Below are 461,373 nucleotides of genomic sequence, written 5' to 3'. Positions count from 1 at the left end.
CAACCACCTCAAAGGTGTAAAAATTGCGATCATGGGTTGTATTGTAAACGGACCAGGCGAAATGGCCGATGCCGATTTCGGCTACGTAGGTAGCGGCCCGGGAAAGATTACACTTTACAAAGGCAAGGATGTGGTAAAACGGAATGTGAACAGCGATATTGCTGTGGAGGCGCTCATCGACCTATTGAAAGAAAACGAGGTATGGATGGAGCCTTAGGTTTTGTGATCAGTCATCAGTTTTCAGCAGTCAGCCATTAACTTTCATAAATAACGGTTTCATTCCACATCGAAAGACCGGAATGAAACCCGTTCCTAAAACAACAGCAACGACTGTCCGCCTACTTTTTTCTTGGCCCCGGAGGGACGTATATTATAAGTAAATGTAGCCATATAGTAGTTACCTAATACGTTGCCCCGCCGGTAACGGAGCATGTTCTGCGACAATTCCACATTAGTATCATTCATTTTCCGTAAGATGTCGTTTACACCCAGCCGCAACACACCCGCTTCATTTTTAAACATGGTAATATTCAGCGCTGCGTTCCAACGTACAAATCGGCGCAGGGAGGGGTCCACAATAGCGCTGTTCTGCACAAAGGTTACATTGTTTTCAAGGATAATATGTTTGGGCCAGCGCAGGATCTGCTCCGAACTGATTTCATAATTCGAAACCCGGTACGATTGAAACAGGGCCCTATTGGAGTTCCGAACCCTTTGCCCGCCGTAATTGACGTTATTATTCCATTCAAACACATCATTCCAGTTTAAGCCGATACCGGCCCAGAGATTCATGTTGTTCCGGTACTGTTTGCTCAGCTCATTGTTATAACTAAAGAAGTTTTCGTTGTACTCATAATAGAACCCGATGTTCGAATTCATGGTAAACCGCTGTGAAAATTTATTTTGCTTATTAATGCCCCCATTGCCGGAAATACTTTTGCCACCATTGGCGTTTACCGGCATGATAATCTGGGTGCCGTTATCCTGCAACAGAATGTTTTGGATCACATCATTTTTAGTTGTAGCCGCCCGGGCCCATCCCCACACATTCAGGCTGAGCTTGGGGTCATAGGTATACATATTCAGCTGCAAACTATGCCGTATGGCCGGCAGCAGATCAGGATTACCGTTATTGGTCACATAGGGGTTGGTATTGTCAAAAACCGGGATCAGGTAGCGATAATCGGGCAGAACCACTTCTTTGCGGTAATCGATGTTCAGCTTGCCGTAAACAATGCCCAGCTCCGGCAAAAAAGTGTTCAGCCGTTGCACCACATCTTCAGGCATAGACACCAGCCGGTTTGTAAAACGCTGCGACTGGTAGCGAACCCGTGGGGTAACCGTTAATTTTTTGTATTTGTATTCCAACCCCATAGCCGTGGAAAGACTGTTGCTGGTGCGCTCAAACCGGTTGCTGAGGTCATTGTTCAACAGAGTGAAGCCGCCCGACCCATCAAGGCCATAGGTACGGATCGTATTGGTGAGGTATTCATACTCATACCGTGCGTCTACACGGGCAGAAAGATTTTTAACCAGAGGCTCGCTGTAATTGCCATTGATGCTGGCATTGAGCGTAGGCACCTTCTCCTGTCGCAACTGGTCAAACAGGCTGTCCTTCAACTGCGGATACTTGTAATGAATCAGCGAATGGGTAGTTGCTGCATTATCCCGCAGCTGCCAGATGAGCTGATGATTTATCGTAAACCGGCGTCCTTTACGGGCCCCGGACAGCCGGTTATAATTTAAATAGTGCCGGTAATTCCGGCTGATATTATCTCGGTCCAGGTCTACACGGCCATCGCTCAGGCTGCCCAGCACCGAATGCGTACTTTGCACCAGCGTATACCGGTCGTCCACCGTATTGCCGGTCATGTAGTTGATACCCGCCTGGATATTGGTTAGAGAATCTGGTCGCAGTTTAGCGCCCAGCCCGATATTATGAGCATTGATCAGTACTTTAGCCTTTTCGTCTTCAGTTCTTTTTAAGATGGTATCGCCATTATTATATTCGGTATATCCGTCGTTTTTTACATCCACCTTTACATTGCCGTAAAAATATTGTCCAAAGATCGATTGTTTATTGCTGGGAGAATGGTTAATGTTCACCCCCAGGCCAGAACTGGTGCTGATTCCTCCGTATTCTGTGATGCCGCCAAAGTTGATATTATTGATCCGGATACCCGAACCTCCGTTTGAATTGCGCCAAATGCTGATACTGCGGTTACTGTTTACATCCGAGTTACGCTGCATCCCCCCCGTTTGCATCAGCTCAGAAAAACTAAACCCCGGACGGTTGAGATTATTGGTGTAGCCCAGGGCGCTCACCTGTAATGTATCTCTGAATACATTGGCAATAGCACCCGCTTCATAGGTACCTGCCGTGCCAACACCTGCATACGCTTTTCCAAACATTCCCTTCTTTACGCCTTTTTTGAACGTCAGGTTAATGACCTTGCCCACGTTATTAATATTATCATCTCCTCTCCGCAGCAGCTCCTCTTTATCATCCGTCACCTGCACCTTATCGATTACATTAGAAGGGAGATTGCGCGTAGCCATTTTCGGATCATCTCCAAAAAAGGCTTTCCCATCTACGGTAATCCGGTTCACCGGCTTGCCGTTTACCGTAATATTTCCGTCGCGATCTACCTGTACTCCGGGCAGCTTTTTCAAAAGGTCTTCCACCAGGGCGTTGGGCAGGGTTTTAAACGCCGCCGCATTAAACTCAATGGTATCCTTGCGTACGGCCATCGGCGGGCGCTCCGCTACCACCAGCACTTCATCCAGTGAAGTGCTGTCTGGTGCCATCCAAAGCGTATCCAGGTTGAGCAGGGGCGACGTCAGGGTAAAATCTTTTCGCATCACCTTATAACCTGTAAAGGTTGCAATAACCCGCAGCGGCGTATGCAGCGGCAGACCCGGAACTTTAAATACCCCGTCGATAGCAGACAGCCGGTAAGTGATAATGCTGGTATCGGCGGCCTTATATACCGTAACGGTGGCCAGATAGAGTCCTTTTTTGGTTTGTGTATCTAGCAGTGTTCCGGTGATGCTGCCCTGGGCCTGGCTCCATAAGGCAATAATCAGCAGGAAAACAATCATTCCTGTTTTCTTCATGAGCATTCTTTTTAAGCAAGGTTATTTAAAAACACCACCCTCCGCTTATATGCTGTGGCAAAAGCGCAAAACAATGGTATAAAACGGGTAAAGTGCAGTGCGAATTTATACGACAATATTCGTATTAAAAAATCGTAGATAATTTTTAGGAAATCGATAACAATTCCTTATCAGAGAAATTTTTCCTTAAAAGACCATCTTTTGCTAAAAAAAGTAGTGCCGGAGTATATAGGAAATCTCATACAGGATGAAAAGCAGGGCCAGCGCATATTGAAACCGGATATTATTAAACCGGATGCCCAGCAGGCATAGCACAATGTGAACGAGATTGCGTACCGGGTATTCCCAGTGCAGCGACAGGAAATACTGTTTTCCCTTCAAAAGCGTATCCACAAAGTCAGTAATAAAAATGACAATCAGGAATGAAAAAAACCATTGCTTTCGTGAAAAGAAATAATCCCGGTATCCGTTATAGCCAACAATATTATCAGGGAAGATCAGTACAGTAAGGGCAAAATACATGGTTGTATAAAAAATGAGGAACAGGTATTCCAGGAAATTCCAGCTTCCCACTCCTGTCAGCCGCGCTTCCCACCACCAGAAATGAATGACCAGCAAAAACGTGTAGCCCACCCATAACAAATGCAGCGGATTGGGCTTGGGCCCTTTCCGGAGGTCGATCAGTTTCACTGCATTTTTAAGCAACTGGGCGATCCCGAACCCCAGAATAATGCTGATCATGGTTCTTACATGGGTGAAGGTTTCTTCCATAACAGTAAGGTTTGCAGGCGTTCAAAACGCATTTTGCGGAAGCAACAGTTTTAACACACACTCAATAAAGATCCAGACAAACCGGAATATCAAAATCCGGGCAGCCCATCCCGCCTGCGCATCATTTCAACCGCTCCAGTACGCCCCTGCGTTTTACAATATTTTTATAGTCCCATTGAATATGCATCGCCTTTTTAAGCCATCGTTTCAGGTCTTTTTTGTTCACCTCGGCTTCGTGCATGTAGCGGGCCTCCGCTGCTTTAAAACTACCCTCCGGCAACAATCCGGGTTCCTCAAACGACTGTCCGCTCCAAAACAGCAACCGCACGCTATCTTTTAGTTTGCTGTATCCAACAACAGGGTTTCCATCAAGGAACCATACCGGGTGCCGGTGCCAGATCTTATTTTCAGCCTGCGGCAGATGAGCGGAGATTTCTTGTGCCAGCAAATTACAGATGGCCTGGTCTTCTTTCGTTTGGGCGTTATTGTAAGCGGTTGTATCCGGGCTCATGGTGCAATTTTAGTGGAAGATACTGCATTTATTTTTTCATCCCAACAGATATAGGAATTGTCGGGCAATTTGTAAATGAGCGATGGGCTTCCGCGAACAAAGATGATGCCCGGACACCTTTGTTGCACTTCCTTCCATTTTTACGTTTCATAGCATAATACCATTAACAAAAAACAGTACAATGAAATATCAGTTCCTGCTTATGATAACAATGCTTATTATATGCCTGTCCTGCAAAAAAGCGGTGTTCGAAGACGATTATCAGCAGAGTTACCGGACATGGCTCAGTTTCAGAGATAATAGCAGGAATCAATATCAATACACAAAAGTCTTCAGTTCCTGGAGTGGTAGTAAAACGGAATATACCATAACCGTAAAAAACGGGGCTGTTATCCGGCAGGAATACAAAGGCTTTATCATGAATTATGACATCCATCAACAGGAACTAAAGGAAACCTGGATTGAAACAACAGACAATATTAACACCCATCATCCGTATGAAACAGCCCTTACACTCGATAAGGTTTACATAAAGGCAAAGAATGAATGGTTAAAAGTAAACCCAGATGAAAATCATATCTATTTTGAAACCCAAAACCGCGGCATGATCTCTTCCTGCGGTTTTGTACCAAAAGGTTGCCAGGACGATTGCTTTCAGGGCATTCGAATCACGGATATCCGGAGTATTTCAGGCAGCTAACAAATACAAAAAGGATCCTACCGTACAAACAGGATCCATTTCAGGAACAACATTTTAAGACCTACTCCGCATGCACCCCTTCCTGTATTTCTTCTACCATTTTCTTGTTAAATGCGGGGAGGTCTTTGGGTGTACGACTGGTTACCAGCCCTGCATCCACCACCACTTCTTCATCGACCCATTCAGCACCTGCATTTACGAGGTCCACGCGGATAGCGGGTACCGATGTCATTCTCCGGCCATTTACCACACCCGCATTGATCAACAATTGCGGCCCATGACAAATTGCGGCAACCGGTTTCTGCTGATCAAAAAAGTCGCGTATAAAATCCAGAGCCTCCTCGTTGGTCCGCAACTTGTCGGGGTTCAGTACCCCTCCGGGCAGTACAAGGGCATCAAATGCTGAGGAATCTGCTTCCGCCACCGTTTGATCCACTGGGTATTCCTTTCCCCAGTCTTTTTGCGCCCAGGACCTGATGCTACCAGCCTCCGGGCTGATGATCAGCGCTTCCCAGCCCTGCTGTTCCAGATGTTCCTTCGGGGATTTCAGTTCGCTTTCTTCAAAACCATGCGTAGCAAGAACGGCGATTCTTTTTTTCATGTTACTGTGTTTTTTTGGTTTAACAATTTTTGAAAGAATAGACTCCTTTCTTTTTACCACAAAAACCAGTCCTGAAGCCAGGGCCACTATTAGGATTGTGTTAAAGAATGCCGGAATGCTGTTCCGGGAAATCAACGCTTGCGGGCTTTTGAGGAAATCGCTGTATCAATCGTTTTATTATGTTCCAGGGCCAGCGCAATCCAGTAATCCAGGGCTGCTTTTGTACGAAGCTGATCCTCGCTTATGTGCACATATCCCCTGTAGATACGCCCCCTCATGATAACACTGCTGCAGTCCCTTTTTGCTACCAGCAGATCATGCAAAGCCGGATCCACCCGGCACATGATCCGGCCCGGCCCAACAGTAAGACACATTTTCCCATTAACCATAAAGGCCAGTCCGCCAAACATTTTCTTTTCCTGAACACCCGGAACAGCTGAGAGGGCCCGCCGCATACGCTGTGCAAGGGATTCGCTGTATGCCATAAATTTCAACTGTTTGACGGTGTATTTTTCTGAAAAGTCAGCGTGTCAAAAAAAATCGTGAGGGACTGCAGTTTTCCGTTTCGCGCTTCCCAGATTTCAGCCACATCACCACTGATACGGTTGCCGTTCGGAAATGTATAATCATAGGTTCCAACCACGCAGGCCTTATTTCCTTCCACGATCATCTCTTTTACCTGCATCGTATTGTATACCCGCGAAAACCGGTCGATTACCTGCCGGTAAGCGGCTTTCCCGATAAGTGGTTCGGGGCGGGTCATATCACCACCCGTGAATATAAAGTCCTCGGCAAGTGTGGTTTCCCATCCTTCCTTGCGGGCAAACCCATTGTAATACTGTTCCAAAAGTTGTTTTGTGGTAGCTGTCTGATTCATTGTGCTGGTTTTTACTTTTAAGCAATCCGTATCTTTGCGCTTGCAAAATGCAAGCACTAAATTAGGAAAGTTATTGCAAAATGCAAGAACTTTAAAAAATGAGCAAGAAAAGATCCGACTGCCCCATCAGCTGTTCGCTGGATATTTTTGGTGACAAATGGTCGCTGTTGATCATCCGCGATGTGATGCTGCGCGGCAAATGTTCTTACAGCGAGTTTCTGAAATCGGAGGAAAAAATCGCTACCAATATACTCTCCAGCCGTTTGGCGTTATTGGAAGCAGCACAGATCCTGTCAAAAGAAGTAGCCCCGGAAAACCGTTCTAAATTTATTTATCACCTTACGCAAAAAGGAGCCGATCTGCTGCCCATCATCATCGAACTGATGGATTGGGGCGCGCGTTATCATGATCATTGTCCGCGCAGGGAACTGGGAAAAAAGATAAAAAAAGATAAGGCCGCTGTCATTGATGAATATATGCAGCGCCTAAAAAAGCAAATCCGGTAGGAATTACCGGAAGGCCTCCTTAACCGGCAGGCCCCGCCAGCTTTCCGGCATCTTCAGTCTCAAGAGCCAGGCGATGGTGGCCGCTGTATCATAGGTAATAATCGGCTGTTTTAGAGCGCGCCCCTTTTGCACACTCCGGCCGTATACGATCCAGGGGATCTGCACTTCATCCAGCGATTTACCACCGTGGCCCTTGCCCTTTCCACCATGATCCGCTGTTACGATAATTACAGATTCATTGGCAATCCCGGCATCTTCCACGGCCTTCACGATCCTGCCAATGCGGGCATCTACTTTTTGCAGCTCTTTATAATACTCCGGGGTACGATGACCGATATTATGCCCTACTCCATCCGGCTCATCCAGGTGCAAAAAGGTCAGCACCGGCTTATGTGTCCGGATAATGGCAATGGCCGTATCCACACAAAAATCATCCTTATCTTTTCCGGCTACCCGTATGGTAGTAGCATTTTTTTCTACCAGCGGTCCGATCCCCTGCCAGCTATAGATCAATGCAGTCATCGCCTGCGGCCGTTGCTCCTTCAATATCGAAAAAACAGAAGGAAATAAGCCCAACCGGCTGGTATCTGCCGAGGGAATTTCCGGCACTGCGCTGTTCCATTCTGTATAGCCGTGTACCGTAGGCCCGGCGCCCATTAACAAAGAAGCCCAGTTAACCGCACTGGAAGAAGGGAGTACCGAACGGGCTTTTAAAGACCAGGCGCCCTCCTGCATCAGCTTTTTCAACTGTGGCATCTCGGCTTCCGGCAGCGCGTAAGCACCAAATCCATCACACCCGATTAGGATTACATGTTTTACTTTAGAAGGTTGGGCCATTGCGGCAACAGACAGCCAGATACTCATTAACGCAATGATCATTCTACGCATATTGCTCATCATCGTTTTTTCTTTTACATCCGTACAGAACGAAGATACAGAAGAAGCTTTGTCAGAATGACACAGCAACTGAACAACCGGTTGCACATTCACAAGGCGTTCCTTCAGGGGCAGCTCCTTGTTCAAAACGGTTTCATCAACCTTTCCCGGTTTTTTACTCTCATTTTAGAAGCGTTTGCCGGTCCTTTATTCCCAAAACCAAATAAATCCTATTTTTACTGTTTAAACAAAGCACATGCAGCAGGTAGATTTTCTGGTGATCGGAACGGGTATTGCGGGCCTTACATATGCCTATAAGATGGCGCATCGGTTCCCGGATAAAAAAATACTGGTATTGACCAAGGCGGCGGCAGATGAAACCAATACCAAATACGCCCAGGGCGGTGTAGCCGTGGTGAACGATCTGGAACATGATAGTTTTGAAAAACATATCGAAGATACCCTGATCGCCGGAGACGGCCTCTGCAATAAAAAAGTCGTTGAGATTGTTGTTACAGAAGGGCCCGAACGCATCAATGAGCTGATTGCCCTGGGCACCAATTTTGATAAAGAAGCAGACGGTGACTATAAGCGGGGTAAAGAAGGCGGGCACAGCGCGTTCCGCATCCTGCACCATAAAGACATTACCGGGTGGGAAATGGAGCGGGCCTTACTGGAAGCAGTAGGATCCTGTCCGAACATTGAAATCATCAAGCACTGTTTTGTCATTGATCTCATCACCCAGCACCATCTGGGCTACCTGGTTACCAAGGCTACGCCCGATATTGAATGCTATGGCGTGTATGTGCTGAACCTGCGTACCAATGAGATTGAAACCATACTCGCAAAAACCACCTACCTGGCTTCCGGGGGCAACGGGCAGGTATACCGAACGACCACCAACCCCGGCATTGCTACCGGTGATGGAGTGGCTATGGTGTACCGTGCCAAGGGACGTATTGAAAATATGGAATTCATCCAGTTTCATCCCACGGCTTTGTTTGAAGCCGGGTTAACCGGTCAGGCATTTTTGATTACAGAAGCCGTCCGGGGCGATGGCGGTATCCTGCGCAACAAGGACGGGGAGGCCTTTATGGAAAAATACGACGAGCGCAAAGACCTGGCCCCCCGCGATATTGTGGCACGCGCGATCGACAGCGAGATGAAGCGGACCGGTACTGAGCATGTATGGCTGGACTGCCGCCATTTTGAACTGGAAAAATTTCTGGAACACTTTCCCAATATTTACGAGAAATGTAAAAGCATCGGCATCGATATTACACAGCAGATGATTCCCGTATCACCGGCAGCACATTACAGCTGTGGTGGTATTAAGGTAGATGAATGGGGACAAACCTCCATACGCAACCTGTATGCAGTAGGTGAATGCAGCAGTACAGGATTGCACGGTGCCAACCGGTTGGCCAGCAATTCGCTCCTGGAAGCGATGGTATTTGCACACCGCTGTTTTGAGCATGTATCCGCGAAAGCTCTGAATAATGAGCTGAATGATCATCATTACAATGGCCCAATTCCCGAATGGAATGCCAAAGGCACCATGCAGCCCAGGGAAATGATCCTGATTACTCAAAACCTGAAAGAGCTAAGGCAGGTTATGTCGGATTATGTAGGGATTGTGCGCAATAATATCCGTCTGGAGCGCGCTTCCAAACGGCTGGATCTTTTATGGGAAGAAACCGAACAACTGTACCGGTCAAGCAAGGTATCTCCACAATTGCTGGAGTTGCGCAACCTGATCACCGTTGGATACCTGATTGTAAAAGGCGCTATCTTCCGCAAAGAAAGCCGGGGTTTAAATTACAATACGGACTACCCCGAAAAGAGCGTGCTCGTTCAGAACGTGGTGCTGTAGCAGTATTGAGATTTGGAGCTTGAGACTTGAGATTTAGTATTTAAGATTTGGGGATTTAGTATTAGTATTTAATGTATTATATTGTTTACGGATTTTTGTATCTATGCTCCCTGCTTCCGCTGCCGGTATTATACCTGTTGTCGGACTTTTTTTATGCCGTAGTTTACTATCTCATCGAATACCGGAAAAAAGTGGTTATGGACAACCTGGCCATCGCCTTTCCCGAAAAAACGATGGAAGAACGGAAGCGGATCGCTAAAGATTTTTACCATAAATTCATCGATTCCTTTGTAGAAACAGTGAAGCTGCTTTCTGCACCGGATGCTTTTTTTGAAAAGCGCTTTACCGGAAACTGGGAAGTGGTAGACCGTTACTATGACCAGAACCGGAGTGTACAATTGATCCTGGGGCATACGTTTAACTGGGAATGGGGCAATGTACAGATCGTACGTAAGATCCGGCATACCTTCCTCGGTGTATATATGCCCATTAGCAGCAAACCGCTGAACCGGGTATTTAAAAAACTACGTTCCCGCAGCGGGGCCGTGCTCCTGAGCGCACATCACATGACCCGTGAATTTTTACCTTACCGCAAAGCCCTCTACTGCCTGGGCCTTGTTGCCGACCAAAGCCCGGGACATTTAAAGAATGCACGGTGGTATAACTTCTTCAACAGGAAAACAGCCTTTACTGTTGGACCAGCAAAAGGCGCCATTACCAATGATGCTGTTGTCATATTCGCCTCCATTGCACGCAGGAAACGGGGCTATTACAAGGTTACTTTTACAGTAGCAGACGAACATCCCAAAGCCAATGTGAATGAAACCCAACTTACAAAAAAATTTGTGCAATTCCTGGAAGCTACCATCCGCAGGAGCCCGGATATGTGGCTCTGGAGCCATCGCAGATGGAAGCACGAATGGAAGGAAGGTGATATCATGGGCGAATGATACAGATTCACATAAAAAGCATCCAAATACACAACCGGCCAATGTGGCCGTTATACCCGGCGTTTATATTTGTACCTGAAAAAATGTACAATGAAAGCAAAAACCCTTGTATTACTGTATTCGATTTTCTTAACCCCGGCGGCCCTTGCACAAAAAGCACTGCCGGTAATAAAAGCAACTTCTGCCAGTGTTGATATCAGGAATGATGATAAACTGGCAAAAAAAGTATGGCGCGTCGTTCCGGAGAAGCCATTGGATGTGTATACCACTTCCGCAAAACAGGTAACTTTTTATACGGATATTGACTCAATCTCTTTTACCATTGGCCCTCAGCAACAATGCGACTTTGTGATTTTGCTAAACGGGAAGGATTCAGCAAAAACACGAATCCGGTACCAACCCTCAAGACTTGATCTATTAAAAGCCGCCGGGGAATATAATGCTGAAGACCATCGTTTCATTCCCCCCTTCACGTATCAATCTGCAGACAACCCCAACTTAAAGAAAATCCGTGAGCACCTGCAATTAGATTCGGTGGCCGGAAAGGGCAGTGAATTATCCCGGATCTTCAATCTCCTGCATTGGGTACATAATCTGGTTAAGCATGATGGCGGCAGTAATAACCCTGTCCTGAAAAACGCCATAGATTTGATCAACACCTGTAAAGCCGAAAGCCGGGGCGTGAATTGCAGGATGCTGGCAACCATTCTTAACGAATGTTACCTGTCGATAGGCATAAAATCGAGATATATAACGTGCATGCCCAAAGAAACAAAATTTGATGATTGCCATGTAATCAATATGGTATTCAGTAAGGAGCTGGATAAGTGGATATGGATCGATCCGACCTTTGACGCCTATGTGATGGATGAAAAAGGAAATCTTTTAGGAATACAGGAAGTCAGAGAACGATTGGTTAACGCACACCCCCTGGTATTGAATGCAGACGCCAACTGGAATCGCAAAAGCCTGCAGACAAAAGAAGGATATCTCGAAGGTTACATGGCAAAAAACTTATACCGCCTGCAAACGCCGCTTGTTAGTGAATCTGACACCGAAACCTGGAAAAAGGGAAAAACGGTCACTTATGTGGAATTACTTCCATTAGATGGCATTGAGCAATCTCCGCAAAAAAAAGAATCCACAAATATGGCCACAGGTGTTACGTTAACCTATTATAAAACCAATAGCCCCCGTCTGTTTTGGGCAAAGCCTTAGCAGAAGATATCCGGAAGATTAGCAACAGCCTTTGGAAAAACGATAACATGTACTATCCGGAAAAAGAAGAAAGGTCCGGCAGACCCTGCTGCAAAAATAACCCGGCAACCGTGGTATTGTTTTAGAGAAAATCTTCCCGGCGCGGACTGAATGCATCGATCAGCATGCCCGCTTCCAGGCAGGTACATCCATGCAGTACATGCGGAGGCACATAAAAACCGTCGCCGGCCCCCACCACTTTCTTTTGATCGCCGATGATCAATTCAAAGGCCCCGCTCGCTACGTAGCTCGCCTGCGAATGGGGGTGTGTATGCATTGCTCCCACTGCACCTTTTTCAAATTGCACTTTTACCAGCATCAGGTTGTCATCAAAACCATATACCTGCCGCTGTGCTCCCGGCCCGGCGTCCTGCCACGGTGTTTCATTATCTACCTGGAAAAAATTACTTTGCACCATTTTTATTGTTTGAATAGACGCGATCCCCAGTCTCCCACACGTAAGATTGAAAGACGGAAGTATTATCGGTCTCCGGTTGTTAAAACAAGCGCAAATTTATTAAACCCGCCGGTTTTACATCCTAAACCAGGTTTTCTGCCGGAATATTTCCGACGAAATGCCGGCCAGCGGTACTTTTTCTGCAAAAAAATAAAAACCAGGGCTTTTTTTTAAAGTAATTTATCCGCCCATTCGTCTTATCTTTCTAATGCAGGAGCAAAAACTGGCAATATTGGCGGAAGAAAGGAAGCAAAACGTCATCCAGACCGTAAAGGAATACGGTAAACGTCTCTTTGGTTTTATCCGTAAAAACGTAAACACCGATGCAGATGCGGAAGATATTTTGCAGGATGTCTGGTACCAGTACACCAATGCCACAGCCACCCAAACCATTGAGCAGGTCAGCGGCTGGCTGTTTAAAGTGGCCCGCAATAAAATCACGGATAAATACCGGAAGAAGAAAGACAACCGGATCGATGATTTCCAGTACGAGAATGAGGAGGGCGAACTTCAATTCCGCGAACTGTTTTTTACGCTGGACAATGATCCGGAACTGGCAGACATTAAAAAATTGTTCTGGGAAGAACTGTTTGCGGCCCTGGAGGAGTTGCCTGCAAATCAGCGCGATGTTTTTATTTTGAACGAGCTGGAGGAAAAAACCTTACAGGAAATTGCCGATGCAGCCGGCGAAAATTTAAAAACCATCATCAGCCGGAAGCGGTATGCGGTATTGCACCTGCGCAACCGGCTGCAGTATTTATATGATGAATTAATGAACTATTAAATAACATTATTATGAATTATGGAAGAAAAGGCAGACGGCCCCGTGTTTTTTTGTTTGTGCTGCTGGGATTACTGGCCGTCCTCCTGTTTGGATGGATCGTAATGCTTTTATGGAATGCCATATTGCCCGATCTGCTGAACACGAAACACATCAGCTACTGGCAGGCAGTAGGATTGCTGGTGCTTTCCAAGATCCTTTTTGGAGTTGGTCCCGGAAAACATCATCATAAGGGCCCGTCGGAGCGTCTCCGCCAGAAATTCCGGAATATGAGTGAGGATGAACGAAAGGAGTTCCGGGAAGCATGGCGGCAACGCTGCGGCCAGTGGCGGCGCTTTCCTGGCGAGGAATAGCCGGATCAGGTACTAAATCAAACAATAAAACCCCTCTCTTTATGTACATACAGGACTATAGAAGACCCAAATATAATGTGCCCATCAATATCGAAGAACGGGACGATTGCTACCGGTTAACGGCATATGTGCCGGGATACCCGGAAGAAAACATCCGCACACAGATCATCAATGACACCCTGGTCATTACCGGCAGCCGTGACGAAGATGATGCTGTTGTAGAATTTCTGAAACAGGAATTTCCCGTAAGGGATTTTGAACGCAGTTTACATCTGAATGGTCTTGTGGATACGGCCTGTATCAACATCCGGTACCAGGATGGGGTGTTAACAATCTTCCTGCCCAAAAAACAGGAAGCCTCCCTGTATCATATCCGGCAGCAACTGGAAGCATCACTTGCGGGATAGTCCTCCGGAGCATCAGTACGAACTGGTGGTTTATGCTTTTGGTTGAAGACGGGAGGTCCGCTTCCGGATCCGGCTAAGGCTTTCCGGTTCGATTCCCAACATGGAAGCGATATATTTTAAAGGCACCCGGCGGATGATCTCCGCGTCGTGCTCTACCAGTTCCAGGTAGCGGGTTTCGGGCGATTTAACCATTATATCCAGTGTTCGCTGCACGGTGATCAAAAAAAGTGATTCCGCCATCTTGCGCCCAAAACGCTCAAATACCTTCGCCCGCTCATATCCTTTCTGCATATGGTCGTAATGAAGTTGAATCAGCACCGTATCTTCCAACGCTTCTATATGCATCATCGATTTTGAACGGGTCAGAAAGGCTGCGTAATCGCTGGCCCACATATTCTCCCGAAAGATCTTGTATGTATGCTCTTTTCCTCCGATCTCATGATAAAATCGGATCAATCCTTTATCAATGTAATAAACATGGTTAGCGATTTCGCCCACACGGCTTACTTTTTCGTTTTTCCGCACTGTTCTTACTTCCATATCCGCAGTCAGAAAAGCCAGTTCTTCTTCATTAAAATGAAGATATCCCTCCAGGTTTTTAATAAGATTGGTAAACATCTTGTTTGTCTTGATAACAGGTGTCGCAATAGCAGCGGCAGGTTATTTCCATTTTTTATTCTTTCCCATAGCATACCGGATACCGCCTAAAATATGTTCCAGGAACAACGGGTCAGTATATGATTCATTCACATGCCCCAGTTCCGTATAAAAAACCCGGCCACCTTCAAAATTGTGGTACCAGGCCATAGGATGGAAGGCACCGTTCTTGCCGCCTTCATAGCTGTTCTCATCGATCGTGATCAGTACCTTTACGTCCTTATTCAGGTTTTTAAAATTGTACCATTCATCCTTACGGATCCATTGCGCCGGAAGATGCCTGGTGCTGATATGGGTTCTGTCGGTAACATTCAATGTGGCGGTCTGCTGTTTGGGGTGACTCAGAAACCAGGCACCCATCATCTGATTATACCAGGGCCACTCATACTCTGCGTCAGTGGCTGCATGAATGCCGACGATTCCCCCACCCTTGTGCACATAATCCTGAAGCGCTGTTTGCTGCGCCGCATCAAATAGCGTACCCGTGGTGCTCAGAAAAACGATGGCAGCATATTTTTTCAGGTTGGCCTCCGTAAATGCTCCGGAATCCTTTGTACTGTCTACCGAAAAACCATGATCAGTACCCAGTTTATAGATTGCCGGCAGACCGGCTTCTATGGACTGGTGGTAAAAACCCGCCGTTTTATAAAAAACGAGGATCTTTGGCCTGGCGGCACCGGCAGTGGTCACTACCACCAGCAGCAATAATAATAGGGCTATCTTTTTCATGTCAAAATTTAAACCGTTACGAAATCAGTTTTAAAGATAATGCGCCTTGCTTAAATATAACCTCATAAGACTCATAAACTTATCGATAAATGGAGAATTCCTTCCCAAAAATCCCCTGGGAATCGCTATTTTTGTGTTTTATATAAATTTTATTGAATATGAAGGATGTCGTATTCTCGCTCCCCGGCGAGGCGCTTGGAACCGCAAACTCGGCTGTTCTGCTAGGAGATTTTAATAACTGGGATATTGATAAGGCTATTGCCTTAAAGCCTCATAAAGACGGTACGTTAAAGGCAAAAGTAAAGCTGGAGCCCGGGCAAACCTATGAATACCGGTTTTTGTTAAGCGACGGCCGCTGGGTAAATGACTGGGAAGCCCAGGGTTATGTACATAAGCATCATTTCGGCATCGACAATTCGGTGATTACCGTTGAGGCGGGTCTGCCGGCAGAAAAAAAGACAAAGACCAAGGCCGCAGATAAAGCACCCAAAGCTGCTGCCAGGACAGCAAAAAAAGTAGCCGAAGTGGTGAAGAATGATCTTACAAAGATTGAAGGGATCGGCCCTGCCATTGCAAAGTTGCTGGAACAGGAAGGCATTCAAAACTTTAAAGACCTTTCCAAAGCCACCATCAAGAAATTAAAGGGTGTTCTGGACGCTGCCGGAAGCAAATTTGCAATGCACGATCCCAAAAGCTGGCCCAAACAGGCGAAATTGGCCGCCGCTGAGAAATGGGAAGAGCTGAAAGCGTTACAACAGGAACTGCTTGGCGGAAAATAAAGAAACTCAGGAAACAGTCGTTGGTACACCCATGGCTGTTTTTGTTTGCAGCACCGCCGCCTTCCTTACCAAAAACAGGGTAACTACCATACAAACCAGCAGCAGCATGCCTACGAGTTGGTGAAGAATGCTGAGCAGTAGTTTTCCCGGGGTAAGGTAGTTCATCAATGCCAGTATGCCCAGTACTACCTGTACCAGTACCAGAGCCATGGGCAGGAAACGGATTTTATACAGTAATGTAAACTTTGGAAGCCTGATCAATCGCAGGGTGAAAACCACCATCAGTACCGTGATCAGGTAGGCCAGTCCACGGTGGATAAATTGAATGGTAATCAGGTTGTGGGTGATATCGCTCCAAAAACCGCCTTCAGTCAGCATCGATGCAGAAGGGATCATGCTGCCGTTGATGGTGGGCCAGGTAATGGACGCTTTACCCGCATGCGTGCCAGCCATAAAGGCGCCATAGATCAGCTGTAAGGTAATTACGGCCAGCAGCAGGATATTAAAATGGCGTATGCTGTTATCGGTTGCGACCTGATCTTCCCTTACGGTTAATTTCAACGCAAACCAAACCACATAACACAACAACAGCAGGGCGGCCAGGAAATGCACAGCCAGGCGTATATGGCTTACATACACCAGGTCGGTACCCACGCCGCTGCTGACCATGATCCAGCCGATAGCCCCCTGCAGGCCACCCAGAAAAAAGAGGATGATCATAGGCCCCAGCATACTGCGGTCTATTTTCTTTTTTACAATAAACCATATAAAAGGGATCAGGAATACAATACCGATCAGCCGCGCCCAATCGCGGTGCAGCCATTCCCAGAAATAGATGCCCTTAAAATCCGACAGGGTAAAATGATTATGGATGTATTTAAATTGCGCGATCTGTTTATACTTTTCAAACGCCTCATTCCAGGCCTGTTCGTTCATTGGTGGCAGGGCGCCCAGGATCGGTTGCCATTCGGTAATAGAAAGCCCGGAACCGGTAAGTCTTGTAAGTCCGCCTAACAAAACCTGTATGATGAGCATTCCGGCGCCGATAAACAACCAGGTGGCAACCGGTTTATTCTTTTGTAATTGCATAACGCGCAAAATTATTAAATTATTTGGTTTATGATCTGAGATTTCTGATTCGAGCATCCAGCTTTCTGCCTTCAGCGTGCTGCATCGGGAAGCTCTATATTCCGGATTCCCGGGCTAAAAGCTAAGCACTGATAACTAACTGCAGACCGCTCAAACAACAAACATTTATCTTTGCAAAAATTTTTTTGAAGCATGTTGCAATTACAGGTATTACGACAGGACACAGAAGCTGTTAAACAGCGGCTGGCAGTAAAGAACTTTAAAGAGCTTGGACTGGTGGATGAAATCATTTCGCTGGACGATCAACGTAAAAAATCGCAGCTTGAGTTTGATACCACGCAATCCCTAATCAACAGTGCTTCAAAAGCCATCGGTCAGCTAATGGCTAAGGGCGATAAAGAAGCCGCCGAAGCAAAAAAAGCAGAGGTAGCCGCCGCCAAGCAAAAACTACAGCCCATCAGTGAACAGCTGGCCCAAACAGAAAAAGAGCTGCAGGAAAAACTGGTACTGCTGCCAAACCTGCCCGCACCCCTGGTTCCTCCGGGGCATAGCGCGGAAGACAACGAAGTGGTACGGGAAAACGGTACCAGGCCTGTACTGGGCGCCGATGCGGTACCGCATTGGGATCTGATCAAAACATTTGACCTGGTTGATTTTGAAACCGGCGCCAAAATAACCGGCAGTGGCTTCCCCTTGTATAAAGGCCAGGGAGCCCGGTTACAACGTGCACTGGTTCAATATTTCCTGAACGAGAACATAGCGGCAGGTTATACGGAATACCTTCCCCCGTTTATGGTTAATGAAGCCTCGGCCTACGGTACGGGACAGTTGCCCGATAAAGAAGGGCAGATGTATCATATGCCCGCGGATAATTTTTATATGATCCCCACTTCCGAGGTCCCGGTAACGAATATTTACCGCGACACGATTCTGAAACCGGAACAATTACCGGTGAAGATGACGGCCTACTCCCCCTGCTTCCGACGTGAGGCCGGCAGCTTTGGTAAAGATGTGCGCGGTCTTAACCGGGTACACCAGTTTGAAAAAGTAGAGATCGTACAACTTACTCATCCCGACAAAAGCTATGGAGCACTGGAAGAAATGGTGGCCCACGTAGAAAAACTACTGCAAAGCCTGGAACTGCCCTACCGCATCCTGCGACTTTGCGGCGGAGATATGTCGTTCACCTCTGCGCTTACGTACGATTTTGAAGTATACAGCGCCGCCCAGGAACGCTGGCTGGAAGTAAGCTCCACTTCTAACTTTGAGGCCTATCAAACCAACCGGATGAAGATCCGCTTCAAAGACGAGAATGGTAAAACCCAGCTGGTTCATTCACTTAACGGCAGCGCACTGGCATTGCCGCGTATCGTAGCCTGTTTGCTGGAAAATAATCAGCAGGGCGATCAAATCCGGCTGCCCAGGGTGTTGGTGCCGTATTTCGGAAAAGAAGCAATTACAAAATAAGCCATTGCAGATATAGCATTTAAGTCTCGTTTTTAAAAAACGTCAATTCAAAATTGACGTTTTTTTTATTTGTTATCATACTGCCAGCTAGCGGTCGGGCATTCCTGTTCCAGGATTACCGTCTGGAACCCCGGGCAGCGACCCGACATATTTGAGAATGCATTATCTTCAGGTTGTATGAGCAGCAGATTTTGCCGATATGTAAAGTTTACCTGGCATGAAAGTGATCACATAAAACACAATCACACTGAAACATATTTTTGACATCCAAACCGAGCTCTTTCGGGTACTGGGATATTCCATGAGTTACCTTGAATTTTTTGGAGTGCTGAGCGGTCTTGCAGCCACCTGGCTTTCTGCCCGCGCACATATCATCAGTTGGCCCGTAGGCATCGTAAATGTGATCCTTTCCTTCTTGCTGTACTACCAGGTACACCTGTATCCGGATATGCTGCTGCAGGTCTTTTTTCTTATTACCAATATCATGGGCTGGTGGCGCTGGGCGCATCCCCGGGTGTTTGAAGCAGATACTAAAAAACAACTGAAAGTTAGTTTTATGAAACCGGCACAGTTAACACGCACCATTCTGCTGGCCGGAGCCGGCACGTTCCTACTGGGAAATTTTGCAGGCCGTCTGCATGAATGGTTTCCTAAAATTTTCTCTGCACCCAGCTCCTTTCCTTTTGCAGATTCCTTTATCATGATCATGAGCATCCTGGCTACTTTTTACATGATTCAGAAAAAAATCGAGTGCTGGATCATCTGGCTGTTGGTAGACATTGCCGCTACGGTGCTTTATTATGTAAAAGGTATCCGGTTCTATAGCCTGGAGTACCTCATCTTTACCGGCATCGTCATTTTTGGCTTTCTCCACTGGATAAAGGAGTACCGCTCCTACTCCTCAAACCCCAGGAGCATCTAAAAGCCCTGTAAAGGTTTGATCATACCGGCACCCGATTTCAGGCTTAACCTCAAAAAATAATTGTCATGGAATTGTAAGTTGGCTTATTTATTGCTAATTTTATGAAAACAATCGTTTATGAAAAAGATAATTCTTTGTGCATACATTGCCCTGGTAGCGGCTGTTGCCTGTACCCCCAAAGCGTCGCCAACCACTACAGACGCTATCATTCCAGAGGCTTCCAGTGTTAGCAGTAACCAGGCTACCATTGATGCCGGTCATACGATCTTTACTACAAAATGTACCAAGTGCCACGGAGCAAAAGATAAAGCTGTTGCCTCCAAATCGTATGAAGAATTAAGACCGATATTGGCCTCCATGACTAAAAAGGCCAAGCTGAGCAAGGAAGAGATCGAGCAGGTTTCGGCTTATGTATACGCCAATGCAAAAAAATAACAACCACTGTCTTATAAAAGTAAACCTCCTTTTAACAGGAGGTTTTTTATTTTTTAATGGCTTATGATTAATATTGCATAAACCATTCCAGAATATATGAAGAAATTAGCAGGTCTGTTTTTTGTATCCGCTGTTGTTATTTTCAGTTGTAACCGCAAAGCCGCGCCAACCATACCCAACAGGCCGGTTGAGCCGGTTGCCGGCAATAAGGCGGATACCGCAGACTTCAGTTCCAGCAATCCGCTGGTGGCCGGAAAGGCTATTTACGAAATAAAGTGCACGAAATGCCATAAGGCAAAAAATGTGGCCGACTGGACGCAGGATGAATGGAAACCGATCCTGAATTCAATGGTAAAAAAGGCCAAGCTCAATGATCTCCAGGTATCGCAGGTGACACAATATGTAAATGCGAACGCAAAAAAATAGCTGCTGCAATCCTTAGCAAAAGCAGGGCTGCCGGTTATTGGATCAAAAAAGCACGAAAAGTAACAGAGTCGCCGTTAAAGACATTAAAGTCTACGTTTGCGTCGATCCCGTTCACATGTCCCGCGTCATTGTGCTGCCATAAAGCCCAGTTGCGTTTTATACGTGGCTTTCGCTTTTCATAGTAGTGTGCCACCCATAAGGGATACTCGTCAAAAGCCTTTCCAAGGTATTTTTCATAAAAATCAGCATTGGTATAGACTACAGGCTTAACTCCGTAATGTTGTTCCACCAGTTGCAGCCATGCTTTTGAACGGGCCTGGATTACCGGAGCCGGAAGGTTATTGGTTTGTTCTACATCGAGCACGGGCGGCAGATCGCCGGGCTTCAGCCTTACATTTTTAATAAAGTTTACCGCCTGCTTTACCGGGTCCCTGGAAGGGATAAAAAAATGGTAGGCGCCAATGGGCAACCCGGTTTGACGAGCATTCTTCCAGTTACGCTTAAACTGCAGATCCAGGTCCTTTTCTCCTTCCGTAGCCTTGATAAATGCAAAGCTAATGCGGATATGCTGTATGTCCATGGCCTTTACTTCCTCCCAGTTGATGCGCTTTTGATATCGCGACACATCGATGCCATGAAGGGAGTAGTCTACCGGGATTTCAATCCCAAACTCGGGATACCGCTTTACTTCCAGCTCAAACCGCCGGCTCCAGTCCAGTACAAAAAGTCCTCCTATCAATAAGGCCAGCACGAGCAGGGATAATACCAGTTTCCACTGGTACGACATACCTTTTTTCTTCCGCCTTCTTTTTTTTCTGACTGCCATAAAAAAACTTGCCGGGTTCTAACGAACCCGGCAAAAATATTTGATTAACCGCTGATATTTTTTATCGGCGACTAAATTTTGTCTTAAACATGCTTTTGCGGTTTTCAATATCGTCCAGGGCTTGCTCCACGGCACTTAGCCGGGCGATCTTTACCAGTCCCTCCGTGCCGGTTTCATAATCCGATGCTGAGCTATAGATAAAATCCGAGGCGTACCGCACAATCCGCTCCTGTACGGGAATGTTGTGAAGCAGCTCCAGGTGCTCTGCCATAATCTCGGGACGCGCCAGGTCGATCGATAACATTTCTTTTACCCGTTTCCATACCTCGAGCTTTTTTTGGGCACCCAGGAACCCATAATTTTTCTGAAAATGTTCAATCAGCCATTGCCGGCGTTCTTCCGGCTCGTTATATACGGCCTCTATCACTTTTTCTGTTGTGAATTGCTTAAATGCTTTTCTGAGATCTTTAAAGGAGGTGTTTTTTTGTACCTGGCAGATAATATATAATTTACTGGGCATCAGGCACCAGCCATACACAATCAACCCTTTGCTGCTGATATAATGGTTGAGGGTATGCACAATAATCTGTTTGTACACCGGTCTGATAAAGATGTCGGTGAGATCAACGGTTTCCAATGTTAAAAAATAACACCCGTGATCATCAAATGATATAACCCGTTCGTTATCCATGACTTTATTCGAACATTTGATTCAATTACCATTTGGTCCCATCCCGGAGAATGTTCATTAAATGTTAATGTTTCATTGAGGGCAAAACTTGTTCCAATTATTGTAAATTGATTCCAAATTTTATACAATGATCATTGCCTTGACTTTATTTAATTAATAATCAAGGAGTAAGAATAAAGCTTTTTTCTAATATTAAGAAAAAAATCAGGATAAAATTTTGAGACGGGCGTAGTTCAGGAGAATTTTCTTCTCTCCGTTGACATCAAACCGGATGATCGCCATCCGGTTATGCTGGTTGCCCTCCAGTTTCAGTACTTCGCCAAACCCAAATTTCTGGTGCTCCACTTTTTGTCCAACGGCAATATCGTTGATATCACTTGCCTGAAAATCGACCGAAGGCGTATGTTCTACTACCTTCCGGGGCTCCGGCTTGGGCCCCAGGTATTCGGGAGTCGTTTTCTTTGCAGGCGGCGGACCGTATTTTTTTTCCGCCGACAAAGCGCTATTGCCAGAACTCCACCCGCCCCCGTTCATCCGTTCATATACGGAACCGGTGCTGCCAAATCCAAAAGAGCTTTGCATTTTGGTGCCGCCCCCCGCGTAGGTATTGTCGATATGATCCTTGGGCAGTTCTTCAATGAACCGGCTGGGTTCATTTTGTACCAGGGATCCAAATTTGTAACGGGTATTCGCATAGGTGATCCATAGCTTGTTTTTAGCCCGGGTAACCACTACATAAAACAACCGCCGCTCTTCCTCCAGTTCCTCCCTCGTATTAATAGCCATAGCATTGGGAAACAGCTGCTCTTCCAGCCCGGCGGCAAACACACAGGCAAATTCCAGTCCCTTCGCCGCATGGATGGTCATCAGTTTTACCGTATCAGCATCCGGATCCTTATTATCGGAGTCGGTCAGCAACGTAATCTGCTGCAGGTAGGCACCCAGGCTCTTATCAATCACCTCGCCTTCTTCATTATCCGGACTTTCTACCCATTCTTTAATAGAGTTCAATAATTCCTGGATATTTTCATAACGCTGTAACCCTTCAGTACTTTTATCATTAAAAAGCTCCTTCACCAGGTTGGTTTGCTTTCCTACGTGAAAGGCTACATCGTAAGCGGTCTGTTTTTCCAACATGCTGGAAAAGCTTTTGATCATTACCACAAAATCCTGGATCGCGCTCAACGTACCGGCGCGGAACCCCAGTTGATCGGCTTTTTCCAGCACTTCCCACATGGTGATCTGGTGCGTGTTGGCCAGCAGCAGCACCCGGTCGATCGTGGTCTTCCCGATTCCTCTTACGGGATAATTAATGATTCTTTTAAGCGCCTCTTCATCCCGGCTGTTTACAATCAACCGCAGGTATGCCACCAGGTCTTTTACCTCCTTACGCTGATAGAAGCTCACGCCTCCGTACATTGTATATGGGATATTCATACGTCGCAATGCTTCTTCAAAAGCGCGGCTCTGGGCATTGGTACGGTATAAAATGGCAAAATCCTTATTGGAAAAATGATTGCGCAGTTTCTGTTCCTGGATCGTGTCGGCCACAAATTTGCCTTCATCATTATCCGTCATGGTGCGAACGATCCGGATCTTTTCCCCGTTGGCATTTTCGGTAAACAGTACTTTCGGGATCTGGGCCTTATTATTCCGGATCACTTCGTTGGCTGCATGAATAATGGTTTGGGTGCTCCGGTAGTTCTGCTCCAGTTTTACCACCTTTACATCATCATAATCTTTCTGAAACTGCAGGATGTTCTGAATGGTGGCTCCGCGGAAGCTATAAATACTTTGCGCATCATCTCCCACCACGCAAACATTTTCATGCATTGCTCCAAGCAGTTTCACGATTTCATACTGCGCAGGGTTGGTATCCTGGTACTCATCAATCATTATGTACCGGAATTTATGCTGGTACTTGCTCAGCACTTCCGGAAAGCTTTTTAACAACTCATAGAACTTCAGCAGCAGGTCATCAAAATCCATCGCTCCGTTCTTAAAGCAGCGCTTGCAGTAAGCATCATAGATCTTTGCGATGGCCGGGCGGTTGGCCCGCAGGTCTTCCTGCTGGATATGATAGTCCGTTGCATACTCCATCGGGCTAACCAGCGCGTTCTTTGCCGAAGAGATTCGGTTATACACCGTTGCCGGCTTATACAGTTTATCATCCAGCTGCATTTCATTGATGACGGTTTTTACCACGCTTTTGGCGTCATCCGTATCGTAAATAGTAAAACTGTTGGGGTACCCGATGCGGTGTGCCTCCGACCGGAGGATTCTTGCAAATACACTGTGAAAGGTTCCGATGTACAGATTGCGGGCTTCATTGTTTCCCAGGATCCGCTCAATCCGTTCTTTCATTTCCCGGGCCGCTTTGTTGGTAAATGTGAGCGCCAGTATATTAAACGCATCTATACCCTTTGCCATCAGGTGGGCAATACGTGTGGTGAGTACCTTGGTTTTTCCGCTACCGGCTCCGGCGATGATCATTAAAGGGCCGTCGATATGTAATACGGCTTCTTTCTGCCGTTCATTCAATCCTGCTAAATAGTCCTGCATAGCCGCAAGGTACGAAGCAGAACGCGGGTACAAAAGGAATCCTTAAGTTTTTTGCTAACTGGATGATTCGCTTTTATTTAACTGATCCCATATCTGCGGGATCCGTTTAATCCAAACCAGTTCCTTCTTTTTCTCGTGTGCGGGAACAGCCGGGCTGCCAAAATAAATCTTTCCGCCTTCCAGGGAAGAAGGCACTCCACTTTGTGCATTGACCACCGCCCCTTTGCCGATGGTCAATGTTTTACTTACCCCCACCTGGCCCCATAAGATCACCTCATCTTCAATGACAGATGCACCGGCGATCCCGACCTGGGCGGCAAATAAACAATTTTTTCCCACCAGGGTGTCGTGTCCGATATGCACCAGGTTATCCATTTTTGTACCGGCCCCGATCCGCGTTACACCCGTAACTCCCCGGTCGATGGTACAACCCGCACCAATTTCTACACCGGTTTCTATTTCCACGGTGCCACAACTGGTCATGCGTTTATAATGGACGGGGCGGTTGGTTTTTTTATTGTAATAAAAGGCATCGCTGCCAATAACCGTTCCGCTTTGGATCACTACATCGTCCCCAACCGTACAATAGTCCATAATGGTTACGTTGGGGTAGATGACACAATTGGCACCAATGGTAACATGATTGCCCAGGTATACATTGGGCATAATAACCGTACCCGGTCCTATCTGCGCCGTTGCGGCAACCAGGCTCAAGGAAGGACGGAACGGGCGGAAGGTGAATACGATTTTCAGATAGGCCTCAAACGGCTCTTCAACAATCAGCAACGCTTTGTCTTCGGGCACTTCCCGGTCTGCATTAATGATGATGTAACTGGCTGCCGAATGAATAGCCGCATCGTAATATTTAGGGTGATCTACAAAAACAAGGTCGCCTTTTTCCACCTGGTGAATCTCGTTGATACCCGTTGCTGTGGCGTTGGGATCGCCAACAATTCTTGCAGCGATCAACGTTGCTATTTCTGAAAGCGGAACAGGATTTTCAAATCGCATATCTTTTTTTTCAAAGGTAGGCGTAACTCTTTGTTCCCATACAAAACCTCAAAGTTTTTCACATTCCCGAAAATTTTCCGTGCCGTTCCAAAAGATTTTTAAGTCCCGATTTTACGCAAAACCAACAGGTTATTTTTCATCAAATCATCCGCAGGGTTTCAATCTGCAAGTGGCATGCAAAAAAACACAATCCCTCTGAAACCCTTTATTCATCAATGTTTCAGCGATACGTTCAGCAACAAAACACTGGCATTACATCCTCCTGCTTTTCTATACGGCAATCCCATCATCCGGAAACAGGCGCTACATATCCACAGGTCATTTTAAAATGTGAATAAAATTTGTACTAAATAATTTTTATATCGACAAAATAATAATTAATATTGTGGTGAGAAATTTTATTTCTCATACTTACTAACCCATCTTTATAAAATAATCCCTTCACTTTCGAAGGGATTTTTTTATGTAAAGAAGAACCATATCCTGCTGTTGCAGCTTCTTTTTATTTTTAATAAGAGACGCCGCGAATAATTATCTTTACAAAAATCACGCTATGTTCAAATCAATGACCGGCTTTGGCCGCGCTGAAAAAACGATTGGCAATAAAACCTTTCTTGTAGACATCAAATCGCTAAATGGTAAACAGTTCGACCTCTCTTTACGGCTGCCTGCATTACTGAAGTCGCAGGAGTTTAATATCCGCAAAACACTGGCGGAAGGATTGAGCCGGGGTAGTGTGGAATGCAGCATCAGCCTGAAGGATACCGGAGATGCCAAACCGGTAACCATTAACACTGATCTTGCGAAAGCATATTACCATTCCCTTGCCGAACTTTCGCGTGAATTGAATATTGATACTTCCAATATCCTGAATGCACTGATCAAACTTCCGGAGGTGATTACGCCAACCAGCGAAACGCTGTCTGATGAAGACGCTGCCGTTTTTATCGAACTGGTAAAGGCCGCCATCGCCGACCTGAACCAGCACCGCGCCAATGAAGGACAGATCCTGGAAACTGAGCTTACCGGGCGCATCCGGAACATTGAAGCACTGCAGGCCGAAGTAGAAAAACTGGACCCCTCCCGAAAAGAGATGATCCGGGAAGGTATTGTAAAACTGCTGGAGGAAAAAGTAGGGAAAGAAAATTTTGACACCAACCGGCTGGAGCAGGAGCTGATTTACTACATTGAAAAGATCGATATTACCGAAGAACTGGTGCGGTTAAAAAATCACTGCGTCTACTTTATGCAAACTGTTAAGGAAGATTCCGACATCAAGGGGAAAAAACTTTCCTTTATCCTGCAGGAGGTAGGACGGGAGATCAATACCACCGGTTCCAAAGCCTATCATGCTTCCATTCAAAAACTGGTGGTGATGATGAAGGACGAACTGGAGAAAGCAAAAGAACAGGTGCTGAACGTATTATAATTCCAGGAGCGATTCTACCTTCCGCGATGCAGATGTTGCATCTGATCCGCACTGAGTTTGGGTCTGCTTTCAGGGTTCCGGCAGCAGCATATCAGCCGTATTAATAGTACATTTGCAAAAATGTACCCTGATGAATCGGTTCGTTTCTGTTTTATTGATTATTTCCACCAGTGTTGTTTTCTCCTGTAAACAGATTGAGGTAAGAGAGCGGGTGGCAGATATCCCCCGGCATGAATGGAAAAAAAAATCCCCGGCTATCGTTGAACTGGACATTACCGACTCTGCCTCTTACCAGCTTTACCTGATCCTGCGTCATACCCAGCAGTACCGCTATAACAATCTTGTAGCATCCATTTCCGTTAAAGATACCGCCGGCCACCCTGTTTCCACCCTCCGGGTAAACGCCTCGCTGGTAACCCCTTCCGGAAAATGGGGCGGCAGCAATATTGATGATCTCTACGATCACCGGATCCGTTTAAACGTACCCGTTGTTTTAAAGAAGAACCGCTACCGGTTTACTATCAGCCAACTGATGAAGGACGATCCGCTGCTCTTTATGTTAAATGCAGGTATCGGCGTTGAAAAAATCACAGAAACCCGGCATTAGTATGGAAAAAAAACGGAAACGATACTCAAGGAGGGCGACCATTCTGTTTTATTTACTGGTAGTATATATCCTGGCTGCACTGGTTTGGTGGTTCATTTCCCTGGAACAACAGAACAACCGGCTCCACCAGTCAAAGATCGAGCATTTAAATATAGCTGAACCTGATACCCGTTCGGCACATTATAAAGAACAGCTCAGCGGTCTGCAGGATGAGTACCGGCGTAACCGGGTCAAATATGCAGGAGAAGGCATCGTATTCCTGGGATTAATCCTTGTAGGCGCCCTCTTTATTTACCGGTATATTACCCAGCAGGCCCGCCTGCAGCAACAACAGCAGAATTTTACCATGGCCGTAACCCATGAGTTAAAAACCCCTATTGCCGTAGCCACCCTTAACCTCGAAACCCTTTTAAAACACAACCTGGATGAAAATAAGCGACGCAAGCTGATTGCGATGACCCTGGAAGAAACCGCGCGGCTTCATTTCCTCACTAACAATATCCTGGTGTCTGCGCAACTGGAAGGACAGGACCGGAAGATCAGCAAGGAAGACCTCGATCTTTCCAATCTGCTGGCCGACCGGGTAGCAGAATTCGAAAAACGGTTTCACGACCGTCGCTTTGAAGCGGTGATCGATCCGGATGCCGATATAAAGGGCGATCCCCTGTTGCTGCAGATCCTGATCAACAATCTTATTGAAAATGCGCTTAAATACAGCTCTAAGGATGGAGCCGTTTTTATCCGTCTGAGCAAACAACCGCAGGCCGTTATCGTATCGGTAACCGACGAAGGACCGGGCATCCCCGAGGAAGAGAAAAAAAAGATCTTTACAAAATTTTACCGCATCGGTAATGAGTCTACACGTAAAAAACAGGGCACCGGACTGGGACTTTATTTATGTGATAAAATTGCCAAAGATCACAATGCAGACATTTCAGTGACAAATCATGAACCGAACGGGAGTACTTTTGCGGTTAAGTTTTATACTTAGTAGTTCGATAAAAGACAATAAACTATGAACGGAGACAAAACGGCTACTATCTTATTAGTGGAAGATGAAGAGAACCTTCATGAAGCATTAAAATTAAACCTGGAACTGGAAGGTTATGCCGTTACCTCCGCCTTTGATGGGGTACAAGCTATAGACGCCATAAAAAACGAATACTTCGACCTGGTTATACTGGATATTATGCTGCCGGAGATGGACGGCATTGCTGTTGCTGAAACCATTCGCCTGGGGAATAACGAGGTTCCGATCCTCATGCTGAGCGCCAAAAATACCAGCAATGATAAGGTGCTGGGCCTGAAAAAAGGCGCCGATGACTATCTCACCAAGCCTTTTAACCTTGAAGAGCTCCTGCTGCGCATACAGAAGCTGATCAATAAAAATCAAAAACTGCAGGATAAAAGTACTGTAGGCAACACTTACACTTTTGGAGACAATATCATCGATTTTAAGGCCCAGGAAGCCGTAACCAAGTATGCCGGGAAGATCCAGCTGAGCAAGAAAGAAGCCATGCTGTTAAAGCTCCTCATTGAAAACAAGAACGAGGTAGTACCCCGCGAAAAGATCCTGCAGGCCGTGTGGGGTTATAATGTGTATCCCACCACCCGAACCATCGACAATTTTATCCTGAACTTCAGAAAGTATTTTGAAAAGGACAGCCGCAATCCCAAATTCTTCCACTCGGTAAGAGGCGTGGGATATAAGTACACAGAGTAAGATCTATTTTTTGGAAATGTGAAAATGGAGATGCCGTTACTGCCCAATAGTCTTAATCCTCTAAAGATCATAAGATCCGAAAATTGAGCGGATCCGACTTTGAACGTTACGTTTTGAACGTCCTCCCTGGCTTTCGGCTTATGCGTTGTTAAAACGTCATTTACCCTACTTTTGTAATTATCATAACTGAAAAATTACAAAGTATGAAGAGCCTGAGATTGTTTTTGCTGCTTACAACCCTGTACTGCCTGCCCTGCATTGCTCATGCCCAGCGGAGCAATCTCCCGGCAGCCAAATGGGTAGACAGCGTGTATAAAAGTCTGAGCAAGGATCAGCGCATTGCTCAACTGATTATTGTGAGAGCACATTCCAATAAGGGCGCAGATCATATTGCGGCGGTTGCCAATGACATCAAAAAGTACAATATAGGAGCGCTTTGTTTTTTCCAGGGCGGTCCCATCCGACAGGCCAACCTTACCAATTATTATCAGCAACTGGCCAAAACACCGCTGATGATCACTATCGATGGTGAATATGGACTGGGAATGCGCCTGGACAGTGTTATTAAATTTCCTTACCAGATGACGGTTGGCGCTGTTACAGATACGGCCCTTGCTTATGAAATGGGGCTGGCAGTAGGTAAACAGCATAAGCGGCTGGGGGTACATGTAAATTACGCTCCGGTTGTCGACATCAACAATAATCCCAATAACCCAGTAATCGGGTTCCGTTCTTTTGGGGAAGACAAGTATAAAGTGGCCCGGATGGGTGTGGCCTATATGCGAGGAATGCAGGATGCGGGGATTATGGCCAGTGCCAAACATTTCCCCGGGCACGGAGATGTGGCGGTTGATTCACACCTGGATCTGCCGGTGATCAATAAAACCGTAGACCAGCTGCAGGAGCTTGAACTGTATCCCTTTAAAGAGCTGATCAAAGCCGGCGTACAAAGCGTAATGATCGGGCATTTGTTTGTTCCTGCTATTGACAACACCGCGCACCGGGCTACCTCTATCTCAAAGAATGCGGTAACCGGCCTGTTGCGCAACCAGCTTGGTTTTAAGGGCCTCACTTTTACGGATGCGCTGGAAATGAAAGGGGTTGCCAAATACTTTCCCGGCGGCACCATCGCCGTGGAAGCCCTCATCGCCGGAAATGATATGCTTTGCCTTCCGGAAAGCGTTGCCGGCACTATTAAGGCGGTAAACGAAGCCATCAAAAAGAAACGCCTGAACTGGAAAGAACTGGAAGCAAAGGTAAAACGCGTATTGCTTGCCAAATACAATCTGGGGCTGAATCATCTTGATCCTGTAAACACCGGTCATCTTACAGAAGACCTCAACGAAGCTACCAACTCGGTACGGGAAAAAATAGCCCGTCAGGCTTTAACCGTTGTTCGGCTCATTAACCCGGACGGATTCCGGAATGAATTCTTTGCCCGGCCGTTAGCGGGGAAAAAAATTGCCTATGTAGGTTTTAATGATGCCGGGTCTACCGCGTTGGCGCAGCGCCTGAAACAGGATCTGAATGCTGATATTTATTATATCCGGTACAAGGAAACTGCAGGACAGGGTGGCATGATTGTAAAAAAAGTGGTGGAAGGTAAATACGATGCGGTGATCCTGGGCTTTCATGATGTGGCATTACGAAAGGGCAGCAGCAATTTCGGCATTTCGCAAACGGCGCTTCAAAACTGGCAGCAGCTGAACCAAAAAAATGCGGTAACCGTTGTGTTTGGAAATCCCTTATCCCTTGGAAGCTTTTGTATGGCTAAATCACTGGTGGCCGCCTATGAAGACGATACCGTTTTCCAGAATGTAGCCGCAGACTGGCTGAGCTCCCGGTTCAATGCCGCCGGCACTTTACCTGTCACTGTTTGCAACTGGAAATATGGCACCGGTGTTATCCAGAAAGGAACCGATGTAAGTTATATGCAGCCCGTTAGCGATGCCCGTTTTGCATCAGTGGATTCGATTGCTGAAGAAGGCATTAAAAAAAAAGCCTATCCTGGCTGCGTGGTACTCGCCGCTAAAGACGGCGAAATCGTATATCATAAGGCCTTTGGCAACTATGCCTATGACTCTTTAGAACCTACTGCATTAAACAGCATTTTTGACCTGGCTTCCGTTACAAAAGTATCAGCCACCACGGTTTCTGTAATGAAGCTGTATGAAGAAGGCAAGATCAATCTGAAAAAAAAACTGGAAGATTATCTTCCCTGGACCAAAAAAACCAGTAAGGCTAAACTGACACTGGAAGACATAATCCTGCATCAGGCCGGGATGGTCCCTTTTATTCCATTTTATAAACAGACCCTGAACCCCGACGGAACCGTGCGACCGGACTTGTATCGCAGCACTGCAACAGAAGGCTTTACGACTCAGGTAGCCCGGAACCTTTATATCCGGAATGATTATAAAGACACCATTTGGAAAACAATCCTGGAAAGCCCCGTGGAAACGCCCGGGAAAAAATATGTTTACAGCGACAACGATTTCTGGTTCCTCGGGAAAATTGTAGAAGCCATTTCCGGGATGCCCCTGGAAACCTATGTACAAAAAACATTCTACGAACCGCTGCACATGGCCACCACCGGCTATCATCCGCTGGAGCGTTTCCCCTCAGATCGCATCGTGCCTACTGAAAGTGAAACCGGTTTTCGCAACCAGCTCATATGGGGTACCGTTCATGACGAAGGCGCTGCACTGGGCGGCGGTGTAGCCGGACATGCCGGCTTGTTTTCAGACGCCTATGACCTGGGCAAACTGTATCAGATGCTGTTGAATGGCGGCGAGCTGAATGGACAACGTTTTCTTAAATGGGAAACCATTCAGTATTTTACCGGTTATCACAGTGCCATCAGTCGCCGGGGATATGGATTTGACAAACCGGAAAAAGATCATGCCACCAGCAACGATCCTTACCCCAGCAGGTATGCCTCCCTCCAAACCTATGGCCATACCGGGTTTACCGGCACCTGTGTATGGGTCGATCCCAGATACAATATTGTATATATATTTCTTTCCAACAGGGTATACCCCACACGCAATAGCCCGGGCCTCGGCCGTTTAAGTATCCGCGGCCGTATACAGGATGCCCTCTATAAGGCACTGATCCCATCCCTCTAATTTTCATTTTGTATAAAAACAGGCAGCTTTGGTATGTTTATTGATAACTCGTTCCTGTTAAATCTTATACAAATGAAGAAATTATTTTTTTTAGCTACAGTTATTGCCGCTGCAATCACCAGTAATGCGCAATCCAGCTACCGTCAGGCCATCGGCGCCCGTTTAAGCACCCACACGGAATATGAAGCCTTTGCTGCTTCCTATAAATTTTTCGTTTCCCAACCCGGTGCTGTTGAACTGAACCTGGGCTTTGGCAACAAGCGCTATTGGGACCCGCGCTATGACGATGACCGGAACACGCCCGGCGTTAGCTTTTCAGGCACCTACCAGCATCATTTTCCTATTAAGCCGGTTCCGGGTCTGAAGTGGTTTGTTGGCGGCGGCCTGGTATTTTTTAATACCAATTCCAAGCAGGACCGCTATGACGGATTTGGAATGGGCATTTACCCAACGGGAGGCGTTGATTACAAATTTGCAAAGATCCCGCTGAATCTTTCAGCAGATATCCGGCCTACCATTCATATAACGGCTCCGGACGGTTACAAAACGTTTTATGGCGACGCCGTAGGAATTGCGGCCCGCTATGCATTCTAAACAATCCTTAAAACAGGCTGTTTCAAAAACCGAAAACCATCATTCCGATCCCGCCTCTTGCGGGACGAGGCGGAACGGAGAAATCTCATTATTGTCTAAAAATTAAAATAGAAGATTTCCCGGCTTCACTACGTTACGCTCAAAATGACGGGCTTTTGAGACAGCCATTTTTTCAATCCCGTTTCCTGGAAACTGCAACTGCGCTTTACGGCGATAATTTTTTTATTTTTTAACCGTTTAGGTACCAATTACATAGTACGGAGCCGATAAAAAACGACCTGCGTTGAAGTTTTGGGCGCGGGCGAATCGCCTATATTTGTACTGCCGGAATTGCCCTGTAAACCTTTGCCGGCAGCTTTTAATGAAACAACTCGTGCTCTACTTTGCTGCCTTCGCAGCCATGACTTCGCTTCATGCCCAGGAACAAAACGAAAAAGCCGTCGGTATCCGGATCAGTTCCCATGTGGATTATGCCACAGTAGCGGCCTCTTACAAATTTTATATTTCCACACCGGGTGCCATCGAACTCAATGCCGGGTTCGGACGGCGGAACCGCTATTCCACCGACGATTATCACTACTGGAACACAACCGGCATCAGTCTTTCTGGTTCTTATCAGCATCATTTTGATATTACTACCGTTCCGGGATTAAAATGGTTTGCTGGCGGCGGGCTGTTAGTGTTTAATTCTTTTTCAAAGCAAAAATACTATGACGGCTTTGGTGCCGGTATTTTTGCAGACGGTGGTATTGATTACCGGCTCAGCAATACACCACTCAATCTTTCCGCCGATTTCCGGCCGGTACTGCATGTTGCGGCCCCCTCCGGCTTCGGCACCCTGCATGCGCATACCTTTGGCCTGGCCGTAAGGTACCTGTTCTGATCTGCAGCAATGCGGTTAAGGCTTTCTGAAAAATTCGTCTTAAAATCATCTACAGAAACGCCAAAATCCCCCTGCAAGCTTTATTTTTGGGGCTTCGTGAAACCAGATATTCCTATCATACCTGCTGATATCTCAGAACGTTTTTCCGCATTGGGTGTATGTGTGATGATCCCCACCTATAACAATGCATCGAGCATTGAGCAGGTGATCGCATCAGTACTTCAATATACATCGCAGGTGATCGTGATTAATGATGGCTCTACGGATACCACACCGCAGATCCTAGAAAAATTTCCGCAGATCACCGTAGTATCCTATTCACCCAATAAGGGAAAAGGCATGGCCCTGCGCACCGGATTTAAAAAAGCCCTTGAGCAGGAATACCGGTATGCCATTACCATCGATTCGGATGGGCAGCATTTTGCCAAAGACCTGCCGCTCTTTCTCGATCGGCTGGAAACCAGCGGTCCGGCATTGATCATGGGCAGCAGGAACATGGCGGCCACTGATAATGTTCCGGGCAAAAGTAGTTTTGGACATAAATTCTCCAATTTCTGGTTTAAGGTAGAAACGGGCATCGACTGTCCGGATACCCAAACCGGTTACCGGCTGTACCCCCTGGAACCCATCAGCCGCATGCGGTTATTCACCCGTAAATACGAACTGGAAATTGAAGTGATCGTACGACTGGCCTGGGCCGGGGTACCGGTAACTTCAGTCCCCATCACTGTTTATTACCCTCCGAAGGAAGAGCGCATTACCCATTTCAGACCATTTAAGGACTTCAGCCGCATCAGTGTATTAAATACCGTACTGGTACTGATTGCCTTTTTATATATAAAGCCACGTGATTTTTTCCGGCGGTTTACAAAAAAAAACTGGAAACAAGAGTTGAAGCGATTGCTGCTCAATCCGGGTGAATCCACCATTACCAAGGCCAACTCCATGGCTTTTGGCATCTTTATGGGCATTGTGCCCATTTGGGGGTTCCAGTTGCTGGTAGGCATTCCATTAGCACATTGGATGCGATTGAACAAGGCCCTTTTTATCCTTGCGGCCAATATCAGCATTCCGCCCATGATTCCGCTCATCGTTTTCCTAAGTTACAAAATGGGAAAGCCCTGGATGGGTAGCCGCGCAGTAGATATTTCATTCAGCAAGCAACTCACGTTGAAATATATAGGTCAGAACCTGGAACAATATCTTTACGGAAGCGTTACCCTGGCGATTGCTGCGGCCATTCTTTTCTGGCTGGCCACGTTTTTGGTACTGAAGATCGCAGCCGGGCAAAAAGAGAGAAGATGATAAAGTGGGCATCGATCGTTTCATACAGACGCAGGGGCAATGAACTGAGAAACAGCCGCTGCCCCGCCGGATTATTACATATACAAAATTTTGATTATTTTGAAGTTCATATAATTTAAACCGATCAATCATCCCACTCCTGGTAACCTGCAATTCCTTATGAAAAGTGAAAATGCAAAAAAGGGGATACCCTGAAATCCCATATTTACCGTATTTGCGGCCTCCGCCCCTTTACGCCGTTGCGTGAAATAACACGCCCCTTTAAAATCAACAGGAGAAGCCCGGATTGACCCTTCTTCAGTTATCTTTGCCGGCTAGATATGCAGAAACCTTTTCTTACGATATACCAGTATTTTCTTACACGCAAACCGATGCTGTATGTCTTTTTCGTATGCACACTTAGTTTGTTCCTGTTGCTGGCCAGCCGTATAAGATTTGTTGAGGACGTTTATGCCATTATCCCCAAAGATCAGAAAACAGAAAAGGTTGCCGAGGTTTTCGGCAATTCAAAATTTGCTGATAAACTGGCGATCATGGTTTCTTTTAAAGATACCGCACAGGTTGCCCCGGACAGTCTGGTTGCTTATGGGGATGCGCTGGGCACCGCACTGGAGCTATCCGCAACACCTTATATAAAAAGTCTTCGCTACCAGGTGGAGGATGATTTTACCCAGGAACTGTTTCAAACCATCCAGGAACACCTCCCTGTGTTTCTTTCAGAAAACGATTACGCAAAAATCGATACACTGCTCCAGCCAGCCGTTTTAAAAACTACGCTCGAAAATGATATAAAGTTACTCAGCAGCCCGGGCAGTTTCGCCATCAGCGAAGTCATCAGCGAGGACCCCAGCGGTATTTCTTTTATTGCGCTAAAAAAATTACAGGAACTCCAGGTTGACGATAATTTTGAATTGTATGACAACCACATTCTTACAAAGGACCAAAAGACCCTCCTGCTGTTTATTACCCCCAATTTCACCGCAGGTAATACCGGAAAGAGCAAACAGTTGTTTGAGGCACTGAGCCGGAGCATCGATTCCGTAGGAAAAATTTATCCGAGGGTCCGGGCCCTCTATTTCGGAGGTGCAGTTGTTTCTGAGGGTAATGCCGCGCAATTAAAAAAAGACACCCGGCTTACGCTAAGCATCACCGTCCTGTTCCTGGTGTTTTTTATCAGTATTTACTTTAAAAAGAAGCGGGCCCCGGTACTGATCCTCGTGCCCGTGGCTTACGGAGCAGCCTTTGCATTGGGCCTTATTGCGCTCACCAAGGGAAGTATTTCTATCATCGCACTCGGCACCGGTTCCATTGTACTGGGCATCGTAGTAAACTATTCATTGCATGTGTTCAATCATTACCGGCATACCGGTGATATGCGACAGGTAATTAAGGACCTCTCCTTCCCACTCACCATCGGAAGTTTTACTACCATTGCCGGTTTCCTGACCTTGCAGTTTGCCACATCAGATATGCTGAAAGACCTGGGCTTGTTTGCCGGGTTAAGCCTGATCGGCGCCGTACTCTGCTCCCTGATCTTTTTGCCGCATTTCATCGGCAGATCGGCCGCAGGAGCTGCACCTACACATTCCCGCATTGACCGGATCGCGGGCCTCCGTTTGGAATCGAACAGATGGCTGGTAGCACTGATCCTTTTACTAACCGTGGTATTTGCTTTCTTTGCGGGCAAGGTACAGTTTGAGCCGGACATGATGGAGCTGAATTATATGTCGGCTGAACTAAAACAGGCAGAGCAACAACTAAACCGGATCAGCGGAGCTGCTTTAAAATCTGTGTATGTTGTGGCCGAGGGCCGCAACCTGGATGAGGCCCTTGTAAAAAGTGAACGCGTACAAACCCATATCGATCACCTCCGCGCAGCGGGCAGGATCAGCAGCTCCGGCGGGGTATCCACCCTGTTTATGTCCGATTCATTGCAACGTGCGCGTATTTCCCGCTGGAACGCTTACTGGACGGCTGATAAGAAAGCGCAATTATTATCGGACATCAAAACCCAAGGAACGGCCCTGGGCTTTAAAGCGGGTGCCTTTCAAAATTTTGAGCAGCTATTGCAATCTTCTTTTGCCCCCCTTGATCCGGCACAGCTTTCTGGCATCCGAAAAAATTATCTGGACGACTATATTACCGAAATACCCGGCCGGGCTTCGGTAGTTACCGTGCTCAAAGTGCCCCAGACCTACCGCCAGGCCGTTGTTGACAGCCTGGAAACCGGTAAGGATGTTACCGTGCTGGACCGCCAGTATCTTACCGGCCGGTTAACACAAATGGTGAATGAAGATTTCAACCGCATTGCCTGGATTGTTTCCATATTGGTGGCCGTGGTTTTATTCCTCACGTTTGGAAGAGTGGAATTGATGCTGATGGCCTTTATTCCCATGTTCATCAGCTGGGTATGGATCCTGGGTATTATGGGAATGGCCGGCATTAAGTTCAATATTGTAAATATCATCGTATCTACCCTCATTTTCGGACTGGGTGATGATTACAGCCTGTTTGTAATGGACGGGCTGTTATCGGAATATAAAACAGGAAAAAAACTGCTGGGGTCTTACAAATCTTCCATCCTCATCTCCGCCATCACCACCATTGCGGGGTTGGGAGTCCTTGTGTTTGCCAAACACCCGGCGTTAAGATCTATTGCGTTTATATCCGTAACCGGTATTGTATCCGTGGTGCTGATGGCGCAGGTTTTAATCCCCTTCCTCTTCCATCTTTTTATTAGCAGCAGGGTTAAAAAACAATTCCATCCCTGGACCTTGTGGAGCTGGCACCGGTCATCCTTCTCCTTTGTATACTTTGCGTCCACCAGCGTACTGCTGACCATCGTGGGATTTTTCCTGGTAAAACTCAATCCTTTTAACAGGGAAAAAGGCAAGTATATCTACCATATTTTATTGTCCAAATTCTGCATGTCTGTACTTTACATTATGGGCAATTTCAGGAAAAAAATCAATAACCCGCTGCATGAAACCTTTAAAACACCCGCCGTGGTGATTGCCAACCACCAGTCATTCCTGGACATTTTAAAGATGGCGATGCTGAATCCCAGGCTGATCCTGTTAACCAACCAGTGGGTTTGGAAATCGCCTGTATTTGGATGGGCCATCCGTATGGCTGATTTTTATCCGGTTGCAAACGGCATTGAAAATAGTGTACCCCTGCTCAAAACACTGGTCGACAAAGGCTACTCCATCGTGGTATTTCCCGAAGGCACCCGCAGTCTACGGCCCCCGATGAAGCGCTTTCACAAAGGTGCTTTTTACCTGGCGGAAAAGTTGCACCTGGATATCGTTCCTGTATTGCTGCACGGTCTGGGCTATACCATGACCAAGGGCGATTACCTGTTAAAGAACGGCCCCATCACCGCACAATATCTACCACGGATCAAAGCCGGTGATACCAGCTGGGGCAGCAACTACCAGGAGCGGACCAAATCCATTTCAACGTATTTTAAAGCACAACATACGCAGCTGACAAAAGAATTGGAACAACCCAGATATTTCAAAGAGCACTTATTCTTCAACTACATTTATAAAGGCCCCGTACTGGAATGGTATTTAAAGATCAAGTTGCGGCTGGAAAACTATTATGAACAATTCCATAAACTGATGCCGGCGGAAGGGCGCATACTGGACCTGGGATGCGGCTATGGATTTATGTGTTATATCTTATACTGGAGCAGCCAGGAAAAACGCTGCATAACCGGTGTGGATTATGACGAGGAAAAGATCGATACCGCCCGTCATTGTTTTAGCAAAACAGATGACCTGCAATTTATACATGCAGATATCAGCCGCTTTGTTTTTGAGCAGTACAATGGCATCGTGATCAGTGATGTACTGCACTACCTGCAACCGGAGCAGCAGGTGGCCATTATAGAAAAAGCCACTCAAAGCCTTTTGCCCGGCGGCATCCTGGTGATCCGCGATGGGGATAAAGACCTGAAGGAAAAGCACGAGGGCACCAAACTGACCGAGTTCTTCTCAACCAAAGTATTCTCTTTTAACAAAACGGTTAACGAGCTGCATTTTCTTTCGGGCCAAATGATTGCCGAACTGGCAGCCAAACACGGACTTTCATTGGAGCGGATCGATCAAACGAAGTATACATCCAACGTCATTTGGGTATTACGAAAATAAGTGGCTGTCTCCTACGCTTGCTTGCACAAACATAGGAGACAGCCCGTTACGTTACCGTTCTATGACATCAGAACAGGATGCATTAAATATTTGTTCCGCCATCGATCAAAAAGCCAGATCCGGTAATATACCCGGCCTCCGGGCGGGCCAGATAAGCGACCAGTCCTGCAACTTCATCTCCGGTGCCAAAAGCATCCAGGGCCATGAGTGAACGTTGAAAGTCTGCAGTAGGCCCATCTTCCGGGTTCATATCCGTATCCACAGGACCGGGATGTACCAGGTTGGCTGTAATCCCTTTTGGCCCCAGGTCTCTTGCAATACCTTTTGTAAACCCTACAAGCGCACTTTTACTCATTGCATACAGCGCTCCGCCCGGGCCTGGCATCCGCTCGGCCTGGCAGCTGCCAATAGTAATGATCCGGCTGCCCCTCTTTAAATAAGGCAATGCTGCCGTTACTGCCGTGAAAACGGCCCGAATATTCACCGCCACGATCTCATCAAAATCATCGATTGTAAATGCCCCAATGTCTTTATAAACACCAATACCTGCGTTATTGACCAGGATATCCAGGCCACCCAATTCCTGTACGGTTCTTTCCACTGCATTTACAATTGCCCCGGGATCGGCACTATCAGCCCGAATTGCGATCGCCTGCCCTTTTTGTGCTTCAATTGCATCTACCACTCCGGCTGCTTTTTCCGGAGAAGCCTTGTACGTGATAGCAACCTTTGCACCTTCCTGTGCAAGCCGTTGTGCAATTGCAGCGCCTATTCCCCGGCTGCCACCTGTTATGAATGCTGTTTTACCTTCTAATTGTTTCATTGTGTTTTTTTATTAGGCAGTAAAATTGAGCAGATATTTATACTTTTGCAAGTACTGATAAAATTATCATGTACTAACAAAAAAGTAAGTATGCGGAAATTGAATTCCACAAATGCACTGAACGAAGCGCAACTGATCAGGAATTGCGGAGTGGTGCATGCTTTAGCTATAATTGGCGGCAGATGGAAACCCACCATTCTTTTTAACCTTTTGTATGGAAAGATGCGGTACAACGAATTATTAAAATCAATTCCCGGCGTATCTGAGCGCATGTTGATTGCACAGTTGAGAGAACTGGAGCAGCATGGCCTGATCAAACGCATTGTTTATCCCGAAGTACCTCCAAAAGTTGAATATGAGTTAACCACCGTTGGGAAATCGGCAGGTCCCATGCTGCAAAGCATTTCCGATTGGGGTAACAGGCTGCGGAATAAAAAAAATACCACTACCAAAAAAACAACCAGTATTTCTCCTGCCTGATCTGATATTTATGCATTACGACGTTGTCATTATCGGAAGCGGCCTGGGTGGCCTTTTATGTGGCAGCATCCTTGGTAAGGAAGGGCTGAGGGTATGTGTGGTGGAAAAGAACAAGCAGCTGGGCGGTAACCTGCAAACCTTTTCACGCAACAAACAAATTTTTGATACCGGGGTGCATTATATCGGCGGCTTGAGCAAAGGCCAGAATCTCTACCAGATATTTCGTTATGCAGGCATTATGGACCGGCTGCAGCTCGAAAAGATGGATGAGGCCTTTGATCATATCCTGCTGGAACATGATCCGGATATATATGTCCAAAGCCAGGGCTACGATGCCTTCATCAGCAATCTCACTGCAGCTTTTCCGGAAGAAAAGAATGCGGTTATCCGCTATTGCAGGCTGGTAAAAGAAGTGTGCAGCAGATTTCCGCTCTATCATTTAACCACAGATGATGCGTCCGCTAAAGACGAAGTGCTGGGTTTAAGTGCGCAGGAAACCATCGCATCGCTTACTTCTAACAAAAAACTACAGGCGGTACTGGCCGGAAATAACCTGCTCTATTCCGGTGTTTCAGGCAAAACGCCCTTCCATGTACATGCGCTGATCGTGAATAGTTATATCGAAAGCAGCTGGAAATGCGTGGATGGAGGTTCACAGATCGCCAAACTACTGGCAGCGGAAATAAAAAAACTGGGCGGCACCATTCTCCGTAATTGCGAAGTAAAAAAAATTACGGAAATCAATGGAGCCGTTTCCCATATTGAAACAGAAGACGGCAACACCGTCAGCGCCCATAATTTTATCTCCAATATAAATCCCGCAGCTACTTTAAAAATTACAGATTCTGCATTGTTAAAAAATGTATACCGCAAACGGATTACGGGCCTGGCAAACACCGTATCATCTTTTTCGCTTCATCTTGTTTTAAAACCAGGATCTGTACGCTATAGGAATCACAATTATTATTTTCACAAAGCAGATTCCTTGTGGCATCTGAATGATTATACAGAGGCCAGCTGGCCCCTGGGCTACGGGTTGTATTTTACCCCGGACCGGACTGACCATCATTATACAGCCACTGTTTCCATCCTTACCCCTATGTGGTTCCGGGATGTGGAGCAATGGAGAGACACGTATAACCGGGTGGGGAAAGCAGCCATTCGCGGAGAGGATTATGAAACCTTTAAAAGGCAAAAAACAGAAAAACTGCTGGCGCTGGTAAACGAGCGGTTCCCCGAAGTTGTAGCCAATATCCAATACAGTTATGCCGCCACGCCGCTTACCAACCGGGACTATATCGGTCTGGAGGATGGCTCTATGTACGGCATCCAAAAAGATTATAACAATCCTTTGCAAACGGTGATCAGTCCGCGTACCAAAATTCCCAATCTGTTTTTAACAGGCCAAAGCCTCAATTTGCATGGAATTTTAGGAACTTCGCTCTCCGCGGTATTGACCTGTAGCTTAATGCTGAATGATAATACCCTGGTGGATAAAATAAGAAATGCTTAAACGAAGTAAATTTTTAAGAAGGCTGTTACGGGTACTGGCGGTGATCGTCGTACTGTTCGGGTTATTGTTTGCTTACCTGGTTTGGGTATCCGACATCCCGGCCCCGGAAATAAAAGACGCTTCCGCGCTGCAACTGCAACGCCGGCAGCCGGATACCGGTTTGTATACGATCAAGAACAGCTGGTTCCGGAAAAGCAATTCAGGACTCTATGAATTGTATGTGGAAGGTGCTCCTTTTGAACGGGGCGTGATCAATGGAAAACTGAGCAAAGAGCTAGTGCAGTTGCAGGAAGACTATTTCAGCGCACAGATCAACAAAATGGTGCCTTCAAAATTTTACCGCCATTTTTTAAAATACTTCATCGGCTTCTTCAACCGGGATTTGCCGGATTATATTACCGATGAATACAAAGAAGAGATCTTTGGCGTATCCCGGTCGGCCTCGGATAATTATGGCTATATCGGCAATAAATACCAACGCATCCTGAACTATCATTCGGCACATGATATTGGTCACGCCCTGCAAAACCTGGCGCTGGTGGGCTGTACATCTTTTGGTACCTGGGGCAGGGCATCGGAAGACAGCACGATGATTATTGGCCGCAATTTTGATTTTTATGTGGGCGATGATTTTGCGAAGAACAAAATCGTAGCATTTGTAAACCCCGGCTCTGGTCATAAATTCATGAGCGTTACATGGGGTGGGTTTATTGGTATCGTATCCGGTATGAATGACCAGGGACTTACAGTAACCATCAACGCAGCCAAGAGCAGTTATCCCACCGGCGCAGCCACGCCGGTTTCTCTGGTTGCGCGGGAAATCGTACAATATGCAAAAAATATCAGCGAGGCTATTGCCATTGCTCAAAAGCGGAAGATGTTTGTATCTGAATCGTTCCTGGTTGGTTCCGCCGCTGACAACAAGGCTGTGATCATTGAAAAAACACCCGACTCACTGTCGGTATACGATCCCAATAAAAATACCATCCTTTGTACGAATCATTTCCAGAGTAGTGCGTTATGGAACTCAGGGCCGAATAAGGAAATGCGGGAGAAAAGTTCTTCCGTTTACCGCTATAACCGGCTCAACCAGTTGTTAACAGCCAACGGAAAGAACTCCGTTCAAAAGACCATTGCTATCCTCCGCGATTACCGGGGTATGAACAATACCGATATCGGCCTGGGCAATGAAAAAGCCGTGAACCAGTTTATTGCGCACCATTCCATTGTGTTTGAACCTCAAAAATTATTGGTATGGGTTTCAACGGCGCCCTGGCAGCTGGGGCCCTATGTATGCTATGATCTTAAAAAAGTATTTGCCCTGCAGGGTATGCAACAAAACCGGGAGATTAGTGAGGCTGCCCTTACCATTCCGGCAGATCCCCTGATTTATACTCCCCAGTTTAAACGTTTTGAACAATTCCGGGCATACCGTGCAAGAATCGATAACGGTGAAAAAATAAACCCCGACAGCCTGGTGGCAGAAAACCCGAGTTTTTACAATAGCTATATCATTGCCGGTGATTATACCTACAACAACAAAGACTTTAAAAAAGCAGCTGCCTTTTACCAAAAGGCGTTAACCCTGGAGATCGCCAATCACGGCGAGCGGGAGCATGCAGCAGCCATGCTAAAAAAAGCACAACAAAAAACTGCACGCTGATGTGTTGTTCATTGGTTAAACAGATTTTTGTTTCCTGCTGATCTCCGCAGTTAAAACACAACGCGGATCCACGCTGGTTTAATTTCCCAATCTTATCCGTGGCAAGTTCAAAATGAGCGACGGAAATCCTTGCATTCCTTTTATCTGCCAATCCAACCAGGGCCAGCTGTTCAGACGATACCTATGGGCATAGATACGCAGATTTGAAACGTAATCTCAAAAATTTACAGCCATAAAAACAGCGCTGCATGCCTTTTACAACACAGCTTAATGGAAGACCGGGCCCCAGACTTCAAGGCTACAACGATAAATTGATTCTGCAAGGCGTAATCTGCGTATCTGTGGCAATAAAACACCGCGTTGACTATGCGGCGGTAATCTTTACCAATATTCCTAAACGCTTGCCGGCATCCGGATCGGCTGTACTGGTATTTTAAAATAGGCTTCCAGCCTGGAAGCCGCTTCTGCAGCACCGTTCTCCGCTTCCATCAAACGGCCCACCTTCAGCACAGAAGCTCTGATCGCATCCTGGTCGGCAGCCCGGATGGCATCTAAAAGTTTTTGCGCCGTTAGTTTCTTAAAAGGGAGATGCGCCCCCCAGCCTTTCCGTTTCACAAACCTCCCCCAGATTGGCTGATCGCCCAAAACGGAAACAACCACGACCGGTATTTTGGCCCGGAGCCCGGCACCAACCGTTCCAATACCACCATGCACAACAACCAATTTGCATTGCGGAAATAACCAGGCATGGTCTACTGCCTTTACTTCAAACAGCCGCTCACTTTTAGGCAGCGCTGTTGCCTCACTCCAGCCCTGGCAAAAAATATAACGCTCGTCGGTTTGGTTTAGTAAATGTTCCAGAATCCCATAAAAAATGGCAGGATCCGGCACGGGGAAACTTCCAAAACCAATATAGATGGGTGGCGTTCCCCGCTCCAGCCACCTGGTAATCGCATCCGTTGTGCCGGCCTCTTTTCCGGCCTTCAGATCTAAAAAGCCGGTGATGTCCGCTTCCTGTGGCCAGTCTGCAGGCCGCTCAAGCAAAAAACGGCTGAACGCATGTAACTGCAGCACCTGCTGCTCATCGATCTTCTTGGGTAATGGTTCTTCAAGTGGTGGCAGTTTTAGCAGTGCCCGCTGTTCCTGAACATCTTTTTTATGTTCTTTCCAGAAAAGCCACCGCATCAACCGGTATGTAAACCGGTTATAAATCGGAGCATTGAAAAAATCAAGTCCCAGGTATGGGAACACCGCTGTTGGTACCGAAGGAACGGTTAACTGAACAATCGCCCAGGGCTTTTTCAAACGTTCTGCTACCGAAAATACCCATGCCACAGTAAGTGGGGTTGCGATCAGCACCTCAAAATTTTCGCAATAATGCACCATATTTTCCAGTACGGCTCTCTGGCCTTTCCGGATGATCTTTCCTAACTCCCGCAGATATGTGATCACATTGCCGGATTTAAGAATACCTGCTATTTCCGGAGATTGCAGTATTTTCTGCGAATCCACTGGAAGCGGATAAAAGGGAATCCCGTATTGTGGTACAAAATCAGAGAAATTCTCATTTCCCACAATACTTACACTGTTTCCTTGTTCCTTGAGTTCCAGAGCCAGTGCGATATAGGGCTGTACATCTCCCCTGGAACCGAACGTAATGATACCGTAATGCATCGTTCCGCTAATTAGTCTGGTTAAATAAATACAATTTTAATGCTCACAATCGCAATAAAAATAGTATTTATTCATAAATAAACAAGAAAAATAAATTTTTTCTAAAAAACCAGGAAATCAAACCATTAACATTCCCGGACCCGGCAGCGGTTAATATGGAAAAATCCAGAGCATTCGGTCCACTGCATGAAGTGGACCCTATCTTTCCCGCGTAAATCCGCAAAAGATAAACAACTACTTTTATATTAAGAGGATTTATGGCCGGTTAGCGAAGGGCAGGGAATGGTTCCGGTGTTGACTGAAAGCGATGAACAGGCGATTAAAACAGGTATCCCAGGCCGGCCCCGAAAGCAACACTGGTAGTGGTTACCCAGTTCAGCCGAGTGTCGATCGTGCTACCATCGGTATAGTAAGCCCTGTCTGTACCTTTCCATGCGTCAGCATGTACAATGCGGTAATACCCCATTATTCTTACTTTTTGCCGGAGCGCGTAACCCATTTCCACGCCGCCGCCAACCTGGTATGCGTTCGTATGATGCCGGAAGCTAACGGGCTTTGCAAATTTATCAATCAGGTTCCATAAGGCTGTTGCCTTGTAGTTTAAAAGGCCTCCGGAGCAATTGAAGCGGATATCGAACCGGTCAAAGACACCCATAGCGTTCAAACCTGCGCACACCCCCATCCACGTTGTTTTATAAGAACTGTGCAGATCGCGCACGCTTTCTTCATCTCCGATTAACAGCGCTTCCTGTTTTTTTAATGTATAGCCGACAAAGGGGCGCATCTGAAAATCTGCAACAGATCCTATATCATAGTTTACAGCCGCTTCCGCTGTAAGATCTTTCCCTCTGCTGTTGAACTGTTCGTTATAATAATTACCCTGACGGCCGTCATCGGCATAATCGCGGTCTATCACTCTTCCTTTTTCAATATTGCTGTATCCGGCATTGAGCTCCATCCCCCAGCGGTTATTAAAATAATAGCGACCTGTGGCATTCCATAATGTCCCCCGCAGCCGATGCCATATCAGCTCAGATAGAATATCCGGATCGCTTCCATTTTTGTTTCCCGCAATCGACCAGTGCAGATTAGAGGTACTGTAACCGGTTGAAAGACTGATTTCATTTTTTTGCGCATGAAGCGGAAGGGCATTCCAGCATTGCAGCAGCAGTCCGATAATTAAGATCCTTAATAAACCCATATCACCTAAAATTAAGGTTTTGCGCTTATTCAAAAAAGTACCCGGCCACTGCCGCGCTCGACCGGGTACACTTCAAATACCGGCATGTTTATTTTGGATAAACCGTGCCGATAAATGATTTATCGGTGGAAGAAAGCACCGTATTCCAGCCCACCGCAAAATCGCCGATTGTCAGCTCCTCCTGTACCGGGTAATGCATGATCGAAGCCATATCATAGGCGCTGTAATTTGTTTCAGTGGTGCTGTACTTCTGAAAAATGTTAACATCCACCTGTTGCGTGGTCCAGCCCTGCGTTTGTTTATAATATTCATAAACTTTGGGCCTGTCCCAGGGAATGTCGGCCAGCGGATGCTGGTGTTCGTGGATCATTCCCAATGCATGGCCAAATTCGTGGATGGCCACACGGCTAAACTCGTTATCAGGTGTTGAATTATCGAACCATCCGAAATTCATGGTGGCTTTACCACCTTTTATGGCGTACGCATCGGTACCTATATACGACCAGGACCCACCGGGAGAAAAGGTTACGCGGATGGGGGCTTTCCGGTCATTGGTAACAAAATTGAATTTTATGTTGGCATAGGTTTCCCATTGCTTTGCGAATTGGATCACCTTGCTTCTTACAAATGCTGTACCGCCATTCAAACTCACCGTAAGAGTGGTTCCGTTCGGCCACTGCTTTGCTTTAATGGTTGCTCCTCTTGATGATACTCCTTCGGGGTAAAGTTCGGTGCAAACCTTCAGGTTCAGGAATTCGGGAGCAATAACTGCAACTGCTTCCGGCTGTTCATCCTTCTGTTCATTTACTCCGCTTTTCTGGCAGGCAGTAAACGCGCCGGTTGCCGCCAGCAGCAATAGGGCCATTTTAACTTGTTTCATAATTTGGGTATTTGATTTGGTGAATAATTGTGGTTTAAGGGCAATCAGCGTCAGGGGCCGATCCCTGAACACAGGGAATTTCCGGATTCTTTCTCATGTAAAACAATTTATACCTGTATCAAAACAGATCGTTACGGATCCAATGCTCCTTCATATAAAAGCTCTATAAATATACATTTTATTTTAAAAAAACAAGCTTTTGTCCGTTTCGCCTATCCGGAAGGGATGCTGGTATCTTCACTCCGGTTATGGCACTATCGTACGATTGCCAGATATGGCTGCCAGCATCTGGGCATCGCTCTTAGGATCCTCAAACCGGTCGGAAAAAAAAAGGCTGTCTCAGATTCCTGAAGACAGCCCGGAGCCAATGTCCCCTCCAACTTTATTGTGCTGCTATTCTAAGTTATTGGCGAGCATCAGTTCGATTACAGGAACCGCATACGGCGGCTTTTGCGGCGGCAATTTCAGTTCCAGGTCATTCCCCGAGGTTGTGTACTGTATTTCCGAAGCATCATGCAGGAACTGAGCGTACTTTATTTTACCCTTGTAACCGGGCAGGGTCAGCTTTCCGTCGGCAGGGTAATCAAACAGGTGCAGGTACAGACGTTTTGTATGCGGATTATAAGTCACCCGCATATTTGATGTTTCCGGTAAAACATAGGCATCCGCGGGGTAGGTACAGTTGTATATTGAACGCTGATTGGCATCCATCCAGTATCCAAGGCTATCCAGTGCGCGGTTAGCCCGGTAATCAAATTGCCCTCTTGCAGTGGGGCCTACATTCAGGATCAGATTGCCGCCATTGGCTACTGACGTGATCAGCAGATCGAGCAACTGCCGCTGATTCTTCCAGGTATGCTCATCGCGATGATACCCCCAGGAACCGGAAAAGGTCTGACAGGTTTCCCAATACTTGCCTTTGTATTTGGTCAGCTCCTCGGGCTTTACCTGCTCTGGTGTTTCAAAATCATACCCGTCGGTATAGTCATTCAGATCCATACGGTTGTCCAGGATAATCTGTGGTTGCAGTTTCCGGATAGTTTTGATCAGGTCCATGGAAGCCCAGTCGTTTCGCCCTTTTCCAAATGTTCCGGGATAGGAAAAGTCCAGCCAGAGGATATCAATTTTCCCGTACATGGTCAGCAGTTCAGTGATCTGGTTTTTAAGATACTGCTGGTACCTTTTCATATCCTTCCCCTTGTTTGCGGCGGCATAATCAGCTTCGGTACCTTTATCAATCCGTTGCGGATGTACCCCATCGATGGTAAAATCCGGATGATGCCAGTCGATGAGCGAATAGTAAAAACCGATCCGGATACCTTCCGCCCGGAAGGCATCTACAAACTCCTTTACCAGGTCGCGTTTGGCCGCAGTATTGGTGGATTTGTAATCGGTGTACTTCGAATCAAAAAGACAAAACCCTTCATGATGTTTAGTCGTTAATACTGCATATTTCATGCCGGCGTTCTTTGCTTCACGCGCCCATGTTTTGGGATCAAATTTATCGGGATTAAAATTGTCAAAATATTTCTGATACCCGGCATTGGTGATCTGTTCATAATTTTTAACCCATTCATGTCTGGCCGGAAGCGCGTATAATCCCCAGTGAATAAACATTCCAAAACGGGCATCCTCCCACCATTGCATGCGTTGTTTTTTTTGCTGTGGGGTTTCATTAAAGATGGACTTTTGCTGGGCCCCCGCATTTGTGCTCAGCAGGCAGCACCAGCCAAGTAGAATCAATACTGTTTTTTTCATTTTTTAAAATTTATATATGGTTAAACCTGACAGGTGCAAACCTGGTAGCAGGCGGCTTGTACACGTTACACCGGTTATTCATGACGAAGATGCGCGCTGTTTTTGAATCCAATACCGCTTTACAACCGGTACCAGAAACTAAGCTGACTAAGATTTACATAATTCGAATTATTGACGGTTGCTTTAAACCGAACACGGATAAACCGGATCGGGGGCGGGTTGCTGATGAAATTAAATTTCACAGCGTTAATACCGTCATCGGTTCGAACCGCATCTGCAAGCAGCGTCCAGCCCTTCGCATGCATCTGGTTTGCCCATTGCGGGTCATTGCCTGGCATTGCCGGGAAGGCACCCGTGGTATCGGCTATGCCCCATACCTCGAATTTAGCCGGGTTGTTACAACAATTCCTACCTGTTTCTTCAATTGCGGAAAGGTCGGTATAGATTTTTCCCATATCAAAACTAATGGTACCAGGCAAGGGAGGCGTTCCTGAATTATGATAAATATTCGGATATTCCTGAGGCCCAACGCTTCCATTCCACAAACGGAAAACGCCGGTCTGGTCTTCATAATTGGCCATATCGTATGCATTGTGGACCACCGCAAACAGGTTTTTAGGAACCGGCATCTGGATGGCAAGGGACAAAGTATCCGGCTGGGGCACTTGAAACGTATCTATGGCATTTGAGGAGGGTAAGAAATAGGACCGGATCCATAGCTTTGTCCCCGGTTTAAAAAGGGGTATGGTTGTTACATCTCCTTTAAAAAGGACACTATCGAGTTTGCCGCTTTGCTTGTAGTACCACAGTTTCGAAAAAATATTGGAAGAATCTGTTTTGGTAAAAAAAAGCCGGATGGAATCTGTGCCCACCAGCTCCAGCGGGTTTGCTGCATTCAGTTGCCGGTTGTACAGCGAGGATTCGTAAATGGGGCCGTATAATTTTACAACCGGTGTTTTTTGTCCGATGGAACGGTTTCCCCTGGCATCATATGTATACAGGGTAAAGTTCTGAACATTGGATTCCTGCAGGTTGGCGGTAATGAGCGCGCGGATTGTATCGGAAGTATTGCTACTGGTGGCAGGCAATACCAATGAGTCGTTACCATTGTTCCAATAGATCACATATTTTGAAATAGAAGGATCGGGGCTGGGATTCCATTCCAGCTGTACCCGTAAATTTCCGGGTTTGGCACGAAGGCCGGTAATGGTTCCCGTATAGGTGATCTCTTTATTATCCAGGTACTTTTTATAATCATCGGCCTGCCGGCTGCACCCCGTGTACACGCTGCTGATCCATATTCCGCAGAGCGCAAAAATTAAAATTGTTTTTATAGTATTCATAGCCCGTTCTTACATTAAATGATAAAAAATAAACTTATCTGGGATCGCCGTAAAAAGTGAGTTCCATAATATGCGCAAATGTATTATCACCACCCCAGTTTTCCGGAACAACCACACGCATAAACCGCACCCTGGGAGCAGCAAAGGACACATTGAACTCGGTTCCCTGGTTGGCCCATGCCCGGTCTGCATCGGTGGCTGCCGATGGTGGATTTCCGGATGGTGGATCCGGGTACCGGTAGTTGCCGATATTGACCCAATCTCCGATGACAGTGCCTTCCGCCGCTGTCATCGGTGGCTTGAAATCACCCGGCTGTTCGGCATTGGACCCCCACAGGGTAAATGTTTTAGGATTCCCATGCCCCCAAAGGTACCCGTCCCTGGGCCACAGTTTAAATCGGCTGAGTTTGGCGGACACGCCCATCCCGAAGCTGGTTGTAGGTGGCAACACATACGGTACGCGCTGGTTGGTATGCCAGCCGGATCCTGCGTTACCGTCCCACATATAAGGTGTTAACCAGCCATACTGATCTGTTGGACTGTCGCTACCCAGGTGGTACTCAAAGAACCGGCTTTTGTCCAGTGTGATCTCATAAAGCGGGCTGATGGTTTTAAAGATGGTATCTGAATGATTGCCCCATTGATCTGTAGTATATACGGCCACCGGTTTGGGCAGGGTATCAAACCCTCTTGCGGCGAAACTGATCTCCTTAAAATTGGAAAATGTTTGTTGCCGGATGGTATATTTTTTAAAATACGGATCATTGTATAAAAAGACCACGCCCACATTTTGCTGCAGGCGGTTGATACCGTTTACGCGCACGCCGGCAAAATCCGGGGTCATTGCCAGGGTTTGTGCTACTACCCGGTATACCGGTGTATCCGGGTACACTTTTACGGTTACAGGATCGGATTCCACATTGGCACGGCTGACCACCCGTAACGTAACCTCATATTCTTTTTTTTCTGCAAATCCGTTTACCGTAAGCGTATCGGAATAATAGCTGGACTTTGTTTCCAGCGTTGCACCGGTTTTATCGTTGATGGTATAATTGGCTTTTACGTACAGGATATTCTCCGATTGCGGCAGATCATAGGTTACATAGGCCCCGCCGTTAAAATTAGTTACTTTAACGTTGGTGATCGTTCCGGGTTTTGATGTATCGTTCGACAATGGATCATTATAATCCGCCCGCTTCTGACAAGCCGCTATAAAAACTAACAGAGCGGCCAAAAAACAGGATATAAACAGGTATTGAAAACGATGATTGCTCATATAAAAAAGTTTAAGGATTGCTGCAATTATTTCCAGTAGGGGCTTTGTACGAGATTCTCATTGTACTGAAGCGCTCCGTCAGACAGTGGCCAGAAATAATCCCTGACCGTAAGGCTGGGTATGAATTGAGTTACGGGTATATAAAAATCAGATGGATCGTGCTGGAAAACAGACCAGCCCTGAACCGGCTGCGCCATTATGGTAGTCCACTCTTTCCAGCGGCGCAGATCCCATCCGGCCTTTGCCTCAAAACAAAGCTCCACCCGGCGCTCGCGGTGAATGATCTCCCGCAACCCATTTTTTGTAAGGGGTTTCCCGGGGTTAAACGAATAGCTGGCCCAGGATTCTACTACGCCTTTTAGCCCGGCCCTGGTCCGCACGCTATCCACATATGCATACGCTTCCGGAGTAGGGCCACTGCTTTCGTTCAAACATTCTGCATAAAGCAGGTAAAGATCTGCCATCCGCATTCTCGGAATCCGGAATGCCGTTTGGGAAAAGCCGTTCTTATCAAAAACACTTAAATAATGCACCAGTTTTTTGGGCCAGATACCTGTAACATTGAGTCTTGAGTTATCCTTTGGGGCTGCAGGGCCGGTTCTTGCCTGCACAAATATGGCAGCATCCGGATCCAGTACCCCATTGCCATACCATACACCGCCGTCGAAGCCAATATTGGCATAGTACCGGGGCTCCCGGTCAAAATTATTTTTGATGGTCTGATAATCCTGCCCGATCAGGTACTTATTTTCAGCGTTACCCGTTTTCAACGAAAAGCGGTTGGCATAGTCCCAGGTTTTATCTTCATTGATAGGCACCCCGTTCTTTGTATAAAAAAGATCGGTGGTACCGATGGGCACAGCCAGTGTACCCGGTGCCGCGCCGAGGTTAAAATCAGGCACCAGCCTGGGAGTGGAATTGGCCTGCTCATAATAGATCGTGTTCAATGCCCAAACCACTTCGTTGTTCAGATCCCATTTTTCGGTTACGGCATTCTGAAGGGTCAACACCTGCCGTAGTATGGAAGGCAGATTGGCGGGCAGATTCGCAGGCCTTATAAACTGGTATAACCCCAGGTTCTGTTGCTGCGCTGCATCTATTGCCGCCTTGCAGGCTGCTGCTGCTATAACCCATTTGCCTGCATCGACGGTTGTGGAAAACAGTAACTGCCCGTCATGATTTTTATAGTTGGCGTAATCGGGGTTACCATTAAATAAAGGACTGGCCTGAGTGGTACGGATTTCTGCCTTTACCGCCAGGGCGATCACTTTTGTGATCCGGCCCAACTCGCGGTTAATGTCTGTAATCACCACCGGGAGATTGGGTACTGCTTCATCAATCAGCTGTACCGCATAGTTAAACACCGAATCTACCGGCTGCCGTTTTACCCGCAGTTGTTCAATGGGTGTGGTAATATCCTGGTTTTCCTTATAAATCGGCACCGGGCCATACATCTTTGCCAAAAAATAATGATAATAGGCCTTCAGAAATTTTAATTCGGCAATCCATCGTCCTTTTTCAAAGGCCGTCAGGTCGATAGGCTTATTGATATTTTCAAGCATGATATTGCACCGGCGGATGGCCTGAAAAACCGCTGCGCCCCCATAGCTTCCGTCCCAATAATTCAGCACAGGGTTCGATACGTTCTGTGTACCGCGCATCAGCTGGAAGCCGGCATCAAAAACTTTTGGTCCTTCCCCGATAGTGGCCGGATACATAATTTCCCCCGAGGTAGTAAAAAACGGATCTGTTGTCGCATTCCCAAAAGACTGCAAGGTACCGTAGCAGGCAAACAGGTAGTTTTCTGCTTCATTCCTGTTCCGGAAGGCATAATCGATCGTACCAACGTTTTCAGGGGTTACATCCAGAAATTTTTTACAGGAGGATGTAATGCCCGTTATCAACAGGAAAAGTAAAAACCAGGTAGTATATCTTGTATTGCTCATGAGCTTTCGAATTTGTTTTGTTACAAGGTGATGTTAAATCCTAAGTTAAATGCCTTCTGCAGCGGGTATATAAACCCGTTGGCCGTTCCGTCGTTATTCTTTTGTTCCACATCCCAAAGCCTAAAGCTGGAGAACAGGAGCAGGTTCGATCCGTTCACATAAATACGGCAGCTCTTCAGCCCCAGCCTCCGGGAAAGATTGTTCGGCATAGAGTAGCCCAGTTCTACCAGTTTTAGCCGGAGAAAATCGCCGCGGCGCATCCACCAGGTGCTGGACTGCAGGTTATTTACCACGGAATTATAGTTCACTCCCAACCGCGGGTAAAAAGCGTACAAATCCTGGTTGGATTCCGACCAGTAGTTATCAGCAACCGGCTGCAACACCTGAGCCTGTCCGCCTACAAAAGGGCTGATATCATAAGGCCGGATAAAAAGCGAGCTGCGTGCATTGCCCTGGAAGCGGAATCCCAGGTCCAATGCCTGGTACCGGACGGAGGCACCAAAGCCATAGGAGATCTGCGGCGTTGACGGGAACCCGATGGGGACCATATCGGCTACGGTGATCTGCCCATCACCGTTGATATCGCGGTATTTGATATCCCCGCCGCGGGGCGCAAGGGTACCAAAATTCTGCGCGGGTGAAGAAGCCGCTTCCTTATCGTCTACAAAAAGCCGTTCTGCTACATAACCAAAGGGCTGCCCTACAATAGAGCCGGTCCGGCGGCGCCAGGGTTCAGTTAAATAAGCCGGCTCTTCATAATTGGTATGAATGGCCTGGGAATAGGTAAGGTTCGACATGAAGGAAACGGAGAGCTTGTTGGAAAATACCTGGTTATAATTGGCCGTCAGATCCCATCCGTTGGCATCCACCACCCCCACGTTGGCATATACACCGGCCTCCAGCCCTGTAGAAGATGGAATATTCCGCTGCATTAAGATATCCGTTCTTTTCTCTTTCCAATACTCTGCGATCAGATCGATTTTTTTAAACAGGGTAACTTCGGCAGCACCATTGAATTTCAATCCCCGCTCCCAGGTTACGGCCTTGTTTTCATAGTTATTGATCCTAACCCCCGGCCGGCTATACCCGTTATTGATGCCAAAGGCCGCACCATTTCCGGCCGTCAGGTTTACATCCGACAGGTAAAAGAATCGTTGGCTACCTACCTGGTCGTTTCCCGTATAACCAAAGCTGGATCGCAGTTTAAATGTGGAGATGATCTTCGCAAGGCCATCGCCCCAGAATTTTTCTTTAGACACAACCCAGGAAGCGCCGATCGTTGGAAAAAAACCATACCGGTGGGTTTCATCAAACCGTTCGGAGCCATTGTAACCGAAATTAAACCGGAGGAAATAGCGTGTCTTGAAGGCATAGCTGGCTTCGCCCGCAAAATTAATGTTGCGGTAAGGAAGGGCATAAGGCAGGGAAGGCCGCCGCGTATTGGGATCAATTCCGTTTGCGTTTAATTGCTGCAGCCGTATAATGTTTACTGTTGCCCCAACTTCATGATCTCCCAGCCGTTTTGTATAATCGAGCCTTCCCTGGAAATGCACATAGGCTGAAGCATCTTTATCACCCGGATAATATACCAGGTATTCCGTAGCATCCCCCGGTGTATTATTAATCCATCGCAGGTTGTATTTGTTGGTGCCGATATCGTATCCGTCTTCCGGTATGGTATAATAGAAAGGGTTATAGGCCATGGTATTGTCAAAATAGGCATAGCGCTTAATGGTTACAAAACCGTCAAAGACCAGTCCGGGGGTTATAAAGCCCAGTTTTTGGTTCAGCTTCATGGTAGCCGTCATGTTTGACGTAGAAAACCTTTTGTATCCCCGGAGCATTTGTGCATACGGGTTGCCATAACCTACACTGCGCTGATCGGATCCGAAGGCATTTCCGAAAAGAATATGTTGCGTCAGCAGGTTGGCGGAGTCCGGCGCATAAAAGGGCGGAAACAGCACCGGGCTGGTATGGGTAGCTACGTCATAAAGATCGACCGAGTAGCTGGCATTATTGGTAAGCGGACCGGTGTAATCATTAAAGATTCCCCATAGTTGTGTAGAAAGCACGGTTGTTTTTGAAAGATTAAAATCAATATTGCTGCGCAGCTGATAGGTGGTAAACCGCAGCCGGTTTTTGAAGCTGTTGGCAGGGTCTGTTTTCAGGCTTCCATTATCATTGCTGTAGGAGCCGGATATAAAGTAGTGTGCAAAATCGGTTCCACCGCTCACATTAAGATTGGCCCGCTGTGTATAGCTAGACTTTTTAAATAACAGATCCAGCCAGTCTACTGCAGGATACACATATTTATTGCTGCCAGGAGCATTATTCAGGGTCTGCTGTGTGTTATAGATTTTATCGGCACTAAAGGGAGGCGCCAGTGTGGGGTCGCGGGTAACGGTGGCTTCATTATACATTTTCATGTAGGTAACAGGGTCGGCCAGTTTAATGGTATTGGTAGGTTGCGTTAACGTGTTTTCGAGCACCAGGTTCACCTGGGCCTTCCCGGTTTTACCGGATTTTGTAGTAACCAGTATTACACCGTTAGCACCCCTGGCCCCATATAATGAAGTGGCACTGGCATCTTTTAAGATGGTAAAACTTTCCAGGTCGTTTACCTGCAGCCGCGCCAGGTCGTCCTTGCCCACTTCAATATTGTCAATCAAAATAAGCGGATCTGCCCGGTAGCCAAAGGTGGTGACCCCCCGGATAAAAAAGTTCGAATTATCCAGCCCCGGTTGTCCGCTGCTCTGAAAACCAATGATACCTGCCGCCTGCCCTACGATGGCATTGGTAAGATTACTGGCTGGTATCCGCAGGTTTTCGGGCTTTATGGTAACCACCGAGCCCACCACCGATTCCCGTACCTGCTTACGTCCTAATGCGGTGATGACCACCTCCTCCATTCCGGAAGTGATCTGCCGCATGGTAATGGAAACCGTAGCATTACCAGGTGTAATCAATGCCTGTTCCGGTTGGTATCCGACCAGTGAAAAATGAATCACGGTACCTGAATCCACTTCCAGGATAAATTTTCCGTTGACATCCGTAGAAGTCATTTTTTTATTATTCGCTGTGGCAACCGTTACTCCTGTCAGGATGCTCCCTGTAGAATCCAGTACTGTACCGGTGGCGTTGACTTTACCGGTTTGCGAATAAGAAAGTGCGGGCATCAATACCAGTACACCCAGTATTGCCCAAAAAGACAATCGTTTGGCAGCAAGCATAGCGTTTAAGATTCGTTAAAAATTGTTGTACAAAATAAACGGGGATGATCGCGTTAGTCAATAGGTTTTTGGTTAAAAAGGATGGATTATTCGATGTATTGTTGAAACATATTGATAGATAAACATTTTAAAAAAGGGCGGCTTTTATATCCGGCTTTTTACTGAATCATCTTGCTTTTACCTAACTTTAGTGAGTATTAAACCAAAAACAAGATGGATTATTCACCATATTTAATGGACAATTAAATACTTCTACCCTATGGCTGCCTTTAAACGAAGAGATGGATTTGTGGGCGAAAAAATGTTGGAGATCCCTCATCAGCTCCTGCAAAAAACGCTTCAGCAAAACCCGTTTTTGAAACAACTATATATTACCCAGATCGGTTATTTCCCAAAAGCCTTTTATCATTACCGGGAACGGAGGAATGGCTGTCATGATAATATTTTATTCTATTGCCTGAAGGGAAAAGGCTGGTATACGATTGATAAATATCATTTCGAAATCCGGGCCAACGAATACGCCATTATTCCGGCTACGGCAAAATACATCCGCTACGGGGCGGATGAAGATGAACCCTGGACCATTTACTGGGTACATTATACCGGAAATGAAATCGAGGATATGAACCGGTCGCTGGGCATCACCATGGATCGCGGTCCGCGCTCTATTGCCTTTAACGACCGAGGCATTACTACCTGGGAGATGATGTATAACAGCCTTGAACGGGGCATTAACAACGACAGCCTTTTTAACGCTAATTTTTGCTTATATAAATTTGTTGCTTCCTTTTTATTTGCAGAACAGTGGGAGCAAAAACCCGTTTCTCAAACCAGTCTCTTCCTGAATGCCGTTAAAACCCACATGCAGCAACACATCAACAGCCGGCTTACGGTTCCTGAAATGGCCGCCGCCCAGGGTATCTCGGTTTCTTATTTTTCCCAGCAATTCCGGAAAGCCACCGGTATTGCTCCCCTGGATTATTTCATCCAGCTCAAGATCCGGCATTCCTGCCTGCTATTGCTGAACAATTCTATAAAGATTAAGGATGTAGCCCAACATGTGGGGATGGATGATCCTTATTATTTTTCCCGTATGTTTAAAAAGTATATGGCCATGTCGCCCCAGCAATATCGCCTTCAGAAATGGAACGATGCCGACAATCCGAAGCTCGCTTAACCTGCGGGTTGCCCCGAACGGTATATTGCTTTGCCGGACGGAGATGTCCGATTCGGGTTTAAAAACAGGTTTTTAAAGCAATTCCTAAAAGTTTTTTACTTTTACAGTATATAAACTTCATTTCGGACTATGAAAGTAACAAATAAGTTCTGGGTTATTACATTAATGATCGTAATCGCTGCCCTGAGCCGCATTCTTCCGCATCCTTATAATTTTACCCCCCTGGTAGCGATGTCGCTGTTCAGCGGAGCCACTTTTAATAAAAAATGGCAGGCATATATGATGCCGCTGCTGGCTTACCTGCTTTCGGATATCGTGATCAGCCTTACCGGCGCGCGGGGCTTCTACGGCATCAGCCAGTTATTTGTTTATGGAGGTATGGCCCTGGTAACCGCATTGGGCACTACACTTCGCCAGCCAAAAGCCATCAGGGTATTGGGATATTCGCTTATGGGATCGGCCATTTTCTGGATCGTGTCAAATTTTGGCGTATGGGTGGCCAGTAATTTTTCAGGCAGTATTGAACACGAGCCGGGTCTTACTTTAGGAATGACCTACCTGCGGGCCCTGCCTTTTTATAACCAGTTCAGCAACCAGTTATTCCTGGGCGCCTTTGGCGGTGATCTGTTTTACAGTGCGGTGCTGTTTGGGGTATATGCCCTGGCTCAAAAAAGCCTTCCTTCACTCCGGTATTCAAAAGCCTGATATATAAAATCTAAATCATGAAAGCATGAATCCTTCATTCATGCTTTTTTTATGCGCAATCGGTTGCAACAATTACCAATAGCAGCAATAATTTCCCTATTTTTAGAGCCATTAATTCATTTTAAACGATTTGTAATGGCAGGAACCAATTCCACTTCCCAAAACATTTTGCTTCCATTGGCTACGATCTGCGGACTTTTTTTCATCTTCGGGTTTGTAACATGGGCAAACGGAACGCTTATTCCCTTTTTTAAATTGTCTTTTGGTCTTTCGGATATACAGGCATTCCTGGTGACCTTTTCCTCTTATATGGCCTATTTTGTACTGGCCCTTCCTTCTTCCTGGATCCTGAAAAAGACCGGGTTTAAAAACGGCCTGGTACTGGGATTGATCATACTAGCCCTGGGATCCCTCATTTTTATTCCTGCCGCCAAATCCAGGTCTTTTGAATTATTCCTTACCGGTATTTTTGTGCAGGGTGCCGCATTGGCATTACTGCAAACCGCCTCCAACCCCTACCTGTCGATCATCGGCCCCATTGAAAGCGCGGCTAAAAGAATCAGTATGGCGGGGATCTGTAACAAGTTTGCGGGCATGATCGTTCCCTTTATCATGGGTGCGGTATTCTTAAAAAATGCAGCAGAAACAGAAGAAAAGATCAAAGCTACTACCGGTGTTGAAAAAGAGCAACTGTTGAACGACGTGTTGGGACGCGTAAATACGCCTTATATTGTGCTGGCCATTGTATTTATCCTGTTTGCCGTACTTATCAAATTCCTCCACCTTCCGGAAGTACATCCCGAAGAAGATGTGGTGGATGAAACCAGCGGAGAAGTGGTTCACCATAAAAGTGTATTCCAGTTCCCCCACCTTTTCCTGGGCGCACTTTGTATTTTCGTGTATGTGGGTGCCGAGGTAATGGCAGGTGATATCATTGGTGTATACGGAAAAGAACTAGGCATTCATGCAGACCAGGCGAAATACTTTACCTCGTTAACCCTTGGCGGAATGCTGGTAGGTTATGTTGTTGGAATTTTTACAATTCCTAAAATCCTCTCCCAGCAGGCAGCACTCCGGATCTGCGCTATCCTGGGTATTGTATTTTCAGTGATCGCTTATTTCAGCTCCGGTTACACATCGGTAATTTTTATCGCACTGCTGGGATTGGCAAACTCCTTAATGTGGCCGGCTATTTTCCCGCTGGGCATCAGTCACCTGGGTAAATTTACCAAGATCGGTTCCGCCATTATGATCATGGGTATTGCCGGAGGGGCTATTTTGCCGATATTATATGGCTTTTTAAAGGACCATCTGCACATTAATTTCCAGTTGTCTTACTTTATTTTGGTAATGCCCTGCTATCTTTATATCCTGTATTTTGCTATTAGCGGCCACAAAGTAGGCCTGGGCAGATTGAAAAAATAATTGCTGCACGTTGCGCGGCACCGGGAACCTATAAGGCGTTCCGCTACGGCGGATTAATTAAACCTTATAGGTTTTTTATTTGGATGCAAATAAAAGTTCGCAGGGTTTTAAACCGGTAAGCCGCTTAAAGGCGGTACTGAAATGCGAAATGGACGAATACCCCAGCATCATGGATACATCTGTTACGCTGAGTCCTTTTTCGTAAAGCAGGTATTTGGCATGTTCCATCCGCTGGTTCTGATAGAAATCAAAAATCGTGGTGCCATACATTTCTTTAAACCCCTTTTTAAGATAACATTCATTCATCGCCACTTTCCGGCTCAGTTCTTTAATGGTAATAGGCTCACCGATATGTTTGATGAGGATCTCGCGGGCTTTTTCCACTTTGTCCTTATCAGCTTCATTGGACAGAAACTTACAACTGATCACTTCCAGTTGTTTGTCATCGGCCATCGAATCCATCGTCAGCAATAACAACATCTGCAGCTGGGCATTTACATAAATGTTTTCCAGCGTACCGTCATAATTATGCTCCAGCAGCCCTTCAATAACCGCTTTGGTTTTACAGCACAATGGCAGTGTGCGGGTAAAAGAAACTTTATGCTTGAACTTCAGTAATGAATCACTGAAGCTGTTAGTGGTTCTGGTTTTTATAAACTGCGATAAATGCGCCGGTGTAAAATGTACACTTACCACATCCAGGCTGCCCTCACTGTCTTCACATTCGCGGGATTTACCAGCCGTGCATTTTCCGCAATTTTCACGGGAACAGTACCGGTTGCCCGCAATGCAGAATTTCAGTTTCAGGTTATTTTCCTTGGGTTTCTGGCTATGGTACTCATATACCAGCATTCCCATATCTTCTGTTAAAGTATTTGCCGGGCGACTGTATCGTTTGATCTCATACTGAACCGCTCCTGGGATCTGGTGCACCCGGTGGGTCATCAGTTCCAACGAAGAGGGTTGTTCCAAGTCCTTGAAACTTAACCGTATAATTTCTTCTGTATCACTCATAACAGGCGGCAAAGGTATTTGCAATCTGTTATAAAGCCAACAAAGAAATGTCAATTAATGGTAATAATACCTGATTTGCAACCCATTACTAAAAAAATAATTACAATTAATCAGTGAATGTCTAAATTTGCGCCATTATTTATTAATGGTTTGACCCTGTAAGTACATGATCCATTTTAATTCATACATACATCCGGATGCCAAGGTTGCAAGGAATGTAAAAATAGACCCGTTTACCGTGATCCATCAGGATGTTGAAATTGGAGAAGGTACATGGATCGGTTCAAACGTAACCATACTGGAGGGCACCCGTATTGGAAAAAATTGCAAGATTTTTCCAGGCACCGTAATCGGTTCAGAACCCCAGGATAAAAAATTCGATGGTGAAAAAACCACGGTTGAGATTGGAGACGACTGTGTAATCCGGGAATTTGTGACCATCCACCGCGGCACCCGCGACCGGTGGAAAACGGTGGTGGGCAAGGGCTGCTGGATCCTGGCCTACAGCCATATCGGCCACGACTGTGTGATTGGTGATTATTGCACACTCAGCAACAGCACGCAGATCGCCGGGCACGTGGTACTGGGCAGCCACGTGGGCTTTGGTGGCGTATGCGCCGTACATCAGTTTGTAAAAGTAGGATCTTATGCTTTTATCAGTGGTGGATCGCTGGTCAGCAAAGATGTACCTCCTTATATTAAAGCCGCCCGTCAGCCCCTGAGCTATGCAGGTATTAATTCCGTTGGGCTGAAGCGGAACGGCTATTCGGTAGACAAAATCAACCACATCCTGGACATCTACCGCACGATTTATAACCGCGGGTTAAATGTAACCCAGGCCATGCAGTTGCTGGAAGAAGAATTCCCGGTAACAGATGAGCGCGATGAGATCCTTACCTTCATCCAGGAAAGTACGCGTGGTATTATTAAACGATATACCAAAGGGAATGGCGACGACGATAGCCTTGAATAAGGCTGGAAAACGGTTTAACCGTGACTGGATTTTCAGAAACCTCACCTTTCAGTTCGAATCCGGCAATAGCTATGCCATCATCGGATCCAACGGATCCGGAAAAAGTACTTTTTTACAGGTCATCAGCAGTGCGCTTCATTTAAATGAAGGCGTTTGTACCTGGGCAAATGAAACGCCCCTTCCTCCTGAAAAAGTATACCGCTTTATTGCTTACTGCGCTCCCTACCTGGAATTGATCGAGGAAATGACCCTTTTGGAATTCCTGGAATTTCATCAGCATTTTAAACCTTTTGTAGCCGGGATGACCCCCGAAAAAATTATAGCGGAGATCGGCATGCAGGCTGCTGCGCATAAACGGATCCAGCAGTTTTCAAGCGGTATGAAACAACGGGCCAAACTGGCACAGTGCATCTATTCTGATGTGCCCGTACTGCTGTTGGATGAGCCTTGCACCAATCTCGACCGGCAGGGAATCGATCTGTACTATGCATTAATGGACCAATACGGCAAAAACCGGCTCGTGCTGGTGGGCAGTAACGACGAAGTGGAATATAAATTTTGCCGGCAGCGCCTTAATATCATGGATTATAAACCGGTTTAATTTCTTTGTCCGGGCTTCAGTACTACTATCAGCCCGGTTGTGTCACTCACTGCATCGTCCGGTACAGTAACCGGCTGTTTTTCTTCTGAAGAATTTGCTTTCCTTGTTCATGATCTTACCTCTATAACATACATTTGTGTGTATGAACAGACCCATTCGTGTTTTGGTGGCTAAAATCGGTTTGGATGGCCATGATCGTGGTGCCAAAGTAATTGCCACGGCCCTGCGGGATGCCGGCATGGAAGTGATCTATACCGGTTTGCGGCAGACACCGGAAATGGTCATCCGGGCGGCTATCCAGGAAGATGTGGACGTGATCGGCATCAGCATCCTGAGTGGTGCGCATATGACCGTTTTTCCAAAAGTAATAGAATTGATGAAGGCACAGCAAATGCAGGACGTACTGCTGATTGGTGGCGGTATTGTGCCGGAAGATGATGCCGCACAGCTAACGGCAATGGGTGTGGGCCGGATCTTTGCACCGGGCAGTACAACCGGTTCCATAGCAGAATATATTCAACAGGAGGTAGCTAAAAAACGGAAGTTTTAAATGTTGTTCCAGGTTTCACGTTTCATCGTTCAACGGTCAAACCTGAAACCTGGAACTTGAAACAGTTAATAAGCCCTTGCAAACAGCACCCGTTCTTTAGATGGTTTTCCGGATAAAATACAAACACCGTCTTCCTGTGGGTTATTAAGGGGAATACAACGGATCGTTGCTTTTGTTTTCTCTTTGATAGCGGCCTCCGTTTCCGGCGTGCCATCCCAGTGAGCAGCTACAAAACCACCCTTTTCATCCAGCGTTTTTACAAAATCGTCCCAGGTATCTACCCAGGTCGTCTTTTCTTCGGTAAATTTCCGTGCCCGCTGCAGCATTTCGAACTGTATTTTTATCAGCAGTCCGTCTACATACTGTGAAATACCGTCCAGGTTAACTGTTTCTTTTTCTCTTGTATCGCGGCGCGCCACTTCAATTTTATTATTTTCCAGGTCACGTGCACCCAGCACCAGTCGCACCGGAACGCCCTTCATCTCATATTCCGCAAATTTCCATCCGGGCCGGTTGTTGTCATTGTCGTCGTATTTAACACGGATGCCCTTGCTTTTCAGCTGTTCCAGGATTTCGGTAGCCTTCGCATCAATCAGGGCTTTTTGCTCCTGTCCCTTGTAAATGGGAATGATCACTACCTGCAGCGGCGCGATCCGGGGGGGCAATACCAACCCTTCATCATCGCTGTGCGCCATGATTAGTGCTCCTACCAACCGGGTGCTTACCCCCCAGCTGGTAGCCCATACATATTCCTGTTGGTTTTCCCTGTTCAGAAACTTCACATCAAATGCTTTGGCAAAATTCTGACCCAGAAAGTGGGAAGTGCCCGCCTGGAGCGCTTTTCCGTCTTGCATCAGCGCTTCAATGCAATAGGTATCTTCCGCACCGGCAAACCGTTCGCTGGCGGTTTTCACACCTTTGATTACCGGCAACGCCATAAATTCTTCGGCAAATGTGGCATATACATCCAGCATTTTACGCGTTTCTTCCACAGCTTCTTCTTTAGTAGCATGGGCGGTATGCCCTTCCTGCCATAAAAATTCTGCAGTCCGTAAAAACAGGCGGGTACGCATTTCCCAACGTACCACGTTAGCCCATTGATTAATCAGCAGAGGAAGATCGCGGTACGACTGTATCCAGTCTTTATAGGTACTCCAGATGATCGTTTCACTGGTAGGACGCACAATCAGCTCCTCTTCCAGCTTTGCTTCCGGATCCACCACCACGCCTTTTCCGTCCGGATCGTTCTTTAAGCGGTAATGTGTTACCACCGCACACTCTTTTGCAAATCCTTCCACATGAGCGGCTTCCTTACTCAAAAAGCTTTTCGGTATAAAAAGCGGGAAATAGGCATTTACATGCCCGGTGTCCTTAAACATTTTATCCAATGCATCGCGCATGTATTCCCAAAGGGTAAAACCATAAGGCTTGATGACCATACATCCCCTTACGGCCGAATAGTCGGCCAGGCCTCCTTTTATTACGAGGTCATTATACCATTGTGCATAATCTTCCGCTCTTGAAGTAACTTCCTTACTCATATTATAGTTAATAGTTAATTATTCATGCTTCAGGGGTTATTGTGTCTAAAACAACAAATGTTAAACCATCTGCCACAAACCTTCCTCCTGTTGCATTTTAAACCTTTTTCACGTTAAATACGTTGTGAATTAACAACATATTATGCATCTTTTTTAACAAAAGAACGTCATTATTAACGTAACTTTATCAGCAATTGCAAATGTATATTTAAAAGGGTAACAATTAGCTGCAATTGGTGATTAATTATAACAATCTGATTCATAAACTATTTAATATCGCCAAAAAATGAACATCAGAACATTGATACTACTGCTTGGCTGCGCTTTCTTTATCGGAGGGTGTACCACGGCATACAAAACCGGCCAGACACCAGACGATGTTTACAACTCCCCCGCACCTCCGCAGGATGAATATGCCAACGTTAAAAAGTCGGGCGAAAAACGGTATCGTGATTACGAATCATATGATGAGGACGAATACGCCGATTATGATGACCGTTATCTGCGCATGAAAGTGCGGAACCGTTACCGCTGGTCAGACCTTGACGACTGGTACTTTTATGGCAACCGCTATAACTTCAGTTATTACAACAACTGGTATTACTGGAATGATCCCTTCTACTGGAACAGTCCCTGGAGCCCGGTAAGCTATTGGAATATGTACTACAATCCTTATTATTCCGGCTGGTATGGCGGTATCGGATTCGGATGGGGCGGTGGCTGGTATAATCCCTGGTACAGCGGCTATTATGGCGGATGGGGTTATGGCTGGGGTGGCTGGTATGATCCCTGGTACACTGGCTGGTGGGGCAATCCGTATTATTACGGCTACGGACCCGGCGTAATTGTGGGTAACCGCGTAAATTACGGACCACGCCGCAGCAATTTAAATACCTACAACCCAAGAATACTGGATGGTTCTAATCAGAATTACAGCCAACGGAACGGCGCCATGAGAAGAGACGCCTACAGCAACGGTTCTTATGGCGTGCGCAATAACACCAGTGTAAATACCAACCCCGGTAATTCCTCCGGTAGCGGCAGGGCTGCTGCCATAAGAGAACGTTACAACAGTCGCGGATACGGGGGCAATAATTCCGGCTCCAACTACAGCAGCAGATCCGAGAATTACAGCGCTCCACGCTCTGAATATAGTGCTCCCCGTTCTGAAAATTACAGTAGGCCAAGCGTAGAGCCACGATCATCCACACCATCTTACTCGCCTCCTGCTTCATCTGGAGGTGGCGGCGGAGGCGGAGGCGGCGGCGGTCGCAGCAGCGGCGGGTCTGGAAGAAGATTTTAATCTGTAAAAACTAATTTATCAATGAAGAAACTAATTATTGCGGCTATTGTTTTAACCGCTGCGGGAACCGCGGTTGCCCAAACCCCCGAGGATGCGCTGCGCTACTCCTGGCAAACAGCCAGCGGAACCGCGCGCGTGCAGTCGCTGGGCGGCGCCAGTGGATCAATCGGCGGAGAAATTTCCACCCTGTTCTCCAATCCCGGAAACCTGGGCTTTTACCGGACGGGCGACCTGGTGGTTTCCGGCGGATTGAATCTGCTTAGTAATAAGGCCACATATTACGACGGAACAGAAACCGCCAAAAAATCGGCGGGATTCTTTGGCACCTCAGGTGTTGTTTTTGGCAACCAAAGCAGGGGCAACCGTTCCATTAAGAGTTCTTCCTTCGGTGTTGGTATTACGCGGGTTGCGGATTTCAACAACCGTATCAGCTTTTACGGCATCAACAATAAAAGTGCTATGGGAGATATGTTTGCTGAAAACGCAAACGCTTTCGGAGGCGCTGCCAAGGATCCCTATGGTGCAGACCTGGCCTTTAATTCCTATTGGATCAATAAGGATCAAAACGGGAATTTTAACTCGCCCGCAGGCAGCATTGCCCGGAGCACCGGTTTATACCAGGAAGGCACCTTGAAAACCAATGGAGGCATTACGGAAGTTGCAGTAGGGGGCGGACTGAATCTGAATGATAAAGTATACCTGGGGGGATCGATTGGTTTGCCTACCCTCCGATACGGTGCTACCCGTACCTTTGATGAATTCGACCGCAGCGAGAATACCACCAACCAGTTTGAGTACGGATATTTTGAGGACGACCTCGTAACAAAAGGAATGGGTGTGAATGTAAAATTGGGTGCGGTTTTTACACCTACACAAAATTTCCGGATCGGTATCGCAGCGCATACACCTACCTGGTACAGTCTTACAGACCATTATGACGCCTATGCTGAAGCCGGATCAGAAAACAATCCCGATAATAAAGGTAAGCAGGTGAACAGCTGGCGGCCGGAACAACCTTCCGTTTATGACTATTCACTGCAAACGCCCTATAAACTGCTGGGAAGCTTTACCTACCTTTTTGGAGATATAAATAATGTTTCCAGTCAAAAAGGACTGATTACCGCCGATGTGGAGTATGTAAACCATATGGCCTCTAAATTCAAAGCATACGACGAGAACGGGGTAGCGGACAAGAGCTATTTCCGTGAACTGAATACCGCTATTGACAATGCCTATAAAGGAGCTGTAAACGCGCGCCTGGGTGCTGAGTTAAAATTCAACACCATTATGGCCCGGTTCGGTGGCGCTTATTATGGCAATCCCTATAAGAACCTGGCAGGTGAAAAGGGAAATATCTACCAGGGTTCCGCCGGCATCGGTTACCGCAATCATGGTTTCTTTGTAGACCTGGGTTATATTTATACGGCTAAGGATGATGTATATTATCCCTATCGCCTGGAAGACAAAAGTGCTTTTGATCCGGCCAGGATCAAATCCAATGGATCAAGAGTCGTACTCACACTGGGTTTCAAGATTTAGCACATATCGCTCTCTGATGATTTAGTTATTGGCCTCCGGAATCATCCGGGGGCTTTTTATATACCTTAACGTTGCTAAAAACCTGACGGTATATAGAAAAGCAGACAGATGGTTTACCGCCCAAACATCTTCTCGATCTGGTCCTGTTTAAATTCCAGGTAGGTAGGGTTACCATCCGGTGCCGTGTTAAAGGGTTCGCACCGGAACAGATCGGTTACCAGTTGCCGCATCTCCCGATCAGTTAAACGGTTCCCGTTCTTCACAGCCCGTTGCCGGGCAAGAGAGCGGATTAGTTTTTCCCGGTTAGAAACCCGGATGTCGCTGCTAAAATGCTTGTATTGCTCCAATGTAAAATCGATCAGGTGCTTTTCATCGGTATCTTCCAGGTCGGCTGGTGTACCCTGCACTACAAAACTGTTATTGCCAAAGGGCTCTATTTCATAACCCAGCATCCGCAGATCGGGCAATAATTCGGCCAGCAATACCGCATCTGAAGGCGAAAGTTCCAGGGTTACCGGGAACATGCTTTTTTGAATGATAACCGGCGTTCCCGCCGCTGCCTGTTTCATTTGCGTATACAGCACCCGCTCATGCGCCGCCTGCTGATTGATCAGCAGAAAGCTTTGATCTGCCGGCATCATAATATATGTATTCCATACCTGGGTAAGTTCGGTATCACCGTCTATTTCAAAACGGTTCCGTTTGTTTTGGATGGCCAGGTGTTGTTGCTGAGCAGTTTTTTCATAATCAAACAGCGCCTCCTCCTTGGGCAGGGGTTCGTAAAAATCTCTCCAGCTTTTTAATTCCTGACCGGAGGGTTTTTCAATAAAATGCGCCTGGTGCTTTTGCGTAAATCCCTGGTATAAAGACGAACCAGATGCTTTCTGCTGTTGATCGCTTGTAAACGGCTGACTTACAGAGGGCAATTGCTGGATGGAAGCATCCAGGTCAAAATCCAGGGTGGGTGTGATACTGAATTGGGCCAGGGCATGCTTTACAGCGGCCTGCACAAAGGCATATACAATTTTTTCATCTTCAAATTTGATCTCTTGTTTCGTAGGATGCACATTCACGTCTACCTGCGTTGGATCCAGATCGATAAACAGCACATACATCGGGAAACTGTCTGCCGGCAGCAACTCCTGGTAAGCGCTCATCACCGCATGGTTTAGGTAGGCGCTTTTAATAAAGCGGTTGTTTACGAAAAAATACTGATCCCCACGGGTCTTTTTGGCGGTTTCCGGTTTCCCTGTAAACCCGTGAATATTCATATAATCAGTTTGTTCTGCTACAGAAACCATTTTGGCGTTATAGCTGCTGCCCAGCAGTTGCACGATCCGCTGTTTAAGGCTGCCCGGCTCCAGGTGCATCAGCTGCTGGCCATTGCTGGTAAGGGTAAACAGGATATGCGGAAAAGCCATGGTTACCCTGGTAAATTCTTCTACAATATGCCGCATTTCCGCAGCATTGCTCTTTAAAAAATTCCTCCGCGCCGGCACATTAAAAAAAAGGTTCTTCATGGCAATACTGGTGCCATCCGGACTGGCCACGGGTTCCTGTGTAACCACAACACTGTTCTCTACTTCTATATAAGTACCGGCTTCATCCTCCGGCCGTTTGGTCTTCAGTTCCACCTGGGCCACGGCCGCAATGGAAGCCAGTGCCTCTCCCCTGAACCCCATAGTATGAATATGAAACAGGTCGTCAATATTCCGGATCTTGGAAGTGGCATGCCGCTCGAAGCACATGCGGGCATCGGTTTCACTCATGCCGCTACCGTTATCAATTACCTGCAACAGCGTTTTCCCCGCGTCCACCACAATCAGCTGAACGGCAGTAGCCCCGGCATCCACCGCATTTTCCAACAGCTCTTTTACAGCGCTCGCCGGACGCTGGATTACTTCACCGGCGGCGATCTGGTTAGCAATATTATCAGGCAATAAAAGAATCTTATCAGACACGGTATCTTCTGTTTTGAACCGGTAAAGGTACGTTTTAGCGCCTAAATCTTCGGGGATAGCAAGGGGAATTTCAGCAGTTTTTGCCTCCCCGGTTCGGGATGGCTGATGGATGAACGTACACGAAGCATTAAAAGGAGATTGTTTTGCGCAGCAATTTTGACTTTATCCGGCCTCTTTTACTTTCCTGCAAAATAAACTTTTTCCCGTCGAAATAATACGTGATCACTTCCTTATCAGCAAGATTCACAACAAAATACTCCTTTACCCCAAAGGCTTCATAGAGTTGCTTCTTTAGTTGCAGATCGTGCTTTTTGTTGCCTGACAGCACTTCTACCACTAAATCGGGAGCGCCCTTTACTTTCCCTTCTTTAACAATGGAAAGGTTTTCTTTTGCAATAAAAACAATATCCGGTTGCACCGCATTATTGCTGCCCAGGTAAACGTCTACGGGGGAAAAAACGCATTCCCCTAAATCGTTTTCCGAAATATGAACATTCAGATGCGTGAACAATGCGGCCAGTATTCGTTGGTGTTCAAAGGTTGGTGCGGGTGACATATATAAGACATTATGGATAACCTCCGCCAGGGTACCTTCAGGAAGCATTTCGTATACTTCCATGGCGGTTCTCGGCGGACGCTGGTATTTTTCTTTTGCCATTGTAAGTCCCATAGTAGCAAGTTACAAAATAATACTGTCACAAAGATTTCACACGGCCATTTTCACCAAATCTTTATTTTTGCCCCTCGCAATGTCTCACCTTATTGTGATCCGAAGGCGGAGTAAAATTCAAAAAAATTATGAGTAAAGGACCTGTTTCTCAATTTATTGAACATCATTACCGGCATTTCAACGCTGCTGCGCTGATCGATGCGGCCAAAGGTTATGAAGCCCATATGAATGCCGGCGGTAAGATGATGATCACCCTTGCGGGTGCTATGAGCACGGCCGAACTGGGTATTTCGCTGGCAGAAATGATCCGTCAGGACAAGGTACAGATCATTTCCTGCACGGGAGCCAACCTGGAAGAAGATGTGATGAACCTGGTGGCGCATTCGCATTACAAACGCGTTCCCAACTACCGTGATCTTACGCCGCAGGAAGAATGGGAGCTGCTAGAAAATCATTATAACCGTGTAACCGATACCTGCATCCCCGAAGAAGAGGCATTCCGCCGTCTTCAGAAACACCTGGTAAGACAATGGAAAGAAGCGGAAGAAAAAGGCGAACGCTATTTTCCGCATGAGTTCCTGTATAAAACCGTGCTGAGCGGAGAACTGGAACAATATTATGAAATTGATCCAAAAGATAGCTGGATCATTGCCGCAGCGGAAAAGAATATCCCGATTGTGGTTCCCGGATGGGAAGACAGCACGACCGGAAACATCTTTGCCAGCTACGTGATTAAGGGCGAATTAAAAGCCAGTACAGTAAAAAGCGGGATCGAATACATGACCTGGCTGGCCGACTGGTACCGCAATAACAGCGATGGAAAAGGTGTGGGCTTTTTCCAGATCGGCGGTGGTATCGCAGGCGATTTCCCTATTTGCGTGGTGCCGATGATGTACCAGGACCTGGAATGGCACGATGTTCCGTTCTGGAGTTACTTTTGCCAGATCAGCGACAGTACCACTTCCTTCGGTTCCTACTCTGGTGCGGTGCCCAACGAAAAGATCACCTGGGGGAAACTGGATATTCACACCCCTAAATTTATTGTAGAAAGCGATGCTACGATCGTGGCTCCGCTGATCTTTGCCTGGATCCTGGGCTGGTAATCAGCTTAAAGATACAATAAACTGGAAAGCGGCCGTCTCGCATTTTTGAGACGGCCGCTTTGTATTTGGTATATCGTAATAAATATCACGTCGGGGAAATTTTTAAAGAGGGCTCCCATCCTTCCGGCACCTGCTTAAAAGCATATCACCGGTGGCCTTTTGTTGCTGCTATAACAATAAGTGGGATTGGGAGCACCTCTATTAAAATCACAAAAAGAACTGCTATTTTGCCGTAAAGCTGGCGGTAGTGCCGGCCGAAGCAACCACCAGTACGCTGGATGTAAGCTGGTTAACAACCCAGGTAACCTTATTGGAAGAGGCCCCTTTTATGGTGAGGTTGCCTGAAACATCTACCTGCAATACATTACAATACGCCTGTATAAAGGCATTAAACGCCACTAAACCTCCGGCATAGGCGTTTACCACCGCCTGCAGGTTAGCGGCAGTTGAGCCGTTTACTTTATAACTGATACTTATATTAGAAATTTCAATATTCTTTCCATCATAGCTCCAGGTGCCGGTGGCCACTGCCCCGATGTTGCTATCATTTCCGGCACCGGTTACAGCACTGTTCAGATTCAGACTAAAATCATGATTGGCACTAAAAGTAGCTACGGGCTTTTGCTCATCGGTGGTAGCCGTTGTATTGGTTTGCTGCCAGGAGTGGGCTTCCAGCTTTTGCTCATCCGCAGATCCTGCATCCTCATTTTTTTTGCTGCAGGACAAACACAATACGATCATCAATGTGGAAAAAAGAACGTTAAAACGCATATGGTAGAATTGAATAGATAAATAGGCACACAAGATAACAGCCTATTATGAAGAAAAGGTGATGCCCCCAAGAGCGGCGCAAAAAAAAGAGTTCCCACGGGGAACTCTTTCAAAAAATCAGTTTTAGTACGCCTGTTCGGGCAACTTTAGGTCCCGCTTCAGCATGGCATCGCGGTTGGCCATTTCCCAGGCCGTATAAAAGATCATCTGGGCTCTTTTCGCCATCAGCGGAAAATTAATCTTATCGATGGTATCGGTTGGTTTGTGATAATCGGCTTTTAACATACCATCATAAAAAAACAGGATCGGTACCCCTTTTCGGGCAAAATTATAATGATCGCTGCGGTAATAGATGCGCTCGGTATCATTGGGATCGTCAAATTTATAATCCAGTACGAGTTTCGTGTATTTGTTATTCATTCCCTCATTGATCACCGGAAGATCTGTGCTCAATTTGTCATGTCCAATTACATACACATAGTTCAGCGTGTCGGCGCTCATCCGCTCTGTATCAATACGGCCGATCATATCAATGTTAAGATCTGCAGTGGTTTTATCCAGCGGATATATAGGATTTTCGGAGTAGTATTCAGACCCCCAAAGGCCTTTCTCCTCCCCGCTCACCGTCATAAATACAACCGTCCTGCGGGGACCTTTACCCGCTTTTTTTGCCAGGGCAAATGCCTCAGCCATTTCAAGAACGCTTACGGTTCCGGATCCGTCGTCATCCGCACCATAATAAATATTTCCCTTTGCATCTTTCCCCACATGGTCATAGTGCGCGGTGATGAACAGGTACTCTTCTTTTTTATCCGTACCCTCAATAACCCCGAGCACATTGGAGGCCGTGGCCCGGTCCTTCTGTAGCAGGTAATTCAGAGTTAGTGTAGCCTGGTTGATACCTGGCGTGGTTTCGCCGTTATCGAGGGCTGCTTTTACCTCTTCATAACTATGACCGCTCACTTTTTCAACCACATTGGCGCTGATGTAAAACACGGGCGCTGCTTTACCTGGGGCCTCTTTTTCCCATTCGGGCCGGTAATGCACTTTTAGTTTTGAACGGGAAGGGATTTCCTGCGTCGCAATAAAAATCGCTCCGGCCCCCTTCGCCAGGGCATTCCGGATCTTGCTGGTAAGCGTAGTAGAAGCCAGTCTTCCCTGAACAGACGGCGTAAACCCTTTGGGGCTTCCGGCGATAATCACTACCAATTTGCCCTTCACATCCAGACCCGCATAATCATCCCTGTTCTGATCCACTATACCATAACCGGCAAATGCATATTCACTATAGTTCAGGTTTAGCTGATCGTCACTGGTCCATATCGGTGCTATATCGTCCACCCCTTCAAAACGCATTTCGTTAATGGTAACATTCAATACGGCGAGGGAGTCTTTCGACAACTGATAGGTTTGCCGGAAACCTCCGTTGTTTCCGGGTTTCAGTCCCAGCTTCTTAAAATGCGCTGTAATATAATCCGCTGCTTTTTCCAAACCCGGGGAAGGTGTGTCGCGCCCCTCCATCTCCGCGCTGGCAATAACATTTAAATGATTTTTGAGATCGGTGGGGGTAATGGATCGCGCAAAAGTTTGCGGGTCCGCTTTTTTTTGAGCCGTTCCTGTAAGGGCTGTACATACAGCCGCCACGGCAAAAAGATGCTTCATCATATTTCTCATTTTCTGTATTTGGGTCCGTTGGCCGGATCCGGCTCCGGGTTGCCTAACCGCAGCAGATTTTATCCACCCGGTTTGCATGGCGGCCACCTTCAAACGCAGTAGTAATAAAGGCTTCCACCATCACCTCGGCCACATCTTCGGGAATAAACCGGGCCGGTATGCACAGTATGTTTGCATTATTGTGTTTACGGGCCAGTTCGGCTATTTCCTTATCCCAGCAAAGTGCTGCCCTCACTCCCTGGTGCTTGTTTGCAGTAATAGCAACACCGTTACCACTGCCGCAAAGCAGGATACCGAATGCATATGCTCCGCTTTCAACTGCGGCAGCCACCGGATGGGCAAAATCCGGATAATCGACCGATTCCGACGAATATGCGCCAAAATCTTTAAATGTCAGTCCTTTTCCTTCCAGGAAAGAAATCACATACTGTTTATACTCAAAGCCGGCATGATCGCTGCCAATAGCAACGGGCTTTTGTGTATCAAATATTGCTTCCATAAAATCTTTTTTTAACTCCACTCTTCCGGGTTCTCCAATTTATTCTTCCGCTCGATCTTTGATGCCAGCGCCACGCTCACCTCAAAAAGAATGTACAAAGGAGCTGTTACCACGGCCAGACTAAACGGATCCGTTGTGGGTGTAATGATGGCTGCGGCAATCAGGATCACCACAAACGCATGCCTGCGGTATTTTTTCAACACCGTGCCTGTAAGAATTCCTGACTTGGCCAGCAGTAATACCAATAGCGGCAGCTGGAACAACACGCCGATTCCCACGGTTGTATAGATCACATTCTCCAGGTAGTCTGAAAATGTAGGAATGATCTGGATTTGCTCGCTGAGCTTATAGTTGAAATAAAAACTTACCATCAGGGGGGTAAGAATAAAATAGCCGAACGCCACGCCCAAAAAAAACAATACGGACACCCAGAATATGATCCCGGAAGTGCCTTTCCGCTCTTTATCTGACAAAGCCGGCTTTACAAAGCGCCAGATCTCCCAGAAAATATATGGAAAGGCCAGTATAAATCCACCTACAAAGGCCACCGTAAAGGAAGCAATGAACTGCCCCGTCATGGTGGTTTCCTGAAACTTGGGTTCAACCTTAAGGCAAAGCCCGTCAATGCCCATTTTCTGTCCCATCGAACAAAGCCACTTTACAGAAATAAAATCCGGCCTTGTGGGTCCGAAAATAATGTCATCCACAAAAAAATTGGAAAACATAAAAACCGCAATGGCGCAAATTACCACCGCGATCACGCTGCGTATCAGATGCCACCTTAAAACTTCCAGGTGGTCTATAAAGGACATCTCATCCTCGCCACCACTCCTTTTCTTTAAAAAATCCAGTAAAGCCATCGTATATCAAAAATGGAGGACAAAGATGCGTATAAAATGCTCAAAAGTCTATTTTAATTTTTTCAGTTTCACCATCTCGATCCGTGTATCATTTACCCCAAGAATGTCAAATTCAAAATCGCCGATAATAATCCGTTCTTTCTGGGAAGGAATGGTTTCATAAAAGTTGATAATATATCCCGACAGGGTCTCAGAATCTGTCTTATCTTCAAATTCAAAATCATATTTTTTTTCCAGGTAGTCCAGCTCCATTCTTCCGGAAAAGATGTATTCATCCTCCGATATCCGTTTTTCAACAAACAGCTGGGTGTCATATTCATCCCATATTTCGCCAAACAGCTCTTCCAGCACATCTTCCATAGTAATGATACCGGCCGTACCGCCAAATTCATCTACCACCCAAGCAATGCTTTTAGACTCCTTGCTGAATTTATTGATCAGCCCTACAGCCGTCATACTTTCCGGCACTGCAATAATAGGGATCAGGATCGATTCTATATCAGCAGGCTTTTTAAAAAGATCCAGTTCATGAGCAAAACCCAGAATATTGTCGATATTCGATTCATAGATAATGATCCGGCTTCGCTTTGTTTCCACAAATTTCTGGATCAGGGATTCAACCGGCGCACTCACTTCCACGGCAATGATTTCCTTGCGGGGAACCATGCTCTGTCGGATCTTGATATTAGCCAGTTCCTGCGCATTTTCCAGGAGATGGGTACTGGTTTCTTCACGGAGGGTTTTCCTGCTGTCGCGAAACATAAACTGCAGGTCGTTCCGGGCAAACGGCGATTTTCCTTTATCCAGTCGTACATTAAACACATACTTCAGTATCCAGTTGGCCAGCCGGAAAAGTGCGGCTGTAATGGGATACAACAGCCATAAAAAGAAATTAATGATCACTGCCAGCCGGCTGAGCAGGGTATTGCTGTTCGCCCTGAAAACCGCCCTGGGTATGAACTCTACAAATATCAAAATGATGAGGGTGTTAAACGCAATCTCCAGCAGGATCTGCGCAGTGCGCGAATTGATACCGCTTTTTTGCCAGAAAGGGATCAGCACTTCGCTGGTTTGCAATACAAAGATGGTAAGGGCCGTGATATACCCGATTACGGTTGTTCCCCAGAAGATCGCCGGCATATCTACAAACTTACCCAGCAACCGTCCTGTTAAGGTGCCTTGTTTTCTTTTCAGCTCAATGTTCAGTCTGCTGGCGCCAAAGAAAGCCATTTCCACGCCGGCAAAGAAGATCATGAACAGCAAAGAAACGATCCACATTAATAGCTGCCATTCCATAAGATAAAGATAAATAAAATGCTACATGAAACCGCTTTTGTTCAGGCGGGTAAATTCAGGAATTTTCGCACCAGGGCCTCGGTTTCGGCACAGGCCTCCTCAAGGTCATCATTTACTACCACCTTATTAAAATGATTCATAAACGACAGTTCATACTCGGCCTTATTCAGGCGGGTTTGCAGCGACTCCTCGCTTTCGCTCCCTCTGGAGATCAGCCGTCTCCGTAATTCCTTTACAGAGGGAGGTTCAATAAAAACAGACAGGCTCTCCTTGGGATACTGCTGCTGCACGTGAATGGCGCCTTTTACATCAATATCCAGCAACGGGTATTTATCTTTCTTCCACAACCGCTGCAGCTCGCTTTTCAGGGTGCCATAATATTTGCCTTCGTATACCATCTCCCATTCTACAAACTCATTGGCTTTGATCTTTTTTGTAAACTCCGCCTCGCTGATGAAGTAATAATCTCGGCCATCTACTTCCCCGGCGCGGGCCGCCCGCGTGGCTGCGGAAATAGAAAAAGACAGCTGGGGAATTTTTTTTAATAAATGGTGGGTTATGGAAGTTTTCCCCGCACCCGACGGCGCAGTAAGAATAATAATTTTATGGTTTGCTTTTGAACCGGTTGTGACCGGAAAGTATAAAAACGGACGATTGGTAAATATCATGCCCCTGCAAAATAATAAATAATAATGACCGGGCAAATAACCTTCGCAAACGGTTTGCGGTCAGTATCCAAAAAGTATTCCTCTTACCATGCGCCGCGGATCTCTAAAACCGGAACCGACCCCTGTATTCTAAAAAGCAAATGCCAGCGTGCCCTGGTTGCTCCTGTTAACTGCTTCCCGGGTTGTTCTTGTTTTCATCAGGCTTGGACCTTAAAATCCTCTGTTTTCTGTAGTCTGGTATTTTAAAAGACTGGGGCATCCGCCGGCCGCGTCCTTATCTACCAGGATATAAAAGGTAGGGATCTTTTTCTGCAGCCATTTATCCAGTTCTTCATTTTTCTTTTGGCTCAGCGCCATTTCAGCGATCCGGGCGTAGTCGTCGTTCAGGTTCAGGCGATGCGGTTCTGAACGGGATTTCAGGTAAACCAGCCGTACACCTTTTTTACCCTGCTCGTTGGTAAAGTTTACGGGGCGCGACAAATCGCCTACCTTCATATCCTTGATGGTGTTTACCATATCCTTATCCAGTGCATCAATATTTACATAGGTAGAACCATCCCTGTTTAAAACATAAGGACCATAATTCTTTACATTCTCATCATCACTATACTTATAAGCCGCGTCCTTAAAACTGATCTTTTTGGCTTCAATTTCAGTACGAACGGAATCCAGTTTTAAGCGTGCGTCTTTCAATTCATTGTCAGTAACGGGCGGGATACGAAGAATCATTTTGATCTTGGCATTATCCCCGCGGCGGCTAACCTGTTGGATCAGGAAAAATCCAAAACGGTTCGATTTTACCGGCAACGATATTTCACCGGCTTTCAGACGGAAAGCGGTGGACAGGAATACCGGATCCCAGGTAGATTTATCCGAGCGGTTGATCTCATAAAGACCGCCGCGCTCGCGGCTCCCCGGGTCTTCAGACACCCTTTTTGCCAGCGCATCGAAGGTAACAGTACCCGCTTCAATCTGCTTTTTATAATTCAGCATCTCATTATAGATGTAGTCGTCCACATCCTTGGATGCCGAAGGCAGAATGGAGATCTGTCCCACTTCAAGCTCAGATTCCAGAAACGGCAGGCTGTCTGCTGGCACTTTTTCAAAAAATGTTTTTACCTCTGTGGGAGTAATATGTACACCGCTCACCACTTTATTTTTCATACGCTCGGCCAGCATTTGCTCTTTGATGAGGGGACGCTGATCGTCTTTTAACTGATATACCGTTTTACCCGCAACCGATTCCAGTTCGGCCTGGCTGCCAAACTGCTGAATATAATAACGGATTTTCATATCCAGCTGAGCCTCCACCTCTTCATCCGTCAGCGGGATGGAATCTCGTTCCGCCTGCAATGCCAGGATCTTCGACAGCATAATCTGCTCCATAATGATACAATTGGCATTGGGAGGAAGGGTTTCACCCCGGCGCGGTGCATCCTGCAGCTCATTCTGAACATCTGAATTCAGGATGATCCGGTCACCTACCACACCTATAATTTTGTCAACTACCTGCTTGCTCGCCTGTCCCTGTGCGGCAACAACCGTGGAAAATAAAATACCTACAGCAGCCAGTATGCCTTTTACGGAAAAAAGACCTGTTCTTTTACTCATAATAAACATAGATCAAAATTAGCCTTGCCCGGGGCATCCTGCTCCAAACAGGGCTGTATTTAACAAAAGTTTGTTGCCCCTTTCTGTGCAACGAAAAACACCAGCCGGCTTTCCGACTGATGTTTTACCTGTATTTTACGATCCGGGATGATTTATAAAGTACGCTTCACTTCTTCCAGTTCATACGCCTCTACTACATCACCAACCTTGATATCGTTGTAATTCTTTATCGTTAAACCACACTCCATGCCGGTCAGCACTTCCTTGGCATCGTCTTTAAAGCGCTTCAGAGAGCCCAGTTCTGCCACGGCGTTTTCACCGGTGGGGTAAATTACGATACCATCGCGGATTACCCGAACCTTATTATCGCGTTTGATACGGCCATCCAGTACAAAACATCCCGCAACCACAGCCTTATCAAATTTGAACACTTCACGGATTTCTACGTTACCCACAATCTTTTCTTTCATGGTGGGCTCCAGCATACCTTCCATCGCGCTCTTCACTTCGTCGATCGCCGTGTAAATGATCGAGTACATCTTGATTTCGATGCCCGCATTTTCAGCGATGCGGGATGCCTGCTGCGACGGGCGCACGTTAAAGGCTATCACAATGGCATCGGAGGCTTCCGCCAGCACGATATCACTTTCATTGATCTGACCTACACCCTTATGGATCACATTTACAAGGATCTCTTCTGTAGAAAGTTTTTGTAAAGAATCGCTCAGCGCTTCCACAGAGCCATCCACGTCGCCTTTGATAATAACATTAAGTTCCTTAAAGTTACCCAATGCCAGGCGCCGGCCGATCTCATCCAACGTAATGTGCTTCTTGGTACGCATACCCTGCTCGCGCAGGATTTGTGAGCGGCGGTTGGCAATGCTCTTGGCTTCTGATTCTTCTTCGTATACTTTAAACTTCTCACCGGCCTGTGGCGCGCCGTTCAATCCCAGCACCACTGCAGGCGCAGAAGGACCGGCGGCATCTTCACGCTTGTTCCGTTCATTAAACATGGCTTTAACACGGCCATAATACTGACCGCTCACGATCAGATCGCCCGGGTGCAGCGTTCCGTTCTCTACCAGCAGTGTAGCCACATATCCTCTACCCTTATCCAGGGTAGCCTCAATAATGGTACCGGTAGCTTCCCTGTCGGGATTGGCTTTCAGATCCAGCAACTCTGCTTCCAGTAATATTTTTTCCAGCAGCTTATCTACGTTCAACCCTTGTTTGGCACTCAGCTCCTGGCTTTGGAATTTTCCACCCCATTCTTCCACCAGGATGTTCATCTGTGAAAGCTGCTCGTAAATCTTCTGCGGATTGGCACCATCCTTATCAATTTTGTTGATGGCAAAAATCATGGGTACACCGGCTGCCTGTGCGTGACTGATGGCTTCCCTTGTTTGCGGCATCACCGCATCATCGGCCGCTACCACGATAACTGCAATATCGGTAACCTTGGCACCGCGGGCACGCATCGCTGTAAAGGCTTCGTGACCCGGAGTATCCAGGAAGGTGATCTCTTTTCCGTCGGCTACTTTTACGCGGTATGCACCAATATGCTGGGTGATACCCCCGGCTTCGCCGGCTACTACATTCGCATTCCGGATATAATCCAGCAACGAGGTTTTACCATGGTCTACGTGTCCCATGATGGTAACGATCGGACTTCTTGGAACCCGTTCTGCTTCGTCATCTTCCTCATCAGCCTCTTCTTCCATTTCCATCTGCTGTTCCATATCGATGAAGGACACATCATATCCAAATTCACTGGCCACCAGTTCAATCACCTCTGCATCCAGACGCTGGTTAATTGACACCATAATACCCAGGCTCATACATTTACTGATCACATCTGCAAAACTTACATCCATCAGGCTCGCCAGTTCGCTTACGCTGATAAATTCCGTTACCCGCAATGTTTTGTCAACCCCTTCTTCCTCCATGGCTTCAGCCGCTTCATTGCGTTTATCCCTACGCGCTTTGGCACGCATGCTTTTCTGCTTGTTACCGCCGCCGCCGCTCAGTTTCGCCTGGGTTTCGCGGATTTTCTCCTGGATCTCTTTTTCATCGATCTGTTTCTCTTCACGGTGCGGCCGGTGACGGTCTCTGAAGTTGCCTTTTCCATGATGTCCGCCGCCATGATGCTGACCACCGCTGCGGCCACCCTGCCCCTGCTGCGTTCCGGCACCACCATGCGGTCTGCGCTGATCCGGATCCGCTTTTACTTCTTTCTTTTCGATCGGAATGCGTTTCCGCTTCCGTTTCTCATCCCGTTTCGGGCGGGTATCATTATCTACCGGCAATTCAATCTTACCCAGGATCTTCGGACCTTCGATCTTTTCAGCCTGGATATTACTGATCTGCACTTCTGCCGGTTTTTCCTCTTCAACCGGAGGAGGCGTTTCTTTAACGGGTTCTTTTTCTTCCACCGGAGGTGTTACAGCTACAGGCTCTTTCGGCACTTCAACGGGCTCTTCCGCCTTCGGCACCGGTGTTTCCACCACAGAAGTTTCCTTTTTTGCCGCCTTTTTCGGGCGGGTTGAAAAATCGATCGCCGACAGATCAATCTTGCTGATGATCTTGGGTCCGCCAATATCCCGCGTTGGTGCCTTGGCTACCGGCGCTTCTTCAGGAATTGCTGCCGGTGTTTTTTCCTCAGGCTGCGGAGTCGGGAGTTCGGGCTCCTTGGCTGGCGCCTCCGCTTCCTTAACCGGAGTTTCAGGCACTACAGGGGCGGGCTCTGCAACCGGTGGCGCTTCTACAACCGGTTCTTCTTTAGCCGCCGGGCGAACAGCCGGTTTTGGCGACTCTTCCTCCTCGCGACGCTTTTTATTCTCGCCACCCAGTCCTTTTGGTAAGTCAACCTGGTCGCTGATAATTTTTGCGGCCTTGTCACCATGGAATCCCTGTTGCAGGGCAACATACATGGCATCGGTCAGCTTAGTGGAAGGTTTTAAATCATCCCGTTCAAAACCCTTGCCTACTAAGAACTCAACAAGGGTATCCTGGCCGATGTTAAATTCCTTAGCCGCTTGTAATAATCTTGGAAGTTTCTTTTCTACCATAAAATTTTTTATCCCTTATTCCGCTTTCAGCGGAATGTTTTGTTTATCATTCACACCCATTCCTTTAATGAAACCCGGGCAGCTTCATTATTCCCGCTCCAGTTCTTCTTGTAAGATTTTCCGAACATCTTCAACCGTTTCCTTTTCAAGGTCGGCTCTCTTTTCAAGTTCGCTGGGCGACATCCGCAATACGCTGCGTGCCGTATCACAACCAATCTTCTTTAATGCATCAATAACCCATTCATCAATTTCATCTGCAAATTCTTCCAGGTCCACATCAAATTCTTCTTCCTCATCTTCGGTATCCCGGTATACATCCAGCTCGTAACCTGTAAGGTCAGAAGCCAGTTTAATATTTACACCTCTTTTACCAATGGCCAGCGACACCTGGTCCGGCTTCAAAAAGATGCTCGCGTGCTTGCCTTCCTGGTCCAGGCTCATGCTGGTGATTTTTGCAGGAGTCAGCGAGCGCTGGATCAGCAACTGTATATTGGTGGTATAATTGATTACATCAATGTTCTCATTTTTCAATTCCCGAACAATGCCATGGATCCGGCTCCCTTTCATCCCCACACAAGCACCTACGGGGTCAATACGGTCGTCATAGGATTCTACTGCCACTTTTGCTCTTTCACCCGGTTCCCGAACGATCTTTTTAATCGTAATCAGTCCATCGAAGATCTCCGGTACTTCAATTTCCAGCAGCTTGGCCAGGAAATCAGGCGAGGTACGGGAAAGAATGATCACCGGGTTATTATTCTTCAGATCAACCCGGATCACCACAGCACGGATATTCTCTCCTTTTTTAAAATAGTCCTGCGGGATCTGCTCGCTCTTGGGAAGAATTAACTCATTGCCTTCTTCATCCAGTAACAGGATCTCTTTTTTCCATACCTGGTATACTTCAGCGCTGATAATTTCACCAATCCGGTCTTCATACTTCTTTGCCAGTACATTTTTCTTCAGATCGCTGATCCGGCCTGCCAGTGTTTGTTTGGCGGCAAGAATGGCCCTGCGGCCAAAGTCGATCAGATCAATTTCCTCATACAGGTCTTCACCAACTTCATAGTCCGGCTCCAGTTTAATGGCTTCCGAGTATGCCACCTGGGCCAACGGATCTTCTACCTCTCCGTCTTCCACGATGGTACGGTGCCTTACAATCTCCAGGTCTCCCTTCTCCGCGTTCACGATTACATCAAAGTTTTCATCGCTGCCGTATTTTTTACGGAGCAATGTTTTAAATACATCCTCAACCACTTTCATCATTGTAGGACGATCTATATTTTCTGCATCTTTAAAATCCTGGAATGCCTCAATTAAATTAATACTTGCCATAGTGAAGTACGATTTACCTTAGTGAAATCACAGCCCCTGAGCTGTTACTTTTAAAATTTAATTTGAATTTTTGTTGTTTTAATTGTTTCCAATAAAATAGTGTGCGCCGTCTTTTCCATCTTTTTGCCGCGCCCACTGGTGGTTTCCACCACAATGGCTTCATCGTTTACAGACAACAGTGTTCCCTCCGTTTTTTGCCCATCCAGTTGCACCACTTCTACATTACGGCCCATATTTTTTAGATACTGCCGGTGTAGCTTTAACGGCTCGTCCAGTCCGGGAGAAGAGATCTCCAGAGAAAAATCGCCGTCTGGGAACAAACCTTCTTCCTCAATCTGTTTATACAATGCCCGGTTGTATTTTACCAGGTCATCGATTCCCACACCGTTATCACCGTCAATAAATATCTTAAAGTTATTGGTAGGCTTTATGCGGATGTCTACTAAAAAATGAGACGGGTTTCCCACCAGCAACGCAACTACTTTTTCCTGTAAATTTTGAATTATTGCCTCCTTGTCCATATTTCTGAAAAAAGAAGAAGGGAACGCCTCCGTTCCCTCTGTCTCCTTTTCTGCCGCAAAATTAAGACAATTGCAGCAAAAAGCGAAGTTTTTACCGGTATTTTCTCAATAAACAAACAGCATAACCAATAACGGGCGGAAATTGGCTAAAAAATGGCCCAACCACAACAATTTACCGGCTGCTGCGTTATTTGTATGTATTTTAGTATCATATTTTAACGTATGTCTGTTATTTTATACGCCCTATTGCTTTTTTTCCTGTACAACTTTGTTGTAAAGGTCGTATTGCCGGTATACCGTACCGCCCGTCAGGTCAAAAAGCAGTTCTCGCAAATGAAACAACAATTTCAGCAACCGGAAGCAGCTGCCCAGCAAAGCGGAACCACAGCGCAAACACCGCCTTCCGGGAAGCGCACATCCAAACTCGGTGAATACATCGACTTTGAGGAAGTGAAGTAAGCTAACTGCTATGATCCTGGATGATTTTCCAGCTTCCTGCTATTTTTTTTAAAAGAAGCGTAAAATGACCGCTAAGGTCGCCCATTTTACGGGAAAGTTGCCATTTTCCAACAACGTTATAAAAGCCGGTTTCAAGGGATTGTATTTTCAAAAGCGTGAACTTCAGCTGTCCCATCTCATCTCTCGAAGGATAAGACCTCCGGTAACGGTCTAACGTTTGCTGCCAGCCATAGGTAACACCCTGTTTGCTTACAAATAACAGTGAATCACTTTTCCAGTAGGTATCCATAAATGCTTCCAGGTTTCCTTGGTTCCAGGCCGTGGTTTGCTGCTCCATTACTGCCTGTATTTTTTGTATATCGCCCGGCTGTGCCTGAACGCTCATAAATGCGATACACAATAAGATAAGGAAACTGTATTTTTTCATAACCCTTTGAATTCATTGATCGCTGCGTCCATTCAAAGTTATCATACCGCAGCAAATACCAGTATTGTTTATGTAAAATTACCGTGGTTGAGCATTCAGATCTCAATTCTCAATTCTGATAGCTCACTCCTAATAATGATCATGATCGCAATCATCAGCATGTGCGTGGTTATGGTTCCGGCAATAGCGATAATTGACAATATGAGCAGATATGATGAAAATAACAGCCGGCACCAGCAATAATGCATGATATTGAAGATAGACCTGTTTAAGCACTAAAAAAAGAATACCGGTGGCAAACAGCAATAGCGGCAATTTTTTGTGATGATGGAATTTATAACCATGCCGCAGCGAATACACTCCAATAACAAATGCCAGGGCGATCATTCCCAGTTCAAATGCCACATTCTCAATAATATTGACCCCAAAAAGCGGGAGACTCGCCATAAACAAGGGTAAAACCGCACAGTGAATGGCACAAATCACCGAAGCAGAAATTCCCAAAGCATCCCAATTGATTTTTGACCGCATGTTGCAAAATTATAAAAAAAGAAACATTGTTGCAAATATTTGCCTCATTCTTTCAGGAATAAACGTTTTCAGGCCATAATTGTTAAACTGTTGGAATAACTTTGCAATTCAATTTTTAATAATGTCGAAAAAAGCTATTTTTTATACTTCTTTTTTTATACTGCTCTCCATAGCATTCTATTTAACGGCCGTTTATTTTATTCCCGGTTTTAACGACCGCAAGCTGGAACCCGTGAGCAAAGTGGGGGCTTTTATTTTTACAGACCAGGATGGAAAGCCGTTTTCGAACAAGGATGTAGCGGGTAAGATATATGTAGCCGAATATTTTTATACCACCTGCCCGGGTATTTGCCCGATGATGAACGACAACATGAAGCAGGTATATCAAAAATATAAAGGTACGCCAGACTTTCTGATCCTCTCACATACCTGCGACCCGGAGCGGGATTCGGCTGCCCAGTTAAAGCATTATGCCGATTCGATGCAGGTAGATACCCGCCAATGGGTATTTTTAACGGGTCGCAAGGATAGTCTTTATAAAATGGCACGCCTGAGCTACACAATTGATGATCCCAAAAATTACTTCAACTCGAACGAGGATGATTTTTTACATACTCAATTTTGGGCCCTGGTGGACCGCAAGGGAAATGTGTTGAAAATATATGACGGCTTGAAGCAAAAGGAGATCAACCGCCTGATCGCAGACATTGGCGATGAGCTAAAAACGGCATCAAAAAATTAATTAACTTTAGATATGGATAGCGTTGTTCAGATCTTAAAACAAAACAATTTAAGTGTAACGGATGGTCGCCGGAAAATCCTGTCCTTATTTCTGAACAGTAACGGTGCCCTGGCACATGCGGATATTGAAAAAAACACCCACAATCATTTTGACCGGGTAACCGTTTACCGGACCCTGCAATCCTTTGTGGATAAAGGCATCATCCACACCATTCCCACATCTGATAACAGTATTAAATATGCGCTGTGTAAAGACGAGTGCGGGGAAGGCCATCATCATGATCATCATGTACACCTGGTATGTACGCGTTGCGGCAATACGTTCTGCCTGGATAATGTGGTAACCCCGGCTGTTAAACTACCTAGGGAGTATACGATACAACAGGTTGAAGTAGTGGTAAAAGGCGTTTGCAAATCCTGTAATAACAAATAAAAAAAGCCCTGATGTAGACACATCAGGACTTTTGATTAATGTTTTGACTAGCTGCTAATTTACAGCTCAAATCCATTTTTTCCAAATAAAATATCTTAATTTTTACCTCCGCCGACCAGTGAATATAATACGGAAGAACCGAGAGAAAGCAAAATACTGAATATCAGGGCCCACCAAAATCCGTTCACTTCTACTCCTTTAAAAAAGTTGGCTGCGATCAATACCATAAAGGCATTAATCACCAGCAAAAAAAGTCCGAGTGTTATTAAGGTAACCGGAATCGTAAGAATCACCAATACCGGCTTTACAATCGCATTTAACAAGGCCAGCACCAGGGCAAACAAGGCTGCCGTTTTGATGTCTGCCACTTTTACTCCCGGCAATATAGCAGGAAGCAAATAGGCAATGAGCCCGGTAATAAGCACTTTTAGCAAAAAATTCATTGATCTGAAATCTATATTAAAAGTTAAAGGTAGCTAAATTTTAAGGGATTCAGCATGGTAACCAATGATCTTTTAGACGGCTTCTTTGCTTTTCGGGAATTATATCGCCATTTTTTGGTAACTTGTATAAGTAAAATAATCCTTCAAAAGGAACGATTATGAGTCCGCAAGAACAACATAACGAAAACAAAAAAGAGGATTTAAAAGAGCATCCTAAACATGAGGGGGATCCTCAGGAAGACATGGAAGGTCCGGTGTCGTCTCTGCTGCAGCGAGGAAAAGAGACCATTGATAAAATCGGAGACAAAAAAGGACATGTGGAGCCTCCCACCGAGGAGAACGACAAAAAATAAGGGTTGCTCCCAGCCACTTTACCTTTCTGCTTCCTGGCTCGTGGCTACTGCTACTGCAGCGGAGCGGGTGATTTTAAGGTTTCAGCGGTCTGGTTTGTTTGCTCGGATTGATTCATGCTTTGCTACAAGGCTGCACTGCTGCCGGTCGGTTCCGGTTTCCGGCAGTTGAAATTTTTCTTGCGATTACGAACGTAACACAAAAACCAGACAATATGGAAGATTTAAACCAACCACCACAACAGCGGGAAGAAGGCCAACTTTTCAGAAATCTTGAAATAAACGACCAGGGTAAAGCTTATATTGATGAAGCTTCAAAATGGGCCCGGTTTCTGGGCATTATAGGATTTATCGCACTTTTCTTTATTGTTATTGCAGGTCTCGTTGTACTAATGGCAGGTTCCTCAATGATGCAGGCCAGCGGTATGCCCCTCTCCGGCGCCCTTATGGGATTTATCTACATCGTTATGGCCGTGCTTTATTTTTTCCCTTCCTTTTATTTGTATAAGTTCGGAAGTACCGCCCGGAAAGGGATTCAGACGGAAAACATCAACGACCTTAACGAGGGCCTGCGTTACCTGAAAAGCTTTTTCCGGTTTACGGGAATCCTCACCATCGTTGTTATTGGTTTTTATATCATCGCCTTCCTGGCTTTTGGAATGGGGGCAGCCACCTCCCGGTTCTGAGTTTTCCGGAGCTGATTTTTTGCCGGCCAGTTACTGGACCGGTTTTTTGTATGCCCCTCCCGGTAAAAGGGATATGGGTACAATTTAAAACAGCGCATCAGGATATTGTCTATATTTAGCCCTTATGAAGCAGCAGTGTTTTTTTCATATGCTTATTTTGATTAGCATTGTATGTACCACCGGCGTTTCAGCACAAACTTTATCTGCCAGTCCGGTTAAGACTGGCGTGTTACCCCGGGGGAGGTATAATGCCATTACAGATGTAGCGGGCGTGACCGTAGGCCATAAAACGCTGATCAGCGGCAACTCCATAAGAACCGGAGCTACCGTAATATTACCACATGGCGGAAACCTTTTCCAGGAAAAAGTGCCTGCTGCCATTTATGTGGGCAACGGGTTTGGTAAGCTTGCAGGCATAACGCAGGTTCAGGAACTAGGTACCCTCGAAAGCCCGGTGGTACTTACAAATACGCTTAATGTGGCTGCAGGAATCAATGCCGGCATCAGCTATACACTGGCTCAAAAAGAAAACCAGCAGGTACAAAGTGTAAACGTGGTGGTAGGAGAAACCAACGATGGATACCTGAATGATATCCGGGGCCGTCATGTTACAGAAAAAGATATCCTTGAGGCCATTCAAAACGCAACCTCGGGGAAAGTAGCACAGGGAAATATCGGAGCCGGCACCGGCACTGTTTGTTTTGGATTTAAGGGAGGTATTGGTACGGCCTCCAGAGTACTGCCCCGGGCATCGGGGGGCTACACGGTTGGGGTGCTGGTACAAACCAATTTTGGAGGAGTACTGGAAATTGCCGGGGTGCCCGTTGGTAAAGAGCTGGGTAAATACTTCTTAAAGGATCAGCTAAATAACCCGGTTGACGGAAGCTGTATGATTGTGGTAGCTACCGATGCTCCACTAGATGCCCGCAACCTGGAGCGGCTGGCCAAGCGGGCTTTTATGGGGCTGGCCAAAACCGGAGGCATTGCCAGCAATGGCAGCGGCGACTATGTGATTGCCTTTTCCACTAATACCGGGGTACGCGTTCCACATATTACCAAACAGCCTTTACATATTACAAAAACCGTTTTTAACGACGACTTATCTCCCCTGTTCCTGGCGGCCATTGAGGCAACAGAAGAAGCCATTATCAATAGTCTTTTTGCAGCAGAAACCATGACCGGAAATGATGGTCATACTGCAGAAGCGCTGCCAAAGGAAGCCGTTATTTCAATATTAAAAAAATACAACCGATACCAGCCATGACATGGACATTTGTAAATGATACGTTTGCGGAGGAGGGCAAAGCCACACTTCAAACAGGCGACCTCGCAATTCAGCGGGGTTATGCTGTTTTTGATTTTTTCAGAACCAATAACAATGTACCGCTTTTTCTGGACGATTACCTGGACCGGTTCTTTCATTCTGCAGCAGCACTTTTTATTACGATTCCCTATACCCGATCCCGGGTTGCTGAAATCATTTTTGAACTGATCCAAAAAAACAACCTGCCCCAGAGTGGTATCCGCATGATCGCCACAGGTGGTTACTCGCCCGACAGTTATACGCCGGTACAGGGCAACTTTATACTGCAACAGCAAGCGATCCAGTTACCTGATGCGGCAAGGTTTGAAGCCGGCATCCGCATTATGACCCATCCTTATCAAAGAGACCTGCCAGCCGTGAAATCCATTAATTACCTGATGGGAATCTGGCTGCAAAAACAGTTACAGGAAAAAGGATTGGATGATGTATTGTATGTGCACAATGATATTATTTCGGAGTTCCCCCGGGCCAATATCTTTATAATAACGCCCGAAAGAACCCTGGCCACTCCGGCGCATCATGTGTTAGCCGGCATCACCCGGAAAAAAATACTGGAATTTGCCGGAGCGCTGCTGCCCGTGGAAACCCGTGACATCTCTGTTCGTGAGCTAAAGAATGCGGCAGAAGTGTTTATGACCAGCACTACCAAACGCATTTTGCCGGTGACAGAAATTGACGGCATCCGGGTGGGAAACGGTAAAGCAGGTCCGTTTACCCGGCAGTTACTGGAGCAGTTTATCCGGTTGCAGGAGCCCGGATACGGAACATAACCACGCTTAAGCCTCTATCTGTTGATTGCAGCTGATGAGAGTGCTCTCTTACGCATGGAGCCCCCGTATTATAAACATTGTTTACTTCCCTTTATTGGCCAGTTGTCCGCAGGCGGCATCAATATCCTTACCCCGGCTGCGCCGCAAGCGGGCGTTCACCTTGTTCTTTTCGAGGTAATGCATAAATGCATCCACCTTTTCTTCGGAAGGTTTGGTAAATTTCGCAAAAGCAATGGGGTTGTATTCGATCAGGTTGACCAGGTCTGCGGGGACCTGGCGGTAGATTTTGATCAGCTCATCCGCATCTTCCAGGGAATCATTAAAATTATTAAACAGGATGTATTCGAAGGTAATTTCGTTCTTGGTTTGTTTATAAAAATAATTCAGCGCTTCGATCAGCGACTGGATATTATTGCTGTCGTTGATGGGCATGATCTCATGCCGTTTTTTATCATTGGCTGCATGCAGCGACAGGGCCAGCTTAAACTTCACCTGGTCATCGCCCAGCTGCCGGATCTGTTTGGCAACACCGGCCGTGGAAACCGTGATCCTCCTGGGGCTCATACCCAACGCCTCCGGAGAAGTGATCTTTTCTATTGCTTTCAACACATTGCGATAATTCAGCAACGGCTCCCCCATGCCCATAAATACAATGTTGGTGAGTTTTTTATCATACACCTCCAGCGACTGCTGGTTGATCAGGGCTACTTCGTCAAAGATTTCGTCAAAACTCAGGTTCCGTTTCCGTTCGATGTACCCCGTGGCACAAAACTTACAGCTTAAACTGCAACCGATCTGGGAACTCACACAGGCGGTCTTGCGTTCATCGGTGGGAATCAGCACACCCTCTGTAAGGTGCCCCTCCACGGTTTTAAAGCGGGTTTTTATGGTGCCGTCCTCAGAATGTTGCGTCATGTCGATGCCCAGGGCGGGAAACTGGAATGTGTGTTGCAGCTTCTGCCGCAGCTCTTTGCTGATATTGCTCATGGCCTCAAAACTTTGTACCGGCTTCAGCCACAGCCAGTCATATACCTGCCGGGCCCGGAATTTCTTCTCCCCGATAGACAAAAAATAATCTTCCAGTTCTGTAAGACTGAGCGTACGGATATTTTGCTGCTTTGCGTTCATCCGGCAAAGATACGCCAGGTTTCAGGTTTTATGATTTAAAGTTGAGCAAACACGCGCTTTGCTTAACCCCGAACCTGATTATCTTTGCGGCATGAAGATTTTAATGGTGTGCCTGGGCAATATTTGCAGAAGCCCGCTGGCAGAGGGGATTTTACAGAAAAAAGCTGCGGAACGGGGACTGGATTGGCAGGTTGACAGCGCCGGAACCAACGGTTACCATACCGGAGAAACACCGCACCGCCTGTCGCAGAAAGTAGCCTCCTTGCACGGAATTGACATTTCCTGCCAACGGGCCCGGGATTTTGTACCAGAGGACTTTGAACGGTTCGACATCATATATGCCATGGCCGAAGATGTGATTGATGAAATCAAATACATCGCCGGGAACCGGTTCGATCCCTCAAAAGTAATACTCATTATGAATGAAATCGAGCCGGGCAGGAACAAAGACGTTCCCGATCCCTGGTACGGTACCGAACCGGGGTACCATGAAGTATATGAAATGCTGGATAGAGCCAGCGACGCCATCATCGATAAATACCAGATAACAAATTTCAAATAACAACATTCAATTTTCAAGAGTGAGCAAACCATCCCTGCCACAAGGAACCAGAGATTTTGATGCCGCAACGGTGCGCAAACGCAATTATATTTTTACTACCATAAAAGCAGTTTTTGAATTGTATGGTTTTCAGCCGCTGGAAACTCCCGCCATGGAAAACCTGGAAACCCTGATGGGTAAATATGGAGAGGAAGGCGATAAACTGATCTTTAAGATTCTCAACAACGGCTTGAACAATGCGGAGAAGGCCGATAAGATAAAAGCAGGTTTTGAGCAAGTGATGGAAGGCCGATCCAGCAAGGATATTACCGAGCGGGCGCTGCGCTATGACCTTACCATTCCTTTTGCCCGTTATGTAGCCATGAATTATAATCAACTCACGCTGCCGTTTAAACGCTATCAGCTACAACCGGTATGGAGGGCAGATCGGCCGCAAAAAGGTCGCTACCGCGAATTTTATCAATGTGATGCGGATATAGTGGGTAGCCGCTCCCTCATCAATGAACTGGAGCTGGCTGCTATGTATGCCGCTGTTTTCCAAAAACTGGGGCTTCCGGTAGAAATCCGGATCAACAACCGCAAGATCCTTACCGCGCTGGCAGTACAATGCGGAGGTGCTGAAAAAATGATCGACATCGCCATTGCCATCGACAAGCTGGATAAGATCGGTATCGATAAGGTAAAGGAAGAGCTGGCAGAACGGGGACTTTCAGAGAAACAGGTCAACCTCATCCAGGATTTTCTTGAAATCAATGGCACCAACGAACAAAAACTGGCTCGTCTGAAATCGATCTTTACAGATAATCCCACCGGCCGGGAAGGCATTCAGGAACTTGAATACATCCTTCTAAATTCTGAATTCAAAACTCAAAATTCTACGTTAGTGCTTGACGTTACCCTTGCCCGGGGGCTCAATTATTATACCGGAACCATTTTTGAAGTAAAGGCCACAGGCGTAAAAATCGGCAGCATTGGCGGCGGCGGGCGTTATGATGACCTTACCGGCCTGTTTGGCGTGCCCAATGTACCTGGTGTAGGTATTTCCTTTGGAGTCGACCGTATTTATGATGTACTTACCGAGTTAAACCTGTTTCCCGCCGATGTGTATAGCGGCACCCGGATGTTGTTCTTTAACTTAGGCACTGCAGAAGCAACAAAAGCGTACGAACTCATGCAGGGACTCCGCTCAGAAGGCATCGCTTGCGAGCTGTTTTACGAAACCGTAAAGTTTGACAAACAGTTTAAGTACGCGGAAAAAAAAGGTATCCCCTATGTGGCCATTTTGGGCAGTCAGGAGCTGGAAGCAGAAACCATCATAATAAAAAATTTGCGATCCGGTGTTCAGGAACAGGTGACCTTTGCCGGTTTAAGGAATTATAATTTTGATGAAAAAGCATGAATAGGCAATAGTGAACGCAGAACGGCTGCCGGTTCGGATTTAAAACACAAACAAAAAACCAATATAACATGACAAACGTGAAAAACAAGGGCTTGCTCATTTTGGGCTTTTGCCTTGCGCTTATTTTTACTGCCTGTAACAAAGGAGGCAAAACCGGATTGCTGATCCCGGACGATGCAGCAATGGTCCTTCATGTAGACCTGGCCTCTCTTTCCTCCAAGCTGACCTGGGCAGAAATCAAGCAGACCTCCTGGTTTACAGAGGCCCTGAATCAGACAACGGACTCTCTGGGCAAACAACTGCTGAACGATCCGGAAACTTCCGGCCTCGATCCCAAAGGCAGCCTGGTGTTCTTTTTAAAACGCACTGGCAGCAACGGATATGTGGCATTTGAAGGCTCCCTTAAAGACGCTGCCAAATTTTCCAAAGTAATAGAAGAAGGGGGCAAAGGAAATATAAAGATTGAAAAAGACGGGGAATACAGCTTTGTAAAATCACCGGATAATGACAATGCCGTGGTTTACTTTAATGATAAATTGTTCATTGCCGTTATCGATGCCTCTGGTGTTAGCAAAGGGTTTCCCGGCAACCGTGGCAGCTTTGGCCAGAGCGTTGAAAAATATCCGCTGGACAGCCTGAAGCTGCTTGCCAAAAACACCTTCCAGTTAAAAGGCAGCAAGCTGCTGGATAGCGACAAGCGTTTTGCAGACCTGATCGGCGACAAAGCCGATATGCATTTCTGGGTGAACAGTGGCAATCTTTACAATGGATTAGCCGGCGGCATTATGGCCATGATGAAATTCAATGCATTGCTGGACGGCGCTATTACCGCAGGCAAGGCCAATTTTGACAATGGTAAAATCACCGCCAATGTAAAGAATTTCTATGGCAAGGAAATGACCGACCTGTTAAAGAAAAATACGGGCAGTACCATTACAGATGAAACCATCAGCCATCTTCCCGAGCAGGATGTTCTTGCTGCGTTTAGCATGAGCTACGCTCCGTCCTATATCAAAGACCTGATTAAACTTTTAGGGTTCGACGGTATTGCCAATGCCGGGCTGGCCCAGCTCGGCATCACTATAGACGATTTTACTAAGGCGAACGGAGGCACGCAATCATTTGCGTTAACAGACGTAACCGTAACCGGAAAACCCGCTGCTGTTACGCTGGATAATGGTGAAACCATTCCTTATGAAAAAGATGATACCAAATTTGATTTTGTATTCGGGTCGTCTGTAGGTGATAAATCCAGTTTTCAAAAACTGATCGACGCGTTCCGGAAAACAATAGACAAAGAAATGCCGGTGAAGGATAGCGCCCTGGAGCGCATCAAGAACAGGCTTACGGACAAATGGTTTGCTCTTGGCGGCTCTGATGCGGAAGTAGATGCATTTCTTTCCGGTGGCAAAAAACCCGCCTATGCCCAACCATTTACTGGTCATAACATGGGCGGATATGTGAACTTGCAGAAAATTTTCACCACCATCTTGGCCAATAGCAAAAAGGACAGCACCTATAAAAAGAACCTGGAAGTTTCCGCTAATTTCTGGAAAACGATCACCATGTATTCCGATGTTAAGGGCGGTGAAGCCTTCAGCAAAGTAGAGATCAACCTGGCAGACGGAAATACCAATGCCTTAAAACAGCTGAATAAGTATATCGATCAAATGTACCTGGCTGCACCCAAAAAAGAATTCACAAATGACTGGCAGGCAGACGCTGATACCGCAGCAGCAGTAACAACGCCCGTTCATTAACAAACCGGCTTTACATCTTCGGCCGCTCCGCCCAACACGCAAAGCCACCAGGAATGCACAAATCAATATTCTTTTGTGCTCCTGGTGGCTTTGAAACCGGCGGTACAAACTCCTTTAAAGACTCATGAAGCTCGAAATCAGGAATGTGCTCCCCACCTACTTTGAAGAAACGCGCAAGGCAGATTCCGGAATATGGGGTAAAGATCTTGTCTTTTCAAATGGAGACCTGATCAATATTGTGGCACCCTCCGGTACCGGCAAAACCTCTCTTGTTCATTTTTTGTACAACCTGAGAACAGATTATACCGGTGAAATCCGTTATGACGGAACGCCGCTAAAAAACATGAACCGGGAAGCGCTTGCTGCGTTGCGTAAAGATCACGTGAGCATCGTATTACAGGATATGCGGTTATTTGGCGAACAAACCCTCCGGGAGAACCTGGAGATCAAACGGCAGTTGCATCCTTATTACCCGGCAGAACGCATTCAGGAAATGGCGAGGATACTGGGAGTGGACCACCGGCTGAATGCACTGGCCAGGCACTGTTCCTATGGAGAGCAGCAAAGGGCCGTAATTATCCGTGCCCTGCTGCAACCCTTTGAAGTATTGTTAATGGACGAGCCTTTCAGCCACCTGGATCAGGCCAATTCCCAAAAGGCCATCGATCTGATACTGGAGGAAGCCGCCAACCGGAAGGCCCTGGTGCTGTTTGCTGAGCTTGAAAAAGCAGCCGGCTTCCACGCAACCCATTTATATCATTTGTAAACTGTTCCTGTGGCACTCTCATTTAAACCCGTAAAACCATTGTTATATACCGGAACCAATGCCTCCTCCCGCTGGTTTTCCTATATCGGGCTGGGTATCGGGGTACTGCTGTTGCTATGTTCGGTGCAGATGTTCATCAACATCCAGCAATTACTAAAAGAAGGCAGTATCCGAAAAGACGGTTTTGATTTTGTGTCCATCACCAAAAACATCACCAATGAAACCATGGGACAACCGGAAAAGAACCTGTTTCATGCCGATGAGATCGATGCCGTTAAAAAGCAACCATTCATTGCCGGCGTATCACCCCTGCTGGCCAATGATTTCCGGGTACAGCTGAGCGCCGGAAATGTATTGCCTTTCAGCACCGATATGTTCCTGGAAGCATTGGACAACGATTTTATTGATACCCTTCCGCCCAATTTTACCTGGAAAGAAGGCGATCAGAACATTCCCATTATCCTCTCATCCGATTTTTTCGAGATCTATAACATTTTTGCGCCCGGTCAGGGACTGCCCCAATTATCAAAAGAAACAGCCATGGGCATACCTGTGCAGATCGCCTGTTACGGAAGAGACAATACCATCACTTTCTCCGGGAGGATCGTAGCCTTCAGCGACCGGGTAAACTCGGTGCTGGTGCCCAAGAATTTTTTGCAATGGGCCAACAAAAACTTTGGCAATAAGGACCGCCAGGACGCCAGCAGGCTGTTTTTAAAGTTAAAGGATGTCAATGATCCGAAGCTGATCCGCTACCTGGATGCCCAGCATTATGTAATTAACCGCGATAAAACCCTGCTGGGGCGCAATAAAATTGTACTGCAGGGCATCTTCAGCGGGCTGGGTATTTTTGGTTTGCTGGTAGTGATTCTGGCATTAATGCTGTTTTCCTTCTATCTGCAACTGGTCATTGCCCGCAGCAGGCAAAACCTGGAACTATTGTTAACCCTGGGCTATTCGCCGGCATGGCTGGGAAAGCATGTATCCGGCCAGTTTGTACCCGTTTATATCCTTATCGTATTAACTGCCCTGATCTGCACCCAGGTCATGCAATGGGCCTTTCACCAGTTCATTATGTTCAACCGACCCGAATTGTCGTCACTGGTCAACTGGATCGTCATCCTGCTGGCAGCCGCGCTGGTATTGATGGCTATAGTAACCAATGCCCGGCTGGTAAAAAAATTATTGTACCGCCTGGGATAGCCTTATTCACGGTGTGGTGCATGTCTTCACGCGCCGGGCCAATCCGATGGAACCATGCCTCAGCGGCTTATATAGAAATCATTTAACTTTACCTATATGATACAACCATCGACACTGAAATTTTTAAAGGACCTTAAATTCAACAATAATAAATCCTGGTTTGACGCAAACCGGAAAGCCTATGAGGCTGCCCGTGAAGACTTCGCTGCATTTATTGACCGGCTGATTACGGCATTCGGCAAAACCGAGCCTACCGTCCTGCATCTAAAGGCAAGGGACTGTATGTTCCGGATCAACCGCGACGTGCGTTTTTCAAAAAACAAAGAGCCTTATAAAACCAATTTTGGCGCGTATATCAATCCGGAAGGGAAAAAGTCGGTAAAGGGCGGGTATTATCTTCACCTCGAACCCGGCGGCAGCTTCACCGGCGGCGGCATCTGGCAACCCATGCCGGCCGAGCTGGCCAAGGTGCGGCAGGAGATTGACTATAATCTCCAGGAGTTTGAAAAGGTTTTGGGAACCAAAAAGTTCAGGGATACCTATGGCGGCCTTACGGTTGAAGAAGGGCAGATCTTGTCGAGGGTTCCAAAGGGATACGAGCCGGACAATCCGGCCGCTGCCTATCTCAAATACAAAAGCTATACGGCTTTAACCAACCTGCCGGACGCTATATTGACCAGCCCCACCTTGCTGACCACAACGGTAAAAGCTTTTCAAACGCTGCAGCCGTTGATCACGTTCCTAAACAGGGCCATCGACGAATAACAAACAACCGTTTTTACTTCTATATACTATGAGATACAGCCGGTTGAAGATGTTGTGTAAAAAACACCCCTGTCATGCAGATGTAACGGTTAAAAAATACCGTAGCCTTAACCTATATTAAGCAATCTTTAAGCTTCAAAATCGTAACTTTGCATTTCCTTTTTATAAAGTTATGAGTGATCCCATAAAGCATGAATGCGGTTTAGCCTTTATCCGGCTCCGCAAACCCTTCTCCCATTATTTAAAACAGCATGGAACCGTAATGTGGGGGCTGAACAAGCTCTACCTCCTGATGGAGAAACAGCATAACCGCGGACAGGACGGCGCCGGTATTGCCGCTGTAAAACTGAATGTAGAGCCCGGCTACCCATTCCTGCACCGCATGCGCAGCGCAGAACCCCAGGCCATCTCCGGTTTATTTAAAAATATTGCCGACGAAGTAGATGAGGTTTGCCGGTATAACCCGGATGCGCTCAAGCATCCCGGTTTGATGAAAGGACATATTAAATTCCTGGGCGAATTGTTGCTGGGGCATCTGCGGTATGGCACACAGGGTAAGAACAACGCTGATTTTTGCCATCCCTTTATCAAAAGGAATACGGTACCCGGCCGAAACCTGGCCCTTGCGGGAAACTTTAACCTGGTCAACACCCAGGAACTTTTTGAACAACTCAATATTGTACCAGGGAATTTCCAGAAACAGAGCGACCTGGCGGCAATGATGGAAATCATCCATCATTACCTGATTGAGGCCGATAAAAAAAATCCCGGCAACGTAGATATTAAAAGCGTACTACAGGAAGTAATCCCCATGTTTGACGGGGGATTTGCGGTAGGCGGGTTAACCGGGGAAGGACTGGGATTTGTTTTCCGCGACCGGAATGGTATCCGCCCCTGTTATTATTATATTAACGACGAAGTGATCGTGGCTGCCTCTGAACGCGCGGCCATCCGTACCACATTTAACGTAGGTGAAAACGAGGTAAAAGAACTGATGCCCGGTAATGCCCTGATGGTAAACGCAAACGGGGAATATGAAATTGCGGAAGTAGTGACCCCGGGCGAGCGCAAGGCCTGCAGCTTCGAACGCATTTATTTTTCGCGGGGCAGTGACGAAAAGATTTATAAAGAGCGGAAAGCACTTGGTTTCAATTTGAGTGAGCAGGTGCTGAAAGCGATCGATTTCGATCTGAAGAATACCATCTTTTCCTATATTCCCAATACCGCAGAAGTGGCCTTCCTGGGCCTCCACAAGGGCATGCAGCTCTACCTGAATAAGATCAAAATAGAACGCATTTTAAGCTGGGGTAAAGACTTTGACGAGGAAAAGCTAAGCGAGATGGTCAACCGCCGCATCCGGATCGATAAAATAGCGATCAAGGATGTAAAGATGCGCACGTTTATTACCGAAGATGCCAGCCGGAACGAAATGGTGCAGCACGTGTACGATATTACTTATGGTACTGTGCGTCCCGGCATCGATACCATCGTGGTGATCGATGATTCGATCGTAAGAGGTACCACGCTGAAAGAGAGTATCATCAAAATGCTTTCCCGCCTGCAGCCCAAAAAGATCATCGTAGTTTCTTCCTGCCCGCAGATCCGCTACCCGGACTGCTATGGAATCGATATGAGCAAAATGGGCGATTTTATTGCCTTCAGTGCCGCGGTAGAAGTATTAAAAGATAAAGGGAAAGAATCCCTGCTGGATGAATTGCTTCAAAAATGCAAGGACCTGAAGGAGCAGCACCTGCTACATACCGAGAACGTGGTAAAACAGCTCTATAAAAGCAGCACAGTGGATGAGATCACTGAGAAAATAGCCGAAATGATCACGCCGGCCGGTTTGAACATTCCGGTACAGGTGATCTTCCAGAGCATTGAAGACCTTCATAAAGCATGCCCCAATAACCTGGGCGACTGGTACTTTACGGGCGACTATCCCACCCCGGGCGGTAACCGGGTGGTAAACCAGGCCTTTATGAACTATATGGAGGGAAAGAACGAAAGGGGGTATTAACCCTAGTAACTTATAAAAAAAGAGCGGCTTCAGATGGCCGCTCTTTTTTTTGTATACCCCTATTATGACCCACAGCGGGTGATTCACTACACTCTAATAATGCACTAAATGATCCCTTACCCAGGTAGAAATACTGTCGGGCTTAATATGATACGCTTTAAAGTCTTCAGGAAACACCAACAGTACGACCATATTTTCCTTTTCACTGTACAATGCCTTAAGGCTGCGGCCAACAAGTTGTGGCCATTGTTCGCTTAGTACCGACGTCTGGACTTTTCCTTGGAACACTTTCTTATTATAGTCAAAGGTTGCTGTTAACGAAGCATACCTGCCCGTCGAATAATCCACCACTGTAGCAGTAACCAATTTTCCGTCTTCTTTAAAATTTGCCCACTTCTTAAGCTCCATAACGTAAGCCAAAACGGCCAAAATCACAAAACAAATGATTATATTCCTGTTAACGAGCGTATTTGATTCTTTAATGCGTAAATCTTCTGTCATAAAATTTCGTGCTTTCTACCGTTTCCCCGCCGTACGGTTGCCAGCCCGGGTGCTCTGCTAATACTCTCCGGAGCGCTCGTCCGGCAGCAATAGGTTTGTTATTTTACTTAGAATCCGGATAAACAGCAATCCGGTGGGTCCTCAGGCGATAACTGGTATTTTTTTGTTCCGCACTATTATTAAAATCTAAACTTTTGGATGCCTCCAGCGGCATATGACAACTGATACAATCGTTCTTTGCACTGCGCATGGCAACCGCATGATCGGATTTTAAATGACAGGACATACAACGCTGCACAAACACCTCCTGCATACTGCCTTCATTTTTATGGGTATCATGACAACTGGTACAGGTAAGGTTGCTCTGCAGAAAACACTGGCTCTGCATCAGCGATTGCATTTGCATGCCGTGTGCATCCGGATTGGCGGCAACTCCGGGGTAATACATATAATAGTTGGAAAGTGTATCTCCCGGTACAAACGCAAAGATCGATCTCAGATTTACCGGGTCGCCGGAATGACAGGTAGCACAAAGGTCCAGTTGCCGCTGCCGGCTCAATGATTTTATCGGCGTCATAAACTTCGCAGTCTTTTCATCCGGATGATCCATATGAAACGCTACATGTTGCGCGGCAGGGCCATGACAACGCTCACAATCGATTCCATAAATGATGGAGCCGGGATCGATCTTTTCGGTATAGCGCATGCCCCCCTCCAGGTTTCTTTCTACAGCAGCATATGAACTATGGCACTCCATACACCGGCCTACAATAAGTCGTGAATAGTCCGGATGATCTGCGGGAAAGCCCGGACTGTTTGTCCAGCGTTTTAATTCCGACAGGTAGGTAAGCGGCAACTGGTACAGTTTCTCATCCCGCCAATAGCCAAAGGTCCACGCTTTTTCTCCTGAGCCAAATGCAAAATCCATCTGCTCACGGGCCACTTGCCCTCCATTCAACATATAGGTTTGCATGATCCCCTTATTAACGGTCTCCAGGCGCACCAGTTGATTACCTGGAAAACGGACGGTGTCATTTAAAGCGGTGATGATTTTTTTAACCACATCCACGTCTGTTTTAGATGATGTTTTATAATGATGGGCGTGAACATAACTGCGCGCTATTTCCTGATGACATTGAACACAACGGGCGGCCCCTGCATATTGCGGACCTCTTGAATCATTACCAGAATTGTACCGGCTGGTGCAGGTAAACAGGCAGATCGAAAGGCCCAGCAGGGAAAGGATGATGGTAATTATTTTCAAATGGAATGTTTTATCGTTGCTGTAAACGAAAATAAGATTTTATTACTGGATAATCATAGCCGCTCCGGATATGCAAACCCCCACCAATACAACATTGATGGGGGTATACATATGAACCAGCCTGATGCCCGGTTATTGATTCTGCCTCAACACACCCTGTGCCCGGTCGATCTGCTCCCGTGGAATGAGCATTCCCTTATCCCAATCGGGATAGGTGAATCCTGCCGGCTGAGACGCAGATACATATTGCTTTTCAAAATCCTTATAGGATTCCAGCACATCTTTGGCAATGCCCCAGCGTACCAGGTCATAATAACGGTGCCCCTCCAGTGCCAGTTCCAATCTTCGTTCAAACCGCACCGCTTTCCGCGCATAATCCTGACTGGGGAAGGATGGGTAGGTGCCTATTTTGTAAACGGCAGCGGGTTGGCCCGATCCGGTCAGCACCGGCGCTAAAGTAGCCGCACGCGTCCGCACCAGATTCACCCAGGTTTTTGCTGCATCCAGGTCGTTGGTTTCTACCGCACATTCTGCCGCCATCAGGTATACATCAGACAGCCGGATAATGTTAACATTTTGTGCATTCAGATAATTGGCCCCATTGGCTACATTGCCGCTAAAATCTGCCTGGTTAATCGATTGCTTTACCGCAACAAAGGGTCCTCCGAAAGGCTGATCCCGGATCCAACCCGGAACCAGTACACCCCAGTCGCGGTATCGCACCTGTCTCCGGCCCACGGTATAATCCAGCCGGGGGTCAAAAACCAGAGACACATCCAACTGGTAATTATCCAGTGCCGGACCGCTCAGCCCCTGGTCTGATTTATAAGGATTGTTCCGGTACGTACCGTCTAAAAAAGGCAGTCCGTTTGCATCTACTTTAAATGCATTTACCAGATCAACGGATGGCTGGTAAAAACCGCAACAACCGCCTGGTGAATTTCCATAAAGACCGGCGAGCATATCGCCCACGTTAGCGTTATCACCGCTTCCGTCTGCATTAATTTTGCTTTGGGACACCAGAATCCCTTCCGCACCGTTCTTTCCTTTAATATTAAAGTTCGCATTAAAATCCAGACTGGTCAACGCCGCTTTTTTAGTAATTACATCCTTGAACAGGATCAGTGCTTCTGCATATTTTTTCTGGTAGAGGTACAGTTTACCCAGATAGGCTTCGGCTGCGTATTTATCTACACGGCCTACTTCTCCCAAAGGTTTTGAATAATCCTGGGGCAGGCCTGCCATGGCCGCTTTGAAATCCGCTTCGATCATCGGGTATACACTCTTGTCGTTCGGTACTTTTGTAGCGTCCTGGGTTGTCATATTTTCATCGACATAAGGAATGTTTTTAAACAACCGAGCTAAGAAAAAATAATAATGCCCCCGAAGCATCTTTGCTTCTGCAGCTATTTGAGTAGCGCGCTCCTCGGAGAACTTATCACTGCCGCCGCCTTGTACTGCAGCAAGAAGCCTGAGCGTGGTATTACAGCGGGTGATTCCTTCATAATACACCCGCCACATTACGGGCAGATTATCATTGGATGAATTGACATTATGCAATTCGATGTCGTTCATGGGCGATTGATCCGGACCATTACTACCCTTATGTGCATTGTCGGCTGCCACTTCTCCAAACAACCACTGGCTGGGGCCGCTGGAGTAGTTGCCCCAGGTGCCATTGATGTTACCGTTCATAATGCCATAAGCGCCGATCAGCGCGGCTTCCACACCTTGAGTATTCGTTAGCAAAGCTTCCGAAAGTGCCCCCTGGGGTTTTGTTTCCAGGAATCCTTTTCCACAGGAACAGCACATTGCCAGAAGTAAAAGGAAGCATATCGGTTTATATAATTTCTTTATCATACCATACTATTTTTAAAAGTCAATATTAGAATGTAACGTTTAAACCAACCAGGTATTGCCGGGATATCGGATACATGCCCAGGTCTACCCCAGGCGCAGCATAAGTGCCCGGAGAAGAAGTTACTTCAGGATCGAGCCCGCTGTATTTGGTAATAGTAAACAGGTTGGTACCGCTCACATATAAGCGCAGGTTCTTGATCCTGTCCTGCAGCGCGCCTTTTAATTTAAAATTATAGCCGATCTGCGCCAGCTTCAACTTCAGATAACTTCCGTCCTGTACGAAATAACTATTGGATAACAATTCAATAGCAGGCCGGCTGCGGTAAGGCGCTGGTATATCACTGTTGGCATTGGATGGGCTCCACGCGTTCAGCATGCGTTCGCTTACCGCGCCATCAAACAGGCTGAGATCTGTATACAAGCGTGTGAAGTCGAAGATCTTATTGCCCTGCGATCCGTTAAACGCCAATGAAATATCAAAATTGCTATAGCCAGCATTTAGGTTCAGCCCGTAAATAAATTTCGGATGCGGGCTGCCAATCATGGTCAGGTCGTTGTCGTCGATGGTGCCGTTTCCATCGATATCCGCATAACGGAAACCGCCCGGATGAGCTCCCGTTTGTTTTGCAGCACCGGCAATTTCTTCGGCCGATTTGAAAAGCCCTTCTACTTTATAACCATAGAAAGCACCAAAAGGAAGCCCTGCCATAATCACAGAAGGAATCACCGAACGGTTGGTCAGCATGTTCACTTTTTTAATGCCCGGAGCCAGAGATACCAGTTTGTTGATGTTTCTTGAAAAGTTTACCCCAGCATCAAAATTAAAAGGCTTGTTAGCGGAAGAACTGGTGTAGTGATAATTCAATACCAATTCAAAGCCCTTGTTACTCATTTCCCCGATGTTTACATACGGCGAAGATCCACCACCAACGGCCTGCGCCGGCAGAGCCAGCGGATAAAGCATATCCACTGTCTTTTTGTTATACACATCAAACGATCCATCCAGTGTGCGGTGCAGCAACGTAAAGTCAATTCCTATATTCAACGACTGCGCCTGCTCCCATTTAATATCCGGGTTGGCATAGCCGGAGATCCATACCCCGCTGGAAAGACTGCTTCCGTTAATCGGATAATAGGAAGAATTGATGGATGCCTGCAGCAGCTTCAGATACTGGAAATCCGGAATGGATTGGTTACCGGTAACGCCCCAGCCGGCACGGAACTTCAGATCATCTACCCAGGTCACGCTTTTCATGAACCCTTCATTAGACACTCTCCAGGCAAGACTGACGGCCGGAAAATTCCCGTATTTATTACCGGGGTTAAACCTCGAAGATCCATCCCGGCGAAGGGTTCCGGAGATCAGGTATTTATCCAGGAATCCGTAATCCACTCTTCCAAAAATCGAATACAGGGAACTCGGCTGGCTGATAGATGTACCATTACTGGCAACCGGTGTAGAGGTTGCCGTATTCATATAATAATAGTTCATGTCTCCCATCAGGAAATAGCCGTTGGCAGAACCATTCAGGTAACGCGCCCAGGCCCTTACGGCCTCCGTACCTGCCATAACGGTAAGATCATGTTTTTCATTAAACCGCTTTTTAAACGTAAGCGTATTGGACCAGGTCCAGTCGGTCCCCCAGCCCATGTTCTCGCTGAAAGTATGGTTATTGTAACTTCCTTCTGCGCGCTCCGGATTCGGATATCCAACGGTTACACCGTTATAGGTTTCGTACCGAACCCCATAGGTGGTTTTCAGGTGCAGTGATTCAAGGATTTTAAGATCGCCGTAAACACTTCCGAAAAACTGGTTGGAAGTACCAACATTATCCTTGGCCCGGTAGAGCGCCGCCATCGGGTTTTCCGCGTTCCCCAGCAGGTTACCCCGGCTGCCGCCAAAGTTGCCCATAATATCGTAAACGGGAATAATGGTCTGAATCCGGTAGGCCCAGCCCATTGGAGACCCCTCACCCATATAACTTCCGGCCGTATTTACATTGGTAGAAAAACCCTGGTTCTCGGTGCGCGAATACTGGATATTTTCACCCATCTGCAAACGGTCGCCCAACACTGTAAAATTACTGTTGGCGCGAATGGTATACCGTTTAAAGCCGGTGTATCGTACCACCCCTTCCTGATTCATATACCCCCCGCTCACCGCATAATTGGCGTTTTCACCACCACCGCTTACAGTAAGCTGGTAGTTTTGTATGGGAGCATTCCGGGTAATGGTCCGGTACCAATCAGTACCTTCCCGGTTGGCCTTGGTAATCTGGTAAAAGGTTTTTCCATCCATAGAATAGTTATACAATGAAGGGTTAACCATCGCCGCTGTAATTTTCTGGCCATAAACACCGCCTGCAAGTAAATATTCCGGAAGGGTAGGGTTGTTGGCATCCGTTCCGTAATAATCGGTTTTTGTAGGATCCAGTCCGGCATTTTTATACCCTGCAAACAGGAACTCTGCAAACTGCTGGGGATTCAGATACTTTGGAAACCGGCCACGGTTGGGGTTCTGGCTGCCATAGTACATATCCAGGTTCACCCTGGGCGCTCCGGATTTTCCTTTTTTGGTAGTAACGATCACCACCCCGTTATTGGCCCGTGCTCCATAAATAGAAGCAGCAGAAGCATCCTTTAATACCTGCATGCTTTCAATATCACTGGAGTTCAGCCAACTCAGCTTTCCCTGGTAGGGCATTCCGTCTATGATGTACAGGGGATCATTATTGTTGATGGTACTAAAACCACGGATACGGACCTGGGGAGTAGCCCCGGGTGATCCGTCATTCACAATCTGTACCCCGGCGGCTTTACCCTGAAGCGCCTCCAGGGGGCTTGCTGCCGGTTGTTGTTTCAACTCTTTCATATCGACAACCGCTACAGATCCGGTAAGATCCTTTTTGCGCGCGGTACCATAACCAATCACCACCACATCGGTTAAACTGGAAACATCCGCGGCTAACTGAACAGCCATGGGTGCATTCACATTGGCTTTAAGCGTAACCGTTTTAAAGCCGACGCTCGAAAACTCCAGCTCATCACCGGCTTTGGCGGCAATCGAAAATTTTCCTTCCGCATCCGTAGCGGTTCCGGAAGTAGCACCCTTTAATACAATAGAAACATTTGGAAGTGGACTCCCCTTATCGTCTGTAACAGTTCCAACAACAGTTTTTGTCTGGCCGAAACTGTGTAGCATAAAACAGGGGCACAAGAGCATAAGTAGCACGTAAAAGACTTTCATTCTTTCCATACGGCATTGAGTTTAGAATTAAAAAGAAGGAAGTATCCGATTGAAGGTAACATTTCTTTAACAAAAAATTTTTTTTTATTATGTACTAAAAACACGATATTATTGCCCCTTACCGTATATCGAAACAACCCGATATTTCATCCAAAAAGAAGATTGTCTGAACCGTATTATTACTTAAACTTGTAAAGAATTTTACACTCACTCTTGAAAACAGGTGCATGAAAACATTGATTATCATCCGGCATGCGAAGGCCGAGCAGGGTTTTGGAAAAGATATAGAGCGAAAGCTGACCGACAGGGGCCAGCGCAACGCCACAAAAATGGCGGCACTGCTTAAGGCAAAGGGATACCATATCGACCGGCTCTTTTCCAGTAATTCGGAACGGACCATGCAAACGACCCGGATCTTTGCAGAAACCCTGGATATCCCCGGTGATCATATCCGCTATTTCGAAGGCCTTTACCTGGCCGACGTGCTGGGTATTACAGAAACCATTGAGTGGTTAAGAGAAGGGGAAAACATCCAAACACTGGCCATTGTAGCCCATAATCCGGGTGTAACAAATTTTGTAAATGATCTGACCCACGCTGGCATCGATAGCCTGCCTACTTGCGGTATTGCGATAATGGAAGTGGATATGAATGACTGGAGTAATTTTGAGGCTGCTAAAAAAAACCTGGTAACAACGTTTTCTCCCAAAGATTGATAGCACGTTTAAACAGATAGCAAGAATTCATAAGCGGCCATCCTGTATCATTTTCCTGGAATGGATGGTTCCGCCACAGTCATTTAAAAAGCGCTCCACAGCCTGCTCCAAGTCGGCGCGGTTGCCAGGCGGTTCAGCGTAGCGAAGCTTTTGAGCTTTTTCGAGCAACGCTTCCAGTTGAAAGTCTTCCTGTGAGCTGGTTACAGCGAGGTGCTGCCGGTCCAGTAACTGAGCCAGGTATTCCTGCTCCGTTTGCCCGGGTGTAGGTACCAGGATACACCGGGCGCCCACTGCCTGCAGATCCATTATCGAACTATAGCCGCTTCTGCAAACAACATATGCGGCATTACAAATAAGCCGGTTCAGGGCTGCCGCCGGCAGGTGATCATATACCTGCGTAAAGGGCAGTTCCGGAAGCCGTGATCCACCACCATTGGGCAGCCCTCTTACCAGTATGCTGGCTATTTTAAGCGATTGCAGCTGATTGCAAACAGTTTGTTCAAAAAGGGATCGCTGTGGTTCGGGACCCGATAAAACAACCAGGATCGTTTCTTTTGAGACTTCCGCTTTTTGCGGTTGCATTCTTGAAAGCAGCCCCAGGTATTCAAAAGGTATTGCCGGCATTAGCGCCGGATGCGAAAGGTCGCCCGCGAGCCCGGGTGCCGCAGGGTAATCGGGAATCCAGCAACGCGAAAATTTTTCGATCCACCGGTAATTGATCCATTGTGAAACAGTTTCCATTCCCCGGCCCAGTGGATTTTTTACCCGCAACTGGTGTGTAATAAAAACAGTGGGCACGTTTGTATGATACAGACCAAAACGATTGTCACTGATCACACCATGAATATTGTATTTTCTTACGACGGATTGCAGCCAGCGATGCTCATACCGGATTGTTTTCCATATAGACGGAACCTGTTTGAGCAGATTAAAAAGAAAGCCGCTTCGTTTGGCAGTATACCGTACATTATAGCCCTCCAGGTGCAGACAGCGGATCTGCGGGAATTCCTTTTGCAATAATCCGCATTGCACTTCATTACCGGCGGCTATGACCTCCGCACCCTGTTTAATAAGCTCGTAAATTATTGGTATGCATCTCGTTGTATGACCAAGTCCCCAATCGAGCGGAGCCACCAGGACCTGCTTTTTTTGCTGTGTCGGGTTCATGAATTGCCGGTTCTTTACCAGTACCTGCAGATAAAAATATTCTTGTACTGGATCGGAAAAAATCTTATTTTTATAGATGTGAATGTCACATTTTTTTTGAGAACGACAAAATGAACGATTATAGCCGCGATATTATCTTCCTGCTGAAAGAGCATGGGTGTACGCAGGAGTACATAGATCAGGAGGTTCAGTTTGTGCACAAAGTGATTGCATGTGTAGATACAGATGAAAAATTTTGTACCGCCCATGAACTGGCTACACGTAACCGTATTACAGCAAAAAAAAGAAAGATCCTGAAAGCCATCAACAGGCCCCAGCTAAAGGCGTTTGAATTTCTGATCAATAAGAATTAGCCGGTTCCAAAAAACCACTGGTATTTGCAAGCACTCTTCTTATCCATTTCACAACGCACAACATGAGCATCAATTCCGGCACCGTATTGATCAGTACCCCGGCTATGGACGATCCCAACTTCCGGCAGGCCGTACTGCTGATCACCGAATATAATACAGCCGGTGCTATGGGTTTTATAATGAACAAACCTTTTCCAAGAAAATTTAACGAGCTGGTAGAGTTTCGTCATTGTGCCGCGTTTCCTTTATTTGAAGGCGGACCGGTTGACCAGGAGCATCTGTTCTTTATCCATCGCTGTCCCGATCTGATACAAGAGGGGATACCCGTTGATGCTTCCGTTTACTCCGGAGGGAATTTCAAGCAGGCAGTGGCCCATATCAACCAACACTCCCCTGCTGAACAGGATCTGAAATTATTGATCGGTTATTGCGGATGGGATACCGGCGAACTTGAAACGGAAATAAAAGAAGGCTTTTGGCAGATCGCACCCTGTTCACCGGATCTTCTTTTCTCCGATACAAAAACGCTTTGGCACACGCTGTATATAAACAAGGTGCAGCCATAATGATGAAAACCCCCATTATCTAAGAAGCAATTAATATAAATTAAAAATAAAAAGTAAGAAAGCGTTTTTTTCAAACGCATCCTTACTTTCACATTTTACATGCTATATTTTAAATTTTACATTTTAATCTCTTCCTCCTCGCTGTTAAAGAACCGGTATTCTACCAGCTGGTAGGTGCTGTTCTGTTCCAGTTTAATTTTTTGCCCGAATTTCTTATTCCACTTAGCCAGTTTGCTGTTAAACCAGAAACCCTTGGTCAGGTAAGCAAACACAATGGGGTTTACCACCAGCTTCAGGTCTTTATGTTTATGTGTAATCAGATAACTCAGGTTCTTTTCGATCTCGTCTTCCAGAATCAGCGATGAAGCAATTTTACCGGTGCCGTTACAGGTGGGACAAATTTCCTGGGTGTTGATATTCACCTCCGGGCGCATGCGCTGCCGGGTGATCTGCATGAGTCCGAATTTTGAAATAGGAAGCACCGAGTGACGGGCGCGGTCTGCCTTCATGAATTCCTCCATTTTTTCATAGAGGGTCCGTTTGTTTTCGGCCTGCTTCATATCGATAAAGTCCACCACAATAATGCCACCAATATCCCGCAACCGCAGCTGTCGCGATATTTCTTCTGCAGCCTCCAGGTTCGTGGCCAGTGCATTCTGTTCCTGGTTATTGCTTACATTCTTGTAACCGCTGTTTACATCAATCACATGCAGGGCCTCGGTATGCTCAATGATCAGGTAGGCACCACTGTTCAGGTTCACCGTTTTTCCAAACGAGGCTTTAACCTGTTTGGTAATGCCAAAAGAATCAAAAATACCACCGGGGCTCTGATACAGCGAAACGATTTCAGCCTTTTCCGGCGCAATCTTCTGGATGTATTGTTTGGTTTCGGTATAAATACTCTTCGAGTTTACAATAATGCGGTTAAAGTCCGCATTGAGCAGGTCTCTTAAAATGCTGTTGGTTTTGTTCTGCTCGCTCAGGATCTTGGCTGGCGCTACTGCCCCTTTCAGATTCTGCTCGATCGTTTTCCAGGAGTTTACCAGGTTGGTGAGGTCTTCATACAGCTCCGCCGTATTTTTTCCTTCAGCAGCGGTGCGGACAATTACACCAAAGTTCCGGGGCTTTACGGCTTCCACAATTTTTTGCAGCCGTTTCCGCTCCTCGGAAGAATGGATCTTCTTGGAAACCGCCACAATATTGTTAAACGGGGTAATGACAATATACCTGCCCGGCAACGAAAGTTCACAGCTTAGCCTTGGTCCTTTGGCCGCAATGGGCTCCTTCAAAATCTGAACCAGGATATGGGGCTTGCCACTCAATACCTCGGTGATCTTACCGGTTTTAATAATCTCCGGTTCAATCTCAAACTTTGAAAAATCCATGCCCTGGTCGCCGCTTTGGTTCATCGCCTGCGTGGTAAATTTCAGCAGGGATTTTACATAAGGGCTCAGGTCTGTGTAGTGCAGGAATGCGTCCTTTTCGTATCCCAGATCAATAAATGCTGCGTTTAACCCGGGCATCAGTTTCTTTACCTTGCCCAGGTAAAGATCGCCAACTGCAAAACGGGAATCCGTTTTTTCACTATGTAGCTCTACCAGTTTGTTATTTTCAAGTAGCGCTATATCCACTCCCGTAGGGGTGGCGTTAATAATAAGGTCTTTATTCATGAGAAACCACCATGAGTACTCATCTTGAAGTATTTAAAGAAACGGTTAGCCGAATAATGAGGGGCAAAATATTATTTTATGGCAGCAAACAGGATGGTATGCTCACATCATTATTTAAAAACCGATCCATACAAAAGCAATAACAGGTAATTTCTATCTCAACAGAATACTACCTGTTATTTCAAATGTCTTAAAAGAAAAACGCTATTCTATTTTCTTTTCTTATGACGATTTTTTCTCAGTCTTTTTTTACGTTTGTGTGTTGCGATTTTATGACGTTTTCTTTTTTTACCACAAGGCATACTCAATAAATTTTTTAAAATGAACTTTAATTAAATATTTTTATTTCTTTAATGCTTCAATCCGCTTTTCCAGCTCTGTCTTGATATCCGCTCTCTGCACCAGCTTTACAGCTTTTGAGTACCACTGTATCGCCTGGTCTTTATTACCATCCTTTTCGTATAGATCTCCAAGCATCAGGATTGCCTGGATATTTTGCGGCTGCAATTTCAATACAGTTTCCAGGCGTTCCTGCGCTTTCTGCTTTTGACCACTCATAAGGGAAGCCGTGGCCAGTGTCATCTGCGCATAAACATTGGTACTGTCTTTTTCAACTACAGCCCTGATTTTTCCAATACCTTCCATCGGAGTACCGATACCCCCGTAAAGATAGGTTGCCCCCAAGCCCACTTTTGCCGAATCATTGGCGGGGTTTACAGACAATACCTTCTCAAACAGGTCTTTTGCCTGCTCAGCCATCCAATGACGGGTTTGTGCATTTTCAACCTGAGGCAGCTGGCCCAGGAAGATTTGGGCTGCAAAGTTGAGACTTTTTTCGGAATTTTCCAACCTTGCGGATTCAGCTGTGAACCAGGCATAAGGAATAAAAGCTTTTGCTGTGTCTTTCCAGAAATGAGCCAACTGATGATATACATCCAGTTTCTGTTTCAGAACATCACCGCGAGTGATGCTTTGTTCCAGCAGATCGAGCCGTAACGCCTGGTCCACAGGAAGTTCCTTTTTCGACATCGCAAGCACTGTATCAATAGAAAACCCATCCGCAGTTTCCTCATGATCCGCATGATCATGTTCCTGCGCCGTTTCTCCGGCAGCCGGTTTCGGACCTGCTTTGGGGGTAGTACGCCCAAAAGCCAGCAGTAGCACGATTGCCACCACCGCTATAGCGATTGTTATTACCTGAGGTTTCTTCAACTGTCCTTAATTGGACGGCAAAGGTAACTGCAATCCGCTACAATACGAAGTTTTTTTAAAGAATTCTAATCATCCGCATCTTCGCCCGGACCGGTATCCGGTTTAGGTTCAACGAGTTTTTTTACCTCAGCGGTAAATTCTTTTGCGGGTTTAAAGGCAGGGATATAATGTTCCGGAATATGAACCGCTACATTCTTTTTAATGTTCCGGCCGATCTTAGCAGCTCTTTTTTTGGTTATGAAACTGCCAAAGCCCCTGATGTAGATGTTCTCTCCAGAAGCAAGTGTATCCTTTACTTCTTTAAACATCGTTTCCAAAGTAACAAGCACATCAACCTTTGGAATACCGGTTTTGTCTGAGATCTTATTTACTAAGTCTGCTTTTCGCATAGTTCCTGATATTAAGATAGTTTAATGATTACTGTTACGTAAAGTTACTGCAATAAATGTGCAAAACTTTAATAAATAGTTTACAATCAATTATTAATCCAAATTTTATAAAATTGAAAAATTTTAAGGTAATTTACTAAATTTAATTGACAATCTGCACTTTTTAACACATAAAAAATTGATCCATAATCTTTTTTCTCATTATTTAATCGACTGGAACCGAAATAAAAACAAACGGGAAATGCCCTGGAAGGGCGTTAAAGATCCCTATAAAATTTGGTTAAGCGAAATTATTTTGCAGCAAACACGTGTAGATCAAGGTTTAAAGTATTACGAAAATTTTATCACCAACTTTCCGGCCGTTCAGGACCTCGCAGCGGCCGATGAAAAAAAAGTATTCAAACTGTGGGAGGGCCTTGGTTATTATTCCCGCTGCAAAAACCTGATACACACAGCACGTGTAATCAGTTCGGAACGAAACGGGCGGTTTCCGGATACTTATGAGGCCATCCTGGAATTAAAAGGAATCGGACCCTATACAGCTGCTGCAATCGCATCCTTTGCCTTTGATCTTCCGCATGCAGTCATCGATGGCAATGTTTTCCGGGTCCTCGCACGGGTTTTCGGCATCCGGGAAGCGATAGACACTACAGCGGGGAAAAAGATCATTACCGCATTGGCAGAACAGTTGCTGGATAAAGAAAATCCGGGTGAATACAACCAGGCCATTATGGATTTTGGCGCAACGGTTTGTAAACCCGCCAACCCAGATTGTGAGCAATGCCCGTTTAAAAATGATTGCACTGCTTATAAGGAAGACATTGTCGGACTACTGCCGGTAAAAATAAAACGGACCGCTGTTCGTACCCGTTACTTCTATTTTTTCCTGCCGCAATACCGGAACGCGTGGCCTGTAAGAGAACGGCTCGATAAAGACATCTGGCAACATCTTTATGAATTTCCGCTGATTGAAAAAAAGGAAGAAACCGGTTCGGCAGCAATCGTTGCCGCAGCGATTAAAAAAGGTTGGATTCCAAAAGGAACGGCCGTTATCATAAGTCCGGTCCATAGCCAAAAACTCAGCCACCAGCTTATAAAGGCCGTTTTTATTTCCTACAGGCTTAATGAAAAAAATCCCCGGTTTGAAAACTATAACTGGGTCAAGGCTGCTGTTTTAAAAACCCTGCCTTTTCCCAAAACCATTACCCAGTATTTTGATAAAACCGGGGCTGGAATATTCAACTGACAAACTGAATTGGCCGCTGATTCTCGGATTTTTTCTTTTCGTTCCCAATCTGGTCATCTGCGACTGCAGATAACCATATAGCCTGTATTCCTTTTAAATCCCGGCTGAAAGCCCGGGGCGTATCCAGCTTGCCTGAAAAATTGCCGGGCGGCGGGCAATAAACCCCAACCAGTACATCAGCAGCATAAAATAACTGATCGTTAACCGCTCCAGAATTTATGCAACATAAGGTTGCAAGGGTATTTCCGATTTCTGAAATCTCATTCTTAATTTTGTTTATCCGCTCAAAAAAATTAATTTTAGTTAGATTTTACAGAAGCCGGAATGTTTTATTTTTTTAAAGGATACCAGTGTTTTTGTTAAGGTTAACCTTCGTCAACAAAAAATAAGGAAAAATATATCATATGAGAGGCGTTAATAGAGTTATGCTGATTGGAAATTTAGGAAAAGACCCGGATGTACAATTGTTAGAAGGCAATATCGCTGTGGCCAAGTTTCCGCTGGCCACTACCGAAACCTTTAAAGACCGCACCGGCAAATTGATTTCACAAACTGAATGGCACACCGTTGTATTGTGGCGCGGACTAGCAGAACTGGCCCAGAAATTCCTGCGCAAGGCCAGTCTGGTTTATATTGAGGGCAGGCTGCGAACCCGTAGCTGGGAGGATAAGGACGGCACCAAGAAATATGTGACGGAAGTGGTGGGCGAGAACCTGATCATGCTGGACAAAAAAACAGAAGGCATTCCTTCGCCCGATGAGCATAGCAGCAATACGGGGCCGGAGGGGTTTGATCTGCACCCTTTTTCATAAGATGATGAGGCGGACCGGACCCGCCTTTGAAAGATCTGCTTCACGAAAACTGAAATATTGAAAACCCTATCTGACGTATTTATATTTTTAGATGTTGTACAGGGGCAGCTCCCTGTTGGCATACAGAATGCAACACTGCTGGTGGCGACACTGGTGGTGCTGGTGATTATCTCTTTTTCCATTGCCGGTTCGCAAGCGGCCATTTTTTCGCTGGATGAAAAAGATATCGATGTATTAAAAACTAAACAGCAGCCGTCCGCAAAAAGAATCCTGAACCTGCTGGAAGAGCCCAAGGAGGTTTTTACTTCCATGCTGATTGCCAAAACCCTGGTCAATATCTGTACCATCGTTTTAGCCAATTACCTGATCAACTACTATGTGCCGGCACAGTACCTGGATACCACCTGGGGCATTTTCCTGAAATTTGCCGTCATTGCTTTCGCCATTCTTTTCCTGGTTGAAATCTTTCCACGTGTATGGGCTACTCAAAACAACCTGCGCTTTGCATTTGAATGGCCCGTGCTTATTATGATCGTTGAAGGCATTTACCTTTCCCTGAGAAGGATCAGCCGATGGACCGTTGCCGTGGCCGATGGCTTTGGCCGAACGGTGGGCGCCAATAAGGTGGAGGAAACCAATATCCAGCAAATTGATGAAACCATTGATATTCAAACGGACGAGGTAAGCCCTGAAGAAAAGAATATCATGAAGGGGATCGTGAAGTTTGGAAAGATCTCCGTAAAAAAAGTAATGCGGAACCGTCTCTATGTAAGTGGTGTAGCATACGATACTCCTTTTGAAGAGCTGATCCGGCAGGTAGGTGATCTGCATTACTCGCGCCTCCCCGTTTATAAAGGCAGCCTGGATGAAATTGCCGGCGTATTAAACATCAAAGATCTGGTACCCTATCTCGATGATGGATCCGAAATCAAAGACTGGCATACTAAAATACGTGCCCCTTATTTTGTGCCGGAAACCAAACTGATCGAAGACCTGTTACTGGATTTCCAGAAAAAGCGCATTCATTTTGCCGTAGTGGTGGATGAATTTGGCGGAACCAGCGGCATCGTTACCATGGAGGATATTATTGAAGAAGTAGTGGGTGAAGTAAAAGACGAATTTGATGATGAAGACCTGCTGATCAACAAGATCGACGACAATAATTATATTTTTGAAGGGCGTACCATGCTGCACGATATGTGTAAAGCATTAAAATTACCCATTGAAACATTTGATGAAGTAAGGGGCGATAGTGAATCGCTGGGCGGGCTGATCAATGAACTTTCCGGCGAGCTTACCCATGCCGGCGATGTAGTACGAACCGGCGACTTTGAATTTACCGTAATGGAAACGGAAAAGAACCGGGTAAAAACGGCAAAAGTTACGATTAACCATACCTTTAACGGACGTTGATCCACGTTTTACAAATAAAATCCTCCACACCCGGCCCCGGGTGCTTAATTTTGCAAAAAAATTGAAGTGATCGTTATCGACAATAAACTCATCAGCGATGATGTGATTGAAAAGCAGTTTGTATGCGACCTGTCTAAATGTAAGGGCGGCTGCTGCGAAGACGGAGATGCGGGTGCGCCCCTGGATGCAACAGAATTGAAGCTGACAGAGGAATACTACGAAATCGTTAAACCCTACCTGCCTGCACCGGCCATCGAAGTGATTGAAAAAAAGGGCAAATATGTGTACGATGAGGAGTTTGGATGGGTAACCCCTACCCTTCCCAGCGACAACGAGATCTGCGTATATGCGTACCGGGAGCCGGACGGCCTCATCAAATGCGCTTTTGAACAGGCGTATAATGAAGGCAAGATCCCCTGGAAAAAGCCCATTAGTTGCCACCTGTACCCCATAATTTCCTACAAGGGAAAACATGGCGACTATGAACGGCTCAATTATGAACCCCGCAAAAAAATGTGCAGCCCCGCCTGCAAACTGGGTGCATCCTTGCAGGTGCCGGTATATAAATTCCTGAAAGAACCGCTTACCCGCAAATACGGACAGGAATTCTATGACGTACTGGACCAGATCGCCAACCGAAATCAAGACAACAAGGAGCAGTAAATGCAACTCCAATGCTGAACGAAGAAGCTCTACATATCAATGCGCTGAACTATGGTTACAGGGGAACCTCCCGGCTTATCATACAGCAACTTCAGCTGGCCGTTAAGCAAGGCAGCCGGTTTGGACTGTTCGGTCCGAACGGTGCAGGAAAAACAACCCTGATGAGCCTGATGACCGGGCTACTACCCTATACTAACGGCTCTGTTCGTTTATTTGGTAAGGAAGTACGGACCAACCGCGCGTTTGTCAAAAATACCATTGGGTTTGTACCCCAGGACTTTTCATTTTATGAAGAGTTAAGTGCCGCAGAAAATATGGAGTTCTTTGGTGCCTGGTATGGTTTAAACAACCGGCAGGTAAAGGCCTCCATCTCCAGCCTGCTAAACGTAATGGGGTTGAGCCATGTGGCCGAAAAACCCCTGAAAGAATTTTCGGGCGGCATGAAGCGCCGGGTGAACCTGGCCATCGGCGTGATGAACAACCCCCCTATCCTGTTCCTGGATGAGCCCACCGTAGGTGTGGATGTACAGTCGCGCAATGCTATTGTTCAGTTCCTAAAAGAGATCAACCAGAAAGGCACTACCCTCATTTATACTTCTCATCAGTTAAAGGAAGCTGAAGACCTCTGCACCGAAGTGGCGCTTATCGACGGCGGCACCATCATCAGCCAGGGCACACTGGAAGCGCTGAAGCAGGAACATGGACAAGACGGACTGGAAGGATTGTTTCTTCAGCTCACGGGAAGGGCATACAGGGATTAAACTTTAACAGAGCCGGCCTTAACGCTATTGAGCTGTTCTTCTTATCGGTAACCGAACCGTTTGGCCGGATCAACAAACCCATTCCCTGCGCACCTGATCAGCCGTCAAACAGCACCTCAATAAAGAGAAAAGTTCAGCATAGCGCTTTATTTAATCGCCGGAATGCTTTTTTTGGCATAGTTATTTGTGTACCTTTATATCAGAACCCGAATTTTAAACCCAAAAGTTAAAATATTATGAATAAGCTTGTTACAGGTTTTGCCCTTGGCCTCATCGTTGGTATTTTGTATGCCCCGGATAAAGGAACCGCCACCCGCCGGCGTATTGCAGATAAGGGAAATGATCTTAAGGATCAGTTCGCAGATTTTATTGACAGCGTTGCCAGCCGATTCGAAGACCGGGCGGATGATTTTGAAGAGTATGTTCATGATGAAACCGAAAATCTGAAGGCTGAAAGTATTTAATCCGGAAAATCTTTTTTACGGAAAGGCTGTCTCTCAACATGGGGCGGCCTCTTTTTATTTTAGAGCCACAGAAACACTGAATTGCACGCAGCGACGCCGGGCAGCAGCGCGCAGTGCTCATGGATGCCATAGAAGCAATAAAAAACTAAGGCTTGAACTTTTTTAAAATTAAAAGCAGCAGTAGTTGCTGTAGTATTAAATCTGTGCTTCTGTGTCTCCGTGGCAATAAGCTAAATAAAATCCATTGTATTATACCGCGCTTTCAGGATCCGGGATGAATCTGCAGCCAGCCATTTTTCAAGGATGGTAGCGTATACGTTTTTAAAGTCGACATTGTATTTCAGATCCCCCTGATTCAGGTCCTCGAGGTCGGGCATGGCATTTAAGATACCCTTCTTTTTCAATCCACCGCTGATCAGGAACATATTGTTAGCCGTGCCATGATCGGTTCCGTTACTGGCATTCTGAGCCACACGTCTTCCGAATTCCGAAAAGGTAAACAACAGCACATCTTCCATCCGGCCGTTCTTTTTCAGGTCATCGGTAAACGCTTTTATGGCCTCGCTCATCTGGGTAAACAGTCGTCCCTGCTGCCCGTCCTGGCCTACGTGCGTGTCAAAACTACCCAGTGAAATATAATACACTTTGGTATTGATATCAGAGAAAATAAGCGATGCAATCGTTTTCAGTCCGCTTCCCAATTCAGTATTGGGGTAGGATCCTGATGAAGGATGCATCCGGCTTTGCTTAAAAATATAATCCGCAGAAGACATGGTCTCCGCCAGTGTTTTATACAGGTAATCCACGGGCTTTTCATCGTGATGATCGCCTCCATGATTTTTATTGATCTCCCGGAAATATTTTTCATTGGAGGTTCCAAACAAACGACGCGGGTCTTTTACTGCCAGCGCATTGTTCTGCTCACCTTTCAGTGCCAGGCTTAGCACGTCATCCACCTCCAGCGCCTGCGTGGGCTTATCGCAGCCCTGGCATTGAGCATCGAGATAACGGCCGATCCAGCCATTGTTCCAGTATTCATTGCTCTGACTGGCCGAGTGCCAGATGTCCATGCTGCGGAAATGCGAGCGATCAGGATTCGGGTATCCTACGTTATTCAGGATCGCCATATTCCCTTCATCATACAATCCCTTTAAGGCAGTAAGCGAAGGGTGTAGCGCCACTTCATCTGTAAGGGAAAGTGTTTTATCCCGTTGTATCCCCAGGCCCGGCCGCAGCTTGTAATAAATATCATTACGCACCGGTATTACCGTATTTAACCCGTCGTTGCCGCCACTCAGTTGCAATACCACTACTACTTTGTTACCTGCCGGCACGGCAACCGGGTTTTCCAGTGCCTTCAGAAACTTGGGCATCATCAGTGAAGCCGTTGCCAAAGAACCCAGCTGTATGAATTCCTTACGTTTGATCAGCAGGCCGGGGCCCGTTTGTTTTTTGTTGAAGAAAGAAGCGCTTTTTTTGTTCATGGCATTGGGTTTAACACATTTGATATTCTGGAGTGCTCATTAACTGAATGGTTACCGACCGGATGTAGGCATCGCGGGCGGTACTGTCTACAAATTTCGCAGCTACCTGGTCCACACCCGCGGCATTTACCTGGAACAGGTAGTTGGAGATAGCGGGAAAAATCGCCTCCCGTTTTACTTTTTCAAATTGGGCTATATACTGCGGCCAGTCAATCTTTGCATTGATCAAACCCGCACCAGCCACCGGTTTCACTGCTTGTTTTACCGGAATATTGGCCATCCCGTCGGCCTTGCGGCCCATCATCACATCATCATCCTGTTTGGGTTTTACATTCAGCAGGTCTTTATCATTGAACAGCTGCGGGATCCGCAAGCGCATCATGAGGGTACTACTGTCGATCCAGGACTTTCCGCCCGGCCAGCCAGCTACATTGGGTGGATACAGTAATTGCTGCCCCAGGATCCGCTGCAGGTTCATCAGCGCGTTATCATTGTCGAGCCGCATGGGTATCATCCGCTGAATGCCGGCCAGCAATTCAATAGGCGATTTAATACGCGTACCAATATTTTGATCATCATAAAACCAGTCTGCGGTAAAAATCCGTTCCATCAGTTTGCCGATATCATAATCCTTATAGAACGCATCGGAAAGCGCCCGCACCCGGTCTTTGTTGATGGTATCATTCACAAAAAAGCGATAAATCTTTTCGGTAATAAAAGTAGCTGTTTGCCGTTCCTCCAGGATAATGTCCAGCACATCGTTCCCGTCAAAATTCCCTTTCTTTCCAAGAAAATTTTTAGGCCCGTCGTCGTGCTGCTTTTTATTGAACACGAATTCACCCCGGGGATTGGCCGACCATCCTGTGAAGGCCCGGGCTCCTTCTTTAATATCATTTTCCGTATAATTGCCGCGGCCCAATGTAAACAGTTCCATCACTTCGCGCGCAAAATTTTCATTGGGATGCCCTTTTTTATTCTGCTGGTTATTGAGGAAATAGAGCATGGCGGCCGACTGTGATACTTCTTTCAGCAGGGTTCTGAAATTACCTAGCGCATGCGTTCGAAGCGTGTGCAGAAAAAGCTGGTTGTAAAACAGATTGCCGTTGCGGCAGGCAAAATGTCCATGCCAGAAATAAGCCATCTTCTCCCGCAGTTGTGCCGAACTGGCGATCATTTCCTTTAGCCAGTACAGGTTCAGGTCCTTTACTGCGGCCTGCTGTTTCCGGTTTAATATCCTGCGGTCGTCTGCCGTTAGCGTACCCCGTTTCCCGGGCGACAGGTAGGATTCATATAGCTGTAACAGATCATCGCTGGCAATATTGATGTATTGCGGCGCTTTGGATGAAGCCTTTACCAGGGCAGTATAATAGTCCCGCGGTGTATACCGGTCCAGTTCCTGTAATTGCTCCACTGCCGGTCCAAAACCGGCGCGCCATAAAAGATGCTGATTTTTTTTCTGATTAGAAGTCATCATCCCATCGTATTTTACTTATTGACCCCTCACATTTAAAAAAGTTTAAACCTGTACGAAAAAGATGTGGGATAATGTGGGAATGTAAAAATGAAGTATCTGGCCTGAAAACGGTTCTGCCTCACCACGACCGGTACACCAGGAACTTTAAACATGAAACCTGGAACAAATATATCTTAGATTTGTAAAAAGGATTCTATGAACTATCAGACGATTTTAACATCTGTTGAAGACGCGGTCTTAACCATTACCATTAACCGGCCGGATAAGCTGAATGCGCTGAACCAAATGGTGTTAACGGAGCTGGCACTGGTTATTGATGATTTTATTGCCCACCCGGTATTAAGATCAGCCATCATTACTGGAAGCGGTGAGAAAGCTTTTATTGCCGGAGCCGATATTTCTGAATTCTCCGGGCTGGATGCTGCAACAGGTACGGGGCTCGCGCAAAAGGGACAACAGCTTTTTGCACGGATTGAGAACGCTCCCAAACCCGTTATTGCTGCCGTGAATGGTTTTGCGCTGGGTGGCGGATGCGAGCTGGCCATGGCCTGCCATTTCCGGATCGCCAGCGAAAATGCAAAATTCGGGCAACCGGAGGTGAATCTAGGCTTACTGCCGGGTTATGGCGGCACACAACGGCTGACCCGTTTGATTGGTAAAGGAAGAGCGCTTGAATTGTTGCTTGCGGGAACCATGATTGATGCGGTTACAGCTTTCAATTACGGACTTGTAAACCGGGTGGTGCCCCAGGCCGGCTTGCTGGCCGAAGCAAGGTCTGTTCTTACAGTTATTAATACAAAAGCACCGCTGGCCGTTGCCGCCTGTATCGAAGCTGCAAACCTGACGGATGCGCCAGGGAAAACAGGTTATGAAAAAGAGGCCGAAAGTTTTGGCCAACTGATCGCCACCGATGATGCCCGGGAAGGCATTGCGGCCTTTATGGAAAAGCGGAAGGCGGAGTTTAGAGGTAGTTGAGGGGGCAGATTTCAGACTTCAGAGATCAGAGATCCGCTGACGCCGGCCGAGGATCGGTGATCTGGCATATGGCATAGGGGGATTTAAAATGAAAAATATTAAATGTAAAGTGGAGATGTCGTTACTGTTTTATGATCTGTCCTTTCCGGATGTTGCGGGAATCAGGAATTGAACGTCTGCTTCAAGCGTTAGCACAGATCTAACGCGAAACATTAAACTGAAACAGATTCTCCTCCTACAACTTCTCAAGGTATTTCCCCACGTCAAACTTATTCGGTGCATCCGGGTGCTCCCTGAAGTACTTCGCACAGGATTCCAGCTGCTCCTTCAGCCATTGCGTGAAGGGCGTTTTATCCTTACCATCCCATCCCACCTGAAAATAATCGCCGTTTAATGTCCGGTAGAACAGGAACGGATCTTCTTTATCAAAACTTCCATACTGGTAACCCTGGATTTTATAATACGGCGACAGCGTGGAAGGGCGGCCTACGATCTCAAACTGCAGCAAGGCTTCCTTGCCCTCCTGTTTTGAAACATGATTGGCATTCCGGATCTTCGACAACACTTCCATCGCTTCGATCTCACCCAGTATCTTCCGCTCTCCGGCAGTATATTTAAAGGGATAGGGCAGATACCCCCCATCCACCGGCAGGTCCTTCTCTGTTTTTCGCTGCTTCATGAGCCGAACGCTTTTGCCCTCCCGGTTGACATAAAAGGTTCTTGCATTTTCCTTATACGCCAGGGGCGGATGCTCTGCATCCTTGCCCCGGTCCCAGTAACAACCATTACAGGCAAAGGCATATCCATAATTGAACGGCGAAACCCAATCCCATTGCGGCCGGATGGCGATCTTTCCCTGTTCGTTTACAAACCCCACTTTTCCATTCTGCACACAGCGTGCCAACCCCTCTTCAAAATAATCCGGACCATTATCATAGGCCAGCGGCCGGTACAAAAACTGGCCCTTCCGGTTGTATATACTGCCAAAAGAAATGGCGGTACCGGTATCGGCCGTATCGAAATCAAAAAGATTGATCAGCGAATCCGTGATTGGCACATCCGGCTCAAAATACATGATGGGCGCTCCTTTCGGAGGGATCACGATCTTTCCTTTATCATCCTTCACCCCGATCAGCGAATCTCTGGGGTCCATAAAAAAATACAGTTTTCCCTGTGCTGCCAGCCGAGCCGGAAGTATGGAAATCATTGCAAGTATACAGGAGCCAAACAGGATGTTCTTCATACTTCTTTGTTTAAACCGTTTTTTTATATTTAAACCTGGACTGAAGATAAATAAACTTTATTTACCAATACCTTTGCGGGAAGATATCTATGGGGTTTTAAGAAACCCTTATAGGTCTTTATCAAACTTAAAAAACGAATATGGAGTACAGAATTGAAAAGGACACGATGGGCGAGGTAAAAGTGCCTGCAGAAGCGCTCTACGGTGCACAAACACAACGCTCGATTGACAATTTTAAGATTGCCGCCGACATTAACCGGATGCCCAAAGAAATCATTAAGGCCTTTGCATACCTGAAAAAAGCAGCGGCCATTACCAATGCAAAAGCAAAGGTACTGCCGAAGAAAAAATCGGACCTGATCGGAAAGGTTTGCAATGAAATACTGGAGGGGAAACTGGACAACAGCTTTCCATTAGTCGTTTGGCAAACCGGAAGTGGTACCCAAAGCAATATGAATGTAAACGAAGTGATCGCCTACCGGGGCCATGTGCTCAACGGCGGTCGGCTTACCGACAAAGAAAAGGTATTGCATCCCAATGATGATGTCAATAAATCACAGAGCAGTAATGATACCTTCCCTACTGCCATGCATATTGCCGCCTACAAAATCCTGGTTGAGGTAACCATCCCCGGTATCGAAAAACTAAGAGATACGCTGCAAAAGAAAAGCAAGCAATTTATGAAAGTGGTAAAGATCGGCCGTACCCACTTTATGGATGCCACACCTTTAACACTGGGACAGGAACTAAGCGGCTATGTATCCCAACTGAACCACGGCTTGAAAGCCATCAAAAATACGCTTCCCCATTTATCGGAGCTGGCATTGGGCGGCACCGCGGTGGGAACCGGTATCAATACCCCTCCTGATTACGCAAAAAATGTAGCCGAAGAAATTGCCAAACTGACCAAACTGCCGTTTAAAACTGCAGAGAATAAATTTGAAGCATTGGCCGCGCATGACGCCATTGTGGAAGCACACGGCGCCTTAAAAACAGTCGCTGTAAGCCTGATGAAGATCGCCAATGATATCCGAATGCTGTCTTCCGGTCCGCGCAGCGGCATCGGCGAACTGTTCATCCCCGATAATGAGCCCGGCTCCTCCATTATGCCCGGCAAGGTAAACCCCACCCAGTGCGAGGCGCTCACCATGATTGCCGCACAGGTACTTGGAAACGATGTAGCCATCAATATCGGCGGTGCCACCGGTCATTTTGAGCTGAATGTGTTCAAGCCGGTAATGATCTATAATTTCCTGCATAGTGCGCGCCTGATCGGGGACGGATGTGTATCCTTTAATGATAAATGCGCGGTAGGGCTGATGCCGATTGAAGAAAACATTAAAAAGCACCTGGATAATTCCCTGATGCTGGTAACGGCCCTGAATCCGAAGATCGGGTATTACAAGGCCGCAGAAATCGCCCAGAAAGCACATAAGGAAAATACCACGCTGAAGGCTATGGCCGTGAAGCTGGGCTATCTTACCGAAAAAGAATTTGATGAGTGGGTAGTACCGGCTAAAATGGTGGGAAAAATATAATACTTACTGCTGCGGAGTCCCTTTCAGGAGACTCCGCAGCGAAGTAAAAAATATAACCGACCCCTAATATAAAATGGACCTTATTGTCCAATTACACATAAAAAAGGAAAATAACGAACCGGTCCTTTTTTCTTTTCCCATATTTTAAAACATCTATAAACAAGAAAACGCCCTGTTCAGGCGTTCCTTTGTATAAATTTTCAGCATAAACCCGTCTACTTTTTTGATATTTTCTTCTTTTTATCACCCAAAAGCCGGAAATAGCTGGCCTTAAACCGGCCGTTTACTACCTCACCCTGTACCTCTGCCTTCCGGATGCGATTGCAGAACCCGTCCTTTGCATGCGCATCGCCGTGCTCATCGATAGAAGTTCCGTCTACAAAATAGGATTTGCCGTTGATCATTATCGCCAGGTCACAACTTTTCCCCTCCATTCCAAACTGGCATTCGCCGCAGGCAGCATCAACAACCTGTATCTTTTTAGCTGGATCGGGCACGGTTGGTTTTGATGTTTGCTGCCCCTGTGCCGCAAAAGACGCCATCTCAAGGACAAAGGCAAAAAGAACGGTTTTCATAACGCGTAGTATTTACTCTGCAGAAGAGGTTTCGCTACCGGCAACAGCGTCGCCAGAGGAGTCGAGCTGATCAGCGGCGCCCGTTACTTTCCTGTAAAATTTCTTTTGAAAAACCAGCAGCGCAATCACACCCGTAGAAATGGCCATATCAGCAATGTTGAAAATGGGAGCAAAAAACTCGAATGGCTGTCCGCCTACCCAGGGGAACCAGGAGGGATAATGCGTTTTCACCATCGGGAAATACAACATGTCTACCACGCTTCCATGCAAAAAGGAGGCATACCCCTTTCCGCCCATTTTGGCAATACCATCATAGCCTACGTAATCGCCAAATGCCGGGTCAAAATGCAGTCCTTTGTCGAAAAGCATTCCGTAGAACATACTGTCGATCAGGTTACCCAGCGCGCCGGCATAGATCAGCGCTACGCAAACCATAAAGCCGCGGGTATACTTTTCACGCGCAAATCGTACCAGCAGGAAGGATCCGAAGACCACGGCAGCCAGCCTGAAAAGGGTGAGGGTTACCTTTCCGGCTTCATTTCCGAATTTCCAGCCCCAGGCCATGCCCGAGTTTTCGATAAAGTGCAGCCGCGCCCAGTTCATTCCGAAAATGCGGGTTACTTCTCCAATGGGATAGTGCGTTTTTATATAGATCTTTACCACCTGGTCTACCAATAAAACCAGCAGAATGATCCCTATTGCTGTGCTTAATTTTCCTGCTTTCATGCGGGAGCAAATATACGTTTCCCCGGTGGGGAATTTAAAATATCCAATGTAAAATATTAAATTTAAACATAAAACACATCCTGTTGCTGCATGTAATTTTTATTTCGGCAGGAGCATTTGTTTCGCTTTCGCATGCCACATTCGATACCCAGAATTTTACATTGCCCCGGGCAAACTTCCTTAAAAATAGGCCGTTAGTCTCAGCCCCAGCACCACATAATCCATATGGTTGCGCATGCGCATGCGGCTGCTGAAACCTGGTTCAATTTCAACGATCTTTTCATTAAATGCATATTTAAAAACCGGATTGGAATAGTGATAATCTGCATAGCCTGTAACCCCCAGGCGACTGTTGAGCTTATAGGTAAGCGATCCTCCGGCGCCCACACGGAAGGTGTTGGCTGGTTTGTAAGCCGCAATTTCATCCCCGTTGCTGGAGGCGGTTGTTTTTACCGATATCGTTCCCCTGGAACCAATAGAATACCCGCAATGAGCCTTCAGCATCAGCTGCCAGCGGTCGGCAAGGTGGAGGGCGTAATAAGGACCTACAGCGATGTTGGCCGCACCGATCGATTGTGTTTCAAACTTCATATTCCGGTAGGAGGGGTCTTCCGCATTGGGTGTATAGATCTCCGAAGCCGTAATGGGGAAACTGGTAAATGAAAGATCGCTGCCAATGCCCCAGTTCCGGTTAAAAAAATAAGCGCCTTCCAGCCCGGCTTCAAAACCCAATTTAGAGGAGGCGTTGATTTCCAGGTTCTTGGCCAGGTTGTGCATGGCATTGGCATAGCCCCATTTGATGGCCAGGAATGAGGGGTTCTGACTGATAGGTTTATATTTCAGGCGGTTTAAATTATCTCCCTTGTTTTTATAAATCCGGTCGATAAAAAAATACCCCAGCTGGGTAGATAAGATACCGATGCCTGCCCCCGCAAGAATATCCGGGAACCAATGGCGGTTGTTCAACCCACGGGCAATACCCGTAAATGTGGCCGTGCCGTAACCCGCTATGCTGTACGAAGGGTTTACCAGCCCGTATTCTTTATGCATAAAGGTGGCATTGGTAAAGGCCATAGCTGTATGACCAGAAGGAAACGAATTCCTGGATGTGCCATCCGGGCGCTCCACTTTAGCCGTGTATTTTATACTATTTACCAGCACCCCCATAATGGCAATACTGGCTCCGTAAGAAAAAACACTGCGCAACAGCTTGTTCCGCCCCTTTACCCCGGCGAACTTTAAACCAAAAGTAGTAGCTGCGGGCAGGTACTGGGCATAGTTATCGAAGGTATGTTTAAACCCCGGCAGGTAGCGGTTGCGTACTTCACGGATGCTTTTCTTTTCGCCCCAGGTAACGGCGGATGCCGCTAAAAATAATGCTGGTGCAAACCCGATCTCCACGGCCTGTTTTTCAAAAAAAGGCTTATGCTCCCGGATCCGGAAAGCGCTGTCGGCCCGGAACAGAGTTCCGGTAGTTGCTGGCTGATCCGGCAACAGCGTTTCCCGCTGCGCCCTGGCAGCAATCGCACAGAAAAAGCAGTATATGAAAACAATACGTTTTCCAAACAAGTTCATTCACACGGTTTTAAAGCAGGAGCAGGGGTGTTTTGCCATTTTCAATTTTTTCATTCAGTTACGGCAACACGCAATTTTCTGCTACAGCAAGTGGAAGTTCAAGTTCCGGTCTTTTTAAGACCCCTGCGAAAGTAGGGAAAATCATTAAGATCATTGAACGATGCGGTATGACCCAATCGCCGCTCATTGGCCGGGCAATAGTGTTTATGGCGGCGGTCTTGCGCCTGTCCGCCGTGGCGGATCACTCACTTCAGCACCTCAATACAGGGCAGCTTATTGTTTTGGACTTGGGCTATTGGTGGAAGATGGAGTCAGCCTTGTCCGCCTTTTACCCGGCGCCACCTGCAAAAACCTACGCCGGCGGAGGTTTTTTCTTCGGCAGCCCACCTGGTCAGGTGGGGGTACACACCTGCCGGCCTTTAGCCACAAAGGTTTTAAAGCACCTGGCTCACCTGCAAGCTTCGTGCGCAAGGGTTTTAGGGAGGCTGGGTTTGCATTTTGCTCCAACAGCAGAGGTTTTTGCTGCGGTAGTTTAGGTTTTAGGCGCGTTTGCCTCACGTTTAGGTAGGGAACGATGATTGGAACCTGGCCTGGTGGCCATGTCTCTTTTGCGCTGGTCTCCAGGCCATTGCTTTACCGTTATTTATTTCCCGGAAAGGAACAACGGGGTGTGCAGACCGGAGGCATGCCCAAGAAAAAGCCCCACGACAAGTTTGTTTTCGGGGGACTTTGGCGACTGGTGCGACATGGAGCATTTGCCACTCCCCAAAAAATGATTAGAAGGGGTGTTCCACAAGCCCCACCCGTCCTCTCAACGATGAAAAATATACAGCAGTACAAGTGTGCGACGCAAGACCGCTGCTACCTGCACCATAGCCGGGCAAAAAAAGACAGCCACTACCCCTCTCCATAATATACCCGCTTTACGCGTTGCGATATACTGGTCATAATCTCATAGGGAATCGTACCGATCCATTCAGCCAGCTGCTGCACCGGAACAGGCGCCCCAAAAATGATTACATCGTCGCCCTCCTTTACACCCGGAATATGCGTAATATCGATCATCGTCATATCCATACAAACCGTTCCGATCACCGGGGCCAGTTGCCCGTTTACCCAAACCTTGCCCACGCCGTTGCCCAGCCGGCGCGAATAACCATCGGCATAACCGATACGCAGGGTAGCAATTACCGAATCTTCTTTGGCAATACCCCTGCGGTTATAGCTGACGGTTTCGCCTTTTTGAATCTTCTTGATTTGAGATATGGTGGTTTTTAGGGTTGCCACGGTTTGCAGCTGCACCCGCGCATTACCGGAGATGCCATAGAGGCCAATGCCCAACCGCACCATGTTCAGCTGCAATTGAGGAAAGCGCAAAATAGCAGAGGTGTTGGCAATATGTTTCAGAAACGGATAGCCGATCGTGTTTTCCAGCACGCCTGCGGCTTCCATCAAAAGTTCGTATTGATGCAAGGTAAACGAATCCTCTACCTGGTCTTCACTGGCTGCCAGGTGCGAAAAAACGGATTGCACCCGTATCCATTCATTGTCTTTTAAATGAGCAGCCAGGGCAGCCATATCGCTTACGGCAAATCCGGTGCGATTCATACCGGTTTCTACCTCAATATGCACGGGATAATGTTTCAGTCCAGAATTTTTCACATGCCGTTCAAAGGCAAGCAGCAATTCAAAGCTAAAAAGATCCGGTTCCAGGTTATAATCGGTAAGTGCATCAAAGGCATTGGCCTCTGTATTGAGCACCATCACCGGAATGGAAATCCCCGCCTTCCGGAGTTCCACTCCTTCATCGGCATAGGCCACACCCAGGTAATCGGCCTTGTGAAACTGTACCACATTGGCGATCTCCGCAGCGCCGCTCCCATAGCCAAAAGCTTTTACCATGGCCATTACCTTAACCCCCGGTTTCAGTTGCTGCTGAATGGTTTTCAGGTTCTGCGCCACTGCATCCAGGTTGATCTCCAATACTGTTTCATGCACTTTTTGTTCCAGTTGGTTCACAATACGCTCAAAGCCAAATTTGCGCGCGCCCTTTACCAGGATGTATTCATCCTGGTACTGCGTACTGTGAAACTGTTCTAAAAATGCATTGGTGGTTAAATAAAAGGCATATTCAGGAATAGCGGTACCGGCAGTAAACAAACCGGCCTGTGCCTGCATTTTTTCACCAATGCCAATCAGTCGGTTCACTCCATAGCGTTGCAACAGCTCCCGGATGGTATGGTATAACGGCTGTGCTTCACCCTTGCTTTCGGGAATATCGGAGAGGATCACCGTTTTCCGTTTTCCACCCGCCTGTTGCTGCAGGAATTGCAATGCTACGGTCAGCGAGTTGAGATCGGCACTATAACTATCATTGATCACAATACAATTATTGATCCCCTGCTTAAATTCCATGCGCATATTCACACGCTGCAATCCTTTCATGCCGCTGATGACGGACGCCGGGGCAATGCCCAGCCATAGCAACACGGCAATACAGGTCAGCGCATTTTCGACAGAGGCCTGATCGGTGAATGGCAGGGTCAGCTCGATAAGATCACCGGCCTTCGGTTTTACCCGTATCACCGTTTCCTCTTCTTTCACCAGGGTATCCAGTACCTGTACCGCGTTGTGCGCTTGCTTACCCCAGGAGAAAAAAACGGCCGGATAGGTTTTGATGCTTTCGCGGATCAGCGAATGATCGCCATTGGCAATGATGACCCTGGCATGTTTGAATAATTTTAATTTTTCGGAAAGCTTTTCGGCATCGTCTTTAAAGCCCTCTGCATGCGCCGGGCCAATATTGGTGAGCACCCCGATGGTAGGCTTAATAATCGGTTCCAGCTTTTTCATTTCCCCGGGCCGGCTGATGCCCGCCTCAAAAATGGCCAGGTTGTTTTCACTGCTGATCTGCCACACGCTCAACGGCACGCCCAGCTGGGAGTTAAAGCTTTTGGGACTTCTAACAATATTCTTATACGGTTGCAGGAGTTGGTACAGCCATTCCTTTACTACAGTCTTTCCGTTACTGCCGGTAATGCCGATCACATCGATGGAATAACGGCTGCGATGGGCCGCGGCGACCTGCTGCAGCGCCTGCAACGTATCGCTTACATGCAGAAATACCGCGCCGGGATAAACCGCTTCATCCACCGGTTGCGATACCACAAAATTGCGGACGCCCTTTTTATACAACTCCGGAATAAAAAGATGCCCGTTGCGTTGCGGACCCTCCAGCGCGAAAAAAAGGGAGGTGGCGGGGGACACCAGTTTACGGCTGTCTGTAAGCAGGGTGTCGATAATGCCTGCAACAAGCGAAGCGTGTGGTTGCAGTCCCAGCAGCCGGGCAATAACTTCAATAGTGTAGAATTGGTCGGCCACCGTTATAAATTTACACTGCCATCTTCTACTTCATCGGGAACGCCTTTCTTCTTTTTGTATATAGAAAAAAGGATGCTGCCCACAATACACAGCACAATAATACCCAGGGAAATGCCCACCTGCTGTTGTTTGCTGAGCCATTGATTGATCCAATGTTCACAAAGCATTTTTATGCCGATAAATACCAGCACGATGGCAATTCCCTGCTGGAGGTAATCAAATTTATTTACAGCGCCTCTCAGCAGGAAGAAGAGAGAACGCAGTCCAAGCACTGCAAAAATATTGGACGTATAAATGATCATCGGATGCCTCGAAATACCCATTACCGCGGGGATAGAATCCAGCGCAAATACAAGGTCAATCCCCGCCAGCATCAACACCACTACAAAAAGCATCGTGTATTTCTTTTTTCCATCCTCAATCACCGAAAACTTTCCGTTTCCATCATGCGGCACCAGCGGGATCACTTTTTTAATCCATTTATAAATAGCATAATCATGGGGATCTTTTTCCTCGCCCTCTCCGGAAGAGAACATTTTAATACCCGTATACAGCAGGAAGGCTCCGAATATATACAACACGAAATGGAAGCGCTCTACCAGGGCCACGCCTACTGTAATAAATATGATACGAAATACAATCGCCATTAAAATTCCCAGCAGCAATACCCGCCCAAAATGTTTTTCTTTTACGGCAAAGGATGAAAAAATAAGAATGAAGACAAAGATATTATCTACACTCAGGCTCCATTCCATCAGGTAGGCGCTGATGTATTCCAGCGCCAAGGTGCGGCCATCTTCAAACCAAACAAATGCAAAAAAACACATGGACAGGCCTACCCAGAAAATGGTCTGGAACAACGCCTGTTTGATTGTAACCACCTTATTTTTCTTACTCATCAATCCCAGGTCAAAGAGCAAAGCCAATACGATTACAATCCCGAAAACCAGGTACGTGATCTGTTCTTGTGTCATTATTTATATATGTATTTTAATGTGGTAGTTGATCTAAACGGCAAAGCTTTCCCCGCAGGCGCAGGTCCGGGATGCATTGGGATTATTGAAATAAAACCCTTTGCCGTTCAGTCCATCGGAAAATTCAAGCGTGGTGTCTAAAAGGTAAAGCAAACTTTTCATATCAGTCACCACTTTTACATCATTATCCTCAAATACCTGGTCCATCGGCTGCTGCTGTGTATCAAAATCCAGTTTATAACTCAAACCGGAGCAGCCGCCGCTTACCACGCTCACCCGCAAAAAATACGAGCCGTTATCTTCCGCCTGCTTTTCAGCCAGGATCTCGCGGATGCGCTTTTTGGCGCTTTCGCTTACGTAAATGTTACCGGGTATTGTATTTTTAGTGTGCTCCGCCATTTTACCTGTCATTTAGAAGTAACGATAACAATTATCCGGCCTAAAAGTTCGAAGCCGGCGCTACTTCTGCTATTATACTGCAAAGATACTTTAGAAAAAGGCTTTTGCCAAACCGGGCTGCGGCTATCGATGAGCAGGCAGGGATGGTTGAGAAGGCATGGCGCAACGGTTGAGACCTTGTGACACAAACCTCTTAATAAAGGAAACAACGCCCTTCAGTACCATAATTACCGGCATCTATCGTACTTTTGTATTTTATTTCAACAGTCTATGATATTACAGGATCTTTATAAAAAAGCCGCGGCGTTTGAATTTTTGAGTGTGGAGGAAGGCGTTTTTCTTTATCACCATGCGCCACTTTCCGACCTGATGTTGATCGCAGATGAGCTGCGGAAGCAACAGGTGCCACATGGAAAAGTAACCTGGCAGATCGACCGCAATGTAAACACGACCAATGTATGTATTGCCAACTGCAAGTTTTGTAATTTTTTCCGTATTCCCGGGCACCCGGATGCTTATATTACCGATATGCCCACTTACCGGAAAAAAATTGAGGAAACCATCAAGTACGGCGGCGACCAGTTGCTGTTGCAGGGCGGGCACCACCCGGAACTGGGGCTTCAGTTTTACGTAGATACCTTCCGCCAGATTAAGGCCGAGTTTCCGGACATCCGGTTACACGCGCTCGGACCACCCGAAATAGCGCATATTACCAAATTGGAAAAAAGTACACACCGGGAAGTATTGCAGGCGCTGAAAGAGGCCGGGCTGGATTCGCTGCCCGGAGCCGGAGCCGAAATACTCATCGACCGGGTACGGCGCCTCATCAGCAAGGGAAAATGCGGCGCCCAGGAATGGCTGGATATCATGCACGAAGCGCACAAACTGGATATTACCACTTCCGCCACCATGATGTTTGGCCATGTGGAAACTATCGAAGAACGTTTTGAACACCTGGTAAAAATACGGGAAGTTCAGAGCCGCAAGCCGGAAGGCGCCAACGGGTTCCTGGCCTTTATTGCCTGGACCTTCCAGGATGTGGATACCTTGCTCACACGGATACGCGGTGTACACAACCTCACCACGGCAGATGAATACATAAAAATGGTAGCCCTCAGCCGCATCATGCTGCCCAATATTAAAAATATTCAGGCCTCCTGGCTTACGGTTGGAAAACCTACAGCCCAGCTGTGTTTACATGCCGGTGCCAATGATTTCGGAAGTATTATGATAGAGGAGAACGTGGTAAGCGCTGCCGGAGCCCCGCACCGGTTCACCTATAAATCCATACAGGAAGCCATTCGCGAAGCCGGTTTTGAACCGCAGCTGCGCACACAGAAATACGAATGGCGTAAGATTCCGGAGGCTATTGTGGAACAAGTGGTGGATTATTAGACCTACAGACCTGTGAGGTTTCCTCCTTCCAAGAAAGAAGAAAACCTCACGGGCCTTTTAAAAATACATTCCTATGGATCAATCGTCTAAAAAAGTAGTGATTGTTGGTGGCGGATTTGCAGGGGTAACCCTGGCCAAGAAACTCAACAACCAACCAGGTTTTGACGTAACCCTGGTAGACAGCAACAATTATAATTTCTTTCCCCCGTTGCTTTACCAGGTAGCTACCGGCTTCCTCGAGCCCTCCAGCATCAGTTATCCGTTCCGGAAATTTTTAAGAGGTAAAAAAAACATCCGTTTCCGGATGGGTGAGTTAAAGAAAGTACTCCCTGATGAACGGCAACTCGTGCTCTCCAATGGTACCCTGAGCTATGATCTTTTAGTACTGGCCACCGGCGCCACTACCAATTATTTCGGCATGGAGCAGGTACAGCAACATGCGATTCCGATGAAAACATTAAGCGATGCCCTCGCCATGCGGAATACGCTTTTGAACCGGCTGGAAGAAGCATCCCGTACTACAGATGTGGATTATAAAAGAAAACTGGTAACCTTTGTGGTTGCAGGTGCAGGTCCTACAGGCGTGGAAATCTCCGGTATGTTTGCAGAAATGCGGGCTACGATCATCCGGAAAGATTATCCCGATCTGATCGGAAGGAACCTGGGAGAAATTTTCCTGGTAGACGGCGGGGATGCGGTGTTAAAACCCATGTCGAAAAATGCCCAGCAGTATTCCAAAAAATCGCTGGAAGCCCTGGGTGTACATATAAAACTCAATACCACCGTAAAGGATTTTGTGAATGATACGGTTTTTTTATCCGATGGCAGCACCATTGAAACCAGGAACCTGATCTGGGCGGCCGGTGTGGCGGCAAAAACATTTGAAGGCATACCAGCGGAATGCTACGGACGTGGCAAGCGCTTAATAGTAGACGCATATAACAAGGTGGAGGGACTGCAGGATGTGTATGCCATCGGCGATACCTGCCTGCAAACCACAGATGCCGCTTTTCCAAACGGGCATCCCCAGGTAGCACAGGTGGCGCTTCAGCAAGGCGCCAACCTCGCAAAGAACCTGCTGCATCCGCAAAACCTCAAACCTTTTGCGTATGTAGATAAAGGGTCCATGGCTATTATCGGGCGTAATAAAGCCGTTGCCGATCTTACCAAACCCAAAATGCGCTTTGGTGGCTTTTTTGCCTGGTTGATCTGGCTGTTCATCCATGTAATGTCCTTACTCACGCTAAAGAACCGACTGCGGACCCTAACCAACTGGATCATTGCTTATTTCAGCAAGGACCAATCTTTCCGGATGATCATCCGGCCGGAAGACCGGGAAGAAACGGTTTAAGGTTTCACGTTAGATCCGTTTTTATACTTGATGCACTTCTGAGAGCTTAAAGTTCCATGCGTGCCCGCCGCGGCGGGTTAAATCCATTTTATGTTTGATGGACTTTTATTCAAGGTACAGGTTCTCACTTCTCCTTTCTGATTTCTCATTGCTCATTGCTAATCCCGGTATTTCATCAGAATACAGACCACCGGACGGGAACAGCATTTTAATTCCATATTCGCAAATTTCCATATTCAAAAAAGAATTTTCGTATATTAAAGCATGATCGAAAGCCGGCTTTTATTGATCCTTACCATGCTGTTCCTGATTACCCTGCTTACCATGCTGGGCAATAAGCTAAAAATCTCTTACCCGATATTTTTAGTGATCGCAGGGCTGATCATCAGTATGATCCCCGGTACACCGGATATAAAGATCAATCCCGACATTGTTTTTTTGATCTTCCTTCCCCCGGTATTATTTTCCGCGGCGATGCAGATGCCCTGGGCCGAGTTCTGGAAGCTAAAGCGTCGTATTGCCATGCTGGGATTTGGGCTTGTATTTTTCACCTCCACTATTATTGCGTTCCTTTCCACAGCGCTGATACCAGGATTTACGCTGGCATTAGGGTTTGTACTGGGTGGCATCATTTCCCCGCCGGATGCAGTAGCGGCTACCTCCGTATTAAAAGGCCTAAAGGTTCCGCGCAGCGTGGTGAACCTGCTGGAAGGTGAAAGCCTGGTAAATGACGCGTCCAGCCTGATTGTATACCGCTTTGCGTTGCTTGCGGTGATCTCCGGCCAGTTTAGCACATGGACGGCCACCCAAAGCTTTTTTATTGTAGCTGGTATGGGCATTTGTATCGGGTTAGCCATTGCGGGTATCATTTACCTGATCCTCCGGTTTTTTCCCACCACATCGGCCATTGACACCGCCTTTACCCTGCTGTCGCCCTATGTAATGTACCTGGTGGCGGAGCAGTTTCATTGCTCCGGAGTATTGTCGGTGGTTGCAGGCGGGTTGTTCCTGAGCTATCATACCCACCGGATGCTGGGATACCAGTCGCGGATCCATATGGCTGGTGTATGGGATACGCTTACCTTTTTATTAAACGGGTTTATTTTCATTCTTATCGGATTGCAGCTGCCCTTTATCGTTTCCAATTTCACTAAAAATACCGTCAAGGAAGCGCTTGGTTACGGGCTCATTATCAGCGTAGCGGTGATCATCATCCGGATCGTTTGGGTGTATACCTCCAACTATGTCAGAGTGCGCATTAAACGCCGATGGTCGCCCGGCACAGCGGTTCCCACGAATAAAGAAACGTTTTTAGTTGCCTGGTGTGGCATGCGGGGTGTGGTATCGCTGGCTGCAGCCCTCGCCATTCCTTTCTATATAAAAAATAATGTAGAGTTTCCTTACCGGTACCTGATCCTCTTCATAACGTTTGTTGTCATCATCGTAACATTGGTGGTACAGGGACTTACGATATCTCCCCTGATCCGGTTGCTGAAGATCCGGGATGCTGCTGAAGACAAACGGAAAGCAGAAAACCAGCAGTTGAAATTGCGGCTGGCGGAGCTGGCACTGAAATATATCGATGTACATTATAAGGATGACCTGGAACAAAGCGAGCCGTTTTTATTAACGCGCAACCGGTACAGTCATATGATTGACGCCGCCAAACAAAAGCTGGGTTTGAAACCCGGAGATGGTCCGGCCGCAGATGAATCTATGCCACGGTTCCGGCAATTGCTGCTGGAACTGATCGATGTAAAGCGCAATGAGCTGATGAAATACCGGATCAATGGAGCCTTTAGCGAGGAGCTCATTAAAGAAAAAGAATGGGAGCTGGATCTTGAAGAAGCCCGGCTAAGAAGCAGGAAGGGATAAGCAGTTGCAGGTTTCAGTTCAAGGTTTCAGGTTGGGGGCGCGTCCAGAGCCCGATGCAGGATGTCCGATCCTTTTGCTGCCGGCAGCAAGGGCCCCGCTGGGTAATTAACAACCACTAACCCGCTGATGCCAGAAGCCGAGGGCTGAAAACCGATTACCGGCAACTGATTTCAGAAAATCAATTTATTTAACCAATGCGTTTTACATTTTGCAAGTTTGACTTTGGAACACCGTTAAACCACTAATAAAACCCTATCCCAATCATTTAAATTAAAAAAACACGATCAGGTGTTCTTATTGCAAACCAGGGCCGCGCCTGTATTCTGACCTGAATGCGATACTTTTGTACTATGGCAATACGCATCTTTATAACCGGTGGAACGTTTGATAAAGAATACAACATGTTGAATGGTGAGCTTTACTTTAAAGACACGCATTTGCAGGAGTTACTTGAAAAAGGACGCAACACCGTACCGGTTGAAATCCGGACCCTGATGATGGTAGACAGCCTGGAAATGACCGATGAAGACCGGGAACTGATCGCTTACCAATGCGAGCAGGCCGATGAAGAACAGATCGTGATCACTCATGGAACGGACACCATGTCTGTAACCGCACAACTGTTAGCAGAACGGATCAAAAACAAAACGATTGTGCTCACCGGGGCTATGATCCCCATTAAGTTTGGTAGCTCCGACGGATTATTCAACCTGGGCAGCGCTATTGCCTTTGCACAATCGCTCCCTCATGGTGTGTACGTAGCCATGAACGGGCGCTATTTCAAAGCCGGCAAAGTACGTAAGAACCGGCAAACGGGTGTGTTTGAAGAAATAGCGTAAACCTTTCTGTTCTTTTTCAGACAAAAGGATAATCCGGGCGCCTTTATATCACTGGGCCTGCTTTCTTTACTCTACTATCAACGTCGTCCGCAACCGGATGTCCGCGGAAGAGGCGCCAATCATAATACTAAAACTCCCGGGCTCAACCACCCATTTCATCTGCTGGTTCAGCAGCTGCAATAATTCCGGTGTGATCAGGAAATCAAGTTCCTTTGTATCTCCGGGCTTCAGCAGCACCCGTTGCAATCCTTTTAAGGCGAGCACCGGCTGTGCAAGCGACGATTCATCATCACGGATATAAAGCTGCGGCACTTCATCGCCGGCCATTGTTCCGGTATTCTTTATGGTAAAATGTACCCGTACCGAATCTGCAATTCCAATGACCGGTTTATCGAGCCGGATATTGCTGTACTCAAATGTTGTATAACTAAGCCCAAAACCAAAGGGAAATAACGGCCGGCCAGACAGGTTCTCATAATCATCTCCTCGACCCGTCGGCTTATGATTGTATACCAGGGGCAGCTGGGCTTCATGTAACGGAAAGGTAATGGGTAGGCGTCCGGCCGGATTATAGTCGCCCATCAATACATCCGCAACCGCACGACCGCCTTCCTCACCCGGATACCAGGCTTGCAGAACGGACTTTACACCGCAGATCCAATTGCTCATTGTTATAGCACTTCCGCCCACCAGCAGTACCACAACCGGCTTTCCTGTTTTTGATACCCGTTGTATCAGTTCCTCCTGCATGCCGGGAAGCGATAACAGGGCGCGATCTCTAAACTCTCCCTCTTCGATACCCGCAGCAATTACCACCGCGTCTGCCTTTTCAGCAACAGCCACGGCTTCGCGGATCCGGGCCGCCCGATCATCCGCACCCTGGAAGATCAGTTGCAGTTTTCCATTACCCACCGGTTCATAATACTCTACTTTTAGCTTATACGTTTTTCCTTTCACAAAAGAAACCGGGACAAGCGCAGTTCTGAAAGACTCTTTTTTCCAGTTGTCAATGACCAGCTCATCATCAAGATACAGACGAAAACCATCGTTACCACTCAATCCCAGCCGATAATCGCCTGAAGCATCCGGCCGGATCATACCTTCCCAACGAACCGCATAAAAATCCTGCTGCAGCTTTGAGGATGGACCGGAGAGCGTCCAGAGCTTATCAATCGCCTGGTCAGTACCTGTATCAACCGGCGTACCCGAAAAATCGATACGGTCAAACACACTGAATCGTAACCCTCTTTTTAAAACCGTTCCTTCGGCATGCCAAAGCAGGTCTGCCGGAATGATCTTCCAGGCTTTATCGCTCCTTCCCGGGCCGGGAGCATACAGGATTTCGGTGGTGGCTCCGTTCTTTTCTTTTAGCCCTTCCAGTATAGAAACCTTATTTGTACCCGGGCCGCTGTATCCTCCCAGCCGGGCTTCGGCAGCATCGGTGCCAATAACCGCCAGCTTCCGGATCGTTTTTGCAAAGGGAAGCATCCGGTCTTCATTTTTCAGCAACACCAACGATTCAAGCGCTGCCTGTTTTGCCACCGGTTTATGGTCATATTTTATGGCTGCCTTCTTTTCATCCACATAGGGCGTTTCAAAAAGCCCCAGTTCAAACTTTGCCCGCAGCACCCGCGCCACGGCATCATCGATCCGCTCCTGGTTGATCTTCCCGTCATAAAAATGCGGTGCAAATAATTTGTAGTGCTGGTAGTCGGTCTGAAAAATCACATCCAGTCCGCCATTGATCGCCTGGACACCGGACTCCGGGTAATCTTTTGCCGTATGATGCAGCACCAGCGCCCCGCCGGTTGCCCCCGCATCCGAAATTACAAAACCATTAAAGCCCCATTCTTTTTTCAGTTTTGTATTCAATAGCCAGGAGTTTGCGGTGCAGGCTGTTCCATCCAATGAGTTATAAGCTGTCATAACCGACCGGCTTCCGCCTTTTTGAAAACAAGCCTTAAACGGCAAAAAATGGGTTTCCTCCAAAAAGCGTTCACTCCAGTGAATGGGGTAGCTATCGCGTCCTCCATCGCCCACATTCGCTACAAAATGTTTCGGTGTGGTAACGATATTTTTTTTCTCAAAAGCGCTCACAAAAACAACTCCCATTGCTGATGTCAGAAAAGGATCTTCCCCATAGGTTTCCTCCGTTCTTCCCCAACGCACGTCCGTGGCCAGGTTCACTACCGGAGTAAGGATCTGGCGGATCCCTCTTTGCTTTGTTTCATCCGCGATGGCATTGGCTACCTGGCGCATTATTGCCGTATCAAAAGTGGCAGCCAAACCGATGGACTGGGGAAAGGAAGTGGCGTCGCTACGCACCAGTCCATGCAGTGCTTCATCAAAAAACAATAACGGGATCCCCAACCGGGTATTTTCAATAAAATAGCGCTGGATGCCGTTGATCTTCTTTGCCAGCGTCAACGCATTCTCCTTACTCTGGTTATAACTCAGCATTTGCTGGGCCGCTTCACCGGCACCGGTTGTAGCCGCGCTCACCTGGAAGCCAAACAAGCCGTTCTTATATTGATCCGGCGCAGCCTTGTCCAAATCGCCCGGTATCATAAATAGCTGCCAGAACTTTTCCTCTGGTGACATGCGGGAAAGCAGGTCCTGTACGCGGGTTTCGATGGGCAAGCGGGAATTTTTGTAGGGCAATAGCTGTTGGGCTTTTCCACAGAATGATGAATACATAAAACAGATCGCAAGTATTATATAAATGGATTTGCGCATAGCATATTTATTAAAAAAAAGGCCACTCCAACAGATGCTGAAGTAGCCTGAAAAGTACGGATATTATTTCTTACTTAACGTCCCAAAAGATTTTAGTAGTGATCTTATCGTTGTCTTTAACTGCTGCATAATTTTCTGCATTATATGTTTGCTCATTTGTCGGATATTGCCAGCGACTGGGTGGCATTTTTTGTGCATTCGTATTATCAGCTGTGAATGTTAAAGCGGGTAGTTTTAAACGCCTTACTTCGGCCCAGTTTTCTAACGGCTGCAGTACGCTATAATTGATCCATTTTTGCGTTGCAATAAGATTTAATTTAGCTGCATTGGCACCCAACCAGATTACGCCTGGTGATGCCAAATATGCTGTTTTTAAAACATTACTAACTGTTCCTCCGCTTAAGAAAGCATAATAGTCTATAGAAATTTTAACGCCATTTTCATAGGCTGTTTTTGCTGCCGCATCATTACCATTGTTCAGATAATATTCCGAAATATAAAAATAGGTTTCAGCAGCGTTGATTAACATCCCGGGGATATTAATATTCTGCGAAATGTTGGTAAAATTATAACGTGACAATGTTCCTCCATTTGCTAAATCAGCCTGAGTATTGGAAGGTAAGCTTGGATCCAGGCCCGCATAATTACCTCCGGCATTAGCACCCGGTTGAAACATCAGCGATAATCTCGGGTCAGTGTTCGCCTTCATATAATCAATTAATTGCTTTGATGGAATGTCTCCACCCCCCCAACCAATAAGACCCGTATAAAAGGCTGCACTCTGACCTGTAGCTGTACCATTATTGACCCCGGAGGAGGCATTATAAACTTCAATCGCTATTTTATCATCATTGGAAGTCACAACAGGATAACTTGAGGGATTATTTAAAATGGACGCAATTTCTGTATTTGCCCTCGCCTGGAATGCAGCAACACCAGAAGCCCGCATCAGCAACTTTATCCTCAAAGAATTGCAATACTTCTTCCACAAAGTAATATCGCCCTGATTAATAAAATCCTGTGATTTTAACGTTGCTGCTACGGGCGCTGATAATGAAACGGTATTCAGTTCTTCGGCAAATCCTTTTAAATCATCAAGCATTTTCGTATAAATATCACTGGCTTTGTCATACTTCGCATAGGAAGCGCCCACATCTCCCTTATTCGTGCTTAAAAGGCCGGCGGCTGACCAGGGAATATCACCGTGCAGATCTACAACTTTCTGAGATTGATCGTAAAAATGAATCGTTGCCAAAGTAACATAAATTTTCTTTGCTGCTTTTTCTTCATCCGTAGACTTGTTATATACGTTCAGCAGTTCTTTATACTGCGCAAGAAAGTTATAAAAGTTGGACCACCGGTCTGATACAGCTGCCGCACCCGGCACATATCTTGCAGGAATATTATTAACGCCCACAGCCTGCGACCAGGGCAATGCCGTATTTTGAAGAACAACAAAATAATTCCAATATTTATACATGACATAGTCGAGATCGGCTGCGATAAAACCAGCAAATTGCTTTTCGATCGTTGTCGTTCCTACTGTTTTAGGATTAATATAATGGTCGGCGAACTGCTGTTTGGTACAGGACACTATTCCTGTAACAGCAACAATAACCGTAGCAAAAATTATTTTTTTCATATTAGTATCTTTTTCAGTATTAAAATGTTGCCCGAATCATTGCACCAAAAGTCCTGGTAGACGGCTGGCTTCCGGCGTTGTTAAGATTGTTGTACCACACATTGCTTGTAGTTAGCTGCTCTGCGTCCATATCCTTTATAGTCCGGTATAAGTAGAATGGATTTCTTGCAAATACAGAAACCGTCACCCGCTGTGCCCAAACTTTTGAGGCAATCTTGGAAGGCAGGGTGTATGCAAGTGATATCTCTCTCATTTTGATGTAATTGTTTTTTTGTACATATAAATTATACAACGCACTCGGCGAATACTGGGGTCCTCCCCAATTATAAATATTCCAATAATAATATGCCTGGGATATAATATTCGTATTCTCTTTGCCATCAGCTGTAACGCCCTTCAACAGCATACCATCATGCAAAACCGTCTCTCCTTTGGGTCCGGATGTACCTGTTGTTGCAATGCCCTTTCCATCTGCATCCAAATAATAACTAAGTCCGCCGTGAGCTGCATCCATGTACTTAAGGCTTTCTTCAGTTATACCACGGCTATTCATCCAAAACAAACCGGTTGGAATCACATACCCCCCGTATTTGAAATCCGCATTAAATGTTAATGCAAAATTCTTATAGGTAAATGTGTTCAGAATACCACCCGCACCTTTTACCTGGCTGTTTCCTCCCGACACCATTTTGTTGGGATCCTGTTGATATAAACCATCGTCAGTAATAATTGCCTGACCGTTGTCGTTTACCAGGGTGGGGTGTACATAGATATCACCCACGGGCTGACCAACTACGGATTTTATCTGATACGCGTTTCCATCATTATCAGCGTGAATCAGCTCTTTAGAGCCATTTGCCAGTTTAACGATTTTATTGGTATTCGTAAAGTAGTTTAACGTAAGATTCCATCGAAAATCTCTGGTTTGTATAGGCGTTGCATTAATGTTCGCCTCAAATCCTTTGTTTGAAAGTTCGGCCACATTCGATAAAATAGTGGAAGCCCCCATACTTTGAGGAAGTGTCAGGTTTATGATAAGATCATATACTTTATCATGATAGTACGAAACATCAAAATTAAGCCGCTTATTGAATGTTTCAACGGCCAGACCGAACTCTAAAGTTTTCTTTTTCTCAGGTCTGATGTTGTCATTCCCGTATGGATTTGTAATGGTGGAAGTAGTTAACACGGGGTTACCGCCTGAAGTTTGCACGCCAAGATTACCAGTATTATAAGCCACGTTGGCCAGGTAGGCTGCGGGATAGCTACCAACTACCCCCCACGAAGCACGCAGCTTAGCATAATTAATTACCTGCGGCAGCTTGAAGATATCCGATAGAATAAGACTACCATTTACAGCAGGATACGTAAATGTATTATTTTGGGGATTCATGGTAGATGTTCTATCCCTTCGTATTGTACCTTCCAGGAAAGCATAATTCTTGTAGTTAAAATTTAAAGTGCCCAGAAAAGCATCTGTTGTTAAATAAGTTTGACTTCCGCTGCTATTATAGGGCGTGTTGTAGGATGCGGTCAGGTCAAATTTATTTTCCACGCCCAATCCACCATTTGTTCCCACGCTGGTGTTCATGCCTTTTTCATCCCTTGCAGTATAACCCGCTGTAGCCGACAGACTAAAGTCTTCGGAAATTTGCTTATTGTAATTCAGTAAGACATCGCCGTACAGGATATTATAATTATATGTAGATTGTGTATATCCGCCCGACGGGCCATAAGCTATCGGTTGTGAAGAAAGTGATTTATTCAAGGTTCTGTTAAAAGAAAGATCTGTTGCTATTTTTCCACGCAAGGAAAGGTCATTCGTAATTTTCAACGTGTTTGTAATACTCGATATTAACCGGTTATTGTATTCATCTACATTATTTGACATAAGATTCCATACATAATCCAGGATATCGGTACGGTAGTTGGGAATCTTAATGTTTTCGTCAGGGGTCAGGCTTCGGTTACTACCGGTAACATATTTATAACCAAGGCTGGTTCTATACTTGTTAAAATACCAGTCGCCATTATCAAATGCCGGCATCATACCCGTAAAATTATTTACCATTCGATCAACTAAAAAAGGACGATTATGAACGTTCTGATTGATGTAATTGATCATCAAATCCATTGAATAGTTCTTACTGAATCGAACCGTGCTGTTAAAATTGGCATTCAATTTTTCATCCTTTGAGTTCTTGCTTATACCTTCAAATCTTTGATGTGTTAATGACAAACGAATGTCTGCCTTATCCGTTGCACTGCTAACGGCTATGTTTTGTGTTGAATTCTGGCCTTTCTGAAATAAGTTCGCATACCGGTCCGGCTGCGCCGAATAGGGCCGCACCTGGCCGTCCCATGTAAGAATCGGCTTACCATCGAACAGTGGCCCGAAGTTCAAACCAGCTTGAACATTCGTTCTATACTTTGTACCATTCAGGGTATAACTTCCAAACCCATCAGCATCGCTTTGATATACACCATAGGGAACCGGGAAGCCAGCTCCTCTTACATTTTGAAGACGTGGCAAGTAGGCTACCCGATCCTGGAAGTAGGTAGCATTAAAATCAACCGAGAATCCTTTCCCTTTTGCTTTCTTTGAGGTAAGCAAAAGAACACCGTTTTTACCTTCAGAACCATACAATGCAGCGGCAGCGGCGCCCTTAAGGACCGTAACGCTTTCCATATCTTCCAGGTTCAAATCAATCAGACCATTTCCCCGTACACGGCCATCTCCCCAATAATCACCACTATTGAAGCCGCCGTCTCTGATTGGAATACCATCAAGAACGATTAATGGGGTAGAGCTATAGCTAATAGAGTTTAACCCTCTCAATTGCATCACCACACCCGCTGTGGAACCTCCGGGAGCGGAAGACACCTGCAACCCAGGTACTTTTCCGTATAATGCCGCTGCAAAATTTGTAGGTGCCGTTTTTACAAGATCCCCGGCAGACACAGTTGAGGTTGCATATCCCAAAGAACGCTGTTGCCGTTTTACACCAAGTGCAGTAACAACAACACCTTCCAAACTGCCCTGATCGGCCGCTAATATTATTGACAACGTATTATTCCCGGTTACCCTTAGTACCTTTGTTGCGAACCCAACAGAGCTAACCTCCAATTCAGGACTACCTTCCACATTAATGGAATATTCTCCCTTTTCATTGGCAACCGTAGCCTGACTGCGACCCTTTACCGTTATCGTGGCACCTGGAACAGGCTTTCCCTCCGCATCAGTGATCACGCCAGTTATCGTCCGCTTAACCTGAGCCTGCAGGCTTCCATAGCCCAACAGCAAAGCGACGAAAACAAACAATACATGTTTCTTCTTCATTTTTTTCTCATTTAAATAATTATAAAATGTTTGGCTTATTTTATAGGTATTATTGCAAAACAACTTTTTTAGCTGTTTCTTTTATTTTTGACCTCGACAGGTTTTCTAACACCAATGCCGCAGCGCCGATTAACTCCGCCTTATGCCCCAGGGTTGACATTTTGACCAGCGTGTTGCCCACCAGGCGGGGAATGCAGTGTTCGTTCACCGCCTGCAGCACCGGGGCCTGCCAGATACGGCCTGCCTGGGCACCACGCCCGCTTAGCACAATTAGTTCCGGGTTAAACAGGTGAATCAGTACGGCCACGCCCCTTCCGATGTCATAACCCGCAGCGGTAAGTAATTTCACCACATACTCGTCGCCCATCTGTGCGGCTTTTACAATCGCCTGCCAATCCTGCTCGACAGAGCCGGTGCGAAAGTCTTTTTTTAAAAAAGCCGCCGTACTTTTTCTTTTCAATCCCTGCTCTGCCTTCTCAATAATCACCTTTAATGAAGTTTCGGTTTCCAGACAACCTCTCTTCCCGCAGGAGCATACCTTATTGTTATTAAAGAAAGGAATATGGCTAAACTCTCCCGCAAATCCGTTTTCACCGCGGTACAACTGATTGTTGAGAATCAGGCCCAATCCCACGCCCCAGCCCAGGTTCACCACCATTGTATTACGCGTTCCCGCAGCCGCTCCAAAACGATGCTCCGCCAGCGCCACAATACTGGAATCATTATCGATGTAAACCGGCACACCCAATGCATGACTCAGATAACCCGCAATGCTCTTACTTTCATTCGGAAAAAACGAATAATTAATCCCCTGCAGCGCATCAATAAACCCCGGCATTCCAATACCCACTCCCAGCACTTTTTTCTTCGGAATTTTCGATTTTTTAATGGCCTGCTCAATGATGGTTTTTAACTGCTGCAGCGCGTTGGGATTATTAGCCAACGGCAACTCATGTTGTGCAACAGCACTTACCGGCCTATTATGAAAATCAACAATGGCGATCCGGGTAATCAATTGATCCATGGCCACCGCAACCAAATACATAGCATCTGGCTTTACCGCATACATTGCGGGGCGCCGCCCCCCGTTTGAAGGGGCTAATCCATTTTCCTCTACTACCCCCTCCTCGATCAAATTATTGAGCATCTGGGTAGTGAGCGGAATACTCTTGCCGATCCGGGAGCTCAATTCTGCACAAGACAAGGATCCTGCATAGTAAAACTCCCTGAAAATCGCATGTTTATATAGCAATCGCTTTTGCATGAATAAATCGTTAATTCAAAATTAACGAACTTTTTAAAATAATTAATAAGTATTTTAATATTTTTTTATTTTTTACAAAAAAAATATATCTATCAGCTTACGCCTGCGTTCATCATACGCCGGTACAACACCTCAACCCTTGTTTCGGTCGAAACGGAGGTTTTGCCGATAGCCAGCAACTTCAGACACCCGCATAAAAAAAGCCGCCCCCGGCATACCGGAGGCGGCTACTATCAGGCAACGGTCCTGAATCGCTTATTGTTGTTTGGCCCACCAAAGCGGGGTAAGTACAGCATCTTCACCCCCCAGGGCCGCTTTTGCCTGTTTATAGCCCTCAGGACTGGAATTTGACAGCACTGAAGGATATTTCAGACGTTGCGGGAAGAACTTGATATTGGAAGTCATATAAGTACCATCGGTCAATGCCGGCAGTGTGGGTATAGGCTTTTCGATGGTTGGATTCTCAAAAAACGGCAACCCAAGCCGTCGGTGATCACTCCAGGTTTCCAGGGGCAACCAGGGACATTGTGCGATAAATTTCTGCGTAATGATCTTTGTTAAAAGGTCGTTCTTTACCGTCCCCGATTTGTAAAGCGTATTTGCTGGATATATAATTGCCACGCTTCCGGATGTACCGGTATACCCATCCTGGAAATCCATCATACGCGATGCCGGCGGCTCTGTCGTGTGGTCCCAGCTTACGGATGTACCACAGTTATTATAAGTTGTAGATGCCAAATAAGCTGTCACAAAAGGAGATATGGCAGCCGTACCCGGCGATACTACCCCATTATCCCAGTAGTTAAAGCTCAGTGTAACGCCTTTTTCATAAGCGGTCTTTCCATTTACGGGGGTTGTCCAGCCCCGAACGCTGGCCTCCGCTAAAAGGAAATAGGTTTCCCAGGCCGCAAAGAAGATCCGCTTTTGCGTACTGTTTCTGAACTGCATATTGATCCGGGGCATGGTACCTCCGTAGTTGAACAATTCATTCATCGGATCCTTTACCCCCAGATCGCCGTCGATACGGGCATTCCAGGTGTATTTGGCATCAACGGATTTCAGGTTGCCACCTGCGGAAGTTTTCAGGTTCCGTGTGCTGATTACATCAAAATTGCCATTTTGTTTTGGGTAATTCGGATTGTTTACATCCCCCGGAATGGAGAAAGCCTTATAGCCGCGGGGATCTATCGAGTAAGGAAGACCATCCAGCCAGTAGCCGGTAACCGGGTCATTATTCTTTACAGGAAAATGATCCAGGTAGCGTTGCCCAAGCCAGTTGGCCGGTTTGATCGCAGTCTGAAAAGCAGCGCCCAGCAGGTCGGCAGATTTAATACCTCCCAATCCCTGATACACGTTGCGGAGGGTCACAGATAGCGGCTGTGTATCCCAGGAGCGGGTCATTACCCCCGTTAGGGCCGACCATCCGTCTTTTTCCTGTACCTGGAAATTATCGTCCAGCGAGGTAATGAGATTATTTACATCCGCACAGGCGTCTTCGAATTCCGATTTTGCTTTTCCGGCATCCACTTCAGACAATCGCATGGCCAGCCGAAGCCGCATGGATGTAGCATATTTCTTCCATTGCGTGTAATTATATCCGTATGCCGGGTCCTGCTTGGCGATATCGGAAGAGTTGACGGACAAATCCAGCTTGGATGCTGCATCTTTCAGTTCAGCCAGCATATAATAATATACCGTTTTTACATCATTGAACTGGGGGTTGGTTCCTTTAAATGCATCTACAGGCATCGGACCGAAATTATCCGAAAACTCGCTCATCAGGTAAGCGCGCCATATACGGGCAACCTGTATCAAATTGGAGGTATACGATTTGGCCGTACCCGCCTTTATCTTCGATTCGCCAATCTGGATGGCCGTATTCGCATTGTTTAACCAACCGGATAACTGGTTATAATAATTGGTAGACCATCCGTCGTTATAACTCCCTACGTTTATAGCCCCGCCATCCCAGTCACTGGCCTGCCGGCCCGCCGGTTTCCAGTACAATACAAAGGAACGCTCGGCCACATCAGGATCCATTTGGGCACCAATGATGGAATTATTGATAAAGTACTCTACCTGCACCTGCGAGGAATCTGCAGCGATGGGGTTTACATTTATTTCTGAAAATTTCTTACAGGATGCGAGCAGCAATACCGCGCATATCGATACCGACATCTTCTTTACTATATATTTCATGGTCATAAGAATTAAAAGTTAGAAACTTAAGGTTACATTAAACATGTAATACCGGGATGTGGGCGGCGCTCCGTTTTCAAATCCAACGGCATTAGAGCCTATTGCAAATACAGATTCCGGATCCATTCCCTGCATATGACTGCTGATGAGCCATACGTTATTGCAGGAAACGCCCACCCGTGCTCTTTGTATGAACGACGTACCCAACATCTTTTGCGGTAGCTGATAGCTGAGCTGAACGTTCCTTAAGCGGATATTAGACGCATCATAAAGATTGGCCTCGGTAATACCGATATTACCGCTCTGAATGGCCTGCCAGTATTGTTGCGGTGTAACCTCATTGGTATTTTTAATATAACCGCCTTTGCCATCGCTGATCACCCCCGGCACAGTTATATTATCTCTTCCTCCGTTAACAACAGTAGCAGCTGCCGTTCCTGCACGCTGCATGCTTGCCAGAGTTGCTGAAAAGATTTTTCCGCCGAAACGACCATCCAATAAGAAGGACAGACCTACACCTTTATACGAGAAGCTGTTGGTATTTCCTAACAGAAAATCCGGTTGCTGACTGGCCAGCCTGCGGGCATCTGTTCCCTGCGGTAAGCCGGTAGCGCTCAGTAGCAACTGGCCATTGTACTCGCTTTTAGGGTCGTTTACGCGCTGAAATGCGGATCCGTAAATCTGTCCATATTTCTGCCCGGCCTCTGCATAAACGGTCACAGCATCATATCCACCCAAGGAATATAAATCGATGCCCGGCGCAATGGCGTTCACCACGTTTTTATTGTTTGAAAAATTCACCTGTGTGGTCCAGTTCATGCCATTGGGGTTTTCCAGGATTTTGCCATCCACGATCAGCTCAATACCCTTGTTCTGAATATCGCCGGCATTGATCATTTTGTATTTGTAGCCACTCAAGGGGTCCAGCGGAATCGCAATCAACTGGTTGGTAGCATTGGTTTTATACCAGGAGAAATCGATGCCGAGCCGGCTGTTAAACATCCGCAGTTCCGCACCCAGTTCATAGGTTTTTAACAACTCGTTTCTAACATTCGGATCGAACAAGGTTTCATTTCTTCCGGCCGTTGTATTCCCATTGGGATCCTTGCCAATATTATATGTATTGTACAGTTGGTAAGGCGCCATATCATTCCCTGCCTGTGCAGCAGAAGCGCGCAGCTTACCGTAGCTCAGCCAGTTGGGCAATGCGCCGCCGTTCTGACGGATCATATCTGTAAGCACAAAGGAGAAATTGGTAGAGCTATACAGGTAAGAACGGTGATCCTTGCTCAATACAGAAGACCAGTCATTCCGAAGGGTAGTTTCCAGGAACAGGTATCCATCCCAGTTCAACTGCAGCGATCCATAAACGGAATTAATCTTTTTGTTACTGTACAGTTCATCAACCGTTGCCGGATTTTTGCCGTTGTTCACAGAAAAAAGATCGGGCACCACCAGTTCCCCGGAGTTTGTCTTAATCGAATTTACATTTTGAGACATCAGATTGCCACCCACCGTTGCAAAACCACCAAGCTTACCAAATACATTGTCTTTACGTGCGGTAATCAACGTACTGTAATTGGTTTCAGAAAACGAATATTTACCGATGCTATACTGATTGACAAGAGGGCTTCCCGAATAAGTTTTTCCTTCTGCCACCACATTGTACATATCCGATCCCGCTTTTACTTCAGCATTCAGCCAGTCGGTGAATTCATACTTCAGCGACCCGGTCATTATATACCGGTTACGGGTATCTGTATTCAAATAATGATCCTGAGCCCAGTAGGGATTTACGGTACTGCTGTTGGGAACGTACCAGATCATCTTCCCGTTCTCGTCCCTGTTTTTTTTAAAATCTTCAATATTCAGCGATACGGGCAGTACATACATCAACCGGTAAATATTACCGGCATTATTACCTGCCTGCGGCCGGTTGGTTGCTTTAGAATTAATATATTGCACTTTTGCGTCCAGTGTCCAGCGATCGTCTTTCCCAAATTTCGATAAGGCTCTTGTGGTGATATTCGTCCGGCCCAGCTTGGCACCCGGTATCATACTTTTGTCATCCAACCTGTTTAAAGATGTATAAACAGAAGTACCCTTGAATTGCTGCGAAAATGTAATACTCTGATTGGAGTTAAAACCCGTTCCGAAATAGTTATGAATATTATCATAATATTTCAGCGGCACGGTAGCACCATTCCAGCTTTCCACATTCTGCCCTTCAATCATGGGGCCCCAGCTGTTCGCCTGTGTTTTATCATAGATCCCGGCAGAACCCTGACCAAAAGCGGTTTGTCGGTCGGGATTTGTAAAGATGCTTTCCAGCCCGATCGTGGAAGAAACAGTTATTCCCAGTCCTTTTTGTGCCTTTCCTGTTTTGGTGGTAATTAATATGACACCATTACCCGCACGGGAACCATATAAGGAAGCTGCGGAAGGACCTTTTAACACGCTGATGGAAGCAATATCTTCCGGGTTGATATCAGAAAGCCCGTTCCCCATATCTAAGGAAGGATTCCAGTAATCGTTTGTTGCTCCCGGTACAATCCCAGATTGGTTAATACCTTTTCCTACACCCGCTCCTGAAGTATTGCTAATGGGTACTCCATCAACAACGATTAAAGGTTGGTTATCACCGGTGAGTGAATTATTACCCCGTAGAATAATACGGGAAGATCCGGCCGGTCCGTTGCTTGAGCGGGACACCTGCAATCCGGCTACCCTTCCGGAAAGCGCGTTAGTAACATTGGGCTCCCTGGCATCTGAAAGAGTTTCTCCCTTCACCTCCTGCACACCATATCCGAGCGATTTCCGCTCTCTTTTAATACCCAGCGCCGTTACCACCACGCCTTCCAGACTACGCTCCACCGGTTTTAGCTGAACAGAAATGTTATTTTCGTCGCCTACTTTTATGGTTTGAGAGGTAAAACCCACGGCGCTGATTTCCAGATCGGGATGATCCTCCACCGTGAGCGTATATGCTCCGTTGTCGTTGGCAACTACGGCCTGGCCAGAGCCTTTAACTGTTATCGTAGCCCCCGCAACCGGCTTACCATCTGCATCCGTAATCACTCCGGTAAGGGCGCGCTTTACCTGAGCCAATAAGCTTCCGGTACTCAAAAAAAGGGCATAGAGTACCAGTAGTACATGTTTCTTCTTCATTTTCTCTGTGTTTAAAATTTAATTGATTATACAGTGTTTGGCAGAGGTGCGATTGTTTTTGAAGGATGGATCTTTTTTGTTTTTGACAGATTTTCGAGTACCAGCGCCGCGGCACCAATTAGTTCGGCTTTATATCCCAGGGTCGACATTTTTACCAGCGTATTGCCTACCAGCCGGGGAATGCAATGTTCGTTCACGGCCTGAAGTACCGGCGCCTGCCAGATACGGCCAGCCTGGGCTCCGCGCCCGCTCAGCACAATCAGTTCCGGGTTAAACAGGTGGATCAGTACGGCTACGCCGCGCCCGATATCGTAACCCGCAGCTGTAAGCAACTTCACCACATATTCATCGCCCATCTGTGCCGCTTTTACGATCGCCTGCCAGTCTTTTTCCACAGAACCGGTACGAAAATCTTTCTTCAGAAACGCAGATGCGTCCTTTCGCTTTAATCCCTGTTCTGCTTTTTCAATAATTACTTTTAGGGAAGTTTCTGTTTCCAGGCAACCTTTTTTTCCACAGGAGCACACTTTGTTGTTATCAAAGAATGGAATATGACTGAATTCCCCCGCGAAGCCATTTCCGCCTCTGTACAGTTCGTGATTCAGGATTAATCCCAACCCAATCCCCCAGCCGATATTCACCACCATTGCATTTCCAACCCCAACGGCCACTCCAAAATGTTGCTCCGCCAGCGCGATAATACTGGAATCATTATCGATATACACGGGCATATCCAATTCTTTATGCAGATAGCCGGAAATACTGTTGTCATCAATAGATACAAAAGAATAATTCACCCCTTTTTGAGGGTCAATAAAGCCAGGCATCCCGATCCCGACACCCAGGATTTTCTTTTTCGGAATCTTTGCTTTTTTAATGGTGTCCTCTACCAGCGCTTTCAAATGATCCAGCGCTTCGGGGTTGTCTGCCAGCTTCAGCTCCTCCTGCAGAAGTGGCATTACCGGTTTGTTTTCAAAATCCATGATCACCACCCGCGTAACCAGCTGATCCATGGCCACCGCAATGATATACATCGCATCGGGTTTTACGGAGTACATCGCAGGACGCCGGCCGCCTGCAGAAGGCGCCAGTCCATTTTCCAATACCGTGCCCTCCGCTACTAAATTCGCCAGCAACTGGGCGGTAAACGGAATACTCTTGCCGATACGTATACTTAGTTCCGCACAAGACAAAGCTCCGGCATAATAAAATTCCTTTAGAACTAGTAGGTTATATTGCAACCGTTTTTTCATAGCTATATTTAATTAACGCAAACTTAATAAACTTTTTAAAAAAATTAAAAAGTTTATTAAAAAATCTTATTTGTAGGGGGGGGGTGTTTCGCCTGCAAGATCCGAAAAATTTATTCATCTTTGCTGCCCTTTTTTTACAACCGGTTAAAAACAGATTACCACCGGAAAAAACCAATCGAATGAAACAGTCGCGCAATGCTGCTATCGGTTTTATATTTATTACCATGACCATCGATGTGATCGGCTTCGGGCTGATCATCCCCGTCATGCCTAAACTGATCGTGGAGTTAAAACACATCAGCATCAACGAGGCCAGCGTATACGGCGGCGATCTGCTGGCACTTTATGCCATCATGCAACTTTTATTTTCCCCGTTTATGGGCAACCTGAGCGACCGGTATGGAAGAAGACCCGTGCTCCTGCTTTCGCTACTGGGTTTTTGTGTGGACTACCTGATCCTGGCATTTGCGCATACTTATTCGCTGCTGGTGGTAGGGCGTATCTTATCCGGTATTACCGGCGCCAGCTTTACAACGGCTACGGCGTATATTGCGGATATCAGTACCAATGAAAACCGGGCAAAAAATTTCGGACTGATCGGAGCTGCCTTTGGACTGGGCTTTGTTATTGGCCCGGCACTGGGCGGGCTATTGTCGGTATGGGGGCTAAGGGCACCGTTCTTTGCGGCAGCCGGGCTATGCTTGCTCAATTTCCTTTACGGTTATTTTGTATTACCCGAATCGCTGAAGCCGGAGCACCGGAGACCCTTTAGCTGGCTCAAGGCAAACCCCGTCGGGTCCCTGCGCCTGTTCTTTAACTATCCCGGTATCCTGGGGCTGGTGCTTTGCTTTTTATTTATATTCCTGGGAGGTCATGCGGTTCAAAGCAACTGGAGTTATTTTACCATGGATCAATTTAAATGGTCCGAAAAAGAGGTAGGGATCTCGCTGGCCATTGTGGGGGTTTTGGTGGGTGTGGTACAGGGCGGACTGATCCGGTATACCAATCCCCGGCTGGGTAATGAAAAAAGCGCTTATATCGGGTTGTTCTTTTATGCCTTTGGTATGATCCTTTTTGCTTTTGCCACCAGCAGTTGGATGATGTATGCCTTCCTCGTTCCTTATTGTATGGGCGGCATTGCCGGACCGGCTTTACAGGCTCTCATCACCAACGAAGTACCGGCCAATGAACAGGGCGCCTTGCAGGGCGGCCTTAATGCCGTAATGAGTCTCACTTCGATCATTGGCCCGCCGATGATGACCCGTACTTTCTTTTATTTCAGCCATGATCAGGCCCCGGTTTATTTTCCGGGAGCTCCTTTTGTGCTGGGCGCAGCATTGATGCTGATCAGCGCTGTAATTGCCTATTATGTACTTCATGTTAAGAAGAAACCAGCCACGGTTATATAAGACCAGGCCGGTTTCTTTGTCTATCACCAAATCAGGAATCGTACGGGTTGCCCTTAAGCGCCCTGCGCTACTGTTTAACAGCCCGTACAGTTTTAGATGTATATTGCTGCCCGTCTTTATCAACCTGTATAATGCGCACAAATAACGGACGTCCGGTTTCAACAGTAGCTGCCCTCCGTTTGTTACAGGCCACCACAAAGCAAGCTCCTGTTAATGCCAGCGCAACCAGGACCCGCCGCCTTCTTCCCCAGGCGCCCATCAGTAACGGGCATAAGGCCAGTACGCCCAATGCTGCAGCACCCGTGGCTGTTGTAAATGTATAGGAAAGCGGTCGGTTCGAGCTGCCCTGAATGGCTTTACTGTCCACGGTTCCTGCATGTTTAAACGTGTTGCCGTCCGCCGATACTTCTACCCTATAGTGCGAACAATTTTGCTCACTGGCCGTTTCCCAGTCAACCCGGAGCTGCCCCTCCGAAACAGAAGCCTGCAATCCGGTAAATACCACCGGAAGCACGGGATCGGGCGCCAGCTTTACCAGCCAGGCTTCATACCAGCCATGATTACCGGTTACATCTCCGCCCGGGGATTCGCTCATACCGGCAACAATATATCCTCCGTCTGCCGTTGGCTCAACAACGATGGGGTCATCGGTTAAATGGCCGCCCATTGCTTTTTGCCATTGGAGGGTTCCGCCACTGTTTATTTTTACAACCCAATAATCCTGGTTCCCCCTGGGGTTGGTAATATCCCCGTTATCTGAACTGGAATATCCTGCGATAATATAACCGCCGTCCGGGGTTTGCCGTACCGACCGGGCCATATCGTAATGACGCCCGCCATAAGTCTTTTGCCATTGAAGGCTTCCACTGCCGCTCAGCTTTACCAGCCAGTAATCGCTCTGCCCTTTATTACCCGTAACATCTCCATTAACAGATTCGGCATACCCGGCTACAATATAGCCGCCATCTGCCGTTTGCCGCACCGTGTTTGCGGTTTCGCTACCTGTGCCGCCAAGCGATTTTTGCCACTGAAGCACTCCGCTCCCGTTCAGCTTTACCACCCAATAATCCATATCTCCATGATTGCCGGTTACATCTCCGTCGTTAGAACGGCTTGACCCTGCCATAATATACCCCCCGTCCGTTGTTTGCTGTACCGAAAAAGCACGATCCTCACCGCTGCCTCCGTAGGCTTTTTGCCATTGAATAGTACCGCTGCTGCTTAGCTTTACCAGCCAGCAATCACCGTTGCCATGGCTTCCGGTTACATCCCCATCGTTGGAGTAGACATACCCGGCTACAATATAGCCTCCGTCAGTCGTTTGCTGTATTGCATAAGACATATCTGAAAAAGTGCCTCCAAGCGCCTTTTGCCATTGCAGTTCCCCGCCGCTGTTTAATTTTAACACCCAGTAGTCGTACGCGTTCCGGTAGCCGGTCACATCCCCATCAAGCGACCGGACATGGCCTGTAACGATATACCCCCCGTCTGCTGTTTGCTGTACAGCAGTAGCATATTCGTCAATAGAACCGCCGTATGTTTTCTGCCATTGAATAGCGCCACTGCTGTTGACTTTAACAACCCAATAGTCATAGTTGCCCTTGCCCCCGGAAACATCGCCGTCGTTTGAAGTTGTATAACCAACCATGATATAGCCGCCATCCTTTGTTGCTTTTACATCATAAGCCACATCATATCCCGAACCTCCCAGTGCCTTTTGCCATTGAATGGCCGGGGCCTGCGCCCACGCCCGAAATACCGTACAGTTAGTCATGAGGAACAATGCAGTGCAGAGCAGCGTCTTTTTTAGTAAGTGATTCATATGTGTTTTGTTTGAGTGTTGATCCTGTATACCCCGTTCTTTTGAAAAGTCCGGAAGGCATGTGTACAGCAGCCTGTGGTATTTTTTCTTACGGTTGCCAAAATTAGATCGTGCAAACAGGTATCCTTCACATAATCGACAAAGCGCATTCCCCGCCGATCAACTATCGCCGAAGCCGATCAACAGCAATCCGTTAACGGGAACAAATGAAATCGGGGATTAACGCAAGGGGGATCCTTGCCGGTCCGCACAAATCCGGACCAGGCATCTGTCGCAGCCCCGGTTACACTCGGGGAAATTTGTGTTAGTGCAACCGGTTATTGAATTGTTTTTAACCGCTTGCAGGAATGGTGGTCCGGGACTGCTTTCGGTAATGACGCCATATATTTTTTGGGAGAATATAATCGGAGAACGATTATAGGTTATGTATTCAGACAGGAATACAAAACTCAAAGCAAAGCCCCGATCCGTTATCGGAAACCGCCAGTTTTTCGTTATAATGCCGCTCCAGCCGGCGGGCCATGTTCACCAGCCCTACACCCTTTGAATGAAAAAGCTGGTCAACTGTTCCGGAAAAAGGACGTCCGGTATTACAGATTGCAATATGTACTTTTGCGCCTTGCTGCCGGCAGATAACCGAAACCGCGCCCCCGTTAATCGCAGGCTCGATCCCGTGTTTCACCGCATTCTCCACCAGCGGCTGCAACAACATGGGTGGTATCCGTACCCGGGCAATGCTACCGTCTGCATCAACAGAAAACCGGAGTCGTTTTCCAAACCGTGCCTGTTCTAAAGCAAGATAGGTGCGCATAAAATTGAGCTCATCCGAAAGCGGCACCAGCTCCTCCCGCGTAGACAGCAGTGCATACCGGAACGTATCCGCCAGCCGGGCAATCAGCATCCGCGCCTGCTCCTGCTCGGGAGGTAAGGAGGCACTGATACTGTTAAGCGTATTGAATAAAAAATGCGGCTGTATCTGCGCCTTCAGCGCATTGATCTCTCCCTGGTATGCCAGCTCCCGCAACTCTTTTTCTCTTATCAGCTGCGTTTCCCGCTCACGAAAAAAATGATAGATGTGCAGAATGCCAAACACCTGGAAATACCAGAGCAGGTTGGGCCCCAGGTTCTGGATGATTTGTTTGGTGGTCATCAGTGGTAAACCAATCAGGGGGTTATACCATTGATACAGGAGCACCCAAATTGCGTAATAAGGAAATAACCCTGTTGCAATATGCAGCAGGAACCGCTTCCTGAGGGACCAGTGGTGGAGTTTACGGAAATGGATCCACCAAACCGGCCAACTGGCAATCGCCATAAATGCACAGTCAATGCCTAAGACCTTCAGGTAGTGTAGGGAGCCTCCTTTTTCTATCAGCCTGGGGCTGCCATACAGCAAAGTCATAATAACAAGGGTGGCTATAAACACCAGGAGCTCCTTACGGGTGGCGTTGTTGGATGATTTTTGTTGCTGCTGCATTAAGGGGTGATTAATTCCTGCAAGTTTACGATAAATTACAATCCGTACTGGCGCAGATCTACCAACCGCCCGTACAGCGGATGAAACCCGCAACTCCGCGGATTTTGAGGTTGTTTGTCGAAAAGAACAGTCGCATTAAAGAATTCGGATTATCTTGGCCCTTATTTACCCTTTCTAGCAAACAACGGTTATGTCAAAAAGATCCGTACTGGTTGTGGACGATGAGGAACATGGAAGAGTACTGGTAAAACAATACCTGAAAGCCCATGATCATTTTTTTGTGGCAGGCGAATGCCACAATGGACTTGAAGCCATCAAATACATTAATGGAATGGAGCCGGACCTGGTGTTTCTCGATATCCAGATGCCGGGCGCCGATGGTTTTGAAGTATTACAGCGTATTGAGCATGTGCCCCGGATCATTTTCACCACTGCATTTGATCAGTATGCCATTAAGGCTTTTGAGATCAATGCCGTCGATTACCTGCTGAAACCCTATACCCGGGAACGCTTTGATAATGCCATGACCCGCTTAAACACAGCGCCCCAACAGCTTTCCAGCCTGATGGCGGAGGTTACCGCAACAAGAGGCAGCTATCCCGAGCGCATTATGGTAGAACATAAAAAAAGATACCAGAATATACCGGTAGCAGCTATTATTTATATGAAGGCCAACCGCGATTATACAGAAGTGCATACCGGATCGGGCTCCTATTTAAGCACACTGGGCATCAGCATCATCGAAGGGAGGTTTGACCCGGCCAAGTTTATCCGCATACACCGCTCGGTGATTGTAAATATGGATCACGTGCAGGAGCTCTACCGCGATGCGGGCAAAACCTTACTGGTAATGGATAACGGGCTGGAGCTGAATGTGGGCCGGAACTACCTGGGACATATCAAAAACCTCATTATTTAATTGTATAAATGGCCGTCATTTCGTGTTCCCGGCTGCCATTGTTAAACCGGTACAACAACACCAGCCGGCTCGTTTCGGATGTGGCTACCTCGTATACTTTAGGCCCGGTGTTTTCTTCATTTACCGTCAGTTTTTTCTGCAGGGCATCGTAGGTCCAGTTTCCGGTTTCCCGTTGTGCCGCCTCCTCCTCACAACGGGCAGCACCATAAAACCGGAGTACCCGGCGATTGCTCCTGAACAGAAGGCCGTTATCCCGCTCGCAAAGATCCAGTTTTGCAGCAATATCCGTTTCCGGCCTGCCGTCCAGATCCCAGTCTACCGCTGGTTGTACCGTTAACGAAACCAGCTGCCAGTTCTTTTCTGTGAAAGGCACTTCGCCCTCTGAAGCATTACGCGCCTGCAGCTGACAGGATGCAATGGCAAAGAGGCTTATGATAAAAGTTCCATACAGGGGCATCAACGGCCATCCGGTTGTTCTGTTCATAGTTGTTAATAGGTTTGAATTTTCCGGCAAAACTAAGCGGCCGTTCTGATTCCGGGCCGCACCTTCTACCAGCAACGGTTCCGGAAGACAAAAGGCCGGATTTATCGACAAATACCATTTTCCCCCGTACATGCCTGTTGCCGGCTTCAATGTTTCGTGTTTCAGACACTGCCGCGTGGGGGCATGGTGCCGCTCAATGATCCCTGGTTATGGTAAAAGCCGGCTGCGCGATGTCTGTTCATCTCCATATGTTGTTGTTCAACTGCTGTATATGGATTTGGCAGAATAACCTAAACCAGCGGCCGATCGCAATTTATCTTGCGCGGGCCTTTTTAAGGGGTATTCATAAACCTAAAATCAACTATTAAAATGAAAAAACGAACTGTTACAGCTATCCTATGCCTCCTGGCGCTTTTATTTGCCGGCTGCTCCAAAAAAGAAGGACCGTCTTCAGACGAAGATCCGGGCAAACCTTCTCCTGCAGATGAAGTACGCACACCCGTTCCCTTTCAGCAACTGCCCGCATCTTCCCGGGAATTTATGGTTGCCGGCACCCGTACGTATGTGGACCTAATGGGAAAACAACGCAGCAAACTGCCTGCTTTCCGGAGTCTCTCCGTTAAACAAAACACCATGCGGGGATATGTAAAGGATATCTATGGCCGCCCGCTGAAGGGAGCCGATATCGGCACCCGCTCCTCCATCATTGGCGGCACCTATAGTTCAGCCTCCGGTCAAACCGATGCCAATGGCTATTACGAGATCCTGCTTCCCGTAGGTACTGTTGCCGTTTGGGGAGCCAAATACCTGATGGATTACGAATCGGGAAAGGCACCGGTGTCCTTGTTTCCCGCAGACAGCAGCCTGGCCAGCTTCACGTCCACAAACGGGGCCGTAAAAAACTTTGTGCTGCTTCCTTATGGCCAGGGGCAACCCGAGCAGATCATCAAGGGGCCCTACTGGCCCAGCAGCTATATGGGTGGCTCCATACATCTTTCGTACAGCCTGCGCACCGAGTCGCTGCCACTGCCCGGAAGTTTTCCGGTGGGTTCGGTGATCCTTATAAAACTTACGCCGCTGGATCTGTTGCATGCCGATGAAAAAATCAGCTTCAACATCCGAAAGGTGGTGGAAAGCAATGAGCTTTACATCAACAATATTCCCCTGGGGCGTTATAAACTAGAGCTGAAACTGGAAAACGGCCCCGATATCCGTATGGCAGAAAGCATTAACCTCAAGCCGGAGTTTGGTATGCAGCCCAAACAGGCATCAGGCAGTACCCAGATCACCTTTATCCCGGGAGATCCCGAAGTGATGGTGTGGTATGGCAACTGGTGGATCGTGCCCATCAATATCGAACTGCCTTAATGGTCAACACTCATATGTTGCTTCCACGCAGTGTCTTCCAAAGGGGGCACTGCGTACCTATATACAGTAATTGACATCAATGTAAGAACACACGAACAGGAACACTTTATTCCAGTGCAATATCTCCCGAAGGGGACGCTGCGTATTGAACCATCAAGACAGGAAGGCCGTCAGCGCTTCCACATTTTTCTTTTCGCTGCCAATAAAAATGCGGTCGCCAACGACCACCACCGGGCGCTTTAAAAATGTATCATGCTTCAGGATATAATCGCGGTAATCGCTTTCCGCTAGTTTTTTATCTTTTAACCCCAGTTCCTTATACAGCAGTGCCCGGCGACTGAACAGGGCTTCATAACTCCCTGCAAGTTGTTTCATTTCGCCTAACTGTTGCGGCGTTATCTTTTCCGTACGGATGTCTTGCAGCTGAAACCCGCTTTGCGCGCTGATTCCGGCATCTTCCATTATCTTTTTACAGGTATCGCAAGTAGCGAGATAATATATTTTTTTCATGTTACTGATAGATCGCCTCTAACGGGGCTGGTTTGATGCGTTTAAAATAGCCCGCCAAAAATAAACTAATAGCAAATAAAAGGGGTATCACCACAAATTTTTTGCGCTATGTGTTGAAGCTGAAGATTAGCATTAGCGGGCGTATCTTATTGCCGATTAAGAGCGGCTGATCTTCCCGTAGCTGCGTGCCGGTAACTGTTGTGGCCGCTGCCCGCATCTGGATCACCCGCTCTATATTCCTCAATATTTTTTATTGTACATTTTACCGCTGCTTATATCCCCCGGATTTGAAGATCTTTTCTGCCAATTGATAATAGCTTAGGGCCTGCCGGTACAAGCTGTCATTCATCTTCACTTTTGCAGCAGTTCCGGAGCTGAAATCAGGGCGCTGCTGTTCTACTTTAAGCGGTGGCTTTTGTACAACCAGCTGACTATCTCTTAAATAACCCAGTCCGCTATATGTACTGATAAACGCCCGGTCCTTTCCGGCCGGCATGCGCAACAGGTCCTGGCCAAAAAATTTGGAACAGTAACTTTTATTCAAAAGCCCCAAAATAGTTGGCACCACGTCCATCTGCGATACCATATGATCCACTACCTGAGGCTGCAGGTTAGCCGGACTGTAAATAAACAGGGGAATATGATACCCCGTAACCGGCAGGTCTGTTTTACCGGCTGCCGAAGCACAATGATCCGCAACAATAACAAATACGGTATTTGCAAACCAGGGTTTTGCCGCCGCCTGTTTCAGGAAATTGCCGATACAATAATCCGTGTATTTAACTGCTCCTTCCCGCTTCTGCAATTTTGGAGAAATATCGATCCGTCCTTCCGGATAGGTATATGGCCGGTGATTGGAAACCGTCATGATCTGTGCAAAAAATGGCGTTCCCGTTGCCGCATTTTTATCAAACTGTTTTAAAGCCAGGGTAAACATATCCTCATCCGCCACCCCCCAGATATTGGCATAATGGATCTCCTCCGGTTTCAGAGCCGAACGATCAATCACTTCATAGCCGTTTGCCGAAAAATAGGGTCCCATATTGTCGAAGCTGCTGTAGCCTCCGTATAAAAACTGGGTGGTATAACCCCGCTCCCGCAATACAGCACCAATGGTAAACAGGCTGTCGTTATCGGGGCGGCGCACAATACTTTGTCCAGGGATGGGCGGTATGGAAAGCGAAAGCACCTCCAGCCCGCGCACGGTGCGGGTGCCGGTAGCATAACATTTATTAAAGAATATGGACTGCCGGCTCAGACTGTCTAAATAGGGCGTAATGTTTTGTGTATTGCCAAATGTGCCCATAAACCCCGCACTAAAACTTTCAATGCTGATCAGAACCACGTTCATCCGCTTTTCCGGACCCGGATAGTGCACCATCCGCTCGATGGAAAACCCGTTGTTGTTTAAAAAACTGTCGGTTGGAGAGCGCTCCAGCAATTGTTTCCGCACTTCGGCAAGTGCTTCCTGATCCGGTATGGTTTTGTAAAACCGGTAAAAATCCAGGTCGTTATTCCAGAAAGCAGCTCCAAATTCATATACGCCGTTACCCGCCAGCTGGTTTACATAATCGTTATCGCTAAAGTTCTTGATCCGGTTGTTTACCAAAAAATAAACCAATACGGGAACCAGCAGTAATCCCAGCGCCAGCGCCGACCGCTGTGCAAACCCGGGGAACGCAAAAGCCCAGCCATCCAAACGCTTGCGGATAAGCATAAAAACCAGTACCGTCACCAGCAATACCCCGGCAATGATCCAGCCGATGGGGTAGGATTCCCGGATATTGCCCACGACCTCATTGGTATAAATCAGGTAATCCACGGCGATAAAATTGTAGCGAGAGCCAAATTCATCCCAAAAGAAATACTCGCTGATGATATTAAAAACAAACAAAAACAGAATGATAAAAAAGAATACTTTCATGCCGCGGGTTCTCCAGCGGTGGCGATAGGCATCCGTTTTTGAAGCCAGCAACAGATAAGCGCCAAACAACAACACGACCAACCCGGTAAACACCCAGGGTAGTTTTTTATCAAACTCCCTCGGAATCGGGTTGCGGATCACCGAGAGGACGATGCCGATAATAAAAAGTGTAATCACCCCTTTTTTCCAGGGATTTTTGAAAAGAAGATCATTGGTAAGCCAGGCGATCAGGATAAACGGAATGGATACAAAAGACAGGAAACAGATATCATAAAAAAGCCCGATAAAAAAAATTCCTGTTATATTTTTCAGCCCCAGCGTCAGATCATTGAATGAAACCAAAAGCAGCACCAGGCGGGTAATAAAATTGATTGCGATGCCTGTACCATACAAAAGCACCACCGGCTTGAATCGCTCGCTCAAAACTCTTTTATTATCAACCATTTAAATAATTTTTCACAAAACAGATATATGGGTTTATTTATGGCTCCGGAGGCAACAATAAGTTTCCGCAGGATATTCAGGACAAGATACAGATTATTCACGGGTGTATCCTGTTTTTCTGAGCTGCAGCAGCCAGGGCCGTCCATATGTTCCCATACAGGCTGAACCATAAAATGTTATGCGTTGCAGCCGACTCTTTTCAACCAATACGGCCAAATATTGTTAATTTTGTAAATTAATAGCAGCATATCATGATAAAAACAGGTAATCCAGTGATCAGTATTTATACAGAAATGACTCCGAACCCGGAAACGATGAAGTTTGTGGCCAACAAATTGCTATATCCCGGTAAAAGCATTGATTTTCCGGATGCAGAAGCCGCCAAGCCATCACCGCTTGCCACCGAATTGTTTGGTTTTCCGTTTATAAAAGCTGTTTTCATCGCCAGCAATTTTGTTACCCTTACAAAAACCGCCGATGCGGAGTGGCAGGACGTGACCCCGTCGATCCGCCAGTTTTTAAAAGACTACCTGGAAGAGGGCAAGGTGGTGATCAACGAAGATGAAGTGGTTACGGTTAAAAAAGAAAGCAGCAATGAAGTTTCTGCAGACGATGATGATGTGGTAAAACGTATTAAGGAACTGTTGGAGAATTATGTAAAACCGGCTGTTGAAATGGACGGCGGTGCCATCCAGTTCCGCAGTTATAATGACGGAGTGGTTAACCTGATGATGCAGGGTAGCTGCAGCGGTTGCCCGTCTTCTATGATTACGCTTAAAGCAGGCATCGAAGGAATGATGAAACGCATGATTCCTGAAGTAAAGGAAGTTGTGGCAGAAGCTGAATAATCCATCAGAATCAATACATTTGTTGGCGTCACCGTACCGGTGGCGCTTTTTAATGCGCGCGCTCATCCTCATACCCCTGGCCACGGCTGTTTTATTGGGCAGCTGCGGCTACATGAATAACCCCTTGCGCCGGGAAACGCACCGGCTTCAGAGGGGAAGGATCATTGACACCAGTTCTTTTGTATATGACCTGCCCTATCCCAAAGGCGTAAGCCATACCCTGGTACAAGGCTATTTTACACAGTTCACACATAAGCGACGGGCCGCCCTCGATTTTAAAATGCCCATAGGTTCCGTGGTTTGTGCTGCAAGGGAAGGCGTGGTTGTACGGCTGAAAGAAGACGGAAGCCAGGGTGGTATTAAAAAGTCAAACCGGGCGCATGCCAATTACGTAGTGATTCAGCATGCAGATAGTTCAAGGGCCGGGTACTGGCATCTGCAGCAAAACGGGGTGCTGGTGCACACGGGCGACTCCGTTAAAAAGGGACAACCCATCGCCTACAGCGGAAATACCGGTTATACCTACTTTCCCCATCTTCATTTTATTGTATGGACCTTCGACCGCAACGGGCGGTTTAAACAAATGCCCACCCGGTTCCGAACCCAAAAAGGGCCGCGCTACCTGCGCGCGATCCGCAGTTACCGGAACCCGCCGGATTAACGCTCTGCGACAGCGTTTTCATTATTCCAGGATTTTTTATTTAAAACCATGCTAAAAAAAATTGTGATCATTGGCCCCGAAAGTACCGGTAAAAGCAATCTTTGCTCGGCCCTGGCCCGGCATTATAAAACCGGTTGGTGCCCGGAATATGCGCGGAGCTATTTAATGGAAAACGGAAAGGACTATACCTACGAAGACCTGCTGGTGATCGCAAAAGGCCAGCTGGCACTGGAAGATCAATACAGCCATCAGCTCCGGAGCGCCGGGATGTCACCGCTCTTTATTGACACCGATATGTATGTTATGAAAGTGTGGTGTGAGTTCGTCTTTAACAAATGCCACAGGTTTATCCTCGATGCTATTGCTGCACGCCGCTACGATCTGTACCTGCTTTGCAATACGGATCTTCCCTGGGTGCAGGATGCACTGCGGGAATACCCCGACCCTGAAACCCGGGAAGAACTGTTTCGGATCTACAGATCCCTGCTAATCGATCAGCAAACACCCTGGGTGGAAATTAAGGGATTGGGAACCAACCGGATCCGGGCAGCAATAAAAGCAGTGGATGGTTTATTGAATTCCTGATCTCGTAACGCTGATTTAACAGAAACCCCTTAGTTTTGGCGCAAAATTTATTATTAAACCGAAAAACATGAAGAAAGTAGTATTATCACTTGCTATCCTTGCAACACTGGGCACCAAATCTTTTGCGCAATTCAAACTCAACTCAAAAACCATTGGCGCTGCGGAAAAAGGAGTAAAGGCTGCCACATTCAGCGATGCAGATGCTGCCAAACTGGCCAGCCAGGCAGTGGAATGGATGGATGCCAACAATCCGGTTGCCAAGGCGGATGATCCTTATGCCATTCGCCTGAACAAAATCTTTGCAAAACATAAAAGCGAAGACGGATTAAACCTCAACTACAAAGTTTACCTGGTAAAAGACATCAATGCTTTTGCCTGTGCCGATGGCAGTATTCGCGTTTTTGCAGCCCTGATGGATCTGATGACCGACGAAGAAATCCTTTCGGTGATCGGACATGAGATCGGACATGTAAAGAATAAAGACACAAGAGATGCCATCCGCGCAGCTTATAAAAGAGCGGCCATTACAGATGCAGCGGCCTCCCAGTCCGGTGCTGTAGCGCAGCTCAGCGAAAGCCAGCTGGGCCAGTTTGCTAATGCGGTGCTTGAGTCGAAATACAGCCGCAAACAGGAATCGGAAGCAGACGCCTACGGATACGCTTTCCTTAAACGCAACGGGTATAATGTAATGGCGATGGCCAGCGCCTTTAACAAACTTGCGGAACTGAGTGGCGGCGCTAAAGCCAGCAACACAGAAAAGATGCTGAGCAGTCACCCAGACAGTAAAGACCGGGCCGCCAAGGTGGAAGAAAAAGCCAAACAGGACGGACTTTATAAGAAATAATTGAAGGCAGTTGCTACGGCAGCTTCAGCGATCCTCCAGGGTCGCTTTTTTTGTGCACGTTAATCCCCGCATACAGAATCATAAAACAAAAAGCTCCTTTTGCTTTACCTTTTTTTTCTCCGGCCCGGGCTTAAAAAACGGGGCATTCATCGAATAAATTCAAAACAGAGCATTAAGCATCCTATTTTTACTACGGTTTAGAGGGCTTAAGAGTGGGCTACCGGATCTGTCCAGATCATCGTACCCCCTCTTATTTTTTTGCCTGTTTCCTGCTCTATGCCACTGAAACACTGAACATTCAGCGTTAGCCATTTTAATGTCATTTCCTTAGCACGCGGACGTCAATATATGCTCAAAGACGCCTCAGATTTTCACAAAACAGCTACAGGAAAATTCATGAGCGGACATTCAAAACTTCTGTGTCCCGAACATTCGGAACTACGTATCTCAGTGGCAAAAAAAAATCCCGCCTTTTTACCGGCAGGATCCCATTTTTATCTATCAGTTATTTATTCTTCTATTTTTTCGTCTTCCAGCCTGGAAACCACCTCCGGTGATACTTTGCGCAAGGGGTTGGCATGTTGTTCTTTGTATTCTGCACGTTGGCTAATGATATCGGTACAGGTATAAACCGCCTGCAGGAAGGAACCCGCATCGGCCCGTCCCTTACCGGCAATGTCAAAGGCCACCCCATGATCCGGCGAAGTGCGTACAATATCCAGTCCCGCGGTATAGTTTATGCCTTCTCCCTGTGCCAGCGATTTAAAAGGGATCAATCCCTGGTCGTGGTACATGGCCAGTACGGCGTCAAACTTTTCGTATTGTCCCCGGGCAAAAAATGCATCTGCACTATAAGGACCAAACGCCAGGATGTTCTTATTGCGCGCCTGCTTTACAGCCGGGGCAATGATGGTTTGTTCCTCTTTGCCAACAAGCCCCTCATCACCCGCATGCGGGTTTAACCCCAACACTGCAATACGGGGCTTACCGATGCCAAAATCCTGCTGCAGGCTGCTGTTGATAATCGCCAGTTTGCTCAGGATCGCCTCCGCCGTAATCTGTTTTGCCACTTCGCTAATCGGCACATGCTCCGTTACCAGTGCCACGCGCATATTTTCGGCACACATCATCATAACCACATCTTTTGCGTTAAAGCTGGCTTTGAGATAAGGAGTATGCCCGGTATACGAAAACTGCTCCGATTGCACATTGGTTTTATGAATGGGCGCTGTTACCAATCCTTCGATTTTTTTTTCTTTTAGTGCCCCGATGGCCGTTTCTAGGGAAATTACGGCATAACGGCCGCCGGTTTCATTAAGTGTTCCGGGTGTAATGTTCACCTCTTCTTCCCAGCAGTTGAAAATGGTTACCTGCTTGGGATTAATCTTTTCAAATTCCCGGGTATGAAAGAAACTGAAATTGCTTTCAGATACCGTCTTCCTGTAAAAATTCACTGCTTTATTACTGGCGAAAATAACAGGCGTACAGATATCCAGCAGGCGGGTATCTGCAAAGGTTTTTACAATAAGCTCAATACCAATGCCATTCAGATCTCCGGAAGTAATGCCGATAACCGGTTTTTGTTTATGCGTCATATTAAGATTGTCGATAATTAAACCATGAAAATACAATAAAAACAGATATGCGGGACTTTAAGTCCCGCATAACATAACTTGAAGCCCCGCAGCGTAGATCCCGCATAGCATATTGCTTATTTGCTCAGGAACATGCTCCGGTCTTTATAAAGCTGTCGGAAATAAGGGTCCTTCAGGTTTTTGATAAAGCGGATTGCTTCGCCGGTACTCTTCATTTCAGGGCCCAACTCTTTATTTACCCCGGGGAATTTATTGAAGCTGAATACCGGCTCCTTAATGGCATAGCCGTCCAGCTTTTTCTCTATTTTAAAATCTGTCAATTTATTGGCGCCGATCATAACCTTGGTGGCAATGTTCAGATAAGGAATCTGGTAGGCTTTCGCAATAAATGGCGTGGTGCGCGATGCCCGTGGGTTGGCTTCAATTACATACACGGTACCATCCTTTATCGCAAACTGGATATTGATTAGTCCACGGATATCCAGTGCTTTTGCAATTTTTTCTGCATAGTGCTCCATGGTAGTCACCTCCATCGGGGAGAGGTTAAAGGCCGGTAATACGGCGTTGCTGTCTCCGCTGTGGATCCCTGCCGGCTCAATATGTTCCATTACACCCATTACGTGGAAATTTTCACCATCGTAGATCGCATCCACTTCCGCTTCCTGGCAACGGTCCAGAAAATGGTCGATCAGGATCTTATTGCCGGGAATATGTTTCAGTAGGCTGATTACCGCTCTTTCTACTTCATCATCATTTAATACGATCCGCATCCGCTGTCCGCCCAGTACATAAGAAGGACGCACCAGTACCGGATAGCCCACACGGTTAGCGATTTGTACCGCTTCATCCACTGTCCACGCCGAGCCATATTCCGGGTAAGGAATTTTTAATTCTTTCAGCATATCACTGAACCGGCCCCGGTCTTCGGCGATGTCCATATTATCAAAACTGGTACCCATGATTTCCACGCCCATGTCTTTGATCTTTTCTGCCAGCTTCAACGCCGTTTGCCCGCCTAACTGTACAATCACCCCTGCAGGCTTTTCATATTCGATCAATTCGCGCACATGCTCCCAGTATACCGGTTCAAAGTACAGCTTGTCGGCCATATCAAAATCCGTGCTCACGGTTTCCGGGTTACAGTTCATCATAATCGCTTCATAACCGGCTTCTTTAATCGCCAACAGCCCATGTACACAGCAGTAATCGAACTCAATACCCTGACCGATACGGTTGGGCCCGCTACCCAGCACGATGATCTTTTTCTTATCTGAAACCCTGGATTCGTTGTGTACCAGGTCTCCGGCACTCAGATCCGAATGGGAAGGTGCATCAAAAGTTGAGTAGAAATAGGGCGTTTTAGCTTCAAATTCGGCGCTGCAGGTATCTACCATTTTATACACCCGGTTGATGCCCAGTTCTTTCCTGCGGGCGTATACGGCTTCTTCGGTATTGCCATGCCCCATGATCTCGGCGATCTGAGCGTCGCTGAACCCGTTTACCTTGGCATCGCGCAGCAATTCGGCCGGCAGGGTGTCCAGGTTATAGGCCGCAATTTTCTTTTCCAGGACACAAAGTTTCTGGATCTCGGAAAGAAACCAGCGATCGATGCCATTGGTGGCTTTCGAGATGGTTCCTACAGACACACCCGCCATCAGGGCATCTTTAATACGGAATATGCGATCCCATTTCGGTGTTTTAATATATTCCAGCAGTTCCTCTGCACGCATCAGGCTCTTGCCATAGTACCCGAGGCCGATGGCATTATTTTCCAGGCTCTGGCAGGCTTTCTGTACCGCCTCGTTAAAGCTGCGGCCAATGGCCATTACCTCGCCCACGCTCTTCATCTGCAGGCCGAGGGTATCATTAGCACCTTTAAATTTATCAAAGTTCCAGCGGGGAATTTTTACAATTACATAATCCAGCGCCGGTTCAAAATAAGCCGAGGTGGTTCCGGTAATCTGGTTTTCCAGTTCATCCAGGTTATAACCAATGGCCAGTTTAGCGGCTATTTTTGCGATCGGATACCCGGTTGCTTTTGAAGCCAGTGCCGAAGAACGGCTCACCCGGGGATTGATTTCAATGGCGATGATCTCTTCGGTTTCGGGGTTCATGGCAAACTGTACGTTACAGCCTCCGGCAAAATTGCCCAGGTCCCGCATCATCCGGATTGCCGTATTTCGCATCAGTTGCATCCCGGTATCACTCAGCGTCATAGAAGGCGCCACCGTAATGGAGTCACCGGTATGCACACCCATGGGATCAAAGTTTTCTACGGTACAAATGATACATACATTATTAGCAGAGTCCCGCAGCAGTTCCAGCTCAAACTCCTTCCAGCCCAGTACGGCTTTTTCCACCAGCACTTCGTGGATGGGTGAAGCCTGTAAACCCCGGTTCAGGGCTTCATCCAGCTCGTCTTTATCGTGTACAAAACCTCCACCGGTACCGCCAAGGGTAAACGATGGACGGATCACCAGCGGAAAACCGATCTCCTGCGCGAATTCTTTTCCTTCCAGGAAGGAGTTGGCCGTTTTCGCCGTAGCCACCTGAACACCCAGTTCAATCATCCACTGGCGAAACAGTTCGCGGTCCTCAGCCTTATCGATTGCCTTGATATCCACACCAATCAGCCGCACATCGTATTCTTTCCAAAGTCCCAGTTCTTCGGCTTCTTTACAAAGATTCAGTGCTGTTTGTCCTCCCATTGTAGGCAATACCGCATCAATATCATTCTCCTTAAGGATCTGTTCAATGCTTTCTGTGGTCAGCGGTAAAAGGTATACACGGTCTGCCATCATCGGGTCGGTCATAATGGTAGCCGGGTTGCTGTTGACCAGGATCACCTTGATCCCTTCTTCCCGCAAACTGCGGGCGGCCTGGGTGCCGGAGTAGTCAAATTCACAAGCCTGGCCTATAACAATAGGACCGGAGCCAATAATCAATACCGTTTTAATGGAAGTATCTTTGGGCATCTTTTTGTTTTCTTTTAAAAAAAATAAATTGCGCAAAAGTAGGTCTAAAACAGGAAAAAAAAGGCCTAAAAGTTGAAGAATTTCCGGCAGGTTCCCTTTTTTTACAAAACGAACGGTAGTAAAGAAAAATAACTCCGTTGCCGGAAACGCAAATAGCCGGATCCGAACAACCTTTCATTACAAAAGGCCAACGATATAATCCTACGCTTATTTTCCGGAGGTCCGCTCCAGTGCCATTCTTACCGCGCCCGCGGCATTGGCGATCCTACCCGAGCTACATAATTCGGAAAGCAATACTTTTTCATCCGTGGTGCCCGGCTTCACAACGGGTTCTTCCAAAAGCGTTCCGGACCTTTTTATGATGTCTACCACTTCCGTTGCCTTTAGTTTTGGAAAATACGATCGCAAAAGAGCCGCAATACCTGCTACCACGGGACTTGAAAGGCTGGTACCACTGGCCATTTGCGTACCATCGCCAGCAATGGCGCAATGAATTTCAAGACCAGGAGCAAACAGGTCTACTTTTTTCTTACCGTAATTACTGAATCCGGCGACCAATGTCCCCAGACTCGCATCTCCGCTGGCCCCTACCTGGAGCATATTTGGTAAAAACCGGTGATCGATGGTATACGCATTGGGGTAGTGATCATCCTGATCGATGTCCGCCGCATCGTTACCGGAACCATGTACCAGTACCACATCTTTTGACAGGGCATATTCGATGGCATCATCTACCCAGCGCTTATCGGGCGATATGTATTTGCCAAAACTCATATTGATCACTGTAGCACCATGATCCACTGCATATCGTATTGCTAACGCCACATCCTTATCAAACTCATCCTTTCCCAGAATCCCCCGGATCATCATGATCTTTACATTATCGGCAATACCATCAATGCCGGTACCGTTGTTGCGCACGGCCCCAATTACGCTGCTGACACCGGTGCCGTGATACCCGCTGAACCCGGTAAGATTGTTATTGCCATACCGGGTTTTTGTTATATCGTAATCGTCATCCTGCAGCAGCTTTCCGCGAACGTCCTCCGGCGGTGTTGTTAACTTAATGAGGTTATCTTCCTGTTCTTTCTTGTAGTCGCCAAATCCCTTCAAAAAGCCGGCATTAGTGGTTTGGCCATCTTCCAGTATTTTTTTCCAGATCCCGATCCACTGCCGGTTAGCATCGGCAACCGGAAGGCTGTCCAGATCTTTTAGCGTAAACACCTCTTTATTCAGCGCTTTTTTTAGTATTGTGTTGGACCGCTCAGCCAATTCCCAGTTTTCGCGCAGGTTGCCGATCAGCTTAGAAGCACTGTTATACGAATCGACCAACTTCTGGTGTGCACGTTTCCATTCGCGGTATTGCCATGGCTGCCCCTTTGCAACCGAGGTGCTGTCCTTCCCCTCAAACTGTTCCTTAAACCGGTGATAGGTACGCCAATCATCACTAACGCTTACCGAAAGATTTTCGCCATCCGGTGCGCCCAGATAATTCCATCCATGGTAATCATCCACCAGCCCGTTACCATCATCATCTATATTGTTATTGGGGATTTCTTTGGGATTCTGCCACAACACAGGTTTCAGGTCCGGTTGCAGCGTGTCAATACCGCTATCGATCACGGCCACGATCACCGGCGTACTTTTACGCCCCTGTAAAAGCGCATAGGCCTGGTTAAGACTGATCCCCCGGTAGCCATCCTGCCGGTAATCGAGGTAATGCCAGTCTTTTATTTTCGGCTTTACTGCTTGCGCTTCGCCGATATTGATTCCAAACAGCAACACTGCGGTTACTGTCATCCATTTTTTCATGTTTCTGTTTAATAAGAACCATGAAAATAGCCTTTATTATTGATTTATTGCTGATTTAAAAATTTCATAAACTCGTTTGGTTCTCCTAAAAAAGTAAAGGAATCTCTTAACTGATGGTAGTTTTGTTTATCCAAAACCTGGGGGAAAACCAGTTTTGCCATTTTTAGTTTATTACTTCCGAAATTGAAACTGGAGATCCATTGCCGGACCTGTGCCGTGGTAAAGGAGTTGTACCTGGTACCCGTCCTTAAGATCGCTGCTTTATCATTGTCAAAAGCTTTGCCACCAATAGTCGCCCCCAACGCATTGGCGTCAGCATCTTTCATTTTCGGCAGCCACTGATAAACCGGTTGTTCGGGGTATGATACCGGGGGAACAGGCCTGCCCCCCGGGTTTGAGCTTTATTGTTTCTGTGGTCTTATCCAGTTGCATCTGCTCCCGTACCTGAATGATTGTCTTTTGGCCTGATTTTATATCCACCGTAGTTTCATGCATAGAAGCTTCGGGGAAAAAAGGATCCCATATTTTAAAGCAATACCTTCCGGCAGGCAGATTGGCAATGGAAATATTCGACCCGCTTTCTTCAAAGTAGTGAATGGCATTTTCCAGGATAATATTAAAACTATGATTTCGGTCGTTTTTCACCTGAATTGTCGATTGCGCCTTCGCAAAACACGGCAGGCCCAGCAACAGGAGGTAGTACAACTTTTTCATAACGATTCCGCTTTACAGAATAGAAGCGTCGTTTTACAAAAGCGTTTACCTCCGGTTGTTAAGATTGTTACAAATAAGTACGCCTGCTTTAATGACCGCCGTTTGATTTTTAAAGTTGACAATACAGATTGCCCGATGTGCAGTTTTTGGGATTTTCAGCATCGGAAGACCTCAAGAAAAACCGTATTTTTTGAAGCACTGCAGTTGATCAGCGTCTTATAAACGATCAAAACCATCATCTTATTCTGTTGCTATTTTGTTTCCGCAAATATCACCACCCGGTTATCCATCGGTTTAATGGTTTTGAGATACGCAAAGATCGCTCTCAGGTCACCCTCGGTCATGCCAGCATACATGCTCCAGGGCATAATGGTATTGAACTCATTTTTTCCAACAGGATGCAGGCTTTCCGGCCGGCTGAATGCTTTGAAACGGCTAACAAACATGCTATCCGACCAGGCGCCGATACCGGTCTTAGCATCCGGTGTGATATTGGGTGTATGCAAAACACCGGCCGGCATCACAAATTCCCTTCCCCCGCTGAATGCTTTTTCCGGGATGATCTGTCCTTTTTTAACCGGTGTATGACATTCCACGCAGGCCGCAATGGTTACCAGGTATTCACCGCGTTTTACAATATCAGTCGTATCAGGTCGCTGCATTGGTACCGCCTTTTTTGGAATGGTATTGATGATGAAGTTCAGTGGAAAGTCGATCTTCCGGGCAGGGGGATCGCTTTTTTTAGGTGTTAGGGTTCGCAGGTACGCAATAATGCTCAGCACGTCCTCCGGATCCATTTTTCCATAATTTAAATATGGCATTACAGGAAACAATGCTTCACCGCTCCGGTTAACACCGGTAGTAATGGTTCGGTAAATCTCTCCATCGGTCCAGCCGGAAAGATGATATGGTGTTATATTTTTAGAATAAAAGGTGCCCGGGAAACCCATTTCAGGACCAAAATATTCACCACCCACACCGGTTGACCCGTCCGTTACCGGCCCCGAAAACCGCGTCCAGTCTCTTGTTGAATGGCAGTCCATACAAACGGCCACATGATTGGCCAGGTACCTGCCTCTTTCGATTCGGTCCGGCAACGGTTTCGCCTGTACATCAGGGGCTTTTCCTACCGCAGGTAATAAAAATTTAAGATACCCCAGTGCGGCTACGATCACTATGATAATGACAAGGACCAAAAATTTTAGGAAACGTTTCATAAAGCAGTGGATTTACATCCCTAAATGTAATCCATTTCCAGGCGGAAGGGGCCCGTATCACTAAAATTTGGGATGGGCGGGACGCCAATTCTGCCTGTTTCCCCTATTTTTGAACCGATGGCAAAGCATTTTATCTTCCCGCTGTTCTTGTTAGCCGGTTTTTTTTCGCATGCCCAACTTTATAAGAAACCGGTGTATCCGCAAAATTATTTTAGGTGGCCAACATTACTGAGCCCCGATATTGTTGCCAATATGGGCGAGCTGCGTCCCAATCACTGGCATATGGGACTGGATGTGCGAACCAACCAGAAAGTGAATCAACAAGTGGTAGCTGCGGCAGATGGTTATATTGCTTTTGTAGGTATTGAACCGTTGAGCTGGGGGCGCTGGATCATTATCAATCATCCCAACGGATTGTCTACCCTTTATGGTCACCTGAATGATTTTCGCCCCGATCTTGAAGCCTACGTAACCAACCATCAGTACCAGGAAGAATCCTGGGAAACGCATCTGGATATTCCGCCCGGGAAATTCCCGGTGAAAAAGGGCGACTTTATCTCCTACAGCGGTACCACCGGCGGTTCTCAGGGACCTCATGTACATTGGGAAGTGATCGATACCAAATCAGGAAGACGATTGAATCCTGATCTGTTTGGCACTCCGTTTAACGATATTTATCCACCCGTTGTGGCGAAGCTGGTCATGTACGATCGCAATAACAGTACGTATGATCAGTACCCAGTGAGCATTCCCGTTCACAGATCCGGTTCTGCCTACACGGTGCCAGGTGAGCTGCTCCAAACCGCTTTCAACAACCTGGGGTTTGCCATACAGGCTTACGACACCTGGAACAGCGCCGGTAACCGCGATGGTATTTACAGTGCCCAACTCTTTTTCGATGGCCGGGAGGTCTCCAGCTTTTACATCGACAGCATCGGCTATAACAGCACGCGGTATATGAATTGCCAGATTGATTATAAAATGAAGGCCAACGGCGGCGCCTGGGTACAGCATCTTTCCAAATTGCCCGGCGACCGGGGCGGGGTTTATTATGACCTGGGATGGAACAATAATACCATCCGCTTAAAAGATACCAGCGAGCATGATGTACTGATTCTGGTAAGTGATACCCGGGGTAATTCCTCCACGCTTTCTTTTAAACTAAGGAATAGCGGCACAGCACCGCCTGGCATTAAACCTTATGAATGGTTGCCCAACCGGTTGAACCGGATTTTCAAATACGACTTTGAGGCCTACCTGCCCATGTTTGTCTTATATGATAAGATGAACTCCGGTTATGCCCGCTTTGCTTCCGGTGGCGGAAGCAGCATTTCGGCAAGGCATAAACTGGGAGAAAATGACATTCCGGCGCATAGCGACTTTGAGGTACGCGTCAAACCCGAAAAACCTGTAGCACCGGAAGACCGCGACCGGGTGGTGATCAAAAGAACCGGCAGCAGCAATACAGTAAAGAAAGCCAGCTGGAACGGGGAATGGGTCAGTGCTCTTTTTCGCGATTTCGGAACCTTTGAAGCTTTTGTTGACAATACTCCTCCTTCCATCAATTCGTTGGGCAGCGGTGAAATTGTCAATCTCAGCCGCAGTTCCCGGATCGCTTTCACACCCACCGATAACTTCGGTGTAGCCGGTTTCCGCGCAGAAATCGACGGCCGCTGGATCCGGTTTACCAATGACAAGGGCCGGACCTATCTTTACTATTTTGACGAAAAAGTCCCTCCTGGTGAACATACGCTTACTGTAACTGTTACAGATATTGTCGGCAACAAAACCGAGCGAAGCTGGAAGTTTAGAAGAGGCGGCGGATCCGTTGCAGATGAACCGGTACGGGAGCGGTCTAAAACCAGCACCAGGAAAGCAGCCTCCGGCAAACATACGGTTACAAAAAAACAAAGCAGTACCCGTTCTAAAACAGCTGCAAAAACGGCTGCCGGCAAGACCACAAAAAAGACCGCCGGCAAGAAGAAAAAATAAGATCAAAAACTGTTTACAATTATATGGCAACGCATTTAAAAGAAGGAGACAAAGCCCCGGCATTTACAGGTACCGACCAGGATGGAAACAAGATCTCCCTGAAGGATTTTAAAGAACAAAAAGTGGTCCTGTATTTTTATCCTGAAGATGATACACCCACTTGTACCATACAAGCCTGTAATTTACGCGACAACTACGCATTGCTAAAAAAAGAAGGCTTACAGATTATTGGCATCAGCCCCGACGACGAAGCAAAACATAAAAAATTCGAAAAGAAATTTTCGCTCCCCTTTCCACTCATCGCTGATCCCCGGCATACCATTATTGAAAAATACGGTGTGTGGGGCGAAAAGCAGATGTTTGGAAATAAGTATATGGGTTTGCACCGGACTACTTTTGTGATCGATGAAAAAGGCATCATCCAGAAAATTTTCCTTAAGCCCAAAAGCGCCAGTCACGCGGAAGAAATCATCAGCAAGCTGAAAAAATAAACCTTGGAGAAGCCCTTTCCTTAAACGGTTAATTTAGTGCCTTCATAAATTTTATCGATCGGAATGGTTGTGTCAATCGCCTTGATGCATAATGTTTCGCCCGGTGTTTTATACTCTTCCAGCTCCCAATGTCCTGTAGCATTAAGCCGGAAGACTTCTATGCCGATGCTTTCGGAGTCGCTCAGAATGTACTCTTTCAATGTCCGGATATCACGGTATAATTTAAATTTGCTGCCCCGGTCATAGTCCCGGGTAGACCTTGAGAGGATTTTAATTAGTACCGTCGGCTGAATAATGGTATCCTCACCTTCGGGGGAAGGAATCATATCGCCGCAAATAATGGAAATATCCGGGTAGGTAAACAAGGTGTTCTCAGGAATATGAATCCGCATATCACTTCCAAAAGGTCTGCACGGTTTCCCCTGCAGCCGCATATACAATTGCCCCATCATATTGGAGGAAATAATGTTGTGGCGAGCACCTGCACCAGCCATAGCAAAGATCCCGCCTTCGTAGTATTCGTGTTTTTTATCTGAAGCTTTTTCCATTTCCAGGTATTCGGGAATGGTGTAAAATGCTTTCTGGTAAGCAGGTGCCGGTTCATTTAAAATATGATCTTCTTCCATATTTGCAAGGTACTCTTTTTTATGGCGGAATTTCTGCCGTATTTTTGAACCATTAAACATGCTTTCTTTCCGCATTAAAGAAAATTCATTCATCGCCCGGCTGGGAGCCCGCAAACTGAAAACAGGAAATATAGCGATGGTCATTGGGCATACCATTCATTTATACGGTGTTACCCAGGCTGTATTTCTTGCAGATGAACGCTGGGTACGGCACGAGCTGAAGCATATTGAACAATACCAGCGATATGGAGTATTGAAATTTTTGTTCAAATACTTTGTACAGTCTGTAAAATACGGGTACTACAACTGTCCGCTTGAAAAAGAAGCAAGGGCAGCCGAACACGATGCAACGATTCTTGCCCGGTTTGAATTAAAAAAGAACGATTCAGCACAGGCCTGATATACCGGATACGAAGAATGCGATTATTAAAACAATCTGCGTATACGGTGGTTAACCCCTACCCATCAGCCAGCTCAGCTCTCCAAAATCATATACCTGCTTCGGAACCCCTTCAAGCTCCAGCCGGCCATCCCTGCTTACCGCCTTTACCACCGCAGAAAACCGCGTGCCGGTCTCATCCAGGAACCTTACCTGTTCATTCCGTTTATATAAACTGCGGTTATATTGTTCAATCAGAGTGGTAAACGTTTCCTCAAAACCCGCATCCAATGCTTCAAACCGGGTAAAAATACGTTTCGCTAATCCGTTGGCCAGTTCCAGACAGTCATAGTTTTTCCCGGTTATCTGTTTCAATGAAATCGCCTGTTTCAGTTCTTCCGGGAAGTGATCCTGGTTGATATTGACCCCGATTCCGGCCACCGCCCATTTCCATTTTTGTCCGGTAACGATGTTTTCAATCAGCATCCCAACTGCCTTTCTGTCTTGAAAATAAATATCATTCGGCCATTTTATAAACCAGTTGCCAGGCGCCAGATCAGCTAAAAACGCGCGGGTTTCCACGGCAATCATCGCACTGAGTGCAAATAAATGATCCAATTCCAGGCTTTTAGGCGCTAAAATAAGGCTCAGGTGAATGTTCTGCCCGGGTGCTGTAACCCATTTTTTCCCCCGCTGCCCTTTGCCGGCCAGTTGTTCATGTGCAAAAACGCCCATACCATGATATGCCAAACCTTCACGTATCCGGCTAAGGGCATAGTTATTGGTACTGTCTACCTGCGGCAATTCAAGGACAGCAGGAAATTGGGCGGCTTCTGCCTTTTTTTGCATCAATATTTGCTATTTTTGAACAAAGTAAATAAGTTTAAGGATACTGTTCCTGTAAAGGAGCCGATTCCCGTTAAAAAATATAAATTCTTCTATTTGGAACCATTAGCATCGCTAACAAAACGTAAAATTTCCGGTACAGCCAGGCTTACAAGAAATTCTAAAATTTTCAAGACGATTATTACTGCCATCCAGGAAAAAAAAGGTGAGCATATTGTTTCGCTGGATCTCAGGCAGATAACCGAAGCCGTTTCAGATTTTTTTATCATTTGCGAGGCAACAAGCGGTCCCCAGATCAAATCGATCGCGGATAACATTGAATACCGGGTTAAAGAGGCAACCGGTGAAAATGTATACCAGCGTGAAGGCATACAAACACTGCAATGGGTATTAATGGATTATGTGAACATCGTGGTTCATATCATGCTGCCCGAACAACGCAAATTCTATAACCTGGAGGAAATGTGGAGTGACAGTAGTGTAAAAGAGCACAAAGAGCCTTGATTGAGGAAAAATAGTAATACCTCTTTAAACATTTCAATAAAATTTGCCTTATAGTATCATAATTACAGAAAATGTCTCAAAACAATTATAACAGACAAGAAAAACAGCGGAATAACCCGTTTTCACCGAAGCCTTCGGGCAATGGAGGCGGTAATGAACCCAAAAAGGTGAGATTTGGCAGCTATTGGGCATTTATTATCATCCTGGCCATTATGCTGGCCCTGCAATTCCTGAACCCGTTTGGCTCCAGCAGCAATCAAACTAATTTTCAGGATTTCAAAAAAATGGTGCAAAAGGGCGATGTTCAGAAATACGTGGTGATCAACAACCGGAATGTAGTGCGTGTATGGCTGAATAAAGACAGCATCCAGAAATACCCGGATCTTGCAAAGCAAACCAATCCCAAATCGACACTAGGGGCATCCAACGACCCGCAATTATTCTTCAAAATCACCAGCGGTGATAATTTCCAAGAGTCCATGGCTGATTTCTACAAAACCCACCCGGAGGTAAAAGCACCTGCGGCGGATGTGGATGAGGACAGTGATTTCCTGGGCCGTTCGATCAGTTTTATCCTGCCGTTTCTGCTACTCATCGGGGTGTGGATCCTTATGATGCGTAAAATGGGCGGTGGTGCCGGTGGCGGTGCCGGACCCGGCGGTATCTTTAATATTGGTAAATCGAAAGCAACGCTTTTTGACAAGGGTACCCGGGTAAACATCACGTTTGCAGATGTTGCCGGGCTGGATGAGGCCAAAGTGGAAGTCATGGAGATTGTTGACTTTTTAAGAAATCCTAAAAAATACACCAGTCTGGGTGGTAAAATTCCCAAAGGCGCCTTGCTGGTAGGTCCCCCCGGAACCGGTAAAACGCTTTTAGCAAAAGCTATGGCCGGTGAAGCACAGGTACCTTTTTTCAGCCTGAGTGGCTCCGACTTTGTGGAAATGTTTGTAGGTGTAGGCGCCAGCCGGGTACGCGACCTGTTTAAACAGGCCCGTGAAAAAGCTCCCTGTATCATTTTTATTGATGAGATCGACGCTATTGGCCGGGCCCGTGGCAAGAATGCCATGATGAGCAATGATGAGCGGGAAAGTACATTGAACCAGATGCTGGTGGAAATGGACGGATTTGGTACCGACACCGGTATCATTGTACTGGCTGCCACCAACCGTCCGGATGTATTGGATTCTGCACTGTTGCGTCCTGGCCGTTTCGACCGCCAGATCACCATCGACCAGCCCGACCTGGCCGGCCGTGAAGCCATCTTTAAAGTACACTTAAAAGAAATTAAGACCTCCGAATCGCTGGACATTCACAAACTGGCAGAGCAAACGCCCGGTTTTGCCGGTGCTGATATCGCCAACGTTTGTAACGAGGCGGCATTGATCGCAGCCCGTAAAAACAAGAACGGGGTGGATATGGCCGACTTCCAGGATGCGATCGACCGGGTTATTGGCGGTCTTGAAAAGAAGAATAAGATCATTGCGCCCCATGAAAAAGAAGTGATCGCCTACCACGAAGCCGGTCATGCAGTAGCAGGATGGTTCCTGGAACATGCTTATCCCTTACTGAAAGTGACCATTGTTCCAAGAGGAACAGCCGCGCTGGGATACGCGCAATATACACCCAAGGAGCAGTACCTCTACCGTACGGAAGACCTGGTACACCGCATGTGCATGGCCCTGGGCGGACGTGTAAGCGAGCAGATCTTTTTTGGAAAAATATCCACCGGTGCCGGAAGCGACCTCGAAAATGTAACACAAATTGCCTACTCTATGGTTACCGTGTATGGTATGAGCAAAAAAGTGGGCAATGTAAGCTTCTATAACCCGCACCAGGATACTTCCTTTACCAAGCCGTACAGCGAGGAGACCTCTAAGCTCATCGATGAGGAAGTACGGGCCATCATTGCAGAATGCTATGATAAAACCGTATCGCTGCTGACGGAGAAGAAAGACCAGGTAGAGATCATTGCAAAAGCGCTATTAGAAAAAGAAGTGCTGTTCCAGGCGGACGTGGAAGCGTTGATTGGTAAGCGCCCGTTTGAAGAAAAAAAGTTACTGGCGGATGAGCCTCCAATCGTTCCTATTGAGCCGGTACCCGGTGGAGTACCGCCCACCAACCCCAATCCGACGGCAAATTAACCAGCCCGTAAATAACATTAAAAGCGTTGTTCTTTTTACAGAAACAACGCTTTTTTATTGGACAGTCTTAAATGCGATCGTACTTTAACCGGCTTTATCAGCTTTTAATGGCAAACCTGGAGGTATGATTTTGTACGCCTTCCCTGCACTTCGGGGAAACCTATCGGACACGCACAACAAAACGGTCCCTTTTATAAGGTTACAACCTTTTTTCAGGGCCCGTCTTCAATTCAACGGCCGGTCATTCTTCACAGGTAAGGATCCGGCTAATAGTAATACTGTCCGTCGCACTATACAACCGGCCTGCGGTTCTGACCATATTGTCGATCCTGTCCTGTTCCAGATGATACTCCGGATTGGCAGATTCCAGTTTTTTTATCAGGTGATTACTGTTAAAATAATACCGGCACTGGTATTTATATGCTGTAGGGTTAGCCGCACCGCCGTAGGCATTATCCAGATATATAAAAATCAGTGCTCCGTCCCGAAAATAATAATCTTCCTTCCATTCACCGTGGTCCTCGACACCATGATTGTGAATCTTTACCAACTTTCCATGATCATAATAGTACGTGGTGGTACCTTCCTGGTAAGGAGGCTCGCATTTTTCGGGGCTTCGCCAGCTAAACTGCCTGGATGTTAACGGCGCTTTATGGATGCGTTCGAATTCGGACCGGATGCCGGCCACCAGGCGGGCCGTGTCTTCGGGGATCGAAGCCTGAGCTGCAGTGCTGTCCTTTACGGAACCGGCTTCTTCAGTTTTTTTTGCGTCACCTGTGCCGCAGGATCCGAAAAACAAAACCATCCACAAAACAGAAAAATAGTGCTTCATACTGTTCATTTGTAGCCAACAAGATATTACATATCCTGCAGAAATCGCACCCGTCCTTGTTTTAAAATATTGTAAGCCGATTCCATCCGCTACGTTCGCTAATTAACTAAATTCGCACTGTGATCAGATCCTCAAAAGATACCGTACTAAAGAAGATCCGGGAAGCATTGAGCCAGCCAACACCCATTCCTTTTCCCAAAAGTGAGGGACAATCGCTGGTTTTTCAGCCGCTTCACCAGGAACTGGAGATCGAATTTGCAGAACGTTTTACTGCACTCCAGGGCCAATTTGCCTTTTGTTTAAGCCGGAAAGAATTGATCAGCCAGTTTCATGCATTATTATCGAAAACCGGCTGGCAAAAAATATATTGCCAGGAACCGGAACTGGCGGTACTGGTTGGCCAGCAGTTGGAAATCAGCAACAACCCCGCAGATCTCGAAGGCTGTGACGTAGCCATCACCAGCTGCGAGTACCTGGTAGCCCGTACAGGAAGTATTGTTATGAGCGCGGCACAGCGCAGTGGACGTAAGACCAGCGTTTACGCACCGGTTCATATTTGCATCGCCTACACCAGCCAATTGGTTTTTGATGTAAAAGATGCATTAGAAGGATTAAAGGAACGGTATGGAAATACAATACCCTCCCTGATGACTTTTGCCACCGGCCCCAGCCGAACAGCAGATATTGAAAAAACCCTTGTGGTAGGTGTGCATGGTCCAAAAGAAGTATTTGTTTTTTTAATTGACGACACCTCGGAATAACAACACCTACTTATATGCAAAGCAACTACCTGTTTGTATACGGCTCCCTGTTAAGCGGGTTCAAAAGCCCGGCCTATGAATATATTGCCCGTTATTTCGAATTGCTCGGACCAGCCACTGTAGCCGGAACCTTATACGACCTGGGTGAATACCCGGCCGCCCTTCCGGACAGTAGCGGCCGGAAGATCATCGGGGAACTCTACAAAATCCGCCATACACATCAGCTATCATACGCCATTGCCCAACTGGATGGGTATGAGGGGGTGAATCCTGAAGCTGGCGAGACGGCCGATTATAAACGGGAGCTTTCGCAGGTTTTTCATAACCAGGAACCTTTTGAAGCCTGGGTGTATTGGTTCAGCCATAATATTAATGACAGACCGGTTATTGAATCGGGAGATGTACTGGAATACCTGAATTCCAGGAGATAGGTATCCCGACGTTCGTTAAATACAGTTGCCGGGTCCTCGGAAATCGGATACGGATCGATTGGTGAGTACTCCCCAGCACGTACTTAAAAGGCATCGCTACATCCGCTTAGCCGGTACATGTCAACCGGTTCTTTCCTCTTTATAGATTACCTTTGCGTAAATTTATACATCAATTTGCAAGCAGGTAAACATATTTATTTCCTTTCCGATTTTCACCTGGGAGTTCCCACCTATGAAGACAGCCTGGAACGCGAAAAACTGTTGGTCCGGTTCCTGGACCAAATTAAAGACAAAGCTGCCGAGATCTTTATTGTAGGCGATATGTTCGATTTCTGGTACGAGTACCGGCATGTGGTGCCCAAAGGCTATGTGCGCATTTTGGGTAAGTTAGCCGAATTGGCGGACATTGGCATCCAGCTTCATTTTTTTGTGGGCAACCACGATATGTGGATGAAAGACTATTTTCAACGGGAACTGAATATGCCTGTTTATTTTGAGCCAAAGGAATTTGATTGGAACGGAAAGCAATTCCTGATCGGCCACGGAGATGGCCTTGGCCCGGGGGACCATGGCTATAAGCGACTAAAAAAGATCTTCCGGAACCCGGTTTGTCAATGGTTGTTTGGTATACTGCCGCCCATGGTGGGTATCGGAACTGCCAATTACATGAGCCGTAAAAGCCGGGCCAAAACCGGCAGTACGGAAGAAACCTTCCTGGGTGCAGACCGGGAATGGCTGATCACCTACTGCAAAGAACAATTGCAAAAAAAACATTACGACTATTTCATTTTCGGACACCGCCATTTGCCCATCGACTTTCGTCTTACTGCTACCAGCCGCTACATCAACCTGGGTGATTGGATCCGTTTTTTCACTTATGCCGTTTTTGACGGAAATGATCTGCAGCTGATTTCTTACCTGAATAAAGAAGAAAAAATAATCCGCAGATGAAGCGCCCGTCCTTTTTATTAATCATTGTTTTATTACTGTATGTAACAGTAAATGGCCAGCTTTCCGTGGAAAAGCTGCGCAGCTTACCGGGTAATTACACCTTCATGGCAGTAGATAACCTGGAGAATCTATATCTGCTGAACGCCAATAACCAGCTAAAAAAACTAAATGAAAAAGGAGATTCAGTTGCAGTGTACAATAACGTAAAAAAACTGGGCACTGCCTCCCTGCTGGATGTATCGAACCCTTTACGCGTACTTTTATATTATAAGAATTTCGCAACGATTGTAATGCTGGACCGGGTATTGTCTCCTGTAAACAACATCGATCTGCGCCGGCAGCAAATCTTCAATGCAGAAGCCGTAGGTCTCTCCTATGACGGAAAGATCTGGTTATATGACAACATGGAGAATGCTTTAAAAAAAATTGATGACAACGGCAATATCCTGTCCAAAACACCGGATTTCCGCCAACTTTTTAGCGAAACGCTTACCCCCCTGCAGGTCATCGACCGGAACAAGTTGATCTATCTTTATGATTCGACCCAGGGCATTTACACCTTCGATTATTATGGCGCCTATAAAGGCCGCATTGCCATTACGCATTGGCGCAATCTCCGCATCACTGATAAATATATCTACGGCAATGATGCCGGCCGGTTCTACCGGTACACCCTCAATACGCTCAAATTTGATGAATGGCCGATTCCTGCCGCTATACAGGGTAAACGGCAATATGTTTTTGAAGACGGCCGGCTGTATGTATTGGATGCAGATGGGCTTTCTGTTTATTCCCTTCGGCTATAGTCAGGATGCATGCTTTGATGACTGCATGTGGTATTTTTCTGTTTAGTGGTTCTATACACCATATCGCCGCAGACGCCGGCCGGCAGAGCTTTAATCTGATCATTAATTTTTATTTTTGTTTCATGAATGCGTTCTTAGACCAGGTTTACTTTAATAATTCGATACGGTCCTATATTGCTGTAGGAGCCACAATCCTCCTTGTGCTGCTGTTTAAAAAATACATTGCACATTACCTGGCCCTGGCGATTTTCAAAATACTGAAGATCCGGTGGAAGAATATTGATTTTCCAACCTTCCGGGCGCTGGCGACCAAACCCCTGGGGCTTTTTTTCGCAGTGCTGATCACAGTCACGGCCCTTGACAAACTAACGCTTCCTTCAGAACTGGAGTTTTCGCTTTATAAGATTACCTTCAGGGAATTGTTGCGGATGACAGGCACATTCTTTATCATTTTTACCTTCTTCCAGTTTATCATAAAGATGATTGACTTTGTGATGCTGATGGTGCAGGGGGTTTACATGAAGGAACAAACGGGTCAGGGAACCCACCAGCTGATTTTCTTTTTTAAGGACCTGATTAAAGTACTGGTAGCGCTTATTGGTTTGCTTTTTATACTAAAATACACATTCAACTACGACATAAAGGGGTTGCTTACCGGTTTGAGTATTGTGGGCGCCGCGGTTGCCCTGGCGTTAAAAGAAAGCCTGGAGAACCTGATTGCATCTTTTATTATCTTTTTTGATAAACCCTTTGCTACGGGAGACGCCGTAAAACTCAATTCTGTTTCCGGAGTTGTGGAAAAAATAGGTTTAAGAAGCACCCGCATCCGCTCAGATGACAAGTCGTATATCACTGTACCTAACAAACAAATGGTAGACAGTGTCCTCGATAACCAGTCGAACCGCGTGCAGCGCAGGGCCGAACTAAAACTGGAGGTTTCCTCCTCCACCAGCGCCGGCGCCATTGAACAACTACTCAACGGCATCCGAGAGATCCTGAGCGGGGACGGCGTTCTTTCTGCTTCTGCATTTGTAACAAGCATTACAGCAAACGCCATTCTGATCAATTGTGAATATTTTACCGGGGCTAATGCACGGGAGTTTAATGTGATCCGGGAACGGAATACGCTGAAAGTACTTGCCCTACTAGAGCAGCTGAATATTGCCACAGCACAAAGTGTAAGTGATATTAAGATCATCCAGGACACACCGCAGCATACAGCCGCACCGGAGCATTAAATTTTAACAGCTTTTGAATGGCGTATGCAGGATGGCCTCAGGTTACGTGCCGCGGTAAAAGGACCCGCTTTCCAGCGTTTCAGCATCAATGATCCGGACTTATTTTACCTTCTTAATGATATCAGCCAGTTCTACATCGAACCTGCCGGTTTCGCCATATTCAACCACACGGCCCAGTTCCGTATCATGATGATAAACGATAATCGTAGGCACCCGGGTTACGTTTAAATTTTCCGCAATTTTCCCCTTGTCCTTCTTGCTCCGGTCAACGGCCAGCAGGGACACTTTCTCTTTATCAAAACCGGCTTCCTCCAGTATCTTATAAAAACGGGGAATCACATAGTGTGAATCCGGACACCAGGTACCCATAAATACCTTAAACCAAATCTGCTCTTTGTTCTTCTTCACCGTCTTTACTACCTCCGGTCGGGGCTCATAAATTTTTTCGCCTTCAGCAAACCACTTAAAGGTTGTATCAGCCTTTAGCAAGCTGTCTGTAATATGCCCCCGGTATATTTTTTCCTGCTTGCCGTTATGATCCTCCAGCGCCACTTCGTATTGCTGGGCCTGACTTAGGATTGAAACACATGATAAAGCAGCTGCCAAAATAATTTTTTTCATACAATTTACCAATTTCACAACACAGGGACGCATGATCCCTGCACCAACGTTGTACCACAACCCAAAAAACCATGTTGAAATAAAAAAGGTCCGTCTTTTATACGAACCTTCAATGATCAGATCCCGGCTTTGAGTTCGAGGAGAAACCCCCGGATCCGCTGCAGCGACTGCACTGCCGCAAATTTCTCATCTGCCTTTTTATGATTTTTTAAATATTCCTTGGCTCCCTCAATGGTAAATTTCCGGCGGCGCAACAGGTCGTAAATCAGGAAAAGATTTTTTACATCCTGTGGCCGGAAAAAACGGTCCCCTTTCCCATTCTTTTTCGGCTTTAAAATATCAAATTCCGATTCCCAGTACCGGATCAGTGAGTGGCTTTCTTTAAACATTGCGGTTACTTCACCCATGCTGTAATAATGTTTTTTAAACAGCTCCTCCTCGTCCGGCATTTCCACGGCATCAGCTGCAATACTGTTCTCCCGTACAGACCTCCGTCCCCGCGTTCCCGGGGGCCGCCGTTCAGGCAGATCAGCGCTTTTTTCACTTTCGTCCGCGGCTTCAGGCTCCTCATCATGATCCGGATCTTCTGCTGTTATCACCGCATCTTCCGGCAATTCATCTTCCCCGCCGGTCACAACAGCTTCCTCCTGTGCCGGTAGCACCGTCTCCTCTTCTGTTACCTCCAGCTCAATCGTTGCGGGTGGCCTCAATATGTTCTTTTTGGGCTTTGGTATCGGCTCTACCTTTTCCACTTCATCCAGAAATGAAAAAGCGCCCTGGGGTTGTGCTGGTTTTGTCATGAGTGGTACAAATCTGATAATAAAAAATAAAAGTAAACAATGAAATGTTAAGGCATCTCAAAAAATACCCGTTGTTGCAATTTAACTTTTAATGCAGGGATCTCCAAAGTATTTTATCCCCTCCATCTCTATCAAAAAAGGGGCCATCCTGCATTTCGCAGGACGACCCATTGGAGTTTTTAGCGTTTAGCTGTTTGACTGAATTTCCGATAAGTCAGGGCATGTATGTTGATTGATTGCGTTTTTCAGAGACTGGCTTTATGATTGCATTGCTTGATGTTTGCACTTTTTTGTTGCCAGATACACCATCCGTTTTAAGGATACCGTTTACTGTTCTGCATTACAAAGATGCAACGCCGGCCTGCCACTGCCTATGGGATAAATACCCAATTTCAGGGGGATTTTCCCTGATTGGGTTGCCGTATTTTTACGGGTAAACTTTCCGGCCGGCACAAATCAAACAACAAATGCATATTATTGATATTAAGCCCTTTATAAACCAACGATTGCACTCGCAACAAACTTATTTTTTATCATTCGGTATTTGAATCTAGCTTTATCCTGCCATATCAAACAATAAAAAAACTAAAACCATTTATTATGAAACGATTTCCCTCTTTGTTACTGTTCCTGGTCATGCTTGCCGGGCTTATTTACCTGTTTTTAGAAAACCGGAAATTGCGGGAATCCGGCAGTAATGATACCCGTTTTTTTGTATCGGAAGGCAGTGTGAACCCCAAAGATATCCGGCTGAATTATGTACATCTTGACAAAGCGCTGGAGATGACCAAAACATTCCGGGAATTTCAATACCGGTTCATTACCGAAGGCCTTAACCGATACCTCGGCAATAAACCTGATACCATACAAAAGACTACCTTCTGGGATTCACGGCTGACCACATTTTCACTGGACAGTATCAAAAAACTGGTATATACCATGGATGAACTGGTACGGAATGGGAAACTGGTGAAACCCGATGGCGCAAAAGTAACCAGCTCTGAACTCGGCTTAAAGATTTACGACGCAGCATATCCGGGCCTTCAACCTGGCAGCGCAGATTATGCCAGTCTCAAAGGCCGTCATACCCTGATTCTGGTGCCCGCTTACAAGGATTTAAAAACAGCACAATATCATGATTTTCTTCCCTCAGGTAAAATTCCGGACAGAGGGAAACAACTGCACCCCTTACTGACTGCGGGTCCTAACCGAAGACTGGTAACGACAATGAGCTTCCTTCCTCCGCCTCCCGCCAGCACCGAAGAAGTTGGGTTGAACCAGGGCGGCGCCTGTCCTCCCCCCAGTGTGGAATAATGAACAATCTTTTGACAGTATAAGGCTCCGTAAAAATGATCTCCTTCTATATCCTGATTTTTTTAGAATGGACCGGTTTTTTAACGGGACTGTTTTTCTTAAGAAAGGGTGACCGGGATGCAGGGCTGATCGTAGCTTTCCTCGCTTCAGTGGTCATTGCCGAAACATCAGTATATTTTGCACGCATGTTAATGCAGCCGGATCCCCTGGTACGTTTTACCAATATCTGGTACAACTGCATGCTCCCGGTGCAGTGTATTTGCCTGCTGTTATTTTTCTACCGAAAAACCAGGCTGGTTTACTGGAAACATGCCATCAGAGGGTTTATAAGCGTCGTGCTCTTTATCACCCTGCTGCAATTCATCGCGGGGGATCCGCATCAGTTCAATACGTTTAACTATACCCTGGAGGCTATTTTTATCTCCGCGTGCAGCCTTCATTACTTGTTTGAGCTGATGAACAGCGAGGAAATTGAGGAAGTGACGCGGGACCCGTTTATGTATGTTTCCATCGGGTTGCTTCTGTTTTACCTGGGTACTCTTCCCTACAATATTACCAAGTTTTACCTGTTTGATACCTATCGCGGGCTGTTTTATATTTACTACTACCTGTTCTTTGCCTTTAATTATTTTTTATATGGTATTATAACTTTTGGATTCCTATGGGCGAAAAAGAAATAAATGTTTTTTTCCTTTCGGTGATTCTGACCGTATTGCTGCTTGTAATGGCCGTATACTTTATCATTATCAGTATCCGCCGGCGGAATATCCTTTATAAAAGGGAGCGGGAGGCCAATGCCATCCTGCACAAACAGGAGCTGCTGGAAACACGGCAGGAAGTACAGGAGAAACTGATGCAGAACATCGGCAGTGAATTACACGACACGATCGGGCAAAAACTGACGCTTACGTATCTGCAGATGGAAAACACGCTGCAATCGGATGATATGGACGACATCAAACGCAGGATCGCGGCGCAGAATGTGCTCATCCAGGAGTCGCTGAACGAGTTGCGCAGCATCAGCAAGATGCTGACCACGCAAAACTTTTCCGATTTCAGTTTTGTACACTACCTGGAAAAAGAAATGGCACGAATCAATGAAAGCGGGCTCTGTCAAACATTTTTTTCCTGTCACCGGGATGTATCCGGATTACTGAACGAGCATACCAACCTGTCTATCGTGCGTATTTGCCAGGAGTTTATCCAAAATAGTTTAAAACACAGCGGCGGTACCGCCATCGAGATCGAGGTGGCATTAGCCGGGTCGGTACTCAAGATCGCCTGTTCCGACAATGGGAAGGGGATCGATTGGGATCGGGTGGGCGGCTACCGCATCAGTGGTGGCAGCGGCCTGCAATCCATTGAGCGGAGGGTTCAGAGCATTGGCGCCACTTGTCATTGGAGCTGCAACAACGGTACGCAGTTGCACATTTCATTACCTTTAAACAAAATCCCCGAACATGAGGCATAGCATTGTCATTGTTGACGATCATGTACTGATTGCACAGGCGCTGTCGACCATGATCAGCTCCATTCCCAATTTTGATGTGTTGTATGTATGCAGCAGCGGCAACGAAATGATCGAACGGTTCCACCATCCCAAAAATATCCCGGACGTAGTGATCCTGGATGTGCAGATGCCGGTAATGGATGGTTATACAGTGGCCCAATGGTTGACTGAACATCATCCGGGCGTCATCGTGCTGGCATTGAGCATGCAGGACGATGATGAAAAGATCATTAAGATGATCCGTTCCGGCGCAAAAGGTTATTTATTAAAAAGCATCCAGCAAAAAGACCTGGCCCACGCCCTTAATACCATTGTGAAAGAAGGCATCTTTTACAATGCCAAGGTAAGTAAGGCCCTGGCCAATGATTATATCAAAAAAGAGGTAACACAGCAGGAACTAAGTCCCAAAGAGCGGGAGCTGATCCCCTGGCTTTGTTCCGATGCCACGTATAAAGAAATCGCAGCCTCCGTTTTTTTAAGCGCACGTACCGTAGAAAGCTATGCCACCAATATTATGGAAAAACTAGAGGTGCGGAACCGGGTTGGGCTGGTACTGATTGCCGTTAAAAAAGGCTGGGTCTGACGACCCCGCACGGCAGCTGCCAATAAAAGCAGTCAGCTATTGACCTTCATCTATCAGCACACGATTAGCGGTACGCGCCTGGTAATACGCCGGTATCCTTTTTATTAAAACAAGTAACCACACATTGCCTGTGCGGACACAAATCCTGCCTAATATTGATGCCGGTTCATTATAAAAGGCCCAAAGGCTGTAATAACAGGTTCGCAAACACAGCGACACCGTTGTTTTTAATATAGCAATCCCTTCCGGGTTTCGATCATTCCTTTAAAATGCATATCCGGCATGGGATTGCGGATCATCAGCTTACGGCTGCTGGCAGGTTCTTTGATCGCCGTCCGGCTCATGAGAGGAGCAGGAAGGGTAACGCCCAAAACTCTCAATGCCCTGCGCAGGTAGATCTCATCCGTATTGCCCCAGTCTTTGGAAAAATCCTCGTATTTTTCACCGGACAACACTACAGCGGCATCGCTTGGGATCATTCCGTCAAAAAAATCACCTTCCCCGTCTTTATTCTTCGACCAGATTGATACCGCATACATATCAAACTTACCAACGGGCATACCTAGAAATCCCACTGGTTTTCCATAGGTAGTATCGCCTACCAGTTTTACCGTCATATAAGGCTTTAGCACATTGATCAGCAATTCGCTGGCAGATGCCGTTTGTCCGGATCCGATAAAGGCCACGGAGGAGAGATTGAGTGTTTTTGCTTTTTTAAACGGCGTGGCAGCAAGGGCAACCCAGGAATCAAAAACGGCTCCCCATGAGTAATCGGCGCCCGGTACCATCCTCGTTTTTAGATAATTGCTATACCGGTGTGCTGAAAGGTTGCTATTAAAATTATCCGTGTACATCAGGTTCGTTTCCGTTCCCACAGAAGAGGGGGCGATCAGGTTAGCCAGGTATTCTGCTGTTTCAACAGCGCCTCCTCCATTATATCGCAGGTCTACCACCAGGTCCGTAATACCATTGCTGATAAAATTATCGAATACCGGGTCCACATAGGGCTGCGCTTTATTTAACCGGATAAACTGGTTAAACACAATGTATCCTACTTTTCTTCCGGACAGGTTCAGGATATTGCTGTACAAAACGGGATTGATATTAAAATCAGCGGCGTTTACTGTAACTGTCACAGAGTTGCCATCCGGCTTTTGCAGTGTCAGGGAACTGCTGTTGCTATAATAGATACCATTGATAACCCGGGTTACATTAGGTCCGCTGCCATCATAACTGATATTGGCGTTCCCGTTAATAGCCGTAATCCTCCAGGTGCGGCGGATGCCCTGCAAATAGGCCGGAGAGCCGGGATAAACAGAAATCACACGCAGATCATTCAGCGCATTGTAGTTTACATCCATTCCAAAACCACCCGATACGCCACCGATCTCGCCGGCAACGGTGCCATCATCCAGGAAACTGTACTTATCCAGGTTCTTTCCGTTTTGTTTTTTAAAGCTGATCAGCGCATTGAACATGTCTTCCGTTTTGGCATAGCTGTTAGGCTTAAACGTTGCCGAATCGGGGATCACATCATTCCAGAGGTACTGGTCCTTAAAAAGAAAGTACATGGAATCATTTACACTGGGCACTTTATTTTCCGGTGGAGTTGGCTTATCATTTTTCCGGCAGGCAACCAGTACCAGGGAACATACAAAAGCAATTAGCGCGGTTCTGCTCAAAATGGTGGTCATAAGACGTAGTTTAAACTTTAAAAATAGTCAATTTTGCCAATAAACGGGAAAGTATTCCCATATGCCGATTATCTTCCCTTGCAGTCTTTTTAAGTCAGCCGGAAGCCATGATTCGGCAGATCAATGTGCTTCCAGCCAGTTGTTACCCTCTCCGCATTCCGCAATCACCGGTACATCAAAAGGAAGCGGCAATGCGATCTGCATATTTTCAATGATCAATGGTTTTAGTTCATGTACTTCCTCTTTTAACGCATCAAAAATCAACTCATCATGCACCTGCAGGATCATCCGGCTTTTGAAGCCTTCTTGTTTCATGGCGGTATACACTTTTTGCATCGCCAGCTTGATCATATCGGCGGCGGTTCCCTGGATGGGAGAGTTAATGGCGTTGCGTTCGGCAAAGCCTCTTACGGTAAAATTGCTTGAGTTGATATCCTTTAGCCAGCGCTTGCGTCCCATCAGGGTTTGTACATAGCCGTGTTCCCGGGCAAAATTGATGGTATCGTCCATATACCGCTGGATGCCGGAGAACTCTTTTTTATAGCTATCGATGATGCCCTTGGCCTCGGTACGGGAAATGCCCAGGTTATCCGCCAGGCCGAAAGCGCCCTGACCATAAATGATTCCGAAGTTTACGCTCTTTGATTTATAGCGCATTTCCCGGGTCACCGCTTCCATCTCCACATTAAACACTTTGGAAGCAGTTGCAGTATGAATATCAGTGCCTTGTTTGAAGGCATTGACCATATTGGGATCACCGCTCATGGCCGCTACGATCCGGAGCTCAATCTGCGAGTAGTCGGCCGACAACAATACATGCCGTTCATCACGCGGAATAAATGCCTTCCGGATCTCTTTACCCCGTTCGGTACGTACGGGTATATTCTGAAGATTGGGATTATTGCTGGCCAGCCGGCCGGTAACCGCTACGGCCTGCCCATAGGTGGTATGCACCCGCCCTGTTTTGGGGTTGATCAGCTGCGGAAGGGCATCCACGTAGGTAGAGCGCAGTTTGGTCAGCTCCCGGAAGGTAATGATCTGATCAGCGATGGCATGCCCCTTTGCTGCCAGCTTCAACAACACATCCTCTCCGGTCTGGTACTGGCCGGTTTTTGTCTTTCGGGCCGAGCTGTCCAGCTGCAGCCGTTCAAACAGCACCTCTCCCAGTTGTTTCGGCGATGCCAGGTTAAATTTTACCCCCGCGATCTCAAATACTTTTTTTTCTGCTTCGGCAGCATCCTTTTCCAGTTCCTTTGAATAGTTCTTTAAAAACTCTTCATCAATGCGGATCCCTTCAAATTCCATATTGGTCAGCACCTGTACCAGCGGGTTTTCCACTTCTTCAAACACCTGCCGCACCTGCCGTTGCTCCAACAGGGGTTCAAACACTTCTTTCAACTGCAGGGTAATATCGGCATCTTCGGCTGCATAGTCTTTTATTTTTTCAATTTCCACATCCCGCATCGTGCCCTGGGTCTTCCCTTTTTTGCCGATCAGTTCTTCAATATGTATGGGTTCATAGCCCAGATATTTGGCGCTCAGCTGGTCCATACTCCGTTTACCATCCGGTTCAATCACGTAATGGGCCAGCATGGTATCAAAGATCTTCCCTTTGGGCTCCACACCATACCATTTTAATACCAGCAGGTCGTATTTTAAATTCTGGCCGATCCAAAGCTTGCTTTCATCTTCAAATAAAGGCGCCAGCAACGCCAGTATCTTTTTTGTTTCCTCCTGTTCGGCCGGGCAGGGAATATAATACCCGGTTCCTGCCTTAATGGAAAAGCTCATGCCCACCAATTCTGCAAGATTCGCATCGATATTGGTGGTTTCCGTATCAAAACAGATTTCCGTTACCGGCAGCAATTCTTTTACCAGTTCAGCGATCGCTGCTTCCCCGGTTACGGCTTCATAAACCGGTTGCGTATCTTTAATAGTTTTTAAGGTTGTAAAGCCTTCAGAAGCGGCTTCCGTTTCCGCAGGCAGCGGCTCCGCTGCTTCCGCTCCGCCGATTACATTTCCAAACAAGTCTATCTGCAATCCCTTGCTGGCCGGCGTTTTTGCTGCCGGGGCAGCCAGTTCGCCGGCTTCATCTCCCAGCAGGCGCTTGGCCAGTGTCCGGAATTCGAGCTCGCCAAAGACCTCTTTTAATTCGTCTTTATTCCAATCCTTGATTTGAAAATCCTCTTCATGAAATTCAACCGGCACATCCGTAATAATGGTAGCCAGTTTTTTGGAAAGAATGGCCAGATCCTTACCCTCCTGTACCTTCCGGCCAAGGGCGCCTTTTATATTGTCCGCATTAGCGACCACATTTTCCAGGGTTTCATATTCCGCCAGTAGCTTGGCCGCTGTTTTTTCTCCCACACCGGCGATCCCGGGGATATTGTCAACGGCATCGCCCATCAGTCCCAGTACGTCAATCACCTGCGATACGTCTTTTATATTCCATTTGGCGCAAACCTCCTCGGGCCCCATAATTTCCACATCACCACCCTGATAACCGGGTTTGTAGATCTTTATTTTATCAGTAACCAGCTGTCCATAATCCTTATCCGGTGTTACCATAAATACATCGTACCCCGCTGCTGCCGCTTTTTTACTCAGGGTTCCGATGATATCGTCCGCTTCGTAACCGTCTGACTCGATCACCGGTATATTAAATCCTTTAATGATACGTTTAATATCCGGTACGGCGATCATGATATCTTCCGGTGTTTCCTGGCGGTTGGCCTTATAATCGGCATAATCCGTATGGCGCTCCGTAAGGGCGTGTGTATCAAAACAAACGGCCATATGGGAGGGCTTTTGTTTATTGATCAGCTCTACCAGGGTGTTGGTAAACCCGAACTGGGCATTGGTATTTTTATTTTTACTGGTGATGCGGGGACTGCGGATAAGTGCATAATAGGCGCGAAAAACGAGCGCGTACGCGTCTAACAGAAATAACTTTTTCTCCATTCCGCTAAGGTAATGTATAGAATCTAAAACGCGATAAGGGAACAATAATAGGCAGGGTAAATGATCTTAAGGGTTTCCGGCAGGTTTCCCGCTGATCCCGTAGATTTTTCCGCTGATCTTCGCTGATGACTTCCGCCTCTGCGTTTCATCTGCAGGTAAAAGAAAGGCGTAAAGAGGCTTAGCTATTTAATGGCCACTTCCCCGCAGATTTTCGTGGATTTTTTCCGCTGATCTTCGCTGATTGCTTTCCCATCGACGCCTCATCTGCGCTATCTGCGGAAAAAAAATACAAACAGCTTACTCTATCGAAATCAATTCCGTTTTCCAGTATTTCGATTCCGTGCGCATCACACTGAGGCCCAGCACAAACCATTCCGTTGTTTCAATCTTAAGGGGACTTCCCGGTCGCCACTTTCCCGCAGATTTCCGCGGATCTTTCCGCTGACAATTTCTGCCGCTGCGTTTCATCTGCGCGATCTGCGGGCAAAAACGTCCGGAAGGTTAGCTATTCAATGGAAATTAATTCGGTTTTTCTATACTTCAATTCAGAGCGCACCACGCCAAATCCCGGTACAAACCATTCCGTTGTTTCAATCTTAAGGGGAACTTTCCGGTCGCCACTTTCCCGCAGATTTCCGCGGATCTTTCCGCTGACAATTTCTGCCGCTGCGTTTCATCTGCGCGATCTGCGGGCAAAAAACGTCCGGAAGGTTAGCTATTCAATGGAAATCAATTCGGTTTTTCCGTATTTCGATTCGGAACGCACCACGCCAAATCCCGGTACAAACCATTCCGTTGTTTCAATCTTAAGAGGAACTTTCCGGTCGCCATTTTCCCGCAGATTTCCGCGGATCTTTCCGCTGGCAATTTCTGCCGCTGCGTTTCATCTGCGCGATCTGCGGGCAAAAAATGTCCGGAAGGTTAGCTAATCAATGGAAATCAATTCGGTTTTTCCGTATTTCGATTCGGAGCGCACCACGCCAAATCCCGGTACAAACCATTCCGTTGTTTCCATTTTAAAGGGCACTCCAAAGCCCATGTTGATCAGCATTTTTGACTGGTAAGTAATCTTATAGGCATCCCAGCTGCCGGCCGGGGTACTCACCTTTTCCTTTGCTTCCACGTTGCGGTTCGTTATATCCAGGGATACAGAAGCCGGGATACCCGTTGCCATCTTCATATCCATTTCAAAACTGCCGTCTTCCAGGTCCTGTCCAACACTGAGAGAGGAAGGATACTCCAGGTACATGCCTTTGGCACTGGCTTCCGTCGATTGCAATTGTCCGCTTTGTTGCGGCGCCAGCATCATTTTCATATCCATCAGCAGCACACCGCCCTTGCATTGAACAGTACCGGAAGATACCGCCAGGGATTTGTCTTTACGGTCAAACACCTCCGATCGCAATGCCGCGGTGCTATTGCCTCCGCTGGCCGTTATCTCCGTGGTTTTATATACTACTTTGCCGTCGGAGCTCCCTTTTTTATTAAAGATCCCGATGGTGATGGTTTTGTTTTTCTGAAAAAAATAATACCCGCATTGGGCGGAGCCGCTTTTATAGGCTGCCAGCAGGAGCAGGATCCACACCCATTTTGTTTTCATATGCCTGTTGTTTAATCATGAATAGGTAAAGCTACCCCTTCCGCCCCGGTGATACTATCGCCAAAATGAGGGAGGCTGTAGCGCTACATATTGGACCCAGGTTTTTATACATGCGGCTTTTCATCTATATTTACCGCAAATCTGGCTACTATAACCATTTTTATTTTATTCAAAACGACCATGAAAAAAAGATTGTTACTGCTTTCCTTTGTCTGCCTGCTGGCCACCATGCAGGTAGTTATGGCACAAGATGATGTTGTTACCAGCACTGCCAGCACCGATGATCCGGGATATCCTTTGTACCAAACGGGATTTTATACCGGGCTGCGCGGCGGCTACCTCTTAAAAAACAAATCCCTTTGGGATAACCCGCTTTATCACCTGGGCAATGGAATGTTTGCAGAAGTGAACGGTGGCTGGCGGAAGAACGCTTTTGGATGGGAGCTGGCGGTTGGCATGCTCCAAATCAAAAGAAATCATCCGGAAATGCACCGTTTTACCGCCACTGCTGAAGAGGTACTGCGGGGAATGGGTAATTCCGGGCAGTTTAAAAATGCGCTGGACTCTGGTCAGGCAAAAAACGATTATTTTACATTTCCCGAAAGTACCCAGCAGGTAAGCGCCGTTAAAGATTTTAAGGGATACTATCTACTAACCGGCCCCCGCCTCTGGTTTGGGCGACAAAAGCTGCAGGGCTCGGTTTACGCCCAGGGAGGTATTTCCATGAATCGCTTTGGTTATTATTACCTGAAAGGAAATGGGGCGTCTCCGGATCGGTATACCTATAGTTATAACAATACCCTGGTCTCCAGTGCTCCTGTTAACGAGGTGGCTATCGGAAGCCCAACAGTAGGTACGGCCACCGCAAATGTGGAGGGCAATTATGAAAAATATGGCATGAGCAGCGCTTTTTATGATGCTTATAAAGCCAGCGGTGCCGCCAGTCCGGCAGATATTAAAGAAAAAAACAAAATGCAGTTCCTTGCCCGCGGGGGAGCCAGCCTGGAGTTTTTCTTTTCCCCCAAGGTTTCGTTGTCAGCCGGTGTTGACTATTGGTACATTCCTTCCCCTGAAATGAAGGGGCAGGCAGCATCCAACGGTACCGTAAGCGGCAGCATCAATCTCTATAAAACAGATGCCGCCTCCGAACGGGATATGCGTTATTCCGATAAATACACGTTTACCCGGCCCTATACCGAAAAAAAGAACCTCGGCTTTTTAAGTGCCAGCCTGGGCCTGAAGATCTGGCTGGGCAAAAAACGGCCGGTGCCGGTCAATGATCCACCGGTAGTGGTACCGGCGCAACCACCCGCCGATAAAAACCTGGCGGTAAAGGTGATCGACAAACCCACCGGAAAACCGCTGGATGGTGTGAATATCCGGATTGAAAAAGAAGGCGACGAATCTGTTATAGAAACCATGACCCGGGAAGATGGCAGTATCCCCTTACAAAAGGCGCTGGCAACCGGGAATTATAAAATCACCGGGATCAAGAATGGTATTAAAACCACGGAAGCGGCCGTTGCTATTGCTGATTTTTCCGCGCCGGCAGCAACCATTTACCGGGAGCTGATCCATAATGATATCCGGTTTACCCTGGCAGGGAAAACCATCAACAAGGCGGACATGGGCCCACTTCCGTTTATCCAGACCTCTCTCACCAATGTGACCCGCGGCAGCGCGGAGCAGAAAACCTCCGATTCCGTTGGCCGGTTCTATTACCAGCTGGATCAGCAAACGGATTACAACGTCATCGCACAGAACAAGGGCTATTTCTCCAACCGGGAAAAAGTTACCACAAAAGGATTGAACCGTAGCGAAGTGATTTATGTAAACCTGGCGCTGGAAGTGATGGAGCTGAAGAAAGACGCATCCATTGTTTTAAAAGATATTTATTACGATTATAATAAATGGGACATTCGTCCGGATGCCGCCGCCGTACTTGATAACCTGGTAACCACCCTGAAGGAAAATCCCGCGGTTAAAATAGAGTTATCATCCCACACCGATAGCCGCGGTGGTGATGCGTTTAATATGACCTTATCCCGCAAGCGCGCAGAATCAGCCGTGCGCTACCTGGTAAGCAGGGGTATTGCGGCAGACCGCCTGAAGGCAAAGGGTTATGGAGAAAGCCGGTTACTGAACGACTGCGGCAACGATGTGCCTTGCAGCGAGGAGCAACATCAATTGAACCGGCGTACGGAGATAAAAGTGCTGGAGTAATCCATCAAGACCTGTTAGGTCTTTGCTCACCGCGGGCAGACCTAACAGGTCTCTTCACTTCCCGGCAGCCACCCGCCAATGGTTGCTTTAAGCGGCGCCAGCAGGTCCCAGAACCAGCGGTTTGTATCATGTTCCTTTTCCCCGCAATCGATCACCGCGCAATATTTTTGAACGGGATGCAGGAGCTTTTTTACCAGCTTCAGATCAGTGAGCCGCGCAATAAAATCCGCAAACTGGTCTACGTATACATGCCCCCAGATCTCCACAACCAGGGAATCCGGCGCAATTTCCAGTTTGCAACGGTATTGTGCTTCATAGGCCTGTAAGATCCCGGCTACCAACTGTTCCGTATGTTGCTCTGGTCCTTTGTCCAGGAACTGCCACAGCGCTTTATCATTGTGGATATGAATGGCGTGCAATTCCATATCAATGGTTACTCCGGATAGGATGATCTGCATAAAGGAGAAAAATAGTTTGCTGTTGCAAAATAGGATAAATGTTCAACACCGCGGTTCCGCAACTATCTATATGCCTCAAGTTAACAACAGGTCAACTGCCATAAAATGTAGCACGAAGAGGCCTTGGGCTGAGAAATCGGATCTTTGATAGAAAGCAGGCGCAGCGCGCCGCAAATCAATGTAACAAGAGTCCCATGGACTTGCTTTTAGCCGCAGCGCGGCGGGAATCTTTGGGCAACGGTTCATATTACCGGTGCGCTGCACCTCCATTCCTTCTTGTGTTCATTGCTAATAAGTGCAACGTTGCGCTGCTGCTTTTACGCTTTAATGCTTAAAATTAGCTTAACGCCCATGTTAAACTGGTGGATTTTAACGCGTCTCCTTAGGACCAAAACACGTGTGCCTCTTTTTTCCTTTTTAACCTAAAACTCCGCCACCAGCATCAACCACCTTGCCGCGGGCGCCCCCCAAACCTCCTTATAAGTAGCCGTGTTAAATTGCGTCCAGTAGGGCCGGTCTTCATTAAAATAAGATTGCATACCAACGGGTATGCTACCTACCGTTTCTCCCGGCAGGGCGGTATATAACTGCGGATAGTTACTGCCTTCTCCATAGATCAATGATTGCCCGAAAGGATTTTTACCCACGATCCAGAACAGTTGCTGCTCGGCAATATCCATCAATGTTTTATCTTTTAAGATCCGCCCGCAAATAGCAGCGGCTTTTCCTGTTGAAAGACTTACAGCGCCATTGCCCTTAAACGAGAACCAAACCGGGAAAATACGCAGCCGGTGCTCCTCATCCAGCCTGATACCATTCTCATATTGCTCTTTATAATCCGCACCGGCACCGCTCCGGATTCCGACCTGCACGGCATAGAAATTCGCCGAATCTTTTACCTCATCCCGGTGATACACGCCGCTGGGCACCATGCCATAGGGCTGTACATATTGCATGATCTTTTTCAGATAAGTTCCATACAGGGTCATTGAACGGATCCACTTCCCGTAATCTGCATGCTTGGGCTGGGTTTCGCAGAGTGCCGCCAGGGCTTCCATATAGGCATAGTCCCGCGACTGATGCGTATAATGCACAATGGAACGTTTGTCCAGGTCGCGGTAAAAGAAACCGCTCAAGCCATCTTTATCCTTTATGGGCTCCGTGCGTTGACATTGCAAAGTGTATTGAATGGCCTTCACTGCTTCGTCAGCATATTTCTTTTCACCGGTAAGTTGATACAGCATACTCGCGGCCCAGGAGATATTGGCCATATACTGACTTTGCGAAGCCATCCCCGCATGACCACCGCCCTTTTTATTCAGCTCCGCATAACCCAGTTTTTCAAACCGGTCGAGGGCAAATCCAAAATCTTCAATGGCGATCTTCCGGAGGTTCTGTTTTAGGGCGTCATCATTGTTGATCATCTGCGAAGCATAGGCCTCAATACCGGCAAGCAGGAAGTTTTCCAAGGCACCGTTAAACACCAGCACCGAGCGACGTGCAGAATCATCAATGGTGCCGATCGCGCGGTCAGTCCACAGGTTGGTGCCCCAGGTCTGCGCGCGATAGCCATTGCCCAGGCGGGAGCGCATCACAAAATCCATTCCCCAAAGGGCTTCTTCCATCAGCCGGTTATACAGTTGTAAGTTGTTCTTTTCCTTTGCACGCGCGGCCATTTCAAATAATGATAAAGAGATCTCCCCCGTTTGCAGGGTTTGCTGCGACATATCGGCCGCATCGTGCCAGCCGCCGTTTATGGGAATTGTCTTCCCCTCAAAATCCGCATGCAGATCCGTATGACAAGCCCCATGTTTGCCGGGCACCGGGTAACCGCAGCGTTCGGCATACAGGAAGTTAATCATGCGCCAGGCTGAGTTATCCCATACATCTTTATGAATGTAAAATGGCATTGTTTGCACTGTTCCCGCCTGTATGATATACTGCCCTTCTGTTTTTAGATCCGAAAAATCGGCTGTCCGGAAGGAACCGATATTCGTTTGTTGCTCGCGGACCTTACCGGTATACACCACGCGACCGGTTTGTGCATCTTTTACCTGGAAGGCAGCCGGGTTGCCCGTTACATTAATGATCGCCGATTTTTCGCTACCCACCCGGTAGCCGCTGGTAGAAAAAATGATCCGGTCGCGGGCCGGGGTCCAGCCGCGCACGGTTTCCGGGTTATCTACGGTTTGCAGTTCCACCGCATCCACATCAAACTTCAGCGAATCGCCCATGGTGAGTTCCTTTCCAAAGGTCTCAATAGCAAAGGAAATTTTGGTCACCTTATCCCGGGCCAGTCCGGTCATTTCTACAAAGCATTCGTTCCATTCACCGTTCTTCAGATTGATCTCATGATAGCCCTCCCGCCCGTATTTGTCCGGAACCTTTGTAACCCCATCGTTTTCTACATAAAGATTCAAATAAATGCTCCGGGCGCCCTCGCAATCGGGATAGATATAAAATTTAAGCCGGTTGTATTTTTCCCAATTGGCGCCCCCCACATTAAAGGAGGCCAGGCAGGTGCCCCTTCCCAGGCCCCAATCCGGCAGCGTGGGCGAGGTTGCCGGTGCGGCCAGCCGCAGGCTGTATTTGCCGGATTTGCTCCGCTCCGCTGTTTGGCGGATGCTGCCAATACCCTTGTGCGTCCATACGCCGATGTCTTCCATATCGCAGAGCATCACCGTATGCAACACTTTCTTTTTGATACCCATCGCTTCAAAGCCCTTTGATGGATCCAGTGGTAACAGGCTTTGATGGATGTACCCGGTCTGGAGCAATTCCTGCTTTAGCTTGGGATCGGGCTGGGCCAATAACACATGGGTACAAAACAACGCTGCAAGCGTGGCGAGCAATGGTTTAAGGATCGGGTTCATGGTTTGGGTTTAAATCGTTTTAAAACGGAACATCTCTTCTTTGTATAACGAATATCCTTTGAAACAGATAGCCCGGTAATGGCAACGCGTTGACCGGGTATTTAAAGTTAGGTAAAAAAAGGATTCAGCGTTGTGTGATAATGTATGCCGCTTCCAGCAGTTTAGTAAGGTAGAGCCATAAGGAGAACAGGTCCATCTCAACCTGGATGGAGTCATCCGTCGTGCAATAATACAGGATCTCGTGCAGGTTGGCCCTCCAATCTCCGCGCGGCTGGTATTCAAAAAAAGCCTGGAATACTTTAAATGGATCCAGGTATTCTTCTACCGAAATAAAATAAGCGGTAAAGCTGCGCTCCTCCATGGGTACATCATTTTTAAGCAGGCTGTTGGGTATGGAAGGCGCCGCCGTTGGCTCCTGCTTTTCAACCGTATTGCAGAGATAATGGGCCGCTTCAATAACCGAGTTAATGGCCATAAATGCCAGGTGCACATCATAAAAGCGTTCTTTGTGCTGCGGCCTGAAGGGATGTATAAAAAGAAACACATGCAGCAGGATTTTGCGCAGTTTATGCAGATCACCTGCGTCGGTAAAGCAGCGGGCAAATACCCGGTAGGGATTGATGGTTTTTTCAAGGCTCCAGCATTCTGTTTGAAAAGGATCGGTTGTGGAAAGGGTTTTCATATGTTTTGTTTTGGGGGTGAAAGGAGGGAAAGACCTGTGAGGTCTGCACCTGGCGTGGTATAGACCTCACAGGTCTATGATCCCCGGGAAGGCGGTAATAATTTCCCCGGCGGCATCGGTAATAACGGTGAGTATATTAACTACGCGGCCGGTGGTATCATATCCAACGGGCGCGCCGGTATCCCATACCCGCTGCAGCAATTCACTATCCGGCACCGGCGCGGGTGGTTGCTGGTACGCATCTCTTATAGCGGCGGCAATAGCCGGTATGGACAGGGTAAACTTACTGGCCAGCGGGTGGCGCGGTACCTTATAATAATGGCGCTCTAAAATATGCGCCAGCGCCTTGGCGCTCAGGTACCAGTTTTTGCGCAACAGCTTTTTACGGTTTTTTACCGGCAGCTGCCAAATAAGCTGCTCCTGCGATTGTTGCAGCCAGCATTGGGTATCTGCCAGCAAAAACAGTACTTGCAGCCACTGGGCTTCATTAAAATGGGGATTGGTGTTGGGTGCGGGTGTAGCAACGGCGTTGTCCATAACAAAAAGTTTTAGGCTGGCACCCGCACAAAAAAGCGTGGTGCTCAACTTACCGAATAGAGGTACTGGTATACCCGGAACGGATAAGAGAGCCCACGCCATAACGTAGACAGTCCACTTATTCTCCCGTTCCTTTGAAAATTACCAGTTTTCTATTCGAGATTTTAAGCGAATTGCTTCTTTTTTCCTCTAAGAAGAAATTCAAAAATATAACAACCCAAAGATATAAAACAAAAATGACAAATATGTCATTGTTTAAAACTTTTTTTCCGCTTCCCTTTGTAATCATGAGTCAATATCGGAATGACGAACTATTAACAGGCATTGCTATCGTGGCAAAGCAGCTTCGGGAAAAGCTCGGACTTAGCCAGGAGGAGGTTGTCAACGATATAAAAATCAAAACCGATATCTCTATTCATATAGGCCGAATAGAAACCGCTGTTGGAAATATTTCTATTAGTAACCTAAGCCTGCTTTGCGAATATTATAATATTCCTCTTTCAAAATTTATGGCAAAAGTTGAAGAGTCTGTGAAAAAGACAAAAAGGTAATGCACATGGATTCTCTATTTGTTATTTCGGATACTTCTCAAAAATCATCTGCCTTTACTTGCTCATCTTGTCTTTAAATCAAAAAATCAAATTCTTAAAACTCGATTGATTAACACAGGTCCTAACTTATTCCAGAAGCATCAATACTTTTATTCCGTTTTAGGCTCTATTTTTTAAGGTTCAAATCAATTAATTAAGCTCTTTATCTCTTTCGCAAGAGTTTGGTCAATTTGAAGTCCTCGTTCTTCAACCTGATTCCAGAATATGTCTTTAACATCTTGCGTATTACGGATCATTTTCTTCGCATCATCTAATCCTCTTGCAGTTTTACTTCTTATATGTGCATGAGTTCGTGACAGCTTAGCGGGGACCGCCCCGTCTGACATAGCTCTAGTATGTGTTGCATTAAACACCTGATTTGCGCAGCTTTCAACTATTGAATCGTGCTCTTTAAAAAGCTCTTCCATCGCATACCCTTCTGGAAAAAGAATCAAATAGACATTATTTTCAAATTTATATTTGATAAATCCACTTGCTGTTTTTTTCACTTCTTCTCCTACTTCCAATGAGCTTCTAAATTCTTTACCTCCGTCGTCATTATCTACGAGGAAAAAGATACTTCTCCCCATACTTACATCAACAGCACGCAAGACATCAAAATATCTTTTTAGTTCTGTAACGCCACTAAGTCTTTGCGTAATATCGATTCCCGATTCAATAAGCTTCTGCTCTGTAATCTCCTTCGAGTCTTCAATAATGAGGAGCCTTTGTGCTTCAGATGTTCTAAAATATATGTCAAAATTCGGATCACCCATTAGGAGGCCAATCTCCTTTACTTCATCGTTTGTCCAGTTGGATACCAACTTGCTTTCAATGGGAGAATGACTATCGATAGTAAACCACATTATCCTTTCTGCGTTTTGTTTTGATGTGGCGAGTAGTAAAGGAGAATGAGTTGACACTAACATTTGAATACTGTCCAACCACAGATCTGAACAGAGCAAATATCCCAACTTGAAAATAATATCTGCATGCAAAAAGGATTCAGGCTCTTCAACAAGCCAAATCGGATAATAAAATCCTCGGTGCAGAGTTTTATCACTATCAAGAAGGAAATGAGTCTGGTAAAGAATTGTTGATTGGGCGCCTGTACCTTGTGATGTTAATGAAACATCTGGCAGCTCCGAGGAAGCCTTAAAAATTATCTCCGAAATTCCAATTACATCTTCAATTTTTTCGGGTAGGTCAACCTTCGTGCTACAACCAGGCCATATATTCTGCAGACTTTGAGTTAAGCCGTTAGATAAATAGCTATTTGCCCTTTTCCTTAAATCAGTCCACTGCTTTTGTAATTGTCCTAAAATATCTGCGAGGGCAGCATTCCGTCCCCAATTAGATAATAGACGCCTCTTTAATTTTTCCTGTGCTTTTTCCAATAATTCTTTTGCCTCCTGCGGATGTATATATGAAACTGATATTTTAGAAAGGAATTCAAGGACTTCTGGCGGCAAAGAATCAAACTGAATAGTAGTTTTACCCAGTGTATAGTCTATAATTGTTGTATTTGTATTTTCTCTATATGTAAAGTTCTTGTTGAGCGTTAAGGAGTCTCCATAAAGCTTTTTTAATTTAGCCTGAAGGCTTTTTGTAGTGATGATATTCAAGTCAAAAGTAATACCAATAACTGTTTTATTGAATCCAGTACCCTTTGAGCGTAGTTCAGTTTGATTAATATATTCAGGAGAATATTGGTTGTCGTCAAAAAAGCAATGCATGGCCTTCAATACCGCAGATTTTCCTGCATTATTCGCCCCAATAAAAAAATTCGATTGTCCCAAATTAAACATTTGTCTTCTTCGGTAACATTTAAAATTTTGGATTGAAATTCTCGTAATAAGAGTCATAATAAATTATTGTTTTGGTCTTCTTAATCATTATCAATTTTGTAGGAATTGATCACATAAATAGCTAAACAAAAGTTTTGTAATTCACCTACTGTACTTTTCCTATCTTTTTCATACCATCTTCCAGTAGCTTCAGGCTTTCCACCGCCTCAATTTCTTTCCTCCGTGCATCAAATTTTTCATATTCCTTTTCAGCCAGTTCATCGGCAATTTTTTTGCTTATGCGCCCGGCATCCAGCTTTATTTCCTTTTGGTTAATGGTTAGTATATCATGCAGCCGCGCCGCCCAGTCCTTCATATACATGGGTACCTGCCGCAGTGCCTGTGTTTCTGCAAAGGCCAGGTATTGCTCTACCAGCAGGTTCAGTTCTTTTAGCTCCAGCTCCGTAAGGTAATTTTTAGCAATGGTTACATCCGTTTTGCGCAGCTTATCGCCCTTCCAGGTAGTAAGGCCCATATTGGGCTTATCTGCACTGGCCCTTTTATAAATAAGCTCCGCAGCAGTGTGGCTATGCACCGCCCAGTGCAGCTTGTTTTGCACGGAGGCAAAAAAAGCCTGTGTGGTGGCAGCATTACGGTCATAATCGATACTGGTGGCGTATATTTCTTTTACCTTTTCATAAAAGATCCGCTCTGTAGAGCGTATATCCCGTATACGATCCAGCAGCTCCTGAAAATAGTTGGGCTGGTTGCCGGATTTAAGGCGTTCATCATCCAGGGTAAAGCCTTTTATTAAATATTCCTTCAGGCGCTGGGTGGCCCATTTGCGAAATTGGATTCCCCGATGACTATCTACCCGGTACCCAACAGATATAATAACATCAAGGTTGTAAAACTTGGTGTTATACATTTTGCCATCAGCAGCAGTTGTTCGGTATTTCCGAACAACTGAATCTTCATCCAATTCTCCCGTCTTAAAAATATCTGTCAGATGCTCACTTATGGATGATTTTGATTTCTGATATAATGTACACATCTGTGTTTGCGATAACCACACATCTTCGCTCTCAAGCCTTACTTCAATCCTTGTATCACCTCCCTCTGTTTGGTAAATTAAAATCTCACTTTCCATAGATTAGTGGTTTGTTTAAAGTTCTATATTTAATTTTTTGGTGTTTTTTCTGCGGGAAAATTTAAAAACGGTTTCATTTTCAATGGTTTCTTCGGATATATCGTAAACCACAGACTCAGCTTTGTAATTGATTTTCAGAGCGTCAAATAAAGCTTTGAGATTAATATAGTAATACTGGCCCGCCTTAGCTATGCGAAAAGCGCCACTTCTTACCTCCTTATAAACAATTACATATAAGGAATCATCCGAAGGATCATCCTCATTCGTTCCTATTGCGGCACTTTTGTTTGGTTCAAGCTTCAGCCTTTTAGCAGCGTCTACTGTAAAGCCCAATTTTCCACTCTTGTGCACAGTGGCCTTCAAATTTCTATCAAGACTATCCGGATTGAAAAACTTTATTTTCATACCACAAAAATAAACAATTGTTAGCAACATCCAAATAGTATTAATCACCCATCCATTTATTTGTTTATCCCCTTGCACCCGCCCATAACAACCCCCTAATTTGGCACTACTTCAATTAATGGTTTTAACAGTGTATTACCACTACCAAGAAGCAATATATAAAAAATAATTATTATTTTAGGATTACCGTTTTAAGACACCAAAATCCCTTTAGAAAACGGAGAAACACAATTTTTGATAACCAAAAAACAATCGCTATGGCAAACGCAAATTTTAACCGCGTGGATGCGGTATTAACACCGGAAGCACTGCAAACCGTAAAAGACCACCTGGCTGCTATTCAACAGGCGCTGCCTTTTTTAACCGGACTTACCCCTGCAGAACGCATGGCCCTGCCCAAAATTAACGTGAGCAACAAAGTATTTACAGAAGATGCCATACAGGCCGCCGTAAATAATGCCCCGCTGGTTCCCTCCTTTATTAAAACGGATGAAATGAAAAAAGACCTGGACCTTTACCACGGGCTGGATGAGCTGGTGCTGGTGGTGCAGCAACTGGCGGAAAAACTGGCAGATACTCAGCTGCTGGCCGGCAGTGAGGCGTATTCCAGCGCATTGATTGTGTACAAAATATTTGGTGCGGCTGCGGAAAGCGGGGTGCAGGGCAGCAAAACCATTTATGAGCAACTGCGGCAACGTTTTGCACCGGCAGCAAAAGCTCCGGAGGCTTAAAGACCTGTTAGGTCTGTACCCGGCGTCAAACAGACCTAACAGGTTTGGCCACCTTGTAGCTGGGCCAGCCCGCTAAAAACCCGGGCCGGCCCAGTTTTTTTGTGTGTTGTCGCAGGTTGAAGCTCTACGCGCCTACCTAAAACCCAAGCGTCCGGAGCATTTTTCTCCATCGGAGCGCCGTTATACCTGCATTGCCGGAACTTTGAGGTACCCTCCCCTACCTGTACAGGTGGGTTGCCGGAGGAAAATACGGCGTGAACGCTGGAAAAAGCTGGGGGGTGGAAGGTATCTGGTGGGTATTTGAAAAAATATACTTCTGCACTATTACTTTGGAGATATTAAATATATTGGTATTTTTACATATAAAGCTACCAGTTATGAGAATAATCTATTTATCCGTTTTACTTGTACTGCTTTCCGCAACCTCCTGTTCAAAAAAGGAAAAAGTTTCTCCGACACCCGAAAAGGAGCAACCGAAAACACAGCTGTCAAACAAAGGCGGTAATAACAGTAAAATAGAAGTGACTGGGAACTGGGAGTGGATTTCGGGCTCGGTTGATCATCCCCCGTTCTTTTTAAATCCCGAAAGTACCCCCTGGTACAGGAAAACATTAACCTTCGATGAAAGTTTTCACTATAAACTTGTTCCTAATGACTCATCCGCAAAAGCACCTCGTGGTGACTCCGGAACCTATAGAATTTTGGATACCCTGTGGGTTGGCCGGCAAACCACTTTGATCTGTTTTTATTCAGGGGGGCTTGAAAAAAACAAGACGGTTCTTCCAATTTCATTAACGGGCAATAACGACTCGCTGCATTTTCTTGGCGGTTTTGCAAACGATCATTATAAAAAGATTCCATAAAGCCCGACGGGTTGCCAGTTGCGCCTGTTGGGTATCGGTTGGATAAGCAATAAGACCAATTACAGAGCTTGCTTATTTGCCTGTAAATGCCCGGGGCATTAGCCCCCCTTCTTCCGCAAGCTAATCCCCTGCGGAAACATAATAGCCAACAATACAAAGATCAGCAGGAAATTAAACTCCACACCGTTGCGGCCGCCTCCCACTACATACCATCCTTCTTTGAAGTGTACCATTACAATACCCATGATCAATATAAAAATGGTTATGCCACCGGCGATGCGGATCCACTTATTGGCAAGCAGACAGATGGCGGCTCCGATATGCGATAGTTTAATCAGCCAGGCAAGGAGTACGCCAAGGTGCGCTAAACCGCTTTTGTTCAGGTAAGCTCCAAAGCCGATAATGCCTCCATTAAACATGCCCGGTATACTGTGTACCAGTAAAATGACGGATACGGCAAAGCGCAGCAGGAAGGTATTGTTTAACATTTTTATGGGTTTTAAAGGTGCAATATATTGTATATAGTGTTCTTGTTTATGCTCCAAAAGCAAAGTGCTCCTTCTCATTGAGGGGACGGGGAGACTTGGAAGACATCGACAGCGCTGCGTCGCTCCAGTCACCAGGTCCCCCAAATAACCGTACCTGCACTACAAAGGATTTAGCGCTTGAAGATTCTTTTAAATTAATAAATCCTGCTAAAGTAGTATAGCCAGGTTTATTGTTGCTTCTTATTCCTATACTGCAATCGCGCGTACATCATTCGTTCGCGTAAGCCGCCTTCTTTAAGAAATGTCTTTTCCAATGATATTATTTGCTGTCCCAGCAAATAAATGTTAACCTTACACAGGCTTCGCAATACATTACCACTAATTTCCGCATCTTCATGCTCTATGGCTTTTTTAAACGTATCATAAGCGGCGTTGGGCGTTTTGTTGAGTTCATCAAAGCGCAAAGAAAGACGGTGATTCCGATCCCATTGCGTTAGCTTATTTGTGCGCAAAAAATCTTCATAATCTATCAATAATTCTTCTAAAGAAGCCCGGGCTACATTGGTTAACTTTATTTCTGTTTCTTTTGAAGTAGCGGATGCCATACTTGCCTCCGCAATATTTTGTTTTCCCGAACGGGCCGCTTGTATCATCTGTTCTTTAGTGCGGTCATATTTGCCAAAGTAACGATTGCAAAAAAACACCGTTCCGTCATAAATGATTTCAGTTTTCTGAAAAGTGATCAGGTTTCTATAGCCGCCATGTGCAGGAATAAACCCGTCCAAATGTTCTTCGTTAGCATCCATAAAAATGGTTTGCTTAAAGTTACATTATTTTAGAGAATGAAATTCCTAGGGGGAGTTAATTTTATTAGCACGATGTCTGGTGGAATACCGGCTCCTAACGGAGCCCAAACGACCCCACTTGCGCAGGCCTCCCGGCCTGTGCACACCCGTCACTCCATCCGGCAAATAAGTAATGGTAAAGCACTGGTCAGGAGACCAGCGCCAGATTAAGAGTTAATACCCGCCGGGCCGATGGCCCTCCTTAGACAAGGGCGTATAAAAGTAAGGGCTCTTTCTCATTGAGGGGGACGGGGAGACTTAGGAGACATAGATACTACAGCGACCTTTTTGGGGTGGTACACCTTGTCTCACCAATCGCCCAGGTCTTCCGAAAACAACCCGCTACCCCATATTCAAATGCTGAAGAGTGCGACGCAAGACCGCCGCCACCCGCACTAAAGCCGGGCCCATAAAAACACTGCTTCTACCGCTTCATCTCCTCCAGTTCTTTCTGCATTTTGAACATCTCATCCCTTAACCGCGCGGCTTCCATAAAGTCGAGGTCTTTGGCGGCTTTTTCCATTTCCTTCTTCACCTTGGCCACCGCCTTTTCCATCTGCGGGATGGTCTTGTATTCTGCCGGGTCTTCTGCCGCCACGGTGATCATATCCTGGTCGAAACCGATGGCAAGCCGGTCTTTTTCATCAAAGCCTTTAATATCCAGCACAGAAGTTTGCTTGAACACCTGTTCCTTTGATTTTTTTACCGTGCGGGGCGTGATATTGTGCTCGATATTATATGCGATCTGCTTTTCCCTTCTCCGCATCGTTTCATCGATCGTGCGCTGCATGCTGCCGGTCATGACATCGGCATAAAAGATCACACGGCCATCTACATTCCGCGCGGCGCGGCCAGCCGTCTGGGTCAGCGATTTTTCATTTCTTAAAAAGCCTTCCTTATCCGCATCCAGTATGGCCACCAGGCTTACTTCGGGAAGATCCAGCCCTTCCCTTAACAGGTTTACGCCTACCAACACATCGATCTCCCCCAACCGCAGCTGGCGCAGGATCTCCACCCGGTCCAGCGTATCCACCTCGCTGTGGATGTACTTGGATTTAATATTGATGCGGTGCAAGTATTTATCCATCTCCTCGGCCATGCGCTTGGTAAGCGTAGTTACCAATACACGATCGCCTTTCTTTACCGTTTTGTCTATTTCATCCAGCAGATCATCGATCTGGTTGATGCTGGGCCGCACTTCAATGGGCGGATCCAGCAGGCCCGTGGGACGCACCACCTGCTCCACGATGACACCGCCGGTCTTTTCCAGTTCATATTTATCCGGCGTGGCCGAAACAAAGACCATCTGGTTCTGCAGGTTCTCAAATTCATGAAAATTCAGCGGACGGTTATCCATGGCAGAAGGCAGGCGGAAACCATAGTCCACCAGGATCAGCTTCCGGCTGCGGTCGCCCCCATACATCCCGCTGATCTGCGGCATGGTCTGGTGACTCTCATCAATAATCGTAATATAATCTTTGGGAAAATAATCCAGCAGACAGAAGGGCCTTGTACCGGGGTTGCGCCGGTCGAAGAAGCGGGAATAGTTCTCCACGCCGTTACAATAGCCCAGCTCGCGGATCATTTCCACATCATACTCCACGCGCTCTTTCAGGCGCTGTGCTTCGATCAGCTTATTCTGCTGTTTAAAATATTCTACCTGTGCATTCATCTCATCCTGTATCTCGAACAGCACCTGGTTGATCATGTCCTTGGGCGCCACATAAAGATTGGCCGGGAAGATGGCGGCATTCTCCATCTTGGCGATCCGCTTGCCGGTATTGACATCGATGCTTTCGATCTGTTCGATCTCATCCCCAAAGAAAGTAACACGGTAACCAAAATCGAGGTAGGGCAGGTTGATATCCACGGTATCCCCTTTTACGCGGAAGCTCCCCCGGGTAAACTCCAGCGTGGTACGGGTATACAATGAATTGACCAGGGCATGTAAGAATCCCTGCCGGGAGAGGGTTTGTCCTTTATCGATCCGGATGATCCCGTTCTCATAATCGGTGGGGTTACCCATACCATAAATACAGCTTACAGATGCCACCACGATGATGTCCCGGCGGCCGCTGAGCAGACTGGTAGTGGCCCGCAGGCGCAGCTTATCCAGTTCTTCATTGATGGCCAGGTCCTTTTCGATATAGGTGTCGCTTACCGGCATATAGGCCTCGGGTTGGTAATAATCGTAGTACGATACAAAATACTCTACCGCGTTATCCGGGAAGAACTGCCGGAACTCACCGTACAACTGGGCTACCAGGGTTTTGTTATGGGTAATGATGAGCGTGGGCCGCTGCACATTCTGGATCACATTGGCCATGGTATAGGTTTTACCGCTACCGGTAACCCCCAGTAGGGTCTGATATTTTTCCCCTGCCAGGAGCCCCTCCGTTAACTGGCGGATGGCTTCCGGCTGATCGCCGGCGGGAGGAAAGGGAGTATGTAGGTTGAAAGGCATGTAGAATTGAGATTTGAGACCTGAGATTCGAGATTTGCTTTCTTTACCGGCACAAGTTAAAAAAATAACGCTTTTTAAAACATATATTTGTTTAATACTATTGTTTTATGCGAAGAATGCTGCTGCTGTGTCTCCTGCTGTGCTGCTGCTGCCAGCTGAAGGCACAAACTATATATTCCCAAAAACAACTGGAGGAAGATCTAAAAACGTTCAGACACCTGCTTACACACACCAATCCGATACTTACCAAAGAAGAGCGCAACGATCTCGACCAAACACTTTCAACAACCATAAAGTTGTTGCCGCCGGAGGGCGCTACAGCACTTGCTTTCATTGATTATATAAAAGCATCTAAAATAAACACCGGCTATGACGACCATGCCGGTGTGTTTTTGGGAGAACAGGTCTTTCCCTTTTCAGATATATACTTCCCGTTTCCTGTTCATATTCTTGATGACCGGATATTGGTGAATACCGAAAAAGCCAGGGTCCCTTTCGGAAGCATGATTCTAAGCATCAATGGCATGCGTACTGCTGAGATTGTGAAAAAGCTTGCCGGGGAAGGGGACCGTAACAATTTCAGAAGGCATAAACTGAGCCAGGCATTTCCCTATGTATTCTATAAAGAGTATGGCGCTAGCAACAAATTTATCATCATCTATAAAGATAGCATCAACAGCCGGAATGAAAAATCAATTACATATGACGCTACCGGGTTAAACGGGATTAAAGAGGAGGCTGTTTCTGCCGTATTCCCACTGATCAGAGATGCGCGCTCCGGCCCTTTTAGCGTACAGACGCAGTTCTTTCCCGAATCAAAAACATATTATCTGCGGCTCCTTTCTTTTGGCAGCGTACCCGATACCTATAAACAGATCGAACGCTCCTTCGATAGTGTTTTTAAGGACATACGGTTAAAAGAGGTCCGGAACCTGATCCTGGATATCCGGGAAAATAATGGAGGATTACTGGACGTTCCGGGATTGCTGTTTTCTTATCTTACAGATTCGGTAGTATATGAAACCTATAAACAGAAAATGTTACCAGTAAAAAACATTCCGCTGGACAACTTAAAACAAATTGATTTTATGCCAACAAGTTCTAAAGCAGAAGCAAAGAAAAGAATGTATCGTCTGTACGATGGGTTTACCATAACGAACAACAGGTCGGAAAAAGAAGTACGTTTTAAGCGATCACCAAGCCCGTACCGGTTCTCAGGAAATACCTGTCTTCTTGTAAATGGGGGAACTTTTTCAGCTGCCACTTATTTTGCCGCATTATTTAAGTCCCATAAAAGAGGCCCGGTTTTCGGGTCAACGGTTGGCGGTTCTATAAAGGGGATCACCGCGGGTCATACGCTTTTATACGAACTCCCCAACACAAAAATCCAGGTAACGCTTCCACTTGCATATATTACCTTTGACGATAGCCTATACCATGCAACGGGTAATGAATATATTGCTCCGGATACCAAAGTACCTTTTGAACTTGCATATCCGTATTTTTTAAAAAAACTGGACTGGGGAATCAATATAAACGCCGGCCAATAGAAAATAGAGCTTCTTCTCAACGAGGTGAAAAGGCTTGCTCCGGCGGGAGGAAAGGGCGTATGTAGGTTGAAAGGCATGTAGAATTGAGATTTGAGACTTGAGATTCGAGCTCTTTACCGGCACAAGTTAAAAAAATAACGCCGTTTACCATGCTTGAGGCAAAAGCATTTTCAGTAGTAGTGGATGAAGTACTGTGCGTATCGTAATCTTCGGGGGACAGCGAGACCCGGGGGACAATGAAAGTCGCACGAGTCGCCCTGCCCCCCATAAGTTTTACAAAAACTATAAACTACTGTTCATCTCCGGCAATTTCCGCTTTAAATACGTCGAATAATCCGTTTGCAGGGCTTTGTATTCCTCGGTCATAAAAGACGCAGCAAACATAAAATCGGCGGTGGCGGCATTGCAGGCCACGGGCAGGTTATAGGTTGCCGATAAGCGTAACAGGGCTTTTACGTCCGGGTCGTGGGGCTGGGCTTCCATCGGATCCCAGAAAAAGATCAGGATGTCCAGCTTATCCTCGGCGATCATGGCCCCGATCTGCTGATCACCACCCAGCGGACCGCTCAACAATTTTTGAATGGGCAATTGCAGGGCCTGCTCCAGGATGGTACCGGTAGTTCCGGTCGCAAACAGGGTATGTGACACCAGCTTTTCTTTATTGGCGACTGCCCAGCTTAACAATTCATCCTTTTTATGATCATGCGCCACCAGCGCGATCCGCTTCCGGGCTCCCAGTATCCGTTCCATGGTTGTGTTTTAAGGATCTAAAGATAGATAAACCTTCCATTTCGCCCGCTAAAACCCCGATTGGTTAAAAACCCATAATTTTAGCCCATAAAATGTAAACCATGCGCGTACCTTTTTATCCGGTTGCAGCCATACTGGCGCTCTTCTTCCTGGCTTCCTGCAGCAGTACCAATCCCCGGTATATTCATAACCCGGCCGTTTATAATGCTTCTTTCTTTCGCCAGCAGGGCGACTTTAAGCTGAGCGGTGCTTTTGCCGCAAACCCCAATAACCTGTTCAGCGATATGGACCTTGACAGCAGTCAGGATAGTAAGGATAAAAACCTTGGTTTTGATGTACAGGCCGCCGTTGCCGTTACTGACCATTTTATGATCCAGGTGGCTGGCATGCGCCGGTTTGAGAAAGACCGTTTCAATGATGACGATCTTTTAGATGCAAACAAGTCCTCCAAAATAAACTACACCCGTTCTATGATCGATGTAGGCGCCGGTTTTTATACCGCCATGGGGGCATCGCAGAAGGTTTATTTTAACGGAATCTTCGGGGCCGGCTTTGGTTCCTCCAAATCCACCGATAAAGGCAGCCCCACGGAACGCAACCGGTATTACGATTACAATTTTGTGAAATACCACATCACCCCTTCCTTTAATTTCTTTTTTTCCGACAATGCCCGTCTGTCGGTAGCGCCGCAGTTTTCACTGATGACCAGCAGCAATATCAAAACCAATTATACAGAAGATGAACAGGCCCGCGTGGGATACAATACACTTCCCAATAAAAACAAAGTGTTTTTTGAGCCCAGCCTGCTGTTCCAGGCCGGGTTTCCTAATGTTTCCTGGATGAAGTTTGATGTGGGGATGAATTTTGCCACGAACCCGCTCAGCTCCAAATCCAATGAAGATGCTCCCCCCACAGTTTATGAAAACCGCGATCTGCGCTCAAGGAAGTTCCTGTTATCATTGGGTTTATCGTTTTACCCTTTTGAGGGAAAGCGGAAGTAGATGTATAAGCCGCAGATGCGCTGACTTTTATACCCGATGGCTTGATGGCTCAGCCTGGGTACATTCCAATAATCAAATCAGCGGCATTTTAAATCCAACGATCGCCGCAGATGCGCGGTTTTATACCGGTGGTTCGGCCGTTAAATACATTCCAATCTGCACATCAGCGGCATCTCCGATATTTTTCCCAACAATCGCGACAGATGCGTTGATTTTTTTTACTTCAACGGCCCGGCCGGTAAATACATCCCAATCTGCGAATCAGCGGCCTCTCCTTTATTGCCCTAATCATCGCCGCAGATGCGCAGGTTTTTTATGACCCGGTAGCTTCGCCGTTAAGCGTTTCCCGATCATCTGGGCCCAGACGGCATTCTTTATACGCCCCGAATCAACTAAATTTGCAGCCCACCGTCTTAATTACGGTGCATTTTATATGATGACCAGTACCGAGATCCGGCAGGCTTTTTTAGATTTTTTTAAAAGTAAAGGGCATGAAATCGTACCCTCTGCTCCTATTGTAGTAAAGAATGATCCAACCCTGATGTTTACCAACGCGGGGATGAACCAGTTTAAGGATTATTTCCTGGGGAACAAACAAAGTCCGTTTCCACGGGTGGCGGATACCCAGAAATGCCTGCGCGTAAGCGGCAAACACAACGACCTGGAAGAAGTGGGGGTGGATACCTATCACCATACCATGTTTGAAATGCTGGGCAACTGGAGTTTTGGAGATTACTTCAAGCCGGAGGCCATTGCCTGGAGCTGGGAACTGCTGGCCGAAGTATTCAAGATACCGAAAGATCGTTTATACGTTTCGGTTTTTGAGGGCGATGAAAAAGAAGGACTGCCTTATGATGAGGAAGCCGCAACCGAATGGAAAAAATGGATCAGTGAAGACCGCATCATCCGGGGAAAGAAAAAGGATAATTTCTGGGAAATGGGCGATACCGGTCCTTGCGGCCCCTGTTCGGAGATCCACGTGGATTGCCGGCCGGATGAAGAACGGAGCATGGTGGATGGAAAGACCCTGGTGAATGCCGATCATCCGCAGGTGATCGAGATCTGGAACAATGTATTCATCCAGTTCAACCGCCTGAAGGACGGCAGCCTGCAACCCCTGCCCGCCAAACACGTAGATACCGGTATGGGCTTTGAACGCCTGGTGCGGGTGCTGCAAAATAAAACCTCCAACTATGATACCGATGTATTCAGCGGCACCATTGCGGCTATAGAAACGATCACCGGTAAAAAATACGATTTCAGCGACAGCCGGGAAGCCATTGCCTTCCGCGTACTTTCGGACCATATCCGGGCCATCAGCTTTACCATTGCCGACGGACAATTACCCGCCAGCACGGGTGCGGGTTATGTGATCCGCCGGATCCTGCGCCGGGCCGTACGGTATTATTATTCTTATTTAGATTATAAACAACCGCTGCTGAGCCAGCTGGTAGCCGTGATTGCGAACCAGTTTGAACACGTGTTCCCCGAACTGAAACAACAGGAGGCATTTGTCACCAAGGTGATTAAAGAAGAGGAAGACTCCTTCCTGCGCACCCTGGAGAAAGGACTGAAGCGGATCGATGAACTGATGGCCCCCATCCGCGGAAAAGCTGCGGGAACCATATCGGGTAAAGACGCTTTTGAGCTCTACGATACCTACGGTTTCCCGATCGACTTAACGCGCCTGATTGCCTCGGAAAATAATATTGCAATCGATGAGGCCGGTTTTGAATCGGAGATGCAGCAGCAGAAAAACCGCAGCCGCGCCGCCACAGCCGTGGATACGGAAGACTGGCAGCTGGTGCATGCGGATGTACCGGTAACTTTTGTAGGTTACAATGACCTTAACGTTCCAACGAAGGTTACAAAATACCGAAAAGTAAAGGCAAAAGGAAAAGAACAATACCAGCTGGTGCTGGAAACCACACCGTTCTACGCCGAAAGCGGCGGACAGGTGGGCGATACGGGTACCCTGCAATTCGGCGATGAGGTGATCCCGGTTACGGACACCAAAAAGGAAAACGACCTCATCATCCAGTTTACCGATAAGCTGCCCGCTGTCATCAGCGGAGAAGCAACGGCCGTGGTGGATTTTGAAAAGCGTTTAAATACCACGTATAACCATACCGCCACCCACCTGTTGCATGCGGCATTGAAACAGGTACTGGGCGCGCATGTAAACCAGAAAGGTTCACTTGTGTCTCCCGATGTATTGCGTTTTGATGTATCGCATTTTGCCAAGATCACTGATGAAGAGATCCGCCAGGTGGAGATGATCGTGAATGAAAAGATCCGGGCAAACATCCCGGTGGTGATCAAGGAAATGCCCAAAGAGGAAGCGCTCAAACTGGGCGCCATGGCGCTCTTCGGCGAAAAATACGGAGATACCGTACGCGTGGTGACCATCGATCCGAAGTTCTCTGTAGAGCTTTGCGGGGGCACACATGTGCAGCAAACCGGTATGATCGGTATGTTCCTTATTACATCAGAATCGGCTGTAGCTGCAGGTGTACGCCGGATTGAAGCACTTACAGGCCCCGCCGCATTCCGTTACCTGAGTGAGAAAGTAGCAGAATACAAGCAGGTGGGCGAATTACTAAAAGCAGCCAATCCCTTAAAAGCGATTGAAAAACTAATCACCGATAAGGCCGCACTGGAAAAGAAAGTAGAGCGGCTGGAAGCAAAAGAACTGGTAGGCATCCGCAACAGTCTCCTGCAAAAAGACGAGATCATCAACCAGGTGAATTTTATCGGCGATATTGTGGAAGTGAGCAACCCGGACGCATTAAAGAAACTCTGTGGCGATCTGAAGAATCACCTGCGCGATTTTGTGGTGGTGCTCTGTGCCAATATCGGGGGCAAGGCTTCCGTAGCCGTTGCTATTGCCGACACGGTGGTAGCCGCAAAAGGCCTGGATGCGGGACAGATCATCAAGCAACAGGTAGCGCCCATCATCAAAGGCGGTGGCGGCGGACAAAAAACCCTGGCCACCGCGGGCGGACAGGAAGCGGGAAACCTGGATCAGGTGATTGATGCGGTGAAGGCGTTGCTTTGATCAACAGGCTGCTAACGAAACCCTGTCCGCTATTGTTTCATTAAAATGGCCGCAGATGCGCAGATTGCTGATAAATCAATCTGCGCATCTGCGGCTAAAATTTTAAGTCCCCCACCAACCTGTAACAATAAAAAGAATCCCCGATTTGCTATATTTGGTCTATGTCTTTATTCCGGCTCATCCCCGACAGACCTGATGTGGTACAGGATCAGAACCGGCCTGATGAAAAAGGAACCTTCCGGGAATGGCTCTATATCACCATCTTCCAGGCCACTACAACGGCCGGGAAGATCTTTGATATCGGGCTCTTTATCCTCATCCTCTCCAATATTGCCCTTTTAATGCTGGAAAGCGTGGAATCCCTTGCGGTAAAACACGCAACACTTTTCAGGGTACTGGATTATTTTTTCCTGGTGTTATTCTCTATCGAATACCTTTTGCGGCTTTATTGTGTACGCTCTGCAAAACGGTATGCTGCCAGTTTTTATGGGATCATCGACCTGCTGGCCATCCTGCCTTCTTATATGGAGTTCTTCTACCCGCAATGGCATGTGTTCATGATCGTGCGCAGCTTCCGCCTGCTGCGGATCTTCCGCATCTTCCGCATGGTAAAGTTCCTGGATGAAAGCCGGGTACTGATGTTTGCGCTCATCCGGGGCTTCCGGAAGATCCTTGTGTTCCTCTTCTTTGTATTGTTGCTGGCCGTCTTCCTCGGCTCCCTGATGTATGTGGTGGAGTTCGAGCATAACCCCGGATTTCATTCCATCCCCCAAAGCATTTACTGGGCCATTGTAACCATTACCACGGTGGGCTATGGGGATGTGGCGCCGGCAACTGCCCTCGGAAAGATCATTGCCTCTTTTATCATGATCCTGGGCTATTCCATCATCGCCGTTCCCACCGGCATCATGTCGGCCTCCGTGATCCAGGAAGAAAAAAGGAACCGGGGAAAACGCTGTCCGCACTGCCATGTGGCAGGACATGGAGCAGACGCCGTCTATTGCCGGAATTGTGGAGAAAAACTTAAAACCGATTAGTCGGATGACTGCTATGATCCTGGCGCAGCTAACACCTTTTGGTTGGGCACTCATCGGCGCAATGACGGCTGCGGTTTTTATCGCCATTAAATTTATTAAAAGAACAAGCCCTGGTGTTAAACCCGGATGCGCCGGTGTGGCGTATGTGGCCACCATCTATTTTATCCTGTTTCTGTTTGTGATCGTTTTTTTGCCGCTTTTATCCCAGCGCATTTACCAGGGCATCACCGGCGCACGGTCCGGCAGCTTTTTAGAATGGCTGACGGTGGGCGGTTGTTTTATAATGGTATTGGGTATGTTTTACATTATGAGCTGGGGCATTGCCTTTGCCCTTGGGCGCAGTACCAGGCGGTTTGCAGCTGTAGGCAGGCAACTCCTTGCCTGGTTCCTGATTCCGGTGGCCATGCTCTTTATGTTTTCCGTATTATGTTATGCCGTATACCTCCATTTTTCGGGTCAAAAACAGCAACCTTTTTGGGTTATTGCCATTTGCCTGTTATTTGCCGTTGCGCTCTTTTTTGGATGCTGGGGATACCTGAAAATGCTGACCGGTCAGCAGCGCGCGTTGCAGAACAACAAAAACAACCGGCGCGGTAACAAACTTTAACATTTCCGAATGTCTTCGTATTTCTCAAACCTCCTAACTTTGATCTACGAAAGAAAACGTATTTCCAAAACAGGTTGAACCATAAATTATTAATAAAATGAAGTTCCATTATGTACTTTTTGCGCTGCTGATGCCCGCCCTGGGTTTTGCGCAGAACCGCAATCAAAACAAAGAAGCCGAGCAGATCATTATCACTAAAAAGGGCAAAACAGATGATAAAATGACCATTATCGTAGACGGCGATAAGGTTACCGTAAATGGCGAACCGGTGGATACCGATAAAGAAGGCAATATCATTGTAAAAAGGAAAAAGATCAAGGATCTGGACGTGTACAATGAAGAAGGACCGTTTGGAAGGAGCCGCAATTTTAATGCCTTCGGAGGCAATAACTGGCAGGCGATGCCCGCCCCTAATAAAGCAATGCTGGGTGTGGTTACGCAAAAAACGGAAGATGGTGTAACCGTTATGAATGTATCAGAAGAAAGCGCCGCGGATAAGGCGGGGCTGAAGGAGGGGGATATCATCACAGCTGTGGACGGCAAAACCATTGCAGCTCCCGATGAGCTTTCAGCCGCCATCAAGGACAAAAATCCGGGTGATAAAGTGTCTATCTCCTATAAAAGAGATAACAAAAGCTATACTACACAAGCCGCCCTCACAAAATGGAAGGCCCCGGATACCATGGGCTTCCGTGGCGGTACCGAATCATTTCCGGCTCCCAATATCGACTTTAATGACCTGATGCGTCAGTTGCCCAACCAGAACGGCGGAAGCCGGAATTTCCGGTTCTATGGCAACCCGAGCTTTGAAACGAACAGTCCGAAGATCGGCATCCGCATCCAGGACCTGGAAAAAGGCGATGGCGTAAAAATCCTCGATGTAGATAAGGGCTCCGATGCCGATAAAGCAGGTTTAAAAAGTGGCGATATCGTAAAAGAGATCAACGGCCAGCCAGCCAACGGTACCGACCAGGCCACCCGGTTGATCCGCAGCAGCCGTAAACCGTCCCTGGACTTTAAGATCAGCCGGAACGGGAAAAGTCAATCGATTACCGTAACCCAGTCTGCCCGTATAAAAACGGCAGATCTGTAAATTTTTCAACCTTTTTGTTCCGGAAACGTTATATCGGTAGCATATCTCTATATGCTGATAGTTTTTAAGTTTTCGTGATTTAGGGTTTAAAGGCCGCCCCGGTTGAATCGTGGCGGCTTTTTTAATGCCCGGGAAAACCAATCTCCTTGCGTATCTTCGCGGACCTGAACAATTGATACGGAACACATGGAATGGAGTGAAAAATATGAAATTGTGATCGGCCTGGAAGTACATGCCCAGCTGCTGACGGAAAGCAAACTTTTTTGCGGAGACAGCATTGCATTTGGCGCAGCACCCAATACCCATGTAAGCCCCATCACTCTGGCACATCCCGGAAGTTTGCCTAAAATGAACCGGAAAGCGATTGAATACGCGGTAAAATTAGGGCTGGCCTGCCACTGCGAAATAGAACAAAAGAACTATTTCGCCCGCAAGAACTATTTTTATCCAGATCTGCCAAAGGGATACCAGATATCGCAGCACACCACCCCTATTTGTAAAAACGGGCATGTGACCATTAAAACGGCTGCCGGAACCCGGGATATCCGCCTGAACCGGATCCACATGGAAGAGGATGCCGGAAAAAGCATTCATGATGTAGATCCTTATAACACGGCCGTAGACTACAACCGTGCAGGAACGCCCCTGGTGGAGATCGTTACAGAACCGGACCTCCGCAGCAGCGAGGAAGCCTTCGCCTATGTATCCGAACTGCGCAAGCTGGTACGCTACCTGGAGGTATGCGATGGTAATATGGAGGAAGGCAGCATGCGGTGCGATGCGAATATTTCCGTTCGCCTGAGAGGAGCAGAAAAACTGGGCACCAAGGTGGAGGTAAAGAACCTCAACTCCATCCGTAACGTAAAACGGGCCATTGATTTTGAAGCAGAACGTCTGATGGGCCTGCTGGAAGCGGGGGAAACCATCCGCCAGCAAACCCGCAGCTTTGATGCCGGGAATGGTACCACCTTCGCCATACGCGATAAAGAAGATGCAGAAGATTACCGGTATTTTCCGGATCCGGACCTGCCGCCTTTCGACCTGGAAGATGCATTCATCGACAACATCCGCCGGATGATACCGGCCCTGCCAGCCGAACGCATTCACCGGTATATGACCGAATACCAGCTACCCGAATATGATGCGCAGGTACTTACCGAAGAACGGGATACCGCCGACTATTTTGAAACCATCCTGCAGCATACAAAAAATTATAAGGCAGCCGCCAACTGGATGCTGGGACCAGTGAAGACCTGGCTGAATGAAAATAGTCAGTCCATCGATGCTGTTCCCATAAAACCGGCTCAGGTAGCTGCACTCATTCAGTGCGTAGATTCAGGAAAAGTGAGCTTTTCTATCGCCTCCACAAGATTGTTCCAGCTGCTGTTGCAGCACCCGGAGGAACAGCCGCTGGCACTGGCAGAAAAAAACAACCTGATCCAACAGTCGGATGCAGCCGACCTGGAACCGGTGATCGATGCTGTGCTGGAAAAGCTGGCGCCCAAGGTTGCTGAATATAAAAAAGGGAAAAAGGGACTGCTGGCACTGTTTGTAGGCGAGGTCATGAAACAGACAAAAGGCAAGGCCGATCCGAAAAAGACCAACGAGATATTGTTGAAAAAGTTACAATAAGAATAACAGAGCTATAAGCTTTGCGCCAGTACAAACAGGACCAACCCTTATAGCTTTTTTTGAAAACTCAAGATCATGAAACAATTAGTTGCGATCCTACTCCTGGCGATCATTTTTGCGGGATGTAAGCAAGACAATAAGAAAAGTTTTGTTATCAACGGAAGCGTTGCCAATACACAGGCTAAAAAAGTATACCTGGAAGAAGTACCCATAGCTTCCATGCAACCGGTAATTGTAGATTCTACAGATATACTGAGCGGAAAATTTACGTTGAAAACCGAAGCCCTGGAAGATGCCGTTTACAATATCCGGCTGGATGCGCTGGAGTTTCCGGTGGCTTCTGTGATCAACGACGGTCCGGAGGTAGATCTTAATATTACAATGAGCACCCGGAACCCACAGATGCCCGAAAAATTCGAAGTGAAAAAATCGCCGGCCAGTCAGGCGATGAAAGATTTTATGCTGGCCTTTAATGATAAAATGATCCAGCTGGTAAATAACACGCATCAACTGGACAGCCTGCGTACCACTAAAGTAGCAGACAGTACCCTTACACCCCTGATGCAGCGCATCAAACAGGATGGCGCGGCGCTCCGGGAATATGCGCTTGGCGAAATCAAAAAAGGCATCAACCCTGCCCTTTCCATGTTTGAGCTGGGTTATTACCAGTCTACAGCTAACGGACAGGGATTGGCCCTGGAGCCGCTGGACAATAAACAGGTGGTGGCCCTGATCGACGAAGTGTCTAAAAAATTTCCCAACCACATCGCAGTAGCCGGCTTAAAACTCAACCTGCAACAGGAGATCAAGGCCGCGGAAGACCGTACCTGGATCGGTAAGCAGGCCCCGGATTTTACCCTGCCCGATGTTTCCGGAAAGTCCGTAGCGCTGAACTCTTTCAGAGGCCAATATGTGTTGGTTGATTTCTGGGCCAGTTGGTGCCGCCCCTGCCGCGCTGAAAATCCCAATGTGGTGGCAGTTTTTAATAAGTATAAATCCAAAGGATTTACCGTTTTAGGCGTTTCACTGGATGATGATGCCAATGCCTGGAAGAATGCCATTCAAAATGACAAACTGGCCTGGACCCAGGTAAGCGATCTGAAGAAATGGGAATCGCCCGTAGTGCCGATGTATAAATTTGGAGGAATTCCTTTTAATGTGTTGATTGATCCACAGGGAAAAATCATTGCAGAAGGATTGCGCGGTATGGACCTGGAAAACAAGCTGGCAGCGGTCCTCCCCTGATCCGGATCCTCTTTTGCTTAAAGATTTTAGCGCTTTTTGTGGATTACACTCCGCTAAAAGCGTTTTTTTTACGGATTACAGCCCCAAAAAGTATTCTTTAAGGAATGCCGATTAACCGGGGACTTTACAAAATATTAACCATCAATCTTAATCTAGATTATTTTCAACCTTTTGTTCCGGTACTAATTTTGTGTCATCAAATCACAAAAACAATACAACTATGGCTACATGGACAATGGATCCGATGCATTCGGAAATCGGTTTTAAAGTAAGACATCTGGTAATTTCAAACGTATCCGGCAAGTTTACCAGCTTTGAAGGCACTGTTATTGCAGACAAGGAAGATTTCAGTGATGCAAAAGTGACCTTTAGCGCTGACATTGACAGCATTTCAACCGGACCGGCACAGCGGGATGAACATTTAAAATCTGCCGACTTTTTCGATGCGGCCAACCACCCGAAGTTAACGTTTGAATCAACCGCCATCGCTCCCAAAGGCAGCGATGAATTTGAAATGACCGGCGACCTGACCATCCGCGGTGTAAAGAAAAGCGTTACCCTGAATGTTGAACTGGGGGGTATCGGACCCAATGCATACGGACAAACCGTTGCAGGTTTTGAGCTGAATGGTAAGATCAATCGTAAGGATTTCGGACTGAACTGGAGCGCCGTTACAGAAGCTGGTGGCATTGTAGTAGCAGATGAAGTAAAGTTACACATCAACGCAGAACTGGTAAAACAGGCTTAATCCGTTCTCAATACTATAAAAAAAGCGATCCATGTGATCGCTTTTTTTATATTCTGTCAACCTTTTCTTAAAAATACCGCACAAAAAAGTATAATACCATTACCGTAATCAGCAACCACCAGATGGCAGGATTGCGGAGACCCCGGTAATACTTTTTTTCCGGCTCCGGTATCCGCAGGCTTTCTCTGGTCCATATAAGGTTGTTTAACCCGGTGGATTTTGATGCCGCCGTAAGCAGGCTCACCACGGCACACAGGATCATACAGACCCAGAAAACAATACCCGTACGGTTGAAAAAGGGCATTTGCGGAAAACAAAACTCCATCAGCAGCGAAAGCGGAATGGTAAGCAACCCGGCAGCCAGCGCACCCGCAGCGGTGGTCCGCTTCCAGAAAATGCCCATCAGGAACATGGTGGCGATGCCGGGTGTAAATAACCCATAGAGATTCATCAGGTACAGGAACACCGGTTTGTCAGAATAGCTGATCAAAAGGATCGCACTCAGGATCCCGAGCAGGATAATGACCACACCCGAGCGTTTACCAAAACGGACAGCCTGTTCATCAGTCGCTTTTTTATTGATGAACTGGGTGTATACATCCACCGTTAAAATGGTGGTACAGGAGTTGATGGCTCCTGATATATGCGACATGATCGCGGAGATCAGTCCGGCCATTACCAATCCCACCAAGCCCTTCGGCAGCAATGTTTCCACCAGGGTAGCAAACAGCAGGTCCGGCTGTTCCAGCTTCGGCAGAAATTTTGGTGCGATCAATGCCGGAACGGTAATGATCAGCGGTACCAGGAATTTGAGGTAATCGCCAAAGATCACGCCCATACGCCCGTGCCATTCATTCTTTGCGGCAAGCACCCGCTGCACAATGAACTGGTTGGTGGCACAGTAAAAAACGCTGATGCACAACAGCCCGCCCAGGTACATTGTCCAGGGAAAATCCGGGTCCGAAGCCGGGTAGAACATCTTCCAGTTTTTTGAAGATTCGGCAATAGCGCTGAAACCACCGGCCGCATGAATGGTACTGAAGGTTAAAATGATTCCTCCCAGCACCAACACCACCAGCTGCACCATTTCGGTCCAGATCACCGCCCGGAGGCCGCCCAGCACTGTATACAATCCCGTCAGCAGCGCCATTCCTAAAATACTGTAGAGGATGGGAATGCCAAATAAGGCATGTAGTGTAAGGCCACCGAGATACAATACCGCACCGATCTCTACAAACACGTAGGTAAATAAGATCAGCAGGGCATACAGCACCCGCGTTTTGGTACCGAAGCGTTTTTCCAGGTATTCCGGCGTGGTATAAAAACCATTCCGTAGGTAAAAAGGCAAAAAGATCCACAGTAACGCATTAAAGCCAATAAGGATGGCGCCCCATTCCAGCGTAATGGCCACAAAGCCCCGGCTGTAGGCCGTTCCCATGGCGCCTACCAGGTGATGACTGCTGATGTTGGCCGCAATAATACTACCGCCGATCATCCACCAAGGCAGCTTATCTCCCGCCAGGAAATAATCCCGCTTGGTACGGGCACTCCTCCGCGTAGCATACAATCCCAGTGCCACTACACCAATAATATAAATCCCGAAAATGAGCAGGTCAATCCATTGCAGTTTCATCTGTCAGTATTTTTTCAATTTCCTTCCGGGTTTCTTCGATCAGCGATTCCAGTGCACCGGCTGCATAGGGTGTTTGCCATACAGCGTAAATATCCTTATCATACAGATGCTGCGGAGGCAGGTACCCCACATAGCCATTGGCAATATTGATACAGATAATTGCTATGTCCGGGAAAAAAGCCCGCAGCTTTTCCTGGAATTCCGAATAGGCCTCATTGGGCTGTGCCACCAATATGGCATTTCCCAGGCGCCAGATCCATACCGGCAGATCTGCATGGCTATTGTTTCCGATGGCAATACGGGTGTTAAGCTTTCGCCAAAGACGGTCCTTTAATACCCGGTCCTCACATTGACGGTATTCCTGTTCGATAACCTCCACATCCGGTAATTGTTTGTAAGGGACCCGCACGATCACTTTTTTTAACCGGAGACATTCAGAAGGTTGCACCGGCTTTTCGTTCCAGATCGCCAGCGGCGCGCCCGATACCAGTGCATGATCAAAAGCCCAGACAGTATCAGCGCCCGGATCCATTTCCAGCACGGACAATACTGCATAGCCCAGCTGTCTTCCGTTTGCATCCACGATTTCCGGATCCGCTACATATTGCCTCTTTGGCGCCAGATCACCGGACGCCCCCTGTAAGAACATGCAATGAGCGGATGTACGGATAGTAATTAATTCCCGCATAGCACCAACAAAATCCGGTGAAAGCAGCCGATTCTCGTGCGCAAACGTGGTAGGATGGCAGGCATAATTGGCAATGACCGCCTTTATATGTCCCTCTCCATTCAAGAGTTGTCCTACCAGCAAGGTTTGATCCGCGTTGGCATCGGGGTCATAACCGATCAGGTAGTAATCCCCTACTTGCAGGTCCCGCTTTGTAGCCAGGTTGCAGCAACCGCTGCTCCACACCAGTATACTTTCCTCCATGCCGGCGAGGGCCTCGTGAATACAGGTTATTGCCGCTTCCTGCAGCGTATCCAGGTACGGCAATATATAAGCACCGCCGGGCTGCTGCAGGTCATTGGAACAGATGCTGGGTCCGGCATGTGTATGCGATAAACAAAAAAGCAATTGTTCTTCCTGCAGATCAAAATGCTGTAGCAAGGCCTGCCGCAGCCGGCGTTCGTCTTCCTGGTTCTTCCACCAGCCCAGGTCTGCCGTAAGAAGCAGGGCCCTTTGCCCTGAAGCCGTTTCAATGGCCAGGCATTGCATCCATAACGGCCGGTGAACGCCGCTTGCATTGTCGAAGGTGGCAGCCCCCCAATTGCGCGCATAAATACCCAGCGGTGGCGTAATATCGGCCTGCGCCATACCAAATTTTGCCCGCAGGCGTGCTGTATGATCGGTCCGTTCTTTTGTTGTATTCATAACTGTTTATGGCCTGATTAATGAAAGTCCGCCATCCAGTAAAATAGTGGCACCCGTCAGATGTCGGTTTTCCGGGGCTGTGATCCACAGCACCTGGTCGGCAACCTCACCGGCTTCGATGATCTTTTTTAACGGTACCTGGTTGCGTGCCGCTTCCTGCAGCTCAGGAGCCGTGCTCCATACCTCCTTACTCAGCCCGGCATTTACATAGCCCGGCGCCAGCTCGTTGACCCGGATGCTATAAGGGGCATATTCCAGGGCCATCGACTGGCAAAGCATCCGCAGACCGGCTTTGGATACGCTGTACGCCGGCAGGTTTTTATGCACGGCATGGGCCGCCCAGCTTCCAAGAAACACAATATTGCCGGCCACCTGTGCCTCACTAAAATAGCGGGCTACCCCGTTGGCCAGGTAAAACGCCCCATCCAGGTTTACTTCCAGCTCCCGTTTCCATTCTTCCGGCGTAATGCTTCTATAATCTTTCAGGGTTACCCGCGCCGCATTTACAATACAATCATCGATCCGGCCAAAACGCTCCAGTACGGCGGCAATCCAGTTGGCTACCGCCATTGCATCGGAAACATCCACTTTGTGATAATCAACAGTTCCGGGCAGCTCCTTTAACCGTTGTAAGGCATTTTCTTCCGGCTCCATATCGCATAAAGAAATGGTATGCCCTGCACGCAGGTATGTCGTTGCTATGGCCATCCCGATATCGCCCAGTCCCCCGCTGATGAGGACCACTTTTTCTTTTAACTGCTGCATGCTTTAAAATTTACCAGTCACCTACGCTGCCGTCCTTATAAAAAGTACGTTGCAGGATCTCCTGTTGAAACGGATGTTCTTTTACAACGGCCTCATTGATCTCAATGCCGAGTCCTGGTTTATTATTGGGCAATACGATCCTTCCTTTTTCCTGTACCGTAAATCCTTCCGACACCACCTCATTGCGCCATTCCACATCTTTGTGCACGCTTTCACAAATGATATAGGAAGGCGTGGCAAATCCAAACTCAATCGAAGCCGCGGTACTTACCGGTCCCTGCGGATTGTGCGGCGCCATCGACACCCGGTAGGCTTCCGCCAGCGCCGCAATCTTGCGTACTTCCGAGAGCCCGCCGCAGTGGGTAATATCCGGCTGGATCACGCTCACCGCCCGCTTTTCCAGCAGTTCACGGAACGCATGCACCCCAATCAGCCGCTCGCCCGTTGCAATGGGTGTGGCAACCGCCCGCTGGATCAGTGCAATATCTTCCATTGTTTCGGGCCAGCAGGGTTCTTCAAAAAAATAAAGGCCATAAGGTTCCAGCGCTTTGGCAAACTGCATGCCCATCCGCGGGCTGGGCCGGGCGTGACAATCGACCATAATATCGATATCATCCCCCACGGCTTCCCGCATGGCTTTTACGCAGGCCTCCGCATACTTCACCGGCCGCAGACCCTCCAGCGGCATGGTTTCCGGCACCGCCATCGATTTAAAAGCGGTGAATCCTTCTTCCACGGCTTTCTGCGCCAGTTCGCCAAAACGCTTTGCATCGTCAGGGGCCGTTTCATAAAAGTCTTCCATACGTCCGCCACCCAGGTGACAATACAAGCGGATATAATCGCGTACGCGGCCACCCCAAAGCTCATGGCAGGGCACGTTGTGAATTTTACCCGCAATATCCCAAAGAGCAATATCAATGCCGCTGATCGCCGTACCCCGTACCACGCCGTTGCCGTGCCAGAAGTGCTGGCGGTACATCATTTGCCAGAGGTATTCGATCCGCCGCGGATCTTCACCGACCAGGAGCTCGCTCAGGTCTTTAATGGCACCTACAACTCCTTGCGTATGCCATTCCAGCGTGGCTTCGCCCCAGCCCCAGAGCCCCGGCTGATCGGTAACTACTTTTACAAAAATCCAGTTGCGCATGCGTGCATGGCATACAAAGGTTTCAATTGCAGTTATCTTCATTGTCTTTTATTATAAATTTTTCACCACTTTTTCGGTTGCTTCCAGTGTTTGCTCAATATCAGATGCTGTGTGTGCATAAGAAATGCTGCCCTGTTTGATCGCCGCCGGGAAGTTAAAAATTCCTTTTTTGATCAGTTGTTTACGGTACCGGGTATCCAGCTCAAAGTTGTGATGCTCCAGGATATCATGAAAATGCACCGGCGCATGATCCATAAAATAGGTACAGAAAGCAGAGCCCTGTCGTGCCACATAAAACGGTATGCCCAATTTAGGGAAAATTTCATTATATCCTTTTTCCAGCAGGGCTCCCAGTTGCTCCACATGCCCATACACACCAAATGCAGGATCCGCCAGTTTTTTCAGCGTGGCAATAGCCGCTGCAGTCGTCAGCGGAAACGCATTAAAGGTTCCGGCAATCATTACCCGTTCTTCTTTATCAGGATGTACAAAATAATCCATGTATTGCTTTTTGCCGGCGATCACCCCCAGGGGATATCCGTTCGCAACGGCCTTTCCAAATGTAGACAGATCGGGAACAATATTGCAGATCGCCTGATAACCGCCCAATGCATGGCGAAAACCGGTCTTCACTTCATCAAAGATGAGCAGGAATCCGTGCTTGTCTGCCAGCGCGCGCAGGCCCTCCAGATATCCCTCCTGTGGTTTTACAATCCCGATGTTCTGCAGGATGGGCTCCAGCAATATGCAGGCAACGGGATATTGACGCACCATCAGCTCCACACTTGCCAGGTCATTAAAGTTTACTACATGCACCAGCGCCTTGTGCGCTTCCGGTACGCCCGCACTCAACCCGTCAAAAGGATATTCATCCGGACTTTGAAATGGTCCTACTGCTTCTTTTGAGCTGATCACGTTGCAGGCCACATCGTTATGCCACCCGTTATAACCGCCCTGCATTACAATCACGTGGTCCCGTTTGGTAACCGCGCGTGCAATCCGGATGGCATGATAGGTGGCTTCTGACCCGGTAGTGGTAATCTGGATACTTTCTGCTGTGGGCACACATTCACAAAATAAACGTGCAAAGGCGCCCTCCAGTAATGTAGGGCCCGCGCCCATCAATACCTGCTCTTCCCGCAGGGTTTCAGCCACCGCCTGATTTACATCCGCGTCATTGTGGCCTAAAAAGGAAGCTGCAAACCCGGCCTGATAATCGATGTATTCATTTCCGTCAGCATCCTGTACGCGGCTGCCTTTGCCTTTCACAAAACAGATATTCGGGTCCGACTTCCGGTTTAATGAAACGATACCTCCCGGTATCCATTGTTGATTTTCTCTCAGGATCTGAGCAGAGTTGACATTTTCTTGCATAAATAACAAATGATTAAATTGTATTGCGTTTAAGCAAACAATCTGTATTTTAAATATATATTACTGGTTATAAACATATTAGGCAATCACATCAATTAGGTTTACGGTTTATGCACTTTTGTGTATACTAATTTAGTGCAAAAATGTATACATTTATGCTATTATCCTAGTTTTTTTATAAAAATTTATGCGCACACTCGTCAAAGACATTGCATTTCCCGAGGGGCCGGCTTTTGACAGCAACGGATCCATCTGGCTTGTTGAGAAAGAAGCCGGTAACCTGATTTGCTATAAGGACAACCAATGGTACCGGTATTTTGTGGACGGGGCGCCCAACGGCATTGCCATTGACACAAACAACCTGCTGTGGTTTTGCGATTCCAAACAGCACAGTATCCGTACGTTTGATCCCGCAACCGGTACAACGGATACGGTGACAGACCAGGTGGATGGCCATACGCTGAAAATGCCGAATGATCTTGCGTTTGACCGAAACGGCCAACTTTTATTTACTTGCCCCGGCGACCGGCTTACCGATGGCGGAGGTTATGTATGTTGTTTAACGGGAGGCAGGCAGGTAGTGAAAATCAGAACCGGCATGTACTATCCGAACGGACTGGCATTTAACCGGGAAGGTACCTGTTTATATATTGCGGAGACGGGTACCCGGCTGATCTGGAAATTTGACTGGGATGCCGGAACCGCAACGCTTTCACACCCCGGGATCCTGGCCAACACAGGCGGCGCCGTGGGGCCGGATGGGATGGCGCTGGACGAAGCCGGAAATATTTATATAGCCGTGTATGGTGCAGGGGTTATTCAAAAAATAAGCCCGGATGGATGCGAAATAGAAGCCATCCGTTTACCGGGAGCAAATCCCACCAATTGTGCCCTGGATCCCCGGGGCAGCCAGGGATTGATCATTACAGAAGCAGAAAAAGGATGGTTATTACAAACAGATATGAGTGTAAAGGGTTTGCTTTAAGCAGGAAATGTGCATCCCATTAAGAAACGAAATTACCGCAAACGTCTTTGGTTATAAAACAGGTTGCCTTAAACCATTTCCAGGGCTTCATGCTCACCCCGGTCCAGGTGTTTTACCAGGGTGTCATAAGCCTTCTGCCAATCATCCTGCTTCAATGCATTTACAATTTCCCGGTGCTCCTTACCCGTATCCTGGTAATCTTCCATTTGCCGGATCATGGTACCCAGCTTCATATGAAAGAGGGGAATATTGCTGTTGTTGTACATGGCGATCAGGCGGGAATTACCGGTGCCTTCAATGATCTTTTCATGAAATTTAATATCTGCTTCGCAGGCGCCACCGTAGTACTCCTTGCTCACCATTGCATTAAAATCATCACAGATCAGTTCCAGCTCTTTGATCAGCGCCTCGTTCTTTTTTGAAAAAAGGATCTTTAATGCACCCACCTCCAGCAGTTCGCGCAGTTCACGAATGTCTTTCACATCCTTCAGGGTCATCCGTTTTACAAAGCATCCGCCTTTTTCGCCAAACTCTACCAGGTTTTCGCCCGCCAGGCGCATGAATGCCTCACGAACCGCCACCCGGCTGGCATTGAGCTTAGCAGCCCAATTGCTTTCCACCAACCGTACGCCACCCACGAGCTGGTTTGACAATATTTTTTTTCGGACTTCCAGGTATACTTTATAAGCTAACGAATCTTCTTTCATTCCTATTCTGTTTTTAAAAGCGAACCCGCTTTTAAGTTGCACAATTTAATTATTTCTGCCTAAACCGCCGGAAAGCCCTGCACTATTTTTCAGCACACCTTCCTGCGCTCTGTATATTCTCCGGGGCTTTAAATGAAGCCGCCCCCCTTTCATTTTTACAGAAAGGGTATGCTTGCTTTTTAATACCGCCGCATTAAAATTCAGTTTTCCATCTGCACCGGAAAGATTCCAGAAGCCTTCCTGTAAACCCGCCACGATCACTTCGTATTCCTGATCATCGGGTACTTCCAGGTCGAATGCTTCCCGCAATAACCTTCCGGGCCGGGCTAGAACCACCAGCCTGTCGCCCACCCGGAACTGGTAGTAGTCGTTCTTTTCCATAAACTGAAGGGGCAGTTCGGCATGTGTTTCCTCTGCCATCTGGAATACAGTAACAAAGTCTGTTTTGTTGGTTTGCTTTAATGGCGACACCAGGATACGGGAACCCTTTGCCTCGGGCCACACAGAGCGGGCAGCATACAGATCGCCCGATACAAAGGCCGATGAATCACCGCTGAAGACCTGGTGCTTACGATCATCGGCGGCCGGCAACAGCATGTTAACATAGGTGGTGCCCCCCTTTCCTTTCAGACTGCTGTTGAGTATAAACCGGCTGGCCGAAACCTGTGGCCGGTTCAGGGTATTGATCTGCCATGTTTTTTTAAACGAAGGATCTGTACTGGTTACTTCATCCAGCAGGATAATCACCGCCGGCACATCGGGTCGCTTCATATCCAGGAATAAAAAACTCCGGGAGTATTGTTCCAACTTGGAAGTATAGGCCGCGGTAAGATCCGCATTGAAATAACTGTAAGCGGGCGTCACAGGATCCGGACCGTAATCGCAGGAACGTACAAAGCCGGTATGGAACCAGGAGTCATTCAGTACTTCCGCTACCGTTCTGGGAAAACGTTGACTGAAACGGGTGCCACCGTCGTTTGTCTTCGTACGGAACAGTAAGGGTTCGGCCGGATCCCGCACCAGCAGCATGCTGTGGGCCACCGACCGCTTATTGAAATTAAAATCATAGGGCGAACCGTAGGACAGGTACAAACCCAGGTCACCCACCTGCATGCCGTGATGGTAAATTTGTATGGCACCGGCATCCGCATGCTGGTGATTGCCAAAATGAAAACCGCCGCCTTTGATCTCGGCCACCACATTGCTGCTTTCTTTTTGTTCCTCCCAGCCGGTACGCGCTACCATGGAACCCAGTACCGGTCCGAAGTCGATGGTGCGCGGCAGGCGGTTCAGATCAAAGTCCGGTTTTAGTGCCGGGTCGTCCAGCAGTAAAAACAAGACGGGGTTATCGGGCAGGCCTCCCTGCCGGAGGAACTGCCCTTTAAACAAAGCGTTGCCCGAGTATGCATAACTCAACAGCATGGTTTGCGGGTTCTTCCAGTAAAAGCTATCGCTTTGCGCATATTTTACACTGAACATATCGCCGTCCCGCAACATCTTTCCATCCGGGGTCCGCATGTAGAGCCAGTAATAGGGCAGGTTTTTAATATTATCATCAAATACAGGAAACCCGGTCATGCGGTAAAACAGCCATGCAGCGTGCATTTCCCAGCCAAACCGGTAACCGCCGTAATCAATACCCTGGTTGTGCCGGGGCGACTGGTATTCAAATTTCCGCATGGGCACCAGCTGCTCCAATACGGTATAGGCGGTGTACTTATAGGGCACAGGGTCTTCGTCATAAACGGCGATGCTCATGGCCAGCAGATCGCGGCAGATCTGGGCTTCATTTCCATGCCCGTTGATAATGCTTTCTGCACCAAAGAAGGGGGGCCAGCCGATCTCCATATCCCGGGCCAGGCGCTGCATGTTCCTGCGCAACTCCGTCTTCTGTGCTGCGCTCAGCAGTTCGTAACACCAGTCGTACACCAGTGCCGCCGTATAAATAGCACGGCCCATTTCCCGGGAAATATCACCATAAGTAACATTGCCAAATTCCAGCACTGAAAGGTATTGCGTCATTAGCTTCACCGCCTCATTCCCCACAACCTGGTCTTTTTCCAACAAGTAATAAAAGGCCTTGCTTTCTATTGCCTGTTCCAGCTTTTCGTTGTAACTAATCTCCTGCAGCGGATCATATTCAAAGGCAAACTGCTGCAATGCCGCGTGTTTCACTTTGCTCCAGGCCGCCTGGTGTGCAGTATCCTCCAGGCGCTGACGGATCACCGGCAGGGTTTCATTGTTTACCCAAAGGCGGGGATGGGATGCCGGTGGCAATATCCTGGGAATATAAGCTTCCGCTTCTTTGGGCGGCACCGGAGGTATGTACGGCTTCACGGAGATGGTATAAAAAACCAGGTTCTCGGGCAGCCAGATCTTCAGCTTTTCTTTTTTCTTCCCAAATTCAAACTTGCCCAGCTCCTGTTTTCCGCCTTTATAGCTATCATAAACGATGCGTTTTGTGATCCGCTCCATGCCCAGCTGAAAATGGGCAATACGTGATAATACACCTGTGGTGTCTTCTTTTCTTAGTTGTTCCGGATCCAGGGGCATGGTTTCCGCTTCCAGCACGTACCAACCCGTTTCAGGCACTTCAAGTTCCAGTTCTACATCCGCTTTACGATCCGGATATCCATCTGTAACCGATTCCTTCAGAGTGAGGCCTTGCTTCATTAACCCTCCCTCCCTGGTTTTGTGCAGTACTACAACGTCTTTATTGATCTTCCCCTGTTGCAGAAAAATCACAGCAGGGCGCTGCCCCATGGCAAACAACCCGTAAAAAACAAAAGAGATGATTCCAACAAACTTTTTAAACATCTTCCTATATCAGCATCTTAAAGATGCCTGTTTTTTTCGTTACAAAAATGATCCTGTTACCAACCCGGGTTTTGTGTAAGGTTGGGATTCACATCTCTTTCCGACTGTGGTATCGGCCACAGGTAATAGTTATCCGGGAAGCCTCTTTGCCGGATTTTCACCCCTGTAAACTCCGTCATCCATACCCCATCTACTACGTCCCTGGCAATTCGCCATCTCCGGATATCTGAATAACGTTGTCCTTCCCCGCATAACTCCACCATCCGTTCATGGCGTATCCGCTCACGCATCTGTTCTTTATTTAATCCGCCCGTCAGCCCTGGCATACCAGCCCGCGTCCGTACAGCATTTACAGCATCGTATACACTCTGGTCCGGCACGCCCGCCGATTCATTCTTTGCTTCCGCATACATTAATAGCACATCCGCCAGCCGGATGAGGGGAAAGTTTTGTGGCATATTATCCTGTAAGGTATAAACGGATCCGGTTTCTACAAATTTTCGCCAGGCATAACTTCCATTGGTCCATACCGGTACATAGGCTGCCGGATCGGAAGTCACTACCGGAAACCGGTACAAATAATCAATACCGCCCTTTCCGTTAAAGGTAGACCAGGGTACGACAATGCCCTTTTGCAAACGGGGATCGCGGTTCTCAAACAGCTTCCGCACGGAAGTTTCATCCTTCCAGTCATTCACATTATCGGGGTTAAATACTCCGCCCTGTGCATTTTTGAAGTTCGCAAAATCGAACGGGGTGCCGTCCTTCATTTCATATTCATTTACCAGCTTCGGTGTGGGGCGTGTACGCTGGGAGCCGGTTGTGGCACCCCTGGCATTGCCATAATTACGGTCAGTGGCCAGCCCATTTCCCTGCTGTGCCACATACTGCACATCAAAAATAACCTCACTGTTGTTATTCCCGGCCACACGGAACAAAGTATGATAATCGGCCACTAAGGTCCGGTCGCTTTTCTCCATCAGTTCTTTAAAATCTGCAGCCGCCTTTTCATATTCCTTTGCCCAGAGATGTGCTTTCCCCCGCATGGCCAGCGCCGCCCATTTGGTAACACGGCCTTTATTCGCTGCATCATAACTACCCGGCAACAATGCATAGGCCTCCGTCATATCCTTCACAATAAAATCATACACCTCTTTTTCCGTATTCCGCGGCTTAAACGATTCATCCACATTCATGGGGTAATCATAAAGTGGTACCCCGCCAAAATAATCCCAGAGTTTAAAATAGAAATACCCTCTGAAAAACTTGGCTTCCCCCAGGGTACGGTTCTTGACAGTTTCGCTCATTTGTATCTCCGGCACTTTCTTCAGCGCGGTATTCGCCCTGTAGATACCTTTATAGAAAATCCCCCAGGAGGTTGAGTAAAACGAGGCATTGGCAGGGAATACCCCTGTTGTGAGCCCGGTTGCGAACGACTGGTAAGAAATATCGGTAAAGTCGTCCATCATACCATAGATGACGATGCTGTTGGTAAATTCGCGGTTGGCGTTATAAATCGCATTGATGCCCGTTACCGCATCCTGCTCGGATTTCCAAAAATCGCCTTCCGATAATCCAACCAACGAATTTCTATCAAGGAATTTATTGCAAGACCCCAGTACAAGTACGGAGAGTGTTGCGATCATTATTTTCTTTATCATGGCTTCTTCTTTAAAATGCAATGTTTAAACCAATGATCCATTGTTTCATCAACGGATAGGAGATCCCGGAGTTTTCCGGATTGTATCCTTTAAAATCGGTGAATGTAAAATAGTTTTCCAGGTCGGCATATACCCTTAGCCGGTCTATTTTAAGCCTGTTGGTCATCTGTCTAGCAAACGCATATCCCAATTGCAGTGACTTTACCCGGAAGTAGGAAGTATTGTAGAGCCAGTAATCACTGTAAGCCGTGTTCAGCGCCGAGCCCGAAGTAAGCAGCCGCGGATAAACCGTCGATTTGTTTTCCGGGGTCCAGCGATTCAGTATCTCCGTTCGTTGCAGATAGCCTTCGTTCAGGTTAAAGGTATTAAACCCGTCATTACCCCAGTATTGCTTTACACCGCCAACACCCTGCCCCACTATATTCAGGTCGATGCCTTTATAAGCAATGCTAACATTCAGTCCATACGTATACTTGGGCAGCGATGAGTAATTTTTAACCACCCGGTCCTTTTCATTAAATACTTTATCGCCATTGGCATCTTTATAAAGCATATCGCCCGGCTTTGGAGTACCCCCTACATAGGTACCAAAGGTATAGCCATCGGCAACCAGGCGGTCAATTTCGGACTGATCCTGGATAATCCGGTCGAACTCCAGCACATAAAAACTGGTAAAGGGTTTGCCTTCGAGGGTGATCGTTGTACCATCAATCGAAGTATCTCCGTTAAACCGGCTCACGCTGTTGGTGACGGTAGACAGATTTGCATTTACCTGGTAGGACCAGTCTTTTCCCGGGGCATTCCGGTAGGTTAACTGGAACTCCATTCCCCGGTTCTTCATGGCTGCAATATTCTGCCAGGGCGGAAGGAAGTTTCCCATCACCAATGGAATGGGGATCTTGGTCAGGATGTCTGTTGTGATTTTGTCGAAGTATTCGGCACTCAGCAACAACCGGTTTTTCAGCATGGTGATATCCAGTCCGATGTTTGTAGCCGTTGTGGTTTCCCATTTGATGCGGCTGTTAGCGATCTCTTTTGGCGCTACCCCTTGCTGCATCTGTCCGCCAAACGGGTACAGGTAAGAACCGTATACTACCTGGTAGGTATAATCTCCGATCCGGTTGTTACCCAGCCGTCCCCAGGAGCCCCTGATTTTTATATCATCAAATACTGCTTTTAACGGCTGTGCAAAAGGTTCCTCTAACACTCTCCATCCTGCCGAAAACGAAGGGAAGAAGCCCCACCGGTTCTCCCGGGCAAACCGCGATGATCCGTCATACCGTGCATTGGCTTCAAACAGGTATTTGCTTTTATAGTCGTAATTCAGCCGTCCGAAGTAAGACTGAAGCGCATCATCGGTTCCGGATCCGTTTATAGCTTCCATGTTGGTTCCGGCATCCAGAATGTAAATGGCATCGTCCCCGAGGATATCGTTCTTCTTTGCATCGAATTTATCCATGCGGTTGTACTGCTGATCGAAACCCAGCAATGCTGTGAAGTGATGCATTTCTTTGATAGATTCCCTGAACCGCAGCTGTGTATTGAGCACGGTGGTATAATCCCTTCTGCTGCCGTTAAACAAGCTGTTGATGCTTGGTTTTTTGGGATACTCAAAATTTGTCTGTAGGTTCCAGAGCGAATAGGGCCGCGCATATTCCCAATTCCGGTCGTTATTATAATTGAAGCCAAAGCTGCTTTCCCATTCCAGGTTCTTCAGCAGGTTCACGATACCATAAAATTTCAGACCCAGCCGTTGCCGTTCATATTGTCCCCGGATGTTATCCACATAAGCCCTTGGATTGGCGCCCGCCGGCAAGCCATTGAACATTTCACCGCCATAGCGCCCGTCTTCATACTTTGGTATGACGCCCGGTGTGGTGTTCCGTATCGTTGAAAAAAAGCTGGCTACATCCAGGGGGTCCCTGTTTGCCCAGTACCCAAACACATTGCCTCCAATGGTCAGTATCTTCTTTATTTTCATGTCTGCATTGATCCGGAAACTGTATTTGGTATAGTCGGAATGGTCGATAATACCCTGGTTCTTTAAATAGCCTAATGACAGGGCGATGTTTCCTTTTTCTCCGCCTCCCCGCACAGACAGGTTATGCTCGGTAAGTAAGCCTTTTTTCAGCATCTCGTTATACCAATCGGTATTGGGGTACAGCGGGTTTCCGGCGGCAGATTCTGTTCTCCAGGTATCAATCAGCGTTTTCGCATATTTCTCACGCCCTTCCGATTCATTCACCAGCTCCATATGCGTAGCCATATCCGTTATAAAATCAATGTGTTTCGCCACATCCTGCATGCCCGTATACCCGTTATAATTAAAGGTGAACTTATCGCCCTTGCCCCGCTTCGTTGTAACGAGCAGTACGCCGTTGGCCGCCCGCGAACCATAGATGGCTGAAGATGCAGCGTCTTTAAGTATCGACACGCTTTCCACATCGTTTGGATTCACATCATTTAAAGCTCCGGGCACCCCATCAATGACCACCAATGGTGAAGCATCATTCATCGTTCCTTTGCCGCGTACCAGCAGATTAAATCCTTCGGCTCCGGGAGCGGCAGAGGTTTGTGCAATATTAAGTCCTGAAGCAGCGCCTACCAATGCGGATGCCAGGTTCAGATTAGGCCGGCTGGCCAGGGATTCATCAAACTTAACCACCGACACTGCTCCGGTAAGGTTTACCTTTTTTTGTGTACCGTAACCCACTACCACCACTTCATTCATTTCATTGGTTTGTGGCTCCAGCGATACTTCGCGGGCGGCGCTTGCCTGCATGGTTACCGTTTTAAATCCTACCAGACGGAATTGTAGCTGATCTTCCGGAGCTGCGTTAATACGGTATTCCCCGTTCTTACCGGAAACGACCGTTTCCCTGCTCGAAAGGTTGGTTACTTCCACACCCGCCAGCGGTTCTTTATTACCATCGGTTATCCGGCCTGTCACCAGTTCAGCGGCCGGCCTGAGGAAAACTGCGTGTGTGCCTGCTGCTTTGCTTCGTGTGGCTTTTGAAAACAACGGTAAACCGGAAGAAGCGTTGCCCGCTAAAGGAACAAGGGGCAAGGCCAATAAAACGTACGTTCCTAAAAGCATGTTCCTGATGCTGCGTGAGTTTGGGTTCATGAATAATCGTGTTAAAAATAATTTTCCAAACAAATTAATTTTAGGTTTTCATTCCTTAGCATCAGCCATCATCCGGCTGTTCAAAATACAGGTTTCAGAAAAACAATAAACAAGAAAATCGCAATCAAGTAGTCAATAATACTGTATACAATATTAATCATTTTTTGTAAACAAACAAAATTTATTTTATTTTTTTGTTACTTTTTTTATCGGCTAAGCTATGTAATAAAAACAATATAATATATTTATTATCAACATATTAAGAATACACTCTTTTAAAAGTCATAAAGCAATCAGTAAAATGTATACAAAATAATTAGATTTTTGTATATAAAATTAAATAATTAGATTTGGTTTAGAATCATAAAACAACGCTTAAAATTCGACTTTATGCGGCTTGCAGCACTACCTGTTTTATTATCAATGGCAGCTCTTTTTGTATCCTGCCACAACGAAAAGAAAAAAGAACCGCCGGTACTGAATACAATCCAGTTGGGGCAAACAACCTTGTCTCTTACCCGGGTAGCAAACCATCTGAATGTTCCCTGGGATCTGCAATACGACCGGAAAGCGCATGCCATCCTGTTTTCCGAGATCGCCGGTGTGATCAAGCGGCTGGACCTCAACACTTATAAAGTGTCTCCTGTTGCACGTATAACTGATGTATACCATCAGCGCACGACAGGTCTGCTGGGTATGGCCCTGTATCAGCCAGAACAAGGGCCGGATTACCTGTTTTTGTCCTACACCAGCAAAACGGGTGACCGCATTTATTCAAACCTATTACGTTATACATATAATAATGGAAAACTAGAGGCGCCGCTGCGCTTACTGCGCATCCCGGGTAACACCGGGCACAACGGCTCCCGCGTGCTGGTAGCTAAGGATCAAAAAGTATACTGGGCCACCGGCGATGCTGCCAGCGATAGCTTTGCGCAGGACAGTACTGCGTTGAATGGAAAGATCCTGCGTTTAAACCTGGATGGCAGTATTCCAAAAGATAACCCCATTCCCAGCAGTTATGTATACGCCTGGGGGTTCCGCAATATGCAGGGACTCACCCAATCGGAAAGCGGCGCCATTTATACTTCTGAACATGGAGATGCCATTGAAGACGAGATCAACCTGATCCGCCCGCTGCAAAACTACGGTTGGCCGCAGATCGAAGGGAAACACGACACCGAAAAAGAGATCGCGATTGCAAAAAGATCGCCCCGCACAGAACCGGTGCGGTCCTGGACACCGGTTATTGCACCCGCGGGCCTGGCCTGGTATGGTTCAGATGCCATTCCCGAATGGAAGAATAGTTTACTATTGACCACCTTGAAAAGCCAGTCGCTGCGGATCCTTCATCTTTCTGCCAACGGACTGCAGATCACGGATGAAGCCATTCTTTTTGCCAATTACCTGGGACGCTTGCGTTCCGTATTGGTATTACCGGATGGTACCATCTATTTTTGTTCGAGCAACCGGGACTGGAATCCGCAAAAAGGATTTCCCAAACCCACTGATGATGGCATTTATCGTTTGCAAAAAACAACCGATACTACGGCCCCCGTATTACGGCCCCAAAAGTCCCCGGTCCTGCAGGAACAGTCTGGCAAAGCCTTATACGAATCCTACTGTGCCTCCTGCCATAAAACAGATGGCAAGGGGCTGTTGAATACGTTTCCATCCCTTGCCGGTTCCCGGCTGGTAAACGGCGATGCAAATAAATTACTGCAGGTGCTGCTGCACGGAGCAGGCGGAAAAGCATCCGACGGCATTTCCTACGAAGCTTCGATGCCCGCTTTTGCATTTCTGAAAGACGAAGAGATCCGGGTGCTTACCAACTATATCCGAAGCAGCTTTGGTAACGCAGCCAGCCACATCTCATTGGAAACAGTAAAAAACAACCGGTAAATCTATATGCAGACCGCTCCTTCCAACAAACCCTCCTTTTTTAAAAAATGGATCTCCATCCTGGGGCCGGGGATCATCACGGCCGCGCTGGTATTTGGTCCCAGCAAAATGACCATTACTTCTAAAATGGGCGCCGATTATGGCTTCAGCCTTATCTGGGTGATTGTAGCCGCCATTTTTTTTATGATGGTTTTTACCAATATGGCCGCCCGTATCGGAGCGCAAAGCGATGTTTCGCTGTTAACACTGATCCGCAATAAATTCGGTAAAGCCACGGCTGCCATCATCGGTATCGGCATTTTCCTCGTAGCCGTCTGTTTTCAATCTGGTAACGCTACCGGCGTAGCGCTGTCGCTTTCCGAATCGATGGGTATTCCTCCCAAAATAAGCATCCTTATTTTTACCCTGATCGGCATTCTACTTCTGTTTTTCCGCTCTTTTTTCCTGGTACTGGAAAAGCTGATGCTGGCGCTGATCATTATCATGCTGTTTGCATTTTTATCTACCGCCGTCATGTTGCGTCCATCTCTTGCTGAGATTGCCGCAGGCCTGGTGCCCCGCATTCCGGATGGAGCACTGGGACTGGTAATCGCATTTACCGCTTCCTGCTTTTCCATCGTGGGCGCTTTATATCAAAGTTACCTGGTACAAGCACGCCGCAAGCTGTCGCCCGGCGGGCAACTTTCCGGCAATGAGATCCTGGGCAGCCGCGTGGGCATCATCATCCTGGGGTTAATGAGTACCGCCGTATTGATCTGTGCCGGTAATATCCTGCACCCCCAAGGCATCAAGATCAACTCCGCTGCAGAAATGGGAAAAGCCCTGGAACCTCTGCTGGGTAGTTATGCTTCCCATCTCTTTTTTGCCGGTTTGTTCGGTGCTTCTTTTTCTTCGCTGATTGGCAATGCCGTACTGGGTGGTTCCCTGTTGGGTGACACATTTGGCTTTGGCAACAACCTGAACAATACAACAGTAAAACTATTTATTTCGCTGGTAATGATCTTCGGCTCGGTCATCGCTTATGTATTCGGCAGTCTTCCGCTGGAGCTGATCGTATTTGCCCAAAGCATCACCATCTTCCTGGTACCGTTTATCGGCATTATCCTTTTCCTGGTGGCCAACGATCCGGTAATCATGAAGGAGCAAAAAAACAAACCCTTAACAAAGGTTTGGGCGATTATAGGCCTGGCCATACTGCTAATCCTGGCCGTTAGCAATTTTATTAAACTCGTAAAGTAATCCGTTTATGCAATCGAATTTACAACAACTGGAAGAGGCCCTTTTGGCTCCTTCCGCCGCATTGATTGAAGATCTGAAGCACATAGAGGGCGACCTGATGCTGCTGGGTGTGGGCGGCAAAATGGGGCCCAGCATGGCCCGCCTGGCGTTAAGGGCCATCCGCGAAGCCGGGCTCACAAAAAAAGTGATCGGCGTTTCGCGCTTTTCATCCGGAACCTTGCAGCAGGAGCTTGAGGCCATCGGCGTGGAAACCATCGCCTGCGACCTGCTGGATGATGCGGCCCTGCAGCAACTGCCCCGGGTGCCCAATATCATTTACCTGGCGGGATATAAATTTGGCACCAGCGGTAATGAAGATTTTACCTGGGCGATGAATACGTTCCTTCCCGGACGAGTGGCTATGCATTTTAAAGATGCGCGGATCGTGGCCTTTTCCTCCGGTAATGTGCTCCCGTTCGTTCCGGTAACAGATGGGGGCGTTTCGGAGGAAACGGCACCGGCACCCATTGGGGAATATGCGCAGTCCTGCCTGGGCCGGGAACGCATTTTCCAGTATTTTTCAAAGAAGAACGGCACACCGGTGCTGATCTACCGGTTGAATTATGCCGTTGATTTCCGGTACGGGGTGCTGGTGGAGATCGCAAAATCCGTACTGGCGGAAAAAGCAATCGACCTCACCACGGAGAACGTCAATGTGATCTGGCAGGGCGATGCCAATGAAATTGCGTTAAGATCATTACGGCACTGTACATCACCGGCTACCGTGTTAAACGTTACCGGTCCGGAGATCTTATCCGTTCGATGGATCGCGCAGCGTTTTGGTGAACGGTTCAACAAAGTGCCGCAATTCATCAACCAGCCCGCCCCAACGGCCCTGCTGAACAATGCTTCTGCCTGTCACAAACTGTTTGGATACCCCCGCACTTCGATCCGGGAGGCCATAGACATCACGGCCAGATGGTTGCTCGAAGGCGGCGAATTATGGAATAAAGACACTCATTTTCAGGAACGAAAAGGAAATTTTTAAAATGAATACATTAACAGCCGAACTGAAGGCCCATCTCCATACCGGCGTGGTGATTCCCGCTCATCCCCTGGCATTGTTTGAAAACCGCACTATTGACGAGGAACGTCAGCGCCTGCTCACCAAATATTACCTGGCCAGCGGCGCCGGCGGTATTGCCGTTGCCGTTCATTCCACGCAATTCGAAATCCGGGATCCGGCAATCAACCTGTTTGAAACCGTATTGCAATGGGCTTCCGAAGAAGTGGCCCGGGCAAAACTGACCAGGCCCTTTATAAAGATCGCCGGGATCTGTGGTTTCACCGCCCAGGCAGAAAAAGAAGCCCGGCTGGCGGTTCAATACGGGTATGATATGGGATTGCTGAGCATGGGCGGTTTGCAAAACTGGACGGAGGAACAGATCCTGGAACGCACCAGAATTGTCGCCCGCATCCTACCCGTGTTCGGGTTTTACCTGCAACCCTCTGTGGGCGGCCGGGTCTTTTCTTATGATTTCTGGCGGCAGTTTGTGGAAATCGAAAACGTAATGGCGATCAAATGCGCCTCCTTCAACCGCTACCAGACATTGGATGTAATGCGTGCCCTGGCTAATTCCGGGCGGAGTAACGAGGTAGCCATGTATACCGGTAATGACGACAATATCGTAAATGACCTGATGACCACTTACCGGTTTCCGGTAAACGGAGAAACGGTTGAGGTGGACTTTAAAGGCGGCCTGCTGGGCCACTGGGCGGTATGGACGCAAAAGGCTGTACAGCTGCTGGAAGAAATCAAACAATACAAACAAAATCCTAATCCTGATCAGGCGGATGCATTATTATCAAAGGCGATAAAAGTTACCGACAGCAATGCAGCTTTCTTTGACCCCGCACATCAGTTCCATGGCTGCATTCCCGGCATTCATGAAGTACTCCGGCGGCAGGGATTGCTAAAAGGGATCTGGTGCCTCAACCCGAATGAAGTGCTTTCACCGGGCCAAAAAGAAGAAATTGACCGGATATACCGGGATTACCCGGAATTGAATGATGATGCCTTTGTGAGTGATTTTTTATCGGGTCGATAGATCATAAAACAGTTCCTGCCCGTGCAGTGAGGGCACAGTACGGGACGGACGGCGCCGGCTATCTTACAGGTGACGCAACATGGGAGGCTGCAGCAACGCTATACGAGGTATAGCCCTGTGTATTTTGTGTATTCTCAGTACCTTGAAGCTTTAGTAGGAAAATGTCACGAAGGGAGTATGCGGACCCAATACCTTAGCGTGTCTCAGTGCCTTGGAGTCTTGGTAGCGAAAACCTGCTTAATACTTTGCGGCCTTGCTGGGGATGGATGCTTTGATAAACTGCCGGATCTGTTCCGTGCTCGTTTTCAGATCTTCCTTGCGCAGGTACATCATATGCCCGCTGCGGAACCCGGCCCATTGAATCCGGTCTTTTAACCGGCCGGAGGGGTCCATCTGCCACAGGTTGTATTTAGCATTAAAATAATCACAGGCGCCGTCATAGTACCCGGATTGTACCAGCAGGTGCAGATAAGGGTTGCTGGACATCGCGCTGCGCAGGTTCTCGCCGGTACGGTCGTTGTTGTCATCCCAGGGATATACCGGTCCGAAAACATTGTATGGATAATCCGTTTTATAATCCAGTTCATTCCGCAGGTACATATTGACCGGTGGTGTAAAGGCATGCAGCCAGGCGGTAAGCTCGGCATTAAAATCCGGCCGCTCACCGGCATCCTTTTTATCAATGCCCTTGTAGCGCGAATCCAGCCGGCCAATGGTGAATCCTTCATTACGCAGCAATTCCTTCCAGAACAGGTTGGGTGAAATATCAAGATTATTCTGCAGGATCACCTGTTGCGATAAGCCCGAATAGGCAGCCATTTTTTCTGCGATGGACCTTTTGGTGGCATCTTCCAGCAGGCTGCCCTTATTTAAAGCAGGCAGCAATTGGTTCATGGTAAAGTCTTCTACTTCCGGCAGAAAAGCCTCCAGTTCTTTTTGCTGAAAGGTTGCGGCCAGCTTTTTATGATACCAGGCTGTTGCTGCAAAATAGGGCAGCCGTAAGGCTGCATCGGTGGCGGTTCCACGCTCAATACCCAGTGTGGTGGGCGATACCAGGACGACTCCATTCAGGTACATCCAGTGTGCCTGCTGCAGCTCCAGTGCCAAGCCCGAAACCCGGGTAGTACCATAGCTTTCCCCGATCAGGTATTTGGGCGATCCCCAGCGGTCATAACGGGTAACAAAGGTATTGATCCAGTCGGCCAGGTATTTGATATCCGCATTGACGCCAAAGAATTTCGTCTTCGGTACATCTTTGCCTACAATCCGGGAATAACCGGTATTGACCGGATCGACGTATACGATATCCGCAACATCCAATATTGAATATGGGTTCTCCTTGTAACCATAGGGTTGTACCGGGTAGCCTTCATCATCGATATTTAACAACACAGGACCGGTATAGCCGATATGCATCCAAACAGAGGCAGAACCGGGCCCGCCGTTAAAAGAAATCACCAACGGGCGACCTGCTTTACCAATATCGCTGCGTTCGTAGTAGGTAAAGAATAAACCAGCAATGGCTTTCCCTTCCTCATCCCAAACCGGAAGGGTACCGGCAACCGCTTTATATGCCACTTTCTGACCTTTAATGGTCACCGTATGATTGGTGGTCACCACGGCATCCGGGTTAAAGCTCAGATCCGGGGAAGCATTCTTCCGGGCATCCGCAGGCGCTTCCTGCTTTACTGGTGCCGGTGCCGATTTGGGAGCCTGGGCAGCCATGTGAAGTACTGAAAGCGTAGCAAAGCAGCAGGAAAGAAACTTGTTCATGATGATTTTTTAATGCGAAAGAATGGATCAAACCTACAGATTTTTTTTAAAGGAACAGCTGTCATTTATACCAGCGGTGAAACCGGTTTATGGTTTCAGTAGCTGGTTTAAGAAATAAGACAATCCATGAAAATGATCTACATGATCCGGAGCAGCATTCCCGGCAAAGCCCAGTACTTTAAAGTTTCCCCTGCCAGCCTCACTGATCTGCTGCATGCCTCCCGGACCATTTTTCAAAACGGGCCGGGCTTTTAGCTGCAACTGCCGCAACAGATAGTCCGCTGCTTCGGTCGTGCTTACAAAGGTTCCGGGGAAGATTTCAGAATGCGTAAAGAGCATTCGCTTACCGGTAGCCGGCCGCACCGCTTCCCGGGCAAAAGCCAGAAAGGGCACAAAACCGGTTGTATCAATCAAACCGCCCTCGGCCAGTACTTTTCGTTCCGGTATATAACTGGTGTGCAGGCCATCCAGCAGCACTACCGTGTTTACCGATTCAAAATTACCCGGGTCAGACAGAATACTTCTGATGGCACCATAGCCGGCGCTAAACCCGCTTAGGATGATCCTGTGCCGGCGGATCTGGCTTCCCAGCTGCTCCTGAACAGAATGCCATACCGCTGTTACCAGCTTTTTGAATACTGTATCATTTTGAAAAGGCCGGGCATAAGCACCGGACCCCGACCCCAGGTTTACCGATACGGCAATGAGGTTCGTCTTGGATGTTTCAGCAGCGTAGGCCGGCACATAGTGCATTCCATGAAAGTGGACCAACAGATCGGCCCAGGCAGCTTTTTTTAAGCGTTCTGGAATATGCACAGATACCGGTTTGGTTAAAATACTGTCCAATGTATAGTCAATCCCTTTTTGCAGATCAAAGGAGATCCGCTCATGTTTGCGTACGGTTTCCTGCATCGGTGAGGGATACTGATCGGGTATTTTTACAGACTGGGCAGCGGCCACCTGAGCAAACAGTACAATTCCAACAGACAAGTATTTCATATCGTATTTTTAAAAAAGGTTCACAAAAGCCCTGCGTGGCCTCGGTGAACCTTTTATTATCAGCAATCACTTTTTTTATTTCAGCACGCCCAGCTCTTTGCCCACCTTGGTAAAAGCAGCAATGGCTTTATCCAGATGTTTCTGCTCATGGCCGGCGCTCAACTGCACCCGTATCCGCGCCTGGCCTTTCGGCACTACAGGGAAAAAGAAGCCGATCACATAAATACCTTCCTCCAGCAGCTTCGCCGCAAAATCGGCCGCCAGTACCGCATCATACAGCATGATGGGTACAATGGGATGATCACCCGGCTTGATATCAAAGCCCGCTGCCGTCATTTTTTCACGGAAATATTTTGTGTTGTATTCCAGTTTATCCCTTAACTGCGTAGAAGAAGAAAGCATATCCAGCACGGCAATGGAGCCGCCTACAATAGAGGGCGCCAGGGTATTGCTGAACAAATACGGTCTTGATTTCTGGCGCAGCATATCAATGATCTCCTTCCTCCCCGAAGTAAATCCGCCCGAAGCACCGCCCAGAGCCTTGCCCAGTGTACCGGTAATGATGTCGATCTTTCCCATTACCCCACGGTATTCATGCGTACCCCTGCCAGTTTTTCCTAAAAAACCGGAGGAATGACACTCATCGATCATGATCACGGCGTCATATTTTTCGGCCAGCTCCACAATTTTGTCCAACTGGGCAATGGTTCCGTCCATACTGAATGAACCATCGGTAACAATGATGCGGCTGCGGGCCCCGGAAGCCTCTTTCAGCTTCGCCTCCAGGTCTTCCATATTATTGTGCTCGTACCGGAAGCGCTGTGCTTTGCAAAGCCGCACCCCATCAATAATACTAGCATGATTCAGAGCATCGGAAATGATTGCATCCTGTTCGTTGAACAGCGGCTCAAAAACACCACCATTCGCATCAAAGGCTGCCGCATATAAGATGGTATCCTCTGTACCCAGGAATTCAGAGATCTTTTGTTCTAGTTCTTTATGGATATCCTGCGTGCCGCAGATAAAGCGTACACTACTCATCCCGTATCCACGGGCATCAATAGTAGCATGTGCTGCTTTGATCACTTCCGGATGGGAAGAAAGCCCCAGGTAATTGTTTGCACAGAAATTGATCACTGTTTTACCATTCACCAGTATTTCCGCGCCCTGTTCACTTTCAATGATGCGCTCTGTTTTATACAAACCGGAAGCCTTGATCTCTTCAACTTCGGCGCCGATACGTTTTGTAAAATTCTCGTTCATATAACATTAATTTAACTGTGCAGCATAATGGGGCACTCCGCAAAGGTGTTGAAAAAAGACTTACAAAAGAAGGGTTTCCGGCCATTTGTTCAATCGGTTGAGCAATTCCAAGCGATGATCTTTATCCGGAAAATTTGTCTCCCAATCGTATTTGACTGTTTTTATAATCTGCAACAACCTGTGTTGTTGATTGCCATGAAAATAAAAATAGTTGTACTAGCGCTTTTGGATACACTGACAACCGCCGATCTGCATGCTCAACGGGATGATTTTTGTCTTTCGGCGCCCCTGGCTATTTACCGGAAACGTTTTACCAAATATTCGGGAAAGACTTACCCATTCACAACGGTCGCTGTACCAGGGATACTACATTGACTATTCAATATGCTACATCAAAAGAAGCCCTTTTTCCTCCTGCCGCCCAAGCCGATAGCTCCCAGTAATGAACGTACGATGGTATTACCCGCTGTGCGGGCCATACTCTTTACGATCGGGTTATCAAAAAAACCTTTTTCTTCAGCCGCTCTTGCAGGCTTTGCTTCCTCATCCTGCTGTGCCGCCTTTTCTGCCGCATCATTGAGTTTCTGCGACAGGATCTCGTAAGCGCTTTCATTGTCGATTTCCTCGTTATAATGTGCAGCAATTTTTGACGCGGCAGTAATGGCAGTAATTTCGGCATCTGTTAATACATCCATACGGCTTTGCGGTGCCCGCAGCATACAATGTACCAATGGTGTAGGCACGCCTTTTTCATTCAGCATCGTAATCAGCGCTTCTCCAATACCCACCTGTGTCAGCAGTTCATCCGTTTGATAAAAACTGCTGATGGGATAGTTTTCCGCTGTTTGTTTAATCACCTTACGATCTGCTGCCGTAAACGCCCGCAATGCATGCTGCACCTTCAATCCCAGTTGCGCCAGTATAGAAGCCGGTACATCCATAGGGTTCTGTGTACAGAAAAATACCCCGATCCCCTTGGAACGGATCAGCTTCACGATCGTTTCCAGCTGGTTCAGCAAGGCTGTACTCGCTTCATTAAAAATCAGGTGGGCCTCATCAATAAAGAGCACCAGTTTGGGCTTATCAAGATCGCCCGCTTCAGGAAGGGTGGCATATAATTCCGCCAGCAGTTGCAGCATAAACGTAGAGAACAGCTTTGGCCGGTCCTGCAGATCCGTAACCCGTACAATGGAGATCATGCCCCGCCCATCATTGCTGACCCGCATCAGGTCGTCTACGTCAAAGCTGCGCTCGCCAAAAAACAGGTCGGCGCCCTGTTGCTGCAGTTCGATTACTTTCCTGAGGATCGTTCCTGTAGAGGTGGTCGAAATTTTTCCATAGGTTTTTTCAAGCTCGGCTTTTCCTTCATCGCTCACATATTGCAACACCTTGATAAAATCTTTAAGATCCAGCAGCGGTAATTTGTTATCATCACAATATTTAAAGATAAGGGCCACAAAGCCGCCCTGGGTATCATTCAGGTCCAGGATCTTCGAAAACAACACCGGCCCGAATTCGCTTACCGTAGCCCGCAATCGTGTCCCTTTTTCTTTACTCAGTGTAAGGAATTCAACCGGGTATGCTTCCGGTTTAAACGTAATATCAAGCTTCTGGCAACGCTCTGTAATTTTATCATTCACCGTACCGGTGGCACCAATACCACTCAGATCACCTTTAATATCCATCAACAATACCGGTATGCTTGCATCACTCAGCCCTTCTGCCAGCACCTGCAGGGTTTTGGTCTTACCGGTTCCCGTAGCACCCGCAATCAACCCATGCCGGTTCAAGGTTTTAAAGGGAATGTTTACATCGGCCTCCGGCACCACTTCACCATTCAAAATGGCCCGGCCTATTTTATAACTTTCTCCTTTAAAGGTGTAGCCGTCTTTAACGGCCTGCAAAAATTGAGCTGTATCCGCCATAAATAAATATTTGGTAGTGCAATATTCCTTAAGTTTTTTGAAAAAAAGAATAAAATTCCATACCCCCGGAAATTAGAACCTATTCTTGTTAAACCTGCCTGTAACACCGCTAAAGCCATAAAATACGTAGAAATACGGTAGAAAAATGCGCAGATATACCCTGGTTGGGCCTGGAGGCAGCTGGTAATTTTGAGTTATAAACATATTCATTAAAACGCAGTATTATGAAATCAACATTATTCTTTGCGGCAGTAATTGTATTAAGCATCGCCGGCTGTAAAAAAAAGAAAGAAGATACGCCCGCTCCTTCGGTAGTAGGTTTTTGGGAAGGCAAGTATGGTTCCGGCAGTGCTGTACCCAATATGCCCTATTTTTTCCTGTACCGTTCCAACGGCACGGTGCGCGTATACGCAGATGCCAGTGATACTGCTACAGCAGGCAAGGCAGAAGGCACGTATATTGTTACCGGTAATACCATAAAAACAACCTACACTTATCCGCCCAGTACTTCTTATTCAACAACAGCCGCTGTTGATGCCGGTTTTACCACTATGGACGGAACCTGGGGCTCCGGTGCCAACACCAGCGGTAATGGAACCTTCCGTATTTTCAAAAAGTGAGCACTCAAAGCCATTTTTTGATACATAGAGGAGTACTCCGAAAATCCCAAACAGAGTAAGACGTGGACGCTGAAAAACGACAAGAGTAGGCATCATTGATTAAAACACAAATCATGGACAACATTAAAGAATTTGAAGCCGGATTGCTGAAAAAGCTGGATGTAAAAGACATCGACAAAAATGCAGTCCGAAACATTTCAAAAGAGATCGTCAATCTTAAAAAGAACGGCCTGCTGATCGATCAGGTTTTTGTAAAAGGCATACCCCGGCTGGACCGCTACATCATCAACGGTATTGTTGATCCTGAGTTCTGGAGCAAGTTCAACAACGTAGGAGGAATCTTTTCCCGGTTTGAAGTGTTCCCCTATGGTGTCATTGCCCACCAGAGTTTTAAATTCACCGCAGAAATTGAACGGTGATGAATGCCTGTTCAGGAAAAAGGAGCACTGCAACGGCAGCTCCCTTCCGAACGATTCAGCTGCATCCTACCCGGAGGTGCAACCTCTGCTGTAAGCATTGCTACTCCAGCTCTTCGCCTTTGCTGAAAGAACAGCTGGACCTTGGTGCGCTAAAGGATTTTTTAACCTATGCGTATAAGCAGGGTTTTAACAATATTTCCTTATCCGGAGGCGAACCATTATTATACAAAGACCTTGAAGCGTTGCTGCAGTTTACGAAAGAGCTGGGTTATAACAACACTATGGCCACTAATGGTATGCTGCTGGGCTCCCACCGCAACCAGGCGCTGTTGCAATACCTGGACCTGGTTGCGGTGAGTGTGGACGGGCCACCGGTGCTTCATGACTATATACGCGGACAAAAAGGAGCTTTTGAAAAAATGCTGCAGGGGATCGATGTGCTGCAACAACACAACAAACCCTTTGGGTTCATTCATACCGTTACGCCCGAAAGCTGGAAGGAACTGATATGGCTGGGGACATTTGCGGCCGACATGGGTGCGAAATTACTGCAACTGCATCCCCTGGAAATGTTTGGAAGAGCCCGGCTGGAGCTGCCACAATGGATGAACGGCGATCTGCAACTACATCGTACCTATATCCTGGCCAATTATCTCAGCAGCAAATACCAGGGACGTATGGTGGTACAGGCAGACCTGTTGCACCGGGATTACCTCGAATCCTTTCCGCAGATCGTAAACGGCTTTGCAAGAAGCTGCAACGATAAAAACCGGCTCGCGCATGTGATCGATACGATTGTGATCGACGAAAAAGGAGACATCACCCCATTTGCCTATGGTTTTGATCCGCAGTTCTCCATTGGCACAATCAATGATTTTGATGATACCTTGTTCGACCGGTACCTGGCACATAACGCGCAAAAAATTGAACACATGCTGCAGCATACACTTTCCGGTATCTTTCAAAATAAGGAACAGGACATCATTAACTGGAATGAAGTATGGGTTTACAGCAGCCGGTCCCCGTTCCAGGCATCTGCCTGATATAAAAGCCCTGTCATTACCGGCCTATTGCCACGCTGCCTTCCGTTGATGCCCTGCTTCCTGATAACCGCCTCTTTTTTCCGGTACGCTCATTTATAAAACAGGCCGCGCCTGTAACCAGGGCGGTATTCCTTGTAACAACTGGTACAGGATACCGCCTGCTTTTTAACAAAATATTCGTTTCCATTTGTTAGTGTATTAAAAAGCATTAACTTTATTTGCCATCTAATAACATAAACACAGCAACATGGAAACAAAAAAACCCAGAATATTATTGTGCGAAGATGATCCGAACCTTGGCAATGTGCTGAAAAATTATCTGGAACTGAATGATTATGATGTAACCCTGGAGCGGGATGGACGCCTGGGACTGGCGGCTTTTCAGCGTGAAAAATTTGATCTCTGCCTGCTGGATGTTATGATGCCACATATGGACGGCTTTACCCTTGCAGAAGAGGTACGTAATGTAGATCCCGATATTCCGTTGTTTTTCCTGAGCGCTAAAACGATGAAAGAAGACATTATCCAGGGATATAAACTGGGTGCGGATGATTATATTACCAAGCCTTTTGACAGCGAGGTATTGCTGTTAAAAATCAAAGCCATCCTGAAACGGAACGAAGAGCTGAATAAGGAAACGGAGAACAAAGAATACCAGCTGGCCAGTTACCATTTTAATCCCAAGCTGCGGCAGCTGACCCATAACGACAATACGCAAACACTTTCTCCAAAAGAGAATGAATTGCTGAAGATGCTGGCTGAACATTTAAATGACCTGCTTCCCCGCGAACAGGCCTTAAAAAAGATCTGGGGCAGCGATACCTATTTTAACGGCCGGAGCATGGATGTGTATATTGCCAAACTCCGCAAGTATCTGAAAGACGATGAAAAGATCGAGATCGTAAACATTCACGGAAATGGTTTCCGTTTGGTGGTGCAGGATTAGGCCTCTGAATAAAAAACATTTCACAAGGTGCCTCAAGACTTGAGGCACCTTTTTTATTAGGACTGATGAGCAAAACCATTAGGGATTCCTGGTTTCATTTTTTTTAGCCCGCGGTTTAAACCACGGGCTAAAAAAATGAAACGATCGATTCAAACCGTTTTAACGGTTTCTTTGTATATTCACAGTACCTATGTCACACTCCTTCAACAAAATATTAATCTATGCAAGATGGAGCACGAAAGAGCGGCAACCGCTTATTTTGCCCAAATCCGAACCGGAGATACATGGTTTCATGAAACAACAGCTAACAGACCTTGGCTGTTACGTGTTGATCATTAATGGTATGCCCGATCATTGCATTGTCTTTTTTTATTAAATCCGGGTAAGAATATTACGGAGGTCGTGAAACAGGTAAAGGGAAGCACATCGCATTATATCAACCAGCAAAATTTTATACCCGGAAAATTTGCATGGCAAACAGGTTATGCGGCACTTTCCAAAAGCGAGTCTGTAAAAGACAAAGTTTTTGAATATATCCGCAATCAAAAAGCACATCATGCGAAACAATCATTCCAGCAGGAGTTTGATCAGTTTCTAAAACTTTATGGTTTTGGAAATGAGTCAGCAAATTCCCCATCATAGCAACGGCTTCAGATAACATCCCACCACTTGTTTTCCTGCAGTTTCAATACGGTCTGTTTAAATAGTGTTTACAGGCCCAGCTCCAGGTTCATTCCACCACGGCCTCCCGGTCTCTTCCCCAAATGCTCATAGGCTTTATGCGTTACTTCCCTTCCCCGTGGTGTGCGCTGCAAAAATCCTTCCTGTATTAAAAAAGGCTCGTATACTTCCTCAATGGTGCCGGGTTCTTCGCCCACTGCAGTGGCAATCGTTGTAATGCCCACTGGTCCGCCTTTAAATTTTTCGATAATGGCCAGCAGGATGCGGTTATCCATCTCATCCAACCCGTATTCATCTACACTCAACGCTTTCAGCGCGTGTTGCGTAATGCCGATATCGATGATCCCGTCATTCAATACCTGGGCAAAGTCACGCACCCTTCTTAAAAGCCCATTGGCGATCCGCGGTGTGGCCCGGCTTCTGCGGGCGATTTCCGCCGCAGCATCTTTTGAAATGGTAACCCCCAGGATCTGGGCGGAACGCATAAGGATCTTCTTTAACGTATCTGCATTATAGTATTCCAAGCGTGATTTTATGGCAAAGCGCGACAGCAGCGGGGCAGTCAGTAACCCGCTCCGGGTAGTGGCACCTACCAATGTAAACGGGTTCAGGGAAAGCTGGATGCTCCGGGCATTGGGTCCGCTATCCAGCAAAATATCCAGCCGGTAATCTTCCATGGCTGCATATAAATATTCTTCCACCACTGTGCTCAGCCGATGAATTTCGTCAATGAATAATACGTCATTGGGTTCCAGCGAGGTCAGCAATCCCGCCAGATCACCCGGTTTTTCAATCACCGGGCCGCTGGTTTCTTTGATATTTACCCCCAGTTCATTGGCCACGATCCGCGACAGCGTGGTTTTTCCCAACCCCGGTGGGCCATGAAAAAGGATATGATCCAGTGCCTCTCCCCGCATCTTTGCGGCCCGTATAAAAATCACCAGGTTCTCCACCAATTGCGGCTGACCTGCAAAATCTTTTATCTGCCCCGGCCGGATCGTGTTCTCAAAATCACTTTCCAAAGCGCTCAATCCCTGCTTCTCTTTATTTAAATTGGGGTTACTCATTGTAGTCCAAAGATATCATAAATAAAAATGGAAGCAGAGGTCCGATGCAGGAACAACCGGTTTTTTTCACAGGAAATATTGAATACTTTCACCCCCCTGTATTGTATTTGCAGCAATGAAAGAAGCGTGCGATTCTGCGCTCCCGTAACAGTATCGTTGCTTCGGTCCTTATACTGTGGGACCGTATTACCGGACAATTAAATTGCAAAATAAATAATTAGTACCCAATAGGTTACTCCGCTTAAACGCAATCGTTTTCCGGAAAAGCAACCGGATCTGTTTCGTTTTTTGTATTTTGGCCGTCTATAGTACAAAAAGCAGCTATGCGACTCTTTTTTTATTTATCTGTTTTACTTTTATCACTAACTCAGTGCAAAAAGACCTATACCGGTCAGTTGCAGTATAGCAGTGACATCAAAGGTCCCTCCGGGGCAGCAGGCGCTACAGGTGCCTGCCCGGGACCGAATTGTACTTCTGTGCAGTTTTTTGTGGAACTTACGGATAAAACTACCGGCGCCAATTATATCACTGTCAATAATATTACTGTTACGGATATCGAACTCCGGAGTGCTTCCAACCAGGCGATCAGCTCTAATATTTCTGTGGCTTCTCCGGGTAACCTGAAAAATGTGATTATCTTTCCCATGCCGGACAGAACGCGGTTTTATCTTAAGATCAAAACCATGTTCCTTGAGGTATCCTATAATTCTGCACTTAACAGCTCCGGGATCTATGAAATCAGTCAGGTAAAAGTAACAAATCACAGTTCCACTTTTGAAAAAATTACGGGCGGATATCTTTTAAGAATTTCCTTATAAGACGCTTATTTCTTCGAAATATTGATCACATTCATCACGGTTGACAGCAGTTCTCCGTTTCTGCGGTAAATGATCTTTACTTTTCCGTAGGTTGACTGGAGCGCCTGTTTGAGATCATCCAGTTGTAATCCAAACTTATTATTGATGGCAAGAATCTCATCGCCTTCTTTTAACCCTGCTTTCTCTGCCGGAGAGCCGGGAGGTATTTTACCGGTAACGGCCATGCCATCTATCAGATACAGTTCAATACCGGAGTACGCATAATCAAAAGGCGATGTAAAAAAGCGGTTAGGGGTGAGATGGATCTGCTGTTTTTCATAATTCAGGATCACGTTGAACCTCCGGAAAATCTCGTTCCCGATCAATCCACCCAATGAAGGGTACGAGGTTACATTATAATCGTCATTAAAGATATTTACTGGCACGTTCCGGAACCTGTACGGACCGATACGCAGGGATTTCATTACCGTCAGGTACATATCCACTCTCCCTCCCAGGCCCTCGCCCTGCTTCAGATACCGTTTCCGCCTCGTCTTCAGGAAAGCGCTGTCGTTTACAAAATCGTCGGAAAATAAAACGGTCAGCCCCGCTCCCAGGTCAAACAAATAGTTAAATCCGCTTTTGCGGTTATCGCTGATCGTAGATTTCAGGTAGGGAAGCATCCGTATATAGGGCCGCAGCAGGTATCCGCCCTTGGGATACTTCAGGGTACCCCTGGTGTAAAAACCAATTTCCTGCTGTTCATAGTTGATCTTCAGGATATGCCGGCTCAACACAGAATACCCGATAATACCATCGATCTTTTGCCCGTACAGGGATGTAAGCACTTCATAATCGATGATATGAAAATCCAGACTATCGATCTCATAGTCGCCCAGGTGCAGGCTCCGGTTTTTTAAAAAGCCCACTTTGCGCACACCGCCAATACCGCGGATGATCCGTTCCGGCGGACCCGGTTTGAGCCCCAGGCTTTCCACGGTTGTAGAGTCGAGCGAAATACCACCGCTTCCCGTATCCAGTATAAAATTGAGTGAATCTTTAAAATTATCCAGCAGGGCTTTAAATACGATTACGCCTCCGGTGAATTGTACAAAGGGAATGGTGACCAGGTGTTTGCTGGGCGGGTCTATAAATTCTTCCTGTGCTTTTGTTTGTAAAAAGCAGCAGCAAAAAAGGAGTGTGCAGAGTAAACGCAATCGTACCATTCATTCATGATTAACCAGCCCGTTATTAAAGTTAGCAAAAAATCAGTCACGAAGCTGCCAGGCGGGGCTGTTCATTCTTAATGTGTGGATGGCTTCTCTTACAAAGCGGATGGCATGGTCTATTTCTTCGGCGGTAGTATAACGACCGCAGCTAAAGCGGATGGCGGCTTTTGCACGGGCATCCGGTAACTGCATCGCCTTTAAAACATAGGAAGGATCCAGTGACCCGGAGGTACAGGCCGATCCGGAAGAAACAGCCAGGTCTTTATTGAATGTCGACAGCATTTCGTTGCTGTTCAGGTAACCGAAGGAGGCATTGCATATCTGTGGCAACCGTTCGGATGCAGCCCCGTTGATAGCTACATCCGGAATGGTAAGCAAGGCCGTTTCCAGCTGATCTCTAAAGGCGCCGAGACGCAGGGCTTCTTCCGGCATGGCTTCCCTGCAAAGGGCCGCGGCTTTTCCAAAACCCACAATGCCCGGTACATTCAGGGTGCCGCTCCGGATTTGCTCCTGTTGTCCGCCACCGGTGATTTGGGCAATCAGTCTTGCACGCGGATTTTTACGGCTCACATATAAGGCACCCGCTCCTTTAGGACCATACAATTTATGACTGCTGAACGCCATCAGACCCAATCCCGCGGTTTTAACGTTTACAGGAACCTTACCAGCGGCTTGTGTGGCATCCGAAAAAAACAATACCTGGTGTTTCCGGGCAATAGCACCGATCTCATTGATGGGCAGGATGACACCGGTTTCATTATTGGCCCACATAACTGCTATAAGAATGGTGGTGGATTTGATAGCGGCCTCAAGTGCCGGTAAACTTATCTGCCCGTTTACATCTACATCCAGATAGGTAATTTCCGTTCCTTTTTTTTCCAAAGCCCTGCAGGTGTCCAGCACGGCTTTGTGTTCCGTTTTAACCGTAATGATATGCCGCCCGGTTCCGGCATATAAATCACAAATGCCCCGTAATGCCAGGTTGCAGCTTTCGGTAGCTCCGGAAGTAAATATTATTTCGCCAGGTTCGGCACCAATCAGCGCGGCCACCTGTTGCTGCGCCGTTTCTACGGCGGCCTGCGCCTTCCAGCCAAAAGCATGGCTCCTGCTGGAAGCATTGCCATAATACTGCGTAAAATAGGGCAGCATGGCCTCCACTACCCGGGTATCACAGGCGGTTGTGGCGCAGTTATCAAGATATATCGGAAACTGGAGCATGCCTCAAAGCAAAAGCGCTGCCGGGTTCTTTCAACAGCGCTTTTGCTAAATTAAGGAAAATTATTTTGCAAGCTCGCCGTCTGGCTGAATCTGATTCTTTGCTGCAAAAGCTTCCCGCTCTTTCACAAAGGCGTCATCCGCCAGGGTTTCTTCTTCCTGGAGTTTAATGATCAGTTCATTCACTCTATTATCTGCCAGGGTGGAGTCTTTTACTTCTTTATAAACCCTTGCAATTTCTGTATAAGATCCGCTGATCGATCGCTTGTAAAAATCGGCCAGCCGGATGGCTGCATCGCGGTAGCTGGTATTTCCCTTATAGTCCGGAAGCTCTTTGAGACTTTTTGTAAGCGAGTCGATCTGCTGTACAAATTTTCCGAGGTTAACGGCCGAGTCTTCATTGCCGGTTGCCTTCTGAGCTGCAAATAACGTTTGTTGCATCTGGTTGATGCGGGAGATGATATACTGATCATAATCTCCTGCTTTGGCAAAGCCTTTTTTGCCGGAGGCGCCACAGGCTGCAAGGCCCACAGCAAACACGGTAAAGGCGATGGCCATCGTAAAAAATGATTTCTTTTGCATAATTGTCATTTTAAATGAACGGATCCCCCGACGATGCATGGGCTCAGGTAATCAGGCGGACCATAAATGTACCGGTGCAGCCCTTCCGCATAAAACAGGATATGCCGGCTGTTCCGGTTTGTACGGATTAACGGTTTAAAGGCCCTCCTCGTTATTATTAATTCCAAGAGAATTTACGGCGAGACTGGCCGCTATCTGGGAAGCATCTTTTTTATTAAATGCTTTTCCCTGTGCTATAATTTCTCCATCAACAACTGCACCAATTGTAAACAACCGTCGTCCATTTTCCAGTTTTTCTTCAATGGTTACAAATTCCAGTGTTTTTCCCTGCTTGTTTGCCCAGCCGTATAACTTGTTTTTGTGATTGATTTCCCGCAATTCCAGTTCATCCATGAACATATGCGGAGCAATAATGTAATTATACACCCATTTGCTGGTTTTTTTATAGCCAAGATCCAGGTAGATAGCCCCCACGAGGGCTTCCAGGGTGTTTCCGAAAATATGACTGCCTCTTAATGTATGGTCCTGTTTGTTAAAATGGGCGATTTTTTTCAGATCCATTTTCAGGGCTACTTCGTTCAGCTGCTGGCGGTTCACCATTTTGCTGCGCATTTCGGTTAAAAAGCCCTCCCCCTGGTAAGGATATCGTTTAAAAAGATAATCGGCCACCAGGGCACTTAACACGGCATCGCCCAGGTATTCCAGCCGCTCGTTATTTTCATCTACGTTTTCTCCAAGCGAGCGATGGGTCAGTGCTGTTTTGTATAAAGAAATATTATCGGGTGCAAATCCCAATATGTTTCGCAACTGCCTTTTTAAGGCGGCATCATTTTTTTCCTTAAAAATCCCTCTTATAAAATTCACAGATGACTATGAATATTTTTTTACAATGACACAGGCATTATGACCGCCAAACCCAAAGGTATTGCTCAGTGCCACATTGATGGTGCGCTCCTGCGCCTTGTTAAACGTAAAGTTCAATTTTGGGTCCAGTTCAGGGTCGTCGGTAAAATGGTTAATCGTCGGCGGTACAATATTATGTATCACGCTTTTGATACAGGCAATGGCTTCAATGACACCCGCCGCGCCTAAACAATGGCCAGTCATACTTTTGGTAGAGCTGATGTTAAGCTCATATGCATGGGCACCAAATACTTCCAGTATGGCCTTTGTTTCCGCAATATCACCCAGGGGTGTAGAGGTACCGTGTGTATTAATATAGTCCACATCGGCGGGCTGAATATTGGCATCTTTCATGGCCTCGATCATTACATTCTTGGCACCCAGCCCTTCGGGGTGCGGGGCGGTTATATGATGGGCGTCCGCCGTGGCGCCGCCGCCAATCACTTCACAATAAATGCGGGCACCGCGCTTTTGTGCATGTTCCAGTTCTTCAAAGATCAGGACTCCGGCGCCTTCACCCATTACAAAACCATCCCGGTCTTTATCGTAAGGGCGACTGGCGGTTGTTGGATCATCGTTGCGCTCACTCATGGCCTTCATGGCATTAAACCCGCCTACCCCGGCTTCACTGATCACCGCCTCACTGCCCCCGGTTACAATAATATCGGCCTTACCCAGGCGGATCAGGTTGATGGCATCGATCATGGCATTGGTACTGCTGGCGCAGGCACTTACCACCGAATAGTTGGGTCCACGGAAGTTATGGCGCATGCTGATTTGTCCCGCCGCAATATCCAGGATCATTTTTGGAATAAAAAAGGGATTAAAACGGGGGGTGCCGTCGCCTTTTGCAAAGTCCATTACCTCGTGCTGGAAGGTGATCAGCCCTCCGATACCACTACCCAGTACCACACCGATACGGTCCGGGTTGATATTTTCTTTTGTAAGACCGGCATCTTTAACAGCCTGATCACTGGCTACCAAAGCAAACTGGGTGAACCGGTCTACCTTACGGGCTTCCTTTTTATCAAGGAAATGCGTAGGGTCAAAATGCTTTACTTCGCATGCAAATCGTGTTCTGAACTTACTGGCATCAAATAAGGTGATCGGCGCTGCACCAGAAACTCCATTAATCAACCCGTTCCAGTAGTCGTCCACTGTATTTCCCAACGGTGTTAATGCACCCATCCCGGTTACAACAATCCTTTTAAATTCCATAAACTGGTTGTCCTTATTTTTTATGATAAAACCGCCTTTGTATATGGATGACCACAGTCAAAGGCGGTGTATAAGTTGTTTTACTTTACCAAAGCCAAGTTGGCTAGCCAATAAACTACTTGGCGTGCTCTTCCAAATAAGATACAGCCTGACCAACAGTAGTAATTGTTTCGGCTTGCTCATCCGGAATAGAAATATTGAATTCTTTTTCAAATTCCATGATCAGTTCTACGGTATCCAAAGAATCCGCACCCAGATCATTTGTAAAAGAAGCTTCATTCGTTACTTCTGCTTCGTCAACGCCCAGTTTGTCAACGATGATTTTTTTAACTCTTGATGCAATGTCTGACATATCTTATTAATTTAGTTATTGGTGCAAAAATAGAGTTTTTGACCAAAATTGCATCGGAAAGAAAAAAAAAACTAAAAATGCTCCGGAACACCTAAAAATCCTTAATTTACGATAGGATTTGCAGCTTTTACCACCTATGATCTTTATCAAATCTTAAACCGTTTTATGGCATTAAAAATTATAGATCATGGTTCAAAAGAATACCAGCAAATGGTTGATCTTCGTAATGAAATATTACGAAAACCATTGGGGCTGCTGCTAACGGAGGAAGATATTAATGCCGACAAAAACAATATCCTGATCGGGGCTTTTGAAGATGAAAAAATGCTGGGTTGTTGCATGCTGGTGAAACAGCCGGGGCAGATAGTGTTACTGCGGCAAATGGCCGTGATCTTCGACCTCCAGGGCAAAGGCATCGGCCGGGCGCTGATGCAGTTTGCCGAAAACATTGCCCGGGACATGGGCTACCGTGAAATTTCGATGCATGCCCGCAAAAACGCGGCAGGTTTTTACGAAAAGATGGGGTATCGCGAATCAAGCAATGAATTTACCAATCTGACCATTCCCCATATTGTAATGAAGAAATATATTTAGGAAACGGTTATTTCCGCCGTATCTTATCGATCAGCAGGTTCCGGAATTTCGACACCTCATCACTGTCTGCAAAGGCCGATTTAGGCACCAGCAGGAACGATCGTTCGTCAAAATACAGGTGAAAGAAATGCGGGCTTTCGCGGTAGGAATGCAGAGCGGTGTATGGCCAGCTCCGTTTGCCCTTTGTATGCTCCAGGGTAAAATCAACATCGCTGAAGTACATGGTAAACGCATGCCGGAAGGTTTCTGCACGGCGGTACACCACGCCGGGCAAGATGAACCAGAGACTGATCATCAGCAGCAACCATAAAAAAGAGTTGATCAGGAACGCTACTGGGGTGATCTTGTGCAGGGCATACAATACCAGCGAAAGGATGGCGAATACATTTACCAGGATGATCATGATCCGGATCTCCTTTTTGGAAATGAAATGATAGCGTAAGGCCTGAATTACCTGTTTTTTATCGTAACCGAAATGGATCGTCATTGTGTACTTTTTGGGCATTTGCCGGGCTAAAGATAAGCGTAAAACGGAAAACCTGCCCCGGGGGCACCCACTGTTTAAAATTAAGAAGCGAACCCGCAATACAGGTTCGCTTCCGGAATTTATTTTACGCTGATTGAACTCAACGGTTCATCATCGATTTCGCTTCAATGCTTAGGGTAGCATGTGGCACGGCACGCAGGCGGGCCTTATCGATCAGGTGACCGGTTACCCGGCAGATGCCGTAGGTTTTGTTCTCTACCCGCATCAAGGCTTTTTCCAGGTGATCGATAAATGTGATCTGGCGGCTGGCCAACTGGCTCAACTGCTCCCGTTCCATACTTACACTACCGTCTTCCATGGTCATGTAGCGGCCTTCATCCATATCACCACCTTCATCTCTGCGGGTGATCAGCCCTTGCAAATAGGCCAGTTCTTTTTTGGCAGCATCCAGCTTCCGCAGGATGATCTCTTTAAATTCTGCCAGATCATTGTCTGAATAACGGATTACCGAACTGGCCTTTTCAACCGCCGGAGTATCCAGTACGCTCTTGGTAAAATCCGGCTGATATTTTACCGAACTTTTAGTAGACAGTTTGGGAACTACTACTTTTTTGGGCGCTTTTGCTGTCTTTTTATCTTCTTTTATTTCTTTTTTTGCCACGCTTTTTTCAATTACAGGTACCAATTCTTTAACAGCCGGTTTTTTTGCCGCTGCCTTTTTTTCGTTTACCGGAGCCGGAGCTACTTTTCCTGCCGGTTTAGCTGTTGCCTTTACCGGAACTTTTGCCGCGGGTTTCGACGCTTTTACGCTTGCCGGTTTTACAGGTGTTTTTGTTGTTTTACTGCCAGCGGTGCGCACGGTTGCTTTACTACTACGTGCAGGTGTTGCTTTCTGCGTTGTTTTACTGCTGCCGGCGGGTTTAGCTGCCGCCTTTGCCGGAGTTTTAGGTTTGCTGGCTTTCCCACTTGCGGCGCTTGCAGCCTTTACAGGGGCTTTTGCTGCTTTCCCTCCGGCTGCTTTTGCAGCTTTTGCGGGAGCAGCTTTAGTGCTGGTAGCGCGGGCAGGCTTTGCTGCGGTTTTCTTCTTTGTAGCCATTGTTGTTACCCTTTTTTTGTTACAATCGTATATAACTGATGTTCGTTCACTTCAATTTCGGTTCCGCCTGCTGAAATTGGACTAAATTCCAGCTCATCTGCCAAAATTTCTGCGCAAATATAGTCTTTATACGTGGTTAACGAATTTTTTAATGTAGGATTTGTGTCAATTTGTACGTTGATCCGGTCCGTAACATCGAAATCGCTGTCTTTGCGGATTTTCTGGATCCTGTTTACAAATTCACGCGCGTCTCCTTCCTGTTTCAGGTCTTCGGTAATGGTAATATCCAGGGCTACGGTCAAGGCTCCTTTGTTGGCCACGGTCCAGCCCGGAATGTCTTCGCTGCTGATATCCACCTCGTTCAGCTGGATGGGCACTTTTTCACCATTGATGTCCAGTTCCACCAGACCATTCCTTTCCAGGCTGCTGATATCTTCCTGGGTAAAGGCTGCCAGTGTTGCAGAAACCGCCTTCATTTTTGCACCCAGCTTTTTACCCAGTGCGATGAAGTTCGGCTTGATCTTCTTTTTAATAAATCCTTCGGTATCAACCAGGTACTCCACATCCTTGATATTCACCTCCGATTTGATCAGCTCGGCTACCTTTTCCAGCTGTTCCTTCATCCGCGGGTTTAAAACAGGGATCAATACCTTATGTAACGGTTGACGCACCTTAATGTTCACTTTTTTACGCAGGGAGAGGATGAGCGAGGAAACATCCTGCGCCAGCTGCATCCGTTCTTCCAGCTGCTGGTCAATAAGCGCTTCGTCCGCCTTCGGGAACAGCGCGTGGTGTACCGATTGTACATCATAGCGCCCCGCCACTTCGTTCAGGTTACGGAATACCGCATCACTGAAGAAAGGCGCCACAGGGGCCATCAGACGTACCACCGTTTCCAGGCATTCAAATAAGGTTTGATAAGCAGCGATCTTATCGGCTTCATATTCCCCTTTCCAGAAACGGCGACGACAAAGCCGTACATACCAGTTACTTAAATGTTCGTCTACAAAATCTTCGATCAGGCGGCCGGCCTGCGTAGGCTCGTAGTCGTCCATAGCTGCGGTCACTTCCTTTACCAGGGTATTGAGGGAAGAGATGATCCAGCGGTCGATCTCCGGGCGGTCTGCTACCGGGATCTTTGCTTCGCTGTAGGTAAAGCCGTCTACATTGGCGTACAGGGCAAAAAACTGGTAGGTATTATATAAGGTACCAAAGAATTTGCGCTGCACTTCTTTGATGCCATCGATATCAAACTTCAAATTATCCCAGGGTGAAGCGTTGGTGATTAAGTACCAGCGTGTTGCATCCGCCCCAAAGGTTTCAATGGTAGCAAAGGGATCCACCACATTGCCCAGGCGTTTGCTCATCTTGTTGCCGTTTTTATCCAGCACCAGGCCATTGCTTACCACGGTTTTAAAGGCTACGCTGTCAAACAACAGACCTGCAATGGCGTGCAGGGTATAGAACCATCCGCGGGTCTGATCCACACCTTCGCAGATAAAGTCTGCGGGGAAATTGGTATCAAAGGGCTGGTTGAACGGATAGGGATCTCCGGCCTTTAATTTTTCATAATTCAACCCCCACTGGGCATAGGGCATGGCACCACTGTCGAACCATACATCGATCAGGTCCGGCTCCCGGTGCATGGGTTTGCCGGAATCACTTACCAGCACCACCTCGTCTACATAGGGTTTGTGCAGGTCCAGGATGCCGTCGTGCAGGTAATGTTTATTTACATCGCCTCCCAACACTTCATTCGCTTTCCGTATTTCGTCATTCAGCTCTTCCACGGAGCCGATGCATTTCATTTCCGCACCATCTTCTGTTGCCCAGATCGGCAGCGGCGTTCCCCAGAAGCGGCTGCGGCTTAGATTCCAGTCTACCATATTCTCCAGCCAGTTGCCAAAGCGGCCTTCGCCGGTTGATTTAGGTTTCCAGTGGATGGTTTTGTTGAGTTCCACCATCCGGTCGCGCAGCGCCGTGGTCTTAATGAACCAGGCGTCCAGCGGGTAATACAGAACAGGTTTGTCCGTACGCCAGCAATGGGGATAGTTGTGCTCGTATTTTTCAACTTTGAAGGCACGGTTCTCTTTTTTCAGCTTCACGCTGATATCCACATTCACATCCACATAATCCTTCTCGTCTTTATAGTCTTTTACATAACGGCCGCTGAATTCACCGGTACCTTCAATAAATTTTCCTTCACGGTCTACCAAGGTCAGGATACCAATATTGTTCTTCTTTCCTACCTTATAGTCATCCGCACCAAAGGCCGGTGCTGTATGTACGATACCCGTTCCATCTTCGGTGGTCACAAAATCGCCCACCATTACTTTAAACGGCGTCGCCCCCGGCGTGATCTCCTGTATTTTTTCCAGGGAGTTTGATTCAAAGGGCAGTAGTTGTTCGTATTCCAGTCCATCCAGCTGGCTGCCTTTAAATTCGCCAAGGATCTTCCAGGGCAACAGCTTGGTTTCGGCGGTATAGTTTTCAAAGTCTCCGTTCTCTCCCTCCGTCTTAAAATATTTAGGTATCAATGCCTTGGCGATCACCACATTTACCGGGATATGCGTATAGGGATTGAAGGTCTGCACCAATGCATAGTCGATATTGCCGCCTACGGTCAGCCCCAGGTTGGAAGGGAGGGTCCAGGGTGTGGTGGTCCAGGCCATAAAAAACAGGTCTGAAGGCTGATGGCCGCTGTCTGCTGCCAGCTTAAACAGAAACGCACTTTTTTCATTACGCACGGCTTTGAACAATACGGTGGCACTTGTGTCTTTTACATCTTTATAAGTTCCCGGCTGGTTCAGCTCATGCGAGCTTAAGCCCGTACCGGCTGCCGGTGAATAGGGCTGAATGCTGACACTTTTATACAGTAACCCCCGGTTGAACAACTGCTTCAGCAGGTACCAAAGGGTTTCAATGTATTCGTTCTTAAACGTGATGTATGGATCATTCAGATCGACCCAATATCCCATTTTCCGGGTGAGATCATCCCATTTGTCTTTAAACCGTAGCACCGCTTCCCGGCATTTCTGGTTGTATTCTTCTATGGAGATCTTCTTTCCAATGTCTTCCTTGGTAATACCCAGTTCTTTTTCAACACCCAGTTCCACGGGCAGGCCGTGTGTATCCCAGCCACCTTTGCGTTTTACCTGAAAGCCCTGCATGGTCTTATACCGGCAAACCAGGTCTTTAAGCGTACGTGAGATCACATGATGAATACCGGGCATGCCGTTGGCACTGGGCGGACCTTCGTAAAAAACGAATGATTCAGCGCCATCCCGCAGGGATACGCTTTTCTCAAACGCCTGTTGCTCATTCCATTTCGCTAATATCTCCTGCTCTATAGAGGGCAGGTTCAAACCCGAATATTCTCTGTATTTCACACTCATAGTAGGTAAAAAATGAGTGCAAAGGTACGAAATAATGCCCTACTTTTTCTTCCGCAACCTCCAAAGCACCTCTATGAACCGGTCTACATCTTCGCAGGTGTTATAAAAGGCCAGGGATGGACGTACCGTGCTTTCCACGCCCATACGCCGGAGGATGGGTTGCGCGCAATGGTGCCCCGTTCTTACCTCAATGCCCTCTTCGTTCAGCGCTTTTCCTACTTCATCGTTGCTATACCCGTCCATTGTAAAAGACAGTACACTTGCTTTATGTGCCGCGGTGCCAATCCGTCGTACGCCGGGTATCTGTTTAATGAGTCCGGTGGCATATTCCAGCAGGAAATGCTCATACTGACCAATGTTTTCCATCCCGATCCGGCTGATATAATCAAGGGCGGCCCCCAACCCAACTGCATCCGCAATATTACCGGTTCCGGCTTCAAAACGGGCGGGCGCGTTGTGGTACCGGATCTCTTCAAAGGTTACATCCTGTATCATATTGCCACCTCCCTGCCAGGGTTGGGTGGCATTCAGCAATCCTTCTTTGCCATAAACCACGCCGATACCGGTTGGCCCAAATACCTTATGGCCGGAAAATACAAACCAGTCGGCATCCAGCACCTGCATATTGACCGTCATGTGTGATACCGACTGCGCACCGTCTACCAGTACTTTGGCGCCTACCGCGTGGGCCATGGCCACCATTTGCTGTGCCGGCGTAACGGTTCCCAGGGCATTGGATACCTGGGTAAACGCCACCAGTTTGGTATGCGCGTTGAGCAGCCTGGCGTATTCGTCCAGCAGGATCTGCCCGTCATCATCTACCGGTATCACCCGCAGCTTCAATCCCTTTTTATCCGCCAGCCGTTTCCAGGGTACAATGTTGGCATGATGCTCCAGGTGGCTCACCACAATTTCATCCCCGCTCTGCAGGTATTGTTCGCCCCAGCTTTGGGCCACCAGATTGATCGCCTCTGTGGCACCACGTACAAAAATGATCTCGTTGGCCGAACGTGCGCCTAAAAAAACCCGCACTTTTTCCCTTGCCGCTTCGTAAGCATCCGTGGCCCGGGCAGCCAGCTCATGTGCCGCGCGGTGAATATTGGAGTTTTCATGCTCATAAAACCAGGTAATGCGATCCATGACCGCTTTTGGTTTTTGCGTGGTAGCGGCATTGTCAAACCATACCAGCGGCTTCCCGTTCACCGTTTCATTCAGGATCGGAAAATCTTTTTTATACAAATGGGCGTTAAAAGATGATAGTCCCGCTTGTTGTTTGAGTGATGTGCTGTTCACCTGCGGTGCTGTTCCAAAATAGTACGAAGGCACCGCTGCATCAAAGCCCGGCAATTGCGGGGCAAAGGAAGGAATCGTAATGTGCTTTAACAGAGCCTCCACATCGGCCCAGTAAGGCTGTTCCGTCTCCAAAGGCGATATCGTTGCTGATTTTACGGGTTGGGATCCACCGGTAAGATTGGCATCGGGGAAACCGGTTTCCGGATCCCTGATATCAAAATGCTGTCCCTGCTCCAGGTGGGATGGCGATGCGCCGCTGCCAGCTACGGAAGCCGGGATCCTCCCACCGTGGGTACTGGTATGCTGCGGGCCGGACCGGTCTTCCTCTGCTTTAGGCAGATCCTTAAGCGGTACATAGCTTATTACCGACGAGGAAGCACCCAACCCGCCAGCAGAGGGTGGCGTTTGCAAACCACTGAAAGGATGTTGGGGTACGACGGGCGTTTGCTGTGGTGCCATTCCTGATTGCCCGGCAAGGGTATCATGACGGGCAACAGTCAGATCCGGGAGGCCACCGGTCATTTTTCCGGCTATGGCGGTGGCATTCGGGTGGTCTTCCGGATTCAGCGATGCCGACGGTTGCGCATCACCGGGCAATGCCCTGAAAAACGCATTGGCCAGCTGCTGCAATTGATCCAGATCCGGCAGCCCCGTTTGCTCATCAATATTTATACTCATGGTATTTATCAATTTCCACATCGTCCAGTACGGCAATGGCATCATCTACCAGCACCGCCAGCGAACAATATAATGAAACCAAATAGGATGCAATGGCACGATCGTTAATGCCCATAAAGCGTACGGATAAGCCGGGTGTTTGTTCCCCTTGTAAACCCGGCTGAAACAGACCTACCACGCCCTGGCGGCTTTCACCGGTACGCATCAGAATGATTTTGGTTTTTCCATCTGTAATCGGCAGTTTATCCGAAGGGATTAGCGGGATGCCCCTCCAGGTTAAAAACTGCGAGCCAAAAAGCGATACAGTGGGCGGAGGCACCCCCCTGCGGGTACATTCCCGGCCAAAGGCTGCAATGGCCCTGGGATGCAGTAAAAAGAAGCCTGGCTCCTTCCATACTTTGGCAATCAGCTCATCCAGGTCATCCGGAGTAGGCGCACCTGTACGGGTCTTGATCCGCTGTCCATCCACCACACTGTGCAACAGTCCGTATCCGGCGTTATTGATCAGTTCGCTTTCCTGCCGTTCCTTGATGGTTTCTATAGCCAGCCGCAATTGCTCTGAGATCTGGTTATAAGGTTTGCTGTACAGGTCGGATACGCGGGTGTGCACATCCACAATGGTTTGCACTGCTGCCAGGTTATACTCGCGTGGGTTTTCGATATAATCCACAAAGGTTTGCGGCAATACCCGTTCATCCCGCGCCGAACAATCTACTTCGATCCTGGTAGCATTCTTTACTTTATTTAAACGGTATACACCCGACTCTACCGGCACCCAGCTCATCAATTGCGTTAACCAGCGGGGCGAAATAGTGACCATTTGCGGAACGGTACGGGTGGCAATGGCGAGCTGCCGTGCAGCCACATCGCCCAATGCGGTTTGTTGATGTTTTGCTTCTGCCATACTTGTATGTTTTAGTCGTTTTGTATTGCATTGTTCTTCGAGACTTAAAGTGTCGAAGAGCGTTTCGACGACATATAAAATTATCCTTTCATAAATATAAGCCAGTATGCGCAAAAAACAATTCAATTTATAACGGTAGCCTACCCAGCGGGCAATAAAAAGACCGCACCGATAAAGATCCGTGCGGCCGCTTGATTGCTTATCATTGAGAAGGGTTCCGAAGATGCTTGTTCATTCCCCGGACCGGTGTTCCTGGTTTGCAATACATTTATCCTTTAACAAAGAAGCAAAGTTGGGCCCTGCGGCAGACATTTATTTCCGAAATCAGGAAAAGAAGTTTCGGGATCGGGAAAAACTTAACGGGCCTGTAATAGCCACTGAAACACAGTTTTCCTTTAATAAAGCACATTTCAATGCGTCAGCATTCAGAAGATAGCATAAAAAAAAGCCCGGCAGGTTGAACCGGACCAATGCAGCCGGAATTATATAGCATCAGAGCAAAACGCCCTGTTGCGAAAAGCAATCCCTCTACGTTCTACCTTAAAACAATCCATATGAAACCGATCATGCTGCTGTTACTTCCCCTTGTGTTTGTGGGCTGCAACCGGAAGACCTCCGTTCCTGTTGGCGACAGCGTACAAAAGGAGCTGGTTATAAGTGAACAGCAATACCAGGCTACTGTTACCAATAATTATCACATCTCGAATGCAACGATTGCAGGTGATTCTCTTTTTGTTACGTTTGGCGCCAGCGGTTGCAGCGGCGGCAGCTGGGAAACCAGCATTGTTGATGCAGATCGTGTTGCAGAATCCCACCCGGTACAGCGGTACCTGAAACTACGTCTTATCAATAACGAATTATGCGCCGCTGCATTTTCAAGAAAGATCGCGGTAAACATCCGGCCGCTCCGGGTAACCGGCACCAGCAAAGTTGCGTTTAACCTGAATGGATGGAATCAACCGCTGTTGTACCAGTATTAATAGTGAACAGCATTCCATTTACCAAAACCCCAAAGGGCCGGCCGTTACTGATCGGATCAATTGAAGCATGTAAATGGTCGTCTACGCTGCGTCCAGCCGTTTTTCAAAGGCTTTCCGGGCAGCGCCCCGGAAATACACTTCCCCGCAATAGGTATATCCCAGCTTTTCAAATACGCGCAGCATGCCGGTATTATCAAAGTTGGTGTCGGCTTTAATACTGAAGATGCCTTGTTGCCGGCAAATGCGCTCCACCGCCTGCATGATCCGGGTACCCAGCCCTTTTATGGCGTTTTGGCCGGTGGCAGTGGCCAGGCGGTGAATTACACCATAGGGCCGCGCTGTAAGCCACTCGCCTTCCAGCGCTTCATAGGCCGGCTCGCCGTCAAAGATCAACGCGGTATAACCCACAATGGCGCCGGCGGTATCTGTACATACATATCCATATCCTTTTTCAATGTCCTTCGCCACTATTTCCGGATTGGGATAACCATCCTGCCACTGGGCGCTGCCCTCCTGCTTTCTTTTTTCAATCGCCTGCTGCAATAGCTGCCAGATGCCAGCGGCATCCGCGGCCGTTGCCTTTCGTAGTTCCATATCCTGATGTTGTGCCGGTTCCATACTTGTTTTCTTAAACTGCAATACTCGTTAAAAAAACAATGATGTGCAACAACGGTTTTTATGAAACAGTGCCCTTCGTTGGTTGGAGGGTGCTGAGGATAAGAATACGTGAAGGATCATCCGGACAATAGCGGATCCGGAGCAGGTCTCCGATACCCGGTATTTGTTCTTTCCGTACCAGGGTTTGCATATGCTGGTAGGTCAGCATACCTTTTCGCCGGAGCAACACCCACAGGCGCAGCTGTATATAATCCGGTAAACGGTCCGTTTCCTCCACCAGGTCCAGCACCCGTATGGTAGCAGGCACACCGGTGCGCAGCAGGAAGCGTTGCCATTGCAACTGCTCATAGATCTTCCGGCGACTGTTATTATGAATGCTCCTGCAAAGCCATTGTGGTAACATACCTTTTGTTTCATACAAATATGGCGCGGCGGGCAGGTCCGCTGAAATTTATTCGCACGGAGTGTACCAAAACTGCGTTAAAGCGTTTTAAATGTTCTTTTACCGGAAAGATGAATGGTGCTTCTTTTCTTTCGTCATGCCGACCGCAGCGGAGGCATCTCTTCGGCAATGGAAGCAGATCCCTCCGCGCATCCGCTAACGCGGATTTGGTCGGGATGACGGAAGAAGGTGTTGTCATTGCGACTGTGATCTGGCTATAATGCGTATGCCCCATGTTTCGTCATGCCGACCGTAGCGGAGGCATCTCCTTTGCATGGATTCAGATCCCTCCGCGCGTCCGTCACAGCGGACTTAGTCGAGATGACGAAAGAAGGTATTGTCATTGCGACTGTGATCTGGCTATAATGCGTATGCCCCCATGTTTCGTCATGCCGACCGCAGTTGAGGCATCTCCTTTGCATGGAAGCAGATCCCTCCGCGCGTCCTGCGGACTTGGTCGGGATAACGGAAGAAGGTGTTGTCATTGCGACTGTGATCTGGCTATAATGCGTATGCCCCTTGTTTCGTCATGCCGACCGCAGCGGAGGCATCTCTGCTGCAATGGAAGCAGACCCCTTTGCACATCCGCTACGCGGACTTGGTCAGGATGACGGAAGCGCGTGTTTCCGTTACGACTATAATTTAACTATCGTACATGTCTCTATTTTCGTCATTTCGACTGAGCGTAACAACGTGAAGCGAACAGAGAAATCTCAATAACAGCCTGGTAACGCTTAATACAAAAGGCTATACATTTCATCATAAACATCCTCATTCAGGAACCGCCACTCAGGATTTTTAAGCCGGATCAGAAACTCCTTCTTTTTCCTTGACCAACATTTTAATTGCTTTTCCCGTTCTATGGCGCTGTCAATCGTATCGAACCACTCATAATAGATCAAAAAAGTAACCTTGTATCGATCCGTAAAACTACCAGGCACCGCATGATGCGCATGCTCCCATACTCTTGCTTTAAGATTCGAGGTTACGCCGATATATAAAACAGTCTTGTGCTGGTTTGTCATCATATAAACAAAGCCGCCTTTTTTCATAGGTTATCACTTATTATCCCTAAAGATAATATTTATTTATTAAGAGACCTCTCCATGCGTCCGCTAGCGCGGACTTGGTCGAGGTGACGAAAGTGTGTGTTGGCTTTGCAACCAGGATTCCACTGTAACGCGTATTCCCTTTGTTCCGTCATGCCGATGCAGCGGAGGCATCTCTGCTGCAATGGAAGCAGACCCCTCCATGCGTCCTGCGGACTTGGTCGGGATGACGGAAGAAGGTGTTGTCACTGCGACTGTGATCTGACTATAATGCGTATGCCCCTTGTTTCGTCATGCCGATGCAGTGGAGGCATCTCCTCTGTAATGGAAGCAGATCCCTCCGCGCGTCCTGCGGACTTGGTCGGGATGACGGAAGAAGGTGTTGTCACTGCGACTGTGATCTGACTATAATGCGTATGCCCCTTGTTTCGTCATGCTGACCGCAGTGGAGGCATCTCTTCGGCAATGGAAGCAAATCCCTCCGCGCGTCCTGCGGACTTGGTCGGGATGACGAGCGCGGAACGCCGGCTTGGCCGGGATGACGAATGGCGAAGCCCCAATCTTAGTCCCACCAGAAGTACAAACGCCGGTTCTGCTTCAGCTCCCGGGCCAGTGCTTCCAGAGAACCTACGCCCTGTTCCACGGTGTCCGGACAAATAGCATAAACTTCCTTTGCCAGCTGGTTCCAGTCGGCCGGCGGGCGGTGAATGATAAACTCGCAGTAATCGCCAGAGGCGCCAATCAACTCCAGCTGGTATTTCTGATCCAGGCCTTTGACAATCGTTAACAAGCTGTCGTTGGTAATATCATAGTTGATACCGTTTGTTTCCATCTGCTTCAGGATGCGGTACGGATCAGTTTCTTTAACAATGCCTACGCTGTACTGCCAGTTGCCGGTGTCGCCGGTCAGTTCCACCTTAAAAATCGTATACCCTTTGTGGCGCAGGCTGTCTTTTAATTTATAGATCAGTTCGTAGGCATTGTCTTCCGTTTCATTAAAAATGATCCCCGGCAGACGAATGGGATCCATCTCCTTGACCGTATCGCCCGAGTACATTTTACCCAGGGAATAATGAAAGGCTTCTATGGGCGCCTGGCTGTGCCGCCGCAGGTCCTGTATGATTGCCGGATCCAGGTGCAGGCTATCGCATATCGCCTGTTCGGGCGCGGTAAGCGGATAACCGCCACCGGTGGGTTCGGTGCAACTGTATAGCATGGTCATCATAATGATCATAACGATAACTCTTGTCCACCCTTTCATAGCTGTTTTTGGGCAGAAAGATACACAGATTGGGGAAGGTTTTCAACAAGATTTAAGCTACAGCAGATTGACCGCATTCAACGGCACATTCGTTGCAGATTTCCGCACAGGCCCGGCAATGATCATGTTCATGCCGGCTGCATTCATCCGCACAAAGTTTACACACTTCTGCACAAAGCAATAAGGCATTCTGCTCACCAATACCCAGTTCCAGCAATTGAGCCGTGGTCCGGCAAACCGAAGCACAGGCCATATCTGTGCGGATACAGGTGGCCAGGTGGGCTACCTCTTCTTCCTTCAAACAGGCCGCTGCACAATAATCGCAGGTTGCCGCACAACGATTGAGCAGTTCCGCCAAAGGATGTTCGTATGTTTTCATATTGAATGTTTTTTTAGGATCCCTGTAACGGGCACAAACAATATGCCTGAAATAGTTAGCATAAGCTTTATAAAAGCAAGAAGCTGTTTCAAAATCTGTTACTTTGAGGCCCAAATAAAGGGAATGAAGTTCTTTGAAATGGCCAACTTTTTCCCGTCACCCGAGGTGAAGCACAGCGAAACCAAAGATTCTCTACTTTCACAGAAATTTCTCCACATCCGCTATCGCGGTATCCGGTCGAAATGACGAAGCTATATAGTGTTGATTTCAACATCATAAAAATACTGGTCATTAACAGCGTAACATAGTGAAGCTGGGAAATCTCCTGTATCTAATTTCCAGGTAATGAGATTGCTCCTCCCGATAGCAGCTATCGGGACCGCTTCGTCCTGCAAGGGCGGGACCGAAATAACGGTTTCGGACTTTTGAAACAGCTTCCTGCCTTTTACATATTGCTTAAAAAGTAGGTGCCGTTTGATTGGTACCCTTGGTAGGGGTACAGATCAACTGGTCTGCACTGTTGCGGAACAGCACATCAATACAAATGGCACGGTCGTTCCAGGCCTCGGTATTGGTGGTTTTAATACGGTAGATGAGCCAGCGCTCACCGGCATTATCCACCACGGTATTAGGCGCCCCCGGGCCATAGATGCCTTTGGCCGGGTCCTGTGCCACCAGGGGGTTATTGCCCGTACTGGTACCCGCCACGGCCTTGGTAAACGGCCCCGTGGGGGAAGCCGCATAGGCATAGCCGATGGCATAACGGGGCAACGCGCCACCCGCACCGTTGTACAACATATAGTAGCGGTGACTGGCTTGTGCATTGGGCGCATAGTATACCAGCGGGTGCTCTATATTGATCTTTTCCCAATCCTGCGTAATCGTAAGCACCTGCTTATCCGTACCCGCCACCGTGTTTAACCCATCGGCTGTAAGCTCCACACAACGCAGGTCCGGCAGGGTACCTGTGCCTACGTTCCGCGCATAGTACAGGTATACCTTGCCATTTGCAGGGTCCTTAAACACCGATGGATCGATGACCGGAATATAGCCGCCGGAGGCATCCGTTTTTACCACCAGGTTGGCATTGGCATCTGTATACGGACCTTCCGGCGTAGTGGACGTGGCTACGCCGATCCGTTTGTTATTGGCGCCCTGTACATAGGTATAGTACAGGTTGTAGGTGCTCCCGTATTTAAAACTGCCGGCCGACCAGAAGGAGCCGGTGGCCTTGCTAAAGCCCGATATGGTTCTCAGGTTCCAGTTTACCAGGTCGGGAGAAGAATAGATCTTGTATTTATTGTCATCCGGGTGCACGAGGTAAAACTTGCCGTCTGCAGCCTTAAATACCTGCGGGTCTTTAGGATCCTGCGAATTGGGTATAACCGGGTTTTGGTAAACCGATGCCAGTGCCGAAAGCGTCGACTGGCGGTTGGCCGCCCTGGCCGCTGTTAGTTCGGTATCTTTTACGTTTTGTTTGCATGCTGTCAGCAGCAAGCCCAGGAGGAAGACCCCCAGCGTTTTAGTTTTCATTTTTGTAGTTTTAATTTTGTGGTTAAGACGATTCCCTAAGCCACATCAACAAACAAGCCGGAAACCCGGCTCTGTTACAAACATCCGTTTGGTAACACAAAATTTACAGGGGCACTACAAATTTTACAGCCAATCAATGATTGGGGGCAACCGTAACAAGCGGATGATGGCATCTTGCTTTTCCTGCGTAAAAGCATATAAAAAAAAGCCGCCCCTTAGGGCGGCCGTAATAAGCAATTAGCAAGGTTCTGTTATCATTAAGGAATAAATACTTTTGTTTTAAACCGGCCCTGGGCACTGGTCTTTTGCATCAGCGTGGGGCCATAACCCGCATTGGTTACCGTAAAACTCCCCTCTACCCTGCCGTTGGCTAGCTTGGTAATGGTTACGTTTCCGCCACTGGGTTTCAGGGGACTGTTTTTATCATCAATATACCGGCTCATATAAGTGGTTTGCGGCGTCTGAAAATGGAAATGTGTGCCCTGAGCTTCCAGGTCCCAGGTATAACTGCCTACGCCACCGGGCCAGGTCAATAAAAAATATCCTCCGCCTTCGTCTTCTTCGTTGGAGAGCATATATGAATTGCCGGCTTTTATCGCCATACCCGGAAAGCGGGTAACCGCACCGCCGCCAATGCTGAGCTCAATCCATTCATCGCTGCTGATCTTTAGTGTAGATAGCAACATAAACTTGCCGGTAACCGGTGCATTCAGCTCCAGGGTAACCGTAGCCGTTGCCGTTCCGTTTACCGATTGCGGCGCCTGGTATTCTATGGTGCCGGAGGAGGCATTGGTTATTTTACCCGGGCCGTTCAGCTCCCAGCTTTTAATAAACTTAGATGGTAGCGGCACCGGGTTGCCAACCGGGTAACCCCGATCATAATAAGGCCCGTTGGGATCGTTGGAAAGCGGCGCCAGCAGGTCGTCTGTTATGATATCTGTAAACACCAGTGCCTTGATGGTTTGTTTTTGTCCCATCTCCAGTTCTGCATAGTACGGCGCTAAAGATATGCGGTTCATCATCGACCAGTCGCTGAAATGCATGGTATTAAAACTTACCGTTTTCTGAGCCAGGTTTGAGCTGCTGGCACCCACAAATTTCCAAATACCATTATCTTCCTGGAAGGCCATGCCCAGGGTTTGTAAAAGCCCCGCTGAATCGGCGTGCGCTGCCCAGGAGCAGGTAAGTGTAACCGGTTTTGCAAATTGCTGCCCGTGTGGTGTTAAGCGGTAAGCACCGCCAATACCGGCCAGGTTTGTATTCGTCACCGGCTCCATACCGATCAGGGTTTCGGCACTCAAGGCTCCCTGGGGAATGGTAATGGTCAGCTCTCCATTGGCCGATTGCAAGCTGCCGCCCGCCGGGCCAATGGTTTTGGTTACGGCAGCACCGGTGCTGGTACCTTTGGGCTGTACCGCAGGTACTACGATTACTTTACTTTCTTCTTGTTCTGTTACGGGGTTCTTTTTACATGCAGTCAGCAACAGTGCCAAACCTGCAAAAGCTATTAGCCCGGTATAAAGGGGGTGCGTCCATTTTTTCATCTCCTGGTAAATTTTTGCGCAAAACAACAATTAAGTTGCGCCCTCCAGGAATGCATGTGCATGAACTGTAAAAAACATTGCTCCGGATGTTAAAAATTGTTGATGAAATTTTATACCCGGCTGTTCATCCATTCCTGGCAATAGATGCACAAACAGTATAACATTATAAACGCTTAAGGCAAGTCAATGATCCGGATGGTCATCGTATTGGTGAGTACACCTTTGCCAAATTTATCCCAGAAGCGTACCCGTACTTTATATTCCTGTTCCCAGTCCATGGGCTTGCCGGTATTAACGGTACAACGCAGGTAATCCAGCTGGCGGGCATCAAAAATATCGGCACCGGCAAACAGGTCCGGTTCGTTCATCAGTACTTTTCCTTTGGAATCGCTGATGGTAAGGGCACAACCAACGGATACCTTGCCGCCCTTTGCCACCAGTCCTTTTACACCGGTATTGATGATTTCGAAAGATGCCCCCAGCGGAATATCATGATGCCCCAGTACCTCCTTGTTCATGATCACGCGGCTTTTGGCAGTGGTGATGCCCTTCCATTGCGTAACCAGCCCGGTGCCGGGTTGCATGCCCGTGGGCTGTGCCTGGCAGCTATACAGAAAGCCAGCCAACAGTATCGCCACCAATGCCGTTTGCAGCCAGCCGCGGCGGCTTGTTTGCACCCGGCTTTTCATAAACAGCCTTGCCCATTTCACGAAGGGTACGCCGGCAAGCGCCGGCAAGGTGGTCAGCAGCCAGCCGGTGCCGATGTAGTTGCATAAAATGCGCAGGTCTTCCAGCGGACTAAAATCCATACCATAAAACACCAGGCGCAGCGCCCCGTAAACAGGTAGTGAAAATACCAGGCTTTTTAAAAATGTAGCCTTTAAAAATCGAAGCAGGGGCCTCTTCAGCAGCGGGTTCATATCGTTTGTTTTATCTGTTTTTGTTTGATGACACAAAACTCTTATCCCGCGTGGCTTTTGACAAATCTATTAGAATGAAGTGCTGAAACCGTGTATTGAAGCGTATGGAAATGGAAGCTGAAGGAAGTAGTGGCTTCTCTTCAATAAGTGAACAGATCCCTCCACTCATCCGCCACCGCGGATTCGGTCGGGATGACGGAAGAAGGCTCCGGTTGCTGATTGTGATTATACGATAAAGCCTCTTTGTTCCGTCATGCCGAGCGCAACAAAGTGGAGCCGAGGCATCTCTTCCGCCTAAGGCAGATCCCTCCGCTCATCCGCCACAGCTGATTCGGTCGGGATGACGGAAGAAGGCTCCGGTTGCTGATTGTGATTATACGATAAAGCCTCTCCTCTTTGTTCCGTCATGCCGAGCGCAACAAAGTGGAGCCGAGGCATCTCTTCCGCCTGAGGCAGATCCCTCCGCGCGTCCTGCGGACTTGGTCGGGATGACAAAAGTGTGTGTTGGCTTTACAACCAGGATCCCGCTGTAATGTCTATTCCCTTGGTTTCGTCATGCCGACCGCAGCGCAGCGGAGTGGAGGCATCTCTTCCGCATGGAGCGGATCCCTCCGTTCATCCGCCACGGCGGATTCGACCGGGATGACGAGAGCGGGACTGTGATCACTCGCTTTCAACCGCAATCAGTTCCTGTAGTATTGTCTTATCGTTTTTATACATTTCAAAAGCGCCGATGTTGGCCACCACAAAACTGCGTAAATAATCATTGGGCCCTTCTTCATGGTTGGTGGTTTTGCTTTTGTTATTATGCCCCAGCGACTGTATCGTTCTTATAGGACCCCAGGGAAAGCCCCACCAACCCAGCAATAAGGTTATGGTGATCGCTTTGCCATTGGCTTTATCCAGGCAATCCGGACAGGCGATCTTTAATTTCCTATTTTGAATGGTTACCACAAGAATACTGATGGTACTGCTAATAAACCCGGCGTTTAGCGGAGTAGCGGTGCTCCCCCACTCCGGGCAGTGTAAACGACGTACCAGGTTACAATAGGCATCAATTTCTTCCAGGCTGTGCTGCTTATTTTGTGCCTGTACCGCATCTGCGGCGGCTGTGCCCAGCTTACGTTTTTCCAATTCCTGTTGTACAATTTGCTGAGCTTCCGGTGTCAGCCCGGCTGCATCGTGCAGGGCAATGCGCATCAGTTCATCATTATCCAGGTGCTGATAGTATTCCTGCACCTGTTCGGTATCCAGTCCTTTGCTCATAAGATAGTCTTACGTTTTGTTGATTGTTTTTAATAGCGTTCCGGCACTAAAGTAAATCAATTTAAAGCAAATCTGAATAAACCGGGAGCAGTTACCTTTTAAGCTTCAATAAGAAAGCCGTCCTGTTGCCCGGACGACCTTCCTTTTTATATAATGCCCGCTTGCTTAGTTCAACGCAATAATCCGTACATTATCATGATAGGCAATACGGGTACCGGTATCGGGTCCGCCATACAAGCCCCATTTGGGATAGCCGAAGGCGCCGCCACCCGATGTGCCCGTTCCGGTATAGGTTCTCAAATTGGTACGTTCCCTGCGCAACGTATAACCCGTTTCTCCGGGCAACTGGGTATATACCTTTATATAACCGGTACTGTCTGTGGTCCATAGTACATCAATGCGGAAGTGGATCCACTGGTTTACATAGGGCCGGTAGTCGGATACTACGGCAAAGGTTTGCGCATCCGCCTCGCGTATAATAATCCCGTTCCTGCGCACCCGTATCATAACCGGTACATAGTAGTCGCCGCTTACCCGGCACTGAAACAGGTTGCCCCCGTCTACAGGATTCATGCCGTTCCAATCCGGCCAGTCTTTCAGCAATACACTGAATTCATAACGGCGTTCCTGGCCCGGTACAAAATTGGCAGCCGTTACCAGTCTTGCGGTGGTTTCACTGCGGTAGGCCCCGTCAGACATATAGGCACTGTCGCCAAACACCACCTTATGGGCAACGGCATACGTGCCGCCAGCCCCGGGCGATACCATATAGGCGGCATCGGCGGCCGGTGCATCCGTTGCGGTAAGACCGGTAATGCCCGAGTTGGTAGTACCATCCTCATACGTAGCGTTGAGCAGGGTATCTCCCACGGAAAAAAACGTGCTGCCCGTTACCATACTTTTTCCCGGGTTGCCGTTTTCCGGCCCAGCCGTAACAATGGTGTTGCCGGTACGGGTGCAGGAAGCGGCAAGGAGAAGCATGGCGGCAGCGCCGCGCGCTGTAACACAGCGGAATTGTTTGTTCATTGTTTTGATTTTTTAGGTTTAGAAATATGAATGAAAGACCTTCCAGGTCCGGTAAAATGACAGGAGATCGTTATCGTTTTTTCAAAAACGGGTATCAGGCAACCCGGTATCTAAAATAATCCATATCTAAGGCCGGGGCTTTCAAAATGGGTGATTGTATTTTAGGAATGGGTGAATTTCTGGAGTGTTTCCGGGGTGTGGGCAGGCTGGCGCAACAGGCAGGGCCTTCCAGTTCGCGGATTCCCTTTGGTAAAAGGCGATTATGGTCGTGCCGGCCGGAATAGCAACATCGCGCCAACGCACGAGATCCCTCCGCTCATCCGCCACGGCGGATCCGGTCGGGATGACGCAAGAAGGCTCCGGTTGCTGATTGTGATTATACGATAACGCCCCGCCACTTTGTTCCGTCATGCCGAGCGCAACAAAGTGGAGCCGAGGCATCTCTTCCACCTGAGGCAGATCCCCCCACTCATCCGCCATAGCGGATTCGGTCGGGATGACGCAAGCGCGTCCCGGTGCGTGAAGACACGCACCAGCATGTAGCACGCAACCTACTCCACCTCCCACGCCGCAAGAGCCAGGCCGCTTCCAGCAGTTTAGTGAGATAAAACCAATGCGAGAACAGGTCCACCACCACCGGCAGGCTCCAATGGGTGAGGGCATGGTACAGTACCAGGTGCAGTTCGGAGTTCCAGTCGTCACAGCTTTGGTAACCGAAAAATGTTTTTAGTACTTCCTGCAGGTTGGCATGTTCCGCTTCGGATATAAAGTAGGAGGTATAACTGGTTTGTTCATAGGGCAGATTGCTTTTGAGTACGGACAGGTAGGCGGGCAGCCCGGCCACGGGTTCCGGCTCCGGATGGGTATAAATATAATGCGCTGCGGTTATTACGGAGTTAATGGCCATAAAGGCGCAGCACACGCGGTACACGGGTATATCCGTTTGCGGCTGTTCCCGTTCCATAAACAGCAATACATGCTGCAGTATTTTGCGCAGCTCATGAATTTTACCCGCATGGCTAAAGCAGAGGTAAAACGCGCGGTAGGGATTGGTGGTGGCTTCATTGCACCAGAATTGGGTGTGGAAGGGATCAGGGGTTCTGGGGTTTTTCATATGTTGTTGTTTTGGGGTGAAGGTTTTTCTTTCGTCATTTCGACCGGAGCGCAGCGTAGTGGAGAAATCTCTGAAGTATTATTAGCGCCAGCGCAAGCTGCTGCTCTTTGGGGGGACATGCAGACTTGGGGGACGGGCAGGCCGATGCCGGCCGTTGCTGTAGTAGCGGCCGGCTCTTTGGAAGGGGAAGACCTGTGAGGTCTAACGCCTACCGTGTACAGACCTCACAGGTCTGGCGTGCCGGGAAAGGCGGTTATGATCTCTCCCGCGGCATCCGTAATTACGGTTATAGTACTAACCGGCTGGCCGCGGTTGTTATACCCGATGGTGGCCCCGGTATCATATACGCGCTGGCAATGGCCACCGGGTTGCGGCTGCTGCGTTTGCTGGGCGGCATCTTTTATAGCGGCTACAATGGCGGGTATGGGTATGGTAAATTTGCCGGCCAGGGGGTGGCGGGGCACTTTGTGGTAGTGGCGCTCTAAGATATGCGCCAGGGCCTTTGCGCTGAGGTACCAGCTTTTGCGCAGCAGCTTTTTACGGTTTTTTACGGGTAGCTGACGCAGATGCTCCCCCTGCAATTGTTGCAGCCAGGTTTGGATATCTGCCAGTAAAAAGAGCACGGGCAGCCATTGCTCTTCATTAAAGGGGTGGGTGTTTTGTGTAGGTGTAGGAACGGCGTGCATAGCGATTGGTTTTAGCAACTGATAATTTTTTAAGCCGGACCACCACACGCAAAAAGAAGCGTGGGTTAGTCCTTATTGTTCCTAAAGGGCTACGACACCCCGACAACGAAATAAGAACGCCCACGCTTTAATCTTTAAATATATGCTATATACAATAAAGAAAAACATGAGCGATTTACCTTATCATCCCGTCGTCGTAAAAAGTCGTAGAATTTAGGAACGGAAATAAAGCAAATACGCTAAGTATTTTGCAGTCTATTGCTAAGTACTATTTATCCAAAAGTGTTTCATGGCTTATTTATTTTTTAAAGACTTTCTGTACGAATTTACAGTAAGTCTGACAATATTTCCAAATAATTTTTCGATTTTCTGGAATTATTTACATTAAATCATTAATTATTTCCAGAAACTATTGAAATCCAATGACAAGACTTGGAGAATATTTACAGGCCCGATCGACTAATAAGTCAGAAGTGTCCCGAAAAACCGGTTTAAGCAAACCTCGTTTGAGTGAATTAACCATTAACCCAACAGCCAAATTAAGAGCGGAGGAACTTTATCTTATTGCATTGGCGATTGGTGTAAAGCCGGGTGAATTGTTGGAATATGTATGCGAGGGGGTGAAGCTGGTGGAGCAGAAATAAGTATTTATGCGAGAAATAGTGCATTATAAACCATAAAACGAGTTATTAACATTCTGCTTAAATTATTGGAAAATAGCCTATTATTCATTAAAACGATCTCTTTAAAAATCTTTTGCATACCTTTGCAGCCGTTATTAAAATAACAAGGCTTATATTTATGTACACGTTCACTATATGAGACTGCCGAAAGAAATATCTCCCGACAGCATAAAAGATTCTATAGTTGAGATAAGGTATGCCTCTAAACTTCCTTTTGAAGTATTACTGGGAATATTTTTTCAATCGTTAGATGACTCGTATACATACACTGTTAGGCAGGTTAGTGCTGATAGAATAAACATTAGTAATAGTCCGCTGTTTTATAATAAGACAATTAAATTTGAGATATTACCTAATACTATCGTTTTTAATTGTTTAGACAAATATATTGGATGGGATGCATATCACATCGAAATTAAAAAAGTATTAGAACAGCTTACTACAACAAACAATATAGAGACTTTTAACAGGATAGGGATCAGATATATCAGCCAGTATAATAATACTGACTTAACAACAATTACCAAGTTCGACTTTAAATTTGGTTTACCTGATGTAAAATCAGATAATTATAGTTTCAGGTCTGAGTTTAGTACAAGTGAATTTCGGACTATCTTGACTCTTGTCAATGGGTTTCCGATAGTACTCCCAAATTCAACTGAAGCTTCAACGATAACAACAATTGATATTGATGTTATTAAAGATAAAATAAGTATCAAGGAAGTTGATGAAGTGCTTAAATTAATTGGTGATGCTCATTTGTATCAAAAGACAGTTTTTTTTAGTATCTTGAAAGAAGATTTTTTAGATACTCTGAACCCTGTTTATTAAATCTTTTTTTATGCCAGTTCCTGCAGAAGCAATAGAATTACAAAAGCAACCATTCCATTATCAATGGAATGCAGAAGTAAAGGATAGACCTAAACAAGCAACAGGTGAAGGCCTATACAATTATTTGCCCTCTAAAATTGGAGATGATTTTTTTCATAGCGCACTGAAAGAATATTATACTACCAACCAACAGGAATATTTTGATATTGAACGGAATGCAATCAACAAGAAATTCATAAAATACGAAAAGTCATTTCTTGCCCAATTTGAGCAACTGAAGCATCATTTTAATGAAATTTCCCAGGAGGAAATTAAGGGATTAATGAATAACTCATTGAGTTTTTTATTGGAATTAGAACCGGATATGTTAGGCCTAGAACTAACTTCTGACAAAACAATATTTTATACCTTCAAAAAGGATAATTATATTATTTATATAAATCACTTTGCTGATTTAGAAGAAGAGGATGCAGAATTAACCCTTACAATTTTTGAAGGAAACACGAAACTACCAAGTTTTGCAGGAAACATTGAATCAGTAAAACAGAAGATGAATACTATTTTTTTAATTGAAGCCTTTGCTGTTTGATCTGTTGATTGATGAACTATCCTGTTGAGATTTTACCAAACCCAAACTACAAATTAATAGATTGCGATCTATCAGAATACTTTTTGATTCGATACACTAACTCTTCTGATCCAGAAACAATATGGAATAAAGAATTAAATCAGATTCGTCAGGAGGCTGTGTGTTCACCATCTGAACACGTTAATGATCTATCAACAAGTTTATTAAGTATTTTTGAGATTAAGCACATTCCAATAGAACTAACTCCAGCAGGAAAGGATAAATATGCCGCCTATTGTGCCCCGGATATTGAAGTTGCTCCACCTGTATACAGCACTCACTTTATCCCAAACAATGAAAGAGGATTTTGGACAGTTTTAATCAATGCAATACAAGATCAGGTAGCAGAATATTCTTTTGGTGATAGGGATGGTATATTTAAGGCAATATGTAAAGTTGTACATACACCGACTAAATGGAATTTTTGGCATTTTTCGATTCGTTGGCATATTACTGATAACAACGCTTTTTTAAATGATATTGACGATTTAAAAGAACAGAAGAAAATTATTAAACGCCTCAAAAGTGAAGCACGAGCATTGATTGCTAAGTTTGCCTCAATAGAAAAACCAACCTATAACCAGTTAGACAAAAATTGCTTCTCAGTTTAAGTATATTGATTAACAAAAAATTGCATTTGCAGAAATCTTTCTGTACATGGCCTGTCCAAAATGGCAACCAATACATCCGAATTAGAAGTAAACCATGAGAATTGAGCGGTCTGGATTAATGAAAAATGCGGTCTTGGTTATTTTACCATTAGATATATTAATATTGGCGGAACTATAATCAGAAAGTGATACAGAAATATTGAGCTAAAATAATACCGAAGGTTTACAAATAGGATATCAACCTTACTTAACTTGAAATAATCATTTTTAGTTGTCTGAAATTTCAGAAAATCAATAAAATGATGATTTTCATATTTTTTCAAAACTATTGAGTACTCTTCAGAAAGTTGCTCAGATAACTTATTTACTTCTTCCGCGGTTTTAGAACTGGTCTTTAGAGATCTGAGTTTGTTATATAAATCACCAATTTCTAATGCACAATCATGGTGTTTTTCGGCTCTTAGTCTATAATCATTAGCGCCTTCAAGCTGGCTAAAAACTAAAATCAATATTGACAGACCTGTTGAGATAAAGGCCAATTGATCGGGCGTTATAACAACTTTAGTCTCAATCTTAAAGACGCTAAGCAAGCCTACTATTATTAAATACCCTGATAGGAACCCTATAGAATACGAAGATAATCTATTCATTTTTTTTAATCGGTGACTCGCTACAAATCTGGCTCCTTTTGTTGTCCAGAATTTGTAATTCAACTCCACACTAAAATCTTTGTCCAAATAAAGTTGCCCGGATGTCGTTTTGATGTCTTCTCCCATGTTTCTCTGTAAAGGAATAAATATAGTTTATTAGTCGCTGAAAATGCCCTCTGTGTTAACATACGTTAACCTAATAATATAGCGAACTTATTTTCTATTCACAGCGAGTTCTACGACGTTTTTGCTCGGCTTATATACTTCCCTATTTAGCTTACGCTGTCATTTGTATTTATATCATCATTTCGGTTTTCATTAAAATCAAATTTAGGAATAGATTTGATCGCATCTTGCAACTCCGCAGCCGCATTCATAGTTTTTAAGTAAATGGCGATCTGCTCCTTGTGGTTTATTAAATCTCTCATTGAAATGTTGTCAAGTAAATTCAGCCCTTTTACTTTATCAATGAGTTTATATTTCTTCATAAAGTCTGAAGCTGAGAAGGTACGCCCTATATTTTCTGAGATTTTGTTGGAATAATTTATTTTAAGGAAATCATTTAGTTTCAGATTTGTTTTGATAACATCAAAAATTCTATCATCATAAAACTTTTGGGCTTCTTCCTTCCGAATTTCCCTTACCTCATCAATTGCTTCTTGCTTTACCTCTTCTGTTTTTGATGCAAACTCCAAAAATCGATCCGGTGTATAAAGATGAAATGATTGTCCCGTTTCGCTGAATAACTCTTGGGACAATTCTTGTCTGGGAGATACTGTTTGACCATGAGCTCTAAGCCACCAATCTTCTTTTAAGTCATCAATGATTAAAATAAATGGCTTTTTATCCTCCCCTGCCTTTCTTATTAATTCCTTCCAGATAATTAAATCTCCATACTTGTTTTCACTTTTGTCGTTGTCCTTATATCCCGGAGGCATCTTTTTCCGATATCGTACTTCTCCCTCTTTTTCAACCTCCAGTATTTCACTGGAGGTAAAGGCAGAGCCCACCTTTTTCTCAAAAAGTGCTGAAATTTTTGATAGAATATTATCATCGGTCAGCAACCTTTTATAATAGTCTTTTTTCTTCTCGAGGTCTTTAATTGTTTCGGCTATTGTATTCTCAAACTTTAAAAGAACCGACTTACTTAAATGAGGTGTTTTCAGATTTTTTACTATGTCATTTTCTAATTTTTTAAAAGCTTTTATGGTTTCCTCGTAAATCTGAATCTGTTCGGAAATGACTGTTATTCTATTTTTATGAAATTCAAACGCTGAATGATTAGTTAACCATAACTGTGTAGAATATTTTTGAATAACTCTTAAAAGCTCTTTTCTCGTTTCCTCTGAGTATCTATATATGTTAAAGAGTACATTCGTATCAAGTGAAATGAACCCACTATTCCATATGTTTTGAATTTCCTTATCAGTTAATTTATAATACCCTCTAAATAATTCTTTCATTAAAAAAACTATTAATGCATTAAAAAATAAATATGCAACATCACCATTTGCATAAATTTGAATGGCGCTTTAATTAAGACATTTTACTAGTAAACCCACTTTATTGTTTATAAGATCCAAAGCAGCAGCTGGCCCTGTCTCATTATTAGTAAACCCATAAATATCCTTTCCACAGTTATCACAAACAACTCCCATTTCAATATTGTTCTTTTTACATTCACAATTCCACACTTCTCTTTCCTTTGAAGATAGCAATTGTTTTTTCATAACACGCATGCCTCTTTCTTTAAAAACCGACTCAATGATCTGCTTAATATGTTCAAATTGCCGGAGGTCTTCTTTGTCATAATGGGGTTTGTCGAATGTTGCAATTTTAAGTCCCACCTTTTGTTTATTGAAATCGTTATGTTCAAGAAGCTGGCGGCAACGGTCAAAATCAAGTAAATGAAGCTGCTGTAGGATGTTGCTGATTTGTTTAATAAACTCCGCGTTCGCATGCTGTTCGATTGCAGAATACAGAAGATCTATTTTCGTTTCATGTGGTAAGGCATCTATATACCGCGTCAAAAACTCCTGATATTTGGTCTGAGTGGCCGTTGCTATTTCTGTAGAAGCCAGAATGGAGCTACATTTTTTAAACAGATAGGGAGCAACCTCCGTAACCTGATGCGCGGTGATAAGATTCCATATATCATCTGTAAGACGAAGCGTTTCAGCATTCGCTTCCTCAATAATGGATTTTCTTTTATTTAAAAAAGTAAGCCTATCCAGGCTAACGATATCTGGGTTGTGTTCAAACTGGGTTACACGCGGAATATTTTCTGTACCTTCTTCTAAAACGGCAGCAGTACCTACCGCCGTGATCATAAACATAGACTTCCCGCCTCCGGATATTTCGTCAATATCTATTTTAAGCCCCAATATGCAATTTGCTCCAATATTAAATGCGGCGGCTTTAATGGCTTCGATCGCCTCATTATATATTGCCGACAACTCTCTTTGATATGTTTGCGATCGACCGCCAAAAATATCAGAAAAAGATGCAAAAAGATCTTTGAACATATTTGTTCCCGCTACAACATGTGCAGAAACCGGCTTTAAATAGCTTTTTATTTTTCTTCCCTCTATTGAAGAAGTTGTAAGTACTAAAACGTCTCTTTTCGATCTCATTTGATTAGATAGTTACAATAAACTGACTCATATACAGACTATTAAAAACAAATAACGGCAGGGCATTTGCGCAGTTGGTGGTTGCTTCATTAATAGTCTGGCCTTCCTTGGTATCATAAAAATAATAAAAAGATGATAAACCGTCGTTTCCTGCGTCGCACTACATTAAAAAAAACTGTAGGATTACAGCTATATCGCCTTGCCCGATGTAGGAAACTACTCCTATTATCTTTCTAGTTTATTTGTATTTCATCTACCTTACTCTCCCATGCATTATTTTCATAGTAACTCAATTTACTATATCCATTTACTCTGTTATAAGTATAAACAGCCTTAATATGTTGTAGTTGCTCCTGTTCTATAAACAATGCAGTAACAGGGTTGTTAGGAAACACTGCGTTTTCCTTTTTATCGAAAAATACAATTATATGGAACATCCCATCTGTGAATTTAGCTTTTTCATTTGAGCAGAACTGCTTTAACTGCTCAACGGATACTGTATCTCCAATCGCATACAAAAGCATTTCGTTATAGTTGTCTCGTCCATTTGTAAATGGCTCCCGCTTTTTATCCATATAAAGAAAACCTGATTTTTCCTGTTGCATATTTTGATTGTTTTCAGTAATTGGAATATTTTGTTCAGGCTCTGCTTTGGGCGCCGGATTTGAACAAGCCGTAAGCAGTAGTAATAAAATATAATAATAACCTTGTCTCATTGGTTTGTTTATTGTTTTAAAGTTTCCTTTTTAAGCTCATCAATCTTATTCTTTGCTTCTATAAATGCAGTTTCTATTACATCAGCATTATTAATAAACAGGGTATTATCTGACCCATATTTTTCCAGTTTAATATACCATGTAGCTTTCCCCTTTCTAATATAATAACCTACCTGAAGACCGTCATCTGTTACAAATTTATTTTCCATATAGTCGGGATCAGCTCCGATGTCATTACTAACTTCCACTTTTAGTGCCTTTACGGCCCTTAACAGTTCAAGAAGGTCACTATATTCAATTGAGGCCGTGGTACCGCCATAGCTGTCATACTTTTTAATTTGATAAAAATAGCCATTTAGCGAACCGCTTGAAATCTTTCGGATTCTTGTCTCTGGTATGGCATCGTCTGTTTTAAAACTGGGGAGCCTATAATCTACAAATCTGATTATGCTACCTGTTTTTGAGGCGAAGGCATCCATTTTGGTTTTAACGGCTTCTCCTTCTTTTTTTGCTTCCTGCCCATAGGAAGTAATTGTAATAAAGGCAATGGCTGTAATAGTCGATAATCTTTTAAGCATTTTATCAATAATTTATTTGGGGCGAAGGTTTATATTTTATTGCTGAATTCCTTACGGAAAACCGTATGGACATATGCCCGTACAAGACATCGGAGAGATCCCTCCGCTTGCCCGGTCGGGATGACAAAAAGCTGTTTGCCCTACCCTAACGGGAGCTAAAAGACGCTGCCCAACACCTCTTTTACAAGGTTTTCTCTTCCAAATTTGCTAAATTCGGGACCATATGCAAGATATTGACACCATAATGCAGCATCTTTTAGCCTTCAGGGATGCACGGGACTGGGACCAGTTCCACAACCCCAAGGACCTTGCCCTGGCTATTAATGTAGAGGCCGGCGAACTGCTGGAACTATTCCTTTGGAAAACGCCGGAGGCGGCCAACCGGGATAAGGTAAAGGAGGAGCTGGCGGATGTGCTGGCTTTTGCCTTTTTGCTGGCCAACAAATATGGCTTTGATATAAAGGAAATATTGCTGGAAAAAATAGCCGCCAACGATAAAAAATACCCGGTGGATAAGGCCAAAGGCACTGCCAAAAAGTATAATGAACTATAGCGCTTTTATAAAAACGCCAACTGCATGATTGTATACCAGCGTACCAAGGAAGGTTTTAGTAATGATGTGCTCACCAACAGGATCGATGTTATTATTGCCGGAGCCATACGCCAAAAAACGGGTAAGGAAATAGGTGATAGCGAGCTTAAATCTTTTAAACACTCGCTGGCTTATATGGATAAAGTGTTGCATGACCGGGATATACCGGAAAACTGCGGCATATCCGTAGAATACCATATACCCCAAACCTGCAAACGGGTAGATTTTATTATATCCGGTACGGACGGCAAGCAGGAAAATGTAATTATTATAGAATTAAAACAGTGGTCAAAAGCCTGGCTTACCGACCAGGACGGGGTTATAGAAGCCAAGTATAAAGGTGGCCGCAATGCTACTAGCCATCCCTCCTATCAGGCATGGTCCTACGCAGCACTGCTCCAATCTTTTAACGCCACGGTGGAGGAAGAGCATATCAACCTGCACCCCTGCGCCTACCTGCACAACTACCCACCGGACGATGTAATAACCAATAACTTTTACAACTACTATATAGAAAAAGCTCCCGTGTTTTTACAACCGGATGCATTGAAGCTGCGCGCCTTTATAAAGCGCTTTATGAAATATGGGGATACCTCCAATATTATCGCCCGTATTGATAATGGCAAAATACGCCCCTCCAAAACCCTTGCAGATAGCCTTAGCTCTATTATGAAGGGCAATAAGGAGTTTATCATGATCGATGATCAAAAATTGGTGTATGAGCAGGCGTTGGGGCTGGCCAAACGATCGCATCCCCAAAACAAAAATGTACTGATCGTAGAGGGCGGACCGGGCACCGGTAAATCTGTAGTGGCCATAAACCTGTTAGTGGAGCTGAACAAGCGGGGGCTGATGACGCAGTATGTAACTAAAACCAGCGCGCCGCGGGAAGTGTATTTTGACAAGTTGCAGGATGTACGGCGCATGGCGGAGCTGAAGAACCTGTTTGTAGGATCGGGATCATTTATGCGGGCGCCTAAAAACGCCATGGCGGCACTTATTGTAGATGAAGCACACCGGCTTACAGAAAAAACCGGCTTTTTAAAACAGGGCGATAACCAGATACGCGAGATCATTAATACCGCTGCCTTTTGTGTATTTTTTATAGATGGTGACCAACGGGTACATATCGATGATTATGGAACAACGGAGCGTATAGAACAGCTGGCGGTAGAAGTCGGGGCACGGGTGCATAAAACAAAGCTGGACTCGCAGTTTCGCTGCAATGGATCTGATGGGTACCTGGCCTGGCTGGATGATGTACTGCAAAAACGGGATACGGCCAACTATGCGCTGGATACCGTCGGTTTTGATTTTGAATTTGAAGTAGTGGATAGCCCCGACGAACTGCGGGACCTTATTTTTGAAAAGAACAAAATAAATAACAAGGCAAGGCTGGTGGCGGGTTATTGCTGGGACTGGAAGAGCAAAAAAGTGCCGTTGGCCAATGATATTGTTTTTCCGGATGATGATTTTCAAATGCAATGGAACCTGAGCAGTTATGGCTCTAAGTGGATCATAGACCCTAATTCTGTAAACGAAGTGGGTTGTATACATACCTGCCAGGGGCTGGAAGTAGATTACGTGGGCGTTATTATTGGCGATGACTTAATTTACCGCGATGGAAAGGTATTGGTAGACCCCGCTAAACGTTCAAAGGACGATAAATCCATTTTCGGATATAAAAAGCTGATGAAAGACGACCCGGAAGCTACCCAGGAGTTGCTACGGGCCATCATTAAAAACACCTACCGCGTGCTGATGACCCGTGGCATGAAGGGCTGCTATGTGTATTGCACGAATAAGTTTCTGAGAAATTACCTGAAATATCGCCTGCGTATACATTCTATGAATTGGGAACAAACTACCGAACCGGGCTTACCGATGGCTGCGGAGGACCCGGCGGAGTATAAGACGAAGAGGGGAAATAATATACCCGGAAAACTATAGTTTTTGAGAAATACAATGGCGCTTTTATGATGAAACATCTTTTTTTATTGCTTTGTTTTTTTACAACAGTTTGCCATTGTGTTCATGCTCAGAAGGATTCCCTGCCGGTGTTTAACAAAAAAGATTACGCGCGCTATTGCGTTATAGCAGATAGCATTGTCCGGCTGTATTATGGAGATGATATGTTGCCGTTTATAACTAAAGATTCTGCCCGCAGCTATTACAGAACGCTAAAGGCTCCGGGCGGTGGCATTACGAGCACCTTTGACAAACCGCTGCCGTTTGAACCGGAAATGTTTTGCTTCTGGTATTATTTTAAACCTCTTTCACTTAAAGGCGATTCGGTAGAAATCAAATTTTACATTCATAAAAACGGTACGCTAATGACTGGGTTTGTACCGGAAGGGCTGTTTGACATGCGGGGCATTGACCGGTTTGACGCCATTACATCCTATAAAGCCCTTGAAATAGCCCAACAGTTAAAAATAAAACGACCACTAAATCATTATGAAGTATCGCTGGGCTGGTATGAAGCGCAGATTTCCGATGAAGAATTTAAAAAATACCAACAGTCGAAGGACCTGCGGGATTTTGTAAAGGGTCGTATTGTATGGCTAGTAAAAAGCATGTATAAAATACCAGCAGATGGGGATGAAACTCCCAATGGAGAAACTTACCTAATTGACGTACTAACCGGAAAACTGCTGCAAGTATGGGGGCACGCTGTTGACTGGGGATAGCGGCGGCTTTGTTACTTGGCTTAACATATTTTGCAGATACAATAATTACAGAAGCCTCTTTAGGTAGCACCCAAGTTACGGGCATACACCGGCCGGGAGGCCCGCGCAAGAAGGGTGCTATTTCGGGGGACAGGAAGACCTTGGAGGACAGAGCGCGCTATGTATGGGGCCGATGGCCCCCTTGGGTTAGTGATAGCTGATGCATATTCCACCGCACAAGAGTGCGACGCAACCGGGCTGCTGTAAGTATCCCTAAAAACCAGACAGTTTAAAATTAGAGAGATTTACTAAATTTAAACTGTAAAAAATGAAAAAGACAAGATTCACAGAGACACAGATTGTTTCAGTCTTAAAGCGCCAGGAAGGCGGTATACCGACCAAAGAACTCTGTCGTGAACTGGGTATATCCGAAGCCACTTTCTACAATTGGAAGAGTAAGTATGGCGGCATGGAAGCCTCAGATGTGAAGCGCATGAAAGAGTTGGAAGAAGAGAATGCCCGGTTAAAACGCATGTATGCGAACCTGGCAATGGATAACGAGATATTAAGGGATTTGTTCTCAAAAAAAGGCTGGGCCCTGCCACCAAAAGGCAATTAAGCAAGGAGCTTGTAAAGGAGCGAAAGATACCGGTGAGCCGGGCCTGTAAGATAATCTCATTACCACGATCCCAATATTATTATGCGTCAGTCAAGGACGACTCAGCAGTAATAGAAGCCTTGCAGGAGTTGGCATTTGCCCATCCATCGTATGGCTTCAGGAAGCTCTTTGCATATTTACGGCGCTCAGGAAAAAACTGGAACCATAAAAAGGTTTATCGTGTGTATAAGCAGTTAAAACTTAACAAAAAGCGCAAGGGTAAAAGAAGACTCCCGGCACGTATAAAACATCCCCTGCAACAATCCGAAACGGTAAATAAAGTATGGAGTATGGATTTTATGAGCGATAGCATGACAGGTAACCGGAAGTTCAGAACCTTCAATGTAATCGATGATTGCAGCCGGGAGGCATTGGCTATTGAAGTGGATACCTCAATATCTTCAAGGCGGGTGATCAGGACACTCAACAGGGTTATCGAAAGCAATGGTAAGCCCATGGCCGTAAGAGTGGATAATGGTCCGGAGTTTACCTCAAAGGATTTTGAACTGTGGGCGAAGGGACAAGGGATTAGTATCCTGTATATCCAACCCGGAAGGCCCATGCAAAACGGCTACATTGAACGATTTAACCGACTTTACAGGGAAGCTGTATTGGATGCATATTTGTTTTTTGATCTCTACCAGGTAAGGGTACTAACACAGGAATGGATGGAAGAATACAATCACAAAAGACCACACGAGTCACTGGACAACCTGACACCGCTTGAATACAAAAAGTTGGCTGGTGAAAAGAAAAATACTCAACTTATAGCTGTCTGAAAAAGGGGGTACTTACACTGCCATACGCACTGCAGCCGGGCTAATGAAAATCCGTAGAGATCCCTCCGCTCGCCCTGCGGGCTCGGTCGGGATGACGGCGATACGCTGCCCTGCGGACCCGGTCAGGGTGACGATGATACACCGCACTGCGAGCCCGGTCAGGATGACGATAATACCGATGCCCCTCGCCTACTTTAAAAAACCGTTGAGGAGGTTCAACAACGTGGTGGTTTGCTCCATAAGGCTTACATGCCCCTGCCCGGGTACAATGGCCAGCTGGGATGCGGGGGCGGGACCAAAACCGGCTACCACATTGCCGCCCAGCAGCTGGTAGGTTTTGATGAGCTCCAGTTTATCCAGCCCGTCGTTATCGCCGGCAATGATGAGCACGGGGGCGGTAATTTTTGCAATGTTGGCATCGCCCAGGTTAAAGGGCCGCTGGGCGGAGGCGATCATCTGCTGCAGGAAGGGGATCCATTTGGTGGTATCCGGCGCCACGGCATTGTAGGCGGTGTGCATGGGCGATTGATCAAAAAACTCGGGCTTCATTTGTTTAAAGGCGGCGTTTACCTGGGGTAGCCAGCCTTCACTTTTATAAGTGGCGGAAATGATGACGAGTTTTTTTACGCGCGTTGGATGCTGTATGGCAAACTGGTAAGCGATGGCGCCGCCAAAGCTGTAGCCGGCTACATCGGCACTGTCTATATGCAGGTAATCCATTACGCCGGCCACATCGGCGGCCAGGGTGGCGTGGGATAAGGGCCGATCGGAGTACGGGGTGTGGCCATGCCCCTGCAGCTCCAGGGCAATGACCTTGCGGGTTTTGGACAGGTCGGGAATAAGCTGGCCCCAGTTACCGTCGATAGTCATAAAGGCCCCGTGCAGTAATACCAGGGGCTGGCCCTGGCCATATACCTTGTAATAAACCTTGATACCCTTGAGGGGCGCATAGCCGCTGTCGGCCGGGGTGGGTTGTGCCTGTGATGTTGCTGCTGTAAGCATAATAATGATGATTAAAAGTAGGGGGTTGAAAATATTGCGGGAATTCATGCTCTTTTTCATAACGACTGTTTTTGCGTTGTATGCCTGTTTTAATTGACCACACAAAGATGGATGGGATTGGGGAATTGGATATTGGGGGAAAACGACAAGTTTGGGGGTGAATTTTGCAGGAACAAACACGGGATGGTATTAGCCCTGGTAAGTTACGGAGGCGCACGTGAAGATTTGTTCTCACGGATGCCGCAGATTAGCACACCTAGATAGATTAGGTGTTGCGCTGAGACCTTCTGTTGGAAATCTTTGAGCAATCTTAATCCGGACACGCCAGCAGGCCCGCGCGGGAAGGAAGCACTCATGCACAGGGGATGAATGGCGCCGTTTTAACAAGCCCTTATCACTCATACATACAAAACATTAATAATTTGTAGTAGATTTAAAACAGAGGATTTATAACCATTCTGCGAGCTGCTTTTGGTTTACCCTCCTTATTAATAACCTCATTAAAAATAAAAGTGATGACTGCAACCATTAAAACCGCCTCCCCTTCAAAAAAGCCCGGCTGCAATTTTTGTGAACGAAAAAACTGTGAATGAAAATGCTTTTCACAAAAAATGCTTTCACAAATTGTGAACGTCCGGTGCGTAAATTTTTAAAAAATTTGCGGATCGTTCATTCACAACCCGTATGTTGAACAACCGTTAATCTATAAGAACTATGAAATCTTTAAGAAAGCAACTGCACCTTACCCAGCAGCAACTGGCCGCCCTTATTGGCGTATCTACCAGCGTAATTTGTATGTATGAAAAAGGTCAACGCAACCTGCCGGCAAAAGCCTCGGCCATGATAACCCAATTGCAATTACAACTGCTGCAACCGCAGCGGCTAAAAGCCGTACCCGGCCGGCAAATGCTGGCGCGCCAACAGGCCCATTTACTGAAGGTGGAAAAAGTGCTGAGCCTGCATGCTCGTAAGGCTGCAGCGGATGCACTACGCATTAGTTTAACCCTTAGTAAAATGCAGGAACGCTACCTGCTGCTTACGCAAAAACTGGCCCTGATACAGGAACTGATAGCGGCCGCCGCTCCGGCTACCCGGCAAATGAGCCTGCTGCAAAATATGGAGGTAGATGTACTGGATGCGCTGGACCGCTGCGGCCCGGCAAGGCAACTGGCGGCGGAGTATAAACTGGCTACATTGAAGGCGCGCCAGCAAGCTGCCTTGCAAATGCAGGGGCTGGTGCAACAACGAAGCCGGCTGTTAAACAATTTAAAATAGCAGTGGCAGCCGTTTGAATGTGCTGCAAAGCGGGCTAGGTTTGAGGTATTATTTCACGCTTAAAACGTATAAAAATGCCCAATTATTCCACCACGCAACTGACAACTGTTGCTGACTGCGATGCAGTACTTAGCATTGCCACCAAAGAACAAAAAGACCTGGAATGGAAAAAGCTTTCTATTGAAAGGCAAAAGGAGATTTATGCAGAAAACTCCGTTGAAATTTCTGCCGAACTGGCTGCCAAGCAGGCAGAGCTGACTACGCTGGACACCATTATTGCCGGGCTGCCGGAGGGTGAGCTAAAGGAGGAGAACATTAAAAAGCGGAAGCGCACAGAGTACAGCATTTTTTTGCTTACAGATCGTAAGGCCAACTATGGCGCCGTAGCGCTGTTGGAAAAGGAGTACGACCTGCAGCGGGTGCTGCGGGAGCTGGATGAAACGGATGCGTTTATTACCGAAGTGCAGGCCCGGAAGAGCACGATGGTATAAGCTCCCCTGGAAAAAGCCGCCTGATGAGGGCGGTTTTTTTGTGTCCGCCTCCTGCACCGGAAGAAGTACCTGCTCACCATTTGGATAATAAACTGAATTAAAATTTAGTTGCTAATGATTACTTGACAACGGCTGCAGATGGTAAAGATTACAGGGCAACTTCAATAACACCTGTGCGGGTTTGTTAAATAACTCAATACACTTTGCAGGTGCAGCAATTAAAAGAATCGTTTTAAATAATTACCGGGTTACGGGAATGCATGGGCCGGAAGGCCGGTACAAAGAGGGATCTCCTTATTTTTGCAAAAATTAATTGCATTATGAAAAAGACTGGTTTTTGTTTATTGCTAATCTTACTAACACTTATGCGCTACGTGCCTGTAGCTGCACAAAGAGTTTTGGAGCCCGAAGTATTTACAATAGCAGAAGAGGCCCCGGAGTACCGGCTGGACTATGACAGCTGGATACAGTACCTGGCAAAGAATTTAGATGCCGGCCTGCCATTCAGGAATGGCGCTCCTCAAAAAACCTATAAGGTGGTTATTCAGTTTATCGTGGAAAAAGATGGCCGTGTTACCGATGTAAAACCCTTAACAAAAGGCGGGTATGGTATGGAAGAAGAAGCCATGCGGGTAATTACCGCCAGCGGCAAATGGATACCGGCACGGCAGAACAAGGTAATTGTACGGTGTTATAAAAAAGAAACGCTCATATTTGATAAGGAAAACATATACACGGCTTATTCAAAAAAGTACCCCTCAGCCAACGTGCCGGTAGATGCCCGAACGGTTCCGTTACCCGGTATTTTAACAGATCCTGATAAAAACGCCTTTTACCCGGGTGGTCCGGATGGCTGGATCCGGTTTCTTCAGCGCAACCTTAAAGCTGCCGTTCCAGCCAAAAATGGCGCAAATAACGGCGTATACCGTGTACTTATTCAATTTATTGTTGATGCAGATGGAACCGTGTCCGATATACGGCCGGTAACATTTGAAGGGTATGGAATGGAGGAAGAGGCCATTAGGGTGATTAAAAAATCGGGCAAATGGAGCCCGGCCATTATAAACGGCAAACCTGTAAAAACATACAGCGTAATATCGATTCCGTTTTTTGTATCAAAATAAGCGGCTTACGGCGGGAATTGCTTCGCCAGGTTTAACCCGGCACTTCCGATAATTACCGTATAACGAAGGCAACAACCTGTTGCTCCTATTTACCGCGAAATGAAGGAAACGTAGTGCGCGGTACATATTTCCAGAAAAACAGGATATAAAGTGCAGCAACAATGAGCGCCGTCCAAAAAACAATTTTTTCCAGTTTTGACAGTTCATTGGGGTCCTCTTGCTGCGTTTGCTTTGGCCTTGGTCTTTGCTGCGTCTGTTGGGCTTGCTTTTTCTTTTTCCGCATCACGTAGAAACTGTTTTATTAAACACCAGATGATTTGTAATTATGGCGAATGTGCCATAATTAAGCGTCCGATTAGCAATATAACAAATTTACATCTTCCCGAATAAAGCGATGCAAAGCTGGTTTCATTGAAGATAGAAGCGCAGGTTCTGTAAAGGATCTGTTTAAAATAGCCGTGGGTCTTATGCAGTGCAGCAGCAGTATCAAGCATTTGCAAGGCGCGTGCCCGGTCTTCCGCTGCTGGTGTGGAGTACAGTGAGGTGGCATTTGCCCGCCACTTTTCAATGCAATGTGCTGCCCACTCCCGCACGGATGCATCCTCATCAACCGTACCCCGGATAAGGTCTGCAATTACAGACCAGCCACCTATATTGCTAAAAAGCGTAAGCATATCCTTTTTTTGTTCCCTGCTCCCCTCGTTGTAAATGACCCGCGCTTTCTCCAATGTTTGCGCATCTCTGAAGCGCGCCAAAAAATGAAGAATGTTTTTGCCAAGACCATCCCGCGTACCACCAAGGTTGGATAATGCAAAATCATAGGCCGCTTGCGGATCCAGCATTTGAAGCGTGAGAAATGCCGATTTACGGATTTTTGTTTTTGAGTGAGACAGATATGGTTGCCCTGCGGCCACATACTGTTTTGCACCGGTCTCTGCCAGCCCCGCAAGTGCCCCGGAAACCTGAATACCTTGTTGCAGTTGCTGATTGTAAAAGTCTGCAAAATGAATGCCTGCTTCTTTTAACGTAAACCGGGCAAAATATCGTACAGAGGCGGAACTGTCCGCCAGATACGGCAACACCATTTCCTGAAATCCGCCTTGGGCTTTAAGACAATAAAGCGCGTGCAGTCTTATTTTGGCGGATTTGTCATGTAACAACTGCTCCCTGTCTTGTTGCCGGAGGTTATCAAAATGATCGAGCGCCAGGAAGCGGATCAAAAAGTGCCGGTCTGTAAGCAAGAGCTCCGGCACGGGTGAAGGCTCCGTTAGGGATGCGGAGAGGTGTTTTGCTAAAATGAGCCTCGATTTGTCGGCGTATTTTTTAAAATTTGAAACGACATGATCCCTGTTTGTAAAAACGAGGTAATGCAATACATCCTGGTAAACCCCGTTGAGATTGGTGCGGGTTGTCTGCTGCAATCCTTCAAAAACGGGAAGATTATCAATAAGCGCATCTAAATAAGGAAGTATTTTATAGCTTTCAATGCCTTTGAGGGCCGCTTGCCGGATGGGCTGTACCCAATCTGCCAGCCGATAGACGAGAAAAGGGATTGCATCAGGATGGTTGACCAATACCAGCTTTTTAACAGCTTTTTCCCGGATGCGGCCATTGCCATTTAAGGATGCAATGGCCAGCAACTGCACATATTGCTCCGGAGGAAAACAAACCTGGTAAAAATCGATATCCTCTTTAGAAATATTACAATGCCGCAATGTATCATAATACGCGTTTTTGCCCCGGATCTTTTTAAATAGCCGGATGATTGTTTGGCAGGTGGCGGTTCGTAGTTCATCATTGCTGCTTTTAAGGAAGGGGACTAAACTATAAATAACACCGGGCGTTCCATTGATGGCGATTTGTTGGAGCGCATCCATCTTTTCGGTTATGTTAGGCTTCTGAAAGAACCAGCGCTTTCCAGGTTGCTTTAAAATTTGTATGTGTTGCCAGATGTCCATTGGTAACCGTATCGTGTAATTAATAGCTGTTGATTGTAAGAAACAATTTAGTATTTTTTTCCGGATGCGAAGTTTTAATCCTGCGTTTCAAACGCTATATGATCATGACGGGCAATGATCTCAAGCAGAATGCCCGTAAGCTCCGGTCCTAACCGGTTGCTACTTTCTGTAAAATGGGTCCAGAATACCTTTACCGGTTCTTCATATTCATAAACACCAAACCCGCCGCGGAGTATATCATTAAAGGCATTTAAGTTATGCCCGGTTTGCCACCCGAGGTCTTTGGTGAATACCCGGTCTACTTCGGTGTAGAAACTTTCCAGGTCTGAAATAGTTGTTCCGTTTATTGTAATTGTCTTTTTATGCGTATCTATTCTGCTTATTTGATCTCTATATGCCTGAAAAGCAAGCCAGGAGTTGGCAGATAAGTTTTCAGTATCCATAAAATCACTTGTAGAGCAGTCTAATGCCACCCATTTCAGCTCATCGCAAATCAATTTAATGACTGCCAGCGGGTTGCCACCGCCCCTGATGTGCAGCATTATTGAATTCACAACTTCGTCATTGCCCGTATTAAATTCAATAGAAAATTCCGGCGCTTCTAATACGCCCCAGGAAGGATCTGCATAATTCAGACCGGGAATCAGCGCTACCAGGCTTTTTATCACCAGGCTCCTGTTTCCTAAAATACCCGGATCGACCTGTTCATCATTCAGGTCAAATTTGTTTTTAAACAATAGCACATCCCAGCTCATTTTGCTGTTTTATTTTAATTTCTTAATTCGGTTTTCAAAACTGTATTACCCAGCAACAATCAGAATAATTTATATTACCTTACTTCTTCTGAAGCGTATAAATACGCTTTCTTCCTCTATAAAGGCCATCCTCCTTAATGGTAAAGACAGCCTCACCTTTGAAGGAAATAATTTCGATACCGCGGTCCAGGGCGCCGGCCTCGGGCCAGTTGATAAAGATGTTTATTTGTTTCAGGTCACTGGTAAATTGATAAAACCCACTGGTATCCGGAAGCGGAATATTCTGTCCTCTCACCTGGTATATAAAACAAAAACCTGTAAATTCTTTTTTTGAAATACGGAACTGTTTTAAGGAGTCGGGGCTAAGCCAGTCAAATTCGCTCAGCGTTGAATCGCCCCGCCTTAAAGGCCATAAGGCCAGACCGCTAAAGGGCTTATGAAAATAGTCAAAGGTTTTAATAGTTACAAACTCAGCGGTATCACCCTTTATAAATTCCAGCCGGGGTAAAGGATAGGCCTGCAGGCTATCCAGGCTTTTCATATACAATTTATTTCCCTTAATGCGCCAGGTACCCTTTGCCAATACGCATCCATGTTCCGTTGAGGCGGTAAAAAAATAATAATGATCGGAGCTGAGTGTAAGATAATCAATCCCAAATATTCCGCCGTGATTGTTTACATAAGATCTGAAGGGTGTGGGCTGTTGCTGTGCTATGGCGCAACAGGGAACGCATAATAAAAAGAAGCATACAAAGCGGGTCATAGTTAGGTAGGTAATCTACTTGTTCTGTATAAATTTATAAAGATCTCCGTAATTCCCCTTGCATTTTAAGAAAATTTCCGAGGGTATGCTGTCCCTGAAACTAATATGAGTAACGAGGTCCGGATCACAACTCGTTTTTAACTGATTGGTGAATATTAACGCATTGCCTTTTACTTTTTGGGGTAGATCGGTCCCATCCCCCAAAATGTACTTTCCAATATATCGCTCCATTTGATCAAACAGCAGGATCATGCCTGTTGTATGATGATTGGGGCCCCATACGCGCTTTACGGTCAGTATTTTATAGGGCGCCGGTTTGCTCTTTATCTTGCCCAGATACCGGTAATACGCTACGTTTTCCTCTGCTCTTGTCTTTGAGAGGTTGTAACTGAATGTCTTTCCAGTTTTGTTTGCCTGTAATACCTTTTGAGCCAGGGTTACGGATAAATCATTGTTTTGACCAGTGGCCGTGGTGTATGTTACCAGTAGAAAAACGACGGGTATAAAAGAATAGTAACTCATTATTTTTTTAACGCTACGTTTCATTCACCAAAACTTCCACCAACTTTTTTCCCGCGATGCCGCGGGCTTATCCTCCCGTATATACAGTTCACCATCGTCTCCCATCACCTTTGCATCGAGCAAGGTTGCTATCGACTGCATTTTGTGAATCATTTCCGCATCCGGGTTCTTTACGCAGATATTGCCGCCATGGTACGCAAACCAGGCATGGTTGCCCATAATGCCATCGCGGGAATAGGCTGTCCATACCGAAAGCCCCTCGGCATATGCCGTTATGGTGTCGTCACTTGTGGTGGCCGTAGCCGCATGATCCATCCGCATTTCAGGGTCATTATTGACCAGTTCCGTCCATTCCTTCAGAGAGATATTCAATGCCGGATCCTCATCAACCCAATGTTCCTTCCGGGTAATGTGCAGTTCATAGCCCATCGCTATTGATTTTTGAATATATGGGTCACTTCTATACGACCAATAATGTGGCGATTGAATTCTTCCAGTTCTTCTGCCAGGATCCAGAGCTCATCATGCCGCTGATCGCCTACATTTTGCACGGCAAACTTTTGCAGGTATGCGCTGTCTACCGCAAACCGGGTTACATAGCCCACACCGTAGGCAGGCACATTCCAGTCCTTGGTGATCTGGATGGCATACCCTTCATTCATGACGGGATAAAAAATGGGCTGATCCGGCAGGCGCGGCGGAAACTGTTTATAGCCGGATTGTGCAATCAGATCCAGCTCTGTTTGATTAATGGGGCGGTATAGCACAACCGCGGCGTCTTTAACTGCCATATCTATTCTTTTTCTATTTTATTACTTATCAGCGTAACCTCTTTCGTTTTATGATTGGCTACAAAACGGTAGTAGGTAACCCATTCACTTTGACCGTTCCATGTACCCCAACCCTGCACCTGTACGTTATATTTAGTGGTACCCGCGATAGGGGTCATATAGTAATGTAATCCATTACCTTCTTTCTCCATTTCGGCCTGCTTATTTTTAATATAATCTATCGAGTCTATTAATGGGGCAATTTTTTGTTGAACGGCAAATTCTGCATCCACTTCTTCATCAAACCGCTTGCTCCATTGCCGGCCATATTTTTTGGCGATCAGCGCTTTAATTGCTGTATTGTGTTTTTCCGCGCTGTCGGCAATTTCCTGCGGTGTGCTGCAATCTCCAACCGGATAAAACTCGATCCCCCATTTATTTGCAATAACATCTTCGGCGTTTTGACGCAAAAAATCGGGTAACCCGTAAACAAGTATCCGGTACTTCGATTTCCCTGTTTGAGCCTGGATGGTACAGATCGACACAGTAGTGATGATAACAAGCAGCAAGCGTTTTAGCATATTGTTTTTTCAATCGGGTTGTTGTATTTATTTTCTATAAAAATAAAACTATTTTTTAAAAGTAGTGATCCTGTAAAGAATACTAAATGAGGGATCTATCGCAAACCTGCACTAATACGCAACATCACATTACAATTATCTTTAACTTTATCAAAAATATGCAACCATGAAAAAAGAACTGATCACCGAACTCTTACAAAAATTTGAAGCCGCCTGTTGCGAAGTAAAGGGCGTGGAATGCTGGAGCGCCGGGAACTACAACCGATTTTTAATTACTCTGAATGGCGAAATTTTTTAAAAGTGCTTGATAAAGCAAAAGAGGCTTGTAATGCCGCCGGCGAGCTTATCTCAGACCATTTTGTTAGCCTCAACAAAATGGTAACATTGGGAAGTGGTGCACAACGGAGGGTGGAAGATATTGCCCTTACCCGCTATGCCTGCTACCTGGTGGCGCAAAACGGCGATCCCGCCAAACCGGCCATTGCTTTTGCACAAACGTATTTTGCCGTGCAAACCCGCAAGCAGGAGATGATTGAACAGCGCCTGCTGGAAGTGGCAAGGGTATCGGCCCGGGAAAAGCTAACCAAATCGGAGAAGAAACTTTCCGGCATTCTTTATGAGCGCGGTGTGGATGAGCCTAGTTTTGCGGTGATCCGCTCTAAAGGCGATCAAGCCCTGTTTGGCGGCTTTACCACGGCTCATATGAAGAAAAAGCTGGGGATACCAGCCACACGTGCCCTGGCTGACTTTTTACCGACGCTTACCATTAAAGCGAAGGATTTTGCTACGGAACTTACCAGTCATAACGTAATGGAGAAAGACCTGCAAGGCAATCAGCAAATATCCAAAGAACACGTTGATAATAACAAAGCCGTAAGGGACATGTTGGGGGAACGGGGCATAAAACCGGAAACCTTGCCCCCGGCGGAAGGCATTGCAAAGCTGAAACGGAAACTGGATGGCGATGCGAAGCAGCTATTAAAGCATACCCGAAAAAGGAAGTAGGCAGCGTTGTAGCTGGTGCTGCAAAGTCCCCTGCTATATCAATGCATGTACGCTCCCTTAAGCGCAAAAACACTTACATCTGTCTCGGTATCATTAAGCGTTACCGTACCGTTCCATTGCTGCACAACAAATGGCAGCAATGTGATGACGAAGGGTTTTGCCACCAGCCGCTGGGGCGTGCTAATGATGACTGGAATATGATGCTGCAGGAAGTGATCAATGACCTTTTTGAGCTCCGCAAATACTTCCGGCTCATAGTTTACATCGCTGAGCAGCACTACATCCGGTAACGGCTGCGTAACCGCATCTTTCCAGTCTAAGGGGTTGGCGATTACATTGTGCAGCTGTAATTGTTCCGCCGATTGTTTTACATAATCCGATGCCAGCGCCTCCTTATCGCTGATGGTTACCTGTTTGGCCAAGGAGGCTGCGTATAACCCCGGCAGGCCCAGGCCGGCGGCCAGTTCCAGCACCTTTTGATCCGCAACGTATTCTTTATGCTGTTGTAAGAACATACAAAGGCCAATGGCCGCGGGCCATACCTGCGCCCAATAGGCGGCGCTTTTATGGTGCTGGTATGCCTGCTGAATGACATCCGGCGGCGGCATACAGATTTCCAGGTTCTGATCGCCTATGAAAAAAGCCTTTGATAGATGCATAGGCCGCAAAGAAAAGGATTTATTCAGAACATGCGTGTAGGAAAAGGTTCTGGCGGATATGGGCAGATCCCTCCACGCGCCCGCTTTTTGGCGGGCTTGGTCGGGATGACGAATGGGTGTGTTGTGTTTTGACCTTGATCCGGACCATACATACTCCCTTTGTGCCGTCATGCCCACCGCAGCGAAACGAAGAAATTTCATTACCTGAAAATTATATATTGGAGATTTCTCGGCTTCACTGCGTTGCGCTCGAAATGACGGACTTTTAAGCCAACCACGGCAGGAATGACGAATGGGTGTGTTGTCTTTTGACCTTGATCCGGATATCATACATGCTCCCTTTGTGCCGTTATGCCCACCGCACGAAACGAAGAAATCTCATTATCTGAAAATTATATATTGGAGATTTCTCGGCTTCACTGCGTTGCGCTCGAAATGACGGACTTTTAAGCCAACCACGGCAGGAATGACGAATGGGTGTGTTGTCTTTTGACCTTGATCCGGATATCATACATGCTCCCTTTGTGCCGTTATGCCCACCGCACGAAACGAAGAAATCTCATTATCTGAAAATTATATATTGGAGATTTCTCGGCTTCACTGCGTTGCGCTCGAAATGACGGACTTTTAAGCCAACCACGGCAGGAATGACGAATGGGTGTGTTGTGCTGGTGACTGTGATCCAGATGCCATACATGCTCCTTTTGTGCCGTTATGCCGACCGCAGCGAAACGAAGAAATTTCTTTATCTGAAAATTATATGTCGGGGATTTCTCGGCTTCACTGCGTTGCGCTCGAAATGACGGACTTTTAAGCCAACCACGGCAGGGATGACGAAAGGATGTTGCGGCCGCGCCCGTAAAGCTGCTTACCCGTTCTTTAAACCGGTGAGCTTTACCAACAAAGGAACCAGCCCAATAGAAATCGCCATAAAAATGCCTACCCGGATATAGTTCAGGTTCCGCCATTGCTTTGCGCGGCTTAATAAGTCTGTAGTAAAAGATTTGCCGTTTGCTATGGCCTGGAACTCGATGATGTTGGGGGCAAAATAAGCAAGGGTCCATACCCGCATGGCCACATGTAAAGCAAACAACACCAGGAGCCCGTTCCTTACAGGCTCTATTTTCCAGCAGAAAACCATAGCCAGGATAAAGGTTATTTCATGTATGGAATGAGCGATGATCCAAAAGGTTTTAAGATCGGCGCCATACGGAGCCTTAAAGTACCGGAAGGATTCAGGCGGGGCGGCCGTCCATTTAGGAACCAGTACCGCCGTTTCAAAAAGCTGTGCGCCGTTTAGTAAAAAATAGGCCAGGGTGGTTACAAATAACCAACCCTCGGCTCTTGATAAGTATTCCATATTCACGTTACTCATAATCGTGGTTTTAAAAAATGTGAATGTTATTTATTTTTTTTATTCAGTTCGTGGGTAAAGGTCTGCATGATATTGATCGACGCACGGAGATAGCCCGCGATTAACGCTATCTCCTTCTTGCTGTAGGTGGAAACCAGTTTTTCTACTTCCGCTTTCAACCGGGTGTTGGACGGTTCGAATAGTTTTTTTGCCTTTGCTTTGTTGGCAACGATCAATACCTTCCGCCGGTCGGTTTTGTCCAGCTGGCGGCTTACCAGCTTCCGTTCCTCCAGCCGGTCGATCATGGCGGTTACAGCCCCGGTAGTAAGCCCGGTGAGGCTGGACAACTCCCCCGCCGTAAGCGGCCCCTGCCGCAGGATCAGGCTGAGGTATTTATGATCCACACCGGTAAGACCGGCGCTGCGCGCGATGGCCTCATGCATGAGGATGGTTGCATCGGAGATCGCTCTTCCTAAATCGCTTAAATTTTCTGTTGCTGACGGTTCCATATATCTTTATTATTAATTATCTTGATGATAAAGATAAATAGAAAAGGAACGGCAAGTCCATTTTTTGTGCACCAAACCGGCGACCGTGGTAAAAAAACCGGTGAATAACAGATAAGGCGACTCTTATACACAATCCGGTATCGCTAATTGATTAACGTTCGGAAGCAGTTACAGAAATCATGGGAATCAGGCCGGCGGGTTGGAAGGCCGTGATCCGGATACAATACATCCTCTCTTTGTCCCGTCATGCCGACCGCAGCGGAGGCATCTTATCAGTGTGGAACCAGATCCCTCCATTCGCCCTGCGGACTCAGTCGGGATGACGAAAGCGTGTGTTGGCTTTACAACCAGGATTCCGCTCCAATGTCTGTTCCCTTTGTTCCGTCATGCCCACCGCAGCGGAGGCATCTCATCAGTGTGGAACCAGATCTCTCCATTCGCCCTGCGGACTCAGTCGGGTTGACGAATGAGTGTGTTTTTGTGACCGTGGTCCGGATACAATACCTATTCCCTTTGTGCCGTCATGCCCACCGCAGCGGAGGCATCTCATCAGTGTGGAACCAGATCCCTCCACTTATCCGCCACGACGGATTCGGTCGGGATGACGGAAGAAGGTGTTGTCATTGCAACTGTAATCTGCTTTAATATATATGCACTTTGTTCCGTCATGCCGACCGCAGTGGAGGCATCTCATCAACGTGGAACCAGATCCCTCCATTCGCCCTGCGGACTCAGTCGGGATGACGGATGGGTGTGTTGTGCTTGCGACTGTGATCCGGATACCATACACTCCCTTTGTGCCGTCATGCCGACCGCAGCGGAGGCATCTCATCAGCGTGGAACCAGATCCCTCCATTCGCCCTGCGGACTCAGTCGGGTTGACGAATGAGTGTGTTTTTGTGACCGTGGTCCGGATACAATACATACTCCCTTTGTGCCGTCATGCCCACCGCAGCGGAGGCATCTCATCAGTGTGGAACCAGATCCCTCCATTCGCCCTGCGGACTCAGTCGGGTTGACGAATGAGTGTGTTTTTGTGACCGTGGTCCGGATACAACACCTATTCCCTTTGTGCCGTCATGCCCACCGCAGCGGAGGCATCTCATCAGTGTGGAACCAGATCCCTCCATTCGCCCTGCGGACTCAGTCGGGATGACGAATGGGTGTGTTGTGTTTGCGACTGTGGTCCGGATACCATACATACTCCCTTTGTGCCGTCATGCCCACCGCAGCGGAGGCATCTCATCAGCGTGGAACCAGATCCTTCCATTCGCCCTGCGGACTCAGTCGGGATGACGAATGAGTGTGTAACCGTTCAGGGACTTATTCCCCCGGTGTTATACATCAATCTCCTTCATTCCTTTATGGTTAACGGGTGCCTGTTTTATCCAGCGCTGCTTTAAGCCCTCGGGCCAGCTGCAGGGCATTGCCGGTGCCCCAATAATGCAGGAAGAATACTTTTGGTGTTTCGTGCACCATGTGGTTGTGCACCGCCACTACTTCAATGCCGTTTTCGACCAATGCTTTTATAACCGGGGTTACCTCGTTTTCGAGCATTGTAAAATCGCCCGCAACAGCTGCTTTTTCCAGTGTGCCCTGCCAGGCCGCCCAGGTATTAAAACCCATAAAGCTGCTTACGGAAATACCATGCTCGGTAAGGGATACATCCGGCCGGCCAATGGTGTATTTGTAAACGCCTTTATTCATTTCTCCCTTGTGACCAATGATGCTGTCCAGCGCGGCGAGGGGTATGGTATTGGTCACGCTATCAGCCGGTGCTGCCTTTGGATCCGCACCCCGCGTTTTGGCTACCCTGGCAAAGATGGCTCTAACTCCGGCAGCAAGTGTGGCTACGTCGGCCGACCGGTCGATATGCATATACATCACAGCCGGCTGGTTGCGTACAAAGTGATTGTGAATAGCCGTAATAGAAAAGCCCTGCCGGATCACTTCCTGCTGTACCGGCCCCAGATCGGTTCCGGTTACAATAATATCCCCCATCACCATGGCACTATCCCCGCAGGGTGTAAAAGCGGCCCAACTGCCCAAACCCATGGGCGGGGTGATGCGGAAGCCGTCTACCATCACCCTCAGATCATTCTGAGGTACGGTAATTTTATACTCCCCGTTCTTCTCTGTACCCTTCATGCCGGTGATCGTTTCTATTTTTGCAATGTCCAGTTTACTGGTACCCGGGTCGCAGCGGACAGTTGTACTATCCGTATCCTTCCTGCCATCTTTATCAGCAGCAGGGGGTTGATTACAGCTTAAAATGGCAATGGCCAGGAAGAGAAAATACGTTTTCATATGATGGGATTTTAAAGACTTTTTATAAGCAGCCCTGCAATGGCAGCAGCAGCAATGATGAGCGGTTCTGTTATTTTTTTAAACCGCAGCAATAATAGTACCGTTATTGCAGCAATACCAACGGCGGTAACATCCGTAAGCTGTCTTTTAGCTAAAACAAGCACCGCCCCTATAATGGCACCGATGGCCGCAGCCGTAAGCCCGTCTACCCAGGCCTTAATGGCCGGGTGTTTCCCGTACTTTTTAAAATAGGGCGCGGGCAGGATGGTAAAAAGATAACAGGGCAGGAAGGTGGCCAGCGCCGCCACACAGGCACCGGGGAAACCCGCCACCAGATAACCGATAAAGCCTACTGTAATAACCACAGGGCCGGGCGTGATCATGGCCACCGCTACTGCATCCAGGAACTGCTGCTCGCTGAGCCAATGGTATTCCATTACCACACCCCCATACAAAAAAGGAACAATGGCCAGGCCACTCCCAAACACAAAGGCTCCTGCCTTAAAAAAATACCCGGCCAACTGGGATAGCTTTTCATTGGACGAAACGCCGGAAAACAGGAACAGGATTGCCGGGAAAAAAGATAAGGGTTTTAAAAACCGCGGCGGTGCTTTCCAAAGCCAAACCAGGGCACCGCCAGCCAGTATCAGCCAAATATTTTCCTTTTCACTGATAAAGGTTGATGCAGCTAATATCCCGGCAATACCCCATAATAACGGACTCTTTCCCAGGCTTTTTTTGGACAGCTTATAACCGCTTACAGCAATGATTCCGATAACGGCGGCTCCAATGCCATAGAATAAAGCCTGCATCCAGGGCAGGCCTCCGGCCGCCATATAAGCATAGCCCAGCGCTACCACCATCAGGAACGAGGGCAATACAAAGGCCAATCCTACCAGCGTGGCACCGCAAACCCGGTAATGCACATAGCCCAGATAAATAGCCAGCTGTGCGGCCAGCGGACCGGGCGCGAGCTGCGCCAGCGCTACCCCTTCCCGGTAAGCCTCTTCATCAATCCACTTGCGGTTCTCCACCAGGTCGCGATGCATATACCCTACCAGGGCCACCGGTCCGCCAAAGCCAATAGCGCCCAGCTTTAAAAAATAAAATACCAGCTGTTTTAATTGATAGCTTGCTTCCATACAAAAACCTTAACAGGTGAAACCATTACCGGTAGTTAAAAGGCTACTCCAAACTGAAATGCAACCGACAGGGAGGCCGGCTGATCATTGCCAAAACGGGCAGGAACCGGTACTGCTACAAAATAACTGCTGCCCTTGTTTTTCCGTACCACCTTGTTCAGCACCGGTGTAAACCCGTAACGGCCGGAGGTTTCAAAAGCAGCCCGGGTAGCCAGGGTAAAACCGTTGCCCAAAGCAAACAGCGCACCGGGGTGAAATAAAAAATTGTTCATCTTGCTTGTACCATTGACTACGCGCACCAACGGTACAAACTCCATAGAAAACCCGATATTTTCCGACTTCCACAAGTTGATACCTGCAGGCAACCCTACCGTATAAGCCCCGTCAAAATTATAATGAGGCACAGCATTTTTGCTGTACGTTACCAGGGGATGCAGGATGCCTACATAACCCCTGACCTTAGCGTCGGTTTGCGCGCACACCTGGGCAGCGCTCCAGGTAGTGCAAATGAAAACGGCTGACCTGAGGATGCCGGTAATCACTTTTGTACTGTTTTTACGATTTAAAAAATACCACATGCACCCATTGCTTTAGTATGCAAGAGTCTTTAAAAACGCGGATAAAAAATAGAACAGGATTTACGGTTTGGTAGATTCATTACCTTTTGTCTGTTTTTTCCGGTACCCCGAAGGACTTTCGCCGGTGTACTTTTTAAAGATGCGGGTAAAATGGCTTTGATCGGAAAAGCCTGTAAGATAGGCGATCTCGGTAAGTGAATACCGGGCATCGCCCATCAGTTCGATGGCTTTGTCGATGCGCATTTTGCGTATATAATCGCCAAAGCTCTGGTTATCGAAGTGCCTGGAAAACTCCCGCGACAGGTAGGATGGGTTAATGTCCAGCGATTTTGAGATGTTGTTCAGGGTCAGGTTGGTGTCGATCTGGTCCTGGATGATCTCCTTTAATTCCGCCACCCATTGTGGTGTTTTTTTTGGGGAAGATTGCTGCCGGATAAACTTATTATATACATCGATCAGCAGGCGCTCCACGGGCATTTGCGTATGCTTTTCCTTTTGCAGAAATTTTGCCCAGCTGTACAGCGCATCATAGAGCACCATACCGGCTTCCAGCAATTGCTGGTCGTCATCAATATTATGATTGAGCCCGGCAGATATGGCCCATAACCCGGCGGCCTGGCTGGCCAGATCATGCCGGTCCGTATCCGCCCCCCGCACGATGGCTGCCATCGCCGCCAAAGCCGGATCCTTTAACTGGTGTTTTTGTAAAAAATAATCAAACGTGCACTTATCCTCGTAATGGGTATACTCAACCCCGGGTATATCAAAAGGGATGGCATCCAGTACGGCAGCCCGTTCCAGCACTTCATCAAAGGGTACATAGATGATCTCCGCATCGGGATCAATAAACCGCTTTATAAGCCAGGGACAGGCTATGCGGTCCACCTTGGGCCGTTCCCGGGTAATCCATTTCATACCGCAAAGTACCGCCTAATAATTGATAAATCCGCGGCAGTATAGTTCCGGCACCAGGATGAATACCCGCACTCAGACAACGCCCAGCTTTACACAGTAGGCAATTAACTGTTCGTTGGTGGAAAAGTTGAGCGCATCCTTCATGAGGGTGAGCCGCTTTTCAATGCTGCTTAAACTGGAGGGTTGTATCTTGCTTTTTTTTAAATGATCCGCTATTTCCTGCTGGCGTTTTCCCTGGGTCATAAGTGCTATAATGGTAATATCCAAAGGTGTAAAAGCATAATGATTTACCTGCTTTACCTGCTGCAGCAGGTGCCGGGGATAATACCGCTGTCCTGCTTTTATATGTTCCAGTGCCTTTTTGAGCTCCCGGGCATCTCCGCGGGCCTTGCGGACATACCCGTCAATTTCCAACTGATCAAACAGCGTTTCAATAATGGCGGCCTTGCTTTCTGCCGAAAACACCAGCACTTTCAGATCCGGCTGTGCCTTCCGGGCTGCGGCAATAAGGGTAGCTCCGTTGTCGATTTGCTGATCGCGGTGATCCTTTTCAAAATAAAGATCCGTAATCAGGATATCATACGAATGGTGCTGTTGCCTGGCCTCTTGAATCTTCATCAACGCATCATCGCAATAATAAACATGGTCGATCTGATCCATATGAAGCGCTTCCAGGGTTTTCTGGATGGAAATGCTAACGCTTTCATGGTCTTCTGCTATCAATACTTTTTTGATCATTCAGGTATTGCAATTAGTATCTGTTGAACATAAATTTTTCCGATTCAAAAATAAAGGGTCCATGCATGCCCGTAATACGGGTTTCCGTAGCCCTTTCACATTTATCAAACATCAATGATAGCGGGAAAGCAATGCGTATCATACGCCCTCCAAGGCTTTACGGATTTCCGTAAACTCCCTGACGGCTGGTTTACAATCTTTGCGATATGTATTATAAGGACTACATCGACCAGATACTGCAGTATTATGAGCAAAAAAAGGCCTCCGGCGAGTTGCCGCTAAATCTTAGCATGCCTAAGCCCGCTCCACTAAGAGACGAATGTTTGATCGTTTGCACGGAAAGATGGGAGCGAAACGATGAGCAAACGTTGCGGACTTTTTTTGGAGCACCGGTCGAGCCAAAAACATACCAGCATATTATTGAAAACTTTGACATCAGTAAGTTTAAGCAGTTGATCAAATTGCTAAATAACCCGGCAATTGAAACCAATCATAAAAACATCGAGCTGCTGGCCTGGCTGATCGATTTTAAACCCAGGCCCTTTGATCGTTGGAAAAAAGAGCATGCCAATCATCTAATGAAAGACGCCGTGGAGCCGGCTATCAGCCGTACTGACGAAACAGCGACTGTCGATCCCGAGGGACCATCAACATCATCCCCTGGGGAAACCGGTGAAAAAAACACCGCTGCAGCATCCGGCACCAGCATACCGGATAACCCCATCAACCATAATGAAGGGACAACCCCGTTTTCTGCAAAGATGCAGGTTTCCCAAAAACCGGAATTTCATTTTAACCCTATCACCATACCCGTGGGGATCATGGCATTGGCATTAATGGCCGTTATTTTCTATCAATATATCATGGGAAAGCCAGATGAACCAGCATGCATGTACTGGACCGGCGATCACTACCAGTCCATCCCCTGTAATCAAAAAGTATACGGTTCCCTGGTGATTCCGCTGGATACGGAAAAGCTTTTTCATTTTAAAAAAATAACCCGGCCGGATACCCTCACCGAAGCCGATATCAACCGGGTATCCTATATCCGGCTCAATGGCGATATTGAGTTTTATACAAGAAAGGGCGACCATCCGGTTTACACCGAACGAGCCTTAAACCCTTTGACAGAACATATCTATCAAAAGCATATTCTTCCACTAAAACAGGAATGAGCGCAGTATTCCGGTTACGAATACCCTGCGTTGGCAGATGATTATATATCACCCTCCATACCTGACTCCACAATGCGCCGGCCCATACTTTTTTTATGTTTGCTTTTAACGGGATGCAGCAGTTCACCCGGCAACGCTTATAACAGCAGGCTGCAGGATCCTGCTTATAAAGTAACCCGGGTCAAAGACGGCGACACTATTGTATTGATGATGGATGGCAGCGAACAGACCGTACGCCTTGCCCATATCGACTGCCCGGAAAAGCGGCAACCCTTTGGAAACCGCGCCAAACAATTCGTTTCCGACCGGTGCTTCGGGAAATACGTTATCCTCCTGCAACATCAACAATATGACCGCAACCGGCGGTTGATTGCGGAGGTGATCCTGGAAGACGGCGGAAACCTGAACAAAGAACTGGTGACAAACGGACTGGCCTGGCACTTTAAAAAATATTCGGATGACCCGGAATATGCGGCATTGGAAGCAGCAGCGCGGCAACAACATAGAGGATTGTGGGCAGATGCCGCCCCTATCGCCCCCTGGGAATGGCGGCGGCGCTAAGCAATTATTATCGCTTCATGGCGATAAGACCGGACCCGGTCAAAATAAAAAACCGGCCCTTTACGGTTTCCCGTAATTGAAGCCCCTCCCCGCATCTTACTTTAGCAGCGAAAGGGATCCACTGCACTGGATTTCCCCTATTGCTTACATCACTTAAACTGTCTTAACATGGAGAATGACTTAAAACTAAAGCTGGAACAGCTGCACCAACGAGTAGATGCATTAAAAGAACAGATCAATACCGAAGAAGCTACAAAAAATGCCTTTGTAATGCCCTTTATCCAGGCCATCGGTTACGATATTTTTAACCCTACCGAGGTCATACCGGAATTCATTTGTGATATCGGGACTAAGAAAGGCGAAAAGATCGACTATGTTATTAAAAAAGATGGCGAGCCGGTGCTGATCATCGAGTGCAAGCATTGGAAAGAGAAGGCAGATGCGCATAATTCCCAGCTGCACCGGTATTATCATGTTTCCAAGTCGCGGTTTGGTGTGCTAACGAATGGACTGGTCTATAATTTTTATGCGGACCTGGAGCGTCCGAATATTATGGACGATAAGCCTTTTTTTACCCTGGAGCTGGCCAACCTGAAGGACTCCAGTATCAAGCTGCTCGAAAAATTCACCAAACAGGGGTATAATCTTACCGACATTCTTGACTCGGCGGAGGACCTGAAATATATTAAGGCCATCCGCAACGAATTTGAAAAAGAGCTGCAGGAGCCTTCCGATGAATTGGTGAAGCTATTGGTGAACCGCTTTTTTGAAAAGCCGTTAACAGCCTCCCGGCTGGCCAGTTTTAAGGAATATACCCGGAGGGCCCTGTCTAACTCGATCAATGAGTCTATCAATTCACGGCTGAAGAGCGCATTAAATATCAACGAAAAGTCCCCGTCAAAATCGGACCAACCGGAAGTGGCCCCGGTTGACGGCAACCCGGAACTGCCAAAATTTATTACCACTGAGGAGGAAACAGAAGGTTCGCAGATCATCAAAGCCATTTTAAGAGAAGTGGTACCCGCCGGCAGGATCGCTTTCAGGGATACACAATCTTATTTTGGTATTTTGTTGGATGATAATAACCGGAAGCCGCTGGCCAGACTGCATTTCAACTTTTCCAAAAAATACCTGGAGCTTTTTCATAATGGGAAAGATAACGGTGAAAAGAAGTTACTGGAATCGCTGGACGATATTTACCGGTACCGGAAAGAGCTGTTGGCTACTGTGAATCATTATCAACAGAAAAACGAAGTGGAGGTGCCATCCGATGAAAACTAAGGTTTATTACGGGGAAAAGCTTTTTGATCCCCGCTGGATTGAAAAGCGCAAACGGATCTTGCACCGCGACAATAATCAATGTGTGATCTGCGGCAAGACCGGCGGAAAACTGCATATACACCATAAACAATATCACTTTATCAAACGCTTACAAAAACATGCAGACCCCTGGGATTACCAGGACAGCCTGTTAACTACTTTATGTGAGAGCTGTCACAGCCGCGGACATTATCGCTATAAAGTACCGGTAAAATACATTTAATACATCCTGTTCAACCTAAACCGTTTTAAGCTATGGGATTTTTTGACTTATTTAAAAAGCGAACCTCCGCTCCTGCAGAAACGCCGGAAGAAGCCGGGAGCAGCACACTTCCGGAGATCCGGGAAGAAGATTTTATCGACAATTCCGAGCCCTCATCAGCAAATACAAGCACTTATTCTGTTGAGTTTGGATCAAAACTGCCAATCGACATTATTTATGGCTTTTTGAAAGAAGATTATGAAAACAAGGCCTACAATGACGCGCTAACCAACCCTGACCAATCATACAAAGATGCAAACCTGGACATCGTTCGCAGCAACCTGGAAATAAAGTTCAAACAGGTGTTTTTAAAATATGAAGATATGTTAAGGGAAATTGACTTTCATATTCATTCCCGCGGACAGGCCGGCTTAACCGATATTGTGGAACTGCTCAAATCGAAACAAAATACTTATGAAAAACATGTGGTGGAATTAAAAAAGATGAAAGAAGACCTGGATAAGGGCGAACTGTATATGATGGGGATCTTTAAGTCTTATGAAGTGGGTTTCACGCGGGGACTGGCGTCGCTTTCTTTACACAACTTAAAAATTGAAAACACATTATGAAAGATTGGTGGACAAAGACCGCCTGTTTATTAACAGGATGGAACTACCAGATATTGGCCTCTTGTACCGAAGCCAGCAGGAAGCAGCTGAAAAAGTATGCATCCGCCATTCTGATCCTGGTCATCCTCTGGTCATTGATCGGGTATTCTTTTGCGGAGCGGTACGTAGGCGCCCCTTTGTGGGGCTGTATGCTGACTGCTTTTATTTTTGTATTGATCATTGTTCAGATCGAGCGGCAGATTATTCTCACTGTAGGCAAGAGTAAGTGGCTGGGCTGGTTTCGCCTGGCTATTGCATTGATCATGGCGGTTCTGGGATCCTCTATACTGGACCAGATCATTTTCAAGGATGATATTGAGAAAAAAATGATCCAGATCGTGGACCGGCAGGTAAACGAACAATTGCCCGAACGCTTAACGATCATTGACAAAAAGCTTCAGGAACTTCAGACTGAAATCGATTCCCTGGATAGAAAAACCCTGGCGCTGCACGAAGAAGTAGCAAAAAAACCAACGATAGTCATCACGTCCAAAACCACTACCAAGGTGCCCGTTCCGCAAGGCAATGGAAGCATTACGGCCCGGTCTCAAACAACCGTATCAACGACCCATATTCCCAATCCAAAAATAAAGGAAACAGAAATTAACGAAAAAAACCTGGATATACTCCGGAACCAGAAAGAGGATTATACCCGAAGAAAAATGGAAGCAGAAGGTTCATTAAGGAAGGAACTAAAATCCAAACAGGGTTTCCTGGAGGAGCTCAATGCCGTCATCGAGATATTAAAAGAACGGCCAGTAGCGCTGGTGTTTTATTTAATGCTCTTTTGCTTTTTAATATTCCTGGAATTGTTTGTAGTAGTCAGCAAAACCAACGATACAAAGTCAGACTACGATCTTGTAGTGGAACATCAATTGAATCAAAAAATAAAAACCTTAACCCAGCTGACGAAATAAATCCGTACATCGGGCTCAGGTTTACCCCTGGTATTGCTTTTAACGGACGGAAAGATCCATATGCCCCGTTTAGAAGCACTTTTATTGGGAGCTGCATCTTCAAAACGGCGTCTCCGGCTGCGAGGCCGGATTCAGCCGTTATGCAGCTGTTACGTTTACAGCAACCATGCCTTTGGGTCCTTTCTGCACTTCGAAAGCAACTTTTAACTGTTCTTTCAGTTGTACAGAAGCTGCATTCACATGTACAAAAATACTTTCGCCGGTGGCGCTGTCTTTTATAAATCCGTACCCTTTGTTGCTGTCGTAAAAGGTGATCACCCCTTTCCGGGTATCATCAATTGCATTCAGCTCCCGGCTATTGGCAACTACCGGAGGTATGGCGTCGATCTTTACCGCTTTTCGTTCAGGCGGCGGTGTGGATGAAAGGTTGCCGTATTCATCTACATAAGCCAGCATATCATCCAGGCCTTTGGCCTTGCCGGAATGCTCTTTGCGTTCCTGCTTTCTTTCTTCTTTTTGCTTTTTAGCGTTTCGCTTTTTTTGTTCCCTTTCTCTTTTGTTCCAGGTTTCTCCCATTCGATTGTTTTAAATGAATAAATGATTTTAATGTTGCGATAAAGCATTATTTGGCAGCTGCACTAAGCCGGGTGAAGCCGGATCCGCTAAATAAGCGGGAGAGGTTTACGTCCCGCGTACGCTCCCATTGCTGCAGGTTTTTTGAACTCACTACCCTCCAAAAATTTTTCGCCTTTAGTTCTTCATAATCGCGCGAGCTGATAAAAATGCCGGTTACAGTAGAACGGTCTTTAAAGTGAATGTTTACGGCCCCTGCGTTCTTAGTAGCCGAGGCTAAAAATTTTTCGATTGCGTGTACATCCATAGTGTATTCTTTTAAACGTCTTTTAATATTGAACCGGCATCGTGTATATCATCGTGTATATTACCAGCGGGAATAGCCGCTCTTTTCTTCCTTGGGACGGGCTTCCATTACTTTAATCGGGCGGCCGTCCTGCATAGATCCGTTCAGGTCTCTGACAGCTTTTGCCGCAGCGGCATCATCCGGCATTTCCACAAAGCCAAAACCCCTGCTTTGTTTGGTAAATTTATCGGTAATTACCCGTGCAGTGTCTACGGTTCCATAGGCTGCAAATAATTCATTCAGGTCTTCAGTACTGAAACTGTACCCAAGATTGGACACAAAAATGTTCATTGTTTTAATTTTATTAATCTGAAAAATGATTCGAGAAAAGGCAAATATATAAAGCGGAAAAGCTGAAAAAGCAAGTGCTTATAATAGAGCAGTGACTCAAACTAACCCTGCAAAGGTAGGTATAATGCCGCAAATAGCCCCTTTTTGTTTTCAAATAACGGATAATGCCGTTGTTAGCAGTTTGTTAGCTCATTGCCGCAATGCTTTCGCACGTGTTGAAATCATCTATGCCGGATCGATCCGGAAGATGTGCCGTCTACTTCGTGAAAATAATTTCCAGAAGTATGAAATAAAAGGATTATCTTCATTAACACGGAAGATCGCCTGGTTACCGGGATGCACACTGGTTGCCATTTTTCGAAATGTTTTCTTCACTCCGTTTTAAGCCAAATCAATATAAATAAACGATCAGGTCTGTTCCGGAAACCTGATGGTGAAAACAAGGGTCTTTGATCCTGAAGTAGCATGAATGGATCTGGTATCTCTTATACGTAATGTGCTTTTAACAAAGAACCAGTGCACGGCGCACATTTTTATCGGTACGGAAGGAGCGACTGTATGACAGCGGGTTCCGTCACGGGATGGTGGCCTATTATTAGTGAATCAAAAAAAATGCCATGCTTTTTCAAAAACAGGACCTTGTACATACAGGTTATAACTGGGCAAAAGGGGATCATATTTTTAAAGGGCAACCCAGCCGAAGAGCTTTTGACAAGAACAATGGGGACCAGGTGCTGTTCCTTATAAACTTTTATGCCTCGCTCACAGAGCGTTTTACGCTGCGTGAAGGAAAGATTATTGAACAAAAAATTCATTTCAATATTCCGGAAGAAGCCAAAAGTGAACTATCGGTATTTAACTGGCTCCGGTGGCATGTTTTTATTTCAGAATAGATTGCTGAACCAATCTCCTATATTATGACATACGAGCAAATAGCTGGTGCTGTACAAAATTTGGATCATCCCTTGTTTGAGATCCGGTTTAAAAGCCGTTCATCCGTTAAAGGCCTGTTTATTAAAACTGCCGACTATCATGAATTGAAAGTTAAAAATTTTTGGCGGATCGTAGAGGAACGACGGATCGCTGAATACGAAAGAACAGGCAATGAAGACCTGGCGCGTATTTTCTATGGAGATGGATTTACAAAGCTGGTAACTGTAGCATAAGGGCATGCACTTTAACAAATATGCCGGCTATCTTACGTAACCAATGTCAGGCCCGGTAGCAAACCGCATTGATATTCATTCCTGCTCCTACCGAAGCAAAAAGAATGATATCTCCATCAGCAATGGTGTGTCCGGCTACCTTATTACTTCGTATAAGATGATATAAGGTGGGAATAGTGGCCACCGAGCTGTTGCCCAGCCACTGGATGCTCATGGGCATTACATCCTGCGGCGGCGTAGCATCATACAGTCCGTAAAGCCGGTTTACAATTTCTTCATCCATTTTCTCGTTGGCCTGATGAATCAGGATCTTCTTCACTTCTCGAATATGGATCCCGCTCTTATCAAGACATGCTTTCATGGCCAGTGGCACATGCTTTAAAGCATATTCATACACTTTCCGGCCCTTCATTTTAATAAACAGGGCATCGCTGCCGTTTTGCTTATAACTGCTGCCCATATTTATATAATCCACCTCTTCTATACTATGCGTTTGCGCGCAGCAACCCAGGATGCCAGGTTGTCCCGGAGCTTCGGGCTGGTATTCCATTACAATCGCTCCGGCGCCATCTGCAAAGATCATGCTGTCCCGGTCGGATGCATCAAGAACACGAGATAAGGTTTCTGTACCGATCAACAATACTTTTGCTGCCATGCCTGCGGTAAACCAGGCGTGAGACTGAATCACTGCGTGCAACCAGCCCGGGCAGCCCACCAGCACATCATAAGCAATACATTCGGGCCGGTGAATACCCAGAATATGTTTTACATTACTGGCAAGCGTTGGTACATTTTGCGACTGCAGCGTACCGTAGGTAACATTTCCAAAATTATGTGCAACCACAATCTGGTCCAGTGTTTCGGGATCGATGCCGCTATTCGTTAATGCCTGCCACCCTGCCGCCGCTGCCATATCAGAAGCATTGATATGTGCCGGTGCATAACGCCGCTCACTGATACCAGTGATCAGTTTAAATTTATCAATAACCACACAGGTTCCGGCAACCACAGGAACACCGGATGATTCGTAAAATACATGGTCTTTAAAGTCATCATTCTTTTGAATCTCTCCGGGTATATAAGCTCCGGCACCGGTAATGATTGAAGAATATTTCATTGTTATTGTTTTAAGTAAGCCGATATACAGGTTAGGGTTACTATACGGTTGCCTTACTAAAACAGTAGAACAATCAGTGGAGTAATTAACAGACGCTGAATGTACCATTTTTTCCTGACAGCTCCTGTTAAATATTGTCATAAAACATAAATATGCTAACTGGCAGCGGTTGAGGCAGGTAAGGGTTCACGCCGTATGCTTCGTGCATCTTTGCCCCCCGGAGTCTTTGTGGTTCCGTAATGGTTTCACCACGAAGACACCAAGTCACTAAGAAACACGAAGCCCTTAAGTCTGTATCATCCTTAGTGCGTCTTGTGTCCCGGAGTTTTTGTGGTTCCACTAAGTTGAAAAGTCTATGCATTCCGCATAGCGGTACTTTTGTGCTGACCAGCGTTTTTATGCCGGTTATGAAACTGCTTTGCCCTTCCTTGTTTCCAGTGTTGCTTTGGCTTTTCAGCCGGTGGTGCGGGCTTTGAGGCAACGGCTTGTGGCACAATTGCCGCTTCAAAAGGGTGATCCCTCACCACGGGAATAGTTTTGCCGATCAGTTTTTGAATGTCTTTTAAATACGGCTGCTCTTCTGCATCACAAAAGGATACGGCAATGCCGCTGGCTCCTGCTCTTCCGGTACGGCCGATACGGTGTACATAGGTTTCCGGTACATTGGGTAATTCATAGTTGATCACACACCCCATACCGTCTACGTCAATCCCTCTTGCTGCAATATCCGTTCCTACCAGTACACGTATCTTCCCGGTTTTGAAATTACCAAGTGCTGCCTGCCGGGCATTTTGAGATTTGTTTCCATGAATGGCCGCCGCACTGACCCCTGCCCGGTTCAGGCCTTTCGCGATCTTATCTGCTCCATATTTCGTTCTTGCAAAAACCAATGTAGATTCAGCTGCAATTTCTTTCAGTACATGCAGCAGCAGGGCAGGTTTGTTTGGTTTCTCTACGTGGTAGACCGATTGCTGTATTTTTTCTACCGTTGTGGATGGTGGCGTTATTTCTATTTTTACCGGCTGTTTCAGCAGTGAATCGGAAAGCTTTTGCACTTCCGGCGGCATGGTCGCTGAAAAAAAGATGGTCTGCCGTTGCAATGGTAGCCGGGCCAGGATCTTCTTTACGTCATGAATAAAACCCATGTCCAGCATGCGGTCGGCCTCATCCAGTACCAGGTATTGAATTTCTTTTATCAGGGAATAGCCCTGGCTGATGAGATCCAGCAGGCGACCGGGTGTGGCAACCAACACATCCACCGGCTTCTCCAGTGCCCTTACCTGGTTGTGCTGCGACACACCACCAAAGATCACTACTTGTTTCAATGGCAGGTATTTGCCGTAGGCGGCGAAACTTTCCGACACCTGCAGGGCCAGCTCTCTTGTGGGCACCAGTACCAACACTTTGGGTTGACGGGATGGCGCTTGTTTTTGACTGTAAAGCAATTGCAATAACGGCAACGCAAAAGACGCCGTTTTCCCGGTGCCGGTCTGCGCGCAGGCCAGCAGATCTCTTTTCTGTAAAATCACCGGGATGGATTTTTCCTGTACCGGTGTGGGATTGGTATAACCCTCATCGTTTAATGCCTTGAGGATCGGATCAATCAGTTGTAATGTATGAAATGACAATTGAGTAAAATTAAAATGAATAAATCAGGTAGCGTCAGCAACAAAAAATGTAGATACGATACCGGTATTATGCCAAACAGTACCTATTGTTGAGCGGAGGAAGACCAACAAATACAGGGCGGATCAACATAAAGGCTGCAAAGGTACGCAGTTTCCGCCGGTTTGCTGATTTTATTCTTTGGAACCACACCTGGTTACTGCGGATACGGCAATAGTGCCACCATATGATAAAAACCCTACATTTGCCGGCAAAAATCAAAACATGGCAAACGAGTCTACAGAAAGAGGCCGGAACGGCTGCGAACTTTGCAAAAGCACTACAGGTGTAAGCGCGTATAAAGTAGCACCTGAAACGCAAAACAATGCCAACCAAACGATCTTTATCTGCAGTAAGTGCGTGGCACAGATCGAGAAAAAGGAAGCGTTGGATGCCGCACACTGGCGTTGTCTTTCCGAATCCATGTGGAGCGAAGTGCCGGCCGTACAGGTGACCGCCTGGCGGATGCTGAACCGGCTGCGGAATGAAAGCTGGGCTGCAGACAACCTGGATATGCTGTACCTGGATGATGAAACACTGGCCTGGGCAAAAGCAACCGGCGATCATGAAGACGATGGCACTGTAGACCTGCATAAGGACAGCAACGGGAACATATTGCAGAACGGAGATACCGTAGTGCTTACCAAAAGTCTCGATGTAAAAGGCTCAACCCTGAATGCAAAAATGGGAACGGTTGTAAAAAACATCCGCCTTGTGGAGGGAAATACGGAACAAATTGAAGGAAAGATCGAAGGGCAAACCATTGTCATTCTTACGAAGTACCTGCGAAAACAAGGAAGTTAGAAATGTAAAATAAGCAATTTAAAATATTGAATGTAAAAGGAAAGACGCCGTTCCTGTTCGGCGTCTTTTCCAAAAGCGACACTGTTTCATAAAGTGTGTAAGTTAAAATCGAGTCATAACGGGTTCGATTTTTTAACTTTAAACACAATATGAACAAATGAAAACGGAAGATTTCTTATCGGACGAGTTTTTGAAGCAGTTCAAGACAGGTGAGCAGCTCAATGAGTTCTTAAGCAGCATTCAAAAACGGGCTATTGAAAAAATGCTTGAGGGTGAGCTGGATGATCACCTGGGCTACGACAAGCATCAGCAAAGTGATAACCCCAATGCGCGCAATGGTCATGGCAAAAAGAAAATAAAAACCGGTTACGGGCAAATGGAAATTGAGGTTCCACGTGACCGGGAAGCCAGTTTTAACCCGATACTGGTACCCAAACGGGAGAGCATGGTTGAGGGCCTAGAAGAGGTTATGGTGTCCATGTACGCCAAAGGAATGAGCGTATCGGACATCCAGGAGCATGTAAAAGATGTTTATAAATTTGATGTTTCCTCCAGTACCATCAGCCGGATCACTTCCCGTGTAGCAGAGGACATTATCGCCTGGCAAAACCGCCCTTTAGAAACAGTATATCTGATTGTCTGGATGGATGGTATTGTTTTCAAGGTCCGGGAGAACAGCAAAGTGATCAATAAAACCGTTTATATCGCCGTAGGACTGCGCACAGACGGTTATAAGGAAGTGTTGGGCATGTGGCTGGGCAAGAATGAAACTTCGGCCTATTGGCTCAGCGTGCTCACTGATCTAAAATCCCGTGGTCTGCAGGATATTCTGATCACTGCCACCGACAACCTCAATGGTTTTACCACTACCATCAGAACGGTATTCCCTGAATCCTCCACTCAGATCTGTGTGGTGCACCAGATCCGCAACAGCATGCGTTATGTGGTCTGGAAGGACCGCAAAGAGTTTACCCGGGACATGAAGGATATTTACGGCGCTCCTACCAGGGAGGCTGCGGCAGCTGCTCTGGATGGTTTTGAGCAAAAATGGGCTGGTAAATATGCTTATGCCATCCGAAGTTGGAAGGATAATTGGGAGGAACTGACCGTATTTTTCGACTTCCCCATTGATATCCGGCAAATCATTTACACCACCAACCTGATCGAAAACCTCAATGGCAAGATCAGAAAATACACAAAGAATAAGCTTTCTTTTCCCAACGATGATGCTGTACTGAAGTCTGTTTACCTGGCACTCAGGGAAGCATCAAAAAAATGGACAATGCCCATCAGAAATTGGGGCATTGTCCTGAACCAGTTCTTGATTATTTTTGGTGACAGATTGAAGGTATAAGTTCTACGATTATTTTACCTCGATTTTAACTTACACACTTTTCGGGATACTCCCCCAAAAGCGGTCAACACGGCTCCATTTTAAATTGGAATCCAATTCTTGCCGGAATTTAAAATAACCAATGTAAGTCAATGTCGTTTTCTCAAGCAATTTTTATAATTGCCACAGATACACAGAGGGCGCCTCTGGCATTTTTTCTGCGATTTTTTTTAGAGCACGCGCAAAACCAGTGCGCAATTTGTCATACCCGAGCGTGCTCTGCGGCGAAGAAACGACAACTTAAACGTAAGATGCCGTTTCCTGGACACCATCCTGGTCCAGCGGAAGATCATCCCTTCCAAATTTTAAATTGGATATGCTATATTTTACATTCCCGGCGGTTACCGCGTGCTTCCGGTGATCCGCACATCATCAATACTAAACGTACCTCCTGCCGCTTCGCTGTTGAATCCATAAAAACGGATGGTAACCGGCCGCTCCAGATCCAAAAACTCCGCGCCCATCGTTACTGTGCACCCTTCGTTGTCGGTCGTTGAAGCGTCATTTATCTGCAACACGCGGCCGGCCACAACCTGTACATTCTTATTATCGGCAGATACCGGCAGGTTTTCCTTAAAATGATCCAGGCTCGAGCGAACCGACACTTGCCGCACACCAGTACCGGAACGTCGCAACGTAAAGAGCATTTTGAAAAGATGCATGACAAACCCTTCCGAAGGAGCAATGGTTACTTCATAATACCGCCCTTCATCCTCCACCCCGCTGAATACATCCGATCCGTTGATGGCACCCGTGGGCCAGCCGGCAAAGGAAAAACGCCCGCTTGCATTGGATCGATCGCTTACACCAACGGCTTTGAACGGTGTTACCTCCAGGTGATGGATCGCCGGTAACGGTGTAGGATCGATCATTCCGGTTTTATCGGAAACGCCTGCAAAACTGAACAGCAGCATAAATGGTACCGAAGGCACAAAGCCGGTAACATCCTTTGTATTACGGATATAAAATCGTTTGATACCATTAAAATTTCCGGCATAGCCCGTCCAGCTTTGGTTACCGGAAGGAATCATTGCTGCTGCAAACGCGGCCTGTTCCTTCGTATATAACTCAAGGGTGCCGCTGCCGTCGTTGAGCGTATGACTACCTAAAAAAAATCCGGGGGCTACCCAGGCATCCGTAACCGTAATCAATGTAGATTCAATATTCCCCGCATCGCCCGGTGGCAGGCTCAGTGCCGTATGCACTTCTGCCACCGTTTTTATAACTGGTGGCACGATAAGGCCTGTTGCAACCGGTACAGGTTTTTCAAACTGCGCGTTTGTCTTCAATTTTAATGCCCCCTGATCACTGATCAGCGAATCCGCATCCGAAAGCAGGAGTAGGATCGAATCACCGGTGTGGTAAGTATGGGAGCCTCCCATATCAACTATCAGACCACTGCTGCCGCTTTGAAGAATGACGGAGCCGGCTTCAATATTGCCGGAGCCGGCATCCGAAATGACCGTACCTCCTACTATATACCGGCCCAGCGCCCGGTTTGCACCCTGGTATACGTGCCTTAGCGCCGCAATAGTAAGAGGCACCCGCGCCTCCTGGCCACAACGGGCCTGCAAAAACTGTACATCTCCCGTATCCCGTATAAAGAGCTGCGGCGTGGCATTGAAAATACTGTAAATACCCGTGATGGCACCATTTCCGGAAGGTACTTTTAAGGAAGCAAAACTGGCATAACTGCTATTCCTTAATACCATCGATTGCCGCTCACAATTACGGATAGTAAAATTTACAGCGCTTACGCCTTTTTCGGGATCCGCATAGGTTTTAGACGTATCCCGGTCTGCAAACTGGAAGCCCTCGAATTGCACCAGCATACTTTGCAACGGATCTTTTATATTCGTTGAAAGATCTGCAGGCGTTATCACCCTGGGCACTACTGTATGACCAAACGAGCCTTTAACAATAAACTGGTCGAACTGTACAACAGGAACCCTTCCCAGGTTCAGGTAGCCTCCATCGCGCACAGAATCCAGCCCCAGCTGGATGGTGCCCCCGTAGTCGCCCAGCATCATACCTTTCAGTTTTACAAAAACACGTCTGCCCACCGGATACGAAGTATACACATTGTTTCCATCCAGTAATACCGGTATGGCGCCGGTTTCATCCTGTATCACAATCTGTTTATAAAAATTCCCGGAGCGGTCATTGGCCGTTACAATACCTGCAATCGTAATGTCATCATAGATCTTTTGAAAAATACCGTACCCCTGGTAACGCCCTTTTAACCCGGCAATAGTCATGTTTACCGGTATCTCCGGATCGGTGTTTACAGAAGGAACGTCAAAGGCCCGGTTACAGGCGATGATCAAAACCCATATCCAAAACAGGATTGCGTTTGTCTTTAGCACAGCAATATATGTTTTCATAAAATTGATTTTTAGGTTACAATGCCACGTGATTCGATTATTTAAACCGAAGCATTAAGCTGGCATAATAATTCAGCCCATAGGCATAATAATATTTTGGAGGAAAGCTGTCCGGATCCTTGTCTTCCATATTGAACCGCAGTTGCTCAAACCCTCCGGAACGGATGTCTTTATTATTCAGCAGGTTGTTTACACCAAGACTGAATACCAGGTACACCGGTTTTTTATGAATAGTATAGCGCAGGCGCTTTGACCAGCCAGCAAAAAGGTCCAATGTGAACTGTGCCGGAAATTTTTCCTGGACGGTCATCCGATTGATGCGTTCCTGTACGTCGGAGGATGCAGGATCCGCATCCCCGATGGCTGCTATTGTTCGCCGGATGGGATTTACACTCAGCCAGGATTGACCAAAATAATTGCCACTCAAACTAAAAAACCAGTACCGCGGCGAGCGGTAAAAAAAGCCGGCGCTGTATGCATTTTGCGGAGTGGAGGGAACCCGGAAGTTTTTCAGATATACGACCTGCTCCGTCAACACTGCGGCATCATTATCTACGGTTACAATCGCATGTGGACGACCGTTGTAATAATACCGCCCCACCGAAGCCACTCCGTTCAAACTCCACGCTGCATTGAGCTTTATCTCCGCCCCCATCTCACCACCAAAATGGACCGTATGAATACCGCTCATGGCATAGTTGACAAAATTCCGGTACTGGTCGTGATAAAAGGTCATAACATCATACACATCTCTTATTGCTGTATAATAGCCGGTAAGACCAATCCGCAAACGCGGACTGTTGTGCTTATACCCTGTTTCCGCGGACCAAAAAGTTTCGCTTTTCAATGGATCCGGCTGTAGTGCATTCCGGGTGCGGGGGGCAATGAATACATTATCAAATAAGGGTGGCGTGCGAAAATACCCTCCGCTGATAAAGAAATAATTCCGGCCATTGCGTTTGTAGGTGATGCCGGTTTTAATACCCGGATCAATAAATTGCTGACGGGCAGAAGGGCCGTAAGAGTCATCCGGAAAAAGCCCGTTCCGATTGAGCCCTTGTCGGTAGAACTGCGTTTGAACTGCATTGATGCTCAAGAAACCATCCAGGCGGCGTCCGGTAAACATAAGCTGCGCCCATGCCGTTATACGGCTCATGGTCATCCGGTAATGATAGCCATAGGGTGCTCCTTCCTTTTTTAGCTGATCCGGATGGTCCAGGTCGTATTGTACAGCCCCGGCATCATTTGGAAAATCTCTTTCTGCAAATTGATTTACATTCAGCCAGAAATCGCCTCCCAGCAGGTCTTTCACTTCCTGGTAATGCTCGTTTTCCTGGCGCTGATAGCCTGCACCCGCCGCCAACCCGATCCGGCCGGAAAGTTTTGAACGATATACAGTGCTCGCTACATAGCGCTGCAGGGTATTGACCCGGTTGGACAAAATATAAAGGGACCGGTTGCCACTGACATCTTCACCAGGTACACCGCCCACATTGCGAATGGTTACCCTATTAGCCCGGTTCACTTCGTAGAGCCGGTTCCAGTTCACCTGCAGCAGGCCCGGATCTCCAGCAATTAATGCACGCAATGCAGCAGCAGCATCGGGTTGGGTTTTGGCATAATAACCGGGCAGGTACCTGTAATAATCCGGCCGCGGGTCCGGCGCATTGTACCAATCGAATCCGGATAGTTTCCGTTTTCCAAAAATATAGGCCAGCGTGGTCATCCAGCTCGTTTTTATATTGGGTTTATATTCATATACGCCCATAAAAACCGGCTGAAATGCAGTGGTGCCGGCTGCATTCCTTTTTTCTCCGTTTTGATATCCCCAGGAGGGGTTGTAAAAATGCGTACCGGCCAGGTCCATGGCCTCTTGTACACTGGCAGTTTGCCGACCACTTTCTGTGGGTGCTCCAAACGCAATAAAGGAAAAAACATTCCGGGCACCTGCTTTTTTATCAATGGCCGCATAATAACTCAGACTGCGGTAATAAGTACCGGGTACATAACCTTCCTTTGCATAACGGGTGCTGAGCATAAAGCTATATGCCCAGCCATTTTTATTAAAGCCCGAACCATGCGTCAGCAGGAACCGGTGGCGATAGTTCCGGTTCGACAGCGCATAGCCCGCCTGTGTCTGTGCCCATTGTACACCTGCACGCATATCGATATTGATATGCAGCCCCAACCTGTTCGGAGCAAAATCAGCCGCTTCCAATCCACAGGCGTTTTGGCGGGAACGCATCATATTGGTAAGACCGGACCATAAGCCAAAAGGCGCAAAGCCATTGTCCAGTCCGGTAAGATCCGCACCGTTCAAATAGACTGCATCGCCGTTGTTATATCCCCGGAGCCGGAAACGTACTGGCGAAAAACGAAAAGCAACCGCAGCCAGAAAGGGATTTCTTCCCGCGGAAAGTACCGATGAAACGGTGCTATTACTGCCTTCATCCGGATCTCCCTCATTCAGGCTGATGACGGGTAGCTGCTCCAACACTTCAGTTTTCAGATCTCCGATAAGTGAATCGGTTCCCGGGATGGTATCATAAGTGCTCAGAAGCGGAAGGGATTGTGCATTCCCAGACAGGTACAGGAACGCAAGCGTTAGCACGATGGTGGTTTTCATTTGTGATCGTTTTTGATAGGTTACCGTAAATATAACAAAAACATTGAATATTGAAAATTTTTTATTTAAGAATGTTTTCCAATCTTCGCAATAGAAACAAAGCGCGCACCGGATGCTATAAATTTTGCAGGTGCTGTATGAATCAACACAACCTATATAAGCATCTATTGAATATCAATAAACTTACCTACCAGGTCAGAGATGCTCTATTTAAAGTGCATCGTATTTTAGGATCGGGATTACTGGAGGTTGTTTACGAAGCGGCACTGGCGTACGAGCTGGTTCAAAACGGAAGAAAAGACAAAACACAGGCAGGATTACCGGTTGTATATGAAAATGTGGAATTGAAATTGAGATAGGCTCGATATATTGGTAAAAGATATGCTGATCATTGAAATCAAGTCCGTGGAACTGTTACATAATCTTCATAAAAGCAGTTGTAACGTATTTAAAGTTATCAGGAAAGAAACTCGGCTTGCTTGTGAATTTTAATTGCAGTTTGATAATAAGCAAAGAGAGCCTGATAGGAATTATTAATTAAGGATGAAAAGACGCTCACAGATGACACGGATTCCCATAAATCGATTTAAAATCTATGCACATCCGTGAAATTCGTGAGCGAAAAAAGATCGACTTAAAAATCTGTGCATAGCTGCGGAATCTGCGAGAAAAAGATCAAGCCAAGGTTCTAAAGCCTGCATATCTATATTTGAAAACCCGGAGATCTATAAGTCTCCTTATCTAACCTGAATGATATGAAAAAAAATCCATTCCTGCTGACGCCGGCTGTTATCAGTTTCTGCTGCATCAGCCTGTTCGCACAGCCCCGCTCCTACCAGCCGGCCATCGTCGCATTTTACAATCTCGAAAATTTTTATGATACCGTTTTTCATGGCCGGTACGACGACGAAACCTTTACGCCCTATGGTTCTAAAGCCTATACCAGCACGGTCTTCCATGAAAAAACCACCCGCCTTGCAACCGTTATCTCCCGGATTGGCACGGAAACAAATCCCGAAGGGCCGGCCCTCCTGGGCGTATCGGAAGTTGAAAACGGCGCTGTACTCGATGCTCTGACACAACACCCGTTGCTGGCCGGTCGTCATTACCGGTATGTGCATTATGATTCAAAAGATGCACGGGGTGCCGATGTGGCCTTGTTATACAATCCAAAATATTTTCGCGTACTCAAAAGCAGGCCCTTATATGTATCGCTTCCCGAAGGGATTAAAACCTCCGCGTATACGCGCGACATCCTTTGGGTAACCGGCCTGCTGAATAGCGAACGGGTTCAGGTTTTTGTAAACCACTGGCCCAGCCGCTACGGAGGCGAAAAAAAATCGGAGCCTGGTCGAATGGCTGCAGCACTTACCATCCGAAAATTTATAGACACCCTGTTCAATCACAACCCCATGACCAAAATCATTGTGATGGGCGACTTTAACGATGAGCCGGTAAACAATAGCATGGTAAAAGGGCTGCAGGCTACAGGCAATACAGGCATCATTAAAATGGGACAGCTGTATAATCCCTGGATGGCACTCTACAAAAACGGTATGGGCACCCTGGCTTACCAGGACGCCTGGAGTCTTTTTGACCAGATCCTGGTTTCAGAAGGTTTTTTGGATAAGGATCAGTCTGGTTTTTTCTTTTACAAAAATGCCGTGTTTAAGAACGATGCGCTTATCGAAAATACCGGACCTTATAAAGGCTATCCCCTGCGCAGTTACGCGGGAGAACTTTACCGGGGCGGATACAGCGATCATTTTCCAGTTTATATCGTCCTGTTGAAAAAACGGCCCTGAACGGGAAATGGTCCGGCTCTTCCCTTAAAAAAGTACTACCAAAGCGCCCGGTTAATTGTAAATTTTATAATTATCACCCATATACTCAGCCAGGAATTGGATTTAATAGCCCATGGGGTTAAATTTGGGCACTTATAATCGTTAATCATTTTTTGTTTATACATTAATCGTACGTAATTATGAATGAAGTATCTGACATAGGCGTCATTGGCCTGGCAGTGATGGGTGAAAACCTGATCCTGAATATGGAAAGCAAGGGCTTTCATGTAACCGCTTACAACCGCTCTGTTGATAAAGTAGAAAATTTTGTAAACGGCCGGGCAAAAGGAAAAAATATTTATGGCGCAAAATCGATTGAAGACCTGGTTAGCTCCTTAAAGTCTCCGAGAAAAGTGATGCTGATGGTTAAAGCGGGTAAGCCGGTTGATGATTTTATTGAGCTGTTGATTCCGCATTTAGATAAAGGCGACATCATTATTGATGGCGGCAATTCTCATTTTCCCGATACCGAACGCCGGGTAAAATATGTAGAAAGCAAAGGACTGTACTTTATCGGTACCGGCGTTTCCGGCGGAGAAGAAGGTGCCCTGCTGGGACCTTCCATCATGCCCGGTGGCTCTAAGGAAGCCTGGCCCGCAGTAAAGCCCATCTTCCAGGGCATTGCGGCTAAAGTAGCCGATGGTACGCCCTGTTGCGACTGGGTAGGCACGGGTGGTGCCGGCCATTTTGTAAAGATGGTACACAATGGCATCGAATACGGCGATATGCAGCTGATCAACGAGATCTACCACATCATGAAAAATGTATTGGGTATGTCTGCAGATGAAATGCACGAAGTATTTAAAGAATGGAATGAAGGAGAACTGGACAGTTACCTGATCGAGATCACCCGGGATATCCTGGCTTATAAAGAAGCGGATGGCACGCCCATCATTGACCGGATCCTCGATACTGCCGGGCAAAAAGGTACGGGTAAATGGACCGGGACCGTGGCACTGGAGCTGGGTGTACCGCTTACGCTAATTACCGAATCCGTGTTTGCCCGTTGTCTTTCTGCATTAAAAGACGAGCGCGTGGCCGCTTCAAAAGTATTGACCGCTGGTCCCACACCTGCTTTTGATGGCGACAAAAAAGCGTTCATCGATCATTTAAGAGATGCGCTGTATGCTGCAAAAGTAATATCTTATGCACAGGGATACCAGATGATGAAGGCCGCCGCAAAAGAATACAACTGGGAACTAAGCTATGGCAATATCGCCCTGATGTGGAGAGGCGGGTGCATCATCCGTTCACGCTTCCTGGGCAATATTAAAGAAGCATTTGACAAGAATCCTGACCTGGCCAACCTGCTGCTAGATCCGTATTTTGCAGAAAAGATCCAGGCCTGCCAGGGTGGATTAAGACAAGTGTCAGCCACCGCCATACAAAACGGGATACCGGTGCCCTGCCTGAATGCCGCCATCAGCTTCTATGACGGCTATCGCACCGAACGCCTTCCGGCCAACCTGCTGCAGGCGCAGCGCGACTATTTTGGCGCGCATACGTACGAAAGAACAGACAAGCCCCGCGGACAATTCTTCCATACCAACTGGACCGGGCGCGGAGGCGATACAGCGTCTACGACGTACGACGTGTAGCCGCGCAGACCTATGAGGTTTTTGTAAACCTCATAGGTCTTTACTTTTTTTCAAACACCATCTCCCCTCCCGAATAGGTCTTCAACACTTTTATTTTTAGTAATGCTGCTTCAGGAGCCTGCATTAAGTCCTGGTCCAGCACTACAAAATCTGCCAGTTTTCCCGGCTCCAGGCTTCCTTTTTCCTGCTCTTCAAATGCTGCACGGGCCGCCCAGATCGTCATGCCCCGCAAGGCCTGCTCCCTTGTTAACGCGTTTTCTACCTGGAAACCGGTGGCCGGAAAGCCTTCCGCATCTTTTCGTACCACCGCTGCATAAAACGTTTTAAAGGGTGAAATGTCCTCTACCGGGAAGTCGGTCCCCAGCGGTATCCATCCGTTTTGCTTTAATAGCTGCAAATAAGCATAGGCACCCTTCAAACGATCTGCTCCCAGCCGGTTGCCGGCCCAGTACATATCCGATGTGGCATGGGTAGGCTGTACCGAGGGAATAATATTGTAATCGCCAAAGAAATGAAAATCGTTCGCGTTGATCACCTGTGCGTGCTCGATTCGCCAGCGCAAATCGTTCCTGCCCTTCAGGTATTTTGCATAAACCTCCAGCATGGTCCGGTTGGCGCTGTCTCCAATGGCATGCGTACACATCTGCCAGCCATGTGTGGAAATAAACCGGGCCACCGAGTCAAAATGTTCCGGCTTGCTCAATAAGAATCCTTTCCAACCGGCTTTATCGGAATAATCGTGCAGGAGGCAGGCCCCCCTGGAGCCCAGGGCCCCGTCGGAGTAAACCTTGAATCCCCGCACATGCATCCGGTCTGTTTTGATAATGCCCCGCTTCAGCAGGTAATCATAGTTTTGTTTAGCATCACTCAGCATCACATACAGCCGCATTTTCAGATCGCCGTTTTTTTGTAACGCCTCTATTTTCTCCACCACATCATAGCTGAGCCCGCAGTCATGAACAGAGGTAAGTCCCTGTTCAAAACAATTGGCCTGGGCCCGCTGAAGCATGGCTTTTGCCGCATCAAGCGAAGGTTCAGGAATCCGGGAAGCCACTTTATCCATGGCATTGTCGATCAGGATACCCGTAAGTATGCCGTTTTTTACCTGGTATTCGCCCCCGGTAATGGTGTCCCCCGCTTTCACCCCTGCCAGTTCCAGCGCCTTGTTATTCGCAATTGCTGCATGCCCGTCGATCCGCACCAGGAATACCGGGCGATCCGGATATCGTTTATTCAGTTCTTCGTTCGTGGGAAATTCTTTTACCGGCCAGTCGTTCTGGTCCCAGCCCCGCCCGATGATCCAACTGCTGGTATCACCGGTCTTATAATCGCTGAAGCGGTGCAATACATCCTCCCAGCGGATTGTTCCTGTCAGGTCCATTTCAGAAAGTCCTTTTGCGTATCCCACAAAATGAGCATGCGCATCGATGAAGCCCGGGTAAATGAACTTCCCGGCTGCATCCAGCTGTTCCTTACAGGCATACTGCTTTTCCAGCTCGATTTTAGCGCCCAGGGCTACTACCTTACCGTTCCTGATTACCATGGCTTCAGCCTTGCTGAAGGCGGTATCTACCGTATAAATGGTTCCGTTAAATACCAACAGATCTGCCTCCTTTTTTGAGTTACAGGCAATCATAGATACAGTTATCCAAACAAGAAAGGCCAGCGTACGCATAAATTATTTTACAGCGAATATAAAAAAATAGCCCCTTTTTATGGGGGCCATTAATTGCTTGTTGTCAGAAAAAAATATATAGAAAACTTAGTTCAGGTATTTTAAAAGGTCCTCACTCATGGGTTCTACCTTCGACGGGAACACGGCAATCAACGCTCCCTTTTCATCCATCAAAAACTTTGTAAAATTCCACTTGATCGGATCTTTTATTCCTTTTTTCTCTGCTTCAGCAATTAAATATTTATAAATAGGCGCCATATCTGCTCCCTGAACCGATACCTTGCTGGCCATGGGGAAGCTGACACCATAATTTTTTTTGCAGAACTCAGCAATCTCCTCGTTGCTGCCGGGCTCCTGTGACTTAAAATTGTTTGCGGGAAAACCTACGATCACCAGCTTATCCCTGTATTTTTTATAAAGCTCCTCCAATCCTTCATACTGATGGGTGTAGCCACACTTGCTGGCGGTATTCACGATCAGGATTTTCTTTCCCTTAAAATCTTTAAAATTGATAGTCCCTCCGGTCAATCCGGCTACCTTAAAATCATAGATAGAGCCTGCTGCCATTACTGCAGCCAGCACGAGTGTTGTAAGAAGTACTTTCATATATTCGATTTATTCCTAAAGGTAACCGGTTTTTCCGATTTTGTTTGTTAAACAACAAGCTCCTGCAATCAATTACTGGCAAAACACAGCACTGTAATACTCAATCGCACACCGGGAATCTTTAGCAAGACGCTGCCACACGCCTCCAGCGTTGCACCCGTGGTAACTACATCATCTACCAGCAGGAGGTGCTGGTTTACAGCCACTGACGCATCGGGGACGCTGAACTTTCCCTGCATATTGTTCCACCGGTCTACCCGGCTCTTTTTTGTTTGACTTTCTGTAGCGGCTGTTCTGTAAATCAGCGTTGTGCAAACTGGTATTCCGGTTACAGCAGCAATACCGCCGCATAAAACCGCCGCCTGGTTATAGCCTCGCCGGCGTTCCCTGGCAGCAAACAACGGCATCGGCACCAGAAGGCCGATGTCTTTAAAACGCGCGGATTGCATTAATCCGGTACCCAGCAGCATCCCCAGCTGCCGCCCCAGTGCCTGGTTACCGCCATATTTTAGCTGGTGGAGCATGTGTTGTATGGCTGATCGTTTTGAAAAATAACAATGTGCGCTGGCCGCTTCTATCCGCAACCGGCCGGCAAAAATTTTTTCAACCGGATTACCAGCGTTCATTTCAAAATCCGTAACCGGTAATCCGTATATACAGGAAAGACAAAGTTCGCTGCCAGCCGGCAATGCATCGCTGCCGCAGCCCGCACAAATATGCGGATAAAACAGATGGGTAAAAGCGCTCCAGGCTTGTTGCAGGGTGTTCATTATGATCAGCTTCTCATTCAAATATAAAAAATAAACATATACGGAACCAAATTTTTATCTTTGCATTTGAACTTTAATTTAACCACAATCAAAGTTTATGCAACCGTTTTTAGAACGGGCATAAAGAATATTATGGTTTTGCCCTCTACCCCTGTTATTGATACGATTATCGTATCTGACAATGTTTGTTTTACGGAGCACTTAACAGCCTTTCTGAGGCAAAGCACGGCATTTTGCTTCAGGATACGGGTTGTAACAGACTCCAATGATTCGACTTTACATACGTACCGGCTCCTGTTTTCGCATCCGCCGCTGATTTTATTTGCAGCAGATCTTACACGTCCGGAAAGCCTGGCTGTGTTGTCGGCACTTGCTCAATCTTTCCCGGGATGCCTGATGGTAGCCATTGGTGAAATGGGAGATTTGGGTCTGTTGCTGAAATATATACGGATAGGCGTGCGGGGATTTATTCCCGCTTCACTTTCCGCATCCGCCTTTAATGAAGCATTGATAAAAATTATAGGAGGCGAAGCCTTTATCAGCACAGCCGTAACCGGCAAGATCTTTGACTACCTTCACCATAATGTTGAGCTAACCGGCAAACTAACCCACCGGCAACAGCAGATCGTGGAAGGTATTGTGGAAGGACTAAGCTACAAGCTGATTGCGCACAAATACCAGATTTCCATCGACACGGTACGGGAGCATATCAAAAACATTTATAAAACATTCCGCATCAACAGCAAGGCAGAACTGATCACACTGCTTAAGTTTCATTACCTGTAATCACATCTTTATGTGGTAATACCACCTGTAAAATAGGAAGGCTACCGCGTACATTTGTGCTATCAACATACCACTATTACTGCTTATTTTCTGTGCGCATTGTTTTTTTTATCCTGGGGATCGTGAGCTGCCTGCCCGCTGCAGCGCAGCAACCGCTGGTACGCTATGGCTTCAAATATGATACGGTATCTATCCGTTCCGGCGAAACGTTTTCCAACAGCATCTGGATCGAAAACAGCAGCAATACAGAGGTGCTGCTTTTTCAAACAAACTTTGCGGCATCTGTAAAAGGCATGCTGAATCTGCCGGACAGCATCCGGTTACAAGGCCGGGAAAAAAAATGGTACCCGCTTAAATACTTTGCTGACCGGCGTACCGTTCATAGCAATTTTCAGCGGTTTCTCATTATGCTCGCACCCCTGCAAAAGGATGTAACCGTACAAAATGCAGCTTTCTTTACTACACACCTTCAACAAATACAGGGATTGGTAGTTGACACGGATGAACCCGAGATTTATCTTAGCCAATTGAGCCGGCAAACCAGTGTACCCGTCCGCTGCTATAATAACGGCCTGGTCCCCGTCAGCTTTCACCTGGACCTGAGCAATATCCCCGAAGGGCTGGAATTTGGCGGTGATATAAATGAACTGACGCTTGCACCGGGCCAGCAGCAAACTATTGTATTTACCGCAACCAATAAATTACGCAACCGCACTGCCTCTGATTTTCTCGTTCTCATCCGCGCTCTTGACAAAGCCGGGAACCAGCTTGCCATAAAAAATCTGCGGATGATGAGCATGAGCAGCGATAAACGGCTTGGTCTGAACCAGCTTTCTTTTTCACAAAGTCCGCCCAATACTATTGGCATGCGCTACCTGTCGGTAAATCAAGGTCTTTCCGCCTACCAGTTCCAGGGAAACGGTTCATTTTTCCTGCCCGACAGCCAGCAGCTCCGGTACCGGATAAATGCCGACTATATAACCAGTCCTGTACAAAAGGGATTGAATATCTATGATACCTATATCGACTACCAATCCCGTAAATGGGGATTGAGGGCGGGAACCATTTACGATCTGCTTGATTTTAACCTGAACGGAAGAGGGCTGAAAGCAGGTTTTAAAACCAGCGCCAACCGGTCGCTGACCTTCTACGGAGTTGAAAACAATTATCTGTTATACAACAGTCTTCACTACCGCCCTCAGGGCCAGGGTTATACCTTCGCCATTGCCTACCAGGACCAGACGTCTTCGGTAAAAAATAAATCCCTGACTCTATTACAAAGTTCCAATACCTGGAGCCATATCAATACTTCACTGCTATCCGGGAGCATTACCATACCGGTTGGTAAAAGCACTTATATCGGTGCAGAGGCCGGTTATAGCCTGCTTCATATAAAAAATGCAGACGCCCGGTCTGGAGTTGCCGGAGGGTTAAAAATTGTACACAGCAACGGCCGCTTCCGGTCTTACAGTTACAACTATTATTCATCACCTTATTACGGGGGATTAAAAAGAGGATTGCTGCAGCTAGACAATAATATGGCCCTCGATTTTGGCCGGAACAACACGCTCTTTGCCGCCATACGCCTGTTGAACAATAACCCCAGGCTCCTTTACTATTTCGGAAACGAATATCTTTCTGCCGCCAGCCGGTACGGCAACAGCACTTATGAAATCGGTTACGGAACCCGGAGCGGAAGCTGGAATATTGCCTTCAGACCTTATTATTTCACGCAGTATATTCAACTGCAAGAAAAAAACGAAAACTGGAAATCGGCTTCCCTCCGCGGCAAAATAAACCTGGGCTATGCTTATGCAACGCATACCTTCTTCCTCGAAGCAGACAACGGCTATACTTTCCAAAATACCTCCCAAAGACCCCAGGCGCCCTTTCTGTCGTCTCGCGTTAATACCTCCTATAAAGGCCAGGTACTGGGCTTTTCGGCGTTCGCCCAACTTAACAGCTACTATTTAACGGATGCCCTGGCGCTTGACCTGGAACGGCCTAAATACACATTTCTATCGCTTGGACCAACCGCCGGTTTTGCAGTTTTTCAACAGCGCGTGTCTGTGAATGTGGGCGTTACCTATAATTATTCGGGCTACAATCATAGCTCCAATTACGCCGTAAACGGCAACCTCCGCTGGCACCTGAAAAACAACTGGGCTGTTACGGCAGATATGCTTTACGGGATTAACGTGCAACCAATGGCCTACAATGTTACCCAGGGGTCCGGTACAAGCTACGACCCTGGCGATCCTTCCCTGCCATACCGTTATAACAGCAGGCAAATACGGGTTGGTATTGAAAAAAGCTTTCATAATCAGCGCGAGCTGCAGGAACGGAAACTGGAGCTTTTCTTTTATGCAGACCTGAATACCAATGGCCGCTACGATGAGGGCGAACCCACTGCTCCGGGGGTTCAGGTACGTATTGACGGAACGATGGCGGTCACTAACCGCAAGGGGCTTGTAAAATTTACCGGCGAAAAAAATAAAAGCTATTCCGTTTCCATCCTGAATAATAAGAACTGGAGCCTGTTAAATAGCCCGGAAATTGTACTGACAAAAAACAGCCGGCTTGAGGTTGCGCTTGTAAAAACAGAATTGCTGACGGGAAAGCTTGTTTATGTGGCCGACAAGTATGCAGATGCCCCGCCGCCGCCCGCCGGCATCCGGGTAAAAGCGATTTCAAAAAACGGTGCCGTATTTATGACCCTTATAAACGAGCAGGGGCTGTTTCATCTTTATCTTCCCGAAGACCAATACCTGCTTTCTGTTGATGCCGGGGCATTGGGTTTTACCATGCTCCAGGAAAACAAAATGGTGCAGATACGGCAACAGCAACAGGAAACCGTTGAATTGAAGTATACCTACCGGGCGCGGAAGGTAGAGATTACCCAGTTTAATTGAGTGGTTTAATGTGCGGTTAAGGTGTAATTAAGCACGGCCGTATACGTTCCGGCTGGTTTATTGATAAGATATTGTGTGCGGGATGCAGGTATCCGGTAGCGTATATTAAGATACCGGTCCACAGCCGGAAGCGCGCCGCTCACCAATAGTTGATCGGTTGTGGAAAGGGAACTGATGGTATTTACCCCCGTTTGGCCGGCTGCTGGACCTACTTCCAGTACACTTACCGGCACTGTGGCCACTGATGCGCTTTTGGTCAAATCACTGGTCTGCGCTTTTACACTGATATCATACGGTGTGGTTTTGCTTACCTGAAGATGATTAGCAAGCTCCAAAGCTATTCCATTTTTGTAATCTGCGGCGGTTTGGAATGGCAGGGTTACACCGGTGGTGGACAGGTTGAATTCTGAAAGGTCATTTATGGTAACCGCCAGGTTTAGTACTTTGCTGTACGTAGCTGCCGGGCTGGTATTCGTGCCCTGCAGGGTAACAGTAGTACTGTAATCGCCCTTATTGATAAACGCTGTTTTTAAATCCGACGGGTTGATAAAAAACCGCGCATTGAAATTGGTTTTATTACCCACAGGTACCGGCGCATTGGCCACGAGTTGCTGGCTGGTGGTCGCCAGCGGCATTATCGAACCGGCGGGGGTAGTCATCTGCACCTGTATTTTACCCACTGCAGTTTGTGGATCTGATACACCTGGATACCCGTTCGCAAAACCCAGCTGCGCTGTATTCGCCGTCAGGGCCAGTTGTACTGGCACGGTATGCCGCAGTGTAAAAGCATTGAAGGCTTCAAGCGTAGTGTTCCGGAAATATTTCAGATCATTTACTACCAACGCTATATTTTCTGGTGCAATGCTCGCTGTTATAAGCGGATCCACAATCACTGTAAGGGTTACCTGTGTGGGAGTAACCGCAGAGCCAATACCAATGGCGCTAAGCGAGTAGGCCAATGTGTTGGAATAAGTTCCGGCCTGCCAGGCAGTTGCAGCAAGATTGGGCGCTTCATATTTTACCGTAAAAGGTCCGCCGCTAAGCAGCAACAACGATAACAGCTCGCTGGTCATTGACTGAGGCGTCGTGCTAAGCGTAATGGCATTATCATGATTGACCCCTCTCACATACATTGCAGTGAACTTTGCTAATGGCAGGGCGCTGTTTGTACCGGAAACCGGATTCAGATCACCATTACCCTTCACCATGATATTGGGCAGCAATGCCAGTAAACCCGGGTTATAATTATAGCCGGTAGCCGTCATATTCACAACACCATCGATCAGGGCAGCCTCATTAATGGTCAGCTGAGCGTTTTGAGCCCTTCCCGGGCTCCAAAGAAACAATATCAACCAGAAAGGCCGGATGATGCTATTCTTCCACATGCATATTTTTTTCTGCAACTTTCAATTCATTATCTGAGCCGGCGTCCAGTATGGCTACAGCAAGGTAGTTTCCGGCAGCCAGTTTAGGCAACGGGTAATGCACTACCTGGTCATCCCCGGGCATAATCGCGATGGGTACCGGTTCCGGTTTTATTTCTTCACCCGTTTGCTTGTTTGTTAGTTCAAACCGGATAAAACCATCCTTGTGCACCTGGCCGGTGTTTTGATATTTTACCACCAGGCGGTGCCCCGCACTATCCTTCTTATGCCCCGGCTCATAGTTAAACGCAAGGAACCGGAGCGTTCCTTTTTGTGCTGCCTGCGGCGTATAAAAAAGCTGGATTCCGAATTCCATGCTGATCCTGATGCCGATGCCTGATTTGTCACCTGTTTCATTACGCGGTGCATTGACCTGTGTAAAAAACAGCATGCTATTGCTCGCAATCTTCTGCGTGTCTGCAATAGGAATACGCATGCTTACAGTATAGGTCTTTTTTTCGCCGGGGGCCACTACAAAACTGGTTTGGGGCAGCTTGATATTTTTGGCATTGGAATGTGGCAGACTGCTTACTGGAAAATAATGTTTGATACCCAGCGAATCCCGGTTCCAATCCTTAAGGCTTAACAGGAATTCATAGGACTGGGAGGTGGTATTGGATATCGTAATGGTTTCACTTACGGTTTCTCCCGGAGCACCTTTAAAAAAAAGTCGCATGGGAGAAAAAGAGAGCTGCTGTGCCTGTAAAACGCAGCAAAAAAGCAGGCTTAAGATAAGAGAGCAGGGGAACCGATAACGCATTGAGACTTGTATGATTTAAAATAATAAAGCAGAAATTTTTGAATTTCAAAAATTTCTGCTTTAAATACCGGGAATAACTTATTGTGCTGTAGCCGTATAAACAATATTTGTTGTATACGTAGTTTTTGTAGCGGTCAACAGTGTAGCGTTCTGCGGAATCTTGTACTGTACGTCAAATCCCTGATCCAGCGTAGGCGTACCCGAAATCAGCGTTTGATCCGTTTGCGTAGGGGTAATGTCGGCCGGGAAACTGGCTGCACCGGTAGTACGTGCAGCGAGCCTTAAGATACTCAAGGGCAATGTGGCGCCGCCACCGGCAGTAAAATCAGCGGTGCCATGCACTTTTATATCATAAGCCTTGGTACTGGTAACCCGAAACTGATCCGTAATCGCTACTGTTTTTTCACTGTTGTAATCGGTTGTTGTCTGGTAAACAAAGTTTACCACGTTTGCCCCGGCGGGGGCTACCGGCGACACTCCGGTTACATCCTGTAAATCTACGTTAACCGCAACGGTGCGTAATTGTGCCTGAGCAGTGCTGATCATGCAAACGGCAAAAGCGGACAGCACGATCTTGTTTTTGGTTGTTTTGTGCATTCTTAAAAAGTTTTAAGAGGAAAAAGTCAATTAAAAAGCAGAATAGTTTTCTATCTCAATTGCAAAATTGAAAGAAATATGTTCCAATAAAAAATTTACCGCATCACATGATGATGTGAACACTTAAAAGAGGTACTGGTACACTTCTTCTACCCTGCTCATACGGATCACTTCGATATTGAAACGGCTTGTATTCTTAAGGGATTGGTTGTATTTTGATACGATAATCTTTTCAAAACCCAGCTTCTCGGCCTCTGCAATGCGCTGATCAATTTTATTTACTGCCCGGATCTCTCCGCTCAATCCCACTTCTCCCGCAAAGCAAATGGTTTGGGCCAGGGGAACATCTTCATAGGAAGACAATAAGGAACAAAGTACGGCCAGGTCGATGGAAGGATCTTCCACTTTGATACCTCCGGCAATATTGAGAAATACATCTTTAACCCCGAAATGAAACCCGCCCCGTTTTTCCAGCACCGCCAGTAATAGCTGCAGGCGCCGGAGATCGAAACCGGTAGCCGTACGTTGCGGTGTTCCATAAACCGATTGCGTTACCAGCGACTGGATCTCGATCAGCAGCGGACGCACGCCTTCAATGGTAGCTGCAATCGCAATGCCGCTCAGCTGGTCTTCTTTCTGGGTAATTAAAATCTCAGACGGATTCAACACTCCCCGCATACCCGTATCGGTCATTTCATAAATGCCCAGCTCCGAAGTGCTGCCAAACCGGTTTTTTAAGGTACGAAGGATCCGGTATGCATAATGCCGGTCGCCTTCAAACTGCAATACAACATCTACCATATGTTCCAGCACCTTCGGTCCTGCAATACTTCCCTCCTTGGTAATATGACCGATCAGGAATACGGGTGTGTGGGTTTCCTTTGCATACCGCTGGAACTCGGAAGTGCATTCCTTGATCTGCGAGATGCTTCCCGGTGAAGCATCAATAACCGGCGACTGCAATGTTTGAACCGAATCTACAATAACGATCTGCGGTTTTAATTTTTTGATCTCCTGGAAAATAGTTTGGGTAGACGTTTCGGTAAGCAGGTAAAACTGATCGTTGATCTTTTCACCTCCTGCGGCGGTTAACCGGTCTGCACGCATCTTTATCTGCTGTTCACTTTCCTCCCCGCTTATATATAAAACTTTTGTATTTGTAAATTGCAGTCCGCACTGTAAAAACAAGGTGCTTTTTCCAATGCCGGGCTCTCCCGCAACCAGGATAATGCTTCCATTTACAATACCTCCGCCCAAAACCCGGTTCAATTCCACATCGCGGGTAATGATGCGCCTCTCTTCCTGACTGATGACATCATGAATCGAGATCGTTTTATTGCTGCGTTTTACCTCCCCGGTATATTGATTCCAGTCTGTTTTATCGGATCCTTTATCAATAATTTCTTCAACAAACGTATTCCATTGCCCGCAGGACGGACATTGTCCCAACCACTTAACACTTTCATATCCGCATTGCTGACAGAAGAATGATTTCTTAACCTTAGCCATATGGTAAAGATAACAGAATTGAAAGTTGGGTGCTGAGATTTCGTTTGGTAAGCTACCTGCAGATTTGGAATGAGAATTGCACGTGGAAAGTGAAACATATTTGCAGAATGCTGCCTTGTTTTTTATAACATCCATTAAACCGGTTCCCGCTTTCAGGCGGTTACTGCAAAAAAGTAAAAAGGCCAATCTTTCGACTGACCTTAATACTTACTAACCCATTAAATTCTGATACTAAGGTACAATTCTGGCTTAGAAATAAAAAATCAAATTCAGGGGGACAAGGGTTAAGAAATTAAGAACTGATGAAATTTCAGGTCCAGAAAAATAACTAATATTTTGATTATTAATAATTTATTAATAAAACCATTCTTAAAATATCCCTAAAAAAACTTATCTACATGACAAAAAGTCGGTCCAATCCCTTAAATTGCTATTGGAGAGAGATTTGCGGGATATAAAAAAAACGCAAGAATATGACACCTGGAATTATGATGGTATCGCTGTTATTTATGGGTATCAGCATGATCGTATCAATGATTTTAAAAAGCAAATTCAGCCGGTACAGCAAAGTACCGCTGGCCGCCGGACTGAGTGGTAAAGACGTAGCAGAAAAAATGCTACGGGAAAACGGCATTTATGATGTTCGGGTAACTTCCGTGCAGGGTTTCCTGAGCGACCATTATGACCCGACTAAAAAAACGGTAAATCTGAGCCCCGAAGTTTACGAAGGCCAAACAGTGGCTGCAGCTGCTGTAGCTGCACACGAGTGCGGTCATGCCGTGCAGCACGCCCATCAATATGCCCCGCTCCAGATGCGCAGCAGACTTGTGCCGGCAGTACAATTCAGCTCTATGATCGTAAACTGGGTACTTTTAGCCGGTATTGTCATGGCCGCATCCGGAAGCTATACCCTGCTTCTGGCAGGAATCATATTGATGGGGATCACTGTCGTGTTTTCCCTGATTACCCTGCCTGTTGAATTTGATGCCAGCAAGCGGGCTCTGACCTGGTTAAATCATACCAATGTTGCCAACAATACAGAATACCCCATGGCAAAAGATGCTTTAAAATGGGCCGCTACCACCTATGTAGTGGCAGCCCTGGCCGCTGTGGTAACACTGTTGCAATATATTTCCATATTCATGAACAGGAGAGATTAAACGGTTATCCGGCTGATTAATAACAGGAGCGGGTAAAACTGCCCTCCTACAAAATATAACGCTGAACCGCTTCAGCGTTTTTTTATGGGCGGGAGTTATCGCAGCCGGTAGGCCACCAGTTTTTTTGCATTAAATGTGGGCATGTAAATGATCCGTTTAACCGGGTCGTAGCCCATATCGGCGGTGTTCATTTTTTCAAGGTGTGTGTCTAGCAATACCTCCACCTGCCCGGACGCTGTTACATAAAACAGGTACCCGCTCCAGGCGCTTACAAGCAGATCTCCGTTCCCAACCGGTTCAATGCCGTCGATACCCTGGGGGAGCTCTGCAATAGTACTAATCTGTTTTTGACGGTTTGCCTTCTTCAGCTTTTTTCCTTCTGCAAAGAAGAGGTCATCTCCGATAGCTTTTAAACCGTTTGCCCCCTTCACGCTATCCAGGTACACCGAGGGCCGTTCTTTTTCCAGTTTCCAGATCCGGGCCTTCCGGGAATCCGAAACATAAACAACGCCCCGGCGGTCTGTTGTAATATCGTTTAATCCGGCAGCGCCTTCCAGGGATATCTTTTTTTCAATGCGCGCCGTAACAATATCAATTACAGCCACGACATCAATATCTGCAACAAAAAGCTTATTGCCCACTCTTCCCAGGCCTTTGGGCGCATTGAGCCCTTCCACCCAGTTGCCCCTGAAATGCCGGCCGCTGAGATTCAGTTTCCCGATGCCTCCAATAGCGTCTTTATCCCACCCGCCGCCATTGATCAGTGAAATATAAAGCGTATTTGCCTGAACATCGGGCAGTACTGATTCCGGGACAGGGATAATGGTATCGGTTTCCCATAATTTTTCAATGCTGTGCATTTGTGCATTTGAAATACCGGAAATAGCCAAACAAAGCAACAGGATACTTTTTTTCATAATGCGGAGCTTATACGTTCGAATGGCCTGTAAAGAAACAGCAACATTATTACCAGCCATTCCTCTTTTTTGGCAATAAATGCAGCTATTTTAACTTTTACTATATTGAGGGTTTTCTTGAATAAATTTATAAAAAGTACTGAATATTTGGTAAAATGCTAAAGGCCGCCCGCCCAGCACCCTTTTCAATGAAAAACTTCGATAACGATTGCGTAGATTTTTCGTGCAAAATTTTATAAACTTCTAATTTTATTCCTGCTTGTAATAACAATTGTTTGACAAATCCATTTGGCTATGAGACCTCAGTTGCTTAAAGTTTCCAATGAACCGCAACGTTCATTCAGCGTTCGCAGAGACCTCGTTCCGCATGTAAACAACCGATGGCATATGCACGCTGAGCTGGAGCTGATCCATATTAAAAGCGGAGAAGGCACGCAATTTATCGGAGACAGCATTACCCCTTTCCAAAGCGGAGATGTGGTACTGGTGGGCCCTAATCTTCCTCATTACTGGAAATTCGATGATCTGTTTTTTGAAGAAACGTCCCGCCGCACTACCGACGTCCGGGTGGCACATTTCAACGAAAATTTTCTTGGCGGCCAGTTTCTGCAATTACCGGAAAACAGCGGCATCCGTAGTTTACTGGAGAAATCACGCAGGGGTTTGCAGGTGCAGGGAAACGCGCGTGGTGAGGTTGCCGCCATTTTAGAAAAACTGCTCAACGTAGAAGGAAGTCAGCGGATCATATTGATGCTGGAAGCCCTGGCTGTTGTTGCTGAAGAAAAGGAATGCTTCCAGTTATCGTCCATCGGGTTTAAACCGGATGGTGTTACTACCGACAATGAGCGGATACAAGCCATTTTTGATTATACCATTAAGAATTTCAAACGCAAAATCAAGCTTGAAGAAATTGCAGATGTTGCCAATATCAGCCCTAACTCTTTCTGCCGTTTTTTTAAGTCCCGCACCCGGAAAACCTATTCACAGTTCCTGATTGAACTAAGAGTAGGTCATGCCTGCAAATTGCTTATTGAAACCAATCAATGCCTGAAAAGGCTCTGCTTTGAAAGCGGCTTTAACAATTTTACCAGCTTCCATAAGTATTTTAAAATCATTACGGGAAAAAGCCCCATGGTGTATCAAAAAGAATTTACGGCCTAAGCAGCCTTATTCCGATGAGACTGCATCGGGGATGCCCGGAAACCTGACATGTCCCTTCGTATTACAGGACAGCGATACACTGCACCCATGATTTCCGGAACCGGCTGCGCTTAAAAGCCAAAATCATTTAATGATTGGCTAATGAACCCCGGTGTTTTTAAAGAAGTATTTTGTCACTTGCATCGGGTTGCCGCAGGCAGATGCTGCTGATACCCCGGACGCTTAATCATTCACGCCATGATACATCGGAATATTTGTAAATTGTTTTTTCCGTTAATGCTGCTCGGTTGCAGCATGGCTTTCAGTTCATTTGTTCCGCTTTGCAAAGAAAAGCCGGGACATGGGCCCAATACGTTACCCGCTCCGCTGAAACTTCCGCAGGGCTTTACCGTACACACAATCATCGATAGTACAGCAAAAGCGAGAGATATTGTGGTAACACCGCAGGGTACCATATATATAAAACTATCCCGCCCTAAAAACGGTAAAGGCATCCTTGTGTTACAGGAAGGGGCCAACGGAAAGGCTCAGGTTACCGGGGGATTTGGCGCCTACAGCGGAACCGGCCTTTATTTAAAGAATGGTTTTTTATATGCTTCATCCAATGAAGCCGTTTTCCGGTATAAGCTCAACGACAAAAATGAAGTCATAAATCCTGACCAGCCGGAAACCATTGTCACGGGCTTAAAAATGGGCCGCCAGCACGAAACGAAATCGATTGTACTGGATAACGATGGTAATCTCTATGTCAATATCGGTTTCCCGATGAATTCCTGCCAGGAAAAAGACCGGCAGCCCGGGTCGATGGGTATCCCCGGTTGTCCGCTGCTGGATTCTGCCGGCGGTATCTGGCAGTTCAGGGCTGATAAACCAAACCAATCGTACCCCGAAGGAACCCGGTATGCCACCGGTCTTAGAAATGTGGTGGGTCTCGACTGGAATACGCAAAACAATACTCTTTTTGTGATGCAGCATGGGCGGGATCAGCTACATGATCTCTTCCCGGATTTGTACACACAGCAGCAATCGGCCGACTTGCCCTCCGAATGCATGTATATGATCAGGAAAGGCGATAATGCCGGTTTCCCGTTCATTTATTACGACCCTTTTCAGAAAAAAAAGATCCTTGCCCCGGAATATGGCGGTGATGGCAAAAAAGAGGGCAACGCCGGTTACATTGATCCTGTCGTAGCCTTTCCCGCACACCTGGCTCCCAACGGGCTCCTGTTCTATACCGGTACCCAATTCCCGGAAAAATACCGGAACGGCGCTTTTGTTGCCTTCCATGGCTCCTGGAACCGGACGCCGGAAAAACAGGAAGGCTTTATGGTTGCATTTGTTCCTTTTAAAGATGGCCGGCCCTCGGGCAACTGGGAAGTTTTTGCGGATGGTTTTGCCGGCGTTGCGGAAGTACACACCCCCCGGCAGGCCCAACACCGCCCCTGCGGACTGGCCCAGGGCCCGGATGGATCATTGTATGTAACAGACGATGTAAAGGGCACCATTTACAAAATTGAATACAAAAAATAACCCAATCAAACGGACCAGCCGGCTTCCGCAGGGTCCGCCACAAGCGTTTATCAACCTTCTTTATACTATTAAGCCACAATGAAAAAAATGATCGTCGCAGTGTTGTTGTTCGGCTGCATTTCACCGGTATGCTCGCAAACAGCAAAGAAAACCGCCCCGGTGAAAAGGGCGGCGCCGGCCACCGGTCTTCCTGCCATGCTGAGGAGCGGGAAGCTGGTATACCAAAAGTTCTGCCTCTCCTGTCACCAGGTAGACGGAGGTGGTGTACCTAATTTAAATCCACCTATAGCAGGAACCAGCCAGGTAACCGGCAAAAAAGCAGCCCTCATAAAGATTCTTCTGAACGGCATGCAGGAGCGGGTTGAAATTGACGGAGAATTGTATTCAAACAACATGCCCCCGTTCAAAACGCTGACCGACCAACAGGTGGCAGATGTGCTGACCTATATCCGGAAAAGTTTTGGAAACAATGCCAGTACCGTTACTAAAACGGATGTAGCGCAGGTGCGTGCAGGAAAAGTAAAATAAGCCCTTATATAAGGTGTTTATGATGCGGTGCCAGACGCATGCTGACGTATAAAAGAATGAAATGGTCCTTGTTATTGAAGAATCTGTTAACTGCAAGCTGAACGACACAAGATCGGAAGCATTATAAAACAAACACCGGGGTCAGAGCTTTTTTAATACTGCTCTTGTTTTTTCCAGCATCCGCACACGGTCGCCATCCATACCTCCGGCAGAATAAATATTCATTTCTATTTCTGTTAGGGTGTTGAATACCTCGTTCTGAAGCGTTTCCGGTACATTCCGGAGCATCATATGCTCTTTTAAGCTGGTTTTATTGAATAAAGCAGCCGATACCTGGTAACGCTGCTCCAAATATTGCACCATACCTTGCTTTAACAGGCTGTAAAACGAACTGCCCGCTTTAGCCACCGCGTTTTCTGCGGGCTGCAGCAGTGCATCGACTCCCACCGGGGCAAGTGGTGCGGGACCGTTTTTTTCGGGCTGTGCTGCTACCGGTTGCTGCGGCATAACGGGCATCCTTCTCCGTTTTCTTTTTGACCGTCGGACCAGGAACAGCACGAACAGCAATAAGGCAACAACGCCCAGGCCAAGAAGCAGAGCACCAAAATTATCATTGCGTTCAGCAGTATTATTAACCGGCCCCTGGTCCTTCCGTATAGATCCCGGCTCCCTGGAATAAAAAGTAATGGCGGGGTTATTGATCGTATTATAGCGATTTTGCCTGGCGTCAAAATAAGAAAACCGGATGGGTGGAAGGGTATAAGCGCCTGCTTTCCCCATAGTGAAAGGAATTGTAAAGCGCTTTACCCCCGGGGCTGTACGGCTGTTCCGGTTATATTGTTCCTCTACATTCGCCGGATACACCACCATCTCTTTGGGCCATTCAAGGGAGGGTTGTGTTACCTGGCTGAAATCGCCCGTTCCCGAAATAGTGATCTGCAGGGTGCCCCGCTCACCTGGCGTAAAATTGATCTTTGAAGGTCTGACATGCATCTTAAAGTCGCCAACCGCTCCGTTATATACTGCAGAAGGCGCATTGGCCGGAGCCTGGCCCACAGTAACGGTAATAGGCACCGAAGCGATCGTCATTCGGTATTCCCCGTTTTTTAATGGTATATTGTCATCAATACCGTCCAGTATGGAACTCCGGTTCCCGGAACCATCCACCAGTCGGATCCTGTTAGAGATCACCATAGGATCCAGTTCCAGCGTTCCCGCTTCCATGGGTGTTAACTGTACTTTGCGAATGGTATGTACGTCAAAGGTTTCCCCATTTACGGTTTCCCGGCTTACCACACCATCGCCGGAGCTTATAAGATCCCGGAACTCAAAACCATGAAAAGCCGGATCTTTTATTACTTCCGAAACCGATTCCAGTGAAGAATAGAGCTTATACGTTACAATGATCGGCTCGCCGATATAACAATTGGTTTTATTGGCGTATACATTCAAATAAATACTGCTTCTCAGTCTTGCCTCCAAAACATTCCGCTGGGCCATCATCGTAAATGAGGTCATCAGCAGGAATATCAATAATCCAAACCGTTTCATGCGCGCTTTTTAAGGTACGGCCCGCCAGGGCAGGCCTTTTTTATAGTCACCATGGGAAATTTATACGCAGGCACCGTCAATCGTTCCCGTTATAAATCGCCCAATTGCGGTCTTAAGATAATACTTTCTACGCAAGCGGCATCAGAAAGCCGGGTGCTTGTTTCAATCAGCGTGGCAATATCGGCCGCCTCCATGATTCGTTTTTTACTATTATCAAATCCGCCCCAGGAAGCCGTCATTACAGCTCCTGGAAATAACGCGGTCACTTTTATTCCATGCGGTTTTAATTCTTCCCGCAGATTCTGACTAAAACCATTCAGCGCAAATTTACTGATGCTGTAAGCGCCTCCGCCGGGATAGGCCTGTAATCCTGCCACCGAGCAGATATTAAATATAAACCCTTTCTTTTGCGCCTTCATGGCAGGCAATACCGCCCGGGTAAGATGGTATGCGCTGTAAAGGTTGGTGGCCATCTGGCTTTCCAATACGCCGTCTGCTTCATCACTGATATTACCCGGTTCAAAAAAACCGGCATTATTGACCAATACATCCGGAGTACCCTGCTCCAGGGCCCAGGCGGCCAGCACCTGCACCTGCTCCTTTACAGAAAGATCAAAGGCCCTTGCCCTAAAATTGGCGTCCGGATATCTGGTTTGTAACGATTCCAGTGCCTGGTAAAGCCGCACTTCATTTCTGGAAGTGATCAGCACCTTGTTTCCATTTTTTGAAAACACTTCAGCAATAGCAAACCCGATCCCCTGCGAGGCGCCGGTAATTAAAATGTTCATACGCCGTTTATTTAACCCTGCGAAGTACGTATAATTTTTTTTATGGTTTCGTTAAAGAAAGCATCCGCTTTAGCCGTCAGCCTTAAGCTGCTGAATGCTAAAAGCTGATGGCTGATCACTAATTTACCTATCTTAGCCCCAAAAAGAAAGATCTGTGTACATTCATCAGCAGTTTTGTATTTCACCACAGCATACCATTGGACCGGTACATTTGGAGGACCTGATCCCGGCTGCCGACGGAAAGCTTACCGCACTGGAACCAGTACTGGAGGGCGTTCCTCCCGGCATGTTACGACGGATGAGCAAGGCGGTGCGCATGGGCATCGGGGCCGGTCTGCCGCTGTTAAAAGAAACCGTACCCGATGGCATTATTATCGGAACCGCAAATGGCGGCATGGAAGATTGCATTAAGTTTCTGAATCAGATCATCGATTATGAGGAGGGCATGCTCACCCCTGGCAATTTTGTGCAGAGCACTCCCAATGCCATTGCGGGTCAACTAAGCCTGATCACGAAAAACCGGCATTACAATGCAACGCATGTGCACCTGGGACTGGCTTTTGAAAACGCCCTGCTGGATGCAAAGATGTTTCTTAACGGGCGCCCGGAGCAGGTATACCTCACAGGCGCTGTGGATGAGATCTCTACCTATAATTATAATATCGACCGGCTGGCCGGCTGGTACGACCCGAAGCTAAACAGTGCGGACCTGTTTCAAACGGAGCATGCCGCCACGATTGCCGGTGAAGGGGCCGCCCTGTTTTTATTAAGCGGGAAACGGGAGGGCGCCCTGGCCAGGATCGATGCTGTGGAGACCTTGCATACAGAAGACCCGCAGTATGTGGAAAAACGGCTGGAGCAACTGCTGGCCACCTACCCGGTTACAGGAAACACCTTGTTGCTATCCGGTGACAACGGCGATAACCGCTACCGCTTTTTTTATAGTAACCTCGAAACCCTGGTTCCGTTTACTACGGTACTCCGGTTTAAACATTTATGCGGTGAATATCCCACTGCCAGCTCTTTTGCTACCTGGCTGGCAACCTACCTCCTGCAACAACAGCGGGTGCCCGAAGTGCTTTTAAAGAAAGGCTCGCTGCCTACAGCCATCGACCGCATCATCATTTATAACCAGTATCACGGGAAACAACACAGTTTTCTGATCCTGTCGAACCACTAAAGCCGGAATTTATTTTTTAACCTTCAAATAGCTATGTTTATGAGAATTTCTTTTTTACTGCTTTTGTTGAGTGTTACCTTTTCAGGATATGCTCAAAAAATTAAAAAAACGAAAGGAGACCTGGCTCCGCTGAAAGACCAGACCAGTATTCATATTGAATTCAGTTATGAAGGCCTGAGCGTTGGCAAGTTTAAAAGCGAAGCCGACTATGTTGCCAAAAAAACAGAGGAGTATAATAAAAAAGAGGCCGGGAAAGGCGATAAATGGGCCGAATCCTGGCAAAGTGATAAGTCCCGTGCCTATGAGCCGCAATTTCTGGAGCAGTTCCTTGAAAAATCAAAATTGAAAAATGAAAAGGATGCCAAATACACGCTTGTTTTCCATACTACTTTTATTGAACCAGGGTTTAATGTTGGTGCATGGAGGAAGAATGCATATATAGATGCTACGGTAACCATTGTGGAAACAGCCAATCGCGGTAATGTGATTGCAGAACTTACTGTTGACAATGCTCCCGGCCGGGACGCGATGGGGGTTGATTTTGATACCAGTTGGCGGATTTCGGAGGCGTATGCCAAAGCCGGAAAATCGCTGTCTAAGTACATCTGGTAATAACAGATCTTCCAATAACGGTCCTCTTCCCTGAGGACCGTTATCCGATTACCTCAGCTGCGGCTGCTTCGCCCGTATTCATTGCACCTTCCATAAAGCCCTGCCAATCGGCCAGGTGCTCGCCCGCGAAATGAGTAAGCAAAAATTTCTTTTTCAGTTCAGGCATTACCTTAAACCACTGACCAATGCCGTAAAGTGCATAGGCGCCATATGAATAGGCATCATTGCCCCAATAATAATTGACCTGTCCCTTGAGTAGGGAACGCAGGTTGCCAAAATGCGGCTCCAGGCAGCGGAATACATCATCTGCTAAAAATGCATTAGACTGGTTGGCATTGGAGGCTGCTTTATCTCCGATGCTATAGGCGATCAAAACACCTTCGGTAGATTGCTGGTTCTTGGTGGCATGATAAAAATAATGTGGTGACTGGTCCGACACCAGGTCAAAGGCCTCTTCTTTCCAGAACCGCTCCGAAAAATGCAGGGCATGTTTATTGATCCGGGCATATTGCAGCGCATTGAATGCGGCAGTAAGCGGCTCCGGCAATACCGGATCCCAATGGATCTGCTGCACAGAAAAGGTGGGAATAGCACAGATCAACTGGTCACCGGTAAAGCGCTTCCCGTTAGTGCAGGTCACTTCCACCCGGTTTTTTTGAACGATACGGGAAACATGATGACTGCAGTAAATATTTTCAGCACCAATCTGTTCCCGCATTTTATGAACCAGCAGGGCGTTACCGCCCTTTATCTTCAGATCCATTTCGTTCTTCTCGCTGCTTTCCGCATATTCTGCCAAAGCCGCAAAAGCAGAAACATGCCGGATGCTTTCCCCAAAATCAGTACTGTCCAGCAATTCCCGGATTTCAAGATCACGGCCGCTGCAGCCATTGTTTACCAGGAACCGCCACCAGTCGTACTGATCAAGCCTCTGTTTATCTGTTTCCTTAAGATGCGGGTAGGCGTCGAGGATCTTTTTAAATTTTGCATTCCACGCCTCACTATAATTCCAGGAACCGGGAGCATGGTATTGCCCCTGGTAAATAAGATGCGTATTCATCTGGTTATTCTCCAGCGGTAGGCCAAATTCCGCGCACAGTTCCCGCACGCGCACGTGCGAGTTGCCCACCCATTCCCCACCCAGTTCTATCACCAGGTTTTCATTGATCGGATGGGAAAACACACGTCCGCCGATCCGGCTCCGGCTTTCGATCACCGTTACAGTAACACCTTTCCGCTTTAACTGCAACGCGGCCGCCAGCCCCGCAAAACCGGCCCCGATCACAATGACTTCCGGCTTCTTCAAGGGGTAACGACTAAAGGGGATATGTGCAGAAAGGATCAGCCCCCCGGCAGAAAGGGCGCTCTGACGAATAAAACGGCGACGGTCCATAGTATTGGTTTTGGGGCCTGAAGATAAGATAGCCGGGCAAGCCGGTGTATACCTGAATCCAGCGATCTATCACCGCTGTATCTGCTCCATCACCGCAGCAAGCGGCATTTCTTCCAATACGGTCCGGCCAGGGCTTTGCCCCTTGCTCTGCCATTTTACAAGACGGATTGATCCTTCCGCTATTTCTATGCCGGTAATATCGCCATCTGAAAAGCAGCAGCAGCCCGTATTGAAATAGGTGGGCAGCATTTTCTTATAATCAAAGACCAGGTTATTAAACCGTTCCTGATAAAGATTGGTTTCCTCCTGTATTCTTTGAATCGTTTTTGCATCATTGTGTTCCCTGGCGATATCCATTTGACGATACAACCGCTCTATATGTGTAAGCGATTCAAAAACGGGTTGATGTGTATGACCGGTGATCAACAGGATCTGGTCCTGTTCTGCCGACCATTCGTACATGATCTCATTGTGCACTGTTTTTTTATATGCATTGTTGGAGGGCTCATTGGTATTGATTTGCAGATAAGACTGCAGTGGCCCCCAGATCCGGGAAATAAAAAACTTGGTAAACCAGTTCCCATCGCTGTTGGCATCACCCTGGTGGCCATGGGTGCAAAAGATGCGCAATTCCCGCTCATTGATATCGGTACGCAGGATCACTCCTTCCCAGGCCTTTATTTTTTTTCCGTACAGGGCTTCCAGTTCAAGTCCTGCCAGCGGGTCGTTGCCCCAGTACAGGTCATGGTTACCAATCACCTTTACAAAAGCATCCCGCTGCACAAATGCCTTCTCTGCTATAAATTCGTCTGCATTGTATTTTTTAACCTTCGACAGCGTGTTCTCCCAAAGCTCCTCGCAGTCGCCCAGGTTTATAAAACGGAACTGCTGCTCATTGTAATATGCTAACGCCGCCCGGTAGGCCGGAGCCGCAATTGCAAAGTCGTCGGCTCCGTTGCGGGCTCCTTTATGCTGATCGGAGAAAATAATCAGCCGGTCTGTTTTGCTGTCAAAACTGATCACCGGCCCCAGCTTACCCGGGTTGTTTAGAATATGATTAAAAAGCCTGGTAAGCGCATCATAGATGCGGGCTTTATCCGGACTGGAATCAAATTTTCTGGCAGCCCATAGAACGGGTTTTAATAAAAGAAACCGAAGAACCCGGCGCATGGTTTTGAAATTACGGGAGTGATGGGATCTGAAGGTTTTTCAAAACCCAGATCCGGAATGTTACATACCCGGGTAAACGGGCCCGTAACGGAGTTTTTTTGCCCGGCGATGTCCTTTCCCGGGGTAGATAATATCATGTGCAGTTTCATAGCCTTCATTGGCTGTATCCAGCAATCGTTTCATCGCATTTCTTCTACGTGCTTCACATACCGCACCCGTAACTGCAGATGCAGCAATTCCTAAAATCACAAATCCTATTAAACGATACGTATTCTTCATCACTAAAAACTATTTATTCATAACCGTAAGATATGAAATAAATGGCAAAAGTTGCTTGCTTTTTATCATTTTTAAACGAATGAGCGTTAGCAACTGATTCCCATTTACCGATATGCAAAAATATCCGCCAACGGCACAACCGGTTACTAACCGATTGCTAATTCATAATAAATTAACAGCAACGGCGGTTAATTGTTGGACGTTTTGCTAAAAATTATCTTTTCGTTTTATGTGCAAAAAGCCATGGCAATAATCCGGGTTCCGCAAAGGTGGCATCCCAGCTGTTATGACCCGCTTCCGGATAAAAAGTCGCCCGTACATCTACTCCTTTTGCCTTCATGGCCTCCACCATTTTACGGGAGTACGCCGGTGCCACCACTACATCTTTATCTCCATGAAATACCCACCAGGCCGTATGTTTTAAACGGGGAGCAATAGCCGGATTGGCACCGCCGCAAATGGGGATAGCGGCGGCAAATGTATGCGGCATACGGTTCACGATCTCAAACGTGCCCATACCTCCCATGCTGAGCCCCATTACATATACCTGGTCCTGTTTGATGCGGTACTTCCGGCCGAGGTCTTCCATGAGGCCCATTGCCAATTTCATGCTGGGTGATGGCGGACCGTCTTCCGTAAAATAAAAACTCCGCTTCCCACCTGAGTCTGCAACAATCTGCACATTGCTCCAAAAATATTTTACCGCATTTTGCGGGAATACGACGATCGCCGGAAAATTTTTCCTGTTTTCCGCTTTCAGAAACAAAGCGGCTCCATGCAGCAACTGTGCTTCATTATCATTGCCGCTTTCGCCACGGCCATGCAGGAACAATACCAGCGGATATTTCTTTTGCGGATCATATTGCTCGGGAAGCAACAACCGGTAGGGTAATGTATCACCACTTTGTATGAACCGGAATTTTTGAAATAAGGAATAGTCCTGCGCATGGGTGATTACTGAAATCAAAACAGCGGCAACGATCAGCAATTTCTTTTTCATAATCTCATTTTTATAGTTAAGAACGTTTATAAAACAGGCGCTGCTCATTTCTGAAACACCCGCACATAGTCCACTTCCATAACGGCCTTGTCGAGCTGCGCATCCACCCCTTTTAGTCCGCCCCAATTTCCACCGATCGCTATGTTCAGCAACAGGTGAAACCTTTGATCAAAGGGCCATTCTTTAAATCCTTTTCCCGTGTTCCGAAAAGAAAAGAACAGCTGGTCGTCTACAAAAAAATCGATCCGGTTCCTGTTCCATTCCATAGCGTACAGATGAAAATTTGACCCTGCATCCTTTAAAAAGAGCCCTTTTGTTTTTTGTGTGCCGATTACATGATTAAACGATTTGGTATGTACACTGCTGAATACGGTATCCGGGTTATACCCCACATTTTCCATAATGTCAATTTCACCGCTTGCCGGCCAGCCGCCATATTTCCAATCAGTGGGTAGCATCCATATAGCAGGCCACACCCCTCTGCCCGCCGGTAATTTGGCGCTTACTTCCACCCTGCCGTACAACCAGTCGCCTTTTCCCTTTGTGATCAGCCGGGCAGAGGTATAGGTATTTTTATCGTGGTTTTGTTTGAGCGCCGTAATAAACAGCTTCCCGTTTTTAACCAACGCATTGTTGCTGTCCGCCTTCGTATAATACTGCAGCTCCTTATTGCCCCAGCCATGGCCTCCTACATCGTATCCCCATTTGTGTTCATCCGGTAACCCGTTCTGGTTAAACTCGTCGCTCCATGTCAGTTTCCATCCTTTGGATGCGGGTGTTTTTTTAAGTTGTTCCGCCAGCAGTTCCGGCTCATTGGTCGTAATAAAATCAAACCCGTTAGCCAGCAGCCAATCCATCTCCGCAACAGTGTTTACTGTCCAGGCGTTGAGCGCTATATTATTTTTCTTTGCCTGCGTGATCCAGTCCGGGTGTTTTTGAAATACTGAATAATGATAGTCCACCCCGTCCAGACCATCGGCCTTTATTTCCTCCGGCGATTTATCCCCGTTTAAATATTGTACATGTGCCTGCGGATCTAACTGCTTTACCTTTTTGCATACATCATAATCAAAACTGATATATACCGCCATTGGAGCTGCTCCCAGCCGGTGCACGAGGCTTACTACGCGCTCGGTCACCTGCAAAGCCCTGTCTTTACTGATACCGGAAGGTTTGATCTCAAATACCAGTCTTGTGGAACGGTTGTTTTTTAACCCGGCCAGGGTATATTCCTGTAGTGTGGGCAATTTTTCCCCATTCGATAACGGGGTTTTGATCAGTTCTGCATAGGTTGTTTTTTCAATCGTCAGCTTGTTATAATGCGGGTCATGATTAATCACCAGCGAGTCATCGGCCGTCATATGAATGTCGAACTCCGTACCTGTGCACTTTAACGCTATAGCGTGTTTTAATGATGCAATGGAGTTCTCCGGGAGTCCATTCTTTTTAAATGCCCCCCGGTGTGCTACGATGGGATTTTTCGAAAAACTGATCTTGTTTTTTGAGGGCTGCGTATTTGCCGGTACGCTTCCGCTTAACAATACGCCCAGTATTGCAACCGGAAATAAACGTTGTTTCATCTGTATACTTTTACTTGTTTTTGGCCAGATGGAATTCTGCGTAAGCGCGTATTCATTCCGTTGGGTATGACAATGAATACGTTCTTATGCTCCATTGTATGTTTTTAAAGAAATTGCTGTTATTTTATTTCAATGCCTGGTACACCAGGGCTTTAAATTTATCGCCTAATTCACCATGCGAGAACGGCCACTGTTGCACAAAAAGCAATGCTACGATCTCTTCCCGGGGATCACCCCAGTAAGAAGTACCAAAAAACCCGCCCCAGGCAAAGCTGCCGGCCGATTGACCCAGCTTTAGGAAGCCTTTATCTGTTGTAATTTCAAAGCCCAGTCCAAACTTATTGCTACCCAGGGCAAGATCGCCAATCTGGTTCTGGGTCATCATTTCAACCGAATGCCGGGATAGCAGCCGCTTTCCGTTGTATACGCCTTTGTTTAAGATCATTTGTAAAAAAGCTGCATAATCGGCAGTCGTAGACACAAGGCCTGCACCGCCGGAATAATAGCCATTATTATTTACCGGATAATTTACCGTGATGCCTCGAAAAGTAGTATCCGTCCAGGGAACCAACGCCTTCGTTCCTTTATCTTCGGTATACACGTTTACCAGCCGTGATTGTTTTGCCTCCGGTAAATGAAAATAGGTATCCTTCATATTCAGCGGTTCAAAGATGCGTTTATGAAAGAATGCATCCAGGCTCATACCGGAAGTAACTTCTACCAGCCGGCCCAGTACATCGGTATTTAAACCATACGTAAACCGCTCCCCCGGCTGATGCACCAGCGGCAGGGTTCCCAGCTTGTCGATCGCATCTGCCAAACGCTGGGGCTGTATCACAAAGCCTGCGGGAATGCCGGCCTTCGCATAAATCGCCTTCATGTTGGGAGATCCTATTTGTGCATAATCCAGCCCCGAAGTATGGGTGAGCAGATCGCGAATGGTAATATTTCTTTTTGCCGGCACCGTGGTATAAGAAGAATCCGCTGCATTAAACTGATCCAGCACTTTAGGATTTGCAAATGCCGGGATGTATTTGGAAATGGGGTCATCCAGCAGAAACTTACCTTCCTCAAAAAGCATCATTACCGCTACACTGGTAATGGCCTTCGTTTGCGAAGCGATCCGGAAAATGGCATCCGTCTTTAACGGCATTTGCGCATTGCTGATGCCAAATGCTTTGTTATACACGATGTTGCCCTTATATACAATGAGCGCCGAAGCCCCTTTGATCCAGTTTTTTTGTACATAATCCTGTATCACATGGTCGATGCGTTGCAGGCGTGCTTCTTCAAAGCCGCCAGGGACTTTGCCCGGAACCATAGGCTTTAACTGGGCCATAGCGGCAAACTGCAGGAGCATACCGATCAGTAACAAGCGAATCCGTTTCATCTGTAAAATTTGGGACCTAAACTACAAAAAAATACAGGGAAAACCCATCTGAAGCAGCAATAAAAGTCCGCCGGGCAAACAATTCTTCCGGAATGCGGATCTTTGGACCGTTTATCTGCCCGGAACGGTACAATCAACAACCCGTGGGTCTTTACTGTATGGAAAAAGATTCCGGCTTTTTGTCCCTGACCAGGCGAAGAATTTTGCTGTATAATTCCTCCCTGTTGAATGGTTTGGAAATAAAATCGTTGATGCCTACTGCCATGCAGCGTTCATATTCGCCCTGTATTGTATGTGCCGATAAGGCGATGATAGGAACGCTGTTTTTTCCGTTGCCCAGTAAGCGAATCCTTTGCGCCGCTTCATATCCATCCATTACCGGCATCTGAAGATCCATCAGGATAACATCGAAATCACCCTGCCGGTATTTTTCGAGCACTGCCAGGCCATTTTCTGCCAGTACTGTTTCAAATCCCTGCTTTTTCAGCACTTTTATTACCAGCATTTGATTGATCTTATTGTCTTCTGCAACCAATACCCGTATCCCGCTGCAATCTGTATCGATGATGCCGGTATATTCTATGACAGCCGGTTCGGTTTCCCGGCATCGCCTAAAGGAAAGCCGGAAATAAAACCGGGATCCGTACCCGGGTTTGCTGTCTACAAACAATACTCCGCGTTGCATTTCGATGAGTTGCTTTACAATGCTAAGTCCCAATCCGATACCGCCAAACCGGTGCGCCCTGGTATGGGCTACCTGCTCAAAACTCTCAAAGATCCGTTCCTGCTGCGCGGCGGGTATGCCGATACCGGTATCGGCCACTTCAAATTCAACCAGGCAGTCATCTTCGCGCGCTTCTGTTAAGCGAACCGATAGCCGGATCTCTCCGCGGGTAGTAAATTTAATAGCGTTTGACAACAGGTTCAATAGAACCTGGTTGAGCCGTACGGAATCACCCATTAGTTTTTCGGGCAGTTCCCTATCAATGGCACAATCGATGTTCAACCCCTTTTGCCGGGCCCTGGGCTCCATCATCAGTTTTGCGGTATGAACAATATCACGCGGACTGAAGGGCGCGTTTTCAAAAACGATCTTGCCGGCCTCCATCCTCGAAAAATCCAGGATATCATTTAAGATGACGAGGAGGCTATCGCCAGATTTAATAATGATGCGGATGTACTCCTGTTGCTCCCGGGTAGTAAGCGAATCCTCCAGCAGGCGTGCAAAGCCCAGTATAGCATTCATAGGAGTACGTATTTCATGGCTCATTTTTGCCAGGAAGAGTTGTTTTGTCTTTTCTGAGGCCTCGGCCCTTTCTTTCTCCCGCTTCAGGTTTACACCAGTATCTTCCAGCTGCTGAATCTGGTGCAAATTGTGCTCCAGTTTATCAATCATCTGATTAAATGCCTGTGCCAGGCGTCCGATTTCATCGCCGGAATACACCTGAATTCTTGTGTTCAGCACCCCTTCACTTACCAGACCGGTACCCCGTATGATTTCCCGGGCACCTTTTACAATACTTCTGCTTACAGAAATGGCGATCAGCAGGCTGATGGTTCCAATGGTAAGCGACAATGCCAGCACCAGCCACAATACCATTCGTTCCAACCAGCGCGCACCGGCTCCCAGGATACGGGAAAAATCGTCTTCCAGCTGTGTAACCGTAATGTTCAATTGTTTTATGCTACTCAGCGATACATGAATCTCCTGTTTTGAGGTGGACGCCGTATTGATCTGATCGTGTAAGACATTCCCCATCCGGATCAACTGATCCAGGCTGGCGTCCGCTGCAGACCAGATCGCAATGGCTTCTTTAAGAAAGGACACCTTCTTAAACCGCAAAAAAAGCCGGATTACTCCATCTATATCCTCCGGATGATTGCGCCCTTCCAGCATTCCAAGCCTTGCTGCAGCAATATCCGGCTTGCTGACCGAGAGCGCCAGCCGGAGTTTCCGGTCGCCCATCGGCACTTTGAGAAAATGGAGATAATCCTGGTAATCGCTTTCATCCCGCGAATGCGCATACAACAACAGGCTGGTGACTGCATTCTTCTGGCCTTTTGACCATAGCCCTTCTCCGTTTACAAATGCCCTGGTTGCCGAAAGCGTTCCCAATGCCCACCAAAGAATACAAAGTTCCAGCAGGAGCAATATGGCCATTATTCCAATCATAAAGTACAGCTTTTGCGCAATGGCAATACTTCTGGACTTCTTTCTTAAAAATGAAGACAACATTAACAGCAGTAATGTAGGTTAAAGGGTATACGGATTTTTATTTAAAGGGTATAACAGCATGCTGTGTAAAACAAACACTCAGCAGCCGGGAAGTAACGGATACAGGAACATATTTTTCTGCAATCGCTTTTCCCCGGGAACAAGTTGCCGAATACCTGGCTTCTTAAGCAGGTGCCCCGGAGCTATCAACAGACCGGATGTTTTTTTATAAAGAAAAAGCCTCATTGTCAGGAACGGTTGTAGTCCTTAACGAATATAGGATTTTTTTAATAAATCTATTGTATTTAAAAGGTATTTGCCGGCGGGCCCAGGTGTGGAGGATGAAAAATAACTTCAAACCAGTATACCGTTACGGAACCTTAGTCATTATTTCCGGAGCGGCCACTTCCAGGAATCCCAATCCCTGGTGGTTATAAGCACCCATCCCGGTATTCAGCAAAAGGTGGAGAAACGGCTCCCGGGCGGTTACTTTCAGCACAAAGTTTAAACAGCCCCGGATGTTTTTTGTGGTTCCATCCTCATTGGTGATACTTGCAAACCGAAACCTGGTACGACTGGCAATACTTGCCAGTTTTGAGGTTAACAGTGCTTTTTCCGCAGTTGCAGTGTCATAGGTTTCTGCTATTTTCTGACGCCAGGAGGCATTAACAGCTTCGATAAATTCCGGTTCTTCCGGGAACAAAAAGGCTGCATTGGAGGGGTTGTGCAGTGCCACCGGTGAAACCGGCTTGATCCATAAAGAGGCAAAACCACCTTCTTCCGGCGTATACTCCGGTTCGGGCAACGGCTCCAGCCCTTTTATTTTAAAGGAAGCGGTCGTGTTTTCATCCCCAACCAAAAGCCGCTCATACTGAAAAAGCCCGATGACAAAGGATTTCATCTGTTCCGGTAAATGCAGCCCGAGAAAAAAAGAAAGTTCTTTATTCAATAACCATAACCGATCTTCCTCCGGCTTAAACGCACAATTCATATTTGAAAAGGAAAACAGTCCGGCACCCTGCCGATAGCCCTCCTCATGCGAAAAGGTGGTTGCAGCCAATTTACTTTTTGAAAGGATACGCCGAATTGCCACCGCTAAAGAGCTCTGATAATTAATGGGTAAGGCGGATAAACGGGCTGCTTGTAATTTTACTAAGAAACGCATTCTAAAAAGGCCTGCACGAATTGTATAAATTAAAATATTTGTATTTCGCAATAAAATTATTAAAACAATAGAGTAAATTCATTAAAAAATACATATTTATATAATACAAATATGTATCATTGAGGCCTTGGTGCTGCAATTGAATGATTGCCGGATAAATGTTGGGTTATTTCTTATTATCTGCTGTAACCAGCATTGTATCGGTTGGCAGGATGGGCACGACATAGCCGCCAGAGTCCAGTATTACTTTTGGAAACGATTGTTTCAATCGGGCCCATGCGGCCCCTCCAACACCTGTTTTATAGAGATAAAGGGTTCTCAGCGATTTCAGTTCCTTTAGGGATGCCAATCCTTTTTCCGTGACGGCCGTACCAACCAGGTTTAATACCTGTAATTGCTTCAGCGACCGGAGCTGTGACAGTCCTTCATCCGTTATTTTTGTGTTTGCCAATTGCAGCCGGGTAAGATGCGTAAATTTTGCAATGACCGCTAATCCCTCGTCATTGATATTGCTGTCGTCCAGCTTTAGCCATACAATCTGTTTTTTCAAAGGCTCCAAAAGTTTAACCAGTTCCTGCGCCCTACCGCCGGCGGCGACAAAGCTTACCGAAAGGTAATTGGTTTCATTGGAAACCGGAACGGCCATAATACCTGCTTCTTTCAGTTTCGTCAGCGCGCCCTCATCCGCCGCGCCTACTTCATCTTCCGGCAGTTCCGTATTTTTTGCAGTATTACCGGAACGGCCCGATTGCAGCGCTGCCAGTACGGGTTTTATTTTATCCGGCTGCGGCAATTCCTTTACCTTTTTTGTAAAGCTATTGCCGGTACTTATCCACCAGCTCAGAATGGCTACTTCGTTGGGACTTAGCTGAGGTTTTTCCTTGGGCGGCATGTGATCGTCGTCGTTTAGCGGCAGCAGCAGCCGTTTTACCAGGATGCTTTCATCCGGCTTGCCGCTTTCGATGGCTTTTCCATCTTTTCCCCCTTTCAGGATCTGCACTTCTCCATCCAAACGCAGTTTGCCTTTTTGCTTGCTGCTGCCATGACAACTGTAGCATTTCCGCTGCAATACCGGCTGTACTACATCCGTGTACAGGACGGCTTCCTGTATATTGGGGATCGGTTTTATTTCCTGCTCTGCCCCGCCTCCGCCGATCCCGGCTGTCAGATAATCAGCGCCGTGGGTGAGGGAACCTCCCAGGTGCCCCGTAATCATAATCAGCACAAGGATGATTGCCGCTCCGAAGCGGGCATACCGGGCAGCCAGTGAGAGCCGGGTTGCAACATACAATATCAATGATATGGCTGCTGTGGCAATGCCCATCCATTGATGTTGTGCTACCAGTGCTTCGTCATAATCTCCGGTTAAAGACAGCAGGTAACCGGTGATACAGGAAACAAGAGCCGTTATTGCCCCCCAAAACAACAATACAGGAATGGCTGGCTTCAGCAGGGGATACCGTTTTGCAAACAACTGGAATAAGCAAGCCATCAGCAGGATGCCAATGGGCAGGTGCACCCATACAGGATGAAAGCGTCCGATAAAATCCACAAGTGCAAGCATCGTCATAAACAATTATTGATACCGGTTTCTAAGTGTTTTCATCATGTGTACATTGATCGCCCATTGATCGGCTACAGGTTGCTGCGTATAGGGCAACACCGGCATATAGGTAGGTGGACCAAATTCCGTAAGCACCGTCATTGTTTCGCCCCGTTGCCGTTTGCGTGCAGCGACCACGTCCCACCAGTCGAAATGCTGTTTTACGATCGTTTCCCATTCCGGCGCGCGGGGGTCGTTTACCTGCGGCCCTTCCGGATGCCCAATCCGGGCATGAATATGTTCTACTCTTGCCAGCGCCATCGCAACGGTTTCCTGCTGGTCGCCCAGCATGCTTTCATGTACATTACACCAGTGCGAAATGTCAAGTGTTACTTTTAACGACGGGTTCTTTTCAATGAACTGCCGGGCCACATGTGCAGCAAACAACATACGCGAACGATGGGTTTCGTGGCAAATGGTGATGCCGGTTTGCGTAGAAAGCCCGCTGGTAAAATCGATGAAAGCTTTGTTTTCTTCGTAGCTGAAATGATCCCGCCCAGAATGACAGTTGATGTACACCGGTTTTTGCGCCGGGTTTCCGGCGGCAGCGGAAGCGGCTTTTTTAAAGTATTCCAAATGCTCTTTCCAAACGGGCTGATAGCCCCCGCAAAGGAACCCCACCTCCAGCTGGTGCCTCTTTAATGCGTCAAACAGTTCTTTTTGCTGTGCCGCTTCTCCCGGCCACCAAACTTCAATACCGTCGTACCCTTCTTTTTTGGCAGCTGCACAAAAGGCATCTGCAGTTCCGTTAAATCCCCAGTTCGTAGCCATAACCACGAGCCGGAAACCGGCTTTTGCGGGCGCTTTCAATAACTCCGGCCTTGCCGCAACAGCTCCATAAGGGAAAAACAAACCCGCTGCAGCCGCGGCGGATGATGATTTTAAAAAGCTTCTTCTGCTATGATTCATATATTTTCAATCGCTGTTAGGCAATGATCTCCTGTATTACTTTACCCCCTACATCGGTCAAACGGAATGGCCGCCCCTGGTATGGATAGGTAAACTGCTCGTGATCGAATCCCAGTTGGTTTAAAATGGTAGCCTGTATATCAAAAGCATCTACCTTTCCGCTTACGGCACTGTACCCGATCTCGTCCGTTTCCCCGTGTGTATAGCCTTTTTTAATACCGCCGCCGGCCATCCAGATGGTGAATGCTTCGGTGTGATGATCCCTTCCTTTAAAAGGATTTTGCGCTCCATTCCGGTTTTCCATCATGGGGGTGCGTCCGAATTCGCCAGCCCATACCACCAGGGTTTCATCCAACAGGCCTCTTTGTTTCAGATCCAGCAACAATGCAGTAACCGGTTTATCCACGCTTCGGTATTTGTTAATGATACCGATATTGAGCGCATTGCTGGCGTTATCACCGTGCGCATCCCAGCCCCAGTCGAACAATTGTACAAACCGCACTCCTTTTTCCACCAGCTTGCGTGCCAGCAATACATTATTGGCAAAACAGGCTTTCCCGGGCTTTGTGCCATACATGTCATGGATGTACTGCGGCTCATCATTGATGTTCATTACGTCGGGCGCGGTGATCTGCATTCGGTAGGCCATTTCGTATTGGGAGATACGGGAAAGGATCTCCGGATCATTATAACCCTGATACTCCTGCATATTTGCTTTGTTAACGGCTTCGATGGAAGCCTTGCGCAGATCGCGGCTCATGCCATCCGGATCCTTGATAAAGAGCACCGGATCTCCTTCGCTGCGGCACTGCACGCCCTGGTATACTGAAGGCAGAAAGCCGCTGCCCCATACACTTTTGCCAGCATCCGGGAAACTGCCGCCGCTGGTGAGCACCACAAACCCGGGCAGGTTCTGGTTTTCGGTACCCAGTCCATAAGTAACCCAGCTGCCAATGCTGGGTCTTCCCAGCCGTGGACTGCCAGTATGCACCAACAATTGCGCCGGAGCATGGTTAAACTGATCGGTGGTAACCGCCTTCAAAAAAGAGATCTCATCCACAACCTGTGAAAGGTGCGGAAGATGCTCGCTGACCCAGGCACCCGACTGGCCATGCCGGGCGAAGGCAGCCTGCGGCCCCAACATTTTGGGAACACCGGTGATGAATGCGAACTGCTTCCCTTCCAGGAAGGAGGGCGGACAATCCTGGCCATCCATTTTCGACAGCTCCGGTTTATAATCAAACAGTTCCAGTTGCGAAGGAGCTCCGGCCATATGTAAAAAAATAACGCTTTTCGCCTTGCCCAAAAATGGCGGAGCCTTGGGTAATAAGGGATGCGCCGGATCAAATACAATGGAGTGTGCTGTCTTTTTCTTGCCACCGCAGCTTCCCAGCAGGGAGCCCATCGCCAGTGCGCCCAGGCCCATAGCACTTTCTTTGATAAAATGCCGCCGCGTGTGGGTGCGCATCACCATTTGCTCGGCCTCCCTTACCAATCGCTGATCAATCAGGTCTTTTTTTGTCATTGTAATCCTTTGCGTTGTTTAATTTTTCACAACTACTTCATCCAGGTTCAACAGGGCATTGGCTACCACCACCAATGCGGCCGTAGCCGGTACCGCTTTTTCCTGCTCTCCACCTACCATTGCCGTGGTTTTTTTTGCATCCGCTCTGAATTCTTTTAATGCCTGCTGGTACAACCCTTCAAACAGTTTCAGCTTCTCTTCCTTTATTGGCTTGTACAACATCAGCTGGTAGCCCTTTTTTATCTGCGCGGTGAAATCCTGGCCGCCTTCCCGCTGCATCCGGTAGGCCAAATGCCGCGCCATATCAATATAGGCCGAATCATTGAGTGTTGTTAATGCCTGCAGCGGCGTGTTTGTCTTTATCCGCCGTGCCGTGCATAATACCCGCTGTACGCCATCAAAGGAGATCATGGAAGGATAAGGAGCTGTGCGCTTCCAGTAGGTATATACTGCACGCCGGTACTGGTCCTCGCCGGTGCTGTTTTGCCACCGTGCACCGTTATATGGTGAAAGCCAGATCCCCTCCGGCTGCCAGGGCATTACACCCGGTCCATACATTTTAGCACTCATCAGTCCGCTGATACAGAGGTGCTGATCGCGCAACTGCTCGGCGCTGAGCCGTACCCGGGGCCCTCTTGCATAAAATTTATTCCCCGGATCTTTTTCTTTGAGTTCGGGGGTTAGCCTTGAGTTCTGCCGGTAGGTAGCACTCATCACTATTTCTTTCAATAGTTTTTTGATGCTCCATTTATACTCGTTCATAAACGTCCAGGAAAGATGGTCCAGCAACGCTTTATGCGTAGGCAGCATGCCCTGGGTACCCATATCTTCCAGTGTTTCCACAATGCCCGTTCCAAACAGTTGTTCCCAGAGCCGGTTCACCAGGGTGCGGGACACCAGGGGATTTCGTTTATCTGTAAGCCAAAGCGCCAACCCCATGCGGTTTTTGGGTGCATTGGCCGGCATGGCAAACTTCAATGATTGCGGTACCGAAGGTTCCACCGCTTTTCCCAACGTAAGCCGGTTCCCTCTTTCAAATACGTGGGTTTGCCGTTGCATCCAGCTGGGATTTTCCACCATGACCGGTGTAATAGTAACAGGAGCATTCAGCAGGTTCCAATACGTTTTTTTGTGTGCCTCAAAGTCGGGGCTGTCTTTTGCGGGTAGTTCCGGCAGAAAACCGAACCAGTCGAACGTCGCCATAATCTCGTCGCTCTCCGCCGTTGGGTTTTGATAGGTTACATATACATCGTGTACCCCGGTTGACGCCATCGTATTCACCATTCCATAATGCCACCGGTCTTCCGGCTGAACCAAATAAGTGCCCAGCACTTCGCCCTGCGGCTGGTCCTTCCTGAAAATAATTTTACCGCCCGGTTTATTGGAATGGAACATAAAAACAATTTGTCCCATACCATCCAGCTGGATATGCTTCAGGCGTGCATGCGAGTGGTTCCGCATATTTAAAGGACCGTTTTTATTGGTCGGCAGCGCGTTTTCCAGGCTATCAGCCGTGGTTGCATAAAAAGCAGGTTGCAGGGTCTTCAGGAAATGGCGTACGCGCTCCGACTGTTCGGCGGTACCATTGTCTTTGATCCACCGGGTCAGTTGCGTTAATTCATTTTTAAGGGAATCGTTGTATTCTCTCAGGACGGGATATTCACCCGGGATATCATTGTCTCTCGTATTATTAAAATACGCCATGAATTTATAATATTCATCGTGCCGGAACGGATCATAGGGATGACTGTGGCATTGCACACAGGAAAAAGTTGTACCCATCAGGGATTCCCAGGTTGTATTCACCCGGTCCATCACTGCTGCCACCCGGAATTCCTCGTTATCAGTACCCCCTTCATCATTGGTCATGGAATTACGGCTGAATGCCGTGGCGATGTATTGCGCGTCTGTGGGATCCGGCAACAGGTCTCCTGCAATTTGCTCGGTTAAAAAGACATCATAGGGCTTATCGGTATTGAATGCATCGATCAGCCAGTCGCGGTACCGCCAGATATTGCGTCCGCCATCCGATTCGTAGCCCTTGGTATCGGCATACCGTGCAAGATCCAGCCACATGGAGGTCCATTTTTCACCAAAATGCGGCGAGGCCAGCAATGCATCCACCAGGCGCTCATATCCTTTATCATCACTGCTTTTCAGGTATTGATCCGAAATTGCAGAATCGGGATACATACCAATCAAATCAAGGCTCACCCTCCGTAACAAGGTTTGGGGGTCGGCCTGTGCCGCCGGCTCCAGGTCTTGTGCATCCAGTTTTTCATAAATAAACCGGTCTATATCATTCCGGATCCAGGCATTGTCTTTATCCGGTATATCCGTTTGTTTTACCGGCAAATAGGCCCAATGATCCCCCCATTTGGCGCCTTGCCTGATCCAACGGCGCAAAATGTCTATTTCATCTTCGCTCAGGGGCTCGTGCTTATACGGCATGCGCTCCTCCGGATCTTTTACCGTTAGCCTTCGGATCATTTCACTGTTGTCCGGATCACCGGGAATAATGGCCGGTTTACCGGATTCTGTTTTTGCCAGGGCTTCTTCCCTGAACAAAACGCTAAAGCCTCCCTTCGCTTTCACTCCTCCGTGACAGGTAATACATTTTTTATTCAGGATCGGTTTTACATCGGCACTAAAATCCACTTTCTTTGACCGGCTGGTAAAGCATGCAGCAATACCCGTTGTAACTAAAGCGGCCAACACCAGCAGTATCTTCCTGTTGTAATAAAAGTGCACCATCGTTTTTTTGCAATCATTAATCGGACCGGTCCGGGGGAAATCACCGGCACGCGGCCGTTTCTTCTTCTCAAACTTACTAAAGTTTGATGTTCCGCTGAAGAAAAGTTGTCGCTTTTAAGTAAAGACTGGCAAAAGTGGAACAATTCTATCCAAAAGCTATACTTTTTTAACAATGACGATCGTGTATAGGCGCGTTTATCCGTTCCGTTTTAAATACATACAGCAGATCTTCCCATTTCCGGCGGTTGATGCAGATGGTTCCCGCAAATGTGCACAGCCGATGATGTTGCCGCGTCACCATATCCAACATTCCCGTTCACCGGACTGATACCAGGCTGGTGTATTCAGCAAACGGTCTTAATCGTTGGGGGCCGGTGCACTTTTATTTTTATTCACCTGCGGCTTCAAATTTCCAGTAGAATTTAGCGTTTCCTTCTTCAATGGGTTCGAACCGCAGTTCGAGGGGGGACGCCGCATCTGACATATACGACCGTAAGGCATCGCCGTTTCGCTTTATGCTTTTAATATACCAAAGCCCTGCCTTGCCCGGAACCGGCGTTATCTTATACGATACATTGTCTAACTTATAACTTACCACGGGCGTATGATCGTTTCCGGACGGAAACGGCTGAAACCACAGATCTTCCGCATCGCCCGCCAGCTTTATGGTGTAGGTTATATTTTTTTCCGTGGCGCTTTTTGTAACCATCCATTTTTGCAGACCGCTGCGGCGGAAGGGCTTCAGAAATACGTTCTGTCCGAGCGAAGCGGCTTCGGGTGTTAGTGCAGCATTTCCGTTAATAATGAAGTAGGTGCCGCTGGTGATCAGCATTTCATTTGTTGCCACACCTTGAGTTGATCCTTTTTCTGCTTGGCCAAATGTATGACCCGCAACCAGGTAACCAGTTGTCAGCAACAACAGGAATATACGTTGTTTCATAGTTTTTGCTTTTAGTTGCTAAAGCTAAACAGGTTTAGTAAAACCGGAAATACCCAAATTAAGCGAGAATCGGATTACTCAGGCATGGAAGCCCAAAAGGGAAATCCTTTCGGCATCTTTTACAAGCGTTTATGCCGGATACCGATCAATATTTATAATATTCCCGCATTCTTTTTATAAAGACTTCTTTTTTTCTCCGCGACACTTCTACTTCATGTCCGTTGGACATCAGCACGCTTCCGCCTTCGCCGCGAATGTATTCTTTAATATGTTCGAGGTTAACCAGAAAGGATTTGTGTACCCGTACGAAAGAGCTGTCTTCCAGCAGGGTTTCGTATTCAAAGATCGGTTTACTGGAACAAAGCGTACTGCCGTTGGCCAGGTAAAAATTGGTATAATTACTGCTTGCCTCGCAATAAATAATGTCGGGAATCTCGATCACCTTAACACCCCGGAGCGAGGGCACGCACAGTTTCATTTTCTTTACAGCACCATTCTGCTGCAGGTTGTGCAAAAAGGCATTCAATTGCATGCCTTCACTTTTATCGGTAATCCGTTTGGAGGCCCGCTGCACTGCTTCGGCGAGCAGCTCATCCTCCACTGGTTTGAGAAGATAATCAACGGCGCTGAACCGGAAGGCCTGCATCATATAGCTGTTGTGCGCGGTTACAAAAATGATCTCAAACGAGATGCGGTCCAGGCTGCGCAGCAGGTCGAAACCATTCTTTCCCGGCATGGCCACATCCAAAAAAACCAACTGCGGCTGCAAGCGTTTTATTCTTTCCAAAGCAGCATCAACGTCCTGGCAGCAGGCCAGGATCTCAACTTCGGGGCAATTCAGCTGCAATAATTTTTGCAGGGAAGAAAGTCCCCTAGGCTCATCATCTACAAGCAGGGCGGTAATCGGGTTCATGATCTGTTGATTTGAAGCGGCAGGGACAATTGTACGATCGTGCCGGTTCCTGTATGGTTTTCAAGATCCGTTTTGTCATAAATATGCACACTGCTGCTAAGGTCATACTTTTCGTTGAGCAACCGTATCCGGTTGGCGATATTCTCAATACCAACGGAATGATGTGTTTTGCTTCCGTTGATCTTATTCTTCAGCGACTGCCGGATGCCGATGCCATCATCTTCTATAACGCAAAGAAGCTGTTCCTCCTGTTTTTTAAAATCGATCCGGATATCAATGTTTTTGTGGCTAGCGGTGGTGCCGTGCCAGAGCGCGTTTTCCACGAAAGGCTGAATGAGCATAGAAGGCAGTAACACTTCATCCGGGTCCAGGTCGTCGTCTGCAAGGATGCGGCTGGTAAATTCTCCGTTGCGGATCTGCTCCATTTCAATATAACGGGTAAGATGATCTATTGTATGGCGAAGCGTAACAAAAGGTTTACCCGACTGGTCCAGCGTGGTGCGGATCAGTCCTGCAAATTTCCCAAGGAAATGGGAAGCCTCTTTGTTCTCGTTGCACAGGATCATTTCCCGGATGCTGTTAAGGCTGTTAAATACAAAATGCGGGTTCATCTGCGCCCGCATGGCCATCATTTCTGCTTCAGCAATCTGTTGTTTCAGTGTGGCTTCTTTCCTGATGGCCTGCTCTCTTCTGCGGATAAAGATTCCTGCCAGACCAGCCAGCAAAAGCACTGCAGCCGTTTTGAACCATCCTGTATGCCACCAGGGAGCACGGATGGTAATCCTAAGTGTTTGCACCTTCCTGCTCCACTGGCCATCGCTGTTAGCAGCCTTCAGTTCAAAGACATAATTTCCCGGCGGAAGGCTGGTAAACTGTGCCATATTTGAAGTACCGGGTGTGCTCCATTGATCATTCAGCCCCTTGAGCCGATAGCTGAACTGGTTGTTCTGTTCATTAGAGAAATTGTTAACGGCAAAATAAATTGTAAGGAAATTTTCAGTATGGCTGAAGGTAAGCGTCTTAATGAATGCGGGGTTGCCGCCAGGCTGCTGCAGCCGGTCATTTACCATTACAGATGTCACCAGCGGTGTTGGGCTAAACTGATTTTGCCGCAACTGATGCGGGTTAAATACAGTAATGCCTCCTACTCCCCCAAACTGGATGGTGCCATCCGAATCGGTGAAGGCACAGGCCGTATTATACTCCAGGAAGCTTAGGCCGTTACCCAGGTTAAAATGCTTTTGCACCTCAAAACTGCGGGGACTGATCCTGTATAAACCCATATTGGTACTCACCCAAAAATACCCCTCTTTATCCTTCTGGATGGCATAACAAACCTTGGAAGCCTCCTCCGGCCCGGGCTTGATATGCCGGATCAACTGCTGCTTCTTAACATCATATACTACGACTCCATTATCGGTAGCTACCCAAAAACGGTCACCGTCGGGATAAAGATGCCGGGCATATATCGAAACATTCAGAACCGGCTCAATCACCTTAAATGCCTGTGTTTTATAATTGTATTGCACAAGCCCCGCACCCACCGTGCAGATCCAGAGCTCGTTGCCTGGTCCTTCGTAAATATACCTGCCGGTGAGCAGACTCCAGCGGCCTGTGGTCAGAGCCGCCAGTTGTAAAATTGTATCCGGGCAGGCATGCCACTGCTCCTCTTTTATAGAAAAAAAGCCCGGACCATTTTCGGAAGCCGTAAACAGACTGTCTGCATTTTTTAATTTTATAAGTGCATACATTTTTTTCGCAATCGGCAAAGTGCCTTTTTTGTACCTGATCTTCCCGGATTTCCGGTTCAACTGCATCAGTCCGCCCCAGCTGGCGATCCAGAGATTGCCCTGCTCGTCTTCCGCCATGTCGTAGATCGTGTTATTAGAAAGGCCATACTTTTCGGTGCCAGGCTGTATATGAAAACGGTTTGTTTGCTGTTCCCATTTCAATAGCCCGCTATTCTGTGTACCAATATAACGTGAACCTGAAGCTGATTTAAAGATGTCAAAAATCATATTATCCGGCAGGGAAGCATTCCCTAAAGGGTCACTGCTTATGATGCCAAACTGGTATCGGAGCGGATCATATTTAGCCACGCCGTTTCCGCTTACCCCGCACCAGATGATACCCTGACGGTCGCAAAACAGCGACAAGACAAAGTTCTTTCCCAGCGACCGGGCATCGTATTTATCGTGCCTGGCGGAAAGTATCGTTCCTGTATGCGGATCATAGCGAACGATACCGCTACCCCGGGTGCCGATCCATACATTTCCGGCCGCATCACCGGCAAAACAGCCCATACCCAACGCATCGATCTTTAGCCGGGCAATCTCGGCTGGTGCTTCCACCGGATCGCGGATGGTATAACATCCTCCTGCAAGCGTGCCCACCCAAAGCATACCGCCGTGAGAAAACAGGGCTTTAATTTCAGGAAAGTAATGGTTTTTGTATAGGGGCGCTGCAGTATAAGCATTCCCTTCCGAACGCATGATCATCAGCTGATCCAGCAGTGCTACGATGATCTTCCCTTTATGCCACACAATATCATTGACGCTGTTGCGGTCATTTTTATTATCAAAGAAGGTTTGAATGGATTGTGTTTTTATATTTAAACAGATCAACCCCTTGTTGTAGGTTACGAACCAGTATTCGTCTTCCTTAAATGCAACAATCCGTTTTATGGCAATCGCTTCAAGCGAGGTGGCAAAAGGATACCGTTCACCGATGCGTATCAGGGAGTCGCCGGCGGAATGATAAATACAGGCTCCCCGGATGGTGCCCACCCACAGCAGTTTTTTATACGGATCAAAAAAAAGAGATGATATATAATGTGAAGGCAGCTTCATTCCGCCGGCAGACTGTGGCAGAAAAACTTTAAACGAGCACCCGTCGTAACGGTTCAACCCGTCCTGGGTTCCAAACCACATAAATCCCAGGTCGTCCTGGGCAATACTGTAACAACTGTTTTGTGAGAGGCCCTGTTCAGAAGTATAATTTTCAAAATGCAACTGCTGCGCAACCAGGCCTCCTGCATAATAAAAACAAAATCCTGCCAGCAAAATAAGACAGAAGCCTTTTTTCCGGGCACAGGTAATGCCCCTACCTATGGTTCTTAAAAAGTTCAAGCAGGTATCATTTTAGTAACCGGGCGTTTCCCCTTTCGTAAAGTTAACAATAGTATTCAACAAAACACATCATGCCACGCCGGTGCGCAGTCCGGTTTGCCGGTAACCCTGCAATCAATACCTTTTATACTGCAGTGGCCTCCGCTCATGTAATGATGCTGCTAAAAATAAATCTTCGGGAGCGTGCCGTTCTTCCAGTCAGTACCGCCATTGGCTCAATAGCTTCCGCAAAGGGTCCTTTAACAACTTAGCTTTGGCTTAAACAGACAATCATACCCTAACTTAAACGCTTTAATTATGAAACCAATAACACACCAACACGTCACACTGCTCCTGCTAGCTGTATTACTCTTTCTTTCCTGCCAGAAACAAATACAGTCGCCGGCTTCTTCACGGGAAACCGAACGCATCGCTGCAGGAAGAAATAACGAAACAAACGGTCATGTAAAACAAACCAAAACCTTCACAGCCGATGTTGTAAAAAAATGGCTGAGAGTGCAAACGGCTTTATTGTATGCCCCACCTAGTTCATACGGGATCAATGCCGGAAGGTATATGGCCTACTGTGGTGTTGCGTTGTATGAGGCAGTGCAACCCGGAATGCCCGCCTACCAGAGCCTCTATGGCCAGTTGAACCAGATGCCGGAAATGCCGCACACAGCACCTGGCAAAGCTTATCACTGGCCCACCTGTGCCAATGCTGCCCTGGCAGAAATGACCAGGCAACTTTTTACTTTTACACCTGCTACCGGTACGCTTGTAAAGCAGCTGGAAGACTCCCTGAATGAAGTTTATTCAAATGAAACCGGCAATGCGGAAATTTTTGAACGCTCAAAGACATTTGGTAAGGCCGTAGCTGCCGCTATAGCCTCCTGGGCGGCTACCGATCACCCCTGGACATTGTGGCCCGATTTTAAGCTTACGAATAACGGCGCCGGTATGTGGTGGCCCGAAAGCAATCCGCCGGCCCCGTATACCGTTCCAAAGGGGATCGCTTACTGGGGCGAAACGCGTACCATCGTACCCGGCAGCATCGACAACACTATTTCCAGTCCCAATGCATATAATGAAACACCTGGCTCCGCTTATTACAATGATATGCAGGAGGTATATATTGTTTCTAAACACCTAACCTATGAGCAGAAGTTACAGGCCAAATACTACGACGATCCCGGCAAACGCTATCCCGCCGGTGCGCATTACTTCTCCATATTAAAGCAGGTAATAGAACAGCTCGATCCATCGCTCGATAAAGCCGCTCAGGCCTATGCTAAGGCCGGCATCAGCCTGATCGACGGCACCATCGGCTCCTTTAAGGCCAAGTTCATGTATGCCACGGAGCGCCCCTTCCAGTTTATCCAAAGAGTCATCGGGCAAACGGACAATGCGGCAAAGACCTGGAAATCGTATATTCCTACACCTGCACACCCCGATTTTCCATCCAACCATGCCGTATTCAGCTCCAGCTTTGCCTTTGCGCTGACCAGCATTTTTGGCGATCATATAGACTTTACCAACAGTACCTATGCCAGCGAAAAAGAAATGATCGACGGTAACGAGGTTCTTTTAGGCAGCCGCCATTATCATTCTTTTTACGACATGGCCCATGATATTGCCTTTTCAAGACTGTATGGCGGTATCCATACCCCACGCGCCTGCGAAGAAGGGATGAAACAGGGACTGAAGACGGCGCAGCATGTTGACCGCATCGTAAAATTCATGAAAGAATGAGCCCCTCTTATTTTTCTTTTACCCAACACTCCTTCAAATGAAAAAGAAATTCCTGTTTTTCCTGATGCTTCCAGTAGCATTGTTCGCACAGCTGAGTCTTGAAGCTCAGATCTCTATATCGGTGCGAACGCCCAGGCTGCCCGCAACCAAGAAAGAGAAAACGGCAGCAAACCCATCCAGTGACAGTCGTTCTGCGGATGAAGGCCCCAATGGCGAAAGCTGGTTTATGGCTATTGGCAAATTCCGGCAGGGCTACGATCCCAACCGTGTTGTAGCCGATGATCGTGCGTTCTTCATCAGCCCGTACCTGGACTGCTATGCAAAGAAACACAATATCGATCGCGACAAGTTAGGGTATGCCAACCGCAGTATCAGCAATACCGATTACGACGTAAAAAACCAGCTCAAGAACGAGCTGCCCAAACTGGCGGAACTGGAACGCGAATTTAAACGCATGTTTCCTTCAAGGCCCAACACAGGCAAAGGGTTTGATGAAAACCCGGCGATCTGGGATGATATCCTTACCAACCGGGAAGCATATTACCAGTGCATTGTAGCCGACCTGCCCGATGCAGGAGATTGCAGCCGGCTGAGCGATATCGATAAAACCCGGGTGGGTATTTACAAAGAAAATATGCAAAAAACACTGGAACAGGCTAAAAGTTTTACTACCGGAAGAGGCTGGTATGTACAGGATTTTAACGACGGATGGAACGAATACCTGCGGGCAGCCATTTCGCCCTCGGAGCGTAAAGCATTTGAAAAGAAATACGGGCACCTGTATCCCTGTCTTTCCGGGCTTCTTGAAGAAATTGCCCAGGCCGCTCAAAAGACATTACCTCTTTATAAACCGGTGGGCTATAACGTACACAACGCGGCCGAAGAGCGAATCCTGCGCAGCGGCGTTACGGACCTGGCCCAGGCAAAAGTACTGGGCACCGGCCTGATGGAGTCGAACTGGCTGATCTCAAAAAACGAGTTCGGGATCCCTACAGCAAGGTTTAAGCATGGAATGATCTATGCGCAATACCCAAAGACCAGTACCGATGATGGTTTTTGCCGGATCATTTATGTAAATATTGTTCAGGATTATAGCGGGGGTGGTACCTATGGGGCCAGTCATGCCAACTTTATCAAATCAGAGCCTGCAGGTTGTGCCACAGGCAAATGATCAGGGAATACAGCCCCCAGGTATTCTTTTTCACCTGCTCCGGAACAGATAAAGAGACCTTATATCGATCACGCTTTAAACAAGAGCCCTTTTAAAAACGATCTTTTATGAAATCGATTTTATTATTAACCATCTGGCTGCTTTCAGGTTCCGTTGCCGGTGCTCAAAGCCGGAAAGCCGGCAAGGGGCAACTGGATTTCCTCGTGGTAACCACCGATACTGTAAAAAGGAAATCAGCCCTTTCTGCTACGGGCGGCAAACCGGCGGATAGTCTTGCTGCACCGAATAAAACCCTGTTGCAGAAAAGCCCCCGTACCAAAAAGAATGAAACAAAACCGGATTTTTTAACCCCCAATCAAAGATCATGAAATTTGAATTACAACCCAACGAAGCCCCTATCGATACCTGGGCCATCAACTATATTGGTCCCAATAATAAGGCTGCGGTCGGTAAGCTCACCATTACCAACCAGCGCCTGTTGTTCCTGCCGCAGCATGATATGGATTCCTTGTCGTTATCGATTTACAACCGCAAAGGAATGATCGTGCTGAACAAGTCTGATATTAAAGACGTGACCGTTCAAAAAAGCCTCCTTTCAAAAAAAGTCTTTATTACGATGCCGGATGATTCGGTACATATATTTAATTATGGCATGATGAATATCGACAAACTAGTGGCGGCAATACAAACCAAAGAAATCCATAACCAATCACTTTCTTAAACCTTATCACAATGCGCAACAACTATCAATCATTAACAACACTGCTGATCGCCGTCCTGCTGATCGCATGCAGCAATAAAAGAGAAACCCCTGAATCGATTGCAGCGGAATGGTGCGCGCTGAACAGCAAGGTTTCCGGGGCTACAGGTACAGAAAAAGAAAAGGCACTGGAAGCCCGGAAAAACTTTGAAAAAATGATGGAAGCAAAATACCAGAAGGATACGGCCGTAATGCAGGCAATATTTAAGGCCGTGAAAGCCTGTGAAGCTGCATCAGAAGGCAAAAACGCCCATGTTACGGCTGTTGCTCCGGACCCTGGCGCCGAATCCCTGCTACCTGCGGCTTATAGCGACGCAACCGCTGCCGCGGATGCGTACTGTTCCCTTATCGACCAATCCATCGCTGCAGCCAAAAACAGCAGTGATGCCGAATTAAACAACATTGTAGCGGCTAAAATATTATTTGAAAAGAACATGGAAGAAAGCTATAAAGACAATGCGGATAGAAGGGATTCCATATTCGAGCGGATAAAACCATGCATGGAAAAGGAAGTTGCATTCCGTTCCCGGTAACGGTGGCTTCTCCTGCTAAAAAAGGGATTGCCAAGACGGACATACAGATCTTGGAGGAAGCTTCTAGGCGGGGTTCCTCCTGTTTTTTACAAAATATTTAAAATTATCAACTATGGCAACAAATCTCAAACTAAGCGTTCACAGTGTAAAATGCATCGATGAAACCGGCGGTAAATGGAGGGAAAAAATCGGGAATGATGAAATCTATATGGCGGCTTTTACTATGACGGACAACCTGGAACTGGTAAGAAAAAATGCCTTTTCTGTTTATGGTGATTTTGACGACGGAGATCAGTTTAATTTTAATCCTCCGAAGGCGCTCTTAAGCATGCATATTGCTGCAGCAGAAAACGGCTCTACTTATGGCGCCGGGATTATTTTAGCCGAAAAAGACAACAACCGCAGCTGGGACAGTCTTTGGGACTTTTTGTACAATTATTCCAGTTCGAATCCGAAGGCAAAGGATCTGCCCGTGGCGCTAAGGGTAGGCACACAGCTGCTTCACAAAGGCACGCTTGCTTTAAAAAAATTTGATGAATTTATCGGCTCAGAATTTTCCCGTGCCTACGAGGATGATTTCTTTCCTCCCATGCAGGTTTATATTACACTATCCGGGAAAAATCATACCTGGGACGGGCAATTAAGGTCTCCCGTTTTTTCCGCAGAATGTACAGCGCATGATGGTAAATACAGGGTGTATTACAGCTGGGAGCTGCTTTAAAAATGTACAGAAGGTTTTCAAACTCCCAATCCATGGCAACAGGTACCGCCAGGGGGGACGGGGTAAACAGTTATCAGTATTGCCGGCGCACCCCAGTATCCTTTATTATTTAGGGCCTGCTGTTTAGCTGAGAACGCTCTATTTTTTTATGGCCACAGACCAGCCTGCGGCCATAAAAAAAGCTTCAATTAAACAGCAAGTCCTATTTATGGCACTGATTCAAAAAATAACTGATGTTCCACTTTTTTCTTCCCTTATTGCCCGAATCTTTGCATCGCCCTACATTCTGGGAGCCCTGCTTATACTAGTAACCGTTGGTGGATATCTCGGTATCCGTAAATGGGCGGACCGTCGCACCGAGCGAAATCAGGACACGGAAATTGTTCGTGAAAACGAAGAATACCTGGGTTCCTGGGCACAAAAATCCGACGGAAGCTTTATCCGGTTTCGCCTGCAGCGGGATGGCGGTTTTCTATACAAGTTGGTACAATATCCTGGTCGTGATACTACCACCATTAACGGAAGCTACGCAATCGTAACCGTATCTGGAAACAGCAGCACAGATCAGTATCCGCGTTTGATCGCCGTCAGTGATCAGGGTGACACGATTATCAATCATTACATCGCTTATATCACTCCCTATGATGTAGTGGCCCTGGACGGGGGATATGACAAGATGGTATTAAATCCCGGGGGAAGGCTCGATACCACCGGGCTTGCTTTTTTCAGGATCAAATAAAATCGGAACATGCAACGAATCCTATCCGGGCCTCTTAGGTTGTTGGCGGCACTGCTGATCGGCGGTCTTCCAATCTATGCATGCAGTGTGGCGCTTTCCTCCTGTGCCAGCCCTTCCAACCGGCGGCGGGCAGATGCCGGCGACCTGGAAAAAGTACAAAAAGCAGACCGTGCCGCGTTGGAACCGTATACCCCTCAAAGGGATGTACTTACGGCAATTGAGTTGATTGAGCTGGCTGATTGCCGCAGCCTGCCTTGTGTGCAGTTGTTTATGAAAGCGCGCGACCGGGATTTTGTGCATGCTTCAAAAGGTGAATTTGCGGCGCTGCACCGGTCTGCAGTAGCCGATACCGAGGGTAAAGAGCTCGTGATGCCCCTGTCTACATTTTATGTGGCCACGGAACCACAGGCTTCCTGGAGGGCAGCCCATACGGTACACCAGCAGGTCCAGGCCAACCAGCTGGCAGCAGAGTTTGATTCGCTGCAATTTACATTGTTCGATTCCGCTTATTACCTGGGGCTACCTGATATTCAAAAACATTATACCTCACCGCTCTTCCCCGATAAACACCTTTATATAACGGCTACTTACCAGCCCTGGTACCGGAAGGGGCTGTATGAAAACAAGATAACCTGGCCCTGTTATATTTTTGAAGTGTATGATCGGCAGCTGTATATTGGAATAGAACAACATTGACACCCCGATCCGGCCGGCTTAACACTTCCGGGGAAGTATGTCGGATAAAACCCGGCAATTTTGTAGCATAAAAATCTGTAGCATTTTTTTTGCTACAAAAAAAGTGCTACATGCAGCCGCGCTCCTTTTACATCCACTTCCAGATCACTATTTCTCCCAGTTCACCTGCTCCCTCTTCACATCCCTGGAATTACCCCCGATCATAATCTCGAATGCACCGGGCTCCCAATCGTATTTTAACTGGCTATTGTAAAATTTCAGATCTTCGGTGGTTATCTCAAACGTAACGGTTTTGGATTCGCCAGCCTTTAGCCAAACTTTCTGAAAGCCTTTCAGCTCTTTTACGGGCCGGCTTACCGATCCCACCAGGTCGCGGATATACAACTGCACCACTTCGGCTCCATCATATTTTCCACTGTTGGTAAGCGTGATGGAGGCCTTTAATTCCTGGTTCCCTTTCAGTGATTTATGGCTCAACCTAAGATCACCGTAGGTAAATGCCGAATACCCGATGCCATAACCAAACGGGTACAGCGGGTCATTGGAAACATCCAGATAATTGGACCGGAACTTCTGAAACCATTTACCCTCCGGCAGCGGTCTGCCCGTATTCAGATGGGCGTAATAAAGCGGAATTTGTCCCACATTTTGCGGAAAGGACATGGTCAGTTTCCCGGAAGGGTTTACATCTCCGAATAACACATCTGCGATCGCAGCACCTGCCTCCGAACCTCCAAACCATACGTTCAGGATCGCCGGTATATTTTTCTGCTCCCAGTTCAGGGTGAGCGGACGTCCGGTAAACAGCACCAATACCACGGGTTTTCCGGTTTTCAGCAAGGCTTTCAACAAATCCTGCTGTATATGTGGAATATTCAAATCGGTTCGGCTGCTGCTTTCACCGCTAAATTCGGCAGACTCGCCCACAGCAGCAACTATCACATCCGATTCCGCAGCCAGCTTCAGGGCCTCCTCCTTCATAGTTTCCGGGGTACGCGTATCCCGTTCGCGGTTCAGTGTTTTTCCAAACATGGTAGCCCGCTCCTCCAGATCGGCATCTCCCGTAAGGTTACACCCCTTGGCATACTGCACAGTGGCCTTATCACCCAGTGCTGCTTTTAAGCCTGCCAGAACAGAAATGGAACGGTCCTGCACAGTGGCCACGCTCCAGGTACCCGCCATATTATTGGCAGCATCGGCCAGGGGCCCCACCAGGGCAATCTTAGCTGTTTTTTTTAACGGCAACACATTGCCTTCATTTTTCAACAGCACAAAACTTTCAGCAGCGATCTGTCGCGCAACATTGCGGTGCTCTGATGTATAGATCTCGGTTTTTGCACGCTGTTCATTGCAATATTTATACGGATCCGCAAACAAACCCAGCTTGTATTTTGCTACCAGTACATTGCGGCAGGCTGTATTGATTTCGGCCAGTGTGATCTTTTTTCCTTCCAGCGACTTCTTCAGCGTTTTTAAAAAACCTTCGCCTACCATATCCATATCCACACCAGCTTTCAGCGCCAGGGCCGAAACAGCCTGGAGGTCTCCCATACCGTGATCGATCATTTCATTGATCCCTGTATAATCGGTTACCACAAAGCCGTTGAAACCCCATTGTTTCCGCAACACATCGGTGAGCAGCCACCGGTTACCGGTTGCCGGGATACCGTCTACCACATTAAAGGAAGCCATCACACTGCCCACCCCTGCATCTACTGCTGCTTTATACGGCGGAAAATATTCATTGTACATGCGAAGATGACTCATGTCTACTGTATTATAATCCCGCCCTGCTTCTGCAGCACCATACAGGGCGTAGTGTTTTACACAGGCCATGATATGGCTGTTTTTTGAGTAGTCGCCCTGGTATCCTGTTACCATTGCTTTCGCGATCTGCGACCCCAGGTAGGGATCTTCCCCGTTTCCTTCCGAAACCCTGCCCCACCGGGGATCCCGGGCAATATCCACCATAGGACTGAAGGTCCAGGAAATACCATCCGCGCTGGCTTCAATAGCCGCAATCCGTGCCGACTGTTCTATGGCTTTCATATTCCAGGTGCAGGAAAGTCCCAGTGGTATGGGAAAGGTGGTTTCATAACCGTGGATCACATCCATCCCGAACAACATAGGGATCTTCATGCGGCTTTCTTCAACGGCTACTTTCTGGATCGCTTTTATTTTTTCTACGCCCTTGATATTGAATAGTCCGCCAACCCGGCCTTCCTTTACATTTTTACCGATATCCGAGTTGGTGGCAGTACCGGTTGTGAACTCCCCGGCACTGGGCAGGTTCAACTGACCGATTTTCTCTTCCAGCGTCATCTTGCTCATCAGCGTGGTGATAAACGCGTTCATCCGGCTATCCGGCTTTGCAGCATTGGTTTGTGCATAGGCTCCGGCTACAGTAACGGCCAGCAGGATCAGGAACAGCAATACTTTTTGAGTGTACCGGCGCCTGTTGATTTTGTTTCTCTTTATCATGGTTCCAGATTTTTATTGAATACTGCGGGGTGCATACGGTAATGCCCGCGCTCTATTTTTTCAGGTAAGGCTGCATGATCTTCTGCCAGATCTGGTAACCGCCGGCATTCATATGCAGGCTGTCACCCAGGAAAATATGTGGCATCGGTTTGCCGTTTTCACCCAGCATAGCGGGAAATACATCGATATACCGTGTATGTTTTTGAGTGCTGATAAACGCCTTGATGCCAGCATTGGCCTCCTGTACCTTGGTAAAATATTTGGCACGAACCGGGCTGGGTTTGATCGAGATAAAATCAACCGGTACCTTTTTATTATATCCACGGATCAGGCGGTATAACTGTTTAAACCGGCTGACGGCGCTATCAGCGGGTGTTTGATCGTTCGCCAGGTCATTCTCGCCACAGTAGATCACGATCTGCCGAGGCCGGTAAACGGGCACCAGGTCATTAAAATAATAAATCAGGTCCTTAAGGGTTGAGCCTCCAAATCCCCGGTTGATAATTGTGTACCCCGGGAAGTAATCTCCTACATCTTTCCATTTGGTAAAGGAAGAGCTACCAATAAACAGGATTGCCTTTTTTGGCGGAGCCTGTTGCTGATCAAGCACTTTAAACTGCTGGATGTCTTTATAAAACGGCGCAGTCTGCGCCCATACACGCATTACAGACAATGATAACAATACTAAAAGCAAACAAATTTTCTTCATGTTTTTATTTTATTCTTTTCAATTGATACGCTCATTACGGCTTAAGCGGACCTATCATTCCGTTTTTTTCGCTCTCGCAGATTTACACAAAACTTGTTAATACTCCTCTATAGAAACCTGTGTAATCTGTGAGCAATACCTGCACGCGAATTTAATCTACTTTAATGATTTCACTCCGCTCACTGACGCCGTTCTCGTTAACCGCCTCAATACGGTAATAATATGTTTTCAATCCATCCATTGCCTTCATCCAATACTCGTTATCAGCGTGTATCATAATGCAGGTATACAATTTATCCGGAGCTGTTCCATAATAAATATTATACGCATAGGCATTATCCACCGGGCGCCATTTGATATAAGCGCTGCGTTTGTCTTTTTCGGTGCGCAGTACGATAAAATCCTTTATAGCCGCCGGTCTGGCGCCGTTACCATTGCCAAATACCCGCAGGCCGCTGATGGCAAATGTACCGGTGGGCATATGTATATTCTCCAACCGGATGAACCGTGCCTGTACGGGATTGTCCAACTCCACATAATCATGCGGCACATCCTTTTTATTATTGCTTTTATCGATCAATGGCTTCCATTTTTTGCCGTCCGTTGAATAAGACAGCAGGTATTGGTGAAACTGACCCTCGATTTTTCCAAGATGATCCGGGGCCACATCCTGGTCGGCATAGTTGATCTGCACCGCGTGCACGGTAGATATATGGCCCAGGTCCGATTGGATCCACTCGCCTTTATTACCCGTTTGGGCGCTCCAGTAGGTTTTGATCTTTTCATCTACGGCATTGTTCGGGGCATAATCACCAAGCGTGGAGGAAACCTGCACCGGTTTGTTATAGTTCAACAACATCCAACCCGTAAACAGCGATCGCATGGTATCTCCCACTTCCGCATCGAGCGATGATGGAAGGTAGGTGGGATAATCTCCAAAGGCCGTATTACAGTACATCACCCCTTCCTTGTCAAACCCCGAGGGCCAGATGCCGATCCTTCGTTCAAATGTGTTCTTTACAGAAATGATACCGGTGGAAACATGCCAGTAATTTTTAAAATTATCCTGGAAGGTAGCGCCGTGCCCGGCCCCCCGCATAAAGCCGCCGAGTTTGATGCTATATGGATCCGACTGCGGCGTAAAAGGTCCCAATGGGCTGTCGCCCACGACCACCCCGTCTGCATAGCCACTGAATTCCGTACCCGGCGCCCCGTACTGTAAATAATATTTTCCGTTGTGCTTGGTCATCCAGGCGCCCTCAATAAATGCATCTAAAAACGTATTGTCCATATACTCCCCAAACCGCTGCCATCCGTATCTCCAGCCCTGCAGGAAATACATTTCTTTGCGGGTGCCTGTGGGTTGAAAGGTTTTCCGGTTCAGTTCAATGCCATACAAGGGATATACATTGCTGCTGCCATTGTACATATAAAACCGGCCATCATCATCGGTAAAGAATGCAGGATCCCAGCCTCCGATCTCAAAAGAATCTACCAGCGGCTTCCAGTCGTTTTCTTTTGGGTTAGTGCTCATCCAGAGTGTAAAGTTCCGGGTATAGGTAGAACCGAATACCAGCATGGTATCTCCAACAATACCCACCGCTGGTGCACAAAGCTCATCATAGGTATTGGTATTCCATGGCCGCAGGAATTTTTTTGAAACAAAGTTCCAGTTCAGCAGATCACTGCTCCACCAGTAACCCCATTGGTTGGTGCTGAACAGGTAGTAATCGCCCTTGTAGTTTACGATCACCGGATCGGCCGTGGCCCGGTGCCGTCCCCATTCGCTGAAATTAGGAATGGGCGTATACCCATAGTCAATATTGATGGGATTGCAATAGGTTCTTTGGGCTACCGACCCCTTTAAAACAGCAAAGATCAGAAGGAGCAACAATATATATTTTTTCATTTCTCTTGTTTTTGATGAAATTATTCTTTCGCCACTGCAAACGCGGAAGCACTGATTTGCGCCATCTTGCTCCTGTAACATCATTTCAGATGCGGGCTTTTAAATCCAAGTTTCTTTAGTCCCCGCTGTACCTCTTTGTCTTTCATAAACCATTTCCATAACAACCCTGTGCGGTAGTTCTCTATCATGAGGATGGTAGCGCCCTGGTTAATGGCCAGGTGCGAAGTGGCAAACCATTTCCTTGTTTCGTTATAACTTTCCGAAAAGCCATATTGGCTCCAGATCTTAGCGCCCAGCACCTCGTAAAAATACCGCAAGGCCGCCAGGGATTCCTTTGAACGATACGGCATACTGGAAAGCGCTGCGGCACAACAAATGGTGCCGTTGTCTTTTACCGGGGAATGCTCCCGGTATCTTCGTTTATAATCACAGGCAGATAACCCCCACGAGTGTTTGCCGTAGTTTTTATATCCTTTGGGGTTATCTACACAATACCGGTAGTTGATCGTTACATGAGCTTTGTTTTGCTTTCCATAATCGGCAAACGCATCTTTCAATCCACGGGGATCCAGCCCGGTAAAACTGTAATGGGCAAAAAACAAAGGCCCGCCAAAATCGGGACCCAGTGGCAGCTTTGTTTTATAAAAGAAGTTCCCGTTCCGCATGTTGCCGCTCCGGGCCCATCCCGTTTCATATATCTTCCTCGAAATAGAATGCTCCGGAGCCGCGGCCGCCAGTATGTAAGTGATCAACGCTTCATTGTATCCTTCAATGGGTAAATTCATCGCCCACCGGTATTGGGGGCTCCAATGCCAGTACAATACATCACGCCCCCGTGTAAACCAGCTCCATTCTACCTGTTTCCAGAGTTTGGTGATCATTGCCCGGATGGTTTGCTCCTCTTTGTTCCTCCGGTTAAAATATTGTCGTACCGTTAACAGGCCCTGAAATAAAAAGGCGGTCTCCACCAGGTCTGCACCGTCATCTTTTTTTGCAAACGGTATGGTTTTGCCGGTTCGTCCGTTTAGCCAATGGGAGAAGGCCCCATGATGCTTTTCGGCCCGGTCCAAAAAAGAAAGGATCTTTAAAAGACGGGCGATCGCCTGCTCCCGGTTGATCCATTTCCGTTCTGTGGCAACGATCAGCGTCATTACCCCAAAGCCGGATCCTCCGGTGGTGATCACATCCTTATAGTGCTCATGATCTCTTTCCTTAGGCAGGCCACAAGCAGGATGCGCAAAATCCCAGAAATAGGAAAAGGTCTGCCGCTGTACCCGTTCCAGCAATGCTGCTTCCTCTAAATGCAGAAGGGGCCTATGTTTGATATGCTTATTGCTGGTAGGCATTTGCAAAACCCAGTTTCTTCAAGCCATTTTGTATTTCGGAACAGCTCATAAATAAATTCCAGAGCAGCCCGGTACGGTAATTCTCGATCATGACCACAATGGGGCCCTGGTCAATAGCAAGATGGCTTTTTGCATACCAGCCTTTTGTTTCATTAAAGGCATCCGTAAACCCATATTCAGTCCATATTTTATCACCCAGCGTTCCGTAAAAATACCGCAGCGCCTGCATCGATTGCTGCGGCGTATAAGGGAAAGCCGACAAGGCTGCCGTAGGCGTAATGGTTCCATTGTCATTGGCGGGCTGATGTGCATCATAACCATCAGGGTCATCACTGGCAGTAAGCCCCCAGCAATGTTCACCATAGCCCTTAAATGCCTTTGGATTATCTACACAATATGCATAATTGATGAGCGTATGGTTTTGATTCTGTACCCAGTAATCGGCGTACTGGTCTTTTAATCCTTTGGGACTTAATCCCAGGAACGAATAATGCGAAAAGAACAGCGGTCCGCCGTAATCAAAACCAAGGGGCAACATATATTTATAAAACGTTTTTCCGTTCTTAAAAAAATTGCTCTGTGCCCAGCCCCGGTCGTACACCTGCCGGCTTACGGGATAGCGTTCTGCAGAAGCAGCCAGTACATAGGTGATCAGGCATTCATTGAAGCCCCTTAGCGGAAAATTCATGGCCCACCCGTTATTGGGACTCCAGTGCCAGTATAACACCTCCTGCCCGCCACGGGTAAACCAGTCCCATTCCACCTCATTCCATAACCCGTTGATGCGGCCGCGTAGTTCTTTTTCCAGGGGAAGGTCCTTATCAAAATACTGGCGTACACATAATAATCCCTGTAATAAAAAGGAAGATTCCACCAGATCGGCACCGTCATCCTTCCTGCTGAAAGGAATGGTTTTGCCGGTTGCACCATCGTACCAATGGGGAAACACGCCGTGATAGGAATCTGCCTTCGATAACCATTTTACCATTTTCAGCAGGAACCGGGTAGCCGTATCCCGTCCGATCCATCCACGGTTTACACCGGCAATAATGGCCATTACACCAAAACCGGTACCGCCGGTGGTTACCACTTCCTGCCCGTAATCAAAGGACCGGTTGCTCCGCTCCCGCGCCATGCCGCTCACCGGGTGCGCAAAATCCCAGAAATAACGCAGGGTTTGTTTCTGAACAAGGTCTACTAATGCCGAATCGGAAATATGTGTATCGATCTTTAAAGTATACGGAATGGCATCGGACCTGCCTGCCGGCTTCTGGGCAAAAGAATAATTACCTGTAAGCAGAAAAGCGTAGAGCGCAATAATTCTCAACATAATTAGACTTTAAGATTCCTGAAGTTACAACCGGGAAGCGCTGCTGCCAAGTTTGTTGTCCATTTTTAAGCTGCACCAGCCATGAAAAAAAGGCCGCAGGTTCCGCTCTTTCCATTCCTTTTTTAAATCTATGGGGCCGGTTATTTACCAGACCATTGTCATTACCGATTTTGAGGCGATTGTTACCGGTGCCCATTTGTTTTTATATCGGATGTTCACGGTATAGGGGGTATCTGCTTCGTTTAATGCTATCAGCACCTTCTTTCCATCCGGCCGTAAAAAGGCCACGTTATGAACAGGACCTGCTATATTGCTTTCAATTCTTACGGAACCCGGGGGCACAAATTTGGAGGCATGTGCAACAATATAGTAGGATACATTGCGGGAAACGGAGGAACCATTAATCGTAAGCGCGCCCTTACATTCGGTGCAGCCCCCGGTTGTATGCGGACCATAAGACGGATCATTGGCCAGGTTCCACTCTAATGCAGTTTTGCTCCAGTTGCGCATGGTACCAATGATTACATTTTTTACATGCCATTGCAGATCGCCGTCAAAGCTACCTTTAGCCCCCGTCCATTGTTCGGTAAAATAGAGCTGTTTCTCCGGAAAATCATTGTGCAGGTTACCCATGCCTGCTACATCACCGGCATAAAGATGAAACGCCGCTCCGTCTACGTACTTAGCAGCTTCCGCATCCCTGTAGATGACTGCCGGATAGTCCGGACGGTCGAGATTATGATCGTACACGATAATTCTGGTGGTTAATCCGGCTGTTCGGAATGCCGGTCCCAGGCTTTTCTTTATAAAATCCCTTTGCTGTTCGGCTGTCATATACATACTGGGGTTATTGCCGGGGTGCAGGGGTTCGTTTTGCGGTGTAATGGCATCGATCATAATGCCTTCAGCTTTCATGGCTTGTATGTACTTTACAAAATAAGTGGCATAGGAATCATGATATTCCGGCTTCAGGCTGCCGCCCTTGCTGTTTTGATTATCCTTCATCCATACCGGCGCACTCCAGGGCGTTGCAATGATTTTGATGGCAGGATTTATGGCAAGAATTTCCTTCAGCAGCGGTATCAATGCGTCCTTATCAGGGGACAGGCTAAACTTCAACTGATCGGAATCTGTTTGCCCCTCCGGCAGATCATTGTAACTAAATACTGATGCGTCCAGATCGGAAGCGCCCATGCTAATGCGCAGGTAGCTGATCGTTATGGACCCCGCATCTTTTGCGAACAATTCCTGCAGCAATGCGGTTTTAGAAGCGGTGTTCATCTTATTGATAAGCTGTGCACTTCCTCCGGTTAGCGTATAACCAAATCCATCAATGGACTGATATTTTTTGTTTTCATCGATGTCTATATTGGGAAAGCCATTGTTTACCGTTCCAAAACCGGTAACAACGCCGGATTGTTTTTCGAGTAAGGCTGACTGATTTGCTTTTGTAAGCCAGATTTCGGCTTCATTTATTGCCGCCGGAGGCGTACTTCCGGGGCTGCCGTTTTTATTACACTGTGCTGCAAACCCCATCGTTGCCCAAAGCATTAAAAAGACCGGTGTGTGCTTATTCGTCATAGTTTCATTTATCGGTTAAAAGGTAAATCCAAGTTTTTGCAGTCCGTTTTGTACTTCCGGTGCGCTCATAAACAAACGCCAGAGTAAGCCCGTTCTGTAATTCTCCATCATTACAACAATGGGGCCCTGATCAATGGCCAGGAATGCATCGTCGAACCAGGCACCGTTATTTTTAAGTACGTCCAGGGAAAAAGCATCCACAAACCCGTATTGTTTCCAGATCTTATCTCCCAGCACGTAGTAATAAAACTGTAGCGCCGCCATTGATTCTTTTGGGGTATAGGGAAAGGAGGACAGGGCTGCCGTGGGTGCAATAAAACCCTGGTCATTTGCAGGAGAACCAGCGGCATATCCGCCTTTGATATTGCTGGCTGTTAACCCCCAAACGGAATCGCTGTACCCGTAATAGTTTCCCGGATTTGCCTTGCAATAGGCATAATTGATCAGCGCGTGATTTTTGTTTTGTGTAAGATAATTTGCATAGAGGTCTGAAAGTCCGTTAGGATTCAGGCCTAAGAAAGAGTAATGCGCAAAGAACAGGGGCCCACCATAGTCTGCTCCCAACGGTAAGATATATGAGTAAAAAGTTTTCCCATTCTTTATTTCGCCGTTCTTTGCCCAGCCCTCATCATACGCTGTTTTTGGAATGGCATAACTTTTTGAACCAGCAGCCAGCACATAGGAGATCAGGCATTCATTCCACCCCTGAATCTTCAGGTTCATTGCCCAGCCTTTGTCGGAGCTCCAGTGCCAATACAAAACCTGCTGGTTATTTTGCCGGAACCAGTTCCATTCTACCTTATCGATAATGGCGCTGATATCCGACCGGAGGTTTATTTCATCCATACCGGAACCGTTAAAATACTGCCGGGCGCAGATCAGTCCCTGCACCAGGAATGCCGTCTCTACAAGGTCAGCGCCATTATCATTTGCACCAAAAGGAATAACGGCCCCCGTAGCTCCGTTTAACCAATGGGGATAAGCGCCGTGAAAGGTCTGCGCCGTATTCTTCAGGAACGTTACGATTTTATTGGTTTGCTGCAGCCCTGCTGCCTTTGTGATAAAGCCACGTTCGATGCCAACCAGCAGCGCCATGATACCAAACCCTGTTCCCCCGGTTGTTACGATCTCCGAGGGGTGCTTTGATCCTTCGCGGATCATGCCTGAAGACGGGTGTGCAAAATCGAGGAAGTATTGGAGCGTTCTGCGCTGAACCGTATCCATTAATGCGTTTTCACTGATGACGGGAAACTTACGGATAGAATCGATGCCGGTTGCAAAAGCCCAGGAACTGCGCCCGGCCAGTTCTTCTCCTGATACGGCTTTTAACCCTGTTGATACAGTAAGTGTATACTTTTCCAAATACGCCAAACCAGCAGATGGCCGGATGACCACCGTGGTGTCGCCTGTTTCCAGGCCGGCGGTCAGCGCAACGTTGGCGCCGTTACCGTTTGCCATCGTGATAGCGTTAAGTGTTGCAGGGTTGAGTTCACGGGAAAATGAGAGCCGGATCTCCGGTTGTGGCCCGATGTTTTGCAGAGCATTTGTAAGCGGTCTTCCATTTATAGTAGCTGTATTTATACGAACAGGCAACACGGGCTCCTTCACTACAGCCTTTTCCTTACTGCAGCCTGCAGTAAGCCAACCTAGCAGGGTACAGGCTGCATAGACCCGGATCTGTTCCTTTATACGCACTTTTAACTTCATCCTCCCAGATTTTGCTTCATTTTTTCTGGACTTTTTTTTAAAAACCGGATCACCTTCCGGCTTTCTTCAGGATATACCTTTATAAGGTGTGACCGCATTATGGCACCTACTTTTTCTTTTGTTTTTTGCTCCAGGAATACAATGGCCCTGGAGGCCTTCAGGGGCATATGACAATCTATGCAGTTTTTCTTTAACAAAGCAGCGGTGGCTCCATTGAACTTGCAGAATTCTGAAGTACTCTCCTGATGGCAATGCATACATCTCTGCGAAAATATGTTTATTTGTTTTTCTTCATTCCGGTGACTGCTGTGACAGGAACTACAGGTCATTTCGCTTTTAATAAAACAATTACTAAGACTGAGCATGCCATACTGGTTGCCATGCACGTCCAGATCATCGGCACTTTGCGCAACAATATTGTAAGCATAGAAATCTGCAAGCCGATCGCCAGGCTTAAAGCTAAATGCAGGCTGTATATTATTCATGGCGCCCGAATGGCATAATCCGCAAAGATCCAGTAACTGCTGTCTTGAAAATCTTTTAGGATTTATGATCCGGTCGGGATCCGGCCAGCCTGGATGCTCTTTTTCAAAAGCAATATGTGCAGACGCGGGCCCGTGACATTTTTCGCAACCAATACCATAAATAACCGAACCCTGGTCCATATCCTCAAAGGGCCCTGACGCCCCCGTTACCCTAACAAAGGAAGAATGGCACTCCATACAACGGGAAGTGATCACCCTGTTGAACAGAATTTTATCTGGGTAACCCGGGCTGTTAACCCAATGCTGTTCCGGTACAAAATAGGAAAGCGGCAATTGCACCAACTTGCTGCCTGACCAGGAGCCAAAAGACTGTGCAACCTTTCCAAAACCAAAAACCACATTCAGTTGTTGTCTTTTTTTTTCTGTACCATTTATATATGCTACCTGATAAAGCCCGGCTGCTCTTTTTTCCGCTTTCACCAGGTTACTGTTCCCAAAATCGTATGTATTACTATCAGTGGAAAAACGGCCCAACACATTTGTTTCTGTAGCAACCGCACTGGTATGGAAATGAGCAGTATTTATGTGGGTATTGTAAATATCTGTATGACAGGAGGCGCAGGCCTCCGATCCGGCATACCTGCTTGTTTCTTCCTCCGCTTTCTTACCGGTACCGCCCTGCTTTCCTGTATCATCACGCCGAATCAGCAAATACCCCATCAAGACGATCGTTATAATAACAAAAACCTGCTTTTTATGAATGAGAACCGCTTTGATAGTAAATATTTTTAGATTACGCAGCCACTAGCCGTTACTCACTAAAACAGATTGACTACTCTTATTTTTTTCCATTGTATAAGTCAGCAACTTCGGTTGCCGAAAGCACCTTATTATACATCCGGAACTGATCCAGCGCTCCCGTATACGATTTCACCCAATCGTCGGTAGGGCCGGCAAGACCAACCTGTGCATTCCACCCTCCAATCACGAGGTAGCTGGTTTTTGAAAAATCCAATTTTCCTCTCGGATTACCATTATTCTTGACATCTGTTGCACTGGATGGGGCGCCGGCAACCAGTGTTCCGTCAAAGTAGTACGACATCTTTGACGTTGTTTCATCATAGCAAATTACGAGGTGATGCCAGTTGCCGTCCAGAATGGGCTTTTTTAATTGGTTACCGTCCGGAAATTCCATCCATTGATCCATCACTCCTACTTTTAATGTTGCGGCAGACGCTGTAGCATGCTCAATCATCATAAACAGGGCACTATGCGACCAACCATAGCTGTCATCCATCAACGAAAAATAGAATTCAGTCCGTCCTGTTGCAGCATCAGCAGACTGTTTGATCCAAAGTGCTACGGAAAAGCTGGTTGCGGTTTTCATGTCATTGGCGTTTACATACTTCAACGCCGTTCCGTTGGCCCCTTTTAAGGATGTACCATGAATGCCCTGAACAAAGGAAAGATCCTTACTCGCGGGAAATGATGGATTTGCGGAAATACTATCTGCAAATCGATAACTTAATTTTGTTGCCGATTCTGAATTCATAGAATCAAAAGGCACATAAAATCTCAACGGAGTAGCGGGTGTAACGGGTGTATCTGAAGGATATTGACCCAGCACTGGCCGGTCCATTTTCTGGCAGGCAGCGAACACAAGGCAACTGCTAATGCCAAGGATGCTGTCTATTATTTGCTTTTTCATTTACCAATGATTTTTGTATAAAACAATCAATCTTCTACCATTCCGGATTTTGCTTCAGCACGCCGCCGGATAAATCAATAGCGGCCTGCGGTATTGGGTGATACCGGCATCTATTGGAATATCCTAGTGGCCCCAAAACGGCAACTGCATCACCCCAGCGCACCAGGTCGTAGAAACGGTAGCCCTCCATTGCAAATTCCCATCTTCGTTCATTTTTTATAGCCGTACGCATCTGTGCCTGACCCGTAAAAGGTATATAAGGTACGATTGCTCTGCTCTGGTCAAGTCCTCCGCTGGCCCGCTTCCGGATCATTTCCAGCATCGCAGCTGCCGTAGCCCCGTCGCCCTTTTCATTGGCTGCTTCGGCTTTCATCAGAATCACATCGGCAAACCGTAGTATCCGGCGATTGATCCACCTGCCCACATTTCCTTTTACCCAACCGGAAAACGTGCGCATTTCCGGATCGCCGTATACTTTTTTATTCCAGTACTTTTGAGCCAGGCCACCGGTTCCGTTGGGATTGGTATAGGCCGGTAGCGTTAAACCGTAACCGCCCTCTGCCGGCCCGCCGTCATATTGACCTGAATATAAAATAGTCGCCTTTTTCCGGGGATCATCTGCAGGCCAGTCGCTAACCAGCTTATCTGTAGGCGTGTTCCAACCCCACCCGAAATCCCAGTAATCGGAGGCCCCGTTCTGCCGGATGTTCTGACACACGCCCCAGTTTGAACCCTGGTCGTTTGCAGACACACTGGCGGCATTGGCACCCACGGTTGCCTGCATTTCAAAAATAGATTCGGGACCGTTTTTACCGGCACCGTCTTTTCCATCCTTCCAAACATCTGTAAACTTGGGAAGCGTGTATTGACCCAGTGCAATAACCTTATTACAGCGATCCAACACTGAGTCCCATTTTTGCCGGAATAAAAACGTTTGAGCAGCCAGCGTATATGCTGCCCCAACTGTTAAACGGCCATTAAAGCCAACGCCGTACTCATCAGAACTGCGTGGCAGTAAACGCTCCGCTACAGCAAGATTGGAGTCGATAAATTTATATACATCTTCGACCGTAGATTTTGGACGGATCGCGTCCGCAGGCTTTTCCACACGGAAGTTGATAATCGGCACCTCACCATATGCCTTTACCAGTTCAAAGTAGCTGTAGGCCATAAAAAAGCAGGCTTCTCCAATGTTGCGCAGCGATGCGGCATCCGTAAGATTTCCCTGTTTGGCCAGATACAACGAGGTATTCGCTGCGTTAATCATGGTATAATGGTCGTTCCAGTAAGTGTCCGGAGCCCAACCACTCTTTGCATAATTATATTGATCATACATACCCACCACTTCTGCTCCATCTCCGGCGTCACTTCCCTTTTGAGCGTCATCGCCCCGTATACTGTGAAAATCAAGCCAAACCAGTTCGGTCATTCCGGAATAGGTTCTCATGATGCGATACATATTATAGGACTGGGATTCCAGTGCACCCTGTTTTAAATCCGGGAGTGTTGCCGTAAGTGGCTCACGATCGAGAAACTTTTTACATCCCGCCAGGCTTAGTACTGCCAGCAACAACACGTAAAAAGCACTGCCTCTGTAAATATTTATAGTCATTGTTGTAGTATTTTATTAGTTAGAATGTTGCGTTCAATCCAAATGAGGTAACCCTTGGGATCGCATTGCCGCCAAAATCAAACCCAAAGGCTGTAGCATCTCCCCCATATTCCGGGCTGTAGCCACTATTGTGTTTCCATGTTTTCAGGTTTTGTACATTGGCAAAAATCTTCAAGTTCCGGAAGCCGATCTTTGAAACAAGCTTTTGGGAAAGTGAATAACTTAACTGAAGGTTCCGGATGCGGACATAACTTCCGTCTTCGATGTTGTAAGTTGAACCATTGTAATTGAACCGGTGTGCCTGGCCCAAAATAGGCGTCCAGTTCGAAGTACCCTCACCATGCCATCTTGCCGTTTGCATTTCGGCATAGTTAACCCGTTGAAACGGTGATTCAAGAGAAGCCCAGGTCCGAAACACTTCATTACCGTACACACCACCGATGTCCACACCCAGGCTGATCCCTTTATAAGAAAGAGTCAGGTTACCTCCATATGTAAAATCGGGCGTGGGATTTCCGATAATGGTCCGGTCATCCGGGGTAATCACCCCGTCTCCATTCACATCTTTAAATTTAAAGTCGCCCGGACCATAGGATCCGCCCACACCACTGGCATCGGGTGATGTGATCACATCCGTCCAGCTCTGGTAAAGCCCTTCCACCACGTATCCGTAAAAATATCCGATCGGGTATCCCACTTGTGTGATGGATTGTGCCGCATTATTATTGGTAAATCCCCGGATCACCTTTCCGGATGGCAGGTCTTTACTCAGTGAAAGCACCTTGTTCTTTAGAAATGTAATATTTCCCGATACATTGACCGTAAAGTCTTTTGCGATCTCGCTGTTGTACCCAGCAGAAATCTCCGTACCCCAGTTCTTAAGGCTTCCCGCATTCAGCAAGGCGCTTTTTAATCCCAGTGCGCTGTTATCAATAAATGTCATCAGGTCCTTTGTGGTTTTACTAAAATAGTTCACCTCAAAATTCAGCCGGTTGCGTAGTGCAGCTCCTTCAATGCCAATTTCATGTGAGTGTACCTGCTCCCATTTTAGGTTTGGATTGGGGAAATAAACTTCATCTGCTGCAGTATATACATTGGTTCCGAAAACCGCAGTTTGTCCGTTGGCCAACAGCGGAAACAGCGGATAATCCAGTTGAGTTCCGGTATTTTGATTGTAAGCACTTTGGTTCCCCAGCACACCCAACGAACCTTTCAGTTTTAAAAAATTAACATGGTCTTTTAGATTGGAAAAAAAGTCTTCCTTCGAAATTTCCCAGGCGGCACCCAATGCCCAGAAGCTTTGCGCAGGAACCGACCGGTATAAACGGGATGATGCGTCCCGGCGGTAAGAAGTATTGAAGTAATATTTATTCTGATAGTTGTACAGTAACCGGGCTAAACCGGAAACGGTAGTATATTCATTCTGAGTGGAAGTTGCGGTAGTGGCCAGGGGATCCTGGAACCCATTGTTGATATACCAGAAACGGGAGTTATCCGGAATGGGCTTGGCTCCTATTTTTGTTGACTGGCTGGCATTTCCTTCTCTTCCGAAGAAGCCAAAATAATAGGTAGTAAACCCTCCTGTTGCCGTTAAATTGTGTGCCCCAAAACGCTTCTTATAGGTTAAGATATGGTCCTGCTGAAATTTGCGGTAAGTATCATCATTCTCTTTTACCTTGGTTGTTGGGCTATACAGGATGGCGGAGTCAAATACCGGGCTGTATGCGTAATAAGCGGGCGTGTATTGGCGCTTGTTCACATTACTGATATCCGCATAAACGGTAGACCGCCAGTTTAGATCTTTCGTAATATTTATATCAACGAAAAAACTACCCACGGTCCGGTATTCGATGTTCTTAACTTTGTCCCACTCATTTTCCAGTTTTAATAAGGGATTCACCACTCCGGCTGTTTGCAGGCTGGGATCAAGTGCATAATACAGATCCTGGTATATTGAATCCGTAGGCGTTCCGTAGAGATCCCGCACTTTTACCCGTTGCGTTCCCGAGGGTATTTGGGGCACCACTTTCCGGGCGTCATCCAGAACTCCTCCGGCGGTGTTACTGCTGCCCACATCGTAAGGATTGTTCTGCCGGGATGCAATCAGGTTGACACCTAGTTTTATGTGTTGGTTTATTTTGAACTCGTCGGAAAAATTGATATTGAAGCGGCTGAGCTGCTGGTGCTTAATGATGCCCTCATCATAGATATACCCCACGCCGAGATTTAACTTATTTCTTTCTGTGGCTGCTGAGATGCTTATATTATTGATGCTCATTTTTCCCACACGTGTTACCGCATCAATCCAGTCTGTATTGGCATTTCCAATTACCGGAGGTATGGTTGTATTGCCTGCATATCGTAGCTCTTCCGCGTAAAGTTCTGCAAACTGCTGGGCATTTGCCATGCGGATTTTATCTACCAGGGTTTTAAATCCGTATGAAGTATTGAAGTTAACCACCACCTGACCCGACTTGGCCCGTTTGGTAGTCACCGCAATTACCCCGGTGGCTCCCTTTACACCAAATATCGCCAGTGAGGAAGGGTCTTTCAAAATCTCGATCGACTCAATATCATTCGGGTTCAGGTAGTCGATATTATCCTGAAAGATCCCGTCAACAACATACAATGGCTTAACCTGGCCGATACTTGCAGTACCCCTGATCCGGATATCCGGCGCTTGCCCCGGCGTGCCGTTATTTACCACACTTAGCCCCGCAACCTTACCCTGGAGGGAGGCTATGGGGTTGGTATTGGGTTTATCGGCAATATCTCTTCCATCGATTTTTGCGATGGACCCCGTCAGGTCCCTCTTTGCAGCGGTTCCATACCCGATCACCACCACCTGGTCCATTACCTGTTGGGAACTCTTTAGCGAAATGGTTACCTGCGTACCGCCGTTCAAAGGGTACTCCTGTTCTTCAAATCCCACTGCGGAAAATACCAGTATACTCTTTGCATCCGGAACAGATAATGTAAACTTTCCCTGTTCGTTGGTGACGGTGCCGATATTGGTTCCTTTTATTAATACCGACACTCCCGATATCGGGACACCCGAACTGTCCGTAACGGTACCGGTAACGGTTATTGCCTTTTTAGCTGAAGGATCTTCCCGGATCACAATGAGATTGTTTTCCATCTGCTGAAAGGTCATATCCGTATAAAACAGCAATACGGGAAGGACCTCCTCAATGGTAGCTTCCTTTGCATTGAAGGTTACTTTTGATTTTAAGGCCGGAAGATCATTATTGTATAAAAAACGGTAAGAAGTTTTTTCTTCTATCGAGCGAAGCACTTCTGCAAGCTCTGTTTTCTTTACTCTTAAATTGATGCGCTGCTGCCCAAATCCATCTGCGTAGATATTCAATGTGAAAAACAGCAAAAAAAACACCGTCAATTTCATGGCAAGAAAAACTTTTGTTGTGAGTAGGGACAGCAAGCCCTGTTTTAAGCATCTCATGTGATACATATTGTTGTTTTAATAATATCACATAAAGCATTCGTTATCCTGTTTGCTTCATGTAAAGTTAACTCATCGTTAGTTGTGTGCGTTGTGCTCAGTTCTCCGCACCGGGAACGGAAGCTTTACCGGGCTGAACTGATAAATACTTCATTGTTTTCGATTTTATAATTAAAGGGAGTTGCCAGCCTTAATGCTTCCAGTGCCTGGGCCATTGTTTCTTTCTCAAACGACCCGTTAAAACGCAACCGTTTTACCGCTTCGTCTGTAAAATGAATCGTTACATTGTACCATTGTTCCATTTTGTGTACCAGGGTTACAAAGTCATCGCCCCTGAACTCCAGCCGGTTATACATCCACGCGGTTTCCACGCGTGCTTCCTCGGCTTTTGTACTATCAATGGCTTCAATTTTTATAGCTTCCGGGGGCGTTCCCGTTGCCGGATTTTCAGCAACAAGCGCATTGGGAATCATTAATTTCTGATTGGGATAAAGCAATACCGGCTGAAAATTCCTTTCTCCGTCGTGTTTGGTAACGCTGATCAAACCGCGGTATAATACAGCGGTGGTAACCGCCTCGTTCGTATAGGCCTTTACGTTAAACGCTGTTCCGAGCACTTTTATGTCGATGTTTCCTGCATGTACAATAAACGGGCGTTTTACGCCGTCGGTTGTATAAGCATGCGCAACATCAAAGAAGGCTTCGCCCTCAAGTTTCACTTCGCGGGTGCGACTTTTAAAATCCGTTACATAAAACAGGCGGGATCCCCCATTTAACCAAACTTTGCTTCCGTCCGGCAACAGCAGTTGCTTGCGTGCTCCCTTCGGAGCAGCCAGGGCCAGCGGGTAACGGTCCCGCTGTATTCCCCTGCTGGCGGGAACATGCATCTGCGTCATGCTCCAGTATGCCAGTGCAATAACGGCCGCTGCAGCAGCGCCGTAATAAAACCACTTCCTGCGGACATTTCTTGGAACAGCAGTCATTGGTGAAATGGGAGATCCTGTCTTTGCCAGCAATACCCGCACCTGCTCCGTGTAGTCATCCTGTGTTGCATGACCACTGCCTGCCGATCGGCTTAGCAGCTGATGCAACAACTCAAATTGTTGCTGCAACTCCGGATTTTTTGCAAGGTATTCCTGCAAGGCCTGTTTTTCGGACGCCGTCGCCTCTCCGTAGATGGCGCGGGCCATCAGATTCCATATGAAATCATCATCTCTCATGTATAATAAGCAAACAATTGCCCTTATCCATAAGGACAGCAATCTGTAAGCGATCTACTATACAAAAAGAAAAAATTTTTATTTTTTTTTCTGGAACTGCTTTTGGCGGATGGATTGGGAGATTCCCAGAGACTCGCTGATGCGCCTGACAGCAGTAGCCATTTGCACATCGATGGTGTTTACGGATATATTTAAGATCTCCGCTACCTCTTTATAACGCAACCCGTCTTCCCGCACCAGCTTAAAGATCATTTTGCAGCGGGGTGGCAGCTGCTCCACAGCACTATTTACCCTGCGCAGCATTTCAGCGGTTACTACCTGTGTAAAAGGATCGTCGCCGATGGCAGCCACTGATGTAGTGGTTTCATCCAGACCGGAAACGATCCACTCGCGTGCCTTTACGGATAACCGGTTCAGCGATTGGTTTTTTACGGCCACATACAAATACACAGCAGGATTATGGATGTCTGTAAGCCTGGAGCGATTTACCCACATTCGCGTAAAAACATCTTCTACCACTTCATTGGCCATATCCGGGATGCGCACAAGGGAAAGCGAAAAATGATACAGCCGTTTATAAAACAGGCTGTACAAACGGGTAAACGCAGCTTCATCGCCCTCCGCAATCCGCTTTCGCAACAGCGGCCAATCACTTTCAATATGGTCCGGATTGTTAATTGTTTTAAAAAATTAGAACTACAAAGGTAGCCTTTTCCTAACAACCGTTAGAACCACATCGCTTCGAACTATTTGAATAATTTCTAATAGGTATTGATTCTGGTGCGATTCATTTAGGTTCAGCGTCCTTTTTCCCTGCTGAAATGAAGATTATTCAGTCCACATCCTTATAAATCAGGGATTTATTCGTTAATTTTGGGTGAAATAGCGAAACCGGGCCGTTTTATTGCCGATCAAATAGATATATTTGTAATTTACGGCTCGATTTTTGAGACGCACCCACATTTTTTTTATCATGGCTTTAGGACAATCATTACAACAGAAGCTTCTCCAGAAGCTATCCCCCCAGCAGATCCAGTTGATGAAGTTGCTGCAGGTGCCTACAGCCAACCTGGAAGAGCGCATCAAGGAGGAAATGGAAGAAAACCCGGCACTGGAGCTGGATGAAGGCAAGCACAGTGACGACGGGGAGCTGAAGGATGAATTTACAGATGGTTCGGACTCGCTGGAAGAACCAGAGCACACGCAGGATGAGTATGATACCATCGACGTAAGCGATTATGTGCATGAGGGCGATGATGACATTGCTGATTATAAAACCCGCGAAGATCATTACGGGGATGATGAAAACCGGCAGCTGCCCATAAAAACGGAGACCAGCTTTTATGATACCCTGGAAAACCAGTTAGGCTTGCTTTCGCTTTCCGACAAGGAGCACCAGATCGCACAGCATATTATCGGCAGCATTGATGAAGACGGCTACCTGCGCCGCGATACCCCGGCCCTGGTAGATGACCTGGCCTTTCGCCAGAATATTGAAACCACCGCTGCGGAGGTAGAAAGCATTATTCAAAAAATACAGCAGTTTGATCCGCCCGGTGTAGCGGCCCGGGATCTTACAGAATGCCTGCTGTTACAGCTGCGGCGTCAGAAACAGGAAGGAAAAGATGTAGACAAAGCCATACTGGCCATTGAAAAATACTTTGACGAATTTACCAAGAAGCATTACGAAAAAATACAGCGCGGACTGGGCTTAACCGAGGAAGAACTAAAAGAAGTGATGCAGCAGATCGTTAAGCTGAATCCCAAACCCGGTGGCAATATCGGCGCGGTGAATAAGGCCGAAAGCTATGTGGTTCCTGATTTCTTCATTATGAATAATAACGGGAAGCTGGAGCTAACCCTCAACAGCCGCAATGCGCCGGAACTGCGCATCAGCGAAGGATACCGGGATATGATGAAAGAATACGACCGCGGTTCTAAAAAAGATAAACAGCAGAAAGAAGCAGTCCTGTTCATCAAACAAAAGATCGATGCGGCCAAATGGTTCATTGATGCCATCCGCCAGCGCCAGCACACTTTGCTGGATACCATGTCGGCCATTATGGAACACCAGGAAGAGTTTTTTCTTACCGGCGATGAAACCACTTTACGCCCGATGATTCTGAAGGATATTGCAGAAAAGACCAACCTGGATATTTCTACCGTTAGCCGGGTAGCCAACAGCAAATTTGTACAAACGGAATTTGGTACATACCGCTTGAAATTCTTCTTCAGTGAATCGCTGAGTACCGATAGCGGAGAAGAAGTGTCCACGCGGGAGGTTAAGAAGATTCTCACAGACCTTATCGAGAACGAAAGCAAAAAACATCCTTACAGCGATGAAAAACTTACTGAATTGCTGCAGGAAAAAGGGTATAATATTGCGCGCCGCACCGTGGCCAAGTACCGGGAACAGTTAAACATCCCTGTTGCAAGATTGCGGAAGGAACTGGTGTAATCATTTCCTATTTCAGAATGTCATATGGCTTTGTCAAAACAACATTGATCAGCTGCCGTGTAAGGCAGTTATACCTTTGTAAAGTAATAGCGCAAACGTATGTAAAGAGATATCGGTTCGTTTTGTAAAGGTGCGTCTTAAAAGTCGATGATCGTCATTTCGGCTGAAGCGAAGCGGAACGAAGAAATCACACTATCTGGAAACTGCATACAGACATACCGAACTCCTTCTCCTTAAAGGCATAAACTAATCGGCACCTTATAAAACAGATCCGACTGCTGGGGAAACTTACCTTCCCCAGCAGTCGGATCTGCCGTTTTTCCAGGCTTATTTTGAACCGTTTAGAAGCTATACCGCAGTCCGATCTGGAACTGGTACGGATCACCCGAAGGAGTAACGATACCGGCAGTATTGACGTTATACAAAAACTGTCGCGTTGCTGCATCAAATGCCGTTCCCGACTGGGTTGAATAAATGGCCTGGTTGCCCAGGGTTTTGCTGGACCCCTTGTATCGGTCGAAGAAGTTTACCACGTTGAACAGATCACCCGAGAGCTCCAGCGTATGCGTGCCTGCGATTTTGAATTTTTTTCCTACGTGAAGATCCAGGACACCAAAGAACCCGTTGATCCCTCCGTTGCGAGCCACCATCTTTCCATTATATTTCCGGATATAATCTTTAATGCTCTGGCTGGCTTTGGGATTGTCCAGCACAGCCTGGAGCCCTTTACGAACGTTTTCGGCAACGGCCGGATCATTGATATCAAAGATATAGGCCAGATCGTTGTCGCTGGTTACAAAATCGCCATTGCTGTTTACACCGGAACGCAGTGTATACCGGGTACCGCCCATACCGGTATACCGTACACCAATGGTAAAGCCCGCAAGCGTTGGAGAAGTGCCGTAAACCACCACCTTATGCCGGAACTGGTTATCGGAATATGACATATGACTCAGGTCACGGGGATCATCTTTCACCGGCAATACCAGCGTTGCCGTATTGGCCACATTCCCGTTATAGGTGGCATTGTCTTTATTATCATTCCAGGTATAACTGGCGGAGATCTCTCCATCGCGGAAGTATTGCCAGGTCGCATCCACCACCACTGCAAACTGGTTTACTTTTCCAATACTGTTCAGCTCCAGTACCCGGCCCAGCTTATTACTGATACGGCCTTTTTTCCAGTCGGCATTGCCGCTGGCGGGCATCGTTTCCAGCGGTACAAATACGCCCCTGTTGTCCTCGTTGGAAATCGTAAAATAAGGCGTTGTTACCATATTCCGGTCCAGGTAGAAATAGTTATGCCGGCCCAATGTCATAAACCCGGTAATACCGGCTCTCAGGCGATTGGTAATATACCGCGAATACGAAAGATTGGCCTTATAAACAGTGGGCACTTTTACATCCTTCCCGTTCATGTTAATGGTAGGCACCTGGAACTGCGGTAATGTAGGAGCCGTAGACGGGTTGCTGCGATAGCCGTTAAAATCCGGAACGGGTATATCTGCTCCTCTTACATCTACCGTAGCGAGGTGGGTTCCGTCAAAAACGAGGTTATTGATCACCATATAATTGTTGATATCCGATGCAAAAATGCCTGCGCCAAGCCGGATATAGTCGGTATGCGCTTCATTGATATCCCAGCTGAACTGTAAACGGGGTTGCACAATCAGCGAGTTTACTTTACTATCGGTACGTAATTGCAGCTCATCAAATACGAGCTGGTTGAATGGAGCAGAAGGATATTTGGCATAGTCAATCCGGAGCCCGCCCGTAAAATCAAGCCCTTTTGCAAGCCTTGTTTGCAGCTGCCCATAGGCCCCAATATTCCAGATGGAAGATTGCACTTCCTGGTTCGGGTTAATAGGCGTTTCACGATAGAAGAGGCTGGGTTTGCCGTTGAAAAAGTCGGTCAGACTGTTATACTCAAACCTTCCGTTTACCTCACTGCCGTATATGGATCGCGCAAATGTACCCATCAGGTCAACACCAAATACGTATTTGATCCGCTCCGTATTCCAGTAAAAATTGTCCACCAGCTGGATCACGTTGTTTTTAAATCCTTCCTGCGCAAAACGATGCCCGCCAAACTGCACGTTGGTCTTATATTCCTTTCCTTCAATAACGGAGGGAATGTTGCGCACAATAACGCGGGGGATATTGGCGCGGGGCAGTTCATCTCCTGGTTCACTGCTCTGGTACGTATACAGGTGCTGTAACTTAAGCTCGTTGGTCATGCGGGAATTTATCGAAGTTCTTAACGTGGCCAGCAGGCTGTTGTCGCGGTTGTAATCATTTCCGGCCGACTCATACAGGTTAATAGATGTATTATCGATCAACCCAAGTTTATTGCGGTCGCTGGTAAAATTGTTGCGAACAGTCAGCAGGTTTTTATCATTGATCTGCCAGTCGATCCGTGCAAATGCGGCATCCGAATTACGTGTTTTTGGAAAAGACCCATACTGTGCATGGTTCGACAAGCCAAAGTTTTTCCGGGCAAAATCGATGAGCTTGTCCAGCGTATCTTTTCTTATTTTCAACCGCAGTTCGTCCTGCGGCGTTTGGATATCGGCAATGACCAGCGAGCGCTGATCCAGCTGATGGTCCCAGGCTACAAAAAAATGCAGCTTATTTTTAATAATCGGACCGCCCAGTGAAAAACCATACTGGTAGGTAGAGTAGTTGTTATTACGCTTGTTGCCTACTATATCATAGCGCGATGAAAGTTCATTGGCCCGGCCGAATCCGAAAACCGATCCGTGGAAATCATTGGTTCCGGATTTGGTTACGGCACTTACCGTTCCGCCGCCACTTCGCCCATAAGTAACGTCATACTGGTTCGTTACCACTTTAAATTCCCTTACGGCTTCAATGGAGATGGAATAGGGCGCTCCGCTGCGGCTGGTGGTAGGTCCGGCCGAGGTGGGGTTTTTTGCATTCATACCGTCAATGGTATAATTGGTGGAAGTATTCAGCTGCCCGGAGATACTTCCATTGCGACCTGCAAGGGGAGAAAGCTCGGTAAGATTTGCAAAATTTCTTCCATTCACCGGCAGCTGTGTCATCAGCCTTGAGCCAATTGCGGTGGCTGCCCCGATATTTTCGACCTTTGCCTTGAGGCCGGAGGATACCGTAACATTTTCCAGGTTTTGTACGTTGGTTTCCATTTGCATGTTTACCCGGAGCGCATCACCCTGGTTCAGAAACAGGTTTTCTTTTTTCTGATCGGTAAACCCGGTTGATGTGATTTGCACGTAATAGGGACCACCCAGTGGCATTTCATTAAAAATATAGATACCCTTACCATTGGTCAGCGTGGTTTGCTTAAACCCGGTCGATTGATTATAAACCAGCACCGTTGCACCTGCTACCGGTTTGTTCTCCGAATCGGTTACCAGGCCAGAAATGGAGGCCTGGGTGGTTTGCGCCTTAAGTACTGTGGTATGGAGCCACAAAATGGTTAGTAGCAGTACAACTGCCCGGATTGGTTTATACATACTGAAAGTTTTTGCAAAAGAAGCGCTCCTGTATTACCGGCAGTTCTCCTTAATATTAAGGAACTGTAAATAAACACCAGGGCATAGAGGACAATGCAATCATTCACGCAGGTCAGCACCACCCCTCTTTGCGCGCAAGAATGGCGCCAAACTCAATATTGAAATTGAAAATTTGATGATGCGGTATAGGCAATCGTGAATAGTCAACAGATCATCGGAGTATCAAAACGGATCTGGCTTGAAACTTTGAACCTCAAGCTTTAAACATGCGCCTGGCATGAGCGTTTAACCTTACGACGTCCGCTTTAACCGCAGGCTCCAGTTTTCCGCATAGGGTTTGAATTCCGGAAAACGGTTCGCTTCTTCAAGAGTAATTTTTGCATTGAGATAGGCCATCAGTTTCCGGCAGGTTATGGGCATACGCTCCTTAAGAAGAATCAGCGCAGCATTGGTTCCCGCTTTTACCGCAATGGGAACCCCTCCGCCCAGCTCAGCCCAATGCCCACCAATCAGCAAATTTTTTACCGGTGTTTTATAACGGGCTACTTTTGATTGCATGTTCTTTTTATTGGGACGGGTACCCATCATCGTACCGTTTTTATTGCCGGTATAGCGCCAATGCGTAACGGGCGTTGCTGCCTCGTAAAAAAGAATATGGGCTTCTATGCCCGGGTAGACCAGTGCCAGCCGCCTGATCAGTTTTTCAGCTATCTGATTTTTCAGCGCTGTATAAGCTTCTCCACGTTCCAGGCCCTGACCTGTATTCCATTGATTATACTGATGCATATAGGCGGGCATAAATACCACCAGCGTACCTTTTCCTTCGGGAGCTAATAAACCATCTTTGTGTGATGGCGCCAGGATGCTAAGCGCCGAGCAATCGGGGTCTCCGCTATTGTGCAGGTCTTTATGAAGGCCATCTTTAAACAAATGGATCATCTCCTCCCCAAAACCCAGCGAAGCAGCGCTGCAATTTAATGCGATGCTGAGTGTAAACGATGATGCGTAAATTTCCGCCGCATTCAACCGGTCGATTACTTTTTTACTAATCACTCCATCCGGTAGCAATTTGCAATAAACGGTTTCAAGATCACAGGCTGCAATTACATAATCTGCATGGAATACATGTTCTTTCCCTTTATAAAGGGCTTCCACTCCTTTGACGGCTCCCTTTTCAATAACTATTTTTCCTACAGTGGTATTTAGAAACAATTTATTCTCATATTGTTTTACCACGTATGCCAGCCAATCCGGAACCACCTGCCCACCTCCGGACGGTGGTGTTTGATAATCGTTATAATAAGCCCAGCCAATGGGAACAAGACAGGACAAGAGGTCTGTTTCTGAAGAAAAAATATGGTGGATGCTTTCATTGGAAAAAAATTTTCTAAGGCCTTTCTTCATCCTTGTTCCCGTATAGGTTATAAACGGAATAAACGGCAGGGCAAACCGGAGCCGGTTCCAGATATTCTTTATCCGCAACCATGGCCCCATGAGTTCCGTTGACAGCATTACCGATTTAAAGTTATTAAAGGAGGCGCCGATTTTTTTTGCCTTTTGGAAAAAGCGGGTGATGCCCCGCTGGTCTTCCGGATAGGTTTGAATCAGCAGCTCCTTTAGCTCATCCGGGTTGTTGGTCAGTAAAAAATCGATTGACTCACTTTTGTAGCGCTGAATTTTTTCCAGGCATTTAAACGAAGGGTGATCCTTGCCTATGAAATCAAATATCCTGGAAACACTACCGCTAGCAGAACATTGGTTAAGCCAATGGATGGCCGTATCAAAACGGAATCCTTTGCGCTTAAAACCAGCAAGATAGCCACCAATACGGGGTTCTTTCTCCAGCACCGCCACCTGTAATCCGGATTTGCTCAGAATTGCCGCTGCGGTGAGGCCTCCGACCCCCGAGCCGATAATTACCACGTCAAACTGTAAAGAGGGTGCACTATCCATAAGCAGATTAAACTGTTTGATCAGTAAAGTGGCTCCCCTACTAATACTTTTAATCAATACGCATTAAATAGTCCATTGATCATGCACGATGGCCACCAGGTAGTACCGGCCATGCTCCAGCTTATATACCAGTCGCACCGACTTCCAGTCCATACCTCCATTCTTCCTGGTTCCATCCAGGTAGTTCTCCGTAAATTCCGCACCGGGATAAATGGATTTCAGGTTGTTGATGGAATTCCCTTTTCCATAAACTGTATTTACACCCGCCTGTTTGGCGTTTAGGAAATTGCCGTCATAAACAAACTTCCCAAAATATTCCGCGGGAGAAAGAATGATGGCATTTCCGCTGCCGTCATAGGTCCCCCAGTTGATCTTTTTATATTTATCCCGCGTCATCAGCTCCCGGAATGCTTCCCGTGAAAATTTTTTATCAGAACCGGGTTCTACCGTCGCATACGGTGAAAAACGGACGCCTTCTTCCGGGTGGATAAAGGAGTCCAGTTTTGCGTACTCTTTGTTTTTAAACAGGGTCAGGATCTCCTTGGTGGTGGCCGACAGCACGCTGTCCTTGTTGGCCGCCGTTACCCGGAACTCGGTAACCGTATCCGTTCCTACTAATTGCATGGAATCATGCCGTTCCGAAATATCAACCCCGCTGGTATCATCATCCGCAGACCCGGGCTTTGTACTTTTATTCTTACAGCCGTTGCAACCGGCTATCATACTCCCCAGCACCAGGCTCAAACCAACGGACCATACCCAATGTTTTTTCATCATATGCTGTTCTTTTATTAATTCTCCGGATCCCCACCCTTAACCGGGCCAAACCAACACCTACTTAAAAAGGAAGGTCATCCGCACCCTCATTCAAATCGGAATAGGTGTCTGATGGATTGTTATCAGTAAACTGATTACCGCCGCTGCTGCCGGCTCCGCCCGCCGGTTCCAGCTTCCAGGCCTTCACATCGGTGTACCAGCGGCCGTTGTATTCACGGCTTTCCACATCAAATGAAATGGTCAGCGATTTTCCCACCTGCAGCAGGCTTTCATTGATCTTGTCTCCCCAGATAGAAATACAAACCTTTTTCGGATACTGTGCCTGTGTCTCCACAATGATATCCTGTTTTTTCCATTCTCCATTTTTCCCCATCCCTTTTTGCAAGGGCAATATCTGAACCAGCGTACCTGTCAACTGCATCATTAAACTGCTTTATTTAAATAGTAAACAAAATTTATGCTACAAATATAACAGGCTTCCCTCAAAGCCATTGGAAATTATGTGGTTTAACCGGTAAAATTACTCCGGTTCCGGATTTGCGATCCGGCAGGTTTTGTTCCTCCCCAATCGCCGCGCAACAGTTCTACCGGTACTGGTAAAGAATCCCTCTATCAAATGCGGTCCATCTGCAGGCTTTTGCCCCGGCGGCCTTCAGCCCGTTATTTGTCCAGCTGTTACAGGTATGAAAAAGGCTGTAGGCGCCTTTTGCTTCATAAAAAGCATCATCCCGGTTATACCGGGCTTCGGTAACAATAGCAACCGGCTGGCCCGAAGGATCCCGGTCCAGCGATGCTTCTACATACCCGGCCAGCTTGCGGTACCGGGCCTCTGAAAGCAGCAGTTTGCGGCAACGGAGACCTTCTGCAAGATGCCTGTAATAGGTAACATGCAAGGCGGTTTCTCCCAGCCCGGTAACCGCTTTAAAGGCGGTGGACACTGTCAGGTCTTTCCATTCCGGTGTGTTCAGGTAAAATCCTTTATCGCCCCACCCGATGGCGACCCACCGGTACCCGGTATCCTTGCTAAGCGTGTGTTCATAGGAAAAGGTCCGGCTCCAGTCTTTACCGGCCGCAACAACCGGAAGCACCAGGTCTGTATGGACGCCGTTGGACAATACAAACGCTGTAATGGTCCGGGGCAGCCCATCCGGCATTTCCGCAACCGTACTCCGGGAAAGCACCCGCTCCGCAAGCAGGTATCCGCCTATGAATACCAGCAATGTACCCGTTATCCAGAGCGCCCCTTTAAGCATTTTTTTAATGATTTTCATACCAGAAGATAAAGATGCAGAAAAGAAACGGTTTTCGGCCCCGGATTTCCTTACTTTGCAATATGGACTCCAGAATGGTATTAGACAGCGACAACGAACTGCGGGAAAAAATAGACCGGCAACCCCGGTTTCAGAAGATCATTGCCTCCCTGCTTTCATATATCTTTCATCCGGTATTTGTACCCATTTATGTTATTTACTTTTTATTGTATATAGAACCGTTCCTTTTTTACGGCACAACCGAGGACGGCCGTTTAATGGTACTGCTGCAGGGTCTGGTGAACTACACGTTCTTTCCCCTGGTTTCCGTTTTACTGCTTAGAGGTCTTAAATTTATTCCCTCGATAAAACTTAAAGAGCGGAAAGACCGGATTATTCCTTTTATTATTTGTAATATCTGGTATTTCTGGATCTGGTATGTATGGCGTAATTTGGAGGGAATGCCTCGTGAAATGGTGGTTTTTGCCATGGGTGTCTTTATGGCATCCTCGATCGGTCTGCTGATGAATATCTATATAAAAGTGAGCATGCATGGAATTGCCCTCGGCACCGCAGTTTCCTTTTTATGCCTGCTTGGTTTTGAATACGGTCAGGGAATGGGAATTTATATCATGACAGCCCTCCTGATCGCCGGACTGGTATCCACATCCCGGTTGCTTTTATCGGATCATACAGCCAAAGAAGTCTATTGGGGGCTTATGGCCGGCACCCTGGGACTGCTGATCGCCCAAATGGTGGTGTAATTGCCTGAAACGTGCCGTCAAAGTTCATGCACCGTTTCTGATGCATCCTCATTACTTTTTATTACCAGAACACCGGATGACAGATCTAATTTATATATAAACAGTCCTGCATATCTGTACCTCTATGGCAGCATGTCAAAAAAACCTCCAAAAATATTAGCGTTTTATTGCTAAATTTATTAGCTTTGCGTTGTTGATAAATTCATTTATACGGACTGGGCTAAATTGTAATTTTGGTTATGGCAAAAACAGATAAAACAACAGAAATAGACATGAACAGCGAGAAGCTGAAAGCGCTGCGCCTTACAATGGACAAGATTGATAAGGACTACGGAAAGGGCAGCGTAATGCTAATGAATGAAAAAGCCGAAGTAACCCAGGAAGTGGTTTCTACCGGATCCATTGGCCTGGATACAGCCCTTGGGATCGGCGGGCTGCCCCGGGGACGGATCATTGAAATTTACGGACCGGAGTCATCCGGTAAAACAACCATAGCCACCCACGTTATTGCAGAAGCACAGAAAAAAGGCGGAATGTGCGCAATCATTGACGCCGAGCATGCTTTTGACAGCAGCTATGCTAAAAAGCTGGGTGTGAATGTAGATAATCTGTTGATTTCACAACCGGATTACGGAGAACAGGCCCTTGAAATCGCCGACCGGCTGATCCTTTCCGGCGCATTGGATGTAGTGGTGATTGACTCGGTAGCAGCGCTTGTGCCCAAAAGCGAGTTGGAAGGCGAAATGGGCGATAGCAAAATGGGATTACATGCCCGACTGATGAGCCAGGCGTTGCGGAAACTGACCGCCACCATTTCAAAAACCAATACGATCTGTATTTTCATTAACCAGTTGCGGGAAAAGATTGGTGTTATGTTTGGTAATCCGGAAACAACCACAGGGGGAAATGCGTTAAAATTCTATGCTTCCGTGCGACTGGATATCCGCCGTTCTGCCCAGATCAAGGACGGGGATGCCGCAATCGGTAACCGGGTTAAGGTTAAAGTAGTAAAGAACAAAGTGGCACCGCCGTTCCGCGCTGCCGAATTTGACATCATCTTTGGAGAGGGTATTTCCAAAACCGGGGAGATCATTGATATGGGTGTAGAACTGGGCATTTTGCAGAAAAGCGGCTCCTGGTACAGTTATAACAACGATAAGCTGGGACAGGGCCGGGATGCGGTAAAAGCATTGTTGCTGGATAACCCCGAAATGGCTGCTGAAGTGGAAACGCAGATCCGGGAAAAGATTAAAGAAATGCAAGGATGATTTTTTGAATATAAACAGGTTAGTAAGTACGCCCCGGCTCTCCGGGGCGTTTCTTTTTCCGGATCGCGTAATTTCTTTTCCTGTTTTCGAAATACCGGAAACAAACAGTCTGATACTTTTGAAGAAAAAGCCCATGTGCAACTTTAAAACACTCTATTATGCATCTGAAGGATACCTGATCATGTGCAGCGACTGCCAACATTTCCAGCTGGCTTTTCAAACCACACTATTGACGATGACCGCCCAGGACCTGCAGGTATTTCACACGCTGGTAAAAGAGAACCGGGAATACAACCCGGCCGATATAAATCCTGAACGTAAAAACATCTATATTCCAACACCCCTGGAAGGGTATGGCATCATTTTGAACCGGAAGGAACTGGAAGCTCTTTTCCAGTTATTGGAAACGGCAGAGGTAAACCTTAAGACAGCATCCCTGCTGGAGTTGTTCAAAACTTCCCGCTCGTCAAAAACTAATGATTGGGGTAATACGCCGGCTTAAATAAGCCTGCCGCAGCCCAGGCCGCGGCAGAAAATGTAGTTATGTTGTTTCGTGATCTATTTACTAAACCGGAAGTTGGCAAAATAATAGGTAATATCCTGCGAAGGCGCAAAAGTAAGCGAGGGCTCTCCTCCAATGTTGATAACGATTACCCGGTTGTGCTTGCCCACACTCTGAGAAAGGTCTATAGTCTTATCTGTCCATTTTTCAAGCTCCGAATCATTAATCTTATTCGCATCCTTTCCATATTCCCAGTACTGCTGGCCGAAGCTGCTTTCTGTACCAAACGCCCACAGGTAGTTCATAATGCGCAACCAGAGACGCTGATAGGGCGCATACGTTCCTGACAATACAGACTTATTTGGAGCATATACCTTGAACTTTAAATTCTTGTACTGGGTCATATCAAACTCGTATTCTTTCGGAAGCTGAATAACGAGCGTTCCATTCTTAGCTCTTACGGTTGCTTTTACTACATTCTGCAGGTCGGTGCCTGCCGGATAGGTTGCTGCAGGTGCCTGTACATCCAGCTTCCAGTTTGCATCCTGTATTACGCCATCCAGCAAAAATGGCTGCAACGGAACAAGGAATTCATCAGGTTTATCAACGATTTCCACCACCCCGCTGCTCACATAGGGCGCCAGCAGGTTATCGATACCCATAGAGTTGGCAATATATTTTACTTTCGTCAGGGTACCCAGGTCCAACAGGTCCAGCAGATATTGCGTACTGGACAGCGGCATATCACCTACCCGTCTTGCAAATGGAACAATGGGGCCGCCACCAATGACATCTGTTACTCCATTCCGGTTATAACTGTTCTTTGTCATTTCAAAAATCGTTCCGCCGGTGAGGTCCAGTTCTTTTAAATTAGGGAAATAGAAAATATCCTGCAGAGTAGTAGTATGCACCGGGAATGTCAGCTTCTGTACGGGTGCCACGCCATCTGCGGTAAACGTGGTAATCCCGTTAGCCGTTAATATTGCCGCTTCAGCCGGAGCAAAAGGAGTGGAACTAGTAGGTATACTTATCTGGATCTTCCGCGGCACCCACACCGTATCCAGGATGGGCGTTCCATTGACCCTTGGAATAATCTTATAATTGATATCAATGGCTGCAGGAGTTCCCGGTGCCAGATTGCTCATCAATACCCTTGGATTTTGTGCACGTTCTCCTTCTTTTGCAGCCCCGGTCTTATCCTTATAGGAATATTGAAGGCCATAGTAAGTTAATACGGCAGAGGAAAGCCCGGTTGGCCAGGTTAATATTGCGGCAGCTGGTGAGGTAAGCGCCTGGGGTGAAGGGATTACCAGGTTAGCCACATCCGTTTCAGTATATGGGATCAACCCGATTTGCTGCGGCACGGATTTGTTTCCATTTTCGTCTATCGTATATATCTTGAACCGGTACAGTTTAGATACTTTAAGATCTTTGATGTTAAGCCATGAGGCAAGCGTGTCGATCGTGATCTTTTTATCATCATACTCCACTATCGTTTTCATGGCTTTTCCCAGCTTTATCTGACTGGCTGGGATCCTGCCGGCCTTCATCAGGTTAATCTCCACGCGTTCAAATCCCACGCGGCCAATAATGGTATCAAACCTGCCGGGATACACCGTTTCGCCGGCATATTTTTCGAGGTTATCATACATTTTGCCACAGGACAATATCAATACTGTACAAAGGAACAGGAGTATATATAGTTTATTGCTCATAACGCTGATATTTGGATTCTTATCTATTGCGATTTTTTTCCATAAAGAGTAATTTCAGACAGACAGTTCGCATCATCCAGGGTGTAGTTCCCTGAGAACCCTTTCAGTGCTTCAAACCGGAATTTTCGGGTGCGCTTCGTGTATTTTGGGTTATCCGGATACATATAGGCCATATCTCCGGCTTCTCCTTTTTTTACAAATTCAAGTTCCGTAAGACCAACAGGAACAGGTATTGTATATTGCATCACCGTGTCCCATTTGCTGCCGGCATCATCCCATATATATGTGCGATAAACACCCACATTTTCTGTGCGGTAGTACTGGCCCCTGCTTACATTGGCCAGCCCTCCCGAATGCCGCTGTGTGGTAACGATCCGGCTGATTTCATAGTAATCGCCCAGATCGATGATAAAGTTCCAGGGCATATTCCCATCTGCAGTTCTACCGGTGCGCCCGCGGCTTTGGGTATGCAGGAAATTGAGATTATCACCGCGGTCGATAATGTCATCAATTACCTTAAGGGATCTTCCTTCCAGCCCGTTTCCAAACATCATGGGCACTCCGCCAACGGAATCATTGGCATTAGGGATTGTCCAGGCCTGTTTGGGAATCTTCATGTCCTCATAAAGAGTGAAAGAGCCCTTATTCTCGAATTCGGTCGCATTCCCATAGACATCCTGTACTTTTACTTTCACGTTCACTTTTTCATCCGGTTTCAGGAACAGGTCGCTAACAAACCTTCTGTCTGTAGCCAGGTTTGAAGAAAACACAGTAGTTAATTTACGGTTTGTTCCCCCCTGCGGAAACTCGTATTCCACGTATACGTTTACGTTTTGTTTCAGCTCATTTTGCCAGTCAAGGAAAAATGAGCTAAAACCAGCCTTTGCCTGTATTGTTTTGGCCACCCTTGTGTAGGCCGGTTCCAGGGGCGTTACTTTTACATCCAGGGCTTCTGATTTGTTTCCAGACCGGTCCACTGCATACAGCTGGACGGTGTATTCATCAATACTTCCAAACCCGTATACATCCAGCGAATCCACAAAATAGGAAGCCATAAACTTAAACGACTGCCCGTTCTTATTGGTGTACAGGGCTTCAATGCCCAGCAGGTCTTCATCCTTGGGTACGGTGTAAAAGAAGCGGGCTCCGCCATACAAGGGTTTATAGTCCTTTAACGTAACCTTGCCGGGTGCGGTGCTATCACCACTTTCCGTTTCAAAACGGTCCTGTTTTTTGCACGCCGCCACCAGCATTAGTAATAATAGGGGTATAATCAGCTGATTTTTCATAATTCTTTTTATTAAATGCACTTCATTTAAAAGCCTTACCATCCCGGGTTCTGGATCAATTTTCCGTTTGTATTCATTTCGTTCAGATCAATCGGCCACAAACAATCGGTAATTGTAAACCGGCGCGATTGTTTATCTTCCAATATAAAGAAGGAAGGCGCGGTAGTTCCGGTATAGGTCCAGCCCCTGATGGGTGCAGAAAAAACGGATGCCGCTCTTTTATACCGGATCATATCCCAGAAATACTGTCCCTCGAAAGCAAATTCAACAGACCGTTCCTGTAAGATAATATCCCGCATTCCTTCTTTTGTGAGGTGTTTACCTGGATTCCGGCAAAGACTTGGATCGGACCATACAGCCTGCACATCAGGCACGCCAGCACGCCGGCGTACTTTGTTGATCTCATCATATACCTGGGAGCTCGGGCCACTAAGTTCATTCAGAGCTTCTGCCTTCATCAGGTACAGATCGGCCATACGGATTAGCGGAAAGGGGTATTTGATGGTCCGCTGCCAGGCTCCGGATTGCGATTCCGGATGTACAAATTTCTGAACGCCGATACCGGTAGCCAGATAATCGGTCTGGCTTATGGAAGAAAGGAATCCTCCAGCGGTACCGGAAAACATCATGGTCGGAATTAATTGCGTATGCGCTCTCCAATAGCCAGCAGTTATACCCAGGTTGGCATAAAAACGGGGTTCCCGGTTCATATAGAGTCGGATGGTTTGCGCACCAGGCTGCAGGTACCCTGCAAGAGGCTGATACTCCGCAGCGCCGGCTCCTGGAGTCGTCAGGATCTCGTACATACTACCCTTGTCAAAAGTTGCATCCTCATCAATAGGCAACCCGTTCTTTGTATAATAACGTTCTGCCATCTGGTAGGAGGCTCCCAGCCACTGCCAGGAGAATCCTGTATTGTCCACAACGCCTTCAAATCCTTTTGGTAGGCGTATATTGGATGCATGGCCCAGCTCGCCCTGGTTATAGTAGTCAATATTTGTATAGCCCCATACCACCTCTTCATTCCATGGATCACAGATCAGCATCCGGAGGTCATACAGCGTTTTCATATTGTCATTATTTACGCTGAATGCATCTCGGTCATACGCATAGGGTTCTCTGGTATAATGGTATAAACGATGGCCATTGGCTTCAGCAATGGTTATAGCCGAATCGATGGCATTGAGCGCTTCCTGCCATTTTGCCTGCTTATATTCCATTGGAAAGAAAGGCTGCCCGTCATGATCAAAAAAGTCGCCAAAATATTCCTGGTTGCCATTAAAGAAAGGACTGGCCCTGAAAAGCAGGATCCGGGCCTTGATGGCCCTGGCCACCACCTGGTCGATCTGCCCGGCATTGTTGGCGTCTGCCCGTTCATTCAGATCCGGAATGGCCTCATTGATCAGATTTAGTATGTATTGGAAACAATCTTCTACTTTGGAGCGCGGTAAGAAAAGGTCTTCCGGTTTCGACTCCGGTGTAGCCATTTTGTCTGGGATCACAATGGGACCATAATGTTGCACCAACAGGAACATGTAATAGGCTCTCAGCATTTTCACCTGTGCCTTCCATTCTTTCTTTTCCCCATCCTGCATATCTCTAACTTTATCAATATTGGCCAGGAACACATCCGTTTGACGGATGCCCTGGTATAGCGGCTTACCACCCTGTGTGCCGGACCAGAGGCCTAATTGCGGGGAAGTCATAGATTGCAGTCCACGCATAATACGCATAGCTCGCAGCTGGTCTGTATTATTATTCAGATCCAGACGGCCGATCCACTCATCACCAAGAGTCCAGGACGTTAAATGAGTATTATCATCCCTGGGAATATAATTGTAGGCTTTTGCCAGGGCGTTCCAGGCATCTGTTTTTGTATTAAAAATATCTTCCAGCTTCAGTGTATTATCCGGTACTACATCCAGATATTTTTTGCAGGAAACAACGGTAATCAGCAAAAGTGCAGATACAATAATGTTAAAAAATTTCATGTTCCTTTTTTTAAAATGACAATTGAATCCCGGCATTGATCCGTTTATTATTTGGATACCCAAGTCCCCGATCACGCATTTCCGGGTCCCAGAGTTTGAAGGAAGAAAATGTAAACAGGTTCTGCCCGCTGACATAAATGCGGCTGCCGTCTTTTATACCCCATTTTTTAAATTGCCGAAGGCTATAGCCCAGTTCAACAGACTGCAGCTTCAGGAATGACCCATCCCTTACCCACCAGGAGGATTGCTGAATATTGTTGTTAATCGGAAAGGTGGATAACCGGGGCCAGAACGCATGTACATTCGGATTGGTTTCACTCCAGTAGTCGTCCGCAATAATCGCCAGAGCGTTTCTCCTGAATGCAAAAGGAGCAATCCCTGCCCGCGAGTCGGAGCTGGATGCCGTCGCATCAATAAAAAAAGAAGTACGGGCGCTTCCATTGAAGAAAAACCCAAAGTCAAACATCTTATAGGTCATTGAAGCACCAAACCCGTATTGAACTTCGGGTACGGTAGGAAATCCAAGGGCTACACGGTCATTGCCATTTACGACCCCGTCTCCGTTCACATCTTTATACTTGATATCCCCGGCCATATAATCCCCAAAATCCTGTCTTGGTGAGTTGGCAATTTCAGCAGAATCCACAAAAAGTCGTTCAGCAATCAACCCCCACTCCTGGTTAATATTACTGCCCAGCCGTTTTAGGTATGCATCCGGAAAGTTTTTTTCGTCAATTTTTACCAGTTTGTTTGTAGCGTATGTAAAATTGGCCCTTGCAGAAAACCAGAAATCCTTGTTCATGCTCTTTTCGTAACTTAAAGAAGCTTCAAATCCTTTTGACAGTACCTCCCCCACGTTAGCGCTCACAGAAGCTTCCAGCCCGGCGGAAGCCGGAAAATTCTGGCGCGGCATATATATTTTACTTCTTCGGTCCCGGTAAAAATCAGCCTGCAGTTTTAAGGCCTCGTTGAAAAGATTCAGATCCAGTCCTGCATTCCATTTCTCAGACTGCTCCCATGTAATATCGGGGTTGGCGTAGCGATTTACCCGGTATCCGCCATACGAGTTCATGAACGATGTACCCCAGCGATAGCCGTTGTCCACAACCGTAGCCCCATTGTACAATGTAATATCAGAAAGGAAAAAGAAACGGTCTCGGCGTGCGGCAATGGCATCGTTACCTACCAATCCCCAGGATCCTCTCAGCTTAAGCGTGCTGATAAGGTCTTTCAACGGCTCCCAGAATTTTTCGTTGGAAACAGACCAGCCGGCACCCACAGAGGGGAAGAAGCCCCAGCGTTTGCTTCCGGTAAATTTCTCGGATCCCATATACGAATAACCAAACTCCATCAGGTAACGCCGGTCATAGGTATAATTGGCCCGACCGGAATTCCGCACATTTTTTTCGGGAAGCGCTTCAAAAATTGAAGTACTTCCAGAGGTAAGCAGTTTTTTCTCCATGGTACCTACCGTTGTTGCTGCCAGGCTGTGCGGGCCAAATGTACGTTCCCAGTTAAATAACAACTCGTAATAATAACGGCCGGAGGCATCTCTTACCGGGATAATATTGCCCAGGTAGGGCTGCCCGGAAGTAGGATTTAGCGGAAATAATTTATACGCTCCAGTAACCTGGTTGTACGACTCTATGTCGTAATAATAAGGCGAATATCCGCGTAGACCGGAATTCTCACTCCAGGTAGAAGCTGAAGCTTTTAGCTGTGCTCTCAGTCCTTTTAAAATCACCCCCAGGTCCTGCATCAATGTGGCCTGTGCCGTGATATCGGATGTATTCTTATCCTGATAGCCCCGAACCATCTGGGCATATGGATTGACCTTTAATGCTCCGTCAACAAAGCTGCCGCCAAACAAAACATGCTGAGTGTACTGGTTCGCAGAATCCGGTTCATATACTGCCGGGAAATCTACCGGATTGCTGAACATTACCATCCTGAACAGATCTGAAGCAGAAACATAAGGGCCATTATATCCTTCAAAACGCCCCTGAATGCGCGTATCCAATTTTGTAGTAGGCGATAATTTAAAAATCACATTGGAACGGATAAAATACCGTTCAATGTTAATATTGTTATTATACCGGTTGGTTTGATCTGTTCTCAGATAGCCAACCTCCTTATCCATCCCCATGGATACATAATAAGTGCCTACCTGTCCGCCACCGGAAATATTCACATTAGCCTTCAGGTTGGTAGCCGTAGGTTTGAACATGGTTTTGTACCAATCGATATTCGGGTAGATCATGGGGTTTTCATTATCGATGGTAGATTGTATCTTTTGCTCGGAATAATAAGGCCCCAAATTGGGATCCCGGGTAATGCGGGCCTCGTTATACAGCCTCATATAGGTAGGGCCATCCAGCATTTTTGGTGTGCGTACCGGGCTGGCCACATTTACGTCAAACCGCATATTAAAACCTACAGGGCCCTCTCTTCCGGCCTTAGTGGTTATCATCACAATGCCATTAGCGCCACGAGCCCCATACATTCCGGTAGCCAAGGCATCCTTCATAATGGAAAAAGACTCGATGTCATCCGGCTGCAGTCTGGCCAGATTGTCCATAGTAGATTCGAATCCGTCGATAAGTATCAGCGGTGCCGACTGATAGCCAAAGGTAGTAACACCACGTACAAAGAACTGGGCATTATCCGCGCCGGGTTCACCGGAAAGCGAGTAAGAAATCATCCCCGGAATCCTGCCGGCAAATGCACTGGTAAGGTTGGAAGCCGGTATCCGCAGATCTTTTGCGTTCACCGTTGTGATGGCTCCCACAACCGTAGCTTTTTTCTGTTTACCAAAGGCAACCACTGTTACCTCATCCATGTCGTTCTTGGCATTGTAGAGTAGCACTTCAAGAATGCTTTTATCACCCACTACTTCGGTGTACTCCTTTTTTCCAACAAACGAAAAAATAAGCGAGTCCCCAACGGCGGCGTCGATTTTAAACTCCCCGTTTTTGTCCGTAATTTTTTGAACCGGCTTATTGGCGATACTTACGGTAACGCCCCCGAGCGCAAGGCCGTCTTCAGCATTCTTTACAACTCCTGTTACGCTTTTGGTTTGGGCATGCCCGACCACGTAACTAAATACAAGTAGAGCTACCAATAGCAATCTCATACAATAATAGTTTGATTTCGTCCAATAAATTTATAAATCGATGTATCCAGAAAACAGCAAAACCAATATGGCAAATACTTGGTTTAGTACAATCTTTTACAAAGAAAATGATAGCAGTAATTCAATAATCATTTCCGTTTTAATGCTTCAATTTTAAAAAATAAGGATCTTATCAATTATGCATAGCATACTATTATTATTTATAGAATTAAACCTGATTGAATCAATTTATTTAAAACATATAGTTTCTTTATAAAAAAAATATATAAAGAATTTTTAAGTAACGCTATTTTTTTCCTTAAACGTTTAAACTTTAATAACGTTAATAAATTGTTAAATATCTATTACTGAAACGTTTTTGCAACAATGGCTGACCATATTTTAACATATTATTGGCAGCAACAACCCGAATACATTCCTATTTATTCTTTGTTTAAAACCCACTTCTAAAGACGCCGCCAGCAAGCCGTTGGAGCCCCGATTCGATCAACAGATCCGCCACGGAGTTGCATTTCTTTTTTTAATGAAGATTTGCGATGTTCTTCATTCAGCTATTCATCTTTTAATGTACTTGGATCGATATCCGGCTCCGGCAATCCCATGTTGGCCATTTCTGTATAAACAGATTCATTTGCCCTGAAGCCCCATTTTCGAAAGAAATCCGTTAGATTTTTTCCGGAAATGGTACAGGCTTTTAACATAAAATAGCGCATCTTATCTGCATCAGCAGACAAATTCGGTTTTTCCAGTCGCGTTTGTTTATGGAGATTTATATAAAATTGATCGCCAAATGCCAACCATAGCTGATGAAACATAAATAAACGGGTAAAATTTCCATCGGCCATTTGTGCATTCGAATTAAAATCTTTATTAGGATCTGCAAGCGCCAGGAAATTCATCGCATTGGTTGTTGGCGTTCCTTTTAGTCGGGTTGCACCGCCGCCGTTGATGGCCCGTTCCGCAGCCATTGTATAAATGTTAACTGTTACCTCTCCCAGCGTTGACCATTTCCAGGCCTGTTGCTGCCGCATATGTCCCAATTCATGCCAGGCGCCCCAGCCACTTGCAATGATCTTTGAAGCGGTCAGTGCCTCATCCATCAGGCCGGGCGCAAACCAGGTACGGTAATAACTCGCAGCTCCCCACAGATCGCGCTTATTCGATTCCGTCATCAGGATCTTATGAGTGGGTAACTGGTGTTCCGGTGCAGAACCATCCAACCCGCTGATGTAGTTTTCACCGTTATCAACGCCTTTATCAATTGTTTGTAATATAAAATTGGCAGCATCGCTGCCGGTATTGAGTGCCCGGCTTCTCTTAAAAACGAGGTATACATTTTTATTCAGCAACAAAGCTGCCGGCGACCTGGTATAAGCACTCAGCTGCGCCTGCCAGTCGGTGGTTTGATCCTTTATAAATACCGGTGCCCGTACGGCGCCCGTTTGAAATGTGATCCGCACTTTGGCTCCTGGTACAGCAGTAGTGGTATAACGGATCCAAAGCAGTCCGCCCAGCGGCTCCGCACTAATGGTATTTAAGCCCGCGGTAAGTTGTACAGACAAGGGATCCCAGCGAAGTGTATCAAATGAATATGTTCCGATCAACAGTTTGGGAAGCCGGGTACCTTCCAACTGTTCTACCTTTAAAGTAAGCGTTGTATTGGGTGGAAGATAAAAACCGGTGGGCTCAAAATCAGACCAGGGGTTGCCCTGCCGCAGCCGGTCTACCGATTCCTTAAAAGCATCTGTTTTTTCGCTAAACTCCTGCACTTCGGAGCCAATTGCATTTTTTGCTACCTTCACCGGCGAATCCGGATTTTTTGCATTGCCTGGTTCCACGCCCGGAGCCGGACGCTCTTCTGTTTTAACTGGTGCTGTTTTTTGACAGCCAAAGATCATAAACATTAAAAGGCTGGCCACTAACCAGGGCTTCATAAATACCGGTAATTTCATATAACAATGTCGCTTTTTACAAGGATACTTCCGCAAGAACTGTGCGCAAGTTTGGAACAATCGTTTGCGCAGATTTAAAAAAGAAGGATCGTTGACAAAACGCGCTCTGAATTTAAACAAGCATCATCAAAATGACACGCGATCAACCGCAACGTTTCGAAGATATCTGTTCCGCAGCTATTCATAGCATTCATGACGAAGGAAGCCTGCATAGTCATGCCATTCCTATCTATGCTACATCTACCTTTGTGTTTGACAGTGCCGAGCAGGGCATGAACCGGTTTGCCGCTACAGAGCCCGGATATATTTACTCCCGTTTTGCCAACCCCACCACCACAGCCGCTGAAAAGCTGATTGCTGCGTTGGAAGCGTTTGGCCTGAAAGATGAGCAGGGAACAGCATTACAATTAAAAGCATTGCTGCACGCCAGCGGACAAGGCGCACTGTCTACCCTTTGCTTTTCCTTACTAAAAAGCGGCGATATGGTGCTTACCAATACCGCCCTGTATGGCGGCACACATGAATTCTTTGCCTACCTCCTGAACCGATCAGGTATCCAGACATTATTTATTGATCTCTCGGACCTGAATGCCGTGGAACAGGCGCTGCACCAATATCCGCAGATCCGGCTGATTCATATCGAATCGCCCACAAACCCGCTGATGGGCTGTACCGATATGGAAGCCATCTGCAAGCTGGCAGCCCCTTACGGAATAAAAGTAAGTGTTGACAATACCTTTGCCACACCATACCTGCAGCAGCCCTTTGCTTTGGGCGTTGATTTTGTGTATCACTCCACTACAAAATTTCTAAACGGTCATGGCACCGCTATCGGCGGTGTACTGGTTGGGAAAGACATTGAATTTATGCGCACTACCGCTACAAAAACTTTTAAATTGCTGGGAGCTAATGCCAATGCTTTTGATGCATTCTTACTTATCAACGGCATTAAAACATTACCCCTGAGGATGCAGCAGCACAGCGCCAACGCCCAACACGTGGCGGAGTGGCTGAATGCACATCCTGCTGTAGCCAACGTAAACTATAACGGGCTGAAAACACACCCGGATTATGCCTTAAGTGCCCGGCAGATGCGGCACCCCGGCGCCGTACTTAGTTTTGAATTAAAAGGCGGCATTGAAGCAGGAAAACATTTTATCAACCGGCTGCGGATGTGTACCCGGGCCGTTTCACTGGGTACCGTAGATACGCTGATCTCCCATCCGGCATCCATGTCGCATGCCATTATGAAACCGGAGGAACGGTTAAAGGCCGGCATCACCGACGGATTGATCCGCATGAGTGTGGGCATTGAAGCAGTGGAAGATATTCTGGCAGATCTTGAGCAGGCGCTTTCCGGGTAGCCTGGTTAGTCTGCACACAGATCCAGGAATGCTACTGCAAATCCGGAAGCGCTCAATGTTTTATTCAGGTTACGGCGAAAAGGGTTAAAGAATCCGAAACCAAGCCCCGGAATGGGCTTTACAAGGTGATAAAATGGCCGGCTTAAATCCTGCGAATTAGCCAGTATGATAAAGGTCAGGCCCTTCTGCGGAATCTTTACAAAAAGTGCAGAATAACCCAACCACCAGCCTGTATGCCATAACAGCTTCATGCCCTTGTATTTTTTTACAAACCAACCCAGTCCATACTGGATGGTTTTCCCCCTGGGTGTTACATAGGGGGTAGTAATCTGTTGCCAGCTGTTGTCTGAGAGGAACCGTTTTTCATCAATGGCAACCGTGTATAAGGCCAGGTCAGAAACGCTGCTCATAATACCGGCAGCGGGATTAAATCCATATTGAAAGCGTACCGGCTCCAGTTTCCCATATTTCCAGTCGTAAGGCCGGGCTACTTTTTCAAGAAAGGCGGCCTTGTTATACCCTGTTAATGCGAAAGCGGTGCTGTCGTCTGTGCTGGGTGCCGTTTCTTTCATATGCAAAGGCAGCACGATCTCCTGCATCAGCAATTCGCCAAACGAATGCCCGGAAGCCCGGGCAATGGCCTTCCCGATTTCTCCATACCAACCACCATTATACCGGAACACATAACCGGGCTTAAACCCGTTAAACGTGTTCCCCATTGCCGTGTGCGTCATGAGGTGCTGTAAACGGATGCGTGGATCACTGCCCCACCGGGCACCCAGATTGATTCCATATTTACCAATGGGGTCACTGAGCAGCAGCCTTCCTGCGGCCACCTGCTGCATAAAAATAATCGATCCGAAAGTTTTGGTAACAGAAGCAATATGGTATACGGTATGTTCGTCCGGCCGTATCCGGCGGCCCACATCTGTATAGCCAAAACCCTTTTTCCAAACCAGTTGTTGTTTATTTACAATTCCGGCCGAAATGCCGGGGATGTGATAGCGTTGCCGCAGCTGTTCCAGCCTTGCTTCAAAAGCAGCCAGTTTCCCGGTGTTCAGGAAGATACTATCCGCTGCTTTTACGGAAACAGTCTGTGATATAGTGCGATGGGTACAGCAGGAAAAGAGCAACGTCGTCCCTGCCATGACAATGAAGTAGCATTTTAACATTATTGGGTTGTTTTCCGCAAAACTCCCCAGTATGTGTATATGCGCCAATTCAAATGCTGCTCAAATCGCGATTTGAGTTATATGCGGCATGTGATCCCGTATTATTTTTCCGGAATTCCGAGGGCGACATACCGGTTGTTTGTTTAAATACCCGTTGAAAAGTTGCAGGGGAATTAAATCCACAGTCATACGCCATTCCTGCAAAGGTCAATTGCGCCGCATCATCCGCCAGCAATTTTTCCTTAAATAAGGCCACCCTGTATCTGTTTACAAACTCGTTAAAATTAATTTGAAGGTGCTGGTTTAGCACTGCCGAAATGGTTTTAGCAGCCAGGCCCGTATGCCGTGCTACCATTTGCAGAGTAAGTTCCGTATTCAGGAACAACCGGTCCTGTTCCATGGTATTTTTTAAAAGGCCGATGGCGGCATCTACCACCGGCTCCGGCAACAATGCAGCATCCTGTTTTTTTTCTGTAACCTGTTGCTGCCAGGAAACCAAATATCCCTTGATGCCCAGCCAGTAGATCAGCAGGGTAATGGGTATATAGAGGGGGTACCAGTCCAGGTTGTCCAACATCCAGCCGGTGTACCGGGGAATCACATAGGGCACTAAATACACAAACCAGATACACAGGAACACGCCAAAAACGGTTGCAACCTGCTGTAACCACCTGAAACCTGCCGGATTTTTTTGTTTTCCGGCGGCAAGATACCGCAGGGTAAGTACGGTATAGAAGGCAAGTGATATCCATCTGGGAATATCAGAATATACATTATAGGTATCGATGGCTATACCCCAGGGGCGCGGATCGTTTTTAAGCAGCCCGGTCCATACACCCGCTACAAATAACCAGGCCATCAGCGGGCTACCCAGGTCTACAATAACCGGTAAGAATTGCATCCACTCTTTTCTTCCGATTTTAAATTCCGGTTCAAGAAATGACCGTACATAGAAATAGAGCAGTGGCCCCACCGGCATAACCACGATCAACGGAATAAGATTTGATAGAAAATTGAGCCATTTTGAATCAAACCAGCCAATATAAGATCCATATAAACAAAAACTTGCAAGCGTCAACAAAAAAATCAACAGTGCCAGCAGACGATTCGGCATACGCAGACGCCTGGAAAAAAACAACAGGCAGCTCACGATAAACCCCTGCATCGCACCCAGCAAAATAATGGTTTGCAGAAAACGCTCCATACTTTATAATTCACCGGTAAAATAATCATTTTTCATCAAAAAGAACCGTTCACCGGTTTCATGTCGATGTTAAAAAAAAGCGCTGCATTTTCTCCCGTCGGCCGCCGACACCATCCATAGTAAAAAAAAACATACCTTATAAATATCAATAAAACATCATTTTACATGGCATGTTTCTTGGAGGAGATCCAACGTATTTCAACAGACCGCATATGATCAGATCCGAAACCGGAAGGATGCGCCGGTGTTATTCTTTGCTTCTACAGGATAAGAATTAACTTTATAGATACAATCGGAATTCTGTAATTTTTTATTGGTAAATGACTATGAAAATTTCGAAGCCCGTTGATGATTTCGTAGTGCGCATGCGCGAGTTCCTTACAGGAGATGCTACTCCTGAGTTCAAAAAAGAAGAACCCTTCCGACTGGAATTGTTCAGCCATGACCAGATGCAACAACATGGCATTACCGTTGCCCGTTCGCACGTAGTGGCAGGCGGGCATCCGCCGGATAAAGTGTTACCCCGGCTGGATGACAATGAGGCGGTAATTGCAAAGGTTTACGATCTGCTCAACGATTCTGTGAGTTCCAAGCAGCCTATTGCCCCTGCCAGTGAATGGTTCCTGGACAACTATTACCTAATCAAGGAACAAATAGCGCTTGGAAGAACTCATTTACCCAAGGGATATAGCGAAACGCTCCCCATACTGGCAAAAGGAAGGTCTGCAGGTTTTCCCCGGGTGTACGATATCGCCCTGGAACTGATCGCCCACAGCGACGGGCACATCAGTATCGCCACTCTTACCGCCTTCATTGATGCCTATCAGACCATAACCCGCTTAACACTGGGTGAGCTTTGGGCCATTCCCATCATGCTACGCCTGGCCATTATTGAAAACATCCGCCGCATTGCTTCACGGGTAGCGCTGGATCGGCTGGAGAAAAATGTGGCGGTGTACTGGTCAGAACAACTGCTTGAAACGGCCCAAAAACATCCGCGCAATATTATCATTATTATTGCAGAAATGGCCAAGTCCAACCTGCGGCTGGACAGTGCTTTCGTAGCTGAATTTATCCGGCGGTTACAAGGCAGAGGTCAGGGGCTGGCCCTGCCGCTCACCTGGCTGGAAGAACGGCTGGCAGAAACCGGCAGCTCTTCAGTTGAACTGGTTAATATTGAGAACCAGAAACAAGCCACCGACCAGGTCTCCATCCGCAACTCCATCGAAAGCATCCGGTTGATCCGGAGCACCGATTGGCGCAGTTTTGTGGAACAAGTAAGCATTGTTGAAAAGATATTAAACACCGATGTTGATGGCATTTACGGTCAGATGGATTTTGTAACCCGAGACCGGTACCGGCATGTTGTAGAATGGGTAGGAAAGCACAGCAAACTGGAAGAATATCAGGTGGCGCAGCTCGCTATTGATCTTGCCAAAGAAAGCGCCGGTAAAGGAGCACCGCAACGACAGCATCACGTAGGTTATTATCTGGTAGATGAAAAAGGCCAACAAGTATTGATCCGGAAATCGGGTATGCGGATCTCTTTAAGACACCGGTTTAAAAACATGCTGAAACACAACCGGCTGCTTTCATATGCCGGTTCGGCCCTCTTTCTTTCGCTCCTGCTCAGTATCTGGATTGCGTTTTATGCTTACAGACAGGAAAGCGGCATCTACACTGCACTTATAATAGGCTTCGCTTCTTTTATCGCATGCAGCCAGGCCATTGTTATTCTCATCAACTGGATCGCCACGCTGATCGTAAAGCCGCGTCCGCTTCCCAAGATGGATTACTCCGACGGGATTCCTGATTCCGCTCGTACCGTGGTAGCTGTACCCAGCATGCTGTCCAGTGAAAAAGCCATCGAAGAACTGGCAGATGAACTGGAAGTACGCTACCTTGCCAATCCTGAAGAACAGCTCTATTTTGCCTTACTGACAGATTTTACAGATGCACCGGAGGAAACAATGCCGGAGGATGATGCATTGCTGGCTTATGCCCGCAAGCGCATAGAAGCCCTGAACCACCGGTATGTAAAAGAAGGCAATACCGGTAGCCGGTTCTTCCTTTTTCACCGGCCGCGGAAATGGAATCACTGCGAAAAAAAATGGATGGGACAGGAGCGCAAACGGGGCAAACTGGCAGAATTGAACAGTTTTTTAAGAGCCACGGGGCATTATGATTTTATGGAAATCACCGGAGACACCTCTTCCCTGAAAGCGGTCCGGTATGTGATCACCCTCGACGCAGATACCCAGCTGCCACGCGAAGCAGCCTGGAAACTGGTAGCCACCATGGCCCACCCTTTGAACCAACCGGTGCTTAATACCCAGCAGACGCGGGTGGTAGACGGGTATGGCATTTTACAACCGCGTACCTCTGTAAGCATTCCTAGGAGTAACAGCAGTTATTATGCAAAAATGCACAGTAATGATTCCGGGCTCGACCCCTATACACGCCTGGTGTCGGACGTGTACCAGGACCTCTTTTCCGAAGGTTCCTTTGTAGGAAAAGGCATCTATGATATCGACGTTTTTGAAACCGTACTGGGCGATACCTTTCCTCCCAACCGCATTCTAAGTCACGACCTGCTGGAAGGATCTTATGTCCGCTCCGGACTTGTAACCGATGTGGAATTGTTTGAGGAACACCCTGAAACTTACTGGGCAGATGCCAGCCGCCGCCACCGCTGGATACGGGGCGACTGGCAGATTGCCAGCTGGGGAACCCCCTTTGTGCCAGGCAAAGAGCGCAAACTCCGCCGGAATTTTATATCCAGCCTCTCCCGGTGGAAGATATGGGATAATATCCGCAGAAGCCTGGTGGCACCGGCCATGATGGTGTTTTTAGTAATGGGATGGGCCTTTGTACCTCATCCACAATTATGGACCCTTCTTTTTTTTACAGCCTGGTTGCTTCCCTTAATCGCCAGTTCCGTCTGGCAATTATTTCACAAGCCGGAAAGTATGCACTGGCGGGCGCATCTTCTGGAAATAAGAGGCACTATTATCAGCAGTCTTGCCCACATCCTGTTTAATATCCTTTGTCTTCCTTTTGAGGCCATCCAAAACCTGGACGCCATTTTCCGGGCTAACTGGCGCTTGTTGGTCTCTCACCGCCGGCTGCTGCAATGGACCCCTTCCGGGATGTCGAACGGAAAACAAAAGACCCTGCTTCAGGCATATATTTATATGTGGGCCTCCGTACTGGTTCCGGCGGTTATCCTTGCGTTGCTGATCATCATCAACCCAACGGTCCTTTGGATGGCCAGCCCCATACTTGCAGGATGGCTGCTGGCACCAGCCATCGCCTGGCAGATCAGTAATCCATCAGCAAGAAGAGCCGTTGATCTGTCTTCAAAAGACAGAGACCGGCTCCATTTTTATGCCCGCAAAACCTGGGCATATTTTGAAGATTTTATAGCCCAGGAAGATAATTGGCTGGCGCCGGATAATTACCAGGAACACCCCATAGCATCGCTGGCACACCGCACCTCTCCCACCAATATCGGCCTCGCATTGCTCTCTAATTTATCTGCCTACGATTTTGGATATCTGTCTGTTAACAAACTGGCAGAACGAACGTATAAAACCTTCGAATCCCTTGCTGCACTGGAACGCTATCGCGGGCATTTCTACAACTGGTACGATACCGTTTCACTGGTACCCCTGCAACCCAAGTATGTTTCTTCCGTAGACAGCGGCAACCTTATCGCCAGTCTCATCCTGCTACGGCAGGGACTTGAAGAGATCCGCCAGGAAAAACTCTTTAAACAACAACATATCAACGGCCTTCTGGATGTCTTTGCCGTTTTAAAAAGCGTTTGTGATAAAAAAACTCAGACGGAGCTACTGGCACCAACGGGCAAGCTCCTAAACAACCTGAAAGGTTCTTTTCCACTTTCATTGCATGAGCTGGTAGCTCAGCTGAATGCATTGCAGGAACAGGCGGATCTTTTAAAAAACCATCCCCATATGGCTGAAAACACGGAAGCGCAGGACTGGGCAGCACGTTTGGAAACCCAGTTAACGGACCTGGTTACCTGCATCCGCACTTTCTGTCCCTGGGTGCTCCATTTACCCGTTCCGGATGCCTATTCCCGGTTACAAATACTGGAAGAAGTGCCCTCCATTAATAATATCCTGGAATTGCAACGTATATTGCCCGATTATATCAATGCATTCATTAAAGAAGCCGGAAGCAGTACTGAGAAAGAACACCTAGACCATCTGCTAAAGGCACTGGAAACAGGAGCAGCTTCCGCCACCCGGTTCCTGTCAGGACTTGAAAAGATAAAAGATAGTTGTGTTGATTTTTCAACGGCAGATTATGATTTCCTGTATAATAAATCTCAGCATCTTTTCCATATCGGCTACAATGTAAGCGAGGATGCTGCTGATAAAAGCTACTATGATATGCTGGCCTCCGAAGCCCGCCTGGGTATTTTTACAGCTATCGCGCAGGGTAAGATCCCGCAAACCGCCTGGTTTACACTGGGACGACTGGTAACCAACCTGGGAAACAACCCGGTGCTCCTGTCCTGGAGCGGATCCATGTTCGAATACCTGATGCCCCAGTTGCTGATGCCTTCTTACGAAAATACATTGCTGGACCGCAGTAATAAAGGCGCTGTAAAAAACCAGATCGAGTACGGCAATAAAAACAATATTCCATGGGGTATTTCCGAATCGGGTTATAACCTGGTAGATACCAGCCTGCATTATCAGTACCAGTCGTTCGGCATACCCGGCCTGGGCCTGAAAAGGGGCCTGGCTAATGACCTGGTCATTGCTCCGTATGCCACCATGATGGCGTTAATGATTGATCCGGCGGAAGCGATGGATAACCTCCGGACCCTTTCTCAAAAAGGGTTTGAAGGTCGTTACGGGTTTTATGAAGCCATCGACTATACACCTTCCCGGATGCCACGGGGCCAGTCATATACTATTATCAAATCCTTTATGGTGCACCATCAGGGAATGAGTTTTCTATCCATGGCCAACCTCCTGTTAGACAAAAAAATGCAGGAGCGGTTTATACGCGACCCGCAGTTCCAGTCTGCCCTGCTTTTGCTTCAGGAAAAGGCACCGCGCTCTACCAACTTTTATGAGCATACAGAAGATAACAGTGTCCGGCAAACCATCTCCCATGAATCGCATATGCGGGTGCTCACAACTCCAAACACCCCCATTCCGGAAGTACAGCTGCTCTCCAACGGAAGATATGCACTTATGATCAGCAACGGCGGTGGCGGCTACAGTCGCTGGAAAGGTATTGCGTTAAACCGCTGGAGGGAAGACACCACATTAGATAACTGGGGCGTGTTCTGTTATATAAAAGACATGAGCACCGGCCATTTCTGGTCCAATACCTATCAGCCCACGCTCCGGAAAAGCAAGGCTTATGAAACGGTTTTTTCCCAGGGGCATATCGTATTCCGGCGTGTAGATGATGGCTTTGAAACGAAAACGGATATTGTTGTTTCCCCCGAAGACGATGTAGAGATCCGTCGCATCCGGATTACCAACCGGTCGGCCTCCACCAAAACCATAGAGGTTACGAGTTTTGGAGAAGTAGTCCTGGCCGACCAGGCAGCAGATGAAGCACATCCGGCCTTCAGCAATTTATTTGTACAAACGGAAATAGAAAAGGATGCCAGCGCCATTCTCTGCACCCGCAGACCCAGGGCCCGGAAGGATACACCTCCCTGGATGTTTCACACATTTATGGTGAATGGTGCAACCAGCGACCAGGTATCCTATGAAACGGACCGGATGCGGTTTATTGGACGCGGCCGCTCCATTGCAGCACCAGCAGCCATCCTCCAGGATGGCCCGCTCTCTGGTACAGCCGGCTCGGTGCTGGACCCCATTATAGCCATCCGGCACCGCGTTACACTCAAAGCCCGGCAAACGGTAACCTTCGACCTGGTATTGGGGGTTGGCGAATCAAAAGAGCTTTGTATGGGTCTGTTGGCAAAATACCAGGACCGGTACATTAAAAACAGGGTATTTGAACTAGCCTGGACACATAGCCAGGTGCTGCTGCGCCAGATCAACGCTACAGAGGTAGAAGCCCAGCTTTTCAATGCCATTGCCGGCTCAATTATTTACGCCAACAACAATTTCCGGACAGCACCTTCAGTTATTGAAAGTAACTTAAAAGGACAGCCTGGCCTCTGGAGCTATGCGATCTCCGGCGATCTGCCCATTGTGCTGGTCCGCGTAAAAGACAGCAACAATATCGACCTGGTAAAACAGTTAATCAAAGCACATTCCTACTGGTCGCTGAAAGCGCTACGGGTGGATCTTGTGATCTGGAATGATGATTTTGGGTCTTATCGCCAGGTATTCCAGGACCAGGTGATCGGGTTTATCACCGCCACCAGTGGCGGGGTACTGGATCAGCCGGGCGGTATTTTTGTAAGAGCGGGTGACCAGATCTCCAGCGAAGACCGTATCCTGTTCCAAACCGTAGCCCGCGTTATTTTTGACGATGACAAAGGCACCCTGGCTGAACAGGTGCTCAGAAAAACACCGGCAAAAGGATTACCGGAACCGCTTGCCGTACAATTGCGGCATCCCAAAACAGACCTACAGCAAAGCGTTGCCCTGCCCAGTCATCTTCTCTTCAACAATAAAACCGGCGGATTTACACAAGATGGTAAAGAATACATCCTGGAATCGGGCCAGCAGAAAAAATCGCCTGCCCCCTGGTGCAATATCATTGCCAATAAAGAGATCGGGTCCATTCTCTCCGAAAGCGGATCCGCTTATACCTGGGTTGATAATGCCCAGGCATTCCGGCTCACACCCTGGCAAAACGACCCGGTAACCGATACCTGCGGCGAAGCCTATTACATACGGGACGAAGAAACCGGTATTTACTGGTCGCCCACCCCGCTGCCTGCCCCCGGTAAGCATGCCTATATTACCCGGCATGGCTTCGGGTACTCGGTTTACGAACATATACACTACGGAATCGCTTCCGAATTGTGGGTTTATGTTGACGAAGCCCTGCCCGTGAAATATATGGTCTTAAAGCTGCGGAACCTTACAGGACAGGAACGTAAGCTGTCGGTAACCGGGTACGTGGAATGGGTGCTGGGTGATCTGGCACATAAAAACAAAATGTTTGTGGTAGCCGACAAGGATCCGCAGACAAATGTGTTGTTTGCGCGCAATCGTTACAATTCAGCCTTTTCAGAAAAAGTGGCTTTTTTTGATACCGATGCCCGCGAAAAAACGTTTACCTGCGATCGTACCGAATTTATCGGGAGGAACGGTACACGCACCCGACCTGAGGCGCTTTTGAGAAAAAACCTGTCCGGGCGGGCCGGCGCCGGTCTCGATCCCTGTACTGCGTTGCAGGCCATGCTGCAGCTCGCACCGGAAGAAGAACAGGAAGTTGTATTTCGCCTTGGTGCAGGAAAGAACGAGCAGGAAACCCGCGAACTGGTACAAAAAATAAAAGGATTGGCATTTGCCCGCGAAGCCCGGTTAAAGGTACATGATCAATGGAACCGGATCCTTGGCGCCATTGTTGTAAAAACTCCGGATGAAGCGATGAATGTAATGACCAATGGCTGGTGGCTGTACCAGGCACTGGCCTGCCGGGTGTGGGGAAGAAGCGGTTTTTATCAATCTGGCGGTGCTTTTGGATTCCGTGATCAGCTTCAGGATGTGCTGGCTTTGATGCATACCACGCCCGAAATTACAAAAGAGCAGATACTCCTCGCCGCTTCCAGGCAATTTAAAGAAGGGGATGTACAGCACTGGTGGCACCCACCCACGGGTCGCGGAGTACGCACCACCTGCTCAGACGATTATCTCTGGCTTCCGTATGTTACGGCAAGGTATATTACCGCCACAGGCGACAAAGAAATATTAAATGAATACGTATCTTTTATCGACGGACGTCCGCTCCAGCCCGATGAGGAGTCATATTACGATCTGCCGGTGTTCCTGAACCATTGGGAGACCCTGTACAATCACTGTAAGCACGCCATTCGCCATGGATTAAGATTCGGACAGCATGGACTGCCGCTGATCGGTTCGGGCGACTGGAATGATGGTATGGATAAAGTAGGCGAACACGGAAAGGGCGAAAGTGTATGGCTGGCATTTTTCCTTTACGATATACTTACGCATTTCGCTGCCATTGCGGAAGACTATGGCGATGAAGATTTTACCACGCTTTGTAAAGCGGAAGCCGAAAAATTAAAGGTACATATTCACGATAACGCCTGGGATGGCAAATGGTACCGGCGCGCCTATTTTGACGATGGTACCCCGTTGGGATCTGCGTCCAACGAAGAATGCAGGATTGATTCCATTTCCCAAAGCTGGTCCTTGCTATCCGGCGGGGGAGAACCAGAGCGGAGCCTGCAGGGAATGCATGCATTGAACGAATACCTGGTAGACCGCAGGAATCAGATCATTAAACTGCTTACACCTCCCTTCGATAAATCCGACCTTTACCCCGGATACATCAAAGGGTACGTGCCAGGCGTCCGGGAAAATGGCGGCCAGTATACCCACGCCGCCATCTGGACCATTATGGCATTCGCAGCACTGAAAGATAAAGAGCGGGTATGGGAACTATTTTCAATGGTAAACCCTGTCAACCACGCACGCACACCACAGGATGTTGAAAAATACAAAGTGGAGCCCTATGTAATGGCCGCAGATGTTTATGGGGCGCCGCCGCATGAAGGCCGGGGTGGCTGGACCTGGTACACGGGTTCTGCCGGGTGGACTTATCAGTTGGCGATTGGTTCTATCCTGGGATTGCACCGGGAAGGTAATCGTCTTTACATCAACCCCTGCATTCCGGATACATGGGAAGGTTATGAGATCCGGTACCGGTTTGGTAATACCTATTATAATCTTAATGTTAAGAATGAAAAAAAAGAAGGCCGTATCCTGTTTCGTGAAAACGGGCAACCGCTGAACGAGCCGTTTATCACATTGCAGGATGACGGGAATGAACATCATATAACAGTGGGGCTGTAGACCTCCGGTCCATCTGGATCATTAAGATCCTTTGGCACGGGTGCATATAACTGTCTGGCCATTGCTGATGGATTAAAATGAAGATAAGCGCCGTAAGTGCTTATGTACATGCTGAGGCATTCAACATATGCCTACCGCCGGCCAGGCAAATTCATCTGCCTGTTTTAGTGGTTTGCAGCAAAATCATCACGAATGAAGTATTTTCGCTCTGTACAGAAATACAGCACTCATTCATATGAAAAAAATTGGCTTATTAATCATCGGTCTTGTTGTCCTCAGCCACCTATCGGGAACCATCGCCGCACAGATCATCATTCCTGTTGAAACCAGGAATGTAGCCGTGGTACTGCAAACGGATAAAAACAATCATCTAAAGATTATTCATACCGGGAAAAAATTACAGGAGCCCGAAGAATATGCGATGTTAGACCGGATGTACCATCTTACCGGCGATGGCGGCAGCTCCAACAACAGCGCTTTTGCAGTGGCAGGGATCGATAATAATTTTTCCGAACCGGCTATTGCGGTGGTGCACGCAGACGGCAATCATTCGCTCGATCTCCGTTATGAGAACAAAACCATCGCCAATGAAGACGGTGCCATCCTTACAAAAATCACTTTAAAGGATGCGGTATACCCTTTTTATGTAGACCTTTTCTTCAAAGCCTGGAAGGAAGAAGATGTTATTGAGCAATGGAGCACGATCCGGCATTCAGAAAAAGGAATTGTAACCCTCAACAAATATGCCTCGGCCAATCTTTATTTTTATAATAAGGATTATTATCTTACCAGCTATAATGGCAACTGGGCAAAAGAAATGCAGCCGGAGCATACACAACTCAGGCAGGGCATGCATACCATTCAGTCGCGACTGGGCACCCGCGAGAACCTCATCGGCTCACCCAATTTTATGCTGGCACTGGACGCACCAGCTACAGAAACCAGCGGTACAGTAATGCTCGGACAGATCGCCTGGAACGGAAATTATTCCATCCAATTTGAAACGGATATCAATAAAAAAATGCACCTGGTAGCAGGTATCAACCCCTACCAGTCTGCCTATAGCCTTAAACCGGGAACCACATTTGAAACCCCTCGGTTTACCTATACCCTGTCGTTTGCCGGAACTGGTACCGGCAGCCGCAATCTGCAAACCTGGCTGCGCAACCACCAGCTGCTGGATGGCAACGGCCAGCGGCTTACCCTGCTGAACAACTGGGAGGCCACTTATTTTGACTTTGACCAGGAAAAGCTGGTAGGTCTTTTTAAGGGAGCCAGGGACCTGGGCGTAGACCTGTTCCTGCTGGACGATGGCTGGTTTGGTAATAAATATCCCAGGAATGGAGATAAGGCAGGACTGGGCGACTGGCAGGAGAATAAAAAAAAGCTTCCGGATGGCCTTCCTTACCTGGTTAACGAAGCTGGCAAACAGGGCGTCAAATTTGGTATCTGGATAGAACCGGAAATGATAAATCCTAAAAGTGAATTGTATGAAAAGCATCTTGATTGGGTACTGCGGGAGCCGCAGCGCCCGGAGATCTATTACCGCAATCAGCTGGTACTGGACCTTACCAATCCCCAGGTGCAGGACTTTGTGTTTGGGGTGGTAGATGGCTTATTTCAAAAGAACCCTGACCTGGCCTTTATCAAGTGGGATTGCAATGCTCCGATTTTTAACGGGCACTCTCAATACCTGGAGAAAAATAAGATCCCGCAATCCCATTTATACGTGGAGTATACACGGGGGCTGGAAAAAGTATTACAGCGTATCCGCGCTAAATATCCCAAAGTGCCCATGATGCTTTGCTCCGGTGGCGGAGGCCGCTCGGACTACAATTCCCTGAAATATTTTACCGAGTTCTGGCTGAGCGATGATACCGATCCGCTGGAGCGTGTATTCATTCAATGGAATTACTCCTATTATTACCCGGCTATTGCCATGTGTAACCATGTAACCGATTGGGGCAAACAGCCGCTAAAATACCGGGTAGATGTGGCTTCGATGGGCAAGCTTGGATTTGATATCCGCGCCAACGAGCTCAAACCGGAGGACCGATCTTTCTGTCAGCAAGCGGTTAACAATTACAATGGCTTTAAAGACATTGTATGGCATGGTGATCTGTTCCGGCTGGTAAATCCCTACGAAAACGATCTGGCGTCGCTTATATTCGTTAATAAAGACCGGAGCAAGGCCGTTATGTTCAACTATCTTACCAATTCGAGATATATCAGCGAAGCTGCTGTAAACCCCATTCGCCTGCAGGGCCTTGATGCCGCAAAAAAATACCGGATCAGGGAACTCAATCTCTACAACAATCAAAAGCCCGGTATCGACGAAAGCAAAACGTACAGCGGCGATTTTTTAATGACCATCGGGCTTAATCCCAATGTAACCCTGAGCCGCACCAGCGTGGTGTTAAGTATAGAAGCATTGTAAGATTTCATGATAAGCCGGATCCATTCTATTAAAATCTGCGTCTGCAATGGTTTGTTAAGAAACAAACCATTGCAGGCACCCCGTCAGCAAAGGCACTGTCCCGGAACGAAGCGAAGGTTTCAGGCTACACATTTTTAATGACCCGGGCAGGATTGCCTGCAGCAAAGCTATTTGCCGGCACATCCCGTTTTACCACGCTGCCGGCGCCAATCACGCAGTTATCGCCAATGTGTACCCCGGGCAATATGGTAACATTGCCGCCTACCCAAACACTATTGCCGATAACTACTTCCTTTGCATATTCGAGACCAGTGTTCCGCTCAGCAGCATTCATTGGATGCAAGGGTGTATAGATCTGCACACCAGGCCCAAACATGCAATGATTGCCGATGGTTACCGGCATTGTATCGAGGATGGTGCAATTGAAGTTAAAAAATACATGATTCCCTATGTATATATTAACGCCGTAATCACAGAAGAAAGGGCCTTCAATATAAAGTCCCTTTCCCTGGCTGGGGATCAGCTTTCTAAGAATAGAGGCTTTGGCGTCATGTTCCGTCGCATGGCATTGGTTATACTCCTGGCAAAGGCGGTGCGCCCGGTCACTCATCGCCCGTAGCTCAGGATCTGCGGGGGAATAAAGTGCCCCTGAAAGCATTTTTTCCTTTTCGGTGATCATTGAAGATGCTATTGGTAAACAGTAAATATAACCAATTGGAAAAGGATGACAAACTTTCGGTAACCAGGGGCACTTCAAATTTTCGTTACCGTCATGCCGACCGAAGTGAAGGCATCTACAAAAAACAGGGGGGCTTCTCGATGATACTCGAAGTGACGTTGAAAGAATAATCTTTTTAGGCGAAAATTTGAAATGTACCCGCAACCAGCGCGGGAGGAGTGATGTTTTAAACAAATTGTATCCTTAACTATGGCTACTATAAAAACACGATGGTTATACCGTTGGGCAGATACATCGACCTGCTAACTGATTTTGGGTTAAACGGATATTTGGTTCGGAGGCTCATAAAAACCTGCTGCTTACCTCCTGAATGCCTTGTTCGGGTAAATGCCTGCACTATGTAGGACTGACAGAAGAAGAAACCGGGATTGATATTTTTAGAGTCCCCCAATTTTAACCTGCGGGAAAGTGATCTGAACTTACGATACCATCGCCCGCTGTATGAACATTATTCGCCAACAACCCCGTATTTTTGCCGGATTCTTTCGTGCATACACAAAAAAAACATACCGGGTTAAAGTGGATACTGGCGGGATTGGTATTTGCTGTATTATGGTCGTCTGCGTCTACTGCAACCAAGATAGCGTTGGCTGTATCCCAGCCATTGGTGATCGCCGTGATGCGCTTTGGTGTAGCATCGCTGATTATGCTGGTTATTGCACACCTGGTGCTTCGCAAGCCGCTGCCCCGTAAAAAGGAATGGAAGCCGCTGTTCATTTACGGGATGCTGAACATCACTATTTACCTGGGATTGTATGTGATCGCCATGCAGCAGGTAACAGCCAGCGTTGGCGCATTAACAGTGGCCGTCAGCCCCGTGTTCATCAGCTTTATCTCGGTATTCTTTTTAAAAAAGCCATTGCCGCTCCGTATTTTCTTTGCTATATGTATTTGCCTGTTGGGCATCCTGGTAGTAGCCTGGCCCTTACTGGGCGGGGCTTCGGTTACACCACTGGGGTTGGTTTTGTTGCTGGCTAGTATGCTTTCATATTCCATCGGCACCATTTATTTTTCGTCGAGAAGCTGGGGACAAATGCACCTGTTTGTGCTCAACGGCTGGCAAACCTTTTTTGGTGGGTTGCTGATGCTGCCCATCGCCCTCTACACTTATAAAGGAGCGGCCAATCACTACACCGCCGCATTCTGGGGAGGCACTCTTTGGCTTGCCCTGCCGGTTTCCATCGGTGCCGTTGCATTATGGCTCCACCTGCTGAAACAGGATGCAGTTAAAGCAGGCATGTGGCTGTTTATCTGCCCGGTCTTCGGCATCATCATCGCAGCCCTTTGGGTACACGACTCCGTAAGCATCTATACCATCGCCGGAGTGCTAATGGTATTGGCGGGCCTGGCCCTAAGCCAGTTCAGTAAGGATAAAAACCAATCATAGCCGGAGGAAAACCGCTCATATAATTTTTTTTGCAGAAAAAAATCTTTTTATAAATTAGCGCACCTTTTATTCAAGAACAAGTAACGTTTGCACTCAAAAAAGGTAATCCCATATTTGAGGCGCTATTATTTTATTAATGAATTTTATTATTTATTAATGTTATGTTAGCACAACAAAGTCTAGTTTCGTTGCAGAGCGGAAAGAAAAGGGTATTCTGCTGCCTGCTGTTTTTGTCAGTAATTATTTTTTATCCCGGGCGGGTCTTGTCCCAATCACCGGGCTCCGCATTTACCGCGCGGCTAATGAACCTGGAAGCGGCCGTTAATGAAACCTTCCGTTATAATGCGACCCTTCACAATGAAGCGCGGCAGGCTAAAATCTATGAGCTGAAATCTGAAGCGCCCATCGGCTGGAACGTCGCATTCAAAATAGAGGGTAGCCAGGTAGCCTCCTTCCGGCTCGATTCGAACCGGACGCAGGACATATCCATAGAGGTGCTTCCCGCTCCTGCAGCCAAACCCGGCAAGTACAGTATTCCCCTAAAAGCCATATCCGGGGCAGATACAGCTGCCTTAACTATTGAAGCAGTAGTAAAAGGATCGTATGCAGTAGAACTGACAACGCCCACCGGCAGACTGAGCGATGAGGTTACGGAAGGATCTTCCGCACAACTGCACCTGGTTGTTCGGAATACCGGCACCATTGCACTGGACAACCTCGAACTTTCCGCACAGGCCCCGTCGCAATGGGATGCTGCTTTTGATCCGTCAAAAATCAGCAGGCTGGAACCCGGCAAAACCATGGATGTAACCGTAAACCTCAAGGTGCCGGATAAAACCATTGCAGGCGATTATGTTTCTAATTTCAGCGTAAAAAATCCAAATGCCAATGCCAGCGCTGCTTTCCGCATAACGGTAAAAACATCTTTCCTCTCCGGCTGGATCGGACTGTTGGTAATACTGCTGGCTATGGCAATTATCTATTACCTGGTCCGCAAATACGGAAGGAGATAAATTATGGAAGCTCCGATCATTGAACTGAAGGGGTTAACGAAATGTTACCGCTCACTTCGGGCGGTCGACAACCTGGATCTGACCATTCGTAAAGGTGAAATTTTCGGATTATTGGGTCCCAATGGTGCCGGCAAATCCACTACCATACTCATGATGCTGGGCCTCACAGAGCCCACTTCCGGTACGGCAATGGTTTGCGGCTTCAATGCCACAAGAAATCCCATACCGGTAAAACGGAAGGTGGGCTATATGCCGGATAACGTGGGTTTTTACAACAACATGACCGCATTGGAAAACCTGATGTATATCGGGCGGCTGAATGGCATCCCGGAAAGTGAGGTAAAAGAACGCGCCTGCGATACATTGGAAGAAGTAGGTCTGGCCGGTGCCATGGACAAACGTACAGCTACCTTTTCCCGGGGAATGAAACAACGGCTGGGTCTGGCCGATGTACTCATCAAGCGCCCGGAAGTGATCATTCTGGATGAACCCACCCTGGGCATCGACCCCAGCGGGGTAAAGGATTTCCTTGTGCTAATAAAACAGCTGAGCCGGCAGCAAGGGCTTACCGTCTTGCTTTCCTCCCATCACCTGCACCAGGTACAGCAGGTCTGCGACCGGGTGGGGATCTTTGTGGGCGGAAAACTATTGGCTGAAGGGAATATTGACACCCTGGCCGGCAACCTGTTTGCCAGTGAGCCGTTTGTTGTAGAAGTAATGGTTAAAAACCCGGCACCCGAAACCCTGGAAGCGGATCTCATGAAAATGGATGGTGTGAAAAAGGTGCTTGTAAAGGATCAGCTGCTGCAGATATCCGGAGGCTCCGATATTACACCCGGCCTGGTACGGCTTCTTGTTCAAAAAGGCATGGACATTACAGGAGTGCAGCGGCGCTCTTATGGCTTGGATGAAATTTATGAACGTTATTTTGAAACCAATTTAAATGAAAACAGTCCCAGTGAAAAATCCAGTGGTTTATTTCAAAGGTCTTTTTTCAGAAAACGTAAATAGCAGAAAAAAGCCGGCAGGCGAACAGCCGTTTTCGGTAATGGTCCGCAAGGAAGTAGCAGACCATATCCGCAGCTGGCGGTTTATCATATTATTGGCCATTATGCTGCTGACCTTTTTAGGTTCGATGTATGTATCCTTGTCCAATATTTCCAGGGCAGTGGGAAATACAGAAGATCCGGACCGTTGGTTCTTATACCTGAAACTGTTAACAATTACTGATAACAGCCTGCCACCCTTTCACATTTTTGTAGGGTTCCTGGGACCGCTGCTGGGTATTGGGCTTGGGTTTGATGCAATAAATGCAGAACAGAATAATGGCACCCTCATTCGCCTGCTGGCCCAGCCGGTATACCGCGACAATCTGTTGCTGGCTAAATTTACAGGGGCGCTTATTGTGATCAGCGCACTTTTTTTATCATTGGGATTGCTCATGATAGGCGGCGGACTCATCATTACCGGCGTACATATGGAACCACAGGAGTTCTTGCGCATCCTTTGTTTTATTGTACTTACCATTGTATATGTAGGTTTCTGGCTCAACCTGTCTATTTTACTTTCAGTTATTTTTAAACAGGCAGCTACTTCGGCGTTAACGGCCATCGGTATCTGGCTGTTTTTTACTATTTTTTACCAGATGGTCATGAGCCTGGTGATTAAGGCGGCCTTGCCGGATCCGGCCCTGCTTTCGCCGGATGAGGTAGCCGGTTATAACAGCCTTATCACAACCTTCCTGAGGATGGCACCCAGTCAGCTTTATGCAGATGGAACCACTACCCTGCTCATGCCCTCCGTAAGAAGCCTCGGCCCCCTGTCGATGGAGCAGATGGCAGGAGCGATTCCTACGCCCCTTTCACTCCGGGAGAGTATTATGATCGTGTGGCCGCAGCTTTGCGGGTTGCTGGCAGCTACATTGGTATGCTTTGCACTGGCCTATTACCGGTTTATGAGAAGAGAAGTACGGAACTAAATAGCGCCGGATCTGCTTTACGAAACATTTATATTCCTCATCGGCGTATTGATTTTTATACAGGTTACCGCGGTGTTTCTGGGCATTATATCTAATTTCGCAATTCCGGGCAAGCTTCGTTGAATAAGTGGGCGGTTGTACTGTTTAAAAAAATTTAAAGTAAAACAGCGTGCAGTGCGTCTTCCATAGCAGTGATCAAACCCGGCAACGGCCACTCATCGTGTATAAAGTATATCATGCAGGAAAGAACAAACGCCCGTAAAGCAGCAAAGCCCAATATGCTTGCCATGTTAAAGCCTTATAGGGGGCTTATCATCATATTATTGTTGCTGGCTTTGTTCAGTAATGGCCTGAACCTGGTCATTCCAAAACTCATCCAGTCGGCCATTGATGATTTTTCGCAGCACCGGTTCCAGGCACAACGGTTGATGCTGAATTTCTTGGGAACTTCGGTGCTGATCCTTATCCTAACCTATTTCCAAAGCCTGGTGCAAACCTATGCCTCGGAAAAAGTAGCGCGGGATTTGCGGGAACAGCTTGCGGGCAAAATCTCCCGCCAGACGCACGCTTTCATCCAGGAAACGAGCCCGGATAAACTGCTGACCAATATCACCTCCGATGTTAATGCTGTCAAGACCTTTGTTTCGCAAGCTATTGTCAATATTATTTCATCAATCGTCCTGATTGTGGGTACCGCCGTCCTTTTGCTCAGTATCAACTGGCGGCTGGGTCTCATAGTGCTCTGCGTGATCCCCATCATTGCACTTACGTTTATGCTGGTGTTTAAAAAAGTAAAAACACTCTTCAAACGTTCGCAGGAGGTGATCGACAAGCTGAATAAAACCATTAATGAATCCATTCTTGGTGCGGCACTCATCCGGGTGCTGAACGCGCAGTTCCAGGAATACAATAAATTTATGGACGCCAGCGGCGAGGCTAAGCACCTGGGCTTATCCATTCTTAAATTATTCGCCACATTGATTCCCATTATTGTGTTTACAGCCAATTTGGCGGTATTAGCAGTGGTGGTGATTGGTGGACGTTTCGCCATTACCGGATCCATGACCATGGGAGCCTTTGCGGCCTTTAACAGCTATATTGCCATATTAATCTTTCCTATTTTGCTCATCGGGTTTATGAGCAACCTGATCGCAAGGGCTTCAGCCTCCTATGCGCGCATTCACCAGGTGCTCACCGCCCCGGATACAGAAGAGGGGGGCGACTTTGAAAAACAACTGGAAGGAGCTATCGAGGTAAAAGAACTTACAGTGGCTTTTGGCGAAAAAAAGGCGCTGGATCACGTGTCATTTCATGTACAGGCCGGTTCCCGTACTGCCATTATCGGACCTACAGCGGCGGGAAAAACCCAGCTGTTTTATGCCTTAACCACGTTGATCAAACCACAATCCGGTGCTATTTATTATGATGGTGTTCCGATAGAGACCTATAACCAGGAAGTGTTGCTGCGACAGATCGGCCTGGTATTCCAGGATGCCATTATTTTCAATATGAGCCTCCGGGAGAATATCGCCTTCAACGCAGATGTTTCGGAAGAGGCCCTGCAAAAAGCAGTACAGACGGCGGAACTCGCAGATTTTGTGACAAACCTTCCCAACGGACTGAATACGGAAGTATCTGAGCGGGGACTCAGCCTATCCGGGGGGCAGAAGCAACGCGTCATGCTGGCTCGGGCATTGGCCGGCAACCCCAAAATTTTATTACTGGATGAGTTTACTGCCCGTGTAGATCGCACTACCGAACAACGCATCTGGAAAAATGTGGCCGAAAATTATCCCGGTATCACCATTGTTTCCATTACCCAGAACCTGGAACCGGTAAAGGAATATGAGCAGATCATTCTATTAATGGAAGGTGAACTGGTGGCCAAAGGCACCCATGAAGAGTTGTTACGTTCGAATCCCGAATACAACCAGATCTTGCAAAGCCAGCAAAGCCTGAACAATTATCAAACCACAGAAGCCTAACAATATGCAGGAGCAACACGGTAACCATCAAACAGATTATAACCTGAGCCGGGAGCAGAAAAGTCCGGCAGGTGCAGCCCTGCGCAAGATGTTCCGGTTTATGAAAGGCGAAAAAAGAAATCTCGGCATCGCTTTTTTTGTAATGATGCTGAACGCTGGTCTTACCATGCTTACGCCTTACCTGATTGGTTATATTGTGGATCATTTTATACTCCAAAAGCAATATGGCCTTTTAATACAGTACAGCGCGCTTCTGCTGGGTATTTATATCGTTTGGGCCGGCACAGAGTACCTGCAGGCCAAACTGATGGGCGGTGTTGGACAACGCATGCTATATGCGCTGCGGAACGAAGTATTTAATAAACTGCAGCAACTACCGGTTGCTTTCTTTAACAGCAACCGTTCCGGTGACCTGATCTCGCGGATCAACAACGACACCGATACGGTAAACCAGTTCTTCTCGCAGTCGCTGATGCGGTTTATGGACAGTATCTTTTCGATGATCGGTGTTGCCATATTTGTGTTATCCATTAACTGGGAGCTGGGCGCCGCATCGCTGGTACCGGCCGTTTTCATCCTGTTATTTGCACTGTTGGTTGCGCCATGGGTAAAGAAAAAGAATGCCATCAGCCTGAAGGCCAATGGAGATCTCAGCGCCAATATTCAGGAAGGACTGCACAATTTTAAAACCATTATCGCTTTTAACCGGCGTGATTATTTCCGGGCCCGTTTTTCAAAGGCCAATGACAACAACTATAAAACATCCATCACAGCAGGTATCGCCAACAACCTGTTTACTCCGGTATTTGGATTCTTCTCCAACCTGGCGCAGCTGATCGTACTGGGCTTTGGCATTTACCTCATTCTTGAAGGGCAGTTCACATTGGGCTTGCTGATCAGTTTTATGAGTTATGTGCAATATTTTTACCGGCCACTGCGGGAACTGGCGGCGCTATGGGCGAGCTTTCAAACAGCGCTGGCGGCCTGGGACCGGATCTCCGTAATCCTTTCCCGGCAATCGAACCTGCCGGTGCTGAGCAAAACAGGTACGGCCGTATCCGCATCAGATACAGTACTGGCATTTCAGCATGTATCCTTTAGTTACCCGGATGGTAAAAGCGTATTACACGATATTAACTTTAAGCTGCAACGAGGGAAGACCTATGCCCTGGTAGGCCCCACCGGCGGCGGCAAGAGCACCACAGCGGCATTGATCGCACGGTTATATGATCCTACTGAGGGAATGGTATTATTAAACGGACAGGATATCCGTACTTATACCGCCGAAGAACGTACCCGGGAGATCGGGTTTATTTTACAGGAGCCGTTTTTATTTACCGGTACACTCCGGGAAAGCATCCTTTACGGAAATACCGAACTACGGCAACTCAATGATGAACAATTATTAACGGCCATCACCGACGCAGGATTAAGCGACCTGCTATCCCGGTTTGATGCCGGTTTAAATACGCAGCTGGTTACCAGTTCGGATTCGGTCAGCCTGGGTCAAAAACAACTGATTGCTTTTATCAGAGCTGTACTGCGCAAGCCCCGGATCGTAATCCTGGATGAAGCCACGGCCAATATCGATACGGTAACCGAAAAGATCCTGGAGGATATACTGGAGCGGCTGCCGGCAACCACTACAAAGATCATCATTGCACACCGGTTGAATACGATCGAAAATGCCGACGAAATTTTCTTTGTCAATGCCGGGGAAGTGATCCTTGCCGGAACCCTGGAACATGCCATGAATATGCTGCTGCAGCATAAGCGGGCGAGTTAAAAAATAAACCATATTAATTAAAACTCATGTACCTTTATAAATACCTCTGAGTTTTTTTGAACCATTAAGAAGTTAAGATATATAATGCCGCCTCTTAATGACCCTTAATATCTCAATGGTTTATATAACACCTATTAAAAAACCTGTGACAAAGAAAGAAGTAACCCAGCTTTCCTATGAAATTACGGGATGTGCAATTAAAGTACACAAGGTATTAGGTCCAGGCCTGTTAGAAAGCGTTTATCAAAGATGCCTGGAGTATGAGCTTTCCAGGAATCATTTTACTGTCATACGGCAGGTTTTAGTGCCGGTTGTTTATGAGAATATTGCAATTGATGCAGACCTTCGCCTGGATCTGTTGGTGAATAATTGCGTTGTAGTAGAACTAAAAGCGGTAGAGCACTTGTTGCCTGTCTGTAAGTACCCCCTTTTTCAGACAGCTATAAGTTGAGTATTTTTCTTTTCACCAGCCAACTTTTTGTATTCAAGCGGTGTCAGGTTGTCCAGTGACTCGTGTGGTCTTTTGTGATTGTATTCTTCCATCCATTCCTGTGTTAGTACCCTTACCTGGTAGAGATCAAAAAACAAATATGCATCCAATACAGCTTCCCTGTAAAGTCGGTTAAATCGTTCAATGTAGCCGTTTTGCATAGGTCTTCCGGGTTGGATATACAGGATACTAATCCCTTGTCCCTTCGCCCACAGTTCAAAATCCTTTGAGGTAAACTCCGGACCATTATCCACTCTTACGGCCATGGGCTTACCATTGCTTTCGATAACCCTGTTGAGTGTCCTGATCACCCGCCTTGAAGATATTGAGGTATCCACTTCAATAGCCAATGCCTCCCGACTGCAATCATCGATTACATTGAAGGTTCTGAACTTCCGGTTACCTGTCATGCTATCGCTCATAAAATCCATACTCCATACTTTATTTACCGTTTCGGGTTGTTGCAGGGGATGTTTTATACGTGCCGGGAGTCTTCTTTTACCCTTGCGCTTTTTGTTAAGTTTTAACTGCTTATACACACGATAAACCTTTTTATGGTTCCAGTTTTTTCCTGAGCGCCGTAAATATGCAAAGAGCTTCCTGAAGCCATACGATGGATGGGCAAATGCCAACTCCTGCAAGGCTTCTATTACTGCTGAGTCGTCCTTGACTGACGCATAATAATATTGGGATCGTGGTAATGAGATTATCTTACAGGCCCGGCTCACCGGTATCTTTCGCTCCTTTACAAGCTCCTTGCTTAATTGCCTTTTGGTGGCAGGGCCCAGCCTTTTTTTGAGAACAAATCCCTTAATATCTCGTTATCCATTGCCAGGTTCGCATACATGCGTTTTAACCGGGCATTCTCTTCTTCCAACTCTTTCATGCGCTTCACATCTGAGGCTTCCATGCCGCCATACTTACTCTTCCAATTGTAGAAAGTGGCTTCGGATATACCCAGTTCACGACAGAGTTCTTTGGTCGGTATACCGCCTTCCTGGCGCTTTAAGACTGAAACAATCTGTGTCTCTGTGAATCTTGTCTTTTTCATTTTTTACAGTTTAAATTTAGTAAATCTCTCTAATTTTAAACTGTCTGGTTTTTAGGGATACTTACATGTCCATGAAGCGCAGCTGCTTACCTATATGAAGCAGTTACAAAAACCCCCAGGGACTACTGATCAACTTTTATACAGGCAATATTACAAAAGCTATGAAGCCCTTCGTAAATGAATACTTTAAAGCACTGCCCGAATAACGCAGCGCAAATAGCATCCGTTACTTTTTCACTGCCGTAGGACAAACAAAATCTGTAATTGTAAATTTACCCGAGTCCTTGATCGCCTTAAACCCACCCTGTATATCGATCACATGATCAAATCCACGGGCTTTTAGAATGGAAGAAAAGATCATGGAACGGTATCCGCCGGCGCAGTGCACATACACCGGTTTGCTCCGGTCAATGTCTGCAATATGGTTATTGATATAGTCGAGTGGCATATTCTCGGCACCTTCAATATGCTCCGCCTGGTATTCGCTTTCCTTGCGTACGTCCAGGATATGCGGCTGAGGAACGGCAGCCAGCGCTTCCGGGTCAATACTTTCAATATGGTCGGTCTCCTTGCCGGCCTTTTTCCAGGCTTCGATGCCACCCTTCAGGTAACCGATGGCGTAATCATAACCCACACGTGCCAGGCGGGTCACCACCTCTTCTTCGCGTCCCTCATCAGCAACGATCAGGATCTCCTGTTTCAGATCGGGGATCAGGGTGCCCACCCAAACGGCAAAACTCCCATCAATGCCGATATTGATCGAATTGGGAATAAAGGCCTTTGCAAAATCCCCGGGTGCGCGGGTATCGAGCATGATCGCGCCGGTATGGTTGGCAGCCTCTTCAAAAGCATCCGGATCCAGCTCTCGATTGCCGCGCTCCAGCACCTCATTGATGCTGTCATACCCTTCGATATTCATCATCACATTCTTGGGAAAATATTGGGGAGGTTCTGTCAAACCGTCCGTAACTGCCGTAATAAATTGTTCCCGGGTCAGCTCAGCATTCAAGGCGTAGTTCACTTTTTTCTGATGACCCAGGGTATCTGAAGTTTCGCGGCTCATGTTTTTGCCGCAGGCGCTTCCTGCACCATGCGCCGGATAAACGATCAGTTCATCCGGCAACGGCATAATTTTATTGCGGAGCGAATCATAAAGCAATCCCGCCAGTTTTTCTTTGGTCAGATCTCCCACTATTTTCTGTGCCAGATCCGGCCGGCCTACATCCCCGATAAACAACGTGTCGCCGGTAAAAATAGCGGTCTCTTTCCCGGCTCCATCCATCAGTAAATAAACAGCGCTTTCCAGGGTATGCCCGGGTGTGTGCAATACCTTTATGATCGCATCACCTATTTTAAACTGCTCTCCGTCTTTCGCAATATGAGCATCGTATCCCAAATGCGCGTCTGTTGGCCCCAGAACGATCTGCGCACCAGTTTTGGCAGCAAGATCAACATGGCCGCTTACAAAATCAGCATGAAAATGTGTTTCGAAAATATATTTGATCGTTACCCCGTCTCTTGCCGCACGGTCGATATAAGGCTGTACTTCCCGCAGGGGGTCAATAATGGCTGCTTCACCCTTTGAAGATATATAATAGGCTCCCTGCGCCAGGCATCCGGTATAAATCTGCTCTACTTTCATACACACTGTTTTAAACGGCAAAGATCGTTATTTAGTCGGAATCCTTACATCAACCCTTTTTATAACAGATTTACCGGGAATGGGTTGCTGAGTTTGCCTTCTTTTACAGGCTGCTCCAGGCCCGGCCGGCAATAAAGATCCTGGCCCGGAAACCGGCTCCCGTAATAAGCTCCTTTGCACAACACCGGCCTACCGTAAAAACCCTATAAAAAATCCGTGCTTTTACGCTTCGGAAGGCTTATTCATTGTGCGAACTTTATAGCCGAAACAAAACGAAAGCATATGTCCCTTAAACATGAACTCCCTTTAAAGCACAAAAAAGCCGGATACATGGAATTCCTGGCCGGTTTTTTTATCTGTGGTACCATAGTAACCATTGTTTTATTTGTTTATGTGTTGCTTAGCCTGCTGAGATAATATAATGTTTTACATATTGCAGCCCCGTTCTTAACTGAACAAATGTATTTCCTGGCTCGTTTCCCCGCGAGCCATCAAAAATCTGTGCATCTGCAGCAATAAAGACCCCGTTCCCCGGAATTTCACTACATTCGACTGAAGAAATACCAAATCTTCAACATGAAACGTAGTCTGTTCCTATCCCTTGGCTTGATCTTTTTTTTTTACCGTAACTGCCCAGGAGGGCAGCTCTTACCAGAAGCCCCCCGCTGTTATTGAAAAATTACTTCTTGCCACCTTCAACCCGGGTGTAAGTTTCAATGATGACGGCTCCTGGATGGTGCTCATACAGCGCAGTGCCGGTCCTACTATAGAGGACCTGGCTCAACCAGAACTCAGGATCGCCGGACTGCGCATCAACCCTGCTAACTTCAGTCCGAGCAGGGGCTCCTATTACACCGGACTTGCATTAAAAAACGTGCTCACAGGCAAAGAGGTGCCCATCAGCGGACTGCCAGAGCCCCTAAGGGCCTCCTCCGTTTCCTGGAATCGTGCAGGTGATAAGCTGGCCTTCCTTCAGGAAACACGTACGGCGGTGGATCTTTATACGGTAAACGTTAAAACCGCACAGGCCGTTAAAATCAACCGCACGCCGCTCAACACGGCCACAGGCAACGATTTCAGCTGGTGGGATAATGATCAATTGCTTTACCTGGCCACCACAGCCGCCCCTTCAGCCATGCCCCAAAAGCCCGTTGCGCCGGACGGACCGGTTATTCAACAAAACCTGGGTAAGGTAGCTGCCTCCCGCACTTACCAGGATCTTATTAAAAACAAATACGATGAAGCGCTGTTCCGCTTTTTTGCAATATCACAACCTATTCTTAATAACGGTGATATGGAAACGTCCATCGGTAAGCCGGATCTCTACACCTCCATCCAGCTTTCGCCCGATAAAAATTATTTGTTGGTGGAGCGTCTTACTGGCGATCTTTCCTACCTGGTACCTTCTTATGGCTTTGCCTCAACCGTTGAAGTGTGGGATGCCAAAGGCATGCCTGTAAAAACCATTGCAAAGATTCCCTCCGCGGAACTGGCACCCAGCGGCTTTGACAATGTATTGAACGCCCCGCGCGGTCATAGCTGGATCGCCACCAAACCCGCCACGCTGGGCTGGATCGAGCCGCTGGATAGTGGCTTTATCAAACGCGATGTACCCAATCACGATCAGTATATAATCCTGGATGCACCATTTGCCGCCACCCCGGAAACCGTGGTAGCCACGCCTATGCGAATGTATAATGTGAGCTTCGTTAATAAAGATATGGCGTTGGTTACCCAGGGCTCTTTTGCCCGGCAAAAACGCATTTGGCAACGACTGGACCTGTCTACTAAAACACTTGCTACCCTGGACGACCGCAGCACGAACGATGCCTATAATGATCCTGGTACACCCTTTACCATCAGAAATGAATACGGCCGGTTAGTGCCGCTCATCTACCAGAAAACAAAATTCATCATGAACGGTCAGGGCGCTTCTCCCAAAGGCGATTATCCCTTCGTGGGCAGTTTTGATTTCACCTCCTTAAAAAAGGAAAAACTGTGGCAGGCAAAAGATCCGTATTATGAAGTGCCGGTTAAATTACTGTCGCAGCAAAAAGGACTATCTTTTGTAGCCAGCCGCCAGAGTGCCGCTCAGCCGCCCAACTATTTTATCATAAACGGTAAAAAAGAAACCCCGCTCACCAATTTCCCCGATCCGCAACCGGAGCTGCGCGATCTTAAAAAAGAAAAAGTCACCTATACCCGCAGGGATGGCATCCAGCTTACAGCCAATGTATATGTGTCAAAAAACTACGATCCGGCAAAGGATGGCCAGCTGCCGGTGATCATTGTGGCCTACCCACGGGAGTACAAACAGGCTTCCGATGCAGCCCAGGTGCGCGGCAGTAAGAACACGTTTACGCAGATCAGCTACGGCAGCTTTGTTTTCTTTGCTTTGGAAGGCTATGCGGTGATGGACAATGCCGAGTTTCCCATAGTGGGCGAAGGCAGTAACTACCCTAATGATAATTTTGTAGCACAGCTGGAATGGAACGCCAAAGCCGCCATCAACAAAATTGCTTCCATGGGTATCGGTGATAGTACCCGGGTAGCAGTTGCAGGTCATAGCTATGGCGCCTTTATGACGGCCAATTTACTGGCGCATACCCGCCTGTTTAAGGCCGGCATCGCGCGCAGCGGGGCCTACAACCGAACCCTTACCCCGTTTGGATTTCAGAACGAAGAGCGTACTTACTGGCAGGCGCCCCAGGTGTACAACCGCATGAGCCCCTTTAGCTACGCCGATAAAATAAAAACACCGCTGTTGCTCATTCACGGGGAGGCCGATAACAACCCCGGTACCTTCCCCATCCAGAGCGAGCGGCTCTTTAACGCCATCAAGGGGCATGGCGGTACAGTGCGCTTTGTGCAGCTTCCTTTCGAATCACATGGTTATACCGCCAAAGAAAACCTTCTGCACCTGCTTTGGGAGGAGTACCAGTGGCTGGAAAAATATGTAAAGAAAGGGAAATAATTTTTTTGATGCTTGGACGGAGTTCCCCCACCACCAGGTCCACTCAGTAAAATGTTTATGCCTGGTTTAATCAGTGACGCTTATAAAAAAAAAGGGAGAGAACAAGAATGTTCCACTCCGTATTATACATGAGAAATGTTAAATCTGAGAAGAGGGATTAAATGTCGCCCCTCTTGTATTTTGCTGTTTGCGAAAGGCTTCCGCTATTGTCAGCAATAACACTATAGATGCTCCGGTTATCACGTACTATAATATGATAATTGGTTCCTTCGCTATTGGTTACTTCAGTAATACCGTATATTTCTTTACCGTCATATTTCTTTTTAATCTTATAAAGGATATTCGAAGGCAGATTATTTTCTTTATAGTAACGGATAGTACGGATCAGCGCTCCGTTATTGTCGATCACCGCACGGGTCGTTACAGAGCCTGAACGGAAACTAGCTTCACTGTAGTCTGCAGTAGTACTCCACTGCACGTCCCGGGCATTGGAGAATACTGCTTTAAATGTTTTTAATGCTTTTTCATTTACAGTTGGGTTTACAGTAACAGCAGCCATTGCGTTTAAACCCAGTGAAAGCGCGGCAGTAAGAATAAAGAGTTTCATTTTTAAAAGTTTTATACCTCTTAGAGGTGGTTTAAGTTCTTTTATCAGTTTGTTCAGTCAAAAATAGTATCGGGTTGCACCATCAGCCAAGCAGTATGTGGCAGAATACCAAAGAAACGGGGTGAATGGCGGATTTCTCCGGGTAAAACCTCCAATTTTCTCGTGACCGTAACTCATTCTTTAACTTTTTCGATCCCTTCCGGAATCATTAAAACGCGTTTCTATATATAAATCGCAACAATTCTCCAGATGTTACAGCCGGCACATAAAAAAAATGTTAAGTCTTTCTTAATTAGACGGGACGCGCATTTACGAACGTTCCGTAGTATTAAGCATCAATCGGAACGCCGGCTGTATGGTTTCAGCCACCGCAATGCCTACCTTTGTGGGTCATAAAAAATCAACATGAAGCTGAATACAAAGATTATCCATGCGGGTGTAGAACCGGATCCTTCTACCGGGGCCATTATGACCCCTATCTTTCAAACGTCTACGTTTGTACAATCCGGCCCTAACCAGCACCAGGGCTATGATTACTCAAGAGCAGGGAATCCCACCCGCACGGCGTTGGAAAAATCGCTGGCCGCACTGGAAAATGCACAATATGGCCTGGCTTTCAGCAGCGGGGTTGCCGCCACCGAAACTGTAATCAAGCTTTTAAAACCCGGGGACGAAGTTATTGCCGCTAACGATATGTATGGAGGCACTTACCGGCTGTTCTCCAAGATCTGGGAAAACTTCGGCATTAAATTTATATATACCGATACCACGCAAACAGCACAGGTAGCCCGTGCCGTAACTGGCCGTACCAGGCTGATCTGGATTGAAACACCTACCAATCCGCTGATGAATATTACAGATATTGCGGCGGTGGCGGAGATCGCACACAAAGCCGGCGCCCTGCTTTGTGTGGACAATACCTTTGCTTCTCCCTACCTGCAAAATCCTATCGACCTGGGAGCTGATATCGTAATGCATTCGGCCACAAAATACCTGGGCGGACACAGTGATGTGGTTATGGGAACGTTGATGTTTAACGGCGATGCGCTGCGCGAACGTTTATTCTTTATCCAGAAAAGCAGCGGAGCTGTGCCCGGCCCGATGGATTGCTTTCTGGTGCTCCGCGGTATTAAAACCCTTCACGTGCGATTACAGCGGCACTGTGAAAACGGGCGGAAGGTAGCGGCATTCCTGTCAGCCCATGAAAAGGTGAAAAAAGTATACTGGTGTGGTTTTGAAGATCAGCCGGGATACATTGTGGCAAAAAAGCAGATGCGCGATTTTGGCGGAATGATGAGCTTTGAGCTAAAAGACGATTCCATGGAAGCTGCAACAGCTGTATTGACCGCTACAAAAGTCTTTGCGCTGGCAGAGAGCTTGGGCGGCGTAGAATCCCTCATCAACCACCCGGCCACCATGACGCATGCCTCCATTCCCAGGGAAGAGCGGATCAAGAACGGATTGAGCGACTCCCTGATCCGTTTGAGTGTGGGCATTGAAGATGTGGACGACCTGATCGAAGACCTGCGGCAGGCCATCGGCTAAATACCTGCTACAGATATGTGCCGGAGGCAATATTGCCGATTTCAAAGATGAACCAGAGATCTGCCCGGGGAGCATTGGCACCGGGGGTCGTTCCTGCTTGTTGGAATCCCGTGACCCGCCGGAGGCAGTGAACAGTTCCCGCGCCCTTTCATTTATTGTAAATTCCAGGCATCACGCATATCGCCGGCGCGCGTGTTTCCGGAACGATTCAACAGAACAGACCTTGTATTAATTTTTCATTCAGATCCTCTCGAAATTAGCATTCTCTCCTCCAAACCAACTATCTTGCAGCCAATTGGTCAATTAAAGATCATTTTATGAACAGGGAATTACCGGAAGCAGAACAAACAATGCTATTGCAAACCATCCTTCAGATCAACAACAGCTACCTCGATTGGGAAAAAGTACAGCACATGTCGCTGAAGCCGGACACCCTCTCCAATGCTGAAATATGGGAAGCAGCCAGGAAGGCCAGAGACCAGGGATTTACCCGAACCCTTGCTGTTCACAGTACCATTTTCACCTGGTCTGTATCCAATGATATGGAAGCCGTTTTGCACGATCTGGATGTGCATCTCGCCGGAGGTAAAGACCTTGTAGCAGTAATGGATCAGAAAAACGATCACCGCTACCTGGTAAGCGCATTGCTGGATGAGGCCATGGCATCTGCCCAGCTGGCCGGGTACACTGTCACAAAAAAAATGGTAAAAGAGCTGTTGTTAAAAAAGAAAACAACGGCCAATGAAACCGAACAGGTTGTTGTAAACATT

388 protein-coding genes (2 of these 388 cut by a window edge) are annotated in these 461,373 nt (G+C 47.0%); 173 read left to right on the top strand and 215 right to left on the bottom strand.

Annotation, left to right across the window (positions count from 1 at the left end):
* Window positions 1-217, top strand: the 3' portion of a protein-coding gene (gene ispG, locus LL912_RS20360) for a (E)-4-hydroxy-3-methylbut-2-enyl-diphosphate synthase (protein ID WP_235555452.1). Its footprint begins 1,805 nt before the window's first position; the window shows 217 of its 2,022 coding nt (coding positions 1,806-2,022); its start codon lies beyond the left edge, outside the window; its stop codon occupies window positions 215-217.
* 95 nt (window positions 218-312) lie between these two features.
* Here the strand turns inward: ispG and LL912_RS20355 are convergent, their stop codons facing one another.
* From LL912_RS20355 to LL912_RS20345, 3 genes are all read right to left on the bottom strand, one after another.
* Window positions 313-3,117, bottom strand: a complete 2,805-nt coding sequence (locus tag LL912_RS20355) for an outer membrane beta-barrel protein (RefSeq protein WP_235555451.1) — start codon at window positions 3,115-3,117, stop codon at window positions 313-315.
* A 204-nt stretch (window positions 3,118-3,321) separates the two neighbouring features.
* Entirely contained in the window at window positions 3,322-3,888 is a 567-nt protein-coding gene (locus tag LL912_RS20350) for a hypothetical protein (RefSeq protein WP_235555450.1), read from the bottom strand.
* 121 nt (window positions 3,889-4,009) lie between these two features.
* Window positions 4,010-4,399, bottom strand: a complete 390-nt coding sequence (locus LL912_RS20345) for a DUF1801 domain-containing protein (protein WP_235555449.1) — start codon at window positions 4,397-4,399, stop codon at window positions 4,010-4,012.
* 181 nt (window positions 4,400-4,580) lie between these two features.
* Between LL912_RS20345 and LL912_RS20340 the strand changes: the two genes are divergently transcribed.
* Window positions 4,581-5,099 carry a hypothetical protein gene (locus LL912_RS20340; protein WP_235555448.1) on the top strand — a complete coding sequence of 173 codons (519 nt, stop codon included), beginning with the start codon at window positions 4,581-4,583 and terminating at the stop codon, window positions 5,097-5,099.
* 61 nt (window positions 5,100-5,160) lie between these two features.
* Here the strand turns inward: LL912_RS20340 and LL912_RS20335 are convergent, their stop codons facing one another.
* The 3 genes from LL912_RS20335 to LL912_RS20325 all read right to left on the bottom strand — a co-directional run bounded on the left by LL912_RS20335 (window position 5,161) and on the right by LL912_RS20325 (window position 6,577).
* On the bottom strand, window positions 5,161-5,700 hold the full coding sequence (locus LL912_RS20335) for a type 1 glutamine amidotransferase domain-containing protein (protein WP_235555447.1): 540 nt from the start codon (window positions 5,698-5,700) through the stop codon (window positions 5,161-5,163).
* A 131-nt stretch (window positions 5,701-5,831) separates the two neighbouring features.
* Window positions 5,832-6,185 carry a TfoX/Sxy family protein gene (locus LL912_RS20330; RefSeq protein WP_235555446.1) on the bottom strand — a complete coding sequence of 118 codons (354 nt, stop codon included), beginning with the start codon at window positions 6,183-6,185 and terminating at the stop codon, window positions 5,832-5,834.
* A gap of 5 nt (window positions 6,186-6,190) precedes the next feature.
* Entirely contained in the window at window positions 6,191-6,577 is a 387-nt protein-coding gene (locus LL912_RS20325) for a nuclear transport factor 2 family protein (protein WP_235555445.1), read from the bottom strand.
* A 98-nt stretch (window positions 6,578-6,675) separates the two neighbouring features.
* Between LL912_RS20325 and LL912_RS20320 the strand changes: the two genes are divergently transcribed.
* Entirely contained in the window at window positions 6,676-7,083 is a 408-nt protein-coding gene (locus LL912_RS20320) for a winged helix-turn-helix transcriptional regulator (RefSeq protein WP_235555444.1), read from the top strand.
* A gap of 3 nt (window positions 7,084-7,086) precedes the next feature.
* Here the strand turns inward: LL912_RS20320 and LL912_RS20315 are convergent, their stop codons facing one another.
* A complete protein-coding gene (locus LL912_RS20315) occupies window positions 7,087-8,106 on the bottom strand; it encodes an alkaline phosphatase (protein WP_235555443.1) in 1,020 nt (339 codons plus the stop codon).
* Between the two features lie 109 nt (window positions 8,107-8,215).
* Here LL912_RS20315 and nadB point away from each other — a divergent pair, with 109 nt between their 5' ends.
* The 3 genes from nadB (at window position 8,216) to LL912_RS20300 (ending at window position 12,000) form a co-directional block, all read left to right on the top strand.
* Complete coding sequence (gene nadB, locus LL912_RS20310; RefSeq protein WP_235555442.1) at window positions 8,216-9,832, top strand: L-aspartate oxidase; 1,617 nt, start codon at window positions 8,216-8,218, stop codon at window positions 9,830-9,832.
* A gap of 71 nt (window positions 9,833-9,903) precedes the next feature.
* Complete coding sequence (locus LL912_RS20305) at window positions 9,904-10,782, top strand: lysophospholipid acyltransferase family protein (RefSeq protein WP_235555441.1); 879 nt, start codon at window positions 9,904-9,906, stop codon at window positions 10,780-10,782.
* Window positions 10,783-10,872: 90 nt separating this feature from the next.
* Window positions 10,873-12,000 (top strand): transglutaminase-like domain-containing protein, encoded by a 1,128-nt coding sequence (locus LL912_RS20300; protein WP_235555440.1) that lies wholly within the window; start codon window positions 10,873-10,875, stop codon window positions 11,998-12,000.
* 121 nt (window positions 12,001-12,121) lie between these two features.
* Here the strand turns inward: LL912_RS20300 and LL912_RS20295 are convergent, their stop codons facing one another.
* A complete protein-coding gene (locus LL912_RS20295) occupies window positions 12,122-12,457 on the bottom strand; it encodes a cupin domain-containing protein (RefSeq protein WP_235555439.1) in 336 nt (111 codons plus the stop codon).
* A gap of 247 nt (window positions 12,458-12,704) precedes the next feature.
* Between LL912_RS20295 and LL912_RS20290 the strand changes: the two genes are divergently transcribed.
* Genes LL912_RS20290 through LL912_RS20280 form a run of 3 tightly spaced genes read left to right on the top strand, consistent with a single transcriptional unit; the run spans window position 12,705 to window position 14,037 of the window.
* Entirely contained in the window at window positions 12,705-13,280 is a 576-nt protein-coding gene (locus LL912_RS20290) for an RNA polymerase sigma factor (protein ID WP_235555438.1), read from the top strand.
* 11 nt (window positions 13,281-13,291) lie between these two features.
* A complete protein-coding gene (locus LL912_RS20285) occupies window positions 13,292-13,630 on the top strand; it encodes a myeloid leukemia factor (RefSeq protein ID WP_235555437.1) in 339 nt (112 codons plus the stop codon).
* Between the two features lie 41 nt (window positions 13,631-13,671).
* Complete coding sequence (locus LL912_RS20280) at window positions 13,672-14,037, top strand: Hsp20/alpha crystallin family protein (RefSeq protein ID WP_235555436.1); 366 nt, start codon at window positions 13,672-13,674, stop codon at window positions 14,035-14,037.
* Between the two features lie 30 nt (window positions 14,038-14,067).
* On the opposite strand, the gene LL912_RS20275 is transcribed toward LL912_RS20280, so the two are convergent.
* Complete coding sequence (locus LL912_RS20275; protein ID WP_235555435.1) at window positions 14,068-14,655, bottom strand: Crp/Fnr family transcriptional regulator; 588 nt, start codon at window positions 14,653-14,655, stop codon at window positions 14,068-14,070.
* Between the two features lie 42 nt (window positions 14,656-14,697).
* Entirely contained in the window at window positions 14,698-15,423 is a 726-nt protein-coding gene (locus LL912_RS20270; protein WP_235555434.1) for a ThuA domain-containing protein, read from the bottom strand.
* 158 nt (window positions 15,424-15,581) lie between these two features.
* Between LL912_RS20270 and LL912_RS20265 the strand changes: the two genes are divergently transcribed.
* Window positions 15,582-16,202, top strand: a complete 621-nt coding sequence (locus tag LL912_RS20265; RefSeq protein WP_235555433.1) for a helix-hairpin-helix domain-containing protein — start codon at window positions 15,582-15,584, stop codon at window positions 16,200-16,202.
* A gap of 6 nt (window positions 16,203-16,208) precedes the next feature.
* On the opposite strand, the gene LL912_RS20260 is transcribed toward LL912_RS20265, so the two are convergent.
* Window positions 16,209-17,291 (bottom strand): COX15/CtaA family protein, encoded by a 1,083-nt coding sequence (locus LL912_RS20260; RefSeq protein WP_235555432.1) that lies wholly within the window; start codon window positions 17,289-17,291, stop codon window positions 16,209-16,211.
* A 192-nt stretch (window positions 17,292-17,483) separates the two neighbouring features.
* Here LL912_RS20260 and serS point away from each other — a divergent pair, with 192 nt between their 5' ends.
* The 4 genes from serS (at window position 17,484) to LL912_RS20240 (ending at window position 20,541) form a co-directional block, all read left to right on the top strand.
* A complete protein-coding gene (serS, locus tag LL912_RS20255; RefSeq protein ID WP_235555431.1) occupies window positions 17,484-18,758 on the top strand; it encodes a serine--tRNA ligase in 1,275 nt (424 codons plus the stop codon).
* Between the two features lie 301 nt (window positions 18,759-19,059).
* Window positions 19,060-19,680 (top strand): nicotinamide riboside transporter PnuC, encoded by a 621-nt coding sequence (gene pnuC, locus LL912_RS20250; protein WP_235555430.1) that lies wholly within the window; start codon window positions 19,060-19,062, stop codon window positions 19,678-19,680.
* Window positions 19,681-19,797: 117 nt separating this feature from the next.
* A complete protein-coding gene (locus LL912_RS20245) occupies window positions 19,798-20,115 on the top strand; it encodes a c-type cytochrome (protein ID WP_235555429.1) in 318 nt (105 codons plus the stop codon).
* Between the two features lie 96 nt (window positions 20,116-20,211).
* Window positions 20,212-20,541 (top strand): c-type cytochrome, encoded by a 330-nt coding sequence (locus tag LL912_RS20240; protein ID WP_235555428.1) that lies wholly within the window; start codon window positions 20,212-20,214, stop codon window positions 20,539-20,541.
* A gap of 34 nt (window positions 20,542-20,575) precedes the next feature.
* Here the strand turns inward: LL912_RS20240 and LL912_RS20235 are convergent, their stop codons facing one another.
* The 4 genes from LL912_RS20235 to LL912_RS20220 form a co-directional block, all read right to left on the bottom strand.
* Complete coding sequence (locus tag LL912_RS20235; RefSeq protein WP_235555427.1) at window positions 20,576-21,367, bottom strand: glycoside hydrolase family 25 protein; 792 nt, start codon at window positions 21,365-21,367, stop codon at window positions 20,576-20,578.
* 61 nt (window positions 21,368-21,428) lie between these two features.
* Complete coding sequence (locus LL912_RS20230) at window positions 21,429-22,004, bottom strand: hypothetical protein (RefSeq protein WP_235555426.1); 576 nt, start codon at window positions 22,002-22,004, stop codon at window positions 21,429-21,431.
* Window positions 22,005-22,262: 258 nt separating this feature from the next.
* Window positions 22,263-24,620: an ATP-dependent helicase gene (locus LL912_RS20225; RefSeq protein ID WP_235555425.1), complete on the bottom strand. Its 2,358-nt coding sequence runs from the start codon at window positions 24,618-24,620 to the stop codon at window positions 22,263-22,265.
* 54 nt (window positions 24,621-24,674) lie between these two features.
* Complete coding sequence (locus LL912_RS20220; RefSeq protein WP_235555424.1) at window positions 24,675-25,631, bottom strand: UDP-3-O-(3-hydroxymyristoyl)glucosamine N-acyltransferase; 957 nt, start codon at window positions 25,629-25,631, stop codon at window positions 24,675-24,677.
* A 553-nt stretch (window positions 25,632-26,184) separates the two neighbouring features.
* Here LL912_RS20220 and LL912_RS20215 point away from each other — a divergent pair.
* From LL912_RS20215 to LL912_RS20175, 9 genes are all read left to right on the top strand, one after another.
* Window positions 26,185-27,060 (top strand): YicC/YloC family endoribonuclease, encoded by an 876-nt coding sequence (locus tag LL912_RS20215; RefSeq protein WP_235555423.1) that lies wholly within the window; start codon window positions 26,185-26,187, stop codon window positions 27,058-27,060.
* Window positions 27,061-27,190: 130 nt separating this feature from the next.
* Window positions 27,191-27,667 (top strand): gliding motility lipoprotein GldH, encoded by a 477-nt coding sequence (locus LL912_RS20210; protein ID WP_235555422.1) that lies wholly within the window; start codon window positions 27,191-27,193, stop codon window positions 27,665-27,667.
* Window position 27,668: 1 nt separating this feature from the next.
* Window positions 27,669-28,658, top strand: a complete 990-nt coding sequence (locus LL912_RS20205) for a sensor histidine kinase (protein ID WP_235555421.1) — start codon at window positions 27,669-27,671, stop codon at window positions 28,656-28,658.
* Between the two features lie 24 nt (window positions 28,659-28,682).
* On the top strand, window positions 28,683-29,390 hold the full coding sequence (locus LL912_RS20200) for a response regulator transcription factor (protein WP_235555420.1): 708 nt from the start codon (window positions 28,683-28,685) through the stop codon (window positions 29,388-29,390).
* A gap of 203 nt (window positions 29,391-29,593) precedes the next feature.
* Window positions 29,594-32,518, top strand: coding sequence for a glycoside hydrolase family 3 N-terminal domain-containing protein (locus tag LL912_RS20195; protein WP_235555419.1), 2,925 nt, complete (start codon window positions 29,594-29,596; stop codon window positions 32,516-32,518).
* 72 nt (window positions 32,519-32,590) lie between these two features.
* On the top strand, window positions 32,591-33,112 hold the full coding sequence (locus LL912_RS20190; protein ID WP_235555418.1) for a hypothetical protein: 522 nt from the start codon (window positions 32,591-32,593) through the stop codon (window positions 33,110-33,112).
* Between the two features lie 361 nt (window positions 33,113-33,473).
* Window positions 33,474-33,995 carry a porin family protein gene (locus tag LL912_RS20185; RefSeq protein WP_235555417.1) on the top strand — a complete coding sequence of 174 codons (522 nt, stop codon included), beginning with the start codon at window positions 33,474-33,476 and terminating at the stop codon, window positions 33,993-33,995.
* 96 nt (window positions 33,996-34,091) lie between these two features.
* Window positions 34,092-35,300, top strand: coding sequence for a DUF2062 domain-containing protein (locus tag LL912_RS20180; RefSeq protein WP_235555416.1), 1,209 nt, complete (start codon window positions 34,092-34,094; stop codon window positions 35,298-35,300).
* A gap of 320 nt (window positions 35,301-35,620) precedes the next feature.
* Window positions 35,621-39,457, top strand: coding sequence for a 1-acyl-sn-glycerol-3-phosphate acyltransferase (locus tag LL912_RS20175; protein ID WP_235555415.1), 3,837 nt, complete (start codon window positions 35,621-35,623; stop codon window positions 39,455-39,457).
* A gap of 82 nt (window positions 39,458-39,539) precedes the next feature.
* On the opposite strand, the gene LL912_RS20170 is transcribed toward LL912_RS20175, so the two are convergent.
* On the bottom strand, window positions 39,540-40,280 hold the full coding sequence (locus LL912_RS20170) for an SDR family NAD(P)-dependent oxidoreductase (protein ID WP_235555414.1): 741 nt from the start codon (window positions 40,278-40,280) through the stop codon (window positions 39,540-39,542).
* 90 nt (window positions 40,281-40,370) lie between these two features.
* Here LL912_RS20170 and LL912_RS20165 point away from each other — a divergent pair, with 90 nt between their 5' ends.
* From LL912_RS20165 to LL912_RS20155, 3 genes are read left to right on the top strand one after another with little or no spacing between them, the layout of a single operon-like run.
* Window positions 40,371-40,760 (top strand): winged helix-turn-helix transcriptional regulator, encoded by a 390-nt coding sequence (locus tag LL912_RS20165; protein ID WP_235555413.1) that lies wholly within the window; start codon window positions 40,371-40,373, stop codon window positions 40,758-40,760.
* Window positions 40,761-40,770: 10 nt separating this feature from the next.
* On the top strand, window positions 40,771-42,273 hold the full coding sequence (locus tag LL912_RS20160; protein ID WP_235555412.1) for a phytoene desaturase family protein: 1,503 nt from the start codon (window positions 40,771-40,773) through the stop codon (window positions 42,271-42,273).
* Complete coding sequence (locus LL912_RS20155; protein ID WP_235555411.1) at window positions 42,266-43,936, top strand: C45 family autoproteolytic acyltransferase/hydolase; 1,671 nt, start codon at window positions 42,266-42,268, stop codon at window positions 43,934-43,936. Before LL912_RS20160 ends, LL912_RS20155 begins: the two co-directional genes overlap by 8 nt.
* A gap of 393 nt (window positions 43,937-44,329) precedes the next feature.
* On the opposite strand, the gene LL912_RS20150 is transcribed toward LL912_RS20155, so the two are convergent.
* The 8 genes from LL912_RS20150 to LL912_RS20115 form a co-directional block, all read right to left on the bottom strand.
* Window positions 44,330-45,610, bottom strand: a complete 1,281-nt coding sequence (locus tag LL912_RS20150; RefSeq protein WP_235555410.1) for a glycosyltransferase — start codon at window positions 45,608-45,610, stop codon at window positions 44,330-44,332.
* Between the two features lie 319 nt (window positions 45,611-45,929).
* Window positions 45,930-46,811: a hypothetical protein gene (locus LL912_RS20145; RefSeq protein ID WP_235555409.1), complete on the bottom strand. Its 882-nt coding sequence runs from the start codon at window positions 46,809-46,811 to the stop codon at window positions 45,930-45,932.
* Between the two features lie 88 nt (window positions 46,812-46,899).
* Window positions 46,900-47,691: a M12 family metallopeptidase gene (locus LL912_RS20140; protein WP_235555408.1), complete on the bottom strand. Its 792-nt coding sequence runs from the start codon at window positions 47,689-47,691 to the stop codon at window positions 46,900-46,902.
* A gap of 393 nt (window positions 47,692-48,084) precedes the next feature.
* Window positions 48,085-49,449, bottom strand: coding sequence for an alpha-L-fucosidase (locus LL912_RS20135; protein WP_235555407.1), 1,365 nt, complete (start codon window positions 49,447-49,449; stop codon window positions 48,085-48,087).
* Between the two features lie 119 nt (window positions 49,450-49,568).
* Window positions 49,569-50,792: a DUF4998 domain-containing protein gene (locus LL912_RS20130; protein ID WP_235555406.1), complete on the bottom strand. Its 1,224-nt coding sequence runs from the start codon at window positions 50,790-50,792 to the stop codon at window positions 49,569-49,571.
* 34 nt (window positions 50,793-50,826) lie between these two features.
* Window positions 50,827-52,068 (bottom strand): DUF4959 domain-containing protein, encoded by a 1,242-nt coding sequence (locus LL912_RS20125; protein ID WP_235555405.1) that lies wholly within the window; start codon window positions 52,066-52,068, stop codon window positions 50,827-50,829.
* Window positions 52,069-52,094: 26 nt separating this feature from the next.
* Window positions 52,095-54,014, bottom strand: a complete 1,920-nt coding sequence (locus LL912_RS20120; RefSeq protein ID WP_235555404.1) for a RagB/SusD family nutrient uptake outer membrane protein — start codon at window positions 54,012-54,014, stop codon at window positions 52,095-52,097.
* A gap of 20 nt (window positions 54,015-54,034) precedes the next feature.
* On the bottom strand, window positions 54,035-57,244 hold the full coding sequence (locus tag LL912_RS20115) for a SusC/RagA family TonB-linked outer membrane protein (protein WP_235555403.1): 3,210 nt from the start codon (window positions 57,242-57,244) through the stop codon (window positions 54,035-54,037).
* Window positions 57,245-57,503: 259 nt separating this feature from the next.
* Between LL912_RS20115 and LL912_RS20110 the strand changes: the two genes are divergently transcribed.
* From LL912_RS20110 to LL912_RS20100, 3 genes are all read left to right on the top strand, one after another.
* Window positions 57,504-58,421 carry an AraC family transcriptional regulator gene (locus LL912_RS20110; protein WP_235555402.1) on the top strand — a complete coding sequence of 306 codons (918 nt, stop codon included), beginning with the start codon at window positions 57,504-57,506 and terminating at the stop codon, window positions 58,419-58,421.
* 129 nt (window positions 58,422-58,550) lie between these two features.
* Window positions 58,551-59,126, top strand: coding sequence for a DUF6580 family putative transport protein (locus tag LL912_RS20105; RefSeq protein WP_235555401.1), 576 nt, complete (start codon window positions 58,551-58,553; stop codon window positions 59,124-59,126).
* A gap of 135 nt (window positions 59,127-59,261) precedes the next feature.
* Entirely contained in the window at window positions 59,262-60,551 is a 1,290-nt protein-coding gene (locus tag LL912_RS20100; protein WP_235555400.1) for a sugar MFS transporter, read from the top strand.
* Window positions 60,552-60,626: 75 nt separating this feature from the next.
* Here the strand turns inward: LL912_RS20100 and LL912_RS20095 are convergent, their stop codons facing one another.
* The gene (locus LL912_RS20095) at window positions 60,627-61,565 is read right to left on the bottom strand and encodes a helix-turn-helix domain-containing protein (protein ID WP_235555399.1); all 939 of its coding nucleotides are present in this window, start codon (window positions 61,563-61,565) and stop codon (window positions 60,627-60,629) included.
* 166 nt (window positions 61,566-61,731) lie between these two features.
* Here LL912_RS20095 and lpxA point away from each other — a divergent pair, with 166 nt between their 5' ends.
* The 3 genes from lpxA (at window position 61,732) to LL912_RS20080 (ending at window position 63,689) form a co-directional block, all read left to right on the top strand.
* The gene (gene lpxA / locus LL912_RS20090; protein WP_235555398.1) at window positions 61,732-62,538 is read left to right on the top strand and encodes an acyl-ACP--UDP-N-acetylglucosamine O-acyltransferase; all 807 of its coding nucleotides are present in this window, start codon (window positions 61,732-61,734) and stop codon (window positions 62,536-62,538) included.
* Window positions 62,513-63,139, top strand: a complete 627-nt coding sequence (locus LL912_RS20085) for an ABC transporter ATP-binding protein (RefSeq protein ID WP_235555397.1) — start codon at window positions 62,513-62,515, stop codon at window positions 63,137-63,139. The genes lpxA and LL912_RS20085 overlap by 26 nt, the downstream gene beginning before the upstream one ends.
* A 142-nt stretch (window positions 63,140-63,281) precedes the next feature.
* Complete coding sequence (locus tag LL912_RS20080; RefSeq protein WP_235555396.1) at window positions 63,282-63,689, top strand: cobalamin B12-binding domain-containing protein; 408 nt, start codon at window positions 63,282-63,284, stop codon at window positions 63,687-63,689.
* Between the two features lie 65 nt (window positions 63,690-63,754).
* On the opposite strand, the gene proS is transcribed toward LL912_RS20080, so the two are convergent.
* Complete coding sequence (gene proS / locus LL912_RS20075) at window positions 63,755-65,230, bottom strand: proline--tRNA ligase (protein ID WP_235555395.1); 1,476 nt, start codon at window positions 65,228-65,230, stop codon at window positions 63,755-63,757.
* A 286-nt stretch (window positions 65,231-65,516) separates the two neighbouring features.
* Here proS and LL912_RS20070 point away from each other — a divergent pair, with 286 nt between their 5' ends.
* Window positions 65,517-66,533 carry a hypothetical protein gene (locus LL912_RS20070; protein WP_235555394.1) on the top strand — a complete coding sequence of 339 codons (1,017 nt, stop codon included), beginning with the start codon at window positions 65,517-65,519 and terminating at the stop codon, window positions 66,531-66,533.
* A 21-nt stretch (window positions 66,534-66,554) separates the two neighbouring features.
* Entirely contained in the window at window positions 66,555-68,072 is a 1,518-nt protein-coding gene (locus tag LL912_RS20065) for an aromatic hydrocarbon degradation protein (protein ID WP_235555393.1), read from the top strand.
* 113 nt (window positions 68,073-68,185) lie between these two features.
* On the opposite strand, the gene mutL is transcribed toward LL912_RS20065, so the two are convergent.
* Both mutL and LL912_RS20055 read right to left on the bottom strand, forming a co-directional pair.
* Complete coding sequence (gene mutL, locus LL912_RS20060) at window positions 68,186-70,033, bottom strand: DNA mismatch repair endonuclease MutL (RefSeq protein ID WP_235555392.1); 1,848 nt, start codon at window positions 70,031-70,033, stop codon at window positions 68,186-68,188.
* Between the two features lie 127 nt (window positions 70,034-70,160).
* The gene (locus LL912_RS20055; protein WP_235555391.1) at window positions 70,161-70,703 is read right to left on the bottom strand and encodes a Uma2 family endonuclease; all 543 of its coding nucleotides are present in this window, start codon (window positions 70,701-70,703) and stop codon (window positions 70,161-70,163) included.
* Window positions 70,704-70,831: 128 nt separating this feature from the next.
* Between LL912_RS20055 and LL912_RS20050 the strand changes: the two genes are divergently transcribed.
* On the top strand, window positions 70,832-71,806 hold the full coding sequence (locus tag LL912_RS20050; protein WP_235555390.1) for a deoxyhypusine synthase family protein: 975 nt from the start codon (window positions 70,832-70,834) through the stop codon (window positions 71,804-71,806).
* A gap of 222 nt (window positions 71,807-72,028) precedes the next feature.
* On the opposite strand, the gene LL912_RS20045 is transcribed toward LL912_RS20050, so the two are convergent.
* The 10 genes from LL912_RS20045 to LL912_RS20000 all read right to left on the bottom strand — a co-directional run bounded on the left by LL912_RS20045 (window position 72,029) and on the right by LL912_RS20000 (window position 84,109).
* On the bottom strand, window positions 72,029-72,577 hold the full coding sequence (locus LL912_RS20045) for a hypothetical protein (RefSeq protein WP_235555389.1): 549 nt from the start codon (window positions 72,575-72,577) through the stop codon (window positions 72,029-72,031).
* Between the two features lie 123 nt (window positions 72,578-72,700).
* The gene (locus LL912_RS20040) at window positions 72,701-74,242 is read right to left on the bottom strand and encodes a M28 family peptidase (RefSeq protein ID WP_235555388.1); all 1,542 of its coding nucleotides are present in this window, start codon (window positions 74,240-74,242) and stop codon (window positions 72,701-72,703) included.
* A 52-nt stretch (window positions 74,243-74,294) separates the two neighbouring features.
* Complete coding sequence (gene rpiB / locus LL912_RS20035) at window positions 74,295-74,750, bottom strand: ribose 5-phosphate isomerase B (RefSeq protein WP_235555387.1); 456 nt, start codon at window positions 74,748-74,750, stop codon at window positions 74,295-74,297.
* An 11-nt stretch (window positions 74,751-74,761) separates the two neighbouring features.
* Window positions 74,762-75,610 carry a twin-arginine translocase subunit TatC gene (gene tatC, locus LL912_RS20030; RefSeq protein ID WP_235555386.1) on the bottom strand — a complete coding sequence of 283 codons (849 nt, stop codon included), beginning with the start codon at window positions 75,608-75,610 and terminating at the stop codon, window positions 74,762-74,764.
* Window positions 75,611-75,658: 48 nt separating this feature from the next.
* Window positions 75,659-76,906, bottom strand: a complete 1,248-nt coding sequence (locus LL912_RS20025; RefSeq protein ID WP_235555385.1) for a hemolysin family protein — start codon at window positions 76,904-76,906, stop codon at window positions 75,659-75,661.
* A gap of 41 nt (window positions 76,907-76,947) precedes the next feature.
* Window positions 76,948-77,574 (bottom strand): guanylate kinase, encoded by a 627-nt coding sequence (gmk, locus tag LL912_RS20020; protein ID WP_235555384.1) that lies wholly within the window; start codon window positions 77,572-77,574, stop codon window positions 76,948-76,950.
* Between the two features lie 210 nt (window positions 77,575-77,784).
* The gene (locus tag LL912_RS20015; protein ID WP_235555383.1) at window positions 77,785-79,185 is read right to left on the bottom strand and encodes a peptidylprolyl isomerase; all 1,401 of its coding nucleotides are present in this window, start codon (window positions 79,183-79,185) and stop codon (window positions 77,785-77,787) included.
* A 152-nt stretch (window positions 79,186-79,337) separates the two neighbouring features.
* Complete coding sequence (gene infB / locus LL912_RS20010; RefSeq protein ID WP_235555382.1) at window positions 79,338-82,253, bottom strand: translation initiation factor IF-2; 2,916 nt, start codon at window positions 82,251-82,253, stop codon at window positions 79,338-79,340.
* An 87-nt stretch (window positions 82,254-82,340) separates the two neighbouring features.
* A complete protein-coding gene (gene nusA, locus LL912_RS20005) occupies window positions 82,341-83,588 on the bottom strand; it encodes a transcription termination factor NusA (protein WP_235555381.1) in 1,248 nt (415 codons plus the stop codon).
* A 50-nt stretch (window positions 83,589-83,638) separates the two neighbouring features.
* Window positions 83,639-84,109, bottom strand: coding sequence for an LSm family protein (locus tag LL912_RS20000; RefSeq protein WP_235555380.1), 471 nt, complete (start codon window positions 84,107-84,109; stop codon window positions 83,639-83,641).
* 222 nt (window positions 84,110-84,331) lie between these two features.
* Here LL912_RS20000 and LL912_RS19995 point away from each other — a divergent pair, with 222 nt between their 5' ends.
* On the top strand, window positions 84,332-84,568 hold the full coding sequence (locus LL912_RS19995; protein WP_235555379.1) for a DUF4834 family protein: 237 nt from the start codon (window positions 84,332-84,334) through the stop codon (window positions 84,566-84,568).
* Window position 84,569: 1 nt separating this feature from the next.
* Here LL912_RS19995 and LL912_RS19990 read toward each other — a convergent pair whose 3' ends face one another.
* Window positions 84,570-84,995, bottom strand: coding sequence for a YybH family protein (locus tag LL912_RS19990; protein WP_235555378.1), 426 nt, complete (start codon window positions 84,993-84,995; stop codon window positions 84,570-84,572).
* A 129-nt stretch (window positions 84,996-85,124) separates the two neighbouring features.
* Complete coding sequence (locus LL912_RS19985; RefSeq protein ID WP_235555377.1) at window positions 85,125-85,526, bottom strand: MerC domain-containing protein; 402 nt, start codon at window positions 85,524-85,526, stop codon at window positions 85,125-85,127.
* Window positions 85,527-85,647: 121 nt separating this feature from the next.
* On the opposite strand from LL912_RS19985, the gene LL912_RS19980 reads away from it, so the two are divergent.
* Together LL912_RS19980 and LL912_RS19975 are read left to right on the top strand one after the other, a co-directional pair.
* Complete coding sequence (locus tag LL912_RS19980) at window positions 85,648-86,268, top strand: SCO family protein (protein WP_235555376.1); 621 nt, start codon at window positions 85,648-85,650, stop codon at window positions 86,266-86,268.
* 12 nt (window positions 86,269-86,280) lie between these two features.
* Window positions 86,281-86,700 (top strand): Fur family transcriptional regulator, encoded by a 420-nt coding sequence (locus tag LL912_RS19975; protein WP_235555375.1) that lies wholly within the window; start codon window positions 86,281-86,283, stop codon window positions 86,698-86,700.
* Window positions 86,701-86,795: 95 nt separating this feature from the next.
* On the opposite strand, the gene LL912_RS19970 is transcribed toward LL912_RS19975, so the two are convergent.
* On the bottom strand, window positions 86,796-87,143 hold the full coding sequence (locus LL912_RS19970) for a phage holin family protein (protein ID WP_235555374.1): 348 nt from the start codon (window positions 87,141-87,143) through the stop codon (window positions 86,796-86,798).
* Window positions 87,144-87,301: 158 nt separating this feature from the next.
* Here LL912_RS19970 and LL912_RS19965 point away from each other — a divergent pair, with 158 nt between their 5' ends.
* The 4 genes from LL912_RS19965 to LL912_RS19950 all read left to right on the top strand — a co-directional run bounded on the left by LL912_RS19965 (window position 87,302) and on the right by LL912_RS19950 (window position 90,273).
* Window positions 87,302-87,496 carry a hypothetical protein gene (locus LL912_RS19965; RefSeq protein ID WP_235555373.1) on the top strand — a complete coding sequence of 65 codons (195 nt, stop codon included), beginning with the start codon at window positions 87,302-87,304 and terminating at the stop codon, window positions 87,494-87,496.
* 212 nt (window positions 87,497-87,708) lie between these two features.
* Window positions 87,709-88,179 carry a DUF5362 family protein gene (locus tag LL912_RS19960; RefSeq protein ID WP_235555372.1) on the top strand — a complete coding sequence of 157 codons (471 nt, stop codon included), beginning with the start codon at window positions 87,709-87,711 and terminating at the stop codon, window positions 88,177-88,179.
* Between the two features lie 124 nt (window positions 88,180-88,303).
* The gene (locus LL912_RS19955) at window positions 88,304-89,443 is read left to right on the top strand and encodes a DmpA family aminopeptidase (RefSeq protein ID WP_235555371.1); all 1,140 of its coding nucleotides are present in this window, start codon (window positions 88,304-88,306) and stop codon (window positions 89,441-89,443) included.
* Complete coding sequence (locus LL912_RS19950) at window positions 89,440-90,273, top strand: aminotransferase class IV (protein ID WP_235555370.1); 834 nt, start codon at window positions 89,440-89,442, stop codon at window positions 90,271-90,273. The genes LL912_RS19955 and LL912_RS19950 overlap by 4 nt, the downstream gene beginning before the upstream one ends.
* 81 nt (window positions 90,274-90,354) lie before the next feature.
* Here the strand turns inward: LL912_RS19950 and rlmN are convergent, their stop codons facing one another.
* Window positions 90,355-91,401, bottom strand: a complete 1,047-nt coding sequence (gene rlmN / locus LL912_RS19945; protein WP_235555369.1) for a 23S rRNA (adenine(2503)-C(2))-methyltransferase RlmN — start codon at window positions 91,399-91,401, stop codon at window positions 90,355-90,357.
* Between the two features lie 91 nt (window positions 91,402-91,492).
* Here rlmN and LL912_RS19940 point away from each other — a divergent pair, with 91 nt between their 5' ends.
* The 7 genes from LL912_RS19940 to LL912_RS19910 all read left to right on the top strand — a co-directional run bounded on the left by LL912_RS19940 (window position 91,493) and on the right by LL912_RS19910 (window position 99,876).
* The gene (locus LL912_RS19940; RefSeq protein ID WP_235555368.1) at window positions 91,493-91,963 is read left to right on the top strand and encodes a low molecular weight protein-tyrosine-phosphatase; all 471 of its coding nucleotides are present in this window, start codon (window positions 91,493-91,495) and stop codon (window positions 91,961-91,963) included.
* Window positions 91,964-91,982: 19 nt separating this feature from the next.
* The gene (gene hisS / locus LL912_RS19935) at window positions 91,983-93,362 is read left to right on the top strand and encodes a histidine--tRNA ligase (RefSeq protein ID WP_235555367.1); all 1,380 of its coding nucleotides are present in this window, start codon (window positions 91,983-91,985) and stop codon (window positions 93,360-93,362) included.
* A gap of 68 nt (window positions 93,363-93,430) precedes the next feature.
* The gene (locus LL912_RS19930) at window positions 93,431-95,122 is read left to right on the top strand and encodes a DUF4836 family protein (protein WP_235555366.1); all 1,692 of its coding nucleotides are present in this window, start codon (window positions 93,431-93,433) and stop codon (window positions 95,120-95,122) included.
* 124 nt (window positions 95,123-95,246) lie between these two features.
* Window positions 95,247-95,888 (top strand): ATP-binding cassette domain-containing protein, encoded by a 642-nt coding sequence (locus LL912_RS19925; protein WP_235555365.1) that lies wholly within the window; start codon window positions 95,247-95,249, stop codon window positions 95,886-95,888.
* 9 nt (window positions 95,889-95,897) lie between these two features.
* Window positions 95,898-97,091 carry an FtsX-like permease family protein gene (locus tag LL912_RS19920; RefSeq protein WP_235555364.1) on the top strand — a complete coding sequence of 398 codons (1,194 nt, stop codon included), beginning with the start codon at window positions 95,898-95,900 and terminating at the stop codon, window positions 97,089-97,091.
* A 96-nt stretch (window positions 97,092-97,187) separates the two neighbouring features.
* Window positions 97,188-97,856 carry a DUF2461 domain-containing protein gene (locus tag LL912_RS19915; protein ID WP_235555363.1) on the top strand — a complete coding sequence of 223 codons (669 nt, stop codon included), beginning with the start codon at window positions 97,188-97,190 and terminating at the stop codon, window positions 97,854-97,856.
* Between the two features lie 172 nt (window positions 97,857-98,028).
* Window positions 98,029-99,876 (top strand): amidophosphoribosyltransferase, encoded by a 1,848-nt coding sequence (locus LL912_RS19910; protein ID WP_235555362.1) that lies wholly within the window; start codon window positions 98,029-98,031, stop codon window positions 99,874-99,876.
* 93 nt (window positions 99,877-99,969) lie between these two features.
* Here LL912_RS19910 and LL912_RS19905 read toward each other — a convergent pair whose 3' ends face one another.
* The 4 genes from LL912_RS19905 to LL912_RS19890 all read right to left on the bottom strand — a co-directional run bounded on the left by LL912_RS19905 (window position 99,970) and on the right by LL912_RS19890 (window position 106,757).
* Window positions 99,970-100,377: a hypothetical protein gene (locus tag LL912_RS19905; protein WP_235555361.1), complete on the bottom strand. Its 408-nt coding sequence runs from the start codon at window positions 100,375-100,377 to the stop codon at window positions 99,970-99,972.
* A gap of 103 nt (window positions 100,378-100,480) precedes the next feature.
* Window positions 100,481-101,641, bottom strand: coding sequence for a hypothetical protein (locus LL912_RS19900; RefSeq protein ID WP_235555360.1), 1,161 nt, complete (start codon window positions 101,639-101,641; stop codon window positions 100,481-100,483).
* A gap of 132 nt (window positions 101,642-101,773) precedes the next feature.
* Window positions 101,774-103,501, bottom strand: coding sequence for a RagB/SusD family nutrient uptake outer membrane protein (locus tag LL912_RS19895; protein ID WP_235555359.1), 1,728 nt, complete (start codon window positions 103,499-103,501; stop codon window positions 101,774-101,776).
* 25 nt (window positions 103,502-103,526) lie between these two features.
* Entirely contained in the window at window positions 103,527-106,757 is a 3,231-nt protein-coding gene (locus LL912_RS19890; RefSeq protein WP_235555358.1) for a SusC/RagA family TonB-linked outer membrane protein, read from the bottom strand.
* 218 nt (window positions 106,758-106,975) lie between these two features.
* Between LL912_RS19890 and LL912_RS19885 the strand changes: the two genes are divergently transcribed.
* The gene (locus LL912_RS19885; RefSeq protein WP_235555357.1) at window positions 106,976-107,464 is read left to right on the top strand and encodes a SixA phosphatase family protein; all 489 of its coding nucleotides are present in this window, start codon (window positions 106,976-106,978) and stop codon (window positions 107,462-107,464) included.
* Window positions 107,465-107,491: 27 nt separating this feature from the next.
* Here the strand turns inward: LL912_RS19885 and LL912_RS19880 are convergent, their stop codons facing one another.
* Window positions 107,492-108,631 (bottom strand): glycosyltransferase, encoded by a 1,140-nt coding sequence (locus LL912_RS19880; protein WP_235555356.1) that lies wholly within the window; start codon window positions 108,629-108,631, stop codon window positions 107,492-107,494.
* A gap of 110 nt (window positions 108,632-108,741) precedes the next feature.
* Here LL912_RS19880 and LL912_RS19875 point away from each other — a divergent pair, with 110 nt between their 5' ends.
* Window positions 108,742-108,984, top strand: coding sequence for a hypothetical protein (locus LL912_RS19875; protein WP_235555355.1), 243 nt, complete (start codon window positions 108,742-108,744; stop codon window positions 108,982-108,984).
* 62 nt (window positions 108,985-109,046) lie between these two features.
* Window positions 109,047-109,550, top strand: a complete 504-nt coding sequence (locus tag LL912_RS19870; protein WP_235555354.1) for a YqgE/AlgH family protein — start codon at window positions 109,047-109,049, stop codon at window positions 109,548-109,550.
* A gap of 116 nt (window positions 109,551-109,666) precedes the next feature.
* Here LL912_RS19870 and LL912_RS19865 read toward each other — a convergent pair whose 3' ends face one another.
* The 3 genes from LL912_RS19865 to LL912_RS19850 form a co-directional block, all read right to left on the bottom strand.
* On the bottom strand, window positions 109,667-111,220 hold the full coding sequence (locus LL912_RS19865; protein WP_235555353.1) for an Rne/Rng family ribonuclease: 1,554 nt from the start codon (window positions 111,218-111,220) through the stop codon (window positions 109,667-109,669).
* Window positions 111,221-111,562: 342 nt separating this feature from the next.
* Window positions 111,563-112,432, bottom strand: a complete 870-nt coding sequence (locus LL912_RS19855; protein WP_235555352.1) for a tetratricopeptide repeat protein — start codon at window positions 112,430-112,432, stop codon at window positions 111,563-111,565.
* A 65-nt stretch (window positions 112,433-112,497) separates the two neighbouring features.
* On the bottom strand, window positions 112,498-112,821 hold the full coding sequence (locus tag LL912_RS19850; RefSeq protein ID WP_067759935.1) for an HU family DNA-binding protein: 324 nt from the start codon (window positions 112,819-112,821) through the stop codon (window positions 112,498-112,500).
* A gap of 178 nt (window positions 112,822-112,999) precedes the next feature.
* On the opposite strand from LL912_RS19850, the gene mutY reads away from it, so the two are divergent.
* The 6 genes from mutY (at window position 113,000) to LL912_RS19820 (ending at window position 118,180) form a co-directional block, all read left to right on the top strand.
* The gene (gene mutY, locus LL912_RS19845) at window positions 113,000-114,067 is read left to right on the top strand and encodes an A/G-specific adenine glycosylase (RefSeq protein WP_235555351.1); all 1,068 of its coding nucleotides are present in this window, start codon (window positions 113,000-113,002) and stop codon (window positions 114,065-114,067) included.
* A 404-nt stretch (window positions 114,068-114,471) separates the two neighbouring features.
* The gene (locus tag LL912_RS19840) at window positions 114,472-114,879 is read left to right on the top strand and encodes a single-stranded DNA-binding protein (RefSeq protein WP_235555350.1); all 408 of its coding nucleotides are present in this window, start codon (window positions 114,472-114,474) and stop codon (window positions 114,877-114,879) included.
* Between the two features lie 57 nt (window positions 114,880-114,936).
* Complete coding sequence (gldE, locus tag LL912_RS19835; protein ID WP_235555349.1) at window positions 114,937-116,292, top strand: gliding motility-associated protein GldE; 1,356 nt, start codon at window positions 114,937-114,939, stop codon at window positions 116,290-116,292.
* 66 nt (window positions 116,293-116,358) lie between these two features.
* A complete protein-coding gene (locus LL912_RS19830) occupies window positions 116,359-116,955 on the top strand; it encodes a DUF3109 family protein (RefSeq protein WP_235555348.1) in 597 nt (198 codons plus the stop codon).
* An 11-nt stretch (window positions 116,956-116,966) separates the two neighbouring features.
* Window positions 116,967-117,716 (top strand): ABC transporter ATP-binding protein, encoded by a 750-nt coding sequence (locus tag LL912_RS19825; RefSeq protein WP_235555347.1) that lies wholly within the window; start codon window positions 116,967-116,969, stop codon window positions 117,714-117,716.
* 236 nt (window positions 117,717-117,952) lie between these two features.
* Window positions 117,953-118,180 carry a YtxH domain-containing protein gene (locus tag LL912_RS19820; RefSeq protein ID WP_235555346.1) on the top strand — a complete coding sequence of 76 codons (228 nt, stop codon included), beginning with the start codon at window positions 117,953-117,955 and terminating at the stop codon, window positions 118,178-118,180.
* 230 nt (window positions 118,181-118,410) lie between these two features.
* On the opposite strand, the gene LL912_RS19815 is transcribed toward LL912_RS19820, so the two are convergent.
* Both LL912_RS19815 and LL912_RS19810 read right to left on the bottom strand, forming a co-directional pair.
* The gene (locus tag LL912_RS19815; RefSeq protein WP_235555345.1) at window positions 118,411-119,664 is read right to left on the bottom strand and encodes a DUF1501 domain-containing protein; all 1,254 of its coding nucleotides are present in this window, start codon (window positions 119,662-119,664) and stop codon (window positions 118,411-118,413) included.
* A 10-nt stretch (window positions 119,665-119,674) separates the two neighbouring features.
* Window positions 119,675-121,138 (bottom strand): DUF1800 domain-containing protein, encoded by a 1,464-nt coding sequence (locus LL912_RS19810; RefSeq protein ID WP_235555344.1) that lies wholly within the window; start codon window positions 121,136-121,138, stop codon window positions 119,675-119,677.
* 195 nt (window positions 121,139-121,333) lie between these two features.
* Between LL912_RS19810 and LL912_RS19805 the strand changes: the two genes are divergently transcribed.
* Complete coding sequence (locus LL912_RS19805) at window positions 121,334-122,113, top strand: enoyl-CoA hydratase/isomerase family protein (protein WP_235555343.1); 780 nt, start codon at window positions 121,334-121,336, stop codon at window positions 122,111-122,113.
* A gap of 235 nt (window positions 122,114-122,348) precedes the next feature.
* On the opposite strand, the gene LL912_RS19800 is transcribed toward LL912_RS19805, so the two are convergent.
* Window positions 122,349-123,356 carry a WG repeat-containing protein gene (locus tag LL912_RS19800; RefSeq protein ID WP_235555342.1) on the bottom strand — a complete coding sequence of 336 codons (1,008 nt, stop codon included), beginning with the start codon at window positions 123,354-123,356 and terminating at the stop codon, window positions 122,349-122,351.
* A gap of 140 nt (window positions 123,357-123,496) precedes the next feature.
* Between LL912_RS19800 and fumC the strand changes: the two genes are divergently transcribed.
* Window positions 123,497-124,894, top strand: a complete 1,398-nt coding sequence (gene fumC / locus LL912_RS19795) for a class II fumarate hydratase (protein WP_235555341.1) — start codon at window positions 123,497-123,499, stop codon at window positions 124,892-124,894.
* A gap of 215 nt (window positions 124,895-125,109) precedes the next feature.
* Here fumC and LL912_RS19790 read toward each other — a convergent pair whose 3' ends face one another.
* The 3 genes from LL912_RS19790 to LL912_RS19780 form a co-directional block, all read right to left on the bottom strand.
* Window positions 125,110-125,469 carry a DUF6370 family protein gene (locus tag LL912_RS19790; protein WP_235555340.1) on the bottom strand — a complete coding sequence of 120 codons (360 nt, stop codon included), beginning with the start codon at window positions 125,467-125,469 and terminating at the stop codon, window positions 125,110-125,112.
* A gap of 12 nt (window positions 125,470-125,481) precedes the next feature.
* The gene (locus LL912_RS19785) at window positions 125,482-126,195 is read right to left on the bottom strand and encodes a lipoprotein signal peptidase (RefSeq protein ID WP_235555339.1); all 714 of its coding nucleotides are present in this window, start codon (window positions 126,193-126,195) and stop codon (window positions 125,482-125,484) included.
* 180 nt (window positions 126,196-126,375) lie between these two features.
* The gene (locus LL912_RS19780) at window positions 126,376-127,770 is read right to left on the bottom strand and encodes a phosphatase PAP2 family protein (protein ID WP_235555338.1); all 1,395 of its coding nucleotides are present in this window, start codon (window positions 127,768-127,770) and stop codon (window positions 126,376-126,378) included.
* A gap of 32 nt (window positions 127,771-127,802) precedes the next feature.
* On the opposite strand from LL912_RS19780, the gene LL912_RS19775 reads away from it, so the two are divergent.
* Complete coding sequence (locus LL912_RS19775) at window positions 127,803-128,306, top strand: hypothetical protein (RefSeq protein WP_235555337.1); 504 nt, start codon at window positions 127,803-127,805, stop codon at window positions 128,304-128,306.
* Between the two features lie 361 nt (window positions 128,307-128,667).
* Here the strand turns inward: LL912_RS19775 and LL912_RS19770 are convergent, their stop codons facing one another.
* Genes LL912_RS19770 through LL912_RS19760 form a run of 3 tightly spaced genes read right to left on the bottom strand, consistent with a single transcriptional unit; the run spans window position 128,668 to window position 132,524 of the window.
* On the bottom strand, window positions 128,668-131,151 hold the full coding sequence (locus tag LL912_RS19770; RefSeq protein ID WP_235555336.1) for a bifunctional UDP-N-acetylmuramoyl-tripeptide:D-alanyl-D-alanine ligase/alanine racemase: 2,484 nt from the start codon (window positions 131,149-131,151) through the stop codon (window positions 128,668-128,670).
* Window positions 131,152-131,153: 2 nt separating this feature from the next.
* The gene (locus LL912_RS19765; RefSeq protein ID WP_235555335.1) at window positions 131,154-132,125 is read right to left on the bottom strand and encodes a TerC/Alx family metal homeostasis membrane protein; all 972 of its coding nucleotides are present in this window, start codon (window positions 132,123-132,125) and stop codon (window positions 131,154-131,156) included.
* Between the two features lie 33 nt (window positions 132,126-132,158).
* Window positions 132,159-132,524, bottom strand: coding sequence for a HesB/IscA family protein (locus LL912_RS19760; protein WP_235555334.1), 366 nt, complete (start codon window positions 132,522-132,524; stop codon window positions 132,159-132,161).
* A gap of 270 nt (window positions 132,525-132,794) precedes the next feature.
* Between LL912_RS19760 and mqnC the strand changes: the two genes are divergently transcribed.
* The 4 genes from mqnC (at window position 132,795) to LL912_RS19740 (ending at window position 137,984) form a co-directional block, all read left to right on the top strand.
* Window positions 132,795-133,919 (top strand): cyclic dehypoxanthinyl futalosine synthase, encoded by a 1,125-nt coding sequence (gene mqnC, locus LL912_RS19755; RefSeq protein ID WP_235555333.1) that lies wholly within the window; start codon window positions 132,795-132,797, stop codon window positions 133,917-133,919.
* A 73-nt stretch (window positions 133,920-133,992) separates the two neighbouring features.
* Window positions 133,993-135,270 carry an NAD(P)/FAD-dependent oxidoreductase gene (locus tag LL912_RS19750; protein WP_235555332.1) on the top strand — a complete coding sequence of 426 codons (1,278 nt, stop codon included), beginning with the start codon at window positions 133,993-133,995 and terminating at the stop codon, window positions 135,268-135,270.
* Window positions 135,271-135,534: 264 nt separating this feature from the next.
* Window positions 135,535-137,145, top strand: a complete 1,611-nt coding sequence (locus LL912_RS19745; RefSeq protein ID WP_235555331.1) for a Na+/H+ antiporter — start codon at window positions 135,535-135,537, stop codon at window positions 137,143-137,145.
* Window positions 137,146-137,495: 350 nt separating this feature from the next.
* The gene (locus tag LL912_RS19740; protein WP_235555330.1) at window positions 137,496-137,984 is read left to right on the top strand and encodes an asparaginase domain-containing protein; all 489 of its coding nucleotides are present in this window, start codon (window positions 137,496-137,498) and stop codon (window positions 137,982-137,984) included.
* A 66-nt stretch (window positions 137,985-138,050) separates the two neighbouring features.
* Here LL912_RS19740 and LL912_RS19735 read toward each other — a convergent pair whose 3' ends face one another.
* From LL912_RS19735 to LL912_RS19705, 7 genes are all read right to left on the bottom strand, one after another.
* Window positions 138,051-140,681: a glycoside hydrolase family 3 N-terminal domain-containing protein gene (locus LL912_RS19735; protein WP_235555329.1), complete on the bottom strand. Its 2,631-nt coding sequence runs from the start codon at window positions 140,679-140,681 to the stop codon at window positions 138,051-138,053.
* A gap of 109 nt (window positions 140,682-140,790) precedes the next feature.
* Window positions 140,791-142,362 (bottom strand): SusD/RagB family nutrient-binding outer membrane lipoprotein, encoded by a 1,572-nt coding sequence (locus LL912_RS19730; RefSeq protein WP_235555328.1) that lies wholly within the window; start codon window positions 142,360-142,362, stop codon window positions 140,791-140,793.
* A gap of 19 nt (window positions 142,363-142,381) precedes the next feature.
* Complete coding sequence (locus LL912_RS19725) at window positions 142,382-145,702, bottom strand: SusC/RagA family TonB-linked outer membrane protein (protein ID WP_235555327.1); 3,321 nt, start codon at window positions 145,700-145,702, stop codon at window positions 142,382-142,384.
* A gap of 49 nt (window positions 145,703-145,751) precedes the next feature.
* The gene (locus tag LL912_RS19720; RefSeq protein WP_235555326.1) at window positions 145,752-146,966 is read right to left on the bottom strand and encodes an ROK family transcriptional regulator; all 1,215 of its coding nucleotides are present in this window, start codon (window positions 146,964-146,966) and stop codon (window positions 145,752-145,754) included.
* 255 nt (window positions 146,967-147,221) lie between these two features.
* On the bottom strand, window positions 147,222-149,165 hold the full coding sequence (locus tag LL912_RS19715) for a SusD/RagB family nutrient-binding outer membrane lipoprotein (protein ID WP_235555325.1): 1,944 nt from the start codon (window positions 149,163-149,165) through the stop codon (window positions 147,222-147,224).
* An 18-nt stretch (window positions 149,166-149,183) separates the two neighbouring features.
* Window positions 149,184-152,333: a SusC/RagA family TonB-linked outer membrane protein gene (locus LL912_RS19710; RefSeq protein ID WP_235555324.1), complete on the bottom strand. Its 3,150-nt coding sequence runs from the start codon at window positions 152,331-152,333 to the stop codon at window positions 149,184-149,186.
* A gap of 26 nt (window positions 152,334-152,359) precedes the next feature.
* Window positions 152,360-153,586, bottom strand: a complete 1,227-nt coding sequence (locus LL912_RS19705) for an ROK family protein (RefSeq protein WP_235555323.1) — start codon at window positions 153,584-153,586, stop codon at window positions 152,360-152,362.
* Between the two features lie 179 nt (window positions 153,587-153,765).
* Between LL912_RS19705 and LL912_RS19700 the strand changes: the two genes are divergently transcribed.
* On the top strand, window positions 153,766-154,995 hold the full coding sequence (locus LL912_RS19700; protein ID WP_235555322.1) for a TCR/Tet family MFS transporter: 1,230 nt from the start codon (window positions 153,766-153,768) through the stop codon (window positions 154,993-154,995).
* A 67-nt stretch (window positions 154,996-155,062) separates the two neighbouring features.
* Here LL912_RS19700 and LL912_RS19695 read toward each other — a convergent pair whose 3' ends face one another.
* Both LL912_RS19695 and LL912_RS19690 read right to left on the bottom strand, forming a co-directional pair.
* A complete protein-coding gene (locus LL912_RS19695; RefSeq protein ID WP_235555321.1) occupies window positions 155,063-156,817 on the bottom strand; it encodes a hypothetical protein in 1,755 nt (584 codons plus the stop codon).
* Window positions 156,818-157,247: 430 nt separating this feature from the next.
* The gene (locus LL912_RS19690) at window positions 157,248-158,294 is read right to left on the bottom strand and encodes a sensor histidine kinase (protein ID WP_235555320.1); all 1,047 of its coding nucleotides are present in this window, start codon (window positions 158,292-158,294) and stop codon (window positions 157,248-157,250) included.
* Window positions 158,295-158,484: 190 nt separating this feature from the next.
* Between LL912_RS19690 and LL912_RS19685 the strand changes: the two genes are divergently transcribed.
* On the top strand, window positions 158,485-159,213 hold the full coding sequence (locus tag LL912_RS19685; RefSeq protein ID WP_235555319.1) for a LytR/AlgR family response regulator transcription factor: 729 nt from the start codon (window positions 158,485-158,487) through the stop codon (window positions 159,211-159,213).
* Here the strand turns inward: LL912_RS19685 and LL912_RS19680 are convergent.
* Window positions 159,206-159,697 (bottom strand): hypothetical protein, encoded by a 492-nt coding sequence (locus LL912_RS19680; protein WP_235555318.1) that lies wholly within the window; start codon window positions 159,695-159,697, stop codon window positions 159,206-159,208. The two genes, LL912_RS19685 and LL912_RS19680, sit on opposite strands and share 8 nt — an antisense overlap.
* A gap of 369 nt (window positions 159,698-160,066) precedes the next feature.
* On the opposite strand from LL912_RS19680, the gene LL912_RS19675 reads away from it, so the two are divergent.
* Entirely contained in the window at window positions 160,067-161,065 is a 999-nt protein-coding gene (locus LL912_RS19675) for an Ig-like domain-containing protein (RefSeq protein WP_235555317.1), read from the top strand.
* Window positions 161,066-161,218: 153 nt separating this feature from the next.
* On the opposite strand, the gene LL912_RS19670 is transcribed toward LL912_RS19675, so the two are convergent.
* Together LL912_RS19670 and LL912_RS19665 are read right to left on the bottom strand one after the other, a co-directional pair.
* Window positions 161,219-161,575 carry an arsenate reductase family protein gene (locus tag LL912_RS19670; protein WP_235555316.1) on the bottom strand — a complete coding sequence of 119 codons (357 nt, stop codon included), beginning with the start codon at window positions 161,573-161,575 and terminating at the stop codon, window positions 161,219-161,221.
* Between the two features lie 262 nt (window positions 161,576-161,837).
* A complete protein-coding gene (locus tag LL912_RS19665) occupies window positions 161,838-163,922 on the bottom strand; it encodes an LTA synthase family protein (RefSeq protein ID WP_235555315.1) in 2,085 nt (694 codons plus the stop codon).
* A gap of 272 nt (window positions 163,923-164,194) precedes the next feature.
* On the opposite strand from LL912_RS19665, the gene LL912_RS19660 reads away from it, so the two are divergent.
* From LL912_RS19660 to LL912_RS19645, 4 genes are all read left to right on the top strand, one after another.
* Window positions 164,195-164,791, top strand: a complete 597-nt coding sequence (locus LL912_RS19660) for a NifU family protein (protein ID WP_235555314.1) — start codon at window positions 164,195-164,197, stop codon at window positions 164,789-164,791.
* A 19-nt stretch (window positions 164,792-164,810) separates the two neighbouring features.
* Window positions 164,811-165,452, top strand: coding sequence for a M23 family metallopeptidase (locus tag LL912_RS19655; RefSeq protein WP_235555313.1), 642 nt, complete (start codon window positions 164,811-164,813; stop codon window positions 165,450-165,452).
* Between the two features lie 48 nt (window positions 165,453-165,500).
* The gene (locus LL912_RS19650; protein WP_235555312.1) at window positions 165,501-166,037 is read left to right on the top strand and encodes an AAA family ATPase; all 537 of its coding nucleotides are present in this window, start codon (window positions 165,501-165,503) and stop codon (window positions 166,035-166,037) included.
* A 67-nt stretch (window positions 166,038-166,104) separates the two neighbouring features.
* Entirely contained in the window at window positions 166,105-166,881 is a 777-nt protein-coding gene (locus LL912_RS19645; RefSeq protein WP_235555311.1) for a M48 family metallopeptidase, read from the top strand.
* Between the two features lie 509 nt (window positions 166,882-167,390).
* On the opposite strand, the gene pdxA is transcribed toward LL912_RS19645, so the two are convergent.
* From pdxA to LL912_RS19615, 6 genes are all read right to left on the bottom strand, one after another.
* Window positions 167,391-168,476: a 4-hydroxythreonine-4-phosphate dehydrogenase PdxA gene (gene pdxA / locus LL912_RS19640; protein WP_235555310.1), complete on the bottom strand. Its 1,086-nt coding sequence runs from the start codon at window positions 168,474-168,476 to the stop codon at window positions 167,391-167,393.
* 116 nt (window positions 168,477-168,592) lie between these two features.
* Window positions 168,593-171,451, bottom strand: a complete 2,859-nt coding sequence (carB, locus tag LL912_RS19635) for a carbamoyl-phosphate synthase large subunit (protein ID WP_235555309.1) — start codon at window positions 171,449-171,451, stop codon at window positions 168,593-168,595.
* A 207-nt stretch (window positions 171,452-171,658) separates the two neighbouring features.
* Window positions 171,659-173,263: a S8 family serine peptidase gene (locus LL912_RS19630; protein ID WP_235555308.1), complete on the bottom strand. Its 1,605-nt coding sequence runs from the start codon at window positions 173,261-173,263 to the stop codon at window positions 171,659-171,661.
* A 44-nt stretch (window positions 173,264-173,307) separates the two neighbouring features.
* A complete protein-coding gene (locus tag LL912_RS19625; protein WP_235555307.1) occupies window positions 173,308-173,589 on the bottom strand; it encodes a DUF4476 domain-containing protein in 282 nt (93 codons plus the stop codon).
* Complete coding sequence (locus LL912_RS19620; RefSeq protein WP_235555306.1) at window positions 173,576-173,977, bottom strand: hypothetical protein; 402 nt, start codon at window positions 173,975-173,977, stop codon at window positions 173,576-173,578. The genes LL912_RS19625 and LL912_RS19620 overlap by 14 nt, the downstream gene beginning before the upstream one ends.
* A gap of 251 nt (window positions 173,978-174,228) precedes the next feature.
* Window positions 174,229-175,194 carry a c-type cytochrome gene (locus tag LL912_RS19615; RefSeq protein WP_235555305.1) on the bottom strand — a complete coding sequence of 322 codons (966 nt, stop codon included), beginning with the start codon at window positions 175,192-175,194 and terminating at the stop codon, window positions 174,229-174,231.
* 117 nt (window positions 175,195-175,311) lie between these two features.
* Here LL912_RS19615 and LL912_RS19610 point away from each other — a divergent pair, with 117 nt between their 5' ends.
* Window positions 175,312-177,186: a M23 family metallopeptidase gene (locus LL912_RS19610; protein ID WP_235555304.1), complete on the top strand. Its 1,875-nt coding sequence runs from the start codon at window positions 175,312-175,314 to the stop codon at window positions 177,184-177,186.
* Between the two features lie 23 nt (window positions 177,187-177,209).
* Window positions 177,210-177,677 carry a thioredoxin-dependent thiol peroxidase gene (gene bcp / locus LL912_RS19605; RefSeq protein ID WP_235555303.1) on the top strand — a complete coding sequence of 156 codons (468 nt, stop codon included), beginning with the start codon at window positions 177,210-177,212 and terminating at the stop codon, window positions 177,675-177,677.
* 20 nt (window positions 177,678-177,697) lie between these two features.
* Here bcp and LL912_RS19600 read toward each other — a convergent pair whose 3' ends face one another.
* Window positions 177,698-178,378 carry a Uma2 family endonuclease gene (locus LL912_RS19600; protein ID WP_235555302.1) on the bottom strand — a complete coding sequence of 227 codons (681 nt, stop codon included), beginning with the start codon at window positions 178,376-178,378 and terminating at the stop codon, window positions 177,698-177,700.
* On the opposite strand from LL912_RS19600, the gene LL912_RS19595 reads away from it, so the two are divergent.
* On the top strand, window positions 178,362-178,703 hold the full coding sequence (locus tag LL912_RS19595) for a DUF4157 domain-containing protein (protein ID WP_235555301.1): 342 nt from the start codon (window positions 178,362-178,364) through the stop codon (window positions 178,701-178,703). The two genes, LL912_RS19600 and LL912_RS19595, sit on opposite strands and share 17 nt — an antisense overlap.
* Before the next feature lie 51 nt (window positions 178,704-178,754).
* On the opposite strand, the gene LL912_RS19590 is transcribed toward LL912_RS19595, so the two are convergent.
* Entirely contained in the window at window positions 178,755-179,531 is a 777-nt protein-coding gene (locus LL912_RS19590) for a biotin--[acetyl-CoA-carboxylase] ligase (RefSeq protein WP_235555300.1), read from the bottom strand.
* Window positions 179,532-179,624: 93 nt separating this feature from the next.
* Between LL912_RS19590 and rsfS the strand changes: the two genes are divergently transcribed.
* Together rsfS and ftsH are read left to right on the top strand one after the other, a co-directional pair.
* Entirely contained in the window at window positions 179,625-180,032 is a 408-nt protein-coding gene (gene rsfS / locus LL912_RS19585) for a ribosome silencing factor (protein WP_235555299.1), read from the top strand.
* A gap of 71 nt (window positions 180,033-180,103) precedes the next feature.
* Window positions 180,104-182,176, top strand: a complete 2,073-nt coding sequence (gene ftsH, locus LL912_RS19580) for an ATP-dependent zinc metalloprotease FtsH (RefSeq protein ID WP_235555298.1) — start codon at window positions 180,104-180,106, stop codon at window positions 182,174-182,176.
* A 241-nt stretch (window positions 182,177-182,417) separates the two neighbouring features.
* Here the strand turns inward: ftsH and LL912_RS19575 are convergent, their stop codons facing one another.
* A complete protein-coding gene (locus LL912_RS19575; protein WP_235555297.1) occupies window positions 182,418-183,008 on the bottom strand; it encodes a hypothetical protein in 591 nt (196 codons plus the stop codon).
* A gap of 119 nt (window positions 183,009-183,127) precedes the next feature.
* On the opposite strand from LL912_RS19575, the gene LL912_RS19570 reads away from it, so the two are divergent.
* The 5 genes from LL912_RS19570 (at window position 183,128) to LL912_RS19550 (ending at window position 187,195) form a co-directional block, all read left to right on the top strand.
* Window positions 183,128-183,769, top strand: coding sequence for a LutC/YkgG family protein (locus LL912_RS19570; protein WP_235555296.1), 642 nt, complete (start codon window positions 183,128-183,130; stop codon window positions 183,767-183,769).
* 14 nt (window positions 183,770-183,783) lie between these two features.
* Window positions 183,784-184,200, top strand: coding sequence for a gamma-glutamylcyclotransferase family protein (locus LL912_RS19565; protein WP_235555295.1), 417 nt, complete (start codon window positions 183,784-183,786; stop codon window positions 184,198-184,200).
* A gap of 174 nt (window positions 184,201-184,374) precedes the next feature.
* Complete coding sequence (locus LL912_RS19560; protein WP_235555294.1) at window positions 184,375-185,151, top strand: UDP-2,3-diacylglucosamine diphosphatase; 777 nt, start codon at window positions 184,375-184,377, stop codon at window positions 185,149-185,151.
* Window positions 185,148-185,957: an NHL repeat-containing protein gene (locus LL912_RS19555; RefSeq protein ID WP_235555293.1), complete on the top strand. Its 810-nt coding sequence runs from the start codon at window positions 185,148-185,150 to the stop codon at window positions 185,955-185,957. Before LL912_RS19560 ends, LL912_RS19555 begins: the two co-directional genes overlap by 4 nt.
* A gap of 122 nt (window positions 185,958-186,079) precedes the next feature.
* A complete protein-coding gene (locus tag LL912_RS19550) occupies window positions 186,080-187,195 on the top strand; it encodes a mechanosensitive ion channel family protein (protein WP_235555292.1) in 1,116 nt (371 codons plus the stop codon).
* Between the two features lie 99 nt (window positions 187,196-187,294).
* Here the strand turns inward: LL912_RS19550 and LL912_RS19545 are convergent, their stop codons facing one another.
* Window positions 187,295-187,816, bottom strand: a complete 522-nt coding sequence (locus LL912_RS19545) for a thioredoxin family protein (RefSeq protein ID WP_235555291.1) — start codon at window positions 187,814-187,816, stop codon at window positions 187,295-187,297.
* Between the two features lie 116 nt (window positions 187,817-187,932).
* Window positions 187,933-188,616 (bottom strand): MerR family transcriptional regulator, encoded by a 684-nt coding sequence (locus LL912_RS19540; protein ID WP_235555290.1) that lies wholly within the window; start codon window positions 188,614-188,616, stop codon window positions 187,933-187,935.
* Between the two features lie 600 nt (window positions 188,617-189,216).
* Here LL912_RS19540 and LL912_RS19535 point away from each other — a divergent pair.
* The 4 genes from LL912_RS19535 to LL912_RS19520 are packed head-to-tail and all read left to right on the top strand — an operon-like array spanning window position 189,217 to window position 192,023.
* Entirely contained in the window at window positions 189,217-189,930 is a 714-nt protein-coding gene (locus tag LL912_RS19535) for a prominin family protein (RefSeq protein ID WP_235555289.1), read from the top strand.
* A gap of 35 nt (window positions 189,931-189,965) precedes the next feature.
* Window positions 189,966-190,610 (top strand): hypothetical protein, encoded by a 645-nt coding sequence (locus LL912_RS19530; RefSeq protein ID WP_235555288.1) that lies wholly within the window; start codon window positions 189,966-189,968, stop codon window positions 190,608-190,610.
* Entirely contained in the window at window positions 190,592-191,401 is an 810-nt protein-coding gene (locus LL912_RS19525) for a sensor histidine kinase (RefSeq protein ID WP_235555287.1), read from the top strand. The genes LL912_RS19530 and LL912_RS19525 overlap by 19 nt, the downstream gene beginning before the upstream one ends.
* On the top strand, window positions 191,391-192,023 hold the full coding sequence (locus LL912_RS19520) for a response regulator transcription factor (protein WP_235555286.1): 633 nt from the start codon (window positions 191,391-191,393) through the stop codon (window positions 192,021-192,023). The genes LL912_RS19525 and LL912_RS19520 overlap by 11 nt, the downstream gene beginning before the upstream one ends.
* Before the next feature lie 227 nt (window positions 192,024-192,250).
* On the opposite strand, the gene LL912_RS19515 is transcribed toward LL912_RS19520, so the two are convergent.
* The 3 genes from LL912_RS19515 to LL912_RS19505 form a co-directional block, all read right to left on the bottom strand.
* Window positions 192,251-193,717: a S41 family peptidase gene (locus tag LL912_RS19515; protein ID WP_235555285.1), complete on the bottom strand. Its 1,467-nt coding sequence runs from the start codon at window positions 193,715-193,717 to the stop codon at window positions 192,251-192,253.
* A gap of 120 nt (window positions 193,718-193,837) precedes the next feature.
* Entirely contained in the window at window positions 193,838-196,678 is a 2,841-nt protein-coding gene (gene polA / locus LL912_RS19510; protein WP_235555284.1) for a DNA polymerase I, read from the bottom strand.
* A gap of 925 nt (window positions 196,679-197,603) precedes the next feature.
* Window positions 197,604-198,278, bottom strand: coding sequence for a TapB family protein (locus tag LL912_RS19505; RefSeq protein WP_235555283.1), 675 nt, complete (start codon window positions 198,276-198,278; stop codon window positions 197,604-197,606).
* Window positions 198,279-198,458: 180 nt separating this feature from the next.
* Here LL912_RS19505 and LL912_RS19500 point away from each other — a divergent pair, with 180 nt between their 5' ends.
* Complete coding sequence (locus LL912_RS19500; RefSeq protein ID WP_235555282.1) at window positions 198,459-200,501, top strand: OmpA family protein; 2,043 nt, start codon at window positions 198,459-198,461, stop codon at window positions 200,499-200,501.
* Window positions 200,502-200,542: 41 nt separating this feature from the next.
* On the opposite strand, the gene LL912_RS19495 is transcribed toward LL912_RS19500, so the two are convergent.
* The 4 genes from LL912_RS19495 to LL912_RS19480 form a co-directional block, all read right to left on the bottom strand.
* Window positions 200,543-200,959, bottom strand: a complete 417-nt coding sequence (locus LL912_RS19495) for a hypothetical protein (protein WP_235555281.1) — start codon at window positions 200,957-200,959, stop codon at window positions 200,543-200,545.
* A 422-nt stretch (window positions 200,960-201,381) separates the two neighbouring features.
* On the bottom strand, window positions 201,382-203,832 hold the full coding sequence (locus LL912_RS19490) for a glycoside hydrolase family 9 protein (protein ID WP_235555280.1): 2,451 nt from the start codon (window positions 203,830-203,832) through the stop codon (window positions 201,382-201,384).
* Window positions 203,833-203,956: 124 nt separating this feature from the next.
* Window positions 203,957-204,514: a hypothetical protein gene (locus LL912_RS19485; RefSeq protein WP_235555279.1), complete on the bottom strand. Its 558-nt coding sequence runs from the start codon at window positions 204,512-204,514 to the stop codon at window positions 203,957-203,959.
* A 66-nt stretch (window positions 204,515-204,580) separates the two neighbouring features.
* Window positions 204,581-205,051: a hypothetical protein gene (locus tag LL912_RS19480; RefSeq protein WP_235555278.1), complete on the bottom strand. Its 471-nt coding sequence runs from the start codon at window positions 205,049-205,051 to the stop codon at window positions 204,581-204,583.
* Window positions 205,052-205,296: 245 nt separating this feature from the next.
* Here LL912_RS19480 and LL912_RS19475 point away from each other — a divergent pair, with 245 nt between their 5' ends.
* Window positions 205,297-205,602, top strand: coding sequence for a helix-turn-helix domain-containing protein (locus LL912_RS19475; RefSeq protein ID WP_235555277.1), 306 nt, complete (start codon window positions 205,297-205,299; stop codon window positions 205,600-205,602).
* A 185-nt stretch (window positions 205,603-205,787) separates the two neighbouring features.
* Here LL912_RS19475 and LL912_RS19470 read toward each other — a convergent pair whose 3' ends face one another.
* The 3 genes from LL912_RS19470 to LL912_RS19460 form a co-directional block, all read right to left on the bottom strand.
* On the bottom strand, window positions 205,788-207,506 hold the full coding sequence (locus tag LL912_RS19470; RefSeq protein ID WP_235555276.1) for an ATP-dependent nuclease: 1,719 nt from the start codon (window positions 207,504-207,506) through the stop codon (window positions 205,788-205,790).
* Window positions 207,507-207,594: 88 nt separating this feature from the next.
* Complete coding sequence (locus LL912_RS19465) at window positions 207,595-208,578, bottom strand: virulence RhuM family protein (protein WP_235555275.1); 984 nt, start codon at window positions 208,576-208,578, stop codon at window positions 207,595-207,597.
* A gap of 15 nt (window positions 208,579-208,593) precedes the next feature.
* On the bottom strand, window positions 208,594-209,013 hold the full coding sequence (locus tag LL912_RS19460; protein ID WP_235555274.1) for a hypothetical protein: 420 nt from the start codon (window positions 209,011-209,013) through the stop codon (window positions 208,594-208,596).
* Between the two features lie 227 nt (window positions 209,014-209,240).
* Here LL912_RS19460 and LL912_RS19455 point away from each other — a divergent pair, with 227 nt between their 5' ends.
* Complete coding sequence (locus tag LL912_RS19455; RefSeq protein ID WP_235555273.1) at window positions 209,241-209,714, top strand: hypothetical protein; 474 nt, start codon at window positions 209,241-209,243, stop codon at window positions 209,712-209,714.
* Window positions 209,715-209,992: 278 nt separating this feature from the next.
* Complete coding sequence (locus tag LL912_RS19450) at window positions 209,993-210,577, top strand: hypothetical protein (RefSeq protein WP_235555272.1); 585 nt, start codon at window positions 209,993-209,995, stop codon at window positions 210,575-210,577.
* A 98-nt stretch (window positions 210,578-210,675) separates the two neighbouring features.
* On the opposite strand, the gene LL912_RS19445 is transcribed toward LL912_RS19450, so the two are convergent.
* From LL912_RS19445 to uvrB, 3 genes are all read right to left on the bottom strand, one after another.
* Window positions 210,676-211,065, bottom strand: a complete 390-nt coding sequence (locus LL912_RS19445; RefSeq protein WP_235555271.1) for a DoxX family protein — start codon at window positions 211,063-211,065, stop codon at window positions 210,676-210,678.
* A gap of 227 nt (window positions 211,066-211,292) precedes the next feature.
* Entirely contained in the window at window positions 211,293-211,871 is a 579-nt protein-coding gene (locus LL912_RS19440; protein WP_235555270.1) for a four helix bundle suffix domain-containing protein, read from the bottom strand.
* A 463-nt stretch (window positions 211,872-212,334) separates the two neighbouring features.
* On the bottom strand, window positions 212,335-214,374 hold the full coding sequence (gene uvrB / locus LL912_RS19435) for an excinuclease ABC subunit UvrB (protein ID WP_235555269.1): 2,040 nt from the start codon (window positions 214,372-214,374) through the stop codon (window positions 212,335-212,337).
* A gap of 107 nt (window positions 214,375-214,481) precedes the next feature.
* Between uvrB and LL912_RS19430 the strand changes: the two genes are divergently transcribed.
* Window positions 214,482-215,924: a S41 family peptidase gene (locus LL912_RS19430; RefSeq protein ID WP_235555268.1), complete on the top strand. Its 1,443-nt coding sequence runs from the start codon at window positions 214,482-214,484 to the stop codon at window positions 215,922-215,924.
* Between the two features lie 282 nt (window positions 215,925-216,206).
* On the opposite strand, the gene LL912_RS19425 is transcribed toward LL912_RS19430, so the two are convergent.
* Window positions 216,207-216,674 (bottom strand): methylglyoxal synthase, encoded by a 468-nt coding sequence (locus LL912_RS19425; RefSeq protein WP_235555267.1) that lies wholly within the window; start codon window positions 216,672-216,674, stop codon window positions 216,207-216,209.
* Between the two features lie 101 nt (window positions 216,675-216,775).
* Here LL912_RS19425 and LL912_RS19420 point away from each other — a divergent pair, with 101 nt between their 5' ends.
* From LL912_RS19420 to LL912_RS19385, 8 genes are all read left to right on the top strand, one after another.
* Window positions 216,776-217,675: a hypothetical protein gene (locus LL912_RS19420; RefSeq protein WP_235555266.1), complete on the top strand. Its 900-nt coding sequence runs from the start codon at window positions 216,776-216,778 to the stop codon at window positions 217,673-217,675.
* A gap of 433 nt (window positions 217,676-218,108) precedes the next feature.
* A complete protein-coding gene (gene alaS, locus LL912_RS19415; RefSeq protein WP_235555265.1) occupies window positions 218,109-220,733 on the top strand; it encodes an alanine--tRNA ligase in 2,625 nt (874 codons plus the stop codon).
* 161 nt (window positions 220,734-220,894) lie between these two features.
* The gene (locus LL912_RS19410) at window positions 220,895-221,770 is read left to right on the top strand and encodes an ion transporter (protein ID WP_235555264.1); all 876 of its coding nucleotides are present in this window, start codon (window positions 220,895-220,897) and stop codon (window positions 221,768-221,770) included.
* Between the two features lie 4 nt (window positions 221,771-221,774).
* Window positions 221,775-222,377 (top strand): hypothetical protein, encoded by a 603-nt coding sequence (locus LL912_RS19405; protein ID WP_235555263.1) that lies wholly within the window; start codon window positions 221,775-221,777, stop codon window positions 222,375-222,377.
* A gap of 97 nt (window positions 222,378-222,474) precedes the next feature.
* Window positions 222,475-223,470, top strand: coding sequence for a PDZ domain-containing protein (locus tag LL912_RS19400; protein ID WP_235555262.1), 996 nt, complete (start codon window positions 222,475-222,477; stop codon window positions 223,468-223,470).
* Window positions 223,471-223,656: 186 nt separating this feature from the next.
* On the top strand, window positions 223,657-225,102 hold the full coding sequence (gene gatB / locus LL912_RS19395) for an Asp-tRNA(Asn)/Glu-tRNA(Gln) amidotransferase subunit GatB (protein ID WP_235555261.1): 1,446 nt from the start codon (window positions 223,657-223,659) through the stop codon (window positions 225,100-225,102).
* Between the two features lie 75 nt (window positions 225,103-225,177).
* Complete coding sequence (locus LL912_RS19390) at window positions 225,178-226,347, top strand: TlpA disulfide reductase family protein (protein WP_235555260.1); 1,170 nt, start codon at window positions 225,178-225,180, stop codon at window positions 226,345-226,347.
* A gap of 220 nt (window positions 226,348-226,567) precedes the next feature.
* The gene (locus LL912_RS19385) at window positions 226,568-227,095 is read left to right on the top strand and encodes a YceI family protein (protein ID WP_235555259.1); all 528 of its coding nucleotides are present in this window, start codon (window positions 226,568-226,570) and stop codon (window positions 227,093-227,095) included.
* A 67-nt stretch (window positions 227,096-227,162) separates the two neighbouring features.
* On the opposite strand, the gene LL912_RS19380 is transcribed toward LL912_RS19385, so the two are convergent.
* The 5 genes from LL912_RS19380 to LL912_RS19360 are packed head-to-tail and all read right to left on the bottom strand — an operon-like array spanning window position 227,163 to window position 233,386.
* The gene (locus LL912_RS19380) at window positions 227,163-228,728 is read right to left on the bottom strand and encodes an SLC5 family protein (protein WP_235555258.1); all 1,566 of its coding nucleotides are present in this window, start codon (window positions 228,726-228,728) and stop codon (window positions 227,163-227,165) included.
* On the bottom strand, window positions 228,709-230,100 hold the full coding sequence (locus LL912_RS19375; RefSeq protein WP_235555257.1) for a hypothetical protein: 1,392 nt from the start codon (window positions 230,098-230,100) through the stop codon (window positions 228,709-228,711). Before LL912_RS19375 ends, LL912_RS19380 begins: the two co-directional genes overlap by 20 nt.
* 6 nt (window positions 230,101-230,106) lie before the next feature.
* The gene (locus LL912_RS19370) at window positions 230,107-230,865 is read right to left on the bottom strand and encodes an SDR family NAD(P)-dependent oxidoreductase (protein WP_235555256.1); all 759 of its coding nucleotides are present in this window, start codon (window positions 230,863-230,865) and stop codon (window positions 230,107-230,109) included.
* Window positions 230,866-230,875: 10 nt separating this feature from the next.
* The gene (gene dgoD / locus LL912_RS19365; RefSeq protein ID WP_235555255.1) at window positions 230,876-232,054 is read right to left on the bottom strand and encodes a galactonate dehydratase; all 1,179 of its coding nucleotides are present in this window, start codon (window positions 232,052-232,054) and stop codon (window positions 230,876-230,878) included.
* Window positions 232,055-232,063: 9 nt separating this feature from the next.
* A complete protein-coding gene (locus LL912_RS19360; protein WP_235555254.1) occupies window positions 232,064-233,386 on the bottom strand; it encodes an aspartate aminotransferase family protein in 1,323 nt (440 codons plus the stop codon).
* Between the two features lie 187 nt (window positions 233,387-233,573).
* Here LL912_RS19360 and LL912_RS19355 point away from each other — a divergent pair, with 187 nt between their 5' ends.
* A complete protein-coding gene (locus LL912_RS19355; protein WP_235555253.1) occupies window positions 233,574-234,371 on the top strand; it encodes an SMP-30/gluconolactonase/LRE family protein in 798 nt (265 codons plus the stop codon).
* A gap of 68 nt (window positions 234,372-234,439) precedes the next feature.
* Here the strand turns inward: LL912_RS19355 and LL912_RS19350 are convergent, their stop codons facing one another.
* From LL912_RS19350 to LL912_RS19335, 4 genes are read right to left on the bottom strand one after another with little or no spacing between them, the layout of a single operon-like run.
* Window positions 234,440-235,078, bottom strand: coding sequence for a GntR family transcriptional regulator (locus LL912_RS19350; protein ID WP_235555252.1), 639 nt, complete (start codon window positions 235,076-235,078; stop codon window positions 234,440-234,442).
* 45 nt (window positions 235,079-235,123) lie between these two features.
* Window positions 235,124-237,895, bottom strand: a complete 2,772-nt coding sequence (locus tag LL912_RS19345; protein ID WP_235555251.1) for a DUF4962 domain-containing protein — start codon at window positions 237,893-237,895, stop codon at window positions 235,124-235,126.
* Between the two features lie 56 nt (window positions 237,896-237,951).
* The gene (locus LL912_RS19340) at window positions 237,952-239,556 is read right to left on the bottom strand and encodes a RagB/SusD family nutrient uptake outer membrane protein (RefSeq protein ID WP_235555250.1); all 1,605 of its coding nucleotides are present in this window, start codon (window positions 239,554-239,556) and stop codon (window positions 237,952-237,954) included.
* A gap of 10 nt (window positions 239,557-239,566) precedes the next feature.
* On the bottom strand, window positions 239,567-242,683 hold the full coding sequence (locus LL912_RS19335; protein WP_235555249.1) for a SusC/RagA family TonB-linked outer membrane protein: 3,117 nt from the start codon (window positions 242,681-242,683) through the stop codon (window positions 239,567-239,569).
* A gap of 390 nt (window positions 242,684-243,073) precedes the next feature.
* Here LL912_RS19335 and LL912_RS19330 point away from each other — a divergent pair, with 390 nt between their 5' ends.
* From LL912_RS19330 to LL912_RS19315, 4 genes are read left to right on the top strand one after another with little or no spacing between them, the layout of a single operon-like run.
* Entirely contained in the window at window positions 243,074-244,585 is a 1,512-nt protein-coding gene (locus tag LL912_RS19330) for a PQQ-dependent sugar dehydrogenase (protein WP_235555248.1), read from the top strand.
* Between the two features lie 6 nt (window positions 244,586-244,591).
* The gene (locus LL912_RS19325) at window positions 244,592-245,824 is read left to right on the top strand and encodes an Nramp family divalent metal transporter (RefSeq protein ID WP_235555247.1); all 1,233 of its coding nucleotides are present in this window, start codon (window positions 244,592-244,594) and stop codon (window positions 245,822-245,824) included.
* A 7-nt stretch (window positions 245,825-245,831) separates the two neighbouring features.
* The gene (locus tag LL912_RS19320; protein ID WP_235555246.1) at window positions 245,832-246,851 is read left to right on the top strand and encodes an NAD-dependent epimerase/dehydratase family protein; all 1,020 of its coding nucleotides are present in this window, start codon (window positions 245,832-245,834) and stop codon (window positions 246,849-246,851) included.
* A gap of 1 nt (window position 246,852) precedes the next feature.
* The gene (locus LL912_RS19315; RefSeq protein WP_235555245.1) at window positions 246,853-247,911 is read left to right on the top strand and encodes a dihydrodipicolinate synthase family protein; all 1,059 of its coding nucleotides are present in this window, start codon (window positions 246,853-246,855) and stop codon (window positions 247,909-247,911) included.
* Window positions 247,912-248,148: 237 nt separating this feature from the next.
* On the opposite strand, the gene LL912_RS19310 is transcribed toward LL912_RS19315, so the two are convergent.
* From LL912_RS19310 to LL912_RS19295, 4 genes are all read right to left on the bottom strand, one after another.
* Entirely contained in the window at window positions 248,149-249,684 is a 1,536-nt protein-coding gene (locus LL912_RS19310) for a S10 family peptidase (protein ID WP_235555244.1), read from the bottom strand.
* Window positions 249,685-249,771: 87 nt separating this feature from the next.
* Window positions 249,772-250,683, bottom strand: coding sequence for a hypothetical protein (locus LL912_RS19305; RefSeq protein ID WP_235555243.1), 912 nt, complete (start codon window positions 250,681-250,683; stop codon window positions 249,772-249,774).
* Between the two features lie 75 nt (window positions 250,684-250,758).
* Window positions 250,759-251,946, bottom strand: a complete 1,188-nt coding sequence (gene kbl / locus LL912_RS19300) for a glycine C-acetyltransferase (protein WP_235555242.1) — start codon at window positions 251,944-251,946, stop codon at window positions 250,759-250,761.
* A gap of 392 nt (window positions 251,947-252,338) precedes the next feature.
* Window positions 252,339-253,871 (bottom strand): helicase HerA-like domain-containing protein, encoded by a 1,533-nt coding sequence (locus LL912_RS19295; RefSeq protein ID WP_235555241.1) that lies wholly within the window; start codon window positions 253,869-253,871, stop codon window positions 252,339-252,341.
* A 224-nt stretch (window positions 253,872-254,095) separates the two neighbouring features.
* Here LL912_RS19295 and LL912_RS19290 point away from each other — a divergent pair, with 224 nt between their 5' ends.
* The 5 genes from LL912_RS19290 (at window position 254,096) to LL912_RS26285 (ending at window position 257,541) form a co-directional block, all read left to right on the top strand.
* Entirely contained in the window at window positions 254,096-254,491 is a 396-nt protein-coding gene (locus LL912_RS19290) for a hypothetical protein (protein ID WP_235555240.1), read from the top strand.
* 113 nt (window positions 254,492-254,604) lie between these two features.
* Window positions 254,605-254,910 carry a hypothetical protein gene (locus LL912_RS19285; RefSeq protein WP_235555239.1) on the top strand — a complete coding sequence of 102 codons (306 nt, stop codon included), beginning with the start codon at window positions 254,605-254,607 and terminating at the stop codon, window positions 254,908-254,910.
* Window positions 254,910-255,953 carry a radical SAM protein gene (locus LL912_RS19280; protein ID WP_235555238.1) on the top strand — a complete coding sequence of 348 codons (1,044 nt, stop codon included), beginning with the start codon at window positions 254,910-254,912 and terminating at the stop codon, window positions 255,951-255,953. Before LL912_RS19285 ends, LL912_RS19280 begins: the two co-directional genes overlap by 1 nt.
* Window positions 255,954-256,200: 247 nt before the next feature.
* Window positions 256,201-256,899: a response regulator transcription factor gene (locus LL912_RS19275; protein WP_231005291.1), complete on the top strand. Its 699-nt coding sequence runs from the start codon at window positions 256,201-256,203 to the stop codon at window positions 256,897-256,899.
* 402 nt (window positions 256,900-257,301) lie between these two features.
* Window positions 257,302-257,541: a transposase gene (locus LL912_RS26285; protein WP_406603617.1), complete on the top strand. Its 240-nt coding sequence runs from the start codon at window positions 257,302-257,304 to the stop codon at window positions 257,539-257,541.
* Between the two features lie 68 nt (window positions 257,542-257,609).
* Here LL912_RS26285 and ruvB read toward each other — a convergent pair whose 3' ends face one another.
* Complete coding sequence (gene ruvB, locus LL912_RS19265; RefSeq protein WP_235555236.1) at window positions 257,610-258,647, bottom strand: Holliday junction branch migration DNA helicase RuvB; 1,038 nt, start codon at window positions 258,645-258,647, stop codon at window positions 257,610-257,612.
* Between the two features lie 323 nt (window positions 258,648-258,970).
* Here ruvB and LL912_RS19260 point away from each other — a divergent pair, with 323 nt between their 5' ends.
* Window positions 258,971-259,465 carry a hypothetical protein gene (locus LL912_RS19260; protein ID WP_235555235.1) on the top strand — a complete coding sequence of 165 codons (495 nt, stop codon included), beginning with the start codon at window positions 258,971-258,973 and terminating at the stop codon, window positions 259,463-259,465.
* Between the two features lie 5 nt (window positions 259,466-259,470).
* On the opposite strand, the gene LL912_RS19255 is transcribed toward LL912_RS19260, so the two are convergent.
* The 6 genes from LL912_RS19255 to LL912_RS19230 all read right to left on the bottom strand — a co-directional run bounded on the left by LL912_RS19255 (window position 259,471) and on the right by LL912_RS19230 (window position 264,943).
* Window positions 259,471-260,670 (bottom strand): aspartyl protease family protein, encoded by a 1,200-nt coding sequence (locus LL912_RS19255; protein WP_235555234.1) that lies wholly within the window; start codon window positions 260,668-260,670, stop codon window positions 259,471-259,473.
* 42 nt (window positions 260,671-260,712) lie between these two features.
* Complete coding sequence (locus LL912_RS19250; protein ID WP_235555233.1) at window positions 260,713-261,891, bottom strand: cysteine desulfurase family protein; 1,179 nt, start codon at window positions 261,889-261,891, stop codon at window positions 260,713-260,715.
* A gap of 60 nt (window positions 261,892-261,951) precedes the next feature.
* Window positions 261,952-262,470: an LIC11966 family surface protein gene (locus LL912_RS19245; protein ID WP_235555232.1), complete on the bottom strand. Its 519-nt coding sequence runs from the start codon at window positions 262,468-262,470 to the stop codon at window positions 261,952-261,954.
* Window positions 262,471-262,605: 135 nt separating this feature from the next.
* Window positions 262,606-263,334, bottom strand: coding sequence for a ribonuclease III (gene rnc / locus LL912_RS19240; protein ID WP_235555231.1), 729 nt, complete (start codon window positions 263,332-263,334; stop codon window positions 262,606-262,608).
* Between the two features lie 6 nt (window positions 263,335-263,340).
* Entirely contained in the window at window positions 263,341-264,591 is a 1,251-nt protein-coding gene (fabF, locus tag LL912_RS19235; protein ID WP_235555230.1) for a beta-ketoacyl-ACP synthase II, read from the bottom strand.
* Window positions 264,592-264,706: 115 nt separating this feature from the next.
* The gene (locus LL912_RS19230; RefSeq protein WP_008587437.1) at window positions 264,707-264,943 is read right to left on the bottom strand and encodes an acyl carrier protein; all 237 of its coding nucleotides are present in this window, start codon (window positions 264,941-264,943) and stop codon (window positions 264,707-264,709) included.
* A 165-nt stretch (window positions 264,944-265,108) separates the two neighbouring features.
* Here LL912_RS19230 and LL912_RS19225 point away from each other — a divergent pair, with 165 nt between their 5' ends.
* On the top strand, window positions 265,109-265,537 hold the full coding sequence (locus tag LL912_RS19225) for a GNAT family N-acetyltransferase (RefSeq protein WP_235555229.1): 429 nt from the start codon (window positions 265,109-265,111) through the stop codon (window positions 265,535-265,537).
* Between the two features lie 7 nt (window positions 265,538-265,544).
* Here LL912_RS19225 and LL912_RS19220 read toward each other — a convergent pair whose 3' ends face one another.
* From LL912_RS19220 to LL912_RS19200, 5 genes are all read right to left on the bottom strand, one after another.
* Window positions 265,545-266,024, bottom strand: coding sequence for a YcxB family protein (locus LL912_RS19220; protein WP_235555228.1), 480 nt, complete (start codon window positions 266,022-266,024; stop codon window positions 265,545-265,547).
* A gap of 139 nt (window positions 266,025-266,163) precedes the next feature.
* Entirely contained in the window at window positions 266,164-267,120 is a 957-nt protein-coding gene (locus LL912_RS19215) for a TraR/DksA family transcriptional regulator (protein ID WP_235555227.1), read from the bottom strand.
* Between the two features lie 5 nt (window positions 267,121-267,125).
* A complete protein-coding gene (gene ileS / locus LL912_RS19210) occupies window positions 267,126-270,515 on the bottom strand; it encodes an isoleucine--tRNA ligase (protein ID WP_235555226.1) in 3,390 nt (1,129 codons plus the stop codon).
* Window positions 270,516-270,554: 39 nt separating this feature from the next.
* Window positions 270,555-272,486, bottom strand: coding sequence for a family 2A encapsulin nanocompartment cargo protein cysteine desulfurase (locus LL912_RS19205; RefSeq protein ID WP_235555225.1), 1,932 nt, complete (start codon window positions 272,484-272,486; stop codon window positions 270,555-270,557).
* Window positions 272,470-273,390, bottom strand: a complete 921-nt coding sequence (locus LL912_RS19200; RefSeq protein ID WP_235555224.1) for a family 2A encapsulin nanocompartment shell protein — start codon at window positions 273,388-273,390, stop codon at window positions 272,470-272,472. The genes LL912_RS19205 and LL912_RS19200 overlap by 17 nt, the downstream gene beginning before the upstream one ends.
* 554 nt (window positions 273,391-273,944) lie before the next feature.
* Between LL912_RS19200 and LL912_RS19195 the strand changes: the two genes are divergently transcribed.
* On the top strand, window positions 273,945-274,370 hold the full coding sequence (locus tag LL912_RS19195; RefSeq protein ID WP_235555223.1) for a hypothetical protein: 426 nt from the start codon (window positions 273,945-273,947) through the stop codon (window positions 274,368-274,370).
* A gap of 81 nt (window positions 274,371-274,451) precedes the next feature.
* On the opposite strand, the gene LL912_RS19190 is transcribed toward LL912_RS19195, so the two are convergent.
* The 12 genes from LL912_RS19190 to LL912_RS19135 form a co-directional block, all read right to left on the bottom strand.
* On the bottom strand, window positions 274,452-274,964 hold the full coding sequence (locus LL912_RS19190) for a GNAT family N-acetyltransferase (RefSeq protein ID WP_235555222.1): 513 nt from the start codon (window positions 274,962-274,964) through the stop codon (window positions 274,452-274,454).
* Window positions 274,965-275,046: 82 nt separating this feature from the next.
* Window positions 275,047-275,391 carry a hypothetical protein gene (locus tag LL912_RS19185; RefSeq protein WP_235555221.1) on the bottom strand — a complete coding sequence of 115 codons (345 nt, stop codon included), beginning with the start codon at window positions 275,389-275,391 and terminating at the stop codon, window positions 275,047-275,049.
* Between the two features lie 773 nt (window positions 275,392-276,164).
* A complete protein-coding gene (locus tag LL912_RS19180; RefSeq protein WP_235555220.1) occupies window positions 276,165-276,458 on the bottom strand; it encodes a GIY-YIG nuclease family protein in 294 nt (97 codons plus the stop codon).
* Window positions 276,459-277,041: 583 nt separating this feature from the next.
* Window positions 277,042-277,740 carry a DUF4253 domain-containing protein gene (locus tag LL912_RS19175; RefSeq protein WP_235555219.1) on the bottom strand — a complete coding sequence of 233 codons (699 nt, stop codon included), beginning with the start codon at window positions 277,738-277,740 and terminating at the stop codon, window positions 277,042-277,044.
* 52 nt (window positions 277,741-277,792) lie between these two features.
* Complete coding sequence (locus LL912_RS19170; protein ID WP_235555218.1) at window positions 277,793-278,119, bottom strand: four-helix bundle copper-binding protein; 327 nt, start codon at window positions 278,117-278,119, stop codon at window positions 277,793-277,795.
* Between the two features lie 456 nt (window positions 278,120-278,575).
* Window positions 278,576-279,652 (bottom strand): family 43 glycosylhydrolase, encoded by a 1,077-nt coding sequence (locus tag LL912_RS19165; protein WP_235555217.1) that lies wholly within the window; start codon window positions 279,650-279,652, stop codon window positions 278,576-278,578.
* 257 nt (window positions 279,653-279,909) lie between these two features.
* Window positions 279,910-281,196, bottom strand: a complete 1,287-nt coding sequence (locus LL912_RS19160) for a hypothetical protein (protein ID WP_235555216.1) — start codon at window positions 281,194-281,196, stop codon at window positions 279,910-279,912.
* A gap of 173 nt (window positions 281,197-281,369) precedes the next feature.
* On the bottom strand, window positions 281,370-282,116 hold the full coding sequence (locus LL912_RS19155; protein ID WP_235555215.1) for a hypothetical protein: 747 nt from the start codon (window positions 282,114-282,116) through the stop codon (window positions 281,370-281,372).
* Window positions 282,117-282,779: 663 nt separating this feature from the next.
* Window positions 282,780-283,382, bottom strand: coding sequence for a hypothetical protein (locus LL912_RS19150; protein ID WP_235555214.1), 603 nt, complete (start codon window positions 283,380-283,382; stop codon window positions 282,780-282,782).
* Between the two features lie 165 nt (window positions 283,383-283,547).
* Window positions 283,548-284,408: a heparin lyase I family protein gene (locus LL912_RS19145; RefSeq protein WP_235555213.1), complete on the bottom strand. Its 861-nt coding sequence runs from the start codon at window positions 284,406-284,408 to the stop codon at window positions 283,548-283,550.
* Window positions 284,409-284,877: 469 nt separating this feature from the next.
* Window positions 284,878-285,522 carry a hypothetical protein gene (locus LL912_RS19140; protein ID WP_235555212.1) on the bottom strand — a complete coding sequence of 215 codons (645 nt, stop codon included), beginning with the start codon at window positions 285,520-285,522 and terminating at the stop codon, window positions 284,878-284,880.
* A gap of 224 nt (window positions 285,523-285,746) precedes the next feature.
* A complete protein-coding gene (locus LL912_RS19135) occupies window positions 285,747-286,208 on the bottom strand; it encodes a hypothetical protein (protein WP_235555211.1) in 462 nt (153 codons plus the stop codon).
* A gap of 422 nt (window positions 286,209-286,630) precedes the next feature.
* Here LL912_RS19135 and LL912_RS19130 point away from each other — a divergent pair, with 422 nt between their 5' ends.
* The 4 genes from LL912_RS19130 to LL912_RS19115 all read left to right on the top strand — a co-directional run bounded on the left by LL912_RS19130 (window position 286,631) and on the right by LL912_RS19115 (window position 288,961).
* Window positions 286,631-286,852 carry a helix-turn-helix domain-containing protein gene (locus LL912_RS19130; RefSeq protein WP_235555210.1) on the top strand — a complete coding sequence of 74 codons (222 nt, stop codon included), beginning with the start codon at window positions 286,631-286,633 and terminating at the stop codon, window positions 286,850-286,852.
* A 174-nt stretch (window positions 286,853-287,026) separates the two neighbouring features.
* Window positions 287,027-287,722, top strand: a complete 696-nt coding sequence (locus tag LL912_RS19125; RefSeq protein ID WP_235555209.1) for a TIGR04255 family protein — start codon at window positions 287,027-287,029, stop codon at window positions 287,720-287,722.
* Between the two features lie 10 nt (window positions 287,723-287,732).
* Complete coding sequence (locus LL912_RS19120; protein WP_235555208.1) at window positions 287,733-288,311, top strand: hypothetical protein; 579 nt, start codon at window positions 287,733-287,735, stop codon at window positions 288,309-288,311.
* Between the two features lie 11 nt (window positions 288,312-288,322).
* The gene (locus LL912_RS19115) at window positions 288,323-288,961 is read left to right on the top strand and encodes a hypothetical protein (protein WP_235555207.1); all 639 of its coding nucleotides are present in this window, start codon (window positions 288,323-288,325) and stop codon (window positions 288,959-288,961) included.
* Between the two features lie 137 nt (window positions 288,962-289,098).
* On the opposite strand, the gene LL912_RS19110 is transcribed toward LL912_RS19115, so the two are convergent.
* The 5 genes from LL912_RS19110 to LL912_RS19090 all read right to left on the bottom strand — a co-directional run bounded on the left by LL912_RS19110 (window position 289,099) and on the right by LL912_RS19090 (window position 293,538).
* A complete protein-coding gene (locus LL912_RS19110; RefSeq protein ID WP_235555206.1) occupies window positions 289,099-289,737 on the bottom strand; it encodes an SLATT domain-containing protein in 639 nt (212 codons plus the stop codon).
* A 146-nt stretch (window positions 289,738-289,883) separates the two neighbouring features.
* Window positions 289,884-291,074, bottom strand: coding sequence for a PIN-like domain-containing protein (locus tag LL912_RS19105; protein ID WP_235555205.1), 1,191 nt, complete (start codon window positions 291,072-291,074; stop codon window positions 289,884-289,886).
* A 69-nt stretch (window positions 291,075-291,143) separates the two neighbouring features.
* Window positions 291,144-292,244 carry a YbjQ family protein gene (locus tag LL912_RS19100; protein WP_235555204.1) on the bottom strand — a complete coding sequence of 367 codons (1,101 nt, stop codon included), beginning with the start codon at window positions 292,242-292,244 and terminating at the stop codon, window positions 291,144-291,146.
* A gap of 233 nt (window positions 292,245-292,477) precedes the next feature.
* Window positions 292,478-292,960, bottom strand: coding sequence for a hypothetical protein (locus LL912_RS19095; RefSeq protein ID WP_235555203.1), 483 nt, complete (start codon window positions 292,958-292,960; stop codon window positions 292,478-292,480).
* A gap of 8 nt (window positions 292,961-292,968) precedes the next feature.
* Window positions 292,969-293,538, bottom strand: coding sequence for a hypothetical protein (locus tag LL912_RS19090; RefSeq protein ID WP_235555202.1), 570 nt, complete (start codon window positions 293,536-293,538; stop codon window positions 292,969-292,971).
* 223 nt (window positions 293,539-293,761) lie between these two features.
* On the opposite strand from LL912_RS19090, the gene LL912_RS19085 reads away from it, so the two are divergent.
* The 4 genes from LL912_RS19085 to LL912_RS19070 all read left to right on the top strand — a co-directional run bounded on the left by LL912_RS19085 (window position 293,762) and on the right by LL912_RS19070 (window position 298,236).
* Window positions 293,762-294,091, top strand: coding sequence for a nucleotide pyrophosphohydrolase (locus LL912_RS19085; RefSeq protein ID WP_235555201.1), 330 nt, complete (start codon window positions 293,762-293,764; stop codon window positions 294,089-294,091).
* Between the two features lie 24 nt (window positions 294,092-294,115).
* Window positions 294,116-296,080, top strand: coding sequence for a DUF2075 domain-containing protein (locus LL912_RS19080; protein ID WP_235555200.1), 1,965 nt, complete (start codon window positions 294,116-294,118; stop codon window positions 296,078-296,080).
* 26 nt (window positions 296,081-296,106) lie between these two features.
* Window positions 296,107-296,820, top strand: coding sequence for a hypothetical protein (locus LL912_RS19075; protein ID WP_235555199.1), 714 nt, complete (start codon window positions 296,107-296,109; stop codon window positions 296,818-296,820).
* A gap of 307 nt (window positions 296,821-297,127) precedes the next feature.
* A protein-coding gene (locus LL912_RS19070) for an IS3 family transposase (RefSeq protein ID WP_406603616.1) occupies window positions 297,128-298,236 on the top strand; the annotation gives its coding sequence in 2 pieces (ribosomal slippage) (window positions 297,128-297,380 and window positions 297,380-298,236; 1,110 coding nt in all).
* A gap of 189 nt (window positions 298,237-298,425) precedes the next feature.
* Here LL912_RS19070 and LL912_RS19065 read toward each other — a convergent pair.
* Window positions 298,426-299,298, bottom strand: a complete 873-nt coding sequence (locus LL912_RS19065; protein ID WP_235555197.1) for an alpha/beta fold hydrolase — start codon at window positions 299,296-299,298, stop codon at window positions 298,426-298,428.
* Window positions 299,299-299,952: 654 nt separating this feature from the next.
* Between LL912_RS19065 and LL912_RS19060 the strand changes: the two genes are divergently transcribed.
* From LL912_RS19060 to LL912_RS19050, 3 genes are all read left to right on the top strand, one after another.
* On the top strand, window positions 299,953-300,513 hold the full coding sequence (locus LL912_RS19060; RefSeq protein WP_235555196.1) for a helix-turn-helix transcriptional regulator: 561 nt from the start codon (window positions 299,953-299,955) through the stop codon (window positions 300,511-300,513).
* A 74-nt stretch (window positions 300,514-300,587) separates the two neighbouring features.
* Window positions 300,588-301,004 (top strand): hypothetical protein, encoded by a 417-nt coding sequence (locus LL912_RS19055; RefSeq protein WP_235555195.1) that lies wholly within the window; start codon window positions 300,588-300,590, stop codon window positions 301,002-301,004.
* A 320-nt stretch (window positions 301,005-301,324) separates the two neighbouring features.
* Window positions 301,325-302,128 (top strand): energy transducer TonB, encoded by an 804-nt coding sequence (locus LL912_RS19050; protein WP_235555194.1) that lies wholly within the window; start codon window positions 301,325-301,327, stop codon window positions 302,126-302,128.
* Window positions 302,129-302,451: 323 nt separating this feature from the next.
* On the opposite strand, the gene LL912_RS19045 is transcribed toward LL912_RS19050, so the two are convergent.
* From LL912_RS19045 to LL912_RS19015, 7 genes are all read right to left on the bottom strand, one after another.
* The gene (locus LL912_RS19045) at window positions 302,452-304,005 is read right to left on the bottom strand and encodes a HEAT repeat domain-containing protein (RefSeq protein ID WP_235555193.1); all 1,554 of its coding nucleotides are present in this window, start codon (window positions 304,003-304,005) and stop codon (window positions 302,452-302,454) included.
* A gap of 155 nt (window positions 304,006-304,160) precedes the next feature.
* Window positions 304,161-304,841 carry a barstar family protein gene (locus tag LL912_RS19040; RefSeq protein WP_235555192.1) on the bottom strand — a complete coding sequence of 227 codons (681 nt, stop codon included), beginning with the start codon at window positions 304,839-304,841 and terminating at the stop codon, window positions 304,161-304,163.
* Window positions 304,842-304,920: 79 nt separating this feature from the next.
* Window positions 304,921-305,604, bottom strand: a complete 684-nt coding sequence (locus LL912_RS19035) for a hypothetical protein (RefSeq protein WP_235555191.1) — start codon at window positions 305,602-305,604, stop codon at window positions 304,921-304,923.
* A 15-nt stretch (window positions 305,605-305,619) separates the two neighbouring features.
* Window positions 305,620-306,126: a hypothetical protein gene (locus tag LL912_RS19030; RefSeq protein WP_235555190.1), complete on the bottom strand. Its 507-nt coding sequence runs from the start codon at window positions 306,124-306,126 to the stop codon at window positions 305,620-305,622.
* Window positions 306,127-306,150: 24 nt separating this feature from the next.
* Entirely contained in the window at window positions 306,151-306,555 is a 405-nt protein-coding gene (locus LL912_RS19025) for a hypothetical protein (protein WP_235555189.1), read from the bottom strand.
* A gap of 2 nt (window positions 306,556-306,557) precedes the next feature.
* Window positions 306,558-306,917, bottom strand: a complete 360-nt coding sequence (locus LL912_RS19020; protein WP_235555188.1) for an ADP-ribosylation/crystallin J1 — start codon at window positions 306,915-306,917, stop codon at window positions 306,558-306,560.
* A 2-nt stretch (window positions 306,918-306,919) separates the two neighbouring features.
* Entirely contained in the window at window positions 306,920-307,477 is a 558-nt protein-coding gene (locus LL912_RS19015) for an FEKKY domain-containing protein (RefSeq protein ID WP_235555187.1), read from the bottom strand.
* A 166-nt stretch (window positions 307,478-307,643) separates the two neighbouring features.
* On the opposite strand from LL912_RS19015, the gene LL912_RS26000 reads away from it, so the two are divergent.
* Window positions 307,644-307,775 carry a hypothetical protein gene (locus tag LL912_RS26000; protein ID WP_255786055.1) on the top strand — a complete coding sequence of 44 codons (132 nt, stop codon included), beginning with the start codon at window positions 307,644-307,646 and terminating at the stop codon, window positions 307,773-307,775.
* On the top strand, window positions 307,715-308,482 hold the full coding sequence (gene dinD / locus LL912_RS19010) for a DNA damage-inducible protein D (protein ID WP_255786017.1): 768 nt from the start codon (window positions 307,715-307,717) through the stop codon (window positions 308,480-308,482). The genes LL912_RS26000 and dinD overlap by 61 nt, the downstream gene beginning before the upstream one ends.
* A gap of 38 nt (window positions 308,483-308,520) precedes the next feature.
* Here dinD and LL912_RS19005 read toward each other — a convergent pair whose 3' ends face one another.
* From LL912_RS19005 to LL912_RS18970, 8 genes are all read right to left on the bottom strand, one after another.
* Entirely contained in the window at window positions 308,521-309,342 is an 822-nt protein-coding gene (locus LL912_RS19005; protein WP_235555185.1) for a class I SAM-dependent methyltransferase, read from the bottom strand.
* A gap of 667 nt (window positions 309,343-310,009) precedes the next feature.
* Window positions 310,010-310,516, bottom strand: coding sequence for a transposase (locus LL912_RS19000; protein WP_235555184.1), 507 nt, complete (start codon window positions 310,514-310,516; stop codon window positions 310,010-310,012).
* A gap of 26 nt (window positions 310,517-310,542) precedes the next feature.
* Entirely contained in the window at window positions 310,543-311,004 is a 462-nt protein-coding gene (locus LL912_RS18995; protein ID WP_235555183.1) for a MarR family winged helix-turn-helix transcriptional regulator, read from the bottom strand.
* Window positions 311,005-312,372: 1,368 nt separating this feature from the next.
* Window positions 312,373-313,311 (bottom strand): DUF1259 domain-containing protein, encoded by a 939-nt coding sequence (locus tag LL912_RS18990; protein WP_235555182.1) that lies wholly within the window; start codon window positions 313,309-313,311, stop codon window positions 312,373-312,375.
* A gap of 11 nt (window positions 313,312-313,322) precedes the next feature.
* A complete protein-coding gene (locus tag LL912_RS18985) occupies window positions 313,323-314,453 on the bottom strand; it encodes a chromate transporter (RefSeq protein ID WP_235555181.1) in 1,131 nt (376 codons plus the stop codon).
* A gap of 35 nt (window positions 314,454-314,488) precedes the next feature.
* Entirely contained in the window at window positions 314,489-315,031 is a 543-nt protein-coding gene (locus LL912_RS18980; protein WP_235555180.1) for a hypothetical protein, read from the bottom strand.
* A 60-nt stretch (window positions 315,032-315,091) separates the two neighbouring features.
* Window positions 315,092-315,946, bottom strand: a complete 855-nt coding sequence (locus tag LL912_RS18975) for a chromate resistance protein ChrB domain-containing protein (protein ID WP_235555179.1) — start codon at window positions 315,944-315,946, stop codon at window positions 315,092-315,094.
* 72 nt (window positions 315,947-316,018) lie between these two features.
* Window positions 316,019-316,684, bottom strand: coding sequence for a response regulator (locus LL912_RS18970; RefSeq protein WP_235555178.1), 666 nt, complete (start codon window positions 316,682-316,684; stop codon window positions 316,019-316,021).
* 206 nt (window positions 316,685-316,890) lie between these two features.
* On the opposite strand from LL912_RS18970, the gene LL912_RS18965 reads away from it, so the two are divergent.
* The 6 genes from LL912_RS18965 to LL912_RS18940 all read left to right on the top strand — a co-directional run bounded on the left by LL912_RS18965 (window position 316,891) and on the right by LL912_RS18940 (window position 321,527).
* Window positions 316,891-317,859: a hypothetical protein gene (locus LL912_RS18965; protein ID WP_235555177.1), complete on the top strand. Its 969-nt coding sequence runs from the start codon at window positions 316,891-316,893 to the stop codon at window positions 317,857-317,859.
* Between the two features lie 99 nt (window positions 317,860-317,958).
* Window positions 317,959-318,420, top strand: coding sequence for a thermonuclease family protein (locus tag LL912_RS18960; RefSeq protein ID WP_235555176.1), 462 nt, complete (start codon window positions 317,959-317,961; stop codon window positions 318,418-318,420).
* 168 nt (window positions 318,421-318,588) lie between these two features.
* Window positions 318,589-319,701 (top strand): type I restriction endonuclease, encoded by a 1,113-nt coding sequence (locus tag LL912_RS18955; RefSeq protein ID WP_235555175.1) that lies wholly within the window; start codon window positions 318,589-318,591, stop codon window positions 319,699-319,701.
* Window positions 319,691-319,963 (top strand): HNH endonuclease, encoded by a 273-nt coding sequence (locus tag LL912_RS18950; RefSeq protein WP_235555174.1) that lies wholly within the window; start codon window positions 319,691-319,693, stop codon window positions 319,961-319,963. The genes LL912_RS18955 and LL912_RS18950 overlap by 11 nt, the downstream gene beginning before the upstream one ends.
* Window positions 319,964-319,995: 32 nt before the next feature.
* Window positions 319,996-320,571: a hypothetical protein gene (locus LL912_RS18945; protein WP_235555173.1), complete on the top strand. Its 576-nt coding sequence runs from the start codon at window positions 319,996-319,998 to the stop codon at window positions 320,569-320,571.
* Window positions 320,568-321,527 carry a DUF4407 domain-containing protein gene (locus tag LL912_RS18940; protein WP_235555172.1) on the top strand — a complete coding sequence of 320 codons (960 nt, stop codon included), beginning with the start codon at window positions 320,568-320,570 and terminating at the stop codon, window positions 321,525-321,527. The genes LL912_RS18945 and LL912_RS18940 overlap by 4 nt, the downstream gene beginning before the upstream one ends.
* Before the next feature lie 138 nt (window positions 321,528-321,665).
* On the opposite strand, the gene LL912_RS18935 is transcribed toward LL912_RS18940, so the two are convergent.
* The 3 genes from LL912_RS18935 to LL912_RS18925 are packed head-to-tail and all read right to left on the bottom strand — an operon-like array spanning window position 321,666 to window position 322,737.
* Window positions 321,666-322,103 carry a cold shock domain-containing protein gene (locus LL912_RS18935; RefSeq protein ID WP_235555171.1) on the bottom strand — a complete coding sequence of 146 codons (438 nt, stop codon included), beginning with the start codon at window positions 322,101-322,103 and terminating at the stop codon, window positions 321,666-321,668.
* A 46-nt stretch (window positions 322,104-322,149) separates the two neighbouring features.
* A complete protein-coding gene (locus LL912_RS18930; protein WP_235555170.1) occupies window positions 322,150-322,407 on the bottom strand; it encodes a short-chain dehydrogenase in 258 nt (85 codons plus the stop codon).
* A gap of 60 nt (window positions 322,408-322,467) precedes the next feature.
* Complete coding sequence (locus tag LL912_RS18925; protein WP_235555169.1) at window positions 322,468-322,737, bottom strand: RNA recognition motif domain-containing protein; 270 nt, start codon at window positions 322,735-322,737, stop codon at window positions 322,468-322,470.
* A gap of 617 nt (window positions 322,738-323,354) precedes the next feature.
* Between LL912_RS18925 and LL912_RS18920 the strand changes: the two genes are divergently transcribed.
* Window positions 323,355-323,630: a hypothetical protein gene (locus tag LL912_RS18920; RefSeq protein WP_235555168.1), complete on the top strand. Its 276-nt coding sequence runs from the start codon at window positions 323,355-323,357 to the stop codon at window positions 323,628-323,630.
* A 24-nt stretch (window positions 323,631-323,654) separates the two neighbouring features.
* Window positions 323,655-323,903, top strand: a complete 249-nt coding sequence (locus tag LL912_RS18915) for a hypothetical protein (RefSeq protein ID WP_235555167.1) — start codon at window positions 323,655-323,657, stop codon at window positions 323,901-323,903.
* A gap of 46 nt (window positions 323,904-323,949) precedes the next feature.
* Here LL912_RS18915 and LL912_RS18910 read toward each other — a convergent pair whose 3' ends face one another.
* Complete coding sequence (locus tag LL912_RS18910; RefSeq protein WP_235555166.1) at window positions 323,950-325,020, bottom strand: 3-oxoacyl-ACP synthase III family protein; 1,071 nt, start codon at window positions 325,018-325,020, stop codon at window positions 323,950-323,952.
* A gap of 353 nt (window positions 325,021-325,373) precedes the next feature.
* The gene (locus LL912_RS18905) at window positions 325,374-326,648 is read right to left on the bottom strand and encodes a DEAD/DEAH box helicase (protein ID WP_235555165.1); all 1,275 of its coding nucleotides are present in this window, start codon (window positions 326,646-326,648) and stop codon (window positions 325,374-325,376) included.
* A gap of 262 nt (window positions 326,649-326,910) precedes the next feature.
* Here LL912_RS18905 and LL912_RS18900 point away from each other — a divergent pair, with 262 nt between their 5' ends.
* Together LL912_RS18900 and LL912_RS18895 are read left to right on the top strand one after the other, a co-directional pair.
* The gene (locus LL912_RS18900; RefSeq protein WP_235555164.1) at window positions 326,911-327,489 is read left to right on the top strand and encodes a PhnA domain-containing protein; all 579 of its coding nucleotides are present in this window, start codon (window positions 326,911-326,913) and stop codon (window positions 327,487-327,489) included.
* 157 nt (window positions 327,490-327,646) lie between these two features.
* The gene (locus LL912_RS18895) at window positions 327,647-328,843 is read left to right on the top strand and encodes an IS256 family transposase (RefSeq protein WP_235555163.1); all 1,197 of its coding nucleotides are present in this window, start codon (window positions 327,647-327,649) and stop codon (window positions 328,841-328,843) included.
* Between the two features lie 380 nt (window positions 328,844-329,223).
* On the opposite strand, the gene LL912_RS18890 is transcribed toward LL912_RS18895, so the two are convergent.
* Both LL912_RS18890 and LL912_RS18885 read right to left on the bottom strand, forming a co-directional pair.
* A complete protein-coding gene (locus LL912_RS18890; protein ID WP_235555162.1) occupies window positions 329,224-331,266 on the bottom strand; it encodes a DUF5689 domain-containing protein in 2,043 nt (680 codons plus the stop codon).
* A gap of 37 nt (window positions 331,267-331,303) precedes the next feature.
* Window positions 331,304-333,892 carry a TonB-dependent receptor gene (locus tag LL912_RS18885; protein ID WP_235555161.1) on the bottom strand — a complete coding sequence of 863 codons (2,589 nt, stop codon included), beginning with the start codon at window positions 333,890-333,892 and terminating at the stop codon, window positions 331,304-331,306.
* A gap of 137 nt (window positions 333,893-334,029) precedes the next feature.
* Between LL912_RS18885 and LL912_RS18880 the strand changes: the two genes are divergently transcribed.
* The 3 genes from LL912_RS18880 to gnd all read left to right on the top strand — a co-directional run bounded on the left by LL912_RS18880 (window position 334,030) and on the right by gnd (window position 337,334).
* Entirely contained in the window at window positions 334,030-334,251 is a 222-nt protein-coding gene (locus tag LL912_RS18880) for a GxxExxY protein (protein WP_235555160.1), read from the top strand.
* Window positions 334,252-334,647: 396 nt separating this feature from the next.
* Window positions 334,648-335,697: an endonuclease/exonuclease/phosphatase family protein gene (locus LL912_RS18875; protein ID WP_235555159.1), complete on the top strand. Its 1,050-nt coding sequence runs from the start codon at window positions 334,648-334,650 to the stop codon at window positions 335,695-335,697.
* Between the two features lie 179 nt (window positions 335,698-335,876).
* Entirely contained in the window at window positions 335,877-337,334 is a 1,458-nt protein-coding gene (gene gnd / locus LL912_RS18870; RefSeq protein WP_235555158.1) for a decarboxylating NADP(+)-dependent phosphogluconate dehydrogenase, read from the top strand.
* 40 nt (window positions 337,335-337,374) lie between these two features.
* Here gnd and LL912_RS18865 read toward each other — a convergent pair whose 3' ends face one another.
* The 3 genes from LL912_RS18865 to LL912_RS18855 form a co-directional block, all read right to left on the bottom strand.
* On the bottom strand, window positions 337,375-339,009 hold the full coding sequence (locus tag LL912_RS18865) for an amidohydrolase (RefSeq protein WP_235555157.1): 1,635 nt from the start codon (window positions 339,007-339,009) through the stop codon (window positions 337,375-337,377).
* Window positions 339,010-339,096: 87 nt separating this feature from the next.
* Complete coding sequence (locus LL912_RS18860) at window positions 339,097-339,615, bottom strand: glutathione peroxidase (protein ID WP_235555156.1); 519 nt, start codon at window positions 339,613-339,615, stop codon at window positions 339,097-339,099.
* 68 nt (window positions 339,616-339,683) lie between these two features.
* Entirely contained in the window at window positions 339,684-340,406 is a 723-nt protein-coding gene (locus LL912_RS18855) for a ComF family protein (RefSeq protein ID WP_235555155.1), read from the bottom strand.
* A gap of 111 nt (window positions 340,407-340,517) precedes the next feature.
* On the opposite strand from LL912_RS18855, the gene LL912_RS18850 reads away from it, so the two are divergent.
* Together LL912_RS18850 and LL912_RS18845 are read left to right on the top strand one after the other, a co-directional pair.
* Complete coding sequence (locus tag LL912_RS18850) at window positions 340,518-341,171, top strand: helix-turn-helix transcriptional regulator (RefSeq protein ID WP_235555154.1); 654 nt, start codon at window positions 340,518-340,520, stop codon at window positions 341,169-341,171.
* A 92-nt stretch (window positions 341,172-341,263) separates the two neighbouring features.
* On the top strand, window positions 341,264-344,083 hold the full coding sequence (locus LL912_RS18845; protein ID WP_235555153.1) for a hypothetical protein: 2,820 nt from the start codon (window positions 341,264-341,266) through the stop codon (window positions 344,081-344,083).
* 5 nt (window positions 344,084-344,088) lie between these two features.
* Here the strand turns inward: LL912_RS18845 and LL912_RS18840 are convergent, their stop codons facing one another.
* The 4 genes from LL912_RS18840 to radA form a co-directional block, all read right to left on the bottom strand.
* Window positions 344,089-345,468: a hypothetical protein gene (locus tag LL912_RS18840; RefSeq protein ID WP_235555152.1), complete on the bottom strand. Its 1,380-nt coding sequence runs from the start codon at window positions 345,466-345,468 to the stop codon at window positions 344,089-344,091.
* Complete coding sequence (locus LL912_RS18835) at window positions 345,455-346,267, bottom strand: fimbrial biogenesis chaperone (RefSeq protein WP_235555151.1); 813 nt, start codon at window positions 346,265-346,267, stop codon at window positions 345,455-345,457. Before LL912_RS18835 ends, LL912_RS18840 begins: the two co-directional genes overlap by 14 nt.
* 78 nt (window positions 346,268-346,345) lie before the next feature.
* On the bottom strand, window positions 346,346-346,864 hold the full coding sequence (locus LL912_RS18830) for a hypothetical protein (RefSeq protein ID WP_235555150.1): 519 nt from the start codon (window positions 346,862-346,864) through the stop codon (window positions 346,346-346,348).
* A gap of 123 nt (window positions 346,865-346,987) precedes the next feature.
* Window positions 346,988-348,373, bottom strand: a complete 1,386-nt coding sequence (gene radA, locus LL912_RS18825; protein ID WP_235555149.1) for a DNA repair protein RadA — start codon at window positions 348,371-348,373, stop codon at window positions 346,988-346,990.
* A 473-nt stretch (window positions 348,374-348,846) separates the two neighbouring features.
* Here radA and LL912_RS18820 point away from each other — a divergent pair, with 473 nt between their 5' ends.
* Entirely contained in the window at window positions 348,847-349,533 is a 687-nt protein-coding gene (locus LL912_RS18820) for a zinc metallopeptidase (RefSeq protein ID WP_235555148.1), read from the top strand.
* Window positions 349,534-349,628: 95 nt separating this feature from the next.
* Here LL912_RS18820 and LL912_RS18815 read toward each other — a convergent pair whose 3' ends face one another.
* Window positions 349,629-350,450, bottom strand: a complete 822-nt coding sequence (locus LL912_RS18815) for an SMP-30/gluconolactonase/LRE family protein (protein WP_235555147.1) — start codon at window positions 350,448-350,450, stop codon at window positions 349,629-349,631.
* A gap of 294 nt (window positions 350,451-350,744) precedes the next feature.
* Here LL912_RS18815 and LL912_RS18810 point away from each other — a divergent pair, with 294 nt between their 5' ends.
* From LL912_RS18810 to LL912_RS18800, 3 genes are all read left to right on the top strand, one after another.
* On the top strand, window positions 350,745-351,611 hold the full coding sequence (locus tag LL912_RS18810) for an AraC family transcriptional regulator (RefSeq protein WP_235555146.1): 867 nt from the start codon (window positions 350,745-350,747) through the stop codon (window positions 351,609-351,611).
* Between the two features lie 294 nt (window positions 351,612-351,905).
* Window positions 351,906-353,141, top strand: a complete 1,236-nt coding sequence (locus tag LL912_RS18805) for a PQQ-dependent sugar dehydrogenase (RefSeq protein ID WP_235555145.1) — start codon at window positions 351,906-351,908, stop codon at window positions 353,139-353,141.
* Between the two features lie 87 nt (window positions 353,142-353,228).
* On the top strand, window positions 353,229-353,669 hold the full coding sequence (locus LL912_RS18800; RefSeq protein WP_235555144.1) for a c-type cytochrome: 441 nt from the start codon (window positions 353,229-353,231) through the stop codon (window positions 353,667-353,669).
* Between the two features lie 141 nt (window positions 353,670-353,810).
* Here the strand turns inward: LL912_RS18800 and LL912_RS18795 are convergent, their stop codons facing one another.
* Window positions 353,811-355,220: a BatD family protein gene (locus LL912_RS18795; RefSeq protein WP_235555143.1), complete on the bottom strand. Its 1,410-nt coding sequence runs from the start codon at window positions 355,218-355,220 to the stop codon at window positions 353,811-353,813.
* Window positions 355,221-355,309: 89 nt separating this feature from the next.
* Entirely contained in the window at window positions 355,310-356,008 is a 699-nt protein-coding gene (locus LL912_RS18790; protein ID WP_235555142.1) for an SDR family NAD(P)-dependent oxidoreductase, read from the bottom strand.
* 154 nt (window positions 356,009-356,162) lie between these two features.
* Between LL912_RS18790 and LL912_RS18785 the strand changes: the two genes are divergently transcribed.
* The gene (locus tag LL912_RS18785) at window positions 356,163-357,188 is read left to right on the top strand and encodes a beta-ketoacyl synthase chain length factor (RefSeq protein ID WP_235555141.1); all 1,026 of its coding nucleotides are present in this window, start codon (window positions 356,163-356,165) and stop codon (window positions 357,186-357,188) included.
* A gap of 39 nt (window positions 357,189-357,227) precedes the next feature.
* On the top strand, window positions 357,228-357,800 hold the full coding sequence (locus LL912_RS18780; protein WP_235555140.1) for a hypothetical protein: 573 nt from the start codon (window positions 357,228-357,230) through the stop codon (window positions 357,798-357,800).
* Window positions 357,801-357,840: 40 nt separating this feature from the next.
* On the opposite strand, the gene LL912_RS18775 is transcribed toward LL912_RS18780, so the two are convergent.
* From LL912_RS18775 to LL912_RS18705, 15 genes are all read right to left on the bottom strand, one after another.
* Window positions 357,841-359,193: a flavin monoamine oxidase family protein gene (locus LL912_RS18775; RefSeq protein ID WP_235555139.1), complete on the bottom strand. Its 1,353-nt coding sequence runs from the start codon at window positions 359,191-359,193 to the stop codon at window positions 357,841-357,843.
* Window positions 359,194-359,262: 69 nt separating this feature from the next.
* A complete protein-coding gene (locus tag LL912_RS18770) occupies window positions 359,263-360,363 on the bottom strand; it encodes a metallophosphoesterase family protein (protein ID WP_235555138.1) in 1,101 nt (366 codons plus the stop codon).
* Window positions 360,364-360,423: 60 nt separating this feature from the next.
* Window positions 360,424-360,642, bottom strand: coding sequence for a hypothetical protein (locus LL912_RS18765; protein ID WP_235556535.1), 219 nt, complete (start codon window positions 360,640-360,642; stop codon window positions 360,424-360,426).
* A gap of 214 nt (window positions 360,643-360,856) precedes the next feature.
* On the bottom strand, window positions 360,857-361,642 hold the full coding sequence (locus LL912_RS18760) for a carboxylesterase family protein (protein WP_235555137.1): 786 nt from the start codon (window positions 361,640-361,642) through the stop codon (window positions 360,857-360,859).
* 44 nt (window positions 361,643-361,686) lie between these two features.
* Entirely contained in the window at window positions 361,687-363,222 is a 1,536-nt protein-coding gene (locus LL912_RS18755) for a glycerophosphodiester phosphodiesterase family protein (RefSeq protein ID WP_235555136.1), read from the bottom strand.
* A gap of 124 nt (window positions 363,223-363,346) precedes the next feature.
* A complete protein-coding gene (locus LL912_RS18750; protein WP_235555135.1) occupies window positions 363,347-364,612 on the bottom strand; it encodes a serine hydrolase domain-containing protein in 1,266 nt (421 codons plus the stop codon).
* 151 nt (window positions 364,613-364,763) lie between these two features.
* Window positions 364,764-366,785 (bottom strand): ATP-binding protein, encoded by a 2,022-nt coding sequence (locus LL912_RS18745; protein WP_235555134.1) that lies wholly within the window; start codon window positions 366,783-366,785, stop codon window positions 364,764-364,766.
* Window positions 366,786-367,197: 412 nt separating this feature from the next.
* Entirely contained in the window at window positions 367,198-367,728 is a 531-nt protein-coding gene (locus LL912_RS18740; RefSeq protein WP_235555133.1) for a CRISPR-associated endoribonuclease Cas6, read from the bottom strand.
* A gap of 430 nt (window positions 367,729-368,158) precedes the next feature.
* Entirely contained in the window at window positions 368,159-369,562 is a 1,404-nt protein-coding gene (locus LL912_RS18735) for a c-type cytochrome domain-containing protein (RefSeq protein WP_235555132.1), read from the bottom strand.
* A 6-nt stretch (window positions 369,563-369,568) separates the two neighbouring features.
* Window positions 369,569-370,504, bottom strand: a complete 936-nt coding sequence (locus LL912_RS18730) for a sugar phosphate isomerase/epimerase family protein (protein WP_235555131.1) — start codon at window positions 370,502-370,504, stop codon at window positions 369,569-369,571.
* Window positions 370,505-370,520: 16 nt separating this feature from the next.
* Window positions 370,521-372,029, bottom strand: coding sequence for a DUF1501 domain-containing protein (locus LL912_RS18725; RefSeq protein WP_235555130.1), 1,509 nt, complete (start codon window positions 372,027-372,029; stop codon window positions 370,521-370,523).
* Between the two features lie 18 nt (window positions 372,030-372,047).
* Window positions 372,048-374,783, bottom strand: a complete 2,736-nt coding sequence (locus LL912_RS18720; RefSeq protein WP_235555129.1) for a DUF1553 domain-containing protein — start codon at window positions 374,781-374,783, stop codon at window positions 372,048-372,050.
* A gap of 388 nt (window positions 374,784-375,171) precedes the next feature.
* Complete coding sequence (locus LL912_RS18715) at window positions 375,172-375,723, bottom strand: hypothetical protein (protein WP_235555128.1); 552 nt, start codon at window positions 375,721-375,723, stop codon at window positions 375,172-375,174.
* A gap of 145 nt (window positions 375,724-375,868) precedes the next feature.
* Window positions 375,869-376,636 carry a LytR/AlgR family response regulator transcription factor gene (locus LL912_RS18710; protein WP_235555127.1) on the bottom strand — a complete coding sequence of 256 codons (768 nt, stop codon included), beginning with the start codon at window positions 376,634-376,636 and terminating at the stop codon, window positions 375,869-375,871.
* Complete coding sequence (locus LL912_RS18705) at window positions 376,633-379,764, bottom strand: ligand-binding sensor domain-containing protein (RefSeq protein WP_235555126.1); 3,132 nt, start codon at window positions 379,762-379,764, stop codon at window positions 376,633-376,635. Before LL912_RS18705 ends, LL912_RS18710 begins: the two co-directional genes overlap by 4 nt.
* Before the next feature lie 297 nt (window positions 379,765-380,061).
* On the opposite strand from LL912_RS18705, the gene LL912_RS18700 reads away from it, so the two are divergent.
* From LL912_RS18700 to LL912_RS18665, 8 genes are all read left to right on the top strand, one after another.
* On the top strand, window positions 380,062-381,495 hold the full coding sequence (locus LL912_RS18700) for a vanadium-dependent haloperoxidase (RefSeq protein WP_235555125.1): 1,434 nt from the start codon (window positions 380,062-380,064) through the stop codon (window positions 381,493-381,495).
* A 37-nt stretch (window positions 381,496-381,532) separates the two neighbouring features.
* Window positions 381,533-382,666 carry a hypothetical protein gene (locus tag LL912_RS18695; RefSeq protein WP_235555124.1) on the top strand — a complete coding sequence of 378 codons (1,134 nt, stop codon included), beginning with the start codon at window positions 381,533-381,535 and terminating at the stop codon, window positions 382,664-382,666.
* A gap of 107 nt (window positions 382,667-382,773) precedes the next feature.
* Window positions 382,774-383,034 carry a hypothetical protein gene (locus tag LL912_RS18690; RefSeq protein ID WP_235555123.1) on the top strand — a complete coding sequence of 87 codons (261 nt, stop codon included), beginning with the start codon at window positions 382,774-382,776 and terminating at the stop codon, window positions 383,032-383,034.
* The gene (locus LL912_RS18685; RefSeq protein ID WP_235555122.1) at window positions 383,031-383,387 is read left to right on the top strand and encodes a PH domain-containing protein; all 357 of its coding nucleotides are present in this window, start codon (window positions 383,031-383,033) and stop codon (window positions 383,385-383,387) included. Before LL912_RS18690 ends, LL912_RS18685 begins: the two co-directional genes overlap by 4 nt.
* Window positions 383,388-383,398: 11 nt before the next feature.
* Entirely contained in the window at window positions 383,399-383,959 is a 561-nt protein-coding gene (locus LL912_RS18680) for a hypothetical protein (RefSeq protein WP_235555121.1), read from the top strand.
* A gap of 112 nt (window positions 383,960-384,071) precedes the next feature.
* Entirely contained in the window at window positions 384,072-384,680 is a 609-nt protein-coding gene (locus LL912_RS18675; RefSeq protein ID WP_235555120.1) for a hypothetical protein, read from the top strand.
* Window positions 384,681-384,888: 208 nt separating this feature from the next.
* Window positions 384,889-385,419, top strand: coding sequence for a hypothetical protein (locus tag LL912_RS18670; RefSeq protein ID WP_235555119.1), 531 nt, complete (start codon window positions 384,889-384,891; stop codon window positions 385,417-385,419).
* Between the two features lie 9 nt (window positions 385,420-385,428).
* Window positions 385,429-386,115, top strand: a complete 687-nt coding sequence (locus LL912_RS18665; RefSeq protein ID WP_235555118.1) for a hypothetical protein — start codon at window positions 385,429-385,431, stop codon at window positions 386,113-386,115.
* 147 nt (window positions 386,116-386,262) lie between these two features.
* Here the strand turns inward: LL912_RS18665 and bglX are convergent, their stop codons facing one another.
* From bglX to LL912_RS18600, 13 genes are all read right to left on the bottom strand, one after another.
* A complete protein-coding gene (gene bglX, locus LL912_RS18660) occupies window positions 386,263-388,596 on the bottom strand; it encodes a beta-glucosidase BglX (protein WP_235555117.1) in 2,334 nt (777 codons plus the stop codon).
* A 52-nt stretch (window positions 388,597-388,648) separates the two neighbouring features.
* Window positions 388,649-389,305 (bottom strand): GDSL-type esterase/lipase family protein, encoded by a 657-nt coding sequence (locus LL912_RS18655; RefSeq protein ID WP_235555116.1) that lies wholly within the window; start codon window positions 389,303-389,305, stop codon window positions 388,649-388,651.
* A gap of 151 nt (window positions 389,306-389,456) precedes the next feature.
* On the bottom strand, window positions 389,457-391,214 hold the full coding sequence (locus LL912_RS18650; RefSeq protein WP_235555115.1) for a family 43 glycosylhydrolase: 1,758 nt from the start codon (window positions 391,212-391,214) through the stop codon (window positions 389,457-389,459).
* An 80-nt stretch (window positions 391,215-391,294) separates the two neighbouring features.
* Window positions 391,295-392,560, bottom strand: a complete 1,266-nt coding sequence (locus tag LL912_RS18645; protein ID WP_235555114.1) for a glucoamylase family protein — start codon at window positions 392,558-392,560, stop codon at window positions 391,295-391,297.
* Window positions 392,544-393,890 (bottom strand): glucoamylase family protein, encoded by a 1,347-nt coding sequence (locus LL912_RS18640; RefSeq protein WP_235555113.1) that lies wholly within the window; start codon window positions 393,888-393,890, stop codon window positions 392,544-392,546. The genes LL912_RS18645 and LL912_RS18640 overlap by 17 nt, the downstream gene beginning before the upstream one ends.
* A 144-nt stretch (window positions 393,891-394,034) precedes the next feature.
* Window positions 394,035-395,471 carry a glycoside hydrolase family 30 protein gene (locus LL912_RS18635; RefSeq protein WP_235555112.1) on the bottom strand — a complete coding sequence of 479 codons (1,437 nt, stop codon included), beginning with the start codon at window positions 395,469-395,471 and terminating at the stop codon, window positions 394,035-394,037.
* Window positions 395,472-395,486: 15 nt separating this feature from the next.
* Window positions 395,487-397,178, bottom strand: a complete 1,692-nt coding sequence (locus tag LL912_RS18630; RefSeq protein ID WP_235555111.1) for a glucoamylase family protein — start codon at window positions 397,176-397,178, stop codon at window positions 395,487-395,489.
* On the bottom strand, window positions 397,175-398,383 hold the full coding sequence (locus LL912_RS18625; protein ID WP_235555110.1) for a multiheme c-type cytochrome: 1,209 nt from the start codon (window positions 398,381-398,383) through the stop codon (window positions 397,175-397,177). Before LL912_RS18625 ends, LL912_RS18630 begins: the two co-directional genes overlap by 4 nt.
* A gap of 118 nt (window positions 398,384-398,501) precedes the next feature.
* Window positions 398,502-399,371: a LamG domain-containing protein gene (locus LL912_RS18620; protein ID WP_235555109.1), complete on the bottom strand. Its 870-nt coding sequence runs from the start codon at window positions 399,369-399,371 to the stop codon at window positions 398,502-398,504.
* Window positions 399,372-399,405: 34 nt separating this feature from the next.
* Entirely contained in the window at window positions 399,406-400,983 is a 1,578-nt protein-coding gene (locus LL912_RS18615; protein WP_235555108.1) for a RagB/SusD family nutrient uptake outer membrane protein, read from the bottom strand.
* Window positions 400,984-401,002: 19 nt separating this feature from the next.
* Window positions 401,003-404,443: a SusC/RagA family TonB-linked outer membrane protein gene (locus tag LL912_RS18610; RefSeq protein ID WP_235555107.1), complete on the bottom strand. Its 3,441-nt coding sequence runs from the start codon at window positions 404,441-404,443 to the stop codon at window positions 401,003-401,005.
* 125 nt (window positions 404,444-404,568) lie between these two features.
* A complete protein-coding gene (locus LL912_RS18605; protein ID WP_235555106.1) occupies window positions 404,569-405,663 on the bottom strand; it encodes a FecR family protein in 1,095 nt (364 codons plus the stop codon).
* Window positions 405,664-405,741: 78 nt separating this feature from the next.
* A complete protein-coding gene (locus tag LL912_RS18600) occupies window positions 405,742-406,302 on the bottom strand; it encodes an RNA polymerase sigma factor (protein WP_235555105.1) in 561 nt (186 codons plus the stop codon).
* A 334-nt stretch (window positions 406,303-406,636) separates the two neighbouring features.
* On the opposite strand from LL912_RS18600, the gene rpoN reads away from it, so the two are divergent.
* A complete protein-coding gene (gene rpoN, locus LL912_RS18595; protein ID WP_235555104.1) occupies window positions 406,637-408,121 on the top strand; it encodes an RNA polymerase factor sigma-54 in 1,485 nt (494 codons plus the stop codon).
* A 341-nt stretch (window positions 408,122-408,462) separates the two neighbouring features.
* On the opposite strand, the gene LL912_RS18590 is transcribed toward rpoN, so the two are convergent.
* The 5 genes from LL912_RS18590 to LL912_RS18570 all read right to left on the bottom strand — a co-directional run bounded on the left by LL912_RS18590 (window position 408,463) and on the right by LL912_RS18570 (window position 415,619).
* A complete protein-coding gene (locus LL912_RS18590) occupies window positions 408,463-411,618 on the bottom strand; it encodes a TonB-dependent receptor (RefSeq protein ID WP_235555103.1) in 3,156 nt (1,051 codons plus the stop codon).
* 291 nt (window positions 411,619-411,909) lie between these two features.
* Window positions 411,910-413,571 carry a phytoene desaturase family protein gene (locus LL912_RS18585; RefSeq protein WP_235555102.1) on the bottom strand — a complete coding sequence of 554 codons (1,662 nt, stop codon included), beginning with the start codon at window positions 413,569-413,571 and terminating at the stop codon, window positions 411,910-411,912.
* Window positions 413,572-413,634: 63 nt separating this feature from the next.
* On the bottom strand, window positions 413,635-414,348 hold the full coding sequence (locus tag LL912_RS18580) for a hypothetical protein (RefSeq protein ID WP_235555101.1): 714 nt from the start codon (window positions 414,346-414,348) through the stop codon (window positions 413,635-413,637).
* 61 nt (window positions 414,349-414,409) lie between these two features.
* A complete protein-coding gene (locus LL912_RS18575) occupies window positions 414,410-414,772 on the bottom strand; it encodes a DUF3127 domain-containing protein (protein ID WP_235555100.1) in 363 nt (120 codons plus the stop codon).
* A 160-nt stretch (window positions 414,773-414,932) separates the two neighbouring features.
* On the bottom strand, window positions 414,933-415,619 hold the full coding sequence (locus LL912_RS18570) for a TIGR02117 family protein (RefSeq protein ID WP_235555099.1): 687 nt from the start codon (window positions 415,617-415,619) through the stop codon (window positions 414,933-414,935).
* A gap of 62 nt (window positions 415,620-415,681) precedes the next feature.
* On the opposite strand from LL912_RS18570, the gene LL912_RS18565 reads away from it, so the two are divergent.
* From LL912_RS18565 to LL912_RS18555, 3 genes are all read left to right on the top strand, one after another.
* A complete protein-coding gene (locus LL912_RS18565) occupies window positions 415,682-416,362 on the top strand; it encodes a hypothetical protein (protein WP_235555098.1) in 681 nt (226 codons plus the stop codon).
* Between the two features lie 239 nt (window positions 416,363-416,601).
* Window positions 416,602-417,630 carry a recombinase RecA gene (recA, locus tag LL912_RS18560; RefSeq protein WP_090393505.1) on the top strand — a complete coding sequence of 343 codons (1,029 nt, stop codon included), beginning with the start codon at window positions 416,602-416,604 and terminating at the stop codon, window positions 417,628-417,630.
* A gap of 118 nt (window positions 417,631-417,748) precedes the next feature.
* A complete protein-coding gene (locus LL912_RS18555) occupies window positions 417,749-418,132 on the top strand; it encodes a DUF6686 family protein (protein WP_235555097.1) in 384 nt (127 codons plus the stop codon).
* A gap of 56 nt (window positions 418,133-418,188) precedes the next feature.
* Here the strand turns inward: LL912_RS18555 and LL912_RS18550 are convergent, their stop codons facing one another.
* From LL912_RS18550 to LL912_RS18530, 5 genes are all read right to left on the bottom strand, one after another.
* Window positions 418,189-419,847: a DUF4998 domain-containing protein gene (locus tag LL912_RS18550; RefSeq protein WP_235555096.1), complete on the bottom strand. Its 1,659-nt coding sequence runs from the start codon at window positions 419,845-419,847 to the stop codon at window positions 418,189-418,191.
* Between the two features lie 23 nt (window positions 419,848-419,870).
* Window positions 419,871-421,136 (bottom strand): DUF4959 domain-containing protein, encoded by a 1,266-nt coding sequence (locus tag LL912_RS18545; protein ID WP_235555095.1) that lies wholly within the window; start codon window positions 421,134-421,136, stop codon window positions 419,871-419,873.
* Between the two features lie 35 nt (window positions 421,137-421,171).
* Entirely contained in the window at window positions 421,172-423,127 is a 1,956-nt protein-coding gene (locus LL912_RS18540; RefSeq protein ID WP_235555094.1) for a RagB/SusD family nutrient uptake outer membrane protein, read from the bottom strand.
* Window positions 423,128-423,137: 10 nt separating this feature from the next.
* Window positions 423,138-426,260, bottom strand: coding sequence for a SusC/RagA family TonB-linked outer membrane protein (locus tag LL912_RS18535; protein ID WP_235555093.1), 3,123 nt, complete (start codon window positions 426,258-426,260; stop codon window positions 423,138-423,140).
* Between the two features lie 551 nt (window positions 426,261-426,811).
* Entirely contained in the window at window positions 426,812-428,212 is a 1,401-nt protein-coding gene (locus LL912_RS18530) for a M60 family metallopeptidase (RefSeq protein WP_235555092.1), read from the bottom strand.
* 131 nt (window positions 428,213-428,343) lie between these two features.
* Here LL912_RS18530 and LL912_RS18525 point away from each other — a divergent pair, with 131 nt between their 5' ends.
* Window positions 428,344-429,576, top strand: coding sequence for a trans-sulfuration enzyme family protein (locus tag LL912_RS18525; RefSeq protein WP_235555091.1), 1,233 nt, complete (start codon window positions 428,344-428,346; stop codon window positions 429,574-429,576).
* 5 nt (window positions 429,577-429,581) lie between these two features.
* Here the strand turns inward: LL912_RS18525 and LL912_RS18520 are convergent, their stop codons facing one another.
* Both LL912_RS18520 and LL912_RS18515 read right to left on the bottom strand, forming a co-directional pair.
* Window positions 429,582-430,724 carry a serine hydrolase domain-containing protein gene (locus tag LL912_RS18520; RefSeq protein WP_235555090.1) on the bottom strand — a complete coding sequence of 381 codons (1,143 nt, stop codon included), beginning with the start codon at window positions 430,722-430,724 and terminating at the stop codon, window positions 429,582-429,584.
* Between the two features lie 73 nt (window positions 430,725-430,797).
* Window positions 430,798-431,952 carry a helix-turn-helix domain-containing protein gene (locus tag LL912_RS18515; protein WP_235555089.1) on the bottom strand — a complete coding sequence of 385 codons (1,155 nt, stop codon included), beginning with the start codon at window positions 431,950-431,952 and terminating at the stop codon, window positions 430,798-430,800.
* A gap of 320 nt (window positions 431,953-432,272) precedes the next feature.
* On the opposite strand from LL912_RS18515, the gene LL912_RS18510 reads away from it, so the two are divergent.
* Together LL912_RS18510 and LL912_RS18505 are read left to right on the top strand one after the other, a co-directional pair.
* A complete protein-coding gene (locus LL912_RS18510) occupies window positions 432,273-440,969 on the top strand; it encodes a GH36-type glycosyl hydrolase domain-containing protein (RefSeq protein ID WP_235555088.1) in 8,697 nt (2,898 codons plus the stop codon).
* Window positions 440,970-441,204: 235 nt separating this feature from the next.
* Window positions 441,205-443,406 (top strand): alpha-galactosidase, encoded by a 2,202-nt coding sequence (locus LL912_RS18505; RefSeq protein ID WP_235555087.1) that lies wholly within the window; start codon window positions 441,205-441,207, stop codon window positions 443,404-443,406.
* Window positions 443,407-443,530: 124 nt separating this feature from the next.
* Here the strand turns inward: LL912_RS18505 and LL912_RS18500 are convergent, their stop codons facing one another.
* On the bottom strand, window positions 443,531-444,085 hold the full coding sequence (locus LL912_RS18500; protein ID WP_235555086.1) for a sugar O-acetyltransferase: 555 nt from the start codon (window positions 444,083-444,085) through the stop codon (window positions 443,531-443,533).
* 35 nt (window positions 444,086-444,120) lie between these two features.
* On the opposite strand from LL912_RS18500, the gene LL912_RS25995 reads away from it, so the two are divergent.
* From LL912_RS25995 to LL912_RS18465, 8 genes are all read left to right on the top strand, one after another.
* On the top strand, window positions 444,121-444,255 hold the full coding sequence (locus LL912_RS25995) for a hypothetical protein (RefSeq protein WP_255785769.1): 135 nt from the start codon (window positions 444,121-444,123) through the stop codon (window positions 444,253-444,255).
* Between the two features lie 362 nt (window positions 444,256-444,617).
* Window positions 444,618-445,532, top strand: a complete 915-nt coding sequence (locus LL912_RS18495; RefSeq protein WP_235555085.1) for a DMT family transporter — start codon at window positions 444,618-444,620, stop codon at window positions 445,530-445,532.
* Window positions 445,533-445,834: 302 nt separating this feature from the next.
* On the top strand, window positions 445,835-446,545 hold the full coding sequence (locus LL912_RS18490; RefSeq protein ID WP_235555084.1) for a COG1470 family protein: 711 nt from the start codon (window positions 445,835-445,837) through the stop codon (window positions 446,543-446,545).
* A gap of 3 nt (window positions 446,546-446,548) precedes the next feature.
* On the top strand, window positions 446,549-447,556 hold the full coding sequence (locus LL912_RS18485) for an ABC transporter ATP-binding protein (RefSeq protein ID WP_235555083.1): 1,008 nt from the start codon (window positions 446,549-446,551) through the stop codon (window positions 447,554-447,556).
* Window positions 447,504-448,523, top strand: coding sequence for an ABC transporter permease (locus tag LL912_RS18480; RefSeq protein ID WP_235555082.1), 1,020 nt, complete (start codon window positions 447,504-447,506; stop codon window positions 448,521-448,523). The genes LL912_RS18485 and LL912_RS18480 overlap by 53 nt, the downstream gene beginning before the upstream one ends.
* Window positions 448,524-448,759: 236 nt before the next feature.
* Complete coding sequence (locus LL912_RS18475) at window positions 448,760-450,508, top strand: ABC transporter ATP-binding protein (RefSeq protein ID WP_235555081.1); 1,749 nt, start codon at window positions 448,760-448,762, stop codon at window positions 450,506-450,508.
* A 4-nt stretch (window positions 450,509-450,512) separates the two neighbouring features.
* Entirely contained in the window at window positions 450,513-452,294 is a 1,782-nt protein-coding gene (locus tag LL912_RS18470) for an ABC transporter ATP-binding protein (protein ID WP_235555080.1), read from the top strand.
* Between the two features lie 97 nt (window positions 452,295-452,391).
* Window positions 452,392-452,745, top strand: coding sequence for a GxxExxY protein (locus LL912_RS18465; protein WP_235555079.1), 354 nt, complete (start codon window positions 452,392-452,394; stop codon window positions 452,743-452,745).
* Here LL912_RS18465 and LL912_RS18460 read toward each other — a convergent pair.
* Together LL912_RS18460 and LL912_RS18455 are read right to left on the bottom strand one after the other, a co-directional pair.
* Window positions 452,727-453,835, bottom strand: a protein-coding gene (locus LL912_RS18460) for an IS3 family transposase (RefSeq protein WP_406603604.1) whose coding sequence is annotated in 2 segments (ribosomal slippage) — window positions 452,727-453,583 and window positions 453,583-453,835 — 1,110 coding nt in all. Because the reading frame shifts where the segments join, the coding sequence is not laid out codon by codon here. The genes LL912_RS18465 and LL912_RS18460 overlap by 19 nt on opposite strands.
* Before the next feature lie 226 nt (window positions 453,836-454,061).
* The gene (locus LL912_RS18455) at window positions 454,062-455,477 is read right to left on the bottom strand and encodes an MBL fold metallo-hydrolase (RefSeq protein WP_235555078.1); all 1,416 of its coding nucleotides are present in this window, start codon (window positions 455,475-455,477) and stop codon (window positions 454,062-454,064) included.
* 282 nt (window positions 455,478-455,759) lie between these two features.
* On the opposite strand from LL912_RS18455, the gene LL912_RS25990 reads away from it, so the two are divergent.
* A complete protein-coding gene (locus LL912_RS25990; protein ID WP_255785764.1) occupies window positions 455,760-455,894 on the top strand; it encodes a hypothetical protein in 135 nt (44 codons plus the stop codon).
* A 316-nt stretch (window positions 455,895-456,210) separates the two neighbouring features.
* The gene (locus tag LL912_RS18450; protein ID WP_235555077.1) at window positions 456,211-458,451 is read left to right on the top strand and encodes an alpha/beta hydrolase family protein; all 2,241 of its coding nucleotides are present in this window, start codon (window positions 456,211-456,213) and stop codon (window positions 458,449-458,451) included.
* A 157-nt stretch (window positions 458,452-458,608) separates the two neighbouring features.
* Here the strand turns inward: LL912_RS18450 and LL912_RS18445 are convergent, their stop codons facing one another.
* Window positions 458,609-459,058 (bottom strand): hypothetical protein, encoded by a 450-nt coding sequence (locus tag LL912_RS18445; protein WP_235555076.1) that lies wholly within the window; start codon window positions 459,056-459,058, stop codon window positions 458,609-458,611.
* A 405-nt stretch (window positions 459,059-459,463) separates the two neighbouring features.
* On the opposite strand from LL912_RS18445, the gene LL912_RS18440 reads away from it, so the two are divergent.
* Entirely contained in the window at window positions 459,464-460,603 is a 1,140-nt protein-coding gene (locus tag LL912_RS18440) for a cystathionine gamma-synthase (RefSeq protein ID WP_235555075.1), read from the top strand.
* 317 nt (window positions 460,604-460,920) lie between these two features.
* Window positions 460,921-461,373, top strand: partial view of a Fic family protein gene (locus LL912_RS18435; RefSeq protein ID WP_235555074.1) — the 5' portion only. The gene runs 825 nt beyond the window's last position; the window shows 453 of its 1,278 coding nt (coding positions 1-453); it begins with the start codon at window positions 460,921-460,923; the stop codon falls past the right edge of the window.

Source organism: Niabella agricola (genome assembly GCF_021538615.1).
In the GTDB taxonomy this organism is placed as follows: Bacteria; Bacteroidota; Bacteroidia; order Chitinophagales; family Chitinophagaceae; genus Niabella; species Niabella agricola.
This window is presented reverse-complemented; position numbering and strand designations above follow the sequence as displayed.

Excerpts from the sequence above, each read along its gene's own strand:
- LL912_RS20355 (WP_235555451.1), bottom strand. The coding sequence starts at position 3,117 with ATGAAGAAAACAGGAATGATTGTTTTCCTGCTGATTATTGCCTTATGG.
- LL912_RS20350 (WP_235555450.1), bottom strand. The coding sequence starts at position 3,888 with ATGGAAGAAACCTTCACCCATGTAAGAACCATGATCAGCATTATTCTG.
- LL912_RS20345 (WP_235555449.1), bottom strand. The coding sequence starts at position 4,399 with ATGAGCCCGGATACAACCGCTTACAATAACGCCCAAACGAAAGAAGAC.
- LL912_RS20340 (WP_235555448.1), top strand. The coding sequence starts at position 4,581 with ATGAAATATCAGTTCCTGCTTATGATAACAATGCTTATTATATGCCTG.
- LL912_RS20335 (WP_235555447.1), bottom strand. The coding sequence starts at position 5,700 with ATGAAAAAAAGAATCGCCGTTCTTGCTACGCATGGTTTTGAAGAAAGC.
- LL912_RS20330 (WP_235555446.1), bottom strand. The coding sequence starts at position 6,185 with ATGGCATACAGCGAATCCCTTGCACAGCGTATGCGGCGGGCCCTCTCA.
- LL912_RS20325 (WP_235555445.1), bottom strand. The coding sequence starts at position 6,577 with ATGAATCAGACAGCTACCACAAAACAACTTTTGGAACAGTATTACAAT.
- LL912_RS20320 (WP_235555444.1), top strand. The coding sequence starts at position 6,676 with ATGAGCAAGAAAAGATCCGACTGCCCCATCAGCTGTTCGCTGGATATT.
- nadB (WP_235555442.1), top strand. The coding sequence starts at position 8,216 with ATGCAGCAGGTAGATTTTCTGGTGATCGGAACGGGTATTGCGGGCCTT.
- LL912_RS20305 (WP_235555441.1), top strand. The coding sequence starts at position 9,904 with ATGTATTATATTGTTTACGGATTTTTGTATCTATGCTCCCTGCTTCCG.
- LL912_RS20300 (WP_235555440.1), top strand. The coding sequence starts at position 10,873 with ATGAAAGCAAAAACCCTTGTATTACTGTATTCGATTTTCTTAACCCCG.
- LL912_RS20295 (WP_235555439.1), bottom strand. The coding sequence starts at position 12,457 with ATGGTGCAAAGTAATTTTTTCCAGGTAGATAATGAAACACCGTGGCAG.
- LL912_RS20290 (WP_235555438.1), top strand. The coding sequence starts at position 12,705 with ATGCAGGAGCAAAAACTGGCAATATTGGCGGAAGAAAGGAAGCAAAAC.
- LL912_RS20285 (WP_235555437.1), top strand. The coding sequence starts at position 13,292 with ATGAATTATGGAAGAAAAGGCAGACGGCCCCGTGTTTTTTTGTTTGTG.
- LL912_RS20280 (WP_235555436.1), top strand. The coding sequence starts at position 13,672 with ATGTACATACAGGACTATAGAAGACCCAAATATAATGTGCCCATCAAT.
- LL912_RS20275 (WP_235555435.1), bottom strand. The coding sequence starts at position 14,655 with ATGTTTACCAATCTTATTAAAAACCTGGAGGGATATCTTCATTTTAAT.
- LL912_RS20270 (WP_235555434.1), bottom strand. The coding sequence starts at position 15,423 with ATGAAAAAGATAGCCCTATTATTATTGCTGCTGGTGGTAGTGACCACT.
- LL912_RS20265 (WP_235555433.1), top strand. The coding sequence starts at position 15,582 with ATGAAGGATGTCGTATTCTCGCTCCCCGGCGAGGCGCTTGGAACCGCA.
- LL912_RS20260 (WP_235555432.1), bottom strand. The coding sequence starts at position 17,291 with ATGCAATTACAAAAGAATAAACCGGTTGCCACCTGGTTGTTTATCGGC.
- serS (WP_235555431.1), top strand. The coding sequence starts at position 17,484 with ATGTTGCAATTACAGGTATTACGACAGGACACAGAAGCTGTTAAACAG.
- pnuC (WP_235555430.1), top strand. The coding sequence starts at position 19,060 with ATGAGTTACCTTGAATTTTTTGGAGTGCTGAGCGGTCTTGCAGCCACC.
- LL912_RS20245 (WP_235555429.1), top strand. The coding sequence starts at position 19,798 with ATGAAAAAGATAATTCTTTGTGCATACATTGCCCTGGTAGCGGCTGTT.
- LL912_RS20240 (WP_235555428.1), top strand. The coding sequence starts at position 20,212 with ATGAAGAAATTAGCAGGTCTGTTTTTTGTATCCGCTGTTGTTATTTTC.
- LL912_RS20235 (WP_235555427.1), bottom strand. The coding sequence starts at position 21,367 with ATGGCAGTCAGAAAAAAAAGAAGGCGGAAGAAAAAAGGTATGTCGTAC.
- LL912_RS20225 (WP_235555425.1), bottom strand. The coding sequence starts at position 24,620 with ATGCAGGACTATTTAGCAGGATTGAATGAACGGCAGAAAGAAGCCGTA.
- LL912_RS20220 (WP_235555424.1), bottom strand. The coding sequence starts at position 25,631 with ATGCGATTTGAAAATCCTGTTCCGCTTTCAGAAATAGCAACGTTGATC.
- LL912_RS20215 (WP_235555423.1), top strand. The coding sequence starts at position 26,185 with ATGTTCAAATCAATGACCGGCTTTGGCCGCGCTGAAAAAACGATTGGC.
- LL912_RS20210 (WP_235555422.1), top strand. The coding sequence starts at position 27,191 with ATGAATCGGTTCGTTTCTGTTTTATTGATTATTTCCACCAGTGTTGTT.
- LL912_RS20205 (WP_235555421.1), top strand. The coding sequence starts at position 27,669 with ATGGAAAAAAAACGGAAACGATACTCAAGGAGGGCGACCATTCTGTTT.
- LL912_RS20200 (WP_235555420.1), top strand. The coding sequence starts at position 28,683 with ATGAACGGAGACAAAACGGCTACTATCTTATTAGTGGAAGATGAAGAG.
- LL912_RS20195 (WP_235555419.1), top strand. The coding sequence starts at position 29,594 with ATGAAGAGCCTGAGATTGTTTTTGCTGCTTACAACCCTGTACTGCCTG.
- LL912_RS20190 (WP_235555418.1), top strand. The coding sequence starts at position 32,591 with ATGAAGAAATTATTTTTTTTAGCTACAGTTATTGCCGCTGCAATCACC.
- LL912_RS20185 (WP_235555417.1), top strand. The coding sequence starts at position 33,474 with ATGAAACAACTCGTGCTCTACTTTGCTGCCTTCGCAGCCATGACTTCG.
- LL912_RS20175 (WP_235555415.1), top strand. The coding sequence starts at position 35,621 with ATGCAGAAACCTTTTCTTACGATATACCAGTATTTTCTTACACGCAAA.
- LL912_RS20170 (WP_235555414.1), bottom strand. The coding sequence starts at position 40,280 with ATGAAACAATTAGAAGGTAAAACAGCATTCATAACAGGTGGCAGCCGG.
- LL912_RS20165 (WP_235555413.1), top strand. The coding sequence starts at position 40,371 with ATGCGGAAATTGAATTCCACAAATGCACTGAACGAAGCGCAACTGATC.
- LL912_RS20160 (WP_235555412.1), top strand. The coding sequence starts at position 40,771 with ATGCATTACGACGTTGTCATTATCGGAAGCGGCCTGGGTGGCCTTTTA.
- LL912_RS20155 (WP_235555411.1), top strand. The coding sequence starts at position 42,266 with ATGCTTAAACGAAGTAAATTTTTAAGAAGGCTGTTACGGGTACTGGCG.
- LL912_RS20150 (WP_235555410.1), bottom strand. The coding sequence starts at position 45,610 with ATGCATTACGGTATCATTACGTTCGGTTCCAGGGGAGATGTACAGCCC.
- LL912_RS20145 (WP_235555409.1), bottom strand. The coding sequence starts at position 46,811 with ATGGGTTTATTAAGGATCTTAATTATCGGACTGCTGCTGCAATGCTGG.
- LL912_RS20140 (WP_235555408.1), bottom strand. The coding sequence starts at position 47,691 with ATGAAACAAGTTAAAATGGCCCTATTGCTGCTGGCGGCAACCGGCGCG.
- LL912_RS20135 (WP_235555407.1), bottom strand. The coding sequence starts at position 49,449 with ATGAAAAAAACAGTATTGATTCTACTTGGCTGGTGCTGCCTGCTGAGC.
- LL912_RS20130 (WP_235555406.1), bottom strand. The coding sequence starts at position 50,792 with ATGAATACTATAAAAACAATTTTAATTTTTGCGCTCTGCGGAATATGG.
- LL912_RS20125 (WP_235555405.1), bottom strand. The coding sequence starts at position 52,068 with ATGAGCAATCATCGTTTTCAATACCTGTTTATATCCTGTTTTTTGGCC.
- LL912_RS20120 (WP_235555404.1), bottom strand. The coding sequence starts at position 54,014 with ATGAGCAATACAAGATATACTACCTGGTTTTTACTTTTCCTGTTGATA.
- LL912_RS20115 (WP_235555403.1), bottom strand. The coding sequence starts at position 57,244 with ATGCTTGCTGCCAAACGATTGTCTTTTTGGGCAATACTGGGTGTACTG.
- LL912_RS20110 (WP_235555402.1), top strand. The coding sequence starts at position 57,504 with ATGGCTGCCTTTAAACGAAGAGATGGATTTGTGGGCGAAAAAATGTTG.
- LL912_RS20105 (WP_235555401.1), top strand. The coding sequence starts at position 58,551 with ATGAAAGTAACAAATAAGTTCTGGGTTATTACATTAATGATCGTAATC.
- LL912_RS20100 (WP_235555400.1), top strand. The coding sequence starts at position 59,262 with ATGGCAGGAACCAATTCCACTTCCCAAAACATTTTGCTTCCATTGGCT.
- LL912_RS20095 (WP_235555399.1), bottom strand. The coding sequence starts at position 61,565 with ATGAGTGATACAGAAGAAATTATACGGTTAAGTTTCAAGGACTTGGAA.
- lpxA (WP_235555398.1), top strand. The coding sequence starts at position 61,732 with ATGATCCATTTTAATTCATACATACATCCGGATGCCAAGGTTGCAAGG.
- LL912_RS20085 (WP_235555397.1), top strand. The coding sequence starts at position 62,513 with ATGGCGACGACGATAGCCTTGAATAAGGCTGGAAAACGGTTTAACCGT.
- LL912_RS20080 (WP_235555396.1), top strand. The coding sequence starts at position 63,282 with ATGAACAGACCCATTCGTGTTTTGGTGGCTAAAATCGGTTTGGATGGC.
- proS (WP_235555395.1), bottom strand. The coding sequence starts at position 65,230 with ATGAGTAAGGAAGTTACTTCAAGAGCGGAAGATTATGCACAATGGTAT.
- LL912_RS20070 (WP_235555394.1), top strand. The coding sequence starts at position 65,517 with ATGAACATCAGAACATTGATACTACTGCTTGGCTGCGCTTTCTTTATC.
- LL912_RS20065 (WP_235555393.1), top strand. The coding sequence starts at position 66,555 with ATGAAGAAACTAATTATTGCGGCTATTGTTTTAACCGCTGCGGGAACC.
- LL912_RS20055 (WP_235555391.1), bottom strand. The coding sequence starts at position 70,703 with ATGGGACTTACAATGGCAAAAGAAAAATACCAGCGTCCGCCGAGAACC.
- LL912_RS20050 (WP_235555390.1), top strand. The coding sequence starts at position 70,832 with ATGAGTAAAGGACCTGTTTCTCAATTTATTGAACATCATTACCGGCAT.
- LL912_RS20045 (WP_235555389.1), bottom strand. The coding sequence starts at position 72,577 with ATGCGTTTTAACGTTCTTTTTTCCACATTGATGATCGTATTGTGTTTG.
- LL912_RS20040 (WP_235555388.1), bottom strand. The coding sequence starts at position 74,242 with ATGATGAAGCATCTTTTTGCCGTGGCGGCTGTATGTACAGCCCTTACA.
- rpiB (WP_235555387.1), bottom strand. The coding sequence starts at position 74,750 with ATGGAAGCAATATTTGATACACAAAAGCCCGTTGCTATTGGCAGCGAT.
- tatC (WP_235555386.1), bottom strand. The coding sequence starts at position 75,610 with ATGGCTTTACTGGATTTTTTAAAGAAAAGGAGTGGTGGCGAGGATGAG.
- LL912_RS20025 (WP_235555385.1), bottom strand. The coding sequence starts at position 76,906 with ATGGAATGGCAGCTATTAATGTGGATCGTTTCTTTGCTGTTCATGATC.
- gmk (WP_235555384.1), bottom strand. The coding sequence starts at position 77,574 with ATGATATTTACCAATCGTCCGTTTTTATACTTTCCGGTCACAACCGGT.
- LL912_RS20015 (WP_235555383.1), bottom strand. The coding sequence starts at position 79,185 with ATGAGTAAAAGAACAGGTCTTTTTTCCGTAAAAGGCATACTGGCTGCT.
- infB (WP_235555382.1), bottom strand. The coding sequence starts at position 82,253 with ATGGTAGAAAAGAAACTTCCAAGATTATTACAAGCGGCTAAGGAATTT.
- nusA (WP_235555381.1), bottom strand. The coding sequence starts at position 83,588 with ATGGCAAGTATTAATTTAATTGAGGCATTCCAGGATTTTAAAGATGCA.
- LL912_RS20000 (WP_235555380.1), bottom strand. The coding sequence starts at position 84,109 with ATGGACAAGGAGGCAATAATTCAAAATTTACAGGAAAAAGTAGTTGCG.
- LL912_RS19995 (WP_235555379.1), top strand. The coding sequence starts at position 84,332 with ATGTCTGTTATTTTATACGCCCTATTGCTTTTTTTCCTGTACAACTTT.
- LL912_RS19990 (WP_235555378.1), bottom strand. The coding sequence starts at position 84,995 with ATGAAAAAATACAGTTTCCTTATCTTATTGTGTATCGCATTTATGAGC.
- LL912_RS19985 (WP_235555377.1), bottom strand. The coding sequence starts at position 85,526 with ATGCGGTCAAAAATCAATTGGGATGCTTTGGGAATTTCTGCTTCGGTG.
- LL912_RS19980 (WP_235555376.1), top strand. The coding sequence starts at position 85,648 with ATGTCGAAAAAAGCTATTTTTTATACTTCTTTTTTTATACTGCTCTCC.
- LL912_RS19975 (WP_235555375.1), top strand. The coding sequence starts at position 86,281 with ATGGATAGCGTTGTTCAGATCTTAAAACAAAACAATTTAAGTGTAACG.
- LL912_RS19970 (WP_235555374.1), bottom strand. The coding sequence starts at position 87,143 with ATGAATTTTTTGCTAAAAGTGCTTATTACCGGGCTCATTGCCTATTTG.
- LL912_RS19965 (WP_235555373.1), top strand. The coding sequence starts at position 87,302 with ATGAGTCCGCAAGAACAACATAACGAAAACAAAAAAGAGGATTTAAAA.
- LL912_RS19960 (WP_235555372.1), top strand. The coding sequence starts at position 87,709 with ATGGAAGATTTAAACCAACCACCACAACAGCGGGAAGAAGGCCAACTT.
- LL912_RS19955 (WP_235555371.1), top strand. The coding sequence starts at position 88,304 with ATGAAGCAGCAGTGTTTTTTTCATATGCTTATTTTGATTAGCATTGTA.
- LL912_RS19950 (WP_235555370.1), top strand. The coding sequence starts at position 89,440 with ATGACATGGACATTTGTAAATGATACGTTTGCGGAGGAGGGCAAAGCC.
- rlmN (WP_235555369.1), bottom strand. The coding sequence starts at position 91,401 with ATGAACGCAAAGCAGCAAAATATCCGTACGCTCAGTCTTACAGAACTG.
- LL912_RS19940 (WP_235555368.1), top strand. The coding sequence starts at position 91,493 with ATGAAGATTTTAATGGTGTGCCTGGGCAATATTTGCAGAAGCCCGCTG.
- LL912_RS19930 (WP_235555366.1), top strand. The coding sequence starts at position 93,431 with ATGACAAACGTGAAAAACAAGGGCTTGCTCATTTTGGGCTTTTGCCTT.
- LL912_RS19925 (WP_235555365.1), top strand. The coding sequence starts at position 95,247 with ATGAAGCTCGAAATCAGGAATGTGCTCCCCACCTACTTTGAAGAAACG.
- LL912_RS19915 (WP_235555363.1), top strand. The coding sequence starts at position 97,188 with ATGATACAACCATCGACACTGAAATTTTTAAAGGACCTTAAATTCAAC.
- LL912_RS19910 (WP_235555362.1), top strand. The coding sequence starts at position 98,029 with ATGAGTGATCCCATAAAGCATGAATGCGGTTTAGCCTTTATCCGGCTC.
- LL912_RS19905 (WP_235555361.1), bottom strand. The coding sequence starts at position 100,377 with ATGACAGAAGATTTACGCATTAAAGAATCAAATACGCTCGTTAACAGG.
- LL912_RS19895 (WP_235555359.1), bottom strand. The coding sequence starts at position 103,501 with ATGATAAAGAAATTATATAAACCGATATGCTTCCTTTTACTTCTGGCA.
- LL912_RS19890 (WP_235555358.1), bottom strand. The coding sequence starts at position 106,757 with ATGGAAAGAATGAAAGTCTTTTACGTGCTACTTATGCTCTTGTGCCCC.
- LL912_RS19885 (WP_235555357.1), top strand. The coding sequence starts at position 106,976 with ATGAAAACATTGATTATCATCCGGCATGCGAAGGCCGAGCAGGGTTTT.
- LL912_RS19880 (WP_235555356.1), bottom strand. The coding sequence starts at position 108,631 with ATGAACCCGACACAGCAAAAAAAGCAGGTCCTGGTGGCTCCGCTCGAT.
- LL912_RS19875 (WP_235555355.1), top strand. The coding sequence starts at position 108,742 with ATGAACGATTATAGCCGCGATATTATCTTCCTGCTGAAAGAGCATGGG.
- LL912_RS19870 (WP_235555354.1), top strand. The coding sequence starts at position 109,047 with ATGAGCATCAATTCCGGCACCGTATTGATCAGTACCCCGGCTATGGAC.
- LL912_RS19865 (WP_235555353.1), bottom strand. The coding sequence starts at position 111,220 with ATGAATAAAGACCTTATTATTAACGCCACCCCTACGGGAGTGGATATA.
- LL912_RS19850 (WP_067759935.1), bottom strand. The coding sequence starts at position 112,821 with ATGCGAAAAGCAGACTTAGTAAATAAGATCTCAGACAAAACCGGTATT.
- LL912_RS19840 (WP_235555350.1), top strand. The coding sequence starts at position 114,472 with ATGAGAGGCGTTAATAGAGTTATGCTGATTGGAAATTTAGGAAAAGAC.
- LL912_RS19825 (WP_235555347.1), top strand. The coding sequence starts at position 116,967 with ATGCTGAACGAAGAAGCTCTACATATCAATGCGCTGAACTATGGTTAC.
- LL912_RS19820 (WP_235555346.1), top strand. The coding sequence starts at position 117,953 with ATGAATAAGCTTGTTACAGGTTTTGCCCTTGGCCTCATCGTTGGTATT.
- LL912_RS19815 (WP_235555345.1), bottom strand. The coding sequence starts at position 119,664 with ATGAACAAAAAAAGCGCTTCTTTCTTCAACAAAAAACAAACGGGCCCC.
- LL912_RS19810 (WP_235555344.1), bottom strand. The coding sequence starts at position 121,138 with ATGATGACTTCTAATCAGAAAAAAAATCAGCATCTTTTATGGCGCGCC.
- LL912_RS19805 (WP_235555343.1), top strand. The coding sequence starts at position 121,334 with ATGAACTATCAGACGATTTTAACATCTGTTGAAGACGCGGTCTTAACC.
- LL912_RS19800 (WP_235555342.1), bottom strand. The coding sequence starts at position 123,356 with ATGAAGAACATCCTGTTTGGCTCCTGTATACTTGCAATGATTTCCATA.
- fumC (WP_235555341.1), top strand. The coding sequence starts at position 123,497 with ATGGAGTACAGAATTGAAAAGGACACGATGGGCGAGGTAAAAGTGCCT.
- LL912_RS19790 (WP_235555340.1), bottom strand. The coding sequence starts at position 125,469 with ATGAAAACCGTTCTTTTTGCCTTTGTCCTTGAGATGGCGTCTTTTGCG.
- LL912_RS19785 (WP_235555339.1), bottom strand. The coding sequence starts at position 126,195 with ATGAAAGCAGGAAAATTAAGCACAGCAATAGGGATCATTCTGCTGGTT.
- LL912_RS19780 (WP_235555338.1), bottom strand. The coding sequence starts at position 127,770 with ATGAACTTGTTTGGAAAACGTATTGTTTTCATATACTGCTTTTTCTGT.
- LL912_RS19765 (WP_235555335.1), bottom strand. The coding sequence starts at position 132,125 with ATGACACAAGAACAGATCACGTACCTGGTTTTCGGGATTGTAATCGTA.
- LL912_RS19760 (WP_235555334.1), bottom strand. The coding sequence starts at position 132,524 with ATGGCGGAGCACACTAAAAATACAATACCCGGTAACATTTACGTAAGC.
- mqnC (WP_235555333.1), top strand. The coding sequence starts at position 132,795 with ATGATATTACAGGATCTTTATAAAAAAGCCGCGGCGTTTGAATTTTTG.
- LL912_RS19750 (WP_235555332.1), top strand. The coding sequence starts at position 133,993 with ATGGATCAATCGTCTAAAAAAGTAGTGATTGTTGGTGGCGGATTTGCA.
- LL912_RS19745 (WP_235555331.1), top strand. The coding sequence starts at position 135,535 with ATGATCGAAAGCCGGCTTTTATTGATCCTTACCATGCTGTTCCTGATT.
- LL912_RS19740 (WP_235555330.1), top strand. The coding sequence starts at position 137,496 with ATGGCAATACGCATCTTTATAACCGGTGGAACGTTTGATAAAGAATAC.
- LL912_RS19735 (WP_235555329.1), bottom strand. The coding sequence starts at position 140,681 with ATGTATTCATCATTCTGTGGAAAAGCCCAACAGCTATTGCCCTACAAA.
- LL912_RS19730 (WP_235555328.1), bottom strand. The coding sequence starts at position 142,362 with ATGAAAAAAATAATTTTTGCTACGGTTATTGTTGCTGTTACAGGAATA.
- LL912_RS19725 (WP_235555327.1), bottom strand. The coding sequence starts at position 145,702 with ATGAAGAAGAAACATGTATTGTTTGTTTTCGTCGCTTTGCTGTTGGGC.
- LL912_RS19720 (WP_235555326.1), bottom strand. The coding sequence starts at position 146,966 with ATGCAAAAGCGATTGCTATATAAACATGCGATTTTCAGGGAGTTTTAC.
- LL912_RS19715 (WP_235555325.1), bottom strand. The coding sequence starts at position 149,165 with ATGAAATATATAGTAAAGAAGATGTCGGTATCGATATGCGCGGTATTG.
- LL912_RS19710 (WP_235555324.1), bottom strand. The coding sequence starts at position 152,333 with ATGAAGAAGAAACATGTACTACTGGTACTCTATGCCCTTTTTTTGAGT.
- LL912_RS19705 (WP_235555323.1), bottom strand. The coding sequence starts at position 153,586 with ATGAAAAAACGGTTGCAATATAACCTACTAGTTCTAAAGGAATTTTAT.
- LL912_RS19700 (WP_235555322.1), top strand. The coding sequence starts at position 153,766 with ATGAAACAGTCGCGCAATGCTGCTATCGGTTTTATATTTATTACCATG.
- LL912_RS19695 (WP_235555321.1), bottom strand. The coding sequence starts at position 156,817 with ATGAATCACTTACTAAAAAAGACGCTGCTCTGCACTGCATTGTTCCTC.
- LL912_RS19690 (WP_235555320.1), bottom strand. The coding sequence starts at position 158,294 with ATGCAGCAGCAACAAAAATCATCCAACAACGCCACCCGTAAGGAGCTC.
- LL912_RS19685 (WP_235555319.1), top strand. The coding sequence starts at position 158,485 with ATGTCAAAAAGATCCGTACTGGTTGTGGACGATGAGGAACATGGAAGA.
- LL912_RS19680 (WP_235555318.1), bottom strand. The coding sequence starts at position 159,697 with ATGAACAGAACAACCGGATGGCCGTTGATGCCCCTGTATGGAACTTTT.
- LL912_RS19675 (WP_235555317.1), top strand. The coding sequence starts at position 160,067 with ATGAAAAAACGAACTGTTACAGCTATCCTATGCCTCCTGGCGCTTTTA.
- LL912_RS19670 (WP_235555316.1), bottom strand. The coding sequence starts at position 161,575 with ATGAAAAAAATATATTATCTCGCTACTTGCGATACCTGTAAAAAGATA.
- LL912_RS19660 (WP_235555314.1), top strand. The coding sequence starts at position 164,195 with ATGATAAAAACAGGTAATCCAGTGATCAGTATTTATACAGAAATGACT.
- LL912_RS19650 (WP_235555312.1), top strand. The coding sequence starts at position 165,501 with ATGCTAAAAAAAATTGTGATCATTGGCCCCGAAAGTACCGGTAAAAGC.
- LL912_RS19645 (WP_235555311.1), top strand. The coding sequence starts at position 166,105 with ATGAAGAAAGTAGTATTATCACTTGCTATCCTTGCAACACTGGGCACC.
- pdxA (WP_235555310.1), bottom strand. The coding sequence starts at position 168,476 with ATGACGCATAAACAAAAACCGGTTATCGGCATTACTTCCGGAGATCTG.
- carB (WP_235555309.1), bottom strand. The coding sequence starts at position 171,451 with ATGCCCAAAGATACTTCCATTAAAACGGTATTGATTATTGGCTCCGGT.
- LL912_RS19630 (WP_235555308.1), bottom strand. The coding sequence starts at position 173,263 with ATGAAAAAATGGATGACAGTAACCGCAGTGTTGCTGTTTGGAATCAAT.
- LL912_RS19625 (WP_235555307.1), bottom strand. The coding sequence starts at position 173,589 with ATGAAAGATGCTGACGCCAATGCGTTGGGGGCGACTATTGGTGGCAAA.
- LL912_RS19620 (WP_235555306.1), bottom strand. The coding sequence starts at position 173,977 with ATGAAAAAGTTGTACTACCTCCTGTTGCTGGGCCTGCCGTGTTTTGCG.
- LL912_RS19615 (WP_235555305.1), bottom strand. The coding sequence starts at position 175,194 with ATGAAACGTTTCCTAAAATTTTTGGTCCTTGTCATTATCATAGTGATC.
- LL912_RS19610 (WP_235555304.1), top strand. The coding sequence starts at position 175,312 with ATGGCAAAGCATTTTATCTTCCCGCTGTTCTTGTTAGCCGGTTTTTTT.
- bcp (WP_235555303.1), top strand. The coding sequence starts at position 177,210 with ATGGCAACGCATTTAAAAGAAGGAGACAAAGCCCCGGCATTTACAGGT.
- LL912_RS19595 (WP_235555301.1), top strand. The coding sequence starts at position 178,362 with ATGCTTTCTTTCCGCATTAAAGAAAATTCATTCATCGCCCGGCTGGGA.
- LL912_RS19600 (WP_235555302.1), bottom strand. The coding sequence starts at position 178,378 with ATGCGGAAAGAAAGCATGTTTAATGGTTCAAAAATACGGCAGAAATTC.
- LL912_RS19590 (WP_235555300.1), bottom strand. The coding sequence starts at position 179,531 with ATGCAAAAAAAGGCAGAAGCCGCCCAATTTCCTGCTGTCCTTGAATTG.
- ftsH (WP_235555298.1), top strand. The coding sequence starts at position 180,104 with ATGTCTCAAAACAATTATAACAGACAAGAAAAACAGCGGAATAACCCG.
- LL912_RS19575 (WP_235555297.1), bottom strand. The coding sequence starts at position 183,008 with ATGAAGCACTATTTTTCTGTTTTGTGGATGGTTTTGTTTTTCGGATCC.
- LL912_RS19565 (WP_235555295.1), top strand. The coding sequence starts at position 183,784 with ATGCAAAGCAACTACCTGTTTGTATACGGCTCCCTGTTAAGCGGGTTC.
- LL912_RS19555 (WP_235555293.1), top strand. The coding sequence starts at position 185,148 with ATGAAGCGCCCGTCCTTTTTATTAATCATTGTTTTATTACTGTATGTA.
- LL912_RS19550 (WP_235555292.1), top strand. The coding sequence starts at position 186,080 with ATGAATGCGTTCTTAGACCAGGTTTACTTTAATAATTCGATACGGTCC.
- LL912_RS19545 (WP_235555291.1), bottom strand. The coding sequence starts at position 187,816 with ATGAAAAAAATTATTTTGGCAGCTGCTTTATCATGTGTTTCAATCCTA.
- LL912_RS19540 (WP_235555290.1), bottom strand. The coding sequence starts at position 188,616 with ATGACAAAACCAGCACAACCCCAGGGCGCTTTTTCATTTCTGGATGAA.
- LL912_RS19535 (WP_235555289.1), top strand. The coding sequence starts at position 189,217 with ATGAAACGATTTCCCTCTTTGTTACTGTTCCTGGTCATGCTTGCCGGG.
- LL912_RS19530 (WP_235555288.1), top strand. The coding sequence starts at position 189,966 with ATGATCTCCTTCTATATCCTGATTTTTTTAGAATGGACCGGTTTTTTA.
- LL912_RS19525 (WP_235555287.1), top strand. The coding sequence starts at position 190,592 with ATGGGCGAAAAAGAAATAAATGTTTTTTTCCTTTCGGTGATTCTGACC.
- LL912_RS19520 (WP_235555286.1), top strand. The coding sequence starts at position 191,391 with ATGAGGCATAGCATTGTCATTGTTGACGATCATGTACTGATTGCACAG.
- LL912_RS19515 (WP_235555285.1), bottom strand. The coding sequence starts at position 193,717 with ATGACCACCATTTTGAGCAGAACCGCGCTAATTGCTTTTGTATGTTCC.
- polA (WP_235555284.1), bottom strand. The coding sequence starts at position 196,678 with ATGGAGAAAAAGTTATTTCTGTTAGACGCGTACGCGCTCGTTTTTCGC.
- LL912_RS19505 (WP_235555283.1), bottom strand. The coding sequence starts at position 198,278 with ATGAAAACAAAATGGGTGTGGATCCTGCTCCTGCTGGCAGCCTATAAA.
- LL912_RS19500 (WP_235555282.1), top strand. The coding sequence starts at position 198,459 with ATGAAAAAAAGATTGTTACTGCTTTCCTTTGTCTGCCTGCTGGCCACC.
- LL912_RS19495 (WP_235555281.1), bottom strand. The coding sequence starts at position 200,959 with ATGCAGATCATCCTATCCGGAGTAACCATTGATATGGAATTGCACGCC.
- LL912_RS19490 (WP_235555280.1), bottom strand. The coding sequence starts at position 203,832 with ATGAACCCGATCCTTAAACCATTGCTCGCCACGCTTGCAGCGTTGTTT.
- LL912_RS19485 (WP_235555279.1), bottom strand. The coding sequence starts at position 204,514 with ATGAAAACCCTTTCCACAACCGATCCTTTTCAAACAGAATGCTGGAGC.
- LL912_RS19480 (WP_235555278.1), bottom strand. The coding sequence starts at position 205,051 with ATGGACAACGCCGTTGCTACACCCGCACCCAACACCAATCCCCATTTT.
- LL912_RS19475 (WP_235555277.1), top strand. The coding sequence starts at position 205,297 with ATGTCATTGTTTAAAACTTTTTTTCCGCTTCCCTTTGTAATCATGAGT.
- LL912_RS19470 (WP_235555276.1), bottom strand. The coding sequence starts at position 207,506 with ATGACTCTTATTACGAGAATTTCAATCCAAAATTTTAAATGTTACCGA.
- LL912_RS19465 (WP_235555275.1), bottom strand. The coding sequence starts at position 208,578 with ATGGAAAGTGAGATTTTAATTTACCAAACAGAGGGAGGTGATACAAGG.
- LL912_RS19460 (WP_235555274.1), bottom strand. The coding sequence starts at position 209,013 with ATGTTGCTAACAATTGTTTATTTTTGTGGTATGAAAATAAAGTTTTTC.
- LL912_RS19455 (WP_235555273.1), top strand. The coding sequence starts at position 209,241 with ATGGCAAACGCAAATTTTAACCGCGTGGATGCGGTATTAACACCGGAA.
- LL912_RS19445 (WP_235555271.1), bottom strand. The coding sequence starts at position 211,065 with ATGTTAAACAATACCTTCCTGCTGCGCTTTGCCGTATCCGTCATTTTA.
- LL912_RS19440 (WP_235555270.1), bottom strand. The coding sequence starts at position 211,871 with ATGGATGCTAACGAAGAACATTTGGACGGGTTTATTCCTGCACATGGC.
- uvrB (WP_235555269.1), bottom strand. The coding sequence starts at position 214,374 with ATGCCTTTCAACCTACATACTCCCTTTCCTCCCGCCGGCGATCAGCCG.
- LL912_RS19430 (WP_235555268.1), top strand. The coding sequence starts at position 214,482 with ATGCGAAGAATGCTGCTGCTGTGTCTCCTGCTGTGCTGCTGCTGCCAG.
- LL912_RS19425 (WP_235555267.1), bottom strand. The coding sequence starts at position 216,674 with ATGGAACGGATACTGGGAGCCCGGAAGCGGATCGCGCTGGTGGCGCAT.
- LL912_RS19420 (WP_235555266.1), top strand. The coding sequence starts at position 216,776 with ATGCGCGTACCTTTTTATCCGGTTGCAGCCATACTGGCGCTCTTCTTC.
- alaS (WP_235555265.1), top strand. The coding sequence starts at position 218,109 with ATGATGACCAGTACCGAGATCCGGCAGGCTTTTTTAGATTTTTTTAAA.
- LL912_RS19410 (WP_235555264.1), top strand. The coding sequence starts at position 220,895 with ATGTCTTTATTCCGGCTCATCCCCGACAGACCTGATGTGGTACAGGAT.
- LL912_RS19405 (WP_235555263.1), top strand. The coding sequence starts at position 221,775 with ATGACTGCTATGATCCTGGCGCAGCTAACACCTTTTGGTTGGGCACTC.
- LL912_RS19400 (WP_235555262.1), top strand. The coding sequence starts at position 222,475 with ATGAAGTTCCATTATGTACTTTTTGCGCTGCTGATGCCCGCCCTGGGT.
- gatB (WP_235555261.1), top strand. The coding sequence starts at position 223,657 with ATGGAATGGAGTGAAAAATATGAAATTGTGATCGGCCTGGAAGTACAT.
- LL912_RS19390 (WP_235555260.1), top strand. The coding sequence starts at position 225,178 with ATGAAACAATTAGTTGCGATCCTACTCCTGGCGATCATTTTTGCGGGA.
- LL912_RS19385 (WP_235555259.1), top strand. The coding sequence starts at position 226,568 with ATGGCTACATGGACAATGGATCCGATGCATTCGGAAATCGGTTTTAAA.
- LL912_RS19380 (WP_235555258.1), bottom strand. The coding sequence starts at position 228,728 with ATGAAACTGCAATGGATTGACCTGCTCATTTTCGGGATTTATATTATT.
- LL912_RS19375 (WP_235555257.1), bottom strand. The coding sequence starts at position 230,100 with ATGAATACAACAAAAGAACGGACCGATCATACAGCACGCCTGCGGGCA.
- LL912_RS19370 (WP_235555256.1), bottom strand. The coding sequence starts at position 230,865 with ATGCAGCAGTTAAAAGAAAAAGTGGTCCTCATCAGCGGGGGACTGGGC.
- dgoD (WP_235555255.1), bottom strand. The coding sequence starts at position 232,054 with ATGAAGATAACTGCAATTGAAACCTTTGTATGCCATGCACGCATGCGC.
- LL912_RS19360 (WP_235555254.1), bottom strand. The coding sequence starts at position 233,386 with ATGCAAGAAAATGTCAACTCTGCTCAGATCCTGAGAGAAAATCAACAA.
- LL912_RS19355 (WP_235555253.1), top strand. The coding sequence starts at position 233,574 with ATGCGCACACTCGTCAAAGACATTGCATTTCCCGAGGGGCCGGCTTTT.
- LL912_RS19350 (WP_235555252.1), bottom strand. The coding sequence starts at position 235,078 with ATGAAAGAAGATTCGTTAGCTTATAAAGTATACCTGGAAGTCCGAAAA.
- LL912_RS19345 (WP_235555251.1), bottom strand. The coding sequence starts at position 237,895 with ATGTTTAAAAAGTTTGTTGGAATCATCTCTTTTGTTTTTTACGGGTTG.
- LL912_RS19340 (WP_235555250.1), bottom strand. The coding sequence starts at position 239,556 with ATGATAAAGAAAATAATGATCGCAACACTCTCCGTACTTGTACTGGGG.
- LL912_RS19335 (WP_235555249.1), bottom strand. The coding sequence starts at position 242,683 with ATGAACCCAAACTCACGCAGCATCAGGAACATGCTTTTAGGAACGTAC.
- LL912_RS19330 (WP_235555248.1), top strand. The coding sequence starts at position 243,074 with ATGCGGCTTGCAGCACTACCTGTTTTATTATCAATGGCAGCTCTTTTT.
- LL912_RS19325 (WP_235555247.1), top strand. The coding sequence starts at position 244,592 with ATGCAGACCGCTCCTTCCAACAAACCCTCCTTTTTTAAAAAATGGATC.
- LL912_RS19320 (WP_235555246.1), top strand. The coding sequence starts at position 245,832 with ATGCAATCGAATTTACAACAACTGGAAGAGGCCCTTTTGGCTCCTTCC.
- LL912_RS19315 (WP_235555245.1), top strand. The coding sequence starts at position 246,853 with ATGAATACATTAACAGCCGAACTGAAGGCCCATCTCCATACCGGCGTG.
- LL912_RS19310 (WP_235555244.1), bottom strand. The coding sequence starts at position 249,684 with ATGAACAAGTTTCTTTCCTGCTGCTTTGCTACGCTTTCAGTACTTCAC.
- LL912_RS19305 (WP_235555243.1), bottom strand. The coding sequence starts at position 250,683 with ATGAAATACTTGTCTGTTGGAATTGTACTGTTTGCTCAGGTGGCCGCT.
- kbl (WP_235555242.1), bottom strand. The coding sequence starts at position 251,946 with ATGAACGAGAATTTTACAAAACGTATCGGCGCCGAAGTTGAAGAGATC.
- LL912_RS19295 (WP_235555241.1), bottom strand. The coding sequence starts at position 253,871 with ATGGCGGATACAGCTCAATTTTTGCAGGCCGTTAAAGACGGCTACACC.
- LL912_RS19290 (WP_235555240.1), top strand. The coding sequence starts at position 254,096 with ATGAAATCAACATTATTCTTTGCGGCAGTAATTGTATTAAGCATCGCC.
- LL912_RS19285 (WP_235555239.1), top strand. The coding sequence starts at position 254,605 with ATGGACAACATTAAAGAATTTGAAGCCGGATTGCTGAAAAAGCTGGAT.
- LL912_RS19280 (WP_235555238.1), top strand. The coding sequence starts at position 254,910 with ATGAATGCCTGTTCAGGAAAAAGGAGCACTGCAACGGCAGCTCCCTTC.
- LL912_RS19275 (WP_231005291.1), top strand. The coding sequence starts at position 256,201 with ATGGAAACAAAAAAACCCAGAATATTATTGTGCGAAGATGATCCGAAC.
- ruvB (WP_235555236.1), bottom strand. The coding sequence starts at position 258,647 with ATGAGTAACCCCAATTTAAATAAAGAGAAGCAGGGATTGAGCGCTTTG.
- LL912_RS19260 (WP_235555235.1), top strand. The coding sequence starts at position 258,971 with ATGCGACTCTTTTTTTATTTATCTGTTTTACTTTTATCACTAACTCAG.
- LL912_RS19255 (WP_235555234.1), bottom strand. The coding sequence starts at position 260,670 with ATGGTACGATTGCGTTTACTCTGCACACTCCTTTTTTGCTGCTGCTTT.
- LL912_RS19250 (WP_235555233.1), bottom strand. The coding sequence starts at position 261,891 with ATGCTCCAGTTTCCGATATATCTTGATAACTGCGCCACAACCGCCTGT.
- LL912_RS19245 (WP_235555232.1), bottom strand. The coding sequence starts at position 262,470 with ATGCAAAAGAAATCATTTTTTACGATGGCCATCGCCTTTACCGTGTTT.
- fabF (WP_235555230.1), bottom strand. The coding sequence starts at position 264,591 with ATGGAATTTAAAAGGATTGTTGTAACCGGGATGGGTGCATTAACACCG.
- LL912_RS19230 (WP_008587437.1), bottom strand. The coding sequence starts at position 264,943 with ATGTCAGACATTGCATCAAGAGTTAAAAAAATCATCGTTGACAAACTG.
- LL912_RS19225 (WP_235555229.1), top strand. The coding sequence starts at position 265,109 with ATGGCATTAAAAATTATAGATCATGGTTCAAAAGAATACCAGCAAATG.
- LL912_RS19220 (WP_235555228.1), bottom strand. The coding sequence starts at position 266,024 with ATGACGATCCATTTCGGTTACGATAAAAAACAGGTAATTCAGGCCTTA.
- LL912_RS19215 (WP_235555227.1), bottom strand. The coding sequence starts at position 267,120 with ATGGCTACAAAGAAGAAAACCGCAGCAAAGCCTGCCCGCGCTACCAGC.
- ileS (WP_235555226.1), bottom strand. The coding sequence starts at position 270,515 with ATGAGTGTGAAATACAGAGAATATTCGGGTTTGAACCTGCCCTCTATA.
- LL912_RS19205 (WP_235555225.1), bottom strand. The coding sequence starts at position 272,486 with ATGAGTATAAATATTGATGAGCAAACGGGGCTGCCGGATCTGGATCAA.
- LL912_RS19200 (WP_235555224.1), bottom strand. The coding sequence starts at position 273,390 with ATGGCAGAAGCAAAACATCAACAAACCGCATTGGGCGATGTGGCTGCA.
- LL912_RS19195 (WP_235555223.1), top strand. The coding sequence starts at position 273,945 with ATGAAACCGATCATGCTGCTGTTACTTCCCCTTGTGTTTGTGGGCTGC.
- LL912_RS19190 (WP_235555222.1), bottom strand. The coding sequence starts at position 274,964 with ATGGAACTACGAAAGGCAACGGCCGCGGATGCCGCTGGCATCTGGCAG.
- LL912_RS19185 (WP_235555221.1), bottom strand. The coding sequence starts at position 275,391 with ATGTTACCACAATGGCTTTGCAGGAGCATTCATAATAACAGTCGCCGG.
- LL912_RS19180 (WP_235555220.1), bottom strand. The coding sequence starts at position 276,458 with ATGATGACAAACCAGCACAAGACTGTTTTATATATCGGCGTAACCTCG.
- LL912_RS19175 (WP_235555219.1), bottom strand. The coding sequence starts at position 277,740 with ATGAAAGGGTGGACAAGAGTTATCGTTATGATCATTATGATGACCATG.
- LL912_RS19170 (WP_235555218.1), bottom strand. The coding sequence starts at position 278,119 with ATGAAAACATACGAACATCCTTTGGCGGAACTGCTCAATCGTTGTGCG.
- LL912_RS19165 (WP_235555217.1), bottom strand. The coding sequence starts at position 279,652 with ATGAAAACTAAAACGCTGGGGGTCTTCCTCCTGGGCTTGCTGCTGACA.
- LL912_RS19160 (WP_235555216.1), bottom strand. The coding sequence starts at position 281,196 with ATGAAAAAATGGACGCACCCCCTTTATACCGGGCTAATAGCTTTTGCA.
- LL912_RS19155 (WP_235555215.1), bottom strand. The coding sequence starts at position 282,116 with ATGAACCCGCTGCTGAAGAGGCCCCTGCTTCGATTTTTAAAGGCTACA.
- LL912_RS19150 (WP_235555214.1), bottom strand. The coding sequence starts at position 283,382 with ATGAGCAAAGGACTGGATACCGAACAGGTGCAGGAATACTATCAGCAC.
- LL912_RS19145 (WP_235555213.1), bottom strand. The coding sequence starts at position 284,408 with ATGAACAAACAATTCCGCTGTGTTACAGCGCGCGGCGCTGCCGCCATG.
- LL912_RS19140 (WP_235555212.1), bottom strand. The coding sequence starts at position 285,522 with ATGAAAAACCCCAGAACCCCTGATCCCTTCCACACCCAATTCTGGTGC.
- LL912_RS19135 (WP_235555211.1), bottom strand. The coding sequence starts at position 286,208 with ATGCACGCCGTTCCTACACCTACACAAAACACCCACCCCTTTAATGAA.
- LL912_RS19130 (WP_235555210.1), top strand. The coding sequence starts at position 286,631 with ATGACAAGACTTGGAGAATATTTACAGGCCCGATCGACTAATAAGTCA.
- LL912_RS19125 (WP_235555209.1), top strand. The coding sequence starts at position 287,027 with ATGAGACTGCCGAAAGAAATATCTCCCGACAGCATAAAAGATTCTATA.
- LL912_RS19120 (WP_235555208.1), top strand. The coding sequence starts at position 287,733 with ATGCCAGTTCCTGCAGAAGCAATAGAATTACAAAAGCAACCATTCCAT.
- LL912_RS19115 (WP_235555207.1), top strand. The coding sequence starts at position 288,323 with ATGAACTATCCTGTTGAGATTTTACCAAACCCAAACTACAAATTAATA.
- LL912_RS19110 (WP_235555206.1), bottom strand. The coding sequence starts at position 289,737 with ATGGGAGAAGACATCAAAACGACATCCGGGCAACTTTATTTGGACAAA.
- LL912_RS19105 (WP_235555205.1), bottom strand. The coding sequence starts at position 291,074 with ATGAAAGAATTATTTAGAGGGTATTATAAATTAACTGATAAGGAAATT.
- LL912_RS19100 (WP_235555204.1), bottom strand. The coding sequence starts at position 292,244 with ATGAGATCGAAAAGAGACGTTTTAGTACTTACAACTTCTTCAATAGAG.
- LL912_RS19095 (WP_235555203.1), bottom strand. The coding sequence starts at position 292,960 with ATGAGACAAGGTTATTATTATATTTTATTACTACTGCTTACGGCTTGT.
- LL912_RS19090 (WP_235555202.1), bottom strand. The coding sequence starts at position 293,538 with ATGCTTAAAAGATTATCGACTATTACAGCCATTGCCTTTATTACAATT.
- LL912_RS19085 (WP_235555201.1), top strand. The coding sequence starts at position 293,762 with ATGCAAGATATTGACACCATAATGCAGCATCTTTTAGCCTTCAGGGAT.
- LL912_RS19080 (WP_235555200.1), top strand. The coding sequence starts at position 294,116 with ATGATTGTATACCAGCGTACCAAGGAAGGTTTTAGTAATGATGTGCTC.
- LL912_RS19075 (WP_235555199.1), top strand. The coding sequence starts at position 296,107 with ATGATGAAACATCTTTTTTTATTGCTTTGTTTTTTTACAACAGTTTGC.
- LL912_RS19065 (WP_235555197.1), bottom strand. The coding sequence starts at position 299,298 with ATGAAAAAGAGCATGAATTCCCGCAATATTTTCAACCCCCTACTTTTA.
- LL912_RS19060 (WP_235555196.1), top strand. The coding sequence starts at position 299,953 with ATGAAATCTTTAAGAAAGCAACTGCACCTTACCCAGCAGCAACTGGCC.
- LL912_RS19055 (WP_235555195.1), top strand. The coding sequence starts at position 300,588 with ATGCCCAATTATTCCACCACGCAACTGACAACTGTTGCTGACTGCGAT.
- LL912_RS19050 (WP_235555194.1), top strand. The coding sequence starts at position 301,325 with ATGAAAAAGACTGGTTTTTGTTTATTGCTAATCTTACTAACACTTATG.
- LL912_RS19045 (WP_235555193.1), bottom strand. The coding sequence starts at position 304,005 with ATGGATGCGCTCCAACAAATCGCCATCAATGGAACGCCCGGTGTTATT.
- LL912_RS19040 (WP_235555192.1), bottom strand. The coding sequence starts at position 304,841 with ATGAGCTGGGATGTGCTATTGTTTAAAAACAAATTTGACCTGAATGAT.
- LL912_RS19035 (WP_235555191.1), bottom strand. The coding sequence starts at position 305,604 with ATGACCCGCTTTGTATGCTTCTTTTTATTATGCGTTCCCTGTTGCGCC.
- LL912_RS19030 (WP_235555190.1), bottom strand. The coding sequence starts at position 306,126 with ATGAGTTACTATTCTTTTATACCCGTCGTTTTTCTACTGGTAACATAC.
- LL912_RS19025 (WP_235555189.1), bottom strand. The coding sequence starts at position 306,555 with ATGGGCTATGAACTGCACATTACCCGGAAGGAACATTGGGTTGATGAG.
- LL912_RS19020 (WP_235555188.1), bottom strand. The coding sequence starts at position 306,917 with ATGGCAGTTAAAGACGCCGCGGTTGTGCTATACCGCCCCATTAATCAA.
- LL912_RS19015 (WP_235555187.1), bottom strand. The coding sequence starts at position 307,477 with ATGCTAAAACGCTTGCTGCTTGTTATCATCACTACTGTGTCGATCTGT.
- LL912_RS26000 (WP_255786055.1), top strand. The coding sequence starts at position 307,644 with ATGAAAAAAGAACTGATCACCGAACTCTTACAAAAATTTGAAGCCGCC.
- dinD (WP_255786017.1), top strand. The coding sequence starts at position 307,715 with ATGCTGGAGCGCCGGGAACTACAACCGATTTTTAATTACTCTGAATGG.
- LL912_RS19005 (WP_235555185.1), bottom strand. The coding sequence starts at position 309,342 with ATGAAATTTCTTCGTTTCGCTGCGGTGGGCATGACGGCACAAAGGGAG.
- LL912_RS19000 (WP_235555184.1), bottom strand. The coding sequence starts at position 310,516 with ATGAGTAACGTGAATATGGAATACTTATCAAGAGCCGAGGGTTGGTTA.
- LL912_RS18995 (WP_235555183.1), bottom strand. The coding sequence starts at position 311,004 with ATGGAACCGTCAGCAACAGAAAATTTAAGCGATTTAGGAAGAGCGATC.
- LL912_RS18990 (WP_235555182.1), bottom strand. The coding sequence starts at position 313,311 with ATGAAAACGTATTTTCTCTTCCTGGCCATTGCCATTTTAAGCTGTAAT.
- LL912_RS18985 (WP_235555181.1), bottom strand. The coding sequence starts at position 314,453 with ATGGAAGCAAGCTATCAATTAAAACAGCTGGTATTTTATTTTTTAAAG.
- LL912_RS18980 (WP_235555180.1), bottom strand. The coding sequence starts at position 315,031 with ATGTGGTATTTTTTAAATCGTAAAAACAGTACAAAAGTGATTACCGGC.
- LL912_RS18975 (WP_235555179.1), bottom strand. The coding sequence starts at position 315,946 with ATGAAATGGATTACCCGGGAACGGCCCAAGGTGGACCGCATAGCCTGT.
- LL912_RS18970 (WP_235555178.1), bottom strand. The coding sequence starts at position 316,684 with ATGATCAAAAAAGTATTGATAGCAGAAGACCATGAAAGCGTTAGCATT.
- LL912_RS18965 (WP_235555177.1), top strand. The coding sequence starts at position 316,891 with ATGTATTATAAGGACTACATCGACCAGATACTGCAGTATTATGAGCAA.
- LL912_RS18955 (WP_235555175.1), top strand. The coding sequence starts at position 318,589 with ATGGAGAATGACTTAAAACTAAAGCTGGAACAGCTGCACCAACGAGTA.
- LL912_RS18950 (WP_235555174.1), top strand. The coding sequence starts at position 319,691 with ATGAAAACTAAGGTTTATTACGGGGAAAAGCTTTTTGATCCCCGCTGG.
- LL912_RS18945 (WP_235555173.1), top strand. The coding sequence starts at position 319,996 with ATGGGATTTTTTGACTTATTTAAAAAGCGAACCTCCGCTCCTGCAGAA.
- LL912_RS18940 (WP_235555172.1), top strand. The coding sequence starts at position 320,568 with ATGAAAGATTGGTGGACAAAGACCGCCTGTTTATTAACAGGATGGAAC.
- LL912_RS18935 (WP_235555171.1), bottom strand. The coding sequence starts at position 322,103 with ATGGGAGAAACCTGGAACAAAAGAGAAAGGGAACAAAAAAAGCGAAAC.
- LL912_RS18930 (WP_235555170.1), bottom strand. The coding sequence starts at position 322,407 with ATGGATGTACACGCAATCGAAAAATTTTTAGCCTCGGCTACTAAGAAC.
- LL912_RS18925 (WP_235555169.1), bottom strand. The coding sequence starts at position 322,737 with ATGAACATTTTTGTGTCCAATCTTGGGTACAGTTTCAGTACTGAAGAC.
- LL912_RS18920 (WP_235555168.1), top strand. The coding sequence starts at position 323,355 with ATGCTTTTTCAAAAACAGGACCTTGTACATACAGGTTATAACTGGGCA.
- LL912_RS18915 (WP_235555167.1), top strand. The coding sequence starts at position 323,655 with ATGACATACGAGCAAATAGCTGGTGCTGTACAAAATTTGGATCATCCC.
- LL912_RS18910 (WP_235555166.1), bottom strand. The coding sequence starts at position 325,020 with ATGAAATATTCTTCAATCATTACCGGTGCCGGAGCTTATATACCCGGA.
- LL912_RS18900 (WP_235555164.1), top strand. The coding sequence starts at position 326,911 with ATGGCAAACGAGTCTACAGAAAGAGGCCGGAACGGCTGCGAACTTTGC.
- LL912_RS18895 (WP_235555163.1), top strand. The coding sequence starts at position 327,647 with ATGAAAACGGAAGATTTCTTATCGGACGAGTTTTTGAAGCAGTTCAAG.
- LL912_RS18890 (WP_235555162.1), bottom strand. The coding sequence starts at position 331,266 with ATGAAAACATATATTGCTGTGCTAAAGACAAACGCAATCCTGTTTTGG.
- LL912_RS18885 (WP_235555161.1), bottom strand. The coding sequence starts at position 333,892 with ATGAAAACCACCATCGTGCTAACGCTTGCGTTCCTGTACCTGTCTGGG.
- LL912_RS18880 (WP_235555160.1), top strand. The coding sequence starts at position 334,030 with ATGAATCAACACAACCTATATAAGCATCTATTGAATATCAATAAACTT.
- LL912_RS18875 (WP_235555159.1), top strand. The coding sequence starts at position 334,648 with ATGAAAAAAAATCCATTCCTGCTGACGCCGGCTGTTATCAGTTTCTGC.
- gnd (WP_235555158.1), top strand. The coding sequence starts at position 335,877 with ATGAATGAAGTATCTGACATAGGCGTCATTGGCCTGGCAGTGATGGGT.
- LL912_RS18865 (WP_235555157.1), bottom strand. The coding sequence starts at position 339,009 with ATGCGTACGCTGGCCTTTCTTGTTTGGATAACTGTATCTATGATTGCC.
- LL912_RS18860 (WP_235555156.1), bottom strand. The coding sequence starts at position 339,615 with ATGAAAGTACTTCTTACAACACTCGTGCTGGCTGCAGTAATGGCAGCA.
- LL912_RS18850 (WP_235555154.1), top strand. The coding sequence starts at position 340,518 with ATGGTTTTGCCCTCTACCCCTGTTATTGATACGATTATCGTATCTGAC.
- LL912_RS18840 (WP_235555152.1), bottom strand. The coding sequence starts at position 345,468 with ATGTGGAAGAATAGCATCATCCGGCCTTTCTGGTTGATATTGTTTCTT.
- LL912_RS18835 (WP_235555151.1), bottom strand. The coding sequence starts at position 346,267 with ATGCGTTATCGGTTCCCCTGCTCTCTTATCTTAAGCCTGCTTTTTTGC.
- LL912_RS18830 (WP_235555150.1), bottom strand. The coding sequence starts at position 346,864 with ATGCACAAAACAACCAAAAACAAGATCGTGCTGTCCGCTTTTGCCGTT.
- radA (WP_235555149.1), bottom strand. The coding sequence starts at position 348,373 with ATGGCTAAGGTTAAGAAATCATTCTTCTGTCAGCAATGCGGATATGAA.
- LL912_RS18820 (WP_235555148.1), top strand. The coding sequence starts at position 348,847 with ATGACACCTGGAATTATGATGGTATCGCTGTTATTTATGGGTATCAGC.
- LL912_RS18815 (WP_235555147.1), bottom strand. The coding sequence starts at position 350,450 with ATGAAAAAAAGTATCCTGTTGCTTTGTTTGGCTATTTCCGGTATTTCA.
- LL912_RS18810 (WP_235555146.1), top strand. The coding sequence starts at position 350,745 with ATGAGACCTCAGTTGCTTAAAGTTTCCAATGAACCGCAACGTTCATTC.
- LL912_RS18805 (WP_235555145.1), top strand. The coding sequence starts at position 351,906 with ATGGCTTTCAGTTCATTTGTTCCGCTTTGCAAAGAAAAGCCGGGACAT.
- LL912_RS18800 (WP_235555144.1), top strand. The coding sequence starts at position 353,229 with ATGATCGTCGCAGTGTTGTTGTTCGGCTGCATTTCACCGGTATGCTCG.
- LL912_RS18795 (WP_235555143.1), bottom strand. The coding sequence starts at position 355,220 with ATGAAACGGTTTGGATTATTGATATTCCTGCTGATGACCTCATTTACG.
- LL912_RS18790 (WP_235555142.1), bottom strand. The coding sequence starts at position 356,008 with ATGAACATTTTAATTACCGGCGCCTCGCAGGGGATCGGGTTTGCTATT.
- LL912_RS18780 (WP_235555140.1), top strand. The coding sequence starts at position 357,228 with ATGAGAATTTCTTTTTTACTGCTTTTGTTGAGTGTTACCTTTTCAGGA.
- LL912_RS18775 (WP_235555139.1), bottom strand. The coding sequence starts at position 359,193 with ATGGACCGTCGCCGTTTTATTCGTCAGAGCGCCCTTTCTGCCGGGGGG.
- LL912_RS18770 (WP_235555138.1), bottom strand. The coding sequence starts at position 360,363 with ATGCGCCGGGTTCTTCGGTTTCTTTTATTAAAACCCGTTCTATGGGCT.
- LL912_RS18765 (WP_235556535.1), bottom strand. The coding sequence starts at position 360,642 with ATGAAGAATACGTATCGTTTAATAGGATTTGTGATTTTAGGAATTGCT.
- LL912_RS18760 (WP_235555137.1), bottom strand. The coding sequence starts at position 361,642 with ATGAAAAAGAAATTGCTGATCGTTGCCGCTGTTTTGATTTCAGTAATC.
- LL912_RS18755 (WP_235555136.1), bottom strand. The coding sequence starts at position 363,222 with ATGAAACAACGTTTATTTCCGGTTGCAATACTGGGCGTATTGTTAAGC.
- LL912_RS18750 (WP_235555135.1), bottom strand. The coding sequence starts at position 364,612 with ATGAAACGGATTCGCTTGTTACTGATCGGTATGCTCCTGCAGTTTGCC.
- LL912_RS18745 (WP_235555134.1), bottom strand. The coding sequence starts at position 366,785 with ATGATTGGAATAATGGCCATATTGCTCCTGCTGGAACTTTGTATTCTT.
- LL912_RS18740 (WP_235555133.1), bottom strand. The coding sequence starts at position 367,728 with ATGAAATCCTTTGTCATCGGGCTTTTTCAGTATGAGCGGCTTTTGGTT.
- LL912_RS18735 (WP_235555132.1), bottom strand. The coding sequence starts at position 369,562 with ATGACGATGCTTGCACTTGTGGATTTTATCGGACGCTTTCATCCTGTA.
- LL912_RS18730 (WP_235555131.1), bottom strand. The coding sequence starts at position 370,504 with ATGAATCATAGCAGAAGAAGCTTTTTAAAATCATCATCCGCCGCGGCT.
- LL912_RS18725 (WP_235555130.1), bottom strand. The coding sequence starts at position 372,029 with ATGACAAAAAAAGACCTGATTGATCAGCGATTGGTAAGGGAGGCCGAG.
- LL912_RS18720 (WP_235555129.1), bottom strand. The coding sequence starts at position 374,783 with ATGGTGCACTTTTATTACAACAGGAAGATACTGCTGGTGTTGGCCGCT.
- LL912_RS18715 (WP_235555128.1), bottom strand. The coding sequence starts at position 375,723 with ATGAAACAACGTATATTCCTGTTGTTGCTGACAACTGGTTACCTGGTT.
- LL912_RS18710 (WP_235555127.1), bottom strand. The coding sequence starts at position 376,636 with ATGAACCCGATTACCGCCCTGCTTGTAGATGATGAGCCTAGGGGACTT.
- LL912_RS18700 (WP_235555125.1), top strand. The coding sequence starts at position 380,062 with ATGAAACCAATAACACACCAACACGTCACACTGCTCCTGCTAGCTGTA.
- LL912_RS18695 (WP_235555124.1), top strand. The coding sequence starts at position 381,533 with ATGAAAAAGAAATTCCTGTTTTTCCTGATGCTTCCAGTAGCATTGTTC.
- LL912_RS18690 (WP_235555123.1), top strand. The coding sequence starts at position 382,774 with ATGAAATCGATTTTATTATTAACCATCTGGCTGCTTTCAGGTTCCGTT.
- LL912_RS18685 (WP_235555122.1), top strand. The coding sequence starts at position 383,031 with ATGAAATTTGAATTACAACCCAACGAAGCCCCTATCGATACCTGGGCC.
- LL912_RS18680 (WP_235555121.1), top strand. The coding sequence starts at position 383,399 with ATGCGCAACAACTATCAATCATTAACAACACTGCTGATCGCCGTCCTG.
- LL912_RS18675 (WP_235555120.1), top strand. The coding sequence starts at position 384,072 with ATGGCAACAAATCTCAAACTAAGCGTTCACAGTGTAAAATGCATCGAT.
- LL912_RS18670 (WP_235555119.1), top strand. The coding sequence starts at position 384,889 with ATGGCACTGATTCAAAAAATAACTGATGTTCCACTTTTTTCTTCCCTT.
- LL912_RS18665 (WP_235555118.1), top strand. The coding sequence starts at position 385,429 with ATGCAACGAATCCTATCCGGGCCTCTTAGGTTGTTGGCGGCACTGCTG.
- bglX (WP_235555117.1), bottom strand. The coding sequence starts at position 388,596 with ATGATAAAGAGAAACAAAATCAACAGGCGCCGGTACACTCAAAAAGTA.
- LL912_RS18655 (WP_235555116.1), bottom strand. The coding sequence starts at position 389,305 with ATGAAGAAAATTTGTTTGCTTTTAGTATTGTTATCATTGTCTGTAATG.
- LL912_RS18650 (WP_235555115.1), bottom strand. The coding sequence starts at position 391,214 with ATGAAAAAATATATATTGTTGCTCCTTCTGATCTTTGCTGTTTTAAAG.
- LL912_RS18645 (WP_235555114.1), bottom strand. The coding sequence starts at position 392,560 with ATGCCTACCAGCAATAAGCATATCAAACATAGGCCCCTTCTGCATTTA.
- LL912_RS18640 (WP_235555113.1), bottom strand. The coding sequence starts at position 393,890 with ATGTTGAGAATTATTGCGCTCTACGCTTTTCTGCTTACAGGTAATTAT.
- LL912_RS18635 (WP_235555112.1), bottom strand. The coding sequence starts at position 395,471 with ATGACGAATAAGCACACACCGGTCTTTTTAATGCTTTGGGCAACGATG.
- LL912_RS18630 (WP_235555111.1), bottom strand. The coding sequence starts at position 397,178 with ATGAAGTTAAAAGTGCGTATAAAGGAACAGATCCGGGTCTATGCAGCC.
- LL912_RS18625 (WP_235555110.1), bottom strand. The coding sequence starts at position 398,383 with ATGGGGTATTTGCTGATTCGGCGTGATGATACAGGAAAGCAGGGCGGT.
- LL912_RS18620 (WP_235555109.1), bottom strand. The coding sequence starts at position 399,371 with ATGAAAAAGCAAATAATAGACAGCATCCTTGGCATTAGCAGTTGCCTT.
- LL912_RS18615 (WP_235555108.1), bottom strand. The coding sequence starts at position 400,983 with ATGACTATAAATATTTACAGAGGCAGTGCTTTTTACGTGTTGTTGCTG.
- LL912_RS18610 (WP_235555107.1), bottom strand. The coding sequence starts at position 404,443 with ATGAGATGCTTAAAACAGGGCTTGCTGTCCCTACTCACAACAAAAGTT.
- LL912_RS18605 (WP_235555106.1), bottom strand. The coding sequence starts at position 405,663 with ATGAGAGATGATGATTTCATATGGAATCTGATGGCCCGCGCCATCTAC.
- rpoN (WP_235555104.1), top strand. The coding sequence starts at position 406,637 with ATGGCTTTAGGACAATCATTACAACAGAAGCTTCTCCAGAAGCTATCC.
- LL912_RS18590 (WP_235555103.1), bottom strand. The coding sequence starts at position 411,618 with ATGTATAAACCAATCCGGGCAGTTGTACTGCTACTAACCATTTTGTGG.
- LL912_RS18585 (WP_235555102.1), bottom strand. The coding sequence starts at position 413,571 with ATGGATAGTGCACCCTCTTTACAGTTTGACGTGGTAATTATCGGCTCG.
- LL912_RS18580 (WP_235555101.1), bottom strand. The coding sequence starts at position 414,348 with ATGATGAAAAAACATTGGGTATGGTCCGTTGGTTTGAGCCTGGTGCTG.
- LL912_RS18575 (WP_235555100.1), bottom strand. The coding sequence starts at position 414,772 with ATGATGCAGTTGACAGGTACGCTGGTTCAGATATTGCCCTTGCAAAAA.
- LL912_RS18570 (WP_235555099.1), bottom strand. The coding sequence starts at position 415,619 with ATGAAAATCATTAAAAAAATGCTTAAAGGGGCGCTCTGGATAACGGGT.
- LL912_RS18565 (WP_235555098.1), top strand. The coding sequence starts at position 415,682 with ATGGACTCCAGAATGGTATTAGACAGCGACAACGAACTGCGGGAAAAA.
- recA (WP_090393505.1), top strand. The coding sequence starts at position 416,602 with ATGGCAAAAACAGATAAAACAACAGAAATAGACATGAACAGCGAGAAG.
- LL912_RS18550 (WP_235555096.1), bottom strand. The coding sequence starts at position 419,847 with ATGAGCAATAAACTATATATACTCCTGTTCCTTTGTACAGTATTGATA.
- LL912_RS18545 (WP_235555095.1), bottom strand. The coding sequence starts at position 421,136 with ATGAAAAATCAGCTGATTATACCCCTATTATTACTAATGCTGGTGGCG.
- LL912_RS18540 (WP_235555094.1), bottom strand. The coding sequence starts at position 423,127 with ATGAAATTTTTTAACATTATTGTATCTGCACTTTTGCTGATTACCGTT.
- LL912_RS18535 (WP_235555093.1), bottom strand. The coding sequence starts at position 426,260 with ATGAGATTGCTATTGGTAGCTCTACTTGTATTTAGTTACGTGGTCGGG.
- LL912_RS18530 (WP_235555092.1), bottom strand. The coding sequence starts at position 428,212 with ATGAAATTACCGGTATTTATGAAGCCCTGGTTAGTGGCCAGCCTTTTA.
- LL912_RS18525 (WP_235555091.1), top strand. The coding sequence starts at position 428,344 with ATGACACGCGATCAACCGCAACGTTTCGAAGATATCTGTTCCGCAGCT.
- LL912_RS18520 (WP_235555090.1), bottom strand. The coding sequence starts at position 430,724 with ATGGCAGGGACGACGTTGCTCTTTTCCTGCTGTACCCATCGCACTATA.
- LL912_RS18515 (WP_235555089.1), bottom strand. The coding sequence starts at position 431,952 with ATGGAGCGTTTTCTGCAAACCATTATTTTGCTGGGTGCGATGCAGGGG.
- LL912_RS18510 (WP_235555088.1), top strand. The coding sequence starts at position 432,273 with ATGACTATGAAAATTTCGAAGCCCGTTGATGATTTCGTAGTGCGCATG.
- LL912_RS18505 (WP_235555087.1), top strand. The coding sequence starts at position 441,205 with ATGAAAAAAATTGGCTTATTAATCATCGGTCTTGTTGTCCTCAGCCAC.
- LL912_RS18500 (WP_235555086.1), bottom strand. The coding sequence starts at position 444,085 with ATGATCACCGAAAAGGAAAAAATGCTTTCAGGGGCACTTTATTCCCCC.
- LL912_RS18490 (WP_235555084.1), top strand. The coding sequence starts at position 445,835 with ATGAACCTGGAAGCGGCCGTTAATGAAACCTTCCGTTATAATGCGACC.
- LL912_RS18485 (WP_235555083.1), top strand. The coding sequence starts at position 446,549 with ATGGAAGCTCCGATCATTGAACTGAAGGGGTTAACGAAATGTTACCGC.
- LL912_RS18475 (WP_235555081.1), top strand. The coding sequence starts at position 448,760 with ATGCAGGAAAGAACAAACGCCCGTAAAGCAGCAAAGCCCAATATGCTT.
- LL912_RS18470 (WP_235555080.1), top strand. The coding sequence starts at position 450,513 with ATGCAGGAGCAACACGGTAACCATCAAACAGATTATAACCTGAGCCGG.
- LL912_RS18465 (WP_235555079.1), top strand. The coding sequence starts at position 452,392 with ATGACCCTTAATATCTCAATGGTTTATATAACACCTATTAAAAAACCT.
- LL912_RS18455 (WP_235555078.1), bottom strand. The coding sequence starts at position 455,477 with ATGAAAGTAGAGCAGATTTATACCGGATGCCTGGCGCAGGGAGCCTAT.
- LL912_RS25990 (WP_255785764.1), top strand. The coding sequence starts at position 455,760 with ATGTCCCTTAAACATGAACTCCCTTTAAAGCACAAAAAAGCCGGATAC.
- LL912_RS18450 (WP_235555077.1), top strand. The coding sequence starts at position 456,211 with ATGGTGCTCATACAGCGCAGTGCCGGTCCTACTATAGAGGACCTGGCT.
- LL912_RS18445 (WP_235555076.1), bottom strand. The coding sequence starts at position 459,058 with ATGAAACTCTTTATTCTTACTGCCGCGCTTTCACTGGGTTTAAACGCA.
- LL912_RS18440 (WP_235555075.1), top strand. The coding sequence starts at position 459,464 with ATGAAGCTGAATACAAAGATTATCCATGCGGGTGTAGAACCGGATCCT.